The sequence below is a fragment of the Clavibacter sp. GW821-FHT01D01 genome (genome assembly GCF_059422605.1).
The window spans coordinates 1-330,990 of record NZ_JBWKXC010000003.1 but is presented as its reverse complement, the minus strand read 5'-3'; the positions used below and the strand labels follow the sequence as shown (position 1 = coordinate 330,990).

Below are 330,990 nucleotides of genomic sequence, written 5' to 3'. Positions count from 1 at the left end.
GCCGGGCGGAGCGCCCGGCCGCCCAGCGCGACGGCGCCGCGCACCCGGGCGCCGGGCGGCAGCGTCCCGAGCACGGCCTGCGCGGTGAGCGACTTCCCGGATCCGGACGCCCCGACGAGCGCGACGCGCTCGCCGGCGCCGATGCGGAGGTCGACGTCGTGCACGAGGGCGGCGCGGTCGAGGGAGACGGACAGGGAGCGGACGTCGAGGGCGGGATGCACCGGGCCTCCGTCCACGGACGCCCGGGGCCGGACGATCCGGGGGCGCTCCCGACGACCTTAGTGATACCCGTTCTCGATATCAAAACCGCGCCGGGGCTCGAGCCGCGCCGGGGCTCGGGAGCCCACGGCGCGGCTCGAGCCCGGGGTCATCCCCGGATGCCGCGCAGGAGCAGCGCCGTCGTCACCGCGGCCTCCGCCGCCTCGGCGCCCTTGTCCTCCTTCGAGCCCGGGAGCCCGGCGCGGTCCAGGCCCTGCTGCTCGTCGTCGAGGGTGAGGAGCCCGAAGCCGATCGGCTTGCCCGTGAGCAGCGACGCCTGCGTGAGGCCCGACGTCGCCGCGTCCGAGACGTACTCGAAGTGCGGCGTGCCCCCGCGGATGATGACGCCGAGCGCCACGACCGCGTCGGCCCCGGCGTCCAGCGCCGCCCGCGCGACCACGGGCAGCTCGAAGCTGCCGGGCACGCGGATCACCGTCGTGGTGACCCCGGCTGCGTCGAGCACGCGACGCGCGCCCGCGAGCAGGCCCGCGCTGATCTCGTCGTGCCAGCGTCCGGCGACGACCGTGACGGCCAGCCCCGACCCGTCGAGGGCGGTGGGGTCGATCTCGGGTGCTCCGTGTCCGCTCATGCGGTCTCCTCCTCGGGGGCCGCGGTCGCGGCGGGTCGTGCGCCGGCGGGGCCGGTCGCGGTGGTGGTCGTGAGCCCGTCGGGCGCCTGCGCGTCCGGGTAGGCGTCGGATCCGATGCGCATGTCGGTGTCGACGACGACGGCCGCCGGCTCCTCGGCGAGGGCCAGGCGGTGGCCCATCCGGTCGCGCTTGGTCGCGAGGTACCCCGCGTTCGCGGCGGTGACGCCGACGACGAGCGGCACGCGCTCCGTCACGCGCACGCCGTGGGCCTCGAGCTGCCGGACCTTCTCGGGGTTGTTGGTGAGCAGGCGCACGTCCTCGATCCCCATGTCCTGCAGGATCGCCGACGCCGCGCCGTAGTCGCGGGCGTCCGCCGGCAGCCCGAGGGCGATGTTCGCGTCGAGCGTGTCGAAGCCGTCCTCCTGCAGCCGGTAGGCGCGCAGCTTGTTGATGAGGCCGATCCCGCGTCCCTCGTGCCCGCGCAGGTACACGACCACGCCGCCCGCGTCCTGGATCTCGTCGAGCGCCGCGTCGAGCTGCGGCCCGCACTCGCACTTGAGGGACCCCAGCGCCTCGCCGGTCAGGCACTCGGAGTGCACGCGCACGAGCGTGCCGTGCGCGCTCGGGACCCCGGAGACGACGGCGACGTGGTCGGCGCCCGTCGTGCGGTCGCGGTACGCCCGCAGCTGGAAGGTGCCGTGCGTGGTCGGGACCGTGGTCTCGACCTCGAAGATGACGCGCGACGCCTCGGGGATCGCCACCGCCGGCTCGAGCGCCCGGTCGCAGTGGAACTCCTCCAGGTGCGCCTTGAGCGCCTCGATGGTGACGACCAGCACGCCCTCGGCCTCGCCGAGCGCGAGGAGCCCGGGCAGGCGCATCATCTCGCCGTCGTCCTGCACGATCTCGCTGATCGCGCCGACGGGCGTGAGTCCCGCGAGCGTGAGGAGGTCGACCGCCGCCTCGGTGTGGCCGTCGCGCTCGCGCACGCCGCCCTCCACCGCGCGCAGCGGCAGGATGTGGCCCGGGCGGTGCAGGCTCGTGGGCACGCTCTCGAGGTCCGCCAGCACGCGGAGGGTGTGCGCGCGGTCGGAGGCGCTGATGCCCGTGGACAACCGGTCGGCCGCGTCCACGGACACCGTGTACGCGGTGCCGCGCGGGTCGCGGTTGTCGGCCACCATGAGCGGCAGCTCCAGCCGGTCGGCGATCTCGTTCGTCATGGGCGCGCAGATGAAGCCGGAGGAGTGCTTCACGAGCCAGGCCACCCACTCGGGCGAGGCGGACTCGGCGGCGAGCAGCACGTCGCCCTCGTTCTCGCGGCCCTCGTCGTCGACGACGATCACGGGGCGGCCGGCGCGCAGCTCCTGCAGGGCGGCGGGGATCCCGGCGAGGCTCATGAGCGGACCCCCGCGCGGTCGTCGCGGGCGCTCCCGTCGCGGGCGCTCCCGTCGCGGGCGCTCCCGTCGCGGCCGCGCGCGTCGAGCGCGAGCATGCGCTGCACGTGCCGGGCGAGCACGTCGGTCTCGAGGTTGACCTCGTCGCCGACCTCCAGCGCGCCGAGCGTCGTCGCCGTCAGGGTCTCGGGGATGAGCGACACCTCGAACCAGGCGTCGGCGTCGGCCGTGTCGGTCGGGCTGACCGCGCTGACGGTGAGGCTCACGCCCTGGACCGTGATCGACCCGCGGTCGACGACGAGCGGCGACAGGTCGTCCGGCAGCGAGAAGCGGAGGATCCGCCACGCCTCGCCGGGGGTGGTCGCGAGGAGGCGGCCCGTGCCGTCGACGTGGCCCTGGACGATGTGGCCGCCCAGCCGGTCGCCGACGCGCGCGGCGCGCTCCAGGTTGACGTGCCCGCCGACGGCGAGCCGCCCGAGCGAGCTCATCACGAGCGTCTGCCGCATGACGTCGGCGGTGAAGCCCTCGGGCGTCTGCGCGACGACCGTGAGGCACACGCCGTCGACGCTGATGGAGTCGCCGTGCCGGGCGTCGGACACCGCGAGCGGCGCCTCCACCGTGATCCGGGCGGAGTCGCCCTCGGCGTCGAGCGCGAGGACGCGTCCGCGCTCCTCGATGATCCCTGTGAACATCACTGGCCTTCCGTGGTGGGTCGCGCGGTCACGAGGAGGTCGTCCCCGAGCCGTGTCGTGCTGATGAGGGTGAGTCGGTGGGCGGCCGGCATGCTCGGCACGCCGAGGTCGCCGGTCGCGGTGCGGGGGCCGCCGAGGAGCACGGGCGCGAGGTAGGCGACCACCTCGTCCACGAGCCCGGCGGCGACGAGCGCGGAGACGATCGTGGGACCGCCCTCCACGAAGACGTGCCGGATCCCGCGACGGCCGAGCTCCGCGAGCGCCGCGGCCGGGTCGTGGCCCGCGATGCGGATGAGCCGCCGCGGGTGGCGGTGCACGGCCGCGTCGTCCGGGATCGCGCGGTCGCCCAGCACGACGGGCGCGGGCTGGTGCGGGTACGGGATCCCGTCGGGCCGCCGGGCGGTGAGCGCGGGGTCGTCGGCGAGGACGGTGCCGGTGCCCACGAGGATCGCGTCGGCCTGCGCGCGGCGTCGGTGCACGTCCTCGCGGGCGGCGGGGCCGGTGATCCAGCGGCTGGTGCCGTCCGCGGCGGCGATGCGCCCGTCGAGGCTGGAGGCCCACTTCGCGGTGACGAAGGGCCGGCCGAGCCGGGCGGACCCCAGCCAGACCCGGAGGAACTCCCCGGCCTCGTCGGCGAGCACGCCGGGCACGACCTCGACGCCGGCGGCGCGCAGCCGCGCGGCGCCGCCGGACGACGCGGCCCCCGGGTCGGCGACGGCGTAGGCGACCCGCGCCACGCCCGCCTCGATGAGCGCCTCGGCGCAGGGGCCCGTGCGCCCCGTGTGGTTGCAGGGCTCGAGGGTGACGACGGCCGTGGACCCGCGGGCGGCCCCGGCGGGCAGCCGCCGCAGCGCGTCGACCTCGGCGTGCGCGCTGCCGGCGCCGCGGTGGCGGCCCTCGGCGAGGACGCGGCCGGACGCGTCGAGGATCACGCAGCCGACGCGCGGGTTCGGGCCCCAGGCGGGACCCTCGGCCGCCAGCTCGAGGCCGCGGCGCATGGCGCGCCGCAGGTCGGCTGCCGTGGGGTCGTCGTGCATGGTGTCCTCGTCCGTGGACGGACTCCGGGCGCGGTCGACGGACCTCGACGCCGGCAGGGTCGCTGGCGCCGCGTGCTGCCTCCCATCCGGACTCTCACCGTCGGTCCCGGAATCCCACCGGATCGGCGGACGAGGCTCCCGGGGACCCGGTCGCGCATCGTCCGTTCGCGGACTGTCACCGCCGGCTCGGATTTCCACCGACCCCGGAGCACGTGTATCCGTCGAGGTTAGCCCACGCGGCTGGGAGCGCCGCGGAGCGTGACGCCGGATTGCGTCGAGCCGCCGTCGAGCCGGCGACCACCGGGCGTGGAGACGGTGCCGAGCCCGTCGTCAGGTGCGGGTCGCCGCGTCCACGGCGTCGGGGAGCCGGTCCAGCGACGTGATCCGCACGATGCCCGCGCGCTCGGCCCGCGCGCGGTCCTCCGCGGGCACGTCGGGCCAGCCGCGCTCGGGGTCGCCGGCGGGGTCGCGCGCCGGATCCGCGGTGCCCGCGTCGGGGTCGAGCCAGATGCCGCCCGCGAGGCCCGCGTCCGCCGCGCCGATCGCGTCGGTCCGCAACCGGTCCCCGACCATGACGGCGTCGGCCGGATCGACGCCCGCCTCCCGGCACGCGAGCAGGAAGATCCGCGCGTCCGGCTTGGCGAAGTCGAGGTCGCCCGAGCAGACGACGGGGGCGAGGCGGCCGGTGAGCCCGGCCGCGGCGATCTTCGGTTCCTGCTGGCTCCGCTCGCCGTTCGTGACGATCCCGAAGCGCACGCCCGGGTGCCGCCGCGCGATCTCGTCGAGCGCCGCGTGCGCACCGGGCAGCGACCGCCACGACGCCTCGTAGCCCGCGAGGTAGCCGGCGAACCAGGCGTCCGTCGCCGCGTCGTCGTGCGTGAGGGCATCGGCGTCGGCGGATCCGCGCGCCGCGAGGAATCCGCGCACGCGCGCCCGCCGCTGGTCCTGGTAGTCGAGCTCGCCCGCGAGGTACCGGTGGTAGTGCTCCTCCTCGAGCGCCACCCACAGGGCGACGGCCTCGTCGACCGCGGCGGCGTCGGAGGAGTCGAGGAGCCCGAGGGCGGCGAGGTGCGCCGCGATCCCGTCGGCGACGGCACCGCGGTGGTCGACCAGCGTGTCGTCGAGGTCGAGGAGGACCAGCCGGAGCGTCACCGTCCGACGCGGCGCACGAGGCCGACGGCGTCGTACACGCGCGTCAGCATGGCGTCGGCCCGCTCCTCGGCGCGTGCCGCGTTGCCGGCGAGCACGCGGTCGAGCTCGGCCGGGTCGTCGAGCAGCTCCAGCGTGCGCGCCCGGATGGGCTCGAAGGCGCCCGTGACGACCTCGGCCACGTCCTTCTTGAGGTCGCCGTAGCCGCGGCCCGCATAGCGCTCCTCGAGCGCCGGCACGGCCGTGCCCTCGAAGGCCGACAGGATCGTCAGCAGGTTGGAGACGCCGGGCTTCCCCCCTCGGTCGAACCGGATCTCGCGCTCGGTGTCGGTGACGGCGGAGCGGATCTTCTTGGCCGTCCTCGCCGGCTCGTCCAGCAGCCACACCACGCCCGCGTCGCTTGCGGCGGACTTGCTCATCTTCGACGTCGGGTCCTGCAGGTCGTAGATGCGGGCCGTGTCCTTCTGGATCATCGGCTCCGGGATCGTGAACGTGTCGCCGAAGCGCGTGTTGAAGCGCTTGGCGAGGTCGCGCGTCAGCTCCACGTGCTGCTTCTGGTCGTCGCCGACGGGCACGACCTCGGTGCCGTAGAGCAGGATGTCGGCGGCCATGAGGGTCGGGTACGCGAACAGGCCGAGCGTCGTCGCGTCGGCACCCTGCTTCTGCGACTTGTCCTTGAACTGCGTCATGCGGCTGGCCTCGCCGAACCCGGTGAGCGTGTTGAGGATCCACGCCAGCTCCGTGTGCGCCGACACGTGCGACTGCACGAAGAGCGTCGAGACGGCCGGGTCGATGCCCGCCGCGATGTACTGCGCGGCCGTCCGGCGGGTGCTCGCGCGCAGCGCCGCGGGATCCTGCGGGACGGTGATGGCGTGCAGGTCGACGACGCAGAACACGGCGTCGTGCGTGGTCTGCAGCTCCTTCCACTGCAGGAGCGCGCCGATGTAGTTGCCGATCTGCAGGGAGTCGGCGGACGGCTGCATGCCGGAGAAGAGGACGGGACGAGCGGTCATGGCGATGCCTTCGTGTGCGGAGCGCGGGGCGCTCGAGGGGCGCCGGCGGGGCGCGGGGAGGAGGGGATCAGATGGCGTAGTCGACGACCACGGGAGTGTGGTCCGACCATCGCCGGTCGTAGGCGTCGGCGCGGTCCACGGCGTACCCGACGACCTTCGCGGCGAGGGCCGGGGTCGCGAGCTGGTAGTCGATGCGCCAGCCGGTGTCGTTGTCGAACGCCTTGCCGCGCCAGCTCCACCACGTGTACGGGCCGTCGACCTCGCCGGCCTGCTGCCGGCCGACGTCGACCCAGCCGAGGCCGGGGCCCGTGGAGCCGTCGACGCCCGTGACCTGCTCGCCGGCCGGGCCGAGGATCCGGTCGAGGTAGGCGCGCTCCTGCGGCAGGAAGCCGGCGCGCTTCACGTTGCCCTTCCAGTTGCGGATGTCGAGCTCGCGGTGCCCGACGTTGAGGTCGCCGACGACGACCGCGAGCTCGGAGTGCCGGGCGATCTCGGGCAGGCGCCGCTCCATCCCGTCGAGGAAGCGCCACTTCTCGTCCTGCTTCGGGGTGCCGACCTCGCCGGAGTGCACGTAGGCGCTGACGACGGTGATGACGGTGCCGTCCACGTCGTAGTCGGCCTCGAGCCAGCGTCCGGCGCTGTCGAAGTCCTCCTCGCCGATGGCGACGCGGTGGATCTCGGCGCGGCGGCGGCTGGCGAGGGCGACGCCCGCGCGGCCCTTGGCGGTCGCGGCGTCGTGCAGCACGTTCCACTCGGGGCCGAGGAGGTCCTCGATGTCCGACGTCTCGGCGCGCACCTCTTGGATCGCGAGGACGTCGACGTCGCGCGTGGCGAGCCAGTCGCCCATGCCCTTGCGGAACGCGGCCCGGATGCCGTTCGTGTTGATGGACGCGACGCGGAGGTTCGAGGGCATGGAGACGATCCTAACGGCGGCCCCCGCGCCTAGCCGCGGCCCCTCCGGCGCAGCCGAAGCAGCACGCGCGTGAGGCCGCGCGACTGCGCGTACCGCTCCCGTTCCCGGGCGCGCTCCTCCTCCTCGAGGATGCGGCGGGCCTCGTCGAGCCGCTCGACGCGCTCCCGCTCCAGCTGCTCGGGCGTGAGGGAGCGGGCGTCGATGCCATTGTCCGCCATGCTCGTCGCGATCCACGACGCGCAGATCAGGATGACCTGGCAGATGAGGTTGAACCAGATCAGGAGGCCGATGATCACGGCGAACGACGCGAGCAGCGGGTTCCGGCTGGCGCCGCCGAGGAGCGCCGTGCCGAGCACCTTGAGCACGCCCATCGCGACGCCGCCGAGCAGCGCCCCCTGGAGGAGCTGCAGCCGGGGGATCCGGACGCCCGAGAGGATCCGGTACGCGCCCGCCAGCACGGCCGTGTCGAGCGCGAGCACGAGGACCAGTCCCACGGTGCGGCCGACGACGACCGCGAGCAGCGAGTCCTCGCCCACCTGCAGCAGGCGGAACGCGAACCCGAGCAGGCCGGTGCTGACGACGGAGAGGCCGGCGGACAGCACCATGGCGAGCGCGAAGCACAGCGCCAGCCCGAGGTCCTTGACCTTCAGGAGCAGGAAGAAGGTCGCGGGCGGCGGCAGGTCGAAGATGCGGCGCACGGAGTCGCGCGTGGATGCGAGCCAGCCGAGCGCGGTCACGAGGAGGCCGATGGAGCCGATGATCCCCGTGGCCCGGACGGCGCTCGAGGCGAGGAGCGCCTGCGGGTCCTCGATCGCCCCGCCCTCGCCGAACAGCCCGGGCACCGCGCCCTGGATGAGGTCGAGCAGCGAGTCGAGGAGCGCCGGGTTGCCGGCGAGCACGGATCCGGCCACGGAGAAGCCGACCGCGAGGGCGGCGAACACGGCGAAGACCGCCTGGTAGGACATGCCGGCCGCGAGGATGGGCCCGCCCGCGGCGCCGTAGGCGAGGAACACGCGCACGGGCTTCAGCGCCATGACGCGGGCGAAGAGCGCCGGGATCCCGGCGGGAGCCGCGGGACCGTCGGCCGCTGCGGAGCCGGGCGCGGGGGAGGCGGGGGCGGGACGCTCGGGCCGGCCTCGGCCGTCGGGGGCGGTCATCCCCCGAGGATACGGGCCGGTCCGCCCCTGATAGCGTGGGCGGGCCGTTCCGGCACCCGACCGGACAGCCACCCGCGCGGACGGCGCCCGTCCGCACGGCACGCACCCGAGCGAGGGAGTCCCTGTGCGCATCACCGGAATCGGCGTCGGACACGGAGTGGCCACGGGGCCCGTCATGCGGATGCCCGACCCGCTCCCCGAGCCCGGCACGCAGCCCTTCACGGGTGACGCCGACGCCGAGGTCGCGCGCGTCGCCGCCGCCCTGTCCGCCACGGCGGACGACCTGGCCGAGCGCGGAGCGCGCGCGGGCGGCGACGCGAAGGACGTGCTCGACGCGCAGTCGCTCATGGCGCGCGACCCCGCGCTCCTCGACTCGGTCGGCCGCCTCGTCGGCCAGGGCCGCTCGGGGGAGCGCGCGGTCTTCGAGTCCTTCGCCACCTTCCAGGAGCTCCTCACCGGCATGGGCGGCTACATGGCCGAGCGGGCGGCCGACCTCGCCGACGTCGCCCAGCGGGTCATCGCCCGGCTCCGGGGCGTGCCCGCGCCGGGGATCCCCACGGCCGATGCCCCCTTCGTCCTCGTCGCGCGCGACCTCGCGCCCGCCGACACGGCGCTCCTCGAGCTCGACCGCGTGCTCGCCCTCGTCACCACCGACGGCGGCCCGACCAGCCACACCGCGATCCTCGCCCGCAGCCGCTCCATCCCCGCCATCGTCGGCGCGCGCGGCGCCGCGGAGCTCGCGGAGGGCGACGAGGTCGTCGTCGACGCGGCCGCGGGCGTGGTGATCGCGCACCCCGACGACGCGGAGCGCGAGGACGCGCTCCGCCGCATCCGCGCCCGGGAGGAGGCGCTGGCCGCTCCCGTCACCGACGGCGCCCTGGCGGACGGCACCCCGGTCCCGCTGCTGGCGAACCTCGGGTCCCCGGCGGAGGCCGCCCGCGCGGTGGAGCTCGGCGCCGAGGGCGTCGGCCTCTTCCGCACCGAGTTCCTGTTCCTGGACGCCGCCACCGCGCCGTCCGTCGCCGCGCAGACCGCGCAGTACACCGCGCTCCTCGAGGCCTTCCCCGGCCGGAAGGTCGTGGTCCGGGCGCTCGACGCCGGCGCGGACAAGCCGCTCGCGTTCCTCACCGACGCCGACGAGGAGAACCCGGCCCTCGGCCTCCGCGGGCTCCGGGCCCTCCGGGCGCACGAGGAGGTCCTCCGCGACCAGCTCACCGCGCTCGCCGCGGCGGACGCGGCGACCGACGCGGACCTCTGGGTGATGGCGCCCATGGTCGGCGACGCCGAGGAGACCGCCTACTTCGTCGAGCTCGGCCGCGAGCTCGGCCTCAGCACGGTCGGGGTGATGGCCGAGGTGCCGTCGCTCGCGATCCTCGCCGACCAGGTCGTCGAGGTGGCCGACTTCGTGAGCATCGGCACGAACGACCTCACGCAGTACACGATGGCCGCCGACCGCCTGCTCGGCTCGGTCGCCGCCTACCAGGACCCGTGGCACCCCGCGATACTCCGCCTGGTGCGGACGCTCGGCGACGCCGGCGCGGCGTCCGGCACCCCGGTCGGCATCTGCGGCGAGGCGGCGGCGGATCCGCTCCTCGCCGTGGTCCTCGTCGGCCTCGGCGCCACGAGCCTCTCCATGACGCCCGCCGCCCTGGCGGACGTCCGCCTCGAGCTCTCGCGTCGCACGCTCGACGACGCCCGCGCCGCGGCCGCGGCCGTCCTCACCGCCCGCACGGCCGCCGGTGCCCGCGCCGCCGCCGAGCAGGCGCTTGCCGCCCGCTGATCCGCGCGACGACCTCGTCGACGCATCACACCCAGGGGCCGAGCAGCTTGTCGGCCTGCTGGACCAGGCGGACGACGACGGCCTCCGGAAGCGGCAGGCGTCGGCGGATGGCTGACAGGCACCGAAGCGCTTCCCCGGCCCGGTTCGGGAGAAGCCGACGGGAGGGCAGGAGAATCGACGCGCCGCGCAACCCCATGGGGTGGGTGGACGGGCCGTATCAGGCGCCCCGGGGACGACAGCCGCCAGCCGATCGGCTGGAGGGATGGGGCGTGAGGCTGATCTTCGACGAGGGCAGCTCTGACACCTTCGCGTCATGGGTCCACGACTAGGCGGACCGGAGACTGAGGGAACGCGAGATGACACATGCACGAAGCTCGTACACGGCCGGAGCAGGCATCGCCATCGGCGTCGTGCTGGTTGCCCTGAGCGTCGGTACGCCGGCGGCGGCAGCGGATCGCGGAGTGGACGCGGCTGAGTCCGTGGTATCGCAGTCGACCACCATGGGACGAGTCACATACCGTGCATGTGAACGCCGCCGGTCGGATCTGGCAGTAGACGTAGGGGGCATCATGCTCGAGACCACCTCCCTCTCACACGTCTGGATCCTGATCCTGAACCTGGAGGTGTTCGTCCCTGCATTGGTCGGAATCGTGACCGTGCTCGTCTCGCGAGACATGTCGATGGGTTCCAAAGTCGTCGGGACATTCATCTTGCTCGTCCCGGTCTTGGGTTTCGTCCTCTGGTTGGTGTGGAGGGTGGCCCGCCCCGCCACGCATCACGGGCGCCTGCAATAGGCCCTTCGCCCGAGGACCAGTCGACGTGACGGGTCTCACCGGCACTCGGCGAATCTGACGCATCACGGATCTCAGACGCCGGGGGTCGCCTTCGACGATCAGCATCCGGGGATGCACGACGACGGCCCCGCAGCTCCGAGGAGCTGCGGGGCCGTCCGTCTGCGCGAGATGCGGTGCTACGCCTTGCCGCGCATGATGGCCTGCTTGACCTCGGCGATGGCCTGCGTCACCTGGATGCCGCGGGGGCACGCCTCGGAGCAGTTGAAGGTCGTGCGGCAGCGCCACACGCCCTCCTTGTCGTTGAGGATGTCGAGGCGCACGTTCGACTCGTCGCGCGAGTCGAAGATGAAGCGGTGCGCGTTGACGATGGCGGCGGGGCCGAAGTACTGGCCGTCCGTCCAGAAGACGGGGCAGGACGACGTGCACGCGGCGCAGAGGATGCACTTGGTGGTGTCGTCGAAGCGGGCGCGCTCGGCGGCGGACTGGATCCGCTCCTTGCCCTTCTCCGGCTTCGTGTTGGAGATGAGGAAGGGCTGCACGTCGCGGAACGACTCGAAGAACGGCTCCATGTCGACGACCAGGTCCTTCTCCAGCGGCAGGCCCTTGATGGCCTCCACGTAGATGGGCTGGTTGATGTCGAGGTCCTTGATGAGCGTCTTGCAGGCCAGGCGGTTGCGGCCGTTGATGCGCATCGCGTCGGACCCGCAGACGCCGTGCGCGCAGGAGCGGCGGAAGGTCAGCGACCCGTCCTGCTCCCACTTGATCTTGTGCAGGGCGTCGAGGATGCGGTCGGTCGGGTAGACCTCGACGTCGAAGTCCTCCCACCGCGGCTCCGCGTCCTGGCCGGGGAGGTAGCGGCGGATGATGAGGGTGACCGTGAAGGTCGGGATGGCGGATGCCTCTCCCGCGGGGGGTGCGTCCAGGGTTGCGGTGCTCACGATTCGAGTCCTTTTCCGATCGGTGCTGCGGTGACGGGCGGGTGCTGACCCGAGGTCAGTACTTCCGCTCCATCGGCTGGTAGTTCGTGATGACCACGGGCTTGGTGCTCAGCTTGATGTGGTCGCCGGCGTCCGTGCTGTGGGCGTCGCCGGTGAGGTACGCCATGGTGTGGACCATGTAGTTCTCGTCGTCGCGCTTGGGGAAGTCCTCGCGGAAGTGGCCGCCGCGGCTCTCCTTGCGGTACATCGCCGAGTACACGACGACCTCCGCGAGGTCGAGGAGGAATCCGAGCTCGATGGCCTCGAGCAGGTCGGTGTTGAAGCGCTGGCCCTTGTCCTGCACCTGGATGTTCGTGTACCGCTCGCGCAGGTCCGCGATCACCTTGGTGACCTCGATGAGCGTGTCCTCGGTGCGGAACACCTGGGCGTTGCGGTCCATGGACTCCTGCAGCTCGCGACGGAGCGTCGAGATCCGCTCGGTGCCGTTGGAGTTCCGCGCGCCCTCGACGAGGCCCTTCACGAAGTCGGCGGCGTCCGCGGGCAGGGGGGTGAAGTCGACCGTCTTGACGTACTCGGCCGCGTAGTTGCCCGCGCGCTTGCCGAACACGTTGATGTCGAGGAGCGAGTTGGTGCCGAGGCGGTTGGAGCCGTGCACCGAGACGCACGCGCACTCGCCGGCCGCGTACAGGCCGGGGACCACGGTGGTGTTGTCGGACAGCACCTCCGCCTTGATGTTCGTGGGGATGCCGCCCATCGCGTAGTGCGCGGTCGGCAGCACGGGCACGGGCTCCGTGTACGGCTCGACGCCCAGGTACGTGCGCGCGAACTCGGTGATGTCGGGGAGCTTCGCGTCGATGACGGCGGGCTCGAGGTGCGTGATGTCGAGGTAGACGTAGTCCTTGTTCGGGCCGGCGCCACGTCCCTCGCGGATCTCGGTCGCCATGCACCGGGCCACGATGTCGCGGGGGGCGAGGTCCTTGATGGTGGGCGCGTAGCGCTCCATGAAGCGCTCACCCTCGCTGTTGCGGAGGATCGCGCCCTCGCCGCGGGCCGCCTCCGACAGGAGGATGCCGAGGCCGGCGAGCCCGGTCGGGTGGAACTGGAAGAACTCCATGTCCTCCAGCGGCAGGCCCTTGCGCCAGATGATGCCGACGCCGTCGCCCGTGAGGGTGTGCGCGTTGGAGGTCGTCTTGTAGATCTTGCCGAAGCCGCCGGTGGCGAAGATGACGGCCTTGGCCTGGAAGACGTGGATCTCGCCGGTGGAGAGCTCGAGCGCCACGACGCCCGCGGGCTGCTGCTTCCCGTCGACCTCGGCCATGACGAGGTCCAGCACGTAGAACTCGTTGTAGAAGTTGATGCCGAACTTGACGCAGTTCTGGTACAGCGTCTGCAGGATCATGTGTCCGGTGCGGTCGGCTGCGTAGCACGACCGGCGCACCGGGCTCTTGCCGTGGTCGGCGGTGTGGCCGCCGAAGCGGCGCTGGTCGATCTTGCCGTCGGGCGTGCGGTTGAAGGGGAGGCCCATGTTCTCGAGGTCGATGACCGCGTCGATGGCCTCCTTCGCGAGGATCTCCGCCGCGTCCTGGTCGACGAGGTAGTCGCCGCCCTTGACGGTGTCGAAGGTGTGCCACTCCCAGCTGTCCTCCTCGACGTTCGCGAGCGCCGCGGCCATGCCGCCCTGCGCCGCGCCCGTGTGGGAGCGGGTGGGGTAGAGCTTCGAGATGACGGCCGTGTTCGCCTGGGGTCCCGCCTCGATGGCCGCGCGCATGCCGGCACCGCCCGCACCCACGATCACGATGTCGAACTGGTGGTAGTGGACGCCGTCCACGATGGTGCTCGCGGACGGCTCGGAACCGGGGGTGGTGGTGTCGGTGGTCACAGGGCTCTTTCTCGAGGCGGAGGGGGAGCGGCTACAGGTCGCCGCAGAAGGCGGGCAGGAGGTCCGCGGGCTGGCCGGCGGGGCACGGGTCGAAGGTGAAGACGACGAGCGTGCCGAGCACGAGCAGGACCACGGTGGACGCCATGAGCGCGCCCTTGAGGATCGTGCGGGTGCGCGGGGACGCGGCGTAGTCGTTCACGAGGGTGCGCATGCCGTTGGCGCCGTGGATGACCGCGAGCCAGAGCAGCGCGATGTCCCACACCTTCCAGAAGGGGTCCGACAGCTTGCCGCCGACGAACGCGAAGTCGATGGCCTTGATGCCCTCGCCCTGGATGAGGTTCACGTAGAGGTGGCCGAAGATGAGCACCACGAGCACGACGCCCGAGGCGCGCATGTACATCCAGCCCCACTTCTCCCAGTTCACGCCGCCCTGCTTGCGGGGCTGCCGTGCCTGGCGGGGCTTCTCGATGCTGACCTTCTGTGCGATGTCGCTCATGATCAGATCCATCCCGCTTCGCTGAACACGTTGATGAGGTGGCGCGGCACGAACCCGGCCATGAGCACGACCCACAGGCCGATGACCACGTAGAACATGAGGCGCTGGTGCTTGGCGCCGAACTTCCAGAAGTCGATGAGGATGATGCGGAGGCCGTTGAGCGCGTGGAACCCGATGGCGCCGACGAGGGCGACCTCGCCGATCCCCATGACGGGGTTCTTGTACGTGCCGATGACGGCGTTGTACGCCTCGGGGCTCACCCGGATGAGGCTCGTGTCGAGCACGTGCACCAGGAGGAAGAAGAAGATGGACACGCCGGTGATGCGATGGAGCACCCACGACCACATGCCCTCGCGGCCCCGGTAGAGCGTCCCGGCGGGGACCTTCGGTGCACGTGAGACCTGCTGCGGTTCCCGGGTTCCTGCCGTCTTGATGGACACGGAACGACCCTCCCTGATGCTGGTGCCCCGTGGGCGGAGCGCCTTCGCGCCGACATTGCGCGTCCGTCGAGTCTACGGCCCGCTCCCGGCGGTCACCCGTTAGGGCACCCTAAGCGCTCGGGCCTCGCGGGCCCGGTCGTCAGGCGCCGACGGGCACCTGTCCCGCGCTCGTGGGATCCGCGGTCGTGAGCGCCGACCGGCGGGCCGAGACGGCGCGTCCGTAGTGGGCGATGAGCTCGTCGCCGACCGTCGCCCAGGAGCGTCCGAGCACCGCCCGCCGCCCCGCCTCGCCCATGCGCAGGCGCAGGGGGGCGCTGCCCGCGAGCTCGTCGACGAGGCGGCGCAGGTGCGCGTCGCGAGGGGACGCGGGGTCGAAGAGGAAGCCGTCGGTCCCGTGGTCGACCAGGTCGATGGGACCGCCCGCGCGCGGCGCGACCACCGGGAGCCCGGACGCGTGCGCCTCCTGGACCGTCTGGCCGAAGGTCTCCTCCGTCCCCGTGTGCACGAAGACGTCCATCGCGGCGTAGGCGGCGGCGAGCTCGCGGCCGCCGACCCGTCCGAGCCAGGTCACGGGCATGCCGGACAGGGCGCGGCGCGCCGAGGCCTGCCCGGGACCGTCGCCCGCGACGAGGAAGCGCACGCCGGGCATCCCGCGGAGGGCCGACAGCCTCTCCAGCTGCTTCTCCGGGGCGATGCGCCCGACGTACCCGACGACCGTCTCGCCGCCGGGGGCCGCACGACGGCGGAGGGCGACGGCATCCTCCATGGCGCGGTTGCGGGGGTGGTACCGGTCGAGGTCCACGCCGCGGCCCCAGCGGGCGACGCGCTCCACGCCCGCGGCGGCGAGGTCCGCCGCGGCGGCGCTCGAGGGCGCGAGGGTGAGGTCGGCGCCCTGGTGGATCCACCGGACGAGCCGCCACACGTACGGCGCCGTCGCCGCGAGCCCGTTCCGGCGCGCGTAGCCCGCGACGTCCGTCTGGAACACGGCGACGGAGGGCGCCTCGATGCGCGTCGCGGCCGCGATGGCCTGCGCGCCGAGGAAGAGCGGGGAGGCCGCGTGCAGCACGTCGGGCGCGAAGTCGGCGAGCAGGCGCAGCACGTGCGGGCTCGGGATGCCGACGGGGAACTGGCGGTACGCGATGGCGGGGACGCCGTGCACGCGGAAGCCGGCGAACTCGGCCGGTGCGCCGGCGTCGGGCGCGATGACGAGGACCTCGTGGCCGCGATCCCGAAGGTGCTCGAGCACCCGGCAGACGCTCGTGGTGACGCCGTTGACGGTGGGGAGGAAGCTCTCGCTGACGACGGCTACGCGCATGCCCCGACGCTAGGCACGGGCGCCGTCCCGGCCGCCGCGCGGCCGTGAACGCCCCGTTGCGGGTGCGTGAACTCGCCGCATCCGGACGCCTCCGAGGCTGCCGATAGGGTGGGCGCATGACCGAGCAGACGAGCGCGATCTCCCGTTTCTACAGCGTGATCCCCGCGGGGGGCGTGGGCTCCCGGCTCTGGCCGCTGTCCCGCGCGGACGCCCCGAAGTTCCTCCACGACCTCACCGGCTCCGGCCGCACCCTGCTGCGCGACACGTGGGAGCGGCTCGCCCCCCTCTCCGGCGCCGACCGGATCATGGTCGTCACGGGCCGCGCCCACCGCGCCGCCGTGGAGGCCCAGCTGCCCGAGCTCGCCGACCCCAACGTGGTCCTGGAGAGCGAGGGGCGCGACAGCACCGCGGCCATCGCGCTGGCCGCCGCGATCCTCGAGCGCCGGGAGCCCGGCGTCATCATCGGCTCCTTCGCCGCCGACCACGTGATCGCCGACCCGGACCGCTTCCGGGACACCGTGCGCGAGGCCGTCATCGCGGCCGACGCCGGCTACATCACCACCATCGGCATCACGCCCACCGAGCCCGCGACGGGCTTCGGCTACATCCACACGGGCAAGGCGCTGAGCATCCCCGACGCACCGCACGCATTGGAGGTCGCGTCGTTCGTGGAGAAGCCGAGCATCGGCGTCGCGCGCGGCTACGTGAAGGGCGGGACGCACCTCTGGAACGCGGGCATGTTCATCGCCCGCGCCGACCGGCTCCTCGAGGAGCTCGGCCGCACGGAGCCCGAGCTGCTGAAGGGCGTCCTGGAGCTCGCCGAGGCGTGGGACACCGCCGACCGCGGCGTGGTCGTCGACCGCGTCTGGCCGAACCTGAAGAAGATCGCCATCGACTACGCCGTCGCCGAGCCGGCCGCCGCGCGCGGTGCGCTCGCCGTCATCCCCGGCACGTTCACGTGGGACGACGTGGGCGACTTCGCCTCCGTCGCCAAGATGCACTCCAGCGGGCGGAAGTCCGACCTCGTCATCCTCGGCGAGGACGCCCGCGTGCTCTCGGACGCGTCGAGCGGCATCGTCGTCGCCAACAGCAAGCGCGTCATCAGCCTCATCGGCGTGCGCGACATCGTCGTGGTCGACACCCCCGACGCGCTGCTGGTCACCACGAAGGAGAACGCCCAGCGGGTGAAGAGCGTGGTGGACGCGCTCAAGCTCAGCGGCGGGACGGACGTCCTGTAACGAAGGGGCAACGATCCCCCCGGGCGGTCTCCGGGGCCTCCGAGGCGCCGGATCCCCGCCGTTAGATTCCGGGGATGCCCCGCACCCGCCTCGCCGTCCGCGCCGCCAGCCTGCCCATCGCCCTCCTCGCCGCCGCGGCCCTCGCCGGCTGCGGCGCGGCGCCCGATCCCTCCGCCAGCGGCACCGCGTCCGCGAGCGACTACTGCGCCCGCATGGTCACCAACTCCGGCGGGCTCCAGGACCGGTCCTTCAACCAGTCGAGCTGGGAGGGCCTGGAGCGCGCGGAGCAGGAGCTCGGCATCGAGGCCGACGTCCTCGTGTCCACCTCCGAGACCGACCTCGGGCCGAACGTCGAGCAGGCGGTCGGCACCGGCTGCGGCTTCGTCCTCACCGTCGGCTACGAGCTGGCGGAGGCGACCGCGGCCGCGGCGGCCGAGAACCCCGACGTCCACTTCTCCATCGTCGACGAGGTCGTCGACGCCCCCAACGTCAAGCCGCTCGTGTTCGACACCGCGCAGGCCTCCTACCTCGCGGGCTACCTCGCGGCGGGCGTGAGCGAGACCGGCAAGGTCGGCACGTTCGGCGGCGGCAACCAGCCGCCCGTCACCCTGTTCATGGACGGCTTCGTCGACGGCGTCGCCGCCTACAACCAGGCGCACGGCACGCAGGTCGTCGCGCTCGGGTGGGACGCCGCGGCGCAGGACGGCACGTTCACGGGCGACTTCGAGGACGTCGCCAAGGGCCAGACCACCACGCAGAACCTGCTCGACCAGGGCGCGGACGTCATCATGCCCGTCGCGGGGCAGGTGGGGGAGGGCGCCGCGTCCGCGATCCTGCAGCACGGCAGCGGCAAGCTCATCTGGGTCGACAACGACGGCTACGACACCCTCCCGGCCGAGTACCGCCCGCTCCTGCTGACGAGCGTGCTCAAGGACACGGGCCAGGCGGTGGTCGACATCGTCGGCGACGACGCCGAGGGCACCTTCTCCTCCGAGTCGTACGTGGGCACGCTGGAGAACGGCGGCGTCGGCCTCGCCGGGTACCACGACCTCGCGGCCTCCGTCCCCGCCGAGCTGCAGGCGGAGCTCGACGCGCTGGAGGCGCGGATCGTCTCCGGCGAGGTCGAGGTGCGGTCCGTCTCGACCCCGTAGCAGAGCCCGCGTTTCGGCGGGGTTTCGGCCTCGTCGCGGATCGGTAACGCTTGCGCCACGGAGGCCGCCGAGGGCCTCGGGAGCATTCCCGCGCATGGGTAACATGAAGCCACATCGCCCGGCGGACCCGGGCTGCAACTGGAGGCCACAGTGACCATCACCACCCGAAAGGCCGCCCTCGGCGGTCTCGCCGCCGTCGGCATCACCGCGCTCCTCGCGGGCTGCGGCGCCGCCCCCGAGTCCACGAGCGGGGGTGCGAGCGACGAGGCGAGCAACGACCTCCTCTCCTGCATGGTCTCCGACTCCGGCGGGTTCGACGACAAGTCGTTCAACCAGCTCGGCTTCGAGGGCCTGACCAAGGCCGTCGACGACCTCGGGCTGACCGCCCCGAAGACGGTGGAGTCGGCGTCCGAGACCGACTTCGCGCCCAACCTCACCAACCTCGCCGACCAGGGCTGCGGCCTGATCGTCACGGTCGGCTTCCTGCTCAAGGAAGCCACGGAGGAGGCCGCCGCCGCGAACCCCGACATCGAGTACGCGATCATCGACGACGCGCAGATCAGCGCCGACAACGTGAAGCCCATCACGTTCAACACCAGCGAGGCCGCGTTCCTCGCGGGCTACGCGGCGGCGGCCTACTCGAAGACCGGCACCGTCGGCACCTTCGGCGGCCTGCAGATCCCGACCGTCACGATCTTCATGGACGGCTTCGTGGACGGCGTCGCCTACTTCAACGAGCAGAAGGGCGCGGACGTCAAGGCCATCGGCTGGGACGTCGCCAGCCAGAGCGGTTCGTTCACCGGCGAGTTCGTCGCGAACCAGACGGCCAAGACGGCCGCGCAGACGCTCATCGACCAGGGCGCGGACGTCATCATGCCCGTCGGCGGTCCGATCTTCCTGAGCGCCGGCGAGGCCATCCGCGACTCCAGCGACAAGCAGGTCGTCATGGTGGGCGTCGACTCCGACGCGTACGAGACCGCGCCCGACCTCAAGGACCTCTTCCTCACGTCGGTGCTGAAGGGCATCGACGCGGGCGTCGAGGACGTCGTGAAGACCGCCGCCGACGGCGCGTTCGACGCGACGCCGTACGTCGGCACGCTCGAGAACGGCGGCGTGGACATCGCCCCGTTCCACGACTACGAGTCCGAGGTCCCCGCGGAGCTCTCCGGCGAGCTGGACGCCATCAAGGCCGGCATCATCGACGGCTCCATCACCGTCGAGTCGCCGTCGTCGCTCACGGAGTAGCGACGCCGCCGACGAAGTAGCATCGAACGCACCGCGGGGGGATCGGCAGTCGCCGGTCCCCCCGCCGCGTGCTCACCCGTCCCACCGAACAGATTGATCCGATGAAGCTCGAACTGCGGGGCATCACCAAGCGCTTCGGCGCGCTGGTGGCCAACGACCACATCGACCTCGTCGTCCACCCGGGCGAGATCCACTGCCTCCTGGGTGAGAACGGCGCGGGCAAGTCCACGCTGATGAACGTGCTCTACGGCCTGTACCAGGCCGAGGAGGGCGACATCCTCCTCGACGACCGGGTGGCGCGCTTCGCCGGGCCCGGCGACGCCATGGCCGCCGGCATCGGCATGGTGCACCAGCACTTCATGCTGATCCCCGTGTTCACGGTCGCGGAGAACGTCATGCTCGGCCACGAGGAGACGAAGCTCGGCGGCCGGCTCGACCTGGCGGGGGCCCGCGCGAAGGTGCGCGAGATCTCGGCGAGGTTCGGCTTCGACGTCGACCCGGACGCGCTCGTCGCGGACCTGCCCGTCGGCGTCCAGCAGCGCGTCGAGATCATCAAGGCCCTGTCGCGCGACGCGGAGGTGCTCGTGTTCGACGAGCCCACCGCTGTGCTCACGCCGCAGGAGACCGATGAGCTCATGGTCATCATGAAGCAGCTCCGGGATGCCGGCACCGGCATCGTCTTCATCACGCACAAGCTGCGCGAGGTGCGCGAGGTCGCGGACCGCATCACCGTCATCCGGCTCGGGAAGGTGGTCGGCGAGGCCGAGCCCACCGCGAGCAACGCGGAGCTCGCGTCCCTCATGGTGGGCCGCAGCGTGTCGCTCACGGTCGCCAAGGACCCCGCGACGCCCGGCGCCGCCGCCCTCGTCGTGCGCGACCTCACCGTCATCGACGCGTCCGGACAGGTCGTCGTCGACGGCGTCAGCTTCGACGTCCACGCAGGGGAGATCCTCGCCATCGCCGGTGTGCAGGGCAACGGCCAGACCGAGCTGACCGAGGCGATCCTGGGCCTCCAGCCGCGCGTGTCCGGCACCATCGACCTCGACGGCACCCGGCTCACGGGCCGCTCCGTCCGCCGCGTGCTCGACGCCGGAGTGGGCTTCGTGCCCGAGGACCGCAACGAGGACGGGCTCGTCGCCGAGTTCACCATCGCCGAGAACCTCATGCTCGACCGGTCCGACAGCCCGCCCTTCGTGGTCGCCGGATCCCTGAAGCTCGGCTACCTCGACGAGTTCGCCCGCGACCGCGTGCGTGAGTTCGACATCCGGACGCAGGGCATCGACACCCACGTCGGCCGCCTGTCCGGCGGCAACGCGCAGAAGGTCGTCCTCGCGCGCGAGCTCAGCCGGGACCTCCGCCTCTTCGTCGCCGCGCAGCCCACGCGCGGCCTCGACGTCGGGTCGATCGAGTTCGTGCACACCCGCGTCGTCGAGACGCGCGACCGCGGCCTGCCCGTCATCGTCGTCTCCACGGAGCTCGACGAGGTGGCGGCGCTCGCCGACCGCATCGCCGTCATGTACCGCGGCGGCATCGTCGGGATCGTGCCCGGCGACACCCCGCGCGACGTGCTCGGCCTCATGATGGCCGGCGAGGTCCCGGCATCCGTCTCCACCACCACGACCGCCGGAGGGCGCACCGCATGACCGACGACACCCGACGTCCCGAGGGCCACGGCCCGGCGGACCCGTCCGCGGGGCAGCTGCCCGCCTCCGGTCGCGAGGCAGGATCGGTGGGCGACCCCACGCGCTCGGAGGCGCCGGCCGGCGTCCCCGCCGCGGCGACCGCCGCGCCCGCCGACGCGAGCCCGGGGGAGGGCCCCGAGGGGTCGCGCGCCGGACAGGTCCTCCGCGAGATCGCGAGCGGCAGCGCGCTGCTCTCCGTCCTCGCGGTCGTGCTCAGCCTGGTGGTCGGCGCGCTCCTCATCGCCGTCACCGACGAGGCGACGCAGGAGGCGGCCGGGTACTTCTTCAGCCGCCCGCTCGACACCCTCCGCGCCGGGTGGGACGCCGCGTCCGGCGCCTACTCGGCGCTCTTCCAGGGCTCGGTGTACAACTTCCGCCGCCCCGGGTTCGCCAACGGCATCAAGCCGCTCACCGAGACGCTCACCTTCGCGACGCCGCTGATCGCGGCCGGCCTCGGCGTGGCGATCGCGTTCCGCGTCGGCCTGTTCAACATCGGCGCCCGCGGCCAGATGCTCATCGCCGCCGGGTGCGCCGGCTGGGTCGGCTTCAGCTTCGACCTGCCTCCCGTCGTGCACCTGGTGCTCGCGGTCGCCGCGGGCATCGCGGGCGGCGCCTTCTGGGGCGGGATCGTGGGGCTCCTGAAGGCCCGCACCGGCGCGCACGAGGTGATCGTCACGATCATGCTCAACTACGTCGCGTTCTACCTCATCTCCTACCTGCTCCGGACGCCGGGCCTCCTGCAGGCGCCCGGGTCCAACAACCCGAAGACGCCGGCGATGCTCGACACGGCCGTGTTCCCGCCGCTCCTCGGCGACCAGTACTCGCTGCACGCGGGCTTCCTCGTGGTCGTCGTCGCGACGGTCGTCATCTGGTACCTGCTCAACCGCTCGGGCCTCGGCTTCCGCTTCCGCGCGGTCGGCGAGAACCCGAGCGCGGCGCGGGTCGCCGGCATCGACGTCAAGAGCTCCTACCTCTACGCCATGCTCATCTCGGGCGGCCTCGCCGGCCTCGCCGGGGCGAGCCAGGTGCTCGGCACGGTGACCACGGGCTTCAGCTCGGGCATCGACGCGGGCATCGGCTTCGACGCCATCACCGTGGCCCTGCTCGGCCGCAGCCGGCCGTGGGGCGTCTTCGTCGCGGGGATCCTGTTCGGCGCCTTCAAGGCCGGCGGCTTCTCCATGCAGGCGGCCGAGGGCGTGCCCATCGACATCGTCGTGGTCGTCCAGTCGCTCATCGTCCTGTTCATCGCGGCGCCTCCGCTCGTGCGGGCGGTCTTCCGCCTCCCCGCGCCGGGCCAGGCCAGGCGCACCACCCGGACCCGGAAGGCGGCGACGGCATCGTGACCGCGACCACCCCCACGACGGCGTCGTCCCCGGCGCCCCACGACCCGGCGGCGACCGCGCTCGAGCGCACCGTCGCCACGAGCTGGAAGGCGCCCGTCGCCTTCGGCTTCTTCACCGCGGTCTCGCTCGTCCTGTTCGTGCTCCTCGGCCGCGAGGGCTCGAGCACGTTCGGGCTCTCGACCGGGACGGACCTCATCCAGCTGGCGCCCGTGGTGCTGCCGACCGCCGCCACCGGCGTGGTCGTCACCGTGCTGCTCGCGGCGCTCACCGTGGTGTCCGTGCTGCTCGTGCGCCGCTCCGCGCGGACGCCGCTGTGGTTCACGGCCGTCTTCGCGGTCCTCTTCCTCGTGGCGTTCCTCACCTGGGCGTCGGCGGGCCAGACGATCCCGGTGCCGGGTCTCCTCGTCGGCACCGTGAGCCTCTCGGTGCCGCTCATCTTCGGCGCCCTCGGCGGGGTGCTCTCGGAGCGCGTCGGCGTCGTCAACGTCGCCATCGAGGGCCAGCTGCTGGCGGGCGCGTTCGTGTCCGCGGTGGTCGCGTCGATCACGGGCCAGCCGCTGATCGGGCTCGTGGCCGCGATGGCGGCCGGCATGCTCGTCTCGTTCGTGCTCGCCGCCTTCGCCATCAAGTACCTGGTCGACCAGGTCATCGTCGGCGTCGTGCTCAACGTGCTGGTCACGGGCCTCACGAGCTTCCTGTTCTCGCAGGTGCTCTCGGCCGACCCCGGCACATTGAACTCGCCGCCGCGCTTCGACCGCATCGACATCCCGGTCCTCGGTCAGATCCCCGTCATCGGCCCGGTCCTGTTCCGGCAGACGATCATCGTCTACCTCATGTACGTGGCCGTGTTCCTCGTCTGGTTCTGCCTGTTCCACACGCGCTGGGGGCTCCGCCTCCGCGCGGTGGGCGAGCACCCGCAGGCGGCCGACACCGTGGGCATCAAGGTCGCCGCCACCCGGTTCTGGAACGTGTCCCTCGCTGGCGCGATCGCCGGGCTCGGCGGGGCGTTCTTCACGCTCGGCTCCGTCGGCGCGTTCAACAAGGAGATGACGGCGGGCGCCGGGTTCATCGCGCTGGCCGCGGTCATCTTCGGCCGGTGGGATCCGCTGCGCGCCACGCTCGCGGCCCTCCTGTTCGGCTTCGCGAGCAACCTGCAGAACGTCCTCGGCGTCATCGGGTCGCCCGTGCCGAGCGAGTTCATGCTGATGCTGCCGTACGTCGTGACCATCGCCGCGGTCGCCGGACTGGTGGGGCAGGTGCGCGGTCCCGCCGCGGCCGGCAAGCCCTACGTGAAGTCGTGAGCGGCGTCGAGCCCGTGGAGTCGGGCGGCATCGACTGGGGCTCCCTCCGCGCGGCAGCCCACGACGCCATGCAGCGCGCGTACGTGCCCTACTCCCGCTTCCCCGTGGGCGTCGCGGCCATCGCCACCGACGGCCGCGTCATCACCGGCTGCAACGTGGAGAACGCGTCCTACGGCCTGACCCTGTGCGCCGAGTGCGCCCTCGTCTCCGTCCTGCACCTCACGGGCGGCGGCCAGCTGGTGGCGTTCACGTGCGTGGACGGCGACGGCAACATCCTCATGCCGTGCGGGCGCTGCCGTCAGCTGCTGTTCGAGCACGCGGTGCCGGGCATGCTGCTGGAGACCGTCTCGGGCGTCCGCACCATCGACGAGGTCCTGCCCGACGCCTTCGGGCCGAGGACGCTGGACGCGTACGGGGACCGGGCATGAGCGCCGCGTTCGACGTCGTCGACCTGATCCGGGCCAAGCGCGACGGAGGCCGGCTCTCGACCGCCGAGATCGACTGGCTGGTCGCGGCGTACACCGACCGCTACGTGGCCGACGAGCAGATGGCCGCCCTCGCGATGGCGATCCTCCTGCGCGGCATGGACCGCGCCGAGATCCGCGACCTCACCCTCGCCATGATCGCGAGCGGCGAGACCCTCGACTTCTCCGGGCTCGGCAAGCCCACGGTGGACAAGCACTCCACGGGCGGCGTGGGCGACAAGATCACGCTGCCGCTCATGCCGCTGGTCGCCTCCTACGGGGTCGCCGTGCCGCAGCTCTCCGGCCGGGGGCTCGGCCACACCGGCGGCACGCTCGACAAGCTCGAGTCGATCCCCGGCTGGCGCGCCGACCTCAGCACCGAGGAGATGGTGCAGCAGATGCGGGACCACGGCGGCGTGATCTGCGCCGCGGGCACCGGTCTCGCACCCGCGGACAAGCGCCTCTACGCGCTCCGCGACACCACGGGCACGGTCGAGGCGATCCCGCTCATCGCGTCGAGCATCATGAGCAAGAAGATCGCCGAGGGCACGGGCGCGCTCGTGCTCGACGTGAAGTACGGGTCCGGCGCCTTCATGACCGACATCGACCGGTCCCGGGAGCTGGCGCGCACCATGGTGGAGCTCGGCACCGACGCGGGGGTGCGGACCACCGCGCTCCTCACCGACATGGACGTGCCGCTCGGCCTCGCCATCGGCAACGCCAACGAGGTGCGCGAGTCCGTCGAGGTGCTCGCGGGCGGGGGGCCGGCCGACGTCGTGGAGCTGACGCTCGCGCTCGCGCGGGAGATGCTCGCCGCCGTCGGCATGCCCGACGCCGACGTGGAGGACGCCCTCCGCGACGGCCGCGCCATGGACTCCTGGCGCGCCACCGTGCGCGCGCAGGGCGGGGACCCGGACGCCGCGATGCCCGTGGCGCGCGAGACCCACGTCGTGAGGGCCGAGCGCGACGGCGTGCTCGTGCAGCAGGACGCCCTGCCCTTCGGCATCGCCGCGTGGCGCCTGGGCGCGGGCCGCGCACGCCAGGGGGACGCCGTGCAGCACGCCGCGGGCGTCGACCTCCACGCGAAGCCCGGGGATCCGGTGCGTCGCGGCGAGCCGCTCTTCACGCTGTCGACCGACGAGCCGGAGCGCTTCGCCCGGGCGCTCGAGTCGCTCGAGGGCGCCTACCGCGTCGGCGATCCCGACGAGCACGTCGCGCGCGGCCCGCTCGTGCGCGAGCGCATCACCGCCGAGGACTGATCCGGGCCGTCCGGTCGCTCCACGCCGGCGGCCGGACAGCCGGACGGACCCGGGCGCCGCCGTCCTCGGGCGGGCGGGTCAGCCGATCCGCTCGAGGGCGTCGACGACCACGTCCCAGAATCCCGCGTGGTCGAGCTCCACGGCCACCTGCGTCGTGCAGTCGGCGGGAGCGGGCCGGCGGAGGTCGGTCACCGTCATGCCGGTGGTGTGCGTGCCGGTGAGCTCCACCGACACGGGCGCCCGACGGACGGACACCAGGCGCGGGTCGATGACGCGCGCGACCGCGCACGGGTCGTGCACGGGCGGGCTCGGGAAGTCCTGCCGGTCGTGGTACGCCCGCCCGTACGACTCCAGGGAGTCGACGACGAAGCGCGCCGCCGGGGTCCCGAGGGCGGCGATGCGGTCCATCACCTCCGGGGTGGCGGTGGCCTGGTAGGTGAGGTCGAGGCCGACCATGGTCACGGGCCAGGACTCGCCGAACACGATGTGCGCCGCCTCGGGGTCGACGGCGACGTTGAACTCGGCGACGGCGGTGCTGTTGCCCGCGTGGTAGCCGCCGCCCATGAGCACGACCTCCTTCACGCGCTCCACGATCCGCGGCTCGCGGCGGACGGCCAGGGCGATGTTGGTGAGGGCCCCGAGCGGCACGAGGGTGATCTCGCCCGGTGCGTGCGCCATGACGGTGTCGATGATGAGGTCCACCGCGTGCCGCGGGTCCAGCTCCACGGTCGGCTCCGGCAGCTCGGGCCCGTCGAGGCCGGACTCGCCGTGGATCTCGGGGGCGGTCATCACCGGGCGCACCAGGGGGCGCCCGCATCCGGCGGCGACGGGCACGTCGTGGATGCCCGCGACGGTCGCGACCGCGAGCGCGTTGCGCGTCACCTTGTCGAGGGTCTGGTTGCCCGCCACGGTGGTGATGCCGACGAGCTCGACCTCGGGGCTGCCGTGCGCGAGCATCAGGGCGAGGGCGTCGTCGTGCCCCGGGTCGCAGTCGATCAGGATCTTGGTGCGCACGGGTCCTCCGGGTTCGATGGGGACCCGCCATCTGCGTCGCGCACCGATGATCAGTGCGCTCACGAACTCGGCGCGGGCCCCGTCGAGGCTAGTAGATTCGACCCATGACGATCGCTCCCGAGGACTCCACGCTGCCCGGCGGAGGGTCGTACCGCGACCTCCCCAAGGTCTCCCTGCACGACCACCTCGACGGCGGGCTCCGCCCCGCGACCATCCTCGAGCTCGGGGCCGCCGCCGGCATCGAGCTGCCCGCGCAGGACGCGGACGCGCTCGGCGAGTGGTTCCGCACCAGCGCCGACTCGGGATCGCTCGTGGACTACCTGAAGACCTTCGACGTCACCATCGCCGTGATGCAGACCGAGGAGCACCTCGCCCGCGTCGCCCGCGAGTTCGTCGAGGACCTCGCGGAGGACGGCGTGGTCTACGGCGAGGTCCGCTGGGCCCCCGAGCAGCACCTCACCGCCGGCCTGTCGCTCGACGCGGTCGTCGAGGCCGTGCAGGCGGGCATCGAGGAGGGCGTCCGCGGCGTCGAGGAGGCGGGCGGCTCCATCCGCGTCGGCCAGCTCGTCAGCGCCATGCGCCACCTCGACCGCGGCACCGAGATCGCCGAGCTCGCCATCCGCCACCGCGACCGCGGCGTCGTCGGCTTCGACATCGCCGGCCCCGAGGCGGGCTTCCCGCCGTCGCGCATGCAGGGCGCGTTCGACCTGCTCGCGCGCGAGTGGATGCCCCGCACCATCCACGCGGGCGAGGCCGACGGCCTCGAGTCCATCCGGGGCGCACTCCTCGACGGCCGGGCGCTCCGGCTCGGCCACGGGGTCCGCATCGCCGAGGACATCGAGATCGACAGCGAGGAGGGCGAGGACGTGTTCGTCACCCTCGGCACGCTCGCCCAGTGGGTCAAGGACCGCGGCATCCCGCTGGAGCTCAGCCCGTCGTCGAACCTGCAGACCGGCGCCATCGAGGCGTGGGGCGACGCGATGCGCGACCACCCGTTCGACCTGCTCTACCAGCTGGGCTTCGCCGTCACGGTGAACACCGACAACCGCCTGATGAGCGGCACGTCCCTCAGCCGCGAGCTCGCCCTGCTCACCGACGCCTTCGCGTACGACCTCGACGACCACGAGGCCTTCCAGCTGAACGCGGCCGCGGCGGCGTTCCTCCCGCTCGAGGAGCGCGAGGCGCTCGCCGACATCGTCTCCGACGGGTTCGCCCGCCTGTAGCCGCGCGGCCGCACGGCCCGCATCCCGTCCACCCGTCAGGCAGAGAGGCCGCTCCCCGTGCTCCCACCGCTCCCGGACGACGCCGTCACCATCGGCGCCGCGGCCGACGACTGGCGCGCCGCCGTGCGCCTCGCCGGCGACGCGCTGGTGCGATCCGGCGCGGCCACGGCCGACTACGCCGACGCCATGATCCGGGTGATCGAGGAGTTCGGCGCCTACGTGGTCATCGCGCCCGGCCTCGCGCTCGCCCACGCGCGTCCCGGGCCGGAGACGCTGGAGGACGGCCTGGCGGTCGTCGTCCTGCGGGACCCCGTGCCCTTCGGCCACGCGCACAACGACCCGGTCGACGTCGTCGTCGGGCTCTCGGTCACCACGGTCGACCGGCACGTGTCGTCCGTCGCGGACCTCGCCAACATCTTCAACGACGCCACCGCCATCCCGCGGCTGCGCGCCGCCACCACCACCGACGAGGTCCGGCGCATCATGGCCGGCGAGGAGAGCGCATGAAGGTCGTCACGATCTGCGGCGTGGGGATCGGCACGTCCGGGATCCTCAAGGTCAACGCCGAGCGGGCGCTGGCCCGCCTGGGCATCGAGGCCGACGTCACGGCGGCCGACCTGGCGAGCGTGGGGACCGTCGCGGAGGACGCGCAGGTCATCCTCACGTCGCCCGAGCTGGTCGACCGCATCGGCGCCACCTACGCGGACGTCGTCGTGATCGACAACTACTTCGACCTCGAGGAGATCTCGGCCAAGCTCGACGCCGCGCTGGGCTGATCCGTCCCGGTCGGCCGTGCCGTCCCGGTCGGCCGTGCCGTCCCGGTCGGCCGTGCCGTCGGGGCGAGTTCTGGCGTCCCGGCCCGGTCATGGTCCGGGACCACGGCCTCGTCCCCGGGCCCTCCCCGTACGACCGCCACGGCCGCGGCGACGAGGGCCGCCGCCACGATGACGGCGGCCGCCGTCAGGGTCGCGGCGGACGGCGCCGTGACGGGCTCGGCCCGCAGCGCCTGCACGGCCACCAGCGCGACGACCGCGAGGTACGCGGCGGCGGCGATCGCCGTCAGCCGCACGCGCACGCGGTCCGGCGCGAGCGCGGGGATCCGGCGCCCGGCCGCGCCGAGGACGAGCGCCGCGACGGGCAGGAGCTGCAGCGCGTGCATGCCGACGAAGTGGGGGATCCGCAGGTCGCCCCCGGTCGTGCTCCAGCCGAGGACCGCGAGGCCCGCGCCGCCGTCCGGCCCGCCGACCGTGTGCGCGCCCGACACCCCGTGGAAGTCGGCGAGCTGCGCCGCGGTCGGCGACGTCATCAGGTAGGCGAGGCCCATGCCCACGAGTGCGATCGCGGCGCCGGCGCGGATGCCCAGGGTGACGGCGGGATCCGGGAGCCGCAGCCGGAGCACGGCGAGGGTCGTGAGGAACGTGCAGAGGTACAGCACCGTGATCGAGACGGCCATCACGGCCCACAGCGCCGTGGCGAGGGGCGTGGCGACGAGGAAGTGGCTCGTGGTGCCGGCCGCGGCGGCGCCGACGATCACGGCCTGCTCGACGAGGAGCGCGACCGCGACGACCGTGCCGAGGCGGTGCGCGGCGACGCGGTGCCGGGGGAGCCGCGCGATGAGCCAGGCCCACGAGACGGCGTAGACGAGGATCGACAGGGAGAACTTCGCCGGCTTGTCCCACACGGGCGCTCCCGTGACGATGCGGTCGTCGACCATCCGCCCGACGACGCTGACGGCGGCGAGCACGAGCATGACGACGGCCACGGTCATCAGCGGCCGGTGCCAGGCGTACGCCCGGTGGATCATGCCGCGCCGCCCGTCGCGCCGGCACGGCCGGGCATGGAGACGGTGGCCTGGGCGACGCGTCGGAGCCCCGCGGCGAGCTGGTCGCCGAGCACCGTGCCGACGACCATCAGCTCGGCCATGGCGGTGCGGTCGGCCCGGTGCCGCACGGCGTCGAGGTCGGCCGCGGCCTGGATCCCTGCGGCCTCGGCGTACCGCGCGAGGTAGCCGTCGTCCATGCGGTGCCCCGAGCGCTCGAAGGCGTCGACGGCGCGCGCGGCCTGCGCGCGTCCCGCGTGGCCCTCGAGCACGCACCAGCCGGCGTGCTCGGTGGCGGCGTCGACGCGCGCGAGCGCCTCGGCCGGGGGAGCCTCGATCGGCGGTGGTCCGGGCGTGAGGGCGTCCTGCGCGACCGCGAAGACGTCCTGCACCTGCCGGGCGTCGTCGTCGAGCACAGCGAGCACCTCGCGGGCCCGCGCGACGGGCAGCCGGCCGACGTCGATGAGGGCGCGGATCAGCCGCACGCGGCGGGCGTGCTCGTCGTCGTAGTCGGTGCGGTTGTCGCTGATGCGGGTGCCCGCGGGCAGGAGGCCCTCGCGCACGTAGTACTTGACCGTGGCGGGGGCCACTCCCGTGGCGGCCGCGAGCTCGGTGATGCGCATGCCGCGAGGCTAGCGCACTGATAGCGCTACTACCAGTGCGGGCGAGGCGAGACTCGCGGGCCCGGCGCGGCCCGCGGATCCGTCTCCGTCAGAGCTCGAGCAGCGCGGGAACGGCCTGCGCGAGGTCGGCGACGATCGCGCGGGCCGCGTCGCGGCGCTCCGCGACGGTGCCGTCGGTGCTCTGCGCGTCGAGGTAGACCTTGATCTTCGGCTCCGTGCCGCTCGGGCGCACGATGAGGCGCGCCCCGTCGCCCAGGTGGAATCGGAGCACGTCGCTCGGCGGCAGGTCGGCCGAGCCCTCCGCGAGGTCGTCCATGCGCTCGACCCTCCGCGACCCGATCGACGCGGGCGGCGACTGCCGCAGCTTCGCCATGATGCGCGGGATTACCGCGAGGTCGGTGACGCGCACCGAGATCTGGTCGCTCGCGAAGGAGCCGAAGCGCTCGGCGAACGCGCGGTCGTAGTCGTCGATGGTCTGGCCGCGGGACTTCAGCAGCAGGACGCCGTGCAGCACCGCGACGGCGGCCGAGATGCCGTCCTTGTCGCTCGTGATCCACGGCGCCACGAGGTACCCCAGGGCCTCCTCGTAGCCGTAGACGAGGTCCGGCACGCGGCTGATCCACTTGAAGCCCGTGAGCGTCTCGCGGTACCCGAAGCCGAGCTCGCGCGCCACGACCTCGAGGGCGGGCGAGGAGACCAGGGACGACGCGAACGTGCCGGTGCCGCCGTCGGCCGCGTAGCGCTCCGCGATGCCGAGGCCGAGGAGCATGCCCACCTCGTTGCCGGAGAGCCGCCGCCAGGCGCCGTGCTCGTCGGCGATCGCGACGGCCAGCCGATCCGCGTCGGGGTCGTTGGCGATGATGAGCTCCGCGTCCGACTCCACGGCCGCCTGGAACGCCAGGTCGAGCGCGCCCGGCTCCTCCGGGTTCGGGAAGTCGACGGTGGGGAAGTCGGGGTCGGGATCCGCCTGCGCGGCGACGAGCACCGGCCGCTCGACGCCCACCGCGTCGAACACGCGCGCCGCCGTCTCCCACCCGACGCCGTGCAGCGGCGTGTAGACCCAGGTGAGCGGCGCGAGCGGGGCGGCGAACAGGGCCGCGGTCTCCTCCACGTAGGAGTCGACGAGCGACTCCGGCGCCAGGGAGAAGTCGTCGGCGACGGGCAGCTGCTGCACCGTGCGCTCACCGGCGGCCTTGTGGATGAAGGCGGTGATGTCGCGGTCCGCGGGGCTGACGATCTGGGCGCCGTGGTCCTCGTCCCCGAGGTAGACCTTGTAGCCGTTGTCCCGGGCCGGGTTGTGCGAGGCCGTGACCATGACCCCGGCGCTCACCGCGAGGTGCTTGACGGCGTACGCGAGCACGGGCGTCGGCAGCGCGCGGGGGAGCAGCACCGTGCGCACGCCCGCGCCGGCCATGATCCGCGCGGTGTCCTCGGCGAAGACGCGCGAGTTGTGCCGGCCGTCGTAGCCGATGACGATGCTCGGGCGGGGGCTGCGGCTGCGCAGGTAGTCGGCGAACCCGGCCGCCGCCTGCGAGACGAGCACGCGGTTCATGCGGTTGGGTCCCGCCCCCAGCTCGCCGCGGAGGCCCGCGGTGCCGAACTGGAGGCGCGTCTGGAACCGGTCGCGGAGGCCGGCCGCCGCCTGCTCCCGGTCGGCCGCGGAGATGGCGGGCACCGACCCGTCGAGGGCGGCGAGCAGCTCGTCGACCTCGGCGCGGGTGACCGGATCCGGGTCCTGGGCCTGCCAGGCGCGCGCCGCGGCGACCAGCGCCGACGTCTCCTCGCGGCTCACAGGGCGCCCACGATGCGGGCGAGGATCCCGCCGATGCGGCCCTCGGCGGCGCGGCCCGCCTCGATGACCTCCTCGTGGCTGAGCGGGGTCTCCTGGATCCCCGCGGCGAGGTTCGTGATGAGCGACATGCCGAGCACCTCCATGCCCGCCTCGCGGGCGGCGATGGCCTCGAGCGCGGTCGACATGCCCACGATGTGCCCGCCGATGGCCTCGGCCATGCGCACCTCCGCAGGCGTCTCGTAGTGCGGGCCGCGGAACTGGCAGTAGACGCCCTCGTCGAGGTCGGGCTCGACCTCGTGCGCGATGGCGCGGAGCCGCGCGGAGTAGAGGTCGGTGAGGTCGACGAACGTGGCGCCCTCGAGCGGCGAGTCCGCGGTGAGGTTGATGTGGTCGCTGATGAGCACGGGCGTGCCCGGCGTCCAGTGGCGCCGGATGCCGCCCGCGCCGTTCGTGAGGATCATCGTGGTGGCGCCGGTCGCCGCCGCGGTGCGGACGCTGTGCACGACCCGGCGGACGCCGTGGCCCTCGTAGTAGTGCGTGCGCGCGCCGATGACGAGGGCGCGCCGGCCGGACGGCAGGAGGATGCTGCGCAGCGACCCGACGTGCCCCTCGAGGGCGGGCTTCGAGAAGCCGACGACCTCCGTGGCCGGGATGGTGGCGGTGGTCTCGCCGAGGAGGTCCGCCGCGCGCCCCCATCCGCTGCCGAGCGTGAGGGCGATGTCGTGGCGCTCGACGCCCGTGAGCTCGGCGATCTGCCGGGCCGCCTCGCGCGCGATCTCCTGGGGGTCGGCGTCGGGCGCCTCGAGGGGGTTGCTGTAGGTCATCCCCCGATCCTAAATGCGCGCCTCGGCGCGGTCCGGGCCGCCGCGGCCCCGGTTCGCGCGGGGGGCGCGGCCTGCGGGATGATGTGCGCATGGGATACGAGTTCGAGGCCACGCAGAGGATCGTCGTGCTCGGAGGCGGTCCCGGGGGATACGAGGCCGCGATCGCCGGCGCGCAGCTCGGCGCCGAGGTGACGCTCGTGGAGCGCGTCGGCGTGGGCGGCTCCGCCGTCATGACCGACGTGGTCCCCTCGAAGACCCTCATCGCCACCGCCGAGGCCACGAACGCGCTCGGCGAGGCAGCCGACCTCGGCGTCCAGTTCTTCTCCCGCGGCGAGCAGAGCCGCCGCCCCGTCCGGCCCGAGGTGGCCGTCAACCTGCAGGCGGTCAACGACCGGCTCCTGCGCCTCGCGCGCCAGCAGTCCGAGGACATGAAGTCGAGCCTCATCCGCGCGGGCGTGCGCATCGTCCAGGGCGAGGGGCGTCTCGACGGCCCGAACCGCGTCGTCGTCTCCACGGGACGCGGCGGCGGCGGCACCGACTTCGACGAGATCGACGCGGACACCACGGTCATCTCCACGGGTGCCAGCCCCCGCATCCTCGACACCGCGCGACCCGACGGCGAGCGCATCCTCACCTGGACGCAGCTCTACACGATGGACTCGGTGCCCGAGCACCTCATCGTCGTCGGATCCGGCGTCACCGGGGCCGAGTTCGCCTCCGCCTACACGGCGCTCGGCGCGAAGGTCACGCTCATCTCCTCCCGCGACCAGGTCCTGCCGGGCGAGGACGCCGACGCGGCCCGCGTCATCGAGGACGTCTTCACGCGCAACGGCATGACCGTGCTCTCGAAGTCCCGTGCCGAGTCGGTCGTGCGCGACGGCGACCGCGTGGTCGCGACGCTGACCGACGGCCGCGTCGTCGAGGGCAGCCACTGCCTCATGGCGGTCGGATCCGTGCCGAACACCGCCGGGATCGGCCTCGAGGAGGCGGGCGTCCAGCTGAGCGACTCCGGCCACATCCGCGTGAACCGCGTGGCGCGCACCTCCGTGCCGAGCGTCTACGCGGCCGGCGACTGCACCACGTTCCTGCCGCTCGCGTCGGTCGCGTCCATGCAGGGCCGCACGGCGGTTTACCACGCGATGGGCGACGCCGTGAGCCCCACCGAGCTCCGCAACGTGACCTCCAACATCTTCACGCAGCCGGAGATCGCCACGGTCGGCTGGTCGCAGAAGCAGATCGAGGAGGGGCTCGCGCAGGGCGACATCTACAAGCTGCCGCTCGCCTCGAACCCCCGCGCGAAGATGCAGAACGTCAAGGACGGCTTCGTGAAGCTGTTCGCGCGCACCGGCTCGGGCACGGTCATCGGCGGCGTGATCGTGGCGCCCAAGGCGAGCGAGCTGATCTTCCCGCTCGCGCTCGCGGTCGAGCACCGTCTCACGGTCGACGACGTCGCCCGGGCGTTCACGGTCTACCCGTCGCTCTCCGGGAGCATCTCCGACGCCGCTCGCGCCATGCACATCGTGCTCTGACGCTCCCGCGGCCCGCGCGGCCCGCAGGCGACGACGGCCGGTCCCCGCGGGGGCCGGCCGTCGTCGCGTGGTGCGGGATCAGACGATGTCGAGCAGGCGGTGCCCGGACGGCACGGTCTGGCCCACCTCGGCGGCGAGGCCCGTGACGGCGCCGTCGCGGTGCGCCGTGAGGGGCTGCTCCATCTTCATGGCCTCGAGCACGACGAGCAGGTCGCCCTTGACGACCTGCTGGCCCTCCTGGACGGCGAGCTTCACGACGGTCGCCTGCATGGGCGACGTCACGGATCCGCCGCCGGAGGTGTCGACCGCGCCGCCCTGTTTGCGCCGGGCGGGCGCCGCGGCACCCCGGCGCGAGGTCGCGGCACCGGCCGCGGGGGCCAGGTCCTCGGGGAGGCTCACCTCGATGCGCTTGCCGCCCACCTCGACGACGACCGTGCGGCGCGCGGGCGCCTCCCCGGCATCCGCGAGGGCACCGGACCAGGGCTCGATGTCGTTGTCGAACTCGGTCTCGATCCAGCGCGTGAAGACCGCGAAGGGCGCGCCGTCCGCCGGGGCGAAGGCCGGGTCGCGCACGATGGCGCGGTGGAACGGCAGCACGGTCGGCAGGCCCTGCACCTCGAACTCGTCGAGGGCGCGGCGCGAGCGCTCGAGGGCGTCCTCCCGACTGGATCCGGTGACGATGAGCTTCGCGAGCAGCGAGTCGAACGCGCCGGAGACCTCGTCGCCCGCGCGGACGCCCGAGTCGACGCGCACGCCGGGACCGCCGGGCGCCTGGAACACGTGCACCGGACCGGGGGCGGGGAAGAAGCCGCGGCCCGGGTCCTCGCCGTTGACGCGGAACTCGAAGGAGTGGCCGCGCGGCGCCGGGTCGTCGTAGTCGATGAGGCCGCCCGCGGCGATGCGGAACTGCTCGCGCACGAGGTCGATGCCCGTGACCTCCTCGGAGACGGGGTGCTCGACCTGCAGGCGCGTGTTGACCTCGAGGAAGGAGATGGTGCCGTCCTGCGCGACGAGGAACTCGCACGTGCCGGCGCCGACGTAGCCGACCTCGCGGAGGATCGCCTTCGAGGCGGCGTAGAGCTGCGCGTTCTGCTCGTCCGTGAGGAACGGGGCCGGCGCCTCCTCCACGAGCTTCTGGTGGCGGCGCTGCAGCGAGCAGTCGCGGGTGGAGATGACGACGACGGTCCCCGCGGAGTCCGCGAGGCACTGCGTCTCCACGTGGCGCGGGCGGTCGAGGTACTTCTCGACGAAGCACTCGCCGCGGCCGAAGGCGGCGACGGCCTCGCGGGTGGCGGACTCGAACAGCTCCGGCACCTCCTCGCGGGTGCGGGCGACCTTGAGGCCGCGGCCGCCGCCGCCGAACGCGGCCTTGATGGCGACGGGGAGGCCGTGCACGTCGACGAAGTCGAGCACCTCGGCGGCCCCGGACACCGGGTTCAGCGTCCCGGGCGCCAGCGGGGCGCCCACCCGCTCGGCGACGTGGCGCGCCGTGACCTTGTCGCCGAGCTGCTCGATGGCGCTCGGCGACGGCCCGATCCAGATGAGGCCGGCGTCGATGACCTGCTGGGCGAAGTCGGCGTTCTCGGCGAGGAAGCCGTAGCCGGGGTGCACGGCGTCGGCGCCGGAGCGGCGGGCGATGGAGAGGATCTTGGCGATGACGAGGTAGGTGTCGGCGCTCGTCTGCCCGTCGAGGGCGTAGGCCTCGTCGGCGAGCGTCACGTGCAGCGCGTCGCGGTCCTGGTCGGCGTAGACGGCGACCGACCCGATCCCCGCATCCCTCGCCGCCCGGATGATGCGGACGGCGATCTCGCCCCGGTTGGCGATGAGGACCTTGTTCACACGCGTCATGGGACCCCAGCCTAGGGTCTGGGATGCGCCCGGCTTCGGAGGGTCGCCACAAACATGCGGCCCTGGCGGGTACGCGCGCCCACAACAGGTCGTCGGGATCCCGCCCCTGGCATGATCGACCCATGACGGCACCCGCTCCGGACGACGACGACGCGCGAGGCGCCGCGGCCGACCTCGCCGAGCTCCTGCGGGCCACCGTCGCGGAGCTCCAGGCCCGCGGCGCGCCGGACGAGGCGCTCGCCGAGGTGCGCGTCCCGCGGTCCATCGGCCCCCTCAAGCGCCAGCCGCGGATGGTGCCCGTCGGCCGCGCGTGGCGGCTCGGCGTGCTGCTGCTGTCGGCCGACGGGTCCCTCCGCCGCACCGGGAGCATCACGCGCGCCGTCGAGCCGACCAGGTCGCAGGGTCTCGACTCCGGCGTCGAGGCGCGCAAGGAGGCCCGGCGTCGGGCGGTCCGCTCCTTCGAGGAGGGCGACGCCGTCGACTACGACTGGGAGCCCGTCGACCTCGACGCGGCAGCGCTCGCCCGCGGTTCCGGGCCCCTGTCGCTGCGGGGGCGCGAGCTGCGCGTCCAGTGGGGGCCGAACGCCCACGAGACCCGGCCGCTCGCGGCGTACCTGACCGACCGCATCGAGGTCCTGGGCATGGGCTGAGGCCCCTCGGCGTCAGACCAGGCGCGCCTCGACGGCGCCCGCGCGGTTCCAGAGGTCGGTCCACCCCAGGCCGAGCTCGCGCACGAGGCCGCGGAGGGTCGGCAGCGACAGACCGACGACCGTGCTCGGGTCGCCCTCGATGCGCTCGATGAACGCCGCCCCGAGGCTGTCGATGGTGAAGCTGCCCGCGACCAGGAGCGGCTCGCCGGTGGCGACGTAGGCGTCGATCTCCCCGTCGGAGACGTCGTCGCGGAACCGCACCTCGGCGACGGCGGCGCGTCCGACGCCGCGCACGATGCGCCCGTCGGCGACCTGGATCAGCCAGTGGCCGGAGTGGAGGCGGCCCTGCCGGCCGCGCTGGGCGCGCCAGCGCTCCGTGGCGCGCTCGGCCGTGTGCGGCTTGCCGTGCACCACGCCGTCGATCTCGAAGGCCGAGTCGCCGCCGAGCACGAGGCCCGTGAGGGGAGCGCCCGCGACGAGCTGCCCGACCACGGCCTCGGCCTTGGCCCGGGCGAGCAGCTGGACCATGTCCACCGGGCCGAGCGGCCCCTGGCGCGCCTCCGCGGCGGCGACGGCGGCGGGCTCGTCGACCTCGGAGGGCAGCACGACGGGCTCGATCCCCGCGGAGCGCAGGAGGGCCAGGCGGGCGGGGGACGTCGAGGCGAGGTGCAGGCGCGTGGGCATGCGGACATGGTGGCACGCGCCCCGGACGACGCCGGGCGCGGCCCGTGTGCGGACGCCGCGCCCGCGTGTGCCAGGGTTGCGGGATGGGTGAGCAGGTGGGCCGCGAGGTCGAGGTGGACGTGACCAACATGGCGCACGGGGGAGTCTCCGTCGCCCGGCACGACGGCCGGGTGATCTTCGTCTCGGACGCGATCCCGGGCGAGCGGGTCCGGGCGCGCATCACGGAGGACGCGAAGAAGTCCTTCTGGCGCGCCGACACCGTCGAGGTCCTCGACGCGTCCCCGCACCGCCGCCCGCACGTCTGGGCGGAGGCCTCCGTCGACCGCGCGCCCGAGGACCGGGTGGGCGGCGCCGAGCTCGGCCACATCGCGCTGGCCCACCAGCGCGAGCTGAAGCGGCAGGTCGTCGTGGACTCCCTGTCCCGCATGGCGGGGGTCGACCGCGACGTCGAGGTGCAGGCGCTGCCGGGCGACGACGAGTCCGACGGCCTCGGCTGGCGCACCCGCGTGAGCCTCCACGTCGACGACGACGGCACGGTCGGCCCCTACGCCTCGCGCTCGCACCGCGTCATCCCCGTCACGTCGCTGCCGCTCGCCACCGAGGGCGTCAACGGCGCCGCGCCGTTCGGCCAGCGCTTCCCGGGCGTCGAGGGCATCGACCTCGTCGCGCCCGCGGACGGCCACGTGCGCATGCTCCTCATCGACGGCAAGCCCCAGCGCCGGGACACGATCACGGAGCGCGTCCGCGACCGCGAGTTCCGGCTGGAGGCGGGCGGCTTCTGGCAGGTGCACCGCCGCGCCGCCGAGACGCTGTACGACGCCGTCCAGTCCTCCATCGACGAGGCCCTGTTCGACCCGCGGGCCGCCAACCTCGACCTGTACGGCGGGGTCGGGCTGCTCGCCGCCGCCGTGGGCGACCGCTTCGGCGACACCGTCCGCATCACGAGCGTCGAGAGCGACGAGGTCGCCACCGAGTTCGCGGGGGACAACCTCGCGGAGTGGGTGGGCGCCGCGTCCCTCACGGCGCGCGTGGACCGCTACCTCCAGGGGCTGGCGCGCACGGCGAGTCCCGCCGAGCGCCGCCGCCTCCAGGGCGCGACGGTCGTGCTCGACCCGCCGCGCGCGGGCGCCAAGAAGGTCGTCGTCGACGCGCTCGCGGAGCTGCACCCGGCCCAGGTCGTCTACGTGGCCTGCGATCCCGTGGCGCTCGCCCGCGACGTGTCGCTCTTCGCGGAGCGCGGCTACGAGCTCCGGTCGGTGCGCTCGTTCGACCTCTTCCCGCACACCCACCACGTCGAGAGCGTCGCCGTCCTGGTGCCCGCCGCCTCCTGACCGGGCCCTCCGCGGCCTCGGGAGCCGGCCGGTCGGGCGATACAGTGTCCTCGGGGACCGTCGGCGAACGACGGCAGAGGCGATGACGGGGGAGCCGGATGACCGAGACCACGCAGGGACCCGCTCCGGCGGCCGAGGGCCGTCCACCCGTCCGGGTCGCCGTGGTCGACGACCACGAGTCGGTGCGCCTCGGCCTCAAGGCCGCGTGCCTCGACGCCGGGTACGACTTCATCCTCGCCGCGGCGGACGCGCGCGAGCTCGTCGAGGGGCTCGTCGGGCGCGAGTGCGACGTGGTCGTCCTCGACCTGTCGCTCGGCGACGGCTCGACGGTCACCGACAACGTGAAGGCCGCCCAGGGCACGGGCGCGGCCGTCCTCGTCCACAGCATCGCCGACCGGGTCGCGAGCGTCCGCGAGGCGCTGGCCGCCGGCGCCGCGGGCGTGATCCCCAAGTCGTCCGCCACGCAGACCGTGATGGCGGCCATCGCCACGGTCGCGCGCGGCGACGTGCTCAACAACCTCGAGTGGGCCACCGCCATCGACGCCGACCGCGACTTCGCGAAGGCCCAGCTCGGGCGCCGCGAGCGCGACGTCCTGCACCTCTACGCGTCCGGCCTGCCGCTGAAGCTCGTGGCCCAGCAGCTCGGCATCGCGAACAGCACGGCGCGCGAGTACCTCGACCGGATCCGCGTGAAGTACGTCGAGGTCGGCAGGCCCGCGCCCACCAAGGTCGACCTCCTCCGCCGCGCCGTCGAGGACGGCATCCTCCCGGGACTGGACCAGGACGGCGGCGATGCCCGCTAGGCCACCGGCCAGCGCGCCGCGTCCCGCGGCACCCGTCACGCGCGCCCTCGCCGGCGCGCCGCCGCGCACCCCCGGCAACCCCATCAGCCTCGCCCGCATCGAGACGATCCTCGGCCGCGGTGCGGGCGCGTTCGGCCTGCTCTTCGCCCTCCAGTCGGTGCAGGTCATCAGCCAGCAGCTGGACGTCATGCGCCCGGCCTGGAGCATCGCGTTCCTGACGGCCTTCTTCGGGGGCCTCGTCTGGACGTGCGTCGCCGGCGCCATCCGCCGCGGCGTCGTGCCGGCGCATGCGACCGTCGCCCTCGTCTTCGTCGTCGCGCTCGCCACGTGGCCGTTCGCGATCGAGCCGGCGACCTACGCGACCACGCCGCAGCCGTTCCTGTACCAGGAGCTCACGGTCGCGACGACGTGCGCCGCCATGGCGTTCCGGCTCTGGATCGCCGTCCTCTACACGGTCGCCGTCCCCCTGTCCCTCGGCTTCCTCGAGGTCCTCGTGCGCCAGGGCGTCATCACGCCCCTCGACTCGTTCCTGCAGGTCCTGTACTCGATCATCCTCGGCGGGTCCGTCCTGATGCTCGTCACGGTGCTCCGCCAGGCCGCGCTCGGCGTGGACTGGGCGCAGGGGACGGCGCTGACGCGGTACTCGCACGCGGTGCGGCAGCACGCCACGGAGGTCGAGCGCGTGCAGGTCGACGCGATCGTGCACGACAGCGTCCTCACGACCCTGCTCTCGGCGGCGCGCACCGTGGACCCGGCCGCGCGCGCCCTCGCCGCGACCATGGCCGCGAACGCCATGGGGCACCTCGCCGCGGCGGAGCAGGGGACGGACGACGACGCCTCCGTGCCGCTCCGCGCCGTGACCAAGCGCATCGTGGACGCGGCCTCCGCGCTCTCCGCCCCGTTCGTGCTCGAGACGCGCGACCTCGGCACGCGCACCGTGCCGGTCGCCACGGCGGAGGCCGTCTACTCCGCGGCCGTGCAGGCGATGATGAACAGCCTCCAGCACGCCGGGACCTCGGCGGAGACCATCACCCGCCGGCTCGTGATCTCGGGCCACGGCGACGAGGGGGTGGCCATCGACGTCGTCGACGACGGCGCGGGCTTCGACCAGCGCCGCATCCCCACGGAGCGCCTGGGGCTGCGCGTGTCCATCAAGGAGCGCGTCGCGCAGGCCGGCGGCCTCGTGACCATCGAGTCGGCGCCGGGCGAGGGCACCGCCGTGCGGATCCGCTGGCCGGCGCCGGGAGGCGCCGCGGCGTCCGCGCCCGCCGTCCCGCCGATCCCCGGCGACGTCGTCCCGGACGCGGCTGCCGCGCGTCCGCAGGCACGCCCCGAGCGGGCGGGGGACCGCGCATGATCGTCGTCCCGCGCTCCATCATCCTCGGCCTCGCGGCCCTGTTCTCCGCGTACCACGTGGTCCTGGCGCTGGTCGCGATCGCGGCCCCCGCGGATCCCGCCGTCACCCTCGTCGCGGTCGCCCTCTACCTCGTCGCGACGACGATGAGCCTCTGGCCGACCAGCCCCACGGTCATGCCCGTGTGGCTCGCGGCGTTCAACCTCGCCGTGGCGACGGTCGTCCCGGTGCTCGTGACGAGCCAGCTCACCGCGGGCTCGGTCCCGTCGTTCTCGACCTGGCACGTCGCGGCGGTCGGGACGCTCATGACCATCACGTCCGCCCGGCGGCGGCAGGGGTTCGCCTGGGCCGGCATCGTCATCCTCGCGGTGCAGATGGTCCTCTGGACGGGCCCCGCGGGCCTCGTCGACTTCGGCGTCACGGGCAGCGCGCTCTGGGTCGCCATCTCCCACGTCCTCGCCCACGCGCTGGCCAAGGCCGCGCGGGACGCCCGCCAGTTCCACCGCGCCGAGCGCGAGGCGGCCGACTGGCAGGCCGCGCAGGAGGCGCACCTCTACGAGCGCCAGTTCCGGCTGCGCCAGACGAGCCGCATGGCGGTCCCGATGCTCCGGCGCATCGTGGAGACGGGCGGCGACCTGTCGCCGGAGGAGCGGCAGGAGTGCCTCTACCTGGAGGGCGCCATCCGCGACGAGATCCGCGGCCGGACGCTGCTCAACGACGCCGTCCGCGAGCAGGTGATGCTCGCGCGCCGGCGGGGCACGGTCGTCACGCTCCTCGACGAGGGCGGCATCGACGACCTCGATGACGCGACGCGCGACGTCGTGCTCGACCGGCTGGCGGAGGCCGTGCGGGACACCCGCGCGGACAAGATCATCGCCCGCACGGTGCCCGAGGGCTCCGACACGGCGATCACCGTGGTGGGACTCAGCGTGGCCGGCGACGGCAGCGCGAGCCTCCTGGGGAGCGACGACCTGGACGACGAGGTCGACCTCTGGCTCGAGATCCCGCGCCCGCGCGGCTGAGAGCGCCCGTCGAGGCGGCTGGCGCTGCCGATGAGCGTGCTGCCGGGCAGGCGCTGCCGGCGGGTGGTGCTGAGAGGCGCGGGGCCGGTGCCTGCACCGTCCGCCTCCGCGCCTCTCCGGTCATCCCGATGACCCGAGCACCAGGATGATCCGCCCCCTTGGCGTCGTCTGCTCACCACAGTTGGACGACGCCTGTTGACCGACCCGCGATGCGGGTCCCCCAGCAGGACGAGTCTCACGGAACGGGAGGGGCGGGCCAAGTCGGCAAATGGGGGGACACGGCCCGCCGGGCCGGACGGCTCCGATCAGGCCGAGAAGCCGCGCCAGCGCCCGGCGCCGGGGACGAGCGTCCCCCGGACGCCGCGCTGGGACCGCTGCCACGCGTCGGGCGCGCGTCGCACGGGCTGCTCGGCCGCCGGCTGTGCGGCCAGCGCCACGAGGACGGCGGTCGCCGCGGCGAGCTCCTCCTCGGTGGGGGAGCCGCCGACCACGCGGACGCCGCCGATCGCGGCGTCCGGCGCGTCGGGGCCGGGGGCGGAGGGCGCGTCGCTCACAGCGGGATGTTCCCGTGCTTCTTCGGCGGCAGGCTGGCCCGCTTGGTGCGCAGCGCCCGCAGGGCCTTGATGACCGAGGCGCGCGTGGCGGCGGGCTGGATCACGTTGTCGAGCTCCCCGCGCTCCGCGGCGAGGAAGGGGCTCGCCACGTTGTACGTGTACTCGTTGGCGAGTCGCGTGCGGACGGCGGCGACGTCCTCGCCGGCGGCCTCCGCGCGCTTGATCTCGCCCCGGTACAGGATGTTGACCGCGCCCTGGCCGCCCATCACCGCGATCTCGGCCGTCGGCCATGCGAGGTTGATGTCGGCGCCGAGCTGCTTGGAGCCCATGACGATGTACGCGCCGCCGTACGCCTTCCGCGTGATGACGGTGACGAGCGGCACGGTGGCCTCCGCGTAGGCGTACAGGAGCTTGGCGCCGCGGCGGATGACGCCCGTCCACTCCTGGTCGGTGCCGGGCAGGTAGCCGGGCACGTCGACCAGGGTGAGGATCGGGATGGAGAAGGCGTCGCAGAACCGCACGAAGCGGCTGGCCTTCTCGCCCGCCTCGATGTTGAGGGTGCCCGCCATCGCGTTCGGCTGGTTCGCGACGATGCCGACCGAGCGGCCCTCGACGCGCGCGAAGCCGACGATGATGTTCGGCGCGAACAGCGGCTGGGTCTCGAGGAACTCGCCGTCGTCGACGACCAGCTCGATGATGGCCTTCATGTCGTACGGCTGGTTCGGGCTGTCCGGGATGATCGTGTCGAGCCGCAGGTCCTGCGCGGTGATCTCGAGGTCGGCCGTGCGGGGGAACTCCGGCAGCTCGGCCAGGTTGTTGTCCGGCAGGAAGCCGAGGAGGGTGCGCGCGTAGTCGAGCGCGTCGTCCTCGTCGCTCGCGAGGTAGTGCGAGACGCCCGAGACGCGGTTGTGCGTGAGGGCGCCGCCCAGCTCCTCGAAGCCGACCTCCTCGCCCGTGACGGTCTTGATGACGTCGGGACCCGTGACGAACATGTGGCTGGTCTTGTCGACCATGATCACGAAGTCGGTGAGCGCGGGGGAGTAGACGGCGCCGCCCGCGGCCGGGCCCATGATGAGCGAGATCTGCGGGATGACGCCCGAGGCCCGCGTGTTGAGCCGGAAGATCTCCCCGTACTTGCCGAGGGCGACGACGCCCTCCTGGATGCGCGCGCCACCCGAGTCGAGGATGCCGATGATGGGCACGCCCGTCTTGATGGCGAGCTCCATGACCTTGATGATCTTCTCGCCCGCCACCTCGCCGAGGGAGCCGCCGAAGATCGTGAAGTCCTGCGAGTAGACGGCCACCTGGCGGCCGTTGACGGTGCCGGTGCCGGTGACGACCGAGTCGCCGTAGGGGCGCTTCGCATCCATGCCGAAGGCGTGCGTGCGGTGGCGGACGAACTCGTCCAGCTCGACGAAGGAGCCGTGGTCGAGGAGCTGGTCGATGCGCTCCCGGGCGGTCATCTTGCCGCGCGCGTGCTGCTTCTCGATGGCGGCCTCGCCGCTGGCGGTGACGGCCTCGTGGTAGCGCCTCTTCAGGTCGGCGAGCTTCCCGGCGGTCGTGTACATGTCCGGGGCGCCGGCGTCCTCGTCTGGCTCGTGTGCAGTCACCCGCCTCACTGTACCGGCGGCCATGGGCCCCGCCGTTGTAGGGACCGCACAGAAGGCGGCGCGTCCCGGGTGCGGTCTCCTCCTGATCCGGTCGCTACGGTGACGGCATGGACCTCCCGCTCAGCCGCCTCGCCGCCCCGCGCCTCGTCGCCCTCGACACGGTCGGCTCGACCAACGACGAGCTGTCGCGGCGGGCGACGGCGGATCCCTCCGCCTGGCCCGACGGCTCCGTCCTGCTGACGCTCGACCAGACCGCCGGGCGCGGGCGGCGGGGACGGACGTGGGTGGCGCCGCCCGGTCGGACGCTCGCGGTGAGCGTGCTCTGCGCGCCGGGACGCACGGACCTCGACCCGGGCTGGCTGCCCCTCGTCGCGGGCCTCGCCCTGGTGGCGACGCTGCGCGAGGTCGTCCCGGCGCCCGCTGAGGTGACGCTGAAGTGGCCGAACGACGTGCACGTGGACGGGCGGAAGGTCTCTGGGATCCTCGGCGAGCTCGTCGCCCCGGGCCGGGTCGTCCTCGGGACGGGGCTCAACCTCACGCTCGAGGAGCGGGACCTGCCGACCGCCACCTCCACGTCCCTCCTGCTGGCGGGCGTGCGGAGGCCGGACGTCGACGGGATCCTCGCCGCGTACCTCGCGGCGTTCCGCACGCGGTACCGGGCGTACGCCGCCGCCGACGGCGACGCGCGGGCGGCCGGCCTCGTCGACGAGCTGGGGCGCACGTGCGCGACGATCGGGCGGGACGTCCGCGTCGAGCTGCCGGGCGGCGGGGAGCTGCTCGGGCGCGCGACCGGGGTGGACGACGACGGGCGCCTCACCGTGGAGTCCGCCGGGGATCCGGCCGTCACGTCTGTCGCCGCCGGGGACGTGACGCATCTGCGGTATCAATGAGGCATGGCGCACACGGGTGACACGCAGCGGTACGCACCCGGGGAGGGCGGTCGGGCGCTGCCCGTCCGCGGCGGACGCCGGGCTCGTCGGAGGGCCGAGAAGGAGGAGCGCCGGCGCATCGCCGACGACGAGGCGGCCCGCCTGACGTCGTCGCACGTCGTCGATCCGCGCCTCGGCCGGCCCGTCGCCCCGCCCGCCGCGCCGCCCCAGCAGGTGGTCGCCGCCGACCCGGAGCGCGTCCTCGTCCGGCTCCGGCCGCACGGGCGCGCCCTCACCCTCCCGGTGCTCCTGCTCCTCGCGATCTGCCTCGCCGCCGGCTACTTCGGCGCGTGGTTCCCGGAGCCGTGGGAGAACATGCTGCTGCTCGTGTCCCTCGCCGGCGTGGGCGTGTTCGTCACGGTCCTGCCGGTGCTCGTCTGGCTCAACCGCCGCTACATCGTCACGACCCGCCGGCTCGTCGTCTCGCACGGCTTCTTCGTGCGCACGCGCCAGGAGCTCCTGCACTCGCGCGGCTACGACGTGACGCTCCGGCGCGGACCGCTGCAGCACCTGCACCGCAGCGGCAACGTGACGATCAACGCCGGGCTCGAGGCCCCCGTGGTCCTCCGCGACGTCCCGTCGGCCGGGCTCGTCGTGCAGGCCCTGCAGGACCTCATGGAGGAGAACGCCAACATGGTCGCGGAGCGGCGCCGTCAGGAGGAGTCGCGTCGCGGGCGCCCGGGGGACGCCGCATGGCGGCAGCAGGACGAGGCCCGGTCCGCGTGGCCGGACGACACCCAGCCCTGGCAGCGGTCCTGACCGTCCGCCGGATAGCGCCCACGCGGCCACCGGCTCGGCGCCGGGGTGGCGATGCCCGCGGCTCCGGCGGCTCCCGCGGCGGCCGCGGCTAGGGGACCGCGATCCGCTCCGGCTCCGCGGCGTCCTGCGCGAGAGGCGCCGCCGTGCGGGACGCGTCGGAGGACCGTGCGTCGGAGTCCCGCGCCGCGGCCGCGTGGCGACGCGCCGGGGAGTACACCCACTGCCGGTACAGCACGAAGCGCACCGCGGATCCGAGCCCCAGGCCGATGACGTTCGCGGAGACGTTGTCCGCGAGCGGGGACGTGAGCCCCAGCACGTAGTGCGAGACGTAGAGGCAGCCGAGGCCGATGGCCATGCCGACGAGGCTCACGGCGAGGAACTCGAGCGCCTCCCGGCCGCGCCGTGCGGTGCGGTCGGCCCCGAAGGTCCAGTACCGGTTGCCGACCCAGTTCACGGCGATCGCGACGACGGTGGAGGCGGCCTTCGCGAGGATCGGTCCGGCCTCGACGGCGTCCGGGTGGAAGACGGTCGCGCGCAGCAGGTTGAAGACCCCGAGGTCCACCAGGAAGCCCAGGCCGCCGACGAGGCCGAAGCGGGCGATCTGGATGCCGAGCGACGCGAGGGAGCGGCGGGGGGACATGGGCGGGGTCCGTCCTGGATGGGGGAGGATGGCGGGTGGCGTGACGGACGATGCTACCGGCTGGTGGCGCGACGGCTGTCGCGCCGACGCCCGTAGGCGCCCTCGGGCCCCCCACCTTCGCAGAGGAGCACACCATGACGCCCATCGTCGGAGTCGTCGGCGGCGGCCAGCTCGCCCGGATGATGATCGCCCCCGCCGTGGAGCTCGGCATCGGGATCCGCGTGCTCGCCGAGGCCGACGGCATGTCCGCGGCCCTCGCCGCGACCGCCGTCGGCGACTACCGCGACCTCGACGCGGTCCGCGAGTTCGCGCGCGGGGTCGACGTGATCACCTTCGACCACGAGCACGTGCCGCAGCACGTGCTGCGCGCGCTCGTCGCCGAGGGCGTCGCGGTGCACCCCGGGCCGGACGCCCTGATGGTCGCCCAGGACAAGCTCCTCATGCGCGAGCGCCTGGAGCAGCTGGGCGTCCCGGTGCCGGTCTGGGCGCGCGTCGCCGACCGCGCCGCGCTCGCCGCCTTCCTCGCCGACAACGGCGGGGTCGCCGTCGTGAAGACGCCGCGCGGCGGATACGACGGGAAGGGCGTGCGGGTCGTGCGATCGGCGGACGAGGCCGAGGACTGGTTCGCCGCGCTCGGCGCCGGTGACGCCCTCCTCGCCGAGGAGCTCGTCGACTACGCCCGCGAGCTCGCCCAGTCCGTCGCCCGCCGGCCCTCCGGGGACATCGCCGCGTGGCCGGTCGTCGAGTCCATCCAGCGGGACGGCGTCTGCGCCGAGGTCATCGCGCCGGCGCACGGGGCGACCCCGCGCCTCCGCGAGGCGGCCGAGGAGATGGCCCGCGGGATCGCGGAGGGCCTCGGCGTCACCGGCGTCCTCGCGGTCGAGCTGTTCGAGACCGTCGACGGCCGCCTTCTCGTGAACGAGCTGGCCATGCGCCCGCACAACACCGGGCACTGGTCGATGGACGGGGCGGTGACCGGCCAGTTCGAGCAGCACCTGCGCGCCGTGCTGGACCTGCCGCTCGGCTCCCCGCGCCCGCTCGCGCCCTGGTCGGTCATGATCAACGTCCTGGGCGGCCCCGAGGAGGGCACCGTCGCGGACCGCTACCCGCGCGCGTTCGCGGACCAGCCCGAGGCGCGCTTCCACTTCTACGGCAAGGAGCCCCGGCCCGGCCGCAAGGTCGGCCACGTGACAGTGGTCGGCGACGACCTCGACGAGACCGCGTACCGCGCCCGCGCGGCCGCCGCGTTCTTCCGGGGCTGACGCGCGGCCGCGCCCGGCCTCCCCGGCGCGCTCCGGCGGCGGCTGCGTGGCGAGGCCGGGCACGCGGGATCCGGCACCTAGCATGGAGCCCGTGAATCCCGACACCCCTGCACTCGTCGGCCTCGTCATGGGCTCCGACTCCGACTGGAACGTGATGGAGAAGGCGTCCGTCGCGCTCGACTCCCTCGGCATCGCCCACGAGGTCGAGGTCCTGTCCGCGCACCGCACGCCCGAGCGCATGATCGCCTACGGGCAGGCCGCGCGGGAGCGGGGGATCCGCGTCATCATCGCCGGCGCCGGCGGCGCCGCCCACCTGCCCGGCATGCTCGCCTCGGTCACGACCCTGCCCGTCATCGGAGTCCCCGTGCCGCTCGCGACCCTCGACGGCATGGACTCGCTGCTGTCGATCGTCCAGATGCCCGCGGGCGTCCCGGTCGCCACCGTGTCCATCGGCGGCGCGGAGAACGCGGGGCTCCTCGCCGCGCGGATCCTCTCGACCTCCGACGCGCGCATCGCCGACGCCCTCGCGCGCCACCGCACGGAGCTCGCCGAGCTCGTCGAGCGCAAGGACGCCGCGCTGCGGCAGAAGGTCTCGTCGCGCGCGTGAGCCTGACCCAGCCCATCCGGCACCCGGACAGCCGGTCGCCGCGGATCATGACCACCCGGGCCTGGTGGCTCGTCGTGCTGAACGTGCTCATCCCCGGATCCGCCCAGGTCCTCGCGGGGAACCGCCGCCTCGGCCGCATCGGCCTCGCCTCCACGCTCGTCGTCTGGGGCATCGCCGTCGTCGTCGGCGGGCTCGCGCTCTTCGCGCGCGGCGCGCTCATCCAGCTCGTGTCCGAGGAGTGGCTGCTCGTCGTCCTGCAGGTCGTGCTCGCGGCCTACGCGGTGCTCTGGGTCGTGCTCGCGCTCGACACCCTGCGGCTCGCCCGCATCATCCGCGTCGCGCCCCGCGCCCGGCCGGTCATCGCGGCGCTCTCCGTGCTCCTCATGGTGGGCACCGCGGGCTCCGCCGCCTACGCGGCCTACGTCGTCGGCGTCGGCCGCGGCGCCCTCGGCGGGATCTTCGGGGACTACGCCAGCGAGGCGCCCGTCGACGGGCGGTACAACATCATGCTGCTCGGCGGTGACGCGGGCAGCGACCGCGCGGGCCTCCGCCCCGACAGCATCACGGTGGTCAGCATCGACGCCGACACCGGGCAGGCCACCATGGTCGGCCTCCCGCGCGACATGGAGGACGTGCCGTTCTCCGACGGCTCGCCGCTCGCGGCGCGGTACCCGGACGGGTACCGGCGCTGCGACGTGGACGCCTGCATGCTCAACTCCATCTACACGGAGGTCGAGGTCTACAAGCAGGACCTCTACCCCGACGCGGTGGAGCGCGGCAGCCTCCCCGGGATCGAGGCGATGCGCGAGGCCGTGCAGGGCGTCACCGGGCTGACGATCCAGTACTACGCGCTCATCGACATGGAGGGCTTCTCCGAGATGGTCGACGCGCTCGGCGGCATCGAGATCGACGTGCAGCGGCGCATCGGCATGGGCTCCGGGCACGACGAGCAGTTCAACCCGGTGCCGATCCCCGAGTGGATCGAGCCGGGGAGGCAGCGGCTCGACGGCTACCACGCCCTCTGGTACGCGCGGTCCCGCTACCAGACCACGGACTACGACCGCATGGCGCGCCAGCGCGAGGTCCAGCAGGCCGTCGTCCAGCAGTTCGACCCCGCCAACGTGCTCACCAAGTTCGACGCCATCGCGGAGGCCGGCCAGCAGGTGGTCAAGACCGACATCCCGCGCGGGATGCTGGGCTACTTCACCCGGCTGGCGCTGAAGACGAAGGGGCAGCCCATCGACGACCTGGAGATCGTGCCGCCCCGGTTCGACTCGCAGGACCCGGACTTCCCGGCCATCCGCCAGGCGATCCAGGACCGGTTCGCGGAGGGCTCCGCGGGCTGACCCGCGCCGCGCCTACAGGTCGGCGTGCAGCTGCCAGACCTTCTCGGCGGCATCGCGCCAGCTGAAGGCGCGGGCCCGGTCCTGGCCGACGACGGCGAGGCGCTCGCGCGCGGCGGCGTCGGAGAGCAGGCCGCCGATGGCGTGGGCCAGGCGCTCGGGGTACCCGTCGGCGTCGTCCCGCGGCACCACGACGCCCGCGTCGGCCGCGACCTCGAGCAGCGCGGGCGCGTCCGAGTGCACGACGGGCGTGCCGAACGACAGCGCCTCGACCACGGGCAGGCCGAAGCCCTCCGAGAGGCTGGGGTGCACGAATACCGTGGCGCGGTCGAGGGCGACGGCGAGGTCGGCGTCCGAGAGGGATCCGAGGCTGCGGACCCGCGACGGGTCGACGCCCGCCTCGTCCGCCACCTGGGCGAGCTCGACGTCGCCCCAGGCGGCGGGCCCGACGATGAGGAGGGGGAGGTCGCCCGTCTCCGGTCGCGCCAGCGCCTGCACGAGCGCCTGCACGCCCTTCCGCGGCTCGAGGCTGCCGACCGTGAGCAGGTAGTCGGCGGGGAGGTCGAGCTCGGCGGCGCGGGCCCCCGGGTCCTCGGGCAGCGCGATGCGCGGGCTGACGGCGCCGCCGATCACCCGCACGCGGTCGCCGAGGTCGACGTACCGCGCGAGCTCCTCGGCCAGCGCGTGCGACGGCACGACCACGGCGTCGGCGTGCTTGCGCGCCCGCTTGGCCATGGCCTTCGTCCAGGAGACGGAGGCGCTCGTCATGCTCTCGGGGTGCGTCCACGCGTTGACGTCGTGGATGGTGGCGACGATCTGGTCGTGCGTGTTGACCCGGTCGTGGCGTCGGAGGGGCGCCAGGAGGCCCGGAGCGTGCACCATGCCGGTCGTCCCGGGCGTGGGCAGGCCGAGCTGCCACGCGCGGGAGAGCTCACGGCGGGGGAGCGGCACGCGCGTGATGCGGGCGAGCCCCGGCAGCCGCGCCTCGAGGTCGGCCGTCTGCTCCGGCGTGATCGCGGAGACGACGCCCTCGACCTCGCAGCCGCTCGGCGTGGCGGCGACCACGGCGCTCGTCAGGTCCTCGGCGTAGCGGCCGATGCCGCCGGGCGTGGGTCCGGTCAACTGGTCGATGATCACGCGCAGCGTGGTGGTCACGGTCCTCCATCGCGCGGGTGTCGGGTCGGCCCGCGGGAGGACCATCGTACCGACGGCCGCCGCGGGCGCCCGGGAGGAGCGCCGGGGCGTCAGCCCTGGCGCATCCGCTCCACGGCCTCCTTGGAGGGGCCGTCGAAGGCGACCCTGCCCGACTGGATGAGGATGCCGCGCTCGCACAGGTCGGAGACCATGTCGAGGTCGTGGCTCACGACCACGAGGGTCTTGCCCTGGTCGTGCAGCTCGCGGATCTTCGCGAGGCACTTGCGCTGGAACGGCTCGTCGCCGACCGACAGGATCTCGTCCACCAGCAGGATGTCGACCTCGGTGTGGATGGCGACCGAGAACGCGAGCCGGAGGAACATCCCCGAGGAGTAGTGCTTGACCTCGGTGTCGATGAACTTCTCGATCTCGCTGAAGGCGACGATCTGGTCGAAGCGCGCATCGATCTCGTGCTGCTCCATGCCGAGGATCGCCGCGTTCAGGTAGATGTTCTCGCGCCCGGACAGGTCGGGGTGGAAGCCCGCGCCCACCTCGATGAGGCCCGCGATGCGCCCGCGCGCGAGCACCTCGCCGCTGTCCGGCTGGTAGACGCCCGAGATGAGCTTCAGGAGCGTGGACTTGCCGGAGCCGTTGAACCCGAGCAGCGCGACGGACTCGCCGGGACGCACGGAGAAGCTGACGTCCTCCAGCGCGTCGAAGGTGCTGGCGAGCGGCTTGCGGCGGACGGCGGCGATCACCGTCTCCTTGATGGAGTGCGTGTGGCGCAGCAGGAACGACTTCCGCACGTTCTCCACGATGATGCGCGGGAGCGCGTCCGACTCAGAGGTCCTGGGCAAAGCGCCCCTCCAGCTTCTTGAAGACGAGCTGCCCGAGCAGGAGGCTCAGGAGCGAGACGCCGAGGGCGATGAAGCCGTACATCCACAGGTTCTCGGGCAGGTCGCCCGTGCCGGCGGTGGTCGGGTACCAGAAGCCCGCGTGGAAGAGCTCGACCGCGGCCGTGACCGGGTTGAGCTGGTAGACCACGAGCAGCCAGTCCGGCAGCACGTCGCGGACCTGGGCGAAGGGGTAGAGCACCGGGGAGGCCCACACGACCACCATGACGATGAGCTCGACGAAGTTCTGGGAGTCGCGGAACGAGACGTTGGCGGCGCCGAACAGCATGCCGAGGCCGATGGCCAGGGTGCCGATGATGGCGACGCCCAGCAGGATCCCCAGGACCTGCACCGGCGTCGGCGCCCACCCCACGAAGAGGCAGACCACCAGCAGGATCACCAGCTGCGGCAGGAAGTTCACGAGCGCCACGAAGGTGCTCGACACCGGGAACAGCTCCCGCGGCAGGTAGATCTTCTTGATCAGCGCCCCGTTGTCGACGAGGGACTTCGTCGAGTTGGAGAACGCCTCCGTGTAGAAGTTGATGAGGATGATGCCCGAGAACAGGTAGATCGGGTAGTTGACCTGGTTCTGGTTGAGCCGCAGGAACACGCCCATCGCGATGAAGAACACCGCGAACTGCGCCGCCGGCTTCACGTACGACCACAGCCATCCGAGCACCGAGCCGCGGTACCTGACCTGCACCTCCTTGCGCACGAGCAGGGAGAGGAGGTAGCGGCGACGGTAGACGTCGAGGAGGCCCGCGCCCGTGCCGGGCCTCGAGAACTCCCGCGCCTCGGAACTCGTCATGCTCGACACGTCGGTGGTGCCCTTCGGACTGCGTGGGGTCCGCGCGGGGCGCGGAGCGGGGACGGGGACGGCGTCCGGGATCGGACCGGACACGAGTGTAGCCGTCAGGGTGCCCGGAGGACGCCGTGGGCGGCGGCGTCGGACAGCGCCTCCCGCCAGTCCCGCAGCGGGGCGAGCCCCACGCGCGCCCAGCCGTCGTGGCCGAGCACGGAGTACGCGGGGCGGGGCGCCGGCCGCACGAAGGACGCGCTGTCGGTCGGCCGCACGCGCTCGGGATCGAGTCCCGCCTCGGCGAAGACGGCCCGCGCCAGGTCGTACCAGGTGGCGACGCCCGACGACGTCCCGTGGAACACGCCCTCGGGTGCGCCAGCCTCGACGAGCTCGACGAGGCGCGCCGCGAGGTCGACCGTCCACGTCGGCTGCCCGCGCTGGTCGTCGACGACGGACACCGTCTCGTGCGTCCCCGCGAGCCGCAGCATGGTCGACGGGAAGCTCGGGCCCCCCGCGCCGTACAGCCAGGCGGTGCGCACGACGCTCGCGCCCGCCGGGTGGCCCGCGAGCACGAGCCGCTCGCCCTCGGCCTTGGTGCGGCCGTAGGCGGAGACGGGAGCGTGCGGGGCGTCCTCCGGGTACGGCGCGTCGGCGGAGCCGTCGAACACGTAGTCGGTGGACACGTGCACGATGCGGGCGCCCTCCCGGGCGGCGGCCCGCGCGAGGACGCCGGCGCCCGTCGCGTTGACGGCGCGGGCCTCCTCCTCGTGCTCCTCGGCCGCGTCGACCGCGGTGTACGCCGCGAGGTTCACGACCACGTCGTGCCCGGCGACGGCCGCGCGGACCGCGGCCTCGTCGGCGATGTCGAGCTCGGAGCGCGCGGGCGCGGTCACGTCGTGGCGGGCGAGGGCCGGGAGGAGGTCCTGCCCGAGCATCCCGCGGGCGCCGGTGACGAGGATCCGGCTCACGCGGGCAGCTCGGCGCGCTGCTTCAGCGGCTCCCACCACGAGCGGTTGTCCCGGTACCACTGCACGACGTCGGCGAGGCCCCGCTCGAACGGCACCTGGGGCGCGTAGCCGAGCTCGCGCTGGATCTTGGAGATGTCGACGGAGTAGCGGAGGTCGTGGCCCTTGCGGTCCTCGACGCGGTCGACGTACGACCAGTCGCGGCCGGTGGCGTCGAGGAGGAGCTGCGTGAGCTCGCGGTTGGTGAGCTCGGTCCCGCCGCCGATGTTGTAGATCTCGCCGGGCGCGCCCTGCACGAGCACGAGCGCGATGCCGCGGCAGTGGTCGTCCACGTGCAGCCAGTCGCGGATGTTCAGGCCCTCGCCGTAGAGCGGCACGTGCCGGTCGTCGATGAGGTTCGTGACGAACAGCGGGATGACCTTCTCGGGGAAGTGGTACGGCCCGTAGTTGTTGGAGCAGCGCGTGATCGACACGTTCAGCCCGTGGGTGCGGTGGTACGAGCGGGCGAGCAGGTCGCTGCCGGCCTTGGAGGCGGAGTAGGGGGAGTTCGGCTCGAGCGGCCGCTCCTCGTCCCACGAGCCCTCGGCGATGGACCCGTAGACCTCGTCGGTGGAGACGTGCACGAAGCGCTCCAGGTCGTGGCGGAGGGCGGCGTCGAGGAGCTTCTGCGTGCCGAGCACGTTCGTCTCGACGAAGATGCTGGCGTCGCGCACGGAGCGGTCGACGTGGCTCTCGGCGGCGAAGTGCACGACCGCGTCGACCTTCGGGATCCACTCGTCGAGCACGGCGTCGTCGCGGATGTCGCCGTGCACGAACGTGTACCGGGGCGAGTCGCTGACGGGGGCCAGGTTCTCGAGGTTGCCGGAGTAGGTGAGCGCGTCGAGCACGATCACGTCGGCGCCTTCCAGCCCGGCGTAGTGGTCCTGGAGCGCGTGGCGCACGAAGTTGGAGCCGATGAAGCCGGCGCCGCCGGTCACGAGGATCCTCATGGGGGATACGTCCTTCGATAGAGACGCCGGGCGGGTGGGCCGGCGTCATGGACCGGCGTTCGGGCGCCGGGCGCTCGATCCTATCGAGCGGGGCATGCGCGGCCGAGGGGACCGCTCCCCCCACATCAGGGGTGCGGCGCCCCGCGGGCGCGGCCGGGACGGGCGGGGCATCATGGACGCGTGCCCCGGATCACCCCCGTCGCCCGCCTGCGGGAGCTCCTCGGCGACCGCCGTGTGCGGTTCCTCCTCGTCGGCGGATTCAACACGGGCTTCGCCTTCGTGCTGTTCGCGGCGCTGGAGGCGACCGTCGGCCGTGCCCTCGACCGGGCCGGGAACCCCGTCGCGGGATCCCTGGTCCCCCTCCTCGGCAGCTACGCGGTCGCCATCGCGGTCGCCTTCGCGCTGTACCGCCGGCTCGTCTACCGGGTCCGCGGCCACCTGCTGCGGGACCTCGGGCGGTTCATCTCCGTCTACCTCGTCTCCATCGCCCTGAACGCCGTGCTCCTGCCGGTGCTCGTGGCGCTCGGGGTCCCGCGGCTCGGGGCGCAGGCGATGCTCGTCGTGCTCATCACGGTCGTGAGCTACGTCGGGCACGGGCGGTTCTCGTTCCGGCGCCCGTCCCCCGGAGAGGGGGAGCCCCCGGACGGTCCGTCGGGCGCCGGCGCCGCGGGGCCGGCCTGACGCGTTGCTAGGGTCGGCTCCGTGCAGATCCGCGAACTCGCCGTACCCGACGCGTACGAGCTCACCCCCGTCCAGCGCACCGACGACCGGGGCGTGTTCCTCGAGTGGTACCGGTTCGACGAGATCCAGGAGGCGGTCGGCCACCCGCTCGACCTCCGTCAGGCGAACATGAGCGTGTCGAGGCGGGGCGTCGTCCGCGGCGTGCACTTCGCCGACGTGCCCCGCGGCCAGGCCAAGCACGTGAAGGCCGTCTCCGGCGCCGTGCTCGACTTCATCGTCGACATCCGCGTCGGCTCGCCGACGTTCGGACAGTGGGACAGCGTGCGCCTCGACACCGAGACCCACCGGGCCGTGTACATCTCCGAGGGCCTCGGCCACTGCTTCGTCGCGCTGACCGACGACGCCGCCGTCACGTACCTCGTGAGCGACGTCTACAACCCGGCCGCCGAGCACGGCATCACGCCGCTCGACCCCGACATCGACCTCCGCTTCCCCGAGGAGGCGGGCGAGGCGCTGCTCTCCCCGAAGGACCTCGCGGCGCCCACACTCGCCGAGGCGGCAGCCGCCGGTCTCCTCCCCACCTGGTCGGACATGCGCGCCTTCCACGACTCCCAGAAGGTGAGCTGATCCCGTGAAGGGCATCATCCTGGCCGGCGGTTCCGGCACGCGGCTGTGGCCGATCACGAAGGGCATCAGCAAGCAGCTGATGCCGATCTACGACAAGCCGATGGTCTACTACCCCCTGTCGACGCTGATGATGGCCGACATCCGCGAGGTGCTCATCATCACGACGCCCGAGTACAACGACCAGTTCCGGGCGCTGCTCGGCGACGGATCGCACCTCGGCATGCGCATCGAGTACGCCGTGCAGCCCTCGCCCGACGGCCTCGCGCAGGCGTTCGTCATCGGCGAGGAGTTCATCGGCGACGACTCCGTGGCGCTCGTCCTCGGCGACAACATCTTCCACGGCGCGGGCCTCGGCACGAGCCTCCGGAAGAACACCGGGATCGACGGCGCGCTGATCTTCGCGTACCACGTCGCCGATCCGACGGCCTACGGCGTCGTGGAGTTCGACGACGACTTCACGGCCGTCTCCATCGAGGAGAAGCCGGCCCAGCCGAAGAGCGCCTACGCGGTGCCCGGCCTCTACTTCTTCGACAACGACGTGGTCGAGATCGCCAAGTCCATCGAGCCCAGCGAGCGCGGCGAGCTCGAGATCACCGCGGTCAACGACCACTACCTCCAGGCGGGCCGCCTGCGCGTGCAGGTCCTCGACCGCGGCACCGCGTGGCTCGACACCGGCACGTTCGAGAGCATGATGCAGGCCTCCGAGTACGTGAAGGTCATCGAGGACCGCCAGGGCTTCAAGATCGGCTGCATCGAGGAGATCGCGTACCGCGCCGGGTGGATCGACCTCGACCAGCTCCGCGAGCTCGCGGCCCCGCTCATCAAGAGCGGCTACGGGAGCTACCTCGCGGCCCTCGCCGAGGCGGCCGCCCAGCCCGGGCGCTGACCGGCCGTCCGGCCGCTCCCCGCTACCATCGGGGGAGCCCGGCGCGCCTCCCGGTCGACCCCGTCGCCCGGCGCACGCCGACGTCCGCCCGACCGAGGGGTGCGCGGACGATGACCGAGGAGAGGACCGGATGCCGTCCGACGTGGAGCGCAGCGCGCGCATCGTCGCCGTGGTCGTGGCCTTCGACCGCCGCGAGCTCGTCCAGGAGACCCTGGCGGCGCTCGCCGAGCAGACCGTGGCGCCGGCCGCGATCGTGGTGGTCGACAACGCCTCCTCCGACGGCACGGCCGACGTGATCCGGGAGCGCTTCCCGCAGGTCGACCTCGTGGTGCTGCCGCGGAACACGGGCGGGGCCGGCGGCTTCACCGTGGCGATCGCGCGGGCGCTGGCCGTCCACGACGCCGACGCCGTCTGGCTGATGGACGACGACACCGTCCCGGACCCAGGGGCCCTGGCGGCCCTGCTGGCCACCCGACGTCGCGCGCCCGCCGGCACCGTCGTGCTGGCCTCCGCCGTCCGCTGGGTCGACGGCCGTCCGCACCCGATGAACACCCCGCGCGTCCGGCCGGGCGCCTCGCGGTCGTCGCGCGAGCGCGCGGCCGCGCACGGCGCGTACCCGGTCCGGAGTGCCTCGTTCGTCTCGCTGCTCGTCGAGGCCGCCGCGGTCCGGCGCCACGGACTCCCGGTCGCGGACTACTTCCTGTGGAACGACGACTTCGAGTACAGCACCCGGCTGCTGCGCCGCGGACGCGGCTTCGTGTCCTCCGCGAGCACCGTCGAGCACCGGACGCGCACCTTCGGCGCCGCGGACGTCGATCCCGGGGCCCGCTTCTTCTACGAGGTCCGGAACAAGGCGTGGCTCATGCGCCTGTCGCCGTCGCTGACGGCGGCGGAGCGCGTGCTGTACACGGGCGCGGCGCTGCGCTCGTGGACCCGCACGATCCTCCGCTCGGGAGACCGGCGCGTGCTCCTGTCGGGCCTCCTGCGCGGGCTCCGGACGGGCCTGCTCACGCGCCCGCGTCCGAACGTCATCGTGCTCGCGGGGCTCGGCGCCGCGAGCGAGGACGTCGCCTGGGTCGAGGCGGACGCGGGGGCGCGCGCGTGACGGAGCCCTTCACCCTCCTCCTCCCCGTCTACTCGGGCGACAAGCCCGACTACTTCGTGCGGGCGTTCCGCAGCTCCGTGGAGCAGCAGACGCTGCGCCCCGACCAGGTCGTCGTCGTGCAGGACGGACCCGTCTCCGCCGCCCTCTCCCGCGCGGTCGACGAGGTCGTCGCCGCGTCGCCGGTGCCGGCCTCCGTCGTCCGGCTGGCCCGGAACGCCGGGCTCGCCCACGCGCTCGAGCGCGGCCTCGACGCGTGCGACCACGACGTCGTCGCGCGGATGGACGCCGACGACATCTCCCTGCCCGAGCGCTTCGCGCGGCAGCTCGAGCTGATGGGCACGGGTCTCGACCTCGTGGGGACGGGCATGTACGAGTTCGCGGACGAGGTCGGGACCATCGTCGGCACCCGCACCCCGCCGACCGGCGCCGCGCGCATCGGCGGGTACGCCCGCTTCCACGACCCGTTCAACCACCCGACCGTCGTCTACCGCCGCTCGGCCGTGCGCGCCGCGGGCGGCTACATCGACATCGGCCTGATGGAGGACTACTACCTCTTCGCGCGCATGGTGCAGCAGGGCGCCCGGGTGGAGAACATCCCGGAGCCCCTCGTCATGTACCGCGTGAGCGACGGCGCCTACGCGCGTCGCGGCGGGCTCTCCCAGCTGCGGGCCGAGCTGCGGCTCCAGCGCGAGTTCCGCCGCCGCCGCTTCACCACGCCGTTCCAGGCCCTCCGCAACGTCGCGATCCGCGGCGGCTACCGGCTCGTGCCCGAGCGGCTGCGCCGGTGGGCGTACGGCCGGGTCTTCGCCGGGGGGTCCGGCGCGGGTCGCGTCGGCCCCTGAGCCGGGAGGGTACCCTGGGGTCGTCGCGCCGCGACGACCCCCCAGACATGAAAGGGACCCGTTCTCCATGGCCCATGACCTCGTAGTAGTCGGATCCGGATTCTTCGGCCTCACGATCGCGGAGCGGGTGGCCGAGGAGCTCGGCCTCCGGGTGCTGGTCATCGACCGCCGCGACCACATCGGCGGCAACGCCTACAGCGAGGCCGACCCGGAGACGGGCATCGAGGTCCACCGCTACGGGGCCCACCTGTTCCACACGTCCAACGAGCGCGTGTGGGAGTACGTCAACAGGTTCACGGAGTTCACGCCCTACGTCCACAAGGTCTACACGAACCACCGCGGCGAGGTGTTCCCGCTGCCGATCAACCTCGGCACGATCAACCAGTTCTTCCGCGCGGCGCACGGACCGGAGGGGGCGCGGCGCCTCATCCAGGAGCAGGCGTCGGAGCTCGAGTCGGGCGACGCCCGCAACCTCGAGGAGAAGGGCATCAGCCTCATCGGGCGTCCGCTCTACGAGGCGTTCATCCGCGACTACACGGCCAAGCAGTGGCAGACCGACCCGACGGAGCTCCCGGCCGAGGTCATCTCCCGCCTCCCCGTGCGGTACGACTACGACAACCGCTACTTCAACGACGCACACGAGGGCCTGCCCGTCGGCGGCTACACCGCGTGGATCGAGCGCATGGCCGACCACCCGAACATCGAGGTGCGCCTCTCCACCGACTTCTTCGACGAGTCGCAGGAGATCACGAAGTCCTCCACCGTCGGGCGCGTCCCCGTCGTCTACACGGGCGCGATCGACCGCTACTTCGACTACTCGGAGGGCGCGCTGTCCTGGCGGACGCTCGACTTCGAGCGGGAGGTCCTGCCGATCAAGGACCACCAGGGGACCCCCGTCATGAACTACGCCGACGCGGACGTGCCCTACACGCGGATCCACGAGTTCCGCCACTTCCACCCGGAGCGCGACTACCCCGAGGACAAGACGGTCATCATGCGCGAGTACTCGCGCTTCGCCGAGCGCGAGGACGAGCCGTACTACCCCGTCAACACGCCGGACGACCGCCAGGGCCTCCTCCGCTACCGGGAGCTCGCCGCGGCGGAGGACGGCGTCTACTTCGGCGGCCGCCTCGGCACCTACCAGTACCTCGACATGCACATGGCCATCGGCTCGGCGCTCACGATGTACGAGAACGTCCTCAAGCCGGTCCTCGCGCCGGTCGCGACGGAAGGATCCTGATCATGGCGGACGCCCTCATCGAGGCCACGGGCCGGGACGAGGCGCTGCTGCTGCAGCGCGTCATCTTCCCCACGGACCACGACCCGGACACCGTGCCGCTCTACGTCGACGCCGACTACTGGACGAGCATCCCGGTCGTCGACCGCCGGAAGCACGGCACGAACATGCAGGTCATCGACGCCGACCACGACCGCGCGGTGGTGCGCCTGTCCGACATCGGGATCCTCAGCGCGATGGACGGCGAGGGCGGCTTCCGCGTGCCCCACCGCCGCAAGGTCTCGTTCGGCACCTACTTCAACGCGTTCCCCGCCGCCTACTGGCGCGCGCACACGTCGCTCGCGTCGGTCGTGCTCGAGGTCATGACCGAGGGCCAGGGGCAGGTCATCGTCTACCGCTCCAACGCGCGCGGCGTGATCCAGAAGGTCGAGGGCCGGGTCCTCGACGGCGCCACCACGAGCACCTTCGAGCTGCCCTTCACCAACTTCGCCGACGGCGGCTGGTACTGGTTCGACCTCGTGGGCGAGGAGGCCGACCTCTCGCTCGTGCAGGCGGCCTGGTTCGCCCCCGCGGGCACCGTCACCCGCACGGGCTCGACCGGATCCGTGAGCCTCGCGGTCACGACGCTGAACCGCGCCGAGTACTGCGTGAAGCTCCTCACCGACATCGGCGCCAACGCGGAGGTGACCCGGCTCATCGACAACGTCTTCGTCACGGACCAGGGCACGCAGAAGATCGTCGACCAGCCCGAGTTCCCGCGCGCCGAGGAGCTGCTCGGCGGCCGCCTCCGCGTCATCGACCAGGCGAACCTCGGCGGCTCCGGCGGCTTCTCGCGCGGCATGTACGAGACGCTGCAGGCCGGCGAGTCCGACTACGTGCTCGTCCTCGACGACGACATCACGATCGAGCCGGAGAGCATCCGCCGTGCGCTGAAGTTCGCCGACTACGCGGTCAAGCCGACCATCGTCGGCGGCCACATGTTCGACATGTACGACAAGGGCAAGCTCCACGCGTACGCCGAGGGCTTCGACATGTGGAACTTCATGTGGGGTCCGGTCACGCCCACCCGCCACGACTTCCCCTCGTCGAACCTCCGCCAGACCCGGTGGATGCACCGCCGTGTGGACGCCGCCTACAACGGCTGGTGGATGTGCCTCATCCCCGTCGAGACCATCCGCGAGATCGGGCTGTCGCTGCCCGTGTTCATCAAGTGGGACGACGCCGAGTACGCGCTGCGCGCCCGCGAGCACGGCGTGCCGACCGTCACGCTCCCGGGCGCCGCGGTGTGGCACGTCTCCTGGGTCGACAAGGACGACTCGCAGGACTGGCAGGCGTTCTTCCACGCCCGCAACCGGCTCATCGTGGCGCTCCTGCACTCGCCGTTCCCGCGGGGCGGGCGGCTCCTCACCGCGAACCTCGCCACCGACGTGCGGCACCTCATCTCGATGCAGTACTTCGCCCTGGCGGCACGGCATGAGGCGTACCGCAACATCCTCCGCGGACCCCGCGGGCTGCACCAGGACATGGTCACGCGGCTCGCCCGCACGCGGGAGCTCGCCACGCGCTTCACCGACGGCGTCGCCATCAAGGACCGCGACGAGCTGCCCGCCGTCGAGGGCACGCTCGCGTCCCGCCGCCGACCCCGCCAGTACCGCGCGCCGAACGCCCTGACGCGCCCGGTGTGGCTGGCGCGCGTCGTGCTCCGTCACGCGTTCACCCCCGTGAAGCCGGCGGCGCAGAGCGCTCCCGAGGCGCACCTCGCCTTCGCGGACGCGCGCTGGTGGGTGGTGCCGAACTACGACAGCGTCCTCGTCTCGAACGCCGAGGGATCCGCGGCCCTCCTGCACCGCCGCGACCCGGCGACCTTCCGCCGCATGCTCGTCACGAGCATCGTGCTGCGCGCCCGCATCCTGGCGCGCTGGCCGCAGCTGCGGGCCGCGTACCGGGCCGCCCTGCCCCGCATCACGAGCGAGCGGGAGTGGGCGCGGAGCTTCGGCGTCACGCCGCCGCGCGACGGGCGCTGACCCTCCGGCGCGGCCCCGGCGTCCACGCCGGGCCGCACGGCGGGGTCGCCGCCCGGCGTCGTCCCGCCCGTCCCGGCGGACCGGTCGCGCCGACCAGCGGTTAGCATGTCCCAGCGGGGCGCGCTTCGGGCCCCCGGGAGCGGGGGCGTCAAGTGCGACGGATGAGGGGATCCGCGCGTCGGATGGTGGCGGTCATCGCCGCGATCGCGACAGCGTGCGGGATCATGATGGCGGGGGCCGTCGGCGGGCCGGAGGCGGCGCAGGCCGCGGACATGTCCGGATTCCGCCCCGGCGCGATCATCTCGGATGCCGTGTTCTTCGACGAGGGCACGATGAGCGCGCCGCAGGTGCAGGCCTTCCTCGCCCAGCGCGTAGCCGCGTGCCGCTCCGGCTACACCTGCTTGAAGGACTACCGGCAGGACACGTTCTCCCGCGGCGCCGACCCCATGTGCGGCCCGTACCAGGGGGCCCGCAACGAGAGCGCCGCCGACATCATCGCGAAGGTGGGCCGAGCCTGCGGCATCAACCCGCAGGTGCTCATCGTGCTCCTCCAGAAGGAGCAGGGGCTCGTCCTGTCCACGGCGCCGTCGGCTCGCGCCTACCGGTCCGCGACCGGCTACGGATGCCCCGACACCGCCGCCTGCGACGCGCAGTTCTACGGCTTCTACAACCAGGTCTACAAGGCGGCGTGGGCGTTCCAGCGCTACTCCAACCCGGCCGGCACCGGCCCCGGCACGTCCTGGGGCACCCGCTACACGCGCTACGCCAAGGGCACGACGGTGCAGGTGCTGTACCACCCGGACGCGTCGTGCGGCAGCAGCGCCGTCTACATCTCGAACCAGGCGACCGCCAGCCTGTACTACTACACGCCGTACCAGCCCGACCGGCAGGCGCTCGCCTCCGGCTACGGCACGGGCGGCCGCTGCTCCTCGTACGGCAACCGCAACTTCTACGCGTACTTCACCGACTGGTTCGGCTCGAGCTCCTTCGACGTGCGGGGCTGGATCGGCGACAAGTACCGCTCGGTCGGCGGCGCCTCCGGCATCCTCGGCGCGCCCGTCGGTCCCGAGCGGGCCGTGCCCGGCGGCGCCGCGCAGGACTTCCGGAACGGCTCCATCGTGTCGTCCGCCGCGGGCGCCTTCGTGGTCCGCGGCTGGATCCGCGACGCCTGGATCCGCGGAGGCTCCTCCAGCGGGGCGCTCGGCGCTCCGCTCGGGGACGAGCAGGCCCTCCCCGGGGGAGCGGTGCAGCGCTTCGGCGGCGGGTCGGTGTACTCCTCCGCGGCCGGCGCCCACGCGGTGCGCGGATGGATCGGCGACCGCTTCACCGCCGCGGGCGGCGCGGGCGGGGTGCTGGGCTTCCCGACCACCGACGAGCTGTCCGTGCGCGGCGGCGCACGCCAGACCTTCAGCGGGGGCGACGTCGTCGCCTCGTCCGCCGGCGCGTTCGTGGTCCGCGGCTGGATCGGCGACCGCTACCGGGCGCTCGGCCGCGACTCCGGGGTCCTCGGCTTCCCGCGCGCGGACGAGAGGACCGTTCCGGGCGGCGCCTCGCAGGACTTCACGGGCGGCCTCGTGTCGGCGACCTCCAGCGGCACGAGCGTCGTCCGCGGCTGGATCGCCGACGCCTACCGCGCCCGCGGGGCCGCGGGAGGCGCGTTCGGCCTCTCCACGGCCGACGAGCGGGCCACCGCGCAGGGCGCGCAGCAGCAGTTCCAGGGCGGCCGCTTCTACTCGTCCGCCCGCGGCGCCTTCGGGGTGCGGGGCTGGATCGGCGACCGGTACGTCCAGGCGCGCGAGCAGTCCGGCGTCCTGGGCTCGCCGACGGGCATCGAGACCGCCGTGCCGAACGGCGCCGCGCAGGCCTTCACGGGTGGCGGCATCTACTCGTCCGCACGCGGCGCCTTCATCGTGCGCGGCTGGATCGGCGACCGGTACGTGGCGCTCGGCGCCGCGACCAGCCGACTGGGCCTGCCGCTCGGGGAGGAGCGCGCATCCGGGGGCGAAGTGATCCAGGAGTTCACGGGAGGCCGGATCGTGGTGGGCGCGCAGGGCGTGCAGGTCGTCTCGGCTAGTCCCGCCCCATGACGAGGACCGTGCACCCCGGGGTGCACGGTCCTCGTCGTCTGCCCCCCGTCCCGGCGTCCGCCCCGATCCGGCGGCAGGCGACGTCGGCGTCCCCGCCTCGGCGGCGACCGGTGCGGCACCGCGCGGAGGGCGACCCTGCGGACGGATGACGCGTCGGCGGTGCCGGCGCGTCAGCCGAGGGTGCCGCGGAGGACGGAGCGGCGCTCCGGCCCGACGGCGCCGGCTGGCGGCATGCCGCCCGGGCCGACGACGACTGCCGTCGCCGGGGTCACTCGGAGGCGCCCTGGTCCCGGTCGAACTCGACGATCTGCGACACCGGGTCGAACGGCGTCCGCCAGCCCCAGGTCGACACGCGCTCGACCGTGAGGTCGTACGCGTCCGCCGCGTAGGGGTAGTCGAACAGCTGGACGCGACCCCACGAGCTGCCGGCCCCCTCCATGTCGGACGCCAGGGTCACGACCGTGGAGGAGCGCTCGACGCCGGCGAGGGACCCGCCCCGACGCTGCACCCAGATGTTGTCGGGGCCGCTCTCGCCGAACGTGGTCGCGAGGACGGGGCGCTCGATGATGCCGTGCGCGATCGACACGGGCCGCTGGCAGGGGAACCAGAACGACGAGGTCCAGGTGACGGCGGTCGGCGCGTCGGGGGCCGCGAGGTCGTTGAAGGGGACCGGGTCGACGAGCACGGGCGCGGTGAACCCGAACCAGCCGTCCGTGCCGGTGGTGCCGTCCTGCGCATCGAGGCGGATGGTGTCGCCCGGCGTCAGCCGCGACGGGTCGATCGCGATGGTGCGCCACCCGGGTCGGTCCACGGTGTCCTCGACGGCGACGCCGCCCAGGTCGACGACGCGGTCCTCGGAGTCCCGGATCTGCAGGCGCAGGCGGTCGGCGTCCCCCGTGGCGAGCTCGCCCCCGACGAGCACGGCGATGCGCTGCTGGGCGGTGGTCTCGGGGACGCGGTACCAGGGGGTCGTCATGCGGCCCACGGTGTCGCCGCCCTCGGCGTAGCTGCCCCACAGGGCGACGCCGTCGGCGACCGCAGGCGGCGGGTCCGAGCTCGGCCAGCCGCCGCCCAGCGCGAACGAGCCCGGCTCGGCGGCCTCCGCCTCGTCGCCCTCGTCGACGGCGAGGGCGCTGCCCGCGCTCGCGTCCCACGTGGTGATGGCCGCACCCGTGAGGCACTGCGAGCCGTCGGGATCCTCGAGGTTGGCGGCGCCCACCGAGTAGCCGTCGAGCCCGCGAGCCGCGGCCAGGGAGAACGTGCCGACCAGGTAGCCGCCCGTGACGAGCGCGAAGACGGTCGCGAGGGCCGTGACCGCCCAGAGGCCGCGCGGCTCGGACCAGGCGCGGCCGGCGCGGCGCTGCACGAGGACCGCGACGCCGACGGCCGCGGCCGCCACGAGGATCCAGATGGGCAGGGCGCCGAAGCGGATCGGGCCGAACCCCGGGTCGCGGCCGTCGCCGAACATGCCCTGGCCCCAGGCGTACGCCCACGAGTTCGGACCGTGCAGGGAGAACACGATGACCGGGATGAGGCTCGCCACGGCGAGCGGCGTCAGCCACCACGGGGCGCGCCGGCCGTGGAGGAGGCCCGCGACGATGCCGGGCGCGAGGACGAGGAGCAGGGTGACGAACAGCGGACCCACGGAGGAGATGGCGCCGAAGTGGTGGGTCCACTTGCTGGGCGTGATCCACAGCAGCACGAACGAGAGCGCGAGGCCCCAGCCCGCGAGCTCGAGCGGGGCCGGGATCAGCCGCGCGGCGCGCGGCGACATGCGCGACGCGGCGTAGGTCGCGACCCACCACACGAGCAGGACGAGCGCCAGGAGCACGACGGACCGCTTCGCGTACGACCCCATGGGGATGTCGTTCATGAGCAGGGCGTAGCGCGACCACTCGTCGAGCCAGGTGAGGGGCGTCTCGACGGCGGCGAAGCGCTTGGGGCCCGTGAGGGCGTCCGACAGCGTCGCGTCCGCGAAGGCCGCGAAGAGCGCGACGGACCCGACGGAGAGCACGGCCATCGTGCGGGCGGCGGCCGCGAGGCGCGAGCCGCCTTCCGACGCGAGGCGCCAGAAGCCGGGGATCCCGAGCAGGAGCGGCGCGAAGGCGACGATGCCCGTGGGGTGCGCCGCGAAGGCCAGCCCGGCGACCAGGGCGGCGATGGCGGCAGGGAGCAGGGTCGAGCGGTCCCGCGAGCGCAGCACGAGGGCGAGGACGATCACGCCGCCGAGCGACCCGAGGATCTCCGGGCGGCTGCCGATCGTGTAGGAGAGCCACCAGATGAGGAAGGTCAGCGCGAGCAGGCCGCGGGCCCAGAGGCGCGCACGGCGCGAGAGGCGGACGACCGCGCGCTCGAGGAGGTGGCGGGACACGAACCAGGCCGCGATGCCCGCGAGGAGGGCGGGCGTCCGGAGCCAGACGGGCGAGCGCCCGCCGAGCTCCTGCCAGGCGCCGAGGAGCTGCCAGAACCACGTGAAGGGCGTGAAGGACTGGTTGAACATCTGGTAGTAGTTGCCGACGAACCCGGCGACGCCGTCGTTGAGCGACATCGCGGCGTAGTAGCCGTCGTCGTCGGTCATCGGGCCGATGAAGATCCAGAGCGCGAGCACCGCGACGACCACGGCGTCCACGGGGCGGAGGGCGCGGAGGACCCGGGACAGCGGGCGGCGGCGCTCGGGGGCCGCGGCGGACCCGCCGGGCTGGGAGGAGGCCGTCGCGGACGGGCGTCCGTCCCGGAGCACCGCGCCCCCGGAAGCCGGAGGGCCGGCGGCGTCGGCCCGGGCGTCCCGGCGGCGGCGCCGGAACCGGTCGTCCCGGGCGAGGAGCACGAGGGCGGCGGCGAGGCTCAGCCACATGAGCACCATGACGGCGATCTTGATCCCGCTGGTCGTGCTGTCGAAGTCGTCGACGACCTGCACGCCGACGGCGAGGTCGGACGGCGCGTCGAGGGACGTGACGCTGGAGACCAGGGCGTCGATCTGCGGCGGGAGCGTGCCGGGGAGGTCGACGACGCGCGTGCCGTCGGCATCGAGGGTCAGCCCGTGGACGTCCGAGTGCAGGGCGTAGGAGACGTCGTCGCCGGCCCGGAGGGGCAGGCGCTCGGAGACGCCGTCGACCTCGAGGGTGAGCGCGGTGCCGCTGGCGGTGAGGACGAGGCCGTCGACCGCCGCCTCGGGCTCGGCGGGATCGATGGTCGCGAGCAGGACGCCGTCGTCCGTCGCGGCGGCGGCCTCCACCGCCCGGGACGTGAAGGACGCGTCGAGGGAGTGCGGCGTCTGGTTGGTGAGCAGGAGAGAGGTGCTGCGGATGTCGGACGCGTCCTGGGGCCACGCCACGCGCACGTCGGCGGTGTCGACGGGGGCCAGCGCGAGCAGGCCGCCGGAGGCGATGGCCACCGCGCCGAGGAGGCCGGCGAGGAGCGCGGGCCGCGGCCGGCGGCTGGACCTCCCGGTGAGCTCGGGGGACTCGGGCGCGGGCGCGGGGGAGGAGGACGGCACAGTGACCCGAGGGTACAGGATCGGGTCCCCCCGATCCCGGACGGTAGCCTGATCCGATGACCGCCGTCCCCAGCGCCTCCCGTCGGGCCCTGCTGGTGATGGGCGCCACGGTCGTGACGGGCCTCGTCACGTACGTGTTCCTCGGCATCGTCTCCCGGGGCCTCGCCGCGCTCTCCCCGGACGCCGCGTCCGGCGACGCCGCGTTCGACATGTTCTCGGTGTTCTGGTCCGTCGCCCTCGTCGTGGGCTTCGGCCTCTTCCTGCCCGTCGAGCAGGAGCTCGCGCGCCTCGGCGCGCACGGTCGCGACGTGCCCGCCGCCGTCCGGTCGGCCCTCGGCCTGTCCGCCGTGGTCGCGCTCGCCGGCGTCGCCGTGGTGGCGGCCGCCGCGCCCCTGCTCCTCGCCGCGGGGATGCCGCCGGGGCTCGTGGTCGCCTACGCGCTCATCGCCCCGGTCAGCGCCCTGCAGTTCACGGCGCGCGGGGCCATGGTCGCCCGCGGCGACGTCCCCGCGTACTCCCGCGTCCTGCTCGCGGACTCCGGCCTGCGCGTCGTGCTGGCCCTGGCGGCGCTCCTCCTGCTGACCGCGCTCGACCTGCCGGACGCCGTCGCCTGGTTCGCCGCCGCGCTCCTCGCCGCCATCGCGCTCGCGCACGTGCCGGTCCTCCTCCGCCTCCGCGCCCGCACGGCGCGCCCCGCCGCGGTCGCGGGCACCGGCGCCGTGGACCCGGCGCTCGTCGCGGCGGAGGGGGCGGCCGTCGGGTCGGGCGGCGGGCCGACGCCCGGGAGCGGAGCCGCGACCGGGATCCGCCGCGCCTACCTCGCCCTCCTCGGCGCCGGGGTGTGCGCCCAGCTGCTGCTGAACGCCGGGCCCGTGGTCATCGCCGCCCTCGACCGCACCGTCGGCACGGCCGGCGCGTTCCAGGCGACCTTCAGCGTCGCGCGGGTCCCCCTGTTCATGCTCGTCCCGCTGCAGGGGCTCATCGTCCCGCCGCTCGTCGCGTATGTGCGGCGCGGGGAGACGGGCGCCCTCATCCGGCGCATGTCGCTCCTCGCCGCCCTGATCGCGGGCGTCGGCGTCGTGGCCGGCGTCGTCGCGGCGCTCGCCGGGCCGTGGGTCATCGAGCTCGTGTTCGGCGCCGGCCGCTCGCTGCCCGCGGTCGACGTCGGGATCCTCGTGCTGGGCGTCTTCGCGCACGTCGGCCTCGTCATCGGTACGCAGGCCCTCATCGCCACCGACCGCCACCGCGACTCCTCGCTCGCCTGGGTGATCGCCCTGGTCGCCGCGGCCGCGGCGACCGCCGCCCTCCAGGCGCCGCTCGGCTGGGCGACGGCGATCGCCGCCGGCTTCGGCGGGGGATCGCTCGTCGGCTGGATCACGGCCCTGCTCCGGCTGCGCGCCGTCGGCACCCGGCAGGCCCGCCTCGCGCGGGCGCACACGAACAAGGAGACCCCGTGACCGACGTCGTCATCGCCCTGACCTACTACGCGCCCTACGTGAGCGGCCTCACCAACGTCGCCCGCGACGTCGCCGAGGGGCTCGTCGCCCGGGGCCACCGCGTCACGGTCGTCACCACACGGCACGACGCCGCCCTCCCGCGGGAGGAGACCATCGCCGGCGTCCGCGTGGTGCGCACGCCCGTCCTGCTGCAGCTCGGCAAGGGCGTCATCAGCCCGTCCTTCATCCCCGCCGTCCTCCGCGAGGCACGGCACGCGGACGTGGTCAACATCCACGCGCCCATGGTCGAGGCCGGCCCCCTCGCGTGGCGCGCGGCGCGGATCACCCGCGTCGTCACCACCTACCACTGCGACGTCGACCTGCCGAGCGGCCTGGTGAACGCCGTCCAGCGCACCGTGATGGACCGCTCGAGCGTCCTCGCGGCCCGCAGCTCCACGCGCGTGGTCGTCACGAGCGACGACTACGCCGACCACTCCCGCATCGCGTCCGCCCTCGTGCGGGGCCGCGCCGTGATCGCCCCGGGCTGCCACGACCGCAGCGGAGGACGCCCCGCGTTCCGGGAGACGGACGGCCCGCACGTCGGCTTCCTCGGGCGCATCGTGGAGGAGAAGGGCATCGAGTACCTCGTCGAGGGCTTCTCCGCGCTCGACCGCCCCGACGCGCGCCTCATCATCGGCGGCGACTTCTCGAAGGTCGCGGGCGGCTCGGTCATCGACCGGGTGAAGGAGCGGATCGCGGGCGACGACCGCATCCGGCTGCTCGGCTTCGTGGCCGACGAGGACGTGCCCGACCTGTACGCGTCGGTGGACGCGTTCGCGCTCACCTCCGTCAACGCGTTCGAGGCGTTCGGCATCGTGCAGGTCGAGGGCATGATCGCGGGCGTCCCCGCGGTCGCGTCCGACCTGCCCGGGGTGCGCCAGCCCGTGCGCACGACCGGCTTCGGCGTCGTGGTGCCGCCCCGGGACTCGGCGGCGATCACCCGCGCGCTCGAGGACATCGCGTCCCGATCGGACGACGTCCCCGCGATGGCGGCGCGGGCGAAGGAGCTGTACGGGGTCGAGACGGCCACGCGTGCCTACGAGGAGCTGTTCGCCGCGCTCGCCCGCTGAGGCGAGGCGCCGGTGCGTCGGCGGCGGGGCGCCGCGTCAGACGACGCCGGGCTGGACGTACAGGCCGATGACCAGGATCACGAGCCAGATGCCGGCGAGCACCTGCAGCATGCGGTCGCCGAGCGCGATCTCCTCGGGCGCCTGGGCGTCCCCGCGGTCGATGTGCTGGCCGTAGCGCAGCACCGCGAGGACGAAGGGCGCCACCGAGATGGACAGCCAGAGGTTCCGCAGGTCGGTGAAGAGCTCGAACGCCCACAGGCTGTAGCCGAGGATGAGGATCGTCGCGGCCGAGTGCCAGATGAAGCCCAGGTACCCGAGCGTGTAGCCCTTCAACGACCCGCGCACGTCGCCCTGGAGGTCGGGGTTGCTGGCGAGCTCGCCGTAGCGCTTGCCCGAGACCATGAGGAGCGAGCCGAAGACGGCGACGAGGAGGAACCACTGGCTGAGGACGACGCCCGTGGCCGCGCCGCCCGCGATGGCCCGGAGCAGGAAGCCGGAGGAGACGACGGCGATGTCGAGGATGGTGATGTGCTTGAGCCAGATGCAGTACGCGATCTGGACGAGCTCGTAGCACAGCACGACCACGGCCAGCTCGACCCCGCCGAGGAGCGCGACGCCGAGGCCCGCGAGCAGCAGGACGGCCGCGACCGCGATGGCGACGGGCACCGGCACGATGCCGGCCGCGATGGGGCGCGAGCGCTTGCGCGGGTGCGCCCGGTCCGCCTCGACGTCGAGGATGTCGTTCAGGAAGTAGATGCCGGACGCCGCGAGGCAGAAGGCGATGAAGGCGAGCACGGCGCGGACCAGGGACGGCTCGAACAGCGCGCCGGCGGCGACCGGGGCGGCGAACACCAGGACGTTCTTCATCCACTGGCGGACGCGCGCGGTGCGGACGACCCCGCCGACGACCGACGTGCTGGTGCCGCCGGGGGTGCGGGGGACGAGATCTGGTTCGCTGATGGTGGTCCTCCTGGTCGGGCGATCAGAGTCACCGTAGCCGGTGGAGGGGCCCGGCGCCGAACCGGCGGGCCGCGGCCGGGACGGGGGCCGCGGCGTCCGCGGACCGGCCGTCGGATAGGGTCGTCGGGTGCAGATCCGACGGAACATCCTCCTGTGACGGCAGCCAGGATCCACCTCGTGCGACACGGCGAGGTCGACAACCCCGACGGCATCCTCTACGGACGGCTGCCCGGCTTCGGGCTCACGGCCCTCGGTCGCCGCATGGCGCAGGCCGCGGCCGAGCGCATCGTCGAGGAGGGCCGCGAGGTGGGCCTCCTCCGGACCTCGCCGCTGCAGCGTGCGCTCGAGTCCACGGCGCCGATGGAGTCGGCGCTGGGCCTGGACCCCGAGCACCGGACGGGACTCATCGAGGCCTCCAGCCGCCTCGAGGGCGGGCGGTTCGACGTGAGCCTGTCGATCCTCGGCAAGCCCTCCGCCTGGCGCTACCTGGTCAACCCGCTGCGGCCGAGCTGGGGCGAGCCCTTCGCCGAGGTCGCCGCGCGCATGCGGGTCGAGCTGGCCGCCGCGGCGGCGGATGCGCCCGACGGCACGGACGCCGTCCTCGTGAGCCACCAGCTGCCCATCTGGATGACCCACCGCAGCGTCACCGGCAAGCCGCTCTTCCACGACCCGCGGAAGCGCCGCTGCGCCCTGTCGAGCATCACCTCGTTCGAGCCCGCCGCCGGCGGGTTCCGCGAGGTCGGCTACTGGGCCCCCTCGCCCGGGCTCCTGGCCGCGTCCACGGACACCGGCGCGGTCTGACCCCTGCGCTGACCCGTCCGGCTTCCCGGCGGCCGCCGCCCGCGGATCAGCCGGGCCGGTGCTCCTCCGGCAGCCCGTGCCGCCAGCTGCGGCCCTGCGCGGCCTTGACGGCGCAGATCACGAGCAGGACCCAGCCCCACTCCACGAGCGTCGCGCTCTCGGCGAGCGAGGACACGAGCAGCACGACAAGCACGAGCGCCGTCCAGACGTAGCCGACGCCGCGCTTCGTGGTCGCCAGCACCCAGGAGCGCCCGAGCGCGAGGGCGCCGAACACCGCGAACAGGGCGAGGCCCACGAGGCCGGCCTGCAGGTACAGGTCGAGGTAGGCGTTCCGCCCGCTCTCCTGCGCGCCGCGGCTGACGAGGTCGAGCGCCGTGTAGGGGTACGCGTCCAGGGGCCAGGAGCCGACGAACCCCCACCCCTCGATGGTGTTGAGGTCGATGAGGCGGAGCATCTCCCGCCAGACCGCGACGCGCTGCAGGTAATCGGGGCGGGCCTGCAGCACCTGGAGCACGGGGGAGCGGAAGGCGACCACCAGGACGGCGACGACGGCGGCGAGCACCAGGACGGCGCTGTTGGCGAGCGGGCGCGCCTGCCGGGCGAGGTGCCGCAGCCCGAGGATCGCGAGGGCCGCCACGGCGAGCACCAGGAACGTGCCGAGGATCACCGACGAGCGCGTGAGGGACGCCACGAGGAGGGCGACGGCGAGCGAGAACACGCCGCGGCCGCGGGAGACGGAGCGCGTGATCAGCTCCACGGCGAAGGTCACGGCGGCGACGAGGGCCACGATCCCGAGCGCGTTGCGCTCGCCGAGGAGGCCCTGGACGGGGCCCAGGCGCTCGAGCGCGCCGCGGATCCCGAGGAACGGGATGGGCCCGTCGATGAGCAGGCCCGCCAGCACCTCGAGGGCGAGGGACGACACGAGGACCAGGCGCAGCACGTCGCCGGCCGCCCGCACGATCTGGATGAGGTCGCGGACCACGCCCACGTAGACGGCGAGGAAGGCGGAGGCGGTCAGGTACAGCACCCCGCCGATCGCGTCCGGCTGGTAGGCCGTCCAGAGCAGGGTCGCCGCGCACCAGCCCACGAGGACGAGCAGCGAGATCGGGAGGAGCCCCCGCCACTCCCAGTCGCCCCGCTTGGCCGCGAGCGAGCCGGCGGCCATCGCGACCAGCGCGGTCACGACGGCGGCGAGCCCCGCCCAGCCCATGGTGGCGCGCAGCGCGTGCGCGAGGACCGCCGTCCCGAGGATGCAGTGCGTGAGCGCCGCCGAGAAGCGCGCCGACCCGAGGAGGTCGGGCAGGCGCTCGGGCAGCGGGAGGCGGGCGGGGAGGGTCATGCGCGGGGCGTCGCGGATGGTCGGCGGATCACCGGTCGGCCGCGCGGCTCAGGCGACGCCGGGATCGGCGGTCGCGACGGACGGGGCGGGCGCGGAGCCGGCGGACGACGGCGCCGCGGACGATGACGGTGACGACGGTGACGCGGCCACCGGACGGGCGGGCGCGTCCCGGCGGCGGGAGTCGACCGGTCCGGGGACGTCCTCGCGCGCCACCATGCCGGAGCGGGTGGCGATGGCGATGACGACGAGGAGCAGCCAGTTGCCCTCGTAGAGGAGACGGCTCTCGGCGAGGCTCTGCACGACCAGCGCGGTCATGAGGAGCAGGGGCGCCAGCGCGAGCGCGGTGTACGGCTCGACGCGGTCCCGCCGGTGCTGCGGGCGGTCGATGGCGGCCCACCAGGAGCGGACGTACGTGGTGACGACGAGGCAGGCGAAGACGAGGAGACCCACCACGCCGAGCTGCATGAGGACGTCGAGGTAGGCGTCGTGCGCCTGGAGGTAGGTGACGCCGCTGCGGACGGCGAGGCCCTCGAAGGGGTGGACCCACGGTGCCCAGTAGCCGATCCAGCCCCAGCCGAGGACGGGGTGCTGCTGCCAGAGGCCGAGGACCGACTCCCAGATCTCGAAGCGTCCCGTGAGGTCCGGCGACCGGCCGAGGAGCTCGAAGACGTCCGCCGTGCGCGTCGCGACGACGACGGCTGCGACGACCGCGGCGACGACCACGCCGCCGGCCAGCACGAGCCGGCCGCGGAGGCCCACGCGGCGCGCGAGGAGGGCGAGGGCGGCGACGACGCCCGTCATGACGAGCGCGACGAGGACGGTGGAGCTGCCGGTGAGGGCCAGGGTCGCGAGCGCCACGACGATCCACGCGACCGCCCGGCGGCGGGGCAGCGCGCGGGCGGCGAGCTGCAGCGCGACGACGACGAGGGCGAGGAGGGCGACCATGGCGAGGAGGTTCGCGTTGCCCACCACGCCCTGGATGCGGCCTCCGCTCAGCAGCTCCCCGCGCGTCCAGGCGAAGGCCGCCGGCGCATCGGGACCGTAGTCGGTGAAGAAGGGCATGACCGGCTGCCGCACCACGACCGCGACGAGCAGCTCGAACGCGAGCGACAGCCCGAGGATGATGCGCAGCGCCCGCCCGAGCGCCTGCACGATCTCGGCCCACGAGAGCAGGAGGACGAGCGTCACCGCGGCGATGGACGTCGACAGCTGGATGACGACGCCGATCGCCGACTCCGGCCGGTACCCGGACCATGCGATCGACAGCACCGCGAGCCCGGTGAAGGCGATCAGCGGGACGGGCAGCACGCGCAGGCGCGGGAGCGGCCGCGCGCGCGCGATGAGGGTGACGCTCGTGATCAGGATCGCCAGGGCGATGGCGCCGAACCCCCACCAGCTGAGGCCGTTCCGCCACATGTCACCCGCGAAGGTGGTGACGAGGACGGCGGTCGCGAATCCCCGGAGGGCTCGGCGGCTGGCGGTGGGCATGCCCATCAGGGTATCCGGGTCCGGCCGTGCGTCCCGCCGCCTGAGGGAAGCGGTGCGGGAGGCGCCCGGGTGCCCGATGCGCCGCCCGTCGCGCTGTCCGTCAGACGAAGGCCGCGTGGCCCGTGATCGCGCGGCCGACGATGAGGGTGTTCATCTCCCGCGTGCCCTCGTAGGAGTAGATGGCCTCCGCGTCGGCGAAGAACCGCGCCACGTCGTAGTCGAGGACGATGCCGTTGCCGCCGAAGGCCTCGCGGCACCAGGCGACCGTCTCCCGCATGCGGCTCGTGGCGTAGGCCTTGGCGAGCGCCGAGTGCGAGTCGGTCTGCGTGCCGTCGTCGACCATCTCCGAGGCGCGCGTGACCAGGCCGATCGACGCGGTGATGTTGCCGAGGCTGCGGACGAGCAGGTCCTGGATCAGCTGGTGCGCGCCGAGGGGCTTGCCGAACTGCTGGCGCTCGCCCGTGTACGCGACCGCGGCCTCGTACGCGCCGACCGAGATGCCGATGGCGGCCCACGCCACCTCGGCGCGCGTCAGGCGCAGCACGGTGGCGGTGTCGGCGAAGGAGCGCGCGTTCTGCAGCCGGTTCCGCTCGGGCACGATCACGCCGTCCAGCTCGATGTCGGCGTTCTGCACGATGCGGAGGGCCTGCTTGTCCTCGATGCGGGTGGCGCGGAAGCCGGGGGAGTCGTTGGGCACGAGGAAGCCCTTCACCTGCCCGTCGTCGGCGTCCTTCGCCCAGATGACGGTGACGTCGCTCACGGTGCCGTTGCCGATCCAGCGCTTGCTGCCCGTGATGCTCCACTCGTCGCCGCGGCGCGTGGCGACGGTGCGGAGGCCGCGGGCGGAGTCGGACCCGGACAGCGGCTCGGTGAGCCCGAAGGAGCCGAGGATCTCGCCCGACGCGAAGCGCGGCAGCCACTCGGCCCGCTGCTCGGGGGACCCGGCGACGGCGACGCTGCCCATCACCAGGCCGCTCTGCATGCCGACGAGGGTCGCGATGCTCGCGTCGACGCGACCGAGCTCGAGCGCCGCCCAGCCCCGGTACACGGCCGAGTTCTCGAAGGGGCGCGTCTCGGGGAACGGCATCCCGAAGATGCCCCGCTCGGCGAGCCCGCCCACCACGTGCCGGGGGAACTCGGCTCGGGCCCACAGGCCGTTGACGTGGGGCCGGACCTCGGCCTCGAGGTAGGCGCGCAGGTCGGCGAGGGACTCCTTCTCCCGGTCGCCGAGCCGGGACTCGTAGCCGTAGAAGTCGCCGATGAGGGGGGTGAGGGACACGATGCTCCGTTGCGGTTCGTCGGCGCCCTCGGGACGGGCGCCTCGCGGCCGAGCCTATGTCGGCGTCGCGGCGGCGCCCCGATCGGTTGGTACTTTGGTCGCGTCCGGACAGGACGCGCCCCCTCGGGCGTTGTAGGTAGCCGCCAAGCCCGACAGGATCATCCGTGTTCACCTCCCTCGCCAACACCCCCCGCGACTACGCCTGGGGGTCCCGCACCGCCATCGCCGACCTCCTCGGCCGCGAGCCGTCCGGCGGTCCGGAGGCGGAGCTCTGGCTCGGCGCGCACGACGGCTCGCCGACGCGCATCGTCGATCCCGCGCAGGCGGGCGGCGCGACGACGCTGTCCGCGTGGATCCAGGCGGACCCCGCGACCACGCTCGGCCCGCTCGCCGAGGGCCTCCGCCCGGGTGACGGCCCCGGCCTGCCCTTCCTCCTCAAGGTGCTCGCCGCGGGCGGCCCGCTCTCGCTGCAGGCGCACCCCGACCTGCACCGGGCCCGCCTCGGCTTCCGCGACGAGGAGGCGCGGGGCGTCCCCGTCGACGCCCCGCACCGCAACTACAAGGACCCGCTGCACAAGCCGGAGCTCGTGTACGCGCTGAGCGACGAGTTCCACGCGCTCTGCGGGTTCCGTCCGCTCTCGGAGGTGCGGCAGGTGTTCACGCTGCTCCTCACCCTCGACGCCTCCGGCCCCGACTCCGACCCGGCCGTCATCCGCAGCGTCCTGTCGCGCCTCACGGGGTCCGAGGCGGACGTGCTCCGGGACGTGTTCGCCTTCCTCATGGGCGGCGGGTCCGCCGTGCGGCGCCTGGTCGACCGCGTCACCCTGCTGGCGAGCCTCGCCTCCGACCGGCAGTGCCGGGAGTTCTCCACCGAGATGCGCACCGTGCGGGAGCTCGCCGAGGCGTACCCGGGCGATCCGGGCATCGTCACCTCACTGCTGCTCAACCGCGTGACGCTCCGCCGCGGCGAGGCGCTGTACCTGCCCGCCGGCAACATCCACGCCTACCTGCACGGCCTCGGGATCGAGCTCATGGCCGCGTCCGACAACGTGCTGCGCGGCGGCCTCACGCCCAAGCACGTCGACGTGCCCGAGCTGCTCGACGTGCTCGAGTTCCAGGCGCTGCCCGTGCCGTACCTGGAGCCGGAGCACGCGGCGCCCGGCGTCGAGCTGTACCGCCCCGACGTGCCCGACTTCCTGCTCGCGCGCATCGCCCCGGCCACGCGCGAGGCCTCGGACGGGGACGCGGGGGCGAGCGTCGTGGCGATCGACGGGCCCGCCATCGTCATCTGCACCGCGGGCGCCGTGTCGATCCGGGGCGAGGCCTCCGCGGTGGACGTCGCCCGCGGCGAGGCCGTGTTCGTCACCCCCGACGAGGGCCGCCTGGTCGTCGTCGGCGACGGGGAGGCGTTCCTCGCGACGACGCCCGCGCCCACCGCCCGGGACGAGGACGACGCCCCCTCCGCGTGACCGGGGCACCGCGGCGCCGTCGATAGGGTTGCCGCATGACATGGTTGGTCACCGGCGGCGCCGGCTACATCGGTTCGCACATCGTCTCGGCGTTCGCGCGCGCGGGGCTCGACACGGTCGTCCTCGACGACCTCTCGAGCGGGCACGAGTCCTTCGTCCCCGAGGGCGTCCCCTTCCACCGCGGATCCGTCCTCGACCGAGAGCTCCTCGCCCGCGTCCTCGGGACGGGTGACATCCGCGGGGTCGTGCACGTCGCGGGCTTCAAGTACGCCGGCGTGTCCGTCCAGCGCCCGCTGCACACGTACGAGCAGAACGTCACGGCCACGGCGGTGCTCCTCGAGGAGATGCAGCGCGCGGGCGTCGACAGCATCGTGTTCTCGTCCTCCGCCGCCGTGTACGGCACGACCGACGTCGACCTCGTCGACGAGAGCACCCCCCGGGCGCCCGAGTCCCCGTACGGGGAGTCGAAGCTCATCGGCGAGTGGCTGCTGCGCGACCAGGGCGTCGCCACGGGCCTGCGGCACGCGTCGCTGCGCTACTTCAACGTCGTCGGATCCGGCGAGGAGGGCTACTTCGACACGAGCCCGCACAACCTGTTCCCGCTCGTCTTCGACGCGCTGCTCGACGGTCGGACGCCCCGCATCTACGGCGGCGACTACGCGACGCCCGACGGCACGTGCGTCCGCGACTACATCCACGTCGTCGACCTCGCGGCCTCGCACGTCGCGGCCGCCCGCCGCCTCGAGGCGGGGGAGCCCGTCGAGCCCGTCTACTGCCTCGGCAGCGGCGAGGGCGCGAGCGTGCGCGAGATCATGACGGCCATCCGCACGGCGACCGGGATCGACTTCGAGCCGGAGCTGCACGACCGCCGCCCCGGCGACCCGGCGCGCATCGTCGCGTCCGGGGAGCTCGCCGCGCGCGACATCGACTGGGCCATGCGCCACACCCTCGACGACATGGTCCAGAGCGCCTGGCGGGCCCGCCAGGCCGGCGCCGGGGCGTAGCGCCGACGGCGAGCGGCGGCGCGTCGCAACCCTCGAGGAGCGGCTGAGGGTTTACGCTCCGCGGCTTGACGAAGGCGAGTTACGCCGGTGTAATTATGACGATGAGCTGGGGCCGGCCGGGCGCCCCTGCCGCGTGGGGAGATCGTGACATGGCACTACCTGAGTACCACGCCGGAGTCCCCGACGACTGGTTCGTCGACCCCGTCCGACTCGGGGTCCCGGGCGTCCGCACCGTCGAGGACGGCAACCCGCTCGCGTGGCAGGCGGACTCGCTCTGCGCGCAGACCGACCCCGAGGCGTTCTTCCCCGAGAAGGGCGGATCCACCCGCGACGCCAAGCGGATCTGCGGATCGTGCGAGGTGCGCAGCGAGTGCCTCGAGTACGCGCTGGAGAACGACGAGCGCTTCGGCATCTGGGGCGGCCTCTCCGAGCGCGAGCGCCGCAAGCTCCGCAAGCGCGCCGTCTGAGCGCCCACCGGGCACCCGTCCGCGCCCCGGCGCGGGCTGACCGGCGCGCCGGTCGGCTGCGGCGGATCCGCACCACGCACCACGTAGGGTCTCCTCTGTCATGCAGCCACGAGTAACCGCGATCCTCGTCGCCCACGAGGGCGCGCAGTTCCTCGACCGGACCCTCCAGGCGCTCGCGGCCCAGACGCGGCGTCCCGACCAGGTGGTCGCGGTCGACCTCGGCTCCCGCGACGCGTCGGCGGCGCTGCTCGCCGCCGCCGAGCCGACCCGCATGGTGCAGGCGCCGGCCCGCATGACCTTCGGGCAGGCCGTCGACCAGGCCGTCCGCGTCATCCCGTCGCCCGAGGGCGACCACGAGCTGCTGTGGCTGCTCTCCGCCGACAACGCGCCCGCGCCCGACGCCCTCGAGCGCCTGCTCGCCGCGGTCGAGGCCTCGCCGAGCGTCGCGGTCGCCGGGCCGAAGACCATGGAGTGGGACCACCCCGGGTACATCCACGAGATGGGGACCACGCTGACCACGCTCGGCGCGTCCGTCCCCATCGTCGACGTGGAGCTCGACCAGGCGCAGTACGACGAGATGAGCGACGTCCTCGGCGTCGCCGCGGGCGGCATGCTCGTCCGCCACCGCCTCTGGGACGAGCTCGGGGGCCTCGACGACGCGCTGCCCGCCCTCGACGACGCCCTCGACCTCTGCGTGCGCGCCCGGCTCGCCGGCCACCGCGTCGTCGTCGTGCCGGCCGCGCGCGTCGCCTCCGCGGGCGACGCCGCCCCCGGCACCGCCTTCCTCGGCCGCCGCACGCCGCGTCACCGGCGACGCCGGCTGCGACGCCAGGCGCAGCTGCACCGCCGCCTGGCCTACGCGCCGCCGGTCGCCGTCCCGTTCCTCTGGCTCTCCCTCGTGCCGCTCGCGATCCTCCGGGCGCTGCTGCAGCTGCTCCGGAAGCGGCCCACCGCCGCGCCGGGGGAGATCGGGGCGGCCGTGCGCGTCGCCGTCGCGCCCGGCCGGATCCGGGCCAGCCGCCGCCGCCTCGCCGCCGTGCGGACCGCGCCCTGGTCGAGCATCGCCTCGCTGCGCCAGCCGCTCGCGGTCGGCCGCCGACGCCGGTCGCTCGCCCGCGAGCAGTACCGCGTCGAGCACCGGGGCGTGTCGGACGGCGTGGAGTTCCTCGCCACGGGCGGGGGCTGGACGGTCCTCGCGGCCCTCCTCCTGGCGGCCGTGATGTGGCTGCCGCGGCTCTCCGGCACCGCGCTCACCGGCGGGCAGCTCCTGCCGCTCGGGCCGAGCGCCGGTGCGCTGTGGGCGCAGGTCGGCATCGGCGTGCGAGGCTCGGGCGCCGGACCCGTGGCCCCGTCCGACCCGTTCGCGTACGTGCTCGCGGTGCTCGGCAGCGTCACCGCGTGGGAGCCCTCCCTCGCCGTGCTGGGGCTCTTCGTGGCGGCCCTGCCGCTCGCCGCGCTGGCCGCGTGGCTCTGCGCCGCGCAGCTCACCCGGAACGCATGGCTGCGGGCGCTCGCAGCGCTCGTCTGGACGCTCGCGCCGACGTTCCTCGTGGCGCTCGGCGAGGGCCGCCTGCCGGCCGTGCTCGCGCACCTGCTGCTCCCGTGGCTCGCGCTGGCGGTGCTGCGCGCGCCCCGGTCGTGGTCGGCGTCGGCCGTCGCGGGGATCCTCATGGCCGCCGTCGGGGCGTCGGCCCCGTCGCTCGTGCCCGCCGTCCTCGTGCTCTGGCTGGTCGCCACCGTGCGCGCCGGACGCCGTGCGGGCCGGCTCGTCACCATCCCCGTCCCGCTGGTCGCGCTCGTCGCGCCCCTCGTCGCCTACCGCCTCATGCAGGGCCAGCCGCTCGCCCTCGCCGCCGACCCGGCCGTGCCCGCCGCCTTCACCCCCGCGGACGTGCCGGGGCTCGCCCTCGGCTTCCCCGTCTCCGGCCTCGGCGGCTGGACGGCGTTCGTCGACGGCCTCGGGCTCGGCCTGCCGGCCGCCGTGCCGCTCGTCGTCGTCGCGGTGCTCGTCGCCCCGCTCGTCCTCGGCGCCCTCGCGGCGCTGTTCCTCCGCGGATCGCACCGCGCCGCCCTCGCGCTCGGCGTGACGGTGCTCGGGTTCGCCACCGCCGTCCTCGCCGCGCGCACCGTCGTGCAGGCGAGCGGCCCCGACGTGGTCGCCGTGTGGCCGGGATCCGGCCTCAGCCTCCTCTGGCTCGGCCTGGCGGGCGCCCTGGTGCTCGGGTTCGCCACCCTCGGGCGCCGCTCCGTCGTCCCCGGGCTCGTCGCCGCGGTGACGCTCGTCGTGCTGGCGCTCCCGCTCGTCGCGGCGGCGGTCGCCGGGTCCACCGCGGTGCGCGCCACCGCCGACACCTCCCTGCCGGGCCTCGTCGTCGCGGAGGCGGCGACCGACCCCTCCGTGGGCACGCTCGTGCTGCGCGCCGCCGACGACGGCTCGCTCACCGCGGACGTGGAGCGCGGCACCGGCCGGACGCTCGAGCAGGTCTCCACGATCGACTCCGCCGTAGGTCCGCTCACGGACACGCAGCAGCGCGTCGCCGAGCTCGCCGGCAACGTGTCCTCCCGGTCCGGCCTCGACGCGACCGAGGAGCTGCGGGGCCTCGGCATCAGCTACGTGCTGCTCGCCCCGCCCGCGGGCACGGCCCAGGCGGTGCTCCACGACCGCGCGCGCTCGGCCCTCGACGACGATCCCGTGTTCACGGTGGTCGGCGAGACCGAGGCCGGCCTCCTCTGGCGCTTCGTCGGCAGCGATGACCTCGACGCCCGGGTCCCGGCCCCCGGGAACCTCGACGACCCGGGGCGCGCGGGCGTCCTCGCGGCGCAGGCCCTGGTCTTCGCCCTCACGCTCCTGCTCGCGATCCCCACGGGCCGCCTGGCCGCGCGCAGCCGTCCCCTCCCCGCGTACCGCGAGCCCGTGGTCGCCGCCGACGCCCGTCCCGCGGACGCGGACGAGCCGCGCCCCGAGCACGACGACCGCGGCATGCCCGCCTACCTGGACGAGGCCACGGGCGCGAGCGTCGAGTCCGCGGCCTTCGGCGACATCCCGCAGGCGGGGGAGCGCCGGCTCGACGACGACGACGACGACGTGGACGCGCCCGCCGAGGGCGGACGCCCGGACCGCGAGGACGCCGACCCCGAGGACCGCGACCCCGGCCCCGGCGCCGACGACGACGACCGCAGGAGGACAGATGGCCAGGCGTGACGCCGTGCGCATCGCGACGCGCGTGACCACCGGGATCGCCGGGGTGGCCGTGCTCGGGGTCGTCGTCGCCGGGGCGCTCCTGCTGCCGCCGGCGGCGGGCGGGGAGAGCGCCCCCTCCGTCCTCGTGACGCCCGTCGCCACCGACCAGCAGCGCGTCTGCGCGGGCGCCCTCCTGCGCCCGCCCGAGGCGGACGCCTCCTCCACCACGACCGCGGTCGCCGTCGGCAGCGCCGCCGTGACGAGCGGATCCGCGGTCGCCGGCGCCGCCGCCGGCGGACCCGGGGTCCGCACCTCCCGCATCCCCGCCCCCGACGTCCAGGGCGGCGACTCGAGCCAGGCGTCCGTGCTCGCGGTCGCGGGCGACGTGGACGGGGAGCCGACCGACCTCGCGGGCGCCGCGTCCGAGATCGCCGGCGAGGGCGACCTCGCCGGGCTCGCGGCCGTCCCGTGCGCCGAGGCGACGGCCGAGTCCTGGCTCGTCGGCGGGGCCACGACGACCGGCCGCACCACGTTCGTCGTGCTCGACAACCCGTCCGGCGTCTCGTCGACCGTGGACCTCGCCATCGCGGGCGAGGAGGGCCCCGTCAGCGCTCCCGGCGCGAGCGGCATCACCGTCCCGGCCGGCAGCCGGCGCGTCCTCAGCCTCGCGGGCCTCGCCCCCGACCTCGCCTCCCCGGCCGTGCACGTTCAGAGCCGCGGCGGACAGGTCGTCGCGCGGCTGGAGCAGAGCACCGTGCGGGGCCTCCTCGCGGGCGGTGTCGACTGGATCGGCCCCGCCGCGGCCCCCGCCACCCGGCTCACGATGACCGGGCTCCGCATCGACTCCGCGTCCGCGCCCGCGCCGCCCGTGGAGGGGGAGGAGGCCCGCGCGGCCGACGACGGCGGATCCGCCCCCGGCGCCGGCTCGGACCCCGGCACCGACCCCGACCGCGAGACGGCCGTGCGGATCCTCGTGCCCGGCACGGAGGACGCCGACGTCAGCGTGAGCGTCGCCCCCGAGGACGGCACCGACGGCACGGGCACCACCTTCACGGTGCAGGCCGACGCCGGCCGCACCCTCGACGTCCCCGTCACCGACCTCCCCGACGGCCGCTACGCCGTGAGCGTGCAGAGCTCGGTCCCCGTCACGGCCGCCGTGCGGAGCGTGTCGGGCGCGGCCGAGGGCGGCGCCACCGACTTCGCCTGGCTGCCGTCCGCGGAGGCGCTCACCCGGGACGCGCTCGTGTCCGTCCCCGAGGGCCCCGCGCCGCTCCTCCACGTCCGGAACGCCGGGGACGGCGCCGCGACCGTGACGGCGCGGCCGACGGACGGCTCCGAGGCCGTGGAGGTCCAGGTGCCCGCGGGATCCGCCGCGTCGGTCGAGGTCGCCGCCGGGCGCACCTACCTGCTCGAGGGTGCGACGGGCCTCACTGCCACCGTGACGCTCGCCGAGCCGGGGCGGTCCGCAGCCCTGCCCGTGGTGCCCGTGCTGCCGGCCGCGGACCCCCTGCGCGTCCACCCCTGAGCCCCGCGCGGGCACCCGCGCCCGTGGCGCGGAAGCCTGCCGGGCGGTCGCGATCCGCCGCTAGTGCGGGTCGTACCTGTCCGGGGCGAGGTCCCACGGGTCCTTCCCGAGGAGCTCCCCGACCGCCCGGAAGACGCAGCCCTCGACGAGCGCGCGCTGGTGGTGCTCGTCGTCCTCGTGGAGGTGCGCGAGGCGCTCGATCGGGAGCCGGTAGAAGATGACGCGACGCTGGTCCTCGAGGACGCTCCAGCGGTCGATTCCGTCCCGTTCGCTGTTCTCGGCGGGGAGGGCGGCGACCTCGAAGGAGACGCGGTCGAGCTCATCGGGCCACAGGCCGCGGAGGTACTCGGCGGCGGACGCGACGGTCTGGTCGAAGAGGTCGGCGCGCGTGCGCAGCACCGGGAGCTCGGGCCCGGTGACGGGGGAGCGGAGGCCGCGGCCGTGCCGGTCGCGCCAGGAGCCGCGGATCGAGACGTGGCCTCCCCGGCGGCGTGGACGTGGCATGGCCCCATCGTACGGCCCCGGCGTCGGCGGTAGTGTGGGCCCGACATGACGAACAGGCCCTGCTCCCGCGTCGGCTGCACCGGCGGCGCCACGACCACGCTCACCTACGTCTACGCCGACTCCATGGCCGTCCTCGGTCCCCTCAGCCACGACTCGGAGCCCCACAGCTACGACCTGTGCGACCGCCACGCGGCCCGTCTCTCGGCCCCGCAGGGCTGGCAGATCGTCCGGCACGGCGTGCTCGGTGAGGTAGGTTTCGGAGCATGACGACGACTGCCGCCGAGAACCTGACCGCCATCGTGAAGACCTACGACGTGCGAGGTCTCGTCGGAAGCCAGCTCACGGAGGAGCTGGTCACGGCGCTCGGGGCGGGCTTCGTCGACGAGCTCGGCGCGGCCGGCAGCGAGGTCGTCGTCGGCCACGACATGCGCGACTCCTCGCCGTCCTTCGCCCGGGCCTTCGCCGAGGGCGCCACGGCCCGCGGCGCCGACGTGCTGCTCATCGGCCTCTGCTCCACCGACGAGACCTACTTCGCGTCCGGGTCCCTCGACGCGCCCGCGGTCATGTTCACCGCGAGCCACAACCCGGCCACCTACAACGGGCTCAAGTTCTCCCGCGCGGGCGCCCAGGGCATCAGCCTCGACACGGGCCTCGCGGCCATCCGCGACCGCGCCATCGGCTTCCTCTCGGACGGCATCGCCGCCGTCGAGCCGGCCGGCCAGGTGCGCGAGCGCGACGTCCTCGCCGACTACGCGGGCTACCTCCGCCAGCTGGTGGACCTCTCCGCCATCCGCCCGCTGCGCGTCGTCGTCGACGCCGGCAACGGCATGGGCGGCATGACCGTCCCCGCCGTCCTCGGCACGGCGGCCGGGCTCCCCGAGCTGCCCATCGAGATCATCCCCCTCTACTTCGAGCTCGACGGCACCTTCCCGAACCACGAGGCGAACCCGCTGGAGCCCGCGAACCTCGTCGACCTGCAGGCGGCCGTCGTCGCGCACGGCGCCGACCTCGGACTCGCCTTCGACGGCGACGCCGACCGGTGCTTCGTGGTCGACGAGAAGGGCCAGGCGGTCACGCCCAGCGCCGTCGCGGCGGTCGTCGCGCTCCGCGAGATCTCGCGCGTGAAGGCGCAGTCGCCGGACGACGAGGTCACCGTCCTGCACAACCTCATCACCTCGCGCATCGTCCCCGAGACGATCGAGGCGGCGGGCGCCACGGCGGTCCGCACGCGCGTCGGCCACTCGCTCATCAAGGACCAGATGGCCGCCACGGGCGCCGTCTTCGGCGGCGAGCACTCCGCGCACTACTACTTCCGCGACTTCTGGGGCGCCGACAACGGCATGCTCGCCGCCATGCACCTGCTCGCGGAGTTCGGCCAGAGCGAGGGCCTCATGTCCGACCTGTCGGCGCGCTACACGCCCTATGCGCTCTCGGGCGAGATCAACAGCACGGTCGAGGACGTGCCGGCCGCCTACGAGCGCATCGTCGAGGCGTTCCGCGGCCGCGGCGAGTTCGACGAGCTCGACGGCCTCACGGTCGACGGCCCGGTCGACGCCGACGGCGCCTTCTGGTGGTTCAGCGTCCGCCCGTCGAACACGGAGCCGCTGCTGCGCCTGAACGTCGAGGCCTCGACGGAGGAGCGCATGGCGTCCCTCCGCGACGAGCTCCTGGGGCTCATCCGCGGGGCCTGACCCGCACCGCACCGCCCCCGACGCCGCGCCCCTCCTCGAGGGGCGCGGCGTCGTCGTGCGTGCCGGCGGTGCCGTCCGCGTCGAGGTACCCCCGGGGGGTTACCTTCGATACCCCTAGGGGGTACCATGGAGGGGAACGGGAGGTGGCCACCATGGTCGGGTACAGCGAGGGCAAGGACGACATCCTCAAGCGGCTGCGTCGCGCCGAGGGCCAGGTGCGCGGCATCGAGCGCATGGTCGAGTCCGACACGTACTGCATCGACGTGCTCACGCAGGTCTCGGCCGTCACGCGCGCCATGGAGACCGTCGCGCTGAAGCTCCTCGACGACCATCTCGCCCACTGCCTCGCCGAGGCCGCGCGCGAGGGAGGCCAGGTCGCGGACGACAAGGTGCGCGAGGCCTCCGCCGCCATCGCGCGGCTCGTCCGCTCCTGATCCGCCCGGCGGCCGCGTCGGCCGCCGTCCGTCGCGCCCCCGACGCCCCCGACGCCCCTCCACCTGCGAACCCCCGAGAAGGAGACCCCATGACCACCACGACCTTCCCCGTCACCGGCATGACCTGCGCCCACTGCGTCGCGAGCGTCACCGAGGAGGTCGGCGAGCTCCCGGGCGTCGCGTCCGTGGCCGTCGACCTCGTCGTCGGCGGGGCATCCACCGTCACCGTCGAGAGCGACGGCCCGCTCGACCCCGAGGCCGTGCGCGCCGCGGTCGACGAGGCCGGGTACGTCGCGGGGCTCTGACATGACCGAGCCCGTCACCGGATCCGCCCCCGTCGCGGAGGACGCCGCCCTCACCCGCGTCGACCTCGACGTGCAGGGGATGACCTGCGCGTCGTGCGCCATGCGCATCGAGCGGAAGCTCGGCCGCATGCCCGGCGTCGAGGCGGCCGTCAACTACGCGACCCACCGGGCGCGCGTGCGGCTGCCCGAGGGCGTGAGCGTCGAGGACGCCATCCGCACCATCGAGCGGACCGGCTACCGCGCCAGCGAGCGCGCCGCGCGGGGGAGCGTGCCGGAGGCGGGGGGTGCCGCCCTCGTCGAGGCGGCGGTCCCCGCGGACGCTCCGGCCGTCGACGCCCCTCCCGCCCTCGCATCCGCGGCGGTGACCGCCCCCGCGGCGCGGACCGCATCCACCACCCCGGCCGCGGCCCCTGCCTCGGCCCCGGCCGAGACCGGCCCGAGCGACGCCGTCGCCGCGCGCGTCCCCGACGCCGACGAGCTCGCGCTCCGGCAGCGGCTCGTCGTCTCCGCCGCGCTCACCGTCCCGGTGTTCCTCATGGCGATGATCCCGGCGCTGCAGTTCCCCGACTGGCAGTGGCTCTCCCTCGCGCTCGCGGCGCCCGTCGCCGTCTGGGGCGCGTGGCCGTTCCACCGCGCCGCCGCGGTGAGCGCCCGCCACGGCGGCGTGGGCATGGACACGCTCGTGAGCATCGGCGTCGCGGCCGCGTTCCTGTGGTCCCTCTACGCCCTGTTCCTCGGCGACGCGGGGGAGCGGGGCATGACGATGACCATGGCCCTCGTCGGGGAGCCGGGCGCGGGATCCGGCGACATCTACCTCGAGGTCGCCGCCGCCGTCACCGTGTTCATCCTCGGCGGGCGCTACCTGGAGGCGCGCGCCGCCCGCGCGTCCGGCGCCGCCCTCGCGGCGCTCCTCGACCTCGCCGCGAAGGACGTGGCGGTCGTGCGCGACGGCGTCGAGCGGCGCATCCCGATCGGCGCCCTGCGCGTCGGCGAGGAGTTCGTCGTGCGTCCGGGCGAGCGCATCGCCACCGACGGCGTGGTCGTCGACGGCGCGAGCGCGGTCGACCGGTCGCTCCTCACGGGCGAGTCCCTGCCGGAGGAGGTCGGACCGGGCGACGACGTCACCGGAGCGACCCTCAACGCCGGCGGCCGCCTCCTCGTGCGCGCGACGCGCGTGGGGGAGGAGACCCGCCTCGCCCGGATGGCGGCCCTCGTGGAGGAGGCTCAGACCGGCAAGGCCCGCATCCAGCGCCTCGCCGACCGCGTGTCGGCCGTCTTCGTGCCCGTCGTCCTCGTGCTCGCGCTCGGCACGCTCGCCGGCTGGCTGCTGCTCGGCTTCCCGCCGGAGGCCGCGTTCACGGCCGCCGTCGCGACCCTCATCATCGCGTGCCCGTGCGCCCTCGGGCTCGCGACGCCGACCGCGCTCCTCGTGGGGACGGGCCGCGGCGCCCAGCTCGGCATCCTCATCACCGGACCGCAGGTGCTCGAGTCCACCCGCCGCATCGACACCGTGCTCCTCGACAAGACCGGCACGGTCACCACGGGCGTCATGTCGCTCGTGCGTGCCGTCCCGGCCGCCGGGGTCGACGCCGGCGAGCTCGTCCGTCTCGCGGCCGCCCTCGAGGCGCGCTCCGAGCACCCGGTTGCCCGGGCCGTGGTCGAGGCGGCGGGCGCCGGATCCGCGCCCGCCGTCGAGGGCTTCGTCGCGACCCCGGGCCTCGGCGTCCACGGCGTGGTCGACGGCCGCGCCGTCGCCGTCGGGCGGCCCTCGTGGCTGCGGGAGGCGTGGTCGGCGGAGCCCGACGCGGTGCTCGCCGAGGCGCTCCTGGCGGCGGAGGCCGACGGGTCGACCGTCGTCGCGGTCGCGTGGGACGGAGCCGTGCGCGGCGTCCTCGCGGTCGCCGACACCGTGAAGCCGACGAGCGCCGAGGCGGTCCGCCGCCTCCGGTCGCTCGGCCTCCGTCCCGTGCTCCTCACGGGCGACACCGCGGGGTCCGCCCGTCGCGTCGCCGACGAGGTGGGGATCGAGGAGGTCATCGCCGGGGTCCTCCCCGAGGGGAAGCTCGAGGCGGTGCGGCGGCTGCAGGCCGAGGGCCGCGTCGTCGCGATGGTCGGCGACGGCGTCAACGACGCCGCCGCGCTCGCGCAGGCCGACCTCGGCATCGCGATGGGCACGGGCACGGATGCCGCGATCGAGGCCGGCGACATCACGATCGTCCGCGGCGACCTCGTGCTCGTGGCCGACGCCGTGCGCCTCGCCCGCCGGACGCTCGGCACCATCCGCGGCAACCTGTTCTGGGCCTTCGCCTACAACGCCGCCGCGATCCCCGTCGCGATGGCGGGCCTCCTGAACCCGCTCGTCGCGGGGCTCGCCATGGCGCTCTCCTCGGTGTTCGTCGTCACGAACAGCCTGCGCCTGCGGTCCTTCCGCTAGCCGCCGGGCGCCCGCCCGTCACGCACGGGCGGGCGTCATGCCGCGGATGCGAGACTGGGGGCATGACCCTGCTGCCGGAGGCCACCTCCACCGCTCTGCCCTTCCGCGTCGCCGACCTCTCGCTCGCCGAGTCCGGCCGCCACCAGATCCGCCTCGCCGAGAACGAGATGCCCGGCCTCATGGCGCTCCGTGAGGAGTTCGGCGCGTCGCAGCCGCTCGCGGGCGCGCGCATCGCCGGATCCATCCACATGACCGTGCAGACGGCCGTGCTCATCGAGACCCTCACTGCGCTCGGCGCGCAGGTGCGCTGGGCCAGCTGCAACATCTTCTCCACGCAGGACGAGGCCGCCGCGGCGGTCGCCGTCGGCGCGGGAACCCCGGAGGCGCCCGCGGGCGTGCCGGTCTTCGCCTGGAAGGGCGAGACGCTCGAGGAGTACTGGTGGTGCACCGAGCAGATCTTCGACTGGTCGGGCGAGGCGCTGGCCGCCGGCGCCGACTGGACGGGCCCGAACATGATCCTCGACGACGGCGGCGACGCCTCGCTCCTCGTGCACAAGGGCCGCGAGTACGAGCTCGCGCAGGCCGTGCCGGAGACCCCCGAGGACGCGAGCCACGAGTACCGCGTCGTCCTCGACACGCTCCGCCGCAGCCTGCAGGCGTCCGGCGACCGCTGGACCCGCCGCGCCGCCGACATCCAGGGCGTCACCGAGGAGACCACCACGGGCGTCCACCGCCTGTACGAGCTGGCGCGTGACGGGGAGCTGCTGTTCCCGGCCATCAACGTCAACGACTCCGTCACGAAGAGCAAGTTCGACAACAAGTACGGCATCCGCCACTCGCTGCCCGACGGCCTGAACCGCGCCACCGACACGCTCATCGGCGGCAAGGTCGCGTTCGTCGTGGGCTACGGCGACGTCGGCAAGGGCGCCGCCGAGGCGCTGCGCGGCCAGGGTGCCCGCGTCATCGTCTCCGAGGTCGACCCCATCTGCGCGCTCCAGGCGGCGATGGACGGCTACCAGGTCGCGCGGCTGTCCTCGGTCATCGAGGCCGTCGACATCCTCGTCACCGGCACGGGGAACGTCGACGTCGTCCGCGTGGACGACATCCAGCGCATGAAGCACCAGGCGATCATCGCGAACGTCGGCCACTTCGACAACGAGATCGACATGGCCGGCCTCGAGCGCCTCCCGGGCGTGGAGAAGGTCGAGATCAAGCCGCAGGTGCACGAGTGGCGCCTGCCCTCCGGCCGCAGCGTGCTCGTGCTCTCCGAGGGCCGCCTGATGAACCTGGGCAACGCCACGGGGCACCCCTCGTTCGTGATGAGCAACTCGTTCACGAACCAGGTGCTCGCGCAGATCGAGCTCTACGTCCGCAACGACCAGTACCCGATCGGCGTGTACGTGCTGCCGAAGCACCTCGACGAGAAGGTGGCGCGCCTGCACCTCGACGCGCTCGGCGTGGAGCTCACCGAGCTCCGACCGGAGCAGGCCGCCTACATCGGCGTGCCCGTCGAGGGCCCGTACAAGGTGGACCACTACCGGTACTGACCGACCGCCGGGCCGACCGCCTGACCGCCGACGCCGTCCGACCCGCAGCGCGGGGCGGGCGGCGTCGGCGCGTGCGGGGCCGGATCCTCAGAGCGGGGTGGACGCCCCGGGCGGCGGGAAGCCGTGCGGGCGGCCCGCGAGGATCGGCTCGAGCGCCGTCATCCGGTCGCGCTCGAGCATCAGCGCGCGGTGCTCGCGCTCGCGGCGGACGGCGCCCACGGCCGTCACGAACGACTCGGCATCGGTCGCGGGAACGGGCGACACGTGCGCGGCGGCCTCCGCGGCGAGCTCGGCCGCGAGGCGCGCGCGGGAGGGCGCGGTCATCGCGCCGCGCTGCGTGAGGAAGCGCGCGACGCGGCGGCCCAGCTGGTCCGGGAGCCGGCCCACGTCGGCCTCGGCGGCCCAGGCGACGAGGTGCGGCGGCACGGGCGGCAGCGGCGCCGGGTAGGCGGGCACGCGCTCGTGCTGCGTCCGGGTGCCGGCCACCAGGTCGCCGAGGCGCTGGGCGCGCGGCGAGAGGAGCCCGACGAGGGCGGCGAGCCCGCCGAAGGTGAGGTACAGCTCGAGGACGCCGACGAGGGCACGCGCGACCGCGTGGCGGAGGCCGATGCCGCCGCCGTCCGCGCGGACGATGCGCGCCCCGACCGCCCAGCGGCCGAGCGAGCGGCCACGGGAGGCGACCTCGACCACGACGGGCATCACGACGACGGCGAGCACGACGGCGGCGATGACGCAGGCCGCGCCCGACGCCTCGTCGAGCAGCCCCGCCGCGGCGAGCCGGCCGATGAGGAGGACGAGCAGGAAGCCCACGACCACGGACGCGAGCACGTCGATCGCGGCGCCAGCGGCCCGCAGCACGAAGCCCGCGGGACGGACGTCGAGGGCGACGGCCTCGCCCACCACGAGCGCGTCGGGACCGTCCGAGGATCCCGGGTCGTGCGCGTCGGCGGCCGCCATGCATATAGTCAAGCAGATGGACCTCGACGCCTACACCGCCGCCCACCGGGACGCGTGGGACCGGCTCGCCCGCCTCTCCGGCCGGCGCCGGCTCACGGGACCCGACGCCGACGAGCTCGTCGACCGGTACCAGGCGGGCGCCGCCCAGCTCTCCGCCATCCAGGCCGCGGCCGGATCCACCGCGCAGGGGGACCGGCTGTCCGTCGCCCTCTCGCGGGCGCGCATGCGCTTCACCGGGCAGGCGACGAACCCCGCCGCGCGCATCCCCGCGTTCTTCGCCGTCGACCTCCCCGCGGCGCTGTACCGGATCCGCTGGCTCACCCTCGCGGTCGCCCTCGCGACCATCGCCATCGTGGCGCTCTACGCCACCTGGATCCTCCGGGACCCCGCGATGATCGCCAGCCTCGGCAGCGACGAGGACCTCCGCCGCTACGTCGAGGACGACTTCATCGACTACTACAGCTCCAACCCCGCGGCCTCGTTCACCGGCCAGGTGTGGACGAACAACGCGTGGATCGCGGCGCAGTGCGTGGCCTTCGGCATCACGGGGCTGTGGGTGCCGTACGTGATCCTGCAGAACGCGCAGGGCCTCGGCACGACCACGGCCGTCATGTTCTCCTACGGGGAGGGCGGCACGTTCTTCTCCTACATCCTCCCGCACGGCCTGCTGGAGCTCACGGCGATCTTCGTGGCCGCCGCCGCGGGCCTGCGCATCTCGTGGTCCTGGATCGCGCCCGGCGCCCGCACCCGCGGCCAGGCGCTCGCCGAGGACGGGCGGGCCCTCATCACCGTGGCCATGGGGCTCGTGCTGGTGCTGCTCGTGAGCGGGGTCATCGAGGGCTTCGTGACGCCGCAGCCCTGGCCCGTGCCGCTGAAGATCGGCATCGGCGCCGTGGCGCTCGCCGCGTTCCTCGTCTACATGGTGGTCGTGGGCGGCCGGGCGGTCCGCTCGGGCGCCACGGGCGACCTGGACGAGTTCGAGGCGGGCGGCCGGCGGATCGTCGCGGGCTGAGCCCCGCGGATCCGCCGGCCGCCCGCCTCGCGGGTCGTGCCGGCGCGGATCAGCCCGCGGCGGCGGCCCCGGCCGGGTCGACGTCCCGCTCGAGCGGCGTCGCGTCCACCGAGGTGCCCATGTGCAGGCGGAAGGCGCCGGGCTCGCGCCGCCAGCCGCCGTCCCAGTGCTGGAAGGCGCGGGCGGCGATCGCGACGGGCACCTCCGCCGACGCGCCGGCCTCCAGGTGCACGGACGCGAAGCCCGCGAGCCAGCGGACCGGACGGTCCACCGCGGACGCCGGGCGCGACGCGTAGGCCTGCACGACCTGCTTGCCCGCGCGGTCGCCCGTGTTCGTCACGGTGACGGTCGCTGTGATCCCGCCCGCGCCGTCGTCGGACACGCGGAGGTCGTCGAGGGCGTGCGTCGTGTACCCGAGGCCGTGGCCGAACGGGTAGGCGGGCGTCGCGCCGGCGCGGAGCCAGGCGCGGTAGCCGACGTGGATCCCCTCGTCGAAGACGACCCGCCCGTCGACGGGCGTGACGCTCCGGACGGGGACGTCCTCCTCCGCGGCGGGCCACGTGGTGGGGAGGCGTCCGCCCGGCTCGACGGCGCCGAGGAGCACGTCCGCGAGGGCCGCGCCGAACTCCTGGCCGCCGAACCACGCGAGGAGGACCGCGTCCACCTCCTCCCGCCAGGGCAGGAGGACCGGGGAGCCGGAGTTGACGACCACGACGGTGCGTGGGGCGACGGCGGCGACGCGCCGCACCAGCTCGTCCTGGCGGCCCGGGAGCGCGAGGGAGTCGCGGTCGAAGCCCTCCGACTCCACCTGGGCGTTCGTTCCGACGACGACGATCGCGACGTCCGCGCCGGTCGCGGCCGCCACGGCCTCGTCGAGCAGGCGCTCCGGGTCGGACTCGTCGGCCTCGAGGCCCACCGTGATGCCGAGGATGCCCGCGAGGCCGCCCGGCATGGAGGTGAGCTCGAACTCCACCCTGAGGTCCACGGGCTCGCCCGCGGTCGCCGCCAGCGCGGCCGAGATCGAGGGCGGGGACATGAGGCTCGCGCCGAGGTCCATGCCGACGGGCGCGGCGCCGTCCTCGCGGAGGAGCGCGCCGTCGGCGTACACGCGGCCACGGCCGGTGGCGCTGAAGCCGAAGAGCACCTCGCCCGTCGTCGTCGGGGTCCAGCGGGCCGTGATCTCGATGACCGCCGCCGTGCCCGTCGGGGCGTCGCCGCCGAAGTACATGAGGGTCGTCGCCCGGCGGTCCTCCGTGAACATCTCGCCGCCGTCCGCGTCGAGGAAGCGCACGAGCGCGCCCGGCTCGCCCGTGCGGGGGTTCCGGATCTCCGCCAGCGGCAGCTCCTGGATCCCCTTCTGCACGACCGCGCCGCGCGCGTACCGCACGTCGACGCCGTCGGGCAGCGCGTCGCGGATCCCGTCGAGCGGCGTGACCACGTGCTCCGGGATGACCGTCGCGCTGCCGCCGCCCTGCGTGCGCGCCTCGACGGCGTTGTGGCCGATGACGGCGACGGTCCGGAGGGCGGACGCGTCGAGCGGGAGCGCCCTGCCCGCGTTCCGCACGAGCACGCTGCCGGCCGCGGCGGCGGTGCGCGCGAACGCGACGCCGTCCTCGACGGCGACGGGGGCGGGCGCCACGGCGTCGAAGCCCTCGAGCGCGCCGACCCGGGCGGCGAGCCGGAGGAGGCGGAGGACCTTGCGGTCGATGTCGCCCTCGAGCACGCGGCCGTCGCGCACGGCGTCGAGGAGCGCGGGGCCCCACGCGCCGAGCGGGCCGGGCATCTCCAGGTCCTGCGAGGCGCGCGCGGCGTCGACGCTGCGGACGCCCGTCCAGTCGCTGACCACGACGCCGTCGAAGCCCCACTCGGAGTTCAGCGGCGTCTCCAGCAGGTCGTTCTCCGTGGATGTCGTGCCGTTGATGGAGTTGTACGAGCTCATGACGAGCCAGGCGCGCGACTCGACGACGGCCTTCTCGAACGCCGCGAGGTACAGCTCCCGGAGCGCGCGCTCGGAGACGACGCTGTCCGCGGTGAACCGGTCGGTCTCGTACTCGTTGGCGACGTAGTGCTTGGGGGTGGCGCCGACGCCGTTCTCCTGGACGCCCCGCACGTACGCGGCGGCGAGGTCGGCGGTGAGGAGCGGATCCTCGCTGAACGCCTCGAAGTGCCGCCCGCCGTAGGGGGAGCGGTGCAGGTTGATGGTCGGGCCGAGCACGACGTCGACGCCCTTGCGGCGCGCCTCCACCGCGGACGCCCGGCCGTAGCGGGCCGCGATCCCGGTGTCCCAGGTCGACGACAGCGCGGATGCGGACGGCAGGTTGAGCGAGGGGGAGCGCTCGTCCCACACCTCGCCGCGCACGCCGCTCGGGCCGTCGGAGACGAGCATGCGGCGGAGTCCGATCCCGTCCACGGGCCACGTGGTCCAGAAGTCGCGGCCCGTGACGAGCTGCACCTTCTGCTCGAGCGCGAGGCGCCCGACGAGCTCCTCGAGGCGGGCGGTGTCGGGGTCGAGCGGCGTGCTCTCGCGGGGGTCCATGGGTGCTCCTTCGGGGACGTCGGCGTCGGGGCGAGTCTCCTCGCCCCGGTCGGGTGCGGGGAAGACGGGGCCGCTCATCGGACGCCCTTCACGCGGAAGGCGGCCACCGCGCCGAGGAGGCCGGCGGCGGCGCCCGCGAGGAAGAGGCCCGGGTAGCCGGCGACGGCGACGACGCCACCGGCCGCGGTCGGGACGAGCGACTGGGGCAGCGCCTGCGCGATGTTCACGACGCCGAGGTCCTTGCCGTTGTCCGAGTCGCTCGGGAGCACGTCGGTGATGAGCGCGAGGTCGACGGCGTAGAACGAGCCGATGCCCGCGCCGATCACGAGCTGCGCCGCGTAGACGACGGCGAGGCTGGGGGCGAGGGCGAGGATCACGAGGCCGACGACCGCGACGAGCGCCGCGGCGGCTACGAACACCTTGCGGCGGCCGAGCCGGTCGCTCAGCCAGCCGGCCACGAAGGTGGTCGAGACCACGCCGATCACGTTGAAGAGGGTCGCGAGGAATACCGCGTTCGCGACGTCGGCCTCGGCGACGCCGAGGTCGTCGATGAGGTAGAGCGCCAGGTAGTTCGTGGCCGTGACGGCCGACGCGGTGAGCAGGAAGCGCATGAGCCAGGCCCAGCCGAAGTCGGGGTTCCTGCGCGGGTCGAACACGAACGACCCGAGCAGCTCGCGGACGCCCAGGGGAGCCGCGGGGCGCTCGACGAGCACGCGGTCGCGGAAGACGAGCGCGAAGGCGACCACCACGGCCACGCCGACGGCGCCGGGCACGAGCACCTGCTGCGTCGTGGTGGCGAACAGCTGCACGATGAAGGTGCCGACCACGAGCGAGCCGTTCTGCGCGACGCCGACGGCGGCGGCGACGCGTCCGCGGTTGCGCGGGCGGGCGGAGTCGGCCATGACGGCGATGAGCGCGGCGATGGCGGCGTTGAAGCAGGCCTGCACGAGCATCCACGCGCCCACCAGGGCGAGCACCGTGGTCGCCTGCGTGAGGAGGACGAGCGCGCCGTAGCCGAGGACGACGCCGCCGATGATCCAGGGGCGCCGCATGCCGAGTCGGCCGGTCGTGCGGTCGGAGAGGCGGCCCGCGAGCGGGTTCACGACGAGCGCCACGACCGCGCCGAGGCCGAGCACGAGGCTCAGCGTCCCGGCGGTCCTCCCCGGCGCGACCTCGTTCACCTTGAGCGCGAGCGACACGATGATGGGCGGCAGCAGGGCCACGAAGAGGCCGAGGAGCGCGATGGGCATCCCGATCTCGGCGCGACGCGAGCCGGGCGGGCGGACACCGTCCCGGACGCTGGGGAGGGCGCGCGACGCGCCCTCGATGTGCTGCTCTCGGACTGCGTCGGCCACGGTGCCTCCTGGTGTCTGGCCGCCCTCGTCGGCGGCTCGGCATGACGGTAGCACGCAAAACCGACCCGCGGTAGGTATTTGCCGTCGCCCGGGATCGCTAAGGTCGATCCATGGCAGGGGCAGAGGGGCCGCGGCGGTACGCCAAGGGGGCGACCCGGCGCCGCGAGATCCTCGAGGCCGCGCTCGCCCTCATCGCCGAGCGGGGGTACTCGGCGTCGTCCCTGCAGGAGATCGCCGACGCCGTGGGCATCAGCAAGGCGGGCGTCCTCCACTACTTCGAGTCGCGCGAGGCGCTCATCGCCGCCGTGCTCGAGGAGCGCGACGCGCACTCCGCCGCCGACCACCGCGACGCCATGCCGGACGCGGATCCCGCGGACATGGTGGGCGCGCTCCTGCACGCCAGCTCCCGCAACGCCGCGACGCCCGGGCTCGTCGCGCTGTACTCCCGCCTCGTCGTGGACGCGGCGGGCGTCGAGCACCCCGCGCACTCCTACATCGCCGACCGCTACGCGCGAGTCGTGGGGGCCCTCGCCGACCAGGTGCGCGACCTCGGCGTCGAGCTCCCGGCGGGCATGGACCCGGACGACTTCGCCCGCCTCGCCGTGGCCGTCAGCGACGGCCTCCAGCTGCAGTGGAGCTACCGCCCGGACATCGACATGCGCGATGCGCTCGAGCGCTCCATCCGGGCCCTGAGCGGCGGGGCGCTCCCGCTGCCGGCCGGGGAGCGCACCGCGACCACGACCTGACCACGACCACCGCCGCGAGCGCGGTCGCCGTCCGCCGTGGCCGCCCGGGCCACCCGGTCGGGACCCGGATCAGAGCCGCCCGGTGGCCTTCAGCCGGATGTAGCGGTCGGCCAGCGCGGGCGGCAGGTCCGCGGGCGCGCCCGTGACGACGTCCGCCCCGAGCCGGCGCACGGCGGCCTCCACGCGGGCGACGTCGAGGAGCGCGCGCTCGGCCGCGGCGGCGCGGTACACGGCCGTGCGGCCGGTGCGGTCGGCGGCGCGCTGGGCGAGGCCGGGATCCACGACCGCCGCCACCAGCACGTGGTGCGTGCGCGTGAGCTGCGGCAGCACCTGCAGCAGCGCCGTGGAGCTGCCGGGGGAGTCGATGGACGTGAGCAGCACCACGAGGGAGCGCTGCGTCACGATGCGGCGCACGAGCGCGGGGACGGCGGTCCAGTCCGTCTCGAGGAGCTCCGGGTCCACCGGGGCGAGCGCGTCGACCATGCGGGAGACGACGTCGCCGCCGGATCCCGCGCGCACCCGGGCGCGCACCCGCCGGTCGTGCGCCACCATGTCGACGCGGTCGCCGGAGCGCGTCGCGAGGGCGGCCAGCAGGAGCGACGCCTCGAAGGCCGTGTCGAGCCGCGTCTCGTCCTGGATCCGCCCCGCGGCCGTGCGCCCGGTGTCGAGCACGAGCACGACGCGCCGGTCGCGCTCGGGCCGCCAGGTGCGGACGACCACGTCCTGCCGTCGGGCGGTCGCGCGCCAGTCGATGGAGCGCACGTCGTCGCCGCGCACGTAGTCGCGCAGGCTGTCGAACTCGGTGCCCTGCCCGCGGACCATGAGGGCAGTGCGGCCGTCGAGCTCGCGCATCCGGGCGAGCCGCGACGGGAGGTGGCGCCGGGAGCGGAACGGCGGCAGCACGCGCACGGCGCCCGGGGAGAGGAGCGTCGCCTGGCGGGCCGCGAGGCCGAGCGGGCCGGCGGAGCGGATCGTGACCCGCTCGGTGCGGCGCTCGCCGCGGCGCGTGGGGGTGAGCGCGAGGCGGATCGCCCGGCGCTCGCCGGCCGGGATCCGCACGCGGTCGCGCGTGGAGGAGGCCCCGGCGGAGGGCTGCCAGGCATCGCGCACGACGGCGCGGAGCGTCCGGGACCCGCGGTTCGTGACGAGCAGGAGGCTCTCGCCGGTCTCGTCGAGGCGGATCCGCGCGGGCAGGCTCCGCTCGAGCGCCACCCGGCGGGGGCTCGCGGCGAGGGCCAGGTCGAGCCCCACGAGCAGCGCGACCAGGAGGATCCAGCCGGCGAGCAGCGCGTAGGCCGCGTCCGACCCGTCGCCGAGCGCGACGAGCGGCACGAGCCCCAGGAGGAGCAGCGCGACGGTGCGGCCGGTGAGGGCCATCTAGCGCAGCGCCATCTAGATCGGCACCTGCACCTGCGACATGACCCCGCGGAGCACGGCGTCGACGGAGACGCCCTCGAGCTCCGCCTCGGGGCGGAGCGCGATGCGGTGGCGGAGCACGGGCAGCACCATCTCCTGCACGTGGTCGGGCGTCACGGCCTCGAAGCCGCTCAGCCAGGCCCAGGCGCGGCTCGCGGCCAGGAGGCTCGTGGATCCGCGCGGCGACACCCCGAGCTGCACCGACGGCGACCGGCGGGTGGCGCGCGCGAGGTCGACCATGTACGCGAGGACGTCGGCGCCCGCGCGCACCTCGCGCACGGCGGCCTGCGCCCGGCGCAGTCCCTCCGCGTCGAGCACGGGAGCGACGCCCGCGGCGCGGAGGTCGCGCGGGTCGAAGCCCGTCGCGTGGCGGCGGAGCACCTCCACCTCGGCGTCGCGCTCGGGCAGGTCGAGGACGAGCTTCAGGAGGAAGCGGTCGAGCTGCGCCTCGGGCAGCGTGTAGGTGCCCTCGTACTCGACCGGGTTCTGCGTGGCGGCCACGAGGAACGGGTCGGGCAGCGGGTGGCTCTCCCCGTCGACCGTGACCTGCCGCTCCTCCATGGCCTCGAGCAGCGCCGACTGGGTCTTCGGCGGCGTGCGGTTGATCTCGTCGGCCAGCAGGATGCTGGTGAACACGGGGCCCCGGCGGAACGAGAACGCCCCCTCGCGGGAGTCGTAGACGAGCGACCCGGTGATGTCGCCCGGCATGAGGTCGGGCGTGAACTGCACGCGCGCCGTGTCGAGGGCGAGGGCCTGGCTGAGCGACCGGACGAGCAGCGTCTTGGCGACGCCGGGGACGCCCTCGAGGAGCACGTGGCCGCGGGCGAGGAGGGCGATGATCATGCCGGTCACGGCGCCGTCCTGGCCGACCACCGCCTTCCCGACCTCGGTCCGGACGGCGAGCAGGCTGGTGCGGAGGTCGTCGGTCATGGGTCCATTCTCCTAGGCGGGGTCCACGGCGCGGGCGACCCGGCGCTCGAGGGCGGCGAGGCGCCCGGCGAGGTCGACGAGGTCCCGGTCGGTGCGGGGGCGGGTGTCGAGGAGCAGGGCGCGGATCCCGGCCGGGTCCTCGCCGAGGGCGGCGGCGGAGGCGGCGGCCACCTCGTCGACGGTCGCGAGCCGCCCGAGCGCGAGCGCCGTCGCGAGCCGGTCGACCGTGCCGACGCGGAGCGCGTCGAGGGCGTGGCCGCGCGCGTCGGCCCGCAGGTAGAGCCGTGCGCGGCCCTCGGCGGTCTCGTCGGCCCGGACCACGACGGGCAGCCGCTCCACGACGAGGGGGCCGAAGCGGCGGCCGCGCCACACGGCGGCGGCGAGGGCCGCGGCGCCGAGCAGCAGGATCGCGGGGGTCACCCACCCGGGCGTCAGCTGGCCGAGCGTGGGCGGCGCGTCCCCCGCAGCGTCGTCGGGCGACGGCGTGTACCAGACGAGCCGGGGGCGCTCCCCGAGCACGCCGAGCGCGAGGGCGGCGGATCCCTGCTCCCCGATGCGGTCGTTGGTCAGGACGGGATCGGCGTCCAGCACGACGACCGTGCCGCCCGGCGCGAGGGCCGCGGGCACCTCGAGGAGCGCGAAGGCGTCCCCGGTGTCGTCGGGGAAGCAGGTGACGGCCGCGGAGGCGTCCGCTCCGACGAAGCGGAACACGGGCGCGTCGTCGGGGAGGGATCCCGCGGCCGCCGCCGCCGGGAGCGCGCACCGGGCGTCCAGCGCGCGGTCGTCGGACTCGGCCGCGCCGCCCGCCGCGACGTCGGGCGCGATCGCCCGGAGCGTCCGGAAGTCGGGGGAGAGGAGCACCGTGCGCGTCGCCAGCCGGCCGACCTCCGCCAGCCGGTCGTCGTCGAGGCGGTCGGACGTGGGCCCGAGCACGAGGGTCGCGTCGTCGCCGTCCCCGACCGCGGCGCGGGCCTCGGCCAGGGTGCCGGCGAGGGTCACGTCGACGCCCTGGGCGGCGAGCACGCGGGCGAGCGCCTGCGTGCCGCCCGGGGCGGGGTTGTCCGGCGCGAGCGCGTCGCCCGGCCGCGCGGCGCCGCCGATCGCGAGCGACGCCAGCGCCACCAGGACGGCGAGCGAGGCCAGGGCGATCCAGGTCCCGGCCCGGCGGAGCGCCTGACCCGGCGTGCGCGTCTCGGCGGTCGCGAGGCCGGGGTCCGGGGTGGTCGGCGCCGGCGCGGGCGCGGTCACGCGGGTCCCGCGCCCACGGGCTCGTGGAGCACCGGCACGGACGTCCGCAGCTCGCGGTCCAGCGCGGCGAGCCGGTCGACCATCCCCTCGGTGCCGGCGCGCCCGAGGTAGCGGACGGCGTCGAAGTCGTCGGCGGCCGCGACCAGCCGCTCCGCGTGGCCGGGGTGGGCGGATCCGGCGCGTCGGGCGAAGCCGCGGGCCGTGGTGCCGGGATCCACCGTGACGATGGTGCGCTCCGCCTGCTCGCGGGCGATGGCGCGGAACAGGTCGGACACCGCGGAGTCGAGGTCGCCGGCGCGCCGGGCCGCCTCGGCGGCGCGCCGCAGCTCCTCCGCCGAGCGCCGGTCGTCCGACCCGAACAGCCCGTCCCCGCTCCGGGCGGCCCGACGCCGCCGGTCGCGCCGCGGGGCGCCGAAGACGAGGAAGGCCACGACCACCACCGCGAGCACGAGCACGCCGATCACGAGGGGCGCGAGGTCGGCGAGGCCGCCGCTCGCCCCGCCCAGGACGCGCGCGATCCAGTCGGCCACCGCCTGCGCGGCCAGGTCGAGCGCGTTCGGCCGCGCCGCCTCGTACTCCGGGCGCCCGAGCTCGTCGAGCAGGAGGCGCCGGGCGTCGTCCGCGTCGGGCTCGAGCGGCACGGCGGCCGCGCGCGCGACGGCCGTGAGGGCGAGGGAGGGGATCACGGGCGTCCCGGGGCGGCGCCGGGCGCCGCGTAGGGGTCGCGCGCGTCCGGGCCCGTCGCCGTCGGGGCACCCGCGGCACGCTCCTCGGCGAAGCGGGCGAGCTCGAGGTCGAGCCCCTCGCGCCGCATCCGGAGGTCGATGTAGAGGATCGTCGCGTTGGCGGTCGTGACGATGGCGCCGATGCTCCCCACGACGACGCTCACCACGACGGCGAGCAGCTGCGACCCGAGGTAGAACACGACGGACGCGTCGAAGGACTCGAAGTCGAGCTCGCCGTTCGGGAAGAGCACGCCCTGCAGGATGGAGGTCAGCAGCGTCAGCGGCACCGTGACGACGTTGGTGGCGGCCGAGACGATCACGCCCGTGAGCAGCAGGATCCCGAGCACGCGCCAGAACGACCCGATCGTGAGCGACCAGGAGCGCCGGGCCGCGGCGAACGGCCGGAGCCGCTCGATCACGATCGCGCTCGGCACGAGGGCGAGGCGGGTCGTGACCCAGGCGGCGACGACGACGAGGCCGGCCACGCCGAGGACCCCCACGATCACGCCGACGACGATGCCCGCGCCGCCCGCGAGCACCAGGAGGACGACGACGCCGGTCAGCACGGCGGCCACGAGAGTCCACGCGGCGGCGAGGAAGGCGCTCCACAGGACGAGCGACCCGACGCGCGGACGGGCGAGGCGCCACAGCGCGCGCATCCGGAGGCGCTCGCCGAGGGTGCCGCGGGCGACCTCGCTCGCGATGACGCCCTGCAGGAAGGCGGAGGCGACGATGGACAGCACCAGCGTCACGAGCGCCGCGACCACGACGGCCGCGACGCCGCCCGCGATGAGCGGCCCCTGGTCGGCCTCGCGTGCCGAGAGCACGCGCAGCACGACGAAGCCGCTCACGCCGCCGACGATCAGCAGGGTCAGGACGCCGACGAGCCCCTGGATGAGGAGCGCGCTGCCGATGGTGGGCCCGGGGTTCCGGCGCAGCGTCTGGAAGGAGCCCGCGAGGATCGCGCCGAGCCCGAGCGGGCGCAGCGGCAGCAGGCCGGGCTTCGGGGGCGGCGTCCAGCCGTGTGCGGCGCCCCATCCCGGAGCGGGCGGGTACCCGGGGCCCGGGCCGTACCCGCCGACCGGGGCGTAGCCGGGGCCCGCCGGCTGACCGGGTGCTTCAGGGTAGCCCGGCGCCGGCGGGGGACCGGCTGCAGGGGCGCCGCGCCCCGCATCCGCGTCGCGTCGTGCGGGGTCCGGGGATCCGCCCGGACCGGACGGTGCGCCGCCCGGGGCCTGCCAGCTCTGGTCATCGGTCACAGTGCCCCAGCCTCCCACAGGCGTCCGGCGGAGTCACGGCGCGGGCCGGTGTCCGCGCGCCCGGCCGTCCCCGCGGATCCACCGGCTACCCTGGGGGTTCCGAGGACGGGGAACACGGTTTCATGACAGCACGGATACTGGTGGTCGACGACGACACCGCGCTCGCCGAGATGATCGGCATCGTCCTGCGCACCGAGGGCTTCGAGCCCTCCTTCTGCGGGGACGGCGGCCAGGCGCTCGCCGCGTTCCACGAGGGCAAGCCGGACCTGGTCCTGCTCGACCTCATGCTCCCGGGGCTCGACGGCATCCAGGTGTGCGACCTCATCCGCGCCGAGTCGGGCGTGCCCATCATCATGCTCACGGCGAAGTCCGACACGGCCGACGTCGTGAAGGGCCTCGAGTCCGGCGCGGACGACTACATCGTCAAGCCGTTCAACCCCAAGGAGCTCGTCGCGCGCATCCGCACGCGCCTGCGCCCCGCGTCCGCCGCGTCGCCCGGCCTGCTCCAGGTCGGCGACCTCGTGGTCGACGTCGAGGGCCACGAGGTCCGGCGCGGCGAGGAGCGGATCAACCTCACGCCCCTCGAGTTCGACCTCCTGCACGCGCTGGCGAGCCGCCCGCAGCAGGTGTTCACCCGCGAGATGCTCCTCGAGCAGGTGTGGGGCTACCAGTACAAGGCGGACACGCGCCTCGTCAACGTGCACGTGCAGCGCCTCCGGGCGAAGGTCGAGGACGACCCGGACAACCCGCGCATCGTCATGACCGTGCGCGGCGTCGGCTACCGCGCGGGGGCCGCGGCCTAGCCCGATGCGCCCCCTGCCCGCGTGGCTCGTCGACTGGAGGTCGTGGCCGCGCCGCCTCGTCCGGATCTGGTCGGTGTCGCTCCAGTTCCGCACCGTGCTCATCACGGTCGCGCTCTCCGGCGTCACCGTCCTCCTCATCGGCGTGCTCATGACGCAGAGCATCTCGAGCGACCTCTTCCGCCAGCGGCTCGACACCGTCCTCCAGCAGTCCAACAGCGCCACCGGCCGGATGCAGGAGCAGTTCACCTCCTCCGACGCCTCCGACCAGACGGAGCTGGAGCAGCTGCGCACCCAGGTCTTCGACGAGCTCCGCGGCAGCGCCATCAACCTCTCCGACTTCGCCTTCCGCCGGACGCCCGGCACGGAGGCGCGGAACGTCCTGCAGAACGCGTCCACCGCCGACTACGTCGACAGCCTCCTGAGCGCCGACCTCCGCCGCGCGGTCGGCGAGGGCACGGGCACGCAGCAGTGGCAGTCCGTGGCGATCCCGGTGGGCGACCAGGGCGCCACCAGCCCGGGCATCGTCGTCGGCTCGAGCATCGACATCCCCTCGGCCGGGCGCTACGAGCTCTACCTCGTGTACGACCTGGGCGACATCCAGCAGACCCTCGACTTCGTCGCCGGCACGATCCTCCTCGCGTTCCTCCTCCTCGTGGTGCTCATCGGCGCGATCGCCTGGCTCGTCGTGCGCCTGGTCGTGGCGCCCATCCGCGTGGCGGCCGACACGAGCCAGAAGCTCGCGGCCGGTCAGCTCGAGGAGCGGCTCCCCGTGAAGGGGGAGGACGTGATCGCGACCCTCGCCCGGTCGTTCAACGGCATGGCCGACTCGCTGCAGTCGCAGATCACGCAGCTCGCCGACCTCTCGCAGCTGCAGCAGCGCTTCGTCTCGGACGTCTCGCACGAGCTGCGCACGCCGCTCACCACCATCCGGCTCGCGGGCGGCGTGCTCTACGACCTGCGCGAGGACTTCAGCCCGCCCGCGGCCCGCAGCGCCGAGCTCCTGCACACCCAGGTGGAGCGGTTCGAGACCCTCCTCGCGGACCTGCTGGAGATCAGCCGGTTCGACGCGGGCGCCGTCGACCTCGTGACCGAGCCCACGAACCTCGTGCGGCTCGTGGAGGACAGCATCGAGGAGTTCGAGGGCCTCGCCGCGCAGAAGGGGTCCGAGCTCCGGCTGGTCGCCCCGGGCGGCTACTTCGACGCCGAGATGGACGCGCGGCGCGTGCGCCGCATCGTCACGAACCTGGTCGGCAACGCGCTCGACCACGGCGAGGGGCGGCCCATCGTCATCACGGTGGACAGCGACCGCGACGCCGTCGCGCTCGCCGTGCGCGACTACGGCGTCGGCATGACGCACGAGGAGATGGGCCGCGTCTTCGACCGGTTCTGGCGCGCGGACCCCTCCCGCCAGCGCACCACGGGTGGGACCGGCCTCGGGCTCGCGATCTCGCTCGAGGACACGAACCTGCACCACGGCTGGCTGCAGCTCTGGTCGCGCCCCGGCGAGGGGTCCTGCTTCCGCCTGACCCTCCCGCGCCGCCCCGACGTGCCCCTCGAGGGCTCGCCCGTGCAGCTGCCGCCCGACGACCCCGCGAACGACGACGCCCACGAGGAGGACGCCCGTGTCCCCAGCTCCTGATCCGCGGCACCGGCGCGTCCGTCCGGTCCTCCGCCGACGCCGGACGACCCGCGCGGCCGCCGTCGCGCTCGTCGCGTCCGTCGCGGTCGTCCTGGCCGGCTGCGTCTCCATCCCCTCCGGCGGACCTGTCTCCGAGGGCGACGCCGCCGTCATCGCGGACGAGTCGGGGGTCAGCTACCAGCCGGACGGCCCGCAGGCCGGGGACGGCCCGGACGACGTCATCGCGGGCTTCGTGGACGCCGCGACCAGCTCCGCCGACCAGTACGGCGTGGCGCGCCAGTTCCTCGCGTCGGACTTCGCATCCCGCTGGGACCCGTTCGCCAGCGTCGTGGTCTGGGAGGGCCAGGCCTCGACCTCGGAGGAGGTCGACGGCACCTACAGCTACTCGGTGACGACCATCGCGACGGTCGACGGGCAGGGCCACTACCGGGAGGTCGGCAGCGACCAGGAGACGCGCCTCTCGTTCCAGCTCGTGCAGGAGCGCGGCGAGTGGCGCATCCAGAGGGCACCCGACGGCATCGCGCTGCGGTCGACCTACTTCCGCGAGATCTTCAGCGCGCACGCGCTCTACTTCTTCGACCCCACGTTCTCCTTCCTCGTGCCGGATCTCCGCTTCTTCGTCACGCGGGCGTCGCAGAGCGTCAGCACGCGCATCGTGAAGTCGCTCCTCCAGGGGCCGTCGCCGTGGCTGTCCCAGCCCGCGGTCGTCACGGCCTTCCCCGAGGGCACGCGGCTGGCGTCGTCGGCGGTGACGACTGCGGGCGGGACGCCCCAGGTGGACCTCTCGACGGAGGCGCGCGCCGCGGACGGCGTCACCCAGCAGCGCATGGAGCTGCAGCTGCGGCAGAGCCTGTCGAACATCCCGTCGGTGCTCGACGTGCAGGTGCTCGTCGACGGCACGCCGCTCACGGTGCCGGACCTCGGCGGCCGAGGCCCGGTGAAGGACCCGCAGGCGGAGTCGCGTCCCCTCGTCCTCGCCCAGGGCGCGTTCGGCTACCTCGGCGGCGGCGAGGTCGCGCCGCTCGGGACCCTGGGGACGCGCGTCGCGGCCCTCGGCGCGGACGCGGCGACGCTCAGCGCCGACGGCCAGCAGGCGGCGGTGCGGAACGCGTCCGGCGTCTGGAGCGTCGGCGACGGCGACCGCGACGCGGTCCTCCTCGACACGCGGCCGGGCCTCGTCGCGCCGTCGCTCGACGCGCAGGGGTACGTGTGGTCGACGCCGGCGTCGGATCCCCGCGGCCTCGTCGCCTGGGGTCCCGACGGCGTCGCCCACCCCGTCGCCGTGAGCTGGACGGCGACCGGCCGCGTCGTGTCGCTCGACGTGGCGCGCGACGGCGCCCGCGTGCTCGTGCAGCTCGAGACGGGTGCGGGCCCGCAGCTGCTCGTGGCCTCGATCGTCCGCGACGACGGGGTGCCCGTCTCCCTGACGACGACGCCGCTCGAGCTCCTGGCCGCGCCGGGGACGCCGCTCGACGCGACCTGGGTCGACGAGCTCGACGTCGCGACCCTCACCCTCACGCCGGACGGCGAGCGCCAGGTCGACCTGCACCAGGTCGGCGGCCCGTCGGAGAGCATGGGATCCGCGACCGACGGCGTCACCATCACCGGCGCCAACGACGAGAGCGGACTGCGCGTCCTCACGAGCGCTGGCGCGCTCCTCACCCCGCGCGGCAGCACGTGGCAGCAGACGGCCACGGGCGTCTCCTTCGTGGCCACCAAGCGCTGACGCCCTCCCCCGATCCGCCCGCGGCGCCCCGCGCGCACCGGCCGCCTGCGACCCTGCGCGCGTGATCCCCACCGACGCTCCGGCCGTCCCGCATCCCGCCGCCCCGCACCCCGCTGTCCCGCACCCCGCCTTGCCGCCTGGCCACCGCGTCCGCGTGCTCCTCCGCCAGGCCGTGCTCGACGGGCTCGCCGTGATCGCCCCTGTGGCGTGCGCCGGCTGCGGCGCCCCCGACCGCTCCGTCTGCCCGGCGTGCCGGGCCGCGCTCCGCGGCGGCCTCCGGATGCGCTCCCTCGCCCTGCCGGCGGTGCCCGCCCCGGGCGGCATCGCACGGGCCCGCGTCGTGCCCGTCGCCTGCGGGAGCGCCTACGAGCCGCCGTGGCCCGCGCTCCTGTCCGCCCTCAAGGAGGAGGGCCGCACGGACGCGGCGCGCGCGATGGCCGGGGCGCTGGCCCGCGCGCTCCTCGCCGCCGAGGCGGCTGCCGTCGCCGGGCGATCCCTCCCGGCCCGCGGCACCCCGGGGGAGCGCGTCGTCGCCGCGTTCGACCTCGTCGACGTCCCGTCGCCCGGCGCCGCCCTGCGGCGACGCGGGTACGGCCCCGTCGAGGTCCTCCTCTCCCGCGCGGGCGGGCGACCGCTCCGGCTGCCCGGGCCCCCCGGTCTCCGGCGTCACCCCCTCCGCTTCACCCGCCGACCCGGGGACCAGGCGGGCCTCGGGGTCGCCGCCCGCTCCGCCAACGTCGCCGGGTGCCTCGTCGCGCGCGTCGACCTCACGGGCCGCCGGATCGTCGTCGTGGACGACGTGCTCACCACGGGCGCCACCCTGCGGGAGACGTGCCGGGCGATCCGCGCCGCGGGCGGCGAGGTCGTCGCGTGCGCGGTCCTCGCGGCCGTCCCGGGTCGTCGCCGCCCCGTGGGGTCCGGGCGGCCCGGCCCGGAGCGCCGCTCCCTGTGCACTTCCGATGCACTCGCGGTCCACCCGCCGGATGCCTCGCGCATCGAGGAGCCGGAGGTCTAGGCTCGCCCGAAAGGCGTGAAAGTGATCGCCCTCTTCCAGCGGGCGGCGCGTCATGATCTGGAGGTACGTCATGGACATCAACATCACCGGCCGCAACGCGGAGATCACCGATCGCTTCCGCGTGTACGCCACCGAGAAGGCCGACAAGATCGCCCAGCTCGCCGAGAAGTCCATCTCGCTCGACATCAAGGTCTCGCGGCACAGCGAGAAGTCCGGCGGGTCCGCCGGCGACGACCGCGTGGAGATCACGCTCGTGGGTCCCGGCCCCGTCATCCGGGCGGAGAGCAGCGCCGCCGACAAGTTCGCGGCCTTCGACCTCGCCCTCGGCCGCATGCTGGAACGGCTGCGCCGCGCCAAGGACAAGAAGAAGATCCACCGCGGCAACCACCGCCCGGTGTCCCTCCACGAGGCGGCGACCGGAGGCTTCGCCCAGATCGACCTCGACCCGGCCGACGCCGAGCTCATCGAGCGCGTCAACGGCCGGAGCGTCGCCCCCGTCGACCAGCCCGTCGCCGAGGAGGACTACTGCCCCGTCGTCATCCGCACCAAGGTCTTCCCCTCCCAGTCGATGACGGTCGACCAGGCGCTCGAGCACATGGAGCTCGTGGGCCACGACTTCTTCCTCTTCATCGACGCCGAGACCGACCGCCCGAGCGTCGTCTACCGCCGCAAGGGCTGGGACTACGGCGTCATCGGCCTGGCCGACGGCGAGCAGGAGCTGGAGGGCGCCGGCGCCGGCTCCCGGTCGCTCCGCCGCTGATCCGCTCCTCGCTCCGAGAGGTCGAGGCCCCGTGCGCTCCGGCGCACGGGGCCTCGTGCGTCCGCCGCTCCACGGGTCAGGGCGCTCCCGGGAACGGGAGCGGGTGAGTCGGTACTATGGCGGTGCTCGTCGGCGGCGATATCCGCGTGCCGACCCGGCGGTCGTCGTCACCCGGCGCCCGCCCCAGATCCGCAGGGAGACACCGATGGCGTCAGTACTCGAGAAGGTCCTTCGCGTCGGCGAGGGCCGCACGCTCCGCAAGCTGCAGAACTACGCGAAGGCGGTGAACCAGCTCGAGGAGGACTTCACGCACCTCACCGACGAGGAGCTGAAGAACGAGACCGTCGAGCTGCGCGAGCGCCACGCCAACGGCGAGTCCCTCGACGACCTGCTCCCGGAGGCCTTCGCGGCCGTCCGCGAGGCGTCCCGCCGCACCCTCGGCCTCCGTCACTTCGACGTCCAGATCATGGGCGGCGCGGCCCTCCACCTCGGCAACATCGCCGAGATGAAGACGGGCGAGGGCAAGACCCTCGTGGCCACGCTGCCCGCGTACCTCAACGCCATCGCCTCGCGCGGCGTGCACGTCATCACGGTGAACGACTACCTGGCGAGCTACCAGAGCGAGCTCATGGGCCGCGTGTTCCGGGCCCTCGGCATGACCACCGGCGTCATCCTCGCGGGTCAGACCCCGCAGCAGCGCCGCGAGCAGTACGCCGCCGACATCACCTACGGCACGAACAACGAGTTCGGCTTCGACTACCTGCGCGACAACATGGCGTGGCAGGCGGCCGACATGGTCCAGCGGGGCCACTTCTTCGCGGTCGTCGACGAGGTCGACTCCATCCTCATCGACGAGGCCCGCACGCCGCTCATCATCTCGGGCCCGTCCGCGGGCGACGCCAACCGGTGGTTCACCGAGTTCGCGACGGTGGCGAAGCGCCTCATCCCGGAGGTCGACTACGAGGTCGACGAGAAGAAGCGCACGGTCGGCGTGCTGGAGGCCGGCATCGAGAAGGTCGAGGACCACCTCGGCATCGACAACCTGTACGAGTCGGCCAACACCCCGCTCATCTCGTTCCTCAACAACTCCATCAAGGCCAAGGCGCTGTTCAAGAAGGACAAGGACTACGTCGTCATGAACGGCGAGGTGCTCATCGTCGACGAGCACACGGGCCGGATCCTCATGGGACGCCGCTACAACGAGGGCATCCACCAGGCCATCGAGGCCAAGGAGGGCGTGGCGGTCAAGGCCGAGAACCAGACGCTCGCCACCGTCACGCTGCAGAACTACTTCCGCCTCTACAAGAAGCTGTCCGGCATGACCGGTACCGCCGAGACCGAGGCGGCCGAGTTCATGAGCACCTACAAGCTCGGCGTCGTCCCGATCCCCACGAACCGGCCCATGCAGCGCAAAGACCAGTCCGACCTCATCTACAAGAACGAGAAGGCCAAGTTCGAGCAGGTCGTCGAGGACATCGCCGAGCGCCACGCCTCCGGCCAGCCCGTGCTCGTCGGCACGACGAGCGTGGAGAAGAGCGAGTACCTCTCCAAGCTCCTCGCCAAGAAGGGCGTCCGCCATGAGGTCCTGAACGCGAAGAACCACGCGCGGGAGGCGGCCATCGTGGCCCAGGCCGGCCGCCTCGGGTCCGTCACCGTCGCCACGAACATGGCCGGTCGCGGCACCGACATCATGCTCGGCGGCAACGCCGAGTTCCTCGCGGTCGCCGCCATGAACTCCCGCGGCCTCAGCCCGGTCGAGACGCCGGAGCAGTACGAGACCGAGTGGGACGACGTGTTCGCCGCGGTCAAGGCGGAGGTCGACGAGGAGGCCGCCAAGGTCATCGACGCCGGCGGCCTGTACGTGCTCGGCACGGAGCGCCACGAGTCGCGACGCATCGACAACCAGCTCCGCGGGCGCTCCGGCCGCCAGGGCGACCCGGGCGAGAGCCGGTTCTACCTGTCGCTCACCGACGACCTCATGCGCCTGTTCAACAATGGCGCCGCCGCGAGCCTCATGGGCCGCGACAGCGTGCCGGACGACGTGGCCATCGAGTCGAAGGTCGTCAGCCGCGCCATCCGCAGCGCGCAGGGCCAGGTCGAGGCGCGCAACGCCGAGATCCGCAAGAACGTCCTCAAGTACGACGACGTCCTCAACCGCCAGCGCGAGGCCATCTACGGCGACCGCCGCCACATCCTGGAGGGCGACGACCTCCAGGAGCGCTCGCAGCGGTTCCTGGAGGCCGTCATCGACGACGTGCTCGACTCGCACATCGGCGAGGGCAACGGCGACGACTGGGATTTCGACGCCCTCTGGACGGAGCTCCGCACCCTGTACCCGATCTCCATCAGCATCGACGAGGTCATCACCGAGGCCGGCAGCAAGGGCCGCGTCAACCGCGACTTCGTGCGCCGGGAGATCCTGTCGGACGCGAAGCTCGCGTACTCGAAGCGCGAGGAGCAGCTCGGCGAGGCCGCCATGCGCGAGCTCGAGCGCCGCGTCGTGCTGTCGGTCATCGACCGCCGCTGGCGCGAGCACCTGTACGAGATGGACTACCTGAAGGACGGCATCGGACTCCGTGCCATGGCGCAGCGCGACCCCCTCGTCGAGTACCAGCGGGAGGGCTTCGCGCTCTTCCAGCAGATGATGGGCGCCATCCGCGAGGAGACCGTCGGCTTCCTGTTCAACCTCGAGGTCGAGGTCCAGGCGCCTGTCGACGCGGAGTCGGTGGGTCCGCGCATCCAGGCGAAGGGGCTCGCCGCCAATCAGGCGACGGCCGACAAGCTCCGCTACACGGCTCCGACGGACGACGGCGGCGTCGAGGTCCGCAACCAGCGCGGCCAGATCGAGAAGGCGGCCACCGCGAAGGCGCGCAAGGAGCAGGAGGCGGAGGACGCCATCCTGATCGGCGAGGACGAGCCGGAGGCTCCGCAGGGACCGCCCGCGCGCGGCGCCTTCGGCCAGCGCACCGGCCCGTCGTCGGCTCCCGCGAACCGCGAGGAGCGGCGCAAGGCCGAGCGGGGCAAGTAGCGCAGCGGGTCGGCGGTCACCGCCGACTCGCACCGTCCTGCAGGCATGACGAAGGGCGCACCTCCCGGAGGAGGTGCGCCCTTCGTCATGCGACGGACGAGGTCGGCTCAGAGCACGTTGATGGCCGTCGCGCGCCAGCGGCGGTCGAGTCCCTCCAGCCGGATGGCGACGGCGCGTGCGCGGGCCCGGCCATGGACGACGATGACGGCCTCGATCACGCCGTCTCGCGGCGAGAACGACGTGACCGTTCCGATGGTGAACACGGGGCGGGTCACCGACTGTCCCTTCGTGCGCCGCGCCCGAGCGCTCAGCACCACGCGCTTGAGCAGGTGGCGGTAGACGTCGTCGCTGACCCAGCGAGCGATCTGGTCGAGCTCACGGGCTCCCGCCAGGATCTCGATGACGCATCGGGTGAGGTTCTCGAGCAGGGGACCGGACGGGGGCAGGTCCTGGCTGCTGCAGGGCTGGCGTCCGAAGAAGTCGTCGACGTCGAAGCGCTTGCGGATGGTGCCGCGGACGGGAGCGGTCGCCGTCGGCGCCGTCGCGCCCGGCGCGCGTGCCGTGGCCCCTGCGGGGGGATCGCCTGCGGTGCTCGACGCGCTGGACGCCTTCCGAGCCGCTGCGCGGCGTGCGGGTGCGCCGTCGGCGTCCCCGGCGATGGTGCTCCGGCGGTCAGGGAGTTCCTCCCGTGGCACTGCTTCACTCATGCGTCACTCCCATCCGGGTGCTCCCCCCGGTCGGGGGACCACGATGACTGGACAACTGTGACATCGCGAGAGGATCGGTGCACGTCCAGGACCCAACATGTGGAGAACTGAGAGCGGATCTCAAGGAAGCGACCCCAAGGTGACCCGGATGTCCCCGCCCTCGTCGTCGCCGCCGCCACGTCCGTCCGACGCTCCCGTCGCGGGCATCGCGTGAGGTGGGACAACCTCTTCGACGACCTCGAGGGCCAGTGGGAGACCGCCCGCCTCGCCGAGGAGCGCGACCAGCGGGCGGAGGAGGAGCGCGTCCGGGTGGCGCGAACCGTGCTGCGCGACCGCCTCCGCGCCCTGACGTCGTCGGACCAGGTGCGGCCGCTCCGGCTGTCGCTGTGCGACGGCACATGGGTGGACGTGCGCGCCAAGGTGCTCGGGCGCGACTGGCTGTCGGGCGACCTCGTCGTCCCCGGCGAGGCGAGCGCGTCCCGGGAGGAACGGGCGTGCATCCTCCCGCTCGCATCGGTCCACGCCCTCACCCTGGACCGCGATCAGGTGAAGGCCAGCCTGCAGCCCGTGTCCGAGCTCCCGCCCGAACGGGGGATCGTGGACCGCATCGGGCTGCCGTTCGTCCTCCGGGACCTGTGCCGGCGTCGCGCGCGGGTCGAGCTGCGCCTGGCCGACACCGTCGTCGGCGGCACGCTGGACCGGGTCGCCCGCGACCACGTGGACGTCGCCGTCCACGAGGCGGGCACGCCGCGCCGGGAGTCCGCCGTCACCGGGTACCGGCTCGTGCCGCTGGTCGGGATCGTGCTCGTCCGGGTCTGAGCCGGCATGTGGACAACGTGCGACGTCCGGCCACCCCGTCCCCGACATTGACCCGCATGCCTCCCACCTCTCGTCCTGCGCGTCCGGCGCGCCGTCCGGCCTGGCTGGATCCCCGCTTCGTCGTCGGGCTCGTCCTCGTCCTGGTGTCCGCGGGCGGGGTCGTGGCGCTCGTCCGCTCCGTCGACTCCTCCACCGTCGTCATGGCCGCGGCATCGGCCCTCGACGCGGGCAGCACGGTCCACGACGCCGACCTCGTGCCCGTGCGGGTCCGCATCGACGGCGCGGCCGCGGGCCTCTACGTCTCCCCGGGTGCGGCGGACGGGTCGGTCGTCACCCGGTTCGTGGGCGGGGGCGAGCTCGTCCCTCGATCCTCCCTCTCCTCGTCGGACGCGCGCACCACGGCCTCGGTCGTCATCGCGACGGCCGCCGGAGCGGACCACCTGGTCGCGGCGGGGACGGTCGTCGACATCTGGGCGGCCGCCGCCAAGGGCTCGGGCACGGACGCGTACGACCCGCCCCGGGTGATCGTCTCGGGAGCGACCGTCGCCGAGGTGATCCGCCCGGAGGGCTTCGTGGCCGACCAGGAGCACACCCGGGTCCGGGTGACGGTGCCACGGCAGGACGTCGCGGCCCTGCTCGCGTCCACCGACGCCCGCGACCAGATCACCCTCGTGCCCGTCGGCGACGCGGGCGCCTGACGTGGCCTGCCTCATCCTGGCGCTCCCGCCCCGCGTGGAGGACGCGCTCCTGCGGGACGTCGTCGACGCGGGCCACACGGTCCTGGCGCGGGTGACGGGCGCGGCCGAGGTCGTCGCCGCGGTGCGGTCCGCCGCGGCGGACCCGTTGCACCTCGTCATCGCGGCGTCCCCGTCGACCCTCGACCGCGACGTCCTCGCCCTGCTCGACGAGCGCGGCGCGCGTGCGGTCGCCGTCGCGTCCAGCGAGGCCGACCGGCGGAACGCCCAGGCGCTCGGGCACCACGAGGTCGTGGACGAGGGGGCGGTGTGGCATGAGATCGAGGCGCTGCTGCTGAACGTGCGCCCGGCCCCGGGCGGAGGCGCCCCCTCCGGTGCGCGCCGGGCTGACCCGGCCGCTAGCCTTCGGGCGGCGGATCTGGGGGATCTTGCCCCTCCCGAGGGCGGGCTAGATCGGGTCCGGCTCCCCGAGGCGCGGACCCGGGCCCGGCGGTCGTCTCGCGGTCGGGACCCCGGTGCGACCCGGCGGGCGGAGGTCACGGCGGCCGCCGATCCGCGGCCACGGCTCCGTCCCCTGCGCGCCCGCTTCGGTCTCGTGCGGCGTCCGCGCGTGCCGGCTCCCGTGATCCGGGACCGGGAGGCTCCTCCGGTCGACGACGGCGGGGCGCCGACGGGCCGCGTGATCGCCGTGTGGGGGCCGCAGGGTGCGCCGGGTCGCACGACGACGGCCGTCGCGATCGCGGGGGAGATCGCGGCGGCCGGCCGGCCCACCGTGCTCGTCGACGCCGACGTCCACGGCGGCACGGTGGCCGCCACGCTCGGCCTGCTGGACGAGGCGCCCGGCTTCGCGGCTGCCTGTCGGCTCGCCGCGGCGGGCAGCCTCACCGTCGAGGAGCTGGAGCGCATCGCCCAGCACCACCCGTCGACCCGGGCGCCCGGGTTCTCGGTCCTCACGGGCATCTCGCGGCCGGACAGGTGGCCGGAGCTGGCCGAGGGCCGGGTGTCGGCCGTGCTCCAGGCGTGCCGGGGCTGGCGCGACCACACCGTCGTCGACGCGTCCTTCAACCTCGAGGACGACGAGGAGATCTCGAGCGACATGTTCTCCCCGCGACGCAACGCGGCGACGCACGCCGTTCTGCGGGGCGCGGACCACGTGGTCGCCGTCGTGTCCGCCGACACCGTGGGGCTGTCGCGCTTCTTCCGCGCCTACGTCCAGCTCCTCGAGATCGTCGACCCGTCGAGGGTCTCCGTCCTCGTCAACCGCGTGCGGCCGAGCGCGGGCGGCTGGGACGCGGCCGGGCAGGTCCGCCGCACGCTCCTGCGCTTCGGCGCCGTGGAGGCGGCGGCGTACGTGCCGGACGACCGGGACGCCCTCGACGCGGCCGTGCTCACCGGAGCGACGCTCCGCGACGTCGCGCCGCGCTCGCCCGCGCTCCTCGAATGGTCGCGGTTCACGCGCACGACGCTCCTGCCGCCCGAGGACGCGTCGCGGAGGACGCGGCGCGCGGTCAGGTCCTCCCGCCGGGGCGCCGACGACGCGGGGGAGGAGCGGTCGCTACCCGCCTAGGCTGTAGCCGTGTCCACGCTCAGCGATCTCGTGCATGCCCAGGGTCTGTCCTCCGACGCCGACGTCGAGTGGCTGCATCTCCTCGTCGGCGACTGGCAGCTCCTCGCGGACCTGGCCTTCGCGGACATCGTGCTCTGGGTCCCGACCGTGAGCGGCAGCTTCGTCGCCGTCGCGCACGCACGACCCTCGAGCTCGGCCACGCTCTTCTACCGCGACTTCGTGGGCCAGCCCATCAAGGCCGAGTGGCGCAAGCAGGTGACGGACGCCCACGAGACGGCCCGCATCATCGACTCGTCCGCGCCCGACTGGTACGAGGAGACCCCGACGCGCGTCCGCGCGGTCCCGGTGCTCCGCCGGCTCGCCCAGGGCAGTCCCGAGGTCACCGACACCCCCATCGCGGTCATCACCCGCCACACGAACCTCAGCGAGACGCGCACGCCCAGCCGCCAGGAGCTGACCTTCAACGAGTGCGCCAACGACCTGTTCGCGATGATCGCGGACGGGGACTTCCCCGACCTGGGGTCGCCGACCGGACCGCGCCGCGGCGCGCCGCGCGCGTCGGACGGCCTCCTGCGGCTCGACGTCGACGGCATCACGACCTTCGCGAGCCCCAACGCCCTCAGCGCGTTCAACCGCATGGGCTTCTCGGAGGAGCTCGAGGGGGAGTCGCTCGCCGACGCCACGTCGAGCCTCCTCACCGGCAAGCGGCTCACGGTCGACGAGTCGCTGCCGCTCATCGTCGCGGGCCGGGCGCCCTGGCGCACGGACATCGAGTCCCGCGGCGTCACGGTCTCCCTCCGCGCGATCCCGATCCGCAGCCACGGCGAGCGTGTCGGCGCGGTCGTGCTCTGCCGCGACGTGACGGAGCTCCGCCACCAGGAGCGGGAGCTGATCACCAAGGACGCGACCATCCGCGAGATCCACCACCGCGTGAAGAACAACCTGCAGACCGTGGCGAGCCTCCTGCGGATCCAGGCGCGCCGGTCGCACACCGAGGAGGCGCGCGAGGCCCTGGGCCACGCGCAGCGCCGCGTGGGAGCGATCGCCGTGGTGCACGACACCCTCAGCGAGGGCCTCAACCAGAACGTGGACTTCGACGCCGTGTTCGACCGCGTGCTGCTGCTCATCGCCGAGGTGGCGTCGGCGCACAACACGCGCGTGCACCCGAAGATCCTGGGCAGCTTCGGTGTGCTGCCGAGCGCCTACGCGACCCCGCTCGCCCTCGCGCTCACCGAGCTCGTGACGAACGCCGTCGAGCACGGCCTGGCGGGACGCTCGGGCGAGGTCGCCATCGAGGCGGCGCGCACCGAGGAGACGCTCACCGTCAGCGTGCGGGACGACGGCGTGGGCCTGCCCGAGGGCAAGGTCGGGACCGGGCTGGGGACGCAGATCGTGCGCACGCTCATCCAGGGCGAGCTGGGCGGCACCATCGACTGGCACACGCTCATGGGCAGCGGCACCGAGGTGACCATCGAGGTGCCGCTGCGCTGGCTGGCCCCCGTCACGGCCTGAGGCCGTCAGCCGTGGACGACGAGAGCCGGGCCGCCCGTGGGGCTGCCCGGCTCTCGTCGGTCGTGCGGTGGAGCGTGGCTCAGCTGGCGCGGCGGGCGCGAGCGGCACGACGCTTCAGCGCGCGACGCTCGTCCTCGCTGAGGCCGCCCCAGACGCCCGAGTCCTGGCCGGTCTCGAGGGCGTACTGCAGGCACATCTCGGTGACGGAGCAGCGGCCGCAGACGGCCTTGGCCTTGTCGATCTGGTCCACGGCCGGGCCGGTGTTCCCCACGGGGAAGAACAGCTCGGGGTCCACAGTCAGGCAGGCTGCCTTGTCACGCCAGTCCATAGGGGTGCTCCTCAGGTCGGTACTCGTTGCACGGCGGATCTGCCGCGGGATGGGGTGGGGCGAGGCGTCCGGGAACCGCATCGGGACGGGGCACGTGGCCCCTCCTCGTGAGATGCTCAGCTTCGGGAATGCATTCCTTGTAAGCTCGGTTCCGGATCTGCTCACCACCCTGTGAACGAACTCGACCTCGAATATCGTCGCATAGAGCCAACGATCAATCAATAGCTTTGTATGGGAACGTGCTGTGACCGGAACCGCTGGGGCCATCGATCCGGATGACCGCGCCGAAGGCCCGAGGCGGACTCCCGCCGTCGTCCTCCTCACCGTCCTCCTCGGGCTCGAGGCCCTGGGGATGGCGGGCATCACCGGCCTCCTCGTCGTCGACCTGCTGACCTCCATCCCGGCGTCCCTCGCCAGCGCCGTGGCGCTGATCGCGCTCTCGGCGCTCGCCGCCGTGTTCCTCGGGGCGGTCGTGCGAGGGATGCTGCGGGGCCGGAGCTGGGTGCGGCCGGCGGCTGTGACGTGGCAGGTGCTGCAGATCGCCGTCGGGGTGGGCAGCCTCCAGGGCGTCGACGCGCGGCAGGACATCGGCTGGGGCCTCATCGTGCCGTCGGCAGTGGTGCTCGTGCTGCTCTTCACCCGCTCGGTGATGCTCGCGACGCGCCGGCGCGACTGAGCGGCCGCGCCACGGCCCCCGCGCGCTGGGGCCGCGCGCTCAGGCGTCGATGCCGAGCTTCCTGCGGAGCGAGGCGACGTGGCCCGTCGCCTTGACGTTGTAGAGCGGCAGGGCCACGCTGCCCTCGGCGTCGACCACGACCGTCGAGCGGATGACGCCCGTGACCTTCTTGCCGTAGAGCGACTTCTCCCCGTAGGCGGCGTAGGCGCGGTGCACCTCGAGGTCGGGGTCCGACAGGAGGGTGAAGCCGAGGCCCTGCTCCTCGCGGAACCGGGCCAGGTCCTCCTGCGGGTCCTTCGAGACGCCGAGGACGCGGTAGCCGGCGGCCTGCAGGCCGTCCATGCTGTCGCGGAAGTCGCAGGCCTGGGTCGTGCACCCGGGCGTCCCGGCCGCCGGGTAGAAGTAGACGATGACGTCCTGGCCGCGGAGGTCCGACAGCGTGACCGGGGTCCCGTCCTGGTCGGGGAGCGTGAAGTCGGGGGCGGTCTGCCCCTTCTCGAGGCGGGCGGTCTCGGTCATGGGGGAGCCTCTCGTTCGGGGGTGTCGGGCTCCATGGTAGGGCCGCCCGCAGCGGGGCCCGCGCGCGTTCCCGGACCTCGATTCGCGTCCGCCCGCGACCTGGTGCTAGTGTCATCTCTCGGTCCGGTACCCCGAACGACAGGGTCCTCACCTGCACCTCTAGCTCAATTGGCAGAGCAACTGACTCTTAATCAGTGGGTTCTCGGTTCAAGTCCGAGGGGGTGCACCACACGCTCCGCATGCGGGGCAGTCAGTCCGCCGCGGTCCGTCGTCGCGTGAGCCGACGGCGTCGCTGGGCGCCGGAGAACCGTGAGAGAATACCGGTCGGACCATCACCGCGGACGCCCTCGAGCAGAGCGCCGCGGCGGCCGGTGATCTCGGTGCACCGGCCACGCATCACGACGACGCCCCACGGGGCAGGTCGCGACGCGGGACGTCGGCGCCCACGCGGCTCTCCATGCGCGTGCGCGACATCTCCGGCACACATCTCGAGGGATCGAAGGACAGCACTACATGATTTTCGAAGTAGGGGAGACCGTCGTGTACCCCCACCACGGCGCAGCCACGATCACCGCGGTCAAGACCCGCACCATCAAGGGGGTCGACAAGAAGTACATCACCCTCCAGATCCACCAGAGCGAGCTCGTCATCGACGTGCCCGTCGACAACGCGGAGCTCGTCGGGCTGCGCGACGTGATCGACAGCTCCGGCGTGGAGGCCGTGTTCGACGTGCTGCGCGGCGACGTCGAGGAGGAGGCCGGCAACTGGTCGCGCCGCTTCAAGGCCAACACCGAGAAGATGGGCTCCGGCGACGTCCGCCGCGTCAGCGAGGTCGTCCGCGACCTCTGGCGCCGCGACCAGGACTCGGGCGTCTCGGCCGGCGAGAAGCGCATGCTGGCCAAGGCCCGGCAGATCCTCGTCTCGGAGCTCGCGCTCGCGCAGAAGTCGACCGATGAGGAGGCGTCCGTCGTGCTCGACGGCGTCCTCGCGCAGAGCATCTCCGCCTGAACCACCGGGCGCGTCCCGGGGACGCGCCACCGCCGACGGGCGGTCTCCCGACCAGGGAGGCCGCCCGTCGTCGCGTCCGAGCGCCCGTCGATGGGGGCATCGACCGGCGTAGGGTGCGATCATGCGCGATCACCCGGAACGACCCGACCACGACGGCCCCCTCGAGCAGAATCCCCTGCAGCCCGCGCGACGGGGGCTGAAGGTGTGGATCTACGTGATCGCCGCGCTCGTCGTCATCGCCGTGGTGGCGTTCGCGCTCGTCCGCTTCGCGACGGCCGGGCAGAACACGCCCGGGCCCTCGTCGCTCGGCGCCCTCGTCGCGGTCGTGGCGGGAGCGCGCGCCCTGCTCTGACCACCGGGCGGGCGGCGGACGCCGCCCACCGGTGACGGGCCCGCTCCTCCCCGGGCGGCCGGGTCCTCCGGGTCCCCCCGCCGTGTCGCATGGCTGCCGTCGGACCCTGCGGTCCGGTAGCCAGGCCTCCGGGAGGGCTCATGGGCGGACGAGGGCGGGGACGTCGCCGCCGCGCGAGCGCGCCGGGCGCTCTCGCATGGATCCGGAGCCGACCGCGCGAGGCCCTGCGCGTGCTCCTGGCCGCCCTCGCCGTGGGCGTCGTGGTCGTGTCCGTGGTGGTCGGAGCCCGCGAGCAGGTCCTCGGGCCCGGCGCGGGCGGCGGGCCGCTCACGGCGTCGGTCGCCGACGGCGAGGTGGTCCGTCGGCTGGCCGGCGCGGGCCTCGTGCGGGACGGGCGCATCGACGTGCCGGCCGCACGGGCCGCGACCGCCGCCCTCCCCGCGGACGCCCGCGAGCGGCATCCGCGCTACGACCGCGACGCCTTCGGGCCCGCGTGGGCCGATGCGGACGGGAACGGCTGCGACCAGCGCGACGACGTGCTCGTGCGCGACCTCGCCGTGGTGGCGCGCTCGGCGTCGGACGACGGCTGCACGGTGACGGCCGGCCGCCTCGAGGATGCCTACACGGGACGCTCGATCGACTTCACGCGCGGTCCACGGACGAGCGCGGCCGTCCAGGTGGACCACCTCGTGCCGCTGTCCTGGGCCTGGCAGCACGGGGCGTGGGCGTGGTCGGACGCCCGTCGCGAGCGGCTCGCGACCGACCTCGACGAGCTCCAGGCCGTCGACGGCCCCGCCAACCAGGAGAAGTCCGACCAGGGCCCCGCCACGTGGCTCCCGCCGGCGGCGGGGTACCGGTGCCTCTACGTCACCCGGTTCGCCTTCGTGGTCGGCCGCTACGGGCTCGAGATCGACGAGGAGGACCGCGACGCCATCGACGGGGTGCTCGCCGCGTGCGCCTGACGGCACGCGCCGGGGCCGCCGGCGGTCGGCGTCGGTGCGCCCGCGTACGCTCGGCACGACGCGGCCGGGCGTCGACGCGGACACAGGGTCCGCGTCGGACGACCCGAGGGGATCCGCATGTGGAGCAAGCAGAGCGGCGACGCGACCGGCGCGATCAGCCCGGTCCCGGAGCACCCGCACGCGCATCCCGTGCGGGGGGCGTGGCTGGTGCGCGTGGGGGACGGCCCCGCGCTCGGGTGGGTCCTCCGGCACCGTGCGGACCTCGCGGACCCGTTCACCTACGAGGTGTACGCGTGCGGGCTCGGATCCGACGGACTCCGGGTGTGGATCACGCGGAGGGACAGCCTGAACGCCGCGGTCGCGTGGGTGATGCAGCACGACGAGCGGATGCTGGCGTTCGGACGGGGGCTCCGTGCCGATCCGGCCCAGCCCGCGGGGCGGCACGCGGGTGGCGGCCCGCCGGACGCGGACGCCGCCGCCCCCGGGGTCGGGGACGGCGGCGTCGACGAGCGCCGGGACGCCGGTCAGCGCCTCCGCTGATCCGCCGCGTCGCGACCCGTGACGGGGAACGGGCCGGTGACGCCCTCGCGGACGCGGGCGATCTCGAGGATCCGGTCGCGCTGCAGGTACCAGCCGACGACGAGCAGCGGGATGATCACCACGAGCGAGGCGACCGTGAGCGTGCCGATGGGCCAGTCGATGGCCATGAGCACGAGCACGCTGACGAGGAACGCGAGGGTCAGCCACGACGTGACGGGAGCGCCCGGGAGACGGAACGTGGGCTCCTTCGCCTTGCCCTGCTTCGCCCACGTGCGCAGGCGCATCTGGCACAGGATGATCGTGGCCCAGCCCGCGACGATGCCGAGCGCGGCGACGTTGAGCACGATCTCGAACGCCTGGTCCGGCACGACCGCGTTCAGGCCCACGCCGAGCAGCGTGATGGAGCCCGTCAGCAGGATCCCGCCGAAGGGGACGCCGCCCTTCGACATGACGGTCGTGAAGCGCGGCGCCGAGCCGTTCATGCCCATGGAGTGCAGCACGCGGCCGGTGCTGTAGAGGCCCGCGTTGAGGCTCGACATGGCGGCCGTGAGGACGACGAAGTTCATGACGGATCCGGCGATGGCGCCCACCTGGGGCGAGCCGAGGCTGGAGAAGAAGGTCACGAACGGGCTCTGGTCCGCGCTGTAGGCCGTGTAGGGCAGCAGCAGCGAGAGCAGGACGATGGAACCCACGTAGAAGACCGCGATGCGGAAGACGACCGAGTTGATGGCGCGGGGAATGACCTTCTCCACGTCCTGCGTCTCGCCGCTCGCCGTGCCGACGAGCTCGATGGCGGCGTACGCGAACACGACGCCCTGCACGACCAGGACGACGGGGACGAGGCCCTGGGGGAGGATCCCGCCGTTCTCCTGCAGCACGGTCCAGCCGGTCTGCACCTCGGCGCCGTCGACCGTCACCGGGAAGCTCCAGGCCAGCCAGACGATGCCGACGACGAGGAAGACCACGAGCGCGGCGACCTTGACCAGCGCGAACCAGAACTCCATCTCGCCGAAGACCTTCACGGCCACCAGGTTGAGGGCGAGGACGATGGCGAGGGCGATGAGGGCGAGCAGCCACTGCGGCGCCGCGGTGAACGCCGACCAGTAGTGCATGTACAGCGCGACGGCCGTGACGTCGACGATCGCGGTCGTCGCCCAGTTGAGGAAGTACATCCACCCGGCGGCGTAGGCGAACTTCTCGCCGTAGAACTCGCGCGCGTAGGAGATGAACGACCCCGAGCTCGGGCGGTGCAGCACCAGCTCGCCGAGGGCGCGGAGGATGAAGAAGGCGAAGACCCCGCAGACCAGGAAGACGATCGCGAGGGCCGGGCCCGCGGCGGCGAGGCGCCCGCCCGCCCCGAGGAAGAGGCCCGTGCCGATCGCGCCGCCGATGGCGATCATCTGCAGCTGGCGGGGCTTGAGGCCGTGCTGGTAGCCCTCCTGCTCGTGGCTGAAGTCCTGCGCCACGAACTCCGGATCCGGTGTGACGGGACGGCGGTCGCTCTCGCTTCGTGTCATTCCGCATACGGTAGTGGCAGTGGGCATCCGCCCCGATCCCCGCGTCGATCGACTTCCACGGGGCATGTCCGCTGTGATAAGCGCCGAGGAGGTACGCATGGTCCGCACGCACCGCCCGGGACGCCGGATCCGCGCGTGGGGCGCCCTCGCCGGGATCGCGGTGGGCGCGCTCCTCCTCGCCGGCTGCACGACGGATGGCGGACAGCCGGCCCCCGCGACCGGGTCGCCGTCCGCCAGCGCGACCGCCGACGCGGGGTCGGGTGCCGGTGCGACGGCCGATCCGCAGCCCGGCGTCACCCGCGCCCCGGGTCCGCCGACCGAGGACGAGCTCGCGACGTGCTCCACGCTCGCCCAGGTGCTCCCGGACTCCACGCGGCTCGTGCAGGCCCTCGGCGACGGCCGGGCCGTGGACCCCGCCCTCCTCGAGCGCGTCCGGCAGGGCGATGCGGCGCTCGCGGGCATGGCGCCCGAGGGCATGAAGCCGCTGGTCGCGTCGTTCTCGACGATCGTCGACGAGCTGGAGGCCCTGCGCACCGGCGAGGACACGGACGGCGCCTCGCTCGACACCGGGCAGTACCTGCGCTCGGTCGACGCGTTCCTCGACTACTGCCTCGACGACGTCGGGTACGTCCCCGCGAGCGCGACGCCCGCGCCCTGAGGCACCGGGGATGCCGAGGCGCCGGGGATCCTGAGGCGCGGCCCCGCGGCGCCGCGTCAGGTGCGGCGCGCCACCGCCTCGTCCGCCTCGATGTCCTCCCGGGCGTCCTCCCGGCGGTCACGGCCGTCGCCGTCGTGCGTCACGAGCAGGTGCGGCGTGCGGTGGATGCGGTACGAGATGCGCAGGTGGCGGTGCAGCACGAGCCACGCGATCGCGATGAGGGCGGAGACGATGCCGCTCGCCGCGCCGACCATGAGGGCCGCGCGCGGGCCCCACTCGTTCGCGATCCAGCCCACGATCGGCGCGCCGAGCGGCGTGCCGCCGACGAAGATCGCCATGTACACCGCCATCACCCGTCCGCGCATGCGCGGCTCGACGGTGAGCTGGACCGTGCTGTTGGCGCTCGTCATGAGCGTCTGGGAGACGACGCCCACGATCGCGAGGGCGCCCGCGAACAGGAGGTAGGTGGGCGCGATCGCGGCGAGCGCGGTGGCGATGCCGAAGAGCGCGGCGCCGACGAAGACCAGTCGGATCCGCGGACGCTCGCGCCGGGCGGACAGGAGCGCGCCGGCGACGGAGCCCACGGCGAGGCTCGAGGAGAGGAGGCCGAACTCCGTCGCGCCCTTGCCGAACTCGACGCTCGCCATGGTGGAGGTGAAGATCGGGAAGTTGTAGCCGAAGGCCCCGACGAGGAAGACGATGACGAGGATCACCATGATGTCCGGGCGGCCGCCGATGTAGCGGAACCCCTCGCGGAGCTGCCCGCGGGACCGTGCGACGCGCTCCGGGCGACGGAGCTCCCCGACGCGGAGGCGCGTGAGCGCGACGAGCACCGCGATGAAGCTCACGGCGTTGATGAGGAAGACCCAGCCCGTGCCCACGCCCGCGATGAGGACGCCGGCGACGGCCGGTCCGATCATGCGCGCGGCGCTGAAGGAGGCCGAGTTGAGCGCGACGGCGTTCGACAGGTCGTCGTCGGAGACGAGCTCGGAGACGAACGACTGGCGCGCCGGCGCGTCCAGCGCCGAGGCGACGCCGAGGAGCAGGGCGAAGACGTAGACGTGCCAGAGCTCCGCCCGTCCCGAGAGGACCACGAGCCCGAGTCCGAGGCCGAGCACCGCCATGGCGCCCTGCGTGATCATCAGCACGCGGCGCTTGTCGTAGCGGTCGGCGATGAGTCCGGCATAGGGGGAGAGCAGGAGCATCGGACCGAATTGCAGGGCCATGACGATGCCCACGGCGGTCGCGTCGTAGCGGGTGAGCTCGGTGAGGACGATCCAGTCCTGGGCGGTGCGCTGCATCCACGTGCCGACGTTCGAGACGAGGGCTCCGGCGAACCAGATGCGGTAGTTGGGGGCCCGCAGGCTCCGGAACACCGCGCTCACGCGGAGGCCATCCTGGCGAGGAGGGCGGCCGCGTCGGCGAGGGTGGTGCGCTCGTCGGCCGTGAGCTCCTCGAGCCGGAGGGACAGCCACGCGTTCCTCTGCCGTCGGGTCTCCTGGACGATGCGCCGGCCGGGCTCGGTGACGGTCACGGTGACGCGGCGGCCGTCGTCCGGCGCGGGGGAGCGCTCCGCGTAGCCCGCGTCGACCAGGCAGTTCACGGTGCGGTTCATGCTGGGCGCCGTCACGCGCTCGATCTCGGCCAGCCGCCCGGGGCTCGTGGGCCCGTCGCGGAGGAGGAGGGCGAGGACGACGAACTGGCTGTCGCTCAGCTCGTGGTCCGCCTTCTCGGCCCGCAGGCGGCGCGAGAGGCGCATGACGCCGACGCGGAGGCTCTGGCTGAGATCGGGGGAGTCGGGCATGTGATTAGGGTAGCTCATTAGCCGCGCTAACGAAATGGCGGGCGATGACGGGATCCTGCGAGACGGCCGAACCCGGACAGGCTCGCCGGGCGGGGCCCCGGGGACGGGCAGGATGGGAGCACACCGCCGGCAGCGGTGCGCGCGAGGACGCGGGCACCGGCCGCGCGACGACAGGAGGCACGGACATGACCCACCACGACGGCACGGCCGACGCGCACGACGACGACGCGGGGCTCGGCGGCGACGGCACGATCCCGGCGGGGGAGAAGGGCGTCGCGGCCGGTCACGACGGGGGGAACGACCACTTCGAGCCCGAGGAGGACACCCCCCACCACACGGACGACGACGGCGCCTCCGCCTAGCCCGCCGCTCCCGGCGCCCGCCCGCCCTCGTCCACCCCGGCCCTCATGGGCCCCGGCGGACGGCGCGCAGGCGGGCGCCGCGCTGCGTCCGCGTAGCCTGGATCCCCGTGGACACCGCGACCAACCCCCTCGACGGCACGCGCATCGCCTACCGGGTGTTCGGCGCCCCACCCGGGGCCGGCGGCGCGCACCGAGGCGGCGCGGCACCCGACCCGGCCCCCGCCCCCGTGGTCCTCGTGCACGGCACGGCCCTCTCCCAGGCCATCTGGCGCGGCTTCGGCTGGGTCAGGGCGCTCTCCCCGGAGCGCCCGGTGATCACCCTCGACCTCCGCGGGCACGGCCGGAGCGGCACTCCGCACGATCCGTCCGCCTACGCGATGGACCTGATGGTGGCGGACGTCGTGTCCGTCCTCGACGCGGTCGGCGCGCCGGCCGTGCACCACGTGGGCTACAGCCTCGGCGCGCGGGTCGGCTTCTCCCTGGCCGCCGCGCACCCCGAGCGGCTCCTCTCCGCATCCAGCCTCGGCGGCTCTCCCCGCAGCGGCGTGGGCGTCTTCGACCGCGTGTTCTTCCCCGGCTGCATCCCGGCGCTCGAGACGGGCGGCATGCCGGGCTTCCTCGCGGCCTGGGAGCACCACGGCGGCCACGTCGTCGACGCGGCGACGCGCGGCGCCTTCCTCGCGGACGACGCGGCCGCGCTCGCGGCGTACATGCGGGAGTCGGAGCGGGACCGGGGCGTGCCCGACGACGTCGTGGCCGCGTCGTCCGTGCCGCTGCTCCTCGTGGCGGGAACGCGTGACGCCGAGCGGCTCCGGGCCGCGCGCCACGTGCGCGCGCTGCGGCCCGACGCCCGCCTCGTCGAGCTGGAGGGCGCGACGCACGCGGGCACGCCACGCCATCCGGGTGCCCTGGCGGCGGTGACGGCATTCCTCGCGGAGGTCGCGGCCTCCCAGGCGGGCGGCTAGGGGGCGGAGCCGGTCCTCCGCCGGACGGGAGCCGCCCGGCCCCGCGGGAGCCGCCCGGCGGGCGGATCAGGCGGCGGGTGCCGCCGCGGTCGCCCGTCGGGCGGCCTCCGCGTGAACGCGGGCGGCGTTGCCGTCCTCGTGCGCCCGGTCGAGGTCGTCCGGATGCGCCGCGGCGGCCGCCTCCAGCGCATCCGCCGCCCGCACCAGCGCGAGGTGCGACAGGGCCTGCGGCACGTTGCCGGCCTGGCGGCGCCCCACCGGGTCGTACTCCTCCGAGAGGAGGCCGACCTCGTTGCAGAGGCCCACCAGGCGGTCCATGAGCTCGCGCCCGTCGGCCACCCGGCCGGACCGCGCGTACTGCTCCACCAGCCAGAACGAGCAGGCGAGGAACGGGTACTCGCCGGCGGGCAGCCCGTCCACCCCGGCGCTCGTGTCGTAGCGCAGCAGGAAGCCCTCGTGCATGAGCGTGCGCTCCATCGCGTCGACGGTCGCGAGCATGTGCGGGTCGTCGTAGGCGCAGAAGCCGGCCTGGGCGAGGATCAGCAGCGAGGCGTCCACCTCGGTCGTGCCGTAGTGCTGGCGGAACGCGCCCGTGGCGGGGTCCACGCCGCGGTCGAGGATCTCGTCGCGCACCCGGTCCCGCAGCGTCCGCCACTGCTCGACGGGCCCGTCGAGGCCGTGCCGCTCGACGCCCTGCACGGCCGCGTCGAGCGCCGCCCAGATCATCGCGCGCGAGTGCGTGAAGTGCTGCTCGGCCCCGCGGATCTCCCAGATGCCGCTGTCCTGGCGCTCCCAGTTCTCCTCGACGAAGCCGATGAGGGCGCGCTGCAGCGGCCAGGAGAACTCGGTCTCCCGGACGCCCGCGTCCCGCGCGGCCTGGAGCGCGAGCATGACCTCGCCGATGACGTCGGCCTGGTACTGCTCGAAGGCGCCGTTCCCGACGCGGACGGGCCCGGAGCCCTCGTACCCGGGCAGGCTGTCGAGGTCGCGCTCCGGGAGGAAGCGCTCGCCGCTCAGGCCGTACATGATCTGGACGTCGCCCGGGTCCCCGGCGATCGCGCGCAGCAGCCAGGTGCGCCACTCGTCGGCCTCGTCGTCGAAGCCGTGCGCGAGCAGCACCTCGAGGGTGAGGGACGCGTCGCGGAGCCACACGTAGCGGTAGTCCCAGTTGCGGGATCCGCCGAACTGCTCGGGGAGGCTGGTGGTCGCGGCCGCGACGATGCCGCCGGTGTCCTCGTGCGTGAGCGCGCGCAGCACGAGCAGCGATCGGCGGACGGCCGCCTGGTGCGGGCCCTGGTGCTCGATGGAGCTCGCCCAGGTCTCCCACCACTCGGTGGTGTGCTCGAGGGCTGCGTCCACGTCGAACGCGGGCGGCTCGCTGCGGTGCGAGGGGTACCACGTGAGGGCGGTGTCGACGGTCTCGCCGGCCGACACGTCGAAGGCCACGCCGTGGTGGTGGTCCGTCGCCGTCAGCTCGGGACCGCGGATGACGACCGCGTCGGGACCGGCAACGGCGACGAGGCGCGGGTCGTCGCCGTCGAGCTTGCGGATCCACGGCAGCGCCGTCGCGTAGCCGAAGCGGAGGCGCAGGTCGCCCTGCATCCGGACCGTGCCGCTGATGCCCTGGACGCGGCGGACGACGTCGGCCCGCCGGTCGCCCATGGACATGAAGTCGGTCACCTCGACCGCGCCCTCGGGCGTCTCCCACCGCGTCCAGAGGACGAAGGTGTTGCCGAGGTAGGTGCGCATCGACACGGTCGCGTCGGGGGACGCGGGCGCGAGCCTCCACGCGCCGTGCTCCTCGGTGCCGAGGAGCGCGCCGAACATGGACGCGGAGTCGAACCGCGGCAGGCACAGCCAGTCGATGGACCCGTCCCGCCCGACCAGCGCACCCGTGTGGCAGTCCCCGATGAGTGCGTAGTCCTCGATGCGCATGGCCATGCCACATGGTCCCATGGAGCACCCGGGCGTCCGCGCCACGGGGCGCATCCGGCCACCGGGGCCAGGGCGGCCCGGCGTAGCCTGGCCCCATGCCCGCCACCTCCACGCTCCTCATCCTCGGCGCCAGCGGCGACCTCTCCGCGCGCCTGCTCCTCCCCGGCCTCGGGGAGCTCCTCGCCCACCGGCCGGACCTCGACCTGCAGCTGGTCGGCGCGGGCACGGAGGAGTGGGACGACGAGCGGTGGCGCGAGGTCGTCCGCACCTCCTTCGCGTCGCTCGGCGCGGAGGGCCCCGCGGTCGACCGCGTGGTCTCCGGCACCACCTACCTCTCCGCCGACGTGACGTCCGAGTCCGACCTCGAGCGGCTCCTGGCCGCGTGCGACGCCGCCCCCGCCGTCTACTTCGCCCTGCCGCCGGCGGTCACCGAGCGGGCCTGCGAGGCGATGACGCGCATCACCCTGCCCGAGGGCACGTCCCTGTCGCTCGAGAAGCCGTTCGGCACCGACCTCGCGAGCGCGCAGGCGCTCAACCGGCTCCTCGCGACGCTGGTCCCCGAGGAGCGCACCCACCGCGTCGACCACTTCCTCGGCCGCTCGACCGTCCGCAACCTCCTCGGACTGCGCTTCGCGAACCGGCTGCTCGAGCCCGTCTGGAACGCCCAGCACATCGCGAGCGTCGAGATCGTCTACGACGAGCAGCTCGCCCTCGAGGGGCGCGCCCGCTACTACGACACCGCGGGCGCGCTGACCGACATGATCCAGAGCCACCTGCTGCAGGTGATGGCCGTGTTCGCGATGGAGCCGCCGGCCACGACCGACGCCCGCGACGTGCGCGACCAGAAGGCGCTCGTGCTCCGCGCGACGCGGCCGTGGGGCGGGGATCCCGTGGCGTCGTCCCGCCGCGCCCGGTACTCGGCCGGCGACGTGGAGGGCCGCGAGCTCCCCGCCTACGCCGACGAGGAGGGCGTCGACCCCGCGCGCGGCACCGAGACGCTCGCCGAGATGACGGTGGAGATCGCGAACTGGCGCTGGGCGGGCGTGCCCTTCCGGCTGCGCTCGGGCAAGGCGATGCGGGACCACCGGCGCGAGATCGTCGTGACCTTCCAGCCCGCGCCGCACGTGCCGACCGGGCTGTCGGGGGCGGACGAGCCCGATCGGATCCGCATCCTCCTCGCACCCGACGAGCTGCACCTGGAGCTGAACGTCAACGGGCCGGCCGACCCCGACGTCATCGACCGCGCCGAGCTCGTGACCGCCTTCGACGCGGGCGACCTCCCGCCGTACGGCCAGGTCATCGACGGCATCATCTCGGAGGACGAGAGCCTCTCGGTGCGCGGCGACACGGCCGAGGAGTGCTGGCGGATCGTCGAGCCCGTCATCGCCGCGTGGCGCGCGGGCGACGTGCCGCTCGAGGAGTACCCGGCCGGGTCGGCGGGGCCGTGGGACGGTCCGCAGGTGGCGCCGAGGAGCTGATCCCGCGGCCGCCTCGGCGGGGAGCAGCCGGAGCGCCTAGGCGCTGCGGACCGCGCGCAGCACCGCGGGGACCCGACGCGGGTCGGCGGCCAGCTCCGCCAGGGCGTCGTCGAGCGGATCCGCGTCGAACACGGCGAGCTCGCGCAGGACGGCGTCGTGGCGGGCCGCATCCTCGCGCGTCGCGTCGTCGCGGGCCGCGTCGTCGTCGCGGGCCGCGTCGTCGTCGCGGTCGCGGTCGGGGGACCCGGTCGCGCGCGCGTCCTCCAGGGGGAGCGCGGCGGCGACGGGGGAGGCGCCGAGGGCCAGGGCGACGTCGCGCGCGATGTGCGCGGTCATCAGCTCGTCGAAGAAGCCCGCGGTGGTGTCCGGCGAGCGCCGGACGAGCGCCCAGGCGCCGTCGGGGCCGAAGTGGTGGGCGAGCGCGGCGTGCACGATCTCCGCGAGGGGGCGGAGGTCCGGCTCCGCGAGGGGGTGGGCCGACGGCGCCTGCGCCTCTGCCGGAGCGGGGGCTGCGGGGGCTGCGGGCGCCTCGGCGGCCTCGGGCTCGGGCTCGGCCTTGTGCGCGGGCACGTGCGCCGGTCGGACGGGGCCGCCGTGCAGTCGCGCGGCGATGGCGGCGAGCTGTCCCGTGGCGAGCGACACGCCGGGCGGCGTAGGGACCGATCCGGTGCCGGGGCGTCCGGGGTCGTCTCCTTCCGCGATGCCGGGGACGGGCGCGGCGGGCGCGGCCTCGGTCGGGACGGACTTGCCTCTGCGCCACCGGAACATGATCACGGCCTCCCCGATCGCATCAGCGACGATCGGGACCATCATCGTGGGCGACACGCCCGGGCCGACCCGCGACACGCCGATGATCATGCGGGTGGGGCGCGCGCCGCGCACGCAGACGACGCGCACGCCCCGGGGGGACGTGCGCGTCGCGGACGGAGGGCGGCTAGTTGCCGATCTGCCCGTCGCGCGAGTCCTCGATGACGGTGCCGACCGCGATGGCCACCGTGATGGCCCAGCTGAGCCACATGAGGCCGAGCTTCCAGTCGCGCGGACCCCGACGGGTCGTCTGCATGGTGCTCCAGCCGCCCACGAGGGCGCTGAGGACGCTGCCGTTCAGGATGTACTTGCGCATGACACCTCCCAGTGTTCCTCCACGGTACCGGGATCCGGCCCCCGCGTCCGCCACGCCGCATCCCCTTCCCGCACCCGGCGCGGGCTCCCGGGAGCCGATGAGTACAGTGAGCGCGGATCAGACAGGAGGCGCCCGTGCGCACAGCCCTCATCGGGGCGGTGCTCCTCGTCGTCGGCGCCGTCGCCGTGGCCACCGGAGCCCTCCCGCTCGACGACCTCGGCGTCCTGTACGAGCGGGTCTGGCCGATCCTCCTGTTCGTGGTCGCCATCACGGTGGTCACGGAGCTCGCGAGCGAGGCGGGGCTCTTCACCTGGATCGCCGAGCGCGCGGCGGGCCTCGGCCGCGGTCGCACCTGGGCGCTGTGGCTCGCGACCGTGCTGCTCGCGTGCCTCTGCACGATCTTCCTGTCGCTCGACACGACCGCGGTGCTCCTGACGCCCGTGGTCGTCGTGCTCGCGCGGCACTGCGGGCTGCCCCCGCTCCCGTTCGCCCTGACCACCGTGTGGCTCGCCAACACGGCGTCGCTCCTGCTCCCGGTCTCGAACCTCACGAACCTGCTCGCGGAGCACGAGCTCGGCGGGCTCGGCCCCGCGGGCTTCGCGGCGCTCACGGTCGCGCCGGCGCTCGTCGCCATCGCCGTGCCCGTGCTCGCGATCCTCGTGATCCACCGGAGGGACCTGTTCACTCGCTACGAGGTCGGGGCGCGGAGCGCGCCGCCGGACCGCGTCCTCCTCGTCGGCAGCGCCGTGGTGGTGGGCCTCCTGGTGCCCGCGCTCGTCTCGGGCGTGGAGGTGTGGATCCCGGCGCTCGCCGCCGCCGTGGTGCTCGCGGTCCTCACCGCCGTGCGCCGGCCGAGCGCGCTCCGGCCGGGGCTCCTGCCGTGGCAGCTCGTCGTGTTCGCGTCCGGGCTCTTCGTCGTGATGGAGGCGGCGCAGTCGCTCGGGCTCACCGCCGTCATGGCGGCCGTGTCGGGCGAGGGGCAGGACGCCGCGGCGCTCTTCCGGCTCGCGGGCGTCGCGACGCTGAGCGCCAACGCGGTCGACAACCTGCCGGCGTACCTGGCGCTCGAGCCCGTCGCGGGGTCGCCGGAGCGCCTCGTCGCGGTCCTCGTGGGCGTCAACGCCGGGCCGCTCATCACCCCGTGGGCGTCGCTGGCCACGCTCCTCTGGCACGAGCGGCTGGTGAGCATGGGCGTGCACATCCGGTGGTCGCGCTACGTGCTGCTCGGCCTCGTGGTCGCGCCGCTGACGGTCGGCCTCGCGATGGCGGCGTTCGTCCTCACGAGATGACCGGCGGGCCGCTCCCCGTCGATCCCCGGGGAGTCTGACCGATCAGTCAGGTCCTGACCGCTCGGTCAGCGTAAGCTCCTCACGTGACCAGGACCCCCCGCGCCTCCGCCGGCGACGAGCTGCGCCCCATCGCCGCCGCGCGCTTCGCGCGCGACGGCTTCCAGGCCACCTCGCTCCAGCAGATCGCCGACGAGGCGGGCTACTCCAAGTCCAGCGTGCTGTACCACTTCGCCTCGAAGGAGGCGCTGCTCGAGGCCCTGCTCGAGCCGACCATCGACGCGCTCGCCGAGGTCATCGACCGGGCCGACTCGATCCGCGGCGACGACGATGCGCGCGGGGTGTTCGTGGAGCGGTTCATCGACTTCCTCCTCCTGCACCGGCACGAGGTCTCCCTGTTCATCACGCAGGGCCGCTCGCTCGAGCACCTCGCGGTCATCCGGCGGGCGAACGACCTCGTGCGCCGGCTCGGCGAGACCGCCGGCGCCCTCGACAGCGCCCTCGACCAGCTGCGCTACGGCGTGGCCCTCGGCGGCGCGGCGTACGTCCTCGCCGCGAGCGACGACTGGTCCACCAACGAACCGCTGCCCGACGACGAGATCAGGGCCGCTCTCGTCGTGGTCGTGGGGGAGCTCCTCGCCCCCCTGGCCTCCCCCTCCGCCTGATCCCGCACGTCACGTCCCCTCGTAAGGAGAGCCACCGCCCATGGCCACGCTTCTGTACCGGCTCGGCCGGATCTCGTTCCTCCACCCGTGGCGCGTGGTCGCCGCGTGGATCCTCGTCCTCGGGATCCTCCTCGGCGGCGGACTCGCGCTCGGCGGCACGACCCAGGAGTCGTTCTCCATCCCGGGCACCGAGTCGCAGGAGGCCATCGACCGCCTCGCCGCCGTGTTCCCGCAGGCCGCGGGCGCGAGCGCGCAGATCGTGACCGAGGCGCCCGCGGGCGCGAAGGTCACGGATGCCGCCGAGGAGGCCGCCATCGAGGCCACCGCGACGGCCGCGGGCGAGGTGCCCGGCGTCGAGACGGCGCTGTCCCCGTTCTCCGAGTACGCGACCGATGCCGTCTCCGACGACGGCACCGTCGCGATCACCACCGTGCAGTTCCGGGGGCAGAGCGACCAGGTGACCGACGCGACGCTCGACGCGCTGAGGGACTCCGCGCAGGCGGCGACCGACGCGGGCCTCACGGTCTCGTTCGGCGGGCAGGTGTTCCAGGACATCCACTACGGCGTGACGGTGACGGAGGCGTTCGGCGTGCTCTTCGCCGGCCTCGTGCTGGTCCTCACGTTCGGGTCGATGCTCGCCGCGGGCCTGCCGCTCATCGGCGCGCTGGTCGGCGTGGCGGCCTCCGCGGGCGCGCTCCTCGCCGCCGCGCGGTTCGTCACGGTCTCGAGCGCGTCGCCGCTGCTCGCCGTGATGATCGGCCTCGCGGTCGGCATCGACTACGCCCTCTTCATCCTCATGCGGCACCGCACGCAGCTCGCCAACGGGATGCCCGTCGAGCGGTCGGCGGCGACGGCGGTCGCGACCGCGGGCAGCGCCGTGATCTTCGCCGGCGTGACGGTGATCATCGCGCTCCTCGGGCTCCTCGTCGTGCAGATCCCGTTCCTCACCGTGATGGGCCTCGGCGCCGCGTTCGCCGTGCTGCTCGCCATGGGCGTGGCCACGACGCTCCTGCCCGCGATGCTCGGCCTCGCGGGCGAGCGCCTACGGCCGAAGGAGGGCTCGCGGGCCGCCCGGCGCGCGACGGCGCAGGCCGCGGGGACGCAGCGCACGCTCGGCGCGCGCTGGGTGGCGATCGTCACGAAGGTGCCGATCATCCCCGTGGTCATCGTCATCGGCATCGCCGGCCTCCTGGCCGTGCCCGCGTCGCAGCTGCAGCTGGGGCTGCCGAGCGGGGCCACCGAGCCCGAGGGGTCCACGAGCCGCGTCGCGTACGACACCGTCTCGGACGCGTTCGGCCCCGGGCACAACGGGCCGCTCGTCGTGCTCGTGGACATCACGCAGACCACCGACCCGATCGGCGTGCTCGAGGACATCGGCGGGGAGATCCGCGGCCTCGACGACGTCGCGTTCGTCGGGCAGGGCACGCCCAACCCGTCGGTCGACACCGCGATCATCCAGGTCGTGCCGGACAGCCCGCCCGAGTCGGCGGAGACGACGGCGCTCATGCAGTCGATCCGCGACCTCGCCCCCGGCCTCCAGGACCGGTACGACACGCGCGTGTCGGTGACCGGCACGACGGCCGTGCAGAACGACATCTCGCAGCGGCTCGACCAGGCGCTCGTGCCGTTCGGCATCGTCGTCGTGGGGCTCTCGATCGTCCTGCTGATGATCGTGTTCCGCTCCGTCTTCGTGCCGATCAAGGCGGCCGTCGGCTTCCTGCTGAGCGTCGTCGTGTCCTTCGGCACGGTGGTCGTCATCTTCCAGGACGGCCTGTTCGCGGACGCCCTCGGGGTGACGCCCGGCCCGATCCTCAGCTTCATGCCGATCCTGCTGATGGCGATCCTCTTCGGCCTCGCCATGGACTACGAGGTGTTCCTCGTCTCCGGGATGCGCGAGGACTTCGTGCACCACGGCGACGCCCGCCGGGCCATCGTCACCGGCTTCTCGGGTGCCGCGCGGGTGGTGACGGCGGCGGCGCTCATCATGTTCTTCGTCTTCGCGGCCTTCGTGCCCGAGGGCGCGGGCGTGATCAAGACCATCGCGCTCGGGCTCGCCGTCGGCATCTTCTTCGACGCGTTCCTCGTGCGCATGACCCTCGTGCCGGCCGCCATGGCGCTGCTGGGGAGGCGGGCATGGTGGATCCCGCGTTGGCTCGACCGCCTGCTGCCGGACGTGGACATCGAGGGCGAGGGGCTCCGCGAGCACCAGGACGACGTGGACTGGGCGCGCGCGTCCGGTGCCGCCGTCGCCGCCGAGCGCCTGGTCGTCGGCGTCCCCGGCCACCGCCTCGCGCCCGTGGACCTCGTCGCCGCGGCCGGATCCCTCGTGCTCGTCGAGGGCGAGGTCGCCGACCGCCGTCTCCTCGGCGCGACGCTCGGCGCCCGCCTCGTCCCGCTCGCCGGGCGCGCGCAGGTCGCCGGGCATCCGCTCGCCTCGGAGGCCGGCCGGGTGCTCACGAGCGTCGCCATGGCCGACCTCGGCCGTGTCGACCGCGTGGACTCCGGCGTCACGGTGGGGGACCTCCTCGCCGAGCGCATCGACCTGTCCGAGCCCCTCGGGCGCCGCCGCGGCGCCCGCGCGCGTCACGGGGAGTGGCTGGCGCGCATCGCCCAGGCGGCCGACGCCGCCGGGGCGCGCCGCATCGGCGCGGACGACCCCGTCGGATCGCTCCTGCCCCTCGAGCGCGCCATCGCGCTCACGGCCGTCGCCGCCTCCGGACGCGCGCCCGTGCTCGTGCTCGACGTGGTGGACCCGTTCCCGGACGCCGCCGCCGAGCGCGCGTTCCTCCGGGCGCTCGCCGCCCTCGTCCACGAGAGCACGACCGTCGTGCTCGGTGCGCCCGGGTTCCCGGACGACCACGGCATCCCCGGCCGGCCGACGGTCCGCCTGCGCCTCGGCGCGGACGACGTCCCGGCGGACGACGCCCGGCCGCTCGCCGCGGAGCACTCCGCCGCCGAGCACGGGACCGCCGAGCACGGCGCCGCCGTGCACTCCGACATCGACCCGCACGTCACGACCGGCAAGGAGACCCGCCGATGACCACCCGCTCCGCTCGCCGACGGCTCGCCGTCGCCCTCGTCGCGCTCGTCCCGCTCGCGGTCGCGGGCCTGTTCATCGGCTCGCTCTCGGACGTCGCGGACGGCGTCGAGCGGATCCCCGCCGCCATCGTCAACCAGGACGAGATCGTCCAGCAGACCGCGCCCGACGGCACGGAGACGCCCGTGCTCGCGGGCCGCCTCCTCGTCACGCAGCTGACATCGGACGACAACCAGGCCTTCGACTGGACCATCACCAACGCCGAGGAGGCCGAGCGGATGCTCGACGACGGCGAGGTCTACGCCGTGCTGACGGTGCCGGAGGACTTCTCCGCGTCGATCGTGTCGCTCTCGACGGACGCCCCGGAGCGCGCGCAGATCCGCGTCACGACGGACGACGCGCACGGCTACCTCACGGGCGCCGCCACCCAGGCCGTCGGCGTCGGCATGACGAGCGTGTTCGGCAACGCGATCACCTCGCAGTTCGTCTCCGGCATCTACACGACCTTCGGCAGCCTCAAGGGCTCGCTGACCGACGCCGGCACGGGCGCCGACCAGCTCGCGGACGGCGCCACGCAGCTCTCCTCGGGCGCCACGGCGCTCGGCGACGGGCTCACGCAGCTCGGCGACGGCCTCGGGCAGTCGCAGCAGGGCGCGTCGCAGCTCGCGGACGGCCTCGGGACCTACACGGGCGGGGTCTCCCAGCTCTCCTCGGGGCTCGACCAGCTGCAGACGGGCGCGGCCGGGCTCTCCCAGGTCGCGGACGGCGTCGAGCAGTACGCGGGCGGGGCGGGGCAGATCGCGCAGCAGGTCGCGGGGATCCGGCAGCAGCTGTCGGCCGACCCGCGGACGGCGCCGCTCGCCGCGCGGCTCCAGCCGCTCGAGCAGGGGCTCGACCAGTACGCCGCGCAGGGGCGGACCCTGGCGACGCAAGCGGGCGCCGGGATCCAGGGCGTGCAGCAGGGCATCGGCCAGAGCGCCTCGGGCGCCGCCCAGCTCGCCGCGAACGGCGGCGCGCTCGTCACGGGCGCCCGCCAGCTGGGCGACGGGCTCGGTCAGCTCCGCACGGGCGCGACCGGCGCGGCGACGGGCGCGGGCGACCTCGCCACGGGCGCCGACGGGCTCTCCTCCGGGGCCACCGAGCTCGGAGCGGGGCTCACGCAGGGCGCCGAGCAGATCCCCTCCCTCGACGCCGACCAGGCCACCGCGGCCTCGGGCGTCGTCGCCGACCCGGTGGGCCTCACGGTCGACCGCCAGAACGAGATCGGCAGCCCGGGGGACGCGATCGCCGCGATCACGGTGCCCATCGGCCTCTGGCTCGGCGCGTTCGCGACGTTCCTCGTGCTGCGGCCGGCCGCCCGTCGGCTGCTCGCGTCGTCGGCCGCGACCGGCCGCGTCATGGGGCGCGTCCTCGCGCGCGCCGCCCTGATCGCGCTCGCGCAGGTCGTGCTCCTCGTCGCGCTCGTGCACGCGGCGCTCGGGCTGTCCCCGGCGCTCCTGCCGGCGACCCTCGGGTTCGCCGCCGTGACCGCGGCGGCCTTCACCGCGATCCACTACCTCCTCCGCCAGGCGCTCGGCCGTGCCGGGCTCGTGGTGTCGCTCATCCTCCTGGCGGTGCAGGCCGCGGCCCTGGGCGGCATCGTGCCGTCGCAGCTCGTGGCGGCGCCGTTCGCGGCCGTCAGCCCGTTCCTCCCGCTCACGTACGCGTCCTCCGGCATGCAGGCGATCATCGCCGGCGGCGCCCCGGCCGTCGTGTGGGGATCGGCGGGCGTCCTCGCCGTGTTCCTGCTGCTGAGCCTCGCCGTGTCGTACCTCGTCACGCGGCGCTCGCGGCGGGCCCGGAGCCTCGGGCTGATCCCGGGCCAGGCGCCGTCCTCGGTCGCCGTCGCCGTCTGACCGACGGGGGAGGGCCCGCGTCGCGGAGCCCGTGCACGACGAGGGCCGCCCGGAGCACCGGGCGGCCCTCGTCGTGCGGCCGGTCGCTAGAGCGCGAGCGCGATGCGCCCGCTGAACACGCGGGTCACCGGCGGGGCGGCCAGCACCTCGCCGAGGCGCGCGGCGCCCTCGGGGGTGGCGCGCCAGGCGACGTAGGCGTCGTGGTCGGCCGTGCTCGCCCACTGCTCCACGACGATCATGCGCGCGGGGTCGGCGTCGTCGACCAGGACCTCGAGGCCCTCGTTGCCCGCGAACGCGCGGGTGGCCTGCAGGGTCTCGGCGAGGACGTCGGCGACGTCGGCCAGGCGGCTCTCGTCGACCTGGATCTCGAGGTGCACGGTGGTGCTCATGGTGTCTCCGGTCCCGACGCCGGGCCGGCGGGGCCTCGCGCGACGTCGCTCATGTGCGGGGACGTTCCCCTTCCCCCATCCAACCGCGATGCGGCGGTGCGCATGCCCTCCCGCGGGTCGCGGGCGTGTCGCCGGGTATCCCGTCGCGGGCGTCCGGAGCGGGCGGTCCTGCGTCAGCGGTCGCGGCGGAGGGCCGTGCGCAGCTTCCGGTAGCCCGAGAGGGTGGGCGGGACCACGGGCGTGCGCTCGGGCGCCGTGTCGAGCCGCAGCTGCCGCTGGGCGAACTCGCGCGTCTCGATGAGCATCTCGAGCCGCTGCTCCTCCGTCTTGGCCTTGCGCGTGTTGACCTCGGCGACCACGCCGCCGTCCCAGCCCTGCTCGGCGAGCCAGCGCAGGGTCTCGGCGACCGGCTGCGTGCCGCGCCCGGGGAGGAGGTGCTCGTCGAAGACGCGGCCGTCGTCCTGCGATCCCGAGCCATCGCACAGGTGCACGTGGCGGAGGCGGGGGCCGAGGGTCCGCGCCATCTCGAGGGCGTCCTGCCCGGAGAGGGCCGCGTGGGAGAAGTCGAGGGTGGTGGCGTCGCAGTCCATGACGGTCGGATCCCAGCCGGGCGCGTACGCCTTCATGCTGCGGCCCGCGACCTGCCACGGGAACATGTTCTCGACGGCGATCTCGACGCCGGTCGAGGTCTGGATGGAGCGCACGATCTCGAGGAACGACTCGGCGTAGCCGGCCTGCCAGCGGAACGGCGGGTGGACGACGACGGCGGGGGCGCCGACCGCGGCGGCGAGCTCCGCGGACCGCTCCAGCTTCACCTTCGGGTCGCGTCCCCACACGAAGTGGGTGAGGAGCAGGACGGGCGCGTGGATCGACATGATCGGCAGCCCGTGCTTCTCCGACATGGCGCGCAGCGCCGCGGCGTCCTGGGTGACCTCGTCGTTCGTCACCATGATCTCGACGCCGTCGAAGCCCGCTCGACCCGCCATGGCGAAGGCGGCGTCGACGGGCTGGGGGTACACGCAGGTCGTGCTCATTCCGACACGGATCACGTCGGCGAGCGTACCCGGCGACGCTGGGCGCGCGGGGTACGCGGCCCGTCCGGCGCGTGTCGGGTGCGCGACGCGGACACGTCATGACGGCAGGCTGGAGGCGATCGACGGACGTGAGGGAGGGCGGCACGCGCCGCCCGCATCGGGAGGGACGCGCATGACGACGGCATCGGACGGGCGGGTGTTCCGCAAGGAGCGGGCGGACGCCCCGCCCGGGTTCTTCGAGGCGGAGGCCGCCGGGCTCGCCTGGCTCGCCGAGGCGGAGGCCCGCGGGGGAGCGCGCGTGGTCCGCGTCGTCGCGGTCGCGCCCGGCCGCATCGACCTGGAGCGCCTCCGGCCCGCGCGCCCGACGCGGGAGGCGGCCCGCGCGCTCGGCACGGCCCTCGCCGCGACGCACGACGCGGGCGCCCCCGCGTTCGGGTCACCGCCGCCGGGTCCCGCCGGGCCGGCCTTCATCGGACGCCAGGCGCTGTCGGTCGACGGACGCGCGCCGGGGTCGACGCCGGGCGGCGACGCGCCGTCCGACGGCTGGGGCGCCTGGTACGCCCGCGAGCGCGTGATGCCCTACCTCCGCCGCGCGGTCGACGCCGGGCACGCGACCCCGGCGCAGGCGGCCGACGTGGAGCGCGCCTGCGCCGCGTGCGCCGACGGCCGGTTCGACGACGGGCGGCCGCCCGCTCGGATCCACGGCGACCTCTGGTCGGGGAACGTGCAGTGGACGGCGACGGGCGCGGTCCTCATCGACCCGGCCGCGCACGGCGGCCACCGGGAGACCGACCTGGCCATGCTCGCGCTCTTCGGCTGCCCCGGGCTCGAGGACCTCCTCGGCGCGTACGCGGACACGGGGGCCCTCGCCGCGGGCTGGCGCTCCCGCGTCCCGCTGCACCAGCTCCACCCGCTGGCCGTGCACGCCGCATCGCACGGACCGGCCTACGGGGACGCCCTGCACGACGCGGCGCGGGCGGTGCTCCGCATGTGACGCGGGCGGTCACGGGCCGTCCGCCGCCCCCTGTCGGACGACGACCGGACTGGTAGCCTCGGACAGCCGAGCAGGCACCACGCAGCTCTGCGCGACCGAGACGGGAACCGTGACTCCGCCACCCTCATCCACCTCCTCCGCGACCGAGCCGACGACGGCGGACGCCGGCGCCGACGAGGTCGAGCCCGGCACCTACGACCTCGTCGTCGTGTCGAACCGCCTCCCCGTCGACCGCGTCGTCGCCGCCGACGGCACCACCTCCTGGCGCCACTCGCCGGGCGGCCTGGTCACGGCGCTCGAGCCCGTCATGCGCGCCAACGAGGGCGCGTGGATCGGCTGGCCCGGCATCGCCGACCACGACGTGGAGCCCTTCGTCGACGACGGCATCTCGATCATCCCCGTCACGCTCTCCGAGCAGGACCTCGCCGAGTACTACGAGGGCTTCTCGAACGACACCCTGTGGCCGCTGTACCACGACGTCATCGCGCAGCCGAGCTACCACCGCGAGTGGTGGGACACCTACGTCACGGTCAACCAGCGCTTCGCCGACGCCGCCGCGCTCGCCGCAGCGCCCGGGGCGACGGTCTGGGTGCAGGACTACCAGCTGCAGCTCGTCCCGAGGATGCTGCGCGAGAAGCGCCCCGACCTCACCATCGGCTTCTTCAACCACATCCCGTTCCCGCCCTACGGCATCTACTCGCAGCTCCCGTGGCGCACCCAGATCATCGAGGGCCTCCTCGGGGCCGACGTCATCGGCTTCCAGCGCGTGGCCGACGCGGGCAACTTCACCCGCGCCGTCCGACGGCTGTTCGGGTACACGACCCGCGGATCCACGGTCGACGTGCCCGTGCGCGGCGGCGTGGCGCTCACGGTCCCCGGCACGAAGCCGTCGAAGCCCGTTCGCGAGCTCCGCACCCGGCCCGTCGTCGCCAAGCACTACCCCATCTCCATCGACGCGCGGAGCTACGAGGAGATGGCCAAGGACCCGGCCATCCAGGAGCGCGCGCGTCAGATCCGCGCCGACCTCGGCAACCCGCGGACGATCCTCCTCGGCGTCGACCGGCTCGACTACACGAAGGGCATCGGCCACCGCCTCAAGGCCTTCGGGGAGCTGCTCGCCGAGGGGCGCGTCAAGGTCGAGGACGCGACCCTCGTGCAGGTCGCGAGCCCCAGCCGCGAGCGCGTCGAGACGTACCGGCAGCTGCGGGACGAGATCGAGCTCACGGTCGGCCGCATCAACGGCGACTACGGCTCCATCAGCCACACGGCCATCAGCTACCTGCACCACGGGTACCCCAAGGAGGAGATGGTCGCGCTGTGCCTCGCGGCCGACGTGATGCTCGTCACGGCGCTCCGCGACGGCATGAACCTCGTCGCCAAGGAGTACGTCGCGACGAAGCACTCCGACCAGGGCGTCCTGGTGCTGAGCGAGTTCGCGGGCGCCGCGGACGAGCTGAAGGCCGCGCTCCTCGTGAACCCGCATGACATCGAGGGGCTCAAGGAGTCGATCCTCCGCGCCATCGAGATGCCGGTCGCCGAGCAGCGCAAGCGCATGCGCTCGCTCCGCAAGCGCGTCTTCGAGAACGACGTGGCCGCGTGGTCGAGCTCGTTCCTCGCCGACCTCGGGCGCACGCACGCCGCCTCCATCCACGAGGGACCCGACGAAGAGGTCGTCGAGCCGCTCATGGACGAGGGCTGGTAGCGCGCGTGGTCGAGGTCGACACCGACATCCAGGCCAAGGGAGGCCGCGGCTTCCCCGGCCGCCTGTTCGAGGCGCTCACGGAGCTGGCGCGCACGCCGCGGCTCCTGGTGGCCCTCGACTTCGACGGCACGCTCGCGCCCGAGGTCGACGATCCCGAGAAGGCGCGCGCCGTCCCCGAGGCCCGCGCCGCCGTGCTCGCGCTGCTCGCGCTGCCGGACACACGCGTCGCGCTCGTCTCTGGCCGGGCGCTGCGGAGCCTCGAGGCCGTCGCCGACCTGCCGGACGAGGTGCTGCTCGTGGGCTCGCACGGCGTCGAGATCCGTCTCGACAGCGACGACATCGAGCTCGTGCTCGACGCCGACGAGCTCGAGCAGCGCGGGGTCCTCTCCGACGTGCTCGGCCAGGTCGCCGACTCGCTCGACGAGGTCTGGATCGAGGAGAAGCCCGCGGGCTTCGCCCTGCACACCCGTCTCGCGACCGAGCGCCACAGCCGCATCGCGCACCTCGTCGCGACGCAGGAGGCGCACGCCGAGGTCGACGGCCTCAAGGTGCGCTCCGGCAAGGACGTGCTGGAGTTCAGCATCCGGCAGGCCACCAAGGGCGAGGCGGTGGAGCACCTGCGCCGCTACGCGGAGGCCACGGCCGTCTTCTACGCGGGCGACGACGTCACCGACGAGGACGCCTTCGCCGCGCTCCAGGCCGGCGACCTCGGCCTGAAGAGCGGCACGGGCGCGACTGCGGCGGACTTCCGCGTCGACGGCCCGCACGACGTGGCGCGCGTGCTGCAGGTGCTCGCGGACCTGCGCGGCGACCCCGCCGTCCTGTCCCGCTGACGCACCCGTCCCCGGACTCCCAGGTAGAGCCCAGGTAGACTGGGGCACCAGCCGACTCGCGAGAGGAGACCGCACGTGCTCGTCCTCCTCTCGGTGTTCCTGCTCGCGTCCGTCGCCGTCCCGTTCCTCGCCCGCGTCATGGGCGTCCGGGCCTTCCTCGTCGCCGCCCTCGTGCCGGCCGCGGCCTTCGCCTACACGGTGGCGCAGGCGCCCGCGGTGCTGCCGGACGGCGAGGTCGTCGAGCGCGTCACCTGGATCCCGTCGCTCGGCATCACGCTCGACATGCGGATGGACGCGCTGTCGTGGCTGCTGGCGCTCGTCGTCACGGGCGTCGGCGCGCTCGTGCTCCTCTACTGCGCGCGCTACTTCCGCTCCTCGGAGGAGGGGCTGGGGCGGTTCGCCGGGCTCCTGCTGGCGTTCGCCGGCGTCATGTACGGCCTGGTCCTCGCCGACGACGTCTTCGTGCTCTTCACCTTCTGGGAGGCCACGAGCGTCCTCTCCTACCTGCTCATCGGCCACTACACGGGCAAGAAGGCGAGCCGCGGCGCGGCCCTGCAGGCGCTCCTCGTCACCACGGCGGGCGGGCTGGCGATGCTCGTCGGGCTCGTCATCCTCTCGGTCGCGGGCGGCACGACGAGCCTCGCGTCGCTCGTGGCGGACCCGCCGGGCGGCCCGCTGATCCCCGTCGCGGTCGTGCTGGTCCTCCTCGGCGCCCTGTCGAAGTCGGCCCTCGTGCCCTTCCACTTCTGGCTCCCGGCCGCCATGGCCGCGCCCACCCCCGTGAGCGCGTACCTGCACGCCGCCGCGATGGTGAAGGCGGGCATCTACCTCATCGCGCGCCTGGCGCCGGGCTACGCGGACGTGCCGGGCTGGCGCGTGCTCCTCGTCGTCCTGGGCGTCGCGACCATGCTGGTCGGCGGCTGGCGCGCCCTGAAGCAGATGGACCTGAAGCTCGTCCTCGCCTACGGCACGGTGAGCCAGCTGGGGTTCCTCACCGTCGTGGTGGGCTACGGAACGCGCGACGCGGCCCTCGCGGGCGTCGCCCTCCTCCTCGCGCACGCGCTGTTCAAGGCCACCCTGTTCCTCGTCGTGGGCGTGGTGGACCACCGCGCCGGCACCCGCGACCTCCGCAAGATCAGCGGGCTCGGCCGCAAGGCGCCGGTCCTCGCGGTCATCACGGCGCTCGCCCTCGCCAGCATGGCGGGGCTCCCGCCGTTCCTCGGCTTCGTCGCCAAGGAGGCCGTGCTGTCGGCGCTCCTCCTCGACGCCGAGCTCGGCGGCGGCCTCGGCTGGGTCGCGCTCGTGGGCGTCTCCGTCGGCTCGTGCCTCACAGTCGCCTACAGCGCGCGCTTCATGTGGGGCGCCTTCGCCCGCAAGCGCGGGGTGGACGAGGTCCAGCCGGTGCACGAGCACCTCGACTTCCTCGTGCCGCCCGCCGTGCTCGCCGCGACCGGCCTGGTGCTCGGGTTCCTCGCGTCGTCCGTCGACGGCTGGATCGCCGGGTACGCGGACACGCTGCCCACCGTGAGCGCTGGCGCCTCCGGGGAGCCGGACCACACCTACCACCTGGCCCTCTGGCACGGTCTGGAGCCCGCGCTGCTCATCTCGGCCGGCACGCTCGTGGTCGGCCTCGCGATGTTCCGCCTCCGCGACGGCGTCTTCGCGCTGCAGTCGCGCGTGCCGTCGTGGATCGACGCGGCGCGCATCTACTGGGCCTCCATGCGCCTCATCGACCGGGTCGCGGCGCGCACCACCGCCACGACGCAGCGCGGCTCGCTGCCCTTCTACCTGGGCGTCATCCTGCTCGTGCTCATCGGCTCCGTCGGCTCCGCGCTCGCGCTCAACCGGTCCTGGCCGACCACCGCGGTGCCCTTCGACCACCCCGCGCAGCCCGTCATCGGCATCGTGATGATCGTGGCGGCCATCGCCGCCGCCCGCGCCGGCAAGCGGTTCCAGGCGGTCGTCCTCGTCGGTGTCACCGGGTACGGCATGGCCGCGCTCTTCGCGCTCCACGGCGCCCCCGACCTGGCGCTCACGCAGGTCCTCATCGAGACGATCACGCTGGTCGCGTTCGTGCTCGTCCTCCGCCGCCTCCCCGTGCGGCTGGGGGAGCGCAACCGCTCCGTGCACCCCGTCTGGCGCGCGTCGATCGGCATCGCGGTCGCCGTGCTGATGTCCACGGTGGCGGTCGTGGCGCTCGGCGCCCGCGTGGCGACGCCCATCTCGCTGGAGTTCCCGCGCCTCGCCTACGAGCAGGGCCACGGCAGCAACGTCGTCAACGTCACGCTCGTCGACCTGCGCGGCTGGGACACCATGGGCGAGATCTCCGTGCTCATCGTGGCGGCCACGGGCGTCGCGAGCCTCATCTTCCTGAACCGCCGCACCGACTCGCTGCCCCGGCTCACGGCGCCGTCGCGCCGCAGCCTCCTCGCCCGGCTCTCCGGCCGGCGCGACCCGGACGCCGCTCCGCTCGAGGTCGAGCAGGGCGCCGACGGACCCCGCATGGAGGCCCGCCAGGCGCTGAAGGACAGCCGGCGCTCGGAGCGCAGCCCCTGGCTCCTCGCGGGGCGCACGCTCGCGCCCCAGAACCGGTCGATCCTCCTCGAGGTCGTCGTGCGCCTCCTCTTCCACAGCCTCATCGTCGTCTCCGTCTACCTGCTCTTCGCCGGCCACAACCTGCCGGGCGGCGGCTTCGCCGGCGGTCTCCTCGCGGGCATGGCCCTCGTCGCCCGGTACCTCGCCGGCGGCCGCTACGAGCTCGGCGCGGCAGCCCCCGTCGACGCCGGACGCGTGCTCGGCACGGGCCTCGTGTTCGCGGTCGGAACCGCGGCCGTGCCCCTCGTCTTCGGCGCCGACGCCCTCACCTCCACCTGGATCGACACCGAGGTGCCCCTCATCGGGCACGTCGAGTTCGTCACCAGCACCTTCTTCGACGTCGGCGTCTACCTCGTCGTCGTCGGCCTCACGCTCGACGTGCTCCGCAGCCTCGGCGCGGAGGTCGACCGCCAGGAGGAGAGCGACCGCACGGTCGAGCAGGGAGCGGACGGCATCGAGACCGAGCAGGGGGTGAGCGTGTGAGCGTCTCCGTCACCCTCATCGTGATCATGGCCGCGCTGTACGCGACGGGCATCTACCTCATGCTCGAGCGCAGCATGACGCGCGTGCTCCTCGGGTTCCTGCTCGTCGGCAACGCGACCAACATCCTCATCCTCATCATGTCCGGGCGGGTGGGACTCGCGCCCATCTACGACGAGGACGTGGACCCGTCGGAGTACGCGGACCCGCTGCCGCAGGCGCTCATCCTCACCGCCATCGTCATCACCTTCGGCGTCTCCGCCTTCCTCATGGCGCTCATCTACCGCTCCTGGCGCCTGGCCAACGCCGACGTCGTCACGGACGACGAGGACGACCTCGCGATGCGCGGCCCGCGCACGGGCCTCGGCGAGGAGCCGACCGTGCCGGACGACGACGACACCGAGTTCGGCACCAACGCGGAGGCGGCCATCGCCTCCGCCCGGCAGCTGCGCGACAACCGATCCGATCTGGAAGAAGCCATCGACGACTCCGCCGACGACGACGACCACCGCGACTTCCGCACCATCCGCGCGGAGCGGGACGACCGCGGCGCGACGGACGGGGGCGAGGCGAAGTGACCGTGTTCCAGTCCCTCATCCCGCTCGTCGTCCTGGTGCCCCTCCTCGGCGCGGCCGCCGCGCTCGTCGCTGCGCGTCAGCGCCGCCTCCAGGTGGCGGTCTCCGTGCTGGCGCTCGTGATCGTCGTGGCGATCAGCGCCGTGCTCCTCGTGCTGGTCGACCAGCAGGGCGGCCAGTCCGTCGAGGTCGGCGGGTGGGCGGCGCCGTTCGGCATCGTGCTCGTCGTCGACCGGCTCTCCGCGCTCATGCTGCTGATCTCATCCATCGTGCTGCTCGCGGTCCTCATGTTCTCCATCGGCCAGGGCCTCGAGGACGGCGACGGCGAGACGCCGGTCTCCATCTACAACCCGACCTACCTCATCCTCGCCGCGGGCGTCTTCAACGCGTTCGTCGCGGGCGACCTGTTCAACCTCTACGTCGGGTTCGAGATCCTGCTGGTGGCGAGCTACGTGCTCCTCACCCTCGGCGGCACGGAGGCGCGCATCCGCGCGGGCGTCACGTACATCGTCGTCAGCCTGGTCTCGTCGATGCTGTTCCTCGCCTCGATCGCGATGATCTACGGCGCGCTCGGTACGGTGAACATCGCCCAGATCTCGGTCCGGCTCGACGAGATCCCGCCGGACGTGCAGCTGATCCTGCACATCATGCTGCTGGTCGCCTTCGGCATCAAGGCGGCGGTCTTCCCGCTGTCGTTCTGGCTGCCGGACTCCTACCCGACGGCGCCGGCGCCCGTCACGGCGGTGTTCGCGGGTCTGCTCACGAAGGTCGGCGTCTACGCGATCCTCCGCACGGAGACGGTCATGTTCCCCACCGACCAGCTGTCCACGGCGCTCATGGTGGTCGCGGCGCTGACGATGGTCATCGGCATCCTCGGCGCGGTCGCGCAGGCCGACATCAAGAGGCTGCTGTCGTTCACGCTCGTGAGCCACATCGGCTACATGATCTTCGGCATCGCGCTCAACACCGTCGCGGGCATGACGGCGACCATCTACTACGTGATCCACCACATCGTGGTGCAGACGACGCTCTTCCTCGCGTCCGGACTCATCGAGCGCACGGGCGGCAGCACGTCCATCAACCGCCTCGGCGGCCTGCTGAAGGCGGCGCCGGTCATGGCGATCCTCTTCTTCATCCCGGCGCTGAACCTCGGCGGCATCCCGCCCTTCTCCGGCTTCATCGGCAAGGTCGCGCTCTTCGACTCGGGCGCCGAGGTCGGCGGCTGGCTCACCTACGCGGTCATCGCCGCGGGGGCGGCCACCAGCCTCCTCACGCTCTACGCCCTCGCCCGCGTCTGGAACATGGCGTTCTGGCGCGGCGCCGAGGAGGTGGAGGACTACGAGTCCCCGCTGCTCGACCAGCTCTCCGAGCGCCCCGGCGGCGAGGCCGTCACGACGGTGCGGAAGACCCCCGTGCTCATGACGGGCGCGACGGCGGGCATGGTCGTCGTCAGCGTCGCCCTCACCGTCTTCGCCGGCCCCGTCTACGCGCTCGCCGAGCGCGCGGGGGAGAGCCTCACCGGTCCCGGGTCCGGCAACGGCTCCGGCGAGCAGGGCTACGTCGAGACCGTGTTCCCGGGAGGCGTCCGATGACGCCGCGTCGCGCCCGCGCCCGGGCCGAGCGGCTGACCCTGCTCGTGCAGCTGCCCCTGCTGGTGTGGCTCGTGATCCTGTGGCTGCTCCTGTGGGGCCACGTCACGGTCATCTCGGTGGTCACCGGCATCGTCCTCGCGCTCCTGGTGACGCGCGTGTTCTACCTGCCGCCCGTGGAGCTATCCGGCCGGTTCGACATCCGGTGGGCGTTCATCCTGCTCGGCCACTTCGCCGTCGACCTGGTGCGCGCCTCCTTCCAGGTGGCCGCGCAGGCCTTCGACTGGCGCCGCGTCCCCGTCAACGCGGTCATCGCCGTGCACCTCCACACGCGCAGCGACTTCGTGATGACGCTCACGGCCGAGGTGGTCTCGCTCGTCCCCGGCTCGATCGTGGTGGAGGCCGACCGCGAGCGCTCGATCCTGTACCTGCACGCCCTCGGCACGCCGACCCCGGAGGACGTGGAGCGCGTGCGCGAGAACACCCTGCGGGTGGAGAGCCGCATCGTGTACACGCTCGGCACGGCCGACGACATCTGGCGGATCAACCGCGAGCGCCGGGAGTCCGGCCGCGAGCCGCTCCTGCAGAGCCGGAGGCAGCGGGCGCACGAGCTCGTCCGCGATCGCGACCTGGAGGCCGGACTCATCACGACCACGGGGGAGGAGCTCTCATGAGCGTCGTCATGCAGGTCGGCTACGTCGTGGTCGGCGCGCTGTTCTTCGCCGCGGCCGTCATGGCCGTCGTCCGCATCGTCCGCGGCCCGAGCATCCTCGACCGCATCATCGCGTCCGACGTGCTCCTCACCACGCTCATCTGCGTGCTGGGCGCCGAGATGATCTACAACGGCCACACGCGCACGGTCCCCGTCATGCTCGTGCTCGCCATGACGGCGTTCCTCGCCACGGTCGCCGTCGCCCGCTACGTCTCGAAGCAGGACCCGTCGTGAACGACCTCCTCGTCTCCGGCCCGCTCGCCGACGCCCTCGACCTCGTGAGCCTGGTGCTGCTGATCCTGGGCGGCGTCCTCTCGGTCGCGGCGGGCGTGGGCCTGCTGCGCTTCCCGGACCCGCTGGCGCGCATGCACGCGGCGACCAAGCCGCAGATCCTCGGCGTGATCCTGGTGCTCCTCGCCCTCGCCCTGCAGTCGCAGAGCCTCAGCACCGCGATGATGCTCGTCCCCGTCCTCCTCTTCCAGATGCTGACGGCGCCCATCTCGGCGCACATGGTCGGCCGCGCGGGCTACCGCCTCCGCCACTTCCTCCGCGAGGACCTCCTCGTCGACGAGCTGGAGGAGGCCATCGACCGCGCCCACGACGAGCTGCGCGCATCCGACGAGGTGGACGCGTCCACGCTGCCCGTGGGATCCGCCGAGAACATCGCCGCCGAGGAGGCCGGCCACGTCCCCGGCGGGGCGGGCCCCCGCGACGCGGCGTCGCCGGTCGCCGCGCCGGCGGCCTCCGACCCCGGGCACGACGGCCGGGACGACGACGCGCGCGGAGGCGGGCTGCCCCCGGGCATCGGCTGACCTGCCGACCTGTCCGCGCGGGCCCGCGCGGTGCAGCCCGGGCCCGCCCGGCGCCGGGAGCGCTCCGCGCGAGGACCTAAACTCATGCCATGCCTGAGATCGACATGAAGCCCCGGAGCCGCGACGTCACCGATGGGATCGAGGCCACCGCGGCGCGCGGCATGCTCCGCGCCGTCGGCATGGGCGACGAGGACTGGGTGAAGCCCCAGATCGGCGTCGCCAGCTCCTGGAGCGAGATCACCCCCTGCAACCTCAGCCTCGACCGCCTCGCGCAGGCGTCGAAGGAGGGCGTCCACGCGGGAGGCGGCTATCCGCTGCAGTTCGGCACCATCTCCGTCAGCGACGGCATCTCCATGGGCCACGAGGGCATGCACTTCTCTCTCGTCTCCCGCGAGGTCATCGCCGACAGCGTCGAGACCGTGATGATGGCCGAGCGCCTCGACGGCTCCGTCCTCCTCGCGGGCTGCGACAAGTCGCTGCCCGGCATGCTCATGGCGGCCGCCCGCCTCGACCTCTCGTCGGTGTTCCTCTACGCGGGGTCCATCGCGCCGGGCTGGGTCAAGCTCTCGGACGGCACCGAGAAGGACGTCACGATCATCGACGCCTTCGAGGCCGTCGGCGCGTGCAAGGCCGGCACGATGAGCCAGGAGGACCTGACCCGCATCGAGAAGGCCATCTGCCCGGGCGAGGGCGCCTGCGGCGGCATGTACACGGCCAACACCATGGCGAGCGTCGCCGAGGCCCTCGGCATGAGCCTCCCGGGCTCCGCCGCCCCGCCGAGCGCCGACCGCCGCCGCGACTACTTCGCGCACCGCTCCGGCGAGGCCGTCGTCAACCTCATCGCGAAGGGCATCACGGCGCGCGACATCATGACGAAGGAGGCGTTCGAGAACGCCATCTCCGTCGTCATGGCGTTCGGCGGATCCACCAACGCGGTCCTCCACCTCCTCGCCATCGCGCGCGAGGCGGAGGTCGACCTGCAGCTGTCCGACTTCAACCGCATCGCCGACCGCGTCCCGCACCTCGGCGACCTCAAGCCCTTCGGCCGCTTCGTCATGAACGACGTCGACCGCGTCGGCGGCGTGCCTGTCGTCATGAAGGCCCTGCTCGACGCGGGGCTCCTGCACGGCGACGTCATGACGGTCACGGGCCGCACCATGCGGGAGAACCTCGAGTCGATGGACCTCGCGGACCTCGACGGCACGGTCATCCGCACGCTCGACGACCCCATCCACGCGACCGGCGGCATCAGCGTCCTGCACGGCTCGCTGGCCCCCGAGGGCGCGGTCGTCAAGACCGCCGGCTTCGACCTCGACGTGTTCGAGGGCCCGGCCCGCGTGTTCGAGCGCGAGCGCGCCGCCATGGACGCGCTGACGGAGGGCCGCATCTCGAAGGGCGACGTCGTCGTCATCCGCTACGAGGGCCCGAAGGGCGGCCCCGGCATGCGCGAGATGCTCGCGATCACCGGCGCCATCAAGGGCGCGGGCCTCGGCAAGGATGTACTACTCTTGACGGACGGTCGATTCTCAGGCGGCACAACCGGACTGTGCATCGGCCACATGGCTCCCGAGGCGGTGGACGCAGGTCCCGTCGCCTTCGTGCGCGATGGAGACCGGATCCGTGTCGACATCGCCGCTCGCACGCTCGACCTACTGGTCGACGAGGCCGAGCTCGCCGCCCGCCGTGAGGGGTGGGCACCTCTCCCGCCGCGCTACACGCGCGGAGTCCTCGCCAAGTACGCCCGTCTCGTGCACTCGGCCGCCGAGGGCGCGATCACGGGATGACCCCCTCCTCACCTTCCGCACCCTCTCCCAGGAATCGCGCACCCATGCCAGCTCTGCCCACCCCGCCGCCCACGCCGCAGGCCCCCACCGCCCATCAGGGCGACGAGATGCTCACGGGAGCCGAGGCCGTCGTCCGCACCCTCGAGCTCCTCGGGGTCGACGACATCTTCGGCCTGCCCGGCGGCGCCATCCTCCCCACCTACGACCCGCTCATGGACTCGACGAAGCTGCGCCACATCCTCGTCCGCCACGAGCAGGGCGCCGGGCACGCCGCCGAGGGCTACGCGTCCTCGAGCGGACGCACGGGCGTCTGCATCGCGACCTCCGGGCCGGGCGCGACGAACCTCGTCACCGCCATCGCGGACGCGTACATGGACTCGGTCCCGCTCCTCGCCATCACGGGCCAGGTGTTCTCCACCCTCATGGGCACCGACGCCTTCCAGGAGGCCGACATCGTGGGCATCACGATGCCCATCACGAAGCACAGCTTCCTGGTGACCCGTCCCGAGGACATCCCGTCGACCATCGCGTCGGCGTACCACATCGCCTCCACGGGCCGCCCGGGCCCCGTGCTCGTCGACATCACGAAGGACGCGCAGCAGCTCGAGGCGCCGTTCCACTGGCCGCCGAAGATCGACCTCCCCGGCTACCGCCCCGTCGTCAAGGCGCACGGCAAGCAGATCCAGGCCGCCGCGCAGCTGCTCGTCGAGGCGAGGAAGCCCGTGCTCTACGTGGGCGGCGGGGTCATCCGCGCCAAGGCGCACGAGGAGCTGCTGGCGCTGGCCGAGGCGGTCGGCGCGCCCGTCGTCACGACGCTCATGGCCCGCGGCGCCTTCCCCGACTCCCACCCGCAGCAGCTCGGCATGCCCGGGATGCACGGCACGGTCCCGGCCGTGCTGGCGCTCCAGGAGTCGGACCTCCTCGTCTCGCTCGGCGCCCGCTTCGACGACCGGGTCACCGGCAAGGCGTCGCTGTTCGCCCCGAACGCGAAGGTCGTGCACGTCGACGTCGACCCCGCCGAGATCTCGAAGATCCGCATCGCGGACGTCCCGATCGTGGGCGACGCGAAGGACGTCATCGCCGACCTCGTCGTCGCGTTCCGCGAGGCGAAGGCCGCCGCCTCCGCCCCGCAGGACATCGCCGACTGGTGGACGTACCTCGAGGGGCTCCGCGAGGAGTTCCCCCTCGGCTACACCCCGCCCGCCGACGGCGCGCTGGCCCCGCAGTACGTCATCCAGCGCATCGGCGAGATCACCGGCCCGGAGGGCGTGTTCGCCTCCGGCGTCGGCCAGCACCAGATGTGGGCGGCGCAGTTCATCAAGTACGAGCGCCCCAACTCCTGGCTGAACTCCGGCGGCGCCGGCACCATGGGCTACTCGGTGCCCGCCGCGATGGGCGCGAAGGTCGCCCAGCCCGACCGCCACGTGTGGGCGATCGACGGCGACGGCTGCTTCCAGATGACCAACCAGGAGCTCGCCACCTGCACGATCAACGACATCCCCATCAAGGTCGCGATCATCAACAACTCGTCGCTCGGCATGGTGCGCCAGTGGCAGACCCTGTTCTACGAGGGCCGCTACTCCAACACCGACCTGAACACGGGCGGCGGCACCCGCATGGTGCCCGACTTCGTGAAGATGGCCGATGCCTACGGCGCGCTCGGGATCCGCGTCACCAAGCCCGAGGAGGTGGACGACGCGATCCGCCTGGCGCTCGCGACCAACGACCGCCCCGTCGTCATCGACTTCGTGGTCAGCCGCGACGCGATGGTGTGGCCGATGGTCCCGCAGGGCCTCAGCAACAGCGCCGTGCAGTACGCCCGCGACCACGCGCCCGACTGGGACGACGACCTCGCCGAGACCGGGAGGACCGAGAAGTGAGCCACATCCTGAGCCTCCTGGTGGAGGACAAGCCGGGCCTCCTCACCCGCGTCGCCGGCCTGTTCGCCCGTCGCGGCTTCAACATCGAGTCGCTCGCCGTGGGCGCCAGCGAGATCGAGGGCCTGTCCCGCATCACGGTCGTCGTCGACGTCGAGGCGCTCCCGCTCGAGCAGGTGACCAAGCAGCTGAACAAGCTCGTCAACGTCATCAAGATCGTGGAGCTCGACCCCGGCCAGGCGGTCGAGCGCGAGCACCTGCTCGTCAAGGTGCGCGTGGACAACACGACCCGTTCGCAGGTGCTCGAGGCCGTCAACCTGTTCCGCGCCCGCGTCGTCGACGTGGCCACGGACGCGCTCATCATCGAGGTCACGGGCGACTCGGGCAAGGTCCAGGCCCTGCTCCGCGTGCTCGAGCCCTTCGGCATCAAGGAGCTCGCGCAGTCGGGCCTCCTCGCCATGGGCCGCGGGTCGAAGTCCATCACCGACCGCGTGTTCCGCACGGCGTAGCCCGCCTCCCGACCCATCAGATCCGACCCCGCCTCCGCGCGGGGCTGCCCGGCACCGCCCCTCGCGCCACCCGCGGGGACGACAGAACAAGGAGATCCACCACGTGACTGACATCGTCTACGACAAGGACGCCGACCTCTCGCTCATCCAGGGCAGCAAGGTGGCCGTCATCGGCTACGGCTCGCAGGGGCACGCGCACGCGCTGAACCTCCGCGACTCCGGCGTCGAGGTCGTCGTCGGCCTCAAGGAGGGCTCGAAGAGCCGCGCCAAGGCCGAGGAGCAGGGCTTCACGGTCCAGACCCCCGCCGAGGCGTCCGCCTGGGCCGACGTCATCGTGATCCTCGCGCCCGACCAGCACCAGCGCGGCCTCTACGCCGAGAGCGTGCGCGACAACCTCACCGAGGGCAAGACGCTCGTCTTCTCGCACGGCTTCAACATCCGCTTCGGCTACATCGAGGCGCCCGAGGGCGTCGACGTCGTCCTCGTCGCCCCGAAGGGCCCGGGCCACACCGTGCGCCGCGAGTTCGAGGCCGGCCGCGGCGTCCCCGTCATCGTGGCCGTCGAGGTCGACGCGTCCGGCAAGGCGTGGGACATGGCGTGGAGCTACGCCAAGGGCATCGGCGGCCTCCGCGCCGGCGGCATCCGCACCACCTTCACCGAGGAGACCGAGACCGACCTGTTCGGCGAGCAGGCCGTGCTCTGCGGCGGCACCTCGCAGCTGGTCCAGTACGGCTTCGAGACGCTGATCGAGGCGGGCTACCAGCCGCAGATCGCGTACTTCGAGGTGCTGCACGAGCTGAAGCTCATCGTCGACCTGATGTGGGAGGGCGGCATCGCGAAGCAGCGCTGGAGCATCTCCGATACCGCCGAGTACGGCGACTACGTCTCCGGCCCGCGCGTCATCTCGCCGGACGTCAAGGAGAACATGAAGGCCGTCCTCGCGGACATCCAGTCCGGCGCCTTCGCCGAGCGCTTCATCGCGGACCAGGACGCCGGCGCGCCGGAGTTCCTCGAGCTGCGGAAGAAGGGCGAGCAGCACCCGATCGAGTCCACCGGCCGCGAGCTGCGCAAGCTGTTCGCGTGGAACAAGGCCGACGACGACTACACGGACGGCTCGGTCGCCCGCTAGTCCCCGCTCCACCCGCATCGCCGGACGCCCGGCCGCCTCGTGCGGCCGGGCGTCTGCGCGTCCGGGAGCCCCGCGGCGGGCGGGTGTCCGGGCGTGCGACGAGCGGCCGTCCGTGCGGCGGGCGTCCGGATCCGACCGCGTACCATCGGGGGATGCCGCGAACTCCCGACGACGACGCCCTCAGCTGGGCCGGCGAGGAGGCGGATCCCACGCTCGCCCGCTCGCCCGAGCCGCAGCGCGCAGTGCCCCGCAGCCGGGACGCCGGGCCGGCGACCGGCACCGGACGGGCCTCCGCGCTCGGCGCCACGGCCGCACGCCGGGCCGCTGCCACCGGATCCGCGGGCCGCGCCGACGAGGCCGACGCGGACGTCCCTGCCGCCCAGCTCGCCGAGCCGCGCGGGCGGTTGACAGAGGAAGCCGCTCCCGAGGCGTCGCCCGAGGTCGTGGCGCTCGCGTTCTTCGGCGCCGTCGCGGTCCTCGAGGCCATCGCCTGGTTCTTCGTCGTGCGCGACAACCCGTCGAGCGCGGGCTCCGCGCTGCAGGTCGGCGTCGCCCAGGCGACCGAGGCCCTCACCGTGCTCGCGCCGCTCCTCTGGCTGACGGCCGTCGTCGTCGTCGCACGGGGCATGCGGACCGGCCGCCGCGCGCTCGTCCTCGCCGCCGGCGCGGTCGTCCTGTTCCCCTGGCCGTGGCTGGTGACCCGATGACCGCCGCGCCGTCCGCCGGGGACGCGACCCCGGCGTCGCGCGGCGCCCGCCGTCGGGGACGCCCGACGCACGCGGGCTGGATCGTCGGCGTCCTCGGCGCGATCGCCCACGGGATCCTGGTGTGGCAGGCCGTCGACCAGTACACGGCCTTCCGCGACATCGCGACGGCGTTCGGGGGGACGCTCCGCCCGGGCACCCTCGCGACGCTCGTCGGCGCGATCCTCGTCCCCGTGGTCGCGTACACGCTCGCCGCCCGCGCCACGCGCGGCCGGCCCGTCGCCGCGCGCGTGCTGGTGATGCTCGCGGGCCTCGCCGCCGCGAGCGCGCTGACGGTGGGGCTCGCCGCCCTGCTCCCGCTCGTCTAGCGGCGGCGCGGAGCACGGGGGAGCGGTCCGCGGGCCGCGGCGGCTAGAGCGGCCAGCCGGCGAACAGCACGAGCGCGATGAGCGCCACCTGCGCCACGAGGCGCGGCACCAGCGGGATCGCGATGCGGCCGAAGCGCTCCGGGTCGCGGGCGGCGTAGGCGTTCGCCGGGAACACGGCGACGAGGAACACGGCCAGCGCGATGCCCGCCGCGAGGCGCACCGGCTCCACGAGGAGGCCCACGCCGCCCGCGATCTCGCAGAGCCCCGTGAACCGGACGAGCGCGAGCGGCGAGGGCATGCCCCGGCGGCGGAACGCCGGCGGGATGATCGCGGCCATGCCCCGGGCGGCCCCCGGCGAGAAGTGCGCGAGGCCCATCCCGACGAAGGCGAGGGCCAGCAGGATCCGCACGGCGAGCTGGATCGCGTCCCACGTCACATCGCTCATCGGCCCATTCTGGGGCCACTAGCATGTGAGGGTCCCAGCCGCCCCCGCCCGAAGGACCGCTCTTGACCAAGCCCGTCGTCGTGATCGCCGAAGAACTCTCGCCCGCCACCGTCGACGCCCTCGGGCCCGACTTCGACGTCCGATCCGTGGACGGCACCGACCGCCCGGCGCTGCTCGCGGCGCTCGCGGAGGCCGACGCGGTCCTCGTCCGCTCCGCCACCCGCATCGACGCGGAGGCCATCGCGGCCGCGCCGCGCCTCCAGGTCGTCGCCCGCGCGGGCGTGGGCCTCGACAACGTCGACATCAAGGCCGCCACCACGGCGGGCGTCATGGTCGTGAACGCGCCCACGTCGAACGTCATCTCCGCCGCCGAGCTCGCCATCGGCCACATCCTCTCGCTCGCCCGCTTCATCCCGGACGCGAGCGCGTCGCTCAAGCAGGGCCTCTGGAAGCGCTCCTCGTTCACGGGCGTCGAGCTGTACGAGAAGACCATCGGCATCGTCGGCCTCGGCCGCATCGGCACCCTGGTCGCGCAGCGGCTCGCGGGCTTCGGCGCCACGCTGGTGGCCTACGACCCCTACGTCACCCCGGCCCGCGCGCAGCAGCTCGGGGTGCAGCTCCTCCCGCTCGACGAGCTGATGCGCTTTGCCGACTTCATCACCATCCACATCCCCAAGACGCCCGACACCACGGGCCTCATCTCCACGGAGCAGTTCGCGCTCGCGAAGCCGAGCCTGCGCATCGTGAACGCGAGCCGCGGCGGCATCATCGACGAGGACGCGCTCTACACCGCCCTCAAGTCGAAGCGGATCGCGGGCGCGGGCCTCGACGTGTTCGTCAGCGAGCCGCCCACCGGGTCGCCGCTGCTGGAGCTCGACAACATCATCGTCACGCCGCACCTCGGCGCCTCGACCGACGAGGCCCAGGAGAAGGCGGGCGTCTCGGTCGCCAAGAGCGTGCGCCTCGCCCTCGGCGGCGAGCTCGTGCCCGACGCGGTGAACGTCGCCGGCGGCGTCATCGACCCGTACGTGCGCCCCGGCATCCCGCTCATGGAGAAGCTCGGGCAGGTGTTCTCGGGCCTCGCGCACGAGGCGCTCACCAGCATCGACGTGGTCGTCCGCGGCGAGCTCGCCGGGTACGACGTCAGCGTGCTGAAGCTCGCGGCGCTCAAGGGCGTCTTCACGAACGTGGTGAGCGAGAACGTCTCCTACGTCAACGCGCCGCTCCTCGCGGAGCAGCGCGGCCTCGAGGTGCGGCTCATCACCGACGCCGTGTCGGAGGAGTACCGCAACGTCCTCAGCATCCGCGGCGCGCTCTCCGACGGCACCCAGGTGTCGGTCTCGGGCACGCTCACCGGCACCAAGCAGATCGAGAAGCTCGTCGAGATCGACGGCTACGACGTCGAGGTGCCGTTCAGCCGCCACCTCATCGTCATGAAGTACGAGGACCGGCCCGGCATCGTCGCGGTCTACGGCAAGGAGTTCGGCGACGCCGAGGTCAACATCGCGGGCATGCAGATCGCCCGCCAGGAGGCCGGCGGCCGGGCGCTCAGCGTCCTGAGCGTCGACTCGCCCGTCCCCGACGGCGTGCTCGAGAACGTGCGGACGGCCATCCAGGCCACCTCCCTGCGCGAGATCGACATCGCCGACTGACCCGTCGGGCACCATCCGCGAGGGCGGTCGCCGCGGCGGCCGCCCTCGCGCGTGCGCGGGGGCCGTGCCGTGCGGTCAGGCGTCCGCGGAGCGGAGCCGCACGAGGTCGTCGACCACGCGGATGAGCGCGTCGAGCGCATCGTCCGCGGGAGCGGAGCCGCCGAGCCACGGCTGCAGCGCGCTGTTGTAGTACAGGCCGTCGCCGATGAGCAGCACGGCGCGGGCCACGGCCGGATCCCCGACGGCCTCGAGGATCACGGCGGCCCACTGCTCCTGCAGGTGCGTGAGCGTGTCGCGCGCGCGGGGGTGGTTGCCCTGGGCGAGCCGCGAGGTGGCGACGTACGCGCGGTCGAACGGCGTCGCGGTGGAGAGCGACCCGCGGATCCAGCGGTCGACCGGCCCGCGCTCGGCCTGCCGGAGCCGCTCCACGTCCTCGCGGGCGAGGGCCGCCATGCGCTCGAGCAGGCCCTCGACGAGGGCGTCCTTGCCGCCGAAGTGGTAGAGGAGCCCGCCCTTGGAGACGCCGGCGGCGGAGGCGACGGCCTCGAGGGTCGTGCCCCGCTCGCCCTGCTGCACGAGCAGCTCCTCGAAGGCGTCCAGGATGCGGTCGCGCGCGGAGCCGGCCGACGACCCGGCGGTCGCGGGATCCTCGGGCGGAGTGGGGGGCATGCACCCAGCGTAGCGGGGGGTTGCCGACTGTACCGACCGGACGGTACAGTGATCCCGGCCGTCCCCACGGTCCCGTCCGCGCGCCTCGCGCCGTCGCCTCCCGACGTCAGGAAGCCCCGTCATGTCCACCCCCCGCACCGCATCCGTCCCCACGACCGCCCCCGCCGCCGGCGGCCGGGCCGGGACCCGGCAGTGGGCCGCGCTCGTGGTCCTCATGCTCCCGGTGCTGCTCGTCTCCATCGACAACACGGTCCTGAGCTTCGCCATGCCGTCCATCGCCCGCGACCTCGAGCCGTCCGGGGCCGCGCAGCTCTGGATCATCGACGCGTACCCGCTCGTGCTCGCCGGGCTCCTGGTCGCCATGGGCAACATGGGCGACCGCTACGGCCGGCGCCGCCTGCTGATGATCGGCGCCGCGGGGTTCGGCCTGGTCTCGGCGCTCGCGGCGTTCGCCACCGACGCGTCCCAGCTCATCGCCGCGCGCGCGGCGCTCGGCTTCTTCGGCGCGATGCTCATGCCCTCCACGCTGTCGCTCCTGCGCTCGATCTTCACCGACCGCAAGCAGCGCCGCCTCGCCATCGCGATCTGGGCGTCCGGCTTCTCGGGCGGCTCCGCGCTCGGCCCCCTCGTGGGCGGCGTGCTGCTCGAGCACTTCTGGTGGGGCTCGGTGTTCCTCGTCGCCGTGCCCGTCCTGCTGCCCCTGCTGATCCTCACGCCGATCCTCGTGCCCGAGTCGAAGGACCCCGCGCCCGGCCCCATCGACGCGGTCGCGATCCTGCTGTCGCTCGCCACGGTCGCGCCCATCGTCTACTCCATCAAGACCTTCGCCACCGAGGGCGTCACGCCGCTGGCGATCGCCGCTCCCGTCGTCGGGGTGCTCGCGGGCATCCTGTTCGTGCGCCGCATGTCGCGGGCCCGGAACCCCATGCTCGACGTGGCGCTGTTCCGCGAGCCCGTCTTCACGGGCGCCGTGCTCGTCAACCTGCTGAGCGTCGTGTCGCTCGTCGGCTTCCTCTTCTTCGTGACGCAGCACCTGCAGCTCGTCGCGGGGCTCGATCCGCTGGCCGCCGGGTTCGCGCTGATCCCGGGATCGGTCGTGGTCATCGTCTCGGGGCTCGTGATCGTGCCGATCGTGGCGCGCGCACGCCCGTCCCGGGTGGTGGCGATCGCGCTGTCGCTCTCGGCGGTCGCATACGTGATCCTCGCCGTCACCGGCAAGGGCGCGTCGGTGGGGCTCCTCGTCGTCGCGTTCTGCCTGCTGGGCGCGGGCATCGGGGCGTCGCAGACCATCTCCAACGACCTGATCATCGCGGCGGTCCCGCCCGCGAAGGCCGGCGCGGCCTCCGCGGTGTCGGAGACGGCGTACGAGGTCGGCGCGGTGCTCGGCACGGCCGTGCTGGGCAGCATCCTCACCGCGACCTACCGCACCGGGCTCGTCCTGCCGGCCGGCCTCTCGGACGGCGACGCCGTCGCGGCGCGCGAGACGCTCGGGGGAGCGGTGTCGGTCGCCGAGCGCGTGCCCGCGGACATGGGCGCGGCGCTCCTCGAGTCGGCGCACACCGCGTTCGACGGGGGAGTGGTGACGACCTCGATCATCGGCGCGGCGCTCATGGTCGGCGCGATCGTGCTGTCGCTCACGAGCCTCCGTCGGGCCAGCTCCCACGACTGATCCCGGCGTCCGCCCCGTCGCGGGATGACGCGGCCCACGGCGGCCGGACGCGCATCGGGCCCGTCACCTCGCGAGGTGACGGGCCCGATGCGGACTCAGGCGGTGGGATCAGACGATGTTGTCGTCCGACCGCTCGCTGCGCGTGATGCGCTGCCCGGTGGCCGGGTCGATGCGCGTGCGCGTCTCGCTCACGGCCGTGCGGCGGCGGGCGAGGAGCGCGACGCCGATGATGATGACCAGCGCGCCGCCGCCCATCAGGATGTAGCCGACCAGCTGCAGGTCGACGCCGGGGACGGTGAGGTCGACGGCGAACGCGAGGATCGCGCCGACGACCACGAGGAAGATGCCGAGGCCGATGCTCATGGGAGTGCTCCTTGTGTCAGGCCCGTCGGGTCGTCGGACCGCTCAACCGTAGCGCGCGGGTGCCCGCGGCGGACGGGTAACCTGGCCCGACACCCACGAGCTCCGGGAGGATCCATGCCCCGCACCATCTCGCTCGCCGTCGTCCCCGGGGACGGCATCGGCCCGGAGGTCGTCCACGAGGCACTGCGCGTGCTCCGCGAGGCGGTGCCCGCGGACGTCGCGCTCGACACCGTGCAGTACCCCTTCGGCGCGGGGCACTACCTCGAGACCGGCGAGATCCTCACGGACGCCGACCTGGCCGCGCTCGCCGAGCACGACGCGATCCTGCTCGGCGCGGTGGGCGGCGACCCCCGCGATGCCCGGCTTGCGGGCGGCATCATCGAGCGGGGCCTGCTGCTGCGCCTCCGCTTCGCGTTCGACCACTACGTCAACCTGCGGCCCACCACCCTGCTGCCCGGCGTGGTCTCACCGCTGGCCGCGCCCGGCGAGGTCGACTTCGTCGTCGTGCGCGAGGGCACCGAGGGGCCGTACGCCGGCAACGGCGGCGTGCTCCGCCGCGGGACCGAGCACGAGATCGCGACCGAGGTGTCCGTCAACACGGCGCACGGCGTCGAGCGCACGGTCCGCTTCGCGTTCGAGCTCGCCGAGAAGCGGGCCCGCAAGCGCGTCACCCTCGTGCACAAGACCAACGTGCTCACCTTCGCCGGATCGCTCTGGCAGCGCACCGTCGACCGCGTGGCGGCCGAGCACCCGGGCGTCGAGGTCGACTACCTGCACGTCGACGCCACCATGATCTTCCTGGTCACCGACCCGTCGCGCTTCGACGTGATCGTCTCCGACAACCTGTTCGGGGACATCATCACCGACCTCGCGGCCGCCATCAGCGGAGGGATCGGGCTCGCCGCCTCCGGGAACGTGAACCCCACGGGCGCGTTCCCGAGCATGTTCGAGCCGGTCCACGGGTCCGCGCCCGACATCGCGGGCCAGCAGAAGGCCGACCCGACCGCGGCGATCCTCTCGGTCGCGCTCCTGCTCGACCACCTCGGCCTGCCCGAGGCCGCCGCCCGCGTCACGGAGGCCGTCTCCGCCGACCTGGCCGCGCGCGCCACGGGCGACCCGGCACCCCGATCCACCGCGGAGGTCGGCGACGCCGTCATCCGCTCGCTCTCGACGAACCGCTGAAGGACCCCATGAGCACCACCACCGGCACCGCCGCCCACGACGACGCGGCCACCGCGTTCCCCCTCTCCTTCGACCGGACCCCGTCGGAGAGCGCCCGCGCCGACGCCGAGCGGGAGGCGATCCTCGCCGACCCCGGCTTCGGCAAGCACTTCACGGACCACATGGTCCACATCGACTGGACCGTCGACGCCGGCTGGCACGACGCCCGCGTGGTCCCGTACGGACCGCTGCAGCTGGATCCCGCCGCGAGCGTCCTCCACTACGCCCAGGAGATCTTCGAGGGCATGAAGGCGTACGCGCACGCCGACGGCTCCGTCTGGACGTTCCGGCCCGAGCGCAACGCCGCCCGCCTCCAGCGCTCCGCCCGGCGCATGGCGCTGCCGGAGCTCTCCACCGAGGACTTCATCGAGTCGGTCCGGCAGCTGGTGCGCACGGACGTCGACTGGGTGCCGCGCGCCGCCGAGCAGAGCCTGTACCTGCGCCCGTTCATGATCGCCAACGAGAGCTTCCTCGGGGTCCGCTCGGCGCAGCGCGTCGGCTACTACGTGATCGCGAGCCCCGCGGGCGCCTACTTCACGGGCGGCGTGGCGCCCGTCTCCATCTGGCTCTCCACGCGGTACTCCCGCGCGGGCAAGGGCGGCACGGGGGCGGCGAAGACCGGCGGCAACTACGCCGCGTCCCTCCTCCCGCAGGCCGAGGCCGCGTCGCACGGCTGCGCGCAGGTGCTCTTCCTCGACTCCGAGGAGGGCCGGTACCTCGAGGAGCTCGGCGGCATGAACATCGTGCTCGTCTACCGCGACGGCCGCATCGTCACGCCGGACTCGGAGAGCATCCTCGAGGGCATCACGCGCGACTCCATCCTCCAGCTCGCGCGCGACCGCGGCCTCACGGTCGAGAAGCGGCGCGTGGAGCTCTCCGAGTGGGTCGAGGGCGTCGAGTCGGGGGAGATCACCGAGGTCTTCGCCTGCGGCACCGCGGCGGTCATCACGCCCATCGGGCGCCTGATGGGCGAGGGCCTCTCGGTCGGCGACCCGGACGCGCCCGCGGGCGAGCTCACGATGTCGCTCCGCCAGGAGCTGACGGACATCCAGTACGGCCGCGTCCCGGACCGCCACGGGTGGCTCACGCGCCTGGACGCGTAGCGGCCGGATCCGAGCGGGGCGCGGTCGTCGGGCGGCTAGGGTCGAGAGCGTGAAGATCGCGCGATTCAGCACCGGCACCGACCCCCGCTTCGGCATCCTCGACGAGGAGGAGGACCACCTCGTCGTCCTCACCGGCGATCCCATGTTCAGCGGATACCAGACCACCGGGGAGCGCGTGCCGCTGGCCGACGCGCGACTCCTCGCCCCCGTCATCCCGCGCTCCAAGGTCGTCGCGGTCGGCCGCAACTACCGGGCGCACGCCGCCGAGCACGGCGGCGAGGCGCCCACCACGCCGCTCATCTTCCTGAAGCCGAACACCTCCGTCGTCGGGCCCGACGACGTGATCCGCCTCCCCGCCGACAGCGAGCGCGTCGAGCACGAGGGCGAGCTCGCGGTGGTCATCGGGCGCATCACGCGGGACGTGTCCGTGGAGGACGCGCACCGCTCGATCTTCGGCTTCACCATCGGCAACGACGTGACCGCGCGCGACATCCAGCACTCCGAGAGCCAGTGGGCGCGGGCCAAGGGGTACGACACCTTCTGCCCGCTCGGGCCGGTCATCGAGACGGAGGGCTCGTTCGCGGACGCGCTCATCGAGACGCGCGTCGACGGCGAGCTCCGGCAGTCGGGCCGCACCAGCGAGATGGTGCACACCGTCCCCGAGCTCATCGCCTTCGCATCGCGCGTCTGGACCCTGCTGCCCGGCGACGTGATCCTCACGGGCACGCCCGCGGGGGTCGGCCCGTTCACCGACGGCCAGGTCGTCGAGGTCTCCATCGAGGGCATCGGCACGCTCTCCAACCCCGCGCGCGCCCGCGCCTGACCGTGCTCCGCCCCGGCCGTCCCGCGCGCCTCGCGCTGGCGGCCGTCGCGGTGGCGGTCCTCTCGGGGTGCGTGTACGACGTGTCCGACTACGGGCTGGAGACGCCGGATGCGGGGGTGGACGGGTCGCCGTCGGCCACGCCGACCGTGGCGTCGCCGCCTCCCGTCGACCTGCCCGCCGGCTGCACCCCGGCCGACCTCGCGATCGACTGGGCGCAGCCGGCGGCCGGACCGGTCGCCGAGCTGCTCGCCGTGCGCGTGATGGCGGTGCGGATGCCGAGCACGGGGGAGCAGCCGGGCCTCGGGTCGACCATCCAGCGCGTGACCCGGGATGACACCCTCCTCGTGCCGCCGCTCGCCCTGGCGGTCGACGGGACGGGCGTCGGGTCCGCGGCGGTCGTCGACCCCCTGACCCCGGCGGCGGCCTGGTCGTCGCTTCTGCGCGACGACCTGCGCGAGCGCGACCTCGTGGGGCGCCGGTTCGGCGGCGACCTGCAGATCTCGTCGTTCGACCCGGTGCTGGACCGCCCGGCGCGGTACGTCCTCGGGTACCTGGGCTCCACCCTGTCCGCGCGCTTCACCGTGACGGGCTGCGACGGGACGTTCCGGTCGAGCGGGTCGCTCACCGGCACCGATCCGACGCGCTCCGCGGGCACCGTCCTCCTCGAGTGCGGGATCCCGCCCGGGGACCAGTACGACCGGTGGGACCTGCTCGAGCCGTACTGCGCGGAGGGGTCGCCCGCCGCCGACGGGGCGCCCGGCACCGACGGGGAGCCCCAGCCCGAGCCCTAGGATCGGAGGCAGGATGACTGAGACAACCGCGCACCCCGTGACCACCGCTTCCGGGACCGACGTCCGCGTCCGGTTCTGCCCGTCCCCGACCGGGACCCCGCACGTCGGACTCATCCGCACGGCGCTCTTCAACTGGGCGTACGCGCGCCACACGGGCGGCAAGCTCGTCTTCCGCGTGGAGGACACCGACGCCGCGCGCGACAGCGAGGAGAGCTACGGGCAGCTCATCGAGGCGCTCCGCTGGCTCGAGATCGACTGGGACGAGGGCGAGGGCGTCGGCGGACCGCACGCGCCGTACCGCCAGTCGCAGCGCACCGACCTGTACCTCGACGTGATCGCGCGCCTGACGGAGTCCGGCCACCTCTACGAGAGCTACGCGACGGCCGAGGAGATCGAGGCGCGGAACCGGGCCGCCGGCCGTGACCCCAAGATGGGCTACGACAACTTCGAGCGCGACCTCTCGGAGGCCGAGCGCCAGGCGTTCCGCGACGAGGGCCGCTCGCCCGCGCTCCGCCTCCGCGTGCCGGACACCGACCTCTCGTTCGACGACCTCGTGCGCGGCACCGTCACGTTCCCGGCCGGGTCGTTCCCCGACTTCGTGCTCGTGCGCCCCAACGGCGCGCCGCTCTACACGCTGGTGAACCCGGTGGACGACGCGCTCATGGGCATCACGCACGTGCTCCGCGGCGAGGACCTCCTCTCCTCCACGCCCCGCCAGATCGCGCTGTACCACGCGCTCATCGACATCGGCGTGGCCGACGCCATCCCGCGCTTCGGGCACCTGCCCTACGTGATGGGGGAGGGCAACAAGAAGCTCTCCAAGCGCGACGCCGACGCGAACCTGTTCCACCACCGGGACCGCGGCTTCATCCCCGAGGGCCTCATCAACTACCTCGCGCTCCTCGGCTGGTCGCTCACCCACGACCGCGACGTCTTCTCCCGCATGGAGATGGTGACCGCGTTCGACGTCGCCGACGTGACGCCCGCCCCCGCCCGCTTCGACCTGAAGAAGGCGGAGTCGCTGAACGGCGACCACATCCGCCTGCTCGCGCTCGACGACTTCGCCGGACGCCTCGTGCCGTACCTGCAGGCCGCGGGCGTCGTCGGCGCCGAGCTCACGCACGAGGAACGGCGGATGCTCGACGCGGCGGCGCCCCTGGTGCAGGAGCGCATGCAGCTGCTCGGCGAGGCGCCCGACCTCCTCTCGTTCCTCTTCACCACGGCCGACGCGCTGCCGTACGACGACGCGGCCGTCCAGGCGCTGAAGGACGACGCGGGCGAGGTGCTCGCGGCCTCCCGCGGCGCGCTCGAGGGCGTGCCGCACACGGAGTGGGACATCGACCTCGTGCAGCAGGTGCTGCAGAACACGCTCATCACCGGCATGGGGATGAAGCCGCGCCTCGCGTACGGGCCGCTCCGCGTCGCCGTGTCGGGTCGCCGCATCTCGCCGCCGCTGTTCGAGTCGATGGTGCTGCTCGGCAAGGACGAGACCATCGCGCGCCTCGACCGCCTCGCGGGGATGCTCGGTGCCTGACGTACCGGCGTCCGCCGCCTCGGCCGCGGGATCCACCGCGACCGGCGACTCCTACGACGTCGTCGTCATCGGCGCGGGCCCCGCGGGCCTGTCCGCCGCGCTGAACCTCGTGCGCGCCCGTCGGCGCACCCTCGTGCTCGACAGCAGCCGCCCGCGGAACGCCGCCACGCTCATGTCGCACGGCTTCCTCACCCGTGACGGGATCTCGCCGCTGGAGCTCCGCAAGCTCGGCCAGGTCGAGGTGGAGGCGTACGACGAGGGTGAGTTCCAGCTCGCCGTCGTGCAGTCCGCGGAGCCCGCCGAGGGCGGCTTCACGATCCGCGCCAAGGGCGTCCGCCGCGCACCCGACCGCGTGGTGCACGCGACGCGGATCCTCATCGCCACGGGCCTCGTGGAGACGCTGCCCGACCTGCCGAGCATCCGCGCGTACTACGGCACCGCCGTGCACAGCTGCATGGAGTGCGACGGCTACGAGAAGCGCGACGAGCCGCTCGCCCTCATCGGCGAGACCGACGACCTCGTGGACCGCGCGCTGCTGCTCTCGCAGTGGTCGCGGGACATCATCGTCTTCACGAACGGCGTGGCGCACGTCGACGAGGCGGGGGAGCGCCTGCTCGGCTCGCTCGGGATCCGCGTCGACCGCCGGCCCGTCGCCGACATCGAGGGCGAGCGCGCCGCCGTCACGGGCATCCGGATGCAGGACGGCTCGGTCGTCCCGCGCAGCGGCGGCTTCGTGCGCCCGCGCTACTCGACGGCGCTCGACTTCCTCTCGGGGCTCGACCTCGACACCGACGACGACGGCCACATCGCCGTCGACGCGGAGGGGCGCACGTCGCACCCGGGCGTCTACGCGGCGGGCGACAGCTCGCAGCCCGGGCCGCAGCAGCTCATCATCGCGGCGGGCTTCGGCGCCCGCGCGGCGAGCGCGATCAACCGCGACCTGCTGCCGCGGGCCTGACACGCGGGGGAGCCCGCGGGGGCCGCCTCGGTTTGGCGCGCATCCGGCCCATGGGCTACACTCGACGAGGCCCGATCGCGCATCGGGGCCTTGGGGTATGGTGTAATTGGCAACACGGAAGATTCTGATTCTTTTGTTCTTGGTTCGAGTCCAGGTACCCCAGCGATAGTGTCCTTGTTCAAACCAAGGAACGAAAGAACTGAATCTTCGGAGTTCAACGACAAGCTCCCCGCTGAATCGCGGGGAGCTTTTTCGTTTGTTGATGAGGTAGCGAGGGCTGCGTTGCCGAGGCTCTGGAACACCTTGTTCACCTCGGTGAATTCGACGTCGAGCACGACTCCTTCGGGTGCTCGGTAGACGCGGGTGCGGGTGTAGAAGACGGCCAGCAGCTCTCGGCGGATGTCGTCTTTGGCGTTCTTGAACAGCGACGAGGGCAAACGCGCCGATGGCGACGGCTGCCCGTGACTTCAAACGCTTCAACATCTGACAATACCCTCTGATCAGGCTCGCGGGCGGTCGCCCCCGAGTGGCCCTGATTATGAGGAAGAGGTGCTTTCTTGAGAACCCATTTCAGGTCACTTTCCGTTGTAGTTTTTGCGACGATCCTCGGCTCTCTCGGGGTCGCGCGGGAGCCTTGATTGCGTCCGTCGCGGCTCGTCTTGCCTGGATGTCGGCCTGCTGGTGTTGACTGAGTCTCAACGAGCGCTGGGGGAGTACATGGGCAAGATCTACGGGTACTACGAGTACGACGAATCGTTGACGCCTGGACGGTCGGAGGATGGTGGCCTAAGCCAGCTCCTCTTCGATAGCGAGGGGAAGCTCTCGGATCATGCGTCGTTCCATCCTGAGGAACCGGACGACGAGGACGAGTACAGCTACGACTCAACATCGCCAAGTGGCAACTCCGATTCGGATGCCGACGCGCAGGCAGCTGCGCTCCTCATCCTGGCCGTGATTGGTGCAGCGGCGGGCGGGTACGTCCTGATCCGCAAGGCGACCCCGCACGTGCAACGCATGATCAACGAGCGGGCGCTGCCAGCAGTCCGGTCCTTCTGGAAGAAGGTGCGAGGGCAAGGGAGCGAAGCCGAAGAGGTTGACTTAGACGAGACGAGCGTCATCGTCGCGCAGACTCCGCTCGCGCATGAGAACGAAGCAGCACCCGGAACCGACGTCGCCGTCGCGAGGCCTCAGATGAGTCCGGAGGAGTGGTACGCGCGCTTCCGGGCGATGTTCGAGGCGAGGAAGTTCGCTGACGAGCAGTGGAAGCTCCTGTCGTCGGTGCAGGTCGCAGACGACGAAGCAATCGCCGAGCTACAGCGCGAGATGGCGCGCAACCGTCCGGAGGCTGTCGTTCGGCAGGTGACGCTGATGCTCGAGGCGGCGCCGGAGATCGATTCGGACGCCACAGCCGAGCCGGTGCCGATCGAGGTCGAGCGCGACCCCGGACAGCGCCCCTGACTGATCGCTATTCACGATAATCCCAGTTCAGGATACACTTAGGGTAGTTATCGGCATCAGGTCGAGGCGTGCTGCCTCCCGGCCGGAACGCGACACGAAGTCTCACCTGAGGTGTGCTCGGCTCGAATGTCATAGTCGGCCGATACCGTGGGATCAGTGACCGACACTATTAATCTGCGCCCTGGTCGGCGTTAAGGAGATCGCAACACGCCATGGCAGGACGAACCGCAAAGCCGAAACCAACGAAGACGCTGGAGCAGCGACTCTGGGACGCTGCCGACAAACTGCGCGGAAACCAGGAGCCGAGCGAGTACAAGCACGTCGTGCTCGGGCTCGTCTTCCTGAAGTACATCTCAGATCGCTTCGAGGAACGTCGCGGGTCGCTGGAGTCTGAGCTCCTGGCAGATGGGATCAAGCCAGAGCGCGTCGCGTCCTTCCTCGAGGATCGCGACGAGTACACCAGCCAGAACGTCTTCTGGGTGCCCGAGAACGCTCGCTGGGGCTACGTCCAGTCGCGCGCGAAGCTCACGACGGTCGGCCAAGACATCGACACGGCGATGGACCTCATCGAGAAGGAGAACCCGTCTGTTCGAGGTGTGCTCCCGCGCAATTACGGACGTGATGGTCTCGACAAGCGCCGCCTCGGCGAGCTCGTTGACCTGATCGGCGGCATCGGCTTCACCAGTACAGATGACCATGGTGCCGACGACGTGCTTGGGCGCGTCTACGAGTACTTCCTCGGGCAGTTCGCCGGCAAGGAAACCGGCAAGGATGCTGGCGCCTTCTATACGCCGCGAAGCGTCGTGAAGACGCTGGTCGAGATGCTCGAGCCGTACAAGGGTCGTGTCTACGACCCCGCCGCGGGCTCAGGCGGCATGTTCGTGCAGTCCGCCGAGTTCGTGAAGGCGCATGGCGGTAAGCGAACCGACATCTCGGTCTACGGGCAGGAGTACACAGACACAACGTGGAAGCTCGCCAAGATGAACCTCGCGCTACGGGGTATCGAAGCTGATCTCGGCCCGAAGTCGGCCGACACCTTCACGGAGGATCTGCACCCCGATCTACGGGCAGACTTCATCATCGCGAACCCGCCGTTTAATGTCTCCGACTGGTGGGACGGGCCGACGAGTACACACCAGCTGGCGGACGTGCCGGACTCGTCGAGGTCGGGAAGACTGCGCGAAGGCTCCAGAAGCTCGTGAGCTTCTCGGTCGTCGAGCAGATGGCGAGTCATCGGATCGGAAATAGCGAGGTGCTACATCACCTCGTGCCGTACCTGAATACGGCATCTGACGCGCAGCTCTTCGGAGTGCTGAATTCTCTGGGTGGCGACTATGGTCAGCTGACGCGATTTGGCCGCGACAAACCGAAGGTGCCGAACACTTCCGACAACCTCAGGCTCATCGAGTCCCTGAAGCAGCGTGGCATTGTTACGAGAGTTGAGGATGATCGCAATCCGATGAAGGTGCACAAGCGATACGGCAGTTGAGCGAGGTCGTCCTGAAGGCCTGTTCGCTCTCAGTCAAAGCGGTGTAGCGCTCGGAACACAGCGCCATGCGAGAGGTGGTGACGCCGCTCGAGTTCAGCGAGCGTCGCACCTGCCGCGTGCTCCGAAATCAACCGTTGAGCGTTTTTGTCCGTGACGCCAGATTGGCGGATCGCAGCGTGCTGCTGGCGCAGGAAGCGGAGCAGCGCAGATGGCGCAACCCCATGCTTACGCGCGATCGATGTGGCACTGTCGCCAGCTTCGTAGTCAGCCACGATTCGCTTCACCTGTGCCGGTGTGAAGCGCTGTGTCAGTGGCACGCTGGTGCGGCCTCGTGGTGGTCGGGACGCCGAATCCCGTCCGCCGCCCACGCGTAGTTTTGCCAGTCCACCAGGGGTAAAGCCCGACCCGGTATGGTTTGAACAAAGGCGGATAAGGCCAGCACTGAATACGCAGTAAATGAAAGGGCCGGTCTTCCGGGCGTTTCTATTTCGTCTTTCACAAAGGAGGCGTGCCGCATTAAACGCAACGGCGACCGCCTCCAGGTAACGTCACCGTCACGACTGAAGAGACCAAAGGGCCTATGGCGCATTTGCCTTTGCATCACGAAACTAGGGTGGCAGGACTGGCCCGTCAGCTCCCAAGGGGTAGCGAGGCGTGCGCGTTCGCAACGTAGGCCCTCCCAGCTGGCCGCGATTGATCTTCTAAAAGCGCGGCGGTGGTCCCGTCGGGCAGTCCTTCGGTCTGCCGGTTTCGTAGTTCCTTGTCTCCGGTCCTCACGGCCCCGTCTGTGTGGGGGGGGGAGGCTAACACCTCGTTCCGAGGGCTACCCCCAGAACGCGGCACACCCCGTGTTCGTCTCTATGCGTACTACCGGCGCGGGCTTAGGTTTGGGAAACGAAATCCATCGTGTGAGCGCGCTGTCGTAATGTCGGCAAACCCGCAGACGCCGGATCATCTACTACTCAACCTAAGAGGATGACATGAGTACCCCGACAAAGCCAACTGTCGAAAGCAATATTGATGAGACAAAGCTATATTTAGAGCATCTGAGAAGAACCGATAGTGCAATAAGCATTCGAGAGCTATTAAGCTACTGGGGTTATAAGGGCCGCAGTAAGAACCGAGTGGCTCTGGTATCTGGTGAACTGGCTCGTATGGGCCTTCGTGTTACGCCGCCTTTTGATAGTGGCCACCTCGACACGCTTATTGCTATTGAGAGAGCGACGCGTGAGGTTGCGGAGCGAGCTGCAGCGGATCGGCCAGCGGATCATCTACTGACTTTGTCGCGCATAGAATCAAGTACCTTCGCTCTAAGGCTCGAAGATCCTGATAGTATACGTGGGTTCGTTACAAAAGAGACCGCCGTAACTGAAGCAGTGACCTTGATGATGCGTCACGACTTTTCCCAGCTGCCTATTGTTGAGGACGAGAAGCGCAAAATAGTAGTAGGCGTGTTTACTTGGCATGGATACGCGCAGTGCCGCCTTCGCGGCGGGGCGCCAAGCACCGTTGGCGAAGCCATGGACCCCGTCCAGACGGTCGACCTCTACTCAGACCTATTTGCGTCAGTAGCGCCTGTCACGGAAAACGGCTACGTCGTGGTGTCGTACCTGGGAGAACTAGCTGGCATTGTCACGGCCTCCGACCTTACGTTTGAGTTCCAAGAGCTTGCCTTGCCTTTCTTGGCAGTTGGCCGATGCGAAAGGGAACTTAAGAGGGTCGCAAAGACTTATTTCCACGATGCTCTCTTGCAGAGCAAAAAAGCTTTGGACGAGTTTACGTTCGGAAATCTACAGGAACTCTATCGGTCAAATTGGGGCCTTCTTGGGTGGGCTCTCTCGCAGAGTGAGTTCGACAACTGGTTAGACTCCACAAGAAAGTTGCGCAACTCGATCGCGCACTTTGACGACGATCAAGATGCGGATCTTCACGCCGGGCTAGACGCCGTCGACAGACTCACCCGGTGGCTCACAGGCGTTACGACGTCTAGCGCCGACAGCCTCGACGACGAGGCTGTTAAAAAGGCCAAGTAATTGTAGGCGTTGACGACGACGGCCCCGCCCGAGCATCTGCTCAAGCGGGGCCGTCGTCGTGCTCAGGTGGTGCGGATCAGGCGAGTCGGCCCTTCGGGGAGCTCTCGCTGGTCTTCGACGGGTCCTTCTCGACGATGTCGCCGAGGGCGTCGTCGATGCGGGTCAGCAGCTCCGCGGGGATCTCCACGCCCGACGCCTTGACGTTCTCGTGCACCTGCTCGGGTCGCGAGGCGCCGATGATGGCCGAGGCGACGTTCTCGTTCTGGAGCACCCAGGCGACGGCGAGCTGCGCCATCGACAGGTCGAGCTCGTCGGCGACGGGCTGCAGCTGCTGCACGCGCGAGAGGGTGTCGTCGTTCATGAAGCGGGAGATCATGTCGGCGCCGCCCTTGTCGTCCGTGGCGCGCGAGCCCGCGGGGAGGTCCTGGCCGGGCTTGTACTTGCCGGTGAGGACGCCCTGGGCGATGGGGGACCAGACGATCTGGGAGATGCCGAGGTCCTTCGAGGTCGGGACGACCTCCTCCTCGATGACGCGCCAGAGCGCGGAGTACTGCGGCTGGTTCGAGATGAGCTGGAAGCCCAGCTCGCGGGAGAGCTCGTGCGCCTCGCGGAGCTGCGCGGGGGTCCACTCGCTCACGCCGATGTAGAGCGCCTTGCCCTGGCGGACGACGTCGGCGAAGGCCTGCATCGTCTCCTCGAGCGGGGTCTCGTAGTCGTAGCGGTGCGCCTGGTACAGGTCGACGTGGTCCGTCTGGAGCCGGCCGAGCGATCCGTCGATGGACGCCATGATGTGCTTGCGCGAGAGGCCGGTGTCGTTGTGGCCCTTGGCGCCGGTCGGGAAGTAGACCTTCGTGAAGATCTCGAGGCCGTCGCGGTCCTCGCCCTTCAGTGCGTCGCCGAGGACCTTCTCGGCGACGGTGTTCGCGTAGCCGTCCGCGGTGTCGAACGTCGTGATGCCGGCCTCGAGGGCCGCCTTCACGCAGGCGGTCGCGGTGTCGTTCTCGACCTGCGACCCGTGGGTGAGCCAGTTGCCGTACGTGATCTCGGAGATCTTGAAGCCTGAGTTGCCTAGGTAACGGAATTCCATCCTCCGAGCCTATGCCGCGCCTGCTGGGGGCCGCCCGGGCGTCGTCTGTCCGCGCGGTGACCGGCAGGTGCACGAGCGGCCCCGCCCGAGGATCTCGAGCGGGGCCGCGGTCGTGCAGAAGGACGAGCGGATCAGGCCTCGCGGGTCTTCGGCGAGCTCTCGTCGGTCTTCCGCGGGTCCTTCTCGACGATGTCGCCGAGGGCGTCGTCGATGCGGGTCAGCAGCTCCGCCGGGATCTTCACGCCCGACGCCTTCACGTTCTCGTGCACCTGCTCGGGACGCGAGGCGCCGATGATCGCGGACGCCACGTTCTCGTTCTGCAGCACCCACGCCACGGCGAGCTGCGCGAGCGACAGGTCGAGCTCGTCGGCGACGGGCTGCAGCTCCTGCACGCGGGTGAGCGTGTCGTCGTTCATGAAGCGCTTGATCATGTTCGCGCCGCCCTTGTCGTCGGTCGCGCGCGATCCGGACGGCAGCTCCTGGCCGGGCTTGTACTTGCCCGTCAGCACGCCCTGCGCGATGGGGGACCACACGATCTGCGAGATGCCGAGCTCCTTCGAGGTCGGCACGACCTCCTCCTCGATGACGCGCCAGAGCGCGGAGTACTGCGGCTGGTTCGAGATGAGCTGGAAGCCGAGGTCGGTGGCGAGCGCGTGGCCGGCGCGCAGCTGCTCGCTCGTCCACTCGCTGACGCCGATGTAGAGCGCCTTGCCCTGGCGGACGACGTCCGCGAAGGCCTGCATCGTCTCCTCGAGGGGCGTCTCGTAGTCGAACCGGTGCGCCTGGTAGAGGTCGATGTAGTCGGTCTGGAGGCGCGTGAGCGACGCGTCGACCGAGTCCATGATGTGCTTCCGCGAGAGGCCGGTGTCGTTGTGCCCCTTGGGGCCGGTGGGGCCGAAGACCTTGGTGAAGATCTCGATCGAGGCACGCCGCTCGTCCTTGAGCGCCTCGCCGAGCACGGTCTCCGCCTTGGTGTTGGCGTAGACGTCCGCGGTGTCGAAGGTGGTGATCCCCGCCTCGAGCGCGGCCTTCACGCACGCGGTCGCGGTGTCGTTCTCCACCTGCGAGCCGTGGGTGAGCCAGTTGCCGTAGGTGATCTCGGAGATCTTGAAGCCGGAGTTGCCGAGGTATCTGAATTCCATGCTCCGACCGTACGCCGCGGGGATGGGCCTGCTCGAAGGAAAGTGTGCGATCAGGCGGCGCGCGGGGGACGGACGACGTGCAGCGGGGCGAGCGCCGTGTCGAGCGCCGCCTCGAGCGGCCAGGCGGACCGCTCCGGCTGGCTCAGCACCAGTCCGCCCTGGATGGCGGCGAGGATGACCGTGGCGATGCGCTGCGGATCCGCGGACGACGCGACCAGGCCGGCCTCCCGCATCCGCTCGACGCCGCGGGCGAGGAAGGCGCGCCAGGCGCGCATCGCCTCCGCGATGGCGCGCTCGAGCTCCGGGTCGACGGCGGAGGCCTGCGTGGCCAGCGAGCCGATGGGGCAGGCCCAGCGTCCGCGGCCGATGTAGTACTCGACGAGCGCCGCGCGCCACGCCTCCCACGACTCCCAGGAGCCGAGGTCGTGGATGTGCGGCTCCTGCGCCTCCAGCAGCTGCCGGCCCTCCCAGTCCGCGACCTCGCGCACGAGCTCGAGCTTGCCGCCCGGGAAGTAGTGGAAGAGCTGGCTCTTGCTGGTGAGGGTGGCGGCGCGCACGTCGTCGAGGGTCGTGCCGCCGATGCCGGTGGCCAGGATCTGCTCCCCGGTGGCCTCGATGATGCGCTGGCGCGTGAGCAGCCCGCGCGCGGTGATCCTCGGCTCGGCCATGACCCGATGCTACCGCAGTGGACCTTGCGGTCCACTCTGTGGTAGCAATTGGACCATGCAGTCCAACGAAGAAGTCCTCCAGTCCCTCGTCCCCGACACCCGGCTCGCCGGCCGCACGGCCGTCGTCACCGGATCCACCAGCGGCATCGGCGCGGCGATCGCCCGCGTGCTCGCCTCCTCCGGCGCGGAGGTCGTCGTCAGCGGCCGCGACGAGGCCCGCGCCCGCGTCGTCGTCGACCAGATCACCGCGGCGGGCGGGACCGCGCACGCGGTGCCCGCCGACCTGGCCGGGAGCGCCGGAGGCATCCGCCGCTTCGCCGCGGACGCGACCGCCGCGCTCGGCGGCCGGGTCGACATCCTCGTCAACAACGCCGGGATCTACCCCGTCGGCCCGACCTCGGCGCTCGCGGACGACGACCTCGACGCCGTCCTCGCGGTCAACGTGCGCGCGCCGCACGTGCTCGTCGGCGAGCTGGCGCCCGCGATGGCGGAGCGCGGGTCCGGGGCCGTCGTCAACATCGGCTCGTGGATGTCCCGGGTCGGGGTCCCGTTCGGCGCCGCGTACACGGCGTCGAAGGCCGCCGTCGAGCAGATGACCCGCACGTGGGCGGCGGAGCACGGTCCGAGCGGCGTGCGGGTCAACACCGTGGCGCCGGGCGTGACGGCGACGCCCGGCAACGCGTCGGACGCCGCCGTGCTCGACGCCATGACCGCCACCACCGTCGCCGGCGTGCCCGTGCGCCCGGTCGACATCGCCTTCGCCGTGCGGTTCCTGGTCTCCGACGAGGCGGCGTTCGTGCACGGCGCCCTGATCGACGTGGACGGCGGGATCGGGAGCACGCGCCTCGGCTGAGCCGCGCCTCCCGTCGGCGCCCGCCGCATCCCGGCGGGCGCCGACGCGCGCCCGGAGCATGCTGGATCCATGAGCCGCATCGACCTGCCCGAGCTCGGCCTCGGCACCGCGCCCCTCGGCAACCTCTACCGCTCCCGCACGGACGACGAGGCGCGCGCCGCCGTGCGCGCCGCGTGGGACGCCGGGATCCGGTACTTCGACACCGCCCCGCACTACGGCCTCGGCCTCGCGGAGCGCCGGCTGGGGGAGGCGCTCCGCGAGCACCCGCGCGACGAGCACGTCGTGTCGACGAAGGTCGGGCGCGTGCTCGAACCCGTCGACGCACCGGAAGGCCGGCGGGACGACGACCTGTTCGACGTGCCCGGCGACCACGTGCGGCGGTGGGACTTCAGCGCCGACGGCGTCCGCCGCTCGCTCGACGATTCCCTCGCGCGCCTCGGCCTCGACCGCGTGGACGTGCTGCTGATCCACGACCCCGACGAGCACCTCGACCAGGCCGTGCGCGAGGCCGTGCCCGCGCTCGTGCGCCTCCGCGACGAGGGCGTCGTGCGGGCGATCGGCGTCGGGTCCGGCACGCCGCGCTCGCTCGCGGCCCTCATCGGCACGGGCGCGCTCGACCTCGCGATGGTCGCCGGCCGGTACACGCTGCTCGACCAGTCGGCGCTCCACGAGGTGCTGCCGGCGGCCGAGGAGCACGGCACGCGCGTCATCGCCGTGAGCGTGTTCAACAGCGGCGTCACGGCGTCCGACTCCCCGGCGGACGGCGCGACCTACGAGTACGGGCGCGCGTCCGAGGAGGTGCTGGCCCGCGCCCGCCGCATCGCGGAGATCTGCGCGGGCTACGGCGTGGAGCTGCCGCAGGCGGCGATCCGGTTCCCCATCCGGCACCCGGCCGTCACGACGGTCGCGCTCGGCATGGCGACGGCGGACGAGGTGCGCGAGGGCACCGCGCGGGCGGCGCGTCCCGTGCCGGACGAGCTGTGGGCCGAGCTCACGGCCGAGGGCATGATCCCGGAGGGCCCGCCGGCCTGAGCCGGCCGCCTGAGCCCGCTGGCGTGAGTGCGCCGGCCTGAGCGCCCCGGCCTGAGCGCCCCGGCGTGAGCGCCCGGCCCGCGGCCGCGGACGACGACGCCCGCTCCCTCATGGGGGAGCGGGCGTCGTCGCGTGCGGGGGAGCGCTAGCGGCGCGGCGCGTCCGCGTCGCTCTCGACGCTGCGCCCGGAGTCGCGCCCGGCGCGGGCGTCCGCATCCGCCGGCGCGTTCTCCGCGTGGGCGGCCTCGGCCGCGTCCGTGCCCTCGACGGCCTGCGCGTCGCGCTTCGTCTTCGCGAGGCTCGCCACGGTCGCGACCGTGATGGTGAGGAGGATGAACGACAGCGAGAACCAGATCGGGATCTCGGGCGCCCACAGCATCGGCTCGCCGCCGTTGATGAACGGCACCTCGTTGACGTGCATGGCGTGGAGCACGAGCTTCACGGCGATGAAGCCGAGGATGACCGCGAGGCCCTGCGAGAGGTACACGAGGCGCTCGAGGAGGCCGGAGATCAGGAAGTAGAGCTGCCGGAGGCCGAGCAGCGCGAAGGCGTTGGCGGTGAAGACGATGTACGCCTCCTGCGTCAGGCCGAAGATCGCCGGGATGGAGTCCAGGGCGAACAGCACGTCGGTGAGGCCGATGGCGAGCATCACCAGGAACATCGGCGTGAAGAGGCGCTTGCCGTCGATGCGGGTCGTCAGCTTGTCGCCGTCGTAGTCCTCGGAGGTGGGGATGACGCGGCGGAGCGTGCGGATGAGCTTCGAGTCGGACTCGCTCTCGTCGTGCGTCTCCTTCATCTGCTTGTACGCCATGACGAGCAGCAGCGCGCCGAAGAGGTAGAAGACCCAGGAGAAGTTGTCGATGATCGCTGATCCCAGGGCGATGAAGATGCCGCGCATGACGAGCGCGATCGCGATGCCGACGAGCAGCACCTTCTGCTGGAAGGCCCGCGGCACCGCGAAGCTCGACATGATGATGAGGAAGACGAAGAGGTTGTCGACCGACAGGGCCTTCTCCGTGACGTAGCCGGCGAAGTACTCGCCGCCGAACGTCCAGTTCGAGAAGACGCCGACGCCGACGCCGAAGACGAGCGCGATGACGATGTAGACCACCGACCAGGTGGCGGACTCCTTGAGGGTCGGCTCGTGCGCCTTCCGCACGTGCGCGTAGAAGTCGAAGACGAGCAGGCCGAGGACGGCCGCGATGGTCGCGGCCCAGAGCCAGAAGGGGACATCCATGTGGGGTTCTCCAGTACTCGGACCGCGCTGCGGTCCGACGGGGTACTGAAGGTCTCCTCCACCCCGCGAGCCCTGCTCGCGGAACCGGCCGCACGGGTCGGAGTGGTCCGACCGTATTGACGACACGACCGCCGGACGGGAGTACTCCCCTTCGACGACGAGCCTATACGTCCGCATGGGCCCCGTCCGACCACGCGGCGGATGCCCAGGCGCGGTCGGGCCGGGATGCGCCCCCTACTCGAGGAAGAGCAGGACGATGCCCGCGACCGCCGCGGCCGCGCCGATGCCGATGAGCACGAGCCCGGTGACGCGGAGGGCGCGGCCGTCGAGCTCGGGGGCGTGCGTGCGGACGCGCCACGGGGAGCGCGGCGCGAACCACACGCGCACATCCGACCCCGCGGGGAGGTCGCGCGTCTCGTGCGTGTCGGCGGGGGCCTCGTGCACGTCGCCGTCGCCGTCGAACCAGCGGAGGACGCGCGTGGGCGCGGACCCCGGGGCGTCGGGATCCGCCGGACGCTCGGCCACGAGACCCTCGGTGGCCGTCCAGCGCCGGCCGACCACGCGGATGGAGAGGCCGGCGACGTAGAGGAGGACGCCGGGGACGAGCGCGATCCAGGTCAGGAACTCGATGATGAGCGACGCCGCGGCGAGTCCGTCCATGCCGAATGACCCCGCGTCCGCTCCTCGAGAGCCCGAACAGGGCCTAGAGGTCGATGCTATCGCCGGGTTCGAGGGCGTGGAACTCGCCGCCGCCCTGCTCGGTCGCCCACTGCAGCCGCCCGTTCGACATGGCCTTGCCGGCGGCCGAGAGCACCATCTCGTGCGTGGGGAACGCGCGCCGCGGCGCGACGGCGAGGACGTAGTCGATGGACTCGCTGATCTTCATCCACGGGGCGCCCGCCGGGGCCGCGAGGAGGTCGACGTCGACGCCCTCGGGGACGACGAAGGAGTCGCCCGCGTAGTAGAGCGTGCCGTTGACCAGCACGCCGAGGTTGTCGACCACGGGGATCGACTCGTGGATGACGGCGTGCGCGCCGCCGAAGAACCGCAGCGTGTACGACCCGACCGCGATGGTGTCGCCCGCGTGCACGACGGTCACGTCGAAGTCGGCGGCGGCGGCGGCCACGCCCTCCGGCGCGTAGATGGGGACGCCCTCGTTCTTGTCGAGGATCCGCTTCAGCTGCTCCGGGGTCCAGTGGTCGGGGTGCTCGTGCGTGATGACGATGGCGTCGGCGTTCATCGCCTCGGTGATGGGGGTGGTGAAGGAGCCCGGGTCGATGAAGAGCTTCCGTCCGCTCATCTCCAGGACCAGGGCGGCGTGCTCGAGCTTCGTCAATCGCATGAGTGGAGCCAACACCGTCCGGGCGGCCAGGGCAAACCCGGGACGCGGGGGCGCCCGGGAGCGGCGATCGGGGGTGCCGCTGGGGTGCGGCGAGCCCCGCGCGCGCATCGGATCCGACCCGGTCGGGGCTCGATTTGGCGGGCTGTGCGCGCTGTGGCATACTCGACGAGTTGCGAAAACGGCCCCATCGTTTAGCGGCCTAGGACACCGCCCTCTCACGGCGGTAACACCGGTTCGAATCCGGTTGGGGTCACGTACAGCCCGGCACCTCCTCACGGAGGTGCCGGGCTTTCTTCTTGCCCCGGCGGGCGTCCGACCGCCGCGGAGGCGGCGGCGGCGGGCCCCGGACCGGACGCGCTGCCGGGCTCGGCCCTGTACCGTCGAGGGGTGAGTGTTCACCTGGTCGGAGGCGGCCTGTCGGATGACGACACCCCCCTCCTCGCGCGGTTCCTGTCCGAGGCGACGACGAGGGCGACCGATGCCGCCCGGCTGGAGCCGGCCCGCATCGCCGTGGTCCTCGTCCACGACGGCCTGGGCGCCGAGGAGTTCGACCGCTACGCGCAGGCCCTGCGCGCCGCCGGCCCCTGCGAGCCCGTCGCGGTGCTCGCGCCCGAGGGCGGGTCCATCCAGGTCGCGCAGCTGCAGGACGTGGACGGCATCGTCGTCGGCGGTGGCCTGACCCCCGCGTACCGCCAGGCGCTCGAGCCCGTCTTCGGCGAGATCCGCCGCCAGGTCACCGCCGGCGTGCCCTACGCCGGCTTCTCCGCGGGCGCCGCGGTGGCCGCCGAGACCGCCATCGTCGGCGGCTGGCGGATCGGCGACGTCGAGGTCGTGCAGGAGGACGCCAGCGAGGACCTCGACGAGGTCACGGTCGAGCAGGGCATCGGCCTCATCGACGTCGCGGTCGACGTGCACGCGGCGCAGTGGGGCACCCTCACGCGCCTCATCGCGGCGACCGAGGCGGGACTGGTCGAGGGCGGCGTCGCCATCGACGAGGGCACCGTGCTCATCGTCGGCGAGGGCCAGCTGGTCGTCGTCGGGCGCGGCAGCGTCTGGTCGGTCATCGGCTCGGAGACCGGCGTCACCGTCAGCTCCGCCGGCGCGTCCTGACCCCCGGCGCGTGGCGCTGACCCTGCCCCAGCTCGTCGAGCGCGGGCTCATGGACGCCGGCTGGGCCGACGTGCTCGCCCCCGTCGCCGACGACATCGCGCGGATGGGGGAGTGGCTCCGCGGCGAGGTCGCCGCCGGACGGCCCTACCTGCCCGAGGGCGACCGCGTCCTGCGGGCGTTCCAGCAGCCGCTCGCCGACGTGCGCGTGCTCATCGTGGGCCAGGACCCGTACCCGACGCCGGGGCATCCCGTGGGGCTGTCGTTCGCCGTGGATCCCGACGTGCGGCCGGTGCCGCGCAGCCTCGCCAACATCCACCGGGAGCTGCGGGACGACCTCGGGATCCCCATCCCCGACCACGGCGACCTCACGGCCTGGACGCGCAGCGGCGTGCTCCTGCTGAACCGGGTGCTCACGGTCCGGCCCGGTGCGCCCGCGTCGCACCGCGGGAAGGGCTGGGAGGCCGTGACCGAGTGCGCGATCCGCGGGCTGGCGGCGCGCGGCGGCCCGCTCGTGGCGATCCTCTGGGGCAAGGACGCGGGCTCGCTCGCGCCGCTGCTCGCGCCCGTGCCGTCGATCCTCTCCGTGCACCCCAGCCCGCTGTCGGCGTCGCGCGGCTTCCTCGGGTCGCGGCCGTTCAGCCGGGCCGACGCGCTGCTCGCGGAGCAGGGCGCGGATCCGGTCGACTGGCGGCTCTGAGCCGACCCGGCCGTAGCCTCCGCGCCTGGACGCCCGCCGGTCGCGCGCGCCCCGGTCCCCGTAGGATCCAGGCATGCTCGAGGAGGAATACCAGACCCGGCGGCGCCTGCCCGCCCACCTCCGGAAGCCCGCTCCGCCCGTGCCCGGGTTCAGCTACGAGATCCGCCGGGCGACGAGCTCCGACCTCCCGGACATCCGCGAGATCTACAACCACTACGTCATGAACAGCACCGTCACGTTCGACGAGACCCGCATGACGCTCGCCCGGTGGCGCGGCCGGTTCGGCCAGCTCGAGCGGATGGGGATGCCGTTCCTCGTCGCCGTCTCCCCGTCGGGGCAGGTGCTCGGCTACGCGCTCGTCGAGCCGGTCGGCGCACGGCGCTCGTCGCGGACGACGGTGGAGGACTCGATCTACCTCGGCGCCGCGTCCACGGGCAAGGGGCTCGGGCGGGCGCTCCTGGAGGCGCTCGTGGAGGCCTGCCGCGAGGCGCGCCTCCGCGAGGTCATCGCCGTCATCGCGGACCAGGGCGCGGACGCCTCCATCCGGCTGCACGCCTCCCTGGGCTTCACGGAGAGCGGGCGCATGGGCCGCGTGGGCTGGAAGTTCGGGCGCTGGCTCGGCACCGTCACCATGCAGCTGACGCTCAAGCCCGCGGAGTCCCCGGGTCGGTGGGCGCGGGCCATGCGGCGAGCGACGCCTGGCGCTGCCGCTCCTGCTCCCACCACGCCCGCTCCTGCTCCCGGCGGACCTCCTTCGCCGTGAGCGGGCGAGGCGCCGTCGTCTCCACGCGGTGACGTCGGGCCCACCAGCCGGTCAGCAGCGCCGAGCCGAGCACGACGGCCATCGGCAGCAGCATGAACGGGCCGCCGGTGCCGGCGCTGCGGTCGAAGCTCTCCGACATCTGGCCGAGCAGCACGGTGGGGATGAACAGCAGCGTGTTGTTGAGCGCGTGGATGAGCACGGGGGCCTCGAGGCCGCCGGTGAGGCGGGCGGAGATGGTCGCCGCGATGCCGAAGACGAAGTAGTAGGCGATGAGCCAGGGGTCCTCGGCGAGGTGCGCGAGCGCGAACAGCGCGCTGGAGAGGATCGCGCCGACGACGAGCGCGACGCGGGTGCTGCGGAACCAGGAGCCGGCCGAGCGCTGCACGAGGCCGCGGAAGCCGTACTCCTCGCCGGCCGACTGCAGGGGCGTCGTGAGGAGCACGATCGCGAGGAACGTGACGACCTCCCCGTCGACGCGGATCTCGCCCGAGGGGTCGAGCGCGAACGTGACGCCGATGTAGACGAGGAACACGGGCACCATCACGAGGGCGACCCGGCCGAGCCAGCGCCAGCGGAAGCGGCCCGCGATGGAGGACAGCGCGCCCATGCGGACGCCGAACAGCCAGCGCTGCAGGAGCATCGACACCGGGATGAGGGCGGCGAGCGACAGGTTCGTGGCGAGCAGGATGATCGGCGTCATCGTGGTGAGGGACGCCGGGTCCTCCAGGTCGATGCGGCCGCGGAACGCCTCGATCGCGAAGGCGATGCCGCCGAACACGAGCGAGAAGCCGAAGAACGCCACGGCGCCGAGGAGGATCGCGACGATGCCGCGCCACGGCCCGCCCGTGTCGCGGAGGCCGTGGTGGTACGGCACCGGCGGACGCTCCGGGAGCGGCGGCAGGGTCGGGACGGCCGGGGCGCCCGACCAGCCGGCGGGAGCGGCGGGGGCGGCGGGCCCCCCGGTGTCTCCCGCGGACACCGGCGGCGCGAAGGGCGGCGCGGACGGCGGTGACGACGGCGGTGACGTCGGGGGGAGGTCGGGGGTCGGCTCCTGTGCGCTCATGCCGCCACGGTACGCGGGGGCGCCGGGAGGCGGATCCCCCCGACGGCGGAGGGCGCGCGGCGGAGGGGCGCCGCGGAGGGCGGGCGGCGGAGGGGCGCCGCAGGAGCGCGAGGGTCGGCGGCGGCGGCGGGCGGGCGGGCGGCCCGGCCCCGGCGGTCGACCCGCGCCGCGTACGGTGGACGGGACGAGAGGCGCGACGCATGCAGCAGGACCACGACGACCGGAGCTTCGACGAGGAGCGGCACGAGCAGTTGACGACGGCGCCGAAGGCGGTGGAGTCCGACGCGGACCCCCGCGTCGACGTGACGGAGCAGGAGGACGGCGTGCGCCGCATCGACGTGGCCGACACGGCCGCGGTGCGCCCGGGGAAGCCGGCACCGCCGAGCGGATCGTGAGCGGCGCCGCCGTGCGCGCCGACGCGTCGGGTGCGGCGCCCGCCCCGCGGGACGTGCTGGTGCTCGGCGGCACGGCGTGGATCGGCGGCCTCGTCGCGGGACGCCTGGCGGCGCGCGGGGACCGGGTGACGTGCCTGGCCCGCGGCACGGGCGGCCATGCCCCCGACGGCACGCGGCTCGTGCGCGCCGACCGCGACCGCGCCGACGCCTACGCGGCCGTCGCGGGCGCGGAATGGGACGAGGTCGTCGACCTCACCTCCTCCGCGGAGCACGCCCGCGCGGCCGTCGCGGCGCTCGCCGACCGGGCCCGCCATTGGACGCTGGTCAGCACCGTCTCGGTCTACGCCGCGCCCGCCCGGCCCGGCGACGACGAGACGGCGGCGGTGGTCGAGCCGGTGGACCTCGAGGACTACGGCCAGGCGAAGGCCGCGGCCGAGCGCGCCGTCACCGCGGCGCTCGCGGGACGGCGGATGATCGTGCGGCCCGGGCTCGTCGTCGGGCCGGGCGACGACAGCGACCGGTTCGGCTACTGGCCCGCACGCGCCGCGCTGGCGGGCGAGGGGCCCCTCCTCCTGTCCGACGCCGCCGGACGGCGCGCCCAGGTCATCGACGCCCGGGATCTCGCCGACCTGGTGGTCGACGTGGGCGCGCGGCGGATCGACGGCGTCGTCGACGCGGTCGGGGAGAGCGTGCCGCTCGCGGACGTGCTCGAACTCGCGGCGGAGGCGGCAGGATCCACGGGCGAACGGGTCGTCGCGACCGACGCGCAGCTGGCCGACGCGGATGTCCGGCACTGGGCGGGGCCGCGCTCGCTGCCGCTGTGGCTGCCCCGCGACGCCGCGGCGCTCACCGCCCGGAGCGACGCGGGGATCCGCGCCCTCGGGTCGCGCCGACGCCCGCTGGCCGAGACCGTGCGGGACGTGCTCGACGACGAGCGGGCGCGCGGGCTCGAGCGGCACCGACGATCCGGTCTCACGCGCGCCGAGGAGCTCGGGGTGCTGGCCGCGCTCCGCTGAGCCGCGTCGCCGCGCCGCCGCCGGACGCACGAGCGCCGCGCACCGTCCGAGGACGGGGTGCGCGGCGCCCGGGTGATGCGGTGCGTCAGCGGATGGCGGCCCGCAGCTCCGCGGCGGCCGCGGCCGGGTCGTCGGCCGAGTAGATCGCGCCGCCGGCCACGGCGACGACCGCGCCCGCGTCCTGCACGTCGCCGATGGTGCCGGGCTTCACGCCGCCCGCGACCGAGAACGCCACGCCGGACGCCGTGCCGGCCTCGAGCAGGTCGCCGAACGTGTAGCCGTCCTCCGCCTGCTCGTCGAGGCCCGCGTGCATCTCCACGAACTCGGCCCCGAGCTCGGTGACCTCCTTCGCGCGCTTCGCCTTGTCGGGGACGCCGATCAGGTCGACGACGATGCCCTTGCCGTGCTTCCGGGCGGCCTTCACGGCACCGGCGATGGTGCTGTCGCCCGCGACGCCGAGGACGGTGACGAGGTCGGCGCCCGCGGAGAACGCGATGTCGGCCTCCAGCTCGCCGGCGTCCATCGTCTTCAGGTCGGCGAAGACGATCTTGTCGGGGTGCGCCTCCTTGATGGCGGTGATGGCGGAGAGGCCCTCGGCCTTGATGAGCGGGGTGCCCAGCTCGATGATGTCGACGTGCGGCGCGGCCTTGCCGGCCAGCTCGAGAGCGTCGGCGATGGTGAGCACGTCCATGGCTACCTGGAGCTTCATGCGGTTCCTCTTCCTGTCGTGGTGCGTTCGTGGGGGATCGGGCGACCGATGGTCACTCGAGGTTCGCGTGGCGCGGCCACAGGTCGTCGGCCGAGAGGCCCGACGCCTGCCACAGCGCGTGGAACACCGCGTCGCCGACGAGGGCGACGCTGAGCTCGAACAGGCCGCCGGCGTACTGCGCCGAGAGCGTGCCCTCGTGGTCCTGCTTGGCGGCTGCCGGTATCAGCACGACGACGTCCGCGAGGTCCGCGAGCGGCGAGTCCTCGGCGGTCGTCAGCGCGACGATGCGGGCGCCCACGTCGCGGGCGGTCTCGGCGGCGCGGACGATGCCGGTCGTGGTGCCGGATCCGCTCGCGACGACGAGCACGTCGCCGCGCTCGATGGCGGGCGAGGTGGCCTCGCCGACCACGTGCGCGTCGAGGCCCAGGTGCATGAACCGCATGGCGGTCATCCGCAGGGCGAGCCCGGAGCGGCCCGCACCCAGGGTGAGGACGCGGCGGCCCGCGCGGACCTCGCGCGCGGCCTCGTCGAGACGGGCGGCGAGGTCGGGGCCGGCGAGCGCCTGGGCGACGCGCGTGCCCTCCTCGGAGATCAGGCGGAGGGCGGCGGCCACGTCGACGGGGGCGTCGCCGATCGGACGGGGGGCGGTCGTCGAGTCGGTCACGTGACGATCGTGCCCCTCCCCGGCCGCGCGCGCCGCCCACCCGACGGATGGATCCACCTACCCGTCCGAGTGGGCGGAGCCCGCCGGGACGCCGGATGGGGTGGGCGTACGGTGGCGGGATGGTCTCCCGCACCCACCCTGTCGCCCGCCCCGCCGAGCTCCCGCGGCTCCTCCCGGTCGCGCTCCTCGACGGGCTGCACGATGCGCTCGCCGCGCCGCTGCAGGAGGTGGCGGAGGCGCTGTCCGGACTGCTGCAGCCCGTGGTCGCGCACCGCGCGCTCGTGATCTTCACCGAGGACTGCACCGGCCGTCCGCGCAAGAAGGCGGGCGAGGCGGAGGTGGTGGAGAACGTCACCATCGCCGAGCTCGACCGGATCCTCGCGAGCCTCGACGGCGCGGATCGCGGCGGCGCCTGGGCCGTCGAGCACCCGGTGGGCGGCCGGCCCCGCACGGTGGCGGCGTGGCGGGCCGACACGGGCGCGCTCCTCGTGCTCGTGGACCCCGCGGCCGCGGACGGCGACGTGCCCGGCACCCGCGAGCTGGTGCGCGCGCTGTGGCGGAGCGTCGCGCACGGGATCCGGCAGCAGGTCGCCGCGGCCCCGCCCGCCTACCTCGCCGAGGCACGGGCCGTCTCCTCGGAGCGCGCCCGGGTCGTCGCCGAGCTCGGCGACGCGCACGCGACCACCCTCGAGTCGCTGCTCGCGGTGCTGCGCTCCTCCCGCACCGGCGACGCGGCCGCGCGCCAGACCGCCGCGGAGCTCGCCACCAACGCCATGGTGGAGCTCCGCGCCGCATCCGACCGCGACCGGTCGCTCGGCGAGGAGCCCGTCGCGCGCGCCTTCGCGCGGCTCCGCGACGACCTCCGCCCGCTCGTGCGGTTCCGCGACCTCGACGTGCAGTTCGTGGAGCCGCCGGTCGACGGACGCGCGCTCCCCGGCGAGGTCGCGCACGCGGGGCGCGCCATCGTGCGCGGCGCCGTGCTCGCGCTCGTGGAGGAGCCGGACGTCACCCGCGTGCGCATCCAGTGGGACTGCGACGGCAGCAACCTCCTGGTCGGGATCCGCGACGACGGCGCGGGCTCCACGACCGCCGACCTCGACGCGCTCCGTCGCCTGACCGACCGCGTGGCCGCGCTCGACGGCACGCTCGAGGTGACCGCGACGCCCGGCTGGGGTTCCGAGATCGCCGTGCGACTCCCGCTCGACGCGCCGGCGGCCGGCCTGGACGCCGCGGGGGAGGCGGGCCTCAGCGCCCGCGAGCGGGAGGTGCTCGCCCTGGTCGCCGCCGGATCCCGCAACCGCGCCATCGCCGCCTCCCTCGGGATCAGCGAGAACACCGTGAAGTTCCACGTCGCCAACCTCCTCCGGAAGATGGGCGCGTCCACGCGCGCGGAGCTCGCCGGCCTCGTGCGCGGCTGACGCCGCCGGTGGCCGGCGGACGGCGCCGGAGATGACGGCCCTCCGAGGGGATGCGCGCGTTGACCCCATGGAAACCCAAGCTCCGTAAGGTATTGGTCACCGCCGCCTACGAACGAGGATGTCCCGCATGCGCCCTGCCCCCACCCGCCGCCCGTCCGGAGCCGCGCGCTCCGGCGCCCTCGCCGTCGTGGCGGGCCTCTCCGCCACCGCGGTCCTCGGTCTCGGCGCCGCGCCCGCGTCCGCCGCGGAGGGCGACGTCGCCATCGACGTCTACTCCATCAACGACTTCCACGGCCGCCTGGAGACGACGTCGTCCACCGCGGGCGCCGCCGTCATCTCGGGCGCGTTCCAGCAGGCGAAGGCCGAGAACCCGAACAGCACGCTCATCTCCGCGGGCGACAACATCGGCGCGAGCACCTTCACGTCGCTCTCGCAGCAGGACGAGCCCACGCTCGCCGCGCTGAACGCCATGGGCGTGTCCGTGTCGACGCTCGGCAACCACGAGTTCGACCAGGGCCGGGACGACGTCGACGACCGCGTCGTCCCCGCGTCCGACTTCCCGTACATCTCCGCGAACCTGTACGAGAAGGGGACGACGGAGCACGCCTACGCGGCCTACGACGTGCAGGAGATCGGCGGCGTGCGCGTCGCCTTCGTCGGCGCCACGACCGAGTCCCTGCCCGAGCTCGTGAGCCCGGCCGGCCTCGCCACGCTCGACGTCGGCAGCGTCGTCGACTCCTCGACCGCGACCGCCCGCGCTCTCCGCGACGGCGACGACGCGAACGGCGAGGCCGACGTGGTCGTGCTCGTCGTGCACGAGGGCGCGTCCACCTCCGACGAGTCCGCCCTCACCGACGACTCGGTCTTCGGTCGCATCGTCACGGGCGTCCAGGCCGACGTCGACGCCGTGGTCTCCGGCCACACGCACCTCGGCTACGACTACGAGCTGCCCGTCGCCGGCAGGGCGCTGCCGCTGCCCGTGCTCCAGACCGGCAGCTACGGCACCAACCTCGGGCACCTGTCGCTCACGGTCGACCCCGCCACGAAGGCGCTCACCTCCATCTCCTCGGAGCTCGTTCCGCTGCTCACGGCGGAGGGCGAGCCGGCGTTCCCGGCGGATCCCGCGGTGCAGCGCATCGTCGACGAGGCGGTCGCGGAGGCCGAGGTCATCGGCAGCCGCACGGTCGGCGAGATCTCGGGCGACATCACGCGCGCCCGCCAGTCGGACGGCGCCGAGAACCGCGGCGGAGAGTCGACCATCGGCAACCTCGTCGCCGACGCGCAGCTGTGGGCGACCCAGGAGGACCTGGGCACCGAGATCGCGTTCATGAACCCGGGCGGCATCCGCCAGGACCTCACCGTCGCCTCCTCGGGCGCCGGCGACTCCGAGGGCGAGGTGACCTACAAGGAGGCCGCCATCGTGCAGCCGTTCGCCAACACGCTCACGGTCGCGCGGATCACGGGCGCGGGCGTGAAGGCCGTGCTCGAGCAGCAGTGGCAGCCCGAGGGCTCGTCCCGGCCGTTCCTCAAGCTCGGGCTCTCGCGCGACCTGACCTACACGTACGACCCGACGGCCGCGCGCGGCGAGCGGATCACGGGCGTGTTCTTCCAGGGCGAGCCGGTGGATCCCGCGCGCGTCTTCACGATGGTCGCGAACAGCTTCCTCGCGGAGGGCGGCGACAACTTCACGGAGCTCGCGAACACCACCGAGCAGAGCGACTCCGGCCGCGTCGACCTCACCGCGTTCGTCGACCACATCACCGAGTTCTCGCCCGTCGACCCGGACTCGGCGACGCGGTCCATCGGGATCGTCGACACCACGGGCGCCCGTCCGGCGGCCGGCCAGGAGCGCACCTACGAGCTCTCGTCGCTGCTGGTCTCGAACGCGCCCGTGCAGGACACGGAGGTCGTGACGCTCATCGACGGCGAGGAGGTCGCGCGGACGCCGATCGACGCCGCCGTGGTCGACACGACCGACGAGCAGGGGCGCGCGAGCGTGCGCTTCACCGTCCCGGCCGACCTCGCGCCGGGTGCGCACCAGCTCGCGTTCCTGCTCCCGAGCACGGGGGCCTCGGTGCTCTACGCGCTCGACACGGCGGCCGGGTCCGTGGTCCCGTCGGGCACGGGAGTCGTCCCGGCGCCGAGCACGGAGCCGACCCTCGCGGCGACCGGATCCGAGGCGGCCCCCGTCCTCGGCACCTCGCTCGCCGCGCTCGCACTCGGCCTCGCGCTCGTCGCGTTCCGCCGTCGCGCATCGGCGGCCGCGCGCCGCTGACGCGCGCGCGTCCGTGACGGACGGGGCGGGTGCCGGACGACCGGCACCCGCCCCGTCCGCGCGTCCGGCGCCGGTCGGACGGGCCGCCTCCCGGCCTACCCTGGAGCGGTGTTCGAACTCCACCACCTCAGCGCACAGGACCAGTGGGACCAGCTCCAGCGCGGCGAGGTCACCCCGACCGAGCTCGTCACGCACTACCTCGAGCGCATCGAGCGGCTGGATCCCGGCCTCGGCGCCTTCACCACCGTCACCGCCGACCGCGCCCTCGCGCGCGCCCGCCACGTCGAGCGCGAGGTGCCGCGCACCGCGCCGCTGTGGGGCCTCCCGTTCGGCGACAAGGACCTCTCCGAGCGCGCGGGCGTCCGCACCACGTTCGGCTCGCGTCTCTTCCGCGACCACGTCTCGGAGCGCACCGACCCGATCCCGCAGGCCCTCGACGACGCCGGCGGCATCAGCCTCGGGAAGACGAGCGCGCCGGAGTTCGGCCTGCCCTCCTACACGGAGGGACTCGTCGCGCCGCCCGCGCGCACGCCGTGGGACACCGCCCGCGGCGCCGGCGGGTCGAGCGGGGGAGCGGCGGTGGCGGTCGCCGCGGGCCTCCTGCCCTTCGCGCCCGGCACCGACGGCGGCGGATCGGTGCGCATCCCCGCCGCCGCCACCGGCCTCGTGGGCCTCAAGCCCTCCCGCGGCCTCGTGCCCGCGCAGTCCGGCCTGGAGTCCCTCGCCGGGCTCGTCGTCCCCGGCCCGCTCGCCCGCGGGGTCGCCGACGCGGCCATGCTGCTCGACGCGATGATCGGCCGGGTCAACGGCCGCATCCCGCACCCGTTCACCCTGCGCGCGCCCGAGGACGGCGACGGCGACCTGCTGGGCGCCGCCGTCCGCGGCGAGGGCCGATTCCAGATCGGCGTCATGACCACCTCGCCGTGGGACGACGCGTACGAGATCGTCCTCGACCCCTCCGCCCGCGACGCGCTCGCCGTCGCCGTGCGCGAGCTCGCGGACGTCGGCCACGGCCTCGAGGACCTGGCCCTCGCGCCCGATCCCACGTACGCCCCGGCGTTCCGCACGATCTGGCAGGCCGGCGCCGCGGGGATCCCCGCCGAGGGCGCCGACCTGGAGCTCCTCGAGCCGCTCACGCGCTGGCTCGTGGAGCGGGGCCGCGCGCTCTCCGCCCGCGACCTGGCGCGCGCGCTCGCGCAGCTCACGGCGTTCGAGCGGAGCGTCATCGCGCAGTTCGCGCACGTCGACGCCGTGCTCACGCCGGCGCTCGCCATGGAGCCGCGACCGCTCGGCTGGTACGACGCGGAGGACGGCGAGCGGAACTTCGCGCAGCAGGTGCGCTACACGCCGTACACGTCGTTCGCGAACGTCACCGGCCTCCCGGCGATCACGCTGCCCGTGCACCTCACCGACGACGGCCTGCCCATGGGCGTCCAGCTCGTCGGCCGGCCGGGCGGGGAGGCGACGCTGCTCGCGATCGGGCGCCAGCTCGAGCGCCGCCTCGGCTGGCTGCGGCGGCACCCGCCGCAGTGGTGAGGGCGGCGCGGGTCGGCATCCGCGCCGCGGGCTAGACCAGCCCGGCGACGCCCTTCACGATGGCCGTCACCGCGCCCGCGAAGGCGAGCACCACGACGGCGGCGCGGGCGGCGCGGGTCGGGATCCGCGGTGCGAGCAGCGTGCCCGCGCCGACGCCGGCGACGAGGGTGACGACGATCCCGATCCACGCGGCCGCGCCGAGGTCGGGCCACCGGTCCGGCGCGAGGACGAGCTTCGTCATGAGCGACACCGCGCCCGTCGTGAGGAAGAACGGCTGCAGCGTGGCCGCGAACCCGCGCTGCTCCCACCGGCTCACGACCGCGTAGACGCTGACGCTCGGACCGCCGATGCCCGCCGCGGCGTTCATCACGCCCGCCGCGAAGCCGAAGCCCGCCATCACGCCGGGTCCGTCGATGACGCGGCTCGTCCGCCGGAGGGCGAGGGAGGTGGTCAGCGCCGCGACGAGCAGGCAGCCGATGCCGATCTCGAGCGCGGGCTCCGGCAGCAGGTAGGCGAGGAGCGCGCCCGGCACGATGCCCACCACCGCGGGGCCGGCGAGCAGCAGGTACCGCCGCCACTCCACGTCGCGGACCGCGCTGGCGAGGATGAGGCCGGCCGACAGCACGCTGCACAGGTTCACGATCATCACGCCGTCGAAGGGCCCGAGGAGGATCACGAGCACCGGCGCCACCACGAGGGCGAACCCGAGGCCCGTCACGCGCTGCGCCACGGCGCCCACGAATACGGCGACGAGGACGGGGGCGATCACCCTGACATCCTCCCGTGGATCCGGCCCCGGACCGGGCGGATGCCCTCGACCGCTGAGGTAAGGCATGCCATACTTAGGCTGTGCTTACCTCCTCCGCGACCCTCGCCAGCAGCACCGCCGACGTGGAGCCCGTGGTCGAGGAGCAACCGGCGGCCGTCCCGGCGCCCGAGGCGGAGCGCCCGGCCTACCGCCCCTTCGCGGCCCGCGTCGCGCGCACCGAGCGCCTGAGCCCCACGTTCCTCCGCATCACGTTCCAGGGCGACGACCTCCGCGACTTCGGCGACGAGTGCCTCGACCAGCGCATCAAGCTGCTCCTGCCCGTCGCCGAGCACGGCCTGCCCGACCTGTCGGGCGTCGGCGGCGACGACTGGTTCGCCTGGTGGCGTGCGCTGCCGGACGCGGAGCGCAACCCGCTGCGCACCTACACCTCCCGCGCGGTCCGCCGCGAGCTCGGCGAGGTCGACGTGGACTTCGCGCTGCACGGCGACATGGGGCCCGCGTCCCGCTGGGCGGGCGCCGCCCGGGTGGGCGACGACATCGTGCTCATCGGCCCCGACGCCCTGAGCACCGCGCGCGGCCTCGGCATCGAGTGGCACCCCGGGCACGCGCGCTCGCTGCTCCTCGCGGGCGACGAGACGGCCGCGCCCGCGATCTGCAACATCCTCTCCTCCCTCCCGGAGGACGCCGTGGGCTGCGCCTTCATCGAGGTCCCCGTCACGGGCGACCGCCTCGAGGTGCGCGTCCCGAAGGGCGTCAACCTCACCTGGCTCCCGCGCGACGGACGACCGAACGGCTCCCGCCTCGAGGAGGCCGTGCGCCACTGGGTGGACTGCCACGTGAAGGTCGGCGCCATCCCCACCCCCGAGGTCGCGCTCGCCGACGCGGAGCAGGCGCTCGCGGAGGACGACGCGGAGGCCATCGTGTGGGACGCTCCGGTCGTCCACGAGGGCTCGACGCTCTACGCGTGGCTCGCCGGGGAGTCGGGCTGCATCAAGGCCATGCGCCGCTTCCTCGTGCGCGACACCGGCATCGACCGGCGTCAGGTCGCGTTCATGGGCTACTGGCGCCGCGGCGCCGCCGAGGGGTCCTGACCGTGGCCGGGGCGACCCGCTCGCGCACCGCGAAGGGCACCAAGCGGCAGGTCCTGCTCGTCACCGACGAGTCCGGCCTCGCCGAGGCGCAGGCCGCGCTCGCGGTCCTGCCCATGTGCACGCGGGGCAGCGTGTTCGTCGAGGTGCCGGACGCCTCGGTCGACGTGCGGCTCGCGCACCCGCCGCGCATGGTCGTCACGGTCATCTCGCGCGCCGGCCGGGGGGCCGACGGCGCGCCCGCCGAGCCCATGGTCGCCGTCGCGCGGGCCGTCGGCGCGTGGGCCAGCGAGATGATGGTGTTCGCCGCGCCGATCTCCGACGAGCACCCGGTCACCGAGGTGAGCGTGCTGCTCGGCGGCCACGTCGGCGGGCACGACGACCTGCTGCACCTCCTCGCGACGATCTGAGCCCGCCGGAGCTCCCGGTGCGCGCCCCGCACGCGCGGAGCCCTCAGTCGCGGACCGGATCCCCGTCGGTCCCGGAGGCGAGCTCCAGAGCGGCCCAGAGCTCACGGCCGAGGCGCCGGTCGGCGGCGTGCGCCGTCGTCCTGCCGTCGGGCGTGAGCTGGTCGAAGTACGTGCCGTTCGGCGCCGCGAGGTCCGGCACCGACGCCAGCTGCACGAGCGGCACGGCGCCCGCCTCGGCCGAGATGCCGTATGCGCCCATGGAGAGCGCGAGCAGCGCTCTCATCACGGTGCTGTCGGCGCCGAACGACGTGCGCACGAGCCCGGGATGGAACGAGCACGCCTCGATGCCGAGTGGGCCGACGCGCTCGGCGAGGGTGCGCATGATGAGGATCATCATCGCCTTCGACGTGCCGTACGCCTGCCAGCCGCCGAGCCACGGGCGCTTCCGCCAGTCGAGGTCGTCGAGGCGGACGCGTCCCCACAGGTTCGCGCGGCTCGCCGTCCCGATGACGCGCACCGGGCTCTCCGCGCCGCGCAGGCCGTCCTGCGTCTGCTCGAGCCGCGGCAGGAGGAGGCGGGTCAGCAGGAAGGGCGCGAGGGCGTTGCGCTGGAACGTGGTCTCGTGCCCGTCGACCGTCATCGCGCGCCGCGGCACGAGGCTGCCGGCGTTGAGCGCGAGCACGTGGATCCGCGGGCAGGTCTCGAGGAGCGTCGCCGCGAGGGCGCGCACGTCCTGCAGCCGGTCCATGTCGGCGAGGACATGGCGCGCGCCGAGCTCCGCGGCGATGCCGCGCGTGCGCTCGGGATCGCGCCCGACCACGACGACGTCGGCGCCGCGGTCGTGCAGCTCGCGCGCGGCGATGCGCCCGATGCCGGAGCTCGCGCCCGTGATGACGACGGTGCGGCCGTCGAGCGGACCGGTCACCGGTAGCCGCCCTTCTCCAGCCCCGCCTCGATCTCGAACCGGTTGCGGAGCGGATCCCGCCCGGCCCACCAGTACAGCGCCGGCATCAGGAGCCCGTACCGGCGCCACTGCACGACGTGCACCGCCTCGTGCTCCAGCACCGCCGGGCCGGCGTTGTCCCGCGTGAGGTAGACGCGGCCGACGCACGTGCCGCCGCGGCCGAAGACCCAGGACGGGAGGCCCGTGAGCACGATGAGGTCGCCGTGACGGCGCACCTCGCCCGTGCTGAGCGGCAGGCCGACGACGAGCCCCACCGCGGTCGCGACGCCGCTGCCCGCGCGCGACACGGGCGAGTCGAGCAGGACGCCGCGGACCGCGCCGGCCACGGCGCCGAGGGCGGACCGGATCACGCGGTCGGCCGCCCGTACGTCTCGAGCAGGCGCAGCCACACCTCGCTGACGGTCGGGTAGGAGGGCACCGCGTGCCACAGGCGCGTGAGGGGCACCTCGCCGACGACGGCGATCGTGGCGGAGTGCAGGAGCTCCGCGACGTCGGGGCCCACGAACGTGACGCCGACGATCACGCCGCGGTCCTCGTCGACCACCATGCGCGCCTGCCCGGCATAGCCGTCCGCGTGGAGGCTCGAGCCCGCGACTGATCCGAGGTCGTAGTCGACGACGCGGGTGCGGAGGCCCGCGTCCTCCGCGGCCTTCGCCGTGAGCCCGACGCTCGCGACCTCGGGGTCGGTGAAGGTGACCTGCGGGACCGCGCGGTGGTCGGCCGTCGCGACGTGCACGCCCCAGGGCGAGTCGTCGACGGTGCCGCCGGTCGCGCGCGCGGCGATGACCTCGCCCGCGGCGCGTGCCTGGTACTTGCCCTGGTGCGTGAGGAGCGCCCGGTGGTTGACGTCGCCGACCGCGTAGAGCCACGGCGATCCGGCGTTGACGTCGCCCGTCACGAGCATGGTGTCGTCGACGTCGAGGTAGGCGCCCGGCTCGAGCCCCACGGTGTCGAGCCCCAGGTCCTCGGTGCGCGGCGTGCGCCCCGTGGCCACCAGGACCTCGGCGGCCGTGACGGCGGACCCGTCCTCGAGCTCGACCTGCACCACGTCCCCGTCGCGCGTGACGCGGGAGGGCGATGCGCCGAGGCGCACGTCCACGCCCATGCCGCGGAGGGCGTCGGCCACGAGCTCGCCGGCGAACGGCTCCTGTCCGGTGAGCAGCCCGCTGCGGGCGACGATGGTGACGGCGCTGCCGAGCGACGCGTACGCGGTGGCCATCTCGGCCGCGACCACGCCGCCGCCGATGACGACGAGCGACTCCGGGACGACCTCGGCGCTGGTCGCCTCGCGGCTCGTCCACGGCTGCGCCTCGGCGAGGCCCGGGATGTCGGGGAGGAGGGCGGCGGTGCCCGTGGAGACGGCGACGGCGTGCGTCGCCTCGTGCTCCACCGTGGATCCGTCGGGCGCCGTGACCGTGACCCGGCGGGGACCGGAGAGGCGGCCGTGCCCGCGGGCGAGGTCGATGCCGATGCCCTCGAGCCAGCTCACCTGGCCCTCGTCCGACCAGGAGCTCGTGAACGAGTCGCGGCGCGCGAGGACCGCGGCCACGTCGAGGTCGCCAGTCACCGCCTCGCGGGATCCGGCCACGGCGCGGGCCGCGCGGAGGGCGCTGCCGGAGCGGAGCAGCGCCTTGCTCGGCATGCAGGCCCAGTAGGAGCACTCGCCCCCGACGAGCTCGGACTCGACGACGAGCACGGAGAGCCCGCCCTGCTTCGCGCGGTCGGCGACGTTCTCGCCGACGGGGCCGGCACCGATGACGATGAGGTCGTAGGAGGTCATGGTCCCGACCCTACTCGCGGCCCCCGGCAGCCCTGGTCGCCGGTCGGTGGGCGGATCAGCGTCCGAGGAACTCAGCCGGCTCCCGGCCCCCGGCAGCTCCGGTCGCCGGTCGGTGGGCGGATCAGCGTCCGAGGAACTCGGCCGGCTCCCGCAGCGCCGCCGCGCGCATGCCGCGTGCCGCGTCCTCGGAACCGGCCAGTCGCACGAGCTCCGCCGGCAGCGCGGCGGCGGCCGCGTCCGGCCCCTCGCGGAGGGCGGTGCGGGCGTTCCGGATGGTGGCCTGCACGGCGAGCGGCGCCTGCGCGGCGATGCGCTCGGCGATGGCCACGGCCGCCGCGAGCTGCTCGCCGTCGGGCACGACGACCTGCACGATCCGCATGCGCCGGGCCTCCTCGGCGCCGAAGAGGTCGCCGGTGAGCATCCAGCGCATGGCGTCACCCCAGCCCGCGACGGCGGGGAACCGGAGCGTCGCGCCGCCGAAGGGCAGGATGCCGCGCGCCACCTCGATCTGCCCGAACCGCGTGCCGGCGGCCGCGACGACCACGTCGCTCGCGAGGGCGAGCTCGATGCCGAGGGTCAGGCACGTGCCCTGCACCGCGAGGACGACGGGCTTGCCGACGGCGGGTCCGCTCACCTGCCACGGGTCGACGCCGTCGTCGGGCACGGCTTCGAGCCCGCCGCCCGGGCCGCGTCCGATGTGCGGGGCCACGTCGGCGAGGTCGAGGCCGCCCGTGAAGTGGTCGCCGATGGCGTGCACCACGCCGACGCGCAGCTCCGGATCGCGGGCGAGGAGGCCGTAGGCGCTCGCCAGCTCGCGGAGCATCCGCATGTCGGCGGCGTTGCGCTTGGCAGGCCGGTCGAGCCCGATGAGGAGGACGTGCCCCCGCCGCTCGACCCGCACGCGGGGCGCGTCGTCGGCGGTCGTGCTGGAAGGTGCGTCCCCGGGGCCGGTGGCGGGAAAGCGGTCGGGGGCGGATGCGGTGCGGGCGTCGTCGGTCACAGCGGTCTCCTCGTCGGTTCCGTCCCAGACTCGCAGGGCGGGCGCCCGACCGCGACCTCCCGTCCGGGACCTCGCAGCCGGGCGGCGGATCAGACGGGCCCGGTCAGCGCCCCGATGATGCGGAGGACCGTGCCCATGTCGTCGACCGCCGCGGCGGGGGAGGAGGGGGCGAACTCGGTGATGCCCGCGCCGGCGAGGCCGAACGACCGCCGCAGCGCCTTGATGGTCTCGGTGACGGCCTGGACGTCCGGCCCGAACGGCTCGGGGTAGCCGACGCCGGACATGCCGCCCGGGTCGAGCACGTCGAGGTCGACGTGCACGTAGACGTCGGTGGCCCCGGTGGCGCGCAGGGCCCGGACGACGGCCTCGGGACCCACGGCGTCGGCACCGACGAGCGCGATCCCGCGGGAGTCCACGAGGTCCGACTCGGCGTCGTCGAGGGCGCGGACGCCCGCGAGCACGACCCGGTCGGCCGTGACGGCGCCGGCCGGGAGCTCCAGCCCGTCGACGCCCTCCCCGAGGACGGCGCGGAGCACCATGCCGTGGAAGGCGCCGGAGGGCGAGGAGGCGGGGGTGTTGAGGTCGGCGTGCGCGTCGAGCCAGAGGACCGCGAGGCCGGGGTGCGCGCGGGCCGCGTGGCCGATGGACGCGACCTCGACGCCGCAGTCGCCGCCGATGGTGACGAGCGGGCCGGACGCCGCGGCGGAGGCCGCCTGCAGCGCCGCCTCCTGGCGCGTGCGCACCGCGAGGAGGGACGCGTAGCGGAGGACGCCCGTGCCGAGCGACTCGCCCGCCTCGACGGGCACCTCGACGACGCGGGTGGCGGACGCGGGCAGGTCGCCGCGGATCGCCTCGGCGCCGTCCGCGAGCCTCATGGCGCGGGACGAGCCCGAGCCCTGCCATTGGGGGACGACGACGAAGGAGGCGGGCACACCCTCAGTATCGCGTGCGGCGGCGGACATGGCGATGCCCGCCGCCCGCGGTCGGGATCGCGGGCGACGGGCATCGTCGGGAGGGAGGAGGGAGGACTACATGTCGCGGTAGCGCTTCGCCTCGGCGAGGGCGGTCCGGAGGCCGGCCGCGTCGAGCTTCGGGCCGTAGCCGGGGGTGTCGCGCTGGATGCGCCAGCCCTCCGCCAGCGGACCCGCGTCGACGGCGTCGTAGCCGAACGAGTCGAGGATCCCGGTGACCGCGGCCTTCGCCTCGGCGTCGTCGCCCGCGATGACGAGCGCGCGGCGACCCTGGGTGCCCGCGGGGGTGCCGTCGGTGGTGAGGTCGGCCGCGTAGATGTGGTTGAACGCCTTGACGACCTTCGACTCGGGCAGGTGCCGCTGCAGCATCTCCGCGGTCGTCGTGGTCTCGTCGTCGAGCTCGGCGATGTGGCCGTCGCGCTCCGGGTAGTAGTTGTCGGTGTCGATGACGACCTTGCCGGCGAGCGGGGCGACGGGGACGGTGTCGATGTTCTTCAGCGGGATCGTCACGACGACGATCTCGCCCGCCTCGGCGACCTCCGGGACGGTCGCGGCGCGCGCGTGCTCGCCGAGCTCGGCGATCAGGTCGGCGAGCGTCTCCGGGCCGCGCGAGTTGGCGATGACGACGTCGTGGCCGGTGGTGGTGAACAGGCGGGCGAGCTGGCTGCCGATGAGTCCGGCGCCGATGATTCCGATGGTGGTCATGGGGAGGGGAACCGGCGGTCCGGACCGCGCATTCCGCACGTGCACCCGGCTCCCAGCTCCGGCAGCGGCGGGAACGACCGCGGGCGCCGTCCCCGGAGGAGACGGCGCCCGCGGTGCGGTGCGGGCTACTCGCCCGACGTGACCTGCTTCGGCGCGGATCCGCCGGACTTGAGCGCGGCGAGGCGCGCCTCCACCTCGGTCAGCTCGCCGAGGTCCTCGAGCTCCTCGAACTGCGCGTCGAGGCTCGACGCCTGCAGCTCCTCGGCGCCGCGGACGCGGGCCTCCTCGCGGCGGATCTTCTGCTCGAACCGGCTGACCTCGCTGGTCGGGTCCATGATGTCGATGCTCTTCATGGCGTCCTGCACCTGCGACTGCGCCTGCACCGTCTTCTGGCGGGCGTTCAGCTCGTCGCGCTTGGACGACAGCTGCTGCAGCTTGCCGCGCATCGTGTCGAGGCCCTGCTTGAGCTTCTCCACGACCTCGGTCTGCGACGCGATGGTGGGCTCGGCGCCCTTCGCCTCGCTCTCGGACTGCATCTGGCGCTGCAGCGCGACGCGGGCGAGCGCGTCGAACTTGTCGGCGTTCGGGGTGTTGCCCGCGTTCCGGTACTCGTCCGCCTTCTGGCTCGCGGCGAGGGCCTTGCGGCCCCAATCGCCCGCGGCCTGGACGTCCTCGCGGTGGTCGTCCTCGATCATCCGCAGGTTGCCGATGGTCTGGGCGACGGCGCTCTCGGCCTCGCGGATGCTCTCCGTGTAGTCGCGCACCATCTGGTCCAGCATGAGCTGGGGGTCCTCGGCCTGGTCGATGAGGTTGTTGATGTTGGCCTTCGCGAGCTGGGCGATGCGGCCGAGGATGGACTGCTTGGACATGGGTGCTGCTCCTTCTCGTCTACTGCTACGTCGGAATGGGTTGATCATGGGTCGCTCTCGTTCTCGTTCTCGTGTGTCTCGCCGGTCGTGCGCGTGCGGGGTGGTGCCGGGCCGCTAGAAGTCGCCTCCGCCGCCCCCGCCGAAGTCGCCGCCTCCGCCGCCGCCGAATCCGCCGCCCCCGCCGCCGAAGCTGCCGCCGCCGAATCCGCCGCCGCCTCCCCAGCCGCCGCCGCCACCGCTCAGCAGGCCGCCGATGATGCCGCCCATGATGGCGCCGCCGAACGCGTCGCCGCCTCCGCGGCCGCCCATCATGCCGCCCCCGTAGCCGCCGTAGCCGCCGCCCTGGTCGAGGTCGCGCTGCGCCGCCTCGATGGCCTGGGCCGAGTACGCGGTCGCCGCCTGCGACGCGGCGACGGCACGCACGGGATCGCGCGGGGCCGCCTCGTGGGCGTCGTCGAGCGCGCGCTGGGCCTGCGCCAGGCGCGTGCGCGCCTGCTCGCCGACGGCGCCGCGACGCGTGGAGATGAAGTCGCGCGCCGTGGCCACCTGGCTCTCGGCGGTCGACAGCGCGCGCGGCAGGTAGCCGACGGCGCGCTCCACCTGCTCCTGCTGCTGGCGCACGGGGGCGAGCGCCTCGTCGAGCCGGGCCTCGGCCTCCTGCAGCAGGGTGACGCTCGTGAGGGGGTCTGCGAGCCGGCCCTGCAGCGGCTTCGCGTCGGCGATGGCCTGCTCCGCCGACTGCACGAGGCGGGTCAGCTCCGGCATGCGCCCGCCGCGCTGCGCGTCGCGGGCGTCCTGGATGTCGCTGCGGACGTCGGCGATCTCCTCCTGCACCCGCGTGGACGCGTGCTCGAGGTCCGACGAGACGCGGTCGACGACGTCGAGCAGCTTGCCGGCCTGGCCGACCGCCTGCTGGGCCGCCCGCACCTTGACCGCGAGCCCGCCCGAGGAGGCGCTGTCGCCGGAGCGGATGGAGGCGGCCGCCTCCTGCGCGGTGTCGGTCGCGAAGGAGAGGAGGGAGCGCGCCTGCTCGACGTTGCCGGTGACGGTCGTCATGGAGGGCCCGGCGTACCGCCGCCCGAGGAGGTCGACGGCCTCCTGCGTGCGCTCGATGCGCGTTTTCAGCGCCTCGGCGTCGGTGACGATGGCGGCGAGCGTCTGGGGTGCGTTCTGCTCGAGCGCCCGGAGCTCCTCGAACGACTGCGTCTGCGCGTCGAGCTCGGCGCGGGCCTCCTCGCACAGCTCCACGATGCGCGCCGCCCACGTGCGCCGCTCCTCGTCGGTGTCCTCGATCGTGTCGTCGAGCTTCTGCTTGAGGGCGAACGCCTCGCGGACCTTCCCGCCCGCCGACGCGAGCGTCTCGCGGTAGGGGCCGACCGCGTCGGCGCCGAACTCCGCCTCCGCGAAGCCGACCTCCTGCTCGCTGGTCTCCAGCGCGTCGTCGAGCTGCACGAGCATGCTGCCCGCGCGCTGGTCGGCCGACTGCATCTCCTCCAGCGCCTCCTGGCGCTTCGCGGCCACGGCCTTCTGCTTCCTCCGACGGCCGACGAGCGTCATGACCACGGTCGCGAGGAGGATCGCGCCGAGCACGTAGAGCAGGACGAGGCCGAAGTCGATGCCGGACGCGTTGCCGGTCGTCGGGCTGGAGCCCGTTCCGGACTCGGCGACGGTGCCCGTCTGCGCGACGGACTCCATGCCCTGCGCGGCGGCGACGGCGGCGCCCGCCCAGTCGTCCTCCTGCAGCTGCGGGACGATCACAGTCTCCTCGAACGACCCCTGGTCGCCCGACACCTGTCCGGTCGGGAAGGCGTACTGCCGTCCGTCGACGGCCACCGCGAGGAGGGCGTCCGAGCTGCCGAAGCCGTTGGCCTGCTCGGTCTGCCGGCCCCATGCCTGCGGCGTCGTCTCGCCCGTGAACGTGTCGACGTAGGCGACGTGCAGGGTCACGCCGGTCTGCTCGCGCAGCTGGTCGATCGCCTGCTGGATCTCCTGCTCCTGCGCGGACGTGACCGCGTCGACCTGGTCGAGGATCGTCGCCCCGCCGAAGTCGACCGGCTCCGTCGCCTGCGCGGCGACGGGCACCATGGCCCCGAACAGGCCGAGCGCGAGCGCGGCCCCCAGCAATCTCGCGGACCGCGGCATGCGACTCCTCCGTCGTCTCAAGGTCGTGCTCCCCTCAGGCTAGCGGCCGGGTGCCGTGCGGTGGTCGTGGGGGCGGCGCCCGTCCGGGTCACGCCAGGTCCCGCACGGTGCGGTCGCGGGGATCCCAGCGGCGGAGCCCCGCGGCCGGCGAGCCATCCGGCTCGATGCGCCCGAGCGCCGTCACCGCCTCCGCCAGCTGCTCGGCCGTGAGGCGCAGCGCCAGGGAGACGTGCGGGGTCCAGGCTCCGGGACGGGTGTGGGGGACGACCTCGGCCGCGGCGCGGTCATCCGGGTCCTCGTCCTCGTCCGATCCGGGGGGCGCCGCGTCGACCGCGGCGTGGATCCGGGCGTGGAGGTCCAGCAGGGCGCGGTCGACGACGACCTGCCGCGCGAGCACGAGACCGCGCGGGGGCACCCCGAAGACGACCAGGCCGCCGAGCCGGACTGTCGGCAGCGGACCCGTCGCACCGATCGCCCGGAGCGCGTCGTCCGCGGATCCGCCCAGTCCCTCGGCCGCGAGCAGCGTCACGTGCGGGCGGTTCGTCGGGCCGGCGTGGTCGGCGAGGCTCGGGAGGCCGGCGTCCGCGAGCGCACGCCACGCCGCCCGGACCGCGGCGTCGGACGCCGCGTCCAGGGTGAGCTCGACGCTCCCGGCGCTCAGCGGCGGGGCGGGTTCGCGGGCGGCGTCGGGCCCTGGCCGCGGCCGCCGTCGGGACCGAGGTTCCGGAGCTGCTTGTCCGCGGCCTCGCGGGCCTTCTGGATCTTGTCGGCGTGCTTGCTGCCGGTGGCCTTGTCGGCGAACCCGGACACCTTGTCGATGGCGGTGCGGCCGACGTCCTGGCCCTTGGACGTGCGCAGGAAGCCGGTGGCGGCGGCGGCGATGCGGGACAGCTTCACGGGTGATCTCCTCGTGGGGATGGGGAGGCCGCCGTGCCCGGGCGGCGCGGCGGTCGTCCTGGGACCATCCTGGCGTGCCGCGCCTGTGCTGGAGCGGGGAGTCTCCTCGGCGGAGGGAATGCGGCGCGGGACGGGCGGCACGGCGGGGCTCGCCGCCGGTGCTACCCTGGATCCGCGCCACGGCGCACCCTGGCCCCCATAGCTCAGGGGATAGAGCACTGCCCTCCGGAGGCAGGGGCGGAGGTTCGAATCCTCCTGGGGGCACACCTTCCCATATCCCGTGTTGGTGCGGTGAGAGGCCGGTCCCGTCCGCGGGGCCGGCCTCTCGTGCGTCCGGGCCCTGTCCGCGGGGGAGCGCGCGCCGGCCGTCGTCGTGACAGCCGACATCGTGACAGCCGACATCGTGACAGCCGACATCGTGCCGGTGGACTCCGTGCCGACGGCGTCGCGTCCGTCGCTCCCGTCGGCGTCGAGCGTCCATGGACGGCGGTCGGCTGCAGCCGGATCCGGTCGCGGTCCGGCGGATGCCCGTCTCGACTCGACGCACGCCCGCGTGGGGCGGGGGGCGGAGGACGGCGGAGAACACACGCGGCGGGCCCGGGACGGGTCCCGGGTTCCCGCCGCGTGGTGCTGGGCCCAACTGGGGGAGCGGGCCTGATGACGAAGGTAGCCGCAGCGACCGCCGTCGACCACGTCCGCCGGTACTGGAAAAAAGCAGTGGGGGATCGACCAATCCGATCGCCGGAGCGTGTCGAAGGCGCCCCCGCATGGGGCATCATGTGCCCCCGCGCCGGTGCGCTGTCGCCCGAGGGCGCCGCCCGCGTGTCCTCGTGCCGCCCCTCCCGGGCGCGCGGAGCCTGGCGGCCTAGGCTCGGCCCATGGCAGACGACGACGACTCCACCCCGGTCCGCGACCTCCTCAGGGGCGCGAAGCCGAAGCCGCACGACTTCCCCGAGCTCGACCCGGCCCGCCTGCCGGACGACCCGATCGACCTGGTCATCGCGTGGATCCGCGATGCCGTCGCGCACGACGCGGCCGAGCCGAACGCGGTCGTGCTCGCCACCGCCGACGCGGACGGCCGCCCGAGCGCGCGCACGCTCCTGCTGAAGGACGTGACGCCCACCGTCGACGACGAGCCCGGCGCGCTGTGGTTCTCCTCCCTCGCCGAGAGCCCCAAGGGCCGCGACCTCGAGGCGAACCCGCGTGCCGCGCTCGTCGCGTACTGGCGGGAGCGGGGGCGGCAGGTCCGCGCGACGGGTCCCGTCTTCCACGGCGACCGCGAGGTCAGCGAGCGCGACTTCCTCGCCCGGCATCCCGCGTCGCGCGCCGAGGTCATCGCGGGCGACCAGAGCGAGCCGATGCCCGACGCCCGGGAGCGCGACGCCCGCGTGGCCCGCGCACGGGAGGCCGTGGACGCGGATCCCGAGCTGGTCGCGGAGTCGTGGCAGGCCTACGTCCTCCAGCCGACGACGGTCGAGTTCTGGCAGGCGACCGAGGACCACGGCCAGCTGCGGATCATGTACCGCGCGGCCGCCGACGGCTCGTGGACGCACACGCTCGTCTGGCCCTGACCCCGCCGGGCGCCGCTCGACGACGCGTGTTGCGGCAGATGACGCGCGACGTGCGGCGGCGCCGGTGAGGCCGCACACTGGATCCATGCCCGCCCCCCTCCGCCGCCTCGCCGTCGTGCAGGTGACCCGATCCCGTCCCGAGGCCGCCGCCTACAACGCGCTCGTGCAGGGCCTCAACGCGCGGGTCGCCGAGGTGGCCGACGCCGCGGGCTGGCTGGTCGAGAACATCGCCGCGGAGGACGAGGGCGTCGAGTCGCTGCTCGCCCGCACCCGCGAGGCCGATGCCGTGGTGATCATGGGCGGCGAGGACGTCGCCCCGCGCTTCTACGGCGGACCCGCCGAGTACGAGGGCCGCTCCCCCCACCGCGAGGTCGCGGACGCCGGGCAGATCGCGCTGGTCCGCCGGGCCGTCGCCGAGGGCACCCCGCTGCTGGGCATCTGCCGCGGTGCCCAGATCGTCAACGTCGCGCTCGGCGGCACCCTGCAGCAGCACATCGAGGGCGTGGGCGGGCACCGCAACGAGGCCACGGACATCACGGCCGTCATGCGCGACCACGACGTGCGCATCGCCGCCGGGAGCCGCCTCGCCGACGCCCTCGGATCCACCGACCTCGTCGTCCGAAGCGCCCACCACCAGGCCGTCGACCGTCCCGGTGCCGGGCTGCGCGTCGTGGCCGTCGCGCCGGACGGCGTGCCGGAGGCGGTCGAGCACGAGTCCGCCCCCGTCACGGGCGTCCAGTGGCACCCGGAGGACGCGGGCGCCGACCGCGACCAGCTGCCCGCCCTCCTCGGCGCGCTCGCCGACGCGTGCGCGCTCCGCGAGCCGCTCGAGGCGACCGGCGTCGCCGCGGCCTGACCCCGCCGCACCCGCCGACGAGCCGAAGGCCGGACCCGTCCCGAAGACGGCGGGGCCCGCGTGGGCGGTGCGGCGCATCCGATGCCACGATGGACGCATGCGCCGCGACGTCTCCTCCATGCTCGAGCTGCAGGTCTCCGGCGAGAGCGAGATGGCGTTCGCGGTCGCCGTCGCCCGCGGAGCCGACATCGCGTCGGAGTCCCTGTCCTTCGCCCTCGACGGGGTCCCGGTCGTGGCGACCGAGGTCGTCGATCGGCACGACACGCGCCTGCACGTGCTCACGAGCGGGGCGGGCGTCCTGACGATGGAGTACCGCGCGACCGTGACCGGGCGGCGGGACCCCGCGCCCCTCGACGACGTCGACCTCTGGGTCTACCGGCGACCGAGCCGCTACTGCGAGTCCGACACCCTGTTCCCCACCGCGCGCGGCGAGTTCCGCGGCCTCGAGGGGCTGCCGCTCCTCGCCGCGGTGCGGGCCTTCGTCGCCGGGTCGCTGCGCTACGCGCCCGGGTCCAGCCTCCCCACGGACGGCGCGGTCCGCACCCTCCTCGCGCGCCGCGGGGTCTGCCGCGACTACGCGCACCTGGTCATCGCGATGCTCCGGGCGCTCGACGTGCCCGCGCGCCTCGCCGCCGTCTACGCCCCGGGCCTCAGCCCCATGGACTTCCACGCCGTCGCCGAGGCCTGGGTCGACGGCGCCTGGCACGTGGTGGACGCGACCGGCCTCGCGCCCCGGCAGAGCCTGCTGCGCATCTCGACGGGACGCGACGCGTCCGACACCGCGTTCCTCACCAACACGCGGAGCCTCGTGACCATCTCCCGGATGGAGGTGCTCGCGACGGTCGACGAGCTGCCCGTCGACGACCTCGCGGCGCCCGTCCGCCTCGGCTGATCCGTCCCCCGGGTCCGGCGCGTCCGACGAGTCGCGCGGGATCCGGCGCGGGATCAGCCGCCGACGGTCGTCAGCACCGCGTTGCCGAGCTCCGCGTGGTCGCCGGGCTCGAAGAACGCGGCGGAGCGCATGACGACCATGTGCTCCGACGAGTAGATGGTGGCGACGCCCGCCGCCTCCTGCAGCTCGAAGTAGGCCTCGACGCCCGAGGGGTAGCCCGCGATGGGGTCGGCCTGGAGGATCGCCGCATCGCGCCGCGACTGCAGCTCCGCGGCGACGGGCTGGGCCACGTCGATCTCGACCGTCGTGCCGTCCGCCGACGCGAAGCCGCACGCGATGCCCTGCATGGCGAGCACGTCGGCGCGCAGCCCGTCGGCGGAGGCGTCGGCCGGGAGCGGCTCGGAGGCGAAGCCGGATCCGAACGACGCGAGGTCGGGCAGCAGCTCGTCGCACGTCGTGGTGACGGGCGTGCCCTTCGGCGGGGCGGGAGTGGGGGACGCGCTCGCCCCCGTGCCGGATCCGCCGCCCGTCCCCTGGCCGCCGCCCGCGCTCGCCGAGGGGTCGGGCGTGGACGGCTGCAGCGGCTGCGGGTTCGAGCAGCCGGCGAGGAGGAGCGTCACCGCGAGGCCGGCGACGACGAGGGGAGCGGGCCGCGCGACGCGGCTCCGGGCGGGCGCGGGGAGGCGGACGGGCATGGTGGTGCTCCTTCGGATCCTGACGCGCCGCGGATGCGACGGTCGGCGCGCGGCGACGGGCCACGTGCGGGGAGGCGGGATCGACACCCTACCGAGGCCGGGGGTGACCCCGCTGGGATCCTCCCCGGGGCGCACGGGACGCGACCACGGGGCCGCGCGGCGGGTCGCGGACGGGTGGTGCGACGGGACGCGGGCGGGCCGCGGGACGGGCGGGCGGAGGCGCGGCCCAGCGGCCGGACGGCATCCCGCCCGCCGGTAGGATCGTTCCCCATGACGACCCCCGACCTGACCGGCGCCCTGTTCGACATCGTGGCTCGGACGGCAGGACGACGACCCGGCGGGGACGCCCTCACCCTCAGCCCCGACATGGTCGTGCTGGAGCGCCCGCGCAACCGCGACCACGGCGACTGGGCCACGAACATCGCCATGCGCATCGCCAAGCCGCTCGGGGAGAGCCCGCGCGCCATCGCCGCGGAGATCGCCGAGGAGCTCGGCGCCCTTCCGCAGGTCGCCGCGGTCGACGTCGCCGGGCCCGGCTTCATCAACATCACCCTCGAGGCCGCCGCCGCCGGAGCCCTCGCGCGGACGATCGTCGAGTCCGGCGAGGCGTACGGCCGCGGCACGACGCTCGACGGAATCCGCATCAACCTCGAGTTCGTCTCCGCGAACCCGACCGGCCCCATCCACCTCGGCGGCGTGCGCTGGGCGGCCGTCGGCGACAGCCTCGCCCGGATCCTCCAGGCCGAGGGCGCGGACGTCACGCGGGAGTACTACTTCAACGACCACGGCTCCCAGATCGACCGCTTCGCGCGGAGCCTCCTCGCCAGCCACCTCGGGGAGGAGACCCCGGAGGACGGGTACGGCGGCGCCTACATCGGCGAGATCGCCGCGCGCGTGGTCGAGGGCTACGACGGCGACATCGACGCGCTGCCGCGCGAGGCCCAGCAGGAGGTGTTCCGCAGCGCCGGCACCGAGCTGATGTTCGGCGAGATCAAGCAGAAGCTCCACGACTTCGGCGTCGACTTCGACGTGTTCTTCCACGAGGACTCGCTGCACGAGTCCGGCGCGGTCGACCGCGCCGTCGCCCGCCTCACGGAGCTCGGGCACGTCTTCGAGGAGGACGGCGCCGTCTGGCTCCGCACCACCACGTTCGGCGACGACCGGGACCGCGTCGTGATCCGCTCCACGGGCGAGCCCGCCTACATCTCCGGCGACCTCGGGTACTACCTCGACAAGCGCGAGCGCGGCTTCGAGCAGAACATCATCATGCTGGGCGCCGACCACCACGGCTACGTCGGCCGGCTGATGGCCATGGTCGAGGCCTTCGGCGACACGCCGGGCGTGAACCTGCAGATCCTCATCGGCCAGATGGTCAACCTGCTGCGCGACGGCGAGCCGGTGAAGATGAGCAAGCGCGCCGGCACCATCGTCACGCTCGACGACCTGGTGGACGCGGTGGGCGTGGACGCGGGCCGCTACTCGCTCGTGCGCTCCTCCGCCGACCAGAACCTCGACATCGACCTCGCCGTCCTCGGCAAGCGCACCAACGACAACCCCGTCTTCTACGTGCAGTACGCCCACGCGCGCACCTGCGCGGTCGACCGGAACGCCGCCGCGTCGGGCGTCGACCGGAGCGCCTTCGCGCCCGAGCTGCTGACGCATCCCACGGAGTCCGCGCTGCTGGGGCTCCTCCAGGAGTTCCCCCGCATCGTGGCCCAGGCGGCCGAGCTCCGCGAGCCGCACCGCGTCGCCCGGTACGTCGAGGAGCTCGCCGGCTCCTACCACCGCTGGTACGACAACTGCCGCGTCGTCCCGCGGGGCGACGAGGAGGTCACCGACCTGCACCGCACGCGCCTGTGGCTGAACGACGCGGTCCGGCAGGTCGTCGCGAACGGCCTCGACCTCGTGGGCGTCTCCGCCCCCGAGCGCATGTAGGGGAGCGGGGCATGGCGGGACGGTTCCAGGGCACGGAGGTGTTCGGGGCGCCCGAGCGCAGCGATCCCCGCGAGGCCCGGCGCCGGCGGCGCGGGCCGCGCGGCGGCACGGTGGTCATCTGGCTCATCGTCCTCGCGGTCATCGGCGTGGGGCTCGCGTTCGGCCTGCGCATCGTCGACCAGACCGTCCGGGGCGTCGCCGAGGACCAGGCGGAGCAGCGGATCGCCGAGCAGCTGCCCGGGCAGGTCACCGGCCGCGTGAACGTCTCCATCGAGGGCGACTGGGTGATCCCGCAGCTCATCCGCGGCACCCTCGACCGCGTGGTGCTGGAGGGGCCGAACCTGCAGGCCGACGGGACGCCGTTCCAGGCCCGCATCGTCGCCACCGACGTGCCCACCGACCAGGAGCGCACCGTCGGGGAGGTGGTCGCGACCGTGTCGATGGACCAGGCGCCGGCCAGCGCGCTGCTGCAGCGCACGGCGGGCACGCCGCCCGACCTGCTCTTCGGCGACGGCACGCTCGGCTACCGCGGGTCGACGCGGGTCCTCGGCCTCACCCTCGGCTACACGGTCGCCGCCACGCCCGTGCTGCGGGATCCCTCGACCGTGGTCATCACGCCCGCCGAGGTGACCGTGCAGGCGGGCTCGTTCGAGGTCGACCTCGCGCAGACGATCCAGGGCATCCGCGACATCACCTACCCGGTGTGCGTCGCCCAGTACCTCCCGGCGGGCGTCGACGTGCAGGACGTGACCATCGCCGACGGGCGCGCCTCCGTCACGGTGCGGTCCACCTCGCTGAAGCTCACGCGGGACTCGGTCGGGGTCACCGGCACCTGCCGCTAGCCCGTCGCGGCGGGCCGTCGGAGCGGCCGTCACATGGGCCGGGCGCCCCGGCGCGCCTCGGTAGGATGGCTCGCACCGCCCCCTTTCGGCTTCAGGGACCACACCGGGTCCGCTCGCCATCCCGCACGTCCGCCCCGCGCCCGAAGAGGTGACCCACGTGACCGCGAACCCCCTGGCTCCGTCCTGGCTGCGGCCGCCCGACGACGCCAACGCGCTGGATCCCGCGGTCTGGTCCCGCGGCACCGTGCGCGACGACGACGGCGCCATCCGCATCGCCGGCGTCGGCGCCGCCGAGCTGGCCGAGCGGTTCGGCACACCCGTGTACGTGATGGACGAGGACGACGTCCGGGGACGCGCCGCCGAGGCGCTCGCCGCCTTCACGCGGGAGGCCGGGGCCGTGGGCACGACCGCGCGCGTGTACTACGCGGGCAAGGCCTTCCTCAGCATCGAGGTCGCGCGCTGGATGGCGGAGGAGGGCCTCCACATCGACGTGTGCTCAGGCGGCGAGCTCGCCGTGGCGCTGGCGGCCGGGGCCGACCCCGCCCGTCTCGGCTTCCACGGGAACAACAAGTCCATCGTCGACATCGACCGCGCGGTCGCTGTCGGCATCGGCCAGATCGTCGTCGACAGCGTCATCGAGGTCGAGCGCATCGCGGCGGCCGCCGCCGCGCACGGCCGGGTGCAGGCCGTCCGGCTCCGCGTGAACAGCGGGGTGCACGCCCACACGCACGAGTACCTCGCCACCGCGCGCGAGGACCAGAAGTTCGGGATCACGCTCGCGGACGCGCCCGACGTCGTGGCGCGCATCCGCTCCCACGCATCCCTCTCCTTCACCGGGCTCCACGCGCACATCGGCAGCCAGATCTTCGAGACCGACGCCTTCGTCGAGTCCGCGCGCCGGCTCCTCGACCTCCACGAGCGGCTCCTCGCCGACGGCCCGGTCGCCGAGCTCAACCTCGGCGGGGGCTTCGGCATCGCCTACACGTCCGTCGACCGCCCCGTGCCCGTCCCCGAGATCGCCCGCCGCCTCACCCGCATCGTGGGCGACGAATGCGCCCGCCGCGGCATCGCGGTGCCGGTCATCGCGGTCGAGCCCGGCCGCAGCATCGTGGGGCCCTCCACCGCGACGCTCTACACGGTCGGCACCGTCAAGGACGTCCTCGTGACGGTCGGCGGGGTCGACGGCGAGGTCGCGGAGGCGGAGTCGGCCACGGGCGACGTCGAGGACCCGCGCGTCGCGGAGGAGGCCGAGACGGCCGTCCGCCGCTACGTCAGCGTCGACGGCGGGATGAGCGACAACGCGCGGCCGGCCCTCTACGGCGCCGACTACGGCGTGCGCCTCGCCGGCCGCTCGTCGGATGCCGAGCCCGCGCTCGTCCGCGTCGCCGGCGGGCACTGCGAGAGCGGCGACCTCGTCGTCCTCGCCGACTACCTCCCGGGCGACGTGCGCCCCGACGACCTCGTCGCCGTCCCCGCCACCGGCGCCTACTGCTGGTCGCTCGCGAGCAACTACAACTGGATCGGCCGTCCGCCCGTCGTCGCCGTGCGCGACGGCCGGGCGCGCGTGATCGTGCGCGGCGAGACCGTGGACGACCTCCTCGCGCGCGACGCGGGCACGCCCCTCGCGGGCACGCCCGTCGACGACACGACCGCCGCCGCATCCCCGAACGTGAACGGAGCACGATGATCGAGTACCGGAACCTGCGCGTCGCCCTGCTGGGCTGCGGCTCGGTCGGCACCCAGGTGGCGCGCCTCATGCGGGAGCACGGCGACGAGCTGGCGCAGCGCGTCGGCGCGCGGCTGGAGCTCGTCGGCATCGCCGTGCGCGACGCCGACGCGCCCCGCGACGCGTCCGTCCCGCGCGAGCTCCTCACCACCGACGCGGAGACGCTCATCCTCGGCGCCGACATCGTCATCGAGCTGATGGGCGGCATCGAGCCGGCCCGCACGCACATCCTCCAGGCGATCCGCTCCGGCGCCGACGTCGTGACCGCCAACAAGGCACTCGTCGCGACGCACGGCCCGGAGCTCTTCGAGGCGGCCGAGCAGGTGGGCGCCCAGCTCTACTACGAGGCGGCCGTCGCGGGCGCCATCCCCATCATCCGGCCGCTGCGCGACAGCCTCGCCGGCGACCGGGTCGAGCGCATCCTCGGCATCGTCAACGGCACGACGAACTACATCCTCGACGAGATGGACACCCGCGGGCTCGGCTTCGCGGAGGCCCTCGCGACGGCGACGGAGCTCGGCTACGCGGAGGCCGACCCCACGGCCGACATCGAGGGCTACGACGCCGCGCAGAAGGCGGCCATCCTCGCGAGCCTCGCCTTCCACACGCGCGTGCCCGTCGAGGCCGTGCACCGCGAGGGCATCACCGGCCTCTCGTCCGCGCAGTTCGACTCCGCGCGGAAGGCCGGCTACGTGATCAAGCTGCTGGCCATCTGCGAGCGCCTCACCGACCCCGCCACCGGCCGCGACGGCGTCTCCGCCCGCGTCTACCCGGCCCTCGTGCCGCGCGACCACCCGCTCGCCGCGGTGCACGGCGCGAACAACGCCGTGTTCGTGGAGGCCGAGGCCGCTGGCGACCTCATGTTCTACGGCGCCGGCGCCGGGGGAGTGCAGACGGCGTCCGCCGTGCTCGGCGACGTCGTCTCCGCCGCGCGGCGCCACGTCGTCGGCGGGCCGGGCGTCGCCGAGTCGGCGCACGCCGACCTCGAGACGCTGCCCGTGGGCGCGATCACGACCCAGTACCAGATCACGCTCCAGGTGGCGGACGAGCCGGGCGTGCTCGCCCGCATCGCGCACCTGTTCAGCGAGCACGGCGTCTCCGTCGAGACGCTGGAGCAGACCACGCACCAGGCTCCCGTGGCGGGAGGGGCGGGCGACCGGCCCACCGCTAGCCTGGTGATCGGCACGCACCGCGCCACCGACGCGGCCCTCCGGGCCACCGTCGACGCGGTGTCGAACCTCGACGCGGTGACGGCAGTCGCGAGCGTCCTCCGAGTAGAAGGAGCCTGATGGCCCACCAATGGCGCGGACTGCTCCGCGAATACGCCGACCGCCTCGACGTCACGGACGCCACCCCGATCATCACGCTCGGCGAGGGCGGCACCCCGCTCATCCCCGCGCCCGCCCTGTCCGCCCGCACGGGTGCGAAGGTCTGGGTCAAGTACGAGGGCATGAACCCCACGGGCTCGTTCAAGGACCGCGGCATGACCATGGCGATCTCGAAGGCCGTGGAGCACGGGGCCAAGGCCGTCATCTGCGCGTCGACCGGCAACACGTCCGCGTCGGCCGCGGCGTACGCGACGCACGCGGGCATCACCGCCGCCGTGCTCGTGCCCGAGGGCAAGATCGCGATGGGCAAGCTCAGCCAGGCCGTCGCGCACGACGCCCAGCTGCTCCAGGTGCGCGGCAACTTCGACGACTGCCTCGACATCGCGCGGGAGCTCAGCGCCAACTACCCGGTGCACCTCGTCAACTCCGTCAACAACGACCGCATCGAGGGCCAGAAGACGGGTGCCTTCGAGGTCGTCGAGGTCCTGGGCGACGCGCCGGACTTCCACTTCATCCCCGTCGGCAACGCCGGCAACTACACCGCGTACACGCGCGGCTACCGCGAGGACCTCGAGGCGGGCAACGCCACGCGCCTCCCGCGCATGTTCGGCTTCCAGGCCGCGGGCAGCGCGCCCATCGTCGACGGTGCCATCGTCAAGGACCCCGACACCATCGCCAGCGCCATCCGCATCGGCAACCCCGCGTCGTGGAAGCTCGCCCTCGAGGCGCAGCTGCTCACGGACGGCTACTTCGGCGCGATCTCCGACGCGAAGATCCTCGAGGCGCACCGCATCCTGTCCGCCGAGGTCGGCATCTTCGTGGAGCCGGCGTCGGCCATCAGCGTCGCGGGGCTCCTCGAGCGCGCCGAGGCCGGGCAGATCCCCCAGGGCGCCACCGTCGTCCTCACGGTCACGGGCCACGGCCTGAAGGACCCGCAGTGGGCGCTCCGCACGGCCGACGGCTCCGACGTCGCCCCCACCAGCGTCGGCGTCGACGTCGCCGAGATCGCGGGCGTGCTCGACCTGGTCGCGTCGTGACCGACGGCCGGACCGGCTCGCCCCTCGCCGTCGGGCGGCGCGTGCAGGTGCGCGTGCCCGCCACGAGCGCCAACCTCGGCCCCGGCTTCGACACCCTGGGCCTCGCGCTCGCGCTCTACGACGACCTCACGGTCACCGTCCGCGACGAGCCCGGCGCGACGGTCGACGTCCGCGGCGTCGGCGCGGACGAGGTGCCGACCGACGCGTCCAACCTCGTCGTCACCGCGATCGCGCACACCTTCGCCGCGTTCGACCAGCCGCTGCCCGGCCTCGACCTCGTCGCCGAGAACCGGATCCCGCACGGCCGCGGCCTCGGCTCCTCCGGCGCCGCCATCGTCTCCGGCATCATGGCGGCGCAGGGCCTCCTGCAGGGCACGGTCGAGATCGACGCCGACGCGCTGCTCCGCCTCGCCACCGAGATGGAGGGGCACCCGGACAACGTGGCGCCCGCGCTCTTCGGCGGCCTCACCATCGCGTGGGTCGACGGCGCGGGGCCGCAGCACAAGAAGCTGGCCGTGCACCGCGGCGTCTCGCCGCTCGTGCTCGTCCCGGTGGCCACCATGTCCACCGCGCTCGCGCGCAGCCTCCAGCCGGAGTCGGTCCCGCACGAGGACGCGATCTTCAACGTCTCCCGCTCGGCGCTCCTCATCGCCGCCCTCATCCAGAGCCCCGAGCTCCTGCTCGCCGCCACCGAGGACCGCCTGCACCAGGACTACCGCGCCGCGGCGATGCCCGAGACGAACGAGCTCATCCACCTGCTCCGCGAGCGGGGCTACGCGGCCGTCGTCTCCGGGGCGGGCCCGTCGCTGCTCGTCCTCGGCAGCGACCCGGGCCAGCGGCTCACGGCCGCCGAGCTCGTGGCGGAGCGCAGCTCCTCGCCCTGGCAGGCGCTCATGCTCGCCGTGGACGTCAAGGGCTGCACGGTCCAGGTCGTCGACGCCGGCGCCGATCCCGCCGCCTAGCCGCATCCGCACGACCCGGCGCGCCGTTCCCCCCGCGGGCGGCGCGCCGGGTGCTAGGCTCGTCGCGACCCCGGGGTCGACGGATCCACGCATGCGCGTCGGAGATCCGGTCCCGGTGGTCGTTCTCACCACTCACCCGCTGTCGTCTCTGCAAGATCCCGTGCCTTCGTGCCCGACAGCAGCTCCGGACGGAATCAGACCGTCCGCCGCTCGGCAGAGACACACGCGATCGGCTCTCCTCCGCACGGGCTTCGTCCCGGCGGATCGGGGAAAGGACCCACGCACATGACCGATGTCGACAACCGCGCCACCGTCGCGGACCTGAGCGCGCTCCGCGTCTCCCAGCTCCAGGCCATCGCCTCCGAGCTCGGGATCCCGGGCGGCTCCAAGCTCCGGAAGGGCGAGCTCGTGACCGCGATCTCCGAGATCCAGGCTGCCCGGGGGCTCACCGTCCCCGCCCTCGCGGAGGCCGTCGCCTCCGACGCGCCCGCCGAGTCCGGCGACGCGACCCCCGCCGCGGACGCGGCGCCCGCCGTCGAGGAGGCCCCCGCCTCGGAGCCCGTCGTCGCCGACGCCGCTCCGGCCGCGGACGCCGCCCCGGCGGAGGCCCCCGTCGTCGAGGCCCCCGTCGCCGAGCAGCCCGTCGCCGAGCAGCCCGCGCGCTCCGGCCGCGGATCCCGCCGCGCCACCACCGCCCGCATCGTGCCGGAGCGCATCGAGGAGCCCGTCGAGGCCCCCGCCGTCGCCGAGCCCGCGAGCACGGGCCTCGAGGCGCGCATCGCGCAGGCCACCACCGGCCGCGCCGACGCGCCCCGCACCGACGACACCCGCACCGACCAGATCCGCACCGAGGCGCCCACGGGCCGCCGCGGGTCGCGCCGCGCCTCGAGCGCCGGCGTCGTCGACCCCGCCGCCGAGGCCCCCCGCCAGGCCGCGCAGCACGTGAACAGCGGCCAGACGGCCGACCAGCTCGTCCCCGCCGAGGCCGAGGCGCCCGCCGCCGAGGCGCCGACCGAGGAGCAGGCCCCCGCGCAGCGCTCCGGCCGCGGCCGCCGCCGCGGAGGACGCGACGCCCAGGACACGGCCGCGCAGGACGCGACCGCCGCCCCGGCCCAGGAGGCGTCCGCGCCGGCCACCGAGGCCGCCGCGCCCGAGCGGCAGGGCGACGACCGTGACGCCGACGGCCAGGACGGCCGACGCGACGACCAGGCCCGCGAGGGCCGCGAGGGCGGCCGCAACCGCAGCCGCAACCGCCGCAACCGCGACCGCGGCCGCGATCAGGACGACCAGCAGCAGGGCGGCCGCGACCAGGCGCCCCGCGAGCAGGCGCCCCGCGAGCCCGACGCCGACGACGAGGCGCAGGAGGAGGCCCGCACGGGCCGCACCCGCCAGAACGGCCGCGGCCAGGGCGACCGCACGCAGGACGTGCGCGCCGACCAGGCCCGCGCCGACCTCGGCCGCGACGACGACCGGGGCGGCCGCAGCCGGTACCGCGACCGCAAGCGCGGGCGCGGCCAGGGCGGCGACGACTTCGAGCCCGAGGTCACCGAGGACGACGTGCTCCTGCCCGTCGCCGGCATCCTCGACGTGCTCGACAACTACGCGTTCGTCCGCACGTCCGGCTACCTGCCCGGCACCAACGACGTGTACGTCTCGCTCGGCCAGGTCAAGAAGCACTCGCTGCGCAAGGGCGACGCCATCGTCGGCGCCATCCGCCAGCCACGCGAGAACGACAGCCAGAGCCGCCAGAAGTACAACGCCATCGTGAAGATCGACTCGGTGAACGGCCTGCCGCCCGAGGAGGCCGCGAACCGCGTCGAGTTCGGCAAGCTCACGCCGCTGTACCCGCAGGACCGCCTCAGCCTCGAGACCGAGCCGGCCAAGCTGACGACGCGGATCATCGACCTCGTGTCGCCGATCGGCAAGGGCCAGCGCGGCCTCATCGTCTCCCCGCCCAAGGCCGGCAAGACGCTGGTCCTCCAGGCCATCGCGAACGCCATCGCCACGAACAACCCCGAGGTCCACCTCATGGTCGTCCTGGTCGACGAGCGTCCCGAGGAGGTCACCGACATGCAGCGCACGGTGAAGGGCGAGGTCATCGCCTCGACCTTCGACCGTCCCGCGGAGGACCACACCACGGTCGCGGAGCTCGCCATCGAGCGCGCGAAGCGCCTCGTCGAGCTCGGCCACGACGTGGTCGTCCTGCTCGACTCGATCACCCGCCTCGGCCGCGCCTACAACCTCGCGGCGCCGGCGTCGGGCCGCATCCTCTCGGGCGGCGTCGACTCGTCGGCGCTGTACCCGCCGAAGCGCTTCTTCGGGGCCGCGCGCAACATCGAGCACGGCGGATCGCTCACGATCCTCGCCACGGCGCTCGTGGAGACCGGATCCAAGATGGACGAGGTGATCTTCGAGGAGTTCAAGGGCACCGGCAACATGGAGCTCCGCCTCTCCCGCGCCCTCGCCGACAAGCGGATCTTCCCCGCCGTCGACGTCAACGCCTCCGGCACGCGCCGCGAGGAGATGCTCATGGGCGCCGACGAGGTCAAGGTCACCTGGAAGCTGCGCCGCGCCCTCGCCGGGCTCGAGCAGCAGCAGGCCCTCGAGATCGTCCTCAGCCGCCTGAAGGAGACGACGTCCAACGTCGAGTTCCTCATGAAGGTCCAGGCCTCCATGCCCAACACCGCCAACGGCGTGTCCCACCAGAGCCACGGGCACGGCGCGCACGAGAAGGGCTGACGCGTGTTCGAGTCCGTCGTCCAGCTGCTGGAGGAGCACGAGGAGCTCCAGCAGCAGCTCGGCGACCCCGAGCTGCACGCCGACGCCGCGCGCTCGCGCAAGGTCAACCGCCGCTACGCGGAGCTCAGCCGGATCGTCGCGGCCCACGCGGAGTGGACCCAGCTCGGCGACGACCTTGCCGCCGCGCGCGAGCTGGCCGAGGAGGACGCCGCGTTCGCCGACGAGATCCCCGGCCTGGAGGAGTCGCTCGACCAGGCGCAGGAGAGGCTCCGGCGTCTCCTGATCCCGCGCGACCCCGACGACGCCCGCGACGTGATCATGGAGATCAAGATGGGGGAGGGCGGCGCGGAGTCCGCGCTGTTCGCCGCCGACCTCCTCCGCATGTACCTCCACTACGCCGAGTCGCGCCGCTGGAAGACCGAGGTCCTCAGCCAGACGCAGAGCGACCTCGGCGGCTACAAGGACGTGCAGGTCGCCATCAAGGGCACCTCCGACGACCCCGCGCTCGGCGTGTGGGCGCACCTCAAGTACGAGGGCGGGGTGCACCGCGTCCAGCGCGTGCCGGCGACCGAGTCGCAGGGCCGCATCCACACCTCGGCCGCGGGCGTGCTCGTGATCCCCGAGGTGGAGGAGGTCGAGGAGGTCGCCATCGACCCCAACGACCTCAAGATCGACGTGTACCGCTCGTCCGGCCCCGGCGGGCAGTCGGTCAACACGACCGACTCCGCCGTCCGCATCACCCACCTGCCCACGGGCATCGTGGTCGCGATGCAGAACGAGAAGAGCCAGCTGCAGAACCGCGAGGCCGGCATGCGCGTGCTGCGCGCCCGCGTGCTCGCGAAGCAGCAGGAGGAGATCGACGCGGAGGCCTCGGCCGTGCGCCGCAGCCAGATCCGCACCATGGACCGGTCCGAGCGGATCCGCACGTACAACTTCCCGGAGAACCGCATCGCGGACCACCGCACGGGATACAAGGCGTACAACCTCGACGCCGTGATGGACGGCGCCCTCGACCCGGTCGTGGAGTCGTGCATCCTGGCCGACGAGGAGGCGCGCCTCGACGCGCTCGGGACGGACGCGTGACGGCCCGACCCGGCGTGGCGGGCCCCGCGTCGCGCGGATCCGCCGCCCTCGGCATCCGGGCGCGCGGCCCGCTCGCGCGTGCCTGACGGGGAGGGCGTCCCCTCGACCGTGGACGAGCTCCGCATGCGCGTCGGGCAGGCGCTGGCCGCGGCCGGCGTCGAGGACCCGGCGGTGGACGCGGAGCTCCTGATCGGCCACGTGCTCGGCCTCTCCCGCGGGGAGGTGCAGTCGCGCGCCATCACGCGCGCCTCCGTCGGCGCCGCGGACGCCGCGCGCGTGCTCGAGCTGACCGCGCGCCGCGCGCGCCGCGAGCCGCTGCAGCACATCACGGGCGTCGCCCACTTCCGCTCCCTCGAGCTCCAGGTCGGCCCCGGGGTGTTCGTGCCGCGTCCCGAGACGGAGCACGTCGCCCAACTGGCGATCGACGCGCTCGGCGCGGCCCCCGGCGACGCGCCCGTCGCCGTCGACCTCGGCACGGGGTCCGGCGCGCTCGCGCTCGCGCTCGCGACCGAGGTCCCGCACGCCCGCGTGCACGCCGTCGAGGTCTCGCCCGCCGCGCACGCCTGGACGGCCCGCAACGTCGCCCGGCTCGCACCTCGCGTCGACCTCGTCCTCGGCGACCTGGCCGACGCCTTCCCCGAGCTCGACGGGACGGTGTCCGTCGTCGTCTCCAACCCGCCGTACATCCCCGTGGACGCGGTGCCGCGCGACCCGGAGGTGCGGCTGCACGATCCCGCGCTCGCCCTCTACGGCGGGACGGACGGCCTCGACGTCGTGCGGCTCGTCTCCACCACCGCGCGGCGTCTCCTGCACCCGGGCGGCGCCCTCGTGATCGAGCACGGCGAGCTGCAGGGCGACGCGATCCGCGCCCTGCTCGACGCCGACGGCTGGCGCGCGACGTCCACGCACCAGGACCTCACGCGGCGCGATCGGGCGACGACCGCCGTCCGCTGACGCCGCGGCGACCGCGATCGCGCTCAGCCCGTGACGGCTCCGCGCGTCGACGCCGCGGTCCGGCGCCGGATGAAGTCCTCCACGGCCGGCAGGAGGTCCCCGGGTCCCCGCACGTGGTGCCCGGTGATGCCGAGCCCGCGCGCCGCGGCGACGTTGTCGATCCGGTCGTCGGCGAAGAAGGTCCGCTCGGCCGGGTGGCCGTACGCGGCGAGCACGCCGCGGAAGACGGCGGGGTCGGGCTTCCGCGCACCGTACCCGCTCGACGTCCGGAGGTGCTCGAGCCCGAAGAGCGGCACCAGCTCGGGAGCGAGCGTCGGCAGATGACGAGCGGCCAGGGCGTTGTTGTTGGTCAGGAGCGTGATGCGCCCGGCCTCCCGCGCGCGGGCCACGGCCTCCAGCGCCGACGGGCGCACCACCATCGACGCGCGACGGCGGCGGACCCACTCGTCCTCGTCCATCTCCACGCCCACGGCGCGGCAGAAGGCGTCCAGGTACGCGTCGGCGTCGAAGCGCCCCGCCTCCGCGGCCCATTCCCCGTCGTCGTTGTACCAGCGCCGGCGCAGCTCGGCGAGGTCGTGGCCCGTCACCTCCGTGATGCGGTCCGCGGGCCCCCGCCAGTCGTGGTCGTACAGCACGTCGTCCATGTCGAAGACGAACAGCAGCCCGCGGGGGTCGGGGGAGGAGGGCGCGGTGGTCACGAGCCCCAGTATGCGGGCGGGCGCGCGGCGCGGACGCCCCGCTCAGGGCCCGGGCGACCGGCTCGGCTACGATGAGCGACGACATGGCGCGCATCTACGACTGCTCAGTCGACACCGACCTCCTCACCGGCATGAGACTCGCCCGACAGGCGGTGGGCCGCGGCGAGGTCGTCGTCATCCCCACGGACACCGTGTACGGGATCGCCGCCGACGCCTTCAACCCCGAGGCCGTGCAGCGGCTCCTCGACGCGAAGGGCCGCGGCCGCGACGCACCGCCGCCCGTCCTCATCCCCGGGCAGTCCACGCTCGACGCCCTCGCCGACTTCGTCCCCGACGTCGTCCGCCGCCTCGTCGACGAGTTCTGGCCGGGCGGCCTCACGGTGATCCTCGTGGCCCAGCCGTCCCTCGTCTGGGACCTCGGCGAGACGCGCGGCACCGTCGCCCTGCGCATGCCCGCCAACCCGTACGCCCTGGAGCTGCTCGCGGAGACCGGCCCCCTCGCGGTGTCGTCCGCGAACCGCACGGGCGAGCCCGCCGCCGCCAGCGCCGAGGAGGCCGTCGCCCAGCTCGGCGAGAGCGTCTCGATCTTCCTCGACGGCGGCGCCGCCGGGGGAGCGGCCTCGACCATCGTCGACGCGTCGCGCGTCACCGCGGCCGGCGGCCGCGTCCGCATCGTCCGGGAGGGCGCCGTCACGCGCGCGCAGATCCAGCAGCTCATCGGCGACGAGCTCGAGCCCGTCGTGCAGGCGCCGTCCGAGCCCGTCGACGAGGCGCCCGCATCCGAGGCGCCGACGGGTGCGCCGACGGTCGGCTCGTCGACGGACGCTTCGGCGACGGACGGCGACGCGGCCACGGCGGCCGAGTCGCCCCTCGTCCCCGACGCGCCCGAGGAGCCTCGCGGCACGGCGAGCGGCGCCGAGCGCGGCGACCGCGTCCCCGAGCCGGCCGCCCCCGCGGACCCGCAGGCGGGCCCGACCTACCCGGCGTTCGTCGAGCCCGACGCGCAGCGGGCGTCCGACGCGCAGCCGGCATCCGAGGAGCCGCCCGCCTCCGCCGAGCCCCCCGCGGATCCGCCCGCGCACCCCCGGTGACCTACTACGCGGCCATGGCGGTCGTCTCGGCGGTCATCACGCTCGTCCTGTCGATGGTCGTCATGAAGCTCGGCTACCGCTACAAGCTGTACCCCGCCATCCGCGCGCGCGATGTGCACACCCGCCCGACGCCGCGCCTGGGGGGCGTGGCCATGTTCGCGGGCATCCTGGTGGCCTTCGCCGTCGCGTCGCAGGTCTCCTGGTTCGGGCTGGTCTTCGACCGGCCGGGCCCCGTCATCGCGATCCTCGGCGCCGCGCTCATGATCGTCGTCATCGGCGTCCTCGACGACGTCTACGACCTCGACTGGATGATCAAGCTGGCCGGGCAGATCCTCGCGGCGGGCCTCCTCGCCTGGCAGGGCGTCGCGATCTCCTCGCTGCCCATCGGCGGCCTCACCGTCGGCTCCTCGCAGATGTCGATCATGCTGACGATCTTCGCCATCGTCCTCGTCATGAACGCCGTCAACTTCATCGACGGCCTGGACGGCCTCGTCGCCGGCGTCGCGATCATCGCCAACGGCGCCTTCTTCCTCTACAGCTTCCTGCTCTCGGACACCGCGACCGGCCAGACGGAGCGCTTCAACCTCGCGTCGCTCATCAGCGCCATCCTCATCGGCGCGTGCCTGGGCTTCCTCCCCTTCAACTGGCACCCCGCCAAGCTGTTCATGGGCGACGCCGGCGCGCTGCTGGTCGGGCTCCTCATGGCCACGAGCGCCATCGCCGTCACGGGCGAGATCGACCCGAACCCGGAGACGTTCGGCCGGTCGCAGCTCCTGCCGGCGTTCCTCCCGATCCTCCTGCCGTTCGCGATCCTCATCGTGCCGCTGCTCGACTTCGCCCTCGCGGTGTTCCGGCGCCTCAAGGCGGGGAAGTCGCCGTTCAGCGCCGACCGCAAGCACCTGCACCACCGCCTGCTCGACATGGGCCACTCGCGCCTGCACGCGACCCTCATCTTCTACGCGTGGACCGGCGTCGTCTCGGCCGGCTGCCTCCTCATGTTCGTCGTGCAGCCGTACGCGTGGGGCGTCGGCTTCATCGCCGTCGGCATGGTCGCCTGCGCCGTCGTGACGCTCGCCCCCCTCAGCCGGCGCAAGCGCCTCGAGGCCGCGGCGCAGCTGGTCCCCGCCGACGCGGACTCCGACGACGCCGCCGCGTTCGACCCCCTCGACGAGGCCGCCCCCGACCGCCCCCTCGCGCGCCTCACCGAGGCCGAGCTCGCGACGGTCGAGCGCGAGCACGCCGACCTCGCCACCGGGGCCATCGCGACCCGACCCACCGACGGCCCGCACCCGGGCGACAGCAAGGAGACACCATGACCGACAGCGCCCCCGCCCCCGTCCCCGCGGAGCGCCCCGCCGCCAAGAAGGACGTCTTCTCCCGCATCCTGGTGGCCGGCGCCGTGCTCGCCCTCGCCATCGCGGTGGTGGGCGGCGTCGTCGGCTTCGCGGTCGACGGCGGCCGCGGGCTCCTCAGCGCCGTCATCGGCAGCGCCATGGCGCTCGTGTTCCTCGGCCTGACGGCGGGCAGCATCCTGTTCGCGAACCGGTTCCAGTCCTCGCCGATCTACCCGACGCTGTTCTTCTCCGTCGTGCTCGGCGCGTGGCTGCTGAAGTTCGTCGTGTTCCTGGCCATCACGCTCGCGCTCAAGGAGCAGCCCTGGATCAACCTGGTGGTGCTGTTCGTGACCGTCATCGTGGGCGTCGTGGGCGCGCTCGTGGTGGACATGATCGTCATCACCAAGGCGCGCGTGGGCTACGTCAGCGACGCCCACCTGCCCGGGCGCTAGGCGTCCTGCCCGACCGCTCCGCGCCGCGGACGCGATTAGTCAGGGCACCCTCATTGTTGATAGTCTCTCTCGTGACGATTCCCGTCGGGCCGTGCCCAGAACCACCTCACGCCGGCGTCTTCTCACCCCATCCGTTCGTCGCCGCGAGAGCTCGCGCTCCACGCCCCGAAACAGGAGATAGCGCTGTTAGCCACCGCTGCACCCAGCATCATCACCCTCGCCGCTGAAGACTCGGGTGAGGGGTTCCACGCTCCCACGCTGTCGGAGTTCTTCCCGCCGATCGCCTTCTTCGAGGGCACGGGCTTCGACCTCAACCGCATCATGCTCATCAGGCTCCTGGTGATGGTGGTCCTGGTGGTCCTGTTCGTCGTCGGCACGCGGAAGCTGTCGCTCGTCCCCGGCCGCGGTCAGAACCTCATGGAGATGGGCGTGGACTTCGTCCGCGTCAACATCGCGGAGGACATCCTCGGCAAGAAGGACGGCCGGCGCTTCCTCCCGATCCTCATGACCATCTTCTTCCTGGTCCTCGGCATGAACCTGACGGGCGTCATCCCGTTCCTGAACATCGCGGGCACCGCGGTCATCGGCCTGCCGATGCTCCTCGCGGTCGTCGCGTACGTCACCTTCATCTACGCCGGCATCAAGGACCGGGGCGTGATGTTCTTCAAGAACACCCTGTTCCCCGCCGGTGCGCCGAAGGCGGTCTACCTCCTCCTCACGCCCATCGAGTTCCTCTCGACGTTCATCATCCGGCCGGTCGCGCTCACGCTCCGACTCCTGATGAACATGCTCGTGGGGCACCTCCTGCTGGTGCTCTGCTTCTCCGCGACGTGGTTCTTCCTCTTCGAGGCGCAGGGCGCGCTCAAGATCCTGGGCGCCGGCACCCTCGTCCTCGGATTCGCGTTCACGCTCTTCGAGCTGCTCGTCGCCGTCCTGCAGGCCTACATCTTCGCCCTCCTCACCGCCGTCTACATCCAGATGGCCGTGGCGGAGGAGCACTAAGCGATCTCGTCCACCCACGAGATCACCCAACCGGAAGGAAACCCCAGTGGACCCCATCATTCTCGCCGAGATCAACGGCAACATCGCGACCGTCGGCTACGGCCTCGCAGCGATCGGCCCCGGCATCGGCGTCGGCATCGTCGCGGGCAAGACCGTCGAGGCCATGGCCCGCCAGCCCGAGATGGCCGGCAGCCTCCGCACCACGATGTTCCTCGGCATCGCGTTCTCCGAGGCGCTCGCGCTCATCGGCCTCGCGACCTACTTCATCTTCACCAACTAGGGGACACGCACATGCTCACGCCCCACAACGTGATGGCGGCAGGTGAAGAAGCGCCGAGCATCCTCCTTCCCGCGGTCTACGACATCGTGTGGTCGGCGGTCGTGTTCGTCGTCCTCCTGCTCGTCATCTGGAAGTACGCGCTGCCGCGCGTCTACGCCATGCTCGACGGCCGCACCGAGGCCATCGCCGGCGGCATCGAGAAGGCCGAGCGCGCCCAGGCCGAGGCGGACGCCGCCAAGGCGGAGCTGACCGCCCAGCTCGCCGAGGCACGCGCCGAGGCCGGTCGCATCCGCGACCAGGCCCGGGTCGACGCCACGGCGATCGCCGCGGAGATCAAGGAGCAGGCCCAGGCCGACGCCGCCCGGATCACCGCCAGCGCGCAGCAGCAGATCGAGGCCGAGCGCCAGCAGGCGGTCGTCTCGCTCCGGTCCGAGGTCGGGTCGCTCGCGATCGACCTCGCGTCGGGCGTCATCGGCCAGAGCCTCACGGACGACCAGCGCTCCACCGCGCTCGTCGACCGGTTCCTCGCCGACCTGGAGGCCAGCGAGACCGCCGGCAGGACGGGATCCGCCAGCTGATGGGCAGTGCATCGCGCGCATCGCTGGACTCGGCCCGCCGCGTCCTCGCGGAGCTCGGGGGCGTCGACCTGTCGACGGCCGGTCAGCTCCTCGGGGCCGGCCGTGCCATCGGCGGATCCACGCACCTGCTCTCCGCGCTGGCGGACACCGGCATCGCGCCGGAGGTCAAGCACAGCATCGTCGACCGGGTCTTCGGCGCCACCGTGCAGGAGCCGGCGCTCCGCGTCCTCCGCGCGGTCGTCGACGGCCGCTGGTCCTCGAACGGCGAGCTGCTCGCGGGCATCGAGGAGCTCGGCATCCGTGCTGCGGCCATCTCGGCGCCCGAGGGCACGCCCATCGAGGCGGAGCTGTTCACGTTCGGCCGCGCCGTCTCCACGGACGACGCCCTGGAGCTCGCCCTCGGCGACAAGCTGGGCGACCCCGTGGCGAAGTCGACGCTCGTGCACCGTCTCCTCGACGGCCGGGCGTCGGAGCAGGCGATCGTCATCGTCGAGCAGCTCGTGCAGCAGCCCCGCGGCCGCCGCATGGGAGAGCTCGTGCGCTTCGCCGCCACCGTCGTGGCCGACCAGGCGGGCTTCACCATCGCCACGGTCCGCGTCGCGTCGCCCCTGTCGCCCGAGCAGTCGGAGCGGCTCGCGCAGGCACTGAGCCGCCGGTACTCCCGGCGGGTCGAGCTGAACCAGGTCGTGGACCGCGACCTCGTCGGCGGCCTCCGCGTCCAGATCGGCGACGACGTCATCGACGGCAGCGTCGCCACCAGGATCAACGATTTGAGACTCCAGTTCGCCTGACCGGCGGGCGTCACCTCGGGGGCCGTCGGCCCTCGTGAATGCAAAGGGAAAGAAGATGGCAGAACTTTCGATCAGCCCCGACGAGATCCGGGACGCGCTCAAGGACTTCGTGCAGTCCTACGAGCCCGGCAAGGCCTCGACCACCGAGGTCGGCTACGTGCTCGACGCGGGCGACGGAATCGCCCACGTGCAGGGCCTGCCCGGCGTCATGGCCAACGAGCTCATCACGTTCGCCGACGGGACCCTGGGCCTCGCCCAGAACCTGGAGGAGAGCGAGATCGGCGTCATCGTGCTCGGCGAGTTCGCCGGCATCGAGGAGGGCATGGAGGTGCGCCGCACCGGCGAGGTGCTCTCCGTCCCCGTCGGCGACGGCTACCTCGGCCGCGTCGTGGACCCGCTGGGCAACCCCATCGACGGCCAGGGCGAGATCGCCTCCGAGGGCCGTCGCGCGCTCGAGCTCCAGGCGCCCGGCGTCATGCAGCGCAAGAGCGTGCACGAGCCGATGCAGACCGGCATCAAGGCCATCGACGCCATGATCCCGATCGGCCGCGGCCAGCGCCAGCTCATCATCGGCGACCGCCAGACCGGCAAGACGGCCATCGCGATCGACACGATCATCAACCAGAAGGCCAACTGGGAGTCCGGCGACACGAACAAGCAGGTGCGCTGCATCTACGTCGCCATCGGCCAGAAGGGCTCCACCATCGCCTCGGTGCGCGGTGCCCTCGAGGAGGCCGGTGCCATGGAGTACACGACCATCGTCGCGTCCCCCGCGTCCGACCCCGCCGGCTTCAAGTACCTGGCGCCCTACACCGGCTCGGCCATCGGCCAGCACTGGATGTACGGCGGCAAGCACGTCCTCATCATCTTCGACGACCTGTCCAAGCAGGCCGAGGCCTACCGCGCCGTCTCGCTCCTCCTGCGCCGCCCGCCGGGACGCGAGGCGTACCCCGGCGACGTCTTCTACCTGCACTCCCGCCTGCTCGAGCGCTGCGCCAAGCTCTCGGACGAGCTGGGCGCCGGCTCCATGACGGGCCTGCCCATCATCGAGACGAAGGCGAACGACGTCTCGGCGTACATCCCGACCAACGTGATCTCCATCACCGACGGCCAGATCTTCCTCCAGTCGGACCTGTTCAACGCGAACCAGCGTCCCGCGGTGGACGTCGGCATCTCGGTGTCCCGCGTCGGCGGCGACGCCCAGGTGAAGAGCATCAAGAAGGTCTCCGGCACGCTCAAGCTCGAGCTCGCGCAGTACCGCTCCCTCGAGGCGTTCGCGATCTTCGCGTCCGACCTCGACGCGGCCAGCCGTCGTCAGCTCGCCCGCGGCGCGCGCCTCACCGAGCTGCTCAAGCAGCCCCAGTACTCGCCGTTCCCCATCGAGGAGCAGGTCGTCTCGATCTGGGCGGGCACGAAGGGCAAGCTCGACGAGGTCCCCGTCGAGGACATCCTCCGCTTCGAGCGGGAGCTGCTCGACCACCTCCACCGCAACACGGAGGTCCTGTCGCAGCTGAAGGAGAAGAACGTCCTCACCGACGACATCACCGACGCCCTCGACAAGGCCGTGGACCAATTCAAGCTCGAGTTCCAGACGGGCGAGGGCAAGCCGCTCGCCTCCGTGGGATCCGAGAGGTTCGAGCCCGCCAAGGCCGAGGACGTCAACCAGGAGCAGATCGTCAAGGGCAAGCGCTGACGCGCTCGCCCCACCGATCCGCCACCGACCGAGACCGATAGGGAGACTCATGGGAGCGCAACTCCGGGTCTACACGCAGAAGATCAAGTCCGCGCAGACGACGAAGAAGATCACCCGCGCGATGGAGCTGATCTCCGCGTCGCGCATCCAGAAGGCGCAGCAGCGGATGGCGGCGTCCGCGCCGTACTCGCGTGCCGTCACGCGCGCGGTCTCGGCGGTGGCGACGTTCTCCAACGTCGACCACATCCTCACGACCGAGCCCGAGAAGGTGGAGCGGGCGGCGATCGTCATCTTCGCCTCCGACCGCGGCCTCGCCGGCGCGTTCAGCTCCAGCGTCCTGAAGGAGTCGGAGCAGCTCGCCGAGCTCCTCCGCTCGCAGGGCAAGGAGATCGTGTACTACCTCGTCGGCCGCAAGGCCGTCGGGTACTTCAAGTTCCGCAAGCGGGACTCGGAGCGCATCTGGACCGGCAGCACGGAGAAGCCCGAGTTCGAGACGGCCAAGTCCATCGGCGACGCGCTCGTGGAGAAGTTCGTCGCACCGGCGTCCGAGGGCGGCGTGGACGAGATCCACATCGTGTTCAACCGCTTCGTGTCGATCGCCACGCAGAAGCCCGAGGTCGTCCGGCTGCTGCCGCTCGAGGTCGTCGAGGGGGTGGAGGCGCCCGACCAGGGCGCCGTCCTTCCGCTCTACGAGTTCGAGCCCGAGGTGGGCGACGTGCTCGACGCGCTGCTGCCCGTCTACATCGAGAGCCGCATCTTCAACGCCATGCTGCAGTCGGCCGCCTCCGAGCACGCCGCCCGCCAGAAGGCCATGAAGTCGGCGAGCGACAACGCCGACAAGCTCGTGACCACGTACACGCGGCTGCGCAACAACGCGCGTCAGACGGAGATCACCCAGCAGATCTCCGAGATCGTCGGCGGCGCGGACGCGCTCGCCTCCAGCAAGTAACACCTCACGCTCCACGAATGAAGAAGAGAGACATCAATGACTGACACCGCCACTGCGCCGGTCGACACCGACAGGGTGGCCGGCGTCGGACGCATCGCACGCGTCACCGGCCCGGTCGTGGACATCGAGTTCCCGCACGACTCGATCCCCCCGGTCTACAACGCCCTGAAGACCACGATCACCATCGGCGAGGACTCCACGGAGATCACGCTCGAGGTCGCCCAGCACCTCGGCGACGACCTGGTCCGCGCCATCGCCCTCAAGCCCACGGACGGCCTCGTCCGCGGCCAGGAGGTGCGCGACACCGGCGAGGCCATCTCGGTCCCCGTCGGCGACATCACCAAGGGCAAGGTGTTCAACGTCACCGGCGACGTGCTCAACAACGTCGGCGGCGAGAAGATCGAGATCACCGAGCGCTGGCCCATCCACCGCAAGCCCCCGATGTTCGACCAGCTGGAGTCGAAGACCCAGCTGTTCGAGACCGGCATCAAGGTCATCGACCTCCTCACCCCGTACGTGCAGGGCGGCAAGATCGGCCTGTTCGGCGGCGCGGGCGTCGGCAAGACCGTCCTCATCCAGGAGATGATCCAGCGCGTCGCGCAGGACCACGGTGGAGTGTCCGTCTTCGCGGGCGTCGGCGAGCGCACCCGCGAGGGCAACGACCTCATCATGGAGATGGAGGAGGCCGGCGTCTTCGACAAGACCGCCTTGGTCTTCGGCCAGATGGACGAGCCGCCGGGAACGCGCCTCCGCGTGGCCCTGTCCGCGCTCACGATGGCGGAGTACTTCCGCGACGTGCAGAACCAGGACGTGCTGCTCTTCATCGACAACATCTTCCGCTTCACGCAGGCCGGCTCCGAGGTCTCCACGCTGCTCGGCCGCATGCCGTCCGCGGTCGGCTACCAGCCGAACCTCGCGGACGAGATGGGCGTGCTCCAGGAGCGCATCACGTCGACCCGCGGCCACAGCATCACCTCGCTGCAGGCCATCTACGTCCCCGCGGACGACTACACCGACCCGGCCCCGGCCACCACGTTCGCGCACCTCGACGCGACCACGGAGCTCAGCCGCGAGATCGCGTCGCGCGGTCTCTACCCGGCCGTCGATCCGCTGACGTCCACCAGCCGCATCCTCGACCCGCGGTACCTGGGCCAGGCTCACTACGACACGGCCACCCGCGTCAAGGCGATCCTGCAGAAGAACAAGGAGCTCCAGGAGATCATCGCGATCCTCGGTGTCGACGAGCTCTCCGAGGAGGACAAGGTCACGGTCAGCCGTGCCCGCCGCATCCAGCAGTTCCTCTCGCAGAACACCTACATGGCGAAGAAGTTCACGGGCGTCGAGGGCTCCACGGTGCCGCTGAAGAACACCATCGAGTCCTTCTCGAAGATCGCCGACGGCGAGTACGACCACGTCGCCGAGCAGGCGTTCTTCAACGTGGGCGACCTCGACGACGTCGACCGCCGCTGGTCCGAGATCCAGAAGGAGAACGGCTGACATGGCCCGCGCTGATCTCACGGTCACCGTGGTCTCGGCGGACCAGCAGGTCTGGTCCGGCCAGGCCTCCATGGTCGTCGCGCGCACGAGCGAGGGCGAGATCGGCATCCTCGCCGGTCACGAGCCGCTCCTGGCGATCCTCGCGACCGGCAACGTCCGCATCACGCAGGACGGCGGTGCCGTGATCACGGCCGACGCCGACGAGGGCTTCCTCTCGGTCGAGAACGACAACGTCACCGTGGTCGCGCGACAGGCAGCACTGGTCGCGTAGCACCACCTCCGTCCGACGGCGGGCGGTCCCCTCGGGGGCCGTCCGCCTTCGTGCGTCCGGGGCCCGAGCGGTCAGCGGGGTGCGTCACTCCGCGGCGCGGCCCGCAGCCGGGGTGCGGCGTGCGGTACGCGCTGCTGTGCTCGATCGGCAGCCTCCCCCTTCTGAGTCCACGTCCCGTCCACGTCCCGTCTCGTCTGCATCCCCGTCCCCGGCCGCCCGCGGCCGCCTCATCCCCGGAGGTCCCGTGCTCGTCCTGCTGCCCCCGTCCGAGACGAAGCGCGACGGCGGCGAGGCCGGGACGCGCCTCGACCTCGACCGGCTCGCCTTCCCCGAGCTGACCGCGGAGCGTCGCACCGTCGTGCGCGCCCTGGCCGAGCTCGCCCAGGACGCGGACGCCGCCGCGCGCGTCCTGAAGCTCGGGCCGCGCCAGGCGGTAGAGGTGCAGCGCGACCGGGTCGTGGAGGCGTCGCCCACCATGCCGGCGCTGCTGCGCTACACGGGAGTGCTGTACGACCCCATCCGCGCCGACGCGCTGGATCCGGCGGAGCTGGAGTTCGCGGGCCGGCATGTGGCCGTCCACTCGGCCCTCCTCGGTCCCGTGCGCGCCACCGACCCCATCCCCGCCTACCGGCTCTCGCACGACAGCCGCCTGCCCGGCCTCCGCCTGAAGGCCCACTGGGCCGCCTCGGTCCGCCGGGTCCTCGAGGGCGTCCCGGGCCTCGTCCTCGACCTCCGCTCCGACGGCTACGCGGCCCTCGGCCCGCGACCGGGGCACGAGGACTCCGCCGTGGTGCGCGTCGTCGCGCGCGGGGCGGACGGCACGGTACGGGCCCTCAACCACTTCAACAAGAAGGCCAAGGGCGAGCTCGTGCGGGCGCTCATCCTCGGCGGGCGGGACCTCGCGTCCGTCGCGGAGCTCCTGGACTGGGCGGCGGCGAGCGGCCTCGAGCTGTCCCGCGGAGCCGACGGCGAGCTCGTGCTGGTGGCCGCTCCGCACTGACCGGAGGCGCGCCGACCGGAGGTGCGCCGACCGGGGCGTCCGGCCGATGGGCGCCGCCGGCCCCGCGGGCCACGCGGGGCTCGGGGGCCTCGGGGTCAGTCGGCCCGGTGGCAGCCGACGACGTGGTCGTCGACCAGCCCGGAGGACTGCATGAGCGCGTAGACCGTCGTGGGGCCCACGAAGCGGAGACCGACCGCCTTGAGCTCCCGGCTGAGGTCCGTCGACCCGGGGGTGACGGCCGGGATGTCCGCCGCGGTCGCCGGCCGGGAGCGGGTCGCGGGATCCTCCGCGTGCGCCCACACCAGGCGGTCGAGGGCACCGTCGCCGCGGGCGTCGAGGAGGGCGCGCACCGCACGCGCGTTCCCGCGCGCCGCCACGATCTTGGCGCGGTTGCGGATGATGCCGGCGTCGCCCATGAGCCGCTCCACGTCGTGCTCCTCCATGGCCGCGACCAAGTCGATGTCGAACCCGTGGAAGACCTCGCGGAACCGCGGCCGCTTGCGGAGGATCGTGATCCACGACAGACCCGCCTGGAATCCCTCGAGGCACAGCTTCTCGAAGAGCGGCCGGTCGCCGTGGAGCGGGCGGCCCCACTCCTCGTCGTGGTACCTGCGGTACTCGGGGTCGGCCGCGGACCAGGCGCACCGGGCGAGGCCGTCGTCCCCGGTGACGAGCGAGGCCGCGGTCACGAGGCGAGCACCGATCCCTCGAGCGCGAGCAGCCGCACCTTCGTCTCGACCCCGTCGCCGGCGCTGAAGCCGGTCACGCGACCGTCGGCTCCGAGCACGCGGTGGCAGGGGATGAGCAGGCACAGCCGGTTGGCGCCGACCGCGCCGCCCACAGCGCGCGCTCCGCCGGGCGTGCCGGCCGCCGCGGCGAGAGCGCCGTAGGTGGTGACGCCGCCGTGGGGGACGCGCGCGAGGGCCCGCCAGACGGCGACCTGGAACGGGGTGCCGCGGAGCGCCAGGGGCACGTCGAGCACCGGGCGCCGCCCGGCGAAGTAGTCCCGCAGCTGGCGGGCCGCCTCCTCGAGGACGGCGCTCGGCCGGTCGTCGAGGTGGTCGAGCGGCAGCCGGTCCGCCGTCGCGATGGACAGCGATGCGACGCGGTCCCCCTCGGCCACGATCTCGAGCCGGCCGACGGGGGAGGGCATCCGGAGGAGCGCGCCCCCCGGCGGCAGGGCCGGGACGGCGGGCGGGAGGAGCGGCTCGGCGTCCGCGGGCGCGCCGGAGGATGCTGGCGCGCGAGGCGTGGACGTGGCGCGCGTCGCCCGCGCGGGCCGCAGCGCGGCAGGGGAGGAGGGGGTCATGCGGCGACGGTACGGCGGGAGGCGTCGATCACGCGGCGCGCCCGCGGGTCGGGGGAGTGCCGGCCGGCGACGGGACGCGGGAGGAGCCGGAGCGCGGCGCCGGGGTCACCGCGACCGCCCGTGGCCGTCCTGCGTGTGCACCTTGAGGTACACGAACGTCTCGGTGCTCACGACGCCCTCCAGGCCCCGGATGCGCGCGTTGAGGAGCTCCACGAGCTCCTCGTCGTCCTCGCAGACCACCTCGGCCAGGAGGTCGAAGGTGCCGGCGGTCATGACGACGTAGTCGACCGCGGGGATGGCGGCGAGGGCGTCCGCCACGATGCGCACGTCGCCGCTCACGGTGACGCCGATCATGGCCTGGCGGGTGAGGCCGAGCTGCTGCGGGTCGGTGAGGGCGACGATGCGGATGACGCCGGCGTCCGTCAGCTTCTGCACGCGCTGGCGGACGGCGGCCTCGCTCAACCCGACCGCCTTGCCGATCTCCGCGTACGAGCGCCGGCCGTCCTCGCGGAGCTGGTCGACGATGGAGCGGGAGATGGCGTCCACGGGGAGCCCCCGGGCGGAGGGGCGCTGCGGGGTGCTCATCGTCCGAGCATGGCAGTCCGGAGGGGGCCGGGCAACCGGATCCGCGGCCGCCCGCGCCCCGAGCGGTGCAGATGCCCCTCCGAGCGGTCCCGGAGGCGGCGTGATCCGGTGGCCGCGCACCCCTCGGCCGGGGCACGCGCGCGCGGTAGCATCGTGTGCAGCGCGTCCGGCCGCCCGAGGCCCGTCGCCGACCGCCCGACCGGGCGCCGATCCTCGATGGAGCCGATGACGTGAGCGAGGGCTCCCACCGATCCGCTCCCGCCCGCGCGGGCTCCCCGGGCCTCGCGGTCGTCACCCCCCGCGCCGTCGTCGTGCTGCCCGCGGGAGCTCCCGCGCGGGTCGTGGAGGACGTCTGGCGGATCCTCGCGAGCCCGTCCGTGCAGGCGGAGTCGATCGTCGCGGCGCTGCCGCTCCGCGGCCCGGACGAGGTGCCCTCCTTCGCCGTGCTCGTGCACGAGGGCGGCGATGCCGCCGGGGTGCGCCTCCAAGCGGTCCTCCGCGGCGACGCGGTCGTCGACGTGGAGGCCGGCGACGCCGACGGCCTCCCGGCGGAGCCGCGCCGCGTCGACGCGCGCCAGGCGCAGCCGTTCTACCTGGCCACCCTCGACCGCGTCCGCGCCTACCGCGCCGGCGCCTCCGCGGATCACGCCGCCGCGGACGCGCCCGGCGGGCTCCCGGTGGTCGCGGGTGCCGTCGCCGCGGACGCCGTGGCCTGGCGCCTCGACCTGCCGGGCGCCGCGGCGCACGGACGCGCCGCGGACGGGCCCGCCGCGGCAGTCGCCGCCGTACCGGCACCCCCCGCCGCCCCACCGGCAGGCACCGCCGGTCCCGTCCCGACGGATCCGGCGCTGGGTGCGACCGTCCTCGACACCCCGGATCCCGGCGCGCCGGACCCGCATCCCGCCTCGGCCGCTGCCACCGGGCCGGGAGCCGCGTCCGCCGACGCAACCGGCACCTCCGGGAGCCGTTCCGACGCGGCCGCCCGTGCCCGCTCCGCCGGCATCCCGACGGTCGCGATCCGCACCCTCCCGGAGGACGACGAGGACGACGCGACGCGCAGCGTGCACGCGTTCCGCGTCGTGCGCGAGGGCCGGCCGCCGATGGGCGGGGACGACGGGCACGACGGCGGACCCGGGGGCGGATTCACCGGCGACAGGATCCCGCTCGACGCGCCGGTCATCGTCGGCCGACGCCCGCGGCCGCCGCGCGTCGTGCGCGGCCCGGAGCCGCGCCTCGTGGCCGTGCCCTCGCCGCTCGGCGAGATCTCGGGCACCCACGTCGCGCTGCGGCAGGACTCGGGCGTGGTCGTCGTGACCGACCTCGACTCCACCAACGGGACCGCGGTGCTGGCACCGGGCGCCGAGCGGCTGGTGCTCCGGCCCGGCGAGTCCCTCGTGGTCGTCCCCGGCACGCGCATCGACCTGGGCGACGGCGTCGTCCTCGAGATCCTGTCCGCCCGATGACCGCCATCGGAGAGGACGTCGCGGAGACCTCGCTCGCCCTGCCGGACGGCCGCGCCCTCGTCCTCGGCTGGGCGTCCGCGACCGATCGCGGGCTCCGCCGCGACCACAACGAGGACAGCCTGCTCGCCGCCGTGCCCTACTTCGTCGTCGCCGACGGCATGGGCGGGCACGCGGCCGGCGACGTCGCGAGCGATGCCGTCATCCGCCGCCTGGCCGAGGAGCAGGGGCGCGCCGAGTCCGGATTCGCGGATCCCGAGGGCGTGGAGCCCGCGCTCGATCGCGCCGTGGACGACATCCGCGAGGAGACCGGGGACCTGGAGCTGCACGCCGGCACGACCGTCACGGGCGCCTGCCTCACGCTGGTGTCGGAGCGTCCGTACTGGGCCGTGTTCAACGTCGGGGACTCCCGCGTGTACCAGCTGCGCGGCGACGTGCTCGAGCAGGTCACCGTCGACCACTCGGTCGTGCAGGAGATGGTGGACGCCGGCCGCCTCACGCGCGCCCAGGCGGACCGGCACCCGGACGGCAACATCATCACCCGTGCGGTGGGCGTCGGCGACGCGGCCGAGGCGGACTACTGGCTGCTGCCGGTCACGGCGCGGCTCCGCCTTCTCGTGTGCTCCGACGGGCTGACGAAGGAGCTGTCGGACGCGGAGATCCGCGGCCACCTGCTGCGCGCGGACGACGCGGCCACGGCCGTGCGGGACCTCGTCGTGCACGCGCTCGAGAACGGCGGACGCGACAACGTGACGGCGGTCGTGGTCGACGTGCTGCGCATCGACCCGCCCGCGGACGCTCCCGCCCCGCGCCGGCGGGTCCTGCGGCGCTGACGCCCGAGTCCGGACGCCGCGCGACGCGGACGGGAGCTAGGCGTGCAGCGCCTCGTTGAGGATCGCGCCGCCGCCGCGCCGCGGGACCGCCTCGACGGCCCCGGTGAGCGAGTTGCGGCGGAACAGGAGCCCCGGCCGACCCGACAGCTCCACGGCCTTCACCTGCGGCGTGCTGCCGTCGGCACCGGGTGCCGCGCCGACCAGGAGGACCTTGGTGCCGGCCGTCACGTAGAGGCCGGCCTCGACGACGCTGTCGTCGCCGATGGAGATTCCCACGCCCGAGTTCGCCCCGAGGAGCGCCCGCTCGCCGATCGTCACGCGGTCGGTGCCGCCGCCGGAGAGCGTGCCCATGATGGACGCGCCGCCGCCGACGTCCGAGCCGTCGCCGACGACGACGCCCTGCGAGATCCGCCCCTCGACCATCGAGGAGCCCAGCGTGCCGGCGTTGAAGTTGACGAACCCCTCGTGCATGACGGTGGTGCCCGGCGCGAGGTGCGCGCCGAGGCGCACGCGGGACGCGTCGGCGATGCGGACGCGGTCCGGGGTGACGTAGTCGAGCAGCCGCGGGAACTTGTCCACGCCGTGGGCGGCGATGCCCGCGCGCTGGAGGGACGGCCGGAGGCGGTCGAAGTCGTCGGGGTGCACGGGGCCGGCGTTCGTCCAGACGACGATGGGCAGGTGGCCGAAGATCCCCTCGAGGGACAGCCCGTTGGGCCGCACGAGCAGGTGGCTGAGCAGGTGGAGGCGGAGGTAGGCGTCGGGCGTCGATGCCGGGGGCGCCTGCAGGTCGATCTCGACGGTCACGATGTCGACCGTCACGCCGCGACGAGGATCGGCCACCGCGAGCTCCTCCACCCATGCCGGCGCGATCCAGCGGTCGCGTCCGGCGGGGAGCGCGCCGAGCTCCGGCGCGGGGAACCAGGTGTCGAGGACGGTGCCGTCGGAGGCGACCGTGGCGAGGCCGTAGCCCCACGCGGATCCGGAGGCAGGGGCGGACCCGGCGGCAGGCGCGGCGGACGAGGACGGAGCGGGGGAGGCCATGCGGCCAGCGTACCGATCGGGCGGCGCCCGGCCGGGTGCTCCCCGGTGGGGCGCACCGCCCCCGACCTAGGATGTTCGGCATGCCGACCGACACCCATGCCGTGCCCGAGCTCGACCTGACCGCGGGGAGCGTGGAGGTCACCCGCCGTATCTGCGACATGGAGTCCGTCTCCGGGGACGAGGGCCCCCTCGCGGACGCCATCGAGCGCGCCCTCGCCGGCTGCGCCCACCTCGACGTGGAGCGGGACGGCGACGCGGTCATCGCGCGCACGCACCTCGGCCGCGACCGCCGCGTCGTCATCGCGGGGCACATCGACACCGTGCCGCTCAATGGCAACCTCCCCACGCGCACGGAGCACGAGGACGGCGTGGAGTACCTGTGGGGGCGCGGGACCGTCGACATGAAGGCCGGCGTCGCGGTGCAGCTGGTGCTCGCGGCCGAGCTCGACGACCCCGCCTACGACATCACGTGGATCTGGTACGACCACGAGGAGGTCTCCGACAGCCTCAACGGCCTCGGCCGGCTCGCCCGCACGCGCCCGGAGCTGCTGGAGGGCGACTTCGCCATCCTCGGCGAGCCGACGCGCTCCGAGATCGAGGGCGGCTGCAACGGGAACCTCCGCGTGGAGGTCCGCGCGTTCGGCAAGCGCTCGCACTCGGCCCGCTCCTGGGTGGGCGAGAACGCGATCCACCGCATCGCGCCGGTGCTCGCCATGCTGGCCGCGTACGAGGCGCGCGAGGTCGAGGTCGACGGGCTGGTCTACCGGGAGGGGCTGAACGCGGTCGGCGTCTCCGGCGGCATCGCCGGCAACGTCATCCCCGACGAGGCGATGGTGCACGTCAACTACCGCTTCGCCCCGAGCCGCTCGGGCGCCGAGGCCGTCGAGCACGTGACCGGCCTCTTCCCCGGCTTCGAGATCACGGTCGTCGACCTCGCGGAGGGCGCGCGCCCCGGCCTCGACGCGGCCATCGCGCAGCCGTTCCTCGCCGCGGTCGGCGGCGAGGCGCGTCCCAAGTACGGCTGGACCGACGTCGCCCGCTTCAGCGCCCTCGGCGTGCCGGCCGTGAACTACGGCCCCGGGGACCCGCTCCTCGCGCACGCGGACGACGAGCGCGTCGACGTCGCGCAGATCACGTCGTGCGAGCGCGGCCTCCGGGCGTGGCTGACGGCGCGCTGACCCGGCCCGCGTGGCGCGCACGGGTCGACGACCTCCCCGCGGCGCGCCGGGCCCCGCTCCTGCCGTGGTGGGCCGCGGTCCTCGGGATCTACGTCGCCAGCCGCGCGCTCACCACGCTGCTCATGGTGCTGTCGGCCCGCGGCCAGATCCGGAGCCCGTGGGCCGACGCGTCCCCGACGTACCTGCGGTTCGCGACGTTCTGGGACGCGGGCTGGTACCGCGACATCCTGACCTCCGGCTATCCGTCGGTCCTCCCCGTGGACGCCGCCGGGCACGTCCAGGCGAACGCGTGGGCCTTCATGCCCGTGTACCCGGCGGTCGTGGGCGCCGTGCAGCAGGTGACCGGGGCGTCGTTCGCGGTCGCGGCCGTCGCCGTGTCGGTCGTGGCGGGCGCCGGCGCCGTCCTGGTGCTGCACCGGCTGCTGTCGCGCTTCCTCTCCCCGTCGTCCGTCATGACGGCGGTCGTCATCGTCTGCGTGGCGCCGGTCTCGCCGCTGTTCCAGGTGGCGTACGCGGAGAGCCTGCAGACGCTCCTCCTCCTCACGGCCCTGCTCCTGCTCGTCGACCGGCGCTACGCCCTCCTCGCCCCCGTCGTCGTGGTCATGGCGTTCACCCGGCCGCTCGGGCTGGCCTTCGCGTTCGCGCTGCTGCTGCACGGCGTCCTGCGGCTCGCGTCGGCCCGGCGTGACCCGTTCCCGCGCGCCGAGCGCGCCCGCCTCGTGCTCGCGGGGATCTCGGCCTTCGTCGCGGGTGCCGCGTGGCCCGTCATCGCCGCGATCCGCACCGGATCGGTCACGGCGTACACCGACACCGAGCTGTCCTGGCGGGCGGCCTACGTCGGGTACCGACACCTGGTCCCGTTCGAGGCGTGGTTCGACGCCGGCGGCTTCTGGATCGGCGGCCCCCTGGGGACGATCGCCGTCCTCCTCGTCGTCGCGGCGTTCGCGCTCATGCTGACGCTGCCCTCCGTGCGCGCGCTCGGTCCCGACCTCCGCATCTGGATCGCGTCGTACGGCCTCTACCTCCTCGCCGTCTTCTTCCCGCAGTCGAGCCTCTTCCGGCTCCTGCTGCCGATGATCCCGCTGGCCGGCGCGCTCGCCGTCCCGCGATCCCGGACCTGGCGGGTCGCCGTCGTGGCGGCGATGGTCGTCGGGCAGTGGCTCTGGATCGACCTCCTGTGGCGCGCCACCGCGGGCGATTGGACGCCGCCGTGACGACGTCCTCCTCGCCGCGCCCCGCGGCCCGCGCGCGCCCCCTCCACGCCCGGACGGGGGCGCCGCGGCCGTAGCACGGCGCCGCGCGTACATCGAGGGCCGTGTCGATGCGGGATAATGGACGCACATCCACGAAAGGGGAGCCGAATGGCAGCCATGAAGCCCAGGACCGGCGACGGACCGATGGAGGCCGTGAAGGAGGGCAGGCTCATCATCGTGCGCGTGCCCTTGGAGGGAGGCGGACGACTCGTCGTCTCCGTCAACGACGCCGAAGCGAAGGAGCTTCACGACGCCCTCGCCGCGGTCACCAGCGCGAGCTAGTCGGAACGCACATCACGCGGCAGCGCCCGCCCCGTCGACGACGGGGCGGGCGCTGTCGCGTTCCGGTGCCATCGTGGTCCGCGCCGCGCCGCGCCGCGCCGCGCCGCGCCGCGCGGCCGGTGCCGGCGCCGGTCTCAGCGGCCGGTCTTGGCGATCTGCAGCAGGCCGTCGCCCGCGGGGGACAGGGACGCGACGACCGCACCCGAGCCGGCCGTCTCCTGCACGAGCGTGCGGAACGCGGCGGTCTGCGCGTCGCGCGCGGCCGGGTTCTGCACGCGCCCGCGCCAGAGCGCGTGCGGCACGAGGACGAGACCGCCGGTACGGGCGAGGCGGAGGCCGTGCTCGACGTACTCGATGACCTGGGCGGGATCCGCGTCCACGAGCACCAGGTCGTAGCTCGCGTCGCTCATGCGGGGCAGCACGTCGAGCGCGCGACCCGTGATGAGGCGGACGCGGTTCGCCGGGACCTCGGCGTCGGCCAGGATCTCGCGCGCTGCCTGCTGGTGGTCGAACTCCACGTCGATGCTCGTGAGCACGGCGCGCGGCGCCCCGCGGAAGATGCAGAGGCCGGAGACCCCGGCGCCCGTGCCGATCTCGATGACGCTGGTGGCGCGGGTCGCGGCGGCGAGGAGGGAGAGCTGGGCGCCGACGGCGGGGGAGACGGCCTCGATGCCGAGCTCGCGGGAGTGCTGGCGGGCCAGGGCGATGTGCTCGTCCTCCACGACGACGTCCTCGGCGAACTTCCAGCCGGTCTCCTGGTCGGACACGCGGCACCTCCCTCTTCCGGGTCCCCAGGGTATCGGCCCGCGGACGGACGCCCGACCGGGGCGTGTCCGGTGGCGCCCCGATGCGCCGCGCAGGCTGACGGGAGCCTGCGGGCGGGTGGAGATCGGGCATCTACCGGCTAGCCTGTGATCATGTTCGGCCTGACGTTCGAGAAGCTGATGCTCATCGGCATCATCGCCGTGTTCCTGCTCGGCCCCGAGCGGCTGCCGATCTACACCCAGAAGCTCGCGGATCTGGTGAAGGCGGCCCGCCGCATGGCCACCGGCGCCCGGGAGCGCATGCGCGACGAGCTCGGCCCGGAGTTCGACGAGGTCGACTGGAAGAAGCTCGACCCGCGCCAGTACGACCCGCGCCGCATCATCAAGGAGGCGCTGTTCGAGGACGAGCCGGTCGTCACGAAGCCGCGCGTGCCCGTCGAGACCACGATCGCCCGCCGTCAGCGCCTGGAACGCGAGGCCGCCGCCGCCTCCGCCCAGCCCGCGCCCTTCGACGCCGAGGCGACCTGACGCCCGTCGTCCGACGCTGACGCCCGATTCCCGACGCCGGATGCCCGGCGCGGCCTGATCGGCTGCTCGGGCCATCCGCGTCCACGCCGCACGGCGCTCAGCCGTTCGCGCTGAAGCGCGCGTCCACGGTGCGCGCCTCCTCGCGGAGCGCGTCCACGACGGCCCGCACCGACGGCCGCTCGGCGCGGTCGGGCCGCAGCAGCACGTGCACGTGGCGCCGGGACACGACGCCGGTGAGCCGCTTCACCACCACGCCGTCGTGCTGACCCGCCGTGTAGCGGGGCAGCAGCGCGATCCCGTGCCCCGCGGCGACGAGGGACTCGGTGATGCGCGTGTCGTTGACGCGCTGGACGACCCGGGCGGGGGCGCCGAGAGCCTGCTCGATGTCGAGGAGGATCCGGTCGAAGGGGAGTCCCTGCGGCACCCCGATCCACGGCTCGCCGCCGAGGTCGGCGGGGCTCACGGATGCGCGGCCGGCCAGCCGGTGGCCCGACGGCATGGCGACGTCGAGCGGCTCCACCATGAGCGGGACGATGACGAGGCCGAGCCCGCGCCAGGTGCCCGCCCCCGCGAGCGAGTGCGCGATGACGACGTCGAAGTCGGCCGTGAGGTCGGCGAAGGCCCGGGAGGCCGGGTCGCGGTCGCTGGCGCGCACGGTGAGGTCGGCGATCACCGCGACGCGGTCGAGGAGGCCGGGCAGCAGCATCTGCCCCGCGGTGGGGAACATCGCCAGCGTGACCTCGCCCGCGGGCTGGTGCCGGAAGTCCTCCCAGAGCGCCTCGGCGCGCGCGACCGCGACGGCGATGTCGGTGGCCGTGCGGGCGAGCGCGCGGCCCGCGTCGGTGAGGACGATGCCGCGCCCGGACCGCTCGGTGAGCGGCACCCCGGCCTCCCGCTCGAGCACCTTGAGCTGCTGGGAGACCGCGGACGGGGTGCGCCCGGCGGCGCGCGCGACGGCCCCGACGCTGCCCCGGTCGGCGAGCTCCCGGAGGAGCTCGAGGCGGCGGATGTCCATGTAGGCAAGCTACACGACCAGGCAAGGACTATGAGCTTGTCCTGAACGATGAGCGGTGGTCTCCTGGAGGTGCGGCGGAATGCGCCGCCATCCGCCTTCCCGCAGGAGCACCACCATGACCGTCTTCCTCATCGCTGTCGCCGCCCTCTCCGTCTCCGCCGTCGCCGGCACCGTCGTCATCACCGCGCGCGACGGCTATCGCGCCGTGCCGACCCGCACGCACCGCAGCCACGTCTAGGCAGCACGCGCAGCACCGACGAGGAGGACGACAGCCCCTGGGCTGCCGTCCTCCTCGTGCGTCACGGGGCCGCCGCGGCACCCCTGCGCGTGCCGCCTAGGACACGGAGAGCCCGAGCCGCCGTCCCGCGAGGCCGCGGCCGCGAGTGGCCAGGTGATCCGCGACGCGCTGGATCTGGACCGCGGCGGGGTCGCCGGGCGCGGCCAGGACGAGGGGCGCGCCGGCGTCGCCTCCCTGCCGGAGCGCGACGCTGAGGGGGACGCTCGCGAGGAGGGGGACGGGCTCGTCCTGCCCCGCCGACAGGCGCCGCGCGACCTCCTCGCCGCCGCCCGCGCCGAAGAGCTCGAGCACCGACCCGTCGGGCTGCGCGAGCCCGGCCATGTTCTCGACGACGCCCGCGACGCGCTGCCCGGTCTGCCGGGCGACGAGCCCGCTCCGCTCGGCGACGTCGGCCGCGGCCGGTTGCGGCGTGGTGACCACGAGCACCTCGGCATGCGGGAGGAGCTGCCCCACCGTGATGGCGACGTCCCCGGTGCCGGGCGGCAGGTCGAGCAGCAGCACGTCGAGGTCGCCGAAGAAGACGTCCGTGAGGAACTGCTGGATGGTGCGGTGCAGCATCGGGCCGCGCCAGGACACCGCGGTGCCGCCCGTGGCGTCCGGGTCGAGGAACATGCCGATGGAGATGACCTTCACGCCGTGCGCGACGGGCGGCAGGATCATGTCGCCGACGCGGGTGGGCTGGGCCGTGCGTCCGTCCCGGTCGACGAGCCCGAGGATGCCCGGGATGGAGAATCCGTGCACGTCGGCGTCGACGAGGCCGACGGCGAGCCCCCTCGCCGCGAGCGCGACCGCCAGGTTGGCCGTGAGCGTCGACTTGCCGACGCCGCCCTTGCCGCTCGTCACGGCGTAGACGCGCGTGAGGCTGTCCGGACCGAAGGGGATGCCGCGCTGGGCGGCCGGGCCGCGGAGCCGCTCGGTGAGCGCTCGACGCCGCTCGGGGCTCATCACCCCGACGGTGAGCTCTAGGCGCATGACGCCCGGGACGGCCGCGACGGTCTCGCGCACGTCGCGCTCGATGGAGGTCGCCGCCGGGCAGCCGACGATCGTCAGGGCGATGTCGACGTGCGCCACGCCCCCGTCCTCGACGCGCACGTCGGAGACCATGTCGAGCTCCGTGATGGGGCGGCGGATCTCCGGGTCCACGACGCGCGCGAGCGCCTGCCGCACCGCGTCCGCGGTGAGCGGCCCCGTGCCGGCGGCCTCAGCGGCCATGCGTCCTGCGGCGGCCCTCGGCCTCGGCGTCCTCCGCCTCGGGGTCGTCACGGCGGTCGAGCTCCTCGAGGAGCTGCCGGAGCTCGGCGCGGATGAAGTCCTTCGACGCCACGTCCTTCATCTGCAGGCGGAGGGAGACCACCTCGCGGGCGAGGTACTCGACATCGGCGACGTTGCGCTCGGCGCGCTGCCGGTCCTGCTCGATCTGCACGCGGTCGCGGTCGTCCTGGCGGTTCTGCGCGAGGAGGATGAGCGGCGCGGCGTACGAGGCCTGCAGCGAGAGGATCAGCGTGAGGGCCGTGAAGCCGAGCGCCGCGGAGTCGAAGCGGGCGGACTCGGGTCCGTACGTGTTGTAGACGATCCACGCGACGCAGAACAGCGTGAGGCCCACCAGGAACCACGGCGTGCCCATGCCCCGCGCGATGGACTCGGTGAAGCGGCCGAACCGGTCGCGGCTCGCGCGGTTGCGCATCGGGAGGACGGTGGTACGGAGGCCCTTGGGGGCGTCCAGGCGGACGTCGCGGTTACTCTGCCGTGCCACGGGGGATCCTCCGTCCTCGTACGGGTCCTGCGGTGGGGATGGCGGCCGTGGCCGTGCCGTGGAAGCGGGCGGTGGCGCGCTTGCGGGTCTCCCGCTCGGCGTCGGCGCTGCGCCAGTCGTCCGGGAGCAGGTGGTCGAGCACGTCGTCGATCGTGACCACGCCGACGAGGCGGTGGTTCTCGTCCACCACGGGCACCGACACGAGGTTGTAGCTCGCCATGATGCGGGAGACCTCGGCCGCGCTGGTGTCGGCGCGGACGGGCTCCAGGCCCTGGTCGAGCAGCGTGCCGAGGCGCTCGTGCGGCGGGTAGCGCAGCATGCGCTGGAAGTGCACCATGCCGAGGAAGCGGCCGGTGGGCGGCTCGTACGGCGGGAGGGTGACGCACACGGCCGCGCCCAGGGTGGGCGCCAGCTCGTGCCGGCGGATGAGCGCGAGGCCCTCCGCGACGGTCGCGTCGCCCGACACGATGACCGGGTCGGTGGTCATGAGGCCGCCCGCGGTGTCCGGCGCGTAGCTGAGGAGCATGCGGACGTCGTCCGCCTCCTCCGGCTGCATCAGCTCCAGCAGCGCCTCGCCGCGCTCCTCTGAGAGCTGCGCGATGAGGTCGGCCGCGTCGTCCGGCTGCATCTGGTCGAGCACGTCGGCGGCGCGGTCGTCGTCGAGCGTGGCCATGATCTGCACCTGCTCGGACTCGGGCATCTCCTCGAGCACGTCGGCGAGCCGGGCGTCGGGCAGCTCCTCGGCGACCTCGAGGCGGCGCGCCTGCGGCAGGTCGAGCAGGGTGTTGGCGAGGTCGGCGGGCAGCAGGTCGGAGTACGCGGCGAGGAACTGCGAGGCGGACTGCGCGACGCCGTCGTCCTGCAGCTCGGCGACGTCGCTCCACGTCGCGAAGATGGTGGCGCCCTTGGCGAAGGGGGAGGGGCTGGTGCGCGGTCGGCGGCAGAAGAGCTGCGACACCTCCCACTCGGCCTGGCCCGACTCCTCGATGGCGACGTCCTCGATGACGGCGTTCCCGGACCCGTCGCGCATGCTCACGCGGCGCCCGAGGATCTCCGCGATGACGCGCACCTCGCCGCCGCGCTGCTCGAAGCGGCGCAGGTTGATGAGTCCCGTCGTGATGATCTGGCCCGAGCCGATGCTCGTGACCCGCCCGATGGAGAGGAACACGCGGCGCTTGCCCGGGATCTCGACGATGAGGCCCACGACGCGCGGCGGATCGTCCTTGCGGTAGACGACCAGCACGTCGCGCACGCGCCCGACGCGGTCGCCTGCGGGGTCGAACACGCTGCACCCGGCGAGCCGGGCGACGAAGACTCGGGAGGCGCTCACAGAGCCAATCTAGTCGCTCGCCCAGCCGCCGCCCGGCACCGGGTGGGACACTGGATCAGTGACCTCACCCCTCCTCGGACGCAGCTCCCGTGCCCGCATGCCCCGGCTCCCGAAGGGCGAGCCCGTGGCGACGTACGAGACGTACGACGAGGCGCAGAAGGCCGTCGTCACGCTCGCCGAGGCCGACTTCCCCGTCACGCAGGTGAGCATCGTGGGCAACGAGCTGACGAGCGTGGAGCGCGTCACCGGCAAGCTGACGTCCGCCCGCGCCGCGGCCGCGGGAGCGGCCAGCGGCGCATGGCTGGGCCTGTTCCTGGGGCTCGTGACGTTCCTGTTCTCGCCGGTGCCGAACATCTCGTCGGTCATCGGCGCGGTCATCATCGGCGTCGGCTTCGGCGCGATCTTCGGCATCGTCAGCTACAGCATCACGCGCCGCCGCCGCGACTTCACCTCCGTCATGCAGGTCACCGCCACGAGCTACTCGGTGGTCGTCGAGCCCGACTCGATGCACCGCGCCCGCGACGTGCTCGGCATCGGGGGAGTCGGCACGTCGGTCTACGGCGAGCCCGTGGTCACCACCCCGCCGCCCGCGGCGGCACCGGCCTCGCGTCCCGCGGGTCCGTACGGGGAGCGCCTGCCCGAGGCGGGCGGACCGGAGGCCCCGGAGCCGACCGCGCCGCCGACCTCGACCGACCGGCCGGTGGGCGAGCAGGGCGCGCAGGGGGTCTGATCCCCGCGCGCCCCGTCCGGCGACACCCCGCCCGGCTCGGCGGCTAGGAGCGCCCGGCCATCCACGCCTCGACCTCGTCCGCCGTGCGCGGGATGCCGGCGGACAGGTTCTCTGCTCCGTCGCGCGTCACGAGGACGTCGTCCTCGATGCGCACCCCGATGCCGCGGAAGCGCTCCGGCACCGTGAGGTCGTCGGGCTGGAAGTACAGGCCGGGCTCGATCGTGAAGACCATGCCGGCCTCCACGATCCCGTCGATGTACATGTCGCGCCGTGCCTGCGCGCAGTCGTGCACGTCGAGGCCCAGGTGGTGGCTCGTGCCGTGGACCATGTACCGGCGGTGGTGCTGGTTGTCGGCCTCGAGCGCCTCCTCCGCGGTGACGGGCAGCATGCCCCAGTCGGCCACGCGACGGGCGATCACCTTCATCGCCTCGGCGTGCACCTCGCGGAAGCGGATGCCGGGGCGCACGATCGCGAGCGCCGCGTCGGCCGCCTCGCGGACCGCCTCGTAGACCTCGCGCTGCACGTCGGTGAAGGTGCCGGAGACAGGGAGGGTGCGGGTGATGTCGGCCGTGTAGTAGCTGTCGAGCTCGACGCCCGCGTCGATGAGGATGAGGTCGCCCGGGACGACGGGGCCGTCGTTGCGGGTCCAGTGCAGGATGCAGGCGTGCGGTCCGGAGGCGGCGATGGTGTCGTAGCCCACCGTGTTGCCGTCAGCCCGGGCCCGGGCGTTGAAGACGCCCTCGACGACGCGCTCGCCGCGCGCGTGCGCGGTGACGGCGGGCATGTCGGCGACGACGTCGGAGAAGCCGCGGCCGGTGGTGTCGACGGCTTCCCGCATCTGCCGGATCTCGTACTCGTCCTTCACGAGGCGGAGCTCCGACGCGTCCCGTGCGAGGACGGCGTCCGCGTCGGACGCGTCGTCGGCGAAGCTGCCCGCGGCCCGGGCATCGTCGACGCGGGCGGCGATCACGGCGTCCGCCTCGCGGATCACGCGGACGGGGCCGCCGGCGTCGATGGCCGCGTCGACCCGGGCGAGGGGCGCGGTGGCGATGCCGAGGTCGGCGGCGACCTGCCGGAGCGACGGCCGCGGTCCGATCCAGAACTCGCCGATCTCGGCGTTGGCGTAGAACTCGTCGCTGTCGCGTCCGGCGCGCTCGCGGAAGTAGAGGGTGGCCTCGTGGCCCGTGCCGTCGGCGGCGGACCCCGGGGCCACGGGCTCGAGCACGAGGACGGCACCGGGCTCGCTGTCGGAGCCCCACCCGGTGAGGTGCGCGAACGCGGAGTGGGCCCGGAAGGGGAATTCGGTGTCGTTGCTGCGCTGCTTCAGGCGGCCCGCGGGGATCACGAGGCGCGTGCCCGTGTGGAGCGCGGACAGGCGGCGACGGCGCTCGGCCGCGTAGGCCGCCTGCTCGCGCGCGGGCGGGTCGACCTCCTCGCGGTCGGCCCAGCCCGTCGACACGAAGTCGCTGAACGCGGTGCTCGCGGGGGTGGTGCTGCGGTTGGACGTGGCGCGGGGAACGGGCGCGGCGCCGGATCCGCCGGCGTCCGAGGCGGCGGGGGCGGTGACCGCGGGGGCCGCGGTCTCGGTCGTCGCCAGCGGCGCGGCCGGGTCGGCGGCGATCTCGGCGGCGGCGGACTCGCGCGTGGTCTCGGACGTGGTGTCGGTGTTCTCGGCCATCCCTCGATCATCCCACCTGCGCGGCGCACCAGGAGGGGCGCAGGGCCTGCTCAACGCAGGGGCGTGAGCTGCGCGACGATCGGACGGTGGTCGCTGCCCGCCCCGTCGCGGTCCTCGACCACGCGGAAGCCCGTGACCTCCCACCCCGGCGTCGCCATGACGTGGTCGATGGGGGTGCCGAGGAGCGCGGGGACGTCGGTCGGCCAGGTGCCGACCGCCGCGTTCCCCGAGGCGCGCGCCGCGTCGACGCACTGGCCGAGGTCGGTCACCTGGTCGCGCTCCGTCGGCGTGCCGCCGTACCGGCTCATGTGGTCGAGCGTGGCGTTGAAGTCGCCCGCGATGATCACGTTGCCCTCGTCGCAGCGCTGTCCGAGCCAGGCGAGGTCGGCCCGCCAGTTGTCCATCTGCTCGGGGATGGGGGAGACCGGGTGCACCGCCATGATGACGGGCCCGTTCCCGTCGACCGGCTCCATGATGACCGTGGGCAGGACGCTCGTGGTGCCGCGCGACTCGTCGACCCGGTAGTCGCCGTAGGCCGCGCTGATGAGGATGGTGGTGGATCGGGCCGCGGCCACGTCGTCGAAGGCGGTGGTGCGCACCCACATCGGCCGGCCGGCCTCGCGCATGAGCACGGCGATCTCGGCGCCGGTCTCCTCGCGCGTCTCGGGGAGCGTGATGACGTCGGCGCCCGACTCGATGGCGAGGTCGGCGACGGCGCGCGCGCCGGTGGCGCCGCCGAGCGTGTTCCAGGACAGCACCGTGACGTCGGACTCCTGCGGCTCGGCGAAGGCCGTGTCGCCGAGCCCGCGCGTCGCCAGGACGGCGGAGTTCGCGCCGATGAAGACCACCAGCAGCAGGGCGATGCTCCCGAGCAGGCGCCGCCCGGGGCGGATCGCGAGGCAGAGGACCAGGGTCACGACGAGGACCGCGGCCGCGGCCGCGACGAGTGCCCCGCGGATGGCGACGGCGTGGGCCACCAGGTACGTCTGCTCCAGCCCGAGGAGCTGGGGCCACGTGACGAGGAGGAGTCCTGCGGCGGTGACGAGGATGACTGCTGCTCCGACGATCCGACCCATGACGTAGACGACACTATGGCGGCTCTCTGGGAGAGCGCCCGCCGCGGTCCCGGCCGACGGGCCGTGCGAGGGCCGCCGCGTAGGATGGAGGGATGCCGGAGCAGCAGCGGGGTCCCATCGACCTGCACACGCACAGCTCCGTCTCCGACGGCACCGAGGCGCCCGCCGAGCTGGTCGCGCAGGCCGCGTCGCAGGGGCTCTCCGCCGTGGCGCTCACCGACCACGACTCCACCGCGGGCTGGGCGGACGCCTCCGCCGCGGCCCGCGCGCACGGCATCACCCTCGTCCCCGGCATGGAGATGAGCACGCAGCTGGAGTACGCGAGCGTCCACGTCCTCGCCTACCTGTTCGACCCCGAGGACGCCGACCTCGCGGCGATGACCGCCCGGGTGCGCGGCGAGCGGATGACCCGGGCGGAGGCGATGGTCGGCCGCATCGGCCGCGACTACGCGCTCACCTGGGACGACGTGCTCGCCCAGACCACGCCCGGCAGCACCATCGGCCGCCCCCACATCGCCGACGCGCTCGTGGCCCGCGGCCACGTGGCCACCCGCTCGGCGGCCTTCGAGAGCATCCTCCACTGGCAGGGCGGCTACTACCGGCCGCACTACGCGCCCGACCCGATCCTCGGCGTCGAGCTGATCACCGCGGCGGGCGGCCTCGCGGTCCTCGCGCATCCCGGTGCCCGCGGGCCCGAGCGCGTGCTGTCGGACTCGCGCATGACGTCGCTCGTCACCGCCGGCCTGTTCGGCCTCGAGGTGCGGCACCGCGACAACCCGCCCGCGTCGCGCGTGCGCCTCACGGAGCTGGCCGAGCGGTTCGGGCTCGAGGTGACGGGATCCAGCGACTACCACGGCGACGGCAAGCCGAACCGGCTCGCCGAGAACACGACCGAGCCCGCCGTGCTCGCGCGCATCGTCGAGCGCGCCACGGGGTGGGCGCCGGTCATCCCGCCTTCCGCCACCGCGGCCTGAACGTCCCGGTCCGTCGAGCGGCCGCCTCCTGGGTGGCGAGGCGCCGCGCGGGAGGGTCCCGCCGGGTGCTGTGGAACGTGCGCTCCGTCGATCGGCTGCGCAGGTAGCTTCTGCGCACCCCGGGAGGCCTGGCTCGGGGCCACATCCGCACGTGATCGTGCAGACGGTTCGAAGAGGAGAACGGAACATGACGACAGCCACGCGCCATCGGACGCGGGTGACAGCCCTCGCCGTGGCCGCTGCAGGCCTCGTGACCGCACCGCTGGCGCTGGCCTCGCCAGCGAGCGCGGCCACCGCCACCTACGAGATCCCCGCGCCCTCGACTCCCGCCGCGGGCGTCGAGACGTCGCTTCTGGACCCGATCACGATCGGAGCGTGCAACGCCGGCTTCGGTGATGTGAGCGTGGCCTCGTGGGAGACCGGCATCGGTCATGTCGATCTCTTCTGTGGAGACGACAAGTCCGGCTACGTTCACATCCGGACGGGGCATCAAGCTCAATGGCAGACAGTCGTCGACGGAGCCGGTGGTGGGGCGTATTGGGACGACTTCATGGTCTTCGCCACCGGATCCATGGTCACAGCGCCCGGTCCCGGTTTCCCGAAGGACGAGGGTGATGGGAAGCTCTGTTATTCCGCACCCATTCTCATCAAGAACGAGGAAGGCAACGTCGTGGATACTTACAATCCGACGGTGATCGTCTCCGCCAACAACAAGAAGATCATCACCTCTTTTCCGACCCATCTGGTGGACGACTGTGGCTGAGGGGCGGCCGCTCAAGGACCTCATCCTCGCAGTCGATTATTCTCAGAAGTGGCCGCTCGACGACATCATGTGGCCCGGCCCTCCGTTGGATTGGGACACCCTGATCTCCCAGGAGCTCAAGGATCGCTTGATCGCATGGGCGGCGTTCTTCAACGCGCACATGGACTGGGAGACCGGGCTGTTCGGATCGGAGGAGCGGCGACGCTGGTACGACGTGGAGGGTCTCCAGCTCATGTACGACCTCCAGGAAGCCCTGGAGGGGAAGTTCCGGGTGAGACTGCGTCTCCCCAGGTGACACGACTCCACAGGAGACGAGGGGCCGCATCCGGTGGATGCGGCCCCTCTCGTCGTGCGGTGCGGCGCTAGGACGTCGCGGTCGGGCGGTCGCCGCCCGAGCGACGGCGGCGGTTGCGCGAGCGCGGACGGGTCTGGCCGTCGGCGTGCGGCGCGTCGTGGCCGCCGGCGGTACTCGACTGCTCGCTGCCGATGGCGGCGGTCGCCTCGGCGGGAGAGGTCGCCGTCGCGGTCGACGTGCTGCGGCTGCGCGACCGGTCTCGGTCGCCGCCGCCGGAGCGGCCGCCGCCCCGTCCGCCGTCACGACCTCCGCCGTCACGGCTGCCGCCGCGTCCGCCATCGCGACCCGAGTCGGATCCGCGGCTGCCCGGGCGCTCGCGCGGCGTGCCGTCCGGGTTGACCGTGGGGGTCGCGCGGAGGCGGCCCTTGGACCCGGCGGGGATGTCGAGGTCGGTGAACAGGTGCGGCGACGACGAGTACGTCTCGGTCGGCTCCGGCTGGCCGAACTCGAGGGCGCGGTTGATGAGCGCCCACTTGTGCAGGTCGTCCCAGTCGACGAACGTCACCGCGATGCCCGTCTTGCCCGCGCGGCCCGTGCGGCCGACGCGGTGCAGGTACGCCTTGTCGTCCTCGGGGATGGTGTGGTTGATCACGTGGGTGACGTCGAGCACGTCGATGCCGCGCGCGGCGACGTCGGTGGCGATGAGGATGTCCTTCTTGCCGGCCTTGAAGGCGGCCATGGCCCGCTCGCGCTGCTCCTGGTTGAGGTCGCCGTGCACGGCGGCGGCGTTGAAGCCGCGGTCGTTGAGCTCCTCGACGAGACGCGCGGCGGCGCGCTTGGTGCGGGTGAAGATCACGGTCTTGCCGCGGCCCTCGGCCTGGAGGATGCGGCCGATGACCTCGTCCTTGTCCATGTTGTGCGCGCGGTAGACGAGGTGGCGGATGTTGGCCTGCATGAGGCCCTCGTCCGGGTCCGTCGCGCGGATGTGGATGGGCTTCGTCATGAAGCGGCGGGCGAGCGCCACGATCGGGCCGGGCATGGTGGCCGAGAACAGCATCGTGTGCCGCACCGCGGGGGTCTGCGCGAACAGCTTCTCGATGTCGGAGAGGAACCCGAGGTCGAGCATCTTGTCGGCCTCGTCGAGCACCATCTCGCGCACGTCCTTGAGCGAGAGCAGGCGCTGGCCCACGAGGTCGAGGAGGCGGCCCGGCGTGCCGACGACGATCTGCGCGCCCGCCTTCAGCTGCTCGATCTGGCCCTCGTACGCCTTGCCGCCGTAGATGGAGACGACGGTCGTGGCGCGGTTGGCGGTGGCGATCTGGAGGTCCTCGGTGACCTGGACCGCGAGCTCGCGCGTCGGGACGACCACGAGGGCCTTGACGCCCGGCTCCGGCGCGAGGCCGAGCCGCTGGATGAGCGGGAGGCCGAAGCCGAAGGTCTTGCCGGTGCCTGTCTTGGCCTGGCCGATGATGTCCTGGCCGGAGAGCGCCAGGGGGATGGTCTGCTCCTGGATGGGGAAGGGTTCGAGGATCCCGTGGTCGGCGAGCGCCTGGACCATGTCCTCGTCGATGTTCAGTTCGGTGAAAGTCACGTTGTGCCCTGTCTAGCGGTGCGGTCCACGCCCGGACTGCTGCTCTGCGGGCGCGATGGGGCCCTTCCGTTGAGGGACCACGGGCGAGTTTAGCGGGCGGGGGCCCCGACACCGCCTCCCGCTCCCTATACGCTGGCCACGTGCTCAAGATGTTCGGACGCCGGTCGACGACGATCGAGGCGCCCCGGGTCCGGTCCCGCGGCGAGTCGAAGCGCCGGTCCGCGTCGCCGACCGTGAGCGTGGACGACTTCTCGCCCGACACCCTGCGCTTCCTCGGCGGTGTCGCCTACCTGCAGCTGACGGTCTTCGAGACCCTGTCGCGCGCCGTCGCCGAGGCACCCGACCTGGCGGGCAAGGAGGCCGTGTCCACCGCCGCGGGCATCGCGCTCGGCAAGCACCAGGCGCTCGCCGCGGAGATCAAGCGGCTGGACGGCGACCCCAGCATCGTCATGGAGCCGCACCGCGCGGCGTTCGACCGGTTCACCGCCACCGTCTCGGGCGCCGACTGGTACGAGACGCTGCTCTCCGCCTACATCACCACGGGGCTGCTCGACGACTTCTTCGTACGGCTCGCCTCGTCGCTGCCCTCGGACCAGCGCCAGCGGGTCGTCGTCCTGCTGTCCTCGGGCGTCGGGCAGCAGGGGATCGTCGACGCCGTCCGCGCCGGGATCCGCCGCGACCCGCGCCTCGCGTCGCGACTCGCGATGTGGGGGCGCCGGCTCGTCGGCGACACGCTCCTCGTCGCGGGCACCGCGATGCGCGCGTCGCTCGCCGACCCGGACGACGCGCGCGTGCACCTCGAGCCCGTGTTCGCCGGCATCATCACGGCCCACACGCGGCGCATGGACGCCCTCGGCCTGACGGCCTGACGGCCTCACGGCCTGATCCGGGGGCGGCGCGCTCCATCCCGGTCGGTCCCGCGCGATCCGGTGCCGTCCAGCCGGCGGCTGGTCCCTCCCGCCGACGCGACCGTGCGGCGCCGACACGACGCCGCCCGGTCCTCGCGGGGCCGGGCGGCGCGTCGTACGGGTGCGTGCGCTCAGCCGCCGATCGCGGCGAGGTCGCGGGCGTCCGCGGCCGTGCGGCGACGGCCGATCAGCAGGTCCGCCCCCGCGGCGACCACGGCCGCGACGACGAGCGTCGCGATCCAGATGACCCCCTGGTCCCAGGGGAGACCGGCCCACGTGAGCGCCACCCACGTCGCCATCGCCGAGGCGGTGCCGATCGCGGGCACGAGCAGGGCACCGTGCGCGGCGCGGTGGGGGAGCGCGTAGCGCGCCACGAGGCCGAGGGCGGCCCCGGCGAGCGCGACGAACAGGAGCTCCACGGGCGGCGGGCTAGCGGACGAAGCCGATGCGCGGGGCGTCGGCGCTGCCGAGCTCCACGTAGGCGAGGTGCGCGGTGACGGCGAGGTGGGTGGCGCCCTTCTCGTCGGTGAACGAGATGAAGGGCGCGGCGTCGCGGACGGCCGCGGTGACGGTCTCCTGGACCTCCTCGGGCGTCTGCTTGGTGCTGAAGGAGAGCTCGCGGGCGGTGTTGACGAGGCCGATACGGATTTCCACGGGGGTGCCTTTCGATGCGTCGGATGCGACGGTGCTCCTCCGAGGTTAGGGCACCCGCCCGCGCGGGCCCGCGGCGTTCACTGAGGGCGGACGGGCGGCGGTCGACGGGGTCCGCGGGCGGGTGCCCGGGTGCTCGGCGGGCCGGACCCGCGGGCGGTCGCGGGCGGCGGCCGCGGGGCCGCCGACGTCGGAGGCCGCCGGTAGCGTGGGCGCGTGACCATCCGGGGATTCCGCCAGCCGTCCGCCTCCGTCGCCGGCGGCGCGGAACCCGCCGTCGAGCTCGACCCGTCGCAGCGCGCCGTGCTGGAGCTGCCCGTCGGCACGAGCGCCGCGGTCATCGGCGCGCCCGGATCGGGCCGCACGACCGTGCTGCGCGAACTGGTGGCCGAGCGCATCCTCGCGCAGGGGCTCGACCCCGCCGAGGTCCTCGTGCTCGCGCCGTCCCGCGCCGCCGCCACCCGCCTCCGCGACGAGCTCGCCCTCCGGGTGGGCGTGCCCACGCTCGGGCCCCTCGCGCGCACCGCCACGTCGGTCGCCTTCGAGGTGCTCGCCCGCCGCGCCGCCGACACGGGCACCGAGCCGCCGCGGCTGCTCACGGGCGCCGAGCAGGACCAGATCATCGCGGACCTCCTCGCCGGGCACGAGGAGCTGGGCACCGGGCCCGCGTGGCCCGATCCGCTGGGCGTCGAGGTGCGTCGGCTGCGCGCGTTCCGCACCGAGCTGCGCGAGCTGCTGATGCGGGCGACGGAGGAGGGCGTCCGCCCGGACGCCCTCGCGGGGCTCGGACGGGTGCACGGCGTCCCCGAGTGGATCGCGGCGGCCGACTTCGCGCGCGAGTACGAGGACGTGGTCGACGCGTTCCGGGGGGACCACCTCGACAGCGCGGAGCTGCTCGCGGAGGCCGTGCTCGTGGTGTCGCGCGGGGAGGCGCTCACGGGGATCCGGCTGGTGGTCGTCGACGACCTCCACGAGGCGACGGTGGCCACGCTCTCCCTGCTGCGCGCGCTCGCGGCCCGCGGCGCCGACGTGGTCGCGTTCGGCGACCCCGACGTCGCGGCCGCCACCTTCCGCGGCGCCGAGTCCGCGGCGCTGGGACGGCTGTCCAGCGTCCTCGGCCTGCCCGACCTCCGCACCCTGGTCCTCGACCGCGTGCACCGGCAGCCGCCCGCGCTCCGCGCGCTCACCTCGGCCGTCACGGCGCGCATCGGCGCGGCGGGCGCCGGACGACAGCGGCAGGCGGCCTCGGCGCCGGGACGGGTGGACGGGCCGGACCCGATCCAGGTCATCGAGGCGCCGACACGCGCGATCGAGCTGGCGCGCCTCGCCCGTCGCCTGCGCGAGGAGCACCTGCTCGGCGGGGTGCCGTGGGCGCGCATGGTCGTGCTGGTGCGGTCCGGATCCCTCGTGCCGCAGGTCGCCCGCAGCCTCGCGACCGCCGAGGTGCCCACGCGCACCGCGGTCGCCGGTCGTGCCCTGCGCGACGACCTCGCCGCCCTCGCGCTCATCGGCGCCGTCGACGTCGCCCTCGGGCGCGTGGCACTCACCCCCGGGGTCGCGTCGGCCCTCGCCACCGGCCCCCTCGGCGGACTCGACGGGGTCGCGCTCCGCCGCCTGCGCCTCGCGCTCCGCCAGGAGGAGCTCGCGGGGGACGGGCACCGGTCGAGCGACGAGCTGCTCGTCGAGGCGCTCGCGGCGCCCGGCCGCCTCGAGACGCTGGACCTCGCACCCGCCCGGCGCCTCGCCGGGCTCGCGCGCACGCTCCAGGGCGCGCGGGAGCTCGCGGCCGCCGACGGCACCATCGAGGAGCTGCTCTGGCACCTCTGGGAGGGCTCCGGCCTCGCGAAGCCGTGGTTCGAGCAGGCGCTGCAGACCGGCATCGTCGCGGACCAGGCGAACCGCGACCTCGACGGCGTCGTCGCGCTGTTCACGGCGGCGCGCCGCTTCGTGGAGCGGAACCCGGGCCGGCCCGCCTCCGACTTCGTCGAGGAGCTGCTCGGCGCGGAGGTGCCGGAGGACACGCTCTCGCCCCAGCCGCTCGCCGACACCGTGCTCGTGGCCACCCCGTCGGCGGTCGTCGGCGCCGGCTACGAGGTCGTCGCCGTCGCCGCCCTGCAGGAGGGCGTCTGGCCGAACCTGCGGCTGCGCGGATCCCTGCTGCACCCCCAGCGCCTCTCCGCGGTCGCCCGCGGCCTCGACCGGGCAAACGTGGACGAGCGCGCCGAGGTCCTCGGCGACGAGCTGCGGATGCTCGCGCTCGCCGTCTCGCGGGCGTCGCGCGCGGTCGTCCTGAGCGCCACGGCCAATGACGAGGAGGCGCCGTCCCCGTTCCTGCGCCTCGTGCCGCCCGCCCCGGGACTCGCCGAGGCGGAGGCCGGCGCCGACGCCGGACGCGTCGCGCAGGACGCGCCGGCCGCGCTGCGGATCCGCCCCGACCACCCCCTGTCCCTCCGCGGGCTCGTCGGCGCGCTGCGCCGGGAGCTCGCCGTCGTGCACCGCGACGCCGTGCTCCTCGACGACGGGAGCGTCGTCTCCGGCGACCGCACCGCGCGGCGGCCGGCCGACGCCACGCGGGAGCGGGGCCTCGCCGCCGCGTCGGCCCTCGCGCGCCTCGCCGCCGAGGGGGCGACCGGGGCGGATCCGGCCGAGTGGTACGGCCTGCGCGCCCCGTCCACCACGGAGCCGGTCGTCGACCTCTCCGATCCCGAGGCGCGCGTCGCCGTGTCCCCGTCGCGCCTGGAGGCGTTCGAGCGGTCCCCGCTGAACTGGTTCGTCGACCAGGCGTCCGGCGGGTCGACCAGCACCGCCATGGGCATCGGCACCATCGTGCACGCCGTCATGGAGGAGGCGAGCCTCGACCCGGACGCCGACCTCCGCCCCGCGGCCCTCGAGGTCCGGCTCGACGAGCGCTGGGGGGAGCTGCCCTTCGAGTCGCCGTGGGTGGGCGAGCGCGAGCGGCGCCAGGCCGGCGAGCTCATCGCGGGCGTCAGCGGCTACCTCCGCGACTTCGCGGCCGACGGCGGGCGGATGCTCGCGGCCGAGGGGTCGTTCGAGCTCGAGGTGGGCGTCGCCCGCCTCCGCGGCATGATCGACCGGATCGAGCTCACGAAGGAGGGACGGGTGGTCATCGTCGACCTCAAGACCGGCCGGCACCACCCGTCGCGGGCCGAGATCCCCGCGCACGCGCAGCTCGGCTCCTACCAGCTCGCCTTCGTCGAGCGCTCGCTCGAGCAGGTGCCCGCGGACGCGCCCTCCGGCGGCGCCAAGCTCCTCTACGTCTCGGGCGGCGTCCGCGGCCTGCCCTACCGCGAGCTGCCGCAGGAGCCGCTGACCCGCGAGGAGCTCGACGGGTTCCGGGAGCGCATCGTCCACGCGGCCGAGGGCATGGCGGGGGCGTCCTTCGAGGGGACGCCGGACCTGGGGGAGCGGGATCCGGGGTCGGCCCGGCGGTACCGCATCCACCTCGTGCGGGCGGTGTCGGCATGAGCGGCGTTGTCGGAGCGGGCGCGGACGGCCTCGCGGACGCCCGCGGGGACCTCGCGCGTCGACCGGTGAGCGCCCACGCGATCGCGGAGACGCTCGGCCTGCCGAGCCCCACCGAGCAGCAGCGGCGCGTCATCGAGTCGCCGCTCGAGCCCGGGCTCGTCGTCGCGGGCGCCGGCAGCGGGAAGACCGAGACCATGGCGAGCCGGGTCGTCTGGCTCCTCGCGAACGGCCACGTGGGGGTCGAGGAGATCCTCGGGCTCACCTTCACGCGGAAGGCCGCGGGGGAGCTCGGGGTCCGCATCCGCGCCCGCATCGAGCAGCTGCAGCAGGCGGGGCTCGCCGCCGCCCCGGCGGACGCCTTCGCGACGCCCACCGTGCAGACCTACAACGCCTTCGCGAACGGCATCTTCCGCGACAGCGCGACCCTCATCGGCCGTGAGGCGGAGTCGGTCGTGCTCACGGAGGCGTCGGCCTGGCAGCTGGCGCGCCGCCTCGTGGTCGAGAGCACGGACCCGCGGCTCCTGGAGCTCGGGCGGGGCGTGGATCCCATCACCCAGGCCGTCATCTCCCTCAGCCGGGCCATGAGCGAGAACGTGGCGGACCCGGCGGAGGTCGTGCGGCTCGCGCGGTCGTTCGTCGGCCTCGAGGAGCTGCCGTTCGGCTCCGCGCGCATCCGCAGGGCGCCGGCCGCCGAGGCCGTCGCCGCGGTCGGCGCGCTGCCGCCGCTCGTCGACCTCGCCATCGCGTTCCAGGAGGAGAAGACCCGCCGCGGGCTCGTGGAGTACAGCGACCAGGTGGCCTTCGCGCTCGCCATCTGCGAGCGGGTGCCGCAGGTCGTCCAGGAGCACCGGACGCGGTTCCGCGTGGTGCTGCTCGACGAGTACCAGGACACCTCCGTCGTCCAGACCCGGCTCCTCTCCACGCTGTTCGGCGGCACGCCGGTGATGGCGGTGGGGGACCCGCACCAGTCCATCTACGGGTGGCGCGGCGCGAGCGCGGCGAACCTCGCCCGCTTCGGCGCCGACTTCGCGCCCGAGGGCGTCGCGGCGGCCGACGTGCCGGTCTACGCGCTCTCCACCAGCTGGCGGAACCCGGGCGCGGTCCTCGGCGCGGCGAACCGCATCGTCGAGCCGCTCACCGCGGCCTCCCGCATCCCCGTCGCGCGCCTCGAGCCCCGGCCCGACGCGGGGGACGGGCGCCTCGACGTCGCGTACGAGGAGACCGTGTCCGACGAGGCGGCGAGCGTCGCCGCGTGGTTCGCGGACCGGCTGCGGCAGCCGGGATCGGACGGCCGCCCCCGCTCCGCCGCGATGCTCTGCCGGTCCCTGAAGGGCGTCGAGCCCTTCACCACCGCGCTCGCGGACCGCGGCGTCCCCTTCCGCGTCCTGGGGCTCGGCGGCCTGCTCGACCAGCCCGCCGTCGTCGACCTCGTCTGCGTGCTCCGCGTGCTGCACGACCCCACCGCGGGCAGCGAGCTCGTGCGCCTGCTCACGGGCGCCCGCTGGCGCATCGGGACGAAGGACGTCCACGCGCTCTCCCGCATCGCGTCCTGGCTCATGGCGCGCGACCACGCGCAGCGGCCCCTCGAGGACGGGGTGCGCCAGGGCCTCCGCGCCTCGGTCGTGCCGGACGAGGTCGGATCCGTCGTCGACGCGCTCGACTTCGTGGTCGGCGCGCCCGAGGGCCACCGCGCGCTCGAGGGCCTCAGCCCGGAGGGCCTCAGGCGCCTGCGCGCCGCCGGCCGCCAGCTGCAGGTGCTCCGCTCGCGCGTCGGACTCGACCTGGTCGACCTCGTCACCGTGGTCCAGCAGGAGCTGCTGCTCGACATCGAGGTCGCCGCCAACGAGACGGACCCGCTCGGCCGGGCGAGCCTCGAGGCCTTCACCGAGCAGGTGGCCGGCTACCTCCAGGGCGACTCCGCGGGCACGCTCGGCCCGTTCCTCGCCTGGCTGGCGGAGGCGGAGCGACGCGACAACCTCGCGCCCCGGACGGAGGAGCCCGAGCCCGGGACGGTGCAGATCCTCACCATCCACGGCTCCAAGGGCCTCGAGTGGGACGTCGTCGCGGTGCCCCGCATGGTCGAGGGCGAGCTCCCGGGCACGCTGCGGGAGAAGAGGGGATGGGTCGCGTTCGGCGCGCTGCCGTTCGAGTTCCGCGGCGACTCGGCCGAGCTGCCCTCGCTCGCCTGGCGCGGCGTGGAGACGCAGAAGGAGTTCGCCGAGGCGATGGAGGCCTTCGGCGAGGAGCTCGAGGAGCGGAACGCGGCCGAGCAGCGGCGTCTCGCGTACGTGGCGATCACGCGCACGCGGTCCGACCTCCTCCTCACCGGCTCGTTCTGGTCCACCCAGCAGAAGCCCCGGTCTCCCGGCGCCTTCCTCCGCGAGATCCAGGAGGTCGGGCTCATCGCGCCCGACGCGCTCCCGGAGTCACCGGAGCTGGCGGAGAACCCGCTCGAGCCCGGGTCGGCGCGCATCGCGTGGCCGCTCCCGCCGCTCGGCCCCCGCGAGGCGCGGGTGCGGGCCGCCGCCGCGGCCGTCGCGGACGCCGACCCGGCGCGCGAGACCGTCTGGACCCGGGACATCGACCTGCTGCTCGCCGAGCGGGACGCCCGCGCCCGCGACGCGGAGCTGGTGGACCTCCCCACGCGCATCCCCGCGTCCCGCTTCAAGGACTTCGTCAGCGCGCCCGCCGCCGTCGCCGCGCGGCTGCGCCGGCCCATGCCCGAGCGGCCCTACCGGCAGACGCGCCTCGGCACGCTGTTCCACGGCTGGGTCGAGGCGCGCTACGGGCCCGCGGGCACCGCGGACGTGATCGACGCGTCCGGCGTCGAGCTCGACCAGGACCCGACCGAGCCGCCCGTGGAGCAGCAGGACCTCGACCGGCTGCGGGCCGTCTTCGAGGCGAGCGAGTGGGCGTCCCGGAGGCCCGAGGAGGTCGAGGTGGAGATCCACATGGAGCTCGCCGGCCAGGTCGTCATCTGCAAGATCGACGCCGTGTTCCTCATCGACGGCCGCTACCGGGTCGTCGACTGGAAGACCGGGCGCACCCCGAAGGACGCCGCCGACCTCGAGCTCAAGCAGCTGCAGCTCGCGCTGTACCGCCTCGCGTTCGCGAAGTGGCGCGGCATCGACCCCGACCTCATCGACGCGGAGTTCTACTTCGTCGCCGACGACGTCTCGCTGAAGCCCGAGCGGCTCTACTCCGAGGAGGACCTCGTGGCGCTCTGGTCGGGCGCGCGCACGCCGGACGCGTCGCGGGCGCCGTCGGGGCCGACGGTGGGCTGAGGCCGGGAGTCGAGCATCTCCTCGACCTGGTCGACGTCCATCACCGGCAGCGTCTCGTGGGCGATGCGCTGCCCCTCGTCGGCGCGCACCGTGTCCACGAGCGCGCTGAGCATGTTCACGGCGTCGTCGATGATGCCCTGGTCGCGCGTGTCGGTCCCGTGCAGGAGCCAGCGCGCGATCTCGAGCTCCGCGTAGAGGAGCGCGCGCTGCTTGAGCTGGCGGTCCACCGTCACGTGATGCGCGGCGTTGTAGGCGCGGAAGACGCTCTCGGCCACGTGCTCGGCGCGCGCGCCCAGCACCCAGTGCAGGTCGTGGGCGGGGTCCGCGACGCGCAGGTCGGACCAGCCGATCATCCCCGTCACGGCGTCGCCCTCGACGAGGAAGGAGGCGGCCTGCACGGATCCGTTGACCACCGCGGGCTGGAACTGCCACAGCGACGCGTCGTCGAGGGCCTCCTCCCACCGGCTCAGCAGGAGGCTCGGCACGAGGGCGGTGGCGGCGGCGCGGTCGATGAGCGCCGCGGTCTGGCTGTGGATCTCCGCGGCCGAGAGCACGGGGAGGCCCGCGTCGGCGACGAAGCCGGTCGGCAGGCTGTGGACCGCGGAGACGGCGGCGCCGATGGAGCGCGCCAGACCGTCGCCCGCGGGGATCTCGTCGAGCGAGATGACGCGCCCCGGGACGTGCCCGTAGACGAACCCGCGCGTCGGCTTGATGGGCGCCTGACCCAGGAACTCGGGCACCTGGAACGGCAGGCGGGAGCGGATCCCGATGCTCAGGGCCCGCAGCGCCACGAGGTCGGCGGACTGCTCGGTCTCGGCGGCCTGGGTCGTGGGCACGCGCACGAGCAGCTCGCGGCCGTCCCGGGTCGAGAGCAGCGCGGAGTCGAAGTCGCCCGCGCCGCCGGCCGTGAAGGGGGTGCTGCGGACCACGTCGAGCCCCGCGACGGCCGAGGTCGCCAACGCGGCTAGAGTGAGGTGGGATCTGGCCATGCCCTACAGGTTAGGTCGCTGGGAGCCCTCCGCCTCACCGCGCCACGCGCTTCCCGCCCCACCCGCGCACCGTCGGCGCACCGCGGCACCGCCGTCCCGCCCCTCGGCCCGTCCGCCCTCGAAGTCGATTGGTCACCCGTGCTCGACAGCTTCCTCTCCCGCCTGCCCCTCTCCCGCGAGGGCGTCGACCGCGACGGCCTCACCCGCGACTCGCCGGCCCTGTTCGACGAGCTGTGGGCGGATCCGGCGACCCGCGTCCTCGCCCTGCACGACCGGCGTGCGCTCGGCACCGTCGCCGACGACCGCGCGGCCCTCGACCTCCTGCCGGTCGAGCGGGTGACCGCGGCGACGATCCGCATCTACCTCGGCCGCACGACGATCGCGCACGCCGGCGAGCCGGTCGGCACGCCGGTCGTCGCCGCCGTCCTCACCGACGCCGCCGCCGCCGAGCTCGAGCCCGCCGCGGAGCGCTGGCTCGACCTCCGCGCCACGGCCGTCCAGCTGGACGACCGCGACGCGGCCCTGTTCACCGGCGCCCTGGCGACCGCCAACTGGCACGCATCGCACCCGTTCTCCCCGAAGACGGGCGAGCCGACCGTCGTCGAGCAGGGCGGCTGGGTGCGTCGCGCGCCCTCCGACGGCTCGCAGGTGTTCCCGCGCACCGACGCCGCGGTCATCATGGGCGTCGTCGACGCCGACGACCGCCTCCTCCTGGGCGCCAACGCGATGTGGGGCGGCGACCGCTACTCGCTGCTCGCGGGCTTCGTGGAGCCGGGCGAGTCGTTCGAGGCGGCCGTGAAGCGCGAGGTCCTGGAGGAGTCCGGCGTCACCGTCGAGGACCCGCGGTACCTCGGCAGCCAGCCCTGGCCGTTCCCCGCGTCGGTGATGGTCGGCTTCCTCGCGCGGGTCTCGGCGACGAGCGGGCCGGCGACGCCCGACGGGGTCGAGATCATCGACCTGCGCTGGTTCAGCCGGGAGGAGCTCCGGGCGTCGCTCGGCGAGATCGCGCTGCCCGGCCCGTCGTCCATCGCCCGCGCCATCATCGAGGAGTGGTACGGCGGCCCCCTCGAGGACGGCGAGCGGGAGTGGTGACCCGCCGACCGTGATCGACCGTCTCGCCCCCGCCTCGCCCGCCCCCTCCTCGCCCGACCCCGCCGGATCCGGTCGCGGACCGGCCTCCGCGGCTCCCGTGGCCGAGCCGGCGGAGGAGGCCCCCACCGCGGAGTCCCTCCTCGACGCGCTCGACGACCAGCAGCGTCTCGCCGCGCAGGCGCTCCTCGGGCCCGTCGTGGTGCTCGCCGGCGCCGGGACCGGGAAGACGCGCGCCATCACGCACCGCATCGCGTACGGGATCCAGGCGGGCGTCTACCCGCCCGAGCGCGTCATGGCCCTGACCTTCACGTCGCGGGCCGCGGCCGAGCTCCGCGGGCGCCTCCGCGAGCTCGGCGCGGGACCCGTCGCCGCCCGCACCTTCCACGCGGCCGCGCTCAAGCAGCTCAACTTCTTCTGGCCGCAGGTGGTGGGCGGCACCATGCCCCGGCTCATCGAGAGCAAGGGCCGGATGCTCGGCCACGCCGCCGAGTCGCTGCGCCTCCGCCTCGACACGGCGGCCCTCCGCGACATGGCCGCCGAGGTCGAGTGGCGCAAGGTGTCGATGACCTCGCTCGAGCAGTACGGCCTCGCCGCGCGCACCACCCGGACGCTGCCGCCGCAGCTCGACGCCGACCAGGCCGTCGCGCTCCTGCAGGCGTACGAGGACATCAAGGACCAGCGCCGTCAGCTCGACTTCGAGGACGTGCTGCTCGCCACCGCGGGCATGATCGAGGCGGAGCCGTGGGTGGCGCAGCAGGTGCGCGAGCAGTACCGGTTCTTCGTGGTCGACGAGTACCAGGACGTCTCGCCGCTGCAGCAGACCCTGCTCGACCTCTGGATGGGCGACCGGCGCGACCTGTGCGTCGTCGGCGACGCCAGCCAGACCATCTACTCGTTCGCGGGCGCCAGGAGCGCCTACCTGCTCGACTTCGCGTCCCGGTTCCCCGAGGCGGCCGTGGTGCGGCTCGAACGCAACTACCGGTCGACGTCGGGCATCACGGAGGCCGCGAACCGGCTGATGCGCGGGCGGCCGGGAGCCCTCACGCTCGTCTCGGCGGACGCGGATCCCGACGGCGACGGCAGGGGCCCCGCGACCGCGAGGGGCCGCGGAACCGGCGCCGCATCGGGCCGGAGGGAGGGCTTCACGGCGCCGCAGGTGAGCGCCTTCCCATCCGACGGCGCCGAGGCGCGGGCCGTCGCGGGCGCCATCGCCCAGCAGATCCAGTCCGGCATCGCCCCCGAGGACATCGCCGTCCTGTACCGCATGAACGGCCAGGCCGCCGTGCTCGAGCAGGCGCTCGGGGACGCGGGCGTCAGCTACCAGGTGCGGGGGTCGCAGCGGTTCTTCGACCGCGCCGAGGTGAAGCAGGCGCTGCTCGCGCTCCGCGGCGCGTCCGTCTCCATCTCCGGCGAGCCGCTGTTCAAGTCGGTGAGCGACGTGCTCCGCGGCCTCGGCTGGAGCCAGCAGCCGCCCGAGCAGCAGGGCGCCGTGCGCGACCGCTGGGAGTCCCTCGACGCGATCATGGGCCTCGCCGAGCGCATGCCCGCGGGCAGCACCTTCCGCGCGTTCACGGACGAGCTGCTCGAGCGCCAGGCCGGCCAGCACGAGCCGACCGTCTCCGCGGTGACGCTCGCCACGCTGCACTCCGCCAAGGGCCTCGAGTGGGAGCACGTCTACCTGATGGGACTCAGCGAGGGGCTGGTCCCGATCAGCTACGCGCAGACGCTCGAGGCGGTGGACGAGGAGCGGCGCCTCCTCTACGTCGGCATCACGCGCGCGCGCTCCGGCCTCCGACTGTCCTGGAGCCGGAGCGGACCGCAGCGGTCGGGTCAGCGGGAGCCGTCGCGGTTCCTGGCAGAGCTCGACACCCGCATCGCGGGTGGAGGCGCGCGGCGCGGCGCGTGATGCGGCCCGTGCGCACGTCGAGCACCGCCTGGTGGCCGTCGAGCGCGTTCCCGCCGCCGGTGAGCAGGAGGTCGACGGGCCGCGCCGCGAGGGCGGCGAGCTCCGCGGGGACGAGCCCCGTGTCCGAACCGCTGTCGCGTCCGAGCAGCTGCGTCGCCATGGCGGGCCATGCCGGGTCCGCGTCCCGGCGCGCGAGGTCGAGGCAGTAGCAGCAGACCGTCCGCCCGGGCTCGACGAGCGGGCCGACCGTCGCGTGCCGGTCCCCGAGCACGACGGGCAGGTGCGGGACGTCCTCCCGGGACCAGCGGCCGTACACGGCCGGGGCGATGGCGAAGTGGGCGACGACGACGGCCAGCGCGGTGCGCGGGTCCGCCTCGGCCGCGGGGTGCTGGCGCCGCACGTGGTGCCCCGCGCGGAGGAGGGCGTCCGCCACGAGCTGCGCGGTCGGGCCGGCGCCGACCACCGCGACCGGTCCGCGTCGGGGCTGTCCGTCGGCGGATCCGCCGTCCGGATCGGGAGCGGCGACGCCGGGGTCGCGCGGGGGCGCGAGCGCCGGCCGCACCAGGTCGAGGAGCTGCGTCACCTGCGCCGGCGTCGCGCCCTCGGTCGCGGCGATCATGTCGAGCCCGCCGCGGCTGATGCCGTGCCGGAGGGCGTCGAGGAGGCGCTCGTCGAGCCGGGACACGGCCGTGAGCACCACGGGCGGGCGGTCGACGCCGATCTGGAGGGAGTCCGGCGTGCGCCAGACGAGCGGGAGACGGGGATCGAGTCGGATGGCCATGGGCGCGGAGAGTGCCCGACGGCCGGGACGCGCGCCGGGCGCGTCCACAGGCGGGCACGCGCGAGGGGCCGGCACCGCGCGTGCGGTGCCGGCCCCGGCATGGCGTGCGCGCCGCGTCAGACGGGGCGGGGGTCCGTCCCGTCGGTGCCGTCGTCCGGTCCGCCGTCGGGCGTGGTGCCCGGCTCGGTGGCGCGGCCCTGGCCGTCCTCCACGGGGCGTCCGGCGTCGGATCCGCTCAGCAGGTCCTCGAGGGCCTGGTCGACCTCGTCGGGCTCCGGGTCGCCCTGGGTGAGGCGCTGGACGAGCGCCTGCGGGGAGTCGATGTCCTCGGAGGTGGGCAGCACGTCCGGGTGCGACCACAGCGCGTCGCGCTGCTCGGCGCCCACCCCGTCGGACACGGCCTGCCACATGGCGGCCGCCTCGCGTAGCCGGCGGGGGCGCAGCTCGAGGCCGACGAGCGTGGCGAAGGCGGACTCGGCGGGGCCGCCGGTCGCGCGGCGACGGCGGACCGTCTCCGCGATGGCCGACGCGCGGGGGAGCCGGACGGTGGCGGCGGCCGTGACCACGTCCACCCAGCCCTCGATGAGGGCGAGCATGGTCTCGAGCCGGGCGAGGGCGGCGAGCTGGGCGTCCGTCTTCGGCGGGATGAGGGACCCGTCGACCATCGCCTGCCGGAGCTCCTCCGGGTTCGACGGGTCGAAGCCCTCCGCGAGCGACTCGAGCCGCTCGGTGTCGATGTGCACCCCCTTCGCGAACTCGGTGATGGAGGAGATGAGCTGCAGGCGGAGCCAGCGGGCGTGGCGGAACAGGCGCGCGTGGGCGAGCTCGCGCACCGCCAGGTAGATCTGCACCTGGTCCTCGGACACGTCGAGCCCGGATCCGAACGACGCGACGTTCTGGGGGAGGAGCGCGGCCTGCTGGTCGTCGAGGAGCGGGATGCCGACGTCGCCGCCGGAGACGACCTCGGTGGACAGCTGCCCGACCACCTGGCCGAGCTGCATGGCGAAGAGCGTGCCGCCGAGGTTCCGCATCATGCGCCCGGCGCCGGCGACCATGCCCTGCATCTCCTCGGGCGCGTTCTGCTGCAGGACGTCGGTGAGGGAGTCGGCGATGCTGAGGGCGACCGGCTCGGCCAGCTGCGTCCACACGGGCATGGTGAGCTCGGTCCACTGCGCGCGGGTGATGAGGCGCGGCGCGACCGTGAGCTGGCTCACGTACGTGACCTCGTCGAGCCAGAGGGCCGCGACCTGGAACGCCTGGTCGAGGGGGGCGGACGCGGCCGCGGTGACCTGGGTCTGCTCCGCGGCGGCGAGCTGCCGGGCGCCCTCGCGGGCGACCTTCCAGTCGACGCCGTCGCCGGTGCTGCTGAGCGCGCCCTGCAGCTGCGCGAGGAGCTGGCGCACCATCTCCGGGTCCTGCGGCAGGCCCGCGGCGCCCGCGAGCTTCTCGGGGTCGATCTGCCCGTCGGCGCCGAGGAACCGTCCGAGCATGCGGCGGAACTCGTCCTCGGGATTCGGGGTGGGCTCGTCGGCCATGGAGGGTCTCCCGGGGGGTCGGAGGGGGACGGATCGCGGGGTCGCGACCCGTGCGACCACGCTAGCCCGCGCCCACGGGAAACCCATCCGGATTCGCCTAGGCTGAGCCGTCGCGGCTTCCGCCCGCCGCGAACAGCGGCCGTGAGCCGCCGCAGAACCCCGACGCGCGGCCGCATCCCGGCCCGTCGCGCGCCCCGACCGCGAGGATCCCGGATGAGCCTGTTCGCCCAGCACGCCCCGCGCGCACCCCGGCCCCCGCGCCGCCGCCGGGTCGGCCGCGTGCTCGCCGGCGCCGGCGCCGTGCTCGCCCTCGCGCTCGGCCTGCTGCCCTCGCCGTACGTCATCGAGCAGCCGGGCCCCGTGTTCGACACGCTCGGCACGAGCGACCACGAGGGCACGGAGCGTCCCCTCATCTCCATCCCGGACCGCACCACCTACCCGACCGACGGGCGCCTCGACATGCTCACCGTGAGCGTCGTCGGCAACCCCGCCCAGCGCCCCGACTGGTTCCAGGTGGTCTCCGCGTGGCTCGACCCGAGCCGCAGCGTCGTGCCGATGGAGGCGGTGTTCCCCGCCGACCAGACGGCCGAGGAGCGCGATGCCCAGAACCAGGTCCAGATGACGGACTCGCAGCAGGACGCGGTCGCGGCGGCCCTCACGGAGCTCGGCATCGACGTGCCGCGGACCCTGCAGGTGCAGAGCATCCTCGACGGCTCCCCGGCGGCGGGCCCCCTGCGGACGGGCGACGCCATCCGCACCGTCGACGGAGCCGACGTGGTCGACCTCGCCGACCTGCAGGCCCGCGTCGCCGCGGCGGGCACGACCACGGCGCTGTCCTTCGGGATCACGCGCGACGGCCAGGACAGCACCGTCGAGGTGACGCCCGCGGAGCGCGACGGCCGTCCGGTCATCGGGATCGTCACCTCCACGGCGTACGAGTTCCCGTTCGAGGTCGACATCCAGCTCGACGACGTCGGGGGGCCGAGCGCGGGGATGATGTTCGCGCTCGGGATCATGGACAAGCTCGAGGAGGGCTCGCTCACCGGCGGGAGGGCCTTCGCGGGTACGGGCACGATCGACGCGGCGGGCACCGTCGGGCCCATCGGCGGCATCCGGCAGAAGCTCTTCGGCGCGGAGCGCGCGGGGGCCGAGTACTTCCTCGCCCCGGCGGAGAACTGCGACGAGGTCCGCGGGCACGTCCCGGACGGGCTGCGCGTCTTCTCCGTCGCGACGCTCGACGACTCGCTGGCCGCGCTCGACGCCGTCTCCTCGGGCGGCGACCTGGACGCGTTGCCCACCTGCTGACGACGGCCGGGCCGGCCGGGAGCGGGTCCGGAGCGGCCCCGATCGAGAGGGCCCCCTTACCAGATCGGGACCCCTGATCGCTCGCAGGTTCCTGGCAAGGGCCCCGCCTAGGATGAGGGCTCCGCTGTCCCCGACTCTGAGGCACACACGTGACAAGCACATCCGCCCGGCCCTCCAGACGGAGCCGAGCCCCTCTCGCCATCACCGCGGCCATCATCGCCGCCCTCGTGATCGCGTTCTTCATCTTCGCCGGCTTCTACGCCGACGTCCTCTGGTACGACCAGCTGGGCTACCTGGGAGTGCTGCTCACGCAGTGGGGCGCGGGCATCGCGCTGTTCCTCGTCGGGTTCCTCGCCATGGCGGTCCCGGTGTTCGTCAGCATCCAGGTGGCGTACCGCTCCCGGCCGGTCTACGCGAAGCTCAACTCGCAGCTCGACCGCTACCAGCAGGTCGTCGAGCCGCTGCGCCGCCTCGCGATGTTCGCGATCCCGGCCGTCTTCGGCCTCTTCGCCGGCGTCTCGGCGTCGAGCGGCTGGCAGCGCACGCTGCTGTGGCTGAACCGCACGCCCGCCGGCACGACCGACCCGCAGTTCGGCCTCGACGTGTCGTTCTACATGTTCGAGCTGCCCTTCTACCACGCGGTCGTCGGCTTCGCCTCGGCCGTCGTCATCATCTCGATGCTCGGCGTGCTCGCCACCAGCTACCTCTACGGCGCCGTGCGGTTCACGGGCCGCGAGGTGCGCATCTCGAAGAGCTCACGCATCCAGATCGCCATCACGGCGGGCGTCTACTTCCTGCTGCAGGGCGTGAGCATCTGGCTCGACCAGTACTCCTCCGTCGTCAACCAGGCGAACGGGCAGCTCATCACGGGCGCCGCGTACTCCGACGTGAACGCGGTCATCCCGGGTCGCGCGATCCTCGCCGGCATCGCCGCCGTCGTCGCGCTGCTGTTCATCGTCACGGCGGTCATCGGCCGCTGGCGCCTGCCGATCATCGGCACCGCCGGCCTCATCGTCAGCAGCATCCTCATCGGCACGGCCTACCCGGCCGTCGTCCAGCGCTTCCAGGTGGAGCCGAACGAGCGGGCCTACGAGGCGCCGTTCCTCGAGCGCAACATCGAGGCGACCCGCGCGGCGTACGGCCTCGCGGACATCGAGGAGATCCCCTACGACGCCACGACGGACACCACGCCCGGCGCGCTCCGCGAGGACGCCGCGACCACGGCCAACATCCGCATCCTCGACCCCGCGGTCGTGGGCGACGCGTTCAGCCAGCTGCAGCAGTTCCGGCAGTACTACCAGTTCGGCGACAACCTCGACGTCGACCGGTACGACATCGACGGCCGCGTGCAGGACACGGTGGTCGCGGTGCGCGAGCTGAGCCCCACCAACACCGGCACCTCGTGGGTCAACCAGCACCTCGTGTACACGCACGGCTACTCGCTGGTCGCCGCGTACGGCACCCAGCGCACGAGCGACGGCCAGCCGGTCTTCCTCGAGTCCGGCATCCCGGCCTCGGGCGACCTCGGCGACTTCGAGCCGCGCGTGTACTTCGGCGAGAACTCGCCCGACTACTCCATCGTCGGCGGCCCCGAGTCCGGCGACAAGGTCGAGCTCGACTACCCGTCCGGCGAGGACGGCGCGGACGAGACGTACACGACGTTCCAGGGGAACGGCGGCCCGAAGGTCGACAACGTGTTCAAGCGCCTCATCTACGCGCTCAAGTTCCAGTCGGAGCAGATCTTCCTCGCGAGCCAGGTCAACGACCAGTCGCAGATCCTGTACGACCGCGACCCGGCGCAGCGCGTCGGCAAGGTGGCGCCGTACCTGACCATCGACAAGGACCCCTACCCCAGCGTGGTCGACGGCCGCGTCGTCTGGATCGTGGACGGCTACACCACGAGCGACCAGTACCCGTACTCGGAGCGCCAGGACATGAGCCGCCTGATCGCGGACTCGCAGCAGACGCAGCCGCTCGTCCCGACGGACCGGATCAACTACATCCGCAACTCGGTGAAGGCGACGGTCGACGCGTACGACGGCAAGGTCACGCTCTACGCGTGGGACACCGAGGACCCGATCCTCAAGACCTGGCAGAAGGTGTTCCCCTCGACCCTCCAGCCGATCTCGGACATCTCGGGCGAGCTCATGAGCCACCTGCGCTTCCCGGCCGACATGTTCAAGGTGCAGCGCGCGGTCCTCGGCAAGTACCACGTGACCGACCCGGGCTCGATCTACTCGAACCAGGACCTCTGGACCACGCCGAACGACCCGACCGCGACCACGGACCCGGGCACGTCGGCGAGCCTCCAGCCGCCGTACTACCTGACCATGCAGATGCCGGGCCAGGACGAGCCGAAGTTCTCGCTGTACACGACCTTCATCCCGCCGGCCACGCAGGACACCGCCCGGAGCGTGCTCACGGGCTACCTCGGGGTCGACTCGGACGCGGGCAGCACGGCGGGCGAGAAGGCGCCGGACTACGGGAAGCTGCGACTGCTGACGCTGCCGAACGACGACACCATCCCGGCGCCCACGCAGATCCAGAACAACTTCAACTCCGACACGAACGTGGCGAACCAGCTCAACCTGCTGGAGCGCGGCGGCCGCACCTCCGTGGTGCGCGGCAACCTGCTGACCCTCCCGGTCGGCGGCGGCCTGCTGTACGTGCAGCCCGTGTACGTCCGCTCCACGGGCGACACGAGCTACCCGCTGCTCCGCAAGGTGCTGGTGGCGTTCGGCGACAAGATCGCGTTCGAGGACACGCTGGACGCGGCCCTCGACAGCATCTTCGAGGGCGACTCGGGTGCCACCGCCGGTGACGAGGGCGTGCCCACCACGCCCGTCACCGACGACGGCACCGGGACCGACGACGGGTCGACCGACGGCGACACGGGCTCGACCCCGACGCCCACGCCGGCCCCGACGACGCCCGCCGCTCCGGCGCAGGACGTGCAGGCGGCGCTGGCCGCGGCCGGCCAGGCGCTGCAGGACCGCGAGGCGGCGTACGCGGCCAACGACCTCGTCGCGGCGGCGCAGGCCGACCAGCGGCTCACCGAGGCGCTGGCACGGGCCATCGAGCTGGGCGGCGCCGAGCAGTAGCCCGGCAGCTCACGAGACGGCCCCGGCGGCCCCGCGATGCGGGTGCTGCCGGGGCCGTCCTCGTCGTGGGGGAGGGCTCGACCCGTCGGCGTGGGCCGAGTGGTCATGAGCACCTCGGAGGTCTGGTAATGTATTCCTCGTAGCGCGGGGTGGAGCAGTTCGGTAGCTCGCTGGGCTCATAACCCAGAGGTCGTAGGTTCAAATCCTGCCCCCGCAACAAGATGAAGGCCCGGTCTCCTCGAGACCGGGCCTTCTGCGTTGCCCGAGGCTGCCGTTCCGGGGCTGCGTTCCCCGGTACCGCTACCGGTTCGTGAGCGCGTCCACCGCGGCGACGATGTCGGCGACCTCCGTGCGCGTCGTGTAGTCCACGTGGACGTCCGCGAAGGACACCGTCCGGTCGGCGTCGACGACGATCACCGTGGGGAACGGGATGTCGCCCGTGCCGTCCGCGTTGCTGTCGGCCACGTCGAAGCCCAGCTGCGCGTGTGCGGCACGCGCCTCGGCGGACGGCTCCGTGACGAGGCCGAGCGCGCGCACGAAGGCGTTGGACGGGTCCGACAGCGTCGGGAAGTCGAGGCCCGCACCGGCGACCGCCTGCGCGCTGCCCTCGGGCGTCTGCGGGCTGACGGCGACGAGCGCCGCGCCGCGCTCCCGGAGCGCCGGCAGCAGCTCGGCCTGGTACTGGCGGAGCGTGAGGTTGCAGTACGGGCACCACGCGCCGCGGTAGAGCACCACGACGGCGGGACCGACGCCGAGGACGGCGGCCAGGTCGACCTCCGCGCCGTCGGGATCGAGCAGGGTCGCCCCGGGCAGGCGGTCGCCGGGGGAGACGGCCCCCGCGGGGACGCCCTCGTCGCGCAGGGACCGCTGCTCGGCGGCGAACACGGCCGACAGGTCCGGCCCGATCTGCTCGGCGAAGCCACGGTCGAACTCGTCGATCTGCGCCTGGATGGTCGTGTCGGTCATGGTGTCTCCTCGTGCCGTCGGGTCGGTGGCCTCACCGTAGGCGGGCGATCCGGGAGGGTCGCGGGCGCGGCGTCACATGGCGTCATGACCGACACCGAACGGACAGGCGCCGGCCGGGGGCGACGTCGGTCGGACGCCGTGTCGGTCGGACGCCGTGCCGGTCGGACGCCGTGATGGTCAGACGCCGCGCCGGCCCGGGAGGAGCGCCTGCGCGAGCGGGAGCACGGACACCACGAGGAGGACCGTGCCGAGCACCTCGTCGTCCGGGCGCAGGAGCACGCCGCCCGCGAGGAGCGCGCCGAAGACGAGGGCCGAGATCGCGCGGCGCAGCGTGCGCTCCAGGGCGCCGACGCGGCGCTCGAGCGTCGGGTCGCTGATGGGGAGGGCGCCGTCGTCGATGCGCGTGAGGAGGGCGTCCAGGCGTCCGGGGAGACGGGCGAGGGTGCCCGCGGTCTCCGACACGCGCGTGCCGAGGTCGCGCACGACGTTGCCGCGCTCCTCGCGGATGAGGCGCTGCGCGTACGGCTCGACGGAGTCCCACAGGTTGAACGCGGGGTCCAGCGCGCTGCAGACGCCCGACGTGAGGGACATCGCGCGGATGATGAGCAGGAAGTCGTCCGGCAGCTGGAACGGGAGCGTGCGGACGACGTCCTGGAACTCGTTCGCGAAGGCGCGGAACTCGCGGGGGTCGACCTCGCGCAGCTCCGCGAAGCCGAGGCCGCCGAAGCGGGCGAACAGGCGCGTCATGGCCAGCTCGAGCTGCGTGGTGTCGGCGGAGGGGAGGAGGACGCCGATGTCGCGGGCGGCGTCGACGAGGCCCTTGCCGTCGCGCGAGGCCGCGGCGATCAGCATCTTGCGGAGGCCGCGACGGGTGCTGGGCGGCACCTCGCCCATCATCCCGAAGTCGATGAAGGTCAAGGTCCAGCCCTGCTCCACGGAGCCGTCGGCCACCGGGGTGACGAAGACGTTGCCGGGGTGGGGGTCCGCGTGGAAGAAGCCGTCGGCGAACAGCTGGTCGAACATGACCGCGGCGAACACCGGCGCGACGTCCACCGGGTCGATCCCGGCGGCGAGGAGCCCCTCGTGGTCGGTGATCTTGATGGCCGTGACGTCCTCGAGCGTGAGCACGCGCCGGGTGCTGCGCTCCCAGACGATCTCGGGGACGGCGACGCGCTCGTCCGCGGCGAACATCTCCTGGAACCGGGCGGAGCTGCGGGCCTCGTGCAGGTAGTCGATCTCCTCGAGGCTCGTCTCGGCGAACTCCTCGACGAGCGCGGGCGCGTCCACCCGGTCGGAGACCAGCCGGACGTGCGTGAGCCAGCCGCCGATGCGCCGGAGCGCGGCGAGGTCGATGCGCACGATGTCGTCGATGCCCGGCCGCTGGACCTTGATGACGGCGCCCGTGAGGCCCGTGTCCGCGGAGTCGAGCGGACCGAGGAGGGCGCGGTGGGCCTGCCCGAGCGACGCGGCGGCGACGGGGGTCTCGTCCACCCACGCGAAGGCCTCGGCGAGCGGCATGCCGAGCTCGCGCTCGGCCAGGGCGCGGATCTCGGGGAACGGCACGGCGGGCACCTCGTCCTGCAGGTCCTCGAGCTCCGCCGTGATCTCGGGCGGCAGGACGTCGAGGCGCGACGACATGAACTGCCCCACCTTGATCATGAGCCCGCCGAGCTCGACGGCGAGCACGCGGAAGCGGCGGGCGAACCGCTTCATGCGCCGGGTGCGCGTGCGGTCGGCGATGCGCCGGAGCCCCACCCGGGGGAGGAACAGCTCGTACCACCACGTGACCGCGAGGTTCCATGCGGCGAAGCGGAGGATGCGGCGGTAGCGGGCGCGCGTCTCCGGGGCGTCGGCCTCGGGAGGGGTCCCGGGGACGGCGCCGGCCGTGGCCGCGGTCACTCCTGGGCGAGGATCGCGTAGAGGCGGCGGCGGACCGCGTCGAGCTCGGAGACGGCCTCGGCGACCTGCGCCGGGCTGCCCGTGCGCTGGACCTGCGCCGCGGCCTGCGCGAGCGACAGGCCGGCCTTCGGGAGGGCCGAGCGGTCGTGGCGGTCGTGCGCGTCGTGCCCGTGCGCGTCGGACGCGGAGGCCCAGGGCGCCGTGATGCCGTCGCGCGCGACCGTGGACCGGCCCGTCTCCGTGAGGGCGTAGGTCTTGCGTCCGTCGGTCGTCTCGGCGGCGATCAGGCCCTCGTCGGCGAGGAGCTGGAGGGTCGGGTAGACCGCCCCGGCGTTCGGGGTCCAGGTGCCGCCGCTGCGCTCGGTGATCTCGTGGATGATGCGGTACCCGTGCATGGGCTCCTCGGCGAGGAGCGCGAGCACCGCGCGGCGGACGTCGTGCTGCCCGTGCGGGTGGCCGTGGTCGGCGCCGGCGCTGCCGGAGCCCCGCGCGTCGAAGCGGGCCCGGAGCGACTCCATCGCCTGCCACACGCCGTCGGCGGCGTCTCCGAAGGCGGATCCTGCGGTCGGGGAGGTGGCGGCCATGTCGAGCTCCTTGCTGTGGGGTGTGCGCGGTGCTCCCGACGATAGGCCGCGGACCTGGCCGCGGGCCCGGGAGGGGCCGGTTCGTCAGCGAGCCGACAGGTCCGCGGGCCCGCGGGACGCCGACCGGTCAGCCGACGGCCTGCGCGAAGCCGCGGGACGGGTCCGCGAGGTGGTCGAGCCCCGCCGGCAGGGCGCGTCCCTTGGCGCTCATCGACTGGGCCCACAGGCGCCCGGCGCGGTAGGAGGACCGCACGAGCGGACCCGCGAGGACGCCGAGGAAGCCGATCGCCTCCGCCTCGCCCTTGATCTCGACGAACTCGTCCGGCTTGACCCAGCGCGCGACCGGCAGGTGCCGGGGCGTCGGGCGCAGGTACTGCGTGACCGTGATGATGTCGCAGCCGGCGTCGTGCAGGTCCGCCAGCGCCTCCGAGACCTCCTCGCGCGTCTCGCCCATGCCGAGGATCAGGTTCGACTTGGTGATGAGGCCGGCGTCCCGCGCCTGCGTGATCACGTCGAGCGAGCGCTCGTAGCGGAACGCTGGGCGGATCCGCTTGAAGATGCGCGGCACCGTCTCCACGTTGTGGGCGAAGACCTCGGGACGCGAGGAGAACACCTCCGCCAGCAGGTCCGGGTTCCCGGAGAAGTCGGTCGCGAGGATCTCGACGCCCGTGCCCGGGTTGTCGGCGTGGATCCGCCGCACCGTCTCCGCGTGCAGCCACGCGCCCTCGTCGGGGAGGTCGTCGCGCGCGACGCCCGTGACGGTCGCGTACCGGAGCCCCATGCGGCGGACCGAGTCGGCGACGCGGCGGGGCTCGTCGGTGTCGTAGTCCGCGGGCTTGCCGGTGTCGATCTGGCAGAAGTCGCATCGACGCGTGCACTGGGACCCGCCGATGAGGAACGTGGCCTCCCGGTCCTCCCAGCACTCGTAGATGTTGGGGCACGCCGCCTCCTGGCAGACGGTGTGCAGGTCCTCCGCCTTCACGAGCTGCTGCAGCGCCTGGTACTCGGGCCCCATGCGGGCCCGCGTCTTGATCCAGTCGGGCTTCCGCTCGATGGGCGTCTCGGCGTTGCGCACCTCGAGGCGCAGCATGCGGCGGCCGTCCGGCGCGGCGCTCATGCGCGGGCCTCGGCGGGGACGGGGGAGGGGACGACGGTGTCGGGCATGGGGGATCCGTTCGGTGCGAGGACGCGGACGAGGTGCGGGCGGAGGAGGGGGACGACGTCGGCGGGCGTGACCGTGCGGCCGAGCACGCGGCTGATCGTGGTGACCCCCGCGTTCCGGATGCCGCACGGCACGATGCGGTCGTAGGCGTCCAGGGCGTTGCTGCAGCCGAGGGCGAAGCCGTGCATGGTGACGCGCTCGGCGACGCGCACGCCGACGGCGGCGATCTTCTCGTCGCGCCCGCCGGGGCCGGCGCCCGGGATCCAGACGCCCGAGCGGCCCTCGACGCGGGAGGAGGCGATGCCGAGGTCGGCGAGGAGCGCGATGAGGACGTCCTCGAGGCGGCGCACGTGGGCGACGACGTCGAGGGGCTCGGGCAGCCGGACCACCGGGTAGCCGACGAGCTGCCCCGGGCCGTGCCAGGTGATGCGGCCCCCGCGGTCGACGTCGACCACGGGCGTGCCGTCGCGCGGCCTGTCCCCGGGCTCCGTGCGCCTCCCCGCGGTGTACACCGAGGGGTGCTCGAGGAGGATGACGGTGTCCTGCGCCCGGCCCGCGACGACGGCAGCGTGCAGGGCACGCTGCTGCTCGAGGGCCTCGATGTACGGCACGGAGTTGGCGCTTAGCCCCGTGACGACGATGTCGACCACGCGGTCAGTGTAGGCGCGCATCGCGGCTGGCAGCGAGCCATGCGCCGGGTGCGGCTCCGCCGGGCATCGGCCGCGCGCGTTGCGGGCGGGCCTGCCGGGGCGGAGGATCGTCCTCGATGACCGATGCGCCCGCCTCCGTTCCCCCGCCCGCCCCCTCCGACCGGCCCGCCCGCGCGCCGCGCGCCGCGCACGTCCTCGAGGTGATCCGCACCGAGCGGCTGAGCCCGCACCTCGTGCGGGTGCACCTCGGCGGGGAGGGGACGCGGTCGCTCCTCGCGCAGGCGGCGCCCGACCGCCTCGCCGCCACCGACGCGTACGTGAAGCTCATGCTGCCGCAGCCCGGGTCGGGCGCCGTCCCGCCGTTCGACCTGCCGGCGCTCCGGGAGACGCTGCCGCCCGAGGCGCTGCCCGCGGTCCGGACCTACACGCTGCGCCACGCGGATCCGGTCGCCGGCACCTGCGCGATCGACTTCGTCGTGCACGGCGACGAGGGGCTCGCGGGACCGTGGGCCGCGTCCGCGACGCCCGGGGACCTGATCCAGGCGAGCGGACCCGGCGGCATGTACCGGCCGGCCGAGGACCCCCGCGTCGTCCGGCTGCTCGTCGGCGACGACTCCGCCCTGCCCGCCGTCGCCGCGGCGCTCGCCGCGATGCCCGCCGACGCCCGCGGCGTCGCGCTCGTCGAGGTCGACGGACCCGACGACGAGCTGGCGCTCGCGGGACCGGCGGGGCTGGAGCTCCGCTGGATCCACCGGTCGCGCGTCCCCGACACCGTGCCGGGCGCGCTCCTCGTCGACGCGGTGCGCGCCCTGCCTCGGCCCGACGGCGAGGTGGAGGTGTTCGCCCACGGGGAGCGCGGCGCGATGAAGGAGCTGCGCGCGCTGCTCCAGGACGGCTGGGGCCTCGACCGCCGCGCCCTGTCCCTCTCCGCCTACTGGGCGCTCGGCCGCGCCGAGGACCGCTTCCAGGCGGAGAAGCGCGAGCCCGTGGGCGCGATCTTCGCCGACTGACGGCGGGCTCCGGGGACGCGCGACGGGCGCGGTGCGCCGCCGCCCCGGTCGGCGGCGCACCGCGGATCCGCCATGCTGGTCAGTGCGCGGAACGCGGCACGACCGCCCGCGCGCACCCCGTCCCCTCACCCCGGAGACCGCCATGACCGCTTCCGCGTCCGAGCCCCTGCCCGCCCCGCCCGTCGTCGCCCCCGGCGAGGCGACCACCGCGGGCATCCCGCACTCCGTCCTCGAGGACGTGCTCGGGCTCCTTACCGGCACCTTCGTGGCCTCGTTCGGGCTGTTCCTCCTCCGGGACAGCGGCGCGGTCACCGGCGGGACCGCCGGCCTCGCGCTGCTGCTGAGCTACACGGGGGTGCTGCCGTTCGGGGTGCTGTTCTTCGTGGTGAACGCGCCGTTCTTCGCGCTCGCGGTGTGGAAGAAGGGGTGGCGGTTCACGATCCGGACGGCGGTCTCGGTCGCGCTGGTGTCGCTGTTCTCGACGCTGCACCCGCTCATGGTCACGGGACTCCAGCTGCAGCCCGTGTACGGGGTGCTGGCCGGGAACCTGCTCGTCGGGATCGGGCTGCTGGTGGTGTTCCGCCACGGATCCAGCCTCGGCGGCTTCAACATCGTCGCGCTGATCGTGCAGGAGCGACTCGGGTTCCGGGCCGGCTACGCGCAGATGATCCTCGACGTGATCGTGATCCTGCTCGGCCTCACGGTCGTGTCCGTACTCGGCGTGGTGCTCTCGGCCCTCGGCGCCGTCCTGCTCAACCTGGTGCTCGCCCTCAACCACCGGCCGGGGCGCTACACCGGCATCTGATCCGCGGGCGTCGCGGCGGTCAGGCCCCGCCCGCGGCCGTCCCGGCGGTCGTGCGCACCGCGTCGTCGGCGCCTGCGGCGGGGTGCCGGAGGTAGCCGCGGCGACGCAGCCCGACCTCCACGGGGAGCGTGGCCAGGGGCGGGATCGCGGCGAGGCCGGCCACGAGCGCGGGCTTCCAGCCCCAGCGCAGGCGCGCCGCGGCGACGAGCGTGACGATCACGTAGAGCACGAACGCGGCCCCGTGGAGGCGGCCGAACACGTACACGCCGAGCTCCGTGGTCTCGGTGACGTACTTGAGGAACATGCCGACCAGGAGGCCCGTCCAGGTCACGGCCTCGATGACGGCGATCACCGCGAAGGCGCGGCCGATGCGCGACGGGCGGTCGGAGCGCTCGCGCGTGCCGCGGAAGAGCGCGGCGATGCCGGTGCGCGCGGCGGATCCTCCCGTGCCGGAGGCGTCGGACGGCCGGGCGGGCCGGGCCCCGGTCTCGGCGGGGCGGGCGGCGTCGGGATGCGGGGCGTTCGTCATGGGGCCTTCCGGGGCGGGGGCGGATCTGGGCGGATCCGGCGGCGGGGCAGGTCACGGCCAGGGTAGGGGCCGGTGCCGGGCGCGAGCTGTGCGGTGCGGGGCCCGCGGGGGGCCGGGGCGCGGCTGGGGTGCGGGGCAGGCTGGACAGGCGTCACTCCGCACCCCGTGCGTGTGCAACCATTTCCACACGAGGCGAATCCGGCCTCGACGATCTGGGGGGATCACATTGGGGGAGCACCACTCTGCCGTCCGTCGCGCCTACGCCCGGCCGACGCGCACGTCGTCCGCGCGCGCACGTCTCGTCGCCGCCGTCACGGGGCTCAGCCTCGGGGTGTCGCTGCTGGTCGCCGTCCAGCCGGCCGCCGAGGCGTCCGCGGCCGCGACCGGCCCGACGCGCGTCGTCGTGGCGCCCGACGAGGGCGCCGGCACGCCCAGCGCCGCGTCGATGATGCGGATCCTGCAGGCCACCGCCGCGCTCGCGCCGTTCACCGCGACGCCCGCTCCCGTCATCGCCGGCACGGCCGTCGTGGGGCAGCGCCTCACGGCGACCACCGCCCGCTGGACCCCCGCGGCGACCACGATCCGGTACGCCTGGCTCGTCGACGGCGTGCCGGTGACCGGCCAGACGAGCACGGCCTACACGGTCCGCGCGGCCGATGCGGGGGCGGTCGTCACGGTCGCCGTCACCGGCAGCCGGTCCGGCCACGAGCCCATCACGCAGACGAGCGCCCCCACCGCGGCCGTCCCCGTGCCCGTCGTCGCGGCCTTCACCGCCGCTCCGCGACCGACCGTCGCGGGCACCCCTCAGGTCGGCTTCACGCTGACCGCCCGCGCCGGCACGTGGACGCCCTGGCCGGCGTTCTCCTACTCCTGGACCCGGGACGGCATGCCCATCGGCGGGCAGACGGGCGTGACCTACCGGGTGACGGACGCCGACGCGGGGACGGCGATCGCCGTCACCGTGACCGGCACGAAGGCCGGGTACGCGACGACCTCCCTGACGGGCGAGCCGATGGCGGTGCCGTCGAAGCCGGCGCCGACGCCGACGGCGACGCCTGCGCCGACGCCGACCGCGACGCCGACGGCGACGCCCACCCCGGCCCCGACCGCCGGCCCGACGCCCGAGCCGAGCGCGGGCCCGACGCCGACGCCGACGGTCGCGCCCACCCCCGTGCCGACCGCCCCGGCGGCGCTGCCGTTCGCCGCCGCCGCGACGCCGACGATCGCCGGGACCGCCCGGGTCGGCTACACGCTGTCCGCGCGCGCGGGCACGTGGTCGCCCTGGCCCGCCTTCTCGTACTCCTGGCTCCGCGACGGCGCGCCCATCGCCGGACAGACGGGCGTGACCTACCGCGTGCAGGCGGCGGACGCGGGATCCCGCATCAGCGTCGCCGTCACCGGCACGAAGGCCGGGTACGCGACGCGCTCCCTCACCAGCACGGAGCTGCCGGTGCCCGCCGCGAGCACGCCGACCCCGGCACCCACCGCGCCCGCGCCGGAGCCCACCCCGCCGCCCGCCGACGTGCCGTACCCCGTCGCGTCGACGCCCACCATCGCCGGGACCGCCCAGGTCGGCTTCACGCTGTCCGCCCGCGCCGGCGTCTGGACGCCGTGGCCGGCGTTCTCCTACCGGTGGACCCGCGACGGCGTCGCCATCCCCGACCAGACCGCCGTCACCTACCGCGTGCAGGAGGGCGACCAGGGGACGACGATCGCCGTGACCGTCACCGGGACGAAGGCCGGATACGTCACGCAGTCCCTCGACAGCGCGGGCCTCCTCGTGCCGCTGCCGGAGGTCGCGCCGCCGCCGCCCGCACCGGAGCCCGAGCCGGAGCCCGTCCCCGACGTGGCCTTCGAGGCCGCTCCGGACCCGTCGATGACGGGCATCGGCCTCGTCGACTACACGCTCACCGTCAAGGCCGGCACCTGGGCGCCGTGGCCGTCGTTCGCGTACCAGTGGCTCCGCGACGGCGTCCCCATCCCGGACCAGACCGGACCGGCGTACCGGGTCGTCGCGGGCGACGTCGGCACGAGCATCGCCGTCGCCGTGACGGGCACCAAGGCGGGCTACGTCACCGAGACGCGGACGAGCCCCGGGACCCCGGTGCTCGCGACGCCCGTCCCGCCGCCGCCGCCCGCGCCGGCGCTGCCGTTCGAGGCGACCCCCGCTCCGGAGATCCAGGGGACGGCCGTCGCCGGGGGAGCGCTCCGCGCGCAGACGCCCGCCTGGACGCCCGAGGCGACCGCGTACTCCTACAGCTGGGCCCGCGACGGCGTGGCCGTGCTCGGCGCGACCGACGCCGCCTACGCCGTGCGCCGGGCGGACGCGGGCACCCGGATCACCGTGACCGTCACCGGGACGCGCACGGGCTACCAGGGCGCGAGCCGCACGAGCGAGCCCACCGCGGTGGTCGTCGACGCGTTCGACGTGCCGCCCGCGCAGCCCGTTCCCGCGCCCGGCGACGAGCCGTTCGCCGCGGCGCCCGCTCCCGCGATCACGGGGACCGCGTCCGTCGGGTCCACGCTCACGGCCGAGACGGCCGCGTGGACGCCCGCCGCCACGACGCTGACCTACGTCTGGAAGCGCAACGGGGTCGTGGTGCCCGGCCGCACCGCGGCGACTTACGTGCCGGCGCCGCGCGACGCGGGGTCGCAGGTCACCGTCACCGTCACCGGAAGCGCCGCGGGCTCCGCGCCGACGTCGCGCACGTCGGCCGCGCGGACCGTGGAGTCCACCGGGGAGGGCTACGACGTCGTCGTGGTGCTCGGCCAGTCCAACGCGCAGGGCGTCGGCACCGGCTGGGATCCGGCCGTCGACGTGAGCGTGGCCGGGCTCGACCAGCTGGCCGGGAGCGGCACGCGGGCGGGCCAGATCGTGCCCGCCAAGGACTCGCTCAGCCACGTGACCACATGGACGACCACGGGCGGCGTGCAGTCCGTCGGACCCGGGATGCAGCTCGGCCGCCGGCTGCTCGCCGACGCGCGCCCGGGCCGGAAGGTGCTCATCGTCCCGGCCGCGATGGCGTCGACGAGCATGACGGGCGACGGCTCCTACGCCTGGAACCCCGCCGACACGAGGTCGCGCGTGAACCTCTTCACGCGCGCGCTCGGGCAGATCGACCAGGCCCTCGCGCAGGATCCCGACAACCGCCTCGTCGCGGTCGTCTGGGCGCAGGGCGAGTCCGACGCGACGCGCACGGACGCCGCCGGGTACCAGGGGATGCTGCTCGACCTCGTCGACCGGCTGGGTGCGCGCTACGGCGAGGTGCCGTTCCTCATCGGCGGCATGGTGCCCGAGTGGCTGAACGCCTCGCCGCTGCGGCAGGCGATCGACACGGCGCAGCAGGGGATGCCGGCGCTGCGGTCGAACGTGTCGTACGTCCCCGGCGCGGCCGGCCACAGCAGGGTCGAGGACTCCATCCACTACACCGCGGCCGGGGCCCGGGCGATGGGCGACAAGTACTTCGCCGCCTACCAGCGGGCGACGGGAGCGGTGCAGATCTCGAGGTAGCGGCCGCGACGGCCGTGGTGCCGGGTGCGGCGGGTTCGTTGCCGCACCCGGCGCCGCATCAGGCCGCGGGGTGCAGGACGACCTTCGTGTACCCGTCGACCCGCTTGTCGAACCGGTCGAAGGCGTCGACCGCGTCGTCGAGCGGGAGCTCGTGCGAGACGATGCGGCCGGGCGTCGCGCGCCCCCGGATGATGAGGTCGCGGAGCTCCCGGTTGTACCTCTTCACCGGGCACTGACCGGTGCCGATGCTGATGCCCTTGGTGAACGCGGTGCCGAAGTCGAACGCGACCCGGCCCTGCTTCGCCTCCTCGGTGGCGCCCTCGGGGTCCGACGGGTTGTAGACGCCCACGACGCCGATCGCGCCGGTGGCCCGCACGACGGAGACCAGGGCGTCGAGCACCATCTCGGGGTGCTCCTCGCCGGTGTGGTCGTGCGCCTGGTAGCCGACGGCCTCGACCCCGCTGTCGACGCCGAAGCCGTCCGTCAGGTCGGTGATGGCCTCGGTCACGTCGACCTTCGAGAAGTCGATCGCGGTGGCGCCGAACTCCTCGGCCAGGGCCAGGCGGTCCTCCTGGTAGTCGACGACGAAGACCTGGGAGGCGCCCCGGATCATGGCGCTGTGCGCCGCCATGAGGCCCACGGGTCCGGCGCCGAAGATCGCGACGGTCTTGCCCGGCGCGACCTTCGCGAGCTCCGTGCCGTGGTATCCGGTGGGGAAGATGTCGGACAGCATCGTGAAGTCGAGCTCGTGCTCGGTGCCCTCGGGGAGCTCGAGCAGGTTGGAGTCGGCCCACGGGACGCGGAGCAGCTCGGCCTGGCCGCCCCAGTACGGACCCATCGCGGGGTAGCCGAAGCCGGCGCCGGGCTGACCGGACGGGTTGGCGCGCAGGCACGCGGAGGTGGAGCCCGCGGTGCAGTTGCGGCACGTGCCGCAGGCGAGGTTGAACGGGACGGAGACCCGGTCGCCGACCCTGATGCGGTCGACCCCGGCGCCGACGGCCTCGACGACGCCCATGTTCTCGTGGCCGAACACCATGCCGGACTCGAACTCGACCCGGCCCTCGTAGGGGTGCAGGTCGGAGCCGCAGATGTTGGCGCTCGTGATGCGGATGTTCGCGTCGAGCGGGCCCTGGATCGTGGGATCCGGCACCTCCTCGACCGCGACGTCGTACGGTCCCTTGTAGACGACGGCCTTCATGGTGGTCCTCCTTCGTGGTGGGTGGACGTCCAGCCGACTCCGGTGCGGGTGGGGACCCGGATCCGGGCGGGGGGCTGGACCCGGGTGCCGGGATGCGACTATGGGAGGCGTCCGGCGGACGCCGTCCGCGGTCCCCGGACGGTCCCCGCCCGTCCCGTCCCGTCCCGTCCCGTCCTGATCCGGAGGATCCATGCCGCACCCGCTCCCGCACGTCGTGTTCGTCTGCGCCCGCAACGGCGGCAAGTCGCAGCTCGCGGCGGCCCTCCTCCGGCACGCGGCGGGGGACGCCGTGCGCGTGGCGTCGGCCGGGACCGATCCGGGCACCTCGCTGAACGCCCTCGCCGTGGAGTCGCTCGCGGAGCTCGGTATCGAGGTGGGCGACGAGCACCCGAAGCCGCTCACGGACGACATGGTGCGGGCCGCCGACCTGGTGGTCGTGCTCGGCGCGGAGGCGCACGTGGACGGCGACCAGGGCGTCGCGGTCGAGACGTGGATCACGGACGAGCCGTCCGAGCGCGGCATCGAGGGCATGGAGCGCATGCGGCTCGTGCGCGACGACATCCGCGCCCGCGTCGAGGAGCTGCGCGCGCGGCTCGGCGGAGGGGCCGCCGCGGGCTAGGCCCCGACGCGCGCCGGCCGGCGCGCGACCAGCGCGTCCACGTGGCGCTCGAGGACGCCGAGCGCGCGGGCGCCGCGTGCCGGATCCGGCTCGGCGACGAGGAGCTGCAGGGCGAGCCCCGCGACCAGCGCCTGCAGGTGGTCGGCCTCCGCCTCGGGATCCGCGTCGGGTCGGAGCAGCCCCGCCGCCCGCAGCAGGGCGAGCTGCTCGAGGCACGTCTCGCGGGCGGCCGCGTGGGCACGGGCGCGCACCTCGCGGAGCCGGGGATGCGACGCGGCCTCGGCCACGAGCGCGGCCGTGACCTCCGCCTCCGCCCGCCGCGCGTCGTCGAGCGGCAGGCGCTCGGCGAGGACGCGCACGGCGCGACGCCGGGCGTCCGGGTCGGCGCGCCGGCTGCGGATGCGGGCCGCGGTCCGCTCCGCCACGAGCGCCGTCGCGTGCGCGACGAGGTCGATGCGGCTGGGGAAGCTGTGCCGGAGGGATCCCGTGCTGAGGCCCGCCTCGGCGGCGACCGTGCGGACCGAGACCCCGCTCGCGCCGTCGCGGCGGATGACCCGCCAGACCGCCTCGGCGAGCTCGTCCTCGCGACGGGCGTGGTCGATCAGGCGCGGCATGGCGTCACGGTAGCACCGCGATCCGGACGGCTCGCGGCGGCCCGGCGAACAGCCGTCGAACGGTAGCGTCGAGGGGATGAGCGCCTTCTCCCCGCCCTGTGGGCCCGTCGTCGGCTGGGCGGACGGCGAGGTCGTCCGCGCCACCGGCATCCCCTACGCGACCGCGGAGCGCTTCGCCCCGCCCGTCGCGCACCCGGACTGGACGGCGCCGCGCGACGCGACCTCCTGGGCGCCCGCCTGCCCGCAGGCGCCGATGGCGGAGCTCGACGCCGTGCTCGGGAGCTTCTCCGGGCTCGCCGTCGACGAGGACTGCCTGCGCGTCTCGGTCACGGTGCCGCGCGACGCGGGGCCGGACGCCGCGCTGCCCGTCATGGTGTGGATCCACGGCGGCTCGTACGTGTCCGGGGCGGGGGACGTGCCGATCATGGATCCGGCGCCCCTCGTCGCGGAGCAGCGCGTGGTGGTCGTCACGGTCACCTACCGCCTCGGGCTCCTCGGCTACCTCGGCGACGGGCGGGACCGGCCGGCGAACCTCGGCCTCCTCGACCAGCTGCAGGCGCTCCGCTGGGTCGCGCGCAACGTCCGCGCGTTCGGCGGCGACCCGGACCGCGTGACCGCGTTCGGGCAGTCGGCGGGCGGTGACGCGGTCGCCCACCTCATGGCGGTGCCGGAGGCCGCGGGGCTGTTCCGTCGCGCCATCGTGCAGAGCGCGCCGCTCGGCATCGCGCGCGGTCGGCGCCGGATGAACGCAGCCATGGCGCGCGCCACCCGCGGCCTGACGGCGAGCATGCCGGTGCAGGACGTGGTGGCCCGCCAGGCCGCGGCGGAGCGCGCCGCCGTGCCGTACGGACTCATCGGCGCCATGCCGTTCGGCACCCAGTACGGGCAGGCGCCGCTGCCGGCCGGGTCGCGGCTCGAGGCGGCCTGGGCGCGGGCGGCACCCGGGATCGACCTGCTCATCGGGAACACGGCCGAGGAGGCGCGGCTGTTCCTGCCGGGCATCCCGTGGCTCGCACGCCTCACGCGGCTGCCCGTCGTCGGGCCGCTCGTGCGCCGTGCCGCCGTGGCGGCCGTCACGGGCATCGTCTACGGCCGCCCGGGGCGCCGGTTCGCGCGCCGGCACGCGCGGGCGGGCGGCACGGCGCACCGGTACGCGATCCGCTGGTCGGCGCCCGGGAGCCCCTTCGGCGCCGCGCACACCGTGGACCTGCCGCTCCTGTTCGGGGACGAGGAGGCGTGGCGCGGTGCCGGGCTCCTCGCGGGTGCGCCGTGGGAGGGGATCCAGCGCGACGCCCGGCGGGTGCGGCAGGTGTGGGGGGACTTCGCGCGCGGCGAGATCCCGACGCGGCAGCTGATCCCGGGCGTGCTCGAGCTGCGGCGCGTCGCCGGCTGACCGGCGCGTCACCCGGAGGCGGCCGGCCGGCTCCCGGCCGATCGGCACCCGCTCGGGGGCCGTGGCGCACCGCCGCCGGGACCGTCTCGGGCAGGCTGGACGGGGTCCGCATCCGGACCCCGCCGACCCCGAGCCGCCCACCAGGAGCCCCGTGTCCCCGTCGAAGCCGTCCCGCACCGCCCGCGAGCGCCGAGGGGCGATGGTCTTCACGGGCGTCCTCATCGCCGTCGTCCTCGTGCTCTCCACGGTGGCCGCGCTGCGGCCGGGCGCCGTGCCGCTGTGGGCGTTCCTCGGGCTCACCGGTGCGGGCATCGCCGTGGCGCTCGCCGTCTACGCCGTGCGGAACGGCTGGGTCCGGGTCCTGCTGCTCGTCGGCGTGGTCGGCGTCGCGTCCGCCCTGAACGCCTCGTCGATGCTCGGGGCGTCGATCCCGTTCGTGGCGGGGGCCTTCGTCGGCGCCCTCCTCTCCCGCGACGAGTGGCCGTGGCGCCGGAGCCCCGAGGAGCGGTTGCGCGCGAGCCAGCCGCGGCCGCTCGCGAGCATCCGGCCGTGGTCGGGATCGGGCCTGTCGGCGACGCTCGCGGACGTGCCCGTCGGGCGGCGCGGGACGACGGAGACGGGCGTGCGGCTGGAGGCCGGGGACGTGGCGCAGCGCTTCCGCGTCGACGAGCTGCACGCCCTGGCCACCGGCCGCGGCGGCATGGCGGAGTCGGTGGACGCGGACCGGCCGGAGGTCCCGGGCGGCACCGTCTACCTCGTGCGCGTGGACACGGCGTCCCCCGACTCCATCGTCGGCGAGGTGCTCGTCGGCCTCCCCGGCGACGCGCTCGCGCTCGTGCCCGTCCGCGATCCCATGCCCGGCCCCGCGGCCGTGCTCACGGGTGCCGACGCGGCGTCGTTCCGCGCGTGGGCGCTGACGATCCCGGCGCCCTAGGCGGATCCCTCGGGAACAGGGCCCCGGAGCAGGGCCATGACGGCGGCGGCGACGACGTCCGGATCCGTCACCGGCACCATGTGCTCGGACCGCGTCGCCGGGATCCACGCCCCGTCGGCCGCGGCTGCGGCCGACGCCTGGTGCGCGCGCACCAGGTCGACGCGCTGCCGTCGCGTGAGCGGGCTGGACGCCGTGCCCGAGATCACGCGGACCGGCACGCCGGGGAGCGTCGAGGACGATCCGGGGTGCGCGGCCAGCGCCTGGAGGCCCGCGAGGACGTGCCGCTGCTCGGCCGCGGTGGCGCGCGCGGCCGGGACGGACCCGGCCGCCGCGACGGCCGGGGCCAGCAGATCCGTCGGCAGCCCCCGGAGGGCCGTCCGGTGCAGCGGCGCGAGCAGGCCGAGGCGCGCGAGCGGCACGAGCAGCGCCGCCTGCGCGTCGACGGCCACGCGGACGAGCGGGCCCGCGTACGCCCGCGCGCGCTCGTCGCTCGGGTCCACGAGCACCACGCCCGCGGTGCGGAGCCCGCGTGCGATGCGCCGCGCTGCGACGACCCGCACGACGGGCCCGCCCCAGCTGTGGCCGACGAGCAGGAGCCGCCGGTGCGCCGTGGCGCCCACCACGGCCTCGAGGTCGTCGGCCAGGCGGGCCAGGTCACGGGGCGCGGGATCCGGGTCGCTGGACCCGAGCCCCGCCCGGTCGTACGCGACGACCCGGCACGCGCCCGCGAGCCGCGCGTGCACGAGGCCCCAGGTCAGACCGCTGCCGCCGAGACCGGCCTCGAGGACGATCAGGTCGTGGCCGACGCCGGCGGTCACCGTGCGCAGGAGACGGCCGTCCGAGGTCCGTACGGAGCCGGGCTCGCCGAGCGGGGGAGCGCCGCCGGGGTGCCGGACCGGCCGCCGCGGAACCCGCCGCCCGTGCGGAACCTCCGGGCGGATGCTCACGCGCCCGCTCCGAGGACCGGCCACGGCCGCGGCGACCGGTCGTCCGTCGCGAGGAGGCCGGCCAGCCAGTCGTCCTCGCGGCCGTCGCGGCCGAGGGCCCCGAGCCGGGCGACGCCCTCGAAGCGGAAGCCGAGGGCGCGGGCGACGGCGGCGGATCCCGCGTTCCCGGCGTACGCCCGCCAGCCGATGCGCGCCAGGCCGAGGCCCGGCACCCTGTCGAACCCGTGGCCGACGACGGCTGCGGCCGCCTCCCGCATGAGCCCGCGACCGCGTGCCCCGGGCGCGAGCCAGTACCCGATCTCCGCGGCGCCGTCCGCGACGTCGTGCAGGCCGACCGTGCCGACGAGCGCGTCGCCCTCGACCACGGCCCAGGTGAGGCGGTCGCCGGCGGCCCAGCCGTCGGCGCAGTGCCCGGTGACGTACGCGACCGCGTCGTCGCGGCCGTACGGCACGGGGACGGGGACGAAGCGCTGGATCGCCGGATCCCGGCAGGCGGCTGCGATCGCGTCGACGTCGCCCACGACGGGCGGGCGCAGCGTCAGGCGCGGGGTGCGGAGGGTGACGGGATCCATCGGCCCACGCTACCGGCCGGGATCGGGGCCGGCGGCCGGGCCGCCGGGACGCGACGACGGCCCGTCCCCACGTGCGGGGACGGGCCGTCGTCGGCGTCGCTCGGAGGCTCCCCGGGGGAGGCTCCGCGGATCAGTCGCGGGGCTTGCGTCCCCGGCGCTCGGGCGCCGCGCCGCGCTCGGCGGCACGGGGGCCGCCGCGATCGGGGCGGATGTCAATGGGCCGGCCGTTGATCTGCGTGCTCGACAGGCGGTCGAGCCTGTCCTGGTCGAGGCCGGCGGGCAGCTCGACCAGCGAGAAGTCCGGACGGATGTCGATGTGGCCGAAGTCCTCGCGGCTGAAGCCGCCCTCGTTGGCGAGCGCGCCGACGATCTGACGCGGCTCCACCCGGTGCCGGCGGCCGACGTCGATGCGGTAGGTGGCCATGTTCCCGCTGCCGCGCGCGGGGCGGGGGCGGCGCTCGCCGCGGTCGTCGCCGTCGCGGGACGGGCGGTCGTCGCGGCGCTCGCGCTCGACGCGCGGCGGGCGCAGGTCGTCGGCGGAGAGGAGGAGCGGCGTGTCGCCCTGCGCCACGATGGCGAGGGCCGCCGCCACGTCGGACTCGACGACGTCGTGGTGGTTCACGTAGTGGCCCACGATGTCGCGGAACGCGTCGAGGCGCTCGCGGTCGTCGAGCGCCGCCGTGATGGCGTCGTCGAAGCGGGTGAGGCGCGTGACGTTCACGTCCTCCGCGCTCGGCATGCGCATCTCGGTGAGCGGCTGGCGGGTGGCCTTCTCGATGGCGGTGAGGAGGCGGCGCTCGCGCGGCGTGACGAAGCTGATGGCCGCGCCGCTGCGCCCGGCGCGACCCGTGCGGCCGATGCGGTGCACGTAGGACTCGGTGTCGATCGGGATGTCGTAGTTGACGACGTGGCTGATCCGCTCCACGTCGAGGCCGCGGGCCGCGACGTCGGTGGCGACGAGGATGTCGAGCTTGCCGGACTTCAGCTGCTCGACCGTGCGCTCGCGCTGCGCCTGCGCGACGTCGCCCGAGATCGCGGCGGCGGCGTACCCGCGGGCGCGGAGCTTCTCGGCGAGCGTCTCCGTCTCGTTCTTGGTGCGGACGAACACGATCATGCCCTCGAAGTTCTCGACCTCGAGGATGCGGGTGAGGGCGTCCACCTTCTGCGGGTACGACACCATGAGGTACCGCTGCGTGGTGTTCGCGGAGGTCGTGGTCTTGTTCTTGACCGTGATCTCCTCGGGGTCCTGCAGGTACTTCCCCGAGATGCGGCGGATCTGCGCGGGCATCGTGGCCGAGAACAGCGCGATCTGCTTCGACTTCGGCGTGTCCGCGAGGATCGTCTCGACGTCCTCCGCGAAGCCCATCTTCAGCATCTCGTCGGCCTCGTCGAGCACCAGGAACTTCAGCTGCGACAGGTCGAGGGTGCCCTTGTCGAGGTGGTCCATGATGCGCCCGGGGGTGCCGACGACCACGTGCACGCCGCGGCGGAGCGCCGACAGCTGCACGCCGTAGCCCTGGCCGCCGTACACGGGCAGCACGTGCACGCCGCGCATGCCGGACGCATAGCGCTCGAAGGCCTCGCACACCTGGAGCGCGAGCTCGCGCGTGGGCGCCAGCACGAGCGCCTGCGGCGTCTTCTGCGCGACGTCGAGGTTCGAGAGGATCGGCAGCGCGAACGCGGCCGTCTTGCCGGTGCCGGTCTGGGCGACGCCGAGGACGTCGCGGCCGGAGAGGAGGGAGGGGATCGTAGCGGCCTGGATGGCCGAGGGGGTCTCGTAGCCGACGTCCTTGAGCGCCTTGAGCACCTGGTCGGAGAGGCCGAGGTCGCTGAAGGTCGTGCGGGGGGCGGCGTCCGCGTCGGGGGTGGATGCGGTGTCGTCAGTGCTCATGCCTCAACGGTAGGGGGTCGGGGACGATCCGCGCCCCACGGCGGGCGCATCCGGCGGGCGAGCGGCGGGCGCAGCCGCCGTGCGCGGGGCGGGGACGGCGGGCCGGGTGGGCGGAGTGGAGCCGGGCCGGATCGCGTCAGGATGGACCGTGCCCTTCACCGTCAGCCATGCCGTCGTCGCGCTGCCCGCCGTCCGCGGGCCGCTCCCCGCGGCGGCCGTCGCCGCCGGCGCGATGGCCCCGGACGTGCCGCTCTTCCTCCCCGTCGGCCTCGACTACGCGGCGACGCACGCCGTCCCGAGCCTCCTCGTGACCGCGCTCCCGGCGGCGGGCGTGCTCCTCGGGGTCTGGCTGCTCCTGCTGCGGCCGGCCGCCGACGCGCTGCTGCCCGCCCGCGTCGCGTCGCGGCTGCCGCGCGCGTGGGCGCGGCGAGCCCGGCCGACGGTCCGCGGCGCGCTCCTCGCCCTGGCCGCGCTCCTCGTCGGGGTGCTGACGCACGTCGCCTGGGACGCGTTCACGCACGCCGGGCGCCTCGGCTCCGAGCTCCTGCCGGCGCTGGCGGAGCCGTGGGGCCCGCTTCCCGGCTTCCGGTGGGTCCAGTACGCCTCGTCGGTGGGCGGGCTGCTGGTGCTCCTCGTCGCGGGGGTCCGCTGGCTCCGGCGCACCGAGCCGCGGCCCGCACCGCGCGGTGGCGCGCACCCGGGGGAGCGGGCGCCGCGCCGGGCGCTCGCCGCGACCCTGCCGCTGATCGCCGTGGCCGCGGTGCTCGTGCCCGTCCTCCTCGACGGCGTGCCGCAGGACGTCGACGCGCTGCGGTCCGTGGTGTTCGCGGCCATCACGCGCGGAGGGGCGGCCGCGGTCGCCGCCGTGCTGCTGGCGGCGCTCGCCGTGCGGGTCATCCGCGGGCGCGCCGGGCGCGCCGGGCGTCCGGCCGCCGCTGCGCCCACCGCCCCCTGACGCGCGGGACCGGGAGGGGTGGCCGTGGCCCTTCCGGACCGCCACACTGGCGGCATGGCCGCAGCGAAGACGATGCCCACCGACCAGGACGTCGCCGCGTTCCTCGACGCCGCGACGCCTCCGCGCCGCCGCGCCGACGGGATCCGGCTCGCCGAGGTGTTCGGGGAGGTGACGGGCGTCGACCCGGTCATGTGGGGGCCCTCGATGGTCGGCTACGGCAGCTTCCGCTTCGTCTCCGCCCGGGATCCCCGGACGCGCGGGACCTGGCCGCGCACCGCCTTCTCGCCGCGGAAGGCGCAGCTCTCCCTCTACGGGCTGAAGGACCTGCCCGCGGGCGCGGCCCTCCTCCCGTCGCTCGGCACCTTCACCGAGGGTGCCGGCTGCGTGTACGTGCGGACCCTCGACCACGCGGACCTCGACGTGCTCCGCCGCCTCATCGCCATCGCGTGGGCGCGCCCGGACGATCCGGAGCCGGGGGCGCGCTGAGCCCGACCAGCCCGTCGTGCCCGGGGGCACGGCGGAGCCGGGCTCACCCGTCGACGTGGGCGTCCAGCCCCATGGGCACGAACGAGCTCCACCGGCCCTCGTCGTCGAACAGGTGGCCCGTGCGCTTCGCGACGCGCGGCACCACCCAGCGGTCCACGATGCGCAGGTTCTGGAACACCCGGGTGAGCTTGCTCTCGATGTCGTCGAGCTCCTCGAGGTTCCGCAGCCAGAGCGACGCGACGAGGTTCGCCTGCCCGGTGACGGAGGCGCACATCCTCAGCTGCGGGAACAGCCGGAGGGCCGCCGCGACCTTCTCCATCTCGGCCTGCGCGACGCTCAGCCAGATCATGGCCGAGCTCTCCCAGCCGAGGAGGTTGTAGGCGAAGTCGATGCGCCAGCCCACCCAGCTGGCCGCGAGGAGCGTGTCGATGCCGCGCGACACGGACGCGAGCGACTTGCCCACGCGCTGCTGCACGGAGGAGACCGGTCGCCGCACGTCGTCGGTGAGCGCCTCGATGAGGTCGAGGTACGTCTGCGTCGGCGCCGCGCGGCGCGGGTTCTGCGGCAGCGTCGCCTCGACCGCCCGGGCCTGCGCCGCGGTGAGGGCGGGCACGCGGTAGCTCGACCCCTCCGTGAAGAAGCGGCGGACGTGGTGGGTGCGCGTGCCGGCGATGCCCGGCACCGAGCTGCCGAGCTCGTCGACGAGCCGGTCGATCGCGAGGAGGTCGGCCGCCGAGAGGGTGAGGTAGAGGTCCCGCGACCCGCTCGTGCAGTGCACGCTCGTGATCTGCCGGCGGCCCGAGACCGCCCGGATGACGTCCTCGCGATGGCCCGGACGGCACATGACCTCGACCAGCGCGATGCGGCGGGGGAGCGCGAGCCCCTCGGTCGCGCCCGCGCTCGGCGGCTCCAGGTAGAAGCACGTCGACCACACGACCCGGTCGTCGAGGAGGCGCTGCCAGCGCCTCGAGAGGGTCGACGCGTCGACCTGCAGGATCCCGCTCAGCTGGCGGCGACGACGCCCCTCTCCCATCCGCAGCACCCGCCCCACCGGAGGACCGATGACCGCACCACGCCACCTCGCCGCCACCTCGCTGGCCGCCCTCGCCGCCCTCTCGCTCACCGCGTGCGCCTCGGGAGGGGCGGGCAGCGCGGGCGACAGCATCAACGCGACGCTCGGCACCGACCCCGGCGGCTTCGACCCCGCCCTCGCCCGGGCCGCCGACGACTACGTCGTCGACCGCATGCTCTTCGACACGCTGCTCCTCGCGCTGGTCGTGGCGGCGATCCTCGGGGCCGGCGCAGGCCCTGCCGTCATCGCGATCGGCGTGGCCGGCATCCCGACCTTCGCGCGGCTGACCGCGAACCTCGCCCCGAAGGTGTCGCAGCGCGACTACGTCTCCACCGCCCGCCTCCTCGGCGTCGGGGACCGGCGGATCGTCACCGACCACATGCTGCCGAACATGGCCGAGCCGCTCCTCGTGCTCGCCGCCTCGACGTTCGCGCAGTCGCTCACGGCCATCTCCGCCCTCTCCTTCGTCGGACTCGGCGTGCAGTCGCCGCAGTACGACTACGGGAAGCTCCTCAACGAGGCGCTGCCGTCGCTGCTGTCCGGGCGCCCCGAGCAGACGGTCGGTCCGGCCGTCCTCATCGTCGTCACCGGGCTCGCGGCGATGCTCGTGGGCGACGGGCTCGCGGCCGCCGCCGACCCCCGCGCGGGCCGGCGGGCGTCGGCCGCCGCCGTCCGCGGCGCGGGCACCACGCTCGTCCCCGGGCTCGACGCGATGGTGCGGGTCGAGGCGTCGACCCCGCCTCGTGCGCCTCGAACCACTCGCCGTACGTCGTCTTCGACGACGCCGTCCTCGGCGACATGGCGGCGCTGCTGGCGCACCTCGCGCTCACGCGGCTGCGCTGAGCGGGCTGCAGGACGGGGCTGCGCTGACCGCGCGACCTCGACGCCGCGCCGGTCATCGCGCTCGGTGCCCGACGTACACCGTGCGGGTGCCGCGGAGGCGGACGCCCGGGATGCGCTCGAGCGCGTGCGGGCCGCGGGGGTCGAGGAGCGCGTCGAGGGCCGCGCGGTCCGCGGCGTCGAGCCGGTCGCCGGAGCGGTCGCGCACCCGGGCCAGCCATGCGCGGGCGTAGGGGAGCGTCGCCCGCGCGGCGACCGGGTCCGCGGGGTCGGGGTCGATGCGGAACGCGCGCGTCTCCACGTCGACCAGCCCCGCGTCGCGGAGCCACGGCGCCCAGTCGGGATGCGACGGGCCGCCGGTCCCGCCGTGCGTGACGGCGTCGTCGAGGCGCGCCGCGAGACCCGGGCGGCCGAGCGCCGGGTCGAGGTCGTCCGGCAGGAAGCGCGGCGGCCCGTCCATCTCGACCACGGCGAGGAGACCGCCCGGGGCGAGGCCGTCGCGGATCCGGGCGAGGAGCCGAGCCGGGTCCCGCACCTCGTGCAGCATGAGCGAGGCCCACACCACATCGGCCGGCGGGAGCGCGGGCCAGCCCTCGTCGAGGTCCGCCCGCACCGTCCGGATGCGGTCCGCGAGCCCGTCCACCACGGCGCGCTCCGCCACGCGGGCGAGCATCGGGTCGCTCGCGTCGACGGCGACGACCTCGGCCCGGTCGAAGCGCCGGGCGAGCGCGACCGTGCCGGTCCCGGTCCCCGCGCCGAGGTCGACGACGAGGCGGCCCGGGGTGTCGCGCGCCCGGCGGCGGACCCAGGCGGTCAGCTCGCGGAGGTGGTCGTGGAGGATGCGGGCGTCGAGGTCGAGCATGACGGCGAGCGACGCGTCGGCGGGACCGTGCGGGCGGGGGTGGGCGTGAGCGGGCGCGTCGGAGCGAGTGGGCGCGTCGGGGCGAGCGGGGGCGTCGTGGCGGTGCATGCTCCCAGGGTGGCGCAGTCGTGCTCGTGACGCATACGATCTTGCCCATGACGCAAGAGACCGACCTCGACTCCCTGGTCCGCCAGCGCATCCGGAGCCTCCGGGAGTCGCGCGGCTGGTCGCTCGACGTGCTCGCGGCCCGGTGCTTCCTCAGCCCGTCGACGCTCAGCCGGATCGAGACCGGTCACCGCCGCATCGCGCTCGACCAGCTCGTGCCCATCGCGCAGGCGCTCGAGACGTCGCTCGACGCGCTCATCGAGTCCGGGGACGACGCCGACGTCGTGATCCGCCCCCAGGAGGACGCGGAGGCGGGCCGCACGACCTGGATCCTCTCGCGCGGCGGACGCGGGGACTCCGGCGTGTTCGTCGCGAAGATCCGCATGACGCCGACGCGGCCGGTGCCCGTCGACCAGCTGGGCGTGCACCCCGGTCGCGACTGGTTCACGGTGCTCTCGGGGACGGTGCGCCTGCAGCTGGGCGAGCGCACCATCCTCGTGGAGGAGGGCGACGCCGCCGAGTTCTCGACCATGGTGCCGCACGGGATGGGGGCGCATCGGGGCGTGGCGGAGATCCTGACGATCCTCGACCGCGACGGGCAGCGGGCGCACCTGCGGACGTCCGGGGCGGGCGGCGCCGGGACGGCCGCCGACCCGGCGACGGACGCGTCGGGGGCCTAGCCCTCGGCGGGCGGCGTCTCGGGGAACGGCTCGGTGCCGGGATCCTCGGGCGGCGTCGTGGGGTCCACGGGAGGGTCCACCGGCGAATCCACGGGGGGATCGACAGGCGGGTCCACCGGCGGGGTGGTGGGGACCGGGTCGACGGGCGTCGGCGTGGTCGGTTCCGGCGTGGGGACGGGCGGCACGGTCGGGTCCGTCGTGGGCTGCGGGGAAGGTTCCGACGGCGTGCTCGGCTCCTGGGACGGGGGCGTGACGCCGCCGGTGTTCCCGCCGCCGCCCGTGCTGCCGCCGCCGTTCCCGCCGCCCGAGCCGGGCTGCGTGCCCGGTCGGGTGCCCGGACGGGCCGGGATGTCGGGCGCCTTGGGCACGATCGGCAGGGCGATCCGCTCCGGTGCGGGCGCGGAGAGCGTGAGGGTGACGGTGGATCCGGGCTCGACGCGCATGCCGGCCGCGGGGTCCTGGCGCGCGACGATCCACACGTCCTGGCGGACGAGCGCGCTGCCCGCGGCGTCGGCGAACGCGATGCCGAAGCCGGACGCGGCGAGCGTGTCCCCGGCGTCGACCGCGCGCATGCGCGTCACGTCGACCATCGCGACCAGGCCGTCCGCCGAGACGGGCAGGGGGTTCGCGAGGTCCGTGGTCTCCGGGACGGGGCGCGCGTCCGAGATCTCGAGGGCGTCGGGGTCGGCGACGGTGTCCTCGGGGGTCGGCAGGGTCGCGGCGACCGCGCCGCCGGCGATCAGCACGAGGGCGAGGCCCGCGGCGACGCCGCCGGCCGCTCGGCTGCGGATGCCGGGGATCCATGCGGAGCCGCCGCGGACGAGCGGGATGAGCCCGGCGATGAGCGCGACCACGCCGAGGGCGATGAGGAGGCCCGGCAGGCCGGCGATGACGGCCGCGGCGACGACGAGCACGGCGGCGACCGCGAGGGCGGCCCAGGGCCAGGTGCTGCGACCGCGGAGCGCGGGGGCGGTGCCGGCCGTGCGCGGCGTCGGGGCGGACGCGGCGCTGGTGGCCGGGCGCGGCGGGGCGGGCATCGCGGCGGCCGTGGGCGGCGCGAAGGCACCGGCGACGGACGAGGTGCGGGCGGGCGCGTCGAGGGGGGAGCCGGTGGGGGCTCCGACGGGAGGCCCGGCGGGCGGACCGACGGGGGAGCCGGTGGGCGGCGCCATCGGGTAGCCGGTGGGCGGCGCGACGGGCGATCCCGTGGGCGGCGCGAGCGGTGCGCCGGTCGGCGGTGGGGCCGCGGAGGGGCCGGCGGATCCTGCGGCCGGCGCCGCGGAGGCTGCGCCGGGCGCGTAGTCCTCGGGAAGCGGCGACTCCGAGATGAGGCGCGGCTCGGGCGTGGACGACGCGCGGCCGGGGAATACGCGGCGGCCGGAGACGAGGGGCGTCCAGCGGCTGCCGTCCCAGAAGCGCTGGTTGCCCTCGCCGTCGCCGAACCAGCCGGGCTCGTCGGACGACGGGGTGACCGACGTCGGGGAGGCGGGCGGCGGGGTCGACGACATGGTGCTCCTCAGCTGGAGAAAAGTCTCCTCCTCCGCTCAGGTTAGGCGGCGGGCGGGGCGACCGTGAAGCCCCGGGGTGCGCGTCGGATGGCCCGGGCACCCCCAGTCAGGGGCGTCCGGGCGCCCCCTGGGCCGGACGGCCCGGTACCACCCCGCGCAGAGGAGCACCAGGAGGAGGGCGTCCACCAGGTCCCCGCCGTGGGACATCACCCGGGCCGCCAGCTCGGCCTCGGCGCGCGGCACTCCGACGGGCGGCGCCGCGTACAGGCCCTTCGCGAGGATCCCATGCGCCGCCATCGCCGCCACCAGCACGCCGCCGCGGACGAGGGGCGAGGGGCGGTGCGGCGACGGGTCGACGCCCACGATCGCCGCCGTGAAGAGGCAGCCGGCGGCGAGGACGTGCACGTCCACGAGGGCCGTCAGCAGCGGGTCGCCGTGCATGCGCACCAGCACGGGCGTCCCGTAGACCACCCACATGCCGCCCACGGCCAGCACCGCGGCCGGGACGGGATGCGCGAGGAACCGCACCGGCCGCGACCGGAGCAGCGCCGCGAGACGCCGGGCGGGGACGACGTCGAGGGCCCGGAGCGCCAGCGTCACGGGCGCCGCGCGGACGAGGAGGAGGGGCGCCAGCATGCCGAGCAGGAGGTGGCCGACCATGTGGGCGACGAGGTCGTCGTGGGCGGCGGCGGCGAGGGGGCCCGTGACGGCGGCGGTCGCGGCGGCGAGCCCGAGGATCCAGAGGGCCGTGCGGTGCGCGGGCCATGCGCGGCGGCGCCGGTCGCGCCAGGCCGCTCCGACGTACGCGGCGCCGAGCATCGCGGCGACGGCCGCGGGGGCCAGGTCGAGGAGCGCGGCGGATCCGGCCGCGTGGTCATGCACCCGCGGCGCCCCGTCCGTCGTCGGCGGCGCGGGCGTCCGTGCGGTCCGCGGCGCGGGAGCGGAGGACGAGCACCAGCCCGGCCACCAGGAGCGCCGCGCCCACGGCCTTCCAGACGGCGTCGTACGCGGCCAGGTCGACGCCGTAGCGGATCTGGTGCAGCCCCATGACCTCGTGCTGGATCGTGCCGTCGTACAGCTGGAACCCGCCGGCTCCGAGGAGCAGCCCGCCCGTCCACCGGGGCCGGCTGAGGGCCCGTCGGCGCTGCAGGTCGGCGAGGAGGAACAGCGAGCCGATCGCCGCGGCCCAGCCGACCGCGTGCAGGATCCCGTCGGAGACGATCCCGGCCTGGGTCGTCGAGCGGTCGTAGAAGTGGTGCCACTGCAGGATCTGGTGGAAGACGACCTCGTCGACGGTGGTGGCCGTGCCGATCCCGAGCAGGAGCCCGGCCACGAGGCTGCGCCCGGGCAGCCGGGCGGCGGTGCCGCGGGCGGCGGCGCGGGCAGGGGCGGCGGGGCCGTTCGTCGAGGCGCTCATGCCTCGACGCTGGGCGCGTCCGCGTCGGGCGACCGGGTGGATCCGCGACGCCGCGGACCGGAGCGCGCGGACGGCGGGGCGTCGCGGCGGGCGGAGCCGCTCAGGCGGAGGTCGCGGCGGCCTGCGGCGCGAGGTCGACCTCGAGGCTGGTCGTGCCCGCATGGCGGAAGGCGCCGGAGTCGGAGAACGCGACGCAGGCGGGGTCGCCGGGGCGCGGTGCCAGGGCGACGGGAGCCGCGACGCGCGCGGTCGGGGCGGGGGCGACGGACACGGGCACGGGATCCTCCTGATCGACCGCCCGGGCGGGCGGTGACCCCAGGTTCGCGGACCCGGCCCCGCCGCGCGTCATCCGCGCGGCCCCCGCGGCTCGTCCCCGGGGTGGAGACCGGCGGCGCACCGCGGAGACCCGCACCGCCGTCCGCCCCGCTCAGACGGTCGAGAGCCGGTACCCGCGCTTGATGACGGTCTGGACGATGCCCGCGTCGGGCAGCGACCGCCGGAGCCGCGAGATCGCGACGTCCACCGCGTGGTCGTCGAGGACCTCCGGGGTGGCGCGCGCGAGCACCCGCCGCGGCACCGTGGCGCCCTCGGCCGCGACGAGCGCGCGGAACAGGGCGAGCGGCACCGGGCTCAGCGTGAGGCGCTCGCCGTCGATCACGACCAGCCGGCCGCGCAGCTGCACGGCGCCGTGGCCGGTCTCCACGCGCGCGACGCCCGACTCCTCCAGGTGCGCGCACACCAGCCGGATCAGGGCGCCCATGCGGAACCGGTCGGGCGTGATGGGCAGGATCCCGGCCTCGACGAGCGGCGCCGCGGTCACCGGTCCGACGGCCGCCGCGACGACCAGCGTGCGCAGCGCCTCCTGGAGGTCCTCGAGCCGTCCCGCCGCGTCGGCCGTGGTGAACAGCGCCTCCACCGCGGGCGCGCTCGTGAAGGTGACCGCGTCGATCCCGCCCGTGCAGACCGCCTCGACCAGCCGCAGGACGCGCGCCGAGTCCTCGTGCACCGTCCAGCGGTACGGGGCGACGGTGAGGACGTGGGCGCCCGCGGCCTCCAGGCGCGCGAGCTGCACCGGGTCGGTGAAGCCGTGCAGCTGCACCGCGACCGTCTGCCCGGCCACGTCGCCGCGCAGCACGAGGTCGACGAGCGACGTCGTCGTCTCGCGCTCGCTCATGCCGTGGTCGTCGAGGGACGCGGCTCGGATGGCGCCCCGCGCCTTGGGCCCGCGCACGAGGATCCGCGCTCGGCCGAGGACCTCGGTCAGCTCGTCGCCGACGCCCGCCGCGTCGGCGGCCTCGAACCAGCGGCGGATCCCGTACGAGGTCGTGGCGAGGAGGACGTCGGGCCGGTCGCGGATGATCGCGCGCGTCTCGGCCTCGAGCGCGGAGTCGTCGCTGACGCCCGTCATGCGGATGGTGGGGGCGTGCACCACGTCGGCGCCGCGGCGCTCGAACGCGGCGATGAGGTCCTCGGAGCGGCGGTCGGACGTCACGGCGATGCGGAAGCCCTCGAGCTGGTCGGGGCGGAAGCCGGGCTCGGCGTCGGATCCGGTCACGGCGGCCACCCCCTCGGCGGTCACGGCGTCGCCCGTGCCCGCCGGTCATCCTCCCACGGCGCATGGCCGGCGGCGGCGGCCTCCTCCGCCCAGCCGGGGACGCGGACGACCTCGCCGACCACGATGACGGCGGGGGAGCGCGGCGCGACCGTCCCGAGGAGGCCCGCGACGCCCGAGACCGTGGTGACGGTGGTCCGCTGGTCGATGGCGTAGCCGCGCTCGACGATCGCGAGCGGCATGTCCGCGCGCATCCCGTGGCGCTGCAGGCCCGCCACGAGGTGGGGGAGCGTGTTGACGCCCATCAGCACGACGAGCGTCCCGCCGAGACCGACGAGGTGGGAGAGCTCGTCCTCGCCGAACGGCACGTGGCCGGAGACGACCGTGAAGGCCCGGCTCACCTCGCGGTGGGTCACCGGGATGCCGGCCGCGGCGGGAACGGACACCGCGCTCGTGACGCCGGGCACGACGGTCACGGGCACGCCGGCCGCGCGGCAGGCGATGACCTCCTCGCCGCCGCGCCCGAAGACGAACGGGTCGCCGCCCTTGAGGCGCACCACGCGCAGGCCCCGGGACGCGTGCTCGACGAGCAGCTCCTCGATGCGGCGCTGCGGCACCGCGTGGTGCCCGGGGGTCTTGCCCACGTCGACGAGGAGGGCGCCGGGGGCGAAGGCGGCCACGTCGTCGGTCGGGCCGAGGCGGTCGTGCAGCACCACGTCGGCCTCCGCGAGGGCCGCGCGGGCCGCGACCGTCATGAGGCCCGGATCCCCGGGGCCGCCGCCCACGAGCGTCACGTGCCCGCGGGGCGTGGGCGCGGTGCCCTCCCGCACCTGGAACCAGACGCGCGCGGCCCGGCAGGCCTCCGCGACGGCGGCGCGGCGGACCGCGTCGCCCTCCACCCACAGCACCAGGTAGGGCAGGTCGGCGCCGTCGAGCGCGGCACCCGCGGCGTGGTCGGGGACGCGCGCCACGTCGGCGCCGTCCGCGCGGAGGGCGGCGGTGAGGCGGCGCGTCGCGGCCGCGCCGCCCACCACGACGACGCGGCGGCCCTGGACATCGAGGTCGAACTGCATGGCTCAGGCCTTCCGGACGGGGATGGAGGGTCCGGACAGCATGACGGACCCGTCGCGCTCCTCCGGGAAGGCGGGCCGTCGCTGGCCGCGCTCCTCGACGCGCGCCATGGCGGGATCCGGTGTCGTCGGGGCGTTCACGAACGACCGGAAGCGCCGGAGCCGGTCGGGGTCGGCGAGCGTCGCCGCCCACTCGTCCTCGTAGCCGTCGATCTGCAGCGCCATCGCCCGCTCCAGCTCCTCCGCGATGCCGAGCGAGTCCTCCACGACCACCTGGTGCACGTGCTCGAGGCCGCCCTCCAGCTCCTCCTGCCAGCGCGCCGTGCGCTGCAGGCGCTCGGCCGTGCGCACGTAGTACATGAGGTAGCGGTCGATGTAGCGGATGAGCGTCGCGTCGTCGAGGTCCTTCGCGAGCAGCTGGGCGTGGACCGGGGTGAAGCCGCCGTTCCCGCCGACGTACAGGTTCCAGCCGGTCTCGGTCGCGATCACGCCGATGTCCTTCGCGCGCGCCTCGGCGCACTCGCGCGCGCATCCGGAGACGCCCATCTTGAACTTGTGCGGGGACCGGACGCCGCGGTACCGCAGCTCCAGGTGCACGGCCATGGCGACCGCGTCCTGCACGCCATAGCGGCACCACGTCGATCCGACGCAGGACTTCACGTTCCGCAGCGCCTTCCCGTACGCCTGGCCGGACTCGAAGCCGGCGTCGACGAGGATGCGCCAGATCTCGGGCAGCTGCTCGAGGCGGGCGCCGAACATGTCGATGCGCTGGCCGCCCGTGATCTTCGTGTACAGGTCGTACTCCTCGGCGACCTCCGCGATGACCTTCAGCTTCGCCGGCGTGATCTCCCCGCCGGGGATGCGCGGCACGACCGAGTAGCTGCCGTCCTTCTGCATGTTGGCGAGCGCGCGGTCGTTGGTGTCCTGGAGCGGCCCCTGGCCGGCGTCGAGGATGTAGCCCTTCGTCTGCGTGGCGAGCACGGATGCCACGACGGGCTTGCACACGTCGCAGCCGAGGCCCGCGCCCAGGCGCTCGAACACCTGGGCGGCGGAGGTGAGGCCGAGGATCCGGACGGTCTCGAACAGCTCGCTGCGACTGACCGCGAAGTGCTCGCAGAGGGCGCGCGACACCTCGACCCCGGCGGCCTCGAGCTCCGTGTCGAGGATCTTCTTCACGAGCGGCACGCACGACCCGCACTGGGTGCCCGCGCGGCTGCAGGCCTTCAGCTCCGCGAGGTCGGTGCAGCCGGGCGTGCCGTCCGCGCCGCGGACCGCGTGGCGGACGTCGCCCGCGCTCACGTCGTTGCAGGAGCAGACCTGCACGTCGTCGGGGAGGTCGGTGGCGGCCGGCGGCTCGGCGCCCGCAGCCGAGAGGTAGGCGCCCGGCTCCCCGCCGAGCTCGCGTCCGAGCAGGGGGCGGAGCGCGCTGTAGGGGGCGGCGTCGCCCACGAACACGCCGCCGAGGAGGGTGCGCGCGTCGTCGCTCATGACGATCTTCTGGTACATGCCGCGGGCGGGATCCGCGTAGACGACCTCGAGCGCACCCGGCGATCGGCCCATGGCGTCGCCGAACGACGCGACCTCGACGCCGGAGAGCTTGAGCTTCGTCGCGTCGTCGATGCCGGGGAACAGGGCCTCGCCGCCGGTGATGCGGTCGGCCACCGTCTCGGCCATGGCGTTGGCGGGCGCCACGAGGCCCACGCACACGCCGTCGACCGCGGCGACCTCCCCGATCGCCCAGACGTGCGGGGCGGAGGTGCGGCAGGCCGCGTCGATCGCGACGCCGCCGCGCGGGCCGAGCTCGATGCCGGCGGCGCGCGCCAGCTCGTCGCGCGGCGTGATCCCGATGGAGAAGACGACGACGTCGGCGTGGACGGTCCGGCCGTCGGTGAGCGTCATGCCGGTCACGCGGCCGGTGGGCGTGGTGAGGATCGCCGTCGGACGGACCCCCAGGTGCAGCTCGATGCCCTGGCCGTGGATGATGCGGCCGAGCGCCTGCCCGGCGCCCTCGTCCAGCTGCGACGACATGAGCCACCGCCCGGAGTGCACGACCGCGGAGCGCGCGCCGAGCGCGTGGACTCCGCCCGCCGCCTCGAGCCCGAGCAGCCCGCCGCCGACGGTCACCACGTTTGCCGGCCGCCCGTGGCGCTCGCGGAAGGCCGCGACCTCGGACACCAGGTCGGCCACGTCGGCGAGGGTCCGGTAGACGCGGCCGGCGGCGGCGCCCTCGATGGGCGGCACGGACGCGGCGCTGCCCGTCGCCAGCACGAGCTCGTCATACGCGAGGACCGCGCCGTCGTCGAGGAGCACCGTCCGGGCGGCGGGGTCGAGGCGCGTCGCGAGGCGCCCCGGTCGGCAGTCGAGGGACGCGTGGTCCCAGAACGCGGGCGCGCCGAGCGTCAGGTCGACCTCGCCGTGGAGCCGCTTCGACAGCTGCACCCGGTCGTAGGGGAGGTGGGGCTCGTCGCCGACCACGGTGATCCGGAGCCTCGGCGATCCCGCGTCGACGCGCGACGCGAGGGACTCGGCGAGCCGGTGCGCCGCGGGTCCGCCGCCCACGATCACGACGCGGCGGACGCCGTCGGGGCCCGTCGTGGGGGTCGACGGCCCGGGCGCGGGCGCGGTCCCCGTCGGCGTCGCGGACGCGGCGGCGGGCATCGCGGACGCGGCGACGGGCGTCGGGGCGGCGTGCGGATCGGACGGCGTGGCACCGGATGCGCTCATGTCGGACCTCCTGCTCGGGTGTCCTCCCACGCTAGGGACGCCCCGTTTCCGGAGCGTTGCCCCCGTGTCACGCCGTGTGACGGGCGCCTCACGCCGACCCCGACCGGGCGAGAGGTGTTCGTTACGCCGCCGTCACGGCGACGGTCGGAGCCCGAAACACCGCGTCCCTAGCGTTGCTGACACGAGCCGCCCCGATCCGGGACGGCCGTCGATCCGCTGGACGCCGATCCGCCCGAGCACCGACCGCGAGGAGACCGCATGACCATGACGGAGCTCACCGCCCCCGACGGCGCCGTGGCGTCGCCGGGCCCCTGGCTCGCCGTGTGCCGGCTCGACCAGCTGGAGCCGCTCTGGGGCGAGGCCGCGCTCGTCGGCGGCGACCAGGTCGCGCTCCTCCGCCTGCCGGACGGGAGCGTCCGGGCCGTCGGCCACGCGGATCCGGCGACGGGCGCCCACGTCATGGCGCGCGGGATCGTCGGCTCCCGCGGCGGCCGCACCACCCTCGCGTCGCCGCTGCACAAGGACGTGTTCGACCTCGACACGGGGGAGTGCCTCACCCGGCCCGCGCTGCGGCTCCCCGTGTGGCGCAGCCGCGTCCGCGACGGCGTGGTGGAGGTCGCCCGCGGCGCGGCGCTCGTCGCGGCGAGCCACGGCACGTCGGACCCCGCGGGCCGCCGCGCCGTGACCGCGCTCGTGCAGGCGGTGCGGGAGGCGCGCCCCGACCTCCGCGTCGTGGACGCCCACGTCGACGTGCAGCAGCCCGACGTCCCCGCCGCCATGGACGGCCTCGACGACCCGGCCCGCGCCGTCGTCGTCGTGCCGCTGCTCCTGAGCGCCGGCTACCACGTGCACGTCGACCTCGCGGAGGCGGCCGCCGACGCCGCGCCGCGCGAGGTGCGGGTGACGGGGGCGCTCGGCCCGGATCCGCGCCTCGCCGTCGTCCTCGCCCGGCGCCTCCGCGAGGCGGGCCTCCGGGACGGCGACCGCGTCGTGCTCGCGGCCGCCGGATCCAGCGACGCGGGCGCCGTCGCCGACTGCCACGCCGTGGGCGACCTGCTCGCCGCCGAGCTCGGCCGCGAGGTCGTCACGTCCTTCATCTCCGCCGCCCGGCCGCGCGTGCCCGCGGCCGTGCGCGCCGAACGGGAGGCCCACCCCGGCTCCCGCGTCGTCGTCGCCACCTACCTCCTCGCCCCCGGCTACTTCGCCACCCTCGCCGAGCGCGCGGGAGGGGACGCCACGAGCGCCCCCCTCCTCGTCGACGGCGAGGCGCCGCCGCCCGAGCTCGTCGACATCGTCGTCGAGCTGCACGAGCGGGCCACGGTGCCCGCGCGCTGATCCGCGCCGGCCGTCCCGTCGACCATCCGTCGACCGGCCCCGCCGCGCCCGCGGCCCACCCGCATCCACCCCGACCCCAGGAGACACGACATGACCGAACTCCTCCCGCCCGCGACCGACCCGAGGACCGCGACCGGCCTGCCCCCGGCACCGCCCGTCGCCCCGCCCGCCCCCGCCGGCGCGCCCGCGCCCGGCTCCCGCACCGTCGACGCGCACGGCGCCTCGGCACCCGGCCTCTCCTTCCGCGACGGCTCCGTCATCGACGGCTGGGATCCGGAGGACACGGCGCAGTGGGAGGGCGGCGGCGCGCGCATCGCCGCCCGCAACCTGCGCTGGTCGATCCTCGCCGAGTTCCTCGGCTTCGTCGTGTGGCAGCTGTGGTCGATCGTCGTGGTCCAGCTGCCCGCCGCGGGCTTCGACCTCTCCACCGGCGAGGTCTTCTGGCTCATCTCCATGCCGAGCCTCGTCGGCGCGACCCTCCGCTTCCCGTACACGTTCATGGTCCCGCGCTTCGGGGGCCGCAACTGGACGGTGATCTCGGCGCTCCTGCTGCTCATCCCCACCATCGCGCTCGCCGTGTGCGTGGGGAACCCGGAGACGCCGTTCGGCGTGCTGCTCGGGGTCGCCGCGCTCGCCGGGTTCGGCGGCGGCAACTTCGCGAGCTCCATGTCGAACATCACGTACTTCTACCCGCAGAGCCGGAAGGGCTGGGCGCTCGGGCTGAACGCCGCGGGCGGCAACCTCGGGGCGTCGGTGGCGCAGCTGGTCGTGCCGCTCGTCATCACGGTCGGCGCCGCGGCGACCCTCGACCTGCCGCTCGCGGGCTGGATCTGGGTGCCGCTCATCCTCGTCGCGGCCTTCGGCGCCTGGCGCCGCATGGACAACCTGTCCCACGCGAAGGCCGACCTGACGGCGTCGCTCGCGGCCCTCCGGGAGCCGCACCTGTGGATCCTCGCATTCCTCTACATCGGCACCTTCGGCTCCTTCATCGGCTTCGCGGGCGTCTTCCCCAAGCTCATCTCCGACGAGTTCCCGGAGCTCTCGACCTTCGCGGTGGGCTCGGCGACGCTGTCGCTCGCGTTCCTCGGCTCGCTGATGGGGTCGCTCGCCCGGCCGCTCGGCGGGCGCCTCGCCGACCGCCACGGCGGCGCCGCGGTCACCATGGGCGCCTTCGTCGCCATGGGGCTCGCCGTCGTGGCCGTCATCGCGACGCTGCCGCTCGGCAGCTTCCCGCTGTTCCTGGTGCTGTTCCTGGTGCTGTTCACGGCCAGCGGCATGGGCAACGGCGCCACCTACCGCATGATCCCCGCGGTGTTCGCGCTCCGCTCCGGCACCGCGCGGGCCGGCCGGTCCTCCGGCGACGTGGGCACGCAGCGGAAGACCGCGGCCGCGCTCGGGCTCATCTCGGGCCTCGGGGCGTACGGCGGGTTCATCATCCCGCAGGTGCTCAGCCTCTCGAAGACCGAGACCGGCGGGTACACGACCGGCCTCGGCGGCTTCGTCGTCGCGTACGCGGTGATGCTCGCGGTGACCGGGCTCGTCTACCTCCGCGCGGGCGGCATCCGCCGCGGGACCGCCGCCGGCACGCGCGTCTGATGCGGGTGGCCGCCGCGATCGACCCGGGCACGCGCGGGCACTGCCCGTACTGCGCGCTGCAGTGCGCGATGACGCTGGCGCCGGCCGGCGCCGTCGGGCATGCCGCGGACCCGGGTGGCCGGTCGCCGGGGGACGCGGCGACCGGGCCCGCCCCCGCCCGCCCGGCGCTCACGGTCTCCGGCCGCGACTTCCCGACCAACCGCGGCGGCCTCTGCCGGAAGGGCTGGACGAGCGCCGAGGTGCTGACGGCGGCGGGGCGGCTCACGCACCCGCTCGTGCGGGACGCGGCGGGCGACCTCGTCCGCGCGAGCTGGGACACGGCGCTCGACCTCGTCGCCGACCGGCTCCGCGACAGCCGGGCACGGTTCGGCGCCGACTCCGTGGGCGTCTTCGGCGGCGGCGGCCTCACGAACGAGAAGGCGTACCAGCTGGGCAAGTTCGCCCGGCTGGCGCTCGGCACGTCCCGCATCGACTACAACGGGCGCTTCTGCATGTCGTCGGCCGCCGCGGCCGGGAACCGCGCGTTCGGCGTGGACCGCGGGCTGCCGTTCCCCGTCGCCGACCTCGACGGCGCGTCGACCATCCTGCTGCTCGGCAGCAACGTGGCCGCCACCATGCCGCCGTCCATCGGGCACCTGGGCGGGGCGCGCGCCGCGGGCGGCCTCGTCGTGGTCGACCCGCGCCGCTCCGCCACCGCGCACCTGACGGACGACGGGCAGGGGATCCACCTGCAGCCGGCCCCCGGGACCGACCTCGTGCTGCTGCTCGGGCTCATCCACGTCGTGCTCGCCGAGGGCCTCGCCGACGACGCCTACGTCGCCGCCCGCACCACCGGCCTCGACGCCGTCCGCCGGAGCGCGAACGCGTGGTGGCCCGAGCGGGTGCAGGCCGTGACGGGCGTGCCGGTCGCGGACGTCCGCCGGGTCGCGCGACGGCTCGCGGACGGGCGCGGCACGTACATCCTCACGGGGCGCGGCGTCGAGCAGCACGTGGACGGCACCGACACGGCGACCGCGGCGATCGACCTGGCGCTGCTGCTGGGGCTCCCCGGCCGGCCGGGAACCGGCTACGGGACGCTCACCGGCCAGGGCAACGGGCAGGGCGGGCGCGAGCACGGCCAGAAGTGCGACCAGCTGCCCGGCTACCGGCGCATCGCCGACCCGGCCGCCCGCGCGCACGTGGCCGCCGTGTGGGGCGTCGACCCCGCCGTCATCCCCGGACCCGGGGTCCCCGCCGTGGAGCTGCTCGGCGAGCTCGGGGAGCCGGGCGGCATCCGCTGCCTCCTCGTGCACGGCTCGAACGTGGTCGTCTCCGCGCCCGACGTGACCGCGGTCCGCCGCTCCCTCGCACGGCTCGACCTGCTGGTGGTGTGCGACCTGGTGCTGTCCGAGACCGCGGCGCTCGCCGACGTCGTGCTGCCCGTCACGCAGTGGGCGGAGGAGGAGGGCACGACCACCTCGCTCGAGGGCCGCGTCATCCGCCGCCGCCGGGCCCTCGACCCGCCGCCCGAGGTCCGCAGCGAGCTCGAGGTGATGGCCGCCCTCGCCGCCCGGCTCGACGCGCCCTCCACCTGGCCCACCGACCCGGCCGTCGTCTTCGACGAGCTCGCGCGCGCCTCCGCGGGCGGGCTCGCCGACTACTCCGGCCTCAGCCACGCCCTGCTGGACGACGACGCCGTCGAGGGCTTCTGGCCGTACCCGGCCGGATCCACGGGGACGCCGCGCCTCTTCGCCGACCGGTTCGCGCACCCCGACGGCCGGGCGCGGCTCGTCGCCGTCACCCCGCGGGACGTGGCCGCGGAGGACCCGGCACCCGTCGGCGGCGCCCTCACGCTCATCACCGGCCGGCTGCTCGAGCACTACCAGTCGGGTGCGCAGACCCGGCGGGTCGCCGAGCTGCAGGACGCGCAGCCGGTGGCGCGGCTGCAGATCCACCCGTCCGCCGCGGTCCGGCTCGGGATCGCGCACGGGGCGCCGGTCGCGATCGGCAACGCGCGCGGCGAGGTGCGGGCGGTCGCGGAGGTGACGGCCGGCATCCGGCACGACACGGTGTTCCTGCCGTTCCACTACGCGGGGTCCGAGTGCGCGAACCTGCTGACCGCCGCCGCGGTGGATCCCGTCTCCGCAATGCCCGAGTTCAAGCGCACGCCCGTGACCGTCCGCGCGCTCGCGCCGTCCGCGGATCCCGCGCCGTCCGAGGGTGCCGCGCGTGGCTGACGGCTCCGGCGGCGCGCTCCGCGTGCTCGTGGTGGGTCACGGACCGGTCGCCGCGCGCCTCGTCGAGGAGCTCCTCCCGGTCGTCCGCGCGGGATCCGTGGCGGTGGTCGTGGTGGGCGCCGAGGAGGAGGACCCCTACAACCGCGTCCTCGTGGCCGAGCACGCGGTCGGGCGGGCCGACCGGGCGCGCCTCGACGTGACCGACACGGCCGCGGCGGAGGAGGCCGGCGTCCGCGTGATCCGGGGCGACGCGGTGGTCGCGATCGACCGCGCGCGCCGGACGGCCGTCCTGCACTCGGGGGGCGAGGTCGCGTACGACCGGCTGGTGCTCGCCACGGGCGCCCGCGCGCACGTCCCGCCCATGGACGGGCTCGAGGCGTCCCGGCACGCCCGCGGCGACGCCCCCGGGCACCCGGACGCCCTCGACCACGGACGCCGGCCGCTGCCCACGGGGGTCGTCGCGCTGCGGGACCTGCGCGACGCGCGCACGGTGCGCGAGGCCGTCCGCGCCGGGCGCCGCGTCATCGTGCTCGGCGCGGGCGTCCTCGGCATGGAGCTCGCGCTCGCCGCCGCCGAGCGGGGCGCCGACGTCGTCGCCGTGCACCACGGGGACGTGCCGATGGCGCGCAACCTCGATCGGGGCGGCGGACGCACCCTGAGCCACGCGGCCGACGCGGCGGGCGTCGCCATGGCGGCGCACGCCCGCGCCGAGGGCGTCCTGCTGCACGACCGCGGCACCGGCGACGAGCGGTTCCAGGCGCTCCTCCTCGCCGACGGCGGCCGCATCGACGGCGATCTCCTCGTGCTGTCCTGCGGCGTCACGGCGCGCGACGAGCTGGCCTCCGCGGCGGGCCTCGCGGTCGGCCGCGGGGTGCTCGTGGACGGCGACCTCCGGAGCTGGACGGATCCGGACGTCTTCGCCGTCGGCGACTGCGCCCACGTCGCCGCGCCCGGATCCGCCCGGCCGGACGGCCAGGTGCCGGGCGGCCCGTCCGGCCTCATCGGCCCCGGCTGGCGCCAGGCGGACGCCCTCGCGGCGCTGCTCGCGGCGGAGGCGACGGCCCCGGGCGGACGCGCGGCGGCCCGCCCCCGCGGCACCGCGGCGGGGGACGACGGGCGCCCGCCCGTCGTGATGCTCAAGGCGGAGGGCGTCGACGTCGTCGCGGGCGGCGACGTGACCGCCGAGCCGTGGGACGACCCGCCGAGGCGTCGCCGCCGCCCCGGTCGCGCGCACGCCGCGGACTGCGCGGCCGACGCCGCGGGCGCGTCGGGGGACGCGGCCGATCCCGGCCCCGCGCCCCGCGAGGTGGCCGTGTGGACGGACCCCGCGCGCGGCGCGTACGTGAAGACGGTGACGCGCGACGGGGTCCTCGTCGGGTTCGTCGCGGTCGGGATGCCGCGCGCGGGCGCCGAGCTCACGCTCCTGTTCGAGCGCGGCGGCGAGCTGCCGGCCGACCGGTCGGTGCTCCTCCGCCTCGACGCCGCCGACGCCGGCGCGCTGCCCACGGGGGACCCGCTCGCGCCCGACGCGACCGTGTGCTGGTGCAACGGCGTGACCGCGGGCACCATCGCGCAGGCGGCCGCCGACGGCGCGACCACGGTCGAGGGGATCGGCGCGTGCACGCGCGCGGGGACCGGCTGCGGGACATGCCGGGGCCGCATCCAGGAGGTGCTCGCGTCCGCGGGCGGCCGGGCGGCCGCGCTGCTCTGAGGTCGTCGGCCGTCGGCCGGTCGGTGCGCCTGCCCGACCGCGCACCGGTCCCCGCGCGGGAGGGCGTCAGCCGGGCAGCGGGATCGCGCGCACGGCCTCCCCGACGCGCGCGCCGGTCGGCGGGACGACCGCCAGCGCGTCCGCCGCCGCGAGGCCGCGCAGCATGCCCGGGCCCTGCGCCCCGACGGGCACGAGCCGGCCGGCCGCGTCGAGGGCGCATGCGAGCAGGCGGGTCCCGGATCCGCCGCCCGGCAGCTCGGCTCCGGCCACGGCGAGGGCCGGCACCGGCAGCGGGCGTCCGGCGAGGCCGTCCGCGACGGCCGGCGCGAACGACAGGAGGCACGCGATCGCGGCGAGCGGGTTGCCGGGGAGGCACAGCACGGCGCGTCCGTCCGGCAGCTCCGCGAGCATCACGGGATGGCCGGGGCGCATCCGCACCGCGTCGACGACGAGACGCGCGCGGAGGGCGTCGAGCGCGCCGCGGACGTGGTCGGCGGGCCCGCGGGAGCTGCCGCCGGTGGTGATCACGAGCGGGGCGGACGCCCGCGCGATGGCGTCGCGCGTGGCGCGGGCGTCGTCGGGGACGCGCACGGTGGATCCGGCGCCGAGCCCGCACGCCGCGAGGAGCGCGGGCAGCGCGGGGCCGATGGCGTCGCGCACCCGGCCCGGCACCGGGACGCCCCGGTCGACGACCTCGTCGCCCAGGTGGATCACGTCGGCGCCCGCCGCCGCGAGGACCGGCACCAGGTCGTGCCCGGCCGCGGCCGCGAGCCCCAGCCGCACCGCGGTGAGCCGGGTGCCGGCGGCCAGCAGCACGTCGCCCCGGCGCGCCTCCTCGCCCGCCGGCCGGATCTCGGCCCGGACCCGGGCCCCGCCGCCGGGTGCGAGCGCGTTGACGCGGAGCACGCCGGAGGCGACGTCGCCGTGCTCGCTGCGGAGGATCCCGGCGGTCGCGGGCGGCACGGGGGCGCCCGTCGCGATGGGCCGCGCCTCGTCCGCCGCGAGGGCGACGACGGCGGGGGCGTGCCCGGCGAGGACGGGGTCGCCGACGCGCCACGGCCCGGGACCGGGCGATCCGACGGCCCAGCCGTCCATGGCGGAGGCGTCGGCCCCGGGGAGGTCGGCGCGGGCACGGAGGTCCGCGGCGAGCGTCCGCCCGAGGGCGTCGCCCAGCGGCACGAGCTCGGCGGACCCGGGCCGGCGCTCGCGCAGGCGCCCGCCGAGGAGGAGCGCGGCGCCGCGCGCGTCGTCCCAGCCGGCGTCCCGCAGCGTCGGGGGCGTGGCCGGCGCGACCGTCGGCGTGGGCCTCGCGACCGCCGACCTCGTCCCCGTCCGCGTCGACGTCGGGGTCACGCGCGGCCGCCCAGGTCCTGGTCGGGGGCCGCGGGCGCGGCGTCGGCGCGCAGCAGCCGGTCGCCGCCCGCCGCGCCGCCGTCGACGGCGACCGGACCGACCGGATCCCGCAGGTGGTCGATCTCGGCCGTGATCTCCGCCGCGAGCCGTCGCGCGTCGGCCGCCGTGCCGCCGGCCCGTCCCACCGCGAGCCCCAGCAGGAACGTGGTCAGGGGCGCGGCGGGCCGGGCGATGCCGTGGGCGGCGTCGCGCGCGAGGTCCAGCACGAGCGCCACCTCGACCTCCTGCGCGGGCAGCTCGAGGAGCGCGGCGACCCGGTCGACCCAGGCGTCGAGCACGGCGGGGGAGGTGTCAGCGGGCATCGGGGATCCTGTCGTCGGGGAGGCGGAGACGGTGGGCGCGCGCGTCGTCGGGGGTGTCCACGTCGGCGCAGAGCCGGGCGGGCAGGTCGGCATGGGCGACGCGGTCCGCGCCGAGGGCGTCGAGGACGCGACGGAGCGCGACGCCGTCGACGCCCGTCGCGCGGTCGATCGCCTCGAGCGCCGCCACGAGCGGAGCGGCCCGGTACAGGGCGAGGAGCGGCTGCGCGCGCCCGTCCGGATCGCGCGCGACGATGGCGTCCCGGCCGTCGGCGAGGCCGGCGTCCTGCCGCAGCGGGAGGAGGGCGCGCACCGCGTCGGGAGCATCCGCGAGGTCGGCGGCGAGCACGAGGACCCACTCCGGGAGCGCGTCCGGGTCGAGGGCGCCCACGCCCGCGGCGAGGGCGGCGGTCGGTCCGCCGTGCGCGGGGACCTCGTCCACCAGTCGCACGGATCCCGCCCGTCGCCATGCGCCGTCCGTGCGGCCGCCCGGCCGGTTGCCGGTCCCGACCACGACGACGCGGGCGCACCCGCCCGCCGCGCGCACCGCGTCGTCGAGCAGCGAGACGCCGCCGCGGGCGAGGGCCGTCTTGTCGATGCCGCCGAGCCGGCGGGCGCGTCCCCCGGCGAGGACCACGGCCGCCGCGTCGTCGGCGCGGACGGGATCGGCGGGGAGGCGAGCGGCGCGGAGGGGATCGGCGACGACGCGAGCGGCGTGCACGTCCGTCGATGCTGCGCTCACGGGTCCTCCGGTCGGATGCGGCCGGCGTGCCGGGGCGGTGGTGTGCCGCCGACGCTAGCGCGGGGTCGTTTCCGGCGCGTTGCGGGGAGGGACCCGCCGCGTTGCCGCGACCTCTCCGGGGTGCCCGGCGCGTGCGAGGCCGCCGGCGGATCCGCGATCGCGGGGCGTGGGCCGGGCGGGCGCCCGCCCGGGCTCAGGCCGCCGGCGCTCCCAGCGTCGCGAGGCGCCCGTGCCCCGGGAGGACGCGCGTGCCGGACGGCAGCGCGAGCAGCTCGCGGAAGGCGGCGTCGGCGCGGGCCGCGTCCCGGTGGAACATGCGGGCGAGCTGCTGCGGTCCCTCGACCGCGCTCGTCGGGTGCCCGGTCACGAGCGCGTCGCCCGCGATCACGACGCCGAGCCGGGGGATCGCGTACGACGTGTGGCCGAGCGTGTGCCCGGGCGTGGCGCGCGGCACGGGGCGGCCGGGCACGTCGAGGGGGCCCTCCATCGCGTGCGCGCGGACGTCCGGGTAGCCCTCGGCACGGAGGCCGCCCGCGGCCACGGCGGCATCGGCCCAGGCCATCACGCGCGGGTCGTCGGCGTGCTCCATGACCTGCGCGAGCGTGACCTGGTGGAGGAAGTCGCGCCGCACGTGCCCCACCTCGTCCGGCCCGGTGAGCACCTCGGGCGCGCCGGCCTGCGCGGCGACGACCTCGCCGAGGCCGCCGATGTGGTCGCCGTGCGCGTGCGTGAGGAGGACCGCGCGGAGGTCGACGGCTCCCGTGCGGGCGCCGATCTCGGCGAGGCTGGCGATCACGGCCGGGGCGTCCGCCGGGTAGCCGGCGTCCACGAGCGTGACCTCGGTGCCCTCGGTCAGCACCACCCAGTTCACGTGCGGTCCGTGGACGAGGAACACGTCCGTCTCGACGTCGACGATCTCGTAGGCAGCGTGCATGGATCCTCCGGGCTCGGGCGGTCGCGGGGTGCCCATCGTAGGTCGGACCGGATCCCGGCCGACGACGCCCTCCCCACCCCGAGGCGGCGACCGGGGAGCCGGCGCGCCGTCAGCGCGCCTCGTCCGCCTCGCGACGCCCGAGGGCCACGTCCTCGGCGTCGATCATCGACAGCACGGCCCGCACGGCGAGCTCCGGGTAGCGGCCCTCGCGGCGGGCGGCGAGGACCGCGGTGCGCTCGGCGTCGATCATGCGGCGCCGCACCCGGTCGTGCGCGAGCCGCTCGCTGGTCGTCTCGGGCAGCGCGTCGTCGGCGGGCGCGGCGCCCTCCTCGCGCATCGCGTCGTCGCGTGCCCGGATGCCGGCCTCGCGCGCCTCGTCGAGCAGGCGGTCCCGGTCGGAGCGCTCCTGGTCGTCGGCGGAGTGGCCGAGGCGGAGGCGGCGGATGATCGCGGGCAGCGCCAGGCCGCCCACGAGGGTGCCCGCCACCATCACGAAGGCGAGGAACTGGAGCAGCTCCCGCTCGGGCGTCTCCTCCGGCAGCAGGAACGCGGCGGCGAGCGTGACCACGCCGCGGACGCCGGCGGAGGAGACGGCAGTGACGGTCCGCCAGCTCCACGTGCGAGCTCGGAGGCGCGCGGGTCCGTGGTCGAAGAGCACCTTCGCGAGCCCGACGGACACGAAGCGGGCCGCGGCCAGCACCGCCAGCAGGAGGACCGACAGACCCGCGATGCGCCAGCCGTCGAGGCTCGACTCCGGGAGCCCGCGCACGATGCCGGCGAGGCTCAGCCCGATGAGGAGGAAGACGGCGTTCTCGAGCAGGAACTGGATGGTGCGCCAGTTCACCGACTCCGCGATGCGGGCCTCGGGCGACTGGATCAGCGGCGCCCGGTAGCCGAGCACCAGGCCCGCCGCGACCACGGCCAGCACCCCGGAGCCGCCGAGCTCCTGGGCCGGGATGAACGCGACGTAGGGGATCGCGAGCGACAGGCTCGTGTCGAGGACGGCCGAGCGCAGGTAGCGCCGTACCGCCGAGAAGAGGAACGCGACCCCGAGGCCCACGCCCACGCCGACGAGCACGGCGACGACGAACCCGCCGGCGACGTCGACGGGGTGGACGATCCCCACGATCGCGGCGATGGCGGTGTTGAGGGCGACCAGCGCGGTCGCGTCGTTGAGGAGGCTCTCGGTCTCGAGGATGGACATCACGCGCCGGGGGAGCCGCACCCGCCCCGCCACCGCGGACACCGCGACGGCGTCGGTGGGCGCCACGACGGCGCCGAGCGCGAGGGCCGCCGCGAGCCCCACCGCGGGCACGAGCGCCCAGAGGGTGAGGCCGAACACGAGGAGGGTGACCACCACGACGCCCACCGACAGGACGACGATGCTGTCACGCCGTGCCCGGATGTCGGCGAGCGGCGTGCGGATCGCCGCGGCGAACAGCAGCGGCGGCAGGAGCCCGTAGAGCACGGCGTCCGGCTCGATCTCGATCTGCGGCACGCCCGGCAGGAACGACAGCGCCGCGCCGACGGCGACCAGCGCGACGGGCGCCGACCAGCCGGCGCGGCCCGCCACCCCGGAGACCACGACGGTGACGACGACGAAGGAGACGACCCAGGCGATGATCTCGGGCATTCGCGGCTTCCGGTAGGGGGCGGTGGTGGGCGGGGGTCGGGGCCGGCGTCAGCCGGCGGCGACGCGGGCGCGCGCGGCGTCGAGGTCGCGGGCGTCGAGCCCGTGGCCGCCGGGCCGCACGTGCGACACGGCGTCGGATCCGCGCAGGAGCGCCTCCCGGACCGTGCGCTCCACGTCGGCCAGCGGCGCCATGGCGTCCGCGTCGCCGTTCAGCATGGTGATCCGGGTGCCCGCCAGGTCGTCCGCCGGCACCCGGTCCCCGAGCGGCCAGCGCGCGGAGAACGCGATCGTCGCGGGCACCGCCGTCGGATGCAGCAGCGTGGTCGCCAGCGCCATGTTCGCCCCGTTCGAGAACCCGACCGCGAGGATCGCGCGGCCCTGGAGAGCGTAGGCCGACCGGGCCTCCTCGACCAGCGCGGCGAGATCCGCCGCGCGCGCGACCACGTCGTCGACGTCGAAGACGCCCTCGGCGTGGCGGCGGAACCAGCGGGCCGCCGATCCCTCGAGGACGCTCCCGCGGGGCGCGAGCACGGGCTGCCCGGGGGCGACGAGCCGCACGAGCTCGAGGCCCTGCCGCTCGTCGGCGCCCGTGCCGTGGAGTCCGAGGACAACGGGTCCCGTCGCGGCGCCCGGCTGGAACGCGTGCGGCGTCCGGTCGAGGAGGCCGCTCACGCGACGTCGCCGGGGGCGGGGACGGCCGCGGGCTCCTCGTCGGGCAGGCGCAGGGGCGGCACGGCGGCCTCGATGTCCGCGCGGCTCGGCTCCAGCCACGGCGGGAGGCGGAGGCTGCGGCCGAGCTCGAGCAGCGGCTCGTCGATGTCGAAGCCGGGGGTGTCGGTCGCGATCTCGAAGAGCACGCCGCCGGGCTCGCGGAAGTAGATGGAGGTGAAGTACTGCCGGTCGAGGATCTGCGTGACCTGGTGCCCGCGGTCCACGAGCTCGTCGCGCCACGCCTGCTGCTCGACGCGGCCCGGCACGCGGAAGGCGACGTGGTGCACGGTGCCGCCGGCGGTGAGGCCCGGCTGCGCGGCGGGGTCGGCGACGACGTCCACGAGGGCGCCCGGTCCGCCGTCGCCCGCCGCGTAGCGGAAGCGGCCGTCGCGCTCGTCGACGAGGCGGAGGCCGAGGTCGTCGGTGAGGACGCCGGCGGTGCCCGCCGGATCCCGGACCGTCAGCACCGAGGAGTGCTGGCCGCGGATCGCGTGCTCGGCCGGCACGTCGGCGGAGTCCCACGGGTCGCGGGGATCGACGACGGAGGAGGCGACGAGGTCGATCTGCAGCCCGTCGGGGTCGCGCAGGGAGAGCCGCTCCTCGGCGGAGGACCCGGTCGAGACGGAGGAGCCGACGCCGAGCCCGCGGAGGTGCTCCGTCCACCAGCCTAGGCTCCCGGCGGGCACGGAGAAGGCGGTCGTCGTGGACTGGCCGGCGCCGACGCGGCCCGCCGGCACGCCCTTCCAGGGGAAGAAGGTGAGCAGCGAGCCGGGGCGCCCCTCGCCGTCGCCGTAGTAGAGGTGGTAGCTGCCGGGGCTGTCGAAGTTCACCGTGCGCTTGACGAGCCGGAGCCCCATCGCGCGGACGTAGAAGTCGACGTTCCGCTGGGGGTCGCCGCCGATGGCGGTGACGTGGTGCAGTCCCTGGGTGGTGGCGGTCATGGTGCGCTCCCTTCGTGCGGCCCGGCCGGGCCATGTCCATGCAAACGCATGGGACGCGGGATCATTCCCCGAGTACGTGACCGGGCGCCGCATCCGGGGGCGGGGAGGTGGATGCGAGGACGAGGACGAGGACGAGGACAAGGACGAGGGAGGGTGCGATGGCGCTCCCTCCCTCGTCCCGACGTCCGGACCTCAGTCGTTCAGGTGCTGGAGCGCGTACTCCGCCTCCTCGGCGGTGAACCGCTCGCCGTACTCGCTCGTCAGCTGGTCGCGGATCGCCGCGGGGGACATGGCGGCGATCTCCTGGTACGTCCTCGCCTTGGCCAGGGCGTTCGCGTTCCAGTCCGCCTGGACGTTGTCGATCGCGTACTGGGCGGCCTCGGGGGTGAACCGCTCTCCGTACTCGCTGGTCAGCTGCTCGTAGAGCCCGGCCTTGCTCATGTCGAGGGAGTTCGCGTACGTGCCCGCCTTGACCAGCGCCGAGGCGTGCTCGGCGGGGACGGCGGGGGCTTCGGGCTCGGGGGCGGCCGTCGTCTCGACGACCGCCGGCTCCGTCTCCTCGACCGCCGGCTCCGTCTCCTCGGCCGTCGGCGTCGGGAGGGCCTCGGCGCTCGTGACGGCCTCCGGGGCGGCGCCGGTGGACGTGTCGGCCGATCCGATGGCCGCGCCGAACGCGATCGTGACGATGAGGGACGTGATCGCGGCGACCGCTCCGAGCGACAGGCCCGTGACGGCCATGCCCTTGCTCTGGGCGCCTCGCAGGGCCAGGACCCCGAGGACGACCGCCGCTGCGCCGACGATCAGGCCGAAGACCGGGACGAGCCCGGACAGGAACGCGACGATGCCGACGACCAGCGCGGCGATGGCGAGCCCCTTGGGTCGTACCACCCCGGGAGGCGGCATGGTCGCCGTCGCGCCGGGGGCAGGCGGCGCGTAGCTGCCGGGAGGGCCGTAGGGGCCGGGAGGCGGGGTGGGGCTCGGGTCCTGGGGCGGGTACCCAGGCTGCTCGGGAGTGCTCATGGTCCGAGCTTCACATCATGCGCACGCATCGACCGCCCCCATTTCGCGGGCGCCCCGGGTGGGGGGCACCTGTGCGGCGGCGGCGGCGAGCGGGCATAGTGGCCGTGCGCGGACGGACCACGTACCGGAGGTCGATCACGTCCCGTCGTCGGCGAGCGCACGGTGCGCCGAGCGGAGGGCGTGGAGGAGCGCGCGGGTCGCGGGCTCCAGGACGCCGTCGCGACGCACCGCCATCGACAGCCGCCACGCGGCCTCGAGGCCGGGGACGCGGCGGACGGCGCAGCGCCCGTGGCCGGAGAGCGCGGGGACGAGCGCGACGCCCAGCCCCGCCTCGACGTAGCGGGGGACCGCGGTGAGGTCGCCGACCTCGATCCCGACGCGGCGCGCGATCCCGCGGGCCGCGAGGAGCCGGTCCGCGTGGACGCGGTTGCCGAAGCCGGGCGGGGTGTCGACGAACACCTCGTCCGCGAGGTCCCCGGCACGGATCCGGGCCGCCGTCGCCAGCCGGTGCCCCGGGGGCAGCAGCAGCACGGTCGGCACCTCGAGGACGGTCTCCAGGCGCAGCCGCGGCAGGTCGCCCGCGGGAAGGCCCGCGAACGCGATGTCGAGGCGTCCGGCGGCGAGGTCGTCGGCGAGGCCGCGCGTGCCCTCCGGGCTCGTGACCAGCTGGAGGTCCACGGCCGGATGCGCTGCGTGGAAGGCCCCGAGCACGCGCGGGAGGTCGACCAGGTCGATGCTCGCGAAGACCCCGACGCGCACGCGTCCCCGCAGCTCGCCGCCCGTCTCGCGCGCCTCCGCGGAGACCCGGTCGGCCGCCGCCACGGCGGCCCGCGCGAGGGGGAGGAGGCGCTCGCCGGCGGCCGTGAGGGAGACGGGCGACGTGGAGCGGTCGAGCAGCACCGTCCCCAGCGACCGCTCGAGCGCCTGCACGGACGCCGACACGGTGGACTGCGTCGCGTGCAGACGGCGCGCGGCGCGGGTGAACCCCGACTCCTCGACCACGGCGATGAGGTACTCGAGCTGGCGCGTCTCCATGCGACCATCATCGTCCATGGCGATGGGCATCGCCAGGATCATCCGTTGGACACGATGGGTCGACCGGCGGATCCTCGGACCGTGACCACCGAGCTCCTGGCGCCGCCCGCCGCCGTCCCCTCCCGCTCCCGCCACCGTCTCCCGCACGCCGCGGGCTTCTGGACGACGGCCGTCGCCTTCACCGTCGTCATGGCCTACGCGACCGTGCCCACCCCGCTCTACTCCCTGTACCAGCAGCGCGACGGCTTCCCGACCTGGGTGCTCACGGTCGTCTTCGCCGCCTACGCCGTGGGCGTGGTCGCGAGCCTCTTCCTGGTGGGCCACCTCAGCGACCAGGTCGGGCGTCGCCGCCTCACCCTCCTGGCCGTCGGCGTCGAGGTCGTCTCGGCGGCGCTCTTCCTCCTGTTCCCCGAGGTGCCGGGGCTCATCGTCGCGCGCCTCGTCAGCGGCGTCGGGGTCGGGATGCTGACGGCGACGGCCACGGCGCACCTCGGCGAGCTGCACGCGGCGGCCCGGCCGGGAGCCTCCCCGCAGCGCGCCGTCACCGTGTCCGGCGTCGCGAACATCGGCGGGCTCGCGCTCGGGCCGCTCGCGGGCGGTCTCGCCGCGGAGCTGCTGCCCGCCCCGCTCGTCGTGCCGCACGCCGCGTTCCTCGTCCTGCTCCTCCTGGCCCTGGCCGCCGTCGCCCTCGTGCCCGAGACGGTGCGGGCACCCGCGCTGCGGCGTCCCTACCGGCCGCAGCGGCTGGCGGTCCCCGCGGCGTCGCGCGGGGTGTTCCTCACGGCGGCGGCGGCCGCCTTCGCGGGGTTCGCGGTCTTCGGGCTCTTCACCTCCCTCGCGCCGACGTTCCTGGCGACGACGCTGGGGCAGACCGACCGGCTGCTGTCCGGGTCCGTGTCCTTCGCGGTCTTCGCCGCCGCCGCCGTGTCCCCGCTCGTGGCGGCGCGCCTCGACGCCCGGCGCCAGGTCGCGGCGTCGCTGGTCCTCCTGCCGGTGGGCCTCGTGCTGCTGGCCGCGGGCGGCGTCCTCGCGTCCCTGGTGCCCTTCGTCGCGGGCGGCGTGCTCGCGGCGGCGGGCGTCGGGCTCTCGTTCCGCAACGCCCTCGCGACCGCGGGCGCGCTCGTGGAGCCGGCGCGCCGCGGCGAGGTCCTGGCCGCCGTGTTCCTCGTCGCCTACGCGGGGATGGCCGTGCCCGCGGTCGTCGCCGGCGTCGCGCTCGCCTGGGTCGCCCCGGTCGCCGTGCTCACGGCGTTCGCGGCCGTCGTGCTGACGCTGGGGGTCGTCGCGGGCGCGGGCCTCCTCCGCGCGACCCGGCGCGGCTGACGCCCCGCCCGCCGCATGGCGCGTGACCGTCGGCCGGGCACCTAGCCTGGAGCGCGAGGGGGCGCCGATGGACGTGCACTGGCTGAGCGCGCCGGACGACGAGGTCGCCCGGGCGATGCGCGCCGTGCGGACCGGGGCCCGACCCCGGTGGATGCCGTCGCGGCGCAAGGTGCTGGCGCACGTCAGCGACTCCCTCCTGCTCTGGGCCCTGTGCCTCGTCCTCATGACCTGGGGTGTCGTGACCGACGGCCGGGGCGACGGCACCGTCACCCCGTCGACCATCGCGGGCCTGTCCGGCGCGGCCGTCGTCCTGGGCGCGTGGTTCCTCGGATCGCGACTCCTGCACCGCTGGGCGGCCAGGCCCCCGTCGCCGCGGTCCCGCGGCCGCGAGTGGCGGCAGCACCTCACCGCCCTGGCGAACGGCTTCGAGCCGGATCCGATGGAGGTCCCGCCCTTCCGCGCGCTCGTCACGGGCGGGGTGACGGGCGTCAGCGCGACCCCGCGCTTCCGGACGACCGGAGCCGAGTTCGGCGTCATCCGCCGCCGGGGCGCCACGCACGGCGGCTGGACCTACGTGGCCCTCGCCCTGCCCGTGCCGCTCCCGCACCTGGTGCTCGACGCGACCGCGAACGACCGGCGCGGCAGCGACCTGCCGGCCAGCGTCCGGCGCGATCAGCGCCTCTCCCTCGAGGGCGACTTCGACCGGCACTTCCGGCTGTACGCGCCCGGCGAGTACGAGCGCGACGCGCTCTACCTCCTCACCCCGGACGTCATGGCCGCGCTCGTCGACGACGCCCGGGACTTCAACGTGGAGGTCATCGACCGGCGCGTGGTGTTCTTCCGCCGCGACCCGGCGGACCACTCGCGGCCCGAGCCGTGGGAGGAGGCGGGCCGGATCATCGACGGCGCGGGCGCGCGCCTCGTCGCGCGGGCGCGTCGCTACCGGGATGACCGGGTGCTCCTCGGCGGCGGTCCGCCCGCGCCGCTGCGCGAGGACCGCGACGAGCAGCCGCCGGATCCCCGGCTCCCGCGCATCGCCGAGGACGGCCGCCGGCTCGACGTGCACGACGCCCGCACGGGGACGCTCGGCTGCCTCGCCTGGGCCGCCTGGGTGGCCTTCCGGTTCCTGCTGCTCTTCGTGCCCGCCGTGTTCGCCTTCGCGGGCTTCATGTCGATCGTCGACGGGCGCTGAGGGTGCCCGGGGCGCCCGCCTCGGGCGGGAGTATCAGCCGCCGACCGCCCGCCGCAGCAGCTCCGCCACGCGCTCCGCGTTCGCGGGATCCACGGTCGTGAGCGCGTACGACGTGGGCCACATGGTGCCCTCGTCGAGCCGCGCCGGGTCCTGGAAGCCGAGCGTCGAGTAGCGGGTGCCGAACTTCGACCCCGGCTGGAAGAACGCGACGGGCTTGCCGTCGGCGTCCGCGTAGGCCGGGAAGCCGTACCAGGTCTTGGGGGCGAGGTCCGGCGCGTGCTCGAGCACGAGGGCGTGCAGCCACTCCGCGATGGCCCGCTCGTCGTCGGGCATCGCCGCATGCGCGTCGAGCACGCCCTGGAGCGCCGCGGCCTGCTTGTCGGCCGACCTCTGCCGCTTCGCCTCCTCGCGCAGCTCCCGGGCGCGCTGCTTCACCGCCTCGCGCTCGTCCTTCGAGAGACCGCCGTCGTCCGTCATGTGCGCTCCTGCCCGGTGGTGTCCCTGGAGCGTGGCAGGTGCGGGGACGGACGACAAGCGGCGCCGCGGATCCGGGCGTCGCCGCGACAGCGTACGGTCGGAGCATGAGCACCCACGAGCAGGACCAGCCCATCATGGACGGCGCCGGCGACGCGACCGCCGAGGAGAAGCGGGCCGGGCTCGCCGAGCAGGTCGCCTACGACCACCGGGACAGCGGATCCGAGGCCATGGCCGCGGACCTCGACCGTCGTGCGGCGGACGCCGGCCTCACCGACGCGCCCGCCGACCCCGCCGCCACGCAGGCGGTCTCCACCGGCAGCGACGGCGCCGACGGCGAGGCCGACGCGGAGGCCGACGGGCCGCACCCGGCCTGATCCGACCGACACGCCCGCGACGAGCCGCCCGGAATGCCCGGGCGGCTCGTCGCGGTTGGGGCAGGGGATGACCGAGAACCGACAGACCCCCGTCCGCACGTCCGCCGCCCCCGCGTCGCCTCGCTCCCACGGTACGGGCCGCACGGCGCTCGTCGTCGGCGCGACCGGCATCAGCGGATCCGCGCTCGTCGACCGGCTCACGGCCGAGGGCTGGCAGGTCCTCGCGCTCAGCCGCCGCGCCGGCGCCGAGCGGCCGGGCGTGCGCTGGATCAGCGCCGACCTGCGCTCCGCGGACGACCTCCGCCGCGCCCTCGCCGACGAGCGCCCCACGCACGTCTTCTTCACCGCCTGGTCCCGCCAGGCCACCGAGCAGGAGAACATCGACGTCAACGGCGGCATGGTCCGCGACCTCCTCGCCGCACTCGACGGCGCGCCCGTCGTCCACGCCGCGCTCGTCACCGGCCTCAAGCACTACCTCGGCCCCTTCGAGGCGTACGGCCAGGGCGACATGCCCGACACCCCGTTCCACGAGGACGAGCCGCGCCTCGACGCGCCGAACTTCTACTACGCGCAGGAGGACGAGCTGTTCGCCGCCGCCTCCCGCCAGGGCTTCACCTGGTCGGTGCACCGCTCGCACACGGTCATCGGGCACGCCGTCGGCAACCAGATGAACATGGGCCTGACCCTGGCGGTCTACGGGTCGATCTGCCGCGACCTCGGGCTCCCGTTCGTGTTCCCCGGCAGCCGCACGCAGTGGGACGGCCTCACCGACGTGACCGACGCGACGGTGCTCGCCGAGCAGATGGTCTGGGCCGCGACGACCGAGGCGGGCCGCGACGAGGCCTTCAACGTGGTCAACGGCGACGTCTTCCGCTGGCGCTGGATGTGGCCGCGCCTCGCCGCCCACCTCGGCGTGCAGCCCGTGGGCTTCGAGGACGCACCGCGCCCGCTCGAGGCGCAGATGGCGGGCATGGAGGACGAGTGGGCGCGCATCGCCCGCGACGCCGGTCTCGCCGAGCCCGACCTCGGCCGCATCGCGTCGTGGTGGCACACGGACGCCGACCTCGGCCGCGACATCGAGGTCGTCACCGACATCAGCAAGAGCCGGCTGGCCGGGTTCACGACCCACCACCGCACCCTCGACAGCTTCCTCGGGCTGTTCGAGCGCTACCGCGCCGAGGGGCTCATCCCGCGCTGACCGGGCGCGCCGGCGCCGGGGGACCCGCGGGTCACGGCGTCGGCCGGCCGTACGCCAGGCGGCGGATCGCCCACTCGGCCGGGCCCGCCCGGCCGGCGCGCTCGAGCCCCACGGCGAATGCGACGGTGACGAGCCACACGCCGACGGCGACGAGCGCGATCCGCGCCGAGCCCGCGCCGACGCCGAGCCCGAGCGACCACGGCTCCAGCAGGATCGCGAACAGCACCGACTGGAGCAGGTAGCAGCTCATGGAGCGTCGGCCGACCGCGGCGAGGGCCACGAGCACCGGACCGGGCGCCGGATCCCCGCGGCGGGCCCGCGCGGCGACCGCCCAGCCCACGAGGCCGAGGAGCCCCAGCGCTCCGCCGACGCCCGTCGCCCCGTGCAGCACCGCCACGAGGTAGAGGACGACGGGATCCGCGTCGAGCGCGCCGACCGTCGCGAGCACCAGCGGCAGCGCGCCGAGCACGCTCACCGGCAGGCCGACGAGCGCGAGCCGACGGAGGAGCGGCAGGTGGGCGGCCGGGTCCTCGAGCACCCGGCGGCGGCCGAGCAGGATCCCGAGGGCGGCCAGCGGCACGAGCGCCCCGACCGACACGGGCGTCGCGACGAGGATGGCGGCCAGCGCGATCGCGCGCGCGCCGAGGTCCCCGAGGAACGAGCCGTCGCCGCCGAGGCCGAACGCGGAGCCGGACCCGTCGTCGGCGCTGAACCCGTCCGCGCCCGCGAGGACGAGGAACACGATCGCGGGCGCCCACACGAGCACCCGGACGACGCGGTCGCCCGCCCGGTACGCGGCCGCGAGGCCGAGCCCGAGGATCCCGTACGAGAGCAGGATGTCGCCCTCGAAGAGCAGCACGACGTGCAGAGCCCCGAACAGCATGAGCCCGAGGCTCCGGCGCACCAGGAGCCCGCGGGCGCGCGGGCCGTCGACGCCCGCGGCCGCCTGCCGGCGGAGGACCACCGTGAAGCCGTACGCGAAGAGCATCGTGAACAGCGGGAACGCCCGGTTGTCGACGAGCGTGCCCACGAGGGCGTCGGCGACGTGGTCGAGCGCCGTGCCGTCCGTCGGGCGCGCGAGCGGGCCGAGCGGCCGCCCGGAGATGAAGTACACGGAGTTGGCGAGCGCGATCCCGAGCAGCGCGATCCCGCGCAGGAGGTCGGGCGCGAGCATCCGCTCCCCGGCGGCCACGGGCCGGCTGTACGGGATCGGCGGCGCGGGCGTCGGGCTCGTGGTCATGCGCCCAGCCTGGCGGTCGCGACCGGACCCGGGCGACCCCCACGCGAGGGAGCGCGGCATCCACCGATCGGCGGATGCGGCGGATCGACCGCTCGGCCGTTCCGCTGCCGCGGCGCGACCGGCACGCTGGACCCATGACCACAGCAGCCGTCGAGGAGCACGTCAGCGTGCGCGACCTCGAGAAGACCTACGGCACGACCACCGCGCTCCAGGGCGTCACCTTCGACATCCACCGCGGCGAGACGTTCGCGCTCCTCGGGCCGAACGGCGCGGGCAAGTCCACCACCATCGAGATCCTCGAGGGGTACCGGCTGCGCAGCGGCGGCTCCGCGACCGTGCTCGGCGTCGACCCGGCGAAGGGCGGCCGCGCCTGGCGCGCCCGCATCGGCATGGTGCTCCAGTCGAGCTCCGAGAGCGGCGCGATGACGGTGCGCGAGCAGGTGGCGCACTTCGCCCGCATGTACCCGCGGCCGCGCGACGTGGACGCCACCATCGAGGCCGTCGGCCTCACGGAGAAGGCGGGCACCCTGCTGCGCGCGCTGTCCGGCGGCCAGCGGCGGCGCGTGGACGTGGCCCTCGGGATCATCGGCCGACCCGAGCTGCTGTTCCTCGACGAGCCGACGACCGGCTTCGACCCGGAGGCGCGGCACCGGTTCTGGGACCTGGTGCGCGAGCTCAAGGCCGAGGGCACGACCATCCTCCTCACCACGCACTACCTCGACGAGGCGCAGCAGCTGGGCGACCGGGCGGCCGTGATCGCGGGCGGGCGCCTGGTGGCGATGGGCCGGCTCGACGAGATCGGGGGAGAGGAGGCGCGGATCCCGCGCGTGCTGTGGCGCGACGACGACGGCGCCCACGACGAGCGGACCCGCACGCCGGGCGCCCTCGTCGCGCGCCTCTCGGCCGCCACCCCCGGCGGCGAGCCGCGGGACCTGCGCATCGTCCGGCCGAGCCTCGAGGACGTGTACCTGGGGCTGCTCGCGGAGGCGGGCGAGGCGGGGGACCCGCCCGGGTCGGCCGAGGCGCCCCCGTCGGCGTCCGCCGTCGCCGCCGTCGAGGAGGCCGCCGCGTGAGCGCCGTGCGTCCGACCACCCCGGCGTCGGCATCCGCCACCGCGCCCGCCGCCGCGTCCGCCCTCCCCGGCGTGCTCGCCCTCGGCATCCACCGGATCCGCTACGAGGTGCGCCGCTACTTCCGGCAGACCGACACGATCATCTTCACGTTCCTGTTCCCGGTGATCATGCTCACGATCTTCTCCGTCGCCTTCGGGTCGTCGGGGAACATGGGCACCGCGCCCGACGGCTCCGGGGGCGTGAGCGCCGCGGCCTACTACCTGCCGGGCATGATCGCGGCGGGCATCCTCCTCAGCGGCGTGCAGAACCTCGCGGTCGACATCGCGATGGAGCGCAGCGACGGGACGCTCAAGCGGCTCGCGGGCAGCCCGCTGCCGGTCCTGTCGTACTTCATCGGGAAGGCCGGGCAGGTGGTCGCCACCTCCGTGCTGCAGATGGTCGTGCTGCTCCTCGTCGCGCGACTGGCCTTCGGCGTCGAGCTCCCGACCGACGCCGGCCGCTGGGCGACGTTCGCGTGGGTCTACGCGCTGGGGATCACGAGCTCGGCCGTGCTCGGCATCGCCCTGTCCCGCGTCCCGCGCTCGGGTGCCTCCGCCACGGCGGTCATCACGCCGATCGTGCTGGTGCTCCAGTTCATCAGCGGCGTCTACCTCACGTTCACGATGCTCCCGACCTGGCTGCAGGACGTGGCCTCCTTCCTGCCGTTGAAGTGGATGGCCCAGGGCATGCGCGCCGTGTTCCTGCCCGAGCAGCTCGCCGCCGTCGAGCGCGGTGGCACGTGGGACCTCGGCGGCGTGCTCGTCGTGCTCCTCATCTGGCTGGTGGGCGGGACGATCGCCGCGATGGCGACCTTCCGCTGGATCCGACGGGACTCCTGAGCGTGCGCGCGCATCCGGCGGCTGGCAGGCTCGGGGCATGATCCCCACCCGCTGGGTGCACGTCGCCTACGCCGTGACCATGGCGCTCCTCGTCGTGCTCGCCGTCACCGGGCTCGACGACCCCGGCCCGGCGCTCGCCGCCGTCGCCGCGATGTCGGCGCTGTACGTCCTCGTGGGCCGCCCGGCGCTCGTGGCGTCGGCGGCCGCGGCCGCCTCGGTGCCCGAGCGCCCGGAGCGGTCGGCCGTCGTGTTCCTCGTGCTCGTGATCCCGGCCGCCACCTGGGGCGTCGCGACCATGTCGTCCTTCGCGATCGTGCAGTGCGTCCTGTGCCCGCTCGTCTGGCTGCTCACGACGAGCGTGCGAGACGCCGTGCTCGGCACCCTCGTGCTCACCGTGTCGATCGCCCTCGGCTTCGTCGCCGGGTTCGGGGACTTGCCGGGCGCGCTCCCCACCATGGCGGTGTCGCAGGGGCTCAGCCTCGGCGGGAGCATCGCCCTCGGGCTCTGGATCACGCGCATCGCCGACCTCAGCCGCGAGCGCCTGGAGCTGCTCGACGGGCTGCGCGCCGCCCAGGCCGAGGTCGAGGAGCTCGGCCGGGAGGCGGGCGCGGCGCGCGAGCGGCAGCGGCTGTCGGCGGACCTGCACGACACGGTCGCCCAGGACCTCACGGGCCTCGTGATGCTCGCCCAGCGCGGCCGGCGCGAGCTCCGCGGCGCCGACGCGGACGCCGCCGACGCGACCGTCGCGCTCCTCGAGGAGAGCGCGCGGGACGCCCTGACGCAGACCCGGTCCATCGTGGCCGCCACCGCCCCGGTGGAGCTCGGCGACGGCCTGGGGCCCGCCCTCGCGCGCCTCGGCGCCCGCATGGAGCGGGAGACGGGCATCCCGGTGGCGGTGCGGACCGCGGCCGACGCGGGCGCCGTGGACCGCGACGCCGAGGTGATCCTGCTCCGCTGCGCCCAGGAGGGCCTCGCGAACGTCCGCCGCCACGCCGGCGCGACCGCGGTGGAGCTGGTGCTCGCGCGCGCGGGCGCCGACGTCGTGCTCGGCGTCCACGACGACGGCCGCGGCTTCGACGCGGGCAGCCCGTCCGCCGGCTACGGGCTCGACGGCATGCGGCGCCGGCTCGCCGCCGCGGGCGGACTGCTCGAGGTGGCGAGCGGCCCCGGCGGCACGCGGCTCACGGCCCGGATCCCCGCGCACGCCGCGGCGCTCCCCGCGGTCGCCTCCGCGGTCGCGCCCGCCCCTGCGGCGACGCCCGCCTCCACGCCGGCACGCGCATGACCGCGGGTCCCATCCGCGTGGCCGTCGTCGACGACCACCCCGTCGTGCGGGCCGGCCTCGCCGCCCTCCTCGCCTCCGCGGAGGGCATCGAGGTGGTGGGCCAGGCGGCCGACGGCGCGGCGGCCGTCGCCCTCGCGCGCGCCGAGCGGCCGGACGTCGTCCTCATGGACCTCCGCATGCCCGTCCTCGACGGTGTCGGCGCCACCACCCGCATCCGCGAGGAGGCGCCGGACGTGCGCGTGCTCGTGCTCACGACCTACGAGACGGACGCGAGCATCCTCACCGCCATCGAGGCGGGCGCCCGCGGGTACCTGCTGAAGGCCGCGCCGGAGGACGAGATCCTCGCGGGCGTCCGCGCCGTCGCGCGCGGCGAGGTGGCCCTCGCGCCCGCCATCGCGGCGCTGCTCGTGCGCGAGGTCGCCCGCCCGGCGGCGGAGCCGCGCGCCCCCGTGCCGGCCCTCAGCCCCCGGGAGACCGAGGTGCTGGCCCTCGTCGCGATCGGCCGCACCAACGCCCGCATCGCCGCCGAGCTGCACGTGACGCCCGCGACCGTGAAGACGCACCTGCTGCACGTGTTCGAGAAGCTCGGCGTCGGCGACCGGACCCGGGCGGTCACGCTGGCGATGGAGCTGGGCCTGCTGCCGCCGGCGACCCGGCCCGCCGACGCCTGAGCCGACCCGCGCGGGCGTCGCGGATCAGGAGGACGCGACGAAGGCGCCCACCTCGAGCAGGGCGTGGTCCGCGGTGGTGCACGCCGCCTGCGGCCACGCGATGAAGAGCGACGCGGTGGATCCGGGCGGGTAGACGCGCAGGCCGTCGGCGTCGGTCGTGCCGCACTCGGCGTCGGCGTAGACGCCCGGCTCCGTGTAGCGCAGCGGCGCCTGGGCGGAGGCGCCGGGAGCCAGCCGCACGGTCGGGTGGTCGGCGGCGCGGTCGAGCGTCGCGGGGACGCCGAGCTGCGTGCCGTCGCCGCCGCCGACGAAGGAGACGCCCGGCCAGCCCTGCAGGCTGCAGGCGGCGGAGGACGAGTTGGCGACGACCACGGTGACGCGCTGCTGGCTCATCCCCGTGCCCTCGCCGGGGTCGCCGCCGGGTCCGGAGGCGGGCGCGACGGATCCGGTCAGCTGCTCGACGGTGCACCGGGCGTCCTCGCCGGAGGCGGCCGGGTCGCCGGTGGCGCCGTCGGCGGCGGCGAGGGCGAGGGGAGCGAGGACGCGGGGGAGCCGCGCGGGGCGGCGATCGGTGCTCATCGGACCTGTCCACGCCGCCGACCGCCCCCGCGCGAGGGCCTGTCCGATCCGCGCGGCCCCGGCCGTCGTCCGCGCGGGCACCCCCGACCGCGGGACACCCCGGTAACGCTTGCGTAACGTCTCACGGCAGCCGTATCCGCAGCCAGGGAAATGGATAAGTTCTGACCGACGACAAAAGTGCGGACCGCCGGTGACCGGCCGTCCGCTCCGCGTCGCCCAGCACCTCCACACCACAGCAGCACCCGACCCGAGGACGCGTCGGCGCACCGCACGGCTCCCGCGACGACGCGCGGCCCGGTGCCCGCACGGCCCGGGCGGGCCACCCGAGAGGACCCGCCGACATGGCATCCGGACGACACGCACGACAGATCAGCTCCCTCCTCCTCCTCGCCGGCGTCGCCGTCGGCCTCACCGCGTGCGCGCCCCAGGGCGCCACGAACACCGGCTCGGCCGGTGGCGGCGACGAGTCCGGCACCGAGTGCAACGTGGGCATCTCGATGCCCACCCGCAGCCTCGAGCGGTGGATCAACGACGGCGAGGGCCTGAAGACCAAGCTCGAGGCCGACGACTGCGCGGTCGACCTGCAGTACGCCGACAACAAGACCGACGCGCAGATCAGCCAGATCCAGAACCAGGTCGCGGGCGGCGCCAAGATCCTCGTGGTCGCGGCCGTCGACGGCAAGACCCTGGGCCCGGCCCTCGAGGACGCGAAGACGCAGGGCGTCACCGTCATCGCGTACGACCGCCTCATCAACGGCACGGACGCGGTCGACTACTACGCGACCTTCGACAACTACAAGGTGGGCCAGCTCCAGGGCGAGTTCATCAAGGACCAGCTCGACCTCGACAACGCCGCCGGGCCCTTCACCATGGAGCCGTTCGCCGGCAGCCCCGACGACAACAACGCCGGCTTCTTCTTCGGCGGCGCCTGGGACGTCCTCCAGCCCTACGTCGAGAGCGGCAAGCTGACGGTGCCCTCGGGCAAGTCGCCGGCCACGAGCGAGGACTGGCAGTCCATCGGCATCCTCGGCTGGGGATCCGACGACGCGCAGGCCGAGATGGACAACCGCCTGCAGTCGTTCTACACGGGCGGCCAGAAGGTCCAGGTCGTGCTCTCGCCCAACGACAGCCTCGCGCTCGGCATCGAGGCGTCGCTCTCCAGCGCCGGCTACGCGCCCGGCGCCGACTGGCCCGTCATCACCGGCCAGGACGCCGACAAGGCGAACGTCCAGGCGATCCTCGCGGACAAGCAGTCCATGACGGTCTGGAAGGACACCCGGGCGCTCGGCGACCAGGTGCAGAAGATGATCGGCGAGATCGTGGCCGGCGACGACGTCACCGTCAACGACACCGACTCGTACGACAACGGTAACAAGGTCGTCCCGTCGTTCCTCCTCGACCCGCAGGTGGTCGTCAAGGACGACGTGCAGACCACGCTCGTCGACTCCGGCTTCCTGAAGGCCTCCGACGTCGGCCTGTAGCCCGCACCGCGGTCGACGGGCGCCCGGCACCACGCCGGGCGCCCGTCGGCCGCGCATCCGTCTCCACCCCGCGGGCGCCGACCC

General features: G+C 74.2%; 302 protein-coding genes, 5 tRNA genes, 1 pseudogene and 1 riboswitch. Of the genes and pseudogenes, 180 read left to right on the top strand and 128 right to left on the bottom strand.

Features of this window, described 5'->3' with window-relative positions:
* The 9 genes from AC07VC_RS07085 to AC07VC_RS07045 all read right to left on the bottom strand — a co-directional run.
* A partial coding sequence (locus AC07VC_RS07085; protein ID WP_494724453.1) for an ATP-binding cassette domain-containing protein occupies positions 1-221 on the bottom strand: 221 nt, incomplete at its 3' end.
* 146 nt (positions 222-367) lie between these two features.
* Positions 368-847 carry a 6,7-dimethyl-8-ribityllumazine synthase gene (gene ribH, locus AC07VC_RS07080; protein WP_317231048.1) on the bottom strand — a complete coding sequence of 160 codons (480 nt, stop codon included), beginning with the start codon at positions 845-847 and terminating at the stop codon, positions 368-370.
* Positions 844-2,241: a GTP cyclohydrolase II gene (ribA, locus tag AC07VC_RS07075; protein WP_494675367.1), complete on the bottom strand. Its 1,398-nt coding sequence runs from the start codon at positions 2,239-2,241 to the stop codon at positions 844-846. Before ribA ends, ribH begins: the two co-directional genes overlap by 4 nt.
* Complete coding sequence (locus AC07VC_RS07070; protein WP_494675368.1) at positions 2,238-2,930, bottom strand: riboflavin synthase; 693 nt, start codon at positions 2,928-2,930, stop codon at positions 2,238-2,240. Before AC07VC_RS07070 ends, ribA begins: the two co-directional genes overlap by 4 nt.
* The gene (gene ribD / locus AC07VC_RS07065) at positions 2,930-3,967 is read right to left on the bottom strand and encodes a bifunctional diaminohydroxyphosphoribosylaminopyrimidine deaminase/5-amino-6-(5-phosphoribosylamino)uracil reductase RibD (RefSeq protein ID WP_494675369.1); all 1,038 of its coding nucleotides are present in this window, start codon (positions 3,965-3,967) and stop codon (positions 2,930-2,932) included. The genes AC07VC_RS07070 and ribD overlap by 1 nt, the downstream gene beginning before the upstream one ends.
* Positions 3,968-4,037: 70 nt before the next feature.
* Positions 4,038-4,181, bottom strand: a riboswitch (FMN riboswitch).
* A 116-nt stretch (positions 4,182-4,297) separates the two neighbouring features.
* Positions 4,298-5,119, bottom strand: coding sequence for an HAD family hydrolase (locus tag AC07VC_RS07060; protein ID WP_494675370.1), 822 nt, complete (start codon positions 5,117-5,119; stop codon positions 4,298-4,300).
* Positions 5,116-6,129 (bottom strand): tryptophan--tRNA ligase, encoded by a 1,014-nt coding sequence (gene trpS, locus AC07VC_RS07055; protein ID WP_317228954.1) that lies wholly within the window; start codon positions 6,127-6,129, stop codon positions 5,116-5,118. The genes AC07VC_RS07060 and trpS overlap by 4 nt, the downstream gene beginning before the upstream one ends.
* Before the next feature lie 67 nt (positions 6,130-6,196).
* Positions 6,197-7,042, bottom strand: coding sequence for an exodeoxyribonuclease III (locus AC07VC_RS07050; RefSeq protein WP_317228955.1), 846 nt, complete (start codon positions 7,040-7,042; stop codon positions 6,197-6,199).
* 29 nt (positions 7,043-7,071) lie between these two features.
* Positions 7,072-8,199, bottom strand: a complete 1,128-nt coding sequence (locus AC07VC_RS07045; protein ID WP_494675371.1) for a YihY/virulence factor BrkB family protein — start codon at positions 8,197-8,199, stop codon at positions 7,072-7,074.
* A gap of 124 nt (positions 8,200-8,323) precedes the next feature.
* Here AC07VC_RS07045 and ptsP point away from each other — a divergent pair, with 124 nt between their 5' ends.
* Positions 8,324-9,979: a phosphoenolpyruvate--protein phosphotransferase gene (ptsP, locus tag AC07VC_RS07040; protein WP_494675372.1), complete on the top strand. Its 1,656-nt coding sequence runs from the start codon at positions 8,324-8,326 to the stop codon at positions 9,977-9,979.
* Between the two features lie 569 nt (positions 9,980-10,548).
* Positions 10,549-10,773 carry a hypothetical protein gene (locus AC07VC_RS07035; RefSeq protein WP_494675373.1) on the top strand — a complete coding sequence of 75 codons (225 nt, stop codon included), beginning with the start codon at positions 10,549-10,551 and terminating at the stop codon, positions 10,771-10,773.
* Between the two features lie 176 nt (positions 10,774-10,949).
* Here AC07VC_RS07035 and AC07VC_RS07030 read toward each other — a convergent pair whose 3' ends face one another.
* From AC07VC_RS07030 to AC07VC_RS07010, 5 genes are all read right to left on the bottom strand, one after another.
* The gene (locus tag AC07VC_RS07030; protein WP_094115337.1) at positions 10,950-11,711 is read right to left on the bottom strand and encodes a succinate dehydrogenase iron-sulfur subunit; all 762 of its coding nucleotides are present in this window, start codon (positions 11,709-11,711) and stop codon (positions 10,950-10,952) included.
* A gap of 55 nt (positions 11,712-11,766) precedes the next feature.
* Entirely contained in the window at positions 11,767-13,590 is a 1,824-nt protein-coding gene (gene sdhA, locus AC07VC_RS07025) for a succinate dehydrogenase flavoprotein subunit (RefSeq protein WP_317228959.1), read from the bottom strand.
* Between the two features lie 31 nt (positions 13,591-13,621).
* Complete coding sequence (locus AC07VC_RS07020) at positions 13,622-14,086, bottom strand: succinate dehydrogenase hydrophobic membrane anchor subunit (protein ID WP_316293526.1); 465 nt, start codon at positions 14,084-14,086, stop codon at positions 13,622-13,624.
* 2 nt (positions 14,087-14,088) lie between these two features.
* The gene (sdhC, locus tag AC07VC_RS07015) at positions 14,089-14,526 is read right to left on the bottom strand and encodes a succinate dehydrogenase, cytochrome b556 subunit (RefSeq protein ID WP_317228960.1); all 438 of its coding nucleotides are present in this window, start codon (positions 14,524-14,526) and stop codon (positions 14,089-14,091) included.
* 139 nt (positions 14,527-14,665) lie between these two features.
* Entirely contained in the window at positions 14,666-15,841 is a 1,176-nt protein-coding gene (locus tag AC07VC_RS07010) for a glycosyltransferase family 4 protein (RefSeq protein WP_494675374.1), read from the bottom strand.
* A 116-nt stretch (positions 15,842-15,957) separates the two neighbouring features.
* Between AC07VC_RS07010 and AC07VC_RS07005 the strand changes: the two genes are divergently transcribed.
* The 8 genes from AC07VC_RS07005 to AC07VC_RS06970 all read left to right on the top strand — a co-directional run bounded on the left by AC07VC_RS07005 (position 15,958) and on the right by AC07VC_RS06970 (position 25,524).
* Positions 15,958-17,079, top strand: coding sequence for a mannose-1-phosphate guanylyltransferase (locus tag AC07VC_RS07005; RefSeq protein WP_104290564.1), 1,122 nt, complete (start codon positions 15,958-15,960; stop codon positions 17,077-17,079).
* A 74-nt stretch (positions 17,080-17,153) separates the two neighbouring features.
* On the top strand, positions 17,154-18,230 hold the full coding sequence (locus tag AC07VC_RS07000) for a BMP family lipoprotein (protein WP_494675375.1): 1,077 nt from the start codon (positions 17,154-17,156) through the stop codon (positions 18,228-18,230).
* A 150-nt stretch (positions 18,231-18,380) separates the two neighbouring features.
* Positions 18,381-19,475 carry a BMP family lipoprotein gene (locus AC07VC_RS06995; RefSeq protein ID WP_494675376.1) on the top strand — a complete coding sequence of 365 codons (1,095 nt, stop codon included), beginning with the start codon at positions 18,381-18,383 and terminating at the stop codon, positions 19,473-19,475.
* 101 nt (positions 19,476-19,576) lie between these two features.
* On the top strand, positions 19,577-21,118 hold the full coding sequence (locus tag AC07VC_RS06990) for an ABC transporter ATP-binding protein (protein ID WP_494675377.1): 1,542 nt from the start codon (positions 19,577-19,579) through the stop codon (positions 21,116-21,118).
* Positions 21,115-22,500, top strand: coding sequence for an ABC transporter permease (locus AC07VC_RS06985; protein ID WP_494675378.1), 1,386 nt, complete (start codon positions 21,115-21,117; stop codon positions 22,498-22,500). Before AC07VC_RS06990 ends, AC07VC_RS06985 begins: the two co-directional genes overlap by 4 nt.
* Positions 22,497-23,801 carry an ABC transporter permease gene (locus tag AC07VC_RS06980; protein WP_494675379.1) on the top strand — a complete coding sequence of 435 codons (1,305 nt, stop codon included), beginning with the start codon at positions 22,497-22,499 and terminating at the stop codon, positions 23,799-23,801. Before AC07VC_RS06985 ends, AC07VC_RS06980 begins: the two co-directional genes overlap by 4 nt.
* A complete protein-coding gene (locus AC07VC_RS06975; RefSeq protein ID WP_494675380.1) occupies positions 23,798-24,229 on the top strand; it encodes a cytidine deaminase in 432 nt (143 codons plus the stop codon). Before AC07VC_RS06980 ends, AC07VC_RS06975 begins: the two co-directional genes overlap by 4 nt.
* Positions 24,226-25,524 carry a thymidine phosphorylase gene (locus tag AC07VC_RS06970; protein ID WP_494675381.1) on the top strand — a complete coding sequence of 433 codons (1,299 nt, stop codon included), beginning with the start codon at positions 24,226-24,228 and terminating at the stop codon, positions 25,522-25,524. The genes AC07VC_RS06975 and AC07VC_RS06970 overlap by 4 nt, the downstream gene beginning before the upstream one ends.
* A 78-nt stretch (positions 25,525-25,602) precedes the next feature.
* Here AC07VC_RS06970 and uriH read toward each other — a convergent pair whose 3' ends face one another.
* A complete protein-coding gene (gene uriH, locus AC07VC_RS06965; protein WP_494675382.1) occupies positions 25,603-26,538 on the bottom strand; it encodes a uridine-preferring nucleoside hydrolase UriH in 936 nt (311 codons plus the stop codon).
* Between the two features lie 104 nt (positions 26,539-26,642).
* Here uriH and AC07VC_RS06960 point away from each other — a divergent pair, with 104 nt between their 5' ends.
* From AC07VC_RS06960 to AC07VC_RS06950, 3 genes are read left to right on the top strand one after another with little or no spacing between them, the layout of a single operon-like run.
* Entirely contained in the window at positions 26,643-27,761 is a 1,119-nt protein-coding gene (locus AC07VC_RS06960; protein WP_494675383.1) for an adenosine deaminase, read from the top strand.
* Between the two features lie 57 nt (positions 27,762-27,818).
* The gene (locus AC07VC_RS06955) at positions 27,819-28,268 is read left to right on the top strand and encodes a PTS sugar transporter subunit IIA (RefSeq protein ID WP_317228971.1); all 450 of its coding nucleotides are present in this window, start codon (positions 27,819-27,821) and stop codon (positions 28,266-28,268) included.
* Positions 28,265-28,537, top strand: coding sequence for a PTS sugar transporter subunit IIB (locus AC07VC_RS06950; RefSeq protein WP_317228972.1), 273 nt, complete (start codon positions 28,265-28,267; stop codon positions 28,535-28,537). The genes AC07VC_RS06955 and AC07VC_RS06950 overlap by 4 nt, the downstream gene beginning before the upstream one ends.
* Here AC07VC_RS06950 and AC07VC_RS06945 read toward each other — a convergent pair.
* The 4 genes from AC07VC_RS06945 to AC07VC_RS06930 form a co-directional block, all read right to left on the bottom strand.
* Positions 28,486-29,565: a hypothetical protein gene (locus AC07VC_RS06945; RefSeq protein WP_494675384.1), complete on the bottom strand. Its 1,080-nt coding sequence runs from the start codon at positions 29,563-29,565 to the stop codon at positions 28,486-28,488. The two genes, AC07VC_RS06950 and AC07VC_RS06945, sit on opposite strands and share 52 nt — an antisense overlap.
* Positions 29,562-30,203, bottom strand: coding sequence for a MerR family transcriptional regulator (locus tag AC07VC_RS06940; protein WP_494675385.1), 642 nt, complete (start codon positions 30,201-30,203; stop codon positions 29,562-29,564). The genes AC07VC_RS06945 and AC07VC_RS06940 overlap by 4 nt, the downstream gene beginning before the upstream one ends.
* Before the next feature lie 88 nt (positions 30,204-30,291).
* Positions 30,292-31,995, bottom strand: a complete 1,704-nt coding sequence (locus AC07VC_RS06935; protein WP_494675386.1) for a phospho-sugar mutase — start codon at positions 31,993-31,995, stop codon at positions 30,292-30,294.
* Complete coding sequence (locus AC07VC_RS06930; protein WP_317228976.1) at positions 31,992-32,819, bottom strand: purine-nucleoside phosphorylase; 828 nt, start codon at positions 32,817-32,819, stop codon at positions 31,992-31,994. The genes AC07VC_RS06935 and AC07VC_RS06930 overlap by 4 nt, the downstream gene beginning before the upstream one ends.
* Before the next feature lie 89 nt (positions 32,820-32,908).
* On the opposite strand from AC07VC_RS06930, the gene AC07VC_RS06925 reads away from it, so the two are divergent.
* On the top strand, positions 32,909-34,348 hold the full coding sequence (locus AC07VC_RS06925; RefSeq protein ID WP_094115357.1) for an NAD(P)H-quinone dehydrogenase: 1,440 nt from the start codon (positions 32,909-32,911) through the stop codon (positions 34,346-34,348).
* Between the two features lie 78 nt (positions 34,349-34,426).
* Here the strand turns inward: AC07VC_RS06925 and AC07VC_RS06920 are convergent, their stop codons facing one another.
* Positions 34,427-36,196, bottom strand: coding sequence for an acetyl/propionyl/methylcrotonyl-CoA carboxylase subunit alpha (locus tag AC07VC_RS06920; RefSeq protein ID WP_494675387.1), 1,770 nt, complete (start codon positions 36,194-36,196; stop codon positions 34,427-34,429).
* Between the two features lie 122 nt (positions 36,197-36,318).
* Between AC07VC_RS06920 and AC07VC_RS06915 the strand changes: the two genes are divergently transcribed.
* On the top strand, positions 36,319-36,846 hold the full coding sequence (locus AC07VC_RS06915) for a hypothetical protein (protein WP_317228978.1): 528 nt from the start codon (positions 36,319-36,321) through the stop codon (positions 36,844-36,846).
* Positions 36,847-36,858: 12 nt separating this feature from the next.
* Here AC07VC_RS06915 and AC07VC_RS06910 read toward each other — a convergent pair whose 3' ends face one another.
* Positions 36,859-37,530 carry a Maf family protein gene (locus AC07VC_RS06910; protein WP_494675388.1) on the bottom strand — a complete coding sequence of 224 codons (672 nt, stop codon included), beginning with the start codon at positions 37,528-37,530 and terminating at the stop codon, positions 36,859-36,861.
* 83 nt (positions 37,531-37,613) lie between these two features.
* On the opposite strand from AC07VC_RS06910, the gene AC07VC_RS06905 reads away from it, so the two are divergent.
* The 4 genes from AC07VC_RS06905 to AC07VC_RS06890 all read left to right on the top strand — a co-directional run bounded on the left by AC07VC_RS06905 (position 37,614) and on the right by AC07VC_RS06890 (position 42,040).
* Positions 37,614-38,861 carry a class I SAM-dependent RNA methyltransferase gene (locus tag AC07VC_RS06905; RefSeq protein WP_317228980.1) on the top strand — a complete coding sequence of 416 codons (1,248 nt, stop codon included), beginning with the start codon at positions 37,614-37,616 and terminating at the stop codon, positions 38,859-38,861.
* 98 nt (positions 38,862-38,959) lie between these two features.
* Positions 38,960-39,664, top strand: coding sequence for a response regulator transcription factor (locus AC07VC_RS06900; RefSeq protein ID WP_317228981.1), 705 nt, complete (start codon positions 38,960-38,962; stop codon positions 39,662-39,664).
* The gene (locus AC07VC_RS06895) at positions 39,654-41,021 is read left to right on the top strand and encodes a sensor histidine kinase (RefSeq protein WP_494675389.1); all 1,368 of its coding nucleotides are present in this window, start codon (positions 39,654-39,656) and stop codon (positions 41,019-41,021) included. Before AC07VC_RS06900 ends, AC07VC_RS06895 begins: the two co-directional genes overlap by 11 nt.
* Positions 41,018-42,040, top strand: coding sequence for a DUF8320 family protein (locus AC07VC_RS06890; RefSeq protein WP_317228983.1), 1,023 nt, complete (start codon positions 41,018-41,020; stop codon positions 42,038-42,040). Before AC07VC_RS06895 ends, AC07VC_RS06890 begins: the two co-directional genes overlap by 4 nt.
* A 305-nt stretch (positions 42,041-42,345) precedes the next feature.
* On the opposite strand, the gene AC07VC_RS06885 is transcribed toward AC07VC_RS06890, so the two are convergent.
* Both AC07VC_RS06885 and AC07VC_RS06880 read right to left on the bottom strand, forming a co-directional pair.
* Positions 42,346-42,594 carry an acyl-CoA carboxylase epsilon subunit gene (locus AC07VC_RS06885; protein ID WP_494675390.1) on the bottom strand — a complete coding sequence of 83 codons (249 nt, stop codon included), beginning with the start codon at positions 42,592-42,594 and terminating at the stop codon, positions 42,346-42,348.
* Entirely contained in the window at positions 42,591-44,228 is a 1,638-nt protein-coding gene (locus AC07VC_RS06880) for an acyl-CoA carboxylase subunit beta (RefSeq protein WP_317229179.1), read from the bottom strand. The genes AC07VC_RS06885 and AC07VC_RS06880 overlap by 4 nt, the downstream gene beginning before the upstream one ends.
* Positions 44,229-44,311: 83 nt before the next feature.
* Between AC07VC_RS06880 and AC07VC_RS06875 the strand changes: the two genes are divergently transcribed.
* Together AC07VC_RS06875 and AC07VC_RS06870 are read left to right on the top strand one after the other, a co-directional pair.
* Positions 44,312-45,094, top strand: coding sequence for a biotin--[acetyl-CoA-carboxylase] ligase (locus AC07VC_RS06875; protein WP_494675391.1), 783 nt, complete (start codon positions 44,312-44,314; stop codon positions 45,092-45,094).
* Positions 45,095-45,097: 3 nt separating this feature from the next.
* On the top strand, positions 45,098-45,892 hold the full coding sequence (locus tag AC07VC_RS06870; protein ID WP_494675392.1) for a PH domain-containing protein: 795 nt from the start codon (positions 45,098-45,100) through the stop codon (positions 45,890-45,892).
* Between the two features lie 88 nt (positions 45,893-45,980).
* Here AC07VC_RS06870 and AC07VC_RS06865 read toward each other — a convergent pair whose 3' ends face one another.
* On the bottom strand, positions 45,981-46,532 hold the full coding sequence (locus AC07VC_RS06865) for a GtrA family protein (RefSeq protein WP_494675393.1): 552 nt from the start codon (positions 46,530-46,532) through the stop codon (positions 45,981-45,983).
* 134 nt (positions 46,533-46,666) lie between these two features.
* Between AC07VC_RS06865 and AC07VC_RS06860 the strand changes: the two genes are divergently transcribed.
* The 3 genes from AC07VC_RS06860 (at position 46,667) to AC07VC_RS06850 (ending at position 49,747) form a co-directional block, all read left to right on the top strand.
* A complete protein-coding gene (locus AC07VC_RS06860; RefSeq protein WP_494675394.1) occupies positions 46,667-47,794 on the top strand; it encodes a 5-(carboxyamino)imidazole ribonucleotide synthase in 1,128 nt (375 codons plus the stop codon).
* Between the two features lie 82 nt (positions 47,795-47,876).
* Positions 47,877-48,401 (top strand): 5-(carboxyamino)imidazole ribonucleotide mutase, encoded by a 525-nt coding sequence (purE, locus tag AC07VC_RS06855; RefSeq protein ID WP_494675395.1) that lies wholly within the window; start codon positions 47,877-47,879, stop codon positions 48,399-48,401.
* Positions 48,398-49,747 (top strand): LCP family protein, encoded by a 1,350-nt coding sequence (locus AC07VC_RS06850; RefSeq protein ID WP_494675396.1) that lies wholly within the window; start codon positions 48,398-48,400, stop codon positions 49,745-49,747. Before purE ends, AC07VC_RS06850 begins: the two co-directional genes overlap by 4 nt.
* A gap of 12 nt (positions 49,748-49,759) precedes the next feature.
* On the opposite strand, the gene AC07VC_RS06845 is transcribed toward AC07VC_RS06850, so the two are convergent.
* From AC07VC_RS06845 to rfbB, 5 genes are all read right to left on the bottom strand, one after another.
* Positions 49,760-50,899: a glycosyltransferase family 4 protein gene (locus AC07VC_RS06845; RefSeq protein ID WP_494675397.1), complete on the bottom strand. Its 1,140-nt coding sequence runs from the start codon at positions 50,897-50,899 to the stop codon at positions 49,760-49,762.
* An 89-nt stretch (positions 50,900-50,988) separates the two neighbouring features.
* Positions 50,989-51,735 carry an ABC transporter ATP-binding protein gene (locus AC07VC_RS06840; RefSeq protein WP_317229171.1) on the bottom strand — a complete coding sequence of 249 codons (747 nt, stop codon included), beginning with the start codon at positions 51,733-51,735 and terminating at the stop codon, positions 50,989-50,991.
* Positions 51,719-52,588, bottom strand: a complete 870-nt coding sequence (locus AC07VC_RS06835; RefSeq protein WP_494675398.1) for an ABC transporter permease — start codon at positions 52,586-52,588, stop codon at positions 51,719-51,721. The genes AC07VC_RS06840 and AC07VC_RS06835 overlap by 17 nt, the downstream gene beginning before the upstream one ends.
* 95 nt (positions 52,589-52,683) lie before the next feature.
* Entirely contained in the window at positions 52,684-53,538 is an 855-nt protein-coding gene (rfbD, locus tag AC07VC_RS06830; RefSeq protein ID WP_494675399.1) for a dTDP-4-dehydrorhamnose reductase, read from the bottom strand.
* Complete coding sequence (rfbB, locus tag AC07VC_RS06825) at positions 53,535-54,524, bottom strand: dTDP-glucose 4,6-dehydratase (protein WP_494675400.1); 990 nt, start codon at positions 54,522-54,524, stop codon at positions 53,535-53,537. Before rfbB ends, rfbD begins: the two co-directional genes overlap by 4 nt.
* A 180-nt stretch (positions 54,525-54,704) precedes the next feature.
* Between rfbB and AC07VC_RS06820 the strand changes: the two genes are divergently transcribed.
* From AC07VC_RS06820 to AC07VC_RS06785, 8 genes are all read left to right on the top strand, one after another.
* Positions 54,705-55,205 (top strand): GtrA family protein, encoded by a 501-nt coding sequence (locus AC07VC_RS06820; protein WP_494675401.1) that lies wholly within the window; start codon positions 54,705-54,707, stop codon positions 55,203-55,205.
* A 21-nt stretch (positions 55,206-55,226) separates the two neighbouring features.
* Positions 55,227-55,832 (top strand): dTDP-4-dehydrorhamnose 3,5-epimerase family protein, encoded by a 606-nt coding sequence (locus AC07VC_RS06815; protein WP_494675402.1) that lies wholly within the window; start codon positions 55,227-55,229, stop codon positions 55,830-55,832.
* A 4-nt stretch (positions 55,833-55,836) separates the two neighbouring features.
* On the top strand, positions 55,837-56,718 hold the full coding sequence (rfbA, locus tag AC07VC_RS06810; RefSeq protein WP_494675403.1) for a glucose-1-phosphate thymidylyltransferase RfbA: 882 nt from the start codon (positions 55,837-55,839) through the stop codon (positions 56,716-56,718).
* A gap of 130 nt (positions 56,719-56,848) precedes the next feature.
* A complete protein-coding gene (locus AC07VC_RS06805; RefSeq protein ID WP_494675404.1) occupies positions 56,849-57,823 on the top strand; it encodes a glycosyltransferase in 975 nt (324 codons plus the stop codon).
* Positions 57,820-58,665 (top strand): glycosyltransferase, encoded by an 846-nt coding sequence (locus AC07VC_RS06800; protein WP_494675405.1) that lies wholly within the window; start codon positions 57,820-57,822, stop codon positions 58,663-58,665. The genes AC07VC_RS06805 and AC07VC_RS06800 overlap by 4 nt, the downstream gene beginning before the upstream one ends.
* Positions 58,666-58,732: 67 nt before the next feature.
* The gene (glf, locus tag AC07VC_RS06795; RefSeq protein ID WP_317229163.1) at positions 58,733-59,905 is read left to right on the top strand and encodes a UDP-galactopyranose mutase; all 1,173 of its coding nucleotides are present in this window, start codon (positions 58,733-58,735) and stop codon (positions 59,903-59,905) included.
* Positions 59,906-59,907: 2 nt separating this feature from the next.
* Entirely contained in the window at positions 59,908-61,926 is a 2,019-nt protein-coding gene (locus AC07VC_RS06790) for a glycosyltransferase (protein ID WP_317229162.1), read from the top strand.
* A gap of 272 nt (positions 61,927-62,198) precedes the next feature.
* Positions 62,199-64,013 (top strand): hypothetical protein, encoded by a 1,815-nt coding sequence (locus tag AC07VC_RS06785; RefSeq protein WP_494675406.1) that lies wholly within the window; start codon positions 62,199-62,201, stop codon positions 64,011-64,013.
* Between the two features lie 268 nt (positions 64,014-64,281).
* On the opposite strand, the gene AC07VC_RS06780 is transcribed toward AC07VC_RS06785, so the two are convergent.
* Positions 64,282-67,509, bottom strand: coding sequence for an arabinosyltransferase domain-containing protein (locus AC07VC_RS06780; protein ID WP_494675407.1), 3,228 nt, complete (start codon positions 67,507-67,509; stop codon positions 64,282-64,284).
* A gap of 56 nt (positions 67,510-67,565) precedes the next feature.
* Here AC07VC_RS06780 and AC07VC_RS06775 point away from each other — a divergent pair, with 56 nt between their 5' ends.
* Positions 67,566-68,966, top strand: coding sequence for a hypothetical protein (locus AC07VC_RS06775; protein WP_494675408.1), 1,401 nt, complete (start codon positions 67,566-67,568; stop codon positions 68,964-68,966).
* Positions 68,963-70,075: a glycosyltransferase family 4 protein gene (locus AC07VC_RS06770; RefSeq protein ID WP_494675409.1), complete on the top strand. Its 1,113-nt coding sequence runs from the start codon at positions 68,963-68,965 to the stop codon at positions 70,073-70,075. Before AC07VC_RS06775 ends, AC07VC_RS06770 begins: the two co-directional genes overlap by 4 nt.
* Before the next feature lie 36 nt (positions 70,076-70,111).
* Here AC07VC_RS06770 and AC07VC_RS06765 read toward each other — a convergent pair whose 3' ends face one another.
* Positions 70,112-71,035 carry a decaprenyl-phosphate phosphoribosyltransferase gene (locus AC07VC_RS06765; protein WP_317229969.1) on the bottom strand — a complete coding sequence of 308 codons (924 nt, stop codon included), beginning with the start codon at positions 71,033-71,035 and terminating at the stop codon, positions 70,112-70,114.
* A 153-nt stretch (positions 71,036-71,188) separates the two neighbouring features.
* On the opposite strand from AC07VC_RS06765, the gene AC07VC_RS06760 reads away from it, so the two are divergent.
* Positions 71,189-71,836, top strand: coding sequence for a histidine phosphatase family protein (locus tag AC07VC_RS06760; protein WP_494675410.1), 648 nt, complete (start codon positions 71,189-71,191; stop codon positions 71,834-71,836).
* A gap of 46 nt (positions 71,837-71,882) precedes the next feature.
* Here the strand turns inward: AC07VC_RS06760 and AC07VC_RS06755 are convergent, their stop codons facing one another.
* The 3 genes from AC07VC_RS06755 to AC07VC_RS06745 all read right to left on the bottom strand — a co-directional run bounded on the left by AC07VC_RS06755 (position 71,883) and on the right by AC07VC_RS06745 (position 75,942).
* Positions 71,883-73,175 carry an O-antigen ligase family protein gene (locus tag AC07VC_RS06755; protein WP_494675411.1) on the bottom strand — a complete coding sequence of 431 codons (1,293 nt, stop codon included), beginning with the start codon at positions 73,173-73,175 and terminating at the stop codon, positions 71,883-71,885.
* A 48-nt stretch (positions 73,176-73,223) separates the two neighbouring features.
* Positions 73,224-74,663: an O-antigen ligase family protein gene (locus tag AC07VC_RS06750; protein WP_494675412.1), complete on the bottom strand. Its 1,440-nt coding sequence runs from the start codon at positions 74,661-74,663 to the stop codon at positions 73,224-73,226.
* A gap of 100 nt (positions 74,664-74,763) precedes the next feature.
* Complete coding sequence (locus tag AC07VC_RS06745) at positions 74,764-75,942, bottom strand: acyl-CoA dehydrogenase family protein (RefSeq protein WP_494675413.1); 1,179 nt, start codon at positions 75,940-75,942, stop codon at positions 74,764-74,766.
* 164 nt (positions 75,943-76,106) lie between these two features.
* Between AC07VC_RS06745 and manA the strand changes: the two genes are divergently transcribed.
* The 5 genes from manA to AC07VC_RS06720 all read left to right on the top strand — a co-directional run bounded on the left by manA (position 76,107) and on the right by AC07VC_RS06720 (position 83,588).
* The gene (gene manA / locus AC07VC_RS06740) at positions 76,107-77,411 is read left to right on the top strand and encodes a mannose-6-phosphate isomerase, class I (protein ID WP_494675414.1); all 1,305 of its coding nucleotides are present in this window, start codon (positions 76,107-76,109) and stop codon (positions 77,409-77,411) included.
* 35 nt (positions 77,412-77,446) lie between these two features.
* Complete coding sequence (gene galE, locus AC07VC_RS06735) at positions 77,447-78,415, top strand: UDP-glucose 4-epimerase GalE (RefSeq protein WP_317229962.1); 969 nt, start codon at positions 77,447-77,449, stop codon at positions 78,413-78,415.
* Between the two features lie 149 nt (positions 78,416-78,564).
* Entirely contained in the window at positions 78,565-78,882 is a 318-nt protein-coding gene (locus AC07VC_RS06730; RefSeq protein WP_104291124.1) for a WhiB family transcriptional regulator, read from the top strand.
* Positions 78,883-78,982: 100 nt separating this feature from the next.
* Positions 78,983-82,084 carry a glycosyltransferase gene (locus tag AC07VC_RS06725; protein WP_494675415.1) on the top strand — a complete coding sequence of 1,034 codons (3,102 nt, stop codon included), beginning with the start codon at positions 78,983-78,985 and terminating at the stop codon, positions 82,082-82,084.
* Positions 82,071-83,588: a DUF5719 family protein gene (locus AC07VC_RS06720; RefSeq protein WP_494675416.1), complete on the top strand. Its 1,518-nt coding sequence runs from the start codon at positions 82,071-82,073 to the stop codon at positions 83,586-83,588. The genes AC07VC_RS06725 and AC07VC_RS06720 overlap by 14 nt, the downstream gene beginning before the upstream one ends.
* Before the next feature lie 60 nt (positions 83,589-83,648).
* Here AC07VC_RS06720 and AC07VC_RS06715 read toward each other — a convergent pair whose 3' ends face one another.
* Positions 83,649-84,092, bottom strand: a complete 444-nt coding sequence (locus AC07VC_RS06715) for a metallopeptidase family protein (RefSeq protein ID WP_094115385.1) — start codon at positions 84,090-84,092, stop codon at positions 83,649-83,651.
* 45 nt (positions 84,093-84,137) lie between these two features.
* Between AC07VC_RS06715 and AC07VC_RS06710 the strand changes: the two genes are divergently transcribed.
* From AC07VC_RS06710 to ahcY, 6 genes are all read left to right on the top strand, one after another.
* Positions 84,138-84,359: a DUF3499 family protein gene (locus AC07VC_RS06710; protein ID WP_015489735.1), complete on the top strand. Its 222-nt coding sequence runs from the start codon at positions 84,138-84,140 to the stop codon at positions 84,357-84,359.
* The gene (locus tag AC07VC_RS06705; protein ID WP_494675417.1) at positions 84,356-85,783 is read left to right on the top strand and encodes a phosphomannomutase/phosphoglucomutase; all 1,428 of its coding nucleotides are present in this window, start codon (positions 84,356-84,358) and stop codon (positions 85,781-85,783) included. The genes AC07VC_RS06710 and AC07VC_RS06705 overlap by 4 nt, the downstream gene beginning before the upstream one ends.
* Before the next feature lie 152 nt (positions 85,784-85,935).
* Positions 85,936-86,217, top strand: coding sequence for a metal-sensitive transcriptional regulator (locus AC07VC_RS06700; RefSeq protein ID WP_015489737.1), 282 nt, complete (start codon positions 85,936-85,938; stop codon positions 86,215-86,217).
* An 89-nt stretch (positions 86,218-86,306) separates the two neighbouring features.
* Complete coding sequence (locus AC07VC_RS06695; RefSeq protein ID WP_094115387.1) at positions 86,307-86,522, top strand: heavy-metal-associated domain-containing protein; 216 nt, start codon at positions 86,307-86,309, stop codon at positions 86,520-86,522.
* 1 nt (position 86,523) lies between these two features.
* Entirely contained in the window at positions 86,524-88,956 is a 2,433-nt protein-coding gene (locus tag AC07VC_RS06690; RefSeq protein WP_494675418.1) for a heavy metal translocating P-type ATPase, read from the top strand.
* A gap of 62 nt (positions 88,957-89,018) precedes the next feature.
* Positions 89,019-90,503 carry an adenosylhomocysteinase gene (gene ahcY / locus AC07VC_RS06685; protein ID WP_494675419.1) on the top strand — a complete coding sequence of 495 codons (1,485 nt, stop codon included), beginning with the start codon at positions 89,019-89,021 and terminating at the stop codon, positions 90,501-90,503.
* 87 nt (positions 90,504-90,590) lie between these two features.
* Here the strand turns inward: ahcY and AC07VC_RS06680 are convergent, their stop codons facing one another.
* The gene (locus AC07VC_RS06680) at positions 90,591-91,460 is read right to left on the bottom strand and encodes an RDD family protein (protein WP_494675420.1); all 870 of its coding nucleotides are present in this window, start codon (positions 91,458-91,460) and stop codon (positions 90,591-90,593) included.
* Positions 91,461-91,476: 16 nt separating this feature from the next.
* Between AC07VC_RS06680 and AC07VC_RS06675 the strand changes: the two genes are divergently transcribed.
* The gene (locus tag AC07VC_RS06675; protein ID WP_494675421.1) at positions 91,477-92,472 is read left to right on the top strand and encodes a stage II sporulation protein M; all 996 of its coding nucleotides are present in this window, start codon (positions 91,477-91,479) and stop codon (positions 92,470-92,472) included.
* Between the two features lie 49 nt (positions 92,473-92,521).
* Here AC07VC_RS06675 and AC07VC_RS06670 read toward each other — a convergent pair whose 3' ends face one another.
* Together AC07VC_RS06670 and AC07VC_RS06665 are read right to left on the bottom strand one after the other, a co-directional pair.
* Positions 92,522-95,008, bottom strand: a complete 2,487-nt coding sequence (locus AC07VC_RS06670; protein ID WP_494675422.1) for a glycoside hydrolase family 3 protein — start codon at positions 95,006-95,008, stop codon at positions 92,522-92,524.
* 74 nt (positions 95,009-95,082) lie between these two features.
* On the bottom strand, positions 95,083-96,363 hold the full coding sequence (locus AC07VC_RS06665; RefSeq protein WP_494675423.1) for an MFS transporter: 1,281 nt from the start codon (positions 96,361-96,363) through the stop codon (positions 95,083-95,085).
* Between the two features lie 110 nt (positions 96,364-96,473).
* Here AC07VC_RS06665 and AC07VC_RS06660 point away from each other — a divergent pair, with 110 nt between their 5' ends.
* Positions 96,474-97,109: a TetR/AcrR family transcriptional regulator gene (locus AC07VC_RS06660; RefSeq protein WP_494675424.1), complete on the top strand. Its 636-nt coding sequence runs from the start codon at positions 96,474-96,476 to the stop codon at positions 97,107-97,109.
* Between the two features lie 69 nt (positions 97,110-97,178).
* On the opposite strand, the gene AC07VC_RS06655 is transcribed toward AC07VC_RS06660, so the two are convergent.
* The 5 genes from AC07VC_RS06655 to AC07VC_RS06635 are packed head-to-tail and all read right to left on the bottom strand — an operon-like array spanning position 97,179 to position 102,687.
* The gene (locus tag AC07VC_RS06655) at positions 97,179-98,486 is read right to left on the bottom strand and encodes a DUF58 domain-containing protein (protein ID WP_494675425.1); all 1,308 of its coding nucleotides are present in this window, start codon (positions 98,484-98,486) and stop codon (positions 97,179-97,181) included.
* Between the two features lie 15 nt (positions 98,487-98,501).
* Positions 98,502-99,455 (bottom strand): AAA family ATPase, encoded by a 954-nt coding sequence (locus AC07VC_RS06650; RefSeq protein ID WP_317231151.1) that lies wholly within the window; start codon positions 99,453-99,455, stop codon positions 98,502-98,504.
* A 12-nt stretch (positions 99,456-99,467) separates the two neighbouring features.
* Positions 99,468-100,703, bottom strand: a complete 1,236-nt coding sequence (locus AC07VC_RS06645) for a DUF4350 domain-containing protein (protein ID WP_494675426.1) — start codon at positions 100,701-100,703, stop codon at positions 99,468-99,470.
* A complete protein-coding gene (locus AC07VC_RS06640; RefSeq protein WP_494675427.1) occupies positions 100,700-101,389 on the bottom strand; it encodes a DUF4129 domain-containing protein in 690 nt (229 codons plus the stop codon). The genes AC07VC_RS06645 and AC07VC_RS06640 overlap by 4 nt, the downstream gene beginning before the upstream one ends.
* Complete coding sequence (locus tag AC07VC_RS06635) at positions 101,386-102,687, bottom strand: hypothetical protein (protein WP_494675428.1); 1,302 nt, start codon at positions 102,685-102,687, stop codon at positions 101,386-101,388. The genes AC07VC_RS06640 and AC07VC_RS06635 overlap by 4 nt, the downstream gene beginning before the upstream one ends.
* Before the next feature lie 122 nt (positions 102,688-102,809).
* On the opposite strand from AC07VC_RS06635, the gene mtrA reads away from it, so the two are divergent.
* From mtrA to secA, 6 genes are all read left to right on the top strand, one after another.
* Positions 102,810-103,490, top strand: coding sequence for an MtrAB system response regulator MtrA (mtrA, locus tag AC07VC_RS06630; protein ID WP_317230851.1), 681 nt, complete (start codon positions 102,810-102,812; stop codon positions 103,488-103,490).
* 4 nt (positions 103,491-103,494) lie between these two features.
* Positions 103,495-105,129, top strand: coding sequence for an MtrAB system histidine kinase MtrB (gene mtrB, locus AC07VC_RS06625; RefSeq protein WP_317230850.1), 1,635 nt, complete (start codon positions 103,495-103,497; stop codon positions 105,127-105,129).
* Entirely contained in the window at positions 105,113-106,855 is a 1,743-nt protein-coding gene (gene lpqB / locus AC07VC_RS06620) for a lipoprotein LpqB (protein WP_317230849.1), read from the top strand. The genes mtrB and lpqB overlap by 17 nt, the downstream gene beginning before the upstream one ends.
* Before the next feature lie 61 nt (positions 106,856-106,916).
* Positions 106,917-107,870 carry a ComF family protein gene (locus AC07VC_RS06615; RefSeq protein WP_494675429.1) on the top strand — a complete coding sequence of 318 codons (954 nt, stop codon included), beginning with the start codon at positions 106,917-106,919 and terminating at the stop codon, positions 107,868-107,870.
* 70 nt (positions 107,871-107,940) lie between these two features.
* Positions 107,941-108,630, top strand: a complete 690-nt coding sequence (gene hpf / locus AC07VC_RS06610; protein WP_317230549.1) for a ribosome hibernation-promoting factor, HPF/YfiA family — start codon at positions 107,941-107,943, stop codon at positions 108,628-108,630.
* A gap of 205 nt (positions 108,631-108,835) precedes the next feature.
* Positions 108,836-111,658: a preprotein translocase subunit SecA gene (gene secA / locus AC07VC_RS06605; protein WP_494675430.1), complete on the top strand. Its 2,823-nt coding sequence runs from the start codon at positions 108,836-108,838 to the stop codon at positions 111,656-111,658.
* A gap of 107 nt (positions 111,659-111,765) precedes the next feature.
* On the opposite strand, the gene AC07VC_RS06600 is transcribed toward secA, so the two are convergent.
* Complete coding sequence (locus tag AC07VC_RS06600) at positions 111,766-112,365, bottom strand: Rv3235 family protein (protein WP_494675431.1); 600 nt, start codon at positions 112,363-112,365, stop codon at positions 111,766-111,768.
* A gap of 210 nt (positions 112,366-112,575) precedes the next feature.
* Between AC07VC_RS06600 and AC07VC_RS06595 the strand changes: the two genes are divergently transcribed.
* The 4 genes from AC07VC_RS06595 to AC07VC_RS06580 are packed head-to-tail and all read left to right on the top strand — an operon-like array spanning position 112,576 to position 116,958.
* Positions 112,576-113,184: a hypothetical protein gene (locus tag AC07VC_RS06595; RefSeq protein ID WP_494675432.1), complete on the top strand. Its 609-nt coding sequence runs from the start codon at positions 112,576-112,578 to the stop codon at positions 113,182-113,184.
* Positions 113,185-113,240: 56 nt separating this feature from the next.
* On the top strand, positions 113,241-113,882 hold the full coding sequence (locus AC07VC_RS06590) for an SAF domain-containing protein (protein ID WP_494675433.1): 642 nt from the start codon (positions 113,241-113,243) through the stop codon (positions 113,880-113,882).
* Position 113,883: 1 nt separating this feature from the next.
* Positions 113,884-115,446, top strand: a complete 1,563-nt coding sequence (locus AC07VC_RS06585; RefSeq protein WP_494724452.1) for a CpaE/TadZ family protein — start codon at positions 113,884-113,886, stop codon at positions 115,444-115,446.
* Between the two features lie 9 nt (positions 115,447-115,455).
* Positions 115,456-116,958, top strand: a complete 1,503-nt coding sequence (locus AC07VC_RS06580; RefSeq protein ID WP_015489761.1) for a sensor histidine kinase — start codon at positions 115,456-115,458, stop codon at positions 116,956-116,958.
* Positions 116,959-117,037: 79 nt separating this feature from the next.
* On the opposite strand, the gene AC07VC_RS06575 is transcribed toward AC07VC_RS06580, so the two are convergent.
* The gene (locus tag AC07VC_RS06575) at positions 117,038-117,286 is read right to left on the bottom strand and encodes a WhiB family transcriptional regulator (RefSeq protein ID WP_012037746.1); all 249 of its coding nucleotides are present in this window, start codon (positions 117,284-117,286) and stop codon (positions 117,038-117,040) included.
* Positions 117,287-117,530: 244 nt separating this feature from the next.
* Here AC07VC_RS06575 and AC07VC_RS06570 point away from each other — a divergent pair, with 244 nt between their 5' ends.
* Positions 117,531-117,962, top strand: a complete 432-nt coding sequence (locus AC07VC_RS06570; RefSeq protein ID WP_494675435.1) for a hypothetical protein — start codon at positions 117,531-117,533, stop codon at positions 117,960-117,962.
* Between the two features lie 39 nt (positions 117,963-118,001).
* Here the strand turns inward: AC07VC_RS06570 and bcp are convergent, their stop codons facing one another.
* Positions 118,002-118,481: a thioredoxin-dependent thiol peroxidase gene (gene bcp / locus AC07VC_RS06565; protein ID WP_494675436.1), complete on the bottom strand. Its 480-nt coding sequence runs from the start codon at positions 118,479-118,481 to the stop codon at positions 118,002-118,004.
* A gap of 153 nt (positions 118,482-118,634) precedes the next feature.
* Here bcp and AC07VC_RS06560 point away from each other — a divergent pair.
* From AC07VC_RS06560 to AC07VC_RS06540, 5 genes are all read left to right on the top strand, one after another.
* A tRNA-Lys gene (locus tag AC07VC_RS06560) sits at positions 118,635-118,710 on the top strand.
* Between the two features lie 284 nt (positions 118,711-118,994).
* Positions 118,995-119,489, top strand: coding sequence for a CarD family transcriptional regulator (locus AC07VC_RS06555; RefSeq protein ID WP_012298114.1), 495 nt, complete (start codon positions 118,995-118,997; stop codon positions 119,487-119,489).
* 121 nt (positions 119,490-119,610) lie between these two features.
* Entirely contained in the window at positions 119,611-119,841 is a 231-nt protein-coding gene (locus tag AC07VC_RS06550; protein ID WP_494675437.1) for a hypothetical protein, read from the top strand.
* Positions 119,842-119,981: 140 nt separating this feature from the next.
* Positions 119,982-120,803, top strand: coding sequence for an HNH endonuclease family protein (locus AC07VC_RS06545; protein ID WP_494675438.1), 822 nt, complete (start codon positions 119,982-119,984; stop codon positions 120,801-120,803).
* Positions 120,804-120,920: 117 nt separating this feature from the next.
* The gene (locus AC07VC_RS06540) at positions 120,921-121,343 is read left to right on the top strand and encodes a hypothetical protein (RefSeq protein WP_317230740.1); all 423 of its coding nucleotides are present in this window, start codon (positions 120,921-120,923) and stop codon (positions 121,341-121,343) included.
* On the opposite strand, the gene AC07VC_RS06535 is transcribed toward AC07VC_RS06540, so the two are convergent.
* Positions 121,328-122,860 (bottom strand): amino acid permease, encoded by a 1,533-nt coding sequence (locus tag AC07VC_RS06535; protein WP_317230739.1) that lies wholly within the window; start codon positions 122,858-122,860, stop codon positions 121,328-121,330. The genes AC07VC_RS06540 and AC07VC_RS06535 overlap by 16 nt on opposite strands.
* Positions 122,861-122,957: 97 nt before the next feature.
* On the opposite strand from AC07VC_RS06535, the gene AC07VC_RS06530 reads away from it, so the two are divergent.
* Positions 122,958-123,518, top strand: coding sequence for a hypothetical protein (locus tag AC07VC_RS06530; RefSeq protein WP_494675439.1), 561 nt, complete (start codon positions 122,958-122,960; stop codon positions 123,516-123,518).
* Between the two features lie 56 nt (positions 123,519-123,574).
* Here the strand turns inward: AC07VC_RS06530 and AC07VC_RS06525 are convergent, their stop codons facing one another.
* Both AC07VC_RS06525 and AC07VC_RS06520 read right to left on the bottom strand, forming a co-directional pair.
* The gene (locus AC07VC_RS06525) at positions 123,575-124,903 is read right to left on the bottom strand and encodes an MFS transporter (protein ID WP_317230737.1); all 1,329 of its coding nucleotides are present in this window, start codon (positions 124,901-124,903) and stop codon (positions 123,575-123,577) included.
* Positions 124,900-125,322: a MarR family winged helix-turn-helix transcriptional regulator gene (locus AC07VC_RS06520; RefSeq protein ID WP_317230736.1), complete on the bottom strand. Its 423-nt coding sequence runs from the start codon at positions 125,320-125,322 to the stop codon at positions 124,900-124,902. Before AC07VC_RS06520 ends, AC07VC_RS06525 begins: the two co-directional genes overlap by 4 nt.
* 185 nt (positions 125,323-125,507) lie before the next feature.
* Between AC07VC_RS06520 and AC07VC_RS06515 the strand changes: the two genes are divergently transcribed.
* On the top strand, positions 125,508-125,684 hold the full coding sequence (locus tag AC07VC_RS06515) for a hypothetical protein (protein WP_172407170.1): 177 nt from the start codon (positions 125,508-125,510) through the stop codon (positions 125,682-125,684).
* Positions 125,685-125,791: 107 nt separating this feature from the next.
* Complete coding sequence (locus AC07VC_RS06510) at positions 125,792-126,649, top strand: alpha/beta fold hydrolase (protein ID WP_494675440.1); 858 nt, start codon at positions 125,792-125,794, stop codon at positions 126,647-126,649.
* 66 nt (positions 126,650-126,715) lie between these two features.
* Here the strand turns inward: AC07VC_RS06510 and AC07VC_RS06505 are convergent, their stop codons facing one another.
* The gene (locus tag AC07VC_RS06505) at positions 126,716-128,590 is read right to left on the bottom strand and encodes a glycoside hydrolase family 15 protein (protein WP_494675441.1); all 1,875 of its coding nucleotides are present in this window, start codon (positions 128,588-128,590) and stop codon (positions 126,716-126,718) included.
* A gap of 89 nt (positions 128,591-128,679) precedes the next feature.
* Between AC07VC_RS06505 and AC07VC_RS06500 the strand changes: the two genes are divergently transcribed.
* Complete coding sequence (locus AC07VC_RS06500) at positions 128,680-130,062, top strand: glucose-6-phosphate dehydrogenase (protein ID WP_317231062.1); 1,383 nt, start codon at positions 128,680-128,682, stop codon at positions 130,060-130,062.
* Between the two features lie 36 nt (positions 130,063-130,098).
* Here the strand turns inward: AC07VC_RS06500 and AC07VC_RS06495 are convergent, their stop codons facing one another.
* Together AC07VC_RS06495 and AC07VC_RS06490 are read right to left on the bottom strand one after the other, a co-directional pair.
* Positions 130,099-130,959 carry a hypothetical protein gene (locus AC07VC_RS06495; RefSeq protein ID WP_494675442.1) on the bottom strand — a complete coding sequence of 287 codons (861 nt, stop codon included), beginning with the start codon at positions 130,957-130,959 and terminating at the stop codon, positions 130,099-130,101.
* A gap of 37 nt (positions 130,960-130,996) precedes the next feature.
* Positions 130,997-131,185: a hypothetical protein gene (locus AC07VC_RS06490; RefSeq protein ID WP_094115415.1), complete on the bottom strand. Its 189-nt coding sequence runs from the start codon at positions 131,183-131,185 to the stop codon at positions 130,997-130,999.
* 134 nt (positions 131,186-131,319) lie between these two features.
* Here AC07VC_RS06490 and AC07VC_RS06485 point away from each other — a divergent pair, with 134 nt between their 5' ends.
* The 4 genes from AC07VC_RS06485 to AC07VC_RS06470 all read left to right on the top strand — a co-directional run bounded on the left by AC07VC_RS06485 (position 131,320) and on the right by AC07VC_RS06470 (position 138,068).
* On the top strand, positions 131,320-132,474 hold the full coding sequence (locus tag AC07VC_RS06485) for an SLC13 family permease (RefSeq protein WP_494675443.1): 1,155 nt from the start codon (positions 131,320-131,322) through the stop codon (positions 132,472-132,474).
* Positions 132,475-132,557: 83 nt separating this feature from the next.
* Positions 132,558-133,136 carry a TetR/AcrR family transcriptional regulator gene (locus AC07VC_RS06480; protein WP_494675444.1) on the top strand — a complete coding sequence of 193 codons (579 nt, stop codon included), beginning with the start codon at positions 132,558-132,560 and terminating at the stop codon, positions 133,134-133,136.
* A gap of 40 nt (positions 133,137-133,176) precedes the next feature.
* Positions 133,177-136,176 carry an MMPL family transporter gene (locus AC07VC_RS06475; protein ID WP_494675445.1) on the top strand — a complete coding sequence of 1,000 codons (3,000 nt, stop codon included), beginning with the start codon at positions 133,177-133,179 and terminating at the stop codon, positions 136,174-136,176.
* Positions 136,173-138,068: a YhgE/Pip family protein gene (locus AC07VC_RS06470; RefSeq protein WP_494675446.1), complete on the top strand. Its 1,896-nt coding sequence runs from the start codon at positions 136,173-136,175 to the stop codon at positions 138,066-138,068. The genes AC07VC_RS06475 and AC07VC_RS06470 overlap by 4 nt, the downstream gene beginning before the upstream one ends.
* A gap of 86 nt (positions 138,069-138,154) precedes the next feature.
* On the opposite strand, the gene AC07VC_RS06465 is transcribed toward AC07VC_RS06470, so the two are convergent.
* Together AC07VC_RS06465 and AC07VC_RS06460 are read right to left on the bottom strand one after the other, a co-directional pair.
* On the bottom strand, positions 138,155-138,457 hold the full coding sequence (locus tag AC07VC_RS06465) for a putative quinol monooxygenase (RefSeq protein ID WP_119403371.1): 303 nt from the start codon (positions 138,455-138,457) through the stop codon (positions 138,155-138,157).
* A gap of 173 nt (positions 138,458-138,630) precedes the next feature.
* Entirely contained in the window at positions 138,631-139,506 is an 876-nt protein-coding gene (locus tag AC07VC_RS06460; RefSeq protein WP_317231120.1) for a sugar phosphate isomerase/epimerase family protein, read from the bottom strand.
* A 157-nt stretch (positions 139,507-139,663) separates the two neighbouring features.
* Here AC07VC_RS06460 and AC07VC_RS06455 point away from each other — a divergent pair, with 157 nt between their 5' ends.
* The 15 genes from AC07VC_RS06455 to AC07VC_RS06385 all read left to right on the top strand — a co-directional run bounded on the left by AC07VC_RS06455 (position 139,664) and on the right by AC07VC_RS06385 (position 156,154).
* A complete protein-coding gene (locus AC07VC_RS06455) occupies positions 139,664-140,485 on the top strand; it encodes a fructosamine kinase family protein (RefSeq protein WP_494675447.1) in 822 nt (273 codons plus the stop codon).
* A gap of 109 nt (positions 140,486-140,594) precedes the next feature.
* Positions 140,595-142,187: an alpha,alpha-trehalose-phosphate synthase (UDP-forming) gene (locus tag AC07VC_RS06450; RefSeq protein ID WP_317230210.1), complete on the top strand. Its 1,593-nt coding sequence runs from the start codon at positions 140,595-140,597 to the stop codon at positions 142,185-142,187.
* 5 nt (positions 142,188-142,192) lie between these two features.
* Positions 142,193-143,020 (top strand): trehalose-phosphatase, encoded by an 828-nt coding sequence (gene otsB, locus AC07VC_RS06445; protein ID WP_317230211.1) that lies wholly within the window; start codon positions 142,193-142,195, stop codon positions 143,018-143,020.
* A gap of 75 nt (positions 143,021-143,095) precedes the next feature.
* A complete protein-coding gene (locus AC07VC_RS06440; RefSeq protein WP_494675448.1) occupies positions 143,096-146,098 on the top strand; it encodes a Na+/H+ antiporter subunit A in 3,003 nt (1,000 codons plus the stop codon).
* Positions 146,095-146,673: a Na(+)/H(+) antiporter subunit C gene (locus tag AC07VC_RS06435; RefSeq protein ID WP_104343218.1), complete on the top strand. Its 579-nt coding sequence runs from the start codon at positions 146,095-146,097 to the stop codon at positions 146,671-146,673. The genes AC07VC_RS06440 and AC07VC_RS06435 overlap by 4 nt, the downstream gene beginning before the upstream one ends.
* Positions 146,670-148,262 (top strand): Na+/H+ antiporter subunit D, encoded by a 1,593-nt coding sequence (locus AC07VC_RS06430; protein WP_317230213.1) that lies wholly within the window; start codon positions 146,670-146,672, stop codon positions 148,260-148,262. Before AC07VC_RS06435 ends, AC07VC_RS06430 begins: the two co-directional genes overlap by 4 nt.
* A complete protein-coding gene (locus AC07VC_RS06425) occupies positions 148,259-148,933 on the top strand; it encodes a Na+/H+ antiporter subunit E (protein WP_317230214.1) in 675 nt (224 codons plus the stop codon). Before AC07VC_RS06430 ends, AC07VC_RS06425 begins: the two co-directional genes overlap by 4 nt.
* The gene (locus tag AC07VC_RS06420; protein ID WP_094115421.1) at positions 148,930-149,205 is read left to right on the top strand and encodes an MrpF/PhaF family protein; all 276 of its coding nucleotides are present in this window, start codon (positions 148,930-148,932) and stop codon (positions 149,203-149,205) included. The genes AC07VC_RS06425 and AC07VC_RS06420 overlap by 4 nt, the downstream gene beginning before the upstream one ends.
* A complete protein-coding gene (mnhG, locus tag AC07VC_RS06415) occupies positions 149,202-149,783 on the top strand; it encodes a monovalent cation/H(+) antiporter subunit G (RefSeq protein WP_494675449.1) in 582 nt (193 codons plus the stop codon). The genes AC07VC_RS06420 and mnhG overlap by 4 nt, the downstream gene beginning before the upstream one ends.
* 89 nt (positions 149,784-149,872) lie before the next feature.
* A complete protein-coding gene (ilvD, locus tag AC07VC_RS06410; RefSeq protein WP_094115423.1) occupies positions 149,873-151,567 on the top strand; it encodes a dihydroxy-acid dehydratase in 1,695 nt (564 codons plus the stop codon).
* A gap of 107 nt (positions 151,568-151,674) precedes the next feature.
* Positions 151,675-153,447 carry an acetolactate synthase large subunit gene (locus AC07VC_RS06405; RefSeq protein WP_396335549.1) on the top strand — a complete coding sequence of 591 codons (1,773 nt, stop codon included), beginning with the start codon at positions 151,675-151,677 and terminating at the stop codon, positions 153,445-153,447.
* Positions 153,444-153,953 carry an acetolactate synthase small subunit gene (gene ilvN, locus AC07VC_RS06400; protein WP_043670567.1) on the top strand — a complete coding sequence of 170 codons (510 nt, stop codon included), beginning with the start codon at positions 153,444-153,446 and terminating at the stop codon, positions 153,951-153,953. The genes AC07VC_RS06405 and ilvN overlap by 4 nt, the downstream gene beginning before the upstream one ends.
* 103 nt (positions 153,954-154,056) lie before the next feature.
* Positions 154,057-155,082 (top strand): ketol-acid reductoisomerase, encoded by a 1,026-nt coding sequence (gene ilvC / locus AC07VC_RS06395; protein WP_094115425.1) that lies wholly within the window; start codon positions 154,057-154,059, stop codon positions 155,080-155,082.
* Positions 155,083-155,234: 152 nt separating this feature from the next.
* Positions 155,235-155,789 carry a hypothetical protein gene (locus tag AC07VC_RS06390; protein WP_494675450.1) on the top strand — a complete coding sequence of 185 codons (555 nt, stop codon included), beginning with the start codon at positions 155,235-155,237 and terminating at the stop codon, positions 155,787-155,789.
* Positions 155,786-156,154 (top strand): hypothetical protein, encoded by a 369-nt coding sequence (locus AC07VC_RS06385; protein ID WP_494675451.1) that lies wholly within the window; start codon positions 155,786-155,788, stop codon positions 156,152-156,154. Before AC07VC_RS06390 ends, AC07VC_RS06385 begins: the two co-directional genes overlap by 4 nt.
* A 43-nt stretch (positions 156,155-156,197) precedes the next feature.
* Here the strand turns inward: AC07VC_RS06385 and AC07VC_RS06380 are convergent, their stop codons facing one another.
* Positions 156,198-156,599: a DoxX family protein gene (locus tag AC07VC_RS06380; protein WP_494675452.1), complete on the bottom strand. Its 402-nt coding sequence runs from the start codon at positions 156,597-156,599 to the stop codon at positions 156,198-156,200.
* A 62-nt stretch (positions 156,600-156,661) separates the two neighbouring features.
* Between AC07VC_RS06380 and serA the strand changes: the two genes are divergently transcribed.
* The gene (gene serA, locus AC07VC_RS06375; RefSeq protein ID WP_494675453.1) at positions 156,662-158,251 is read left to right on the top strand and encodes a phosphoglycerate dehydrogenase; all 1,590 of its coding nucleotides are present in this window, start codon (positions 156,662-156,664) and stop codon (positions 158,249-158,251) included.
* Positions 158,252-158,326: 75 nt separating this feature from the next.
* Here serA and AC07VC_RS06370 read toward each other — a convergent pair whose 3' ends face one another.
* A complete protein-coding gene (locus tag AC07VC_RS06370; RefSeq protein ID WP_494675454.1) occupies positions 158,327-158,920 on the bottom strand; it encodes a TetR/AcrR family transcriptional regulator in 594 nt (197 codons plus the stop codon).
* Between the two features lie 121 nt (positions 158,921-159,041).
* On the opposite strand from AC07VC_RS06370, the gene AC07VC_RS06365 reads away from it, so the two are divergent.
* The gene (locus AC07VC_RS06365) at positions 159,042-160,589 is read left to right on the top strand and encodes an MFS transporter (protein WP_494675455.1); all 1,548 of its coding nucleotides are present in this window, start codon (positions 159,042-159,044) and stop codon (positions 160,587-160,589) included.
* A gap of 108 nt (positions 160,590-160,697) precedes the next feature.
* On the opposite strand, the gene AC07VC_RS06360 is transcribed toward AC07VC_RS06365, so the two are convergent.
* Entirely contained in the window at positions 160,698-160,952 is a 255-nt protein-coding gene (locus AC07VC_RS06360) for a DUF6458 family protein (RefSeq protein WP_094115430.1), read from the bottom strand.
* Positions 160,953-161,066: 114 nt separating this feature from the next.
* Here AC07VC_RS06360 and AC07VC_RS06355 point away from each other — a divergent pair, with 114 nt between their 5' ends.
* The 10 genes from AC07VC_RS06355 (at position 161,067) to AC07VC_RS06310 (ending at position 170,329) form a co-directional block, all read left to right on the top strand.
* Positions 161,067-162,134: a 3-isopropylmalate dehydrogenase gene (locus AC07VC_RS06355; RefSeq protein WP_494675456.1), complete on the top strand. Its 1,068-nt coding sequence runs from the start codon at positions 161,067-161,069 to the stop codon at positions 162,132-162,134.
* Between the two features lie 8 nt (positions 162,135-162,142).
* Entirely contained in the window at positions 162,143-163,276 is a 1,134-nt protein-coding gene (locus AC07VC_RS06350) for a branched-chain amino acid aminotransferase (protein WP_494675457.1), read from the top strand.
* A gap of 49 nt (positions 163,277-163,325) precedes the next feature.
* Positions 163,326-164,099, top strand: a complete 774-nt coding sequence (locus AC07VC_RS06345; protein WP_494675458.1) for a fumarylacetoacetate hydrolase family protein — start codon at positions 163,326-163,328, stop codon at positions 164,097-164,099.
* A gap of 2 nt (positions 164,100-164,101) precedes the next feature.
* On the top strand, positions 164,102-164,890 hold the full coding sequence (locus tag AC07VC_RS06340; protein ID WP_494675459.1) for a hypothetical protein: 789 nt from the start codon (positions 164,102-164,104) through the stop codon (positions 164,888-164,890).
* Between the two features lie 13 nt (positions 164,891-164,903).
* Complete coding sequence (gltX, locus tag AC07VC_RS06335) at positions 164,904-166,424, top strand: glutamate--tRNA ligase (protein ID WP_494675460.1); 1,521 nt, start codon at positions 164,904-164,906, stop codon at positions 166,422-166,424.
* Positions 166,417-167,382, top strand: a complete 966-nt coding sequence (locus AC07VC_RS06330) for an NAD(P)/FAD-dependent oxidoreductase (RefSeq protein WP_494675461.1) — start codon at positions 166,417-166,419, stop codon at positions 167,380-167,382. Before gltX ends, AC07VC_RS06330 begins: the two co-directional genes overlap by 8 nt.
* A 91-nt stretch (positions 167,383-167,473) precedes the next feature.
* Positions 167,474-167,545: transfer RNA gene (locus AC07VC_RS06325), tRNA-Gln, on the top strand.
* Between the two features lie 554 nt (positions 167,546-168,099).
* Positions 168,100-168,840 carry a hypothetical protein gene (locus AC07VC_RS06320; protein ID WP_494675462.1) on the top strand — a complete coding sequence of 247 codons (741 nt, stop codon included), beginning with the start codon at positions 168,100-168,102 and terminating at the stop codon, positions 168,838-168,840.
* 212 nt (positions 168,841-169,052) lie between these two features.
* Positions 169,053-170,042, top strand: coding sequence for a class I SAM-dependent DNA methyltransferase (locus tag AC07VC_RS06315; protein ID WP_494675463.1), 990 nt, complete (start codon positions 169,053-169,055; stop codon positions 170,040-170,042).
* Complete coding sequence (locus AC07VC_RS06310; RefSeq protein WP_494675464.1) at positions 170,039-170,329, top strand: hypothetical protein; 291 nt, start codon at positions 170,039-170,041, stop codon at positions 170,327-170,329. The genes AC07VC_RS06315 and AC07VC_RS06310 overlap by 4 nt, the downstream gene beginning before the upstream one ends.
* Positions 170,330-170,358: 29 nt before the next feature.
* Here AC07VC_RS06310 and AC07VC_RS06305 read toward each other — a convergent pair whose 3' ends face one another.
* The gene (locus tag AC07VC_RS06305) at positions 170,359-170,646 is read right to left on the bottom strand and encodes a transposase (protein WP_494724451.1); all 288 of its coding nucleotides are present in this window, start codon (positions 170,644-170,646) and stop codon (positions 170,359-170,361) included.
* A 663-nt stretch (positions 170,647-171,309) separates the two neighbouring features.
* Here AC07VC_RS06305 and AC07VC_RS06300 point away from each other — a divergent pair.
* A complete protein-coding gene (locus AC07VC_RS06300; protein ID WP_494675466.1) occupies positions 171,310-172,362 on the top strand; it encodes a CBS domain-containing protein in 1,053 nt (350 codons plus the stop codon).
* Positions 172,363-172,438: 76 nt separating this feature from the next.
* Here the strand turns inward: AC07VC_RS06300 and AC07VC_RS06295 are convergent, their stop codons facing one another.
* From AC07VC_RS06295 to AC07VC_RS06285, 3 genes are all read right to left on the bottom strand, one after another.
* Positions 172,439-173,449, bottom strand: a complete 1,011-nt coding sequence (locus tag AC07VC_RS06295; RefSeq protein WP_494675467.1) for an aldo/keto reductase family protein — start codon at positions 173,447-173,449, stop codon at positions 172,439-172,441.
* A 131-nt stretch (positions 173,450-173,580) separates the two neighbouring features.
* Positions 173,581-174,591, bottom strand: coding sequence for an aldo/keto reductase family protein (locus AC07VC_RS06290; RefSeq protein ID WP_494675468.1), 1,011 nt, complete (start codon positions 174,589-174,591; stop codon positions 173,581-173,583).
* A gap of 50 nt (positions 174,592-174,641) precedes the next feature.
* A complete protein-coding gene (locus tag AC07VC_RS06285; protein ID WP_494675469.1) occupies positions 174,642-175,259 on the bottom strand; it encodes a TetR/AcrR family transcriptional regulator in 618 nt (205 codons plus the stop codon).
* Between the two features lie 55 nt (positions 175,260-175,314).
* On the opposite strand from AC07VC_RS06285, the gene AC07VC_RS06280 reads away from it, so the two are divergent.
* Both AC07VC_RS06280 and AC07VC_RS06275 read left to right on the top strand, forming a co-directional pair.
* Positions 175,315-176,112 (top strand): SDR family NAD(P)-dependent oxidoreductase, encoded by a 798-nt coding sequence (locus AC07VC_RS06280; RefSeq protein ID WP_494675470.1) that lies wholly within the window; start codon positions 175,315-175,317, stop codon positions 176,110-176,112.
* Positions 176,113-176,181: 69 nt separating this feature from the next.
* Positions 176,182-177,144: an aldo/keto reductase gene (locus AC07VC_RS06275; RefSeq protein ID WP_494675471.1), complete on the top strand. Its 963-nt coding sequence runs from the start codon at positions 176,182-176,184 to the stop codon at positions 177,142-177,144.
* 145 nt (positions 177,145-177,289) lie between these two features.
* On the opposite strand, the gene AC07VC_RS06270 is transcribed toward AC07VC_RS06275, so the two are convergent.
* From AC07VC_RS06270 to AC07VC_RS06260, 3 genes are all read right to left on the bottom strand, one after another.
* The gene (locus tag AC07VC_RS06270) at positions 177,290-178,381 is read right to left on the bottom strand and encodes a TerC family protein (protein WP_494675472.1); all 1,092 of its coding nucleotides are present in this window, start codon (positions 178,379-178,381) and stop codon (positions 177,290-177,292) included.
* 234 nt (positions 178,382-178,615) lie between these two features.
* Positions 178,616-179,041 (bottom strand): sortase, encoded by a 426-nt coding sequence (locus tag AC07VC_RS06265; protein WP_494675473.1) that lies wholly within the window; start codon positions 179,039-179,041, stop codon positions 178,616-178,618.
* 43 nt (positions 179,042-179,084) lie between these two features.
* A complete protein-coding gene (locus AC07VC_RS06260; RefSeq protein ID WP_494675474.1) occupies positions 179,085-179,723 on the bottom strand; it encodes an MBL fold metallo-hydrolase in 639 nt (212 codons plus the stop codon).
* A gap of 180 nt (positions 179,724-179,903) precedes the next feature.
* Between AC07VC_RS06260 and AC07VC_RS06255 the strand changes: the two genes are divergently transcribed.
* From AC07VC_RS06255 to AC07VC_RS06240, 4 genes are all read left to right on the top strand, one after another.
* Positions 179,904-179,976: transfer RNA gene (locus tag AC07VC_RS06255), tRNA-Glu, on the top strand.
* Positions 179,977-180,110: 134 nt separating this feature from the next.
* Positions 180,111-180,833 (top strand): Type 1 glutamine amidotransferase-like domain-containing protein, encoded by a 723-nt coding sequence (locus tag AC07VC_RS06250; protein WP_317230691.1) that lies wholly within the window; start codon positions 180,111-180,113, stop codon positions 180,831-180,833.
* Positions 180,834-180,843: 10 nt separating this feature from the next.
* Positions 180,844-181,530 carry a uracil-DNA glycosylase gene (locus AC07VC_RS06245; protein WP_494675475.1) on the top strand — a complete coding sequence of 229 codons (687 nt, stop codon included), beginning with the start codon at positions 180,844-180,846 and terminating at the stop codon, positions 181,528-181,530.
* A 73-nt stretch (positions 181,531-181,603) separates the two neighbouring features.
* Positions 181,604-182,293, top strand: a complete 690-nt coding sequence (locus AC07VC_RS06240) for a GNAT family N-acetyltransferase (RefSeq protein ID WP_317230693.1) — start codon at positions 181,604-181,606, stop codon at positions 182,291-182,293.
* On the opposite strand, the gene AC07VC_RS06235 is transcribed toward AC07VC_RS06240, so the two are convergent.
* Complete coding sequence (locus AC07VC_RS06235) at positions 182,175-183,356, bottom strand: CPBP family intramembrane glutamic endopeptidase (RefSeq protein WP_494675476.1); 1,182 nt, start codon at positions 183,354-183,356, stop codon at positions 182,175-182,177. The two genes, AC07VC_RS06240 and AC07VC_RS06235, sit on opposite strands and share 119 nt — an antisense overlap.
* A gap of 200 nt (positions 183,357-183,556) precedes the next feature.
* Here AC07VC_RS06235 and AC07VC_RS06230 point away from each other — a divergent pair, with 200 nt between their 5' ends.
* Together AC07VC_RS06230 and AC07VC_RS06225 are read left to right on the top strand one after the other, a co-directional pair.
* Entirely contained in the window at positions 183,557-183,751 is a 195-nt protein-coding gene (locus tag AC07VC_RS06230; protein ID WP_494675477.1) for a multidrug transporter, read from the top strand.
* Entirely contained in the window at positions 183,748-184,767 is a 1,020-nt protein-coding gene (locus tag AC07VC_RS06225; RefSeq protein ID WP_494675478.1) for an NAD-dependent epimerase/dehydratase family protein, read from the top strand. The genes AC07VC_RS06230 and AC07VC_RS06225 overlap by 4 nt, the downstream gene beginning before the upstream one ends.
* Before the next feature lie 85 nt (positions 184,768-184,852).
* Here AC07VC_RS06225 and hxlA read toward each other — a convergent pair whose 3' ends face one another.
* Positions 184,853-185,476 carry a 3-hexulose-6-phosphate synthase gene (hxlA, locus tag AC07VC_RS06220; protein WP_104290842.1) on the bottom strand — a complete coding sequence of 208 codons (624 nt, stop codon included), beginning with the start codon at positions 185,474-185,476 and terminating at the stop codon, positions 184,853-184,855.
* 52 nt (positions 185,477-185,528) lie between these two features.
* On the bottom strand, positions 185,529-186,140 hold the full coding sequence (hxlB, locus tag AC07VC_RS06215) for a 6-phospho-3-hexuloisomerase (RefSeq protein WP_494675479.1): 612 nt from the start codon (positions 186,138-186,140) through the stop codon (positions 185,529-185,531).
* Positions 186,141-186,259: 119 nt separating this feature from the next.
* On the opposite strand from hxlB, the gene AC07VC_RS06210 reads away from it, so the two are divergent.
* The 3 genes from AC07VC_RS06210 (at position 186,260) to AC07VC_RS06200 (ending at position 191,369) form a co-directional block, all read left to right on the top strand.
* A complete protein-coding gene (locus AC07VC_RS06210) occupies positions 186,260-187,558 on the top strand; it encodes a LuxR C-terminal-related transcriptional regulator (protein ID WP_494675480.1) in 1,299 nt (432 codons plus the stop codon).
* A 127-nt stretch (positions 187,559-187,685) separates the two neighbouring features.
* Positions 187,686-189,833, top strand: a complete 2,148-nt coding sequence (locus AC07VC_RS06205; protein ID WP_494675481.1) for a bifunctional metallophosphatase/5'-nucleotidase — start codon at positions 187,686-187,688, stop codon at positions 189,831-189,833.
* Between the two features lie 108 nt (positions 189,834-189,941).
* Positions 189,942-191,369, top strand: a complete 1,428-nt coding sequence (locus tag AC07VC_RS06200) for an amidase (protein ID WP_494675482.1) — start codon at positions 189,942-189,944, stop codon at positions 191,367-191,369.
* 31 nt (positions 191,370-191,400) lie between these two features.
* On the opposite strand, the gene AC07VC_RS06195 is transcribed toward AC07VC_RS06200, so the two are convergent.
* Complete coding sequence (locus tag AC07VC_RS06195; RefSeq protein ID WP_317230141.1) at positions 191,401-192,138, bottom strand: TSUP family transporter; 738 nt, start codon at positions 192,136-192,138, stop codon at positions 191,401-191,403.
* A 131-nt stretch (positions 192,139-192,269) separates the two neighbouring features.
* Between AC07VC_RS06195 and AC07VC_RS06190 the strand changes: the two genes are divergently transcribed.
* Both AC07VC_RS06190 and AC07VC_RS06185 read left to right on the top strand, forming a co-directional pair.
* On the top strand, positions 192,270-193,229 hold the full coding sequence (locus AC07VC_RS06190) for a siderophore-interacting protein (RefSeq protein ID WP_494676552.1): 960 nt from the start codon (positions 192,270-192,272) through the stop codon (positions 193,227-193,229).
* Between the two features lie 2 nt (positions 193,230-193,231).
* Positions 193,232-193,636 carry an SIP domain-containing protein gene (locus AC07VC_RS06185; protein ID WP_317230143.1) on the top strand — a complete coding sequence of 135 codons (405 nt, stop codon included), beginning with the start codon at positions 193,232-193,234 and terminating at the stop codon, positions 193,634-193,636.
* A gap of 43 nt (positions 193,637-193,679) precedes the next feature.
* On the opposite strand, the gene AC07VC_RS06180 is transcribed toward AC07VC_RS06185, so the two are convergent.
* The 10 genes from AC07VC_RS06180 to AC07VC_RS06135 all read right to left on the bottom strand — a co-directional run bounded on the left by AC07VC_RS06180 (position 193,680) and on the right by AC07VC_RS06135 (position 202,964).
* Positions 193,680-194,561 (bottom strand): SDR family NAD(P)-dependent oxidoreductase, encoded by an 882-nt coding sequence (locus AC07VC_RS06180; RefSeq protein ID WP_494675483.1) that lies wholly within the window; start codon positions 194,559-194,561, stop codon positions 193,680-193,682.
* Positions 194,558-194,950, bottom strand: coding sequence for a Fe-S oxidoreductase (locus AC07VC_RS06175; protein ID WP_494675484.1), 393 nt, complete (start codon positions 194,948-194,950; stop codon positions 194,558-194,560). The genes AC07VC_RS06180 and AC07VC_RS06175 overlap by 4 nt, the downstream gene beginning before the upstream one ends.
* Entirely contained in the window at positions 194,947-196,380 is a 1,434-nt protein-coding gene (locus AC07VC_RS06170) for a dihydrolipoyl dehydrogenase family protein (RefSeq protein WP_494675485.1), read from the bottom strand. Before AC07VC_RS06170 ends, AC07VC_RS06175 begins: the two co-directional genes overlap by 4 nt.
* Before the next feature lie 121 nt (positions 196,381-196,501).
* Positions 196,502-197,380 (bottom strand): crotonase/enoyl-CoA hydratase family protein, encoded by an 879-nt coding sequence (locus AC07VC_RS06165; RefSeq protein WP_494675486.1) that lies wholly within the window; start codon positions 197,378-197,380, stop codon positions 196,502-196,504.
* A gap of 89 nt (positions 197,381-197,469) precedes the next feature.
* Entirely contained in the window at positions 197,470-198,312 is an 843-nt protein-coding gene (locus AC07VC_RS06160) for an arginase family protein (protein ID WP_317230980.1), read from the bottom strand.
* A 96-nt stretch (positions 198,313-198,408) separates the two neighbouring features.
* Positions 198,409-199,056: an NADPH-dependent F420 reductase gene (locus tag AC07VC_RS06155; protein ID WP_494675487.1), complete on the bottom strand. Its 648-nt coding sequence runs from the start codon at positions 199,054-199,056 to the stop codon at positions 198,409-198,411.
* Positions 199,057-199,181: 125 nt separating this feature from the next.
* Positions 199,182-199,925: a PspA/IM30 family protein gene (locus AC07VC_RS06150; RefSeq protein WP_086520663.1), complete on the bottom strand. Its 744-nt coding sequence runs from the start codon at positions 199,923-199,925 to the stop codon at positions 199,182-199,184.
* Positions 199,926-200,039: 114 nt separating this feature from the next.
* Complete coding sequence (locus tag AC07VC_RS06145) at positions 200,040-202,067, bottom strand: TPM domain-containing protein (protein WP_494675488.1); 2,028 nt, start codon at positions 202,065-202,067, stop codon at positions 200,040-200,042.
* Positions 202,068-202,155: 88 nt separating this feature from the next.
* On the bottom strand, positions 202,156-202,701 hold the full coding sequence (locus tag AC07VC_RS06140) for a 2'-5' RNA ligase family protein (RefSeq protein WP_494724454.1): 546 nt from the start codon (positions 202,699-202,701) through the stop codon (positions 202,156-202,158).
* A 23-nt stretch (positions 202,702-202,724) separates the two neighbouring features.
* The gene (locus AC07VC_RS06135; RefSeq protein WP_104290854.1) at positions 202,725-202,964 is read right to left on the bottom strand and encodes an antitoxin; all 240 of its coding nucleotides are present in this window, start codon (positions 202,962-202,964) and stop codon (positions 202,725-202,727) included.
* A 192-nt stretch (positions 202,965-203,156) separates the two neighbouring features.
* Between AC07VC_RS06135 and AC07VC_RS06130 the strand changes: the two genes are divergently transcribed.
* The 4 genes from AC07VC_RS06130 to AC07VC_RS06115 all read left to right on the top strand — a co-directional run bounded on the left by AC07VC_RS06130 (position 203,157) and on the right by AC07VC_RS06115 (position 206,283).
* A tRNA-Arg gene (locus tag AC07VC_RS06130) sits at positions 203,157-203,228 on the top strand.
* Positions 203,229-203,842: 614 nt separating this feature from the next.
* Positions 203,843-204,535 carry a pyridoxine/pyridoxamine 5'-phosphate oxidase gene (locus AC07VC_RS06125; protein WP_494675489.1) on the top strand — a complete coding sequence of 231 codons (693 nt, stop codon included), beginning with the start codon at positions 203,843-203,845 and terminating at the stop codon, positions 204,533-204,535.
* Between the two features lie 85 nt (positions 204,536-204,620).
* Complete coding sequence (locus AC07VC_RS06120) at positions 204,621-205,391, top strand: gamma-glutamyl-gamma-aminobutyrate hydrolase family protein (protein ID WP_494675490.1); 771 nt, start codon at positions 204,621-204,623, stop codon at positions 205,389-205,391.
* Positions 205,392-205,488: 97 nt separating this feature from the next.
* On the top strand, positions 205,489-206,283 hold the full coding sequence (locus tag AC07VC_RS06115) for a transglutaminase-like domain-containing protein (RefSeq protein WP_317229189.1): 795 nt from the start codon (positions 205,489-205,491) through the stop codon (positions 206,281-206,283).
* 53 nt (positions 206,284-206,336) lie between these two features.
* On the opposite strand, the gene AC07VC_RS06110 is transcribed toward AC07VC_RS06115, so the two are convergent.
* Positions 206,337-206,978, bottom strand: coding sequence for a hypothetical protein (locus AC07VC_RS06110; protein WP_317229188.1), 642 nt, complete (start codon positions 206,976-206,978; stop codon positions 206,337-206,339).
* Between the two features lie 270 nt (positions 206,979-207,248).
* On the opposite strand from AC07VC_RS06110, the gene argS reads away from it, so the two are divergent.
* The 9 genes from argS to prmC all read left to right on the top strand — a co-directional run bounded on the left by argS (position 207,249) and on the right by prmC (position 219,584).
* Entirely contained in the window at positions 207,249-208,913 is a 1,665-nt protein-coding gene (argS, locus tag AC07VC_RS06105; protein ID WP_494675491.1) for an arginine--tRNA ligase, read from the top strand.
* A gap of 11 nt (positions 208,914-208,924) precedes the next feature.
* Positions 208,925-209,755, top strand: a complete 831-nt coding sequence (locus AC07VC_RS06100) for an LmeA family phospholipid-binding protein (RefSeq protein ID WP_494675492.1) — start codon at positions 208,925-208,927, stop codon at positions 209,753-209,755.
* A gap of 157 nt (positions 209,756-209,912) precedes the next feature.
* On the top strand, positions 209,913-211,442 hold the full coding sequence (locus AC07VC_RS06095) for a diaminopimelate decarboxylase family protein (RefSeq protein WP_317229185.1): 1,530 nt from the start codon (positions 209,913-209,915) through the stop codon (positions 211,440-211,442).
* Positions 211,439-212,770 carry a homoserine dehydrogenase gene (locus AC07VC_RS06090; protein WP_317229184.1) on the top strand — a complete coding sequence of 444 codons (1,332 nt, stop codon included), beginning with the start codon at positions 211,439-211,441 and terminating at the stop codon, positions 212,768-212,770. The genes AC07VC_RS06095 and AC07VC_RS06090 overlap by 4 nt, the downstream gene beginning before the upstream one ends.
* Positions 212,770-213,846 carry a threonine synthase gene (gene thrC / locus AC07VC_RS06085; RefSeq protein WP_317229183.1) on the top strand — a complete coding sequence of 359 codons (1,077 nt, stop codon included), beginning with the start codon at positions 212,770-212,772 and terminating at the stop codon, positions 213,844-213,846. Before AC07VC_RS06090 ends, thrC begins: the two co-directional genes overlap by 1 nt.
* Entirely contained in the window at positions 213,843-214,808 is a 966-nt protein-coding gene (thrB, locus tag AC07VC_RS06080; protein ID WP_494675493.1) for a homoserine kinase, read from the top strand. The genes thrC and thrB overlap by 4 nt, the downstream gene beginning before the upstream one ends.
* Positions 214,809-215,093: 285 nt before the next feature.
* Positions 215,094-217,547: a transcription termination factor Rho gene (rho, locus tag AC07VC_RS06075; protein WP_494675494.1), complete on the top strand. Its 2,454-nt coding sequence runs from the start codon at positions 215,094-215,096 to the stop codon at positions 217,545-217,547.
* Positions 217,548-217,550: 3 nt separating this feature from the next.
* Entirely contained in the window at positions 217,551-218,630 is a 1,080-nt protein-coding gene (gene prfA / locus AC07VC_RS06070) for a peptide chain release factor 1 (protein WP_317231116.1), read from the top strand.
* A gap of 78 nt (positions 218,631-218,708) precedes the next feature.
* Positions 218,709-219,584, top strand: coding sequence for a peptide chain release factor N(5)-glutamine methyltransferase (gene prmC / locus AC07VC_RS06065; RefSeq protein ID WP_494675495.1), 876 nt, complete (start codon positions 218,709-218,711; stop codon positions 219,582-219,584).
* A gap of 23 nt (positions 219,585-219,607) precedes the next feature.
* Here prmC and AC07VC_RS06060 read toward each other — a convergent pair whose 3' ends face one another.
* Positions 219,608-220,282, bottom strand: a complete 675-nt coding sequence (locus AC07VC_RS06060) for an HAD-IA family hydrolase (protein WP_494675496.1) — start codon at positions 220,280-220,282, stop codon at positions 219,608-219,610.
* 71 nt (positions 220,283-220,353) lie between these two features.
* Between AC07VC_RS06060 and AC07VC_RS06055 the strand changes: the two genes are divergently transcribed.
* From AC07VC_RS06055 to yaaA, 12 genes are all read left to right on the top strand, one after another.
* The gene (locus tag AC07VC_RS06055; RefSeq protein ID WP_494675497.1) at positions 220,354-221,373 is read left to right on the top strand and encodes an L-threonylcarbamoyladenylate synthase; all 1,020 of its coding nucleotides are present in this window, start codon (positions 220,354-220,356) and stop codon (positions 221,371-221,373) included.
* On the top strand, positions 221,370-222,689 hold the full coding sequence (locus AC07VC_RS06050) for an MraY family glycosyltransferase (RefSeq protein ID WP_317229953.1): 1,320 nt from the start codon (positions 221,370-221,372) through the stop codon (positions 222,687-222,689). The genes AC07VC_RS06055 and AC07VC_RS06050 overlap by 4 nt, the downstream gene beginning before the upstream one ends.
* On the top strand, positions 222,686-223,159 hold the full coding sequence (locus AC07VC_RS06045; protein WP_494675498.1) for a Cg1360 family ATP-synthase-associated protein: 474 nt from the start codon (positions 222,686-222,688) through the stop codon (positions 223,157-223,159). The genes AC07VC_RS06050 and AC07VC_RS06045 overlap by 4 nt, the downstream gene beginning before the upstream one ends.
* A gap of 177 nt (positions 223,160-223,336) precedes the next feature.
* Positions 223,337-224,161, top strand: a complete 825-nt coding sequence (atpB, locus tag AC07VC_RS06040; RefSeq protein ID WP_494676554.1) for a F0F1 ATP synthase subunit A — start codon at positions 223,337-223,339, stop codon at positions 224,159-224,161.
* Between the two features lie 46 nt (positions 224,162-224,207).
* Positions 224,208-224,441: an ATP synthase F0 subunit C gene (locus AC07VC_RS06035; protein WP_012037850.1), complete on the top strand. Its 234-nt coding sequence runs from the start codon at positions 224,208-224,210 to the stop codon at positions 224,439-224,441.
* Positions 224,442-224,452: 11 nt separating this feature from the next.
* A complete protein-coding gene (locus tag AC07VC_RS06030; RefSeq protein WP_094115477.1) occupies positions 224,453-225,019 on the top strand; it encodes a F0F1 ATP synthase subunit B in 567 nt (188 codons plus the stop codon).
* A complete protein-coding gene (locus AC07VC_RS06025; protein WP_494675499.1) occupies positions 225,019-225,810 on the top strand; it encodes a F0F1 ATP synthase subunit delta in 792 nt (263 codons plus the stop codon). The genes AC07VC_RS06030 and AC07VC_RS06025 overlap by 1 nt, the downstream gene beginning before the upstream one ends.
* A gap of 55 nt (positions 225,811-225,865) precedes the next feature.
* A complete protein-coding gene (gene atpA / locus AC07VC_RS06020) occupies positions 225,866-227,503 on the top strand; it encodes a F0F1 ATP synthase subunit alpha (protein ID WP_094115478.1) in 1,638 nt (545 codons plus the stop codon).
* Positions 227,504-227,552: 49 nt separating this feature from the next.
* Positions 227,553-228,452 carry a F0F1 ATP synthase subunit gamma gene (locus AC07VC_RS06015; RefSeq protein WP_317229956.1) on the top strand — a complete coding sequence of 300 codons (900 nt, stop codon included), beginning with the start codon at positions 227,553-227,555 and terminating at the stop codon, positions 228,450-228,452.
* A gap of 36 nt (positions 228,453-228,488) precedes the next feature.
* Positions 228,489-229,949, top strand: a complete 1,461-nt coding sequence (gene atpD, locus AC07VC_RS06010; RefSeq protein WP_094115480.1) for a F0F1 ATP synthase subunit beta — start codon at positions 228,489-228,491, stop codon at positions 229,947-229,949.
* 1 nt (position 229,950) lies between these two features.
* The gene (locus tag AC07VC_RS06005) at positions 229,951-230,220 is read left to right on the top strand and encodes a F0F1 ATP synthase subunit epsilon (RefSeq protein ID WP_094115481.1); all 270 of its coding nucleotides are present in this window, start codon (positions 229,951-229,953) and stop codon (positions 230,218-230,220) included.
* 244 nt (positions 230,221-230,464) lie between these two features.
* Positions 230,465-231,220, top strand: coding sequence for a peroxide stress protein YaaA (gene yaaA / locus AC07VC_RS06000; RefSeq protein ID WP_494675500.1), 756 nt, complete (start codon positions 230,465-230,467; stop codon positions 231,218-231,220).
* 95 nt (positions 231,221-231,315) lie between these two features.
* On the opposite strand, the gene AC07VC_RS05995 is transcribed toward yaaA, so the two are convergent.
* The 3 genes from AC07VC_RS05995 to AC07VC_RS05985 form a co-directional block, all read right to left on the bottom strand.
* The gene (locus AC07VC_RS05995; RefSeq protein ID WP_494675501.1) at positions 231,316-231,909 is read right to left on the bottom strand and encodes a DNA-3-methyladenine glycosylase I; all 594 of its coding nucleotides are present in this window, start codon (positions 231,907-231,909) and stop codon (positions 231,316-231,318) included.
* Complete coding sequence (locus tag AC07VC_RS05990) at positions 231,906-232,529, bottom strand: methylated-DNA--[protein]-cysteine S-methyltransferase (protein ID WP_494675502.1); 624 nt, start codon at positions 232,527-232,529, stop codon at positions 231,906-231,908. The genes AC07VC_RS05995 and AC07VC_RS05990 overlap by 4 nt, the downstream gene beginning before the upstream one ends.
* A 105-nt stretch (positions 232,530-232,634) precedes the next feature.
* Positions 232,635-233,114: an Lrp/AsnC family transcriptional regulator gene (locus AC07VC_RS05985; RefSeq protein ID WP_094115484.1), complete on the bottom strand. Its 480-nt coding sequence runs from the start codon at positions 233,112-233,114 to the stop codon at positions 232,635-232,637.
* Positions 233,115-233,344: 230 nt separating this feature from the next.
* On the opposite strand from AC07VC_RS05985, the gene AC07VC_RS05980 reads away from it, so the two are divergent.
* Both AC07VC_RS05980 and AC07VC_RS05975 read left to right on the top strand, forming a co-directional pair.
* Positions 233,345-234,577 carry an FHA domain-containing protein gene (locus AC07VC_RS05980; RefSeq protein ID WP_494675503.1) on the top strand — a complete coding sequence of 411 codons (1,233 nt, stop codon included), beginning with the start codon at positions 233,345-233,347 and terminating at the stop codon, positions 234,575-234,577.
* Complete coding sequence (locus AC07VC_RS05975; protein ID WP_317230057.1) at positions 234,574-235,407, top strand: PP2C family protein-serine/threonine phosphatase; 834 nt, start codon at positions 234,574-234,576, stop codon at positions 235,405-235,407. The genes AC07VC_RS05980 and AC07VC_RS05975 overlap by 4 nt, the downstream gene beginning before the upstream one ends.
* A gap of 36 nt (positions 235,408-235,443) precedes the next feature.
* Here the strand turns inward: AC07VC_RS05975 and dapD are convergent, their stop codons facing one another.
* Positions 235,444-236,448: a 2,3,4,5-tetrahydropyridine-2,6-dicarboxylate N-succinyltransferase gene (gene dapD, locus AC07VC_RS05970; RefSeq protein ID WP_494675504.1), complete on the bottom strand. Its 1,005-nt coding sequence runs from the start codon at positions 236,446-236,448 to the stop codon at positions 235,444-235,446.
* Positions 236,449-236,528: 80 nt separating this feature from the next.
* Between dapD and dapE the strand changes: the two genes are divergently transcribed.
* The 3 genes from dapE (at position 236,529) to AC07VC_RS05955 (ending at position 239,161) form a co-directional block, all read left to right on the top strand.
* Positions 236,529-237,626, top strand: a complete 1,098-nt coding sequence (gene dapE, locus AC07VC_RS05965; protein ID WP_494675505.1) for a succinyl-diaminopimelate desuccinylase — start codon at positions 236,529-236,531, stop codon at positions 237,624-237,626.
* Entirely contained in the window at positions 237,608-238,840 is a 1,233-nt protein-coding gene (locus AC07VC_RS05960) for a hypothetical protein (protein WP_494675506.1), read from the top strand. Before dapE ends, AC07VC_RS05960 begins: the two co-directional genes overlap by 19 nt.
* Before the next feature lie 147 nt (positions 238,841-238,987).
* Positions 238,988-239,161, top strand: a complete 174-nt coding sequence (locus AC07VC_RS05955; RefSeq protein ID WP_012037866.1) for a DUF3117 domain-containing protein — start codon at positions 238,988-238,990, stop codon at positions 239,159-239,161.
* Between the two features lie 134 nt (positions 239,162-239,295).
* Here the strand turns inward: AC07VC_RS05955 and AC07VC_RS05950 are convergent, their stop codons facing one another.
* Entirely contained in the window at positions 239,296-239,928 is a 633-nt protein-coding gene (locus tag AC07VC_RS05950) for an O-methyltransferase (RefSeq protein ID WP_043587585.1), read from the bottom strand.
* Between the two features lie 150 nt (positions 239,929-240,078).
* Here AC07VC_RS05950 and AC07VC_RS05945 point away from each other — a divergent pair, with 150 nt between their 5' ends.
* Complete coding sequence (locus AC07VC_RS05945) at positions 240,079-240,453, top strand: twin-arginine translocase TatA/TatE family subunit (RefSeq protein ID WP_012299244.1); 375 nt, start codon at positions 240,079-240,081, stop codon at positions 240,451-240,453.
* A gap of 97 nt (positions 240,454-240,550) precedes the next feature.
* Here AC07VC_RS05945 and AC07VC_RS05940 read toward each other — a convergent pair whose 3' ends face one another.
* Positions 240,551-241,468 carry a LysR family transcriptional regulator gene (locus tag AC07VC_RS05940; protein ID WP_494675507.1) on the bottom strand — a complete coding sequence of 306 codons (918 nt, stop codon included), beginning with the start codon at positions 241,466-241,468 and terminating at the stop codon, positions 240,551-240,553.
* A gap of 115 nt (positions 241,469-241,583) precedes the next feature.
* Here AC07VC_RS05940 and AC07VC_RS05935 point away from each other — a divergent pair, with 115 nt between their 5' ends.
* Positions 241,584-241,706 (top strand): hypothetical protein, encoded by a 123-nt coding sequence (locus AC07VC_RS05935; protein ID WP_317230063.1) that lies wholly within the window; start codon positions 241,584-241,586, stop codon positions 241,704-241,706.
* Between the two features lie 96 nt (positions 241,707-241,802).
* Here the strand turns inward: AC07VC_RS05935 and AC07VC_RS05930 are convergent, their stop codons facing one another.
* The 3 genes from AC07VC_RS05930 to AC07VC_RS05920 are packed head-to-tail and all read right to left on the bottom strand — an operon-like array spanning position 241,803 to position 244,849.
* Entirely contained in the window at positions 241,803-242,978 is a 1,176-nt protein-coding gene (locus AC07VC_RS05930) for an Mrp/NBP35 family ATP-binding protein (protein ID WP_317230064.1), read from the bottom strand.
* Positions 242,968-243,519 carry a DUF1003 domain-containing protein gene (locus tag AC07VC_RS05925; protein ID WP_317230065.1) on the bottom strand — a complete coding sequence of 184 codons (552 nt, stop codon included), beginning with the start codon at positions 243,517-243,519 and terminating at the stop codon, positions 242,968-242,970. The genes AC07VC_RS05930 and AC07VC_RS05925 overlap by 11 nt, the downstream gene beginning before the upstream one ends.
* The gene (locus AC07VC_RS05920; RefSeq protein WP_494675508.1) at positions 243,503-244,849 is read right to left on the bottom strand and encodes a magnesium transporter MgtE N-terminal domain-containing protein; all 1,347 of its coding nucleotides are present in this window, start codon (positions 244,847-244,849) and stop codon (positions 243,503-243,505) included. Before AC07VC_RS05920 ends, AC07VC_RS05925 begins: the two co-directional genes overlap by 17 nt.
* Before the next feature lie 58 nt (positions 244,850-244,907).
* Here AC07VC_RS05920 and AC07VC_RS05915 point away from each other — a divergent pair, with 58 nt between their 5' ends.
* A complete protein-coding gene (locus tag AC07VC_RS05915; RefSeq protein ID WP_494675509.1) occupies positions 244,908-245,579 on the top strand; it encodes a YflT domain-containing protein in 672 nt (223 codons plus the stop codon).
* A gap of 43 nt (positions 245,580-245,622) precedes the next feature.
* Here AC07VC_RS05915 and AC07VC_RS05910 read toward each other — a convergent pair whose 3' ends face one another.
* Both AC07VC_RS05910 and AC07VC_RS05905 read right to left on the bottom strand, forming a co-directional pair.
* Positions 245,623-247,257 carry an aminopeptidase P family protein gene (locus tag AC07VC_RS05910; RefSeq protein ID WP_494675510.1) on the bottom strand — a complete coding sequence of 545 codons (1,635 nt, stop codon included), beginning with the start codon at positions 247,255-247,257 and terminating at the stop codon, positions 245,623-245,625.
* 50 nt (positions 247,258-247,307) lie between these two features.
* Positions 247,308-248,333 (bottom strand): endonuclease/exonuclease/phosphatase family protein, encoded by a 1,026-nt coding sequence (locus tag AC07VC_RS05905; RefSeq protein ID WP_317230230.1) that lies wholly within the window; start codon positions 248,331-248,333, stop codon positions 247,308-247,310.
* 92 nt (positions 248,334-248,425) lie between these two features.
* Here AC07VC_RS05905 and AC07VC_RS05900 point away from each other — a divergent pair, with 92 nt between their 5' ends.
* From AC07VC_RS05900 to AC07VC_RS05890, 3 genes are all read left to right on the top strand, one after another.
* The gene (locus tag AC07VC_RS05900) at positions 248,426-249,307 is read left to right on the top strand and encodes a PHP domain-containing protein (RefSeq protein WP_494675511.1); all 882 of its coding nucleotides are present in this window, start codon (positions 248,426-248,428) and stop codon (positions 249,305-249,307) included.
* Positions 249,308-249,494: 187 nt separating this feature from the next.
* Positions 249,495-250,070: a hypothetical protein gene (locus tag AC07VC_RS05895; protein ID WP_494675512.1), complete on the top strand. Its 576-nt coding sequence runs from the start codon at positions 249,495-249,497 to the stop codon at positions 250,068-250,070.
* Complete coding sequence (locus AC07VC_RS05890) at positions 250,063-250,365, top strand: immunity protein CdiI family protein (protein ID WP_494675513.1); 303 nt, start codon at positions 250,063-250,065, stop codon at positions 250,363-250,365. Before AC07VC_RS05895 ends, AC07VC_RS05890 begins: the two co-directional genes overlap by 8 nt.
* A gap of 67 nt (positions 250,366-250,432) precedes the next feature.
* Here AC07VC_RS05890 and AC07VC_RS05885 read toward each other — a convergent pair whose 3' ends face one another.
* A complete protein-coding gene (locus AC07VC_RS05885; RefSeq protein WP_494675514.1) occupies positions 250,433-251,956 on the bottom strand; it encodes a DEAD/DEAH box helicase in 1,524 nt (507 codons plus the stop codon).
* 149 nt (positions 251,957-252,105) lie between these two features.
* On the opposite strand from AC07VC_RS05885, the gene AC07VC_RS05880 reads away from it, so the two are divergent.
* On the top strand, positions 252,106-252,825 hold the full coding sequence (locus AC07VC_RS05880; protein ID WP_494676555.1) for a ferritin-like fold-containing protein: 720 nt from the start codon (positions 252,106-252,108) through the stop codon (positions 252,823-252,825).
* 170 nt (positions 252,826-252,995) lie between these two features.
* Here AC07VC_RS05880 and AC07VC_RS05875 read toward each other — a convergent pair whose 3' ends face one another.
* Positions 252,996-253,283, bottom strand: coding sequence for a hypothetical protein (locus AC07VC_RS05875; RefSeq protein ID WP_317230226.1), 288 nt, complete (start codon positions 253,281-253,283; stop codon positions 252,996-252,998).
* Positions 253,284-253,293: 10 nt separating this feature from the next.
* The gene (locus AC07VC_RS05870; protein ID WP_094115501.1) at positions 253,294-253,518 is read right to left on the bottom strand and encodes a DUF3107 domain-containing protein; all 225 of its coding nucleotides are present in this window, start codon (positions 253,516-253,518) and stop codon (positions 253,294-253,296) included.
* A 213-nt stretch (positions 253,519-253,731) separates the two neighbouring features.
* Between AC07VC_RS05870 and AC07VC_RS05865 the strand changes: the two genes are divergently transcribed.
* On the top strand, positions 253,732-257,001 hold the full coding sequence (locus AC07VC_RS05865) for an ATP-dependent helicase (protein WP_494675515.1): 3,270 nt from the start codon (positions 253,732-253,734) through the stop codon (positions 256,999-257,001).
* On the top strand, positions 256,998-260,285 hold the full coding sequence (locus AC07VC_RS05860) for an ATP-dependent helicase (RefSeq protein ID WP_494675516.1): 3,288 nt from the start codon (positions 256,998-257,000) through the stop codon (positions 260,283-260,285). Before AC07VC_RS05865 ends, AC07VC_RS05860 begins: the two co-directional genes overlap by 4 nt.
* Here the strand turns inward: AC07VC_RS05860 and AC07VC_RS05855 are convergent.
* On the bottom strand, positions 260,198-261,274 hold the full coding sequence (locus AC07VC_RS05855) for a phosphotransferase (RefSeq protein ID WP_317230518.1): 1,077 nt from the start codon (positions 261,272-261,274) through the stop codon (positions 260,198-260,200). The two genes, AC07VC_RS05860 and AC07VC_RS05855, sit on opposite strands and share 88 nt — an antisense overlap.
* A gap of 138 nt (positions 261,275-261,412) precedes the next feature.
* Between AC07VC_RS05855 and nudC the strand changes: the two genes are divergently transcribed.
* Complete coding sequence (gene nudC, locus AC07VC_RS05850) at positions 261,413-262,366, top strand: NAD(+) diphosphatase (RefSeq protein WP_494675517.1); 954 nt, start codon at positions 261,413-261,415, stop codon at positions 262,364-262,366.
* Between the two features lie 10 nt (positions 262,367-262,376).
* Positions 262,377-264,272 carry an ATP-dependent helicase gene (locus tag AC07VC_RS05845; protein WP_494675518.1) on the top strand — a complete coding sequence of 632 codons (1,896 nt, stop codon included), beginning with the start codon at positions 262,377-262,379 and terminating at the stop codon, positions 264,270-264,272.
* 897 nt (positions 264,273-265,169) lie between these two features.
* Here the strand turns inward: AC07VC_RS05845 and AC07VC_RS05840 are convergent.
* A complete protein-coding gene (locus AC07VC_RS05840) occupies positions 265,170-266,588 on the bottom strand; it encodes a zinc-dependent metalloprotease (RefSeq protein ID WP_494675519.1) in 1,419 nt (472 codons plus the stop codon).
* 213 nt (positions 266,589-266,801) lie between these two features.
* Here AC07VC_RS05840 and AC07VC_RS05835 point away from each other — a divergent pair, with 213 nt between their 5' ends.
* The 3 genes from AC07VC_RS05835 (at position 266,802) to AC07VC_RS05825 (ending at position 271,211) form a co-directional block, all read left to right on the top strand.
* Positions 266,802-267,893, top strand: coding sequence for a YlbL family protein (locus tag AC07VC_RS05835; protein ID WP_317230912.1), 1,092 nt, complete (start codon positions 266,802-266,804; stop codon positions 267,891-267,893).
* Between the two features lie 149 nt (positions 267,894-268,042).
* Positions 268,043-270,994: a UPF0182 family membrane protein gene (locus AC07VC_RS05830; RefSeq protein ID WP_494675520.1), complete on the top strand. Its 2,952-nt coding sequence runs from the start codon at positions 268,043-268,045 to the stop codon at positions 270,992-270,994.
* A gap of 143 nt (positions 270,995-271,137) precedes the next feature.
* Positions 271,138-271,211, top strand: a tRNA-Met gene (locus AC07VC_RS05825).
* 83 nt (positions 271,212-271,294) lie between these two features.
* On the opposite strand, the gene AC07VC_RS05820 is transcribed toward AC07VC_RS05825, so the two are convergent.
* The 5 genes from AC07VC_RS05820 to lipB all read right to left on the bottom strand — a co-directional run bounded on the left by AC07VC_RS05820 (position 271,295) and on the right by lipB (position 276,255).
* Positions 271,295-271,960 (bottom strand): peroxiredoxin-like family protein, encoded by a 666-nt coding sequence (locus AC07VC_RS05820; RefSeq protein ID WP_494675521.1) that lies wholly within the window; start codon positions 271,958-271,960, stop codon positions 271,295-271,297.
* A 177-nt stretch (positions 271,961-272,137) separates the two neighbouring features.
* Positions 272,138-273,859, bottom strand: a complete 1,722-nt coding sequence (locus AC07VC_RS05815) for an ABC1 kinase family protein (protein ID WP_494675522.1) — start codon at positions 273,857-273,859, stop codon at positions 272,138-272,140.
* Positions 273,856-274,443 carry a PadR family transcriptional regulator gene (locus AC07VC_RS05810; RefSeq protein ID WP_494675523.1) on the bottom strand — a complete coding sequence of 196 codons (588 nt, stop codon included), beginning with the start codon at positions 274,441-274,443 and terminating at the stop codon, positions 273,856-273,858. The genes AC07VC_RS05815 and AC07VC_RS05810 overlap by 4 nt, the downstream gene beginning before the upstream one ends.
* A gap of 127 nt (positions 274,444-274,570) precedes the next feature.
* Entirely contained in the window at positions 274,571-275,560 is a 990-nt protein-coding gene (lipA, locus tag AC07VC_RS05805; protein WP_317230454.1) for a lipoyl synthase, read from the bottom strand.
* Positions 275,557-276,255, bottom strand: coding sequence for a lipoyl(octanoyl) transferase LipB (gene lipB / locus AC07VC_RS05800; RefSeq protein ID WP_494675524.1), 699 nt, complete (start codon positions 276,253-276,255; stop codon positions 275,557-275,559). The genes lipA and lipB overlap by 4 nt, the downstream gene beginning before the upstream one ends.
* 116 nt (positions 276,256-276,371) lie before the next feature.
* Here lipB and AC07VC_RS05795 point away from each other — a divergent pair, with 116 nt between their 5' ends.
* The gene (locus AC07VC_RS05795) at positions 276,372-277,265 is read left to right on the top strand and encodes a siderophore-interacting protein (protein WP_494675525.1); all 894 of its coding nucleotides are present in this window, start codon (positions 276,372-276,374) and stop codon (positions 277,263-277,265) included.
* Positions 277,266-277,407: 142 nt separating this feature from the next.
* Positions 277,408-278,070: a YitT family protein gene (locus AC07VC_RS05790; protein WP_317230457.1), complete on the top strand. Its 663-nt coding sequence runs from the start codon at positions 277,408-277,410 to the stop codon at positions 278,068-278,070.
* A gap of 19 nt (positions 278,071-278,089) precedes the next feature.
* Here the strand turns inward: AC07VC_RS05790 and AC07VC_RS05785 are convergent, their stop codons facing one another.
* Complete coding sequence (locus AC07VC_RS05785; protein ID WP_494675526.1) at positions 278,090-278,599, bottom strand: DUF3817 domain-containing protein; 510 nt, start codon at positions 278,597-278,599, stop codon at positions 278,090-278,092.
* 226 nt (positions 278,600-278,825) lie between these two features.
* Between AC07VC_RS05785 and AC07VC_RS05780 the strand changes: the two genes are divergently transcribed.
* A complete protein-coding gene (locus AC07VC_RS05780) occupies positions 278,826-282,110 on the top strand; it encodes a sialate O-acetylesterase (protein WP_494675527.1) in 3,285 nt (1,094 codons plus the stop codon).
* A 58-nt stretch (positions 282,111-282,168) separates the two neighbouring features.
* On the opposite strand, the gene AC07VC_RS05775 is transcribed toward AC07VC_RS05780, so the two are convergent.
* Complete coding sequence (locus AC07VC_RS05775) at positions 282,169-283,308, bottom strand: glutathione-independent formaldehyde dehydrogenase (RefSeq protein ID WP_494675528.1); 1,140 nt, start codon at positions 283,306-283,308, stop codon at positions 282,169-282,171.
* A 190-nt stretch (positions 283,309-283,498) separates the two neighbouring features.
* Here AC07VC_RS05775 and AC07VC_RS05770 point away from each other — a divergent pair, with 190 nt between their 5' ends.
* On the top strand, positions 283,499-283,927 hold the full coding sequence (locus AC07VC_RS05770) for an arsenate-mycothiol transferase ArsC (protein ID WP_494675529.1): 429 nt from the start codon (positions 283,499-283,501) through the stop codon (positions 283,925-283,927).
* On the opposite strand, the gene AC07VC_RS05765 is transcribed toward AC07VC_RS05770, so the two are convergent.
* On the bottom strand, positions 283,924-284,541 hold the full coding sequence (locus AC07VC_RS05765) for a TetR/AcrR family transcriptional regulator (RefSeq protein ID WP_494675530.1): 618 nt from the start codon (positions 284,539-284,541) through the stop codon (positions 283,924-283,926). The two genes, AC07VC_RS05770 and AC07VC_RS05765, sit on opposite strands and share 4 nt — an antisense overlap.
* A 76-nt stretch (positions 284,542-284,617) precedes the next feature.
* Here AC07VC_RS05765 and AC07VC_RS05760 point away from each other — a divergent pair, with 76 nt between their 5' ends.
* Both AC07VC_RS05760 and AC07VC_RS05755 read left to right on the top strand, forming a co-directional pair.
* Entirely contained in the window at positions 284,618-285,934 is a 1,317-nt protein-coding gene (locus AC07VC_RS05760; RefSeq protein WP_494675531.1) for a carboxylesterase family protein, read from the top strand.
* A gap of 151 nt (positions 285,935-286,085) precedes the next feature.
* Positions 286,086-286,868 (top strand): hypothetical protein, encoded by a 783-nt coding sequence (locus tag AC07VC_RS05755; protein ID WP_494675532.1) that lies wholly within the window; start codon positions 286,086-286,088, stop codon positions 286,866-286,868.
* On the opposite strand, the gene AC07VC_RS05750 is transcribed toward AC07VC_RS05755, so the two are convergent.
* From AC07VC_RS05750 to AC07VC_RS05740, 3 genes are all read right to left on the bottom strand, one after another.
* On the bottom strand, positions 286,865-287,686 hold the full coding sequence (locus AC07VC_RS05750) for an alpha/beta fold hydrolase (protein WP_494675533.1): 822 nt from the start codon (positions 287,684-287,686) through the stop codon (positions 286,865-286,867). The two genes, AC07VC_RS05755 and AC07VC_RS05750, sit on opposite strands and share 4 nt — an antisense overlap.
* 125 nt (positions 287,687-287,811) lie before the next feature.
* Complete coding sequence (locus AC07VC_RS05745) at positions 287,812-288,387, bottom strand: GNAT family N-acetyltransferase (RefSeq protein WP_494675534.1); 576 nt, start codon at positions 288,385-288,387, stop codon at positions 287,812-287,814.
* A gap of 130 nt (positions 288,388-288,517) precedes the next feature.
* On the bottom strand, positions 288,518-290,278 hold the full coding sequence (locus tag AC07VC_RS05740; protein WP_494675535.1) for a DEAD/DEAH box helicase: 1,761 nt from the start codon (positions 290,276-290,278) through the stop codon (positions 288,518-288,520).
* Positions 290,279-290,426: 148 nt separating this feature from the next.
* Between AC07VC_RS05740 and AC07VC_RS05735 the strand changes: the two genes are divergently transcribed.
* On the top strand, positions 290,427-291,233 hold the full coding sequence (locus tag AC07VC_RS05735; protein WP_494675536.1) for a DUF4184 family protein: 807 nt from the start codon (positions 290,427-290,429) through the stop codon (positions 291,231-291,233).
* A gap of 54 nt (positions 291,234-291,287) precedes the next feature.
* Entirely contained in the window at positions 291,288-291,719 is a 432-nt protein-coding gene (locus tag AC07VC_RS05730; RefSeq protein ID WP_494675537.1) for a DUF1801 domain-containing protein, read from the top strand.
* Between the two features lie 43 nt (positions 291,720-291,762).
* On the opposite strand, the gene AC07VC_RS05725 is transcribed toward AC07VC_RS05730, so the two are convergent.
* On the bottom strand, positions 291,763-292,752 hold the full coding sequence (locus AC07VC_RS05725; RefSeq protein WP_494675538.1) for an Lrp/AsnC family transcriptional regulator: 990 nt from the start codon (positions 292,750-292,752) through the stop codon (positions 291,763-291,765).
* Positions 292,753-292,780: 28 nt separating this feature from the next.
* Between AC07VC_RS05725 and AC07VC_RS05720 the strand changes: the two are divergent.
* A pseudogene (locus tag AC07VC_RS05720) lies at positions 292,781-293,377 on the top strand (ABC transporter permease); the annotation flags it as partial.
* Between the two features lie 309 nt (positions 293,378-293,686).
* Here the strand turns inward: AC07VC_RS05720 and AC07VC_RS05715 are convergent.
* Positions 293,687-294,601, bottom strand: a complete 915-nt coding sequence (locus tag AC07VC_RS05715) for a class I SAM-dependent methyltransferase (RefSeq protein ID WP_494675539.1) — start codon at positions 294,599-294,601, stop codon at positions 293,687-293,689.
* A gap of 47 nt (positions 294,602-294,648) precedes the next feature.
* Here AC07VC_RS05715 and AC07VC_RS05710 point away from each other — a divergent pair, with 47 nt between their 5' ends.
* Positions 294,649-295,278 carry a helix-turn-helix domain-containing protein gene (locus AC07VC_RS05710; RefSeq protein WP_494675540.1) on the top strand — a complete coding sequence of 210 codons (630 nt, stop codon included), beginning with the start codon at positions 294,649-294,651 and terminating at the stop codon, positions 295,276-295,278.
* On the opposite strand, the gene AC07VC_RS05705 is transcribed toward AC07VC_RS05710, so the two are convergent.
* The 7 genes from AC07VC_RS05705 to nirB form a co-directional block, all read right to left on the bottom strand.
* The gene (locus tag AC07VC_RS05705) at positions 295,275-296,786 is read right to left on the bottom strand and encodes a PASTA domain-containing protein (protein WP_494675541.1); all 1,512 of its coding nucleotides are present in this window, start codon (positions 296,784-296,786) and stop codon (positions 295,275-295,277) included. The two genes, AC07VC_RS05710 and AC07VC_RS05705, sit on opposite strands and share 4 nt — an antisense overlap.
* Positions 296,787-296,822: 36 nt before the next feature.
* On the bottom strand, positions 296,823-297,668 hold the full coding sequence (locus AC07VC_RS05700; protein WP_494675542.1) for a cytochrome c oxidase assembly protein: 846 nt from the start codon (positions 297,666-297,668) through the stop codon (positions 296,823-296,825).
* Positions 297,661-298,203 carry a DUF2243 domain-containing protein gene (locus AC07VC_RS05695; RefSeq protein ID WP_494675543.1) on the bottom strand — a complete coding sequence of 181 codons (543 nt, stop codon included), beginning with the start codon at positions 298,201-298,203 and terminating at the stop codon, positions 297,661-297,663. The genes AC07VC_RS05700 and AC07VC_RS05695 overlap by 8 nt, the downstream gene beginning before the upstream one ends.
* Before the next feature lie 100 nt (positions 298,204-298,303).
* Positions 298,304-298,474 carry a hypothetical protein gene (locus tag AC07VC_RS05690; protein ID WP_494675544.1) on the bottom strand — a complete coding sequence of 57 codons (171 nt, stop codon included), beginning with the start codon at positions 298,472-298,474 and terminating at the stop codon, positions 298,304-298,306.
* Between the two features lie 156 nt (positions 298,475-298,630).
* Positions 298,631-299,782 (bottom strand): uroporphyrinogen-III synthase, encoded by a 1,152-nt coding sequence (locus AC07VC_RS05685; protein WP_317231176.1) that lies wholly within the window; start codon positions 299,780-299,782, stop codon positions 298,631-298,633.
* Positions 299,779-300,828, bottom strand: coding sequence for a uroporphyrinogen-III C-methyltransferase (gene cobA, locus AC07VC_RS05680; RefSeq protein WP_494675545.1), 1,050 nt, complete (start codon positions 300,826-300,828; stop codon positions 299,779-299,781). Before cobA ends, AC07VC_RS05685 begins: the two co-directional genes overlap by 4 nt.
* A gap of 3 nt (positions 300,829-300,831) precedes the next feature.
* Complete coding sequence (gene nirB, locus AC07VC_RS05675) at positions 300,832-303,549, bottom strand: nitrite reductase large subunit NirB (protein WP_494724450.1); 2,718 nt, start codon at positions 303,547-303,549, stop codon at positions 300,832-300,834.
* A gap of 258 nt (positions 303,550-303,807) precedes the next feature.
* On the opposite strand from nirB, the gene nirD reads away from it, so the two are divergent.
* From nirD to AC07VC_RS05655, 4 genes are all read left to right on the top strand, one after another.
* Entirely contained in the window at positions 303,808-304,884 is a 1,077-nt protein-coding gene (gene nirD / locus AC07VC_RS05670) for a nitrite reductase small subunit NirD (protein WP_494675546.1), read from the top strand.
* Positions 304,885-304,974: 90 nt separating this feature from the next.
* Positions 304,975-306,480, top strand: coding sequence for an MFS transporter (locus tag AC07VC_RS05665; RefSeq protein ID WP_494675547.1), 1,506 nt, complete (start codon positions 304,975-304,977; stop codon positions 306,478-306,480).
* A gap of 68 nt (positions 306,481-306,548) precedes the next feature.
* Positions 306,549-308,696: a molybdopterin oxidoreductase family protein gene (locus tag AC07VC_RS05660; protein WP_494676557.1), complete on the top strand. Its 2,148-nt coding sequence runs from the start codon at positions 306,549-306,551 to the stop codon at positions 308,694-308,696.
* Positions 308,689-310,407: an FAD-dependent oxidoreductase gene (locus tag AC07VC_RS05655; protein ID WP_494675548.1), complete on the top strand. Its 1,719-nt coding sequence runs from the start codon at positions 308,689-308,691 to the stop codon at positions 310,405-310,407. Before AC07VC_RS05660 ends, AC07VC_RS05655 begins: the two co-directional genes overlap by 8 nt.
* Before the next feature lie 66 nt (positions 310,408-310,473).
* On the opposite strand, the gene AC07VC_RS05650 is transcribed toward AC07VC_RS05655, so the two are convergent.
* The 9 genes from AC07VC_RS05650 to AC07VC_RS05610 form a co-directional block, all read right to left on the bottom strand.
* Positions 310,474-311,760 (bottom strand): molybdopterin molybdotransferase MoeA, encoded by a 1,287-nt coding sequence (locus AC07VC_RS05650; RefSeq protein ID WP_494675549.1) that lies wholly within the window; start codon positions 311,758-311,760, stop codon positions 310,474-310,476.
* Complete coding sequence (locus tag AC07VC_RS05645) at positions 311,757-312,122, bottom strand: DUF6457 domain-containing protein (RefSeq protein WP_494675550.1); 366 nt, start codon at positions 312,120-312,122, stop codon at positions 311,757-311,759. Before AC07VC_RS05645 ends, AC07VC_RS05650 begins: the two co-directional genes overlap by 4 nt.
* Complete coding sequence (mobA, locus tag AC07VC_RS05640) at positions 312,112-312,861, bottom strand: molybdenum cofactor guanylyltransferase (RefSeq protein ID WP_494675551.1); 750 nt, start codon at positions 312,859-312,861, stop codon at positions 312,112-312,114. Before mobA ends, AC07VC_RS05645 begins: the two co-directional genes overlap by 11 nt.
* 193 nt (positions 312,862-313,054) lie before the next feature.
* Positions 313,055-313,795: an MBL fold metallo-hydrolase gene (locus AC07VC_RS05635; protein ID WP_494675552.1), complete on the bottom strand. Its 741-nt coding sequence runs from the start codon at positions 313,793-313,795 to the stop codon at positions 313,055-313,057.
* 109 nt (positions 313,796-313,904) lie between these two features.
* Positions 313,905-315,428, bottom strand: coding sequence for a cation:proton antiporter (locus AC07VC_RS05630; protein ID WP_494675553.1), 1,524 nt, complete (start codon positions 315,426-315,428; stop codon positions 313,905-313,907).
* 48 nt (positions 315,429-315,476) lie between these two features.
* The gene (locus AC07VC_RS05625; protein ID WP_494675554.1) at positions 315,477-316,100 is read right to left on the bottom strand and encodes an alpha/beta hydrolase; all 624 of its coding nucleotides are present in this window, start codon (positions 316,098-316,100) and stop codon (positions 315,477-315,479) included.
* Positions 316,097-317,080 (bottom strand): ring-cleaving dioxygenase, encoded by a 984-nt coding sequence (locus AC07VC_RS05620; protein ID WP_494675555.1) that lies wholly within the window; start codon positions 317,078-317,080, stop codon positions 316,097-316,099. The genes AC07VC_RS05625 and AC07VC_RS05620 overlap by 4 nt, the downstream gene beginning before the upstream one ends.
* A 192-nt stretch (positions 317,081-317,272) precedes the next feature.
* Positions 317,273-317,968: an Ltp family lipoprotein gene (locus tag AC07VC_RS05615; protein WP_494675556.1), complete on the bottom strand. Its 696-nt coding sequence runs from the start codon at positions 317,966-317,968 to the stop codon at positions 317,273-317,275.
* A gap of 267 nt (positions 317,969-318,235) precedes the next feature.
* On the bottom strand, positions 318,236-319,135 hold the full coding sequence (locus AC07VC_RS05610; protein ID WP_494675557.1) for a LysR family transcriptional regulator: 900 nt from the start codon (positions 319,133-319,135) through the stop codon (positions 318,236-318,238).
* 81 nt (positions 319,136-319,216) lie between these two features.
* On the opposite strand from AC07VC_RS05610, the gene AC07VC_RS05605 reads away from it, so the two are divergent.
* Complete coding sequence (locus AC07VC_RS05605) at positions 319,217-320,458, top strand: MFS transporter (protein WP_494675558.1); 1,242 nt, start codon at positions 319,217-319,219, stop codon at positions 320,456-320,458.
* Positions 320,459-320,525: 67 nt separating this feature from the next.
* Positions 320,526-321,650, top strand: coding sequence for a hypothetical protein (locus tag AC07VC_RS05600; RefSeq protein WP_494675559.1), 1,125 nt, complete (start codon positions 320,526-320,528; stop codon positions 321,648-321,650).
* A gap of 33 nt (positions 321,651-321,683) precedes the next feature.
* On the opposite strand, the gene AC07VC_RS05595 is transcribed toward AC07VC_RS05600, so the two are convergent.
* A complete protein-coding gene (locus AC07VC_RS05595) occupies positions 321,684-322,127 on the bottom strand; it encodes an iron chaperone (protein ID WP_494675560.1) in 444 nt (147 codons plus the stop codon).
* Between the two features lie 104 nt (positions 322,128-322,231).
* Between AC07VC_RS05595 and AC07VC_RS05590 the strand changes: the two genes are divergently transcribed.
* Positions 322,232-322,501 carry a hypothetical protein gene (locus AC07VC_RS05590; RefSeq protein ID WP_494675561.1) on the top strand — a complete coding sequence of 90 codons (270 nt, stop codon included), beginning with the start codon at positions 322,232-322,234 and terminating at the stop codon, positions 322,499-322,501.
* 67 nt (positions 322,502-322,568) lie between these two features.
* Positions 322,569-323,699, top strand: a complete 1,131-nt coding sequence (locus AC07VC_RS05585) for an SDR family oxidoreductase (RefSeq protein ID WP_494675562.1) — start codon at positions 322,569-322,571, stop codon at positions 323,697-323,699.
* Between the two features lie 31 nt (positions 323,700-323,730).
* Here the strand turns inward: AC07VC_RS05585 and AC07VC_RS05580 are convergent, their stop codons facing one another.
* On the bottom strand, positions 323,731-324,939 hold the full coding sequence (locus AC07VC_RS05580; protein WP_494675563.1) for a DUF418 domain-containing protein: 1,209 nt from the start codon (positions 324,937-324,939) through the stop codon (positions 323,731-323,733).
* Positions 324,940-325,073: 134 nt separating this feature from the next.
* Between AC07VC_RS05580 and AC07VC_RS05575 the strand changes: the two genes are divergently transcribed.
* Genes AC07VC_RS05575 through AC07VC_RS05560 form a run of 4 tightly spaced genes read left to right on the top strand, consistent with a single transcriptional unit; the run spans position 325,074 to position 328,846 of the window.
* Complete coding sequence (locus AC07VC_RS05575; RefSeq protein ID WP_494675564.1) at positions 325,074-326,012, top strand: ABC transporter ATP-binding protein; 939 nt, start codon at positions 325,074-325,076, stop codon at positions 326,010-326,012.
* Positions 326,009-326,890, top strand: coding sequence for an ABC transporter permease (locus AC07VC_RS05570; RefSeq protein ID WP_494675565.1), 882 nt, complete (start codon positions 326,009-326,011; stop codon positions 326,888-326,890). The genes AC07VC_RS05575 and AC07VC_RS05570 overlap by 4 nt, the downstream gene beginning before the upstream one ends.
* 37 nt (positions 326,891-326,927) lie before the next feature.
* The gene (locus AC07VC_RS05565) at positions 326,928-328,175 is read left to right on the top strand and encodes a sensor histidine kinase (protein WP_494675566.1); all 1,248 of its coding nucleotides are present in this window, start codon (positions 326,928-326,930) and stop codon (positions 328,173-328,175) included.
* Positions 328,172-328,846, top strand: a complete 675-nt coding sequence (locus AC07VC_RS05560; protein ID WP_317231285.1) for a response regulator — start codon at positions 328,172-328,174, stop codon at positions 328,844-328,846. The genes AC07VC_RS05565 and AC07VC_RS05560 overlap by 4 nt, the downstream gene beginning before the upstream one ends.
* A gap of 24 nt (positions 328,847-328,870) precedes the next feature.
* Here AC07VC_RS05560 and AC07VC_RS05555 read toward each other — a convergent pair whose 3' ends face one another.
* Positions 328,871-329,425: a DUF4232 domain-containing protein gene (locus tag AC07VC_RS05555; RefSeq protein WP_494675567.1), complete on the bottom strand. Its 555-nt coding sequence runs from the start codon at positions 329,423-329,425 to the stop codon at positions 328,871-328,873.
* 341 nt (positions 329,426-329,766) lie between these two features.
* Here AC07VC_RS05555 and AC07VC_RS05550 point away from each other — a divergent pair, with 341 nt between their 5' ends.
* Positions 329,767-330,906, top strand: coding sequence for a substrate-binding domain-containing protein (locus AC07VC_RS05550; RefSeq protein ID WP_317231209.1), 1,140 nt, complete (start codon positions 329,767-329,769; stop codon positions 330,904-330,906).
* The last annotated feature ends 84 nt before the right edge of the window (positions 330,907-330,990 follow it).

What these genes read in the sequence shown, in the direction of transcription:
- AC07VC_RS06970 (WP_494675381.1), top strand. Translation starts at nt 24,226, where the DNA reads ATGAGCGCCGCGTTCGACGTCGTCGACCTGATCCGGGCCAAGCGCGAC.
- AC07VC_RS06475 (WP_494675445.1), top strand. Translation starts at nt 133,177, where the DNA reads ATGGCCACGCTTCTGTACCGGCTCGGCCGGATCTCGTTCCTCCACCCG.
- mtrB (WP_317230850.1), top strand. Translation starts at nt 103,495, where the DNA reads ATGCGCCCCCTGCCCGCGTGGCTCGTCGACTGGAGGTCGTGGCCGCGC.
- AC07VC_RS06490 (WP_094115415.1), bottom strand. Translation starts at nt 131,185, where the DNA reads ATGCGCAAGTACATCCTGAACGGCAGCGTCCTCAGCGCCCTCGTGGGC.
- AC07VC_RS05620 (WP_494675555.1), bottom strand. Translation starts at nt 317,080, where the DNA reads ATGACCGCCACCACCCAGGGACTGCACCACGTCACCGCCATCGGCGGC.
- AC07VC_RS06155 (WP_494675487.1), bottom strand. Translation starts at nt 199,056, where the DNA reads ATGACCACCATCGGAATCATCGGCGCCGGACTCATCGGCAGCCAGCTC.
- AC07VC_RS05660 (WP_494676557.1), top strand. Translation starts at nt 306,549, where the DNA reads ATGACGCTGGCGCCGGCCGGCGCCGTCGGGCATGCCGCGGACCCGGGT.
- argS (WP_494675491.1), top strand. Translation starts at nt 207,249, where the DNA reads ATGACGACCCCCGACCTGACCGGCGCCCTGTTCGACATCGTGGCTCGG.
- AC07VC_RS05895 (WP_494675512.1), top strand. Translation starts at nt 249,495, where the DNA reads ATGACGACAGCCACGCGCCATCGGACGCGGGTGACAGCCCTCGCCGTG.
- AC07VC_RS06420 (WP_094115421.1), top strand. Translation starts at nt 148,930, where the DNA reads ATGAGCGTCGTCATGCAGGTCGGCTACGTCGTGGTCGGCGCGCTGTTC.
- AC07VC_RS06280 (WP_494675470.1), top strand. Translation starts at nt 175,315, where the DNA reads ATGCAGTCCAACGAAGAAGTCCTCCAGTCCCTCGTCCCCGACACCCGG.
- AC07VC_RS06240 (WP_317230693.1), top strand. Translation starts at nt 181,604, where the DNA reads ATGCTCGAGGAGGAATACCAGACCCGGCGGCGCCTGCCCGCCCACCTC.
- AC07VC_RS05555 (WP_494675567.1), bottom strand. Translation starts at nt 329,425, where the DNA reads ATGAGCACCGATCGCCGCCCCGCGCGGCTCCCCCGCGTCCTCGCTCCC.
- AC07VC_RS05820 (WP_494675521.1), bottom strand. Translation starts at nt 271,960, where the DNA reads ATGACCGACACGACCATCCAGGCGCAGATCGACGAGTTCGACCGTGGC.
- glf (WP_317229163.1), top strand. Translation starts at nt 58,733, where the DNA reads ATGGCCCATGACCTCGTAGTAGTCGGATCCGGATTCTTCGGCCTCACG.
- AC07VC_RS06350 (WP_494675457.1), top strand. Translation starts at nt 162,143, where the DNA reads ATGAGCACCACCACCGGCACCGCCGCCCACGACGACGCGGCCACCGCG.
- hxlA (WP_104290842.1), bottom strand. Translation starts at nt 185,476, where the DNA reads ATGAAGCTCCAGGTAGCCATGGACGTGCTCACCATCGCCGACGCTCTC.
- AC07VC_RS05835 (WP_317230912.1), top strand. Translation starts at nt 266,802, where the DNA reads ATGAGCCTGTTCGCCCAGCACGCCCCGCGCGCACCCCGGCCCCCGCGC.
- AC07VC_RS06575 (WP_012037746.1), bottom strand. Translation starts at nt 117,286, where the DNA reads ATGGACTGGCGTGACAAGGCAGCCTGCCTGACTGTGGACCCCGAGCTG.
- trpS (WP_317228954.1), bottom strand. Translation starts at nt 6,129, where the DNA reads ATGACCGCTCGTCCCGTCCTCTTCTCCGGCATGCAGCCGTCCGCCGAC.
- AC07VC_RS05740 (WP_494675535.1), bottom strand. Translation starts at nt 290,278, where the DNA reads ATGAGCACTGACGACACCGCATCCACCCCCGACGCGGACGCCGCCCCC.
- AC07VC_RS05940 (WP_494675507.1), bottom strand. Translation starts at nt 241,468, where the DNA reads ATGGACATCCGCCGCCTCGAGCTCCTCCGGGAGCTCGCCGACCGGGGC.
- AC07VC_RS07020 (WP_316293526.1), bottom strand. Translation starts at nt 14,086, where the DNA reads ATGAGCGACATCGCACAGAAGGTCAGCATCGAGAAGCCCCGCCAGGCA.
- AC07VC_RS06915 (WP_317228978.1), top strand. Translation starts at nt 36,319, where the DNA reads ATGACGGCACCCGCTCCGGACGACGACGACGCGCGAGGCGCCGCGGCC.
- AC07VC_RS05715 (WP_494675539.1), bottom strand. Translation starts at nt 294,601, where the DNA reads ATGCACCGCCACGACGCCCCCGCTCGCCCCGACGCGCCCACTCGCTCC.
- atpD (WP_094115480.1), top strand. Translation starts at nt 228,489, where the DNA reads ATGACTGACACCGCCACTGCGCCGGTCGACACCGACAGGGTGGCCGGC.
- AC07VC_RS06950 (WP_317228972.1), top strand. Translation starts at nt 28,265, where the DNA reads ATGAAGGTCGTCACGATCTGCGGCGTGGGGATCGGCACGTCCGGGATC.
- hpf (WP_317230549.1), top strand. Translation starts at nt 107,941, where the DNA reads ATGGACATCAACATCACCGGCCGCAACGCGGAGATCACCGATCGCTTC.
- AC07VC_RS06270 (WP_494675472.1), bottom strand. Translation starts at nt 178,381, where the DNA reads ATGGATGTCCCCTTCTGGCTCTGGGCCGCGACCATCGCGGCCGTCCTC.
- AC07VC_RS06285 (WP_494675469.1), bottom strand. Translation starts at nt 175,259, where the DNA reads ATGGCCGAGCCGAGGATCACCGCGCGCGGGCTGCTCACGCGCCAGCGC.
- rfbB (WP_494675400.1), bottom strand. Translation starts at nt 54,524, where the DNA reads ATGAGGATCCTCGTGACCGGCGGCGCCGGCTTCATCGGCTCCAACTTC.
- AC07VC_RS06365 (WP_494675455.1), top strand. Translation starts at nt 159,042, where the DNA reads ATGTCCACCCCCCGCACCGCATCCGTCCCCACGACCGCCCCCGCCGCC.
- nirD (WP_494675546.1), top strand. Translation starts at nt 303,808, where the DNA reads ATGACCATGACGGAGCTCACCGCCCCCGACGGCGCCGTGGCGTCGCCG.
- AC07VC_RS06355 (WP_494675456.1), top strand. Translation starts at nt 161,067, where the DNA reads ATGCCCCGCACCATCTCGCTCGCCGTCGTCCCCGGGGACGGCATCGGC.
- AC07VC_RS06290 (WP_494675468.1), bottom strand. Translation starts at nt 174,591, where the DNA reads ATGGAATTCAGATACCTCGGCAACTCCGGCTTCAAGATCTCCGAGATC.
- cobA (WP_494675545.1), bottom strand. Translation starts at nt 300,828, where the DNA reads ATGCAGTTCGACCTCGATGTCCAGGGCCGCCGCGTCGTCGTGGTGGGC.
- AC07VC_RS06295 (WP_494675467.1), bottom strand. Translation starts at nt 173,449, where the DNA reads ATGGAATTCCGTTACCTAGGCAACTCAGGCTTCAAGATCTCCGAGATC.
- gltX (WP_494675460.1), top strand. Translation starts at nt 164,904, where the DNA reads ATGACTGAGACAACCGCGCACCCCGTGACCACCGCTTCCGGGACCGAC.
- AC07VC_RS06905 (WP_317228980.1), top strand. Translation starts at nt 37,614, where the DNA reads ATGGGTGAGCAGGTGGGCCGCGAGGTCGAGGTGGACGTGACCAACATG.
- AC07VC_RS07010 (WP_494675374.1), bottom strand. Translation starts at nt 15,841, where the DNA reads ATGCGCGTAGCCGTCGTCAGCGAGAGCTTCCTCCCCACCGTCAACGGC.
- purE (WP_494675395.1), top strand. Translation starts at nt 47,877, where the DNA reads ATGGAGCCCGTGAATCCCGACACCCCTGCACTCGTCGGCCTCGTCATG.
- lipA (WP_317230454.1), bottom strand. Translation starts at nt 275,560, where the DNA reads ATGAGCGCCGCGCCGGACGGCCGCCGCATGCTGCGCCTCGAGGTGCGC.
- AC07VC_RS06870 (WP_494675392.1), top strand. Translation starts at nt 45,098, where the DNA reads ATGGCGCACACGGGTGACACGCAGCGGTACGCACCCGGGGAGGGCGGT.
- AC07VC_RS05880 (WP_494676555.1), top strand. Translation starts at nt 252,106, where the DNA reads ATGTTCGGACGCCGGTCGACGACGATCGAGGCGCCCCGGGTCCGGTCC.
- AC07VC_RS06930 (WP_317228976.1), bottom strand. Translation starts at nt 32,819, where the DNA reads ATGACCTACAGCAACCCCCTCGAGGCGCCCGACGCCGACCCCCAGGAG.
- AC07VC_RS06750 (WP_494675412.1), bottom strand. Translation starts at nt 74,663, where the DNA reads ATGCCCACCGCCAGCCGCCGAGCCCTCCGGGGATTCGCGACCGCCGTC.
- AC07VC_RS05840 (WP_494675519.1), bottom strand. Translation starts at nt 266,588, where the DNA reads ATGGCCGACGAGCCCACCCCGAATCCCGAGGACGAGTTCCGCCGCATG.
- AC07VC_RS06025 (WP_494675499.1), top strand. Translation starts at nt 225,019, where the DNA reads ATGGGCAGTGCATCGCGCGCATCGCTGGACTCGGCCCGCCGCGTCCTC.
- AC07VC_RS06320 (WP_494675462.1), top strand. Translation starts at nt 168,100, where the DNA reads ATGGGCAAGATCTACGGGTACTACGAGTACGACGAATCGTTGACGCCT.
- AC07VC_RS06985 (WP_494675378.1), top strand. Translation starts at nt 21,115, where the DNA reads ATGACCGACGACACCCGACGTCCCGAGGGCCACGGCCCGGCGGACCCG.
- AC07VC_RS05930 (WP_317230064.1), bottom strand. Translation starts at nt 242,978, where the DNA reads ATGGCCGCTGAGGCCGCCGGCACGGGGCCGCTCACCGCGGACGCGGTG.
- AC07VC_RS06125 (WP_494675489.1), top strand. Translation starts at nt 203,843, where the DNA reads ATGGCAGACGACGACGACTCCACCCCGGTCCGCGACCTCCTCAGGGGC.
- AC07VC_RS06520 (WP_317230736.1), bottom strand. Translation starts at nt 125,322, where the DNA reads ATGCCCGACTCCCCCGATCTCAGCCAGAGCCTCCGCGTCGGCGTCATG.
- AC07VC_RS05855 (WP_317230518.1), bottom strand. Translation starts at nt 261,274, where the DNA reads ATGGCCAGATCCCACCTCACTCTAGCCGCGTTGGCGACCTCGGCCGTC.
- AC07VC_RS06695 (WP_094115387.1), top strand. Translation starts at nt 86,307, where the DNA reads ATGACCACCACGACCTTCCCCGTCACCGGCATGACCTGCGCCCACTGC.
- AC07VC_RS05795 (WP_494675525.1), top strand. Translation starts at nt 276,372, where the DNA reads ATGACCGATGCGCCCGCCTCCGTTCCCCCGCCCGCCCCCTCCGACCGG.
- thrC (WP_317229183.1), top strand. Translation starts at nt 212,770, where the DNA reads ATGGCCCACCAATGGCGCGGACTGCTCCGCGAATACGCCGACCGCCTC.
- AC07VC_RS05585 (WP_494675562.1), top strand. Translation starts at nt 322,569, where the DNA reads ATGACCGAGAACCGACAGACCCCCGTCCGCACGTCCGCCGCCCCCGCG.
- ilvD (WP_094115423.1), top strand. Translation starts at nt 149,873, where the DNA reads ATGCCTGAGATCGACATGAAGCCCCGGAGCCGCGACGTCACCGATGGG.
- AC07VC_RS05595 (WP_494675560.1), bottom strand. Translation starts at nt 322,127, where the DNA reads ATGACGGACGACGGCGGTCTCTCGAAGGACGAGCGCGAGGCGGTGAAG.
- ribH (WP_317231048.1), bottom strand. Translation starts at nt 847, where the DNA reads ATGAGCGGACACGGAGCACCCGAGATCGACCCCACCGCCCTCGACGGG.
- AC07VC_RS06865 (WP_494675393.1), bottom strand. Translation starts at nt 46,532, where the DNA reads ATGTCCCCCCGCCGCTCCCTCGCGTCGCTCGGCATCCAGATCGCCCGC.
- AC07VC_RS06650 (WP_317231151.1), bottom strand. Translation starts at nt 99,455, where the DNA reads ATGACCGACGACCTCCGCACCAGCCTGCTCGCCGTCCGGACCGAGGTC.
- AC07VC_RS06465 (WP_119403371.1), bottom strand. Translation starts at nt 138,457, where the DNA reads ATGAGCACCACCGTGCACCTCGAGATCCAGGTCGACGAGAGCCGCCTG.
- AC07VC_RS06115 (WP_317229189.1), top strand. Translation starts at nt 205,489, where the DNA reads ATGCGCCGCGACGTCTCCTCCATGCTCGAGCTGCAGGTCTCCGGCGAG.
- AC07VC_RS05985 (WP_094115484.1), bottom strand. Translation starts at nt 233,114, where the DNA reads ATGAGCACCCCGCAGCGCCCCTCCGCCCGGGGGCTCCCCGTGGACGCC.
- AC07VC_RS06755 (WP_494675411.1), bottom strand. Translation starts at nt 73,175, where the DNA reads ATGACCCTCCCCGCCCGCCTCCCGCTGCCCGAGCGCCTGCCCGACCTC.
- AC07VC_RS06405 (WP_396335549.1), top strand. Translation starts at nt 151,675, where the DNA reads ATGCTCACGGGAGCCGAGGCCGTCGTCCGCACCCTCGAGCTCCTCGGG.
- AC07VC_RS05695 (WP_494675543.1), bottom strand. Translation starts at nt 298,203, where the DNA reads ATGAGCGCCTCGACGAACGGCCCCGCCGCCCCTGCCCGCGCCGCCGCC.
- AC07VC_RS06775 (WP_494675408.1), top strand. Translation starts at nt 67,566, where the DNA reads ATGACCGCCGTCCCCAGCGCCTCCCGTCGGGCCCTGCTGGTGATGGGC.
- AC07VC_RS06370 (WP_494675454.1), bottom strand. Translation starts at nt 158,920, where the DNA reads ATGCCCCCCACTCCGCCCGAGGATCCCGCGACCGCCGGGTCGTCGGCC.
- AC07VC_RS06145 (WP_494675488.1), bottom strand. Translation starts at nt 202,067, where the DNA reads ATGCCGCGGTCCGCGAGATTGCTGGGGGCCGCGCTCGCGCTCGGCCTG.
- AC07VC_RS05860 (WP_494675516.1), top strand. Translation starts at nt 256,998, where the DNA reads ATGAGCGGCGTTGTCGGAGCGGGCGCGGACGGCCTCGCGGACGCCCGC.
- AC07VC_RS06015 (WP_317229956.1), top strand. Translation starts at nt 227,553, where the DNA reads ATGGGAGCGCAACTCCGGGTCTACACGCAGAAGATCAAGTCCGCGCAG.
- AC07VC_RS06715 (WP_094115385.1), bottom strand. Translation starts at nt 84,092, where the DNA reads ATGCCACGTCCACGCCGCCGGGGAGGCCACGTCTCGATCCGCGGCTCC.
- AC07VC_RS07035 (WP_494675373.1), top strand. Translation starts at nt 10,549, where the DNA reads ATGCTCGAGACCACCTCCCTCTCACACGTCTGGATCCTGATCCTGAAC.
- AC07VC_RS06515 (WP_172407170.1), top strand. Translation starts at nt 125,508, where the DNA reads ATGACCCACCACGACGGCACGGCCGACGCGCACGACGACGACGCGGGG.
- AC07VC_RS06170 (WP_494675485.1), bottom strand. Translation starts at nt 196,380, where the DNA reads ATGACCTCCTACGACCTCATCGTCATCGGTGCCGGCCCCGTCGGCGAG.
- AC07VC_RS06710 (WP_015489735.1), top strand. Translation starts at nt 84,138, where the DNA reads ATGACGAACAGGCCCTGCTCCCGCGTCGGCTGCACCGGCGGCGCCACG.
- ribA (WP_494675367.1), bottom strand. Translation starts at nt 2,241, where the DNA reads ATGAGCCTCGCCGGGATCCCCGCCGCCCTGCAGGAGCTGCGCGCCGGC.
- AC07VC_RS05725 (WP_494675538.1), bottom strand. Translation starts at nt 292,752, where the DNA reads ATGGGAGAGGGGCGTCGTCGCCGCCAGCTGAGCGGGATCCTGCAGGTC.
- AC07VC_RS06530 (WP_494675439.1), top strand. Translation starts at nt 122,958, where the DNA reads ATGGTCCGCACGCACCGCCCGGGACGCCGGATCCGCGCGTGGGGCGCC.
- AC07VC_RS06030 (WP_094115477.1), top strand. Translation starts at nt 224,453, where the DNA reads ATGCTCACGCCCCACAACGTGATGGCGGCAGGTGAAGAAGCGCCGAGC.
- AC07VC_RS06235 (WP_494675476.1), bottom strand. Translation starts at nt 183,356, where the DNA reads ATGAGCGCACAGGAGCCGACCCCCGACCTCCCCCCGACGTCACCGCCG.
- AC07VC_RS06880 (WP_317229179.1), bottom strand. Translation starts at nt 44,228, where the DNA reads ATGGCCGCCGGTACAGTGAGGCGGGTGACTGCACACGAGCCAGACGAG.
- AC07VC_RS06455 (WP_494675447.1), top strand. Translation starts at nt 139,664, where the DNA reads ATGACGACGGCATCGGACGGGCGGGTGTTCCGCAAGGAGCGGGCGGAC.
- AC07VC_RS05775 (WP_494675528.1), bottom strand. Translation starts at nt 283,308, where the DNA reads ATGAAGGCCGTCGTCTACAAGGGACCGTACGACGTCGCGGTCGAGGAG.
- AC07VC_RS05955 (WP_012037866.1), top strand. Translation starts at nt 238,988, where the DNA reads ATGGCAGCCATGAAGCCCAGGACCGGCGACGGACCGATGGAGGCCGTG.
- AC07VC_RS06910 (WP_494675388.1), bottom strand. Translation starts at nt 37,530, where the DNA reads ATGCCCACGCGCCTGCACCTCGCCTCGACGTCCCCCGCCCGCCTGGCC.
- AC07VC_RS06535 (WP_317230739.1), bottom strand. Translation starts at nt 122,860, where the DNA reads ATGACACGAAGCGAGAGCGACCGCCGTCCCGTCACACCGGATCCGGAG.
- AC07VC_RS06230 (WP_494675477.1), top strand. Translation starts at nt 183,557, where the DNA reads ATGCAGCAGGACCACGACGACCGGAGCTTCGACGAGGAGCGGCACGAG.
- AC07VC_RS06925 (WP_094115357.1), top strand. Translation starts at nt 32,909, where the DNA reads ATGGGATACGAGTTCGAGGCCACGCAGAGGATCGTCGTGCTCGGAGGC.
- AC07VC_RS06205 (WP_494675481.1), top strand. Translation starts at nt 187,686, where the DNA reads ATGCGCCCTGCCCCCACCCGCCGCCCGTCCGGAGCCGCGCGCTCCGGC.
- AC07VC_RS06545 (WP_494675438.1), top strand. Translation starts at nt 119,982, where the DNA reads ATGGGCGGACGAGGGCGGGGACGTCGCCGCCGCGCGAGCGCGCCGGGC.
- AC07VC_RS06470 (WP_494675446.1), top strand. Translation starts at nt 136,173, where the DNA reads ATGACCACCCGCTCCGCTCGCCGACGGCTCGCCGTCGCCCTCGTCGCG.
- mtrA (WP_317230851.1), top strand. Translation starts at nt 102,810, where the DNA reads ATGACAGCACGGATACTGGTGGTCGACGACGACACCGCGCTCGCCGAG.
- AC07VC_RS06920 (WP_494675387.1), bottom strand. Translation starts at nt 36,196, where the DNA reads ATGACGCGTGTGAACAAGGTCCTCATCGCCAACCGGGGCGAGATCGCC.
- AC07VC_RS06555 (WP_012298114.1), top strand. Translation starts at nt 118,995, where the DNA reads ATGATTTTCGAAGTAGGGGAGACCGTCGTGTACCCCCACCACGGCGCA.
- AC07VC_RS05550 (WP_317231209.1), top strand. Translation starts at nt 329,767, where the DNA reads ATGGCATCCGGACGACACGCACGACAGATCAGCTCCCTCCTCCTCCTC.
- AC07VC_RS06895 (WP_494675389.1), top strand. Translation starts at nt 39,654, where the DNA reads ATGCCCGCTAGGCCACCGGCCAGCGCGCCGCGTCCCGCGGCACCCGTC.
- AC07VC_RS05810 (WP_494675523.1), bottom strand. Translation starts at nt 274,443, where the DNA reads ATGGCCGCCACCTCCCCGACCGCAGGATCCGCCTTCGGAGACGCCGCC.
- AC07VC_RS06505 (WP_494675441.1), bottom strand. Translation starts at nt 128,590, where the DNA reads ATGGCCATGCGCATCGAGGACTACGCACTCATCGGGGACTGCCACACG.
- AC07VC_RS06990 (WP_494675377.1), top strand. Translation starts at nt 19,577, where the DNA reads ATGAAGCTCGAACTGCGGGGCATCACCAAGCGCTTCGGCGCGCTGGTG.
- AC07VC_RS06265 (WP_494675473.1), bottom strand. Translation starts at nt 179,041, where the DNA reads ATGGACGGACTCGCCGCGGCGTCGCTCATCATCGAGTTCCTGACCTGG.
- AC07VC_RS05935 (WP_317230063.1), top strand. Translation starts at nt 241,584, where the DNA reads ATGACCGTCTTCCTCATCGCTGTCGCCGCCCTCTCCGTCTCCGCCGTC.
- AC07VC_RS05770 (WP_494675529.1), top strand. Translation starts at nt 283,499, where the DNA reads ATGCCGCACCCGCTCCCGCACGTCGTGTTCGTCTGCGCCCGCAACGGC.
- AC07VC_RS06260 (WP_494675474.1), bottom strand. Translation starts at nt 179,723, where the DNA reads ATGCGATTGACGAAGCTCGAGCACGCCGCCCTGGTCCTGGAGATGAGC.
- AC07VC_RS05975 (WP_317230057.1), top strand. Translation starts at nt 234,574, where the DNA reads ATGACCGCCATCGGAGAGGACGTCGCGGAGACCTCGCTCGCCCTGCCG.
- AC07VC_RS06680 (WP_494675420.1), bottom strand. Translation starts at nt 91,460, where the DNA reads ATGGCGGCCGCCGACGCGCACGACCCGGGATCCTCGGACGGTCCCGAC.
- AC07VC_RS07000 (WP_494675375.1), top strand. Translation starts at nt 17,154, where the DNA reads ATGCCCCGCACCCGCCTCGCCGTCCGCGCCGCCAGCCTGCCCATCGCC.
- AC07VC_RS06380 (WP_494675452.1), bottom strand. Translation starts at nt 156,599, where the DNA reads ATGAGCGATGTGACGTGGGACGCGATCCAGCTCGCCGTGCGGATCCTG.
- AC07VC_RS06805 (WP_494675404.1), top strand. Translation starts at nt 56,849, where the DNA reads ATGCCGTCCGACGTGGAGCGCAGCGCGCGCATCGTCGCCGTGGTCGTG.
- AC07VC_RS06315 (WP_494675463.1), top strand. Translation starts at nt 169,053, where the DNA reads ATGGCAGGACGAACCGCAAAGCCGAAACCAACGAAGACGCTGGAGCAG.
- AC07VC_RS06210 (WP_494675480.1), top strand. Translation starts at nt 186,260, where the DNA reads ATGGTCTCCCGCACCCACCCTGTCGCCCGCCCCGCCGAGCTCCCGCGG.
- AC07VC_RS06300 (WP_494675466.1), top strand. Translation starts at nt 171,310, where the DNA reads ATGAGTACCCCGACAAAGCCAACTGTCGAAAGCAATATTGATGAGACA.
- atpA (WP_094115478.1), top strand. Translation starts at nt 225,866, where the DNA reads ATGGCAGAACTTTCGATCAGCCCCGACGAGATCCGGGACGCGCTCAAG.
- AC07VC_RS06425 (WP_317230214.1), top strand. Translation starts at nt 148,259, where the DNA reads ATGACGCCGCGTCGCGCCCGCGCCCGGGCCGAGCGGCTGACCCTGCTC.
- AC07VC_RS06150 (WP_086520663.1), bottom strand. Translation starts at nt 199,925, where the DNA reads ATGTCCAAGCAGTCCATCCTCGGCCGCATCGCCCAGCTCGCGAAGGCC.
- AC07VC_RS06090 (WP_317229184.1), top strand. Translation starts at nt 211,439, where the DNA reads ATGATCGAGTACCGGAACCTGCGCGTCGCCCTGCTGGGCTGCGGCTCG.
- AC07VC_RS05635 (WP_494675552.1), bottom strand. Translation starts at nt 313,795, where the DNA reads ATGCACGCTGCCTACGAGATCGTCGACGTCGAGACGGACGTGTTCCTC.
- AC07VC_RS06100 (WP_494675492.1), top strand. Translation starts at nt 208,925, where the DNA reads ATGGCGGGACGGTTCCAGGGCACGGAGGTGTTCGGGGCGCCCGAGCGC.
- AC07VC_RS06945 (WP_494675384.1), bottom strand. Translation starts at nt 29,565, where the DNA reads ATGATCCACCGGGCGTACGCCTGGCACCGGCCGCTGATGACCGTGGCC.
- ribD (WP_494675369.1), bottom strand. Translation starts at nt 3,967, where the DNA reads ATGCACGACGACCCCACGGCAGCCGACCTGCGGCGCGCCATGCGCCGC.
- AC07VC_RS05580 (WP_494675563.1), bottom strand. Translation starts at nt 324,939, where the DNA reads ATGACCACGAGCCCGACGCCCGCGCCGCCGATCCCGTACAGCCGGCCC.
- AC07VC_RS05600 (WP_494675559.1), top strand. Translation starts at nt 320,526, where the DNA reads ATGGACGTGCACTGGCTGAGCGCGCCGGACGACGAGGTCGCCCGGGCG.
- AC07VC_RS05785 (WP_494675526.1), bottom strand. Translation starts at nt 278,599, where the DNA reads ATGACGAACGCCCCGCATCCCGACGCCGCCCGCCCCGCCGAGACCGGG.
- AC07VC_RS06005 (WP_094115481.1), top strand. Translation starts at nt 229,951, where the DNA reads ATGGCCCGCGCTGATCTCACGGTCACCGTGGTCTCGGCGGACCAGCAG.
- AC07VC_RS05900 (WP_494675511.1), top strand. Translation starts at nt 248,426, where the DNA reads ATGCCGGAGCAGCAGCGGGGTCCCATCGACCTGCACACGCACAGCTCC.
- AC07VC_RS06655 (WP_494675425.1), bottom strand. Translation starts at nt 98,486, where the DNA reads ATGGCCCTCACCGGCCGCACCGTCGCGCTGCTCCTCCTGGGGCTCGTG.
- AC07VC_RS06055 (WP_494675497.1), top strand. Translation starts at nt 220,354, where the DNA reads ATGAGCGACGACATGGCGCGCATCTACGACTGCTCAGTCGACACCGAC.
- AC07VC_RS05790 (WP_317230457.1), top strand. Translation starts at nt 277,408, where the DNA reads ATGACCGCTTCCGCGTCCGAGCCCCTGCCCGCCCCGCCCGTCGTCGCC.
- AC07VC_RS06550 (WP_494675437.1), top strand. Translation starts at nt 119,611, where the DNA reads ATGCGCGATCACCCGGAACGACCCGACCACGACGGCCCCCTCGAGCAG.
- AC07VC_RS05575 (WP_494675564.1), top strand. Translation starts at nt 325,074, where the DNA reads ATGACCACAGCAGCCGTCGAGGAGCACGTCAGCGTGCGCGACCTCGAG.
- AC07VC_RS06730 (WP_104291124.1), top strand. Translation starts at nt 78,565, where the DNA reads ATGGCACTACCTGAGTACCACGCCGGAGTCCCCGACGACTGGTTCGTC.
- AC07VC_RS06785 (WP_494675406.1), top strand. Translation starts at nt 62,199, where the DNA reads ATGTCCGGATTCCGCCCCGGCGCGATCATCTCGGATGCCGTGTTCTTC.
- AC07VC_RS06720 (WP_494675416.1), top strand. Translation starts at nt 82,071, where the DNA reads ATGGCCAGGCGTGACGCCGTGCGCATCGCGACGCGCGTGACCACCGGG.
- AC07VC_RS06660 (WP_494675424.1), top strand. Translation starts at nt 96,474, where the DNA reads ATGGCAGGGGCAGAGGGGCCGCGGCGGTACGCCAAGGGGGCGACCCGG.
- AC07VC_RS06900 (WP_317228981.1), top strand. Translation starts at nt 38,960, where the DNA reads ATGACCGAGACCACGCAGGGACCCGCTCCGGCGGCCGAGGGCCGTCCA.
- AC07VC_RS07050 (WP_317228955.1), bottom strand. Translation starts at nt 7,042, where the DNA reads ATGCCCTCGAACCTCCGCGTCGCGTCCATCAACACGAACGGCATCCGG.
- AC07VC_RS06120 (WP_494675490.1), top strand. Translation starts at nt 204,621, where the DNA reads ATGCCCGCCCCCCTCCGCCGCCTCGCCGTCGTGCAGGTGACCCGATCC.
- AC07VC_RS05665 (WP_494675547.1), top strand. Translation starts at nt 304,975, where the DNA reads ATGACCGAACTCCTCCCGCCCGCGACCGACCCGAGGACCGCGACCGGC.
- AC07VC_RS05710 (WP_494675540.1), top strand. Translation starts at nt 294,649, where the DNA reads ATGACGCAAGAGACCGACCTCGACTCCCTGGTCCGCCAGCGCATCCGG.
- AC07VC_RS05765 (WP_494675530.1), bottom strand. Translation starts at nt 284,541, where the DNA reads ATGCCGCGCCTGATCGACCACGCCCGTCGCGAGGACGAGCTCGCCGAG.
- AC07VC_RS06045 (WP_494675498.1), top strand. Translation starts at nt 222,686, where the DNA reads ATGACCGACAGCGCCCCCGCCCCCGTCCCCGCGGAGCGCCCCGCCGCC.
- AC07VC_RS06670 (WP_494675422.1), bottom strand. Translation starts at nt 95,008, where the DNA reads ATGGACCCCCGCGAGAGCACGCCGCTCGACCCCGACACCGCCCGCCTC.
- AC07VC_RS06500 (WP_317231062.1), top strand. Translation starts at nt 128,680, where the DNA reads ATGCCCGCCACCTCCACGCTCCTCATCCTCGGCGCCAGCGGCGACCTC.
- AC07VC_RS07070 (WP_494675368.1), bottom strand. Translation starts at nt 2,930, where the DNA reads ATGTTCACAGGGATCATCGAGGAGCGCGGACGCGTCCTCGCGCTCGAC.
- AC07VC_RS05905 (WP_317230230.1), bottom strand. Translation starts at nt 248,333, where the DNA reads ATGGGTCGGATCGTCGGAGCAGCAGTCATCCTCGTCACCGCCGCAGGA.
- AC07VC_RS07045 (WP_494675371.1), bottom strand. Translation starts at nt 8,199, where the DNA reads ATGACCGCCCCCGACGGCCGAGGCCGGCCCGAGCGTCCCGCCCCCGCC.
- AC07VC_RS07005 (WP_104290564.1), top strand. Translation starts at nt 15,958, where the DNA reads ATGACCGAGCAGACGAGCGCGATCTCCCGTTTCTACAGCGTGATCCCC.
- AC07VC_RS06360 (WP_094115430.1), bottom strand. Translation starts at nt 160,952, where the DNA reads ATGAGCATCGGCCTCGGCATCTTCCTCGTGGTCGTCGGCGCGATCCTC.
- secA (WP_494675430.1), top strand. Translation starts at nt 108,836, where the DNA reads ATGGCGTCAGTACTCGAGAAGGTCCTTCGCGTCGGCGAGGGCCGCACG.
- AC07VC_RS06675 (WP_494675421.1), top strand. Translation starts at nt 91,477, where the DNA reads ATGGACCTCGACGCCTACACCGCCGCCCACCGGGACGCGTGGGACCGG.
- AC07VC_RS06875 (WP_494675391.1), top strand. Translation starts at nt 44,312, where the DNA reads ATGGACCTCCCGCTCAGCCGCCTCGCCGCCCCGCGCCTCGTCGCCCTC.
- AC07VC_RS05630 (WP_494675553.1), bottom strand. Translation starts at nt 315,428, where the DNA reads ATGCCCGAGATCATCGCCTGGGTCGTCTCCTTCGTCGTCGTCACCGTC.
- AC07VC_RS05645 (WP_494675550.1), bottom strand. Translation starts at nt 312,122, where the DNA reads ATGCCCGCTGACACCTCCCCCGCCGTGCTCGACGCCTGGGTCGACCGG.
- AC07VC_RS05760 (WP_494675531.1), top strand. Translation starts at nt 284,618, where the DNA reads ATGAGCGCCTTCTCCCCGCCCTGTGGGCCCGTCGTCGGCTGGGCGGAC.
- AC07VC_RS05610 (WP_494675557.1), bottom strand. Translation starts at nt 319,135, where the DNA reads ATGGAGACGCGCCAGCTCGAGTACCTCATCGCCGTGGTCGAGGAGTCG.
- AC07VC_RS05730 (WP_494675537.1), top strand. Translation starts at nt 291,288, where the DNA reads ATGGCCGCAGCGAAGACGATGCCCACCGACCAGGACGTCGCCGCGTTC.
- AC07VC_RS05565 (WP_494675566.1), top strand. Translation starts at nt 326,928, where the DNA reads ATGATCCCCACCCGCTGGGTGCACGTCGCCTACGCCGTGACCATGGCG.
- bcp (WP_494675436.1), bottom strand. Translation starts at nt 118,481, where the DNA reads ATGACCGAGACCGCCCGCCTCGAGAAGGGGCAGACCGCCCCCGACTTC.
- AC07VC_RS06600 (WP_494675431.1), bottom strand. Translation starts at nt 112,365, where the DNA reads ATGAGTGAAGCAGTGCCACGGGAGGAACTCCCTGACCGCCGGAGCACC.
- AC07VC_RS06890 (WP_317228983.1), top strand. Translation starts at nt 41,018, where the DNA reads ATGATCGTCGTCCCGCGCTCCATCATCCTCGGCCTCGCGGCCCTGTTC.
- AC07VC_RS05910 (WP_494675510.1), bottom strand. Translation starts at nt 247,257, where the DNA reads ATGGCCGAGAACACCGACACCACGTCCGAGACCACGCGCGAGTCCGCC.
- AC07VC_RS05705 (WP_494675541.1), bottom strand. Translation starts at nt 296,786, where the DNA reads ATGTCGTCGACCCCGCCGCCCGCCTCCCCGACGTCGGTCACCCCGTCG.
- nirB (WP_494724450.1), bottom strand. Translation starts at nt 303,549, where the DNA reads ATGAGCGCATCCGGTGCCACGCCGTCCGATCCGCACGCCGCCCCGACG.
- AC07VC_RS05990 (WP_494675502.1), bottom strand. Translation starts at nt 232,529, where the DNA reads ATGACCCCCTCCTCCCCTGCCGCGCTGCGGCCCGCGCGGGCGACGCGC.
- AC07VC_RS06940 (WP_494675385.1), bottom strand. Translation starts at nt 30,203, where the DNA reads ATGCGCATCACCGAGCTCGCGGCCGCCACGGGAGTGGCCCCCGCCACG.
- AC07VC_RS06690 (WP_494675418.1), top strand. Translation starts at nt 86,524, where the DNA reads ATGACCGAGCCCGTCACCGGATCCGCCCCCGTCGCGGAGGACGCCGCC.
- AC07VC_RS06705 (WP_494675417.1), top strand. Translation starts at nt 84,356, where the DNA reads ATGACGACGACTGCCGCCGAGAACCTGACCGCCATCGTGAAGACCTAC.
- AC07VC_RS06700 (WP_015489737.1), top strand. Translation starts at nt 85,936, where the DNA reads ATGGTCGGGTACAGCGAGGGCAAGGACGACATCCTCAAGCGGCTGCGT.
- AC07VC_RS06385 (WP_494675451.1), top strand. Translation starts at nt 155,786, where the DNA reads ATGACCGCCGCGCCGTCCGCCGGGGACGCGACCCCGGCGTCGCGCGGC.
- AC07VC_RS06860 (WP_494675394.1), top strand. Translation starts at nt 46,667, where the DNA reads ATGACGCCCATCGTCGGAGTCGTCGGCGGCGGCCAGCTCGCCCGGATG.
- AC07VC_RS06790 (WP_317229162.1), top strand. Translation starts at nt 59,908, where the DNA reads ATGGCGGACGCCCTCATCGAGGCCACGGGCCGGGACGAGGCGCTGCTG.
- galE (WP_317229962.1), top strand. Translation starts at nt 77,447, where the DNA reads ATGACATGGTTGGTCACCGGCGGCGCCGGCTACATCGGTTCGCACATC.
- AC07VC_RS05945 (WP_012299244.1), top strand. Translation starts at nt 240,079, where the DNA reads ATGTTCGGCCTGACGTTCGAGAAGCTGATGCTCATCGGCATCATCGCC.
- AC07VC_RS06725 (WP_494675415.1), top strand. Translation starts at nt 78,983, where the DNA reads ATGCAGCCACGAGTAACCGCGATCCTCGTCGCCCACGAGGGCGCGCAG.
- AC07VC_RS06110 (WP_317229188.1), bottom strand. Translation starts at nt 206,978, where the DNA reads ATGCCCGTCCGCCTCCCCGCGCCCGCCCGGAGCCGCGTCGCGCGGCCC.
- AC07VC_RS05560 (WP_317231285.1), top strand. Translation starts at nt 328,172, where the DNA reads ATGACCGCGGGTCCCATCCGCGTGGCCGTCGTCGACGACCACCCCGTC.
- AC07VC_RS06590 (WP_494675433.1), top strand. Translation starts at nt 113,241, where the DNA reads ATGCCTCCCACCTCTCGTCCTGCGCGTCCGGCGCGCCGTCCGGCCTGG.
- AC07VC_RS06275 (WP_494675471.1), top strand. Translation starts at nt 176,182, where the DNA reads ATGAGCCGCATCGACCTGCCCGAGCTCGGCCTCGGCACCGCGCCCCTC.
- AC07VC_RS05745 (WP_494675534.1), bottom strand. Translation starts at nt 288,387, where the DNA reads ATGGATCCCGTCACCCTCCGCACCCCGCGCCTGACGCTGCGCCCGCCC.
- rho (WP_494675494.1), top strand. Translation starts at nt 215,094, where the DNA reads ATGACCGATGTCGACAACCGCGCCACCGTCGCGGACCTGAGCGCGCTC.
- dapD (WP_494675504.1), bottom strand. Translation starts at nt 236,448, where the DNA reads ATGGCCTCCCCCGCTCCGTCCTCGTCCGCCGCGCCTGCCGCCGGGTCC.
- dapE (WP_494675505.1), top strand. Translation starts at nt 236,529, where the DNA reads ATGCCGACCGACACCCATGCCGTGCCCGAGCTCGACCTGACCGCGGGG.
- AC07VC_RS06540 (WP_317230740.1), top strand. Translation starts at nt 120,921, where the DNA reads ATGTGGAGCAAGCAGAGCGGCGACGCGACCGGCGCGATCAGCCCGGTC.
- AC07VC_RS06960 (WP_494675383.1), top strand. Translation starts at nt 26,643, where the DNA reads ATGACGATCGCTCCCGAGGACTCCACGCTGCCCGGCGGAGGGTCGTAC.
- AC07VC_RS05590 (WP_494675561.1), top strand. Translation starts at nt 322,232, where the DNA reads ATGAGCACCCACGAGCAGGACCAGCCCATCATGGACGGCGCCGGCGAC.
- AC07VC_RS06390 (WP_494675450.1), top strand. Translation starts at nt 155,235, where the DNA reads ATGCCGCGAACTCCCGACGACGACGCCCTCAGCTGGGCCGGCGAGGAG.
- ahcY (WP_494675419.1), top strand. Translation starts at nt 89,019, where the DNA reads ATGACCCTGCTGCCGGAGGCCACCTCCACCGCTCTGCCCTTCCGCGTC.